Source organism: Sulfurisphaera tokodaii str. 7 (assembly GCF_000011205.1).
Lineage (GTDB): Archaea > Thermoproteota > Thermoprotei_A > Sulfolobales > Sulfolobaceae > Sulfurisphaera > Sulfurisphaera tokodaii.
Window position 1 is genome coordinate 627,543 of record NC_003106.2, and the last position, 461,373, is coordinate 1,088,915.

Consider the following 461,373-nt stretch of genomic DNA (forward strand, 5'->3'; position numbering starts at 1 on the left):
TGGGGATTTCATGAAGGCAAATTAAGTGTTAATAAAATTACCGTAAATATGGAGAAAGTGAAGAAAATGTTAGAAAATGCAAAAAGTATATTAATGTCTTAATTTTTAAAGAATGCTTGACAAAGTAATTAATTTCATGAGATTTTGAAACAGAAATATAGTAAGATTAGATTAGTTAGGTCTACGTTTATGGAGGCTTTATAAACTATTACCTTTTAAATATCATAAGTAGAAAAATCTTCTTTAAAAAATTATTTAGATAAATATCTTATGGATCAGATATCAGTCTGTAGCCTTACTTATTACAACTAAATATATCTTTTCTCGATCAAGGTAATTAAAAATATTCCTATGATTCTATATGGTTCTCAAGATTCGTATCTTTCTTTTTAAATAAACATAATTTCCTTACCTTTTCTAGTTAGGTGACATAAATAGAACTGCATAGTATAAATTATAGTCTCTCTAGCTAAGGCTTTGATTCATAAATTATAATGGAATTTAAAATATCATATACTGTTCTGAAATATTCTCAATTTTTCATATAAATTATTAAAATATAAAAATTATTAACTTAACTTGAATTGCAATTCCTCATTTACTAATAGCTATAGTTTAAGTAGAACACACCAGTAGGTATTATGTAGTATTGCCCATTAATATCGTATAGGGCACTATAATTTGAATAATATACATTAAGTGGTGTAGCAAGCTCATTTACTACATTTAACGACATTACAGAGCCTGAAAGTTGACTACTAGAAATACTAACCCCAATATTTACCATACCTAATTCTGCAATCAATGCTGTGAGGCCTCTGGCATTACAAGAGCAGCTAAAGCACCAACATTAAGCCCAACCTGAAACTCCGAATTAACACCATAAATTTCCAGACTTGAATATCTAAACCATTGACTTCCGCTTGATGAGCCAATATATGTTAGGTTATTAAAGTAAACTGGAGCTATACAACCTCCACCACCCCCCGGACTATAGAAAACGAAAGGCTTAATAGTTGAGAAACTATTCCTAGGCAACTCATTATAAGAAGTATTAGGAATATATGACTCATAGCAATATATTTTTGGTGCTACTGCATTCCCATTCTCCACTGACACAATTTCTGTTAATATTACTTGTAGAAAGTGATAAACTTGATAAATACTATCATGAGGTATATAATAAATCTCAGTCCAATTAACCCATGCAACTTGACCTAAAACATACAACTGACCAACATCATATGGGGACGGAGTACCTATTTCTGTCGTATTATATGCTTCAACTATACTGTTACTATCGCATACTGTTAATGATGGACCGGGAATGGTAACTCTTAATGGTAATTGGCCTAGTAGAGGTTGGGAAATATAAAATCCAACATTAACAGAATAACCTTGTTTATTAAAAAGTTGTTCCTCCAATATAGATTCATAGTAGTTTAGGTTGTTTTGTGGTCCTATTATTGTTGCTATTGCTATTGGTCCTACTGATTTGTTGTTTGGGTACCATGCTATGATGTTTGGTATGTATTCTGTTATTATGTAACCTCCACTTGTTGTTTTTATTTTGTTTTTTATTGGTGTTTTGAATTTTATTATTATGTTTTTTCCTCCTTGTCCTTTGATTATTTGTGTTATGTTTAGTGGTGTTGCGTATGTTTGTGTTAGTGTTGTTATTGTTGTTTGGTTTATTATGCTGTATGTTGCTAGGATTAGGATTGATGGGTAGATTGTTGTTTTTTCTTTTTTATTGAATTTTATCCATTGTTTTGCCCATTTATCTAGTTTTTTTACTGGGAATTGGTAGTATTGTTTGTTGGAGGCGTTGTATATTTTTTGGAATATTGTTCCTTTTCGTGTGGGGTAGAATGCGAAGACTGATATTGAGGCATTGGTTATTAGTTTGTGGTGGGAGTATAAGAAGATTTTTATAGTATTTGCTGTTGTTAATGCTTGCTGAATCGTAATATTTAACTGTGGATAATATAGTCCAAATAAGACTATTAATAATAAGATAATTGGAATAAAATAGTAATAAAATCTCCTCATAATAAGAGATATTTTCAAAACATATTAATAAATTTTTTCGCAAATTCTCCATGTAAAAATCTTCAAACAGTTCTTCCTATTTCGAACCCTCTATTCTTCATTAAAAAGTATTTTCATAATTTCTCTGAAGATTTCTATAAAATATTTATTTCAATTTCAAGATATATAACAAGAGATAAGTATTTTAAACTGTAAGATTTAAAGTTTAATATTTTTGAAAAAACATCTACTTCTACAATTTTCCACAAAATGTTTATGGTAGTTTACCTACACTTCGTTTTTCCATAGGCAGCCGATTAATAACTTTTCCCAAAATTCAATCATCAAAATGAAAGTGAAAAGGGTCATAGTGTGAATTAAAGAAGCAAAATCATTTGTTCTTCTGCGGAGTTTTTCTTATTGACATCATAAACACAGCTAGAAGTGGTAAAACTCCTATTAAACCGAGAACTACTGTATAAATTTCAGAATATATTAGTCCTAGTTGATAAATTATAGCAAATATAACACTTCCCAATGCCCCACCTAAGGCTTTTCCAGTATATAAGATTCCACTATTTATTGTAGAGAATCTAGTTCCAAAAATCTCACCGGCAACGTTAAAATATAAGGTTATCATTGAACCACCAGCAAATCCTATTAAAACTACTGATACTGGTAATTGATTAAGAAGAAGGAAACTGGCACCTATTGTTATGATAACATTAAGTAGTAATGTAGTCTTTACTATTCCTAATCTGTCTGCAATAAAACCAAATAAAGGTCGTAAACCTCCGCTCAGTAGAGGTAATATTGAAATTAGTGCAATTAGTTCTTCTTGTGGTAAATTTTTACCTAACACTGGTAATTCTGACGACATAACGGTTAAGGGTGTAACTGCGCCTACGAATGAGATATATATCAACCAGAATTTAAGTGATAAGATAACTTGCTTTGGTGCTTGCCCAGCTAAATTTTGGGGATACTCTGAGAAATAAAGGAGTAGTGGTAACAATATGACTTCTGTCAAACCTATTGTTAAAGTGACTATACGATAATTCCCAGCAAGGGCTATAAAAGGGTTCGCAATAGCTGACCCTAAACCAAAGCCCATTGATACTATACCAGTGGCAAATCCCATTCTATCCCTAAACCATTTCATTGCCAAATTTGCAGCTATTCCATAAAGTATTCCCTCACCTATGCTCCCCAATGACCATGCTAAATAAAAGAAGTAAATATTTGGTGAAAAGTACGTTCCTAGGAATCCAATAGCAGATAGTATTGCTGAAATAAATCCAATTTTTCTAGGTCCGCTTTTATCAGCAAAATGTCCTCCAATTGGTTGAAACCCAGAGGAAAATATGCTAAATAATGTGAATCCTAAAGCAATTTGAACAAGGCTGACGTTAAATCCTTCTTTAAGCAGAGGTTCAAGAGCATTCCATGAGTATTGGTACAAGGAGTTAAAGCACATTACAACGAATCCTATAGCTAGGTACTTACCTCTGCCCATACTTAAATAGTTGAATTTTAGGTAATAAACCTAATTACTAACACTCTACTTGCTCTAGTTTAAATTTATATAATTGAAGTTAAAAAAATAAATATGCCCCAATATCAAATCTTTGGAAATGATTTACAATATCTAAAAGTCATCTTAGCTCCAGGTGAAGGAATATATGCTGATGCTGGGCACATGATAGCAAAACAAGCTTCTGTTACGCTTCAAACAAGACTAAGAGGCGGAATACTCAGTGGATTAAAAAGAGTTTTAACTGGTGGCTCATTTTTTGTTACTGAATTTTACGGTCCCGGAGAGTTATATTTATCTGGTATTTTTCCGGGAAAAATTATCCAAATTCCTTTGGAGGGAAGAGGAATTTTAGCTGAAGCACACACTTTCCTTGCAGCTGAAAATAGTGTAAACTATGATACACAATTGGCAAAGCTTACGGCTGGATGGTTAGGTGGCGAGGGACTTTTCTTAGCTAAATTTAGAGGATTTGGGAATGTATTTCTACATTCTTATGGAGATGTTATAGTGAGAGATCTAGCTCCTGGAGAAATTTTACAAGTTGAGGCATCTCATCTAATGGCATTTCAAGAAGGAATGAACTATGATGTTCAGTTAGTGGGAGGATTAAGATCAATATTCTTTGCCCATGAAGGCTTATTCTTTGTGACTATTCAAGGCCCGGGTAGAGTATGGTTACATACACTAACAGCAGAACAATTGGCTTCAGCACTAATACCATTTTTGCCTCAAGGACAGCAAGGGGGAATTAATTTACCATTTTAAAAGTTTTTAATTCTTCTATGTTTTGATAGCTTATGAGAGTAAGTATAATAGGAGTAGGTAAGATAGGTTATGCTATTTTAAAAGGACTAAAAAGCCTTAATGTTGAAATCATAGGTACTGGAAGAAGTGAAGAGACCTTAGATAAAATTAAAAAAGAAGGCGTAGAGGCTACTAGAGACAATGAGTATGCTATAAAAAAGAGTGATATAATTATATTGGCTGTAAAACCTCAACATTTCCATTCCATCTTAGACAAGGTGAGTAAAACTGCATGGGAGGGTAAAAAAGTTGTTTCAGTTATGGCTGGTATAAGGATTTCTACGTTAACTAGGCTGACGAATGCTAAAGTATATAGGGCAATGCCTAACATAAATGCGGTCATTGGTAAGGCTACAACAGCATTAGCTGAAGAAAGAGATGAGGAAGTTGAAAGAATTTTTAGGACTATTGGAAACGTTTACTGGATTCCAGAGGAATTGTTTGATGCATGGACAGCAATAATTGGTAGTGGTCCAGCGTTTGTTGCAGAGATAATAGATGCTTTCGCACTAGGTGCTGTAGCATGTGGAATGTCAAGAGAACTTGCCTATCAGGCAATATTAGATATGGTAGAAGGTACCGTATATACTTTAAGAAAGGATAAAACTCATCCGGTTCTATTGAGAGATCAGGTAACTACTCCTGCCGGTACCACTATTAGGGGGTTAATGGTTATGGAAAGTGAGGGAATAAAATCAGCTATTATTAAGACTATTGAGGCTGCATATCAAAGGTCAATGGCAATAGGTAAGGAGATCGATAAAATGTATTAAGCTTATTAGTAATGAAATCGAGTATTACCTTATGATAGTAATATCATCACTTTTAGATAAAAGAATGAGTGATCATAATCTTAATGCTAAAGATGTTATTGATGAGATTCTGCCAAAGTTACTCAGCTCTGTCCATATGTTTAGAAGTAAAGGTGTTATTTATGCTGCTACGTTCACTAACAAGTACATATGGACTATGAAGATAAATACTCAAATGTTCTCTGTCGAAATTTGTAAATACAAGTATAAGTACTGGGAGCTTCCAGATCTTAATATTAAAAAAGTTGAATGTTATAGATTAATGGGAGAATTACTTGATTATGTTAGACAGAAATTAAACTCAGTAATCGTTCCTAGCAATATCTCTTAATCTTTCGTCCCCCTTAATCTCTTTTATAAAACTGTAAACACTTTTAGGAACTAGTTCGCTCCAACTTTCATTATTTTCCAACATTAGCTTTCTTATTTTAGTAGCATTATACATTTCCCTGTTAAACATTGGAGGTAGATCTACTATATATCCAGCTTCTCTAGCATCAGATATAACTAGAGGATTTCCGCTTACTACTACATCAAATTTGGGTGAATATAGTTCTAAATTTCTAATCCATAATCCACTAGTAAATGAATCCATTATTGGAAAGAATATAACTCTAGTGAAATCTACGTTAAATTCTTTGAGTCCTTTTTTAATCATAAGGATCCTTTCTCCTGCTGTAAAAGGGTTATATATAGTATGACTATCTTTCCCGCTTCCTACAACTATAATTAGTTCGTCATATTTGCTGAGTAACCACTCTATTACAGCTAAATGACCTAAGTGGAATGGCTGAAATCGTCCCGGAAATACAGCTCTCATTTCTTTTCCCACAATTTATATGCTAATTCAACATACTTATTAGGGTTCATAATATCATAAGGATCTATTAGGTCTTTTATCCCCTTCATTATTTTAAGTACTTCTTCACCATTATGACTAACAATTTGCTCTGCAAGTAGTTTAGCCTTTTGGTAACCAATCCCATGTTCACCAGATATTGAACCACCAAGTTCTATAGCTATTTTTGCTACTTCTTCAAAGATTTGTTCAGCTAAAGAAGTATCACTAAGCATAATGTTAGGGTGAAGATTTCCATCTCCTATGTGAGCTATTACAGGCATTCTGACGTTATATTTTCTTTCGATCTCTTTTAATCTCTTTATAGCATCAATTAATTTAGATACTGGAACAACTATATCTTCAACAAACATATACTTGCTCTCGGCCCTTAGTGCTATAGCTGATTGAGCCCTAATAGAGTAGATTTTTTCAGCCTCTTCTCCTTCAGCAATAATATACTCTCTTTCTTTTAATATATCTTTCAATTCATCAAGATAATCCTCTTCAACAGATATGATAAAGGCACCCCCTTCACTTTCTTTCAATCCCGCATTTAAATTCTTATTTAAAGCTCTTATAACATCTATGTCGATATATTCAGAAATTTCTGGTAAAATTCTCCTCTTCCTTAGCTCAATTATAGTCTCTGCTGTATCTTCAAGACTTTTCATATAAGCTAAAACTGTATATATTTTCTTTCTTGGCAAGGGCGTTATCCTTAGCCATATTTCCGTTATAATTCCTAAGGTTCCTTCACTTCCCACAAATAGATGTACTAAATCATATCCTCCTCTATTCTTTCTTAACGGTTCACCAAGCTTAATGACTTTTCCGTTTGGTAAAACAACTTTTAATGCTAAAACCCAATCCCTAAAAGTTCCGTATTTTACACCTCTCATCCCGCCTGATGAGTTTGCTGTTGCTCCTCCTACAGTACATAGGAAAAAGCTAGCTGGATCTGGGGGAAAGAAAAAGCCTTTCTTATTCAATTCCTTATTTAGATATTCTAGGTTAACTCCAGGTTGTACATGAGCATACCAGTCTATCTCATTTATTTCTATTATCTTATTCATGTATTTGCTCATATCAAGAAGAATACATCCATCACACATTAAATGCCCAGATAGACTTGTCCCTGCACCCCAGGTTACAATGGGTGTTCTAGTCTCTCTAGCATAATTGACTATTTTGACAATTTCCTCTTCATTTTTAGGATAAACAACTATTTTAGGCTTAATCTTAAATCCTACGAAATCTTCTCTTTCTTCTCCTTGACTGTATTCAATTCCTTCAAGCACAATTAATCATTATAATACTTTGTAATAATTTTTTTGATGTTATCGATGCTCTCTTTTATTTCCTCTTCGCTTGGTTGCTTGTCTAACAACGAGTATACTGACAATAAATGAGAACTTAAACCTAGTTTTTCTGCAACTTTTTCTATGCCTTTTGGCGTCCATTTACCTGTGCTTTCATTTTTGACTGCTTCATCAATTTTTTTAGATAAAGCTAGTGAGCGTATTATAAATTCCACGGACTTACAAAGTTTATCAACGGCTTCACTTAAATTTCCTTTTTTAAGAAATTCGCATGCTCTCTCTAAAGTTATTTGACTTAATTCAGAATAAATTTTCGGTTTCAAATCGTTATCAATATTAAATGAGTTTAGAACAACTTCTGCTATATCAGCCTCATCAACGTTCATTCGCATTAACTCTTTAACGAGTGTTGGCGGTAATCTCACAGAATAGTAAAAATTAGTCATAATAAAAAAGCGTTTATACTGTTAAAGACGCATGGTAAGGGACATTAAAGGCCGAATTTACAAGAAGTTTACTATATATTTTTTTAATTAAAATATAATTTCTGTTAAAATCTAATAATACTTTGATTCCTTCTTTCCCCTTATCAAATCTCAGTATACCACTATCATCACCAGCCTCCATGATGCATAGAACGCCTTGAGAGTAATACTCTCTACCTAGATGAAGAAAATGAGTTACAGCATTCTCAGCTGAAATCATAGCGCTCCTAGCAGTTTTAGCTGGAATCATGCCCTTAGCTAAGTCTCCTAGAGCATAAATCCTATCGCTATGTAAAAAGTAAGGTAATTTTACTGGAACAAAACCAGAATCGTCAGTTAAACCGGCTTTTATTACTACTTCTGGAGCTGAAAGAGTTGGAAGTACCGATATAACGTCAGTCTCAATCTCCTGATCATTACCTAAAATGACCTTGTTCTTCTTTATTTCCTTTACATATGTACCTTTTATTACTTTTATACCTCTTCTCTGAAAATATCCGTTTGCTTTCTCAGCAATCTTATCATTTTGTAAAATCCCAAATACTCCCTTAGGACTTTGAGTAACTAAATAAACTTCTCCTTTTATTCCTCTCTTTCTTAAAATATACTCAGAAATTAGGGCAACTTGATAAGAGGGTCCTTCAATTGGACTATTTCTAGCATTACCAACTAAAATTCTTACACCGTCTTCGGCACTTTCCAAAGCTTTTTTTAATCCTAAAAAGCCCTCAAGGGTGTGATGCATAAACGCAAATTCATGTCCTGGTATTTTCTCAAAGTTTTCCTCATAAGCACCACCCAATGCAATAAATAAATAATCGTAATCGAAAGTACCCTTAGTGGTTTTAACTTCTCTAGTTTGTGGTAAAATTTCAGTCACTTCTCCCTCAACGAAATCTATGTTTTTTACTCTTAATGCTTCTTCAGCATTAAATTCAGTATCCTCAATTTTAACCTCGTTAGTAAGTAATAAGGGAAAAATAGTATTTTCTCTGACTGTTTTACTTCTTGAGATAACTGTGATTTCGGCGTTTGAAAACTCCCTAATCCTATGTGCAACTGTTAATCCCGCATAACCCGCACCTAAAATTAGAATTTTCATACTTTAATGACTATTTATGAAATTAATAAGCTAAACGGTATGTGTAGATTAACAAATAGTTTTCACTCCTCCAACTCTTAAAAGAGATTATTTTTCATTCCATTATCTTTTATTACATAAAGTTTAAATTAGTTCGGGAGGATACTAATTTATGAATAAACTCGCAACGGTAATTATAGCAGTATTATTAGTAGGAATAATTGCTGGAGTTCTTATTTTTACAGTAGGAAAAGCTAATGTAGTAAAGGCAAACAATTCAAATACTATTAACTACCAAACTTTGGGAACAATAAAAATATATAATGTGTCAGCATTAACACCATTTCTTTCAAATTATGTGAACTCCTCTTATGTTAAGCTCGCTTCAGACGTAGTTGAGTACGGCATACTTAATTTCATCAAAATCAACACTAGTAAAGGTGTAATAGGCTATTTCAAGGCTGGTCCTTTATCATCATTAGCTTTCTATCAAATAAATTCTACATTAACCTCACACGGTTTTAAGTATGCCGAATATAAGACACTACTTTATGATTATAACTTAACAACCGCTGTAGGATTTGATGGAAATTACTTTTATTTAGTCCATCAAAATTCCTCAAATGAGAATTTGACATTAACCTTACTTTATTACCTTTACACTAGCAATAAGACTTTCTCTCCATCATCTACAAACATAATAGCAAGTGGTACGTTTAGTAAAGGTAACTTTACTGCATATTCAAAGAATTCCTCAATAATAATTCAAGGATATTTTAGTGCAAGCTACAACAATTTAACAAAGATACTTAGATTCTTCAACTTCACCACGACAAACTTTACAATAGAAGGTAAAGTTGTCTTTAAGAACTCTACTGTTACAGTGTACTCGATTACTACGTTTTATAACAATAAATCAACTTATATTATGATAGGTGTTAAGGAGATAAATTCGAACCTTGTGTATTCTGTAGGAATTATATCATCTCAAGAAATAAGTGAAAATGAGGTTTTGAGCTTACTATAATAAATATTTTAGTCTCTTTTTTGATATTTAATTGTGAATTTCAAAGTCATAAAGTATTTTCTTCTTTCTAGGTTTACAAAGCCTTTCATCTTAGGCACTTTAATATTTCTATTCTTTATTATTATTACATATTCAGCATTAGCTAATAGTATTTTTGAGCCCAGAATTTTTAATGGTTTAAAAATAAATTTTGCTGAATTTGTGACCTTCTTTGTTATCTTTAGCGGTTTCTCTTCTACAGTACAAAAAGCTGATTATGATTTTCTTTTTACATCCCCTCTAAAGAAGGGTGAAATATCGCTACTATATATGATAGCTTCAATACTCCTAGGTGGAGGATATTTTATTGTTCTAGGGATTATGTTTTTGTTTATTTACTCCATGCCACTAAGTATTTTTACTCTTTTGTCTTTTTCTATCTTCGGTATTGCTGTTAGTAGTTTATCTCTAGTTAAAGAGAAGATTTATCTTATCGTATTTACAGCAGTTTGGGTTTGGTTCCCATTTTTCGGAATACAATTTTCTCCTACATCAATATTATTCGGAAAACCATATTTAGGAATTATCTCTTCTCTAGTATATTCTATTCCAGTTATATATAGATCACTGTCAGATCCCCAAATTCAAGTTTCAAGCCAAAAGGGGGAAATAGCAAAGAGTGTTATAAAATATAGCAATAGTAAAAACTTTCTTATAAAGCATTTCATTTTAACCTATGAATTTGCTTGGGGTTACGGGAATTCATTATCTGGTAGAAAACTTTTCTATTATGTTCTATATTTTCCAAAAGTAATTGCTACATCTGTTTTACTCGCCATAATATATTATAGCATCTTTAAACTAGTTGATTTCACCTTTTATGATATTGTAGCACCATCTGTCGTAATTTTAGCATTTTTAATGAGCATGGGAATTTATGCAATATCCCAAGAAAGACCCTGGATTATTTTTGTCTCATTAGATAGGGGATCGTATTTATCTATGAGAATTTTATTTAAGTCTCTTCAAAATTCTCTAATTGCACTCCCCTTTGCTTTATCAGATATAGTATTAGGGTATCCTTCTTTAGGAATTACATTGTTTTTCGGATCATTAATGGGCTACTCTCTCACTTCTTACCTCTCTAGTAAGTTAAACCCTATACAATTCAGAGGTGAGGTATATAATTATAGAGCGGGAAGCGGTATGTTACTGATTATATTTTCTGAATATATGGTAATGGGAGTTTCAGTTATCTCTGCTTTATCCTTAATATCCTCACTTGTTTTTGCTTTTATCTCTATTACTATCACTATCTTAGTTGTCAGAAAGAAGAACTGGGAAACTATTTCCTATGAGCTAATTGAAAAGGGTTTTGTATGACTATATAAACTATATAGTGTTATATAGTTTTTATAGTTTATTTAGGGATATCTATTTATCCGTTAAAGAAACTTTAGACATAAGATATAAAAGAAAAAGGAATAATACTATATCTTATGGTCAAGATTCTTTTTTTAACTAATGATAAAAAGTTCTACTATGATGGCAAAAGAATAAAAGAAGTAAAATATATAAAAGACCTAAACGGAGTTGAAGTTAGGTTTGCAAGACCGATGATAGTATATGATACCGATTTACCTCTCTCATATTTCGTAGAAGAGTTGGGAGACGTTAATTTAGGAGATTATACTCTTAATCAACTCACACAAATACTTTACTTTAACAATTCCATAGTTTATGTAAACCACGAAAAAAAGGAGATTGAAATATTCGTGGAAGGTGGGAAAGTAATAAAACTTCCTTACTCTTCACTTCCCTTACTAAGGTATTATTTAGCAAAGATTGGGAGAATATTACTAGAAAGTATCTCATTCGAATATCTCGAAACTCTTTCCTACTCCAAAATCGATGAATTGTTCCTTAGTGACGAGGCTCTTAGCGAGATTCCCACTACAGTGAGCAGGAGCTATTTTAGAAGCTTGAGAAGAAAGCTTATTAATAACATCCTTAACATGTTGGTCATCAGAAGAAAGTAAATGAAATCCTCCTAAAACGGCATATATTTTATTTACACCAGTAACTTCTTTTGCATAATTTATAATATTTAGGATATTAGAATGACCACAGCCAGTTAAAATAACAAGCCCCCTAGGAGTATTTATAAATAATGCAATATCATCATATAATTTATCTTCCTCAATACCCTCTTCTGATGCCTTAAATAATCCAGAATTATATTCCTTATATCCGTACCTCTTTACTTCACCGCTAAACATAACCCCTTTAGTAAACTCTAATGGCTTTTTAGTAAGAATTAAATTGAAATTTTTCTCTAATTCCTCCCTTGTTAAAGGTAATCCTATGTATTGTAATCTCCCACTCCAATTTAGAAACTTCTTCTCGCTGATAGAAGGATGTGCAATCAATGTTTTTCCCTTTAGAAGTTCAAGAAGTTCCTTATTTCCTAAACCACCAGTATGATCTGAATGACCGTGGCTTAAAACTACATAATCAACCTTTGATAAGTCTATACCTAAGAGTTTGGCATTGTGAAGTACTGGTAACCCAGAATTTCCTAGATCATATAATATTCTGATCTGATCAGCTTCAATATATGCCGAGAATCCCCATTCACCAATTAGCGGAGGAATTATTGTGCTAGTGAAATTGTCGCTTAAGACCGTTATTTTTAACCTTTTAACTTGTTCCATAAACTTTTTTCTTTTTGATAGTTTATATTTCTAAAACCCTGGAAGTTTTGCTTTTATCTTTAATTTATTTAATGCTTCCCACATTGCAGCAGCATTTTCTGAAACTACTGGCATATCTAAATCCTCATGTAAGTATTGAACAGCTTCATAAGTTGAAAGTGCTGTACAAGCAATATATACTGCATCAGCCTTAAGAACTTCATTTAAATGCCTTTTTACTAACCTATATATTGTGAAAATTGGTGTATTTGAGATATCTATTCCTCTAATTTTTCCCAATCCATCATAGCCAACTATTTCAAACCCCTTATTTCTCCACCATTCTACTTCTTCTAAAGTCCTCTCCTTTATATAAGGAGTTCCTATCCAAAGTTTTCTAACATTTAATTTCTTAAGTAGTTCATATACAGATTCTTCTGGTATAACTACATCTTTTATTACTCTCTTTATAACATGAGCATGTTTATGAGTACCATAAGTTCTACCGTAAATAATTATGTCTGAGACTTCAGCTAACAAAGAGTAAGAGTATTTCAACTCTTTCTCAAATTCTTCTACATTTTCTGGTTCACATCCTTTAGTAGGCTTCATTCTCGTTGAGTGTATAGAAACACCTTCTGGTGCCATTTTCCATAAATCGTATTCCATTCCTGCATTATTAGCTGGCAATATAACTCCTATCCTACCTCTTCCTCCAGGCATTGTAACCTTTTTTATTACATGTAACTATAAAAGTTCTGTGAGTATTAAGACAAAAATTAGAAAAGCAATAAAGGATTTTTTTCAGTATGAGAAGGAAGGGGATAAGAAGATCTTAAAGAGAGCTTTATCTCATATCAGGTACGAGAATGGTTATCTTATTATTAGAGATGAGAAGATTAAGATGGATAGGGAAGAAGATGTAATTGGAGTCTTTCTTGCTAATATACCATATATAGTACTAGGGAAAGGCGAGTTACACTGGGATTTACCAGATAAAGTGATAAAAATTCAAAATAGTGCATTGAAGCTGTTGGAATGTGGAATAAATGATGTTGCGACATTGGAAATTTATCTAGTTATGGAAATGGCTTTGAGATCTTTATACTCAGAATATGTTAAAAGTGGGGTAATTATTCAATATAAGGATAAGAAAATTAAAGTTAATAACATAGATTATAGACGCTTAAAACTTTATATAAGAAGAAAAGGATGGAGTAAGTATAAGGTTAAAGTTAATGGCGAGGTTTTTCCTTATTCTCAAGGTTCATTATTAAGTTGGGCTGAGAAATTTATGGATGATAAATTAAGTTTTGTTTTTAGACTATCTGTAAATGTTAGGAATCTTTTAGCTCACGGAGAGGTAGAATGGAACTTATTTCCTACAGTAAGAAGCCTAGAATCAGCCTCTCATGCTTCATGGTTAGTATTTCAGAAACTAAAAACTTACATGAAATCTTAACTATTTTTAAAATATGTTTTCCTTAACATATTATGAAATGGAAATAAATAGGTTTGTTTAATACTTACTTATATATCTGCTTAAAAAATCGTAGTACCATTCTCTTGTTTGTATATAACTTAAATTGAAGGAAAAGAGTTTCATTGAAATTCCTTTTAATAACGATAGGATTTAGAAGTAAAATTTATAAGTTTCTTTCGGTTATTAGTATTTGATGACAGAAGCCCAAGTTGGAAGAAAAAAGAGGACTAGGTATGAAATAATACATGATATACTATCTCAATGCGAGAATGGAGCAAAGAAAACTTGGTTAATGTATAAGGCAAATCTAAGCTATGAACTAACAAACAACTATATAAACAAGTTAGTAGAAAAAGAACTAATAGTACAAAAGGACGGTCTATATTATCTAACCGATAAGGGCAGAAAATTACTAGATCTCCTCAAGGATTATAAGGAAAAGAAATCTGGTTTAGACAAGGTAGTTGCTCAAATAAAGGAGATTTACGGAGAAGACTAAGTTTTTTAAAACTAAGCTTTTTATTTTTTCTTTCTCAATACTCCTTTATGAATGTTGTAATTTTTGCTTCAAGTAGAGAAGCAGATATGGAAGAACCTGTCTTTTGTGATAGAGATAGCGTTAAAGTGGATGCAAGTAAATGCACTGGAAGAAGTATATCCGTTGCACCTTTTATAACTAGGTATCTAAAAGATCTCGGATATCATGTTACTGTTATTGATCCTTTTGCTGATGATACTCCCTACGAAGCCGATAATGTAATAAAAGGTACCAGTTTTCAAGTACCCGATGAAATAGTAAAAGATGCTTATGTAGTAGTAGCTACTAGGCACGTCTATGATACTTGGGCCATAATGAAATCTGTTTTAGGAGGTGCTAAGGAGATTTTTGTTATCATGAGTATAAAAAGAGCTAAAGTAATAATGAAAAGGCTTTTACAAGCTGGAATTTCTAAGGAACAAATAAAAAGATTAAGAATACCGGCTGGATTAGATATTGGTGCAAAGAATGAAAAAGAAATTGCTTTAAGTATTGTTGCAGAAATTTTGGCTGTATCAAGAAATGCCAGCGGTAGACCTCTTTCTGAAGTTAAGGAATTCAGCAAAATAGTTGAGGAGTTAGAATAATTTTGTACCGCAGTTAAGGCAGAATTTAGCTCCAGGAGGATTTTGATAACCGCATTGTGAACATCTGATTCCAGCAGTTTGTGCCATTGGTTGACTCATTGGTTGCTGAGGAGTTGGCATAGGTTGTTGTTGCATTGGTAAAGGCATATCATACATCCCATCAGTTATTTGCTTATCAATTGTTCCAAATAGTCTGTGGTTTATTAATTCTCTACCTAAAGGTCCTATATGTTCCTCTTCAACAATTATTGAAAACTCATTTGGATAACCTCTAAGTCTTACTATAACATTTTCAACATGATGAAAGTGACCTTTTTTCATAGCTCTTATTTCATAATCATAATATTGCGGCATACCAGGTTGCATCATCATTGGTGTAGTTAATTGCATAACTTGACTTTCCCAACCCTCACTTAGAAAGAGGTTATTAATTTCTTGGGCTAAAAGGGGTATGTTAACATATCTACCAGTATAGGTCTTCTGCATAAATAAGAATAATGTGAAAAGTAAATAAACCTTTCCCTTTCATAAAACCTTATGTTTACTTATACTTTACTATCAGAATATTTTTAATTAAAACATTTGAAATAAAAAAAGATTAAAGCAAGGCCCTTATTTATAATTATTAATTCGAAAAGTGTTTCGCCTAAAGGCGTTAAAAAACTAAAAAGTTTTAATGAAAATATCAAAAATGCTTATAACCAATTTAGAATTAAATGGTTATCGATGGAAATTCAAAAAACCTTTCCCCAAAATAATCTTATAAAGTTATTAATAATACTAATTAGTTTTTCAATCATTCTATTATCATTACACTCATTTGGACAGACATCATCAAATACTACAGCAGAAATACAGAGTTTAAATCAAAGTATTTTGGCTTTAGAAAATCATACAGCAGATTACCCATCTGCAGCAGTTCCTAGCTGGTTAGATACGGGTAGTAATGCATGGATGCTTACGGCTGCAACGTTTGTAGGACTTCAAAGTGTACCTGGTGTAGCACTATATTATGCTGGATTATCCAAAAAGAAATATGCTGTAAATTCCGCATTAATGGTATTTTATGCTTTTGCTGCAGTTTTAGTTGTTTGGATGATAGCTGGTTATAATGCTGGTTTTGGTCATCCTGCATTACTTAGTATTAACGGTTATGGAATTTTAGGTTATCCATTACCAGCATGGTTAGGTCACTATGAAGCTAGTCAAACCGTATTTGGTCCAACTGGAACACCGGTAGATATTCCAACATCTACTTACATATTCTTCCAATTTGTCTTTGCCGCAATAACTCCAGTATTATTAGCTGGAGGAGTATTAGAGAGAATGAATTTCAAAGCATGGATGATATTTGTACCCTTCTGGAGTTTATTAGTATATAGCCCAGTAGCTTATTGGTTATTTGCTGGTGGATGGTTAAATCAACTAGGAGCTGTAGACTTTAGCGGAGGATATGTTATCCATGTAGATGCCGGAGTCGGTGCGTTAGCTGCTGCATTAGCAATAGGTCCTAGATTAGCATCTGAAAGAAAATTAGAAGCTCATAGCTTACCATTAGTTCTTGCAGGAGCTGGTTTAATTTGGTTAGGATGGGATGGATTTAACGGTGGTGATCCCGGTGGTGCAACAATCGATGCTGCAATAGCAGTATTAAATACAAATATTGCAACAGCTGTTAGTGCAATAACTTGGATGTTAATGGATATGGCATTCTTTAAGAAACCAACATTAGTGGGTGCAACAAGTGGTGCAATAACTGGACTTGTAGCTATTACGCCAGCTGCAGGATATGTAAATGGTTGGGAAGCAATGCTTATTGGAATTGCATCTGGAAGTATACCATGGTTATCTCTGTATAAATTTGAGCCTAGACTGAAAGTTGATGATACATTAGGAGTATTCTCTACTCACGGTATTGCAGGAATAGTGGGAGGATTGTTAACTGGTGTGTTCGCAGATCCAAATGTGACACAATATGTGGATCCAACGTTAAAAGGTGCTTTATATGGTAACTTATATCAACTAGGAATACAAGCTGCCGCTGCAGCAGTAGTATTTGTTTATGATTTTGCAATAACTTTTGGTCTGTTAAAGTTAATAGGACTATTCATACCATTGCAAGCACCACCTGATACATTAGCTATCGGTGATTATGCAATGCATGGAGAAGTAGCATATTCTGAACTACTAGCTACTTTACCAGAATCGCAGATAAAGAAAGAAGAAATTAGAGAAGAGGCACAAGAAGAGAAAGAAGATCCAGATGAGAAAAAATCTAAATAATTTTTATTAAGATAGAATTCTTTATTTTCTCCTAGTAGAAGACCATTCTTTGATAACTTTTTATAGACTCTCATATTTCCTCAGCCAATAAATTTCTCTAAAAATTACATAGAAAATATAAAGAACTTCTTATTTGATTCCATGAACTAGGTCTCAGATAGGTACAGAGACAGAATCAAAAGTCCCACAATTAGTAGTATAAGGCCCATAAATACGAATATGATAAATTATAGTGGGATCAAAATTCCTCATAAACGTCAATGAACTTTTTATACCACTCCTCATACTCTTTTCTTGTTACAACGTGAAGTTCTAGCGGATCTCCAAAACCTATCTTCTCTTTAATTAGCGAAGATATTACAGCTTTATCCCAAGCACTCTTTCCCTTTTCAGTTATAATAAGTACATCTATATCACTATCAATTCTGTAATTTCCTCTAGCTATTGAACCGAAGAGTATCACTCTACATTCTGGATCAATATTCTCAACACATATCCTTTTTATTTTTCTAACGTAATCCCTAGCCTTAGCGAGGATCTCCTTTCTCTGACTCCACCACTTATATAATTCCCAATACATGTAGAATCTCCTCGACCACTTTCAAAGCTTTCTCAACAGTATTTTCCTCATATTTATAAGGTAAATATCTTGCTGTAATATATGACTGCTCAATTAAATCTAAAAGTACATTTTGCTCGTTCATTATCCTCTCTAATTCTTTATTTTTTGTTATTTCAATAACTTGTTTCATTAATCTCTTCACGTCATGAGTTTTCTCAAAAGTTCCGGTAAGTTGATAAAGCGTATATTTCAGAGAAAGTTGTAATGCTTGTTCAAGGCTAAACATTGCAAGATTATATTTACCCTTACTTAGGTTATCCTTAGCGTTATTAAAGAAATCAATTGCGTTCTCTTTTAAGTATTCTGCCATAGAATAAAATTATAACATATCTTTATTAGATTTAGCTCAGGAAGAAGAATTAATCTAAAAAACGAAAAGGTTTAGGGCGAAGTAGAAAACGTTCTTCATAATATAATGAAAATAAAACTCAGGGAGAAAATAATTATACTGCTTGCGTTAGATTACTTGCATTTCTATAAATTTTAGTATATAGCAATACATTAATCTAGTATATAATTTTTAATAAAGAAAAATCTTTTAATAAATCTAGTTAAACAACGATTTTATTAAAGATATGCTTCAGTATAGCCCAAGGAAGTTAAATTAGATGTTTACTAGCTTCTAAGAAATACAGAGCTTAAATATTATTTTCATGAAGAAATATTTTAGTACTATACAGAAAAATACTTTACTTACATTAGGAATCAGATTTTCCTTAATATCTTTAAGTAATGTACTACTATTTTTGCACTTAAATTATTCAAATTAGAGGTCTTATTAAGTTGAAAGCAAAAGTCTTATGTAAAGGAATTTATAATAGTTAGTATACACCTAAATAACTTATGGATCTAAATGCGATTCTGAAAAAGTTTTCTGAATTCGAGTATGTTGAGGTAAGGGAACATAAAATAAGTTCTACCCACTTCTTTGTTATTAACGGTTCCCCTGCTGGTTTAGCTAGTGTCAGTCATTCTGGTTACAGTGTTAGAGCATTTAAGGATTCTGTTATGTACTTTACTTCTTCTTCAGATGTAAAGGATCTATCTCCTTTGTCATTTTCCTTAAAAGAATGGGAAAAAGGCTACTCTTTGGATCAGAGAACAAGCGGGGAATACTCAGTTAATGAAAAGGAGAAAATAAAAGATGTGCCACTTGAAGAAAAACAGAAAATTTTTGTTAATATTGCAAATAGTCTAAAAAATATAAAGGTTAATTCCAAAATAGTTTCTGTCATTTTCAGTTATTCTGAATCAGTTGAGGATAAGAATATTTTGTTTGAAGACGGTACTACTGTTCATGGGTTAGTGCCAAGAATTCATGTCTCAGCAAGTGTTTCAATGGTTAGTGATAAGGCTAGTGCAACATTTTATGAGGAATTTGGAGGTAGTGGAGGTTTTGAGTTGATAAAAATTTGGGACATAGAAAATGCATTGGCCGAGAAAATCAGAAACGTTGATGAAGTACTTACAAAGGGTAAAGGAGTTACTCCTGGAAGAAAAGATGTAATATTCAGTAATATGCTATCTGGTATAATGGCTCATGAGTCTGTAGGTCATCCATTTGAGGCTGACAGAGTTCTTGGTAGGGAATCGGCTCAAGCTGGTTTAAGTTATTTAGTTAATAGAAATTTTGGTGAGAAAATTGGTTCTGACATTGTTAATGTTATTGATGATCCAACGCTTCCTAACAGTTCTGGATTTTACTTAATTGATGATGAAGGTATTAAGGCTAGGGCTAAGTTTTTAATAAAAGATGGAAAGATAAACGAATTACTTCAAGATCGATTTTCAGCATATAAATTCGGTGTGAATAGTAATGGTTCTGCTAGGGCTTCAAGATTTGATAGAGAGCCGTTAGTTAGGATGTCTAACACTTTCTTTATGCCTAGTAATTTTACATTTGATGAGCTTCTTGAAGACGTTAAGGACGGTATTTATCTAAAATCCTATATGGAATGGAATATTGATGATCTGAGAATCGGTCAACGCTATATAGGTCTGGAAGCTTATGAAGTTAGAAATGGTGAAATTAAAGAACCATTATTATTCCCTGTTATTGAGGGCACAACTTTTGAATTCCTATCTTCAATTGACGCTATAGATAATACTTTAAAGTTTTACTACGGTACCTGCGGAAAAGGAGATCCGGATCAAGGTATCCCAGTTTGGATGGGTGGGCCAAATATGAGATTAAGGAATATTTCCGTAAAGGTGAGAGGTTATGAATGAGGAGCTAATTAAGTTAATGGAAAGTTTAAAAGGCTTTGATGAAGTTGGTATTCTTCAACTTAAGACTAGGAAATTGTTAGTTAAGTTTGTTTACAGTGAAATTGTAGAAGTTCAAAGGCTTGTGAATACTGAATTAAATGTTATAGTAAGAAAAGGGAATAAGTATTTAGCAGTATCTTCAAATGGTGAGATAGATGTTGAAAAAATTAAGGAAATGTTTAATGTAGTCAAAGAAGCCTTCCTGACACCAGTTTTTAGTGATAATGACAGAGAGCTAAAATCTATCAGTTATTCTAATCTAAAAGATGTCATAGAGAAAGGTGACATAAGTTCTATTGTTGAAGACATTTACTCCTCTGAGTTTCCACTATCTGGAGTACTTCAAGTGAGTGAGAATTCTATCTCTTTGGTTACTTCAAAAGGTTTTAACGGATTAACTGTAAAATATTCAGCGGATGGGTACTTTAGGGCTTTTAATAAGAACTATTCTGGCCAATGGGCTTTCTATTCAGATTCTTTATCACCTTTAAAGGACAGCATAAAACAAGCAAATATCTTAGCTTCAATAGATGGAGAGACAAAGGTTTATGATGGAAAATACGATTTAGTGCTTTCACCGCTGGTTGTTGGAAACTTAATGAGTGATTTCAGTTATTTCGCTTCAGCATTTAGTGTATATACTGGTTCGTCATTCCTATACAATGTAAAGCAAGGTGATAAGATAGCTAGCGAGAAGTTAAGTATTTACGATGTTCCTAATAAGTTAGGTATTAGAGAATTTGATGATGAAGCAACGTTTACTTATGATAAACCTTTAATAGAAAATGGTATATTTCAAACGTTACTTTATAATAATGAGCTGGCAAAACTAATGAATGCTAAGTCAACTGGAAATGCTGGTATTATTTCTCCGGTTTCTTTCGGAATTGAAGTTAAAAGTGGTAACGTAAAGTTTGATTCTCTTCTTTCTGGTAATGTAATCTTTATCAATAATAATTGGTATACTAGGTATCAGAACTATCTAGAGGGAGCTTTCTCAACAGTTTGTAGGGATGCTGTAATTGTCTACAAAGATGGTAAACCCATAGGTAATGCTGGAAGGATTAGGATTTCTGATTATATTCCTAGAATTTTAAAAAACATAGAAGAAGTTTCTAAAGAGAGTTTTGCTGTGAAATGGTGGGATGCTCCATTACCTACTATATCTCCCTTTATTTTAGTTAAGAATGTAAACATAACTAGGGCTTAGTATTTTTTTAATAGTTCAGACCCGAAACACTTATTAAATAACTATGAGAGAATATTTTATGGATAAAAGGAACATTATTCTTGCTATAGTTATGCTTGGAACTATGATGGCTGCTGTGGATAGTACTGTAGTAATTTTAGCTTTGCCAGTAATAGTCCAAGATTTGCATACAGACTTTTTCACTGCAATTTGGGTAATAATTCTTTATATCTTTGTAGTTCTAGTCCTAACAACACAGTTAGGCAGAGTAGGCGACAAGGTAGGTAGGGATAAAGTGTATAATTGGGGATTTGTTGTCTTCACTATTGGTTCCGCATTGTGTGGTGCTTCACCAAATATTGGTTCTTTAATAACGTTTAGAGGTATTCAGTCGTTAGGCGGAGCTATGATGCAGTCAACTGGTGGTGCTGTAATTGCAGATAACTTTCCTCCTAATGAAAGAGGTAAGGCCTATGGATTTACATCAATAGGTTGGAACGTTGGAGCAATGCTTGGTATAATTCTAGGTGGGATTATAACTACATTTATCGGTTGGAGATATATCTTTTATATTAATATTCCAATAGGTATTGTAGCATCTATCTTGAGTTTTAAATTTATAAGAGCAAAAGAGGTTACTGAAGGACGATTTGATATCCCCGGAACAGTTCTTCTTGCTTCTTCCTTATCTTTAATAAGTTATGGTGCAGCTGACATTGCGGGAGAAGGTTTAGTTCTTAAAAATGAAATAATGATACTAGTTGGATTAATAGTCTTCATAGGATTTCTTTTTGTAGAGAAAAGAGTAAAGAATCCTATAATTGATTTCTCCGTATTTCAAAACAGAGTTTTAACTTATTCATTATTTGCGTCATTTTTCCAAAGCCTCGGCTACTTATCAGTCGCGTTTATAATAATTATGTATTTACAAGGTGTTAGAGGACTAACTCCCTTTCAAGCGTCGCTTTTGCTAGTTCCAGGTTATGTAATTGCCAGTTTAATTGCACCATTTACTGGTAGGCTATCTGATAAGATTGGTTCGAGAATTCCCGCAACACTAGGAATGGGATTAATGATTATTGCAATATTCCTTTATATAAGTATAGCTACTGGTATAAATACTCCTTTAATTGACATAATATTTGCTAGCCTTGTAGGGGGTATTGGTTCATCATTTTTCTATCCAGCAAATAATAGTGCTATAATGGCTAATGCGAGAAGAGGAATTTACGGTGGAGTTTCTGGTTTACAAAGAACTTTATCAAATATGGGTTTGCTTTTAAGTTATGTGCTAGCAATAACTATCTCATCTCTTACAGTTCCAAGATATGTGGCATTTGAAGTATTCTTAGGGACTTATAATGGTAAGATACCAGCTCAATTTATTACTGGTATACATTCAGCACTAGTGTTAGGGGCTATTATTCTATTCGTAGGATTAGTATTATCAGCATTAAGAGGAAAGGAGGTAAGAAGCAATCTGGCCTCGCCCACATCATAAACTTACACTAAATTTTTTATGTTAGCAGGAAACAATAACAATTACTGACTCTTTCTGCAATTTATAATTAAACGGACAGTCAAGAATATCCCTAGGTTGCCCCCTTACCTAAGAATAATATTTTATCCTCTAAAGTCTAGTAGAATATATATCTAAAACTAAGCGTAATCTTCTAATTAATTATAGTTAAAAAATCGGAAAATACAAAGTATGTCACTATTGTTATATCACTATTACTAAGCTAAGATATAATATAAAATTGGATAAGAAAAAGATAAATCAGTAAGACGATATGAGTACTTTATGATTTCATTAATAATTTCTGAGGAAAATCCTACACTGCCCAGAGATGTTAATGATCTATATCCAGGCAAGTTTAGGATTTTCACAATGAAATACTACCCTGGACATGGAATAAGGAAAGATGAACAGGAAAGAATGTTTAAAGAATTAGAGAAAATAAAGAAGCAAGTAGAATTAGCTGATGTTATATTTTACGCTAGGTCATATGGAGTTTTTTATAGACCAGGAATGGAAAAGATGAAAAAGTTCTTTTCTAAACCAGTTCTTATTGCTACTGAGACAATTATTACTAGACTGAGGGAATTAAATGCTAAGAAAATTTATGTTATAACTCCTTATAATCAAAGAAGACATGAATACGAAATTAAGTGGCTAAGAGATTGGGGATTTGATATTGTTGGCTCTATAAGCCTAGGAAGAACTGGTGGCGAGGCAATAGCTTCTACTCCGCATGAGTTGATTATCGAGGCTACAAAGATTGCTCATCAGTCCTCAGCTGACGCCATTTATATTGCTTGTACTATTCTTTCTACTCTTCCAATCCTTAAGGAATTGGAGGGCAGACTTCCTGTTGTTACTGCTTCCTCTTCTCTCTTTGAAGTCGCAAGGGAAAAGAAGCTCATTGATTTCTGAAAGAATCATTAACAAATCCCTTGCCCAAATTGTGAAAACTATATCTTTGTCAAGGTTAGTAAAACCGTATGGGTGAAGAATCCTAGAAAGATTTGCGTATATTTTTAAGAGAGAATTAGAATTTTTACCTATTGTTTCACAAGCTAAGGCTATTAATGCACTAGCTTTTGGCATGGCTAATATAAAATATTTTGCATCATTTTTACAGTATTTACATTTTATCTCCTTTTTATTCCTTTTCATTCCTAATTCTGAAAAAATTTCATGAATAGGCATTGCATATTTCTCCCATTTTAGATGCTTCTCACAAACTGGTACGCCAGTAAAGTAAATAGTAGTAGCATTCACTTCCCTTATTCCGGCATACTTTCTTATTTTAGTTAATGCTTCTCCACCAGAACGGATTATAAAACCATCATCTACTAGCTTATGCCAATCCATGTTCTTTAATGCTTCATAATAAGCAGTTGTTGTATGAGTAATAAATGTTGAAAGAGATGCTCTCTCTATTAGAAACCTGTTATTCTCTTCAGCAGAATGAAGAAAACCTAAAATGGCATTTTTATAACCAACTTTCATCGCATTGATCATATCCTCTCCAAGAAGAATATTCTCAATAAGCTTAGATTCATCTATAATTACTTTTTTTATTAATTTTTTGAATTTATCATCTGATGGAGGTGCTTTCTTTATAATGCTCAAAGTCCCTTCTGTCGTCGATAAAAATTTTATCAACTTTTTATCCATTGGTTTAGTAGAGGAAGAAATAAATTTTAACTTTATTTACATTTTCATATGATCTGCATAGGACATAGAGGAGCATCAGCTTATGAGCCAGAGAATACTATAAGGGCTTTTAAACGAGCTATTGAAATGGGTTGTGAAGGAATAGAAATGGATCTAAGAAGGACAAAAGATGGAAAGATAATTGTTATTCATGATGAAACTGTGGATAGAACTACAAACGGTAAAGGAAAAGTGAGTGAAATGACTATAGACGAGATTAAGAAACTTGACTCTCACGGAGAAAAAATACCTTTACTTTCTGAAGTATTAAGTGAGGTAAAAGCAGATCTTTATTTATTAGAAATAAAAGAAAGCGGGTATGAGGAACAGATTGTGAATGAGGTAAAAGGTTTCAATATATTAGATTCCGTTATATTCATTTCGTTTAATTATGATTCGTTAAAGAAAATTAAGGAAAGCGGAGGAAAAAGGATAGGACTAATTTATTCTTCCCTTCCATCGCCGATAAAGATTGCTAAGAGTATTAAAGCTTATGCTATGTTGCCTAAATATAATCTATTGAATAGAACAGAAGTTCATGAACTGAAAAGAAATAAGTTCTTCCTAATACCATGGGTAGTTAATGACGTTAGTATTTTGGAAAAGATGGTTTACTATGGTGTTGATGCAATAGCTACAGATAAACCAGATATTATGAAACAACTAAAAATCATTCTTTCCAAAAAGTGAAGATAGATTAAATATTTAAATGTAAAGGGGAAATTTATCCAGTGGGGCTTTTTAGAAGAAAAGCTGAACCTCAAGTTGACAAAAAACAAATGATAAAAATCTTATATACAAGTGATTTACACGGCTCTGATATTGTATTTAAAAAGTTCTTAAATGCTGGATTACAGTTCAAAGTTGATGCTTTCATAATAGGGGGCGATTTAGCTGGAAAAGCGTTATTCGCAATTGTAGATCTTGGTAACGGAAGATACAAGTTAGATAACCAAGAATTTGGAAGAGATGGTTTACAAAAAGTTATTGATGAAATCAGAAATCAAGGAAACTATTATACTATAGTTGATCAGAAAGAGTTTGAAGAGATGCAAAATAATAAGAAGATTGTAGATGAGAAATTTAAACAAGCAATGAGTGAAGTTGTAAGAGGATGGATAAAAATTGCTGAGGAGAAACTTAAAGGAACAAATATACCAATTTACGTTAATTTAGGCAATGATGATCCAGAATTCTTATTTGATGTTATAGCTGAAAGCGATATAATGCATAAGGCCGAAGGAGAGGTAATAAGAATAGGCGACCATGAGATGGTATCTTATGGCTATGTTAATCCAACTCCTTGGCATACACCAAGAGAACAAGACGAAGAAACACTCTATAAAAATTTAAAGGAAATTGTAAATAAAATAGAAGATCAAAGTAAGGCTATTTATAACTTTCATGCTCCACCATTTAATACACATCTTGATAATGCGCCACTCCTAGATGAAAATCTTAAGCCAGTAGTAAAAGGAGGAGAAATAGTATTTACCCATGTAGGTTCAAAGAGTGTTAGAAAGATAATTGAAGAGTATCAGCCATTAGTTGGACTTCATGGGCATATACATGAATCTAGAGGATTTGATAAGATAGGTAGGACAATGGTATTTAATCCAGGCAGTGAATATAGTGAAGGTATACTTCATTCACTGTATCTAGTGCTTGAAGGAGATAAAATAAAAACATATATGTTTAGGAATGGGTAATATTTAAGAAGCACAGAGTAATATAACGTTATGTATTTCTTCTTATGTATAGAAATCCTTTTACTACTTCGTTTTAATTTTCTGAATGAAACAGTATCAATCAGATTGTTGAAATGAATAAAATTTCATTAAAAACTCTAAGAGAATTGATATTTTTAAAAAAAAACATAACTAAATTGCAAAGTTTTTATCTTAAAACAGTAAAATCTTATTCCTATCTTAAATAAATTGTTAGAGTTACACATAGTGTCGTCATTAGGGGATAGTGTCGTCATTAAGCTATTTATATTTGTATTACGAGTATTACTTATGGGTAGGAAGCCTGTATTTAGGCAAGATTTAGCTTGTCCCTCTTGTGGTAGTCATCACGTCGTTAAGTGCGGTAAGCCTCTTGGTAGGCAGAGGTTTCTGTGTAGGGATTGCGGTAAGTACTTCCTTGCAGACGCAATTTATCACCACCACTCTAAGGAGGTGAGGGAGAAGGCTTTGAGGATGTATACTAATGGTATGAGTATGAGAGCTATTTCTAGGGTTCTTAACGTACCTCTGGGTACTGTTTTCACTTGGATTAAGCGTTATGGTAAGAGGAAATATGAGAAGCTAGTGGACTTGTGGAATAAGGCTAAAGAGCTGGTCAAGGGTAAGGTCGTTACTAAGGTTGTTGATGAGATGTGGACATACTTGTACAGAAACACTAGGGCTTTCTACAAGTGGGTATTCACTTGTTATGTGTACACTAGGCTAGGGTTATACATAATTTACTCTGTGGGTGATAGGGACGAGAATACTTTTCGTGAGGTCAAGGACTACGTGCCAGATGATGGTAGGTGGGTGAGTGATGATTACAACGTTTACTTTTGGTTAAAAAACCACACGGTAGTCTCACTTGTTAATCCCAACGAGGGGCTTCATTCCTCACTGAGGGATAGGCTTGTACGTTTCAAGAGGGCTACGAAGGCTGTTAACAGGAGTATAAATATGGTGAAGTATTCTATAGCACTAGTCTTGTGGGAGAGAAGGCTAATCCCAGAATTTGTAGCTTAATGACGACACTATCTCATTAGGGTATTTATATTTCTATATTTAAATTAAGATATACAAAACCTTATCTTAATATCTAGTCTTTATGAGATTTTCATTAATTAATAAATTTATACCCTAGTGACGACACTATGGAGTTACACAATCAATGTCATATATAAGATATGATTTCCTTATTGACTGGAGTTCTGTAATCTTTTTCTTATCCAATTTTCTATTATATTCCAGATTGTTGAATATTGCTGCCCTAGTGGCGTATGCTTCATATTGGGGATAATATGCAGTTCGCAATTGCCGCCATATTTCTTTATCTCCTCACACATTACAATTGAATGCTCCTTAGATACTATCTCATCATTCTCTCCGTGAATTAACAATACGTCTTTTAATTTGTCAGCATATTTTAGAGGTGAGTAATCGAATTCGTAGTCTGGTAGTTTTATTAAATCTTCGTAAATCTTATGTTGTATAGTTCCTTGAGGAAACTTAGAAAGATACTCCTTTTGCTTTCTCCTATCTGAAGGTGCTGAAACTGCAATAACACAACTACCTTTCAACGCTCCAACAATTAGTGCAATAGTTCCTCCTCTTGAATGGCCAGCAATACAGTCAAAATTATATTGTAAAGCTTTTTCGACACCTTCCTTTACTTCAATTTCAAAATCGGGTACAATAACCTCACCAAAAGATCTTAATGGTTTAGCTAACCACTCTACTTTCTCTGGTGAAGAGCCCTTTCCATGAATAACTAGACTTCTCATTCATTAACCCTCTTCATAAACTCATCTGTATCAACAATGACTCTTTCATGAATTCCTTCACCAATCTTCTTATCCTTATAATATGCCTCAACCTTAAATTTAAGCTTCTTACCATTTATTTCAATTAATGTTGATTTCACTCTAACCTCACTTCCAATAGGTGCTGGAGCTAAATGCTTAACATCAACGTGATATCCTACAGTAGTCTTACCTTTCTCTAAATATTTTTGAGCCAAGGTAAAGGATACATCTTCCATAAATGCTATCATTATTGGGGTAGATAATACGTTAACTGCACCACTTGAGACAGCAGATGCCGAATGCTCAGGCTTTACGATAAAAGTTTTTTCTAACGATTCTCCAACTTTCACAATCACAGATAAAAACCTTACTTTTTTAAATCTTTCACTAACGGGTTGCCTTATGGATTTTTGTAGATGCTTCATTTTGAATTTAATAAAAGCCGATGAGACCTAAAACTTGAGAGAATTAAAGGATCCAAGCAGTAACTAACGATTAATAAGAATAATTAGCCTCTATTCTAAATGATATTTTATGTTAGTTACTGCACCTTTTGCAGGCCCGGTCTCGTTCCCCTTATTAGTTGCTAAAGTACTAAGTAAAGTAAACTTTGAACTAAAAAACAGTTGTGAAACAAATGAGATTGGAGACGTTGTTCTTGATTCAATTATAAATGTGGCAAAACTCAGGTTAAAAGGGTATAGAATCGTAGCGGGAGTATTCGTTAAAATGTACTCGTTAATAGGCAATAAGAACTCTGAGATAATTTACACGATTAGGCAAGGGACTTTAGCTGACTATAATGCTAGAGTTTATGCAAAATTAACTAACAAAAAGGAAGTGGTTAATACTACTCCAGAAGATGCTCTAAAGAGAGCAGAAGAGGGGAAATTAGCATTAGTCGGTATTGAAGTCAAATTAGGAGAGCTATTCGAGGATGAAATGATGAAACTTAACCATTTTGTACCACAATGTGTTATTTATTCAAAAACCTATCCAACAGAAGTAATTGAGGCTTATGAAGAGGGCATTAGACTAATGAGGGAAAGACCAGAAGAGTCTGCATTAATTATCTCTTCGGCAAGCAAATACTATTCACTGCAAGTAATGAAGAATATTATTCATGTTTATAATCACAGATTAACTACAAAGGAAGATGATTTAAGTAAGAGTATTGAATTATATAGTTTAGTTAAGCCGGAAGTGAAAGACCTTGAAATTTACTAAAAACGTAGAAGTTATCCCTGGAAGTCCTAATACTTTGATTTATGATAATAGAGTTGTAATAGACCTTGGTGGTAGAAACTCAAACCTTGATATAAGTGCTGAAGTACAATTAGCAACTCATGGACATAGTGATCATATTGCTGGGTTATTAAAAAAGGCTAATGTTAAGTATTTACCGAAAGAAGATTACTGGGCTTTAACATTAATGGGAAGAAGGGCTATGATTTACGGCTTTAGTTCTAAAGATTCACCTTTGTTTACATATGATTTCATAAAAGATAACTTGAGCGAAGATTTTAAAGATGTAGAAATACAGAAAATAAAATTGCCCGGACATACTCCCGGTCATACAGTTTACATAGTAGATAGTGTGCTTTACGCTGGTGATGCGTTCTTTGGGCAAAAAGTGCTTGAAAATTTTGGAGTGCCTTTTTATACTGACTTTTGGGAGGCGTTAAATTCTCTTTATAAAATAAAAGAGTTGATTAAGAGTGTTGATTATGTTGTTATCGCTCATGGTCCAATTTATACTAATAAGAGAAAGATGGAAGAGTTATTAGATTTTAATATCTCTTTTAATGAAAAGTTAGTTCAAAAAGTCAAGGATCTAATTACTGGAAATGAAATGACTGCTGAGGAGGTAACTTATCGTATTTCTGGAAATAGGGACGTTGCAAATATTCTTTTAAACTCGGTTACTATAAAGTCTATTCTATTTCAAGTAGCTAAAAACATTAGGGTTAGTGAGAAAGGAATTTTATTTTCAGCTTGATTTATGAGATTTCATAAATTTCATAAATTTTTGATATACTATAAATGTAAAATTTCGCCAAAAATTTTATAATACAAATTTTTAATATCGCAATTCAACTCTGTTCACATGAACGGTTTAATAAAATTCATCGTGAACCTGTTCCAGTTAGATAAAGACTGGATCACAAAAATAACAATGGCTATGATTGTGCTAAGTATCATATGGGGATTACTAGGAATTATTGACGCTTTAATGGTTAGAATACAGGAGGCATCTTGGGGTTTGATGCAATTATTACCCCTAACGCCACAAGAGTATTATGCCTCTATAACACTTCATGGTATGAGAGATTTATTTGGTTTTGCACAGCAACTAGAGTTTGCAATTTTTACTTATTTCACGTTTAAAATGTTAAATATACAGCCAAGGGCAAAGTGGATATACAACCTTGCATTTATACTTTTCAACATTGCATTTATGTTACTTGAAGGACCTATTCTAATAACAGCAGCTCAAGGATTTGATAACTATTTTTCTGCAGAAGGCTGGTATTATTTATCGCCCCTTGGAATCCCTAATTACTCACTTTATGTAGTTTCACCATTATGGTATTATGGTTGGATGTTAATTGATATAGCGACATATATGCAGACTATTTGGCTGAGCTATCATTATTACGTTGCAAGTAAAACTACTAAGGAAAAGTTACCGATCTTTTTAGTATTTGTGTTAATGGATATATTACTCTATGCTATAGGTTACTCTGGTGAAACTGTAGCTAATGTTTGGGATATATTAGCTTTTGCCGGTATTGTTGGATTAAATGTAATTGCTAACCAAATTGCATTTGGAATTCTATGGCATGCGGTAGTTTATATGGCTTGGCTGCCAGCCGTTGCTGCAATGTATTTATTAATTCCAACTTTAGCTAATAAACCTCTCTACAGTGACAGAATGGGTAGAGTTGCAGCAGTACTTTACTTAATTTTCTCTAACAACGTGCCCATTCACCATTTATATATGGTCGATTTGCCAATAGCAATAAAGGTCCTTACTGAGATACTTACTTATGGGGTAGTTTTACCTTCATTAATGACATTCCTTAACTTATGGGCTACAGCTAAAGGTGCACAAGTTTCATGGAATATTCTTACAGCATTTACTGTTATGTCATTTACTGGTTCAATTTTCTCTGGTGTAACTGGAATCTCTAATGCAACAATAACTTTTGATGCTGTAATCCATGAAACTATGTGGGTTGTCGGTCATTTTCATGGTTTTATATTACTCTCTATAGTCCCAGCTGGTTTTGCAATACTATATTTAATGATACCAATGATGACTGGAAGGCAATGGTATTCCGCAAAGTTAATGTGGATTCACTTCTGGGGCTATTTGTTTGGGGCATCAATGGTAGTTATAGGGTTTGATGAACTAGGACTAACTGGTTTATTAAGAAGAGATGAGACTTATCCTTTAACCTCTACGTTTATTTCTGGTGAAGTTTTATCAACTGTAGGTGCAATAATAGCTGATTTAGCTACAGTTGCATGGTTATTTAATGTTATTTTAACTTTAATAAGAGGAAGGACTACTGTGGTTTCAAGTTTACAAGATTCAATTAATATCGTTATGGCTCAATCTACCATATCTAGAATAGAAATTGAAAAAATAGCAAGGAAATTAAAGATTTAAGATTAGTTTTTTATTTTTTAACTCTCAATTTCTTTAGTGCTGAGGTGCCGCGGAACTGATTAATGATGATGTTTGACTGTCTGAGTATAGTCTCGAGTGTTTTGTATAATAATAGGTCTTAAGAGCCTAAGTAATCCTTCCCAAATCACTACATGGATTAAAAGGTAAACCTCTAATCTTAGCTAATACTGGCTTGAAGTGCAGTCAAAATATGTAGTGTTTTCATAGTAAATACAAAGGGAAAACGACATTTGTAGATTAAGAGTATGATTTAATGATCAAATATTTTTGACTTTTTCCAAAACCTTATCCCAAGGCTAGAGCGTTTTCCCTTCGTAATTAATGTGAAAAATACCATATTTATTATTAAATGCATCACTTTGCTAAAATCTAATAAAAAGATCAGAAAACTTTAAATTATATAACTATAAATATATTTTTAATTTATGATCATGGGAAAGTTAACATATGTAGTCATTATAATATCTGTGATAGTTATAGTATCTTTATTTTGGATAAACTTTCCATCAATATTTCCTCCTAGCATTAAGGAGATGAGAAATACTTTTACTGCAAGTGTTACAACACCTAAAGTTAACGTCAACGGAATTAACAGTACAACATTTAGCCTAAGTTTTTCCATTAAAGTTTCAATTCCAGATTACTCTGGAAGAGTTTTTCTCGCCTCTGGAGTAATTCCATTAGGAGCAAATCCTTGTAGTTATCTCCCTCAGTCCTTCTTACCAAACATTACACCACCAGTAATATATAGCAGTTTTTCCGCTAAAACTTTCTGGGTAATGTTATTGAATTCAACAATATATACGGAAAATAAAACCTTCAGAGTAAGTTTAGATGCAATATCGACTCCAAACAATAACTGGGTCTTTTTAAGTCAAGGCTTTAACTTAAACGAAACCCCAGTAGTGTGGATTATGGTATTTGAAAACCATCACGTTTACAGAATAGGGGTAATAGAATTCGAAAGAATTGGAGAGGGTTTGCTTTATATCCCTAAGATAGAAAGATGTTAGAATGTATAACATCTTAAGAAAAATATAATAAAAGATTGCTTAATGTGTATATGCACTACTTCAATTTCTATTACATTACTTGAAGACCCTTGAAAATATCCTAAAATCGAACAACTGACCTCCTCCCCGCCCTAAAGGGCGAGGGTTCCCTTAGGGTGGTTCACAGGTTTGTGGTTTACCACCTTCATCCTCACAACTTCATAGCTAGTGGGTGTTATACACACCCACCCCGCTCCGTTCGTCCAGCGGTAGACCACGGGCTGGGCCTTCAGCCCATTACCCCTATCCCTAGCTAGGGGTTGCCCTCCGCCCCTAGCTCCTCGGGACTCGGGGATATGTAGGATGTTTATCGCACCGTTTAAGTCCGCATTTATTACCTTCCCCGTGCGGGGACACTTAAACAAACCGCGTTTAATACGCCCACTTTTGTGGGCTTCCCCGCACAGGGAACAAGTCTTTGAAGTGTAAGCCTCACTGACCTCGACAACGTCTATGCCAACCTCCTCCCCGACTCCCTTAAACCTCTTGATGACATAGCCGTAGTTCCAGAAGTTGACCGTCAGCTTATTTCCACGACCCCTCACTATGTCTTTAGGATGACCTACAACTATCTTGCCTACTCCTTTATCCTTCAATAGCTCCATTACCTTCCTAACCATGCTGTTTAAGGCGTGTTTTAGGAACCTACTCCTCTTCTCGTACAAGAGCTTCAGCTTCCTGCTTCTCCTCTGCTTGTGCCTCGCTAAGGTCTTCTGGGCAACTTGTATTTTCTTGCTGTAATATTCGTATTGGGATAAAACAGACCCACTCTTAAACAAGTACCACGACCCGTCTTCGACGTACACTGTAGCTAGGTTAACTATGCCTAAGTCTACTGAAGCCGTCAAATTACCCTTCTCTACTTTATGTTCTAACTCCACTGGTATATGTGCATACCACGATTTCCTTGCCTCGTTATAGATTATCTCTAGTCTGCCTTGTTTTCCTTTCCACTTGAGTTTCCCCTTAAACTTGAGGGTGAGGTGGAAGTCCTTCAAGTAAATTTCCCTCTTCTCTTCGTTTACCACATACCTATCGTTTCTAATAATAACCATGAGCTTATACTTGCCGTTTTCCTTCCAGTACCCTGGAGGTCTCGGTTTGAACCAGCTCGGTAGTTTTCCCTCCTTTTTCATCTCTATTAACGCGAAGAAGCTCCTCCAGTCCTCCGCGTTCTTCCTCATAACTTGTTGTGCGTTTACTTTGAGCACTGTTTTGTATTTTGAATATACCGTCTTCTCAGAACCGTTGAAGTCTACTCTCTCCCCTTCCTTGTACTGTTGCATCCTTAACCAGTTCACTTCGTTCCAACACTTCGCTGTGGTAATAGCCAACTCCTTCAGTCTTTCGTGGGTTTGCTTGTCTACTATTAGTTTAACTACGTTAGTCCTCTTCATTCTCTTTCGCCCACTGTTCTTCAATGTACTTCTTTATCGTCTCGCTGGATACGTTACCAGAAGTCGATACGAAGTAGCTTCTAGTCCATAGCTTCCCGTTAGTAGATTTCTTCAGCTCTTGGAACTTCTTGAGTATTAGTCTTGCTGATTTTCCTTTGAAGTAGTTTGCTAAATATGACGGTGCGTATCTCGGTGGGCAGTTAACGAATAGGTGGATGTGGTCTGGCATTACTTCTAGGGCTAATACTTCACAGCCCAACTCTTCTGCTATGGTTCTTAGTACCTCTTTAGTGTATTCAGCAACTTCGCCTGTTAGCACTTTCCTACGGTATTTCGGTATCCATACGAAGTGGTAGTTGCAGAGGTACTTTGCATGCCTAGTTGATTTGTATTCCACACTTTAAAGTATTCAAAATAATTTTTAAACTTTACCCCGCCTTAAAAGGCGAGGCTTGCCTCATGTTTTGTCAGGTTTAGATTGAATTTAATTTACTTTTACACTTCATTAGATTTTAGACGAGGAATTCTGAGAGCGATTTTTCTTTCATAAACTTAATTACCTTCCTAATTTGAGTTTATCTTTTTTAATCAAGACTAATCCTCTTAGGAATTCATATAGGTTAATATATCGGTATAATAATCTATGAATCTCTGTGGAAAAACATATTAGATTAACTTAAGGTGGATCCAATGAAGCCTTTATTATGGTTTTTCAGTCATTTATCTTCATTATTGTAAGTAATATGTTTAGGTCCGCCATCTAATATACAAACTTTCTTCAAAAATTACTGTTTACTGGATTTTTCTGAATTTTATTAATCTCATTTTTTACGATAAAAAAGAGATTATCATACTGAGTAGGACTTTTTAGGTATTATTTCTAATAATTACTTATGAGTGAAATATACTTTGAGAAAAAAGAGAATAGGGTTGTTATCTTTGCAGGAAACTACTATGCAATCTTTGAAGGAAATAGTGTAAAGGGAAAAATAGAAACACAAGGGCTAAAGGTAGAGTTTGAAGGCAAAATAGATAAATTGCCAGATACTAAAGAGGAAGCAAATGAGATAATTAAATCATTATTTTACCAATCGCCAAAAAGAGTAAGTTATGGTTCAGTAGTTGAGGCGGAAAATGACCGGGTACGAGTTAAAGCTTGGGGAATAACAATAAATGATATAAATGCTTTATTCAATCGTCTTTCAGAAATTAAACCTTTGCCTATTGATGCAACTAAGCTATCATTACAGTATGATATGCCCTTACATAAGGTAAAAAAGATAATAAAAGATAATCCTTTAAGGCTTCAAGAAGAAGCGTATAAATTTACTATTTCAAATTTTGGTAATAGGTTACCGAGAATTGAAGAGAAAGATAACTTCAAAGTCATTTTAGATGTAGTGGAAGATGGTGGGATTCTAATTCTAGTATATAAAGGAGAACAAATTTATAAAGCTAAGATAAGTTTCGCTACCTTATATAAATATTTAGAAATGAATCCAAAAGAATTAATAGAAGAAGCGTTTAATTTACTTGAGGGGTTAGTTAATTTACAAGGAAAAGCAAGTAGTGATAGTAATATTCTACCGGGAATAGTAGAAGGACAAAGAAAGAATGGGAAATTTGTAATAAAGAGTGAGAACGAAGAAGCAGAAATACCGGCGGAGAGCTATGATGATGTAAAAAAGTTTATTTCCTCTCTACGAAGAGAAGTATATTTATCATAAAAAATTATTAATAGCCTATTTTTATACATTATCCTAGTATGGATGTAAAAGTTATTCATGAGAAAATAAGATCACTTGTTGATGTAGTAGATGAGGAAAAGCATGAACTTAGAGGTAGGACTAAGAACGTTTATGTTATTCAGAGATACACAAGAGATAATAATAGCGAAATTGAAGAGATCTATATTTCATCGCCTCAAGTTAACATTAGCTTAGTTATAAATACAAGAGGAATTTCATCAGTAACTTATGTAAAAGATGGAAAAATAGAAGGTAAAAATCTAAATGAGGAAGAAATTCAAAAAATAATAGATGATATAATAAAAATCCTTTCTTAAATTTGCTTACAATTACTAGATGAACAATCATAAATTTCCTTAAATCCTAACTTTTCTTTAGCTATATAAATATCAGCAGAAACATCACTTAGCGAGGACGATTGTAATATATATGCACCAACTTCTTTTGCTCTCATATTTGGTAGATAGAAATAGACTTTTGTTATTCTATTAGGCCATTTTAATTTACTAACGTCTATTAACTCAGTCCTGACATTATTTGTAATTTGTTTTAACATTTCCTCATTTATTGAGGCATTTATTCTCTCTAATTCCTCTAACGTTTCAAACTTGACTTTTCTAAACTGTTTAACTAATTTATTTTCAACTTCTTCATTCACTTTATCATTGTTTTTTATAACATTGAACACAAGTTTCATTGCAGCACAATCAGTATGTGGTAAATATATTATTTCATCAGGTTTAATCTCCTTTAATCTATCTATAAACTCATTTACATTAGCACCAGCGTTCCTAAATATTAATGTATTATTATCAGCTCTCTTCTGTATTTCCTCAGTTAACCTATAATCCATACAAGAGATTATTACTTTTACCATGGGTAAAAATTAATTGTATAACCTTTATCTTTTATTATTATTAATTAATAAAATTGATATAAATAAGTATGCTCAAAATTAAAATTAATCTAAATGACAATTAATAGTAATGATAGATATTTATTTCAGACATGGAAAAAGTAAAAAGAATCTATGTTTTTATTTGTTACAAGAACATATTATACAAGAATTTTCTTTTAGATTGAGTGAGTAAAAGACCCTAACTTTATTTTTTCCAATTCCCTTTATTATTTTTTCCAATTCTTTATTACTACTAGGTAAGATTACTATAAATTTTGCATTTTCATTATCAAACATAAATTTGAAGAATCTATATATATTTTTAATAAGTATAAAATTAACAATATGACAATCTTTACATTCATAAAGCTTCAAAAGTTCAGCAACACTAGACTCTATTGATTCTACGTTTACCACTACAGTTCACCTAATGTAAAATTTAATAGAACTAAAATATAAATATTTCTTTCTCTTTTTTCTCTTAAATAAATTTAAATGAGAATAATGTTATCTCCTATAACAGATTATGAAACTGTCTTCTCTTAATAGATCGCTTAGAAAAGCATATAATGATATATTCTTGCTTCTTGCGATATTTTTAGACATCGATATAAGCACTTCACGATCACTTCTACCAGAAGGGAAAATAATAGCTAAAGTCTTTTTATCAGAGATAATAAAACTTAAAAATTTTGAATAATCCAAAATTAAATTAAATTTATATAAATAACATTCATTACAACCAACTATTTTAATCATGTCCTTAATGTTTGCTTCAACATAACTGTCTAGGTTAATCATTACTTACTATAAGACTTTTATGAAATAACTTTAAAAAGACTATATGAAAAAACACAATGATTTTTCCGATATGAACAGAAAAATAGAAGCTTTTTCTCTTGCTATAGATCTTATCAAGAAAATGAAAATTCAGCCTGAAAAAGCATTTGATATTTCTTTTAGAAAACTGAAACTAAAAGATAATAGAGAAACTTTGTATCAGGAATTTTTGCGAGTGATTAAAAATTATTACTACTATTCAGAGCTATATCCTGATAAAGAAATAGAAGAGATTATTACATATTCACTTAAAGAAGACAAGATAGCATTACCACAATGGGTTAAGGAAAGATTGTCCTACATAAAATTGGATGATTTCTCGAAACTTTTTCACAAAAAAACCTGGATTAGGGTTAATACTTTAAAAGTTAATGTTAAAGAGGCCATTAGTTCGTTAATGAAAAAAGGCTTTGAACTAGTAAGAGACGACTTTGACTTTCTATTTCAAGTAACTCGTTTCCCTTTTAGAATATCTAAGACGGAAGAGTTTCAGAAAGGCGAAATTGTAATACAAGATAAGGCTAGCGTTTATGTTGTTACAGTACTTGATCCTAAACCTTATGAAAGAATTTTAGAAGTAGGTAGTGCCCCGGGAATGAAGACTTCTTTAATACAACAGTTAACTAATAATAAAGCTTATGTCATAGCCCTAGATATTTCTGAAAAAAGGATACAAGTTCAAAGGGAACTAATGGAAAAGATGGGCGTAGAAAATTATGAGCTAATCGTGGCTGATGGAGAAAATTTACCAATAAAAGAAGTTGACAAAATCCTTATTGATGCTCCTTGTAGTAACAGTGGTACTATAAACGCTGATCCAAGCGTTTTCTTAAGATTAAACAAGAATGATGTGATTAAACTTTCGAGATTACAAAAGGAAATTCTAAGAGAAGCTTCAAAGTTGCGTAAACCAGTAGTGTACTCAACATGTTCTCTATTCCCAGAAGAAGGAGAAAAAATAGTAGAGAAATATTCAGATTATTTAGTTAAGCTTACTAATGATCCTACACATTACGGTTATATGAGAAGTAAAGTTTGGTTAAGGGTAATGAGATTTTATCCTCATATTCATGGTACTGAAGGATTTTTTATATCTAAATTAGATTTTTCTAAATGATGAGGCTTTCAGAATTCTTAAGGGAAAACTCACCTTGGGAGGAATATGTTAACCATGAATTTGTAAAAGAAATGATTGAAGGGACACTTCCGCAGAAAAAATTCAGATATTATTTACTGCAAGATGCTAAATATGTTGAAGAAATGTTAAGAGCTCTACTTAGGGCTTCTGCTCTAGCTCCTCTAGATAAATCATTGAAATTATTACATGTAATTTTATCAAGTAGAGATAAAGGAACGGAAGTTAATAATTATCTTTACTCAAGACTTGGGATAACTCAAGATGAGATTAGAAGGACTAAAATGAATGATGTAAATTATGCTTATACTAGGCATTTAAACTATTGGGCAGAAAGAAGTTGGGAATTGTTTCTAGTTGCATGGACTCCTTGCATGTGGGGTTATTTCGAGATAGGTAAAAAAGTAGTAAATTCTACTAGCGAACTGTATAAAGCCTGGGCTTCTTTCTATTCCTCAGATGATTACAAAAAGAGAGTTGATATAATATTAGAAAACCTAGACTCAATTGAAGTAGATAAGGATTTAGCCTCAGAAATATTTAACAGAAGTGTAAAGTATGAAATACAATTTTGGGATTCAGCATTAACGATTTAAGCTTTTACAATCTATTTTCATCTTGTGAAAATAAAAAATGTAATTATTCTATCAGCAGTAACATTTTTTATCTTACTCTTAATTCTTCCATATCTACTTCAACCTTTTGAAGTACCTCTTAATACTTTCTTTAAAGTGAGCAATACAGATTATACAGAAGGTAATTTCACTTGCATTGTTTTTGTTAGCTGGTACGGTTGTCCTTATGGTGCTGCGGATAGTTGGATACTCTATGCTTTTTTATCTCATTATGGCAAAATTTCTTTTAACATTTCATATTCAGATCCAAACGATATTTATCCTAATACTCCAGCAATAATTTTCTTAAACTTTACTTCAAAAGCATTTATTCACTTCAAGTTCCTATATCTTTATAACCGTTACCTTAATGCTACTGCTAACGGAACTATAGTAAATAATTTCGTAAATTATGGTCTTGAAATAATAAAAACAGAGTTTCCACAATTCTATCCTTATGTAAAAGAATACATAACTGAAAAATGGGCCTCTGGAAGTTTCTTTCAACCAGTAGCTTATATGGGAAATCCATCCCATATTCCAACTTTTGTAATTATTAGTGATCAAAAAGGGACATATATGCTAATAGGACACATTGTAAGTCCTAGCTATTTCTCTGAATATAATGCAACTTATTTGCTTAAGAACTATAATAACTTATCATTTATCCAGGAGGGAGTTAGTATACTAGATGAGTATATAAATTAAACGAGGCATGAGGTAAGCTATCCACATAACGTAATACCTTTTGAGGAGTATAGTAAAGAAAAATTATTTTGCTTAGTAATTTATATGAATAGTTCCCGTTTTTAGGTAATAAGATCTGTTGTTTTAAAACAGATATTGTTATCTTTTTAAAAAACTTAAAATTTCAAGAAAATAAATACAATTTCATGAGCAAAAGGGACTCGTTACATTAAACTTATATAATGATAAGAAAAGTTTTATCCATGAATAGGGAATTACTTGCTACATCTATTTTAGCTACAGCTGGTACTTTTGTTATATACATAATTTCTCCCGGTTTTCTCCTTTCATCCCCCTTACTCCTTCTAGGTCTTATATTTTCCTATATTGGTTCCTTTTATAGATACGTAACTCCAGTTACATTCTTACTTTCTCTAATCCCTTTATTCTTCATTAAATCTACTTATGCACTCATTGGTATTGCTATAGGAATTCTAGGTATACTAATTCCTTGGGTATGGGAGTTAATCATACTAATTGGTTATATAATATTTCTTTTACTCCCTAATTTAGTGACAAATATTGGTATACAACCTATAATATTCTCTTACGCAATTTACTCAACTCTTGCTTTTGCAAATATTAGGGCGATCACTGGAAAAGGATATCCTGCAGTTGTAAAAATTGAAGGTTTAACTACTTGCTATGCAGAAGTTAACGGTGTATTTACAACTATTAATCGTATTGTAAGGGGTAAGAAAAGAGTGGAGATAAGACTATGTCCTCAGTACTTTAACGGCACATATTATGTACCAGATACTGCAACAATAACAGCTAAAGAAGGACAAGTTAAAGTGGTAAAGTTCTCAGCTACTAACAACTTACCAATAGATAAATTTCCTCATTGTTTCTCTTACTTTTATGCTAAAGGTTTACCAATGAATGCTTCATGGTCTATAATTATTAACAATGTAGAGTATACTTCTAAAGATTCTAACTCACCAATAATAGTTCCAATGCCAAATGTCTTAGAAGTTATGTGGAATGCAAAAGATATAATAATAGGTAATGTCATCTTTAGGCCTTTAACTTATTCGGGAATCGCAAAAAGAGGAGAGAAGATTATTATCGAGTATAATAGTTATGTTGCACAACAACAAGTTGCTTTAGCATCTCAACAACAAAAGAATTTACCACCTCTAGATAAGTGGGATCCTAATTTGTGGATCGGAAAAGAACTTTATGGATACAGAGTAGTTTCAGTCATCGGTTCTGGTGGTAGTGGTTATGTTCTAAAAGCTGAGAAAGATAATGTGTTTTACGCAGTAAAAGTTTTCTCCCTATCCCAATTATCGCGCGCACAACTCACTATATCCGCTTCTTCAAGCTTTGATGAGATGTTTAAAGAGTCTGAGACGTTAAAGCAACTATCAAGAAACCCAAAGTTTGTAACAATTTTAGGCTTTTACATAGATTCAAATAATATTAAATCAGCATTGAAGGGAGATGTTAATACATATTACAACTATCCACCCGCAATAGTAATGGAGTTTATGGAAGGAGGTACAGCAAAGGACTTATTAACAACATCAATTATATATTCCACTTATTGGCCTCTTATTGTTAAAGAGATTATCAAAGAAATTGCATACGCCCTGGACTTTCTCCATTCAAAAGGGTTCGTGCATCTTGATGTAAAACCAGAAAATATCTTCTTTTCTAGAAATTTAGGAAATAATCCGGAAGAAATATACAAAAATATTTCTAGTTCAATAAAATTAGGTGATTTAGGTTCTGCTGTAAGAATAGGTGAAAGATTTTATCAAGCTACTCCTTCTTATTCTCCCCCAGAGCAGATAGAAGCTATAATTACTGGTAAGGGTGCAGATCCGAAAATGGATATCTTTGCACTAGGAATGACAGCTTATGTCCTACTCACTGGAAAAAATGATAATCCGATTTCTGACAATCTAAATAAAGCTATTGATGCATATATGGCTGGGAATGTTGGAGAGGCATTAAAACTTATACAGAATGCAAAACAAATACTATCTTCTTGGAGACCTATATTACCGCAAAATACACCAAGCGAACTTACTAGAGTGATAGTATATAGTATAAACATTAATCCATTAAGTAGACCTTCGGCAAAACAAATAGTCGACTTACTTAAGTAAGAAATTCTTCATTTCCCTCTAGTTACTATAAACTATTCGAAAGCTTTATAGATTAGTAATTAAAGAAAAGTCTTATGAAATATGATGTAACTGTTATTGGTGCTGGAGGCGGAGGTTACCCTGGTGCATTCAGATTAGCTAAATCTGGATATAATGTATTAATGGCTGACCCTAAAGGAGAATTAGGGGGAAATTGTCTTTATAGTGGCTGTGTCCCATCAAAGACAGTAAGAGAAATGGCACAATTAATTTGGAGAACAAGTAGAGTATTAAAGCAAGAAATTAAAGTGAATTTTGAAAGAATACAAGCTCATAAAGATTTTGTTCAAGAGACAAGATTTAAACAACATAAAAGAGAACTTTCTGAGTATAATAGTATAACATTTTATAAAGGAGTAATTAAGATAAAAGATCCAAATCATGTAATTGTAAAGACTGAAGATAAAGAAATAGAAGCAGAAACACGTTATATAATTATTGCCTCAGGTAGTGAACCGTTTAAACCACAATTCCCTGGAAGTGAGTATTGCATAACAAGTGATGATTTATATAGTTATAAAACTCCACTAAGAAAATTACCACAAGATATGGTTATAATTGGTGGTGGATATATTGCTATTGAAACAGCCTCAATCTTTAATATTTTAGGTGTTAAAACTCATTTGTTAGTTAGAGGTGATAGGGTTCTAAGAGGCTTTGAAGACGAAATAGTTAATACCCTGTTACCCATTTTAAAACTCGATATAATTTATAACGCACCGGTTCTTGAAATAAAGAAAATTAAGGAAGATGAATTTGAAGTCATATATAGTAGTAAAGATGGTGCAAAGAAAAGTATTAGAACAAATTTGGTCCTACTAGCTACTGGCAGAAAACCAGTATTGCCAGAAGGGATAGAAAACACTGGAATTGCTTTAGATAAAAGAGGATATATAGTTGTAGATAATGCAATGAGGACTAATCTTCCAAACGTTTTTGCTACTGGTGACGTTAATGGTAAAGCACCGTACTTTCATGCGGCAGTCAGAATGAGCATTGCCGCAGCTTATAACATTATGGCAAACGGTTCTCCTATAGACTATGTAGATTACAAAAGCATACCAGTTACAATTTATTCAGTTCCTTCAGCTTCTTATGTAGGAATAATGCCAAGTGAGGCTAAAAGAATGGGAATAGAGATTATGGAGGCAACATATAATATGGAAGATGAAGTCATGGCACAAATGTATGATGAAAGAGAAGGTATGTTAAAACTAATCTTTGAAAAAGGTAGCCTAAGATTAATAGGTGCTTGGATGGTTGGTGTACATTCTCAATATTTAATTAATGAACTTGGACAAGCGGTACTTCATGGTTTAACTGCAAAACAGTTAGCAAGTTTTGCAGACCAACACCCTTCAACAAATGAGATTATTGCATATGCTGCAAGAAAAGTGTTATAACATTATTTTTTATCTCATAGTTTTCTCAGAACTGAAAAATAAGGTACTATGGCAATATATATTTATTCTTAGTTAAGTTTGTAAATAAGAATTAACTCATAGACTCTATGTAAATTGAGTGAATCAAAGAATATAAATTATTAAAAACTCATGTATAATCAATTAGAGAATTTAATGAAAACACAGATATTAACAAAATTTTCCTATTCTATCTCTTCAGGTTTTATAACTATTCTAGGATATTTACAAATTACAATCCCTCTATACGAATCTATTTTCTTCAAAGAAACTTCTCTGAAGAAAATCTTACATAATCCTAAAATTTCAGCAAAATCCCAGAACTTTAAGTCTACAATAGCTCTATTCCCGCTAATTAAGTCTATATAAATTCTTCTAAATGTTCCCCTAATCTCATCATAACTTACATGTAATGAAATCAACACCTTATTATCAGTTACCTTTTCTGGCAAAACTTGCTTATACCCCTTGTTAATAATATCTAAAAGCATATTCATACCTTGGATTAATAAAATTCCGTCCTCTTTTAGACTTAGAGACGCAGAGGAGAGGAACTTAATCATATCTAAAGTTGAAAAGTGTGGATGGGAATTACCATACATTAAAACTACATCAGCCTTTACTCCCAGCTTATGAATTTCTCTTGCATCTAGTACATGGGTTTCAGCTTCAAAACCCAATTCCTTTCTCGAGAACTCTTTTGCTTTCTCTAATGCTTTTTCTCTTAAATCTGTAATAATTAACTTACTTACCTCAAAATTTCTATCTATTAACGACTTTGCTAGTGCAATACCACCTATGCCTGTTCCTCCAGCTACTTCTAAAATTATATACTTTTTTGCTGAGAAAGTAAAATCTCTGAAAAGATTTATAGCAGCTTCAAATCTCTTCTTGCCTATCTCACTATCAATATCTTCTGGCCATTCTATTAGCTCAAAGATTTTAGATACGTCTTTTTCAGGATCAGAGGTCATTAGAGAATTTTAATCTATTAAGTATATAATATTTCTCTACTTGTTAGACGAGTCATGCACTATAGTCGATTCAAACTTTATTGAAATCTGAATAACATTATATATTAGATCTTGTTAGTCAATATCTTCAATTAGGTCTTATATCCACAAATGTGTTTAACATTACAATAAGGAATTTCTCCATAAAAATTGAAGCTTTTAGTAAGCTGATTTTCATAGATAATGTCTAGTCATTAAAAATCCTATATAGGGCATAGGGATAATTGCATTAAGTTTTAACCTCTGCATACCTTTATCTAGTATTCATAAATACCAGGGATAACTGAACTGAATCTATATTAAAAATTCCGGCTAATTTTATATTTATTTTTGTAATTTCAAATGTATTTTATTTTATCTTACGACTTCAATAAATATAGCTTAGTATTACAACCAGATACTTACAACACTCGTTACATGAGTCTAAGCCCGTATTCTTCTAATCTTCTAAAATGTTTTTTGTTATTTGTTCTTAAAACAAGATTATTTGCTATACATATGGAAGCTATGAGTAGATCTGGGTCTTCTACTAAATTTCCTTTTTTTCTTAGATCCGCATAAATTCTTGAGGCTATTTTTAAAGAACTATTATCTATACACAGCACGTTTAGATTAGCCTCAACCCAAACCTTAAACTCGTCTACATTTTTCCCTATAAATGCCAATCCCCTTAAGAACTCATAAAGATTAACACATGTAGTATAATAACCTATAATCTTTCTAGGGTCCCTCTTAAAAGAATCAATAAGTATATCAGTATCTAAGCAAACTCTCTTACTTTCCAATTCTTCCTATCCTCTAGCACTAGCTTTTTCAGTGTTTCCGCTTCCTCCTCAGTTAACTTGGGTATATTCTCCTCCTTAAATACTTCTTGGAAAAATTCATCCCAAGTTAAAGGTTTATCCAACTTAATCTCCATTTCTTTTTTCTTTCTTTCAAGCAGCTCTTTGATCTCTTTTCTCACACTTATTGTAGATTTCATATGTAATTATGTAATTACATAATTATATAAAGTTACTGATACAGAGAAGATTTTCTAAAAAACACATGTATAAAAAGTGTTAATAGATGACCATACACATTAATTCTGATTTTTTAATATATTTACATATTGGAAAATACCACAAGATCTACAGTGAAATTATATAATTAAAGTTACGTTAAGATATAATATAGGAATTTTCCTATTGGCTTACAAAACTCATTAATATTTAAATTCGTTACTATCTCTTGTGAAAAGAGTAGAGGATTGGATAAAGCAAGCAGAGAGAGACTTAGAAGAAGCTCGTTATGCAAAATCTGGAGGATACTATGAGCTTGCATGCTTTCTTTCTCAGCAATGTGCAGAAAAAGCAGTTAAAGGTTTATTGCAGTTTCAAGGTATCGAAAAAAGAGGCCATTCGATATCTCACTTATTAACAAATCCGCCCGCAGATATTTTACAATGTGCGACCTTTCTCGATAAGCAATACACTCCTTCACGTTATCCGGATGTTTACTATGAGGGAGCACCATACGAATATTACACCGAGAGAGACGCAGATGAATGCATAAATTGTGCGATTAGAATACTTAATTGGGTAAAGGGACAAATAAAATGAAATTGATAATCCTTTTTGGTTCTAGGGCTAGAGGTGATTACACTGAGAACAGTGATTATGACGTATTAGTAGTTGGTGATGAAATACCTGAGGATCCTAGGAGAGTTTCCGATGATCTTTATCTTCAAATAGTGAGAATGTTTCCTGGCGAAGTTGACCCAGTCTTCATGAATACCAATGTATTTCTTAAGAAGCTAAACGAGGGAATTCCATTCGTTCTTCAAATTATTGAAGAAGGGAAACTAATTGAGAAGGATGAAGAATTCTGGAGGCAAGTTATGGAAATATACAACAAGGTAAGGCCATTATGGGATAGAAAAGGAAATACGTGGATAAGAAAATCATCTTAGTAAAATTTTATTAATGCTTGTGGAAAATACTCATTCTTAACTAGCTAAGATATTTTCGTAATCAACACTAATTAAGATTAGAGCCTCCTTCTCATAACGTTAATAGATATGCTTATAGTTATTTAATACTTTTAAAAATTAATTAGAAATTTTGTTCTTAGTCATATGTGCGTTATTAGTATTATACTTATTAATTTACAAATTTATAAAAAATGATTTGGTGTTTCATTATGTTTCAAGTTTACATGAGATTTAAATGCTTTATGCTTTTTCTTCTCAATCGTTTATTTGCCATATTTCAATGAAGATTTTACAACTTCATCAAGTTCTTTTCCTTTAGTTTCTGGTACAAATAACATTGTTATTAAACTAGATAAAAACGCGATACCAGCATAAACACCTACCATTGCACCTAGGCCTACAATATTGACTAACGATGGGAATAAGGAAATTACAGTAGCTGAAGCAAATCTATCAACAGCAACGCTTATTGCCTGTCCAGTTCCTCTAACTTTCGTATAAGTTAACTCTGGAGTTACCATAGCTGAACCAATTATTGAAGCTGGTCCTATCGCAGAGAAGAAGTAGTTTAACATGTAAAATGAAAAGCCTAAAAGTGCAGCTTCTCCAACTAATTCTTTCATTGGCTTAAATCCGAATAAGTAGGGATCTAATAGTAAAAGTGAATACATGACTAACCATAAAGCAACTCCAGCATAACCAATTGTTATCAATATCTTCCTTCCTACTTTATCAATAAGGTAAATACAAAGTAACTGCCCCGGTATTCCAGCAAAGAATTGTGCAACATAAGTGAAGGTTATTGGTGTTAAACCTAAGTTTGATGCGATTACAATAGGTCCGTAAATTGCGAATGTTGAAGAGTAAATATCATATAGTAACCATAGGACTGAAGCAACAATAATAAATGGTAAAGATGCCTTTAGTCTATTTATAAACTTCTCCTTATCTACATTTATTCCTAAAAGCAAGCCGTAGTTAGTTTTAATTTTCTGTAATTCATTTTCATCTGGTTTAACTTTCGTTAGAAATTGTAAGGTTTCTGTGAGTTTTCTTCTTGCCATTATTACTGAAATTGCTGGAATAGCCCCAACTCCTAATACAACCCTCCAAACTAAACTTGAAGGTAGGAAAATCGAGGAAATTTGATCTACAAAAGCTGCAAATACTGCTCCCAAACCCCATAACACGGCGAAAGTTATGACCATTAGTTTACCCCTATTTTTAGCCTCAGCGTTTTCAGCAACGATTATCGGTGATAATACATAATCTGCGCCAATGCCCATTCCTAATAGCAGACGTGAAACAAACAATTCAACATAGTTTTGAGATATAGCTTGAGCAATAGCACCTATACTCATTAATGTAACGTCTATTCCATACATTCTTTTCCTTCCTTTAAAATCAGAGAGAATTCCAAAGAGTAATGCAGCTATACCGGCACCAAAATACGACCCAGCAACTAATATTCCTTCAGTAACTGAGTTTAGTGATATATAATTTGATATTAAGTATATTGTCAAAGAAAGGGAGTAAAGATTATAACCATCCGTAAATACTCCCATACCAGAAACTAAAACTGATGTCCAGCTGAGTCTCATCACTGAATAAGTAAATACTCGAGTATAAAAATTTTAATTAAAAATTTGAGGTAAAAGAAAAGTAATTACAGTGATATATAGTCGTTCAATCACCTTTATTATTTTGCAATATTAATTACTCATGTGTTAGTGAGAAAACCAATAAGGATGTTATCTGGTGTTACAATAGTCTCTGTTATGACTCATCCTCATAGATGTCCTCACGGTAAATGCATATTTTGTCCCGGTGGTGTAGAATACGGGACTCCACAAAGTTATTATGGTAATGAGCCCACATTAATGAGGGCTATAGAAAACAATTATGATCCATTTTATCAAGTTCATTCTAGGCTAAAACAATATGAAGCAAATAGCCATATTCCCAGCAAAGTCGAGTTAATAATAATGGGTGGAACTTTTCTTTCTACACCTATTGATTACCAAGAATGGTTCGTTTCACAAGCACTAGAAGCAATGAATAGGTATCCCTCTGATGAAAAACCTAAATTCGTTTATTTAGAAGACGCACAGTTGAGAAATGAAACAGCAAACGTAAGATGTGTAGGAATGACTGTTGAAACAAAACCAGATTGGGCTAAGGAATGGCATGCTGATCAAATGTTAAGATTAGGAGTTACTAAAGTGGAATTAGGCGTGCAAACAGTATATGATGATATATTGAAAAAAACTAATAGAGGGCATACAGTTAAAGACTCAATAGAGGCAACTAGGATTCTAAAGGATGCTGGTTTCAAAATTGTTTATCACGTTATGTTAGGTTTACCTGGATCAGATCCAGATAAAGATTTAGAAGCTTTTAAAACACTATTTAAAGACCCAGATTTCAGACCAGATATGCTAAAGATTTATCCAACTTTAGTTGTTGAAACTGCTCCTTTAGCTGAGCTTTGGAAGAGAGGACTTTATAAACCTTATGATACTGAAACATTAGTTGAATTAATTTCTGAAATGTACAGATATATTCCCCCATGGGTTAGGGTAATGAGGATACAGAGGGATATTCCAGCAAATATTATTCTTGACGGTAATAAAAAGGGAAACTTAAGAGAACTAGTAGAGAAGAGGGTAAAAGAAAAGGGAATTAAAAACAATGAAATTAGGTTTAGAGAAGTTGGGATAAGGTGGTTCCATGATGGTATTTTACCAAAAGAACCAAAATTAAAGAAGATTGAATATGAAGCAAGTGAAGGTACTGAAGTTTTCCTCTCATTTGAAGATGATGATGGTATCTTAATCGGTTATTTGAGATTGAGGTATCCTTCTGATAAAGCTCACAGACCGGAAATTAATTCAAAGACTACTATTGTTAGGGAGTTGCACGTATATGGTCCAGAAGTCCCAGTTGATATGTTAGATGATTTCTCTTTCCAACATAAGGGTTATGGAAGTAAACTACTAATGGAGGCAGAAAGGATTTCAGTGGATGAATTTGGTGCTAAAAGGATTTTAGTTCTTTCGGGAATAGGCGCGAGAGAATACTATAGGAAAAAAGGATATTATAAGTACGGTCCTTATATGGCAAAAGACCTAGCGTAAAGAGTTGATAATGTTTTCCACAAACAATATTATTTCCTTCGCGTCATCCCTAGAAATGCTTATGAGGGACGAATATCTAAACATAATTCTTATTTGATCTAATACTTTTATAATTTTCCTATTCTTTCTAAATTCGCTTATCTTATTATCATGTTTTTCAAGAATTCTTAAAAGTCCATCAAAGTCTAAATACCATGGTATAGCTACTTCGTGGTTAATTAAGCAAGTAACTAGATATAAGTAAAGAGCTTCTTCAGCTAGTACCGTTGCGATATCATAAAAACCATGTTCAAAATTAAGCTTAGATGCATTTAAGTACTCTAGTGCCTTATTTCTATGTTCTTCCATAAAACTCCCCAGCTAGATGTAATCCTCAATTTTCACTTTATTTTCTCCTTCTCCTTCATTAAGTATTCTGTAAACATTTTTGCATGCTTGTATAAGTGCATTCTTTAATACCCTTTCATTTGCCGTAGCTCCAGCTATGTGAGGTGTTCCAGTGAAATTCTCTAACTCCCACAGTTTAGAGGTAGAAAAATTCTCCTTTCCATTGACTCTCCAAAAAACATCAGTACCAAACCTTACTCCAGGTTTTTCCTTCAAAATCCTATATATATCATCTTCTATGACAGTCTCAGCTCTACCTACATTTACAATTATACATTTTTCCTTAACTTTTGATAAAACAGAGTAATTTAGTATACCTCTAGTCTCTTTATTTAATGGAAGCGTATCAACTATAACATCTGCCCTTCCTATAACTTTTTCAAGATCCTTCAGTGAATATTTTTCATCATAATAAGTTCCTTTAAATGATCTTGATACACCAATGACATACATATTAAAACCTAGCTTTGCTATTTTTGCTACTTCAGATCCTATACCACCAGCACCTAGAATTAGTATTGTAGAATTATTCAAGGGATACGTTTCAACTCTTTTCTTCACTCCAACACCCTTAGCTAATGCTAAAATAAGTGCAAAAGCGTGCTCAGCAACTGATATAGAATAAGCCCCCGCATTTGAATACAGTAATTGATCTTTCTTTAATAGTTCAAAAGGAAAATCATCGACTCCTGCTGAAAAAGTTTGAATTATTTTTACTTTTTCAGCTTTAGGTAAAATTTCTCTAGCTTGAGATGGCCAAAGCATTATAATTTCAGCATTTCTTATATCATCTTCTGTAATACCTTCATCTTTTACTGGGATTAATCTCTTACATTCCTCGGGTAATTTGACTGTAGAAATAATCATTGTTAATAAATTAGCATAAACATATTTATTTGGAAATAGAACTTAAAAATTTATAAACTAGAATTATATTCAACGAACATAAGTTCGCTTTATATATTCGTCCGAAAATTAAGACTCATGGCACAAAGGAAATTATTCCTTAGAGAGAGTTCTGGATTAGTAAAGAATGCTTCTCTCAAAGATTTAGTTATGCTTAACGTAGCTAATATGGGTGCAGGTTTAGCTGTATTTGAGGGTATTTCACCTTATGTAGTTCAAGGTTCCTTACTTTGGCTAGCAAGCTTAATAACATTTCTAATAACCTTACCTCTAGTGTTTACTTATACGTACCTACTGTTAAAAATGCCAAGAACGGGTGGGGATTATGTTTGGATTTCTAGAAAATTAAACGGAGCTATAGGCTCTATAATGGGTGTCGCATTTGCTTTTAACATGCCACCTTACTTTGCCTTATCAGCATTCTTCTCCGTAGCCTCAATTAACTTAGTATTCTTGGAACTAGGAACACTTCAACATATTTCCTCTTTAACATATTTGGCAAATAACGTTTTTGTAAACCCTTACGGCGTTTTAACACTTTCACAAGAACTATTGTTTTATGCTTTAGCTGCAATCTCTTTCCTGATAATTATACTCGTCAACATATTTAGGCCAAAGTGGGGTTTTACATTAACTACAATTTTAGGAATAATATCTTCACTAACCCTCATAATTGCTATGATTGTTGTAGCGGTTAACATACCAGACTTTCATCAGAGAATACCGCAATTTTTAATAACTTTTAACATAACTGGCACAATAACTCCTTTCCACTTTAGCTTACCAGCAACACTTTACATGGTACCATTCTTCATGTCTTATGCATATATCTGGCTTTATGCTGGTCCAGCAGTTGCTGGTGAAGCAAAAGAAGGATCGTTAAAACTTAACTTAATTTTAGGAAGTGTATTAACCTTCATAATGATAACATTCCCCTTCTTGATCATGGATTTAGCTGCTGGTCCAGCATTTAATTTAGCATATTATCCGTCATTTACTTACAACTTCTGGAGTGTTGCAATATATTTAGCATCAAATCCAATACTTCAGTGGATTTTAGGAATCGGTTTAATAGCTTGGAATTACTTCATAATGGCTTTTGGTGTTGTGGTTTTTGCTAGATATATTTTTGCCTTTTCCTTTGATAGATTATTTCCAGCAATTTTTGCTAAACTTAATAAGTATTCTTCACCAGTTTACGCTCATATACTTGATTTAATAGCTACACTAGTTTTCTTGGCTTTACCATTAATTTCTCCAAGCGGTGCTTTAGCACTTTATTCTTATACTCCATTAGCGGTTGCATATCTTTTTATCGTATCCTTAGCTGGAATAAAAGTGGGTTTAAATGATAACAATAAGAAACTTTTAGCAATGGGTATAGTTTCTGCTGTAATAATGGCTATTGTAGAGGCTGAATTATTAATCCCTAGTAACAATTACTCTTTCAGTGTTGTAACAAGTTCTGGTGTGAATTGGATCGCAACTGCTTATATAATTTCTCTCGTAGGTTTAGGAGTAATATCGTACTTTTTAGCTAAATATTATAGGATGAAAAAGGAAGGAATAGATATATCACTTATCTACAAAGAAATCCCACCAGAATAAGCGAAATTCTTTTTTAAGTATTACTTAACAAAATTAAAATCATGCTAAGTATAACACTTACGGTAAATAAACTTTCAGCATTATCGTATTTATCAAATGTGAAGGTACTTGAAAATTTTAAGATAAAAGTACTTAATGAGTACGAAGTTGAGATTGATGACAAAAAATATGATGTAAAAAAGAAGACAAGTCTAACAGAGGTTATATATAATTTTGAGAAAAACTCTTTCTTTGGTAAGAAGAATATGCACTTAAAATTCTCCATCTTACCTAGGAAAGACGGAGTAACTATTTCTATTGATGGTGACACTAAACTTCTTGAAAGATTTGACGAAAAGAGTTTTATAAATGGTATAATGGTTGAGGATGCAGAAAAAGTAGCATCTTCTAAAACTTTGATGACTTTAAGGGTAAAAAGAGATGATATAAGCGAAGTTATAAATATGGCATTAAGCAAAAGTATAAATTCTACTTTACTTTTATGGTTATCATCAGAAAATAAATACGTAAGAATGAAAATTAAGAATGGAGAATTAGTAGAAAAGGTAGGAGAATTCTCTATTCTTGGAGAAAATGTTGACGTTCTGATTAAACAACTAGCAGTAACTTAGTACATCCCTCCCCACCTCATAAAATTTGTCATTTAAAATGTCTCTATTACCTTTTAAGGAGTTTTTGAAATAAACCATCAATTTTATAATCTCAATTATTATTTAATATACTTTCCACAATAATACTTAAAAACTTTTTAATGAGCCATCAATGATATTATACATTATTTATAATTATTGAATTAAATCGAACGTAATTTTACTATATTGTTTAACAAATCATAAAAAAGGCTAATGAGTTTAGCATGAGTTAAATTTATAAATTCATCTTTTCCACAAAGTTTTATCCTTCTCTCTTATTTCAATAACTCTATGTAAAGGAATAACTGTTTCACCATCATTTAAATAAATATAATAGTTGTCTACTCTTTCAATATTTGAAAAGGGAATTTCACTTGTTCCCTTAACCCTATCTCTAATTACTAAGTAAATCTCACTTACATCCTTACGAGTGTAAAAAATTTTGATAATAGCATCTTTTATTCGCATAAATCTTAATTCTCCTTAATCCTAATTAGCATATTTCCCCACTTATTTATGAACATCACACTCTCCGGATTTTTCACACTCTTTTCTCTAGGCTTATAGTTAGGATCTGGATAGCCGACAGAAAGTAATGTAACTAGGACTTTATTATCTGGTATTCCTAAGATCTCTTTAGCCTTTTTATTTTCATAAGCTGCTATCCATCCAACTCCTAAGCCTACTGAATGTGCTGCTAATACAAAATACATAGTAGCATTTACTACATCGACCATCCAAGTTTCTGGACTTATTTCTGGTTCAGCCACTACAGCTACACCTATAGGTGCTAAAGCTATGTGTGAAGCTCCTTTATGTAGCGTGGAAAGCTTCTTTTTTATCTCCTCATCTATAATAATAATGAATTTCCAAGGCTCATTATTCATTGAGTTTGGTGCATGGTTTGCTACATATATTAATTGTTTTATTAACTCTAAATCTACGGGCTTTTGCTGAAAACTTCTCACACTTCTTCTCTTTATTAGAAACTCAAGAATATCGTTCATATTGTTATATTTCAAGTTCATCTTAAGAATTTAACTAAAGAGTTTTAAACTGAAAATCAAATGCTTAAATATGAATTATACATACAGGCTTGACGAAATTAACCTAAATATGATATCAGTAGTTGGAAGAAAGAGTGCTTACTTAGGAGAACTATATAAAATGGGGTTTGATATTCCCCCTGGGTTTGTTATCTCTTCAGCAGGTGTTAATGAAATACTAAAAGATATTCAGCCAGATATAAATTCAATTTTATCATCTGTAAATCTAAATAATCAGAGTGATTTAGAAAAGAAAAGTGGGATTATCAGAAGTCTAATCTTAAATTCTAAGATAAGTGAAGAAATAGAAGAGGAAATTTTAGAGAGATTTAATTCTTTAAACTCAAGGTACGTAGCAGTGAGAGCTACTGTAACTTCCCCTTTAAGTGGGAGTAGTTTTGCTGGAGAATATGAGACAGATCTCTTTGTAACAAGAGATAATTTGATACAGAGTATAAAAAGAGTAATAGCTTCTTATTATAGTCCTAGGGCTATAGCGTATAGACTTTTAAGTCAAGATAACTCCGGTATGGCAATTCTTATTCAGAATATGATAAATCCTACAGTTGCCGGAACAGCATTTTCATTACATCCCGTGACTGAAGAATCGGATTATGTGTTTATAGAATCAGCATTTGGCTTAGGGGAAAGCGTTACAAAAGGACTTGTAACACCAGATCAATATATTATAAGTAAAGCTACAAGAAGTTTAGTTTCAAAGAGAATATCTAAAAAAGTTGTTAAACTCGTTTATGATTATGAAGAAAAAAGAATAAAGACAATTGACATAGAAGATAACTCTGAGAGTTTAAAGGAAAGAGACGCTATTAAGGTTGCTAATATGACAATTGCTGTAGAAGAAATATTCAAAAGAAATGTAAATATTGAATGGGCCATTGATGGAAATAAGCTCTATTTACTAGAAGTCAGAGGTGTGAGAAAAATTTACCCAGAAGTTTAATCTTTAACTTATTTTATAACATTCTTCAATTTCAGTTAAAGCATAAAGTCTTTCTCTAGCATCTTCTAAGCAAGGTAAAACTTTTATAAGTCCCATTTCTTTCAACTCTTTTAGTGCATAACGTAAAGTTCTAGTTGAAAGTCCAGTTATTTCTTTCAACTCCTTAAACTTAACAATTTTACGATTAGATATTACTTCAAGAACGAGTTTAGTTGAAGGGGAAAGTCTTTTCATCAAAAAGATTTTTGTAAAATTTTATCTTAAAACTTTTGATAGATGCAAGAAAATTGAATCATTTATTAATGTTTATAGTGTTGTGACTATAGTACTTATACAAGGTATATAAAAACATTATCTTAGCATCTACTCTCTATAGAGATTAATTAATAAACTTAGACTATACCATGACGACACCAGATTAACGTTTTCCTACACTTAAGGAACACTATATCCTTAAATGATGTAAGGGGTTTAACACAATTTACTTAATTTTAAATCCATATTCTTTAATATATAATTCTTGATCTATTTCTTCCCACACTATGAAACTATATAATTTCCCATGAAAATTATTCTCTATAATATAAAATAGTAACTGAATTAAGATATTGCTTAATGGCCAACTACTCACTATTCCTATTGCTATGCTTAAATTAATTGGAATTGGTGCTAAATAAAGGGCTAAAAGAGGAAGTATAATAAGTAAGAAAGTTACAATTTGTGTTGTATTAGACTCCCTCTTTTGTAAACTCATTTTAGGTTTTACCTTATATTCTCTAGTTGTTCCCAATATTTTAATTGCTTTTAAAAGCAAATATTCTCTTATTATTAATAAAATTATTGCCATTGTAATGGATGGAATAATAAATGTAATAAAATTTATAAATATGGAAATAAGTGATAGTATTACGAAAACAATGATAGAAATGAAAAAGATTTTATCTAATTTAAATAGTCTTTCTTCATCAGTATAGGTGGCATGCGACATAATGTTCTGGCTCAACTTCCTTTAATCTTGGCTCTTCTTTCTTACATATTTCTTTTCTGAATGGGCATCGTGGATATAATGGGCAACCATTTTCTGGAACTGGAGAATCTGGCTCAGAAAGTTTTACTTGAATAACGTAACCAGGCTCTGGAATTGGAATTGATGAAATAAGAGCTTGAGTATATGGGTGCTTTGGATTATCAACTATTTGATCTGTTCTTCCATATTCTACTATTTTACCTAAATACATTACATAAATTCTATCTGCAACATAAGCTGCTGTAGCTAAATCATGAGTTATCATTAGTATTGAGGTACCTTGATTTTCCCTTAAATTAAGAAAAATATTAAGTATGTCCGCCCTTATAGATACATCTAACATTGATACTGGTTCGTCAGCAACTACAAAGTCTGGGTTTAAAACAATAGCACGTGCAATTGCAACTCTTTGTAATTGCCCTCCAGATAGTTGTGTAGGGTATGCAATACTAAATTGTTGTGGTGGTGATAAGCCAACAGATTTTAAAATATTGTAAACCATTTCTCTTTCTTCTTGTTTACTTTTAGCTAATTTATGAAGCCTTATTCCTTCAGCAACTACATCATAAACTCTCAGTCTAATATCAATTGCATCGAAAGGATCTTGATATATAATTTGATTCTTTAATCTAAATTCCTTTAAACTCTTTCCCTTTAACTTTGTTATTTCTTTACCATTCCAAAGAATTTTGCCGTCTGTAGGTTTAATTAACCCTAAAATTGTTTTACCTAATGTGGTTTTTCCACTCCCTGATTCTCCAACTAAAGCTACAATCTCCTTTTCCCTAACGGATATATTGACATTATCTACAGCACGAACAATTCCTCTTGGCGTTTTATAATAAACTTTAAGGCTTTTAGTTTCAATCATTTTTATCACTTCCTTAAATGACAAGCCACATAATGAGTAGGACTTACATTAATTAATTGGGGTTCTTCTCTCTTACATATATCCATGGCTAATGGACATCTAGGATAAAATCTACATCCTTGTGGCGGATTAATTAAGTCTGGTGGCTCACCTGGAATTCCTTGCAATTTCTCTTTTCTTTTTCTAATATCTGGGATTGACTTTAGTAATAATTGTGTATATGGATGAAGAGGAGACTTAAACACTTCTTCAGTCCTTCCCATTTCAACAACCTTACCAGCATAAAGTATAACAATATAGTCACTTATTCCAGCAAGTAATGCTAAATCATGAGTTACAAATATCATGCTAAATTTTCTTTCGTTCTTAAGATTTCTAATAATATTCAATATCTGAGCTTGAACAATAACATCTAATGCAGTAGTAGGTTCATCAGCTATTACTAACTCTGGGTTTAATAATAAAGCAGTAGCTATAATAACTCTCTGTTTCTGTCCTCCAGAAAGCTCAAATGGATATCTATCTAAAACATCTAAAGGTAAGTTAACAGCCTTTAATTGATTAACAATTAACTCCATAGCTTCTGCCTTACTCATATCTTCGTGGGCAAAAATAGTCTCTAAAAGTTGATCTTTAATTTTATACACCGGATCTAAAACATCCATTGATACTTGAGGTATCCAACTTATTTTTTTCCACCTAATTTCCTTATTGAAAATTTTTTCATCTATTTTAAGTATATCCTTACCTTCAAATTCTATCTTTCCGTCTTTAATTTCAGCATTTTTAGGCAAAACTTTGAATATACTCTGAACAATGGTAGATTTACCAGATCCAGACTCACCTGCAATACCCACAACGGAACCTTTAGGAACGTCAAAACTTACATCATCAACAGCTTTGACATAACCATCTCTAGTTTTATAATATGTTTTTAATCCTTTTATTGAAAGAATAGCACTATCAATCATCTTTATTCTCCTCTTATTCTATATGGGCTTAATACATCTTGTAATGCAGTTCCCAAATAATAGAAACCTATCGAGAGAAGAACTATACCCAGTCCTGGTGGAAGAACCCACCACCAAGCAAAACTAGTAGCTGAAGAAGCAGCATCAGTAGCAAATCCTAACATATTACCCCATGTAGGAAAACTGGTAATTCCTAGGCCTAAGAAATCAAGTCCCGATTCAATTAATATAACAGTAGGGACATCATATGCTATTTGTGCAAATACTACTCCTAAAATATTAGGTAAAACATGCCTTCTAATAATGTAGAACGAGTTACCACCTAAGGCCTTAGTAGCCTCTATAAATGTTCTACTCTTTATAGATAAGGTTACAGATCTAATTATTTTCATGGTACCCATCCATGATAAACCAGCAATTATTAGCAATATTAGATCAGCCTCACTTATGTGAGCTAATACACCAGAAACTAAAAGAACAGTTTCCAGCACAATTATGAATGGCAGTCCAGGTATAGTAAGGAAGAAGTCCGTGATAGAATTAAGTATTAGATCAGCTTTACCACCTACATATCCTGCTACAAGTCCTGCTACTAAACCTATTCCCACAATTAATATGGAGGCTAATAAACTAAGTATCAAATCAAATCTAGTTCCATACACAAATTCAGCAAATACACTAGCTCCGTTATCATCAGTACCTAAAATACCAAAAGCTTTTCCTTTGTCACTAAAAATTGGATTAGTTAATATTATCTTAGCTGGAGTATTTCCAAGATTAACTATTGAGATCATAATAGTAGCTTCACCAGGTTTGCCTAAAGTATAGTCTTCAAAGGTTAAGCTGTATATGGTCTGCTCATAAGCACTTAACGAAGCAAAGAATGGACTATTATCAGGATTTAAATATAAAGAGTTCACGGTTATTGTGTTAACCTTATTTAAATATAAAGTCTCAATCGGATATGTAAATGCAGATGCATAAGATTCTGGTGCGAAGCTTTCTAAGAAATATTTAAAGTTGGTTGAATTTATGAAATATATATTTACTTGAACTCCTTGAGTTGTTATTGGCGTTACGTTAAAAGATATCGAAAAGGAATAAGGAGCAATATACTTCCAATAGAATGTGTAAGTCAAATTAAAATATTTACCTGGTGGGATAGTTATAACATACCTATCATTATTAAAAGAGTAAGAAACGTTACCAAAAATTTTTGGATTGATCAAAGCGAACTGCATGTTAGGGGGATAAAGTTTGTATTGTGGAAATATAGTGGCCCAAGAAGGAACCGCATAAGGACCAGCAACAAAATATTCTGTTGTAGAATATGGGTTTGAATAAGGGGTAAGAATAGGTGCTGCTGCAGCTATAAAAACGAATATTGCTATAATGATTACTGAGATTATAAAGGATTTTCTATGTAAAAGATCTTTTACAAATTTATTCATTCATACTTCACCCTAGGGTCTATGAACGGATAAACTAAATCTAAAACCAAAAGTACGATTATTGCATATAGATTAATTATATAGAATACGGCTTCAAGTACAGGAACGTCAAAGGTCTCAGCGGATTTAACTAATAGCACTCCCATTCCATAATAGTTGAAAATTTCTTCCACGAATACAGCGCCTGCTAAAACAAAGGCAAAATCTATTCCAGTCCTAGTGATAGCAGGAATCATTGCATTCCTAGCTATATGTTTATATAAAATAGTTCTATTTGGGATCCCTCTAGCTCTAAGATAAGTGGCAAAATGACTATTTGATGCGTCTATTCCATATGCTCTAGTTAGTATCATCCTTACTCCATAAGACAAAATTGTCAAAAGTATAACTGGCAGAGCAATAAACTTGAGTAAACCAGCAACATAAGCAAAACCATGTAATGGAACCCCATTTTTAGTTAAAGCATCAGCTATATTAGTTGGAACCCAACCTAACTGGTATCCAAAATAATATAATACTATTGCAAATATCCAGAAGGCTGGAATAAAATACGTAAATATAGCTATTGTAGAGTTAATACTGTCAACAAGTTTCCCTTGCCTAGTAGCCGATAAAATTCCTAATATTATAGCTAAAATAGTACTCAAAATTAAACTAGGAATTAATATTAATAAATCAACTGGGATAGCTTGCATAACAAGTGTTGTTATACTTTCATCATAGGTTAAAGAATAGCCGAAGTTAAAAGTTAACATGTTCTTCAAATAATCAATATACTGAATATAAAATGGCTGATTAAGCCCCCATTGCTTATCAATAGCCTCAATTAATGTGCTCCTAGACAAACCCTTATATGTTGGAGGTACGTAAAAGCTAGCTGGATTTACATGAAAGGCGAGAGGTAATACTCTAAATAGGAAAAATAAGAATGAGATTATAACAATGATAAGAATAATCCTCTCTATAATCCTTTTTATTAAATATTTTACTGGAATTCTAGTAGAAACCGAAGAAAATGTTGACCTTTTCCCTTCTTTAAGTGACATAAGGATAGTCACCAATAATGTAATTTTATCATTTTACTCTCGAATATCTCCTATATAAAAGTTTTCTCAATTTATTTGAGATCATTTATCATTCAGAATATAAAAAGTGAAAATTGAAATAACACTCTTACCAAAAAATTAAAAATAGTTAAACGTGTCACTATTCTTATGAGTATTGTTAAGTTAGCTTTCTTAGCTGTTTTAATAATCATAATTGGAATAGTGGCATCTTATTCTTTATATGATTATTTTACTTTACCAAATTACAAAATTATTGAAATAAATACTTTCTCAAAAATATATTCCTCCATAGTAATAACTAATAATGAAATAATACTTGGTGGTGTTAAAATAATAAATAATACTTTCCCAATAGGGATTGCTGGTATATACTTTCTTAATAACAATACCTTCACTAATTTTAACGTAAGCAAGTATTTTAATGGCGGTTATATTTACAGTTTAGGATATAATGGAACAGCAATATTATTAGGAGGTAGCACTAGAATAAATGGAACATTACACACCAGCTTAGTTGAAATAAATCTTAAAAATTACAAAATATATAACCTCTCAAAATTTATTTCACCCTTTTATACTATAGGTCAAATATATACAATAGATTGGAGTGATAATTATTGGCTTGTAGGAGGAAATGCGTACATTGTTGGGGTTGGCCAATCACCATTTTTGATTCCGTTTCTATTAAAAATAAATAGTTCAGGCTTCTATGATTTATCCCCTAAATTACCTAGTGATTTCAAGGTTATAGGGGGTTCTTCAACAATATATTCTATATATAGCAATAACTCCTCGTCAATAATAGTGGGAGGAAATGCGATAAATATGACAGCCACAATTTATCAAAATAATACTTTTTATAACATCAGTTTTAATTTCCTTCATCTTGGAGTCTTACTAACTTCCTATTATTGGAAAGGATATTGGTTTATAGGGGGAGAAAACCTAACGAATCCTGAAAATCCTGAACCATTCCTAGCTTATATTAACAATTCTCAAGTATATCCCATAAAACTAAAATACCAATTAGGAGTAGTAACCTCAATCTCATCAATAGATAATAACATAGTAATAGCTTTAAGAGTTCCTTTCATAATAAGTAACGGAACAACATACGGTAGTGTGATTCTTTACGGACATAACATTAACAAATTAAACACAATTATGTCCAAGCCATTTCTAGTCATAGAAGATATGGCAGTTTACAACAATATTCTTTATGGGGTAGGTTATGTGCAAAAAGGCAATTATTTTTATGGAATGCTGATAATTTTAAACAGATTTTGAAAACCTATTTTCTGCCATAAAATCTAGTTGTCATCATTCACTTCTATTATACAAAAAATAATGACAAAAATTTCCTCTTTCAAAAAAGTTAGAGAGATACGAAAAAATATTTAAAGGCGATAAATGAAATTATGATATGCAAAGTAAATTAGATAAAACAACGATATATATCCTAATATTCTTAATAGCTGGAATTGCATTACTAAATTTAAATATTATAGCAAGTTCCTATGCGATATCGGACTTTAATGCACCAGTTCTAACTTGGAATCAAGCACGTTATAACGAACCTTGGGTAGGAACAATAATATATCTATATTCCTATTCTACCCATACTGACGAATATAATGCTCTCATCCAGGGTAAAATTGACTTTGCAACTTTAGATCATGCTTCAGAGATAAAGACACTATTAACACAATATAAAGGCACAATATATGTAGGAATATCTCCAGTAGAAAGTTTTGGGCAGTTTGTTTTTGCTTTTGGAAATAACTTAACTGCTAACTTATACTTTAGATATGCAATAAGTAGTTTGTTAAATCCACAAAATATTACTGCTATTGTCTGGGATAACGGATTATTAGGACAAGATATACCATACTTTATCAATCCTAAAATATATAGTGAATGGTTTAATCCCCAAGTTATAAGTTATTATGAACAGTATGAATCCTATAATCTTACAAGAGCTGTGATGTATCTAGAAAAAGTACCCGGGATTACTCACGTAAATGGTCAATGGTACTACAATGGTAAGCCATTAGTGCTAACATTTATTTATCCAACTAGTAGTACCCCAGCTCAAAGGTTAGCTAGTTATTTACAAACTCAAGCTGCAGCAATCAATTTAACCATTAAACCAGAGGCAACTACTTTTGGCGAACTAATAACTTTAGCTACTACTGCTCCATATACTGACTTTAACATAACTACTTTTGGTTGGATTAACTTAGGTGCTGACGTGCCTGCCTGGTTATCAATTTATACTGATCCAGCTAATGTTGGAGGATTCTCAAACTCCACTATAGATACGCTTATAACTGAAGCTGCTAATGCTCCCACACTAAATGACTCAATCAATATAGTAAAACAAGTTGAATACGACCTACAAGTAGAATTACCTTATATAATTAATGTTTGGAGTAATGCAATACAGGGAGTTTACTTACCAGATTGGGCTAATTATATATACTTAAATGAAACTGCGGTGTACTCAATCAGTATAATGAATGTTCATCCAACTAATAGTGCATTAAATGGCACATTTATATTCTCTTCAGTAAGTAGTGATACACCAAGACATATGAATCCTTATGCTAGCGTTTCCCTATATGCATTTAATACATTAGACGATCTATATGATTCATTAGCTGTAGTAAACTTAACTATGCCTGCTACTATATCACCTCAAGCTTTAATACCATGGGTTGCACAGAATTGGAGTATAGTATATATTCACAACGTTACATTACCTGGTGATAAGTATATACCAAATGGAACTGAATTAATCGTTAACCTAGTTCACAATGATACATGGATTGATGGAGTCCCATTAACTGCATATGATGTAAACTTCACCATTTGGTGGTATGATATACCAGGTATTATGGGAACCAATACATTTGATGGACTTCACGTAAACTATACTTATTTAGTTGATAACGGCTTTATTAATACAGACTTATTCGGTACTATACCCGCAATAGCATGGACGAATGTAACTGGACCATACCAAATTGTAATATATTTGAATTCGACAAACTTCCTTAACGTATACTATACATTAACTGAGTTTCCAATAGTTCCAGCTCATATATTTAACACAACGAATCCAGCAACAGTATATGCTGAAAAGATCGCACCATTAATATCCAGCGGTGCATATATATGGGGTGAGTGGAATGTCCCTGCAGAAGAAATCGTAGTACACGCTAACTTGCATTACTTTAGAATTAACCCATTACTATTCTTACAAACAGTAAAGCAAGGCCAAATGGCTACGTTTACAGCTAACATAACAGCGTATAGTTGGGATAACAGTACTGATATGTTATCACCAACTCAAATAAGTAATGCTACAGTTTATGTCTACTTAAAATATTTGAATGTTCCGGGCCATACGTACGGTAATGTTACTATAAATGGTAAACCATATGTAATTATTGCAAAGAATATGGGGAACGGAATATATCAGGCTAATATTAACACTTCAATGTTACAACCAGGGTTATATGAAATAGTGGCTAAAGCTATTTGGACTGTAAATGGACAGATGAGAGAAGAATTTAGTTACGGAAGCTTAAATGTAACTCCAACTGCCACAACGACTGTTCCTCCAGTAACTACAACTACATCGACGACTACGACCACAAATACGACGACCACATCATCAATTAATGTAGCGTTAATAGCAGTTATAGTTATAGTTATAATTATAATTATAGCAGTCGCGGTAGTGTTGTTAAGAAGAAGATAAAATAGTATAATAATATTTTTTCTTTTCCTTCTTTTTCTTTGTATAAATGGTGTATTTATATATAGTTAAATAAAAAACTATTTACTTTGGATCAGAAGTTTTCATCATATCTCTCTCATATATCACAGTTCTTCCTCTCAATGCTGATATAACAGCTGCAATAAACACAAGAGTTGCTGAGAAGTAAAATGCTATCTTTAGCGAATCCATAAATGCTGGGGCTATAACTGTGGGGAACCAATACTTGCCGGTTATTGTTGCTAATACCGATGAAGGAATTGAATTGACAATACTTGCCGGTAATTGTGACAATATTGTCTTTACCGGATTGTATCCTAAAAATGCAGCAAATAATGCTGCAGTTGGTGGTATCTTAGCCATTATTGGTGCTAACTGTGGTGCACCAACAGCAGTTAGTGCTGAGGTCAAAGTACCAGGCAAGTTAAGGTAAAGTACATCTATAACTATTGTGAAGAATAATCCGATACTTAATGTACTTCCAGTATTTGTTAACATTGCTCTAATTCCAGATGCAGAACCTCTATGCTGTGGTGGTGCTGCATTTATTAATGAGGCCATATTTGGTGATACAAATAGACCGTTACCAACACCCATTATGAAAATTATTGTTGCGAATATTATGTAGTTAAAATCATAGGGCAATGATGTTAATCCTAATAATCCAGCCCCTAATATTACTAACCCAACTGTTGCTAATACTCTAGCCCCATACTTATCAGAAAGCCTTCCGGCAATACTTCCCATTATTCCAAAACCCGCTAATAAGGGTAAAAGATACACACCAGCCCAGAATGGTGCTTGTGAATAAGGTATACCATGCAATGGTAGCCAAATTGCTTGTAAAAGTAAAACTAACATTAGTTGTAGTCCTCCAAAAGCAATTTGTGCAAAAAATATTGCTAGGGATGCCATAGTAAATGCTCTAACCTTGAAAAGGTCGATCCTAAACATTGGGTCCTTAACTTTAGTTTCCACATAAAGGAACACTAAGAATAGTGCTACACCAGAAGATATACTCGCAATTACGTATGGATTAGTCCAACCAGTAGCCGAAGAACCGTAAGGTAAAATTCCATAAGTTATTCCTACTAGTATAAGGATTAATGCTATTGCATATAATATATTACCTATTACATCAACACTTTGATTCCTATTAGGAGGAGTTAGTTGCTTTAACGATTTATAAGACCAAATAGTCCCAGCAATTCCTATTGGGACGCTAACTAAGAACACATCTCTCCAATAAATTGAGGCTAAAATACCGCCTAATATTATTCCAGCAATTCCTCCAAAAATCCCTATTACACCGTTTAAACCTAATGCAAAACCTCTTTGATTTGGTGGGAACGCTTCAGATAGTACAGCTGCACTGTTTGCCATTAAAAAAGCTCCCCCTATCCCCTGAATAATTCTATAAATTATTAACTGAAGAGCAGCTATGCTCCCGGTACCTGGTGTTATATAAAGTAGGATTGAACCTATAGTGAAGATTGCAAAACCCAAATTATACATTCTAACTCTTCCAAATATATCTGAGATTCTGCCAATGTTAACTACTAATATTGCTGATACTATCGAGTAACCAAATAGAACCCACAATAGGTATTGAAATGATGTAAAGGGATTGACGTCAATTCCTCTAAATATTGCTGGTAATGATATTAGAACAATGTTAGCATTCATGAATCCCATAAAGACTCCTAGACTTGTATTAGATAGGGCAATCCACTTATACTGAACCATAATGTTAAATAGTGAATAGTTAACTATTAAATCTTTTGTTAATGAAGATTTAAATAATTATTAGTTAAAATTAAAGGAAGAAAGTGAATAAAATGAGTTTAAAAAGAGGTTAATTAAAGAAAGAAAAAGAGTATTTACAAAGGTGAGCCACAATTCATACAGAACCTAGCATTTATTGGATTATTATAACCGCAAGCCCTACAGATTTTTTGTTGATACAACATTGGTTGATAAAATGGTTGCGGCTGAAATAATGGTTTTTGATTAGTTAAGCTGATTAGCCTTTCAATCTCTTTAATAATATCTTCCTCAATTTTTAAATTATATGCTTCTTCAATACCCTCAATAAATGCTAATGGTGTAAAGACTAGAGCAGCTATTACATCTTCTGTGACATCAGCGGCTTTTAACCAATCACTCATTCCAACATCCACATTTAAAACTCCTTGTCCTCCAGACAGTCTTATTGTAAAAGCTCTATTAGCACCGAAAATAGTCCTTAATATTCCTTCCTTTTTCGCTTGAACTACCACATATTGTCCGACTGTTAAGATTTGAGTTTTGTAACCTTTACTAATTAACCATTGCTCTAATGATAATCCTAATTGGTATAGGTTCACATATACGTTAGTATATGTCTTCTGCATTAATTGTAAATTAGGGTAATATTTAAAAGGTTTTCGTTAAGTATAGCTTATTATCTCTTACATAAACTTTTTATTTATGGTAGAGCCGATAGTTAAACGCCCTCATTATCGTTTTGAGATTAGAAAGAAAGATACTAAAATAGGTAAAGGTTTTAGTTTAAAAGAATTAAAAGAATCCGGTTTCTCCGTACAAGAGGCTAAAAAACTTAGAGTCAGAATTGACAAAAGAAGAAAAACTTCTTATCCAGAAAATGTTGAAGTCCTAAAGAAATTAAAGGAACAACTACAACAGAAGAAACAAGCTCAATAATTTTCATTAATGAAATCAGTAAAGTAAATAATCTGAATTTGTTCTACTACTTTGTTAATTCATAAGTTTTTTGCGATTTCTATTTGTATAATAAGTGGAGTTACATATATATATTATCACATTAAATATACGTTAAACATATTAATATAGTAGATTAAGTAAAAGCTTATAATAGTGAGGTTATAATTTAGATTAACTAGAACGCTTTTGTGTATACTGTATTATTCTGCAATGAATCATACTAATTTAATAGAGAAAATCGACATTCGCAATGGAGCTATTAATTGTCCTATTTCACTTAATCCCACATAATTAATGTTGTCTCAGTGTACATTTAATAGTTAAAATCTCATTTTACTAAGATAAATAGAATCGCAAAAAACCTATGAACTGCTAAGTAATAAGGTATCCAATGATTCCCCATTTACAGAGCTTTAAATTATACTTGCTAAAGAACACGATTTCCTCTCTAACTTACTGAACGATTTTTAGAAATATTATTATTTTACTTAAATAAATAACATGGGAAAGAATATCTACTTCTGATATCAATATCGTTAATTATAATAAGGCTAATACTAAGAAAATTATGGATCGAGGACATTGAGGTCCTTATAATTTATGACTAAACCCAGTTTTATTAAAGCCCCTTCACCAATCAAATTTTCATCCAACTGAGGGATCCATAATACCACAGTATTAATTTCATTACCTAGTATTCTTAATGTTGAGATTTTTCCGAAAGCTGCATAGCACTCATTCTCAGTTATACATACGAATCCGGCATTAAATGTAGGAAAAGGTATTTTATCGAATATTTCATAATTAACCATTATCTCTCCACTAAATCCAGTATCTATAGTAAACCAATCCTCCAAGTCGTTAATTTTAGCCCTTATTCTCACAATAGTAAATAAACTTTAGAGGGGCTTTTTATTTTTAGTTTCTTTCCTTCTTTTGTCTTTTCTAAAACGAACTTATACAAGGAATCAACATCAGAAAAACGTCCTAATAATTCTCCTTCCTCACTAAAGACAAGATACTCATTATCACTCACTATCTCCACGTTCTCACCTTTAAGAATGTGTTCTTTTGCTGCCCTAAACGCTTCTTCTACTGTTAAAAATTTTTCGATTTTCTTACCAGAAACTATTAGAAAATATTCCTCAGGAGGGCTTTTTATTTTTAGTTTCTTTCCTTCTTTTGTCTTTTCTAAAACGAACTTATACAAGGAATCAACATCAGAAAAACGTCCTAATAGGTTACCATCCTCATCATAAATTAGATATTCTTCTCCCATAGATTTATATATATTATCTCTCCTTAAATCAATTACTACATCTCGTTGCGTTTATTTTATTATTCTATATGATGACGTTGTTTATTGGTTTTATTTTTAACGTTTCAAGTTCTATTATGTCTATCTGGATTAAAGAAAATGTGAAGGAAGAAATTTGCAAAAAGTCTCATCAATTAATCAAACTATTACAGATCAATAAGTCTTTTTATAGAAATCTTAGCGGAAATTCTTCTTACAATAAATTTAAGATATTCATTATTAGGATCATTATTTTTACTAGGAGTAGTTATCTTCCTACTTTTACCCATAAAGATATCTATATTAAACATATTAAAAAGCTGTTTAAAAGAAGGGACGTAGGATTGTCATTGAGCTATCTATATTTCATCTAAATTGAGATATGCATAACCTTATCGATAGTGTCGTCATTTGTATATAAATTTATTAGATGATCTTTCTTCATATAGAGTATAAATATTGAATTAACATATTACTATGTGCTAAAAAATTATAGAAATATAAATAACTCAGTAATGTCACAATAAAAATACTTATATCATGGTTTTGTAAGAGTATAACTCATAAAACTTTTCTATTATTTTAAAAATCTTACACCAAATGCTAGTTCGGAAATTTTATTTAAAATACTGATAGACTGCGAGATAATACAATTAATGATATCTACTGCCACATAAAATTTTCCAAAATCATTTATGCATTCATAAACTTCTATTTCCCCCGAGTTACTCTTTTTATAACAAGAATTGAAACTGAGCATATATGAAATTTTATTCTCATCATCAGTAAAAATAGCGCAATTTTGTTTCCATTCATAAATAATAGGAGTAGTATAATTTAGCTCATTTTGTGAAATTAATTTTAAAGATTTATCAACTTTTTTAACTATAATCTCTCCGTTATTAAACACATCCTCTCTACTTATCTTTAGAAAAACGAAATCCATGCTTTTTCTTATACTTAGTGGTTTTCTTAACCCCAGTTCATAAAGCGTAAGTAGTCCTAGAACTTTACTATCAGTAATGTATATAATTTTCTTATCCTTAGCAATTCCGTAAAAACTATCAATAGTTACTAAGGAGTATTCTCCACTCTCATAAACTACATCTAATAAGATTGAATCTAGTGGTAAAACTGTAATATACACAAGTTTTAATCTCTTTACAAAAGCTTAAATACTCATTCATAAGATTAAATTATATCGATAGTTTTTTAAACTTAGCAAGTTACATTATCTATTAAATTAGTTTAATATAGCCTTTATAAGGCAATTAAGGAATTTACGCATATGTCTAAGGAAGAGGAGACTAAGTCATCGGAAATTATAGCCAGATTAGATAGGCTTCCAACATGGGCTTTCAACTATATCCTTCTAGGCATAATAGGTGTGGGAGAGTTATTCACTTTCTATGACATATTTAACATAAACGTTAGTTTCGTCCAAACAGCAGTAACACTATTTCATGTATCCCCAGCTCAAGCAGCTCAGCTATTAGGACCAGTAGTCTTAGGTAATTTAGTAGGTTATGTTGTAGGATCCCTTGTCCTTTCACCAATAGCTGACAGAATCGGTAGGAGAGATATGTTAATGATAACCATGTTAATCATGGGATTAAGTTCGCTTTATAACGCTTTCGCACCGAATTATATTAACTTTTTTATAGCTAGGACGTTAACTGGAATTGGTGTTGGTGCTGATTTAGCTATAGTGAATACTTATATTAGTGAGGTTGCCCCACTCGCTTATAGAAGTAAGTACGTTTCAGCAATTTTCATATTCTCTACAGTAGGAGGTTTTCTGGCAATTTGGTTAGGTTTGCTCTTTACTACACCACCTGCACCGTTTCCGCAAGGATTGCCTATTGCATTAGGTGGCTCAGGATTTTTCGCAATAAACGGTTGGAGGGTAATGTATATTATTGGTGCAGTCTTAGCATTAATAGGCTTAGCCTTAAGATTTAGGCTACCAGAATCTCCCAGATGGTTAATAAGTAAAGGTAGAGTTTCAGAAGCTGAAATGATAGTCAACCTTATGGAAGAGAAAGTGACTTCCCGAGGATATAAGCTACCACCACTACCCTCTTTAATACCAATATATAAAGCTTCAAAGCCAGTACCATATTCAGAAATCTTTACAAACTCAACATATTTAAAGAGGTTTATAACTCTGGTTATAGTGTGGTTCTTAGCATATACTACCGTTTACAGTATTGCGGCAGGCTTGACTTCGCTCCTGACAGCACAAGGATACAGCACTTCTGAAGCCGGAATGATATCTGCAATTGGAATTATAGGATTTATATTAGCTGCTGTAATTGCAACACTCTTCGGAGATAGATTAGAAAGAAAATGGTGGATAGGAATAGGTGCTTTAGTAACAGTAATTGGAGGTATGATGGTTGCATTAACACCAAACCCAATAATCGATGGACTTGGTGCAATTATACTATTCATAGGATTTAATGTTTGGGTTCCAGTAGCCTATACATGGACTGCTGAAAGTTTTCCAACAAGAGCTAGAACTTCTGGATTTGCATTATGTGATGGATTTGGGCATTTAGGAGGAGGATTAGGAGTAGTCTACATCACCTCTGTGGCTACTACACTACACTCAACAGTAGAGCTGTTTGGCTTAATTGCTGGATTCTTAGTAGTGGCAGCAATAATTGCTATGGTAACTGGGCATTATACTTTAGGAAAAAGATTGGACGAAATTTCACCTTAAAAAATTTTTTCTTTAAGAAGGAATTTTTTTAGCTAAAATCTTTTTTAAGAGCTTAGTACTTGTTACTCTAAAATATAAAGTATAGTGATAACCAGCGTAAACTTCTTCAAGCTTTAATATGTTCACTTCATCATTTACATATCCTCCAAGCTCGACCTTAGCATCACCCTTCCATATTTCGCCATAATTACTAACATCTCTAACCCTGCTAACAACCTCATATAAGTCCTCTTCATCGTCACCTCTAGTAGCGAATCTCCTTATATTTATGAAAGGACCGAATTTTGAGACCGGTACAGAGTCTGCTCTTTCTTGTAACTCAACTTGCAACCTTAGAAGAACTCCGCCACCTCTAACTACGTAGCCTCCTAACTTTAGCCCTTTCTCAGGTTTATTATACATTGGAAGTAGTGGATGAAGTCTAGTCATTACAATCTTGGCAATCTTCTTTGGGTAACCGTCTAGCCATCCTCTTACTAAAGCCCAATCTTTATCAACCCACATAAATGGAAAGTATAAATAGTTTTTACCCTCAAAATTAACTTTTAACCCTATGGCTCCTTCCATATACTGGACTAGTTCTGGGTCCTCGTACATGAAGTTCCAATTATAATCTGAAGTTGAGATAAACTCGGCAATGTATATCCATCCCTCACCGTCTGTAGATAGAAAGTCTGGTAACAACTGGTTTGCTGTATCTTTATCGAATTTTACGTGGGCTGAAATATATGTTACTCCGTAATGCCATGGAGGAGGAAAAACTATCTGTGATTTACCGCTTTTTGTAATAGGTAGGGAAAAGTCGTTCTGCATAGGTAGTAGTTAAACAAGTGTTTAATAAATTATCTCTCAAACAAGTTTGAAGTTTAGATATCAGCAGTAATATTACAGAAATGGATTATACTTAATAGTAATATCAAGTTCACATTTAACCTAAAGAACTTTGAGGATAATCATGGTTATATGTAGAATTTCTGCAAATTTAAGTTTAAACTTAAAATATTTTAAAAACATTGTACTTACGGAGACGTTAAAGAGCTAGCTTTTCTCTCTAATGCATAAGGAATTCTAAGAATAAACGGTTCCATTTAAACTATAATCAAATATGTTACACGAAATTAGTATAAATATATAAGGCCTAGTAAAGAAGACACTACACTAAAATAGAACCTCGAATAGCATTTATAGGAAAATCCTTGCAGTTTAAGGGAACCTTAAAAACTTTTTAAAAATTAACCAAACAAAATATCGGATGAATACAAACTCATTACTCCAAGAGTATTACAAGGCACTTCAAGAAGCATTACAACAAATATTCAAAGCCTTGACTAGCGTGAGAAAAGACACACTAACAAGACTAGTACTAGGAGGAGTAATCGGTGGGACAGCAACAGAAATAGCACAAGCAGTAGGCATGGACTATGAGACAGTACTAAAAAACCTTGATAAAATAGCAAACATAAACTTGATCAAAATAGTAAAAGAAATAGTAAAAGACCACCCAGTACAACTAAGACGACACACACAACCACAAAGAATACGCAAGAGCACTACCAGTATCAAGAAACGGAACACAAGCCTTTTACTGCAGAGAACACAAAAGATACGAACCAGCAATACAACTCCTAATAATAGCAATAAAAGACCTATACACAAACGAAACCTACATTATAACAATAATACCATACAAAGACCTATACACAAACGAAACCTACATTATAACAATAATACCATACAAAGACCTATACACAAACGAAACCTACATTATAACAATAATACCATACATACCACAAAAAGTTGCCGAAATACTCAAGGAGAAAAAGCAGAATACAAAACAAAAATCCAACTATACCTAGAAACACTACCAACAATCCTAAACAAGTACAACATTACCACCATCTCATTCGACTCATGGTACGTAAACTCAAAAACCCTAACACTATCGGGGAACTCAAGGCAAACGCACGTGTTGTCGAGGGTGGCAGACACGTGCCAGTTGCCGAGTTCCCCGAAGGGGAATACCTAGTAGAATACCTAGGTACCCCCATAAAACTACTCGTAATAGACAATTATAAAGGTATGGGAAAAAGATACTTCTTCTCAACCAACACACCAGAAGATATAACATGGGAAAACCGTTGGGATATTGAAGTAGTAATTAGGGAGCTAAAGGCTCTAGGCTTAGAGAAGAGCTCTTTCCTCACATGGGTTAGGAACAAGGGTTTCATAACCTTGAAAGCCCTCTCCCTCCTCTTAGTCCTCTCATTTAAGTATTCTCTTGGCTTAAGGTTGGGAGCCAAGAGGATATCAAGGATGATAAAAAGTATTTATCAATCTTTGGGTGGGATTAAGAAACTGTTTAAGAGAAGGAAAAATACGTAAAATGCTAATGGTATTTAGTAAAGAGTAATAATTTATGTTAAAGATTACTATTAAGAGTGCTGAAGTTATTGAATAAATAAGAAAACTTTTCGTAAATAAATTAGAAATAAACTTATACCCAAATAAATTACTGTAAAAACAAATAGATTAGAAATTCCATTTTGCAAATATTAATGAAAATATATATACTCAATCAATTATTTCTTCTAAAATTACACTAATTCAAGAGAATATTACAATTCAGGAAAGATTCTTAAATCGCCTCTTCCTTATAAGAAATATTTAATCGGTTGAGTGAATATTATTGTGGCTGAAGAGTTAACTAAACCTTGGATTGACATGAAGAAGTATCAAGAAGATAGGTTAAAAGAAGCTTGGTATGAGGCTGACTTAGCTGAGAGGCTAATGAATGACGGGCTTTTAAGGAATGCTGCAGGTAAAGCTTATCAGGCTGTAAAGGCTTATGTTGCTGCAGTTGCTGTAAACTTTAGACCTCAGCTGGCAAAGTATTTTCCAGGTAAGAAAAAGATTTCGCCATCTAAGGAGGTAGAGAAAGTTGACTGGATAATCGCTATAATGCCAAGCAGTAAGCTAAGGAAAGTAGTTGCAATAATAGGTGATGATCAACTAAGATTATTAACTGAAATAGCTCTTGACCTTCATGAGTTTCAATATAACGGTTTTGATAAAGACTCTGAGGTTTCAAGGTACGATAGCGAGGAATTCGTAAAGAAGGATATACTCTACATAGTGAATTTCATAAAAAGTAAGGTGAAAGGTTAGTTAAGAGAAATAATTTTAACCCTTTTACGATAAAAGTGTTTAGGATTACCATCAAAATACTTAATTCTTAGGTTACCTACAGCGGAGAAGAATCACAGACAAAAGTAAATCTTTATAAATAGAATGGCATTGTAGTTCCTTCTATTGAGGGATTTTTCCAGTAAAGACCACCGTAACAGTTTTTAAGAAGAACATGGAAACTTCATTCTCCCAATTATTGAATTTACAAATTGTACCTTGATTATTGGAGAATTTTGTAAAATCACATTAAGTAAAGAGAAATTTACTTGTCAAAATCCACATTTATTTTAGAAATATTGAGATGTAAACTCAACACACACGTAAAAAATAAGAGAATCTATAGATAATTGGCAAAGCAAGCATTATATACTACGCATTTAACAAAACTGGTTTGTAACCGTGGTAGGATTGAGAGAAAAATAATCATTAACCCCAAGACTGTTAATTTTTGTAGAAGAAACTAGACATAGGTCTAAATTTAATGATAACAGTGCAAAGCATAGTTGGAAGTTGGTTGGAAAAAGTATTTAATTAAATCATTATTATCTTCTTTACGATCTCATAAGGAAGATAACAAAAATAAAAACTACTTAATTCGCTTGCAGTGTTTTCTTAGTAGCAAAAAATATTTCATACATCTACTTCTATCCAGCCATTATTATCCCTAATTTGATATGTTTTTAATCCTAGTTTCTCTTTTGGTGCGTCTGGTGCTACATAGGGAGGTTCTAGCATTTGCCCAGTCCTTAGATCAAATAATGCTAGATGGCAGTAACATCTAACTGTTAGCTTCTCCTCATCTAATTTACCTAAAATACACCTAGCGTGTGAACATACAGCATCCATTGCGTATAAATTACCATTAACATTTGCGATAAAAATTACTTTATCATCTACCTTAACTGCAGCACTCTTTGCTTTTTCCAGCGCCTTTGCCGAAATAGTCCTTTTCCATACCATAAGAAAATAAAACATCTCAAACCATATATCTTTTATTTAGCAAAGGTATTTAATTTAACATTAATGTATCTATATTTTTTAAAATCTCAAAATAATAAAGGACTTGCATTTACATCAAGCATAATAATCTAAGTCAACAACATATTATACCTAATTAAAATAAGAGTAGTTAACCATACCTTAAATGTTAATAACAGAATTATATTTTAAATATTCATTCATGAAATTAGATTCTTAGATTATAAAATTCTTTAAATGCAAATTCAAGATAGAAGAATATTAACATTATTACCCCCACTAATAGATAAGTTTGCCCTATACCTATAGTAGCTACTAAGACACCAGCTAAAGGACCGAAAAAGTTACCAGACCATTAGAGATTGCTGATATTGTACCCCTAACTCTTCCCATGTACTCTTTATCTATAACTCTTAAGAGTACGGAGGATGTTAAAACTGAATTAATTCCAGAAAAGAAGAATATAATAAATGTTGGCACTACTGCAAGAAAGACATTATGGATTACTATATATGACACTAAAGATATTGAAATAAATGTACCAAATAGTACGTGGTAGAAACCTATTTTACCTTTCTTAATTTTAGGAGCATAAGCAGAACCCAAGATTATTCCAGCCTCACTAGCAATGCCTAACATGCTAAAGAAAATTGGTCCTTTATGCAAAAAATCTTCAACGTAAAATAAGAGTAATAATCCCTGCATGTTAAAGAATAAATTCCCTATTGTAAGAATAATAAACTGAGTTAGCACTTTATTCTTTCTTATATAGTTAATTCCTTCTATAAGTCCCTTTTTAAAACCGCTTTTTCCAGTATACGTAGTGCTAAATATCTTTATGGGTAAAAATAGGAAGATAATTATCCCAAGAAAAAATAACGGTCCTAACAACGAGTATTTCAAATTTATCGTAAGAAGGATCCCTGCCAGTACTCTGCAAAAAGACCCAATGACCTGGTAATAGTCCTATTAATTGATGAGACTTTTTTATAAAATTCTTCCTTCACATTTTCTTTAATCCAGACAGACATGATAGAACCTGAAACGTCAAAAACAATACCAGTCATTAATGCCGTTGTGTAGAATAATAAAATGAGTATAGGGAGATTATTAACTAATAGTTCCAACTGAGATAGAAGTAATAAAACGAGAAGTAAGAATGAGAGGGTTAGTAATATTGTCTTCTTATTTTTTGCAGTGTCAACTATTGTCCCAGTGAAGTAACTAAAAAAGAAGGGTATTGAGGTAAGAGAAAACAAAATTCCAGTAATCAGACCAGAAGCAGTAATTTTTGAAATAATCCATAATTCTAACGTATTAATTAAAGTAATAATAAAATATAATGAGTTAATGGCAGATATTGTAAATAATATACTTCTCCAGTTGATTTCAGACAATTTTGCTCAACTCTAAGGCTAAATTAATTTACGAGCTTCAGACTAACGTTCTATATGAACTTATCACCTCAAGCATTTTCATATTAACCTTACCTCAGCTTAATTTGTATGTCCCTTATTCTCTTTTACTTTAATGACTCCTCCATCTACTGAAGCGTTAATATAAAGAACACCGTTCTTACCTATCCTACCCTTTGGTAAATCAACAAATCCACCATTTATTGACGAGCTAGAAATTACACTGATATCATCTGGTAAAGATAATGTAACATCACCAATACCTCCGTCCACAGACAGTAATAATTTAGATTCTTTATATGGTAAGAAGGAGATTTGGCCACTTATCTTACCTCCATCTACAGAAATATTGGCTTCATTTTGGACAGCAATGTTAAGATCTACAATACCGCCATCTATTTCTACATAGAGATTATTCATCTTAATTTCTGAAACGCTTACTTTTCCTCCATTAATGTTAATCTTAAGTGAATTTAAATCCGGATAAGAGATTTTCAGATAACAACCATCGGCTCTAATCGTATTATTGTTTATATCTAGATCTCCCATATCTACACATTTAGCGAGAAGATGAGGTTCTCCCTTAAATATCGTTACTACTCCTCCGTCAAGTTCTATGGAAAGATCATTAGATGTTTGAAGAGGACCATCATATACTATTCTTAATCTATTATTAATTCTAATTGAAGGAAATATTGCTGAAAGGAATCTGCTAAGAAATCCTTCTTTATCTTCTTCACTGCTCCCAGCAGTCCTTATAGTAATTACATTCTTCGATTTAGATGATATGACGTTAACTAACTCATCTGGACATTTAACTGTAGAAACATTCTCTATATTCTCTAAAACGTCATTGAGGAGGTTTGGGTCAATAGCTTGAAATTCAACTGTGTTGGAGTCCCTTATTATGAGCTTTCTTCCCTTCTCTTTCAGTTTCCTTAACATATTCTCCGTTACTATAAAATTATCAACATACTGAATTATCATGGGAATTTCGGTTTGGTTTGAAAGAGAGATGTGTTGGCTTTCAATCATATTTATTATTGATAAAGCTTTCTTCCCTTCTTCAGTAAGAGTATATTTTCCTTCATTATTCTTTGAGATTAAACCATCTAATTTCTTTAGATGAAACGCTAAAGCAGGACTTTCTATGTCTAATTCCTCTAAAAGTTCCGAGAAGGATTTAGGTACTTGCAAAGATTTCAATATCTTCCTCCTTACCTCGTTTGAGATCGCATCGAACATATCCATATTCACAAATTATTATCTTGAATATTTAAGGATTCTGTAAAATCACATTGAGTAAAGAGAAATTTACTCATAAAAATTAAAGGCCGGGGGTCTTTCACAGCTTAGTAGTTTAAGGAAATTCCCTCACCATAAAAAATTATAATATTTGCTCATTAACTAATAAATACTTTGAATTTACTTCCTTACTTTATTTCGTTAATCACAATGAATTTTCAGTTAATAAGACAATATATCTTACATTTGTTTAACGTAACGTAAAAATGTAACGATTTTCCTATAAGTGCTAACAGCTCTTTTGCGAATTCACTTTATTTTATTATTTTGAAATTAAAAAATTGATTTTACATTCACAATTGGAGAGACCAATGAGTTATACCACGGACTTACTGAATATAATGATATATAATCAATTATTCCCTCATACAATTATTATAATTTTAAGAGAATATTACAATTCGGAAAGGACTCGTGAATCGCCCGACTAGGTACTCTTGAGGATATTACTGTGATGGCAACTTTTTTAGCCTCAAATGAAGCAAATTTCATAACGGGACAGCTAATAATAGTCGACGAAGTATATATAATTCGATAAAGTAGCGTTTCTGTTCAGAGTATTGTTACTACGTGAAATACTTCTGTTCTTATCCTACTTCACAAAGAGAATATATTCTATTGCAAAATCAATGATTTTATTACTATGCAAGTTTCTTGATAGAATATTTTTGTATAATTTCAGAGATATCACTAATCTTAAACTGTATTAAGTATGGTTGTGTTTTTTGTGAAACAATAGTGTGATTACTTAGTTATAAGTTTTCTTTTACTTTTTACACTTCTACTCTGCAAAGAAAGTTGCTTCATAATTCATCTTGATGGTGCTATATCTATCAGATCAGTTTTCCGTAACATTCCTATAATGATCGTTCTCAATCTCTTCATATAAAAAATTTAATTAGGGAATTTACGAAAAGAATTTAAACTATAAAAGATATATCTATTTAATGAAAGTTGGAGATAAAGCACCATTGTTTGAAGGGATAACTGATACTGGAGAGAAGTTTTCTTTAGCGGATTATATAGGAAAATATAATATAGTACTTTATTTCTATCCTAAAGATGATACTCCAGGATGTACAAGGGAAGCTTGTGCATTTAGGGATAATTGGAATCTTCTACAAGGCTATGATGTTGTAGTTATAGGTATAAGTTCTGATGATGTGGAATCTCATAAAAAGTTTAAGCAAAAGTATAATTTACCGTTTATACTTGTCAGTGACCCGGACAAGAAAATCAGAGAATTATATGGAGCAAAGGGCTTTATTTTACCCGCTAGGATTACATTTGTAATTGATAAAAAAGGGATCATACGCCATATTTACAATTCTCAGCTCAACCCCGAAAATCATGTTAAAGAAGCTTTAAAAACTCTAGAAATGCTTAAGAAAGAAGAGGAATCAGTAAGCTGATTTTAACAAGTAAGTTATAATTTTTTTCTGTGCATTTCTTAAATGGTAAAGGAAAGTAACTTTACTAATATTCAATAACCTGGCAATTTCATCAGCGTTAGCTCTTCTCGGATAATCAAGATAGCCTTTTGATAAAGCCACCATTAAGACTTTCTTTTCCATGTCAGTTAAATCTAGGGTAAAAGAGGGGTTAAAATCTTCAGTCCTTATATCTTCTATTTTGCCTAGGCTTCTTAATTCTTCAAATAATTCGTTTAAATTTTTACTGTGGGTAACAAAGCTCCACAATTCGGAATTCCCTTTTATTTTATTTCCAAGTACTAGAACTTCTTTATCGTAAAGCACTCCTGCAATAGAACCTTTATAAGTATTGAGGAAATCTACATAGTACCCATCTTTAAGTTTGCTTATATTCATAATTTTCACAACACTTTTGTGATCTTTCATTAATTTTACCGATTCCTTGTCTGTTGAATTAATCAGAATTCTACTTCGTAAATAGTTCTTGTCTGGATAAACTTGTAAATTAATTGTATATGCATCATATGGCATATGATGTGTCCAACAATCTTCATGAACAATTTTTACATCTACTTTTTTAATCATCATTATATTGTACCATTTTAAAAATATAAGCATATCTATGTCAATCATTATAATTAGTTCTAAAGAATTTCATATATATGAAAGGTTTGAGATTTTATTACGAGCTTACTAGGATTTAGGGAACAGTACAACTTAGTGACCTCTTTTAACCACAACTATAACGCGTTTCATAATTAACTTAAATCTGATTATTCCTTATATACTACTATGGCTGAAGTGATAAAGAGTATAATGAGGAAATTTCCTTTAGGTGTTGCTATAGTTACAACCAATTGGAAAGGAGAATTAGTTGGAATGACAGTCAACACTTTTAACTCTCTCTCACTAAACCCTCCATTAGTTTCATTTTTCGCAGACAGAATGAAGGGGAATGACATTCCTTATAAAGAATCAAAGTATTTTGTAGTTAATTTTACCGATAATGAAGAGCTTTTTAATATTTTTGCGCTTAAACCAGTTAAGGAGAGGTTTAGGGAAATAAAATATAAGGAAGGAATAGGAGGTTGTCCAATATTATATGATTCTTATGCATATATAGAAGCTAAACTCTATGACACGATTGATGTAGGAGATCACTCAATAATAGTAGGGGAAGTAATTGATGGTTACCAAATTAGAGACAACTTTACACCACTCGTTTATATGAATAGAAAATACTATAAACTCTCTAGCTTGTAGGCTTATTCCTTTAATAAGTTTAATATACCATTTATTTAACCTTTTTCGATAGACTTATTTGATGATTGATATCCTACGTTTATCTCATGTGGGAATAAGAGTTACTGATCTAGAGAAAGCAAGATATTTTTACGTAGATTTACTAGGATTTGTGGAAACAGAAAAGGATGGTGACTACATATATTTAAGGGGTATCGATGAGGGACAGCACCACAGCTTAGTTCTTAAAAAGGCTGACTCTCCCGGTTTGTCATATATTGGATTTAGAGTAAGAAGAGCTGAGGAGCTCGATAAGGCTAAAGAAGAGCTACAAAAGCTTAACCTAAAATTTACCAGGTTTAAGGAGAAAGGTGTTGAGGAAGCCATACTCTTTGAGACTCCTCAAGGTATGCCGTTTCTAATCTATTACGATATGGAGTATGTTGGAGATATGAGAATGAAGTTTTATGCACATAGAGGTGTTTCACCAGTAAGGTTAGCTCATGTAAATTATGTGGTAAAGGATATTGAGGAAGAAGTTCAATTCCTTAAAAACTTTATGGGCTATTATGAAACTGAATGGTTCTTAGGAAAAGATAATCAAACCAGAGAAGTAATTTGGCTTACAAGAAGGGGAGATTCACACGAGATTGCAATTGCTAAAAGTCAAAAAAATGTTCCAGGATTTCATCACGAGACTTACTACGTTCATGAGCTAAAAGATGTAATCAGAGCAGCTGATATTGTAGCTTCAGCAGAATTATGGGATAGTATTGAGAGGGGTCCGGGTAGACATGGAGTTACGGAGGGTTATTATGTTTATCTTAGAGATTTTGATAAAAATAGGATTGAGTTCTTTACAGAGGATTACGTAGTTTTAGACCCAGATAAATGGAAACCAGTAGTATGGAGAAATGAACAGTTTAGATATAGAAGTGATTTTTGGGGAAGACCAATTCCCCAATCTTGGTTAAGTGAATGGGTTCCCGTGGAGGATATTTCCACGGGTAAATTAAAGGGGTGGTCTATTTGATTAGGAAAGGAGAAGACTATATAAAAAGTATAAAGGCCCATCATCCAGTAGTCTATTATGAAGGAGAAGTAGTAGAAGATATAACTGAACATCAGGCGTTTAAAATACCGGTGAGAACAGTAGCTAAATACTACGACCTTCACTGGGATCCAGAATACTCCAAATACCTAAGAGTATATAACCCCGATGTAGGTGAAGAGACCAGCATTAGCTTTTTAAGACCAAGAAATAAGCAAGATTTAGCTAAGTTAAGGGACGGTTTAATAAAAATATATGATTTCTATAGAGGATTTTTCGGAAGAAGCCCAGATTATCTAAACGTTTGGACCACAGTATTTTATGCCCATGCAGAGGATTACTTTGGAAAGCATTTCGGCTCTAAGTTCATGGAGAACATGATAGAGATTTACAGAGAAGCTACTAAAAATGACTTATTCTATACCCATGCAATAGTGGCACCGATGTATGATAGATCGAGACCGCCATCACAATGGGAAGACCCCTATATACAAGTTGGGATTGTTGAAGAGAAACCTGATGGTGTTATAGTAAGAGGAGCAGCTATGCTAAGTACTGCTGGTCCCTATTCGGAAATGTTATGGTATTTACCGAATATTAGGAGGGATACTGATCCTAGATATGCAATATATTTCTCTATTCCTACAGAGACAAAAGGTGTTAAATTCTTAGCAAGAAGAGGATTTCCTCCAAGGGAAGGAGGAGAATTTGAATACCCTATATCATCAAGATTTGAAGAGAGTGATGCTATACTAGTCTTTGATAATGTTTTCGTACCCTACGATAGAATAATATTCTTCAAAAAACCAGAATTAATTGAAGATTTGATGTGGCACACTGTTAGTTTAAGAGGATGGTTCAACTGGCATTTTGTTATACAACACTACTCTAGGCTTAAGTTCTTAGCAGGATTAGCAATAGCTGTAGCAGAGGCTGCTGGGATAAATAATTTCATAAATGTCCAAGAAAAAATTGGTGAAATACTTATTTATGTTGCATTAAATGAGGCTGCACTTTATGCTTCAGTTGAAAGGGCTCAAGAATTGCCAAATATAGCAAGACCTGATCCCTACATTTCTATTTCAGCAAGTCATTTCAATATGAAGGCTGTTCCAAGGGCAAATGAAATTTTGAGATTAATATCAGCTGGTTCATCAATTCCAGTTCCTGCTGGAATTAAAGATTTTGAAAACCCAGAAGAGAGGAGATTGTTAGATAAGTATATGGCAATGAAAGGGTTAAACGCTTTAGAGAGAGTAAAGCTATTTAACTTATTATGGGATGTTATAGGATCTGAGTCTGGAATGAGGTATGAGCAATACGATAGGTTTAGTAGAGGCGATCCGACAATAAGATGGGCACAGACATATACAGAGGTATTTAAAGATAGGAAAAATGAATTTGTAAAATTAGTTAAAGAAATAATGGATCAAATGCCAAATCCTAAAGCATAAGGTGTTATTCCGTTTGACAAAGTTTTTATCTTTTTTAGTTAATAACACTAGAAAGTTAGGAATTCTAAATGGAAATTATATATATGAAGTGAAGGATTTTTATTCTACTGAGCCTAAAGGCGAGGCTTATAAAATTGATGAAATAGAGTTTGACATACCAGTTATGCCATCAGCGATCATTTGCACACTAGTAAATACTCCGGGAATGATAGGGGTTAAGGATAAAAGTGAAGCAAGAGAATTTATAAAATCTCCGAAGTTCTTTCTTAAATTACCCTCTGTAGCAATTCCTCATAAAAAACCAATTATAACTCCTAAAGATGCAATAAGACCAGAAGTAGAAATTGGCGTAATTACAAGAAAAATAAAGAGAGGTGCTACGCTTAACGAAATTAAGAAAAACATAATTGGTTATACAGTATTTAACGATATAACGTACCCGCCGGGAATAAAGGAAGATTCTTATTACGCATACAGAAGAGATCCTTCAGACGGGAAAGTTAAAAAACTACTAATCAGAGGAACTCATTTCAGAAACAAGGTAAGGGACTCTTTTGCTCCATTCGGACCATGGATAGTTACACCAGAAGAGATCGATGATGTTAACTCACTAGAAATGAAGAGTTACTACGATGGAAAATTGGTACAAGAAGGCAATTCTGAGGATTTTGTCTTTTCCATAGAAGAGATTATATTGGAACTAACAAAGTATGTAACTTTACCAGAGTTCTCACTAATATCATCTGGAAGTGTAGGATATATAGGTGCTGAAGAAGTATCAGAGTTCTCACTAAAACCAATTAACAATGCAATTATGGTTGCTGAAGTTGAAAAGATAGGTAAACTTGAAAATCCTACTATAATTGATGAGAATAACGTTTAATAACTAGAGCACCTATTACTGTAGTCAGAATTGACATGAAAACTATACTCTCAAACTCATTTTGATCTAAAGCGTTTAGACTTAAACCTATTGATGCTACTACTAAGCCAGTTTCTCCTCTAGGGACCATTCCTAGGGCAATAATCATTGCCCTTTTAAGATCTTTAATATATAGATAAGCAAATGGCATAATTCCGAGCATTTTAAAAATAGTTGCTATACTCGTGAGCTCCAGCGCAAGTAATAAAGTGTTTAAATTAATTAAAAGCAAATTTACTTCCGCTCCAACAGTTACAAAGAACATCGGACCAAATACTGAGAGTACTATAGTAACAATTTCCTTAATTTTTTCACTCTTCAAGGAATTAGAGATTGATACACCAGCTACAAAGGCAGATATAATTGGGGAATATCCTAAATAAACCATAAATAATGTTAATCCAAATAATACGAGCATTGTGAATTCTTCTATATAAACATCACTCAACTTGTTAGCTATCCTTGGGATAATCGTTATGGAAAGAAATAAAATTACTAACCAAATTACAATTAGTGACACTATTCTTAAAGATATAGACGTTATAACTATAGTGGAGTTTTTAATAAGAATAAGTACTGTAGATAATAAGATTAAATCTACTATATCATCTACGGCTGACGCAGAAATTAAAAACTTAACACCCTTAGTATTAATCCCCTCTATTAGATATGCTACAGCAGCTAAACTTGTAGCACCTAAGCTTACTCCCAAAAATAATGCCGAATTGCTTCCGAAAGAGTTAGCATATATAAAATATCCGGCAAAAAATGGTAATAATGCACCGAAAGTGGCTCCCATAAATCCTAATATTCCGGCTTCTTTAAGCGGACTTAGACCATGTTCTAAACCAGAAGCAAAGATAATAAGAATTACAGCAAATTCAGATATAAAAAGGACGTATTGATCTAGAGTTATTAGATGAAAACCCAAAATATCATTTATCAGCCCACCAACTGCATAAGGTCCTATGATCATACCAGCAATAAGTTCGCTTACCAGGTCTGGCAAATCAATTTTTCTTAGCTGTGTCTTAAAAAATTCAGCAATAAAAATAAAAAGAGCTATATCAAAAAGAGCTATATAAATTTCTTCCATGACGGTAATAATTTTTTTTATAAAAATAAAATTAACTTTTACCTATCTCAGCCTTAAACTCCTCATAAGCCTTCTTAACTTCTTCTACTGAAGCCTCATTTTCAAGCGTTGTAATATCACCTACCGGTTGATTAGTAATAACAGCCTTAACTACTCTTCTCATAATCTTACCACTCCTAGTTTTTGGAAGTTTAGATACAAAGTAAATACTGGATAATGTAGCAATAGGACCAACCTTATCTCTAACAGTCTTCAGTATATCATCCATAAGATTTTTACTTGGCGAAACACCTTGCTTAAGAATAACAAATGCCACTGGTACTTCACCTTTCACCGGATCTGGAACTCCTACAACTGCCGCTTCAGCAACGGCTGGATGTTCAATAATCGCAGACTCTAACTCATATGTTCCTAATCTATGTCCAGCTACTTTAATTACCTCATCAGCCCTACCTAATACCCAGAAGTATCCATCAGAGTCTTTAACTGCATAATCTCCAGCATAGAACATTCCCGGGAATTTAGACCAATATATTTTAATATACCTCTCCGGATCCCTATGTATTGTTAATGGCATTCCAGGCCATGGATTCTTTATTACTAGATATCCTCTTTCTTCAGGCTTTGTAGGATTACCATTATCATCAACAACATCCGCCTCTATTCCGGGTAAAGGCATTCCGTTAGTCCCAGGTTTCAAAGGAATTAAATAAAGACCGGGTAAGTGACTAATCATGATACCACCAGTCTCAGTCATCCACCAAGTACTACCAAATGGTACTTCTCCTCTTCCAATTAACTTCCATAACCACTCAAAAGCTTCTGGATTTATTGGTTCTCCTACAGAATGTATAATTCTGATGGTGTCTGTCTTATGTGCCTTAACCCATTCATCACCGTATTTCATGAATGATCTTATTGCGGTTGGTGATGTATAGAATATCGTAACGCCGTATCTTTCAATTATTGAAACCCATCTATCCGGTTTAGGATAGTCTAAAGCTCCTTCATACATTATTTCGGTAACTCCTTCCATTAATGGTCCAAACACAATATAAGAATGCCCGGTAACCCATCCTATGTCTGCAGTGCACCAGTAAATATCATCATCTCTAACATCAAACACCCATTTCATCGTCGCATGAAGTAATGTAAGGTATCCTCCAGTATCGTGAACGATTCCTTTTGGCTTACCAGTTGTTCCAGAAGTGTAGAGTATATATAAGGGGTCTTCACTCTTTATCCTTTCTGGTTCAACATAAACACCTTGAGGAACTTCCCTTAACACATCATCTAGATATTTATCTCTTCCCTCGACCATGTTTACCTTTTGTCCTGTTCTTCTAACAACTATAACGTCTTTCACCGTAGAAACTTTCTCTAAAGCTTTATCAGCAATATCCTTTAACGGTACTATCTTACCTCTTCTCCAGCCCCCATCAGCTGTAATTAACACTTTAGCTTGTGCATCATCTATTCTCGTAGCTAGTGCATCAGCACTAAAGCCGGAAAATACTACAGTAAACACAACTCCAATTCTAGCCAATGCTAACATAAATATCGGCAATTCTGGTATCATTGGTAGATAAATAGCTACTGCATCTCCTTTCTTTAAACCGTATTTATTTCTAAGTATGTAAGCTACCCTATTAACCTCTGTGTATAAATCGTAATATGTTAATTTTCTCACTTCCTTAGGGTTTCCATTTTCATCTACTGGTTCTCCTTCCCAAATTATTGCTACCTTATTTTTTCTCCAACTCTTAGCATGCCTATCCACAGCTAAATATGAAGCATTTATTTCACCACCAACAAACCACTTATAAAATGGAGGATTAGAATCATCAAGTACCTTTTCCCAAGGCTTAAACCAGTCTAATTCTGATGCAACAGAAGCCCAAAATCCCTTATAGTCTCTCAGACTCGTGCTATGTATTTCCTTGTAAGTATTTATGTCAACTACCTTATTTGACTTAGGTACAATTTTAGTATTAAATGGTAGTGCCCAATTTACTGACATATTAATAAGTTATAAAACTTAATCATATTTATAATTATATATTGATAACTTACGTAGTAAAACTTATAATCATTGAGTGTATAATAAAACTATAATGACAGAATAAAAAAGAGCTAATCCTGCACCTCTAGGTTTATCCGGTTTCGCTTTAACAACGTTAGTTTTAAGTGTCTTTAATGCTGGTCTAATGTCTCAAGGATCTTCAGTAGTTGTTGGCTTAGCCGCGTTTTATGGAGGATTAGCACAGTTACTTGCTGGTGTCCTAGAATGGAGGGCTGGTAATACATTTGGTTATACTGCTTTCTTTACTTATGGTGCTTTTTGGGAATGGTTTTTTGTAACATCAATGTTTATACCCGGAGCTACAGCACAAGCTATAGGATTAGTTCTTATTGCTTTCGGAATATTTACATTAGTTATGTGGTTCGGTACTTTTAAGGCTAATCTGGGACTCTTTATGACAAAACGCGGGGCAAGCCTCGCCTTTTAAGGCGGGGTAAAGTTTTTAATCTTAGCTTAAAACTATTAATAAAGTGCGGGGAAGCCCACAAAGGTGGGCATACTGAAGATATGTGTCCCCGCACAGAACTACATATCCCCGAGTCCCCAAGAGCCAAGAGCAGAGGGCAACTCTTGGTGAGGGATAGGGGTAATGGGCTGAAGACCCAGCCCGTGGTCTACCGCTGGACGAACGGAGCGGGGTGGGTGCTTTACGCACCCACTAGCTATGAAGTTGTGAGGATGAAGGTGGTAAACCACAAACCTATGAACCGCCCTAAGGGAACCCTCGCCCTTTAGGGCGGGGAAGAGGTCAGTGTTGATGATGCTATAAAAGCTATAAAGGCAACACCATCTATCGGACATCCAAAGTAAAATAAATTTTTTCTTTTCTTTTTCTGTAAAGAAGCGCTCAAAATCTGTTCATAAAAAGGGGAAAAGAGACTTAACAATATCTTTTCTAATCAACAAATAACATAAAATTTAAACATTATGAAAGTCGAGTTTTTTAACAACAATTTGTAATTATAAATTATGAAGAAAAGTTTGTTATTAGGGAACGAAGCAATAGCCTTTGGTGCTCTAAAAGCTGGAGTAGGAATTGCTTCTGGATATCCCGGTACACCTTCAACAGAAATTATTGAAACTTTACAAAGGTTTAGAGACAGATATGTTGAGTGGAGCGTAAATGAAAAAGTTGCATTTGAAACTGCTTATGGAGCAAGTATAATGGGTGCTCACTCATTAGTAGCAATGAAACATGTAGGTTTAAATGTTGCCTCAGATCCTCTTATGAGTAGTTCTTACACTGGAGTTGAGGGTGCATTTGTAATTGTTTCCGCACAAGATCCCTCTATGTGGTCATCACAAAATGAGCAGGATAATAGATATTATGGTTTAATGAGTTTAATACCAGTGATCGAACCTTATGATCCTCAAAGTGCTTATGAGTTGACTGTTAAAGCCTTTAACTTATCTAGCAAAGTTCATCATCCGGTAATTTTATCTACAAATACTAGAATAAGTCACGTTAGAGGACCGGTTGAATATGAAGAACCTTCACCTCCCATATTAGGAAAACTTCAGAAAAAACCGGAGAAATACTCCCTAGTTCCTGACGTAGCAAGAAGAGATAGGCAAGAACAACTTAAGAGATGGGAGTTAATTCAACAGGAAATAAAGGAATTTAATGAGATTGAAGGAGATGGGAGAAAACTCATTATAGCTAGTGGGATAGCTTATTCTTATGTAAAAGAAATTTTACCTGAGTCTGTCAGAATACTTAAGCTATCTGCACCGGTACCGTTAAATAAGGAACAAATAGTTAAAGTATTAGAGGATGTTGATGAAGCATTAATAGTTGAGGAGTTAGAACCAATAGTAGAAATGCAAGTTAAAAGTATTGCATATGATGAAGGTTTCAGAATAAGAATTCATGGAAAAGATTATGTTCCTAGAAGTGGTGAATTAACACCAGATGTTGTAGAATTTGCAATAAAGAAGTTTTTAGGCATTTACTATGAACCTAAACCTAAAGTAGAAGAATATGTGCCACCGAGACCTCCAGCCATGTGTCCGGGTTGTCCACATAGGTCATCATTTATCGATATTAAAAGAGGAATTACACTTGGAGGTCTTCCACAGACCTTTTTCTCTGGTGATATAGGTTGTTATTCGCTTGGAATTTTACCACCTTTCCAAGAGCAAGATTCATTAACAAATATGGGTAGCAGTTTAGGTATCGCAAACGGGGTCTTTAGGGCTACGGGCATTATTCCAGTTGCAATTATTGGTGATTCAACATTCTTCCACTCTGGTTTATCAGCTCTGGCAAATGCAGTTTACAATAACTTACCGGTTTTAGTTGTGGTCTTAGATAACAGAGTTACTGCTATGACTGGGCAAAATCCGAGTCCATCAAAGGAGATTGATATTGCTAATGTCGCAAAAGGCTTAGGTGTAGAATACGTTAGAGAAATTGATCCGTTTAATTTGAAGGAGAGTACTAAGATAATTGCCGATGCAACAAATTGGGTAAAACAGAATAGGAAACCAGCTTTAATAGTAGCTAAAAGAGCTTGTGCCTTAGACGTTATTGACAAATTTGATGAATTACCTATAGCAGAGGTTGATATTAACAAATGCACGGGTTGTACAATATGTTATGATTACTTTACATGTCCGGCAATAATTCCCAGAGAAGATAAAAAAGCTATTATTGATCCGGTTTTATGTATAGGCTGTGGTGCTTGCATTCCTATATGTCCGTATAATGCTATATCGTTAAAGGGAGAAATACCAAAAGGGTGGGATGAGTTATGGAGAAGTTAGACATTTTGATTGCTGGTATTGGAGGTCAGGGAGTAATAACTTTAGGGAAAATAATTGCCACTTCAGCATTAATTTCTGGAGTAAAGGCATTAGTTGCTGAAACTCACGGTTTAGCACAGAGAGGAGGGGCTGTAAATGTTCATGTTAGGTTAGGAAATGTGTATTCACCATTAATAAAAAAAGCTGACTTTCTAGTTGCGTTAGAAGCTACAGAAGCATTAAGGAATTTATCTTATGCTGATAAGGAGACCATACTCATAGTTAATGAAAGGGTGGAGAGATCAGTTTTACCTAAAGTTAAGATGCTTAGTTTAGATGAGATTAAAGAAAGACTCAAGGAATATAGGGCGATTTATATTCCAGCTGAGAGAATAGCAATTGATTCTGGTAATCCAAGAGGGGCAAACATAGTTATGTTAAGCCTCTTAATGGATTTTGGATTAAAGAAACTAATTGATGAGGACAAGCTCCTTTCTCTATTAGATGAGAAAAATAAGAGAGTATATTTAGCTGGAAAAGAATCGATTACTTTTTTACGAATAAGATAGAGGTTATTTTTATGTTAAGCAGAAAAATTATTGAGGAGAGCGATATTTACTTAGCAACATCAACTAGGGATCCAGAATTATTTCCTCTTGTAATTGATCACGGTGAAGGAGTATGGATTTATGATGTTGATGGAAATAAGTATCTAGATTTTACATCTGGTATAGGTGTAAATAATTTAGGATGGCCTTCGCATCCAGAAGTTATAAAGATAGGTATTGAACAAATGCAAAAATTAGCTCATGCTGCAGCAAATGATTTTTACAATATTCCCCAACTGGAATTAGCTAAAAAGCTTGTGACTTATTCACCAGGTAACTTCCAAAAGAAAGTATTCTTTTCTAACAGCGGTACCGAAGCTATTGAGGCATCAATTAAAGTTGTCAAAAACACTGGTAGAAAATACATAATAGCTTTTTTAGGCGGTTTTCACGGAAGAACTTTTGGTTCAATTTCTTTAACAGCAAGCAAGGCTGTACAAAGATCTATAGTAGGGCCTTTCATGCCTGGAGTAATTCATGTTCCATACCCCAATCCCTACAGAAATCCATGGCATATTAACGGATATGAAAACCCTAGCGAACTAGTAAATCGTGTTATTGAATTTATTGAGGATTATATCTTTGTAAACCTAGTTCCACCGGAAGAAGTGGCTGGAATATTTTTCGAACCTATTCAGGGTGAAGGAGGGTATGTAATCCCTCCTAAGAATTTCTTTGCTGAACTCCAGAAATTAGCTAAGAAATATGGAATTTTACTGGTCGATGATGAAGTCCAAATGGGTTTAGGCAGAACTGGAAAGCTCTTTGCTATTGAAAACTTTAACACAGTTCCAGATGTAATTACTTTAGCTAAAGCATTAGGAGGAGGGATTATGCCTATTGGTGCAACTATATTTAGAAAAGATCTTGATTTTAAACCCGGAATGCATAGTAACACTTTCGGTGGTAATGCTTTAGCTTGTGCAATAGGTTCAAAGGTGATCGACATTGTTAAGGATTTATTACCTCATGTAAATGAGATAGGGAAAATATTTGCTGAGGAATTACAAGGCTTAGCTGATGACGTAAGAGGTATTGGTTTAGCTTGGGGTTTAGAATATAATGAGAAAAAAGTAAGGGATAGGATAATAGGTGAGAGCTTTAAACGTGGTTTACTTTTATTACCTGCCGGTAGAAGTGCAATAAGAGTTATTCCGCCCCTAGTTATTTCTGAGGAAGAGGCTAAACAAGGACTAGACATTTTAAAGAAAGTGATTAAGGTGGTAAAATGATAAAATGGGTTGGCATAAAAAGTTGGGATAAGTGTGGAATTTGTTGGGCATATTTTAAGCAAGGTATTCAGCATGAAAATTCTTTACACTGTTACAAACTTGGTATTCCGATTGTAAATCTGAAAATATCATTAGAAGAATTTGTGAGAATTTTGAAAGAGAAGGGATATGTTGGTAAATACTCAGTCTTTTCATTTCCACTTTCAATTTTCTCTAAAGGTGTTGTGATACTTTACTTTGAAAGTGAAGAAGAAATGAAAAAAGCTATTAATGATTTAAAAGAATATGTTAAAGATGAAGGGAAGGAAAAGTGGTTCTATAATACTTTTGTTAATGTTGACTGGATTAATGGTTTTAACTATAGGAGAGGATGCCCAGAGTATGATAAGTTCGGTGATTGGAGAAGTTGGAAAACTGGGCATTAAGTAACTTCTTATAACTTGTTTGAGGAAAGCTTTATATTTAATAAACAAGTACTCGTCTAACATGAAACTAAGAGAACATTACTCAATCATAACCGGTAAATCAGTATATACTGATGATATAAACTTTCCAGACATGTTATATTTAGGTGTAGTTAGATCAACATATGCAAGGGCAATTGTAAAATCTTATACAGAACCTTCTGGAGTTGAATTATTCCTAGATTGGAATAAAGTTAAAACTTACATGCCAGTAAGACCGGATCCTAGGGCAAAAAACATTGTAAAAATGCCTGTAGTATCAGATGGAAGGGTAAATTTTGTAGGTCAACCGATTGTAGCCTTTGTAGTTAAAGATAGGTACGAAATTGAGGATAAGATTGATGAAGTGGCTGTAGATTACGACCCATTATCACCAGTACTCACTATAGATGAATCTTTAAAGAATGAGGAAAAAATACACACCAACGGAAATATAGCTATCGACCTCGATCTATCTGGAGGAGAAGTTGAGAAAAGACTTACTGCTGAAGTTACTGTTGAGAGAGAAATACTACAAGATAGAATTGTCGTGAATCCCATGGAGCCCAAGGGAGTAATTGCAAACTTTGATGGTGATAAGTTATACATAATCGGTAGTTTTCAGTCCTCATTTAGAATAAGGTCAGATCTACAAGAAGCCTTAGGTTTACCTCCAGAAAAAATAATAGTAAAATCAGCCCCAAACGTTGGAGGAGGTTTCGGAAATAAAGTCCCTGCACATCCAGAATATGTTTTAGCAGCAATTGCTTCTATGATCTTAAGAAAACCAGTTAAATGGATTGAAACTAGGAGAGAGCACTTAACAAATCCAACTCAAGGTAGAGGAGTAAAATCAAAAGTTAAACTTTATGGAAAGAGAGATGGTACAATATTAGGTTTAGAAGGTGAAGTTATTGTTGATCTGGGAGCTTACGCTTATACAATTAATACAACAACACCCGCATTCATAGCAGGCTTACTAAATGGCCCATATAAGATGAGATTTATGAAAATAAGAGCTTTAGGAGTTTACACAAATAAACCACCAACTGGTCCATATAGAGGTGCTGGAAGACCGGAAGCTGCACTAATTACAGAGACGCTTGTTGAAGATTTCGCAGAGGCAATAGGCATGGATTCTGTAGAAGTAAGGAAGAAAAACTTCCTTGATGGGGAGTTTATTACACCATTAGGTATTAAAATTGATAAGGCTGATTATACTGGATTGATAGAAAGAGGAGAAAAAATTTATAGATCATTAAAGGAAAAATATAAAGATAAAGGTATAGCCTTAATTGCGTTTACAGAAGTTGTTAGAGCATCGCCAGGTGAAGGTGCAAAAATAAGAGTTGGAAAAGGAAAAGTTGAATTGTTTGTCGGTACTGGACCTCATGGGCAGGCTCATCAATCTACTTTTGCCTTATTAGCATCAGAGGTACTTGGATTACCTCCAGAGAAGATTAACGTGACTTTGAATGATACTGAGAATGTAAAAGAAGGAATTGGAAGTTTTGGTAGCAGATCTGCTGCAGCTGGCGGTAGTGCTGTGATTGAGGTTTGTAAAGGACTACTTGAAGTTTTGAAGAAGAAGGGTAAAACTTTAGAAGAAGCAATAAACTCTGATGAGTATACGGAAGTTGAAACATTTTATAAAACCTCTGACATTTATACGCCAGGAGTTCATATTGCTGTAGTAGATATTGACGAAACATATAAGCCTAGAGTAGTTGAATACTACGCTATTGATGATGTAGGTAGAGCTATAATAAAGGATGAAGTTGAGGGGCAAATAGTTGGCGGTATTTTACAAGGAATATCTCAAGTTTATCTTGAATGGGCACCATATGATGAGAATGGCAATCCAATTTATGCTAGTATTGCTGAAGCTGGTGTTCCTACCTCTTTAGAGAGTGACTATAAACTAACTCTCGAATTTGTAGAAACACCAGCTAATCTGCCTAGTGGTGCTAGAGGTGTTGGTGAGGCTGGAACTACTGGGGCCTTGCCAGCAACATTTATTGCTCTTGAAAAATTGCTAAAAAGGAAATTTAACAAAACACCAATATTACCCTCAGAATTGATAACTCCTTAGGCTCTTAGGGATTAGTTGATAGGCATCGTACACAGGCCCCTAACTGATTAAAGTTTAAGGACTGTAGGAAGAAAAGCAATAAACTGAATAATTTTCGTTTAAAAGCCTTTTTTTAGTATTTTTATTTGGTTAATAGAGGGAATAGATCTACCCTTAAAGGCTAATTGTTAAATTCAAATTCATAGTAGTGCGTTACTTAATTGCTATCCAATTAGTCTGTGAGTATAATCAAATATAAGTTATCTATAAGGTATTTAAATAGCAGTCAATATATAAATCAGAAACCTAATCTCTTAGGGTAATATAATAAAAATTATTACGAGAAAACTCACTTATGGAAAGCAGAAGGAGAAGAAATGATGCAGCATATTTCCTGATAATATTAACTTACGTTCTTGCAGTTGTATCTCACCCTTCATTAATTAGCTTAATATTTTTACCAGTAATGATACTGCACGCCTTTACAATAGACCTTATACTTCCTAAAGTTCTATCCAGAAAGATAGGAGCTAAGGATATCGCTATACTTGCAGTGAACACAATACCCTATATATATTTCTTCACGCTATTAATACTAATTCCAGCCTTAGCTTTTTTACTTTCTATTATCTTATCATATACTAAATCAAAAATTCTACCTCAGCTTATAGGTACTGTAGGCATCTCGCTATTATATCTACCTTTGGTACAAATTTTCGGAGGGATTAATATTGTAGATATCGGAGTTTATCTAGTATGGACAACTTATACGCTAACCGAAGCTATTTACGTTGAATACAAACTTCCCTATAGAAAAGTTAGTATAAAACAGCTTAGAGCATCTTGGTTAACATCGCTATTAATTAACGTCATTTCAATAATTATCTTCCCGTTGTTTGTTCTACCACTTATAGAACCCACTATTAGGTTTATGAAACCTGGAGAAAAACTTAAGGCTGCATCTCAGATAAAAGAGTTAGGAAGGAAAGGACTTAAAAGGACTATATTAGTCTTCTCTTTGTTACTAGCAATTATATTAATTCATTTACTAATCTTTTGAGACAAGAAAAGATATAATCTATAGAAACATCGTAGATTTCACCTAAATAGTTACATTAGAATTAGACTTGGGTACTAACTTCTTATACTAAGAAGAATGTTGTGAGTAAATATTTACACTGTTCCTAACTCCAGCTTTTACTAACTCAATGTCATAAGTTGCAAGTCCGATATTAAGTCTTTTAGCTATTGCGAGGATTATATAATCGTTTAGCATTCTTATTGGCTTATTATCTTTCTTCAGCATCTCAATCCCTTTTATCATATCTTCCAAATCTTCCTTAGCTATCTCAAAATCCTTTAACTCCTCCAACTTCTGTTTGACTAGATCCACGTTATTTGTTAGTCTCGCCAAAACCCATATGTATTCATAAACTACTATTTGCGGAATTACTACTTCGTTTTCGGTTAAAATCTTCATAGCCTCCTTATGTCTTTCAGAGTCCTCGAAAGTAGAATACACTAAAACATTTGTATCAAGTAAAACTCTTCGTGAAATCGTCTACAACCTCCTCTATAGCCTTATCGATTTCCTCTTGAGTTATCCTTTTACCTAGTGTTACGGTAGTCCACTTCTTACGATAAGGTCTAACAATTATTATCCCTTCTTTCTCGTTAATAGTAACATCAACATACTCTCCTTCCCTTATGTTAAGTTTTTCCCTGACTTCTGCTGGTATAGTAATCTGAAAGTTCCTAGTAACTTTAACTCTCATAGTAAGTAAATTTAATTACTAGGCTTTAAGGATTACGGTTCATGTTAGAGTTGACACGATCATTCTTTAAAAGATATAATATTCCATTTACCTAAAACTTTACTTTCTTATTAGAAAAATCCGACCAAACGAGATCATTTTGTTTCCAGCATGTAAATCTCTGTTAATTCAAACAGAAATTTGGATTTTAGCCGAATTTTATACCCTGAATAAATACATAATATATTACAGTGACGAAGAGAAACAAGATAAGTCACTTCGTAAGTAATACAGATTATATTTAATTTAGGCAGAAAGACTTCTTATGACGAAGCTATCATACAGAGTTTAATTATAAACTACAATGTTTTTGTGTAAATTTAAAGACATTATCTCTTTTTTAAGTTACGGACAAATATGCTAAATCCCTGCTTCTTTAATTTAACTCAAGAACAAATGAAGGAAATCATCTTGAGTAAAGGTAATCAAATAAATAATATTATGGTTCGTAAATGACTACCGGAATTGAGTAGTTTTGAATTGCATTATTAACCTAGATTAAAAAGGGAAAAATATATGTAATCACTTCTTACTTGCAGCTTTGAAAAGACAGATATATATACAATTATTTGTATGTCAAATCCCCATTACTTATATCCGCACACGCGGTTAATTTATGCTTTATAGTGTTATTTAGACCAATTATGTGAATTACTTCATAACCTTTCACCATAAACCAGTCAGAAACTATTTTCCTATGGCAGTTCCACGGTAGTATTTCAGCACACATTATAGCTATAGCCTTTCGTCTAGCCATCTTATCTATTGTCTCAAGAGCCTCTTTTGCTTCTTTACTCCTAAGTATATAAGTAGAGTAAGCTCTAAATCCTTCACTCTTAAAACATTTACCTAAGCCTTCATCCTTTATATCCTTACCGAATTTCCTATATCCTCCTAATCTTTCTTCCCATACGTATTCTATACTGTATCTTGGAAGAACATCTCTTAAACTTTCATAATTAAAATGCGGGTATTTCATACTTTTAGGCCATCTTCTTATGTCTACTAATACTTGTATTTTGAATACTTTTAATATTTCTAAGAATTCATCAACAGATCTATTTGAATGTCCAATTGTATATATTCTCACATAATTTATCTCATATGCATATAATATTAACTTTCCATTAGTAAAATCTAACTAAGTAATATATTTCTACAAATATAGAAGATGATTATGCATTATGAAGTGTAAAAGCTGACGATAACGTTGCGTATATAGGAAAACGTAATATCTTACCCATTCAAAATAATCATATACTAACATGAAGTGACTAAAACCTTATCTATTAGGGTTATGTATAATTAGTATTCAGGATAAATGGTTACACATGAATAAGGAGGAATGGAAAAAGAGTATAATAGAAGGTTTAAAAGAGGTCTATGATCCAGAAATACCGATAAGTATAGTTGATTTAGGTTTGATTTACGATCTTAAAATTAGTGATGACGGAGAAGTATATATAAGAGTGGGTGCAACAACTCCAGCTTGTCCGGTAACTGAAGATATAGCTTATACTGTAGAACAGGTAATTAAGGAGAGAGTTCCAGCTAAAAAGATAAATGTGGATTTAGACTTAGAAACGCAATGGACTCCATTAATGATGACCAAAGAGGGTAGAGAGGAATTCAAGAGAAAATATGGTTATGATATTGTTCAGCAATGGGCTGAAACTTATGGAATAGAATTGAATGAAAACAAGTCATGAATCTTATACTCTATCAGAGCTTATAAGGCAAAACAATATCCTTAAAGTCTTATGTGAACTTAAAGATAATATTGTAGTTTAAGTTATGAATGGGTATATATTTTTAATCTTACTGTTTGCAGTTAGATGTGAACACACATCTAGTAAATGATTAGCCATTCTCACTTTAAGTTAAGAGGGGCACATATTTTAACTTAAGCGTATTACTTTGATCGTGTTAAAAGGATTAGCTAAAATAAAATCTTTTTGTATTCAAACCACTACTGAATTCGAATAACATTTTACGGAAAATTCCAAGAATAGATAGTTTTCCAAATATTATGCTTTAAGTCATCAATATTCTATCTTAAAACACTACATTATGAATAAATATTTGCATAAGTGTTCATTAAAATTGTAGAATGAAACGATTTTCCTAATAAATGCTATTTGAAGTGAAAAGGTATTCTTTAAATTTTTAGAGAGAAAAAGTAGACAAAGAATCATAGCACTATAATTGCAAATTTAATTTTGTTAAAGTCTTATAGTGCCTTCTTATCTTTTTTGCTTTAATTTTAATATCTGTAACAATAAGATTATGATATGGCAGAACTTTTAAGTAACCTCATGTTTAAGGAGAGTAAGAGAGGTTATGTGAAAGTTGATGACGGTAGTACTATCATTTTACGTGTAGCTATTGTTGATGCGATCACTCAAGGTTCCTCACCATTTGGCACAGAATTCAGTATTAATTTTACTGTAGGCATTTCAGTCCATCCTTCAGAAAATGCTATAAAAGAAGTGAGTGATAAACCTTTGATGCTTACTGATATTATGCCTAATGAGGGGTGGAATTTAGTGAGAATTACTGAGAAAGACTCTGCATATGAGGAAGCAACCTATGTTGACGAGAAGATAGGTAAATATACTTTGAAGGTCTAAATAGAACCTTTAATGGTCTCTAAAAATTCATCATATAAAACCTTACAAGGTACCCCTCTATATGTAGTAAGATGGGTTCCTAAGGTAAGCTGGGCTTCGGGAAGTGAAAAGTCATGAAATATTTAACAGTTAACACACATAAGGAATACTCTTCTTCACTTGATATTGTTAGTAGTGAAGTGCATTACTCTTCAACGAGTTTTATGGCAAATATTTCTCAAATTCTCGTATCTATTGATAATGCTATCGTAAATAATATATTGGGAAATTATCTGAAAGTAAACGAGATAAAAGACCTAATAGATGTCAGGAAGTTGACTGCATTACTCATTTGGCTAAAATATGTTATAGGGTTAAAAATAATTGATGTAACTATATTTGAGAACCCTCCCTTCATTGAGATAGATATAGATGAGTGCGGCTGGGAGGAATGGGACATAATTGCTAGGAGTGTAAAAAGTGAGCTAATAAATGAGAGTCTTGAAGATGTAGCGGAAAGGGTGGCAATAGTTTGTCCCAAAGCGCTGAGAAGTTAAATCCACGTAAATTGATCTCCTTTCTTTCATCTCTCATAAATGCTGATGAAGTGTTCTTAAGAAGAGTTGTAAGTGCAATATATTTCTCCTTATTTAACTACTGGGCACACAAGTACTATCATAAAGGAATTAGAGGTAAAGGGGCTTTACGAGATTACTTCTCTCTATCAGAGTTTACAAGCTTCCTATATAAAAATGGATTAGATAGGGCTATGTATACCTTACTGATATATCGGGTAGCCGCAGATCATTATGCATTGAATCCCACAGATATTATCATCACTGATAGACAATGGAAAGAGTGAAAGGGTGAACATTGATGAAAAAGTATAAAACGCGTACTTATTGCGGCAGAACAAATTTTGGAGTTCCTTGAGAGATTCTAGCTATAATCAATTCTTTAGAGAGAAATAATTTCTTATCTATACTAATCAGAAGTCGTAATAAAAACTAAGCGCAAAAGAGCTTTTATACAGTAAAAAGTTTTAGACCATCATATATAACCTTCTTATGTTCAAGCATCTTCATGATAATTGGATCCTTAAGTTTATCGACGCTTAATACTAAGATATCTGCAGGAAATCCATGCTTCATAGAGTAAAGCTTTACTGCTTCATCAATCTGGTCTTTAACACTTTCGAGAAACACCATAATATCATAGTCACTAGATTCCCAATAATCTCCTCTAGCTCTGGAACCGAAGAGTACTATTGAGACATTACCATTATAGTATTCTATTACTCTCTTTATGAATTCATCAAAGCTCATTGAGTTTATATTCTCTATCGCATATTTAAAGACAATGGTAGAGAAGTTCTGGTTTGAGAAGAGTAAGGAGTTCCTAGAACTTGCAAAAAAGCATTTAGATGATGGATACTTCTGGTTTTCTTGTTTTGCAAGCCAACAGAGCGTCGAGTTTGCACTAAAAGGCCTTCTTGTTAAATATAAGGGTATGTTCCCCTTTACTCATGATTTAGGAGAGTTAGCTGAAAAGGTTGGAAAAGAGTTAGGAGTTAATGTTCCTGATGATATTATAAGATATTGTGATCTACTCACACCGCACTATGTGATGTCAAGATACTCGCAATTTACTGAGTATAACAGAAGAAAAGCTGAAGAATGCTTAAACTCAGCTATTACTGTGATTGAATGGATTAGGAAAAACTTCTATATAAACTGGTAAAAAGAAAGAATATATAAAATGATTAACAAGTCTAGAGATAATATCCCTAAGATTTATGTTTAGTAAATGTTGATAAATTAATTAATAAAAAATCATTCGCTCTCTTCAACTATGATTTGGTTTAAGTTGTTTATAGCTTCAAGAATTATATCTGGTATTTTACCAGAATTAATTTGCACCAGTAATTTATCTGCAACATTTTTAGCCTCTTCCATTGATAATGAAGATACGTTTAGTGCTTGTAAAAGTTTTTCTGGTGTTATGGGATTAGGAAATAGGATAAATGCATATGTTCCTTTAGGCCCGGTTATAATACATGTAGTCACTAGATGTTTATATGCAAAAGCTATTGAACCATTGCCTAAATTAACTAGTTTATCCTCAATGTTATAAAAGTAGACTATCTTATAAACCCAGTTAGGAACTTCACTTTTCAACTCTTGCAATCCAAGATAAATTGCTTGATCTCCAGATATTGGTATTCCGGTCACAGTCTCATTTAAATACTCGTTATAAAGGTAAATAAAATGAAAATCGACATTTGATTCTGGAGTATAGTTTAGGAAGATTAAGCCGGGTATGGCTGAATCTAATTTAGGATCAAATTTTGATGTATGTGGTTTAACGTTTACAATGCCGTATTTACTTAAGACTAGGTAGAGTACCCATGAAGATGTAGCACCATTAGGACATCCGTACCAACTAATAAAGTATATTTGAACTGTGTTGTTTCTAGCGTAGTTTATATTGTTAACTTTAAAAATATATCCTAGCCCTCCACTAGCCATGGTTTGCTGAGTCCTTAGAGAGAGAAGTACTACAATACCGATTATAATAATTATTCCGAAAATTACAGCAATTAATTTATTCGTGTTCATATCATGAAATATGAAAATTAAAAGTTTATAAGCTTATGCGTGAAGGATAAACTATGGTTTGCCCATATTACAAGAACAATTATTGTACATCACCTCTATTACCATCACCAGACGATTCTGTAACAGCTAAAATTAGATGTTATGAGAATTTTAAATCTTGCAAATTTTACGTAGAACTAGGTTTAAAGAATGAAATAAAGATAAACTTCTTTTCAGCCGTTAATCTATTAAATGAACCATTACATTCAGATTGCGAATACTTTGACGCAAAAAAGGTTAGCCAAGGGTATATAACTTATTGTAAAGCAATAAATAGGGTTTTAACTTTATCACAAGCTAAAAATTGTGTAACTTATTGGCAATCATGCCCTTTCAGACAATAATTTCTTTATATTTTCTTTTACATTAAATATAAGATTCATTGTATCATTTTCTATCTTTTTATACATATAGTCCTTTCTGACATAGTATATGAATGTTGGTCTTCCTCTTCTCTTTTCTTCAGTAATTTTCTCTCTTTCAACTAGTCCTTTATCTAGTAAAGTGTTTATTGCTTTATTTATTGAAGCCTTAGATACTTTTAGTTTTTCGGCTATTTCATCACTTCTCATTTTACCCTCTGTTAATAATAGATGAAGTACTTGGATCTCACTTCCTCCTAATCCATAAAGGAATGATAGCACTTCATGAATATCTACTTCCCTACCATCTGGAAACTTTAACCTTTCACTCATTTTTATTCCCAATTAATATATTTGATTAGAGTAACTAAAAAACACCATATATTAAAAAATATGTAAATACACACAAATGTAAACAGAGTTTAATAAGCCCTTTTAATTGCATTAACTAAAAGTTCATACGTCGTACTGTTGACGATTTCTTACGTACTTTAGTATAACATAAAAAATGTATATAATTGTGTGCAGGAATAACGTTAAAATGAAAAGAAAAAATCCGTTACAATATAGAATTATTTATTTTAATTAAAATATTCCATGAGATGAGATCAAGTTAATTATTTCTGACTTCCTTATATAAAACATGTTAGTCAGATCTGTGTAATACAGATCTGACGGGGTAGAGGCCGTTGACTTCCTTTTATGTAGTACGACTTGACTTCTATACTTTCATATAAACTCATTGCGTTAGCTCCGATAACTGTTAATATGAATAACAAAAAGTTAACAATTTGAATAACTATGATGTTAATTAAGTGTGAGTGTAGATTTATATGAGATATTGAAGGAGAGGTCTAAGTACTTTTACAAGGAGAGTATGAATGATAGTAAAAATAAACGTTATGATATTGCTCTGTTTCATTTAGAACAAGCACTACAACTTGGACTTAAGGCTTATCTCTTAAAAAATAAAGGAGATTTCCCGAGAACTCATAGTCTGAGGGACTTGATAGAACTCGCAGATAATGAATGTTTAAAGAAAGTTATCCAGAGGAAATGGTACATAGTAAGTTTATTAACTGACGCTTATGTAGGCTCCAGATACTTATTAAGGAATTACACGGAAAAAGAATATAAGGCATCTAAAAAGTTTGTGGAGGAAGTGTTAAAATGTTTGAATATTATAGAAAGTTAGAAGAAGAAGAGAGGGATTTTCAACAGAATAAGGAGAAATACTTCAAGATAATTGTGGAAATAGCTAAAAAATACGGTGGGAAGGCTTATCTTTTCGGCTCTCGGTTGAAGGGAACTGCGATAGCTTCAAGTGATGTTGATATCCTTGTTGAGATCCCTTGTAACGTCTATTGGTTGGACGTACTCTCAGAATTAATGAAGAGTATAAAGAACCCTAAATTTGAGTTTCACGTTTATTGTGGTAAAGAGGCTGAAGAGTTTAAGAAGTTAATTAAAGAATATAAAGAACTGGAGGCTTAAATCTCTCATGCTAATTATGGATGTAACTTCATAGTGTCATTATTATAATATTTATTTCCATATTTAAATTAAGATATACAAAAACTTATCTTGGTATCTACTCTATACAGAGATCTTCACTAATTAATAAATTTATATCTTGATAACGACAATATAATGTAACTTAATATAATATGCACTGATAATAAATCCATAAAATCGTTCCAAGATTTAGTCATTTAAATGAAGTATAAAAGCAAATTCGTTTAAATCAACTTTATCGTTAGCATTCAGCCATCGCTGTAGTCTCATAAAAACAATTTAAGGCTTAGAATCATAAGCCTTTACAAGATCTATGTGCTCATAAATTCATCAAGATTAAGAGAAAATAATAGTGTCTTAACTATAGTATAATATTTTACATTAATAGTTATCTTCTCATTAATAATCTAGAAGGTATACTATTAGGGCTAACGTGGACTCTCAGAACTGTTGGACTCTTAATAGATAATCCAACAGCTTCTTCTACATTTTTCTTAAGATCTTCCTTATCCTTTACCTCAATTACGTTGACCCCTATTCCCTCCATAACCTTAGTGTAATCAATTTGAAATACATCAGTTGCAAAAGTATTCCCATATCTCATTTTCTGATTTAACCTCAGAAAGTGCTGTACACCATCCTCTACTAATACCGTTAGGAAGTTGACCTTATATTGCACTGCAGTAATCAACTCGTTTAAACATCCTTGAAATCCTAGATCTCCTATAATACTTACTATTTGCCTTTCTGGAGATGCAATTTTAGCTCCTATTCCAGCAGGAATTGCTGATCCCATTGCGTTGAAGATAAGGGAATTAAAGTAAGAATTAGGCCTATACACTTTTATATCCATTGCCATAACCTGATTAGTCCCTGCGTCAGCAATTATAACTCTATCTTCACTTAATGTCTCATCTAGAACTTTGGCTAAATAATCGTGAGTTATTTCACCATTACTTTCTATGTGCTTTTTGGTATCTACTTTATAACTCCACTTTGGTAAATTAACTCTTTCAACGATTTCTTCTAGAAACGCTTCAGCACTAGCTTTTACAGTAACTTCCGCACTAAAGGAAGTATTAAATACATTGACGTCCGGGTCTACGTGGAGTATCCTCCTCGGCATTTTAATACTCCATTTATTAGTTTCAAGATCGTTAAATGACGTCCCTATTGCTATGAGACAATCGCCTGGGATTTCAGTGAGGTTAAATATTGTTCCGGCATATAAAGGATGATTCTCTGGTATACTCCCTTTTCCTCTGATAGTAGTCAATACTGGAATTCCTAATCTCTCAATGTAGTTTACGATGTTCGACCTAGATGCACCATAACCTAACAATAGAATTGGTTTTGAACACTCACTTAGGAAATTTACTGCTTCCTTTATTTCCTCTTTTGTAGGGTAAACTAATGTCCTATTAATTTTCTTGTTAGTCTTATACTCTTCAATATTACTTTTCTCCTCCAGTAGATCGACGGGAACTTCTATGTAAACTGGTCCCATCTTGTCCTCTAGAGCTATTCTAAAAGCCCTTTGCATTACAATTGGAATGTCTTCTGGGGAGTAAATTCTAAAAGCAGCCTTAGTTGCTTGTCTAGCCATTTCTAATTGTAAATCATAATACCCAGAATCGTGAAGCTGCTTCCTATGCCTATATTTAAATTCCTTATTTAGAGATATTAGTATAAGAGGAGAACCTTCAGAATAGGCCTCAACTAGACCAGTCAAAGAATTAGTAAAGCCTGGGCCATTAACTGACAAGAAAACTCCAACATTTCCCTTTAATCTAGCGTAATAATCTGCCATTATGGCTCCTCCATATTCTAGTCTAGGCATGTAATATGTTATCTCTCCTCTACTTACTCTCTTTCTGAGTTCTTCATATAATGATAAACCATGAGTACCTGGAATTCCGAATACGTCTGTTACTTGGGAAGAAATTGTGTCAATTAGAAGTTCAGATGTTGTTTTGCCCATAAATTACTATTATTATTCCCATAAATTAATCTGATGTTTTAAGAATCCATGATTTGCGTTTCTTTCGATATTTCTATTTATCTTATTAGAGTGAGATTTTAACTATTAAATACACACAGACATATAAAAATTTATGATAATGATACCTATATAATCTAATCTTTATTAGAAAATTGTAAGTTTTTGTTCTGTCTATAAATATTGAACTAAGTTAATATTATACATCCTATATCTCTTAACTTTCCTCTTCTTACTAATTCATAAGCTACTCTACTTAATCTGTCAGCTTCTTTATTTTCTTCTCTAGGTACCCAAATAAGAGTGGCATTTAACTTTTTCTTTAGTTCAATTGCTTTTTCATAAAGTGGGATTATTCTTTTAGCTTTAACTTTGTACTCACCATTCATCTGTTTGATTACTAGTTGTGAATCTCCTTTAATTATTGGAGATGAAATTCCTAGTCTTAACATTGTTTCCATTAGACATATTAACCCAGAATATTCGGCTACGTTATTCGTTGAGTTAATGCTAAAGGGTTTCTCAGCTAGTCCATAACCCTCAATTTTTCTATTATCTAAATAGATTACAAACCCGAAAGTTGCTATTCCTCCGGGATTCTTAGGCTCACATAGACCGTCAAAATAACCAATTATCATAGAGTAGTAATGTTAAGAGTTAAAAATTAGTTTATTGTATCATTATTTACAACCATAGAGGAAAAGGAGAAATAATTTAATGAACGTCAAACAGAAAATGAACTGCATTTATATGAAAATCGTGATATCCAGTAATTACTATAAATAATTGTAAATAATATTTTTACATTAAACTCTCTGAGATAGTTTGTGTAAATATAATTGTAGCTACTAGGCAATTGACACGATCTTTGATGTAATTTTTAAACTTTCCATAGAATTTTACGTAAAATGCATAACTAGATTGCTCACAATTTTCTCTCAAATGAGAATAAGGAGAAAAAATGATTATATATTTCTATTAAGAAAAATATATTATATCCATGTATGACATACTGAAAGATTAAGAGAATTTAATGAAGGAGATTATTTATAATAAGTAGATATTACAATCTCTTATGTTGAACGAGCATCCTTAAACTATTACATAAGGATTAAAGCTAGATGTAGAAATCTGTTTGGAATAGATTTTTATATAACTTAAGTAAAGATAGTTTATGGGAGTTTTCAAAAAAGAGAAAATATATCCTCCTATTTCAAATCTACAAGCTGTTATACAAAATTTTATTCAATATCTAAATAACGATGGATGGAAAACTCAGTATAAGGTTGAGGGAAACAAAGCAATTGTGCAAGCGCAAAAAGGAGGAATTCTGAGAGATATTATAGCTGCAGATAGAGCATTAACATTCACTTTCGAACAGCTTCCTAATGGTGTTAAAGTTACAGCTGGAATTGGTAAGTGGATACAGAACCTAGCAGTAACGGCAGTAGAAGCCCTTCTTCTCTCAGAACTCTTCTTATTTGTGGATGTACCAGAAATGCTATGGACAGAACACGTAGAGTCAAATTTGATGAAGAAATTAGATGAAATAGTACAAACCACAACTTAATATTCGCTTAAGGTACCTTTTTTCCTAGCACTCTTAAACGCGTATTTATAAAATCCTATCCCTAAAGGTAATAATATTGCATTAAACGTAACAAGTATTAATATAATATTAAGCAATTGAGGTATGCCTTCCCCAGAAAGCATTGACAATCTTAATCCATTTAAAGCCCAAGTTAACGGTAATGCAAGGCTAATTAATTTTACTGGTAAAGGTAAGACAGTTATTGGAAATACTGTACCGCTCATTAGTGTTGTGAACGTGGAAAAGAAGAATGATATTGGATTCCCTTGCTTTACGATCATCGTGAAACCAGCGGAGATCATGGAAAGACCAATTGTTGAAAGTAGCAGGAGGAATATTATGATAAGAGTAGATAATATGTTAACTTGATATTTTACACCTAAAGCAAAACCGATTAATAGTATAACTGCAGCATTTACAGTATTTATAACGAAACCCCAAATTGCAGAATAAAACAGAAAAGATACTACACCACCAGAGGATAAAACGTAATACTCAATTGTACCATAAAGCTGTTCATTTCTTAGCCTCTGACTTATAGTTGTGATGATTGAGGATACATAACCTTGAAAAGCTAAGCCAATAACGAAAAACGCAGTGTAATCACTGACTCCTATTTTCTCAACTAAACTATTTCCAAGAGAAGTACCAACAAAATAGTAAGTAAATACTGGCAAAACCCACGATAAGACGTTTAAAACCATTTGAGTCCTATAACTACTCCATATTTTAAACCCTCTTAAGTAGATATAAGCGTAAAGTTTATCTATTATTCCCCCCATCTTCTCCACCAACCTCCCCTTCTGTTTCTGTTTCTCGTGCTATCTATTTCCTCACCCATTAAATATACAAAAACATCCTCTAAAGTGGGTTTTTCTTCTCTCAATACTTCTCCTTCAACATTCTCTTCTTGCGGTACTCTCAATATAAAAGTACCATTATTGTATCCAATAACATACTTATCTAAACCTTTTGGGACATTTCTAGTTGCAATAATTTTAACTTTTCCTAATCTAGATAAAATTTCTTCTTTGTTACCTTGAGCTATAACATTGCCTCTCTTAAGAACTATTATTTTGTCAGCTAAATCCTCAACTTCCTTCATATTATGAGACGTTAAAAGTATAGTCTTCTCTCTGCTGATAATTTTAATTAAACTTCTGAAATCCCTTGAACTTACTACATCCATTCCTAAAGTAGGTTCATCAAGTAAAATTACTGGTGGATCTAAAATTAAAGCCCTAGCTAAAGCTAGCTTTCTTTGCATTCCAGTACTATATTTCATATACTGGACGTTCTTCCATTCAGATAGTCCAACTAATTCAAGGAGTTCCTCAGCTCTTCTTTTAGCTTCACTTCTTGAAAGCCCTTGAATAATCCCGAAAAAGACTAAATTATCTAAACCAGAAAGACGAAAGTAGAAAGCTCTCTCACTTACCATCATTGTACCTATGTTTTTTCTGACTTCTTTTTCCTGTTTTGTAACGCTATAACCGTTAACGAAAGCGTCTCCGGAATCTGGAATTATAAGTGTAGAGAGAATCTTAATAAGCGTAGTTTTTCCAGCACCATTATGTCCAACTAGAGCTCCGATTTTCCCCTTTTCAAGTTCAAATGAGACATCATTTAATGCCCTGATTTCTTTCTTACCGCTTTTAAATATCTTAGAGACATTAATTACTTTTATCAAATTCTTGGATCCCCCTCTTTAATATTTCCTTAACCTTCTCTTTCTGTTCTTGGCTTAGTGAGGATTTATTTTCTATTAAATATCTCAAATTTGCATCTAATTCGTCAATTACTACTTCGTATTGGTGCTCTGGACTAATTAATCTTTTCCCTTTTTCGGTTATCTCATAGTATTTTTTCCCTTCTTCCTCTTTTACAACTCTCACGTATCCTTCATCCTGAAGTTTATTTAACGCTGGGTATATGGCTCCAGGTGAAGGTTTCCAAAATCCTTGAGTAATTTTCTCTATTTCTCTCATTATGTCTGCTCCAGTCATTTCCCCTTTTGAGGATAATACTGTGAGAATAAGATAAGCTAATCCTCTTCTCCTATGATGATGAAAGTGTCTCCACATATGATATCAATTCTGATATCACATTAAAAAATTTTTCACAAAGTTTTAAACTTGAAAGTAGGTTTCCAAAGTAAACTATAAATAGCTTCTCTGAAGATAAAAAATCATGGAAAAGCAAAACATATGTCCTATTGTTGAGACTATAAAAGTAATAGGTAGCGAAGCTAAACTCTTAGTATTAAGATATCTTTTTGATGGTAGTAAAGGTTTTAATGAACTTCAAAGAGTTACTAAGTTAAGTTCAAAAACGTTATCAAACACACTAAAAGATCTTGAGGAAGCTGGAATAGTGAAAAGAGTAATTATAAGCGATAGACCTTTTCGCGTAAAATATGAACTTACAGAGAAAGGGAAAGAGCTAAAAACATTATTTACTGAAATGGAAAAATGGGGAACAAAACACCTTTTATCTGGAGATAAAAAATAATAAAAAATAACTTGTAGTATTATTTCTCTTCAATTGTTTTAACTAATTCCTCTGTTTTTATAACTTCTTTTGGTTTCCATCCCATAGCCATAGCAATTGCTGTACCCACGAGTGAAATTACTAAGTTAATTGCTAGAGCTATTAATGCAATATATATTCCTCCTAAGGGTGTTGGATAGCTTGTAGTTGCAATTGCACCAAAATGATTAACATACGCAGTCAGCACTACACCACTAGCCACACCGCCTATTAGACCCGCTAATAATGATCTTCCTTCGAGCTTATTTGTAAATAATCCTAAGAAGACTGGTGGTAACGTTTGTAAAATTATAATACCTCCGAGTAATTGTAACCCAATAGCATAACTTAGTGGTACAACAAAGATGAAAGCTAAGGCAAGGAACTTAAAAGCAGTTGAAATCCACTTAGCTAAAGTAGCTTCTCCTTTAGGAGTTAAGTTGTAAAATTCTTTAACTACATTTCTAACCAAAAGATTTGCAGAACCGATAGCCATTATGGCTGCTGGTACTAATCCTCCAATAAATATACCTAAGAATGCTATACCATTAAACCATGAAGGCATAGAATAAGCTAACAAAGCCGGTACAGCTGTTATTCCTCCATACTTAGCTGATAATGTGTAGGCTGGCTTGATAGCGAAGACTAGTATACCAAATAATGCCAGCAGTGCTAGACCAACACCATAAATAGGTAATAATGCTGTACCGTATTTTAGCTTCTTTTTATCTTCTGCACTTAATGAACCATTAATTGCATGAGGATAGAGATATAACGCTAGTGCACTTCCTACTGCAAGTGTCCAAAATGCTGAAAGGGCTGATGGTGGTAAGTAAGAATAGGGTATAGGTTTAACTGCATGAAATGCCGTTGAAAAACCTCCAATACTAAGTGGAACTGCAATTATTGTTGCTAAAACTGTTATCCATACTAATATATCTTTAAATACACCAGTTAATGCGGCACCTCTTAATCCGCTAGTAATTGTAAAAGCGGCTAGGACAATAAATGCTATTAAAAGCGATAAATCAAGAGTTAACCTTGTTGGTGGAAGACCTAAACCAATAAGCATTACTATTAATACAGCCTGCATACCAAATATTTGTAAAGCAATATAAGGTATTTCAGCAACTGCACCTACTAAGGCTACAGCTATTGCTAAAGCTCTACTGCCAAACCTATCTTTAATGAAATCAGCTGCTGTAACATAGCCTCTGTTTCTTGATACAGTCCACAATCTAGGCATGGTTAAAAGAGCAATTGGAAAAGTTAAACCTACATAAAATACAGCAAAATATGCTAATGCACCACTCTTAAAAGCTAATTCTGGTACTGCTATGAAAGTATATGCTGTATATAGGTCAGCTCCCATTAAGAACCAGACTAGTAATATTCCTAATCTCCTTCCTCCAAGTCCCCATTCATCAAGTCTGCTTAAGTCCCCTCTTCTCCATCTAGCCCCATAAAATCCTAAAAAGGCAAATATAGCAAATAATACTATAAATATTGTTAAGGTCGAGATATCTACGTTCATCTTTCACCCTCCTCCTTTACAAAATGAACTACTACAGCACTTAGTATTGTAGTTACAGCCAGTAGAAGTATCTGATACCAGTAAAATATTGGTAAACCACCTAAAGTTGGATTTATCTTATTGTATATAGGGAATAGAGAGTATAATAGCGTTACTATTATAGCTACCACTAACATTGCCACATAATATGTAGAATTCACAAATATTTATAAAATAAGGAGATATATATATTTTTATTTACATCCACGAAAAATGTTTTTAAAAAAACACACAAAGGTTAATATTGTATAAACACTAAATTAAATAGTGATAGTGAATATAAACTAATAAATGGCAAAAAAGGAAACCTAATAAAGGTAATGTATACTAAATGTAGATGAATTAAGGTATAGGATCTTTGCTATTTCAAAATAACCTTATATATAAAATCTTAAATTAGAAGTAGAATAACAAAATGCAGAAAACGTAAGTATTCTCTTAATTAGAATAACTTGATAAAGGAAAATTCTCTACATAACATATAGTTGTTAGACTAAGGACTCATTGGTGACACTAATATTACATTATCTCCTCTTATGATTATTGTACCTACTTTCCTAGTGCTACCATCACTCATTACTTCCTCAGAATTCTCTAATACTAAGTTCATATGCATATCATAACTCTTAAGAGTACCTCTAACAATTTTATCTCCTTTTAATTTCACTAATACGGTAGAACCCAAAGATTCTGCGAGAACCTTGTGTGCTGTTTCAGCCAAATTAACACCCATATTGTGTATAAGATATTCGGTATAAATATTTTATCTTCGTATCAACGTGGAAGATTCTCTTTGTGAGAAGATTTTCTTCTCTGCTCATTTATCACATCTATTAAAAATTTGGAAAAATAAATAATATCCCTTAACGTCTTTTTATGTATAGTAAGATACTACGTCATCATTCTGATATTCCTAGTCCTAACAAATAAAATTGCATAAGCAATTACATAAATAATCCCTATATATCTTAAAATGCTTAGTTCTCCTATTACTGTCCCTATATCTGAAACTACAATTACAGCTACTGAATATACTATTGAAAATATGAATTCCATGATCGGTATTATAATCCTTATCTTCTCTTTTTCAATAACAGTTATTAAGAACGAGTTTAGATATATAAATGAAGAGTTTTCTAACACCAACATTGTAAATACCCCTATCATAAACACTGGAAATAGATAGACTATATATGACAGGAGCACGATCACTAGGGCTATTGTTATCCTGTAAACTAAGACATAGTTACCAAGAGTTCTTACTTTGATAATATTAGAAACGTAAGTTGCAAAAATCATTGTTATAGAGAGAAAGAGTAGATATAGGGAGTAGCTGACATTGAACATGTCCGTAACTCCTAGTAAATAGAAAATTACTGGGTAAAGTGCTGCAATGATAGGATAAAGTAGATAGTCACTTATAAAGATAAGTTTCACGGTGTTACTTGTCTTTTTTAAAGATTTGAACTGTGCAATAAATGATATCGTAAGAGGAGTCTTTTCAGCTGCGGGATAATCTAACCTTAACTTAAGGAGAAGGGTAAGAAGTATGAATATTAGCAGTATCCCAAATCCTACCTGACCTCTTCCCCGCCCTAAAGGGCGAGGGTTCCCTTAGGGCGGTTCATAGGTTTGTGGTTTACCACCTTCATCCTCACAACTTCATAGCTAGTGGGTGCGTAAAGCACCCACCCCGCTCCGTTCGTCCAGCGGTAGACCACAGGCTGGGTCTTCAGCCCATTACCCCTATCCCTCACCAAGAGTTGCCCTCTGCTCTTGGCTCTTGGGGACTCGGGGATATGTAGTTCTGTGCGGGGACACATATCTTCAGTATGCCCACCTTTGTGGGCTTCCCCGCACTTTATTAATAGTTTTAAGCTAAGATTAAAAACTTTACCCCGCTTTAAAAGGCGAGGCTTGCCCCGCGTTTTGTCAAAAACTATCAGCCCATATCTTTCTTCTAATAGAATTACTAAAATAACTATTATAGCTTGATTTATCTGACGGAGAGAAGCCAGAATACCTTCTAGTTTTCTTAGCACATCAAAATCTAGGTTAACACTTTTAATCAGATATAAGTTAACAGGTTCCCTAAATATGAATAATGATATAAAAAGCCCTTGAAGTATTCCTAGAAATACAGCAGAGTTAACATAGGTTGAGACTAAGAAGGTAATCTAGGCTAAAGTGATAAGCTGTACTAAAATTATGCTGAGATCGTACTTTTTAAGACTTTTTATAGAGTTATTTATTGCAGATGAAAAAGGCAATAGAAAAGAAGGAACACCACTTATTGAGGTAACAGCAATTATACCGAGGTCTATTAAGTTCCTAGTTAAAAAATAAATGTAACCTACTAATAAATAGTAAAGTACAAAGTTAACTGGTATTAATTGAGTAATAAAAAGAGTCTTTAGCGTCTTGTTACTATTTAAAACTTTAAGAGTCTTAATAATATCTTTGAGTCTTTCCATATTTTATCATCTCAAGTTTTCTGAGGCGTTATATGAAAACATAATTCCGTTAGATTATTACTCATTAGATCCTCTCTACAACGTTCCATATTACCGTTTAAATATACATTGCGTGATACATTCTTGGATTTCTCTATATCAAGCCCTATAATGAAACTCACATGGTATGTTATAGAATTATATATTTCTTTTTCAATAATTTTATCTGTATCAAAACCCGAATTTGAAAGAGAGAATTTGAATAAGGTCCTCCTATTAGGTTTGCTGTTTTTTCTTACTGAAATAAGTTTGTTATCATCTTCATATTTTTCGAAAAACGTTAAATAAAGTTTAGTTCTTTTCTTAATAGCTATTAATCTTGATGATGCGTTTAGGAGAATTCCATTTTATCACTTTATATACTTTTGATTACTCACTTTATATTTTTTCTCAGTAACCGTGAATCTTCTTTAGTATATGATATTACTGACTTCTTTATATAAAACATATTAGTCAGATCTCATCGCCCTTTATAATATATAATCAATTATTTCTTCATCATGAGAATATTACAATTAGCAAAGGATACCTGAATCTCCCTTCAAACGAGGACTATTCACGGGTCTTATATGAAAAATACTCATATGAGAAATACACGAGGAAATACCGAATATTCGACAAAAGTTGTCTTAAGGATGGAGTGTTAAGTGTAAAACAAATGGAAAGTGTCGGTATAGTGCTACAAAGAGGTGAAAATAATAGCGTTTATGCTCTCCTTAAACCTAACATTGATATAATAGGCGGGCAACTTTTCCTTATTGAGGATGAAGGTAAAAAGACTGTAGCTAGGTTAGATGATTATTTCTACATAAATGAGTTCTTCGATGAAAAAACACCTTTCTCGAGGACATTGTTAAACGATAAAATTGATGTTGAACTATTAAATATGAATACAGTAATCAGGGCGGAATTATCAATAGTTAAGAGGTATAATCACTCCACGATACCAAAACCTGGGTCTATAGTGAAGTTTCTCCCAGAGATTGCAGATGAGAAGGACTTACTTTCTTTTTATCAACTTTCTTCATCTCAAGGTTACATTAAGTATGGAAGATTAGCTGGTTCTAAAATTCCTTTACTTCTTGACCTTAATGCGATAACTATGCATGTCGGAATATTTGGAGAAACTGGAAGTGGGAAGAGTTATAATATGAGATACTTAATCACTCTTCTTTCAAATATTGAAATTGACGGTAAAATTACATCAATTCCTTTAATTATATTTGATGCTAATGGTGATTACTCGGATTTTACATCTTTTAACATAGATCTAGTCAGTAAGGGAAGAGGATGGATAAAGAAATATGTAATGAGAGATCCATTGAGTGATTATGAGATAAAATTATCAATTGACCTCTCTCTATTCACAGCTAAGGATTTAGCTGACTTTATAATTTCTCTAAAATATGGTGATATTGCCCCAAATTCATTGCAAGCTAACATACTGGAGCAAGTCTTGTCTCAACATGATCCGCAGGAATATAATTGGTTATTAAGTACTAGAGAGGGCATTGAAAGTTTAAAAATAGAGTTACAAGAGCTTAAAAATACAGGTTTCAGTCCGAGTAGCATTAGAGCTGTAGTTAGTTCTTTAGAAATTTTCCTTAACAAAGTGAGAAAATACAATTTCGTATCTTCATCTTCTTCATTTAATGAGCAAACCCTTGATGTTATTTGGAATACTAAAGGATTAGCTATAATTGACTTTTCATCTGATGGTGCACCAGGTGTTGATATATCAACTAAACAGCTAATTGTAAGTTATGTTTCTCGTTTAGTCTTAGATTATCTTACCAAGGCTAAATATTCTGGAAAACAAAAACTTATAGGAGTAGTGATTGAGGAAGCACAGAATTATATACCTTCAAATGATTATCCAGTAAATGCTAGGATTACGAAAGAGGTTTTAGTTACATTAGCTACACAAGGAAGGAAATTTGGTGCCTCTCTCTTTTTAGTTTCACAGAGGCCGGCGTTCGTTGATAAGTATGTACTTTCAATGCTAAACACTTTCTTCTTTCACAGGATTTATCATGAAGACGTAAAATACGTAATGTCGGCCACTGGTGGGCTTCCAGAACATCTAGCTAAGAGCTTACCCTCTCTTGAAACTGGATATGTTATAGTTTCCGGTTTGATGTCAGCGTTAAAATCGCCAGCTTTAGTTAAGATACCATGGGATGACAGAATAGGTTCTTACACAGGTTACGTCATGAGTATTGAAAATATCTTGGTGAGTTAAGATGTGTGAGTTTAGATTAAGTGAAACATCGGCTTCATCAGAAAGTATTTATAAGCTTTATGAATGCGTTATGAATAAGACTGAGATAGTAAATAAACTTAAATTCTTTAAACAAATTGGCGAAGAAATCCAAAGGCTTAGAAGTGTTAGAGAGTCACCAGAGATTATTGCATTGGTAGCTGACTGGGGACAAGGTAAAACAACATTACTTAGCATTTTAGAAGAAGTTAAGCATATAGAAAAGTTGAATTTCGTCGATATCCTAAAGGGGAACATCGATTTTAGTCAAAACGAAGTAGTTTTGATTGACGAAGTAGAAACTAGCATAGAACTTTTATCAGAATATAGAGATAAGATTAAGGACTTTTGGATAAAGATAAAAGAGCTAGCTAATTCTAACAAAAACATTGTAGTTTATTTATCAATGACCCCAAGTGCCTATTCGAAGATATTTGGTGAAGTTTTAAGGGATTTATTTCCCGAAACCTATGAGGCTATAGAACAAAGAGTGAAAAGAATACATTTAATGCCACCATCTAAGCTGGAATTTTTAGCTGTTATGGATTGTTTGTTAGAATTTAATAAGCTTAATAAGGATTTGCTTGAATACATGGATTTACCCTATTGGACAATAGGGCAGGAAAGAAGAAAATTTGCAAGATTCTTTAACGACGTGGTATGTAAGGCTGGGGAAAGTAAAAGCCCAGTAGATATGATGTTTAAGCTTCTTGTTGATAATCAGAATTTAAATGAAGAAGGAGAAACGATTAGGATTAATGAAGTTATTAAATTTGAGAAAAATCTGGATAAAAATGAAGTAGAGGAGTTTCATAAAATTCTTATGAGTAGAATATTTACGGGTAAACCCATTGAGGTGTTAAAAGATTACGTAGTGGAAGGCTATTTAGTTGACTATTATTCGTGGGCTGAAGTTGTAAAAGATGGAGATATTATTGAAGATTTTCTACTAGTTTATATAAATGAGAAGGACTCATTAGACAAGAACCTTTATGTCTTCCTCTCAGATAGTATAGATAAGGTAATTTATGAGAATGTGAATAGAGGCAATTTGGAGGAAATAGTAAGAAAATTGAAAGTACGAAGTAAGAAGAGAGCTTATGCATTATCGTGGAGTTTATTCGAAACTCTAGTAAACACTAATGTAGGAGGATTGATTGTTGAATTTGAAAGTAGGGAACTGAAGGAAAAGGCAATAAAGTTTGTGAATGAGAAACTACTAGATGAAGAGAAAGAAGTTGAATCGTTTATTTCGTTCTTAAGGCACGGTATGGGACTTGAATTCGAAGAAAAGAAGATTAATCCTCATACAACTCTGCTCTCTTTCAAGAAATTTAACGTGTTAGTAACTAATAAGCCAGAAAGGGCTTTGCCAGATTTACTTATACATGGAATAATTATACTCTCTGACGAGAACTCGCTGGATGGTTATTATGACGAACTTTCAATCAAAGTACTTCATTTACCCTTAAGTACGCCAGTTAAAAGACAGTTATTGTATATTAACTTTTACGAGCTATTAAATGAGAAAGGAGTAAGGCTAAGAAAAGAAATTGTAAACCTAAAGTTGGGTGACTTAATAGATTTAGTTAACAGATTTATTTCTTCTATAGATAAAGAATTAACATTACCTAGTTTACCGCTAACGAAAGGAAATAAAAGACCTGTACAATCATTTAATTGGATTATTTATGCTCCAGAAGTTTATCCTGCAAAAGCTTCTGAAGTATTTGTAAAGGTTGATGATATTGTAAACAAAAAGTTTAGGATATTTGGTGCCAAGCAGTTCCATTTAGAGGATATAGAAACAGCTGAAACTTTTGTCAGTGATGTTGTACATTATTTCGCTGAAAATGACATAATAAACGTAAATGAGGAAATAATAGATTTTTCTAACTTAGCTGGTAAAAGAGTAAAAGAATTTACTAAGGTCACTGTAGGCTTACTAAGACAAATTTTGAAAGATAAATTAGAAGGAGAAATAGTAAAATATATTCAAAATGAAGAAAAGAGTGAGTTGTTGAATATATTACAGAAAATATACGGTGTAAAGAGGAATAGTGTATTGGAATTTTTAATTTATTCATCTATAGCTACTGGAGAAATAGCTAATTATGTTAAAATTAGAAATTTGGTTTCTCTTGCCGATATAGAGGAGAAGCTAGATAAGATAAGCGTATCGAACTCCTACTTTATTACAGCTAAGAAGAGAGAGGCTGGAATTAGGGATATTAACGAAATGATAAATACAATTAAGATGTATATAAACTTGGCAAAGAAAAGTGATGACAGAAATTTCTTAAGATTTTTAATAGTGATTCAAACTCTATATAAACAACTGAATAGATTCCTTGAGGAAATATCATATGCAGAAGAAAATATCGTAAAAATAAAGGTCGATATAAATAAAAAACTGGAACTATTAAAGAGAGCTAAGAGTCTGGTAAACGTAAAAGAAATTGAAGAAGAGAAATTACTACTCAGTTTACCCGATATAGTTACAAAAATAAGAGAGCAAATAATAAGCATAGTAAATGATGAGAACCCAGAAGAGTTAATGAATTTTATAGATGCAATAAAGAAAATTAGTGGTAACGATTCTAATAATCTAAATTTGTTAGTATGGGAGGCTGTGAAAATTATGATGGATGGTGCTACATTACCTTTTACACAGAAATTGAAGGAAATATTTTTACCGCTCTTTCCATTATCTGGAATAAATAATTATTTTGCAAAACTTGAGAGTGAAATTAATGAAATTGAAAAAGTAAGTCCAGAGATCGTGAAGTTGCAAGTCCAGTTAGAGGAAAAAAGAAAGGAAACTCTGAAGCTAATTCAGCAAATCAAGAATGAGTTAGGTGAATAATATGAATGTGATTGAGCTAGTAGAATTAGTTAATAAAAAGAGAAGGGAAATGAATAAAGAAAAGCTAGAAGAAGAAATAAGGAGAACACTAAATCAGTTGAGCGAACTTAGAGATTCAATAGAAAAATTAAGAGAGGTAAAAACAAAAATGATTTTATGTAGTGAAGAGATTAATGAGGATAAAAAGTCGGTATTGCAATCCAATGATCCAGATTATATATCTAATATGGTAAACCTAATATATCAAAAAGTTAATAATTGCTATAAAAAGATTGAAGAAGAAAGAAGAATTAAAATTGAAGAACAAAAAAGGAGAATAAGAGAAATCAATGAGAAAATATTAGTCTACAAAAAAATCTTTAAAAATATATTTAACGAAAATATTGATGTTTATATTCTTTCAGACAAACTTGAGGACCTGGACAGTGAGATAAAGAAAGGAGAAAGTGAAATAGAAAGATTAAACGACATATTAAAATCTAGGGTAGGGAGTAACTTAGAATTATTAGTAAAACTTATAGAGAATAATGAGATAGAAATAGACCAAGAAAACCTCAATGAAGTAATAGAATTAATCAGATTTCTAGTAAATAAAGGCCTTATATTGTCGTTAAGGTTTTCAAAATGAGTGATGTAATAGATAAAATAAAAAAGTTAGCAATTGATGAGAGAGAAAAAGCGAATAAATTAAAAGCTGATATTTTACTTCTTTCTGAAGAAATTAGAAGAGGAAAAATTGATTTAACATTTGAAGAAGTTAAAGGAACTGTAGGGGAACATATAGCTTGTGCAATAGATGGTGGTAAACTTGAAGTGGATTTAGGTGATTCATATCTTATTATTGCAAAAGCAGTATCTGTAATAGGAAAATATGGGGAAACTAAGGAGATACCTCCGACTATAGTTAGAGATTTTAAGATAGTTAGTGATTATTATGGAGAGGATGAAGTTAAGAAACGGTCTATAATTCTTATGCTTACATTGGAGACCAATTTACTCAGTCAAGCTAATTGTGATAAAATCTTCATTGATGGACCTTTAATTGATCCACCAGTATATGATGAGGAATTGGAGGAATATTTTCTAGTTAGAAGTAATGTGATTAAAAGGAAAGAACCAATAGGAATAGTGAAAAGGTTCAGTCATAGACTTTTGATAAACTACTTGAACGATATGGGTTACGATTTTTCAAATATTAGAGAAAGCTATCTAGTAACCATACTTTTCTCAGAATTAAGGAAAAGCTTAAAGAGTAAACAAGCAGTTGCACTTGGATGGATTAATTGGGATGAAATATTTAAGAAAAAAAGTAATATATTTAAAGATCTTGAAGGGTTGAGTAGGGCGTATTTAAAAATAGGTCTGAAAATCTATTCATCTTATTTCCAATTAAGTCCAACTTCTCCAGTGGTAAGGATAGATACTTTGTTACCAAGTGGATTAGACTTCATAAAGATATGGGGTATTGAAGGAGAAAAAGAGGTTACAATATTAAATAAAATTGCAGATAGCCTTGCTAAGGTAAGGAGTGAAGAGGCTAATAGTTATGTTTCACTATTTCGAATGCTCAGAGGGAATGATGATTTCTTTTCGTATTTATCTAAGTTTTAACTTCTTTTTTCTTTTTAACAATCTTTATTAGATCGATCACATCCTTCTTAGCTTCTTCCAATTCCTTCAGTATTTTTATATATTTTTCTAATCTTTCTAACGCATCTCTTCCTTTTTCTGTTAACGAGTATGTTACTCTTTTCTCACTTTGAATTTTCTTTATATAGCCCTCTTTTTCAAGTAGTTCTAAGTATTTAGTTAATTCGAGAAGATTAACACCAGCATTATACATAATTCTTGTTTTAGTGGAATTATTATTACATGCACCTAAAATTGAGTATATTATCTCGAGAGAAGTTCTCTTTAGTCTTTTGCTCATTATAATATTTCTATTCCTTAAAATATTTAAATGTTACGTGGTAAAAATAGTTACAGCTAACTCTTAGTTTCTTAAAAAAATTCAAAACAATATGCTCTATGATTTAAGAAGGATTGATCACAAATTCGTTGAATTATTGTTAGAAGAATATTTCTCTGATAATAACAACGTTGTAAATGATTTTTATATAGTGAAAATAGCCGAAGATAATGAAAGAAAAGTATATAGATTCAAAGTTTGGTTATTTAGACCAACCGATACTAGAGTTGACGGATTTACTGGTTATGTTTATTTTTATAAGAATAAAGTTGTAATAAAATTACCTGTCGTTAAGGAGATCAAATTAGAAAATGAATTCTTAGAGAGAATAATTAATCTTTTTGAACAGATTTATCTAAGACTTGGTAGACAAGAAATTCTTTAACCATTGAAGTATTTTATCATCATTATTATCTTCCATAAACTTCATGTAGTTTGTAATAAAATCATTCAAATAAGAGTATTTATTCAGATATTCCTTTAACGCTCTTATAGCTGTAGCTTTATTAATCTTATATTCCTTTTTCTCTCTTTCAAAATCTAAAACTGTCCTGTCCTCATAAAATATAATTCTACCTATCAGACTATCATCATTTAATATATCATATTCAACCCCATATATAGTCTCTACAACGTAACTACCGTCGTCAAATACCTTTATAGGTTTCTCTTTAAAGTAACTTCCTTTAATAACACTTATCCCCAGTACTCTTAAATATCTTCTAGTTAATTCAAGTATTTCATTCTCACTGCATTTACTATCTTTTTTATGCGATATTAAGTGCTTAATATCATCTTCAAAGACTTTTCTTCCACGTATTAATCCGCTGTTAAATAATATGTCAAGAATTTCCAATACGTCTTTTTCACATTCCATAACGAATTCTTTGATAGGAAGTTTTTAAAGTATTATCTCCTCTTTCATATCATTATTGATAATCCTTTCTGCTAACGTCCTTATCTCTGGAACTATAGGCAAATCTTCTATTTCACCATGAAATTGAAAAACTGAATCATAAAATTTTACTATAACTCCTTTAGGAAAACCTAACTCTTTCATAAGCTTTTTTGTACTTTCAATATATCTTTCTTTTTCCTCTATAGCCATATTTATTATTCCAGCTAACGGTTTCCAGTCTAGGGGTGCTTCAGCACTAATTCTTCTTAGATAAATTATAGAATCCTTTATAGAAAACGGTAAAATATCTGAAATAAGTACAACATACGCTTTCTCATCAGGAAAAACTTGTTTAAAAGCCATGGTCTCGTATTTTATAGGATTAGTATCCCATGTTAGAAATACTGGATTATCTAAAACCATATAATCAAAGTTTTCTCTTCTTAAAAAATTCTCGTAAAAATTATAAAATTCTTGAATTTTTGTGAATTCTGTAAAAGCTTTATAAAAGTTAATACCACTAGAAAACATCTTCACAATCTTTAAGCTTCCATCTTTAATTTTAATTTCTTTGTAAAAATTTTTGGGTTCCTTTTCAAAAGCTATTTGAACCAGTAAACCATCTTCATCGATTTTGGCTAATTGTGAGGTCCAATTCATCATATCTCTATCAATAAAAAGTACTTTCTTTCCCTTTTCTGCTAAAGCCTTAGCTAACATTAAAGACAACGTTGACTTTCCAACGCCACCTTTATACGCATGAAAAGCAATTCTCATTGGTTACACATATGAGTATATTATTATTTATATCTTTTATCTCGCTAGTTAATCGTTATATCTCGTTAGTGCATTCATTAATAAGAAGTTAATTCTATATTTAGAAATAAAATAGAACAAACGGAAAATCAAAAAGCTTTTCTTTTCGTAGTCAATATTATATATATGAGAGGAAAAGTCTCAGATTATATGAATACAGCTGTTGTGACTGTATCCTTAAATTCTACAATGGAAGAGATATTAAGTGTATTATCTAGAGAAAGTAGTGGAAGAGTCATAGTGCTTGATAATGAAAAACCTATTAGTATAATTACTACTAGAAGTATTATTGCGGCTTTTTCTGAATACAGTTTGGATCTATTTAGCTTAAAAGCAAAGGATCTAATGTCAGAGGACTTAATAAGTGTGACACCAGATACTCCAGTAATTGATGCTATTAAAATCATGATAAATAATAATATAGGTGGATTACCAGTAGTGGAGAATCAAGTGATTAGGGGATTGTTTACAGAAAGAGAAGTAATAAATGTAATAGCTAATCTTAAGTTCTCTGGTATAGTAGACTCAATAATGAGTACCAAGATAGAAACTATTCCACAAAATTCTACGATTTTAGAAGCAGCTAAAATTATGGCCATGAGGGGTATTAGAAGATTACCAATAGTAAACGAGTATAGAATGGTTGGAATAATAACTGCTGCAGACATTGTAAAGTATCTTGAAAAACATAGAAATATAGGTAATGTACTAGACGCAGGAACAAAAAATCCTTGGACAATTAATAGATATACAAGTATAATTGACGCAGCTAAAATTATGAAAGAGAAAAAGATAGGTACTTTACCCGTTGTTGATAATTCTAAATTAGTTGGTATTGTAACTGAGAGGGATTTAATGTACTCATTATTAACTGTAGAACTCAACAGCTAACATACTTACACCACCATAAGGCACTTCGTAACCTATAATTTCAGCTTTTTTTGGTTTAACTGCCCCTAATACTACAAATAGAGGTCTAAGCATTCCCTCTGGTGAAGCTATTTCCCATTCTTTTGTTCCTTCTAATTTAAAGAGTGAAGTGAAATCACCATCTTTTAATTTCTGAATTAATATTTGATCAAATTTAGTCTGTCTAGGTTTTGCATTTAAATACATTAATTCAAGCCTATGAGTGGGAGACCCAGTACCTATAATTAATACATTTCTGTCTCCTACAACTCTCCCGATGACTTCTCCAAGTTTATAGTGAATTTCTGCTGATAAGTCAGTTATTGAAATTGTAACGGCTTTTACACCTTCTGGATACATATACATTAACGGAATCCATGCTCCATGATCTAATCCCCATTTATTATCTTGCTTTATTGGTAATCCTTCTTTTTGTCCCTCCTCTACAATTTTATTTGCTAAATCGACATCATTATCAGCTGAATAACAGAATTTATATAACTCATCTGGAAAACCATAATAATCTTGAATACACTCAAGTTTTGGCTGAGTCTCTACTAGGAAAGTTCCGGACCAGCTGAAGAAGTGTGGGCTAATTATTATTACACTATCGAATTTTCCAAGTCTCTTCCCCCACTCTCTAAGTAAGTCTTTCCAAGGGTCGTTCTCTACCAGGATCATTGGAGAGCCGTGAGATACAAATATTCCTTTCATTAGGTTATATTCTACATTTTCTTCCATTTATAAATTAAGTTTCCGGTAGGAAATTTACCATAAGATTTCAGCTTCTATTTCAAGTCAATCTTTACAAAAAAATAAAAAAATTAATTTTTTTATTTATTAAATTTTTAAAAAAGTGTTAAGAGTATTTATTAACGTAAAATTATAAAAATCTCTGATTTCAATTTACTAGTGATGAAAGGAGAAAAGATGATTATACTTAGAGGGCTAATTCCGGTTTTTATAGCCTATATTATTTATAAAAGAGGAAAAAAAGCCTATGCTAATGAAATTAAAGCTGATATAGAGAAATTATTAAAGAAACCAGTACCACGGAGCCTAATTTATGGTACTTTACAAAGAATGGAAAGATATGGTATAATTGACAAATGTGAAGAAGGAAAGAAGAAAGCCTATAAATTAAATGATAAAGGAGTCATTTTTTTGATAAAGCACGTAGAAATTCTCAGATATTTGTCACCAGTTATAATTACAATTATAGAAGATATGGATAAAGAATTATCAGACAAAAGAAGTTAATTCTTTGAAGATATAAGCGCTAGGTCTTGCCTTCAAGTCGAGTGTGTAAATCCCGAACTTCATTTGATAGCCGAAATTCCATTCAAAATTATCAATTAAACTCCAGTATAGATAGGCTTCAACATTAACTTTACTTTCCTTTATAGCTTCCACATGCGATATTAAGAAACTTGGTCTAAGGAAATCTTTGGAATCAGCAATACCATTCTCAGTTACTATAATTGGTTTATCGAATTTTTTCACGCCTTGTAAGACATGCTTTAGCCCCTCTGGGTAAACTTCCCAGCCGTAATCGGAACAAGGATTATTATCTAATGAAAAAGAATTCGGTTTACAAAACATACCATAACCGTCAACTGGTTGTCCTTTCTCATTAACAACTATTCTTGTATAATAATTGACACCAATCCAATCAAAGCTTATGCCTTTCAAAGTTGTGAAAAGCTCTTCTTTAGCTTTCTCGTTACCCTGAATATACGGAAAATTGAAAATGATTCCTACTTTCTCTCCGTGAAATAGGTTATAAACCTCTCGATGTGCAGTTAAGACATTTTTCAAGGCTTTTTCATATGCTCTTCTGCTCGTTATCCCAGGTGGGAAAATCCCAGATAAATAACCAAAAAGTATCATTATATTAGGTTCGTTAAAGGTACACCAAAGATCTACGTATTCGGAAAAATTATCTTTCACAAAAGACGAAAAAGATATAAAGTGATTAATCGTATCTTCTGAATACCAACCTAAAGGTCCTTCAGTTAAGAGAGAATCTCTAGCAATAATTGGATCGTGAACCCACTTAGGAAGATCGAAATGATTAAGACATAATATAACCTTAAATCCTCTATCTTTCAAGTCTTTGAGTAATTTTCTATATCCAGTTACAGCTTCTACAGAGATTTTATCTCTTTCCTTAAATATCCTTCCCCAACTTAAGTTCAGTCTCCAGAATGATGCGTTAAGCCTAGAAGCTATATCGTGAATTTGAGAAAACTTAGAGAGATAGAAATTCTTACCTGGTAATTCTCCTATTACTCGCTTACTTGTTATGTTAATCTCATCTGTTAACCACAAATACCAATCTGAATTCTCATTCAGTTCCTCGTACTGGAATGCTGAAATCGAGAAACCTAATTTCATTTTTCACTCACTATCCTCTCTAAAGCATGAATAGTACCGCTCTTAAAATGTTCTTCAGTCCATTTTTCTCTAAATCTAAATATTAAGGAAAGTTCTACATTCCAACTAGAGCATATTTTCTTATCTTTTATTTCGATTTCATGCTTTCCTTTCACTGGACCAGATAAGTAACTTATTGTCATTCTTCTTGAATTATCATTAACTTCGATCCTAACTTTTCCTTTTGCTGGAAAAGCGAATCTTACTTCTCCTTCATAAATATTCTTACTAACTTCCCTTATATTCAATTCTCTTGTTCCTTTCCAATAGTTAGGGATCTTATACGGATCTCTAATAATTTCCCATATCTTATCTTCATCTTCAACATCTTTACATATAGTAAATCTAATCATTTTTTATAAACACCAAACCATATTGATATTCACTAGGTTTAAACTTATTTACAAGCTTAAAATCCTTAAAATATTCTATATATTCCTCTTCACTCATCCTTACCCGTTCTGGGGGACCAAAGGAAGTTCTCTTTTTCTCCCAATCGATTACTATTACCCTTCCACCTTTTTTCAATATTCTTTTTACCTCATTAACTACTTCAACCTTATTCTCCATATCATGGAAGGAATTTGCGAACAAAACCACGTCTACGCTGTTAGAGGGTATCGAAGTTTTTGAAGCATTTTCACATAAAAATATTGCTGATGGTGCTCTCTTTTTAGCTTCTTCTAGTGCTGGGCAAAAAGCATCTACACAATAAAGTTTAGATGCATAATCCTTAAGATATTTACAGTAAAAACCGGTACCGCAACCAAGTTCAGCAATTACTTCTCCACCCTTTAATATGGAATTCAAAAATGTTTCTGGATTTTCAAAGCTCTTTCTAAAATCATCCGTGAATCCGTGACCATGCATGTATATACTTTTACTCAGAGAGTTATATCATAGACTGTTTATCTTTTCTTCCAAAATCTTTTTCATTAATCTTGCATTTTCAAGCATCCAATGATCATTATTAAAGAAGACATAAATTTCCTTAGGTTTTAAACTTATTATTCTATTCGACAACTCCACAAGCTCTTTCTCTGAATACTCATAAATATACCATTCTTCCCTACCATGAAGCCTTAAATACACTACACCAGAGTTGTTTACTATATAAGTTCCTATTGGAGAATCTATAGAAACTATAGTAGCTTTTGTTAGACTAGGTAAGTTTTCATACCACTTCGTGTCTCTAAATTCTATTGCCATCTTCTCTCCAACAATCTTTTCAAACTCTAACACCCTCTTTAAGTTCTCTTCATTATACTTAAAGGTTGGGGGCATTTGGAATAAGTAAAAACGAGGAGAAATTTTATCCATAAGTTTCCTAAACTTTTCCCAGCTTTCAATATCTTTTAGTCTTTTCACATGCGTTATGTATCTATTTACTTTTATACTCCAAACTATTTTGTACTTACTCCATCCTTTAATCTGATTTTCGAATGGAAAACGATAAAAACTCATATTGAGTTCAACTGCATTTAAACCAGAGTATTTTACATACCACTCTAAGTTTCCACCTTCATTCCAGTCATACATCCAACCAGAAGTACCTACGAAGATCATTTTAAGATCTCTCTAAGTTTCTTTATAAGTCTTTTTAATTGTTCTTCCCTATACTCAAACTCTTTTTCACCTTGAGGTCTTGGGTGAAATTCTCCATGTAATCTCTCTGCATTAGTAAACATTATAACTACTTCCCCATCATTATATTTAAATGCTAGATAATCAACAAGAGAAAAATAATCTTGGTAATTTTGTATATCAAATCCTAGTCTCAATGCTACTGCCTTCATTAAGTATGATAATCCTCTCCAATACATTTCTCCAGCATCAACCAAATCCCCTTTATTTTTTAATTCATCACCAACCATTAAGTACTCTTCAGATATCTTAGCCATGTAATTAATTCTCTCTTTTATATCCATATTATTGAGAATAAGCTCTACTACAATATCGGAGGGAGTAAGCCTTCTAGTAATTCCTTGATTTTCTAAGTATTCATAAAGTTTATCTGGGATTACTATTTCTTTCATCATTATTTAATATCTCTTTAAGTTTATTATATACTTCACTAGCTGTGGGTCTCTTCTCTGGATTTACAAGCTCTTTAACTAAATCTTTAAACCGTTGATCTACATCCGGAATTTCAAGCTTCATATAGTACTCCTTATATACTTCTTTTGCCTTCTGCAATATGGGTTTAGGATCTCCACCATTTGAATAAATTATAGATGCTTCATTAAACAACCTAATCAATTCCGGTGGATTAAAATCCTTTCTTGTTAACATTTTATATATAGTGGCTCCCAAAGAATAGATATCCATCGATGGATCTGCTCCTTTTCCTTCAACTATTGCCTCTACTTGATCAACTGAACAATATTCTGGTGTATATTGAGAGAATTTTTCACCTATTTTTCTAGCTGATCCTAAATCACTAATTTTTATTTTTACTTTTTTCTGTGTCAGATTATCTAGGACTTCTTTTCCCGTTTTACCAGGTAAAGAGGAGAATAATATATTTGAAGGCTTAATGTCTAAATGAACAAACCCGGCCTTGTGAATATCTTCTAACGATTTCACTACTTCTAAAGCTATTAATAAAACAATTTTCTCCCATTCATCGGAGTAGTATACGTTATCGTTCTGTATAAGCTCTTTTACACTCTTCCCTTCCATAAATTCCATGACCAAAATTGGTGGTTCATTTAAATAAGCTAAAACATCTCCATCTTTAATTCTTTTTATTGCAGAAACATCAATGATAGCATCAACAAATCTTACAATACTATCAGAACTCAGTGAGAGCTCTCTAAGCTGTGAATATTCGTTTATAAAATCGTAGTAGCTCTCTACTACGTTGGACAAAGGTATTAATATGGGAATTTTTATAGCATACTTTTTATTATCCTTCTCACCAATAAGAACGTATGCGGAACCTCCTTTACCCAGATAATCAATAATTCTGTAACCATGAATTATCCTATTAACCCAAACTTTTGGATCCCAATTATATTTTAGTGATTCCATCCTGAGAACTTCTATTTCCTCCATTAATTTCATCAGCTTAGGTGACGGGGAAATACTTAGTGCTAATCTTCCAATCCTTTCAGCTAATTCAATATCTTTCTCCTTTACTATGCTAAGAAATGATATTATATCTCTTGAAGGTACTTTTTTAAGCTTCTCATAACAATCAGCAATCTTATGTAAATCACAAAGGGAATAATTAATTTTATACGGTATAATTTCTGAGATTTTAACAAGAGCTTCGCAATTTCCTTTATATACTAGTTTTTGACAAAATGAAGTTATATCTCCCCTATATAAAAATAATAAGTTCTTTATCTTTTTTTCATCGTTTAAATTCTCTAAAATAGACTTTTCTATCTCACTATCTGATAATAAGGATGAAGACACAATTGCTGATGAGGAGGAGTACATCAATGAAAAAGGTGGATTAACATATAGAAAGAGAACCGAAATACCAAGAGATACTACAATTACTAACGTGGTTATTATGCTGTATAAAGACTCTCTCTTTAAGTAAGAAACCAATATAACGATAATATCAGCTGGGAGCATAAATTTTGACATACTTGCCATTTCATTTAATGCGAATAATGAAACACCTACTTTTGTTAGAGAAATTGAGTATAAGAAAAAGATTTGAACTAAGAAGAAAGGTATTGCAACAGTGAAGATTAAACTAGGGACTATCTTCTTTTTAATTATAAGTAAAATAGAACCTAAGACTATAAATGAGAAAAAGTAGGATGAAATAGGATGGAGAAAAAAATAGAAAATTAAGGAAAGTGGGAATGGAACAAATTTTAGATAATCAAATTTAATTGAGAATATAGAAAGTAAAGTTATTACTAAAGCGAAAACTAAGAGTTGTATACTTATCTCTTTTAAAAAGAATAATGGTAATAATGCACTACCTACAATTAGTGATAAACCCAGAATAAACGGAGAAGAAGAAATAGAAGTACTTACTGCAAAAGATAATAAGGGAAGAAATGAAGCTTCTATCCCGTTTTCTAGTATGAAATATGATACTACAGCTAAATTGCCTAAGGATAATAATCTGTTAAGCTTATAGTAATCCACATATAAAATAAATTTGAATTTTTATTTAAAGCTTATCAAGACTTCAGATATTTATCAAACCACTCCAATTTTCTCTTTAACCTATCTATCATATTCTTTGGATTCCCTTTTCTAGCGTGTTCATGACCATCACCTTGATATCTGACAAGCTCAGTAGGAACATTATTCATTTTTAGTGCAATAAAGAACTGTTCAGCTTGCTCAATAGGACATCTATAATCAACCTCACCGTGGATTAGCATCGTAGGAGTCTTTACATTTTTTACATAATAGACGGGTGACATCCTCATTAATTTCTCTATTCCATCTTTACTCCATGGGTCATCAATACCCGCTTCAATTGCGTTAAACCAAAAACCTATATCACTAGTACCGCACATACTTACTAGATTTGATATACTTCTTTCACTAATTGCTGCCGAGAAAATATCAGTTTGAGTAATTATCCAGTTAGTCATATAACCACCATACGAACCTCCAGTAACGCCAAATTTACCAGTCAAATTGAACTTCTTTTTAACCTCATTAACAAAGTTTATCAGTTCTTTCATATCCCTTCCGCCCCAATCACCAACACAAGCCTTAGCAAACTCTTCTCCATATCCTTGACTACCACTGGGGTTAGCATAAATTACATTGTAACCATTACTGGCAAAGAACTGGAATTCTATGAAATATGCATAACCATAAGCCATATGAGGACCTCCATGAATAAAGAGAATTGTTGGATTAGAGGGATTTGTAACTAATGCCCAACCCTCAATCTCACCCTTTACTTCAATAGGCGATAATCCCTTTACATTTGGATTAGGATCATATACCTCACCGTTGTAGAATAGAATTACGGGCTTTTCTGGTGTTGAATAAAAATAAGCCAATTTACCATCCTTGAAGTCAAAGCCTCTAACAGCCAATTTTCCTTCTGTTAGTTTGGTAACCTTATCGGAGACAGAGTAAATGTGACTTTCTCCACCTACTTGGCCTAATGTTATTACTTGATCACCTTCATACACAATTTTCTCTTTAACACCGTCGAATAGATCACTTAAAACTGTATTACCACATGTATTTCCGCATAGGAAACTTTTCCCTTCTTCTGGGAAAATTATTTCTCTGACCGCCCAAGGACTTTTCCCCTTTCTATGACCCAAATAAGCTATCTTTCCGTCTTTATTCATAGCTATTGCAGTAATATTACCTTCTCCTTGTGTAATCCGCGTTAGCTCTCCAGTATTAATATCAACTTCATAAATGTCAGCTAAGCCGTAATCATCATTCTCTCTTGTTGCTGAAATAATAACCCTATTACCGTTTGTTGCAATATCAGTGACATCAAAATTTCCAGAAATAATTTTTCTCAATTCTTTGTTGTAAAGGAAGAGGGATTGTCTAGTCCAGAATAAACCTTTACCATCAAATCTGTACTTAAGCTTATCACTCACGAAATACGTACTGGGTTTTACTTTCTCTTCTCCAATAATTAAAATTCCATCCTTATGGAAGACGTACTTGTGAATTTTACCTAAAGAGAGTATTTCTTCCAATTCTCCATAAGGTCTCTGTCTTATTAACTTAGCTTCTCTTCTACTCCCCTTTACATAATATAGAAAGCCGTCATGATAAGAAGGCGAAGATTCATTCCCGCTGAACGTTATTCTTTGTTTATTTAAGTAGATAGCTGATTTGTATTTCTCATTCTCAATCCACGTTTCTACGTGAAATAAACCAATCTCGTTCAATTTAACATCTGATATTAACCTTATCGAATATGCCTCTTCCGGCGTCATGCTTTTATATAGTTTTTCGTTTTTTTAAATATGACTATTAAAAGGAGAAGTGAAGTATTAAAAATTTCATTTTCAGCTTTCTTTGCAGATTTAGGATATCAAGCCGCTGTAGCATCTTTTCCTATAATTTTCGTCTTCTACTTTCACGCCCCAATTTTCCTATACGGTATTGCTGAAGCCTTGAATTATGGTGGTGGAAGTCTAATGTCGATTCTTGGAGGTTATTTGGCTGATAAATACGGAAGGAAAATGATAGCAGTAATTGGAAACGCGCTAATTGTCATTCTCTCTTTTACGGGTCTAGCAGTGAATTACATAGAAGCTTTATTTTTATTTATGTTTGGTTGGTGGTTTAGGAATTTTAGAACTCCAGCTAGAAGGGCTATGCTTTCTGAAGTTACAGAAGAGAGTGAAAGAAAGGAGGCTTATGGTATTCTACATGCTTTAGATATTGCTGGAGCTACATTGGCTGTTGCTTACTTAACTATTGCATTATATTTCGGAGTTAAAGCTACAGAGATTCTGATTTTTACCTCAATTCCCCTAATAATTTCTACGTTATTTTTAGTGTTTGTTAAAGCTGGCGGAAAAGGTATTCCGAAAAAGCCTGGTAAAGTTGCTTTAACTATTGTAATTTCTACAATGTTCTTTGCTTTTACTCAGTATAGTTTTGGATTTCCGATAATCACAACAGAAGAATTTACAAGAAGGTTTTACCTCGCGACACTAACGTATGGAGTATTCCTTGCATCATCTTCGATATTCGGATACGTATTTGGAAAAATAAAGCTTGAAGAAGTTAAAGGATTAGCATTCTTAGGATATTTATTAGCTGGGCTTACCTCATTTGGATTTGCTTTTCTCTCTCCTTTAGGAGTTATATCAATATATCCATTATCTGTAATTATGGGAATTGCAGTAGCATCCACAGAAACCTTTGAACCAACAATAATATCTAAGCTGTCTAGAGGCGAAACTGGTACAGCAATGGGCGCCTTATCCTTTGGAAGAAGTATTGGAGTCTTGATAGGGAATACTATAATGGGATTCCTTTATCAGTACAGTTACTCATATTCTTATATTTTTGCTGGAATAATGGGTATTATAGCATTCCTAATAGTTTTTACAGTCCTACTTAGAGGATGAGAATAGATGATCATTGCTTCTTGGGAAGAATTAACGCATCGGTAAATCATACTTTCTGACCTCTTCCCCGCCCTAAAGGGCGAGGGTTCCCTTAGGGCGGTTCATAGGTTTGTGGTTTACCACCTTCATCCTCACAACTTCATAGCTAGTGGGTGTTATACACACCCACCCCGCTCCGTTCGTCCAGCGGTAGACCACGGGCTGGGTCTTCAGCCCATTACCCCTATCCCTCACCAAGAGTTGCCCTCTGCTCTTGGCTCTTGGGGACTCGGGGATATGTAGTTCTGTGCGGGGACACATATCTTCAGTATGCCCACCTTTGTGGGCTTCCCCGCACTTTATTAATAGTTTTAAGCTAAGATTAAAAACTTTACCCCGCCTTAAAAGGCGAGGCTTGCCCCGCGTTTTGTCAAGTACTTCAATTTTCTCCGATATTAACTTCATCAATGTTTGTTAAATTCAAAATCGAGTGTTAATTTAAAAGTAAAACCTAGCATTAGTTTTGATAAAAATTCAAACAATCCGCAAAGCATTATGTGAAATAATAAGCTTAAGTCTGTAATATATTTACGTAACTTTTAATTATTTTTAATCAACTTCTAATCCCCTTAAAGCTACCAAATAAGCCGAAGCCCTATGCCTATCAAAACCCCTCACTATCATAATCATCTCATGCTCATCAGAGTTAGTAGTACCTCTAGGCACGGGGAGGGAAGAAGGAGTGATAAGGCTAAGTAACTAGTAGTCACGAACTACTAGTTACAATGAAAGCTGAACTCTGAATAACAATACTCTCTAAAAAAGACAAAACAGAGAAGTAAAGATTATATATTTTGTTACAAAGTGATAATGTGATGTCTGAAACTATTAGGGTATCAAAAGAGGTTAAAAGAGAGTTGTTGAAGATAATGGGAGAGCTTCAAATAGAAAGGGGTGAAAAAGTGGATTTTAACGACGTCATAGAATACTTACTTTCGTTATATAGGAGGAAAAATCCTGAAATTTTAAGGAGAATGGTTGGCTTAGTACCCAATATATCATATGAAGACTTAAGGAAAGAGAGGAAAAAAGAACTTGAGTACGAGAAAGAGAAGTATGGTATTTGATTCGGGAGTCGTTATAGATATCCTTTTGGGTAGCAATGAAGGAAAGAAAATAGAGAAATTCATTGAAGAAAACTTAGATGAGATAGTTATAAACGAATTGAATCTAGAGGAAATTAAATATATAATATGCAGAAAGAATAACGTAGAAAAAGCTGAAGAAGTAGAAATATTTCTAAAATCAAGTGGTTATTTTAATGTATTTCCTTTTACTAACGTAAGGGGAGAAATATACAGATTAAAATGTAAGTATCCGATATCTTTAGCTGATGCAAGCAGTATTGCTACCGCTAAAATTCTAGGAATACCAGCAATGTTTAAGAGAGAAAAAGAAATTGAGCCATTTAAAAATGAGCTCAATGTAATTTTCACAGATGAACTAATTTAGAAGTGCTTTTCTACTAAAGATGTAGTAATAATCAAAACTAATTTTATCAATTACAAAAGAAATTAAGCAGAGATAAAATTCCAAATGGTAGGCTAGATAATTAAACTAGTATAAAAGCACTATTATTTACTATCAAGTCGTAAATTCCGAGAAACATAAGGAAAATAAAGGATCTTAGAAAATCATTGGCTTAATGATTTCTTAAACTCTTCTACTGCTTTCTTAATCTCATCCATTGATGCCTCGTCTTCAAGAGTGGTTATATCACCAGCACTTTGCCCCATCATAACTGCTTTAATTACTCTTCTCATAATTTTACCAGATCTAGTCTTAGGTAATTTATCTACAAAATGTACCTCTGGAGTTACTATTGCTCCCATATATTTCCTTACATGCTCTTGTATCTCTCTAGCTAGCTGAGGTGAGGGTTTATAGCCAACTTTTAGTACTACAAATAGATGAACAGCTTCCCCTTTAACAGGATCTGGAATTCCTACAGCTGCAGCTTCAGCTACTGCTGGATGAGATGTTACTATTGATTCAACCTCTCCAGCACCAATTCTATGAGCAGCAACTTTAATTGTTTCATCAGCTCTACCCATTACCCATATGTAACCATCTTCATCAATCATTGCATAATCTCCTGGATAGTAAATCCCTGGGAATTTACTGAAGTATGTTTTCTTTAACCTCTCGTTATCTGGGTCATTCCACATACCTATCATCATCATTGGTGGGAATGGAGGTAGCATAACTAAATAACCCCTCTCTCTAGGCTTAGTTTCTTTGCCTTCCTCATTAACTACAGTAACCTTATTACCGGGCAAAGCGAAACCTACAGCTGGTCCAGACTTCATTGGTAAGTAAACTACACCGGGGATGTAACCAATATTAGGACCTCCAGTTTCAGTTTGCCACCACTGATGAGACATAAATACTTTTCCTCCTCCAACTACTTCTAATCCCCACTTCCATGGAGCATAATTTAATGGTTCGCCATTAGTTACAATTATCCTTAATGATGATAGATCATGTTGCTTTACATAATCTTCTCCGTATTTCATTAATGTTCTTATTGCCGTAGCTGAAGTACCAAATGTTGTTGCCCTATATTTCTCTATCATTTCAGCCCATTTATCTGGGTAAGGATAATCTGGGGCACTCTCATAGATTACGATACTTCTACCCATTACTAACGGTGAATAAGTAATGTAAGAGTGCCCAACAATCCATCCGATATCTGAAGTATTAAATAACACATCATTTTCTTGGCTTAAACCATAACTCCATAATAACATAACTGCTGTTCCTACTAAATAACCTCCAGTACTGTGAACTATTCCCTTAGGCTTGCCTGTAGTTCCGGAAGTGTATAGAATGAATAATGGTTCTGTAGCTTCAACTGGTACTGGTTCAATGTACTTATACTTTCCTACTTCATCAAAGTAAACATCTCTACCCTCTTTGAAGGGTATTTCAGTACCAGTTCTCTTATAAACTAAAACTTTTTGTACCGGGCTTTTATCACCGAGAATGTTTAATGCCTCATCTACAGTTTTCTTTAATTCCACGAGTTTTCCTCTCCTATAGTATGCATCTGCAGTAATTACAACTTTTGCTCCAGCATCTGCAATTCTATCAGCTAATGCTTGTGCACCAAATCCTGCAAATACAACTGAGTGTATTGCACCTAATCTTGCAACAGCTAGCTTAGCTATTACTCCTTCTGGTGTTAAAGGCATGTAAATTGTTACTCTATCGCCCTTCTTTACTCCGAGTTCCCTTAATGCGTTAGCCCATTTATTAACCTCATAAAATAGGTCTTGATATGTAACTACCTTCTTTTCTCCTTTTTCACTCTCCCAAAATATTGCAGCCTTATATTTTCTATGAGAATTTAAATGTCTATCTACAGCGTTATAGGAAGCATTAAGTTTTCCACCAACAAACCACTTTGTAAGTAAACCTTCTTCTTGGACAAAAGCTTGTTTCCATGGCTCGTACCAAGTAATTAATTCTTCTGCTAATTCGCCCCAGAATTTATCAGGCTCTTCAATACTCTTTTTGTATAAATACTTATAGTATCTCATATTATAGTCTGCTTTCTCCTCTAAGTTTTGTTCACCCAATTGTTGTAATTGTTCTGAGAGTTTTTCAGTCATATCTATCAGTATAAGTAATTTAAACAAGCATAAAAATCTTTTACCCTAACTATTAAGGTTATTATAAATAGAAAAAAATAAAAATAATCTTAAAAGGAAAGAAAAAATTTTTCATGCATGAATAGTGAAACTAAGCTGGCAAGCAGCTGGTTTATTTGGGGACTTTCATATTACCTTTATTATCCCTTTGTTTCACTATTTGCTGTAAAATTTGTGAAAGACGTCACAATCCTCTATTTAATTTCTACTCTATTTGCAATTCCCATGCCACTTATCGGGAGTAAGTTAGCTAGAAAAATCGGTCTCGTAAAAACAATGATGTTAGGTGGTATACTTTCTGGGTTAGGACTAGTTCTGTTCTCCTTTTCAACATCCTTACCCTCTCTGATTATATCTTACGTAATTGCTTCAACGTTCTTCATATCTTTACCCAGTTATTACTCCTACATGAATAACTTAGGTAAGGGAACCATTTCGAAAATATGGGCAATTTCCATTATACCTTCTCTTTTTACTCCCTCTATAGGTGGAGTAATAGCCTCGGTTCTTGGACTAAGGGCTGTTTTCCTTATAGGTGGTATCCTTATGGCTTTCACTGCCCTTCCTCTATTAAGACTTAAAGAGATTCAAATTATGCAAGACTCTCTAGTCTTTGATGTAAAACTATTAATTCCTATCGTGGTTATTTTACCTATTGCACTAGCTTTTCCGTTTGTTTACTTAATCCTTAAACAGAATTATTCGATGAGTTATGAGAATATCGGTGTTATAGCAACATTAGCTGAGGTTATGGGCGCATTCTTTACTTTTTTATATTCTAAGTTTACAAAGAGATTCTTTCTCTCTATCTATCTTATTCTTTTCTCTCTAATTTACCTTATTTACTTTAATCCAATGTTTACACTCTTTTTCGGACTTTGGGAAGCTATCATTCCAAGTGCTTTAGAAGAGAGTAAAGAGAAAAGCCCAGAAGCGTTTGGAATAATTAACTCATTTCAGCAAATAGGTTGGTTTACGGGTTATCTTTTCAGTTACCTTGAATTTTCCATTAAAACCTCTATTCTTATTTCCTCGATTATTTCAGTTCTTTTAGGTCTTATATTTCTTGTATTAAATAAACTTTAAAATATATTTATCCTTTAAGTAAACTGAGTTTTATTCGTCATAAAGGTGTTAAATCAAAAAGCTGATGAGTACTCCTTAAGTATATTATGTTCATTCTAAATTTAAAGTTAAGAAGAAACAGCCAGTTTATGCAAATGTATATCCATGACGTAACTTATTCCTTCTTTTAAGTATTCTAATTCTAAATATTTCATATACTTTACTTTTAATACTTCTCAAGTTATTATGACATTAAATGTTTAGTATTTCTAGACTATATAGAAGTTTGAACCTATGCTTAAAAAATCCCATAGATATTTTAAAGTATGAAATTAACTGATGTGTTAGATAAGCTAAAGGCGTTTAATTGGTCAGGTTACGATTTGTACTTTGCTGTCCTATTTGGTTCTCTTGCTAAGAAGGGAGAGGGAAATGATATCGACATTGCTGTAGAATTCAAGAAGAAAATGAAGTTAGAGGACTATACCAGATTGTGGATCGATTTAACTGATTATTTAAATACTGAGAAAGTGGATTTAACGGTTATAAATGAGAGAACAGATTGTTACTTAATTCATGAAGTATTTAGTAATAGTATAATACTTTACATGGAGGACTGGTGGCGAGTTCATAGAAGAGCTGCAATATGTGAGGACTTCTTAATTGACGCCAGAAAATTAGACTTGGTAGAGAATGCAGCAAGGGCTTTGATGAGGAAATGGCAGTCCTAGATAGATTATTTAAAAACCTTGAAGATGTTACTGCTAAACTTGACGAAGTTGTAGAGAAGGGATACGATTTAAACTACTGGAGAGATCAGATGGCAATTTTACACGGTTTACAAATACAAGCTCAAATAGTCCTTGATATCTTACAAAGGCTTTTATCGAATATGGGAATGAGTGCAGAGGGATATAAGGATTCTGTGAGAAAATTAAGGGAAAAAGGAATAATCAATGATGAAGAAGAAAAATTCTTAAATGCAGTAGTTGGGTTTACAAATATCATAGTCCATGAGTATAGTGAAGTTAATCTTGGGACTGTAGATGAGATATTGAGAAATAGAGAGTATCGTAAGTTATTTAGACTGGTGTTAGAGATTAAACAGAGGACTAGGGATTATTGGGATCCTTAATATTGACATACATAATCATCAGAGTTTTAGATAATTATTTCGTAATAATTATATCTAATCATTCGTAGATTTACAAAATCGGGGATTAAGGGGGTGAAAGCCAGCCAAGGGAAATGGATAGCACCCTTATATTTATATACTCTTTTGTTGAGACACTTTTTAGTGATGTTAATGATGCTCTTCCCCCAGCTCGATTGGGGGCTTAATGGGAGTGTGGGAGAAGCAACTATTATCTCTCTTTCACGGGATCCGGAAGAAACTGATGAAGGATTCCCTTACTCCAAATGGGGGGAGTCTCTGACCTACCCAACCGCCCACCAAATGAGAGATATAACCCCGAACCGATGGTGGGAACGATGAACCCCTTGGAAGGGAACTCTCGCACTTCCAGGTTGTGGAGCAAGTCAAGAATAGGATTATATTTGCATTACTATAACTATAGTTATTTCTTATTTGAGCAACCGCACTCTTCAATAATTCCACCATCGCCTCCCTACTCACCACCATAGTATGCTTTCTGGTGATTGATGATGGACAAGTATTATGAGAAAATATTTAGAAGATATGGTTTGTTATTAGTAGTTGTATATTTTATAACTGATATCAGCTTTATTATTCTAATGAAGTTTCCAATTTTCATAATTATAATTATTACGGATATATTTACGGATATATTATTTACACATCAGCTAATAATTAAATACAATGTCTATTTCCTTTCATTAATACCTTATATTATGATTGCTAATATTTCAATAGTTTCAATATCTCAATTACCAACACTCATAGCTGGTTTAACTTATTTACTCATGATAGCAAGTTACATTCTTGCCTCAGTCTATTTTATATCGAAATATAAACCGAAAATTTATAATCTAGACATTCAAAGTATTGTAGTGTTTGCCTTTACACTATTATTCTACTTTTTGTCTTTACTACGCTTTTATGCTTTATGATTGGATGCCGGCCCAAACACTAGTCCAATTAGTAAAAATTTTCATAAACCTATAACGTTTGCTAAACGCTAATAAGTTCTCTTCTTATAGAATCCCAGATTTCACTTAAAGAGTAGTGTATAATAAATGTCCACACTCTAAATACTGAGGGAAAAGAATATTGATCAATACAAGGTATAGTGTCTGATTAACTTGCATATATTTAATATCTTAAGTTAAAACTGATCTTATTGCGTTTATAACTTGAAAAAGACTATATATTTCTCTACTTCGCGTTTATGTACATTTTTGCTCCTAGTGAGGCTAAGTAACTAGTAATCATACAATGAAAGTCTAATCTTTCTATATTTGAATTTTACTAGAATAAAGAATAAAACATAAATATTTGGAAGTGCATAATAACTAAAGGGTCTTGTATTAAGCTACTCGCGCTAGGGATGTTAGATGAAGAAGTTAGCATATTTCTATGTAATTTATGTCATGTTTTTCTTCCTAATTTATTTATTTTATAATATGAGCATTTTTTTAACTGTGAATAACATTCCTACTCCTTCCTTCCTATTCTACACTCCATCAATGCATGAAATTTTCCTAGGTATTCAAATCTTAGGAATTCCTATACTTTTCTTAATTTTCTATTTCTTATCTAGTAAGAGTTCTGTTATAGGCTTAGTAATAGCATACATAGTTATGCTCATTTTATCTTTTTTCTTCCCTTTTGCTTCCTTTATTTTAGCACTTATAGGTTCCGGGCTGTTTATTTCAGTAATTTCAAGCGCTACATCAATTATGAGTAAAATTCTGTGGGGGGTATCTTCAATTTACTTACCATTGGTAATCTTTGCAATTCCATTTTACTCAGTATTCATAATACCTAGTATAATAGCTTCTGGAATAGAAATATTTAAAATGCGAAACGACTTTTAACTAATTTTGCACATTAAACGTTTGAAGAGTAATAGTATGTTTTTTAATTAAAAAATAAAATAGATGAATTCAAACTAAAAACATAGAATATTAACGTTATATTTACACTTAAAAAAGAAGCTAAATTTATATGCTCAAAAATTACTTTTTTATTTTGATGAAAGATTATGAACGAATCTATAAAAAGAATATTAGCTATACTTATACTAATAGTTATTATATTTACTATTAGCTTATCACTACTAGATCTATTTGAACCAACTCTAATAGGTTTACTAAGGACACGTAATGGTATAATAGAATATTTTCGAGATTCTTTAGACCCCTCATTTGTAATTAAACCTTATCTTAATGGAAGCCCGGTAAATGCGACAATTATAGTCCTTGTTAACCAACCTAATAAAGTGGTGTTTTCAGAGAAGTATGTAGGTTATTCTTTAAAAATACCGTTTAAATCACTAGTGAGATACGTTAAACCTTGGGAAAATTGGGATAATGTCAATTCGTCATTACTGGTTTTTGTAACATACTCAAAAGGAAATAAGACATTCGTAACTCCTATGGAAATACCATATAGTCCGTCATGGGTTTTGAATAACGAGCCAATTAGTATAGTCACCAAAATAGACATAATACCAAAAGTAATAAAAATGAACTTAACGAAAAGCGAGCAACAAATAGAGAAAATAAGAGAAAAGATATTAAAGAGAAAATCGTCATATACTTATTGTCCTTATTGCAGTGGAGGGAAAAGTTATAAATATATAGTAAATGCTACGTCAGAATTACTTTATGAATGTGGAATTAAACCTTGTATAGGATATGAAGCTATTAACGTTACGTATTTCTATAACTTTTCAGTTCCATTAAATTGGGTAACTATAAGTAACAATGTGAATAAATACGATAATTATACATATATATATCTTACTACTTGTCTCGTTGGCGAGGTTAGTTGGTACGCAATATCTACCTCACCTCCATATTGTTTAGGTCCTTCTTATTCCGCAGACATATGCTGGAGTAGTGGAATAGTGGGAAACATTTATAATCTTTCTAAACTGGATAATCCAACTCTCTACACGTATTATAATGCTACAATTGCAGTAATTACATATCTGGTTCAAGAACCACTAAGAGGTTCTCCAGTATATAAAACAGTCTTCGAAATTTTATCGGTTCAAAATAAAATTGGAAAAGCTATCGAAACCAGTAATGGTTTTACGTGTATAGTCTATAATAATCTTAACTCATCAAACGGTAAAGAACACGTGTTGTTACCCATAGGTAATGGTACGGTAACATATTATTATAACCTCATTCCTTATATGAACATGTCACTCAATTTCATCAAGTATGGTTATGCTACATGGAATGAGAGTACTATATATGTATCTGGTAATGTTTCAATCTTTTCAGAAACTCCAAAAATAATTTGGTTCAAAGGACATTATTTAGCTAATTATATAACTAATAACAAAGTTGCTTCTATTGCATTTGATGGAGTAGATCTTCTACTTACTGCCCTAATCCCAGATGTAGGGGTACTTGCTGATCTAGGATTAACTACAATAGTGGATATTGTAAATTACATTCTCTTTGGTAGTTACACATTAGTAGAAAGTTATTTTAGTAATACACACGTAAAAATACATTTACCATATACTGGTAGTGGTCAGCTATATATTAGCTTTTCAAATTACACTACAGAATTAGGTGCACCTTTAGATGGTTTCATGCTGAATTATTCAGATTATTATACGGGATAGAAAACTGTTAAGATACTAACATTTATGATAGTATTTCTTGTTATAATCTAATTTTTTACGTGTAGTTTATGTAGCGATGTTCTTTCTCTAATTAACCCTAAAGTTTATTATAAACTATAAAATGAATATGTGTATTCTCTATGTTTAAAAAGTAAATTCTTAGTATTAACATTTTTAATCAATAGATTTTTTCTAAAAAGAGTTTTTCCTTATAATCTAAGTTTATAGATGTTTGATTTGAATTAAATGAATTAATACTAGTAGAAGGGAGAGTATAAACTTTACTCAAAAGACGACAGATCTTAGATAAATCAAAAGTATTACGTAAAATTTTATGGTCTTGACTCAGATTTGATATTAAATCAAAATTAGTGTCATATAAGCTTATATTTCTCTGTATACATCTATAAACTTCCTATACCATTCCTCATAAGTCTTTTTCGTAACTACGTGAAATTCGAAAAGTGAGTAATGTTTTATTTTATCCCTTATATAATTAACAAGCTCTGCATATTTATGGGGATTATCTCCAAATTCTTCAGATATTATAAGAATATCTATATCACTATCCGGTCTGAAATTCCCTCTAACAAAGCTTCCGAAAAGAAGTATTTTAGCTTTAGGATCTTTTTCTAGTACGGCACTCTTAATTTCATTTAGATATTTTTCTATGTTATTTAATACTTCCATTCTTTCCTCATATATTACTCTCAAGATTTTTGCATAATTTTCATGCATTTCTCAATCACTATGTCAAACTCTTCTCCTAACTTTAAAGCTTTTTTAGCATCTTCCTCAGAGAACGTTTGTGGCAAGTATCTACTCGAAATATACGAAAATTCTATAATTGTGAGGAAATCCTTGTTATTTTCGTAAAAGTTATATAGATGGCAAGGATCATTTAACGTTTTTATAAATTTAAATAAATCAGAAATTTTATGAGTTTTAGGGAAATCTCCAGTTAACAAAAATATTAAATATTTAAGGTTTAGTTGTATACTCTGCTCAATGTTAAATAATACTAGATTATAGAACCCTTTTTGCATAGAAAATTTAACTTGTTCTAGAAACTATTTAGCATTAATCCTAAGAAAGCTCATTATATGTATCAAATATCGAATCATATTTTAAATCTAGAAGAACTGTGACTCATTAAGTTTTCATGAAAAGTCATCGAGTATAATTTTTATGACTATTCCTCAGAGTTATTATCTTGGACTGAGAATTTAATTTAAAATCATACTTAAATGAGAGTGTAACCCCTTAATTAAAGATTTAATGTTGCAAGTAAAGATTTTATTCAATGGAGTTTTTAAAGCGTAATGCCATAGACTTCCTAAATTATGCTAAGCTTCTATTACGCGATGGTAAATACAACTTAGCCCTATTCTCCTTGGAGCAAGCGTTACAGCTTTGGTTAAAATATTATATTTCAACGTTAACCGGTTCTTTCCCAAAAGCGTGTGACGTAGTGAATTTGTTAAGAAGAATTATAGAACTTACTAAAAATGAAAAGCTAAAAGAAATTCTAGATTCAGAAATCTCAACATTAGATTTATTAAAACAGGCCTATATTGCTTCTAGGTATCTACCCACTAATTATGATAAAGAGGCTGTAGAAAAGGCATTGAATATAGTGGAGGCGATATTGAATGAGTTGGGAATATCTTAAGAGAAAGTGGGAAGAAAGGAAGGAGATTCTTAAAAATGCAAGACAATACGTAAAGTTAATTAAAGAGATTTGTGTTAAGAAGATAGACCCAGATTGTAGAGTAATATTGTTTGGCTCTATTGCACGTGGAAATTACAGAATTGATAGTGACATAGACGTATTGATAATAACTGATAAGGCTAAAAGTGTGTGGGATAAAGCTAATATTGAGGTAATCATAGAAAGGGAGTTGAATATAGGAGACCCCTTTGAGTTTCATATAGTGAATAAGAACGAGTATGAGAATTGGTACAAAAAATTCATAGACATTTACGAGGAATTTTAGATAGAAAATCCTTTACGAGCGTAGAGCAAAGTAGATTACTATTTTCTTAGTAGCGTCAATATACTCGTTCATAACTTAAAGTGCAACACTCTTTCTAAGTGCCTACAAGACCTTAAGGAGAATATCTTGCCTTTGAAAAATCTGACAGATTATAAGATCGCTTAAGACGGAATTAACAAGTTAAATTATAAGCAACAATGAAGTATTCATACTACTAAATAGTTTATTACAAGACCTTTTTCTCTTCATTAGTTAGAAGAATGAATACAGAAGATAATGGCTTAGTTGTTTGTTTGTTCAGAAATTTCTTAAGCCACAAAATAAATTAGATTAATAGCAGCGTTATAAAATTATAGAGCATCTATAAATAAAAGTATATATACTGAGCGGAAAAGGTAGAAAATATGTAAACAATAAGGGTTAAGTCAGAAACTAAGAAGAAGTTAAATGGATTGCCTGAATGTTAGTGAAGAAATTGAGAAGGAAAGTTTCTTAGGATGGTATGATAAATTATCTATAAAAAAGAAAGAGGGAATATTCGGAATAGTAAGAGGATATGATTTACACGGTGAGTTGATAAAAGGTCGCAGTGAGGATTAAAAGAGTAGTCCCTGATAATCTTTTCTTGAAGGAAATTCTATGAATATTATCATGATAAAATCATTAGTATCATCCCCACTAAAATATAGTCTTTTGCATAATACTTACAGATAATAGGAAACCTCTTATCACCTCTATCTCATAAAAATTATTTTTCTCTTCTACTTCTAATTATAGTTGTGAGCGGAAATAGAGTAAGATTACTTAAAAGGAGAGCGTTACGCTTCTTAGAAGAAGCTAAAAGAGATCTTAGCGAAGGGTATTATGATATAGGCGCGTTTCATGTGGAGCAAGCATTACAATTGTACATTAAAGCGGTGATCTTTGAACTTTTTGGAAAAGATTATGAAGGACATGGAATAAGAGAGCTAATTGGTTATTTATCAAAGTTACTTAAAGAAAACGGTTATGATGAGTTATCTAAAAAGATTGATGAATTGATAAGAGAATACAGACGACAACTGGTGGATATTGAAGATGCTTACATAGATTCTAGGTACGAAATTATTGAATATGAAAGTGATGATTTAAAACCTTTAATTGAAGTTTCAGAAAGTATAATAAAAATACTAGAAGAGGTAGTGAAGATTGTCAAGTTGGGTTAAGTTTAGATTCTCTCATCTAAGGAGATGGAAAGAATATACTGAGAAAGTAGCCAAGGCTGTACGAGATTTAGAACCTAATGCTGAAGTCTACGTAATAGGTGGTGTTGCAGAAGATAGAATAACCGTACTAAGCGATATTGATATACTTATAGTAATAAAAAGAAAATTAAACAACAAAGAAAGAAAAAGATTAAGAGTAGAAATACTATTAAGAGCTATGGATGCATACGAGCTACCTTTTGATGCACCAGTTGAAATTCATTTAGAGAACGAGGATGAGGCGAAAAGATTTTTCGAACTGTCAAAAAAAGTAATAAGAATATCATAGTATACCAACGAACTGTCAAAAAAAGTAATAAGAATATCATAGTATACCAACTAAGTACTATGGGACTATGGCCAATATGCAAATACTGGAGATAGTGTCATTATTATATTATAAAAAATTTATTAATTAATTAAAAATAATTAAAATCTTTATAAAGGGTAAATACCAAGATAAGATTTTGTATATCTTAATTTAGACATAGAAATAATATAAATTCCCTAGTTGCGACATTATCTCTTATATAGGCCCACGTCGTAATCTTAGTTAATACTATGCTTGAAATATGACCGAAAGATTTATTACTGAACGCCCTCATCCCTTCCAGGGTAGGGAGAAAGTAAGATTAGCCGACCCAACTCTAAAATCCTTAATGAAATTACTCCTTTTCCCATGTTTGTAAACTTTTTTTAAGGTTTTTATTAAACTAGTCTTATGGAAAAGGATCTTTACAGTGTAGGAGAGGATTACGTTGAAGCTAGAGTCATCGAGAGCCAGTCTAACCTCCTACTCTCTCTCACACTGTGGAAACAAGGTTATACTAGGAACTCTGCAGGAAAAGCTTTCAATGCCGTTAAGGCATTGCTCAGCGCTCTAGTTGTAGTCAATGAAGAAAAACTGCTTAGTTTAGCTAAAGATGATAAGGAGAGAGAATGGATTAAAAAGAAATCACATGTCGTCCCAACTCACGGCATGTTAGGTTTAGCACAAATGTTAAAGAGGATCGGAATTGATGTCTTAGACCTAGTGAGGGCGTCCTTGGACCTCCATGACTATCAGTATAACGGCTTTGAACCAGATTTTAGTAAGTACCGTAAAAAGGTAGAAGTGCTTACGGACATTATCACCGTAGTTAATGAGACTAAGAAGTTAATACGCACTTATTTCTCTAAATACGAGATTGAAGAAATCTCCAAGAAAGTTGAGGAGCTTATCAAGGAACTAACTGCGTAAAAATTTATCAGATTGTTAGAAGCTTAATTTCTCCCTGCCATAACTAGTTATATGAAAATCTTTTTGCACCGATAGAGACCCAAAAACTACAAAGAGGTAAAGTATATGGTCGATTCTAAGATTCTAAAGACTACGTCAGTTTTAAAGCAATTAGCGATAGCTCAGACATAATAGTTTATACTGGATTAAACCTATGCAAGACTTCTAAATACAAGGACTATCAATACTGTGTCTCATATATTACGGGGCGTTATCCAAGATAATAAAAATAGAAATTGGAATGAGATAATATTGTATAATGAGATTTACCACTTAAAAAGCCACAATATATTTCAAGAACTCACATTTTTATGAACAATTATCTTTATATCAAATATAGGATTATTCAATTATTTACATCTCGGATATTGTAACTAAAATAAATTTTGTGTTGAGTTTTCCTTCATTCATCTTCTATCTAAAACTAATGATATCTGATAAAAACATCTAAAAATCAATTTTATCATAAATATATAATTCCATAAATATAAAAATAAATTAAAAAGAGTTAGGATAGAAAAATACTTACTCATTCCTTGCACTACTTTCTCCTTCTTCTGCCCACAAGTTTACTCTTTTTCCAGCTTGTGTTAGAACATGGGGTTTATAAATCTTTAAATATATTGCATAGCCTGTTGCAAACGCTAAGAAAACTATAGATACTATTGCCGCTGGAGCTTCTGGGAACACAAGACTCGATATAGATGTATATAAAGCATATCCTAATATTCCAGTAGCTACTGCAGGAGCGACATAATGCTGTAATACATGCAATACTGCATGCAAAATGTCTTTATGTTTCTCCTTCAATCTGAAGAACAAAGTTATTAAAGAGGCATTTAGAAGGAAGTGTGTTAGTACCATTCCGAATAGAGCCATTGTAGTTAAGAATTCAAAGGTGTCTGACAACGCTTGAAGCACATTTGCATTAGCAGTAGTTGTTGTTAATGCTTGAATAGGATTAAGTCCATTAACTGCAAACATTGCAAAAGCTGTTAAGATGGCTGAAATCGATGATGCTATTCCTATAAATGTTAACGCTCTGTAAGGAGTATGGTATTTTGGATGAATCTTTGAAAACCACTTTGGAATTACATTATCTCTAGCCATAGAGAAGTAAACCCTTCCAGCATTACTTTGCATTGCTACCGCATCAGAAAAAGCTGAATTCATTGCAACAAGGAACAATCCCATTGAGCCTATTATACCCAAATATAATCCCATCACTATTATACCCGGTATTGTCTGAACATCTGGGTTTGGATTATTAGTTAATGCTGATAAATTATTTACTCCCCAACCTGCAACTATAGCATATGCCATTTCAGTCAACACTGCACCAACTATAAATACGCCTAAGCTCAAAGCCCTCAGTATTTGTTTAGGATGCTCAACTTCTTCACCTAAAGGTGCAGATCCTCCATAGCCGATAAAGCTCGTAATTGAAAAGACCATTGCTAATCCCAAAGCTCCACCAGGTCCTCCGTAGGGTGCAAAATCCTTAGCGTATTGAGGCCATGCAAAGGGATTAAACACAGCTAATGTATTATCTGGTGCCTTAGCAATTACAATTGCTCCTATTACTGCTAAAAATGTCACTTCGAATAGTGAAGCAAATTTCAAAGTAGTAATCTGAGGTCTTATTCCTATTATTGCTAATGTTATTGGAACTATTACGAATACTAGAATTAACGGTAGCCAGAGCCAAGACGGTAGGACTATATGGTAATAGTAATCTAAGAATGCGGGAATTATTGCACCACCTATGTAAGTGGGAATTGCCGCAGTACTTGTTACTTGATATAAGACGTAAAGTAATCCAGATATAGTAGCTGGTACGGGGCCAAAGGCATTAGCAATATATCCGTAATATCCTCCAGCACTTGCATGTCTTTTAGCTAGGTGATATAACGTATTTACTTCTAAATACATTGCTAACGTGGCTAATAGGAATGCTAAAGGCGTTAACGCAAAGGCGTATGCAATTGCAGAAGTTATAAAGGCTACTACGTCACATGCTGGTGCCATTGCTGCTATTTCTTCAACTAAAGCACCTAATGTACTAACTTGACCCTTCTTCAAACGGGGAACTTCTTGCTGACTCATCGCTATTATTAAGGGTAACCCTAATATTTAAGACTTTCGGGTAACCCAAAAATTTTTGAAACGAAAATTAATCCTTGATTACGTAAAAGTCCTTTATTGGTATGGCTCCTTCTTTAGATAGGGAAAGGATTTGAACTAAAGTCATATATTCTAATGCGTCTATATTATACTCGATAAGTTCAAGAGCAGAAGTGTCTGAAAGTTCTACTTTTATCTTAATTTTTCCGTAATCGATTACATATGAGTTTTTGCATAGTAAAATAATGTGGTCATTTTCATGCTTAATATTTCTACATGAAGTTAAATCAAGAGGAATATTTGTAATATGCTTCTCAAACTCTCTCTCATAAGATTCGGGAGTGAATCTTTTGCTCACTATACATCTTTCAACTCTCTCTAAATCTTTCTTTTTTAATTTACTCTTAAAAAAATTGATGATATCATTCAATTTTTCATCCTCAAAATTTGAGTTTTTATTGTAGCTTATATGTTTAATTTCTTAGAAAATCAGTCCGGATCTATTTTTGTTTTAAGACCATCAGTATAAAGATACCAAAGAAAATTAATGTAAAAAGTTGTAACAAGGATTCCAACTTCTTCACTCAGTCACTCAATTATTAAAAGCTCCTAAAATAACGAGAGAGCGTCCAACGCGTAATTAACGTGAATAACTAAATAAAGTAAAAAGTTATAAAAAACGTTTGCTCAGAATTAAATTCACTTAATTACGACAAGTATGATAATATAAAATCAGTTTATTAAATACAATTGCAAATAATCTCGCAATTTTCGATAACCCAAACTAAGGGAGCTTTTCTAACATGATTTCCCACCGAGTTTTTCTAGTGTAAGACTCGTCTCTTCCTAAGAGCCCTAAACCGCTGAATATTATAAGCTAAACCTACGAGATTAGCGAAAGTATTCAACACCTCTAAACTCCTAGCATAACACCTCATCTTGAGGAAAATCCCAAAAAACTCAACACCACTCCTCAAAACCTCCAAACCCTTTCTAGCCCTAATTACCTTACCCCTCTCCACAAGCGTAACCACATTAGGCAAAATAGGAGACCTCGAATCAGAAACATTAGCCAAAACTAACTCAACCTTAGATACCATAAGGGTTTTAGAAGAAACCTCAGCAAAACACTTCCCCCCAAACCAAGCCTTACCCCACTTCCTACCCTCATGCTCCCTAACAGTATAATCCCTAGGGAAATGGGAGAAAAGCTCCTCCCTCTTTCCCTCATCAACTGAAGCAAGAACCTCATGAGGCTTCCTCTTAGAATCAATCTCCCTCAAATCAAGCAATAACTTCTCAATATGAGTCTCAATACTCTTCTTACCATTAGGCAACTCAACGGGAAAACTATCAAGCAACCTTATATCCCTTCCAAACTTCTCCTCTGCTAGTAGATGGTGTGTTGGGAGTTGTTCTTCTTCAACGAGTGACTCAAATCTTCTGAATACCTTGAGGAGTAGGTCCTTTATTCTGTCACCAAACTTGTGGACAAACCAGTGTAGTGAGGACTTTGATGGGATCTCTTTAACTTTGAGGAAACTCTTTACCATTGGTAGCTGCGAGTTCAATTGTCCCCCTATAAGACTCATTGTAAATCACCATAACAATCAGCATCTTCAAGTAAGTCAAGGGGTCATATTCAGTGAACTTGAAACCATCAAACTCTCTTCTGATCATTAGCTCTTTCAAGATCTCCTCGCAATCCAAAAGATATTTACTCTTCCAACCCAATTGGGGGATTACGCTTTGGTAAATCTCAATCCCCATTGTATAACCTAGGCGTAATCCCCCTTAAGTATTATCCAATTAGTTCTGTAATTCTTGCTTTTTCTATAAAAATTTATTAATAAAGTAAATTACGTTAATTACACATTGGACGCTCTCTCGTGAGAGTTATAAGCTTATTAGGAAAATTCCGAGGGTTGATATGTAGAGCTCTGAAAGAGTTAAAATGCTGACCATGTGCCTTTAAATGGTAAATAAGGGGAAGACGATATACTTCACCTAACTCTTACTGCATTCCTCAGAAATGATCTATAAGGCGGTAATTCCTTCTCATCCTCATATATCACTTTAACGTCAAACAAGTATGAAGCCTCCTCACCTAATTTACTTTCTACCTCGTCTATAAAATCTATTAATGCCTTATTCCTGTCCTCACCGCGCTTAACGACAACGATAACGTCAATGTCGCTCCCACCTGTTATCTTTCCTGTAACTACTGAACCGAAAACGTAGACTTCTTCAAACCTCCCTAGGTCTAGCTTAGCAAACGCTTCCCTCCAATTCCGTAAAAAATTTATCCTCTTTAGAGGTTCCATAACGATTCCACAATTTTTAATATTTCCTTCGTTATAAATAAAGCTATTTCCGCCTCGTCTTTAGATACTGGCGGTAAACCATATTGTGACTTTCCTCTAATGTTCTCCAAGATGATAAGTTTCTCTCTATTATCCCTTATAAAGTCCCTTATTCTTTCATCTCCAAGCCTAGTATAGACTAAAGAAAGTAATTCCCTAATTCCATGAGTCCTAGAGGGTTCTACCCCAAGCTTATAAAGTAGCCCTTTTAAAGACAGTTGGGCAGAAACTTCACTATTTAACGCTGAGGCGTCATAAAAGCCTTGCTGGAATAACAGCTCTGAAGCCCTCAAATAATCCTTCGCTCTCCTCAAGAATTCCTCAGCGATGTCGTATGACATAGTTAGTCGTAAACTTGGTAAATATTAAAGCTTATTGCCTTATGTTGCTTTGTGGAGCACTTCAATTTTCTTAGATGTTAAGCTCTTTGACTTTTATTAAATTTAAAATTAAGCGTAGGTCTAATAAAAATTCAAACATTCCGCAAAGCGTCTTTAAGCTAAAATTTGAACTCCTTCAAAAGTTAAAAAATTTTAACTTTATCTGTAATTTTTATCATCTTATTCACATTTTAAATCATGGAATTAGAGAAGTCTATGATAAAGAGGTTTTCGTTCTCCTCAACGGCAATATTTTTTCTCCTGGGAATGATGTTGTTAGATTCCTTGGGACTCTATTTGCATTAGATAGTGTTAAAAGTATAAATGCAGGTATAATATGGTACGGCGTGCAATACTATTATTAGTAGCCAGTCTTTCAACAGGTTTCAGTATAACACTAACCTATCACTCTTCTGCATTAGCTTACTATTTGAGGTTCAGCAAACTTAAAATGTATAATTACGTTCTCAGCTTATTCCTAGGTCCTAACGGTTCTGGCAAAATGACTTTATTAAGGGCTATCTCTGGCATAATCCCATATAAAGACTCAATAAAAATAAACGGTAAGGAAGTTAGGAGTGCGAAAGATCTGTTAGAATACTTTACAAATCGTGAAGAGGTATATAATATTGGTAATTCTACGTGGGAAACCTATATATATGAAGCTTAGATTGACCAGTGATAATTAAAATGAGCATTTTTATACCACGCAAGTAGATTATACTTGTGAATGTACTACAATTAGCAATACTAACAATCCTATCTGAAGAGGAAAGAAGTGTAAATGAGTTAAGAGAGTATTTAGGTATTGATAAAAAGAGAATTATAAAAAGTATAAGGTCATTAGAAAAGAAGGGATTAGTAGAAAGAAAGACTTATCTTGGAGAGGGAGATGTTATATTCGGAATTACAGAAGAAGGTATTCAAGAGCTTTATAAGTATTATATGTTTTTGAGGGATTTGATAAAAGAGATGGAAATCTCCGTATGTACTAGGTTTGACTGCTGATCCTAATTAGATACTAGAACCAATTGAGTAAGTCGATTAACATTGAATAGAACTCTTTCTTGTTTATCTCATAAATTATTTCAGCATTGGGTTCTTTACCCCAAATTCCTAAATAGTCAATAACAGTCATTCCTCTGGTTAAGCAATCACAATTTTCAATATCCACATATTGCCTTTCCGATTTTAATACTACATTTCTATTGAGAGCCACAGAAGTTGTAATTAAGTCGGGGTGAGGAGTCCCCTTTATTTTCTCTTTTTCCATAGAATATTTTCTATAATGAGTGTAAATCTTAACGTAAAATTGAGCCATCTTAGTCTTCATCGTCTTTATTTGTTCCCATTCTTCATCGGTGATTGGATAGTTAACAATAACATCCCACGGTACCATGGTAATATCGAAACCAGAGTTAAAAACAATTTTTGCTGAATCTGGGTCTACCCAAATATTATATTCGGCAACTGGGGTTATGTTTCCTCTCCCCCACACTGTTCCTCCCATTATCCAAACCTTTTTTATCTTTTCAACTACTGACTTGTCTTTTAAGTAAGCTAAGGCAAGATTTGTTAACGGGGATATTGCCAAGAACTCTAATTCACCAGCATATCTGTCAGCAATCTCAACAATGGCATCTACAGCTTTCTTATTTTGTGGTTTAAGTTTACTGGGTTTTACTACCTCATCTCCAATTCCTCCCTTGCCGTGAACCTCTGGGACACTTCTGAATTGTTTAACTAGCGGTCTATCACTACCAGGATAAACTGGGATATCTTTTCCTACAAACTCTAAGCTCCATAATGCGTTATTTATTTCTTGCTCATAAGATATGTTTCCTTCAACAATAGTTATTCCTTGGACATCTATATTATTTCTGAGTAACATAAAAAGGCTCATTATGTCATCTTCAGCTGTATCACAATCTATTATGAAATGCCTCATACAAATATATTTTTAAAATCAAGTAGTCTCTTAAGCTTTAAGTATACTTCTTTGGGATTATCTCTCGTATAAAACTTTACTCCAGCTTTGCTTAATTCCTCTGTATCTGCATCGTACAATTTAAATATGCCACTTTTATAAACCCAGTATGCATAGACCGGTTTACCTATATTTACGACTCTTACGAATTCAGAGAAAGAATCACCTTCTATAATTATCTCCCTACTTTCGTCTATTATTTCGACAACAGGAACTCCTTCATCTTTTAAATAACCGGGTCCTACATTTTTCTCTTCTTCGAATGAAACGTGAATATTGAACTTTTCTCTATCGTAATCGACTAATAAGACTAATGGTGATAATTCAACCAGTTTTGAGATCTCGTTATCTTCTACGCTCTTTTTTTCATACGTTATTACTTTTGCTGGTTTAGGAAATAATTTCATTTCAGCCCTAGATATAGCACCCAAAATTCCTCTAGAACCTATTAGGAAATTCCATCTAATCCCGCCATAAGGTGTTAAGACTGTTACCCATGAAGTGAAATCCCTTGGTCTCCCATAAGTTGTTGATAATGGTGAAGGTTCGTTTGTTGCTAATAAACCTCCAATAGTGCCATCATAGAGTGTTGGTAAAAGCAAATCATTTTCACTAGCTTCTTTTCTAATTTTAACAACGTCTGCACCAGCTAGCGCTTGGACTTTATCTCCTTTAATTTCGAACCAGTCCATTTTTCTAGTATAAATGAATTCCTCAGCATCTCCTTTTTTAGCATGTTTTCCTTTACCTAATATTTGGATCTTTTTTGAATTTGTGTATGCGTCTCTTATAACCTTGAATAATTCTTCTTCAGAATAAACGTCCATCAATAAAACTCTTCATCTAATAATGTTTAAATACTATTTGGCTTAAGCTCATATAATTCGACGTAACAGAGATCTTTACAGAGCTTCTTTACATCTTCTCCTATTAATTCAATCCCGTTAACAATTTCCACTACATATTGTTTATTAATTATTAAGAAATAGTAAGAGGAACTATCAAATATAAGTTTACTTAATAATTCTTCCATCCCTTTATAATTTGTCCAGAGTTTAACGCTTAATTTTTTCTTTAATGATACTGACTTCTTAAATTCAATATTTATTATAAAATCTAGAAATAAATCTTGTATAGTAGATTTCAAAGTTCTTCCTATAATCCCCCAATCATGAATTTCCAATCTAATTCTAGATGACTACTCATCAACATTAACTATAGTAATATTTACTTTTGCACCACCTAGTTTTGAGTTAAATAAATATACAGCAAAGTTTGTTTCAATCCTCTTTGAAAAAGTACCTTCAATATTAAATCCTAAGAATCTTAAGACAAATTTATCATCAATAATTTTAAGCTTACTATTAGAAAACAATTCTTCCTTTGCTAACGCTAGTAATAATTCCTCTGGATATCGAAGAATCGTAATCTCCATTAGTCATAATATCTTTGAATGTCTATTTTAATTTTTCGTTTGTAATACTTCACAAATTATACAATGTTTTCGATCAACAGAATTTTTCTATTACCAATATACTGTGAATTATTAAATTTTCTCACATGTCAAGCTTATCAATGTTTAAATTTAAAAAGTCCTGATTTAAGAGTGAATTCTAACTCTTTAATAAAAATAAATAATCCATAGAACATAATAGTTCAAATAAAAAATGTCATCTTGGTACCTCTATTTATTTTGTTAGAGGTTCTTCTTTCTACATATAAATGATAGCAAGATAAATTAATATACCAAAAAGCTAGCTTATTAATAGTCTCCCTTCATAATGAATATATTTTGAAAAAATTCCCCTCATTTATGAAAAATTTTAATGATATACGTAAAAACTGATGGAATAATTTACGACTTAAAATAGTCAAACTTTAATTACTTTAACTAGATCTTCAAACTCTCTCCTAATCTCTCTAAGTACTAAGTTAAAGAACTTTAAATAACCTTTTGCCCTGTCTTCTCGCTTCTGATAAAAATAGAGATATTTATCTCTAGCTACAGTCAAAAATTGTGAACTGTAGTAGAAGTTACTACTCCTTCTCCTCTACAATTTAAGAATTTTTTAGAAAACAAAATACCAGTATCTATTAAATATTTCCCACTATTGATATAACTTTCCTACTTATTTTCTTATTTACAATTTGATCTATCTCCTCTAGAACTATACTAATCTCTTCTACAGTTTTTAAAAATTCCTCTTCGAATGCGTTAGACGCTTTTTCAGCTACATCTTTTTTATCAGTGACAAAGTAAGTTGATCCCAGATCTACTAGATAAATCTCTTTCTTCTTAAATTCAGAAATCACTATCCTTCCTTTTTCGTCAGTATTGCTGATTAATATCTGACCTATATATAGGAATATTTGAATAACTGTAGAATAAATTTTCTCATGCAAAAGTAGCACTTGTAAGCTAATAAAACTATACTTTATATTCTCTTTCTCTCTTATTCTCATATGCCTAAAGTAGCTGTTATTATGGGTAGTAAATCAGACTGGGAATATATGAAAGAAGCAGTAGAACTTTTAAAACAATTTGGTGTTGAAGTTGAGGCTAGAGTAGTTTCAGCCCACAGAACACCAGAATTTATGATGGAATTTGCTAAAACCGCATCAGAGAAGGGAATAGAAGTTATTATAGCTGGTGCAGGTGGTGCGGCTCATTTACCTGGTATGACAGCATCATTAACTCATTTGCCAGTAATTGGTGTTCCGATTCCTTCAAAGAATTTGAATGGCTTAGATTCTCTCCTCTCTATTGTTCAAATGCCTTATGGTGTACCAGTCGCGACAGTTGCTATTGGTGGGGCTAAAAATGCTGCACTTTTGGCATTAAGAATTTTAGGACTAAAATACCCAGATATAGCTGAAAAAGTTAAAAAGTTTATGGAGGATGTGAAAAATGAAGTCCTTAACACAAAACTCGATTAAAATTGGAATTTTAGGAGGAGGACAATTAGGCTGGATGATGATTTTAGAAGGGAGAAAATATCCCTTCGCTTTTTACGTAATGGACGAGCCAGAAGCTCCTGCATGTAAAGTAGCGGATAAATGTTTTACGCCAGATGACTATAAGAAAATGATAGATGAAGTTGACGTAGTAACTTTTGAGTTCGAACATGTCAAAGAAGAGGCATTACAGTATGCTGAAGATCAAGGGAAACTTTTGCCCAGGTTAAATACTGTTGAATTAAAAAGGGAAAGATGGAAGGAAAAAACATATTATAAGGAACATAATTTGCCAACTCCTAGATTTTACATTGCTAACGACGGAGAAGAGGCATTAAGAATTCTTAAGGACGAGTTTAATAACGTTGGTGTTTTGAAACAGAGTAGGGGAGGATATGACGGTAAAGGACAGTATTTTATAAAGGGAGATGTCGAAAAATACGGATTCATTAAGGATATGAAGTGTAAATTTGTAGTTGAAGAATTTGTTAATTTTAATTATGAGGCTTCTATAATAGCTGTTAGAGATCGAAATGGAAATTTTAAGGCATATCCACCAACATTCAACTATAACGAAAAAGGAATCCTGGTATACAACTACGGTCCCCTTAAAGATAACAGATTTGCTGAGATTGCAAAGAGGTTAATGGATTCTTTAGAATATGTAGGTACAATTGGTATTGAGTTTTTTGTAAGAGATGGGGAAATTCTAATAAATGAGTTTGCTCCTAGAGTTCATAATACTGGTCACTATACTCTAGATGCAGCATTTGTTTCACAATTTGAACAACATTTGCGAGCAATAACTGGCCTGGAAATAGGTGCTACAGAGCTACTCTCATATGGAGGTATGGTGAATATTTTAGGTACAGATAATGTTCCTCTTGAAGTTCTTAAATATGGTAAAGTGTATTGGTATGGGAAGAAAGAAGTTAGAAAGAGGAGAAAGTTGGGGCATGTCAATGTAGTTGGAAGTAACTTAGAAGATGTTAAGCAAAAAATTGATATTATTATGAAACTAATTTATCCTCAAGGTTTAGATTTATGAAGTTTAAGTTTAAAATATGGTTAGAAACTGATGACGGAAAACCTGTTATTGGTAAAGGTGGAATTTCTCTGATGAAGAACATCATAGAAACGGGCTCAATATCTACCGCAGCAAAAAAGATGCATGTTTCCTATAAATTTGCTTGGGAGTATGTTAGAAAAGTTAATGACATTTTAGGAGGAATAGAGATGCATAAAGGAGGGAAAGGCGCTGGAGGAACAATCGTGTCAGAAAAAGTAACTGAATTGATAAAGGTTTATGAAGAGGCTGAGAAGGAAATAAATGAGGTTCTTGAGAAGTATAACAAAAAAATCGAGGAGATTTTAAAGAAATAATGAATGACGGTATTACCTTATAAGCTTTTAATCTCACATATTTTTTGTGTTAGAAAAGTTAAAAGAAGTTGAGGGAATAGACAAGACTGGAACTAATATACCAGAAGAAGTAGAGAAATTAAAGGAAGAATTTGTTGACTACATAATAGGAAGTAAAATTAAAGAAGCTTATGATTGGATTAGTAACTTATACGTAGTCCTAGAGGAACTGAAAGAAAAACTTAGCATTAAGGGTTGGCTATTTAGCAGAGAGATGAAGAGTTTTGTTGAAAATCCTAAAAAGCATTTAGTAAAGAAACTTTTCTTATACTTCCATGATCTAGTTAGGGGAAGAATAACTGCAGAGGAGTTTTTTAGTAAAGGTAGACAAGCTGTAAATAGTTCTTTTGGTTCTAATATGAGGAGTATTTATCAAATATGGGGTTTTTCTTCTATTCTCCTCGGCTTAGCGGAAAAAGATTTTAAACTTTCTTATCCAGAGCATGGATATCTTAGCTTTGATAGGACTGGTAAACAGAAAAGCGGTACAATTCCTCCTAATGCAGTTGTAAGTGATATTTTTGGGAGGAGTTACAGCTTCTTTATTGAGGCTCCACGCCCTATTGCTTGGGAAGATGGTAATGATTTGCAAAAAGTATGGAAATTGTATTCTACGCTAAGACCGGATATGTTAATTTATAAAGGTTTTTATATGGATATTGTTGATTTATCGGGAAATATTCCTATAAAGAGACCAAATTACATTATTGAGTTTAAGGAGTTAGATGATTGGTGGAAGAGGTGGAGATATTTAAAAGGATATAAACCTTTGTCTGGAAATGAGTGGAGAGCTAGGTGGATTAAAGGATTATATGAGGGATTAGCAGAAGTATTAGGAGCTACACTTAAGGATAATATGCCAGAATTTGCTCAAGACAAAGGTAAAAGGATAAAGGAATATAAGATAATCGATCTTTATAAGTCCATATATAATCCAGATAAGGGTGTTGTTATAAGTAGGACTAAGATAGATGAGCAAGTTGTTAGCGAGCTAAGTAGTGAGAATATTTTAGTAATTGATGATACGGGCTTTTCATCGGAAAAACTTTCTCCTATAGTTGATGAACTACTATCTGGGAGTATTGCTAATATAAACTATAAAGACCTAGCTTTTGAGTTTGCTATGGAGAGAAGAGAAGAGTTTGTTGAGTGGATTATTAATAAGTTTAAAAAGCTTGGGATTAATAATATCGACATCTCTTTGACTAAGTAATTTAAATAGTATTATTGACTGGATGATTAAATAAGGTAATACATAAGCATTTAATTATGTACTTTGTGTTCACAAAAGATGATAAGACTTACCTATATCTTGATGGTGTTATTAAAGAGGTTGAGATGAAGCTTAAACTTAAGGATAACATAGGGTATGTAGTAAAATACGACAATGGAAAGATAAAGACAACATCTACGCTAGTTTATGATAGCAAAAAACTATCTGGTTTGAAAGACGCTGTATTAGTAGGTAAAGTTCTGGACGGATATCTCTTTGATGCAAGAGACTTTCTCGTTGTACATTTTGATAAATTAAATAAAGAGATTGTTAATGGAGAGTACTTACTAGTTCAAGGAATCCCAGTTTTAAAGAACGATATTAGGTGTTTGATGGATCTAATGGATATAAGTTATGACTTAATTCAGTATATGTTAAAGAATTACCCCGATAATGAGGAAGTAAAAAGAAGGGCAATTATAAGTCTTGCGAGGCTGGGTAAATGTGAAGAAGCAATTAACCATTACAAACAGTTAGACCAAAGATATCCTGAAGAATCTTTAGCTGTAGCTGAATGTTTCGAAAAGATTGGTGAGGAATTAGAGGCACTAAAAATTTACTCATTCTTTTCTGAGATAAAATACAGAGAATTAGAGAAAAAATTAAGGGATAAGGCTAACAAACTGATTGATGAGTTCGAAATTCAAGGGAATGTAAAATTATTGTTTGAAGCCTTATCAGTTCTACCAACATACGATGCTCCAGCACTAAAACTTGGTTGGTACTTCTTAGGCAAAAAGAACTATAAGGAGGCTGTAAAGTATTTTGAAGAGGCGTTAAAGAGAAGGAGAGATTTTAGCAATATGTTAACATTAGCTCATGCTTACATTTTAGCTGGTGAGTATAAGAAAGCACTTGACCTAATTGAAGAAGCTGAAAAAATAAGAAGAAACGCTCAGAGTGCATATCTTAAAGGTTTGGCTTTAGAGAAACTAAATGCACCATCGAATGCACAAAAAGAGTTCTTGTTTGCATGTAGGGAGGGAGTAGTGGAGGCATGCAATAAAGTTAAACCTTATGAATTGTATACACCAACTGAAGATTTCGATCCGAATTCATGGGTTGGTTATGTGCTTTATGGGTATAAGGTGGAAAAGGTTATAGGAACTGGTGGAATGGGGTTCGTATTGCTAGTAGAGAAGAATATGAAAAAATTCGCTATGAAAGTTATTAAAAAAGAGTTTAGATACGATGAATTACTTTACGAAATAGCAAAGATGCAAGAGATTTCTAAAGGATCAAAATATTTGGTTAAAATCATGGCTAGTTTCGTAGATGAAAACTTCTCTGATTATTATTCTTCACCTCCTGCAGTAGTAATGGAATATATGGAGGGTGGCGATTTAAGAGAGATTCTTGTTAATCAAGAATATTCGACGTTACGCCATTCAAGTAAATGGCCTCAAATTGTTTCAGTGATATATAGTAAGTTGGCTGATGCAATAATTCACATTCATAAAAACGGTTATGTACACTGCGATATTAAACCATCTAATATATTATTTAACAGAAAGTTACCTAAATATGGGGAAGAAGCATTAGAAGCTTTACTTAATGAAGAAGTAGTTCCAAAACTCTCTGATTTAGGATCAGCTGTTAAAGTTGGTGTTCCGGTCATTCATTATACTCCTTACTACGCACATCCATTGCAGAGATTTGGAGGTAAAGCGGAATATAACTTCGACGTTTATTCTTTCACAGTATCACTTTATGTAACACTAACAAATAACTTTCCCTTCTCTGAATGGTTAGAGAGAGAATTAGAAGAGGCAGTTACTGATCCGTCTAAGAGAGAAATAGCATTAAAAGACTTCTATCTAGCGGAGCCGAGGCTTGATCAAATACCAGATGAGTTTAGAGATCTTGTAGAGAGAGGTCTTAGGGGAGAGATAACTCTAGAGGAGATGAGTAGGGAATTGAGAATGATTAACAAATACAATTATAACTTACCTATTTCTGATAAAGAGGAAATAAAAATATAAGGGAAAAGTTTATAAGAGAAGATCTTCTATTTTATTAAATAAATAACAGAGAGTGAGGGTGAAAATATGGCAGAGATACAGCAATTTAGAATAAGTTTTGATGGGGCGTTTTACAAGATTGTTGAAGACGAAGATGCAGCGATCTTGTTATTTGAAGGAATACCAATTTCAGCAGCTTGCGTTGAGCATGGTAGTCATAAAGATCCACATGAATGTCCCCATACAGAAAAACTATTAAAAAAGATTTTTTCTTAACCTTTCGAGCATATAACAGCTATTTCTATTAAAGCATCTTTTGGTAACCTTGAAACTTCTACTGTAACTCTTGCTGGAGGTTTATCTTTAAAATATTCCGCATAAACAGAATTGAAATCATTAAACATGTTCATATCTTTCAAAAATACAAAAGCCATAGCCACATCTGATAACGAGAAGCCCGCTGCTTTAACAATCTCTTTAATATTATCAAGTACTTGTCTTGTCTGTACTTTTATATCTCCTTTTACAATTTCATTAGTTCTAGGATCTATAGGTATTTGTCCGGAGACATAGAGTGTATTTCCTACTTTAATAGCTTGAGAATAGGGTCCAACAGGTTTTGGGGCTTTCTCTGTAAATACAGTCTCCATATGAGAAATTAGTAAAACTAAATTTTACGTTTAATCCTCTCTAATCTAATAATTTCATCTATATTCTCAGCTAATCTATCTAAGTTTGAGGAAACATAAGGCTTTCCTAAAAATGCTGTAAGTTTATTATCATGCTCTAAAATTATCTGTAATGTATTGTTATCTTTCTTTCTTATATAAAGAATACCATTCCCCCTATCACTATCATAAATTATTCTAACCTCATCGACACCTTTATAAACTCTTCCTTTTACCTTATATGAAAATGCTAGGAATTTTCCTTCTGCTTCAAAGATTTCTGGCTCAATACACTTGATTGAGGCGATTCCTGGAAATATTTGGGGAATAGTAAAAGCCGGATCAGAAAATATAGTCATGACCACGTCTATATCTTGATTTGTTTTAATTTCTTTTTCTACTTTCATCATTTATAATTTTAAATATGATAGAATATATAGTTAACTTGTTTTTAAATGAAGCTGATAATGTAAAGCAATAATCAAATCTCTCTCAGTTATAATTCCGAGGGGTCTGTTTTTTGAATCTAGGATTAATAATGAACCTATCTTTTTCATAAGCATAGTAGCTGCTGCCTCGTTAATAGATTTTTCAGGATCTATGCTATATATCTCATTTGTAGCTACTTCTTTAACTTTTTTATTAAAGAACATTTCGGGTTCGTTCTTCAATATAGTTTTTGTCAATAGTTTTAATGAATCTGCCGCAGTTATTATTCCAATAACTTCACCACTCTCATTAATTACTGGTAATCTTCTAAATCCTCTTTTAATCATTAACTTAGTTGCATCAAATACGGAAACATCCTCATACACACTTGTTACTCTTTTAGTCATAAATTTCTTTACTGAGAAAAGTTGATCTAAATCCTGGAAAATTAAAAGCATTTCTCTTTCTGTAACTATTCCAGTCACCTTTTTCACTTCATTTACGACAGGCAAGGACCCAAAATTCCTTGCAACCATAAGTGTTAGAGCATCTAATACATCATCATTCTCATAAACATATACTGGATTAGGTGTCATGACATATTTAACATCCTTATCAACTAAAGCAAAAATATCTCCTCTATCACACCCTTTCTCACATCTTTCTACCACATAGTTCAGTAAATCTCTTGTTGAAATTATACCTTTAATTTCATTGTCCTCAACGATAACTCTTCCTATTCCTTTTTCATTAACTTTCTTAAATGCTTCTAACAATTTACTACTAACAGAAATTGTAGGGGGATTTGTAATCATGAGGGTTTTTACTAACATCATTTCTAAAGTGTATTTAAACAATATAAATCTTTAGAAATGCTTGTTCTTTAAAGAGAGAGAAGCTTATTTATTGCCCTATATACTTCAGCAACACTCCATGCTTGTGCAATACACCCAGCTGGCAAATATGGAGGAACATCCTCATATAATTCTGGAATGAATCCTCTGTTCTTTTTTGCATACTCCAACAAAGGTTTAATTACATCTAAAATGAGCTTATTCTTAATTACATCACTTTCAATTTTTAATTTAGCATCTACGTATGCACCAATTAACCATGGCCATATAGGGCCATTATGATAAGCTTCATCCCGGCTCTTCCTATCTCCTCTATATGTGGGCTTATATTTTGGATCTCTTCTGGATAAGGTACTTAACCCAAAAGGTCTCAATAGCTCATTCTCTATAGTTATTAACATAATTTTTCCTATGTCCTCACTCATTATACTGAATGGCAAAGATAAGGCAAATAGCTGATTAGGTCTTATTGATTTATCTGGAATTAAATATGGATCTAAATAATCATACGCACCCCAACTAGAGATGAACTTTTCATTGAAGCTAGCCTTTGTCTTCTCAGCTAGCTCTTTATACATACTATTCTTATCATCTACAATATTAGCAAAGAAATCCATAATCATCAATGCATTATACCATAAAGCGTTTATTTCAACAGCTGCACCTTCTCTAGGAGTGACAACATGACTATCATAAGATGCATCCATCCAGGTTCTCGGTGCTCCGCGATGAAATAGTAAACCCTCTTTAATGTATACTACTCCATTCCCTTTTGCGTAATTTTCAACAATATCTTGTAATTTGGGATATATTTTTCTAATAAATTCCTTATCCTTACTATATAGATAGTATGAATAAATGGAATTTATAGCCCATAAGCTTACATCAACACCAACGTAAATAGGTTCTCCATTAGCCGTAATATGATTAGGTAAAAGTCCCTTACTCTCATAGTCTAAATAACGTAAAATAATATCTTTAGCCTGATTAAATAATCTATTAAGTAAAAGTAAGCCCTCCATTGAAATGAAAGTATCTCTACCCCATTCGTCAAACCAATGATAGCCAGCAATTATACTCCATCCAGTCTTTCCCTTTACTACAAAGTCCGTTGATGATATTGATAAGACTCTTAATAAATCACTTGGGGAATTTTCAATATTTACATTTGTAGATTTATCATAATATACAGTAATCGTAGCTTCATTACCAGTATAAATACAGAAAGGATTAAATAAATCTTCCTTATAGTTAGAACCTCTTTCATAATCAAGTCTATAAAAGAAATTATAGTACCAATAACCTGTTAGTTCTATTCTAGTCTTAGTTGACTCCATGTAAAAATGTAATATTGGAATATTATCCTTTAATATCTCTATTTTGTTTCCCTCTATAACTGAATCAAAGTACATTCCTTTTTCCGTGACTAAATGATGACTTCTAAATGTTATTAATGGGCAAATCTTTAATTCTCCTTTATCAGCTTTATATTTTATTGTAACAGCATTCTCATACTCATGGGCTATAAGAACTTTTTCAAGGGTAACTTTACCATATTCGTAAACCCATTTAACGTAATTTTTCTCCCACTTAAAGTTTTCCAAATACTTATATCCGTCTGGGTAATATACGTCAAAGTATCTATTAGTATTTATAGGATATTCCTCATTATCAATTGTTATAAAGTCCTCAAATTTCGAAAGAACTAAATACCTCTTATGAGGCTGATTTAATGGGACTATTAGAAATCCGTGATAAGTTCTACTATTTATCCCGCAAATTGTAGATGATGCGTACCCTCCAGTTTTAAAAGGTAGTATCCATTCGTGGTACTCACATTCCTCGGGGTCAATCATTAGGTATTCATTTCTACTTATCTGGATATTAACTTATCTACTGTAATTATAAATTCTGCATGAGACCACACTAGAGGAACGACAGAAGTAGATGTAAAATTTTCAGGATCAACTTGTTCTGGTAATAATCCACTAGGTAAAGCTCTACTCATAGCCCAATTAATGTAATCTAATGCCTTTTCTCTTTGTCCTAGGTCTAAATAATACTCAGCTAACCATAATGTAGTAATTATCCAGGGATTAGGCTGACTCTTTACTCTTTTGTACATATCATTCTCGTACCTTGCGATACCGCCACTTACCTTTATTGAATTTTCAATAGCTCTTATTGTGTTAATCATAATAGGATCCCTTACGTCAACCATTCCGAAAAAGTAAGGAGAATACATACTAGCATCTATAACGAGATCTTTGTTTCCGTTCTCATCAATTCTTCTTATAAATCTGCCATTATGCACCATTCTTCTTAATACTTCTTCTTTCATGTATTCAGCAACATCTAGCATGTCAGATGCTAATACTTCATCTCCAATATCCCTTGCTAATTCAGAAGCCGAGACTAGAGCTCCGTAAACAGTTGATACTGTGTAAATGTGAATACCATATCTTTCTTCCCATAAATCAAAACTCGGCTTAGGCAAACCATCTTCTACATATCTCATGAGGAACCTTATTGCTGGTTTTAGAAAATTTTTAAAAATATCTATAAGTTCATCAATATCTTTGTATATTTGATAGTGATTAGCAATAGCCCATACTTGTAATGCAGTTTCATCTTCTTGAATTGGATAAATCTGTTTACCTCTAAAAATCCATGGATGCCATGAGCTAGCTAACGTCTTATCTGGATTATATTTATGATACAAAAAACCTTCTTCTGTGACTACTTCAGAAATATATTGATAATGTTTCATTGCAATATCTCCGTAACCGGCAATATCTAATGCGTGAGCTGAAATTGCGCTATCTCTAGGCCAACAATAATTGTATGAGTCACCATATAGTCCAACAAAACTATAGTCGGAAGAAGCTATAATCGAACCATTGACATCCATATGATTTTTTATAACGAGTAGACTTATCTTATACAATTTTTCTACGTTCTTGTCATTGATCTGCTTAGCTCTCCTTATCCAATTTTGCCAAAACATATAATTACTTGTAAAAGTAGTCTCAACTGATGTAGGAGAAATCCTTGAAAGAAGTTTTCTCAAATCAGATAATTTCCTTTCAAAGGCTAAGACGAAGTAAGCTTTATCTGTACCTTTTGGAAGCAAATCTAAATCTACAGCCATTGCGAATTGTACATTTCCATTATCAATTGGTTTCATACTAAGCCTCCCATCTTGTACATCATAATAAACCTCGTCTTTTCCTATTGTGTACTCACTTAGTTCCTTCATTATTCCAAAAAGCTTCGCACCTACATATCTTTTAGATTTATAATGTATTATTGAAGAAGTTTGAGGATCAAAAAATGCAGTGTCACCAAACGAACTTGAATATAAATCTAGATCTATAAGAAATATGAGTTTTCCCTTTATTTCTTCATTTCCTTTATTCAAAATCTTAATGATTCTGTAATAAAGTGGATCATGAAGATCTGTAAAATCATAAAACACTAATGAGACGGTCTCATTTATATCAGCTCGTATCTCGGCTATATTTACATCTTGCATATAATTTACGGTAACTTTCCACTTAGTATCCTCATATATGTTTTTTCCATCAAAGAAATAATATCTAATCGGTTTACCAGCACTTTGATTTTCCATTCCAACATATGGAAAATAAAGATCAGTTAATCTTCCAAACTCATCAATATTGATTAATATTCTACCATTTCCTATATTGAGATATCTCATGTTAATATCGTATCGTATATCTTACTCTCAGAATTTATAAGTTTATGAGGATAGATTTTTGAATTAGTAATTTCACTACCCTCTCCTATTACAGCATCATCAGCAATGACACTATTAATTATTTTAGTAGGTTTTGAAGAAGTGGATCTTATCTCAACATGTCTACCAATTATAGAATTTTCAATTACAGCATTATCTCCTATGTATACTCTATCCATTATAGAACTTCTCACAATTTTAACACTTTTTCCTATTATTGTAAAGTTATCTATGGCAGATTCCTCAATGTAAGTCCCACTGCCAATTTGACAATGCCTTCCAATAAGTATATCGCCTTCTAGTTTTAAATCCCCTTTTTTGTACATTCTCTTTATGATTACCCTTCTCTTTCTGGAGTCCGGACTAGTTCCTTGAACGAAAATCCTTCTGTTAGCATCAATCCTCAGACCTTGCATATCTTCATCAGAGAGAGTCTTTAGTAATGTTAGCATTGCTTCCAAATATCTATCTGGTGTACCAACATCAAACCATAGATTTTCTGTGACATATCCATAAACCGGATAACCCTTCTTAATAAGGTAGGGTATTATATCCTTACCGAAATCCATTTTACCTAATTTTAACATTTCCTCTACTTCTTCGCTCTTAAATACATCACGTATCTCTGGGCTAATTACGTAAATTCCAGTATTTGCCAAATCTGAAGGTGCTTCTTCTCTTCTTTTTGGCTTCTCAACAAACCTCTTTATTTTCATATCGTTATCTAACTCTGCCACACCAAACTCTTCAACACTCTCAACTTTCTTTAAAACTATAGTCATAAAAGCCTTCTTTTCCTCATGATACTCAAGAACTTTCTTAACATCAAGTTTAAAGAGATTATCCCCTTGAACTACAAGAAACGGTTCCTTTACATCATAATATTCTACAGCAATTTTGACAGCATGTGCATTTCCAACAGTCTCAGCTCTTGGAATATATTTGAAGTGAACTCTTGGCTTTATATGATACCTTGCTGAAAATCCTATACCTTCTTTATATAGATCAAATAAAGACCTATAATTAACATATCCTTTTACTCCAAAAATAAACTCCTTTATACCTTGTCTCGCTAATTCTAAAATCGTGTATTCTATTAACGGTCTATTTAGTAACCTTACTGCAGCTTTTGATGTTTCCACGGTTAATGGTCTTAATCTTGTTGCTTCACCGCCTATAGGGATTATAACTTTTATATCTTCTAGTTTCCATGCCATTATGTAAATTTAATAATTCATTACTTATAAAGAATATAGTATGAGAAGACTGATTATAGGATTTGAAGTTCATCAACCATTTAGGATACGAAGAAACTACTTTTGGGATCCGGTTATTAGAGGTGGACCATTGACAAAATATTTTGATGATAACTTAAATAGGGAGATTTTTGAGAGAGTTAAAAACAAATGCTATATTCCAGCAACTAGAATTCTTCTTGAAGAGATTGAAAATGGGGAAAGTGAAGGTTATGATTTCAAATTCTTTTTTTCCTTATCTGGAACTTTCATAGAACAAGCTGAAAAGTGGGGTAAAGACGTCTTAGAGTTATTTCAGCAATTATCTTACACACATAAAGTTGAATTCTTATCCCAAACATATTATCACTCTATCACATCTCTTTGGGAAGATTTAACTGAATGGAAAGAACAAGTCCAAATGCATAAAAATTTAATTAGGGATTATTTTGGACAAGAACCTGTTACCTTTGAAAACACAGAATTACTTCTAACTCCTAGGATAGTGAAGGAGATTGAAAAGTTAGGATTTAAAGTTGTAATAACTGAAGGAAAAGAGAGCCTATTAAAGGGAAAGAGTCCAAATAGAGTATATAGAATAAGAGACACAAAACTTTCTCTACTTTTAAGGAATTATAGATTAAGCGATGATATAGCCTTTAGATTTTCTAACCCAAAATGGGATCAATATCCTTTAACTGCTTCAAAATTTGCTGACTGGGTATCATGGTCTGAGGGAGAAATAGGATTAATCTTTGTTGATTATGAAACTTTTGGTGAACATCATTGGCCAGAAAGTGGTATCCTTGATTTCTTAAGATGGTTACCGAGAGAACTTCATAGGAGAGGTGTGGAATTTAAACTTCCAAGAGAAGTTTATAAGGAATATTATGATGAGATAGTTATTGATTCCACAGTTTCTTGGGCAGACATTAATAAAGATGAAAGTAGTTGGCTAGGAAATATAATGCAATGGGCTTATGATGAAATGGTAAGAAGAACAGAAATGTTAGCAAAAGAAGCTGGAGGGGAATATCTTAAAGCGTGGAGATATTTTACAACTAGTGATCATTATTATTACATGTTTTTAGGAAGTGGCGGACCAGCTGAAGTTCACTCTTACTTCAGTTCTTTTAATTCTCCAATAGATGCATTCATTAACGAATTTTATGCAATTACAATGTTTCAGGATGAACTCCTTAAACTTTTAAACATTAATAACGAACCGTTCATATTTTATAAAAATGGAAAGAGAAGTAGTGAAGCGTGGAATGAAAATCAGTTTAAGGAAATTATAAATAGGACTCAGGAATTTAAAGGTTATGAAAAATATTTAAAAGAGTGGCTGAAATGAAAAGAATAGAAGCAATTTGGTTTCCAGAAGAAATAAAAAGCGTCTGGATGATAACAGTAGAATTATCAAATGTTGCTAGTGTTGGTGGATTGGGGAATGCAGTTTATAATATGGCTAAGGGATTAGCTGAGCAAGGAATAAACGTAACTGTAATAATGCCTAGTCATGGTCGACACTTAAATGACCAATATAGATCAGCGTTGAAGCTAAGAGAACTTTCTTTAACAGCATATGGAGATAGAATTGGAATGGACGGAAAGAGGTATCCTTACGCTTTAGGTTTTGAAGAAGGGAGATTAGACGGATTTAATGTGATTTTAGTTAAAGGACTTGATTATAATACTGGAGTATTAATTGATAATTGGAACGTTTATAATAACATAATGGAAAAATCAGCATTATTAGCTAGAGGAGTTCAAGCTTATTCTGTCTTTTCTATACCGGGCAATATACCTTCGGTAATTCATGCTCATGATTGGCATGCTGTACTAGCTGGAGTAATGGCAAAACAAACTTTTGAGACTAGGAAAGTTGTAGTTCCATTAGTGTTTACAATACACTTACTTAACAAAGTTGGAGCTCCTTGGCATTACGCTTCAGAAGATTGGGCTGGATTAAGCAATTGCCCTCATTATATCTGGCAAGTTGTTTCCCATAAATTATATACTACAAGACAAGTTTGGGATGAGTTGTCACAAGGGTTGATAGAAAAATTTGGAGCATGGGAAGCTGATGTAGTAACTACAGTAAGTAAAAGTTATCTTACATACGACGTTTACAATTTTATAGGAAACTGGATAGAGAACAAAAGTTGTGTAACTTATAACGGAACCGATTGGAGTATTGATGAAGTTAAAAATTACGCAAGAAAGATTTTCAATACAGAGGACAGAGTTGAGGTAAGGAGAAGATTATATAATATGCTCGAGAATTTAAGATTAATTCCAGAGGATTATACTACTGGAAACATTTTATGGAATAATAGGTTTAGGATTGGGATTAAAGATGATTGGACATACACAAGATTAGATGATGGTCCTTTAGTCCTATTTGCTGGAAGACTTGTGTATCAGAAAGGAGTTGACTTACTTATAAGAGCTTTTAGGGAGGTAGTTAACAAGATACCAAATGCTAGATTAGTAATTTTAGGTCTACCTTCAGGTGATTATGGCTTACTCTATGACTTAGTAAATAAGGCTTCTGAAATTGGTGGTAACGTTAGGATCATCGCGTCTTATTCCATGCCCAAGGATATTTACAAATTATTTTACTATGCTGCATCAGTATTTGTAGTCCCTTCTAGATGGGAACCTTTTGGAATAGTAGCTCTTGAGGCTATGGCTGTTGGCACTCCAGTTGTTGCCTATGCCGTTGGTGGCCTTAGAGAGTCTATTATAGATTTAAGGAGCGACATAAATAATGGAACAGGATTTATTATAGGACCAGAAAACATCTGGGAATTGTATAGGGGTATACTTACATCATTAGCTCTATCTATGAGTAGTGAGACTAAAAATAAGAATTACTTATATATGGATGACCTTATTTTAAAGACAGACGATACGGATTTATGGAATAAAGTTAGACAAAACGGAATTAGAAGAGTTGAGGAGAATTTTAGATGGAGTGCTACTGCAAAATATTTAATAAATTGTTATAGTAAAGCACAGACTATGGCTAAATATAGGGCTTCAGCATCGTTCTAATTTTTCTAATATTTCTTTAAATACTGTTAAAGATAACTAATCTTATGCAAAGACAGTCCCCTCCAAATCAACATTATGTGAAAAAGTTTATTTATTACGCAGCACTAGGAGTTCCTCATGTTGATATTCAGAAATATAGACTTAAAATCTCTGGATTAGTTGAGAATCAGCTAGAATTTACATATGAACAACTACTTAACATGATTGATACTAAGTATACTAAAGATTTCCACTGTGTAACTGGTTGGAGTGTTGCTGACGTTGAATGGGAAGGAATTAAATTGAAGAAGTTAGCTGAAATGGCCAAAGTCAAAAATGAGGCAAAATGGGTAATTTTCTATTCATTAGATGGATATACTGCTACAATTCCTATTGAAGATGCATTACATGAAGATACTATAATAGCTTTAAAAATGAATGGAAAACCGTTAGATATCAAAGCCGGATTTCCAGCAAGACCATTTATTCCCCATTTATATGGTTGGAAGAGTGCTAAATGGTTAACCGAAATAGAATTTGTAAAGGATTATGTTGATGGTTTTTGGGAAGAAAGAGGTTATCACGAGAGAGGAAATGTTTGGGAAGAAGAGAGATTTAAAGGCGAAGGATTTTCTCATAAAGGATGGAAAAGAAATCCTATCTTTTAACCCATCATTCCGGGCATCATTCCGCCGCCTCCTTCTCCGCCTTGCCCTTGCTGTGGTTGTGGTTTTGCTGGAGCAGCTGCAATATAATCATCAATTTTTAAAATTGCTGTTGCTGCTTCAGTTGAACTCTTTATAACTTGTTCTTTTACTATTAATGGATCAAGAACACCAATTTTAGCCATATCCTCCTCAACTTTACCACTCTCTACATTAATCCCAGCATTTCTTAATCCTTTACTATGTAAGTTCCTTAATTGAACTAAAGCATCTACACTATCCAAACCAGCTGTTTCAGCTAATGTTATAGCAAATTCCTCTAATGCATCAGCATAGGCTTCAACAGCTAATTGTTCTTTACCTCCAATTTTTCTTGCCTCTTCTCTCAACTTTAATGCCATCTCCATTTCAAACGCTCCTCCACCGGCCACCACGTAAGGATACTGTAGAACATTCTTTACAGTATTCAATGAATCTTGAAAACTTCTCTCTAATTCATCCATAACAATATCACTAGACCCTCTAATTAATATTGTTACAGCATCTCCCTGCTTTGCACCTTCAAAGAATACTGCCTTTGAATTTCCTATTTTTCTTTCTTCAACCACCTCAGCATATCCTAAATCGTCGGGTGAAACATCTTTTATTGTTGTAATTATTTTTGCCCCAACAGATTTTGCTAATTTCTCTAAATCACTTCTACTCACATTCTTTACTCCTATAATTTTCTTCTTAGCCATAAAGTAAGAGGCTATATCATCCATACCCTTTTGAGAAACAATAACGTTTGCCCCAACATTTGCTAAAGCATCTACTAAGGACTTAACATATTTAGATTGTTCTTCTAATGCCTCTCTTATCTGGTCTGGTGATGTGAAACTCATTTTTGCAGAGATTTCTGGTTTTTCAACTTCTAGTGGAAAATCAATTATAGCTATCTTAGCCTTTTCTATTCTTCTTGGCATATTTTCATGAGCAACTTCTTTATCTAGGACAAATCCTCTAATAAGTTCTGTTTCATCTACGCTTTCTCCTCTCTTCTTTACAAATTTTATATCAGAAAGATCTATGTTATAAGACGAGTCTTGTTTTTTAGCTATAGAAACTACAGCATCTATTGAAATGTCTATGATTTTGTTAAGTGTAGATTCACCAGAGAAGAATTTACTTGATAATGAAGTATAAGTAACTTTTCTTAAATAATCTTTATCTGAAGTGTTTATTTTTATTGCAACTTCTTTGCTATGACTAAGAATTATATCTGAAGCTCTTTTATATCCTTCAATAATAATTGTTGGATGGACTTTTTGATCTAAAAGTTTCTCAGCTTGTTCAAGTAAGAAACCAGTTAATACTACAGCAGATGTTGTTCCGTCTCCTACTTGAGTATCTTGAGCTTTTGCTGCTTCAACAACCAATTTTGCTGCTGGGTGCTGTACATCCATTTCTTTAACTATTGTAACTCCATCATTTGTTACTGTTACATCGTTTGTTGAGCTTATAAGCATCTTATCTAATCCTCTAGGACCCAAGCTACTTTTTAGCATTTCTGATAGGGTTCTTACAGCTAATATATTAGATCTTAATACATCTTCTCCGCTTTCTTTTTGTGTACCTTGCCTAAATAAACTATACATGAATTTAAAAGTAGAATCGGTTATATTTAAATAATGAGGAAACTCTGCGGGGCTGAATATTGATGACGAACCAGGGGCTGATTAATCGAATTCTGCTTGTATCTTTTTCTTTCCCTCAAGTAATTTTTCTGGGAAAGGTGGTTTATTTACCTCCTCGATCGTAATACCTATTTTTCTTAATTCATTAACAGCCTTTATTAGATCATCCTCATGCGTAGCATATTTAATTTTTTCCTTTATTAAATTTAAATTTGAATCGTTTGTTCTAAATCTTTCTGCACTAATTGAAGTCCAATTATTTCCATTTTTATACACAAATACTACATCTTGAAAATAACCTGGTACAACGTGACTTACTCCACCGAAATAATAGTCCCCATATTTATAAACCTTCATATGATATAGTTAGATGTTGAAAATAAAAACCTAGTGTTTAAGATACAATATATGTTAAGCCTTTAACAAACCTAACCGTAAGAATATCCTTGAACACTTCCGCAAGGTAATAAAAAATTAAAATTAGTGTAGGTTTATATTTTCCCATGATAATTGAACATGTAAGTAAAGCTATTTCATTACTTTTAGAGGATGGAGAAAAAGTATACATAGGATTAAATTCTATTCCAGCAATTCTTGGTGCTTTTCTAGCTCGAGATGTTTACAATAAGAAAATTAGGATTTTGGGAGTTGCAGAAGCTGATAACCCAAAAAGTGTTTCCATTTCCCCTTCAACCGGTAATCCATTTTATTCTGAAGAAGCTCCAGTAATGATAACTGCTGATTCATTTGATTTATTTCAAAAAGGCTTATTAGACGTAATGTTTCTAGGACCGGTACAAATAGATGAAGAAACAAACGTAAATCTTTCAGTTATTGGAAGTTATGAAAAACCAAAAGTTAGACTTACAGGAGGTGCAGCAACAGCATATCTAATGCCTTTAGCAAAAAAAGTGATACTTTGGAATCTAAAACATTCAAAACGTTCATTAGTGAAGAAAGTTGATTTTATCACAGGCACCGCTAAATATTCAAATAATAATGTTTTTCTAGTAACTAACTTAGGTATAATGAAATATGATAGAGGGTTTAAAAAATGGATTGTAACTCATGTATATCCGTGGAGTAATTGTAATGTAATAAAAGATAATACAGATTTCGATATTATATGCGAAAATGTAGGAAAAGTAGAAGTTACTCAAGAAGATTTGAATTTTATAAATAAAGTTGACCCCTATAATCTTAGGTCTGCTTTAGAGGGATTATGAGTTCTCATAGAGTTAAAGCCTTTCCGCTCTCTTAACCAATTGGCTGTAATTCCTCAATTATCTTTTCCCAATCAACATCATATAATCCAAACATACTTGTTGGTTCCGCACCTCTAGGTAAATGAATTACTGCTGTAACATATTCAGCGTTTATTGTTGGTCTTTTTCCATAAAAATAAGATTTAGGTACTATCTCTTCAGCAGTTATTATTACTTTCTTTGCAGCTTTAGCCTTGTATTCGTCCTCATATAATGGGCCTAAAATCTCAGCATTTCCTTCTTCATCAGCTTTATGAACATGAATTATGGCAACATCTGGAATTATTGCTTTAACTAGGACGATTTTCTCATTAGTAAATGGGTCTTCAATTACTTTCCAACTACCAACTTTTTCATGTAATTTTACTAAATCCGAACCTATTATTCCTTTAACCGGCATAAAAGGGACTCCAAAAGCTCCTGCTCTTATTCCGGCTATAAAGGCTCCACAAGTATCTTCCAAATATTCAATCTCTCCTTGTTCGACTTTCCTTCTAAAATATGGGGGTATTCCAAACCATTCTAAAGTAACCATTGGGGCCCTAACTCTCCTTACTACTCCATATTTAAGAAGTATTTCAAGACCGAAACCTGGTTCTCTATCAACGAAACCTAAATTTTTAGTACCACTTTTCACTAATTCGTATATAAATCCCATAGGATTCCTATGAAATGACATACCGCTTATGGTAATTGTTTCTCCTTCTCTAACCAGTTTAATTCCCTCTTCTAGGCTTATTAGCTTACTCATAAGTTGATATAGTTATTTTCGTATTAATTCTTTTTTGTGCCTTCAATTATCCAAAATCCTTCCAACTCTCTTGCAAATTTAATATTAAACTTGATTGAAAGAACCTTGATAGCTTCTACTGGTCTAACTCCATCAAAGGCATTAATAATTAAATAGGCCTTACCATTATTCTTTAAGACCCTTGATGCTTCTCTAATGATATCATAATCTAAGATCTCAGAAATAATCACGTTATCGAAAGAGTTATCTCTAAAGGGAAGAGGGTAAACAGAATTCACTAGGTTATCAACGTAAAAATATGCCAAATCATTACTGACTGTGACCGTGGCATTTGTTAACGGAGAACCTATCTGAAGAGTTTTTCCCTTTAAGTTCAAGTTCAATTTTTTACTTCTTATGTATCTAAAAAACCTTGTATCAATGATCAGAAAGCTAGTTATGTTCTTTAAAATTAAAGCCTCACCGTTAAGTAATTTATGGGAAAAAATGAAATCATAATTATCACTTGTTATTTGGGAGATTTTGCTATAACTTAGATCTATTTCCTCTTTTTTTCCGTCATTATGATATATTGCACTAAGGCTATGTTTTAGTGTTTTTGCATCACTAGGCAATAACTCCAAGTATTTCACATTGAAAAAATAGTTCTACTCCTATATATTTATATCCCTATATATTTCTTATGGGAATACATCATGAAGTGCTTTAGAGATATCTGTTATTGCAAACATCCCTATAATCTTCCCTTCCTTGTCTTTTACTGGTAAATGCCTGATCTTATTTTTAGTCATTATATCTATTGCTACAAAAACATCGGTATCTTCATCTACAGTTATTAAATTACCCATTGTAGAGGCTAACCTGACTTCATCTGTAGGATTTAAACCCATTGAAAACGCTCTTACAGCATCTCTATCTGTAAAAATACCCTTAGGTTCACCATTTTCAGTGACTATTACTGAACCTACTCCTCTTTCCATCATTAGCTTACATACTTCTTGTATAGACGTATTTGCTTCAACTTGAAATACTGGACTTGACATGTAGTTTTTTACAGCTTTCATGTGTAATACTTTATTCTCTCTCCCAAAAAGCTTTTAGCTTTACATTTTTCGGTTCGCCGTGCTCTAATATGTCTTCAATTGTTTGTCTTAAGAAATCTTCTGATTGAACACCTCTCACAAGCCAGACATCATTAATTAAAATAGCTGGAACACCATGAATACCCATAGCTTTAGCTTCTTCTTCATCTTCTATTACAGCTAACTTTGCTTTTTTAGATTTAAAGTCCCTCTTAAACTGTTCCACATCTAATCCAACTTCTTCTGCGATTTTAATAAGAACCTCATCTTGTGTGACATCTTCTCCCTCCAGGAAGAACTTGTCTTGGGCTTTATCAAAGTATTCCCAATGACCTTCATCGCCCTTTTGAAATTCTGCTGCCTTACATGCCATCAAAGGTGGAATTGACCACACATAACCTATTTTACCCTTACTAATAACTTTCTCTGGATCGTAGTCTGGAAAATATTTTTTCACTATTTGAAATTCACTAAGAAATACTTTTCTAGCATCTTCTATTGTAGGAGCTATTTCCTTCAAGTCCTCTAGTGATGAAATGATAGAGAATGCCTTATGCTTAACAATAACTTCTCCCTTAAATTCTCTTACTACATTTTTAAGTCTTTTAGACATAACGAAACAGAAAGGACAAATCACATCATGAAAGAACGTTAATTTGATCATACCACACAAAAATCAATCATATTTCCTTTTAACTTTTTCTCATAGTTCTCGTAACTTCAGATAAATCTGTCTTTGAATCACCAGTAAGCCTTCTAGTTTCTTCTATTAAATCTTCCCTTCTTGTTTGCTCAGCTGCTACTCTAAGCTCTTGTGCTATTACAGTAGCATCTTTACTCCCACTTGCTATAGCGTTACTATATTGTTTAAGCAGACTATAGTATCTGACCTCAGATAAAATACCTTGATTTACACCTTGTATCACTTGAACCTCATTACCTCTTGGTATAATTAGTTGTTCATTAATAGGAACGTTAATTCTTTTAGCTGGATCGTAATAACTTCCAGTAAATAATAGCTGAACTGGCTGAGTTCCAGGAGGTATTGTTCCAATCGCATAAATTGATATAGTCCTATCAATTATTGGAATATTTACTGGAACCTCATAATTAATAACCTCAAAACCTGGTGGAACATTTAAGACAAAATTATAGCCAGCAACCTCACTAACCTTTTGTTGAGCAAATACTGATGGCAGTTGAGTAGGGTCTTCTATATGATAATACACTCCAGAACCTTTGTCAGCCATTCTCTTTAATATGACTTCATTATAATCTCTTCCGATTCCGATCGAAATAATCTGAACGTTTGGGGGTACTTGAAGTCCCTCATACTCCTTTACATTTCTCTTATCAGTAGGTTTACCATCAGATAATATGATCAATTTAACTGGTAATTGAACGTAAGCTAGCTGTTGTAAAATTTTACTTAGGGCTTTATGTAAATTCGTAGTATATCCTTTCTTAACATTTTGCAAAGCTATAGGATTACCTGATGGACCTTCATAAATTTTCTCTAAATCATTAGAGAAAAGATAAATTGAAATATAGTTTCCGGGTGGAATCTCATAAGAAAGTTTATTTGCAGCAGCTATAGCAACATCTAACTTATTGTCTTTACGCATAGAAGGGCTATTATCAATAAGAATTACATAGTGAATACCAGTAAATTGAACAAAAGTCTCAGGAACAACCCTAATTATAAGACTAATTTGAGTAGGTTTTTCAATACTAACATAGCTATGTGAGGATTTAATTTTTAGACTTATAGTCATTTCTACTATGAATATTACGTGAGTAAAACTATAAATACTTTTATACAAAATACTTTATGTATGCCATGGAAATGTCCCGTTTGTGGATATGAGAATGCTGATGATGCAAGTTTTTGTATTAAATGTGGTGCACAAAAGCCAGCTGATACTCAATTTACTCCACCAGCCCAAACACCTCCACCCCCGCCAGTAGACCAATCATTACAACAACCACAACAAGTTGAAGCACAACAACAAGTTATTACTCCACCCCCGCCAACTCCACCAGCCCAAACACCTCCACCCCCGCCAGTAGACCAATCATTACAACAACCAAATACAATGCAACCTGTTCAGCAACAAGTTGTTACAACACCTCCACCAACAACTCCACCAAGCCCAACAATACCTCCTGCCCAACAAGTAACGCAAAAATATTATTTACTCTTCATCCAAACACCTTACGCTGGATTGATTAACCAGAAAATACCATTAAGCTTCGATATCTTTCCATCTATTTCAGTCGGAAGAAGTCCAGAGAATGTAATTATAGTTCCTGATCCAGAAGTATCAAGAAGACATGCATTAATCTCACTTGAAGGAGGAGAACTTTATATTGAGGATCTTAATAGTACAAATGGAACTTATATTTACGATGGGAAATTATTTCAACCAGTTAAAGGAAAACAAAAAATTAGTCCTAATACAATAATAAAACTTGGAAATCAGACTATTGTTAAAGTTTTGGCTGAATAAAAGTTGGGTGATTTTTTTGACAATCTCAGCTAGGCTAGAGTTTAGTCATAAGTACTCTTTTACCTCACCTGTTAGGGGAGTTTTTAGATTAATTTTAGTCCCAGAAAGAGTATCCGTTGCAACTGGATTTCATTATATAATTTTATTAGATACCTCTGGATCAATGGCTGGAATTAAGATAGAGACGGCAAAACAAGGTGCATTACAGTTATTAAATAAAATTCCTCCAGGAAATAAAATTACATTTATTACATTTTCTTCTACAGTAAATACTTTGATTGAATTCGCAGATACCTCAGGGTCTGTAGGTGAGACAATTTCTAGTGTAACAGCTCAAGGTAACACTGTATTATATACTGCTTTGTCAACTGCTATTCAAATAGCTAAAAAGCACGGAATACCAGGTTATATTATTTTACTAACAGACGGTAATCCAACAGATTTAACAAATACTGACGCATACGAAAAACTTCAATTCCCAGATGGGTTTAAGGTAATTTCATTTGGTATTGGTGATGATTATAATGAGCAGTTACTTAAGGTTTTAGCGGATAAAACTGGCGGTATTCTTAATCATATTCAAGATCCAATGGAGATAGCGAATTCTTTACCTCAAGCCGCTGTGACTCAAGTAGGTGCTAAAAATGTCATAGTAGAAATAAACTCACCATCACAAGTTAAGTTATTAAATTATTCTGGACCACCAGTTAAATTAGGAGCTATAGAAGGAGTTGTTAGAATATTTGGTGAAACGTCTATTCCACCAAACTTTAATGGAAATATATTAGATGTAAAAATAACTTATGAAGATCCAGCTACCAATAGAACAGAAAACATTATAGCAGTTAGTCAGGTAACGCCAGCTTCTAGTTCTCAAGTATTTTTAAGTGGTATTAACAACGATATTCTTAATGAATACCAATATTATGAATTAATGAATAAGTTAGTTACTCAAGTAAATTCAAATAACTTAGCTGAAGCAACTAGAACTTTGCAGCAAATGAATCAATTAGCTGAACAGACTAGAAGAATTGAACTAATGGAAACTACAAGAAGGCTTCAGCAAAGTATTGAAACAACGAGAAGATTAGGTAATGTTGAACAGACTAAGAAGATTATTACCAGTGAGGCAACGAAGAAGTTAAGATCGTAAGTAAAAAATAGAAGGAGTAAAGTTTCAGAATAATTATTATATAAAAGTTTTTTAACCAATAGATAATAATTTATCTGGAAGCAAATATGCCAGTTGAAGATATTGTAAAGGTCTCAAGAAATTTCCAGGTTACTATACCAGCTAGAATAAGACAAAAAGTTAAAGTAAGAGAAGGAGATTTAGTTAGAGTGATATATGACGAAAATGAGAATGTTGTTAAAATTATTCCTATCAGTAGGGAAGAACTAGAAAAACTTTAAAGAATCTTTTTGACTTCTTCTATTATGGTAAATATTTTTTTATACATTGTCTCTCCTATGATCTCTTTGTTCTTTTCTAATTCCTCTAAATCAATTATCCTAACTTCGTCTCCTACTTTAACAACATCAACCTCTAAATCAAGATACCTTAATTTACCTCTGAGTAATTCTGGTGGTGTGGAAATATTAACATAAATCCCCTTCAACTTACCATCTTTATTATAATATCTGTGAATCTGATACCATTTTCTTGAATCAAACTCAACAATATCGTAATCTCCTTCCTCTTTCTTAACGTTTAGTCCATCATAAATTCCTTCTCTTGAAAAGACTCTCATTAATCTAACAATATAATAGTCTGAGTTAACCTCTTTGTATATAACCTTACCTTCTTTTAGCTCAAATTTTCTACCATCTGGTTTAATATGTTCAATACCCATGTAGTCAGTAATCAGCTTATCTAACAACTCTTCATTATTCATAGAGGTTTGCTCGATTTCATCAACTTCATTCGAAAAAGACATTTTTAACATATGATGAAATCTAATAGTATTGGGTAATACCTTTTTTCTGATTTCATCTAACATGATTTTATCTTCTAAAGACACTGTAACTTTTATGAAATCTTCACCTTGTTGTCTAAAATCATTATTATCAAACCTTATTGCTAATTTTTCTAATTCTTCTTTAAGAACAATATTGCTTGCAAAAGGAGCATTACTCCTCCACTTTACATTATACCCCTTTTTATTAAAGGGAATACTTATAGATAGGAGTCTCGTCTTTTCCTCTCTATCTCTTATGTGTTCTGAAAAGAATGTTTTACCGTCTCCTCTCCAAACCATAGAATATTTACCCACTGCTTTTGGAGATGATAAAATAATTCTTCCCTCTGATGGAGGCTTAACCACTAATCCCTTATCTAAACAAGGTTCAACCTGATAGTCCATAAACTTACAGTTATTAGTTTCGATTACCGAATAGAGTCTAACTGGTGATTTCCAAATAAAAGAATTTTGAAAAGTTTTACGTAAAAATGAGTAAATGTCTTCTCCAATACTAATTAATTCTCCCTTATCATTTCCATCTTTAATTGTAACATCTGAGGGTTCAGCTCTGATAGGAAGAGAAAAACGATCAGAGATTTGTGGAGTGGCTTGAACAATTTCAAAACCATTATCTAAAAATAATTTTGTTAGGGCTGTAGCGTAAATGCCTCTAATTCTAACTTTCATATAATAATTTATTCATTACATACTTTAAAACCCCACCTTCACGTACATATTCTAATTCAACATTGGTATCAACTCTTACTAAACCTTCTACAACTTTCACTTCACCGCTTGAAGATCTAAACTCGATCTTAACCTTTTTCTTTGGCGTTAAATCCTTTAAACCGTAAATATTCACAACCTCATCACCCTTAATACCTAATGATCTCCAGTCTGGTATTTGAATTGGTAAAACTCCCATAGCTACCAAGTTACTTCTGTGAATCCTTTCGAAGCTCTCAGCTAATACAGCTTTAATACCTAATAATGCCGTGACTTTGGCAGCCCAATCTCTTGAACTTCCAGAGCCATACTGCTTACCAGCAACAATTACTAGAGGCACTCCTTCACTCTTATATAACTCAGAAGCTTCGTAAACACTCATTACTTTGCCATCTGGGAAATGCTTAGTATATCCACCCTCCCTATCAACTAAGAGATTCTTAAGCTTGGGATTTGCAAATCCTCCTCTTATCATTACTTCATGATTTCCTCTTCTAGCACCATAAGTATTTAACTCCTTAACTCCCAATTGTCTTAAATATTTCCCAGCAACTGAATCTTCTAGTATTGGGCCAGCTGGAGAAATATGATCAGTAGTTACTTTATCGCCAAGTAAAAGTAAAATTCTTGCGTTCAATATGTCATCAAGTTTAGAAGTTGGTAAAATAAACCATGGGGGTTCTTTTATATATGTTGAGCTAGAATCCCAACTGTAAGTCTCGCTCTCACTAACCTTTAGTGATTTCCAATTCTCATCTCCTTCAAATATTTTCTCATACCTTTTCTTATAAAGTTCTGGATTAAGAGAGAGATTAATATACTCACTAATTTCATGAAGAGAAGGCCAGATATCTTTTAAGTAAACTGGTATACCGTTAGGATCGTAACCAATTGGTTCGTTATCAAAATCAATATCAATTCTCCCGGCTAGTGCATAAGCAACAACTAGAATTGGTGAAGCTAAATAAACTCCTTTAAGAAGAGGATTTACTCTTCCTTCAAAATTTCTATTACCACTAATTACACCATAAACTTCTAGTCCATATTTCTTTACATCTTCCTCTACTACTTTAGGTAAAGGCCCTGCATTACCAATACATGTTGTGCAGCCAAATCCGACAATATGAAAACCTAGTGCCTCAAGATATGGGAGCAAACCAGATTCCTTAAGATATTCTACAACAACTGGTGATCCTGGTGCAGTGCTAGTCTTTACATAGGGTTTGACTCTTAAACCACGTTCTATAGCCTTTTTAGCTAATAATCCAGCGCCAATCATAACTGTTGGATTTGATGTGTTTGTACAACTGGTTATTGCAGCTAATACAACATCATTATCGCTTACTATGCTTCCACTCTTTTTCTCATTCTTCTCATTTCTCTTCTTCATCTCCCTTAACGGAACTCTCTCATCTGGATTTCTAGGACCGGCAACAGAAGGTTCAATTTTACTTAGATCTATCTCGACTACTTCCGTGTAAATGGGAACTTCATCATAGAATAGCCCTTGGGATTTCGCATAAGTTTCAACTATTCTATAATCTCTTCCAGTACCGGCTAAATATTTTAAAGTCTGCGAATCTATTGGGAAGTAACCTACAGTTGCACCATATTCTGGTGCCATATTAGCTATAGTAGCCCTATCTGGTACAGAAAGTTTTGATAATGAGGGTCCAAAAAATTCAACAAATTTACCTACAACTCCCTTTTTCCTCAAAACCTCGGTAATGTAGAGAACTATATCTGTTGGAGTTACACCTTCATTGATTTCACCAACTAATTTAACTCCAATAACTTCTGGGACTGTCATTGTATAAGGTTCACCTAAAAGTACGGCCTCAGCTTCTAAACCTCCAACACCCCACGATAATACACTAATTCCATTAGCCATTGTGGTATGAGAATCTGTTCCAATTACTATTTCTGGGAAAGCCGTCTGTACCCCTTTAACTTCTCTAACGTCTACCACTTTACTTAAATACTCTAAGTTTATTTGATGAATTATTCCGTTACCTGGTGGAATAACTCTTAAATTCCTAAAGCTTAATTGTGCCCATTTTAAAAACTTATATCTTTCCTCATTTCTTTCAAATTCTTTCTTCATATTCCAAGATAATGCATAAGAAGTACCGTAATAGTCAACTTGAATAGAATGATCAATTATTAAATCTGCTGGAACAACTGGGTTAACAATTTTTGGATCTTTCCCCTTTCTTCTCATTTCATCCCTCATTGCTGCTAGGTCAACTAATAAGGGTACACCAGTATAATCTTGCATTATAACCCTAGTAGGGAAAAATGAAAATTCCTTCCCTACTTGCCATTTTAATATAGCTTCTAAATCATCTTCAGTTATCTTTTTTCCATCAAAATTTCTAATTACATTTTCTATTAAAACTCTAATAGAATAGGGGTATTTACGAATATTTATACCATACTGCTCAAGTTGACTTAATGGATAGTAATGAATATTTTCCTCCAACTTAGAAATCTGAAATTTCATGAATAAATCTACCACTTAAAGCTAAAAAGTACAGTTATTAAATATTTATGTGAGTGAAAATTTAAAAGGCCTATGCACAAGGGCTTCATATTTAGGTTATTTTGGATCTTATGGAAAGAAGGATTACGTAGAAGGATTGTCAGATATAAATGTTGTCGCAATAAGTGAAGACAAAACTTTACTACTGGAACTAGCTTCTGAGGGGTTTTCACCAGTTGTATTAAGTAAGGAACAGTTAGAAAATTTATGTAAAGAAGGAGATCCTTTATGTTTATACATTATAAAATCAGAACCCATATGTGGAAATCTACCTAATGTACAGTTTGTAAAAACAGAAAAGAGTTGTGAAAGACTAGGTAAAGCAGTTATCTCTCTCTACGTAATCTCTCTTTTAGCATTTTTTAGAGGAGACGAGAAAAGTAGCTTAGAAAACTCTTACAGAACGCTGAGGACTCTAATACAGTGGAGAAGTTGTATTGAAAACTATGAGATACCCATTACTGCAGAGGAAGTAGAGAAAAATTGTGAGTTGTTAGGACTTAATTTCTGTCAAACATTCAGAGATTTACTTTTACTTAGACGATTTAACGCTCCTTTGACTTTATGGAGTTTAGATAAAATAGCCGAGGCTATATTAATTTTTATGAAAGTTGTGAAAGCATCTAGAATATATGAGGAAACTAAGGGAGATGTATTCAAGATCTCAGTTGAAGATAATGGTTTTCTTGTAGAAAAAAGTAACAAGGAGAAAATCTTAATTCCTTTTACTTAATAAAGCAATTAACTTAAAAACAGCTTTCTTTTACGCACTATAACTCTGATCTACTTCATATGCAAATGGAACCAACTATTCTCCCAGTTAAAGAATAAATAACGTTTTTTATTATTAAAGCAATTTGTATTTGTATGATGTCTCTCTAATGGAGTTTCTCTTTAACGAAACGTTTTTATTTTTGAAAGGAAAATATATAAATATGCCAAAAGAAGATGAAACAAGAGATTTAGAGAGAGCAGAAGAATACGAGCAAACGATAGCTAGAGCTACAGCTATTGGAAAAAATAAGATGGAATTAAGCACTGGGTTAATAATTGCAGCTAGGTACGCTGATAAGCTTAGGAGAGTTGCTTTAGTAGCATTTAGCAAAATGGTACCTAAGGATATTATTATACGAGATATTTCTGAACTTAACAAACAATTATATGATGTAATAGTTAATCAAATGAAAATTGATAAGTTGGACGTAATAAGAATTCTTGTAGATGCAGAGTATGATGAGCAGAATCAAAAACTGGTTTTCAGTAATGTAAGGATAATTAGATATCTAACAGAAGAGCAATGTAGCAAGAAGTATGAAGAAGTGAATAAGCAGTTAGAAGAATATAAGAAGAAGTATGAAGAATTAAGCAGACAAGTAGAAGAATTTAAGGAAAAAATAAGACAAGTAGAAGAGGCTTTGAAAGCATTAACTTAATATTATTTTTTATTCTTAATCTAAGGGTGTGGAAATAGGTACTTCATTAAAAATTAATATGATTATAGCTTTATTTTTAACGATAGTTTCAGAGGGAATATTTTCTTTAGTGATTATAAATTTTTTAAAATTTCCCGTTATTTTTTCTATAATATTTTTACTTATATTATGGCTAATCCAGTGGCTAATATCCCCATATTTAGTGGAGAGAAATTCAGTTGAGGTTACCAGAGATGACCCTAGTTACGGATGGGTTTATGAATTAGTTGAAAATGTAGCAAGAAGGGCTGGTATTAAAACTCCTAGAGTTTTTTTAGTTGATGAGCCTTATCCTAATGCATTTGCTTATGGAAATTACGTTACAGGAAAGAGAATTGGGATAACTATTCCACTCCTTCAAATTCTTACTACAGAAGAACTTGAGAGTGTGATAGGACATGAGCTTGGGCATATTAAACATAATGATGTTGAAATAGGATTAGCTATAGGTTTAATACCATCAATTTTAGGTTTCATTAGTAATATATTACTTACTGTAGGTTGGGCTACCCTTATATTTGCTGTTGACGAGTTTGACATATTAGTTGGACTAACTATGTTAGCAATTGGTGGTGTGTTATTCGTGATAACGTTCTTCCTTCAACTATTTGTCTTATGGTTCAATAGGCTAAGAGAGAGTTTTGCCGATTACTTTTCTTATGAACTATTTAGAGAGAGAGCATGGAATTTAGCTAAAGCTTTGGCTAAAATAGAAATTTACATGCAAAACATTAGATTAGATCCGTTTAGAGGAATTATAGTTACTATCCCGCCGACAAAAGTAAAGGAAAGTGACCCAGATCTTCTTATTGAAGATCTATTGAGAGAAAAAACAAATATCTTTTCTGATATCCTATCTACACATCCACACCCAGCAAAAAGAATTAAGATGATTTATAAATTAACAAAACCAATGATTTTTTAGCCCTTAACTAAACCAATTATTAACCCAATAATGAACAGTATCGAATTATAAGGTAGGATTGAAATTTCATTTTTGACGAATGATTCAGCTGTGCTTGCATAAACGCCAAGACTTTCAATACCATGTATAACAGTAGAAGGTGATAAAGCTCCTACAGCTATTAGAATAATTATTATCGCAAGTATTATTAAACCAATTTGTATTACTTTCTTTATTAATAGACCTATAAGTAAACCTAGAATGAATGCTACGACCATACTTATTATTCCAGACTCAGTTATCATATGAGAAAAATAATATTAAAATGACTATTTAAAAATTATTGTGGTATATGTTTTTCCAATCCTTCTTTCATACTACTAGCTAATTTCTCTAGATCCTTCTCTAACTTATAGATTAATTTATCTTTATCCACCCAATACACATAACTAGGTCTTCCTTTTTTCTTCTCTGCTTCTTCAGCCTTATCTCTTTCTATTAAACCCTTATCTAATAAATTATTTAGTGATTTACTTACTGAGGCTTTTGTCACTTTTAACTTTTCAGCAATTTCATCTGCATCAAGTTTTTCCTTGCTTTCCATAAGCAAATGTAAGACTTCAACGTCACTGGTTGATAAACCATACATAAATGCTATAAACTCATGAAGATCAACTTCTCTTCCGTCTGGCAATGAAATTTTTTCACTCATGAGTATAAATACGCGTTTTTAATTTAAATAAAGTATGTAAACAAATTTATACATTTATGTTCAAATGTCTACTTTTGTATATTTTTTAACATAGTAGCTACTATTGATGCGTCAAGAGGTACTATATTCCCATCCTCTATTCTGAAGAAGTGCCAATTAGGGTCGTGTTTTCTATTCCTCATTCTCAGAACTCTTATAGACTTTATTGATATATCTTCTTCTACATCTAATTGTATAATTCCATCAAACAAATACTCAACCATACTCATAACATAATCTGTATCGTCATTTCCAGAATTGTATGTAATTAATGCAATGGCATTTGAAGCGTATACAGTCGCTATAATTGTCTTTATAAATAATATTAGTTGATTAACATCTAGCTGAAGTGCGAATTCATTTATGGAATCTAATATAAGTAACGATACGTCCTTCATTACATTCTTTAAATCAGCAGTTATATTAAATCCTTGAATAATTCGTGGATCCCTAATAATATCTGAAAATAGATTCACTATTTTGAGTTTTTCGATATTTATATCAGAGAAATAAGATAATACTCTTCTAGGATCCTCTTCCACTGATAGGTAAAGTACACCCTTATCTAAAGACAAAAAGTACTTAGTAATAGTTCTCATCAGTTTACTTTTTCCACTTCCTATAGGACCAAAAACTAAGGAGACTGAACCTTCTGGAAAATCTACTATTTCATCCAAAATTTTGACTCCAACTCTCATTATCATATAAAGGAAAGCCCTTGGTTAAATACTTTAAAAGGAAAAGTTACATTAAATCTCTTATGCTATTCAAATTTTAGCTTAATTGTAAAGCTTAATCAAGAAGAATTACTGTTAAATTAATCCTAAGTTCCTATTATAGTAGAAATATTTATATATTAGTATTTTCAAAACTAGACCTTATGGAGAGGGTAAAAGTTACAAGAAACTATCAAATAACTATTCCTGCTTCTATAAGAAATAAAATAAATCTAAAAGAAGGAGATATTCTAGAGGTCTATTTAAACGGTGATGAAATAGTATTAAGAAAGGTTAAAAGTGAAAGACCAAGAATAAGGCTTGGTAAGAAATTATACCCAGAAGAGATTGAGGAGGCAATTGAACGTGGAGAAGGCAATAATTGATACTAACGTTATAATATACGACTACGTTGAGGACTCGGAATATCATAAAAAAGCGGAAGAACTTCTAGATTCGCTTAATAAATGGATAATTCCAGCAATTGTTATACATGAACTAGTATGGTTTCTAAAAGATATGAAATTAGAAGATAAGATTAATGATGTTTTTGCATATGTAAGGAATGAAAAAGCCGAGGTGATATGTGACAGTGTAAATAACATAGTAGATTCCTTAGAAATATTAATTAGAGAAAAACTTCCTCTAGCCGATTATAAGGATATGATTATACTCTCCCATGCAATACGCGAAAAATTACCTTTAGTTACTTTTGATAAAAAACTTTCAAAGATAGCAAAAAAGTATGGTGTATCTGTAGTAAGTTAAGGCTAGTTACTGTGATTTATAACAATAAAAAATTGAAATACTTAAAAAATTAAGTTATAAAAAAGGATATTTAATTCTCAAGTAAACCCCTAAAAAATAGGTAGCTCAATATTTAAGTTTTCTTTAACCCAAGAAGCAGTAACGTACTTAGGTGCGGTAGAATTAATTATATCATGTACCATCAAAATTGCATATACTGATAATGGTCCTGGTTCATTTAATAAATCCGTAGCCAAATTACCTAGAATATATATACGGCTTGCGTTAAAAGCCTTAACATTCTTAATCCCGGGTATTTGAGAAATTAATGATTCTGTATAAGAAAAGTTACTAACCTCTTGGGCTATGATTACTTGAGGATTGGAAACTAGGAGTTCATCTGGAGAGAGTAATGGATAATCAGAGTAAGTAGAGAAAACGTTGATCCCTCCACCTTGAACAATAATACTGTTTATAAATACATTACCGCCAGCAGTATAGAAATCTAGGTTAGGACAGATGTAAAGCATGTAAGCTATTGTTGTATTCCCTAAGGTAGAAAAATCAGCAATCTTCTTATTCATCCAATTAATTAACTCCTCTCCTTGTTGAGTAACGTTAAAATATTTAGCAATTTCCATTATATTTTCCTCTATCTGAGAGAAAGAATAAGCATAATCACTGTTAGTAACTAAAACATTTAGTCCGGCCTTTTCCATCTGTGAAATATAGGGAGCTTCTAAACCGTATTCAACAACTACTATACTAGGATGTAAAAGTAATAAGCCAGAGATGTTAGGTGGATATATTTGTGAAAAAACTGTAACATTCGCCGGTACTTGACTTGTTAAGTTAAGGTATTTTAGTAGTGAATATGAGTAATAGTCAATACCTACAATGTATTTACCTAATCCCAACGCTATTAAAACTTGAGTATCGCTAGGAGCTAAACTAATAATCCTAAGGTTATGAGAAGATGTTGTGCTTACATTATTATTAGCTCTCATATATGTATAGATAACACCAGCTAGGATCGCTATAATAACAACGACTGCTAAAACTATGCCCCAAATTTTCATGCGTATGGATAAGTCATCCATATATTAAATACTTTTTCACATGAACAAAAGGAGAAAAATTTTTAATATGGTTAAGTTATCCTAATATGTGCTAAAATACCTCTTCATCACGTTGTTACCAATTTCATTTTTTCTAGGACTAATTTTAGGTGAAGTTAGACTTAGTATAGGTGAAATTTTTCATCCTGAAGGAGTTTATTCAATAATCTTATTTGATATAAGATTGCCTACAGTCATTTCAGCAATGTTAATAGGTATCCTAATCTCGCTTTGTGGAGCAATCCTTCAACATTTATTGAAAAACCCACTTATAGATCCTTATATATCCGGTACATCTTCCGGTGGAGCATTCGGTGCAGTTCTGACTTATTTCCTTCTAGCATTTAATTTACCTCTTTCATGGTTGATATATGTACAACCATTATTTGCTTTCATAACAGCAACGTTAGCTACATTAATAACACTAGGGATCGGAAGAAAAGGGGGAATTTACAGTATAGTTGTTGGAGGTATTGTTGTTTCTTACATTTTCTCTTCCTTAACCACAATTCTTCTTGTTATCTATCAGGAGAAGTATCCTCAAATCCCTCCACTAACATTTTGGCTTTTAGGTGAAATAAATATAGTAGGTTGGAGAGATGTTATAATTCTCTCTATTATAACTTTTCTTCTCATCTTTCTTGTATTAAAATACTCAAGACAAATTGATTTAGTTTCCATTAGTGATGAGATCTCATTCACACACGGAATAAACCCAGGAAGATTTAGACTATTTTGGTTATTGATTGTAAGTTTAATAACAGCGTATATAGTCTCTATTGCTGGAATAATTGGTTTTATAGGGATTATTGTACCGCATATTGCCAGAAGGATCGATGGTAGTATGAGAGGTCTTAGTATCTATTCTCCTTTAATAGGGGCTGTAATAATGGAGTTTAGCAATATATTATCTAGGGGAATTTTCGGAACAATTATACCTATAACTGCTATAACAGCTCTAGTTGCTTCTCCAATAATAATCTCAATTCTGGTGAAGATAAATGCTGGTCAAGGGGTTGAAAGTTAAATTAGGTGATAAAATAATTTTAGATAACGTGACGATTAACTTAACAAATGGAATTAATTTAATTTTTGGCCCAAATGGTTCTGGTAAAACCACACTATTAAGGACAATAATAGGGATGATTAAACCTCTTGAAGGTGAAATTTTAAATGAGGATAAGTTATCTTATTCTCCTTCAGAATTCTATTCACCAAGCATGAAGGTTATTGATGTGCTTCTTGCAGGGAAAAAGAATGGTGAATATGAAAGGTTTATAAAATTACTTAACCTTGAGAATTTAATTCAAAGAGACTTTTTTACCTTAAGCTCTGGTGAGAAAAGACTAATAATTATTGCTAAAGCACTTGCTGAGGGAGATTTAGTAATTATGGATGAACCATTATCTAACCTAGATATAGCTAATAGAAAAAAGATAATTGATGTATTAATTTCTTTAAAAAATGAAAGAAAATTTCTAATAACGTCTCATGAACTTGATATGATAAATTTCGCTGATAATGTTATAGTTATGAAAAAAGGTAAAGTAGTTTATCAAGGAAATAAAGAGGGTATTGATGAGAGCTTACTTTCCTTTGTATATGAAGTACCAATAAAGAAAATTAACGTTAATAATTACACATTTTTTATAACATATTAACAATGTTAATTAACTCAACGTCGATCTTTTAAAAATAGTTGTTAATAGATATAGAGAGAAAATAATTATATGAAACTTGCAACCCCTTGTGAAGAAGCGTTTAGAATTGAAGTACCGATATTAAGAATGGCAATTGCAAAGAGACTTGTAGAGAGAGGTATGCCAGTGGTTAAGGCTTCTAAAATATCTGGTATTTCTGCTACTACTTACGAGAAAAACATAAAGGAAAAGAGAGAAGAAATAGAGAAACTACTAAAGGATGAAGAAATAAGGGATATTATTGACGCATTAGTTGGTAGAATTTTAGCAAATCAAACAATAGAGAGTACTAGCTTTTGTATTCTATGCTCGAGAGCAAGAAAATTATTTAATTTAAAACCTTGCCCACTCTACTAATAAAAAATTTTATTAACAATCTTTACTTAACCCTTATATGAATCGACTAGTAACCCTTTTTATAATACTCTTTGTAGTAGTTGGAGTTGCTGTTGCAACAACTGTAATATTATCGGCAGTACTTCATATTTCAGTCACAATAACTTCAGTAATTAATGCGATATTAATTGGTGTTGTAGGCGTAATCTCAATCAATATAATTTCTAGAATAATAAAATTGAGAGCTGGAAATATAGTTGGAAGAACAACTGCCGAAAGTCTTAGTTTGGTAATCCAATTCATTGGTTATACTATAATAGTTATATTAGCATTAACAGCAGTTCATGTCGCGGTTACTAGCGCATTAATTGGCGGTACAGTCTTTGGTCTTGTAATTGGTTTGGCATTGCAGACGCCTTTATCAAATGTATTTTCCGGGATCTTTCTAATCTTAAGTAGACCTTTTAATATAGGTGATAGGGTTACAATAACCACATGGCAATACGGCTTATTGGCACCAACTTATCCTCCAAAATTTTGGTCGAATGATTTCTTAATACCAGGCTATACTGGAATAATTCAAGATATTAATTTAATGTATACAACAATACTAACAGATGAGAATGTTGTAATGAAAATTCCTAATAATATCATGATTCAAGCTGCTATATTTGTACATAATGAGGAATACAGACTAGTTAGGACTAAATATGAAATTCCAAAAGACTTAGATCCTGATTACGTTATACCAGTACTAAAGGAGAAAATTAGTAAACTAAGTTTCCTAGTTAAAGAACCAGAAATAAAAGTTCTTGATACTACATTAAATACTTACGTAATATCAGTTGATACTTATTGTAAAGGACAATATGAAGAACCACCAAGAAGTGAAATAATAAAAGTTATTATGAAGACCATAAAAGAGATTCAATCAGTGAAAGTTAATGAGAAAAATAGTTCTCACTAGTATAGTTTTCCTTACGGTAGGAATAATTCTCATTCTTATTTACCATTTCCTATTTCCATCATATTATATAAAAGGAGTTTATTTAATTCCGTCTAGTAAACAGGTGAGTATAAGTGTTCCGTATTCTTCATTCGTTTTTGAGTACAAGGATAACTCAACTTTACCACTAGAACTTACATTTAACAATCTGATAATAACTAAATATAACGAAAGTAATTCAGTATTTTATTATTATGGAGAATCATTTAATGGGAATATCATGGTCAAAAATAACTACTCTTATCCTGTCTTAATGGGTTATGTGGTAGTAGATGAAACCCCACTCTTTATTTTCTTACCCACGCTATTTTATTCTGGAATTATACTAATAATTTTAGCAATAATTATTATAATATTGAGTTTTGTATTAAAGTAATAAAAATCCCCAAATTACCACTCTATTTTAGTTATTTTCTTAACCCATATTTTAATGAAATTATTAATAATTAGATTAAATACTAATGCTAGTATAAATACAATCAACGTATATTTTATAGGTGCCGGCGTAAGCCCTGGTGAGTGTGGACAATAATTTCATTCATTTGTAATTTATTCAAAATTACCTTAAATCCCTCTCCCTTTTAAACACTTTATTTACACAGCAAAAATTCTAATAAAGATTAAAATTGTAACGCCTTTTACTATCAGTAAAGAGATCTAACGATAAATTGAAACTAAATTTACACTTTATATAATTTATATCAAATTAAAAATATTGTTGTCCACACTCGATAGTGCCGTCATTAAGCTATTTATATTTCTATAAATTTTAAGCATATAGTAATATCTTAATTCAATATCTATACTCTTCATAAAGAAAGATCATTTAATAAATTTATATATAAATGACGACACTATGTCCACACTGTCTTTGGGTGGGATTAAGAAACTGTTCAAGAGAAGGAAAAATACATAAAATGCTAAACGAAATTACTAAGGGGATTCCAGAGGCCGAAAGTTATAAAAAGATGTTACGTGAGCTGAGAAAGGAATCTAATAAGTTTGTCCACGAACTTTATTTAGGAGACGTCTCTCAAAAACTAGATTATACTGACATTATACTTTTAGTATATGCTATAAAACTTCTGATAGATAGGGGGTTTAGGACGTAGACTACATCTCCTCTTTGTTGAGCCCAAGACATTCTATCACCTTATATTTGTCGTGACCACGGGTGATGGAATACTGTTTTTCGCCGTCCCGAAATGATGTAATAAGCTTTTATTTTGTGAAAAAGAATTTAGTCTTATGGAGAAAGACATTTACAAGGTTGGTGAGGATTATGTTGAGGCTAGAGTAATTGAGAGTTTATCAGACCTCCTCCTTTCCCTTACTCTGTGGAAAGAGGGTTATACTAGGAATTCTGCTGGGAAAGCTTTCAACGCTGTGAAAGCGTTAATGAGCGCACTCGTGGTGACTAATGAGGATAAGTTACTTGCCCTAGCTAAAGACGACAAAGAAAGGGAGTGGATTAAGAAGAAAGCCCACATTGTGCCCACTCACAGTATGTACGCTTTAGCGCAGATGCTAAAAGACGTAGGTATTGATATAGTAAACCTTGTGAGAGTTGCACTAGACCTTCACGACTACCAATATAACGGTTTCGAACCGGACTTCAGTAACTATAGTAGAAAAGAAGACGTTTTAAGGGATTTAATTACCGTCATGGAGGAGACCAAGAAAGTAATAAACACTTATTTCCCCAAGTACGAGGTCAAGGAGATTTCAGAGAAAATTGACGAGCTGTTAAAGGAAATAAACGATAATAGAGGCGTGAATACTCTTTAACCTATCCTCATTTATTAAATCCGCGTTAATAGCTTGAGGAGTCCAGCGTTTGCCTTACAGTCTAGACTTCAAGACGACTGGCGGATTAACTAATAAGTAAGTGCAACTTTACGTCAACTCTCTTCCTAGTCTACTTATATATAGTCTTTATATTACTATACAATAAATAAAAAATAATTATATAGAATAAATTTTTAAGGTGGGTGATATTAAATGTAGACATGAACCCCTTCTCGTATATTGATAATTTGAAATGGAATAAATTCTTTAGTAAGTTACGGGGATGGGAGTATATACAGTAGGGTATGAAGGAACTGCATTATCACTCACCCTACTTATAGTTTTATCACCCCTTCACGTGGAGCGTCCAATGCGTAATTAATATAATTTACTTTATTAACAAATTTTTGTAGAAAAGTAAATATTACAGAATCCAACTTGCATGATAATACTTAATGAGATTACACCTAGGTTATACGTGAGAGCGTCCAATGTGTAATTAACGTAATTTACTTTATTAATAAATTTTTATAGAAAAAGCAAGAATTACAGAACCCAATTGGATAATAATACTTAAGGGGGATTACGCCTAGGTTATACAATGGGCATCGAAATTTACCAAAGCGTAATCCCCCAAAAATATTTGGGTTGGAAGAGTAAATATCTTTTGGATTGCGAGGAGATCTTGAAAGAGCTAGATGATGTGATCAGAAGGGAGTTCGAGGGTTTCAAGTTCACTCAATATGACCCCTTGACTTACTTGAAGATGCTGATTGTTATGGTACTCTATAGAGAGTCTTATAGGGGGACAATTGAACTCGCAGCTACAAATATTGTGGTAAAGCGTTTCCTCAAAGTTAAAGAAATCCCATCAAAGTCCTCACTACACTGGTTTGTCCACAAGTTTAGTGACAGAATAAGGGATTTACTCCTCAAGGTATTCAGAAGATTTGAATCACTCGTTGAAGAAGAACAACTCCCAACACACCATCTACTAGCAGAGGAGAAGTTTGGAAGGGATATAAGGTTGCTTGATAGTTTTCCCGTTGAGTTGCCTAATGGTAAGAAGAGTATTGAGACTCATATTGAGAAGTTATTGCTTGATTTGAGGGAGATTGATTCTAAGAGGAAGCCTCATGAGGTTCTTGCTTCACTTGATGAGGGAAAGAGGGAGGAGCTTTTTTCTCATTTCCCTAGGGATTATACTGTTAGGGAGCATGAGGGGAGTTGGGGTAGGAAGTGGGGTAAGGCTTGGTTTGGGGGGAAGTGTTTTGCTGAGGTTTCTTCTAAAACCCTTATGGTATCTAAGGTTGAGTTAGTTTTAGCTAATGTTTCTGACTCGAGGTCTCCTATTGTGCCTAATGTGGTTACGCTTGTGGATAGGGGGTTTGTGGAGAGGGGTAAGGTAATTAGGGCTAGAAAGGGTTTGGGAGTTTTGAGGAGTGGTGTTGAGTTTTTTGGGATTTTCCTCAAGGAGCACATGAGGTGTTTTGCTAGGAGTTTAGAGGTGTTGAATACTTTTGCTAATCTCGTAGGTTTAGCTTATAATATTCAGCGGTTTAGGGCTCTTAGGAAAAGGCGTGTCCTACACTAGAAAAACTCGGTGGGAAAGCATGTTAGAAAAGTTCTCTCAGCTTGGGTTATCGAAAATTGCGAGATTATTTGCAATTGCATTTAATAAACTGATTTTATATTATCTCACTCGTAGTAATTAAGTGAATTTAATTCTAAGCAAACGTGTTTTATAACTTTTTACTTTATTTAGTTATTCACGTTAATTACGCGTTGGACGCTCTCACGAGAGATATATAATCCTTTAAAGAGATTCTAGTACATCACTCTATGCTCAGAATAGTGTCAAAAATATTATGCTATAGAGATCAAATCGGGACTTTTGATCTAATACGATACTCTATTATCTAATATTTCTATATATATAATATTAAATAAGATAACATCACTATTATAATAGAGAACATAATTATATCTTTATGAAGCGTACAAAAGGTTTCGTAAATAAATAAAAAAGTATTGCTTTTAAAAATCTTAAAATGCAATAAAAATGAATTTTCCTTAGTATACTAAGCATAAATATCCCTTTGCAGAATAAGTATTTATGGATATCAAAAAAATGATTAAAGCACAGGAGGAGGCTAGGCAAGTGAGGAGGAGTACTGCTAATTGGGAGTTTATCAAAAGTTTACCTCCTAAACTAAGAATAGCCCTAGAATACTACATAGAAACTGGTGACATTTATAATGGAGCGAAATTGGCTGGAATGGGCGTAGATGAATTTAATGAACTTAGAATAAAGGCTGGAATAATTGCAGTCGATTAAAGCAATTATGGATACTTCATTCCTGATAGATTGGGTTAAGTACGATAAGCGGGATCTATTATTTGATTATTATACTACAGTATTTCTATCCGAATCAGTGCTTAATGAGATAAGAACTGAGACACCTTTACTCTGGATATCGGAATGGTTAGCAAAAGGTAGGATCAAAATTTTAGAAGAGACAGTTGATGTGAGAAGAAAGGCGCTTTTAGTTGTTGATATGACTAGAGAGACTCCGTTAAGAAGTGCAGACTACCCAGAGGCTGTGTGCTTAGTGCTAGGCAAAGAGTTGAATCTAGATGTTTTGACTGAAAATGGAGGAGTATTTGCAGCTAAAGAGATAATTGAAGAGTATAACTCTGTTAATGTCTATAGAGGCATTGATATCTTATATATTCTTTCACAAAAAGGGCTAATAAGTGACTTTATCAATGAGGTTAAAAAATATATAAATTCCACGAAGCATACATATAGTAAGGAGATCCGTGAGAAGTATGGGATCGAAATTTGAGAAAATTGCTAAAATTGCAGAAGAGGCTAGGCAAGTGAGGAGGAGTACTGCTAATTGGGAGTTTATCAAAAGTTTACCTCCTAAACTAAGAATAGCCCTAGAATACTACATAGAAACTGGCAATTTCAGAGAAGCAGCTAGAATGGCTGGAATGTCTGTGGATGAATTTCTTTATTTTGCTAAAGATAAGGCAAATATATATGACATGTCTTGATTAATACAAGTTAAAGCTGAATTTTCCGAACAAGTGATAGAGTAAAACCTATATTTAACATCCTAAGTAACAAAAATTGGGTAAGAGCACATTTTATCTTAGTTTTTAAGATATAAGAGTATCTTATTTATTTAATAGGCATATAACTTTTTGCTCAATAAATTTGTAATTAAGTATCAACGTCCGTAGTGACATAAGAATTGAATTTATAGCAGTGTTACTCTGCCACGTTAGCAAACTTAGAATTGTTAGATGTATACCATGTAAACTATACCAGTTATAAAGATCAAGAGATATGAAGTAACTATTAAGTCAGTACTTCTTAGTATATTGTTATATTTCGCCTTATCTTAACTATTACTGTTAAGATTTAAATATAACTATTTTTAAAAAATAATTATGGGTATTACGAAAGATATCAGTAAAAATGACATAAAAAACGCAATTATTGAACTTACAAAATCTGGTAAAAGTACCTTTAGTAAACAAGAGTTGCTTGAAAAGCTGAAAAGGAAGAGAAGCAACACAGAGATAGATAACATAATTGAGGATCTAGTTAAAGAGGGTTTTATAAAGAAGATTAAACAAGGGAAAAACAATAAGGAAATTCAGTTCATGTTTATTGGAGAGAAAAAAGTCGATGAGAATTTGGGCGAAAAGACAGAAGATATAGAAGGCAAGTCTTTAGATCAAATAAAAGCATTAGAAAGTGCTTTCGACATAGTCCTTAGTAAATATTATGAGAGACTTATTGAAGATCTAAAAAAGATTATATTTAGAGATCGTATTCCTACCCCAGAAGATTTGGATAGAGTATATGAGTTTGCAAAGAACTCACTAGGTCATGCGTCAATAAAAGATCTTAGGATTCAGTTAGGTCTATCATTAGAGGAATTCATGAGATATTTTCGTGAATATATTTTGCAAAATTATGAGCTTATTCCCGGTGGCGAAGAGGGCTTTATCAAAGGAGGTGTAATGTATGGGATTATAAGAAGAAAGAGGTGAAAGACTAAATGTGCAATTTTCCCTCTTATACTGTAGCAAGGTATTTTGATGATAACGTAATTTTGGTTGGTGAAGTATGGGATAGTGCGAGAAAATCTATATTAAACAATATCATTAATGATAATGGAATGGTAACAACGATAATTGGATCACCGGGTATGGGAAAGACTACTATATTAAATGCTGTGGTTAAAGACCTAAAGAATCGTGATGATGTCTTTGTTATCTATTTAGACCTCTCTGCTTCTGATAGATTGTCAAAAGCTGCATGGAATTATATTAGGGAAAAATTAGAATATGTTCGTTCAAAGGTTTTTAATTACTTATCTTTACATAAGAAAGAGATCGGTTATAAAGGATTTTTAACGTATATTTCGAAGGATTTTAAGAATTGGTTAAGACATCAGTGCGAGAGTTCCGATGATGCTAGAATTAAACTTTATTGTTTTAGATATAAGGAAGATATTGAAGGATTAATAGAATTTCTTAATGATCTGAAAACCTCACAGCTTTTCAAAGTCGGGATATTAATTGATGAAACTAAGAGTAAAGAGGAGATATTGGATGAGCTTCATGAACTTATAAATAAAGTTAAAATACCAATTGCAATAACTCTCATACCACAAGAATATAATAAGGTAACTAATGCTGCTCTTGTAAGGAGGTTAACAGAAAATCAAATAGAGTTAAAGCTCAGTGACAAAGATAAAGAGGAAATTCTAAAAGCGTATTGTGAGAAATATTATAAGGAACTTTTATCCATAGATGAGGTAAGAAATGCAGAGACATTAAATGCACTTCTAGATAAAGCTAGGGATAAGTACGAGGAAGCATTAAATGAGTGTAAAAAGAATGGGGCTTATTATATTGATGAATGTATTAAAGATTATTTACAAAAGTTCTATCCAATAGATGAGAGCAAACTTGATGATTATTCAACAGCTTTAGAAAAGAAAATAAGAGAAAAATTGCTTGAAATCAAACAGCAAGCGCCGGTCATCAAATACATTCACGAAAGGGGTAAAAAACTAGACGAATACGGTGTAACTGTTGATATATATTTTGAAACGGAAAACACAATTTATTTGGGTGATGTAAAATTAAGTAATGAAAAGGAGCTTAAGAATATTAAAAATGTTAAAAAATTGGAAAATGTTCAGATTTATAAGGATAAAAAAGTTGTAAAGTTTATAGTAACTAATGTGAATAATGTAAATCTTAGCGATTTCACGATTATTCCAGTAAATAACTTATCGATAAAGAAAATAGTTGATGATAATGACGAAAAAGAGAGGGATCTACTGGTTAAAATGATGTTAAATAGATTAGGAATAGTGATTTAAATAAGAGAAAAAGATATAATAAAACATTTAACAGACGGAAAAAACTAATGTATATGATATCAAAAAGAGGTATTGTAATACTTACGATATTCTCATTTGTTTATGCTTTATTAGAACTAGGAATGATATGGGATCCTTCTCAAATTAAAACCTCACCGGGCTGGATGAAGGAATTTTTCACGCCTACAGTATCCCTCTATTTCTATAGAGTAATATATACTGTACTCTTTGCTTATCCATCTTATTTAGCTTCTGGAAAACTCTTTTCATGGGAGACAATATGGTATCTCATATATGGTTCTACTCTTGAAGATATAATTTATTGGATACTTGATGTTAGAGTGCCTTACTCATGGGCATGGTTTTACCCAGTTTATTACGGAATACCGATTGATGACGTCATAGGAGTCTTATTACTTATGTTAATTAGGAAAAAGATAAAGGAAGAAAAAGTAAGATAAAATGATGGAAAAACTCATGATTTTAAAATTGCTGTAAAAGTCTCTTAATGCTATTTCAAGATAGCATTACTACTTCCTTTAAATTATATACTTTCTATAATCTTTTTCATAGTAGTTACAAAGGAATATAAAGAATAGTTATGTGCCCAATACGAAGTAATAATTGGAGTAACAAAATATAGTTTGTATTAGTGAATGTTATTTTCCCTTAGCATTTACTATGAAAAAGAAGATTTTAAGGTCGAGTAACACTTTTGTAAGATCGTTACAGTTATACCTTACGTTAAAAATATTTAAGAATAGCACTTATAGGAAAATCGTTACATTTTTACGTTAAACAAATGTAAGATATATTGTCTTATTAACTGAAAATTCCTTGTGATTAACGAAATAAAGTAAGGAAGTAAATTCAAAGTATTTATTAGTTTATGAAAAAATATTATAATTTTTTATGTGAGGGAATTTCCTTAAACTATTATAAGAATTTTTTATTATAATAAATATTTACCTGGCAGAATAGAAGTTTAATCATATCAACAGTTTCTATGAAGATTGTGTAAATAATTCCCTCCTACAGTGAGATGTTAAAGGCACAATGTATGATGTTCCATAACTTCTGACTATGAAGTTATTTCTTCCTAGAAAATATGCCTTCCTTCTTCATTATCTCCTTATGTATTGAGTGAATCACTAAACCAATAAGAAGGGTAACAAAACCTATAAGTAACGACTGAAAACCTAATGAATAAATGAAAACACCAGAGAGAATAACGGAGATTATTTGAACAAACGGAAATCCTGGAGACTTAAATACTCCTCTTAAACCCCTATGTCTAACTACAGCAACTTCGATACCAGATAACATATAAGAAAAGACAATACCAAAATTTGATACTAAAGCTATTACCTCTACATTTCCTAAACCTAAGGAAGCGATCATAACTAATCCGATGATTAACAAGATAGAGAGTTTTCCACCTTTTACTTTGGGTAAAAGATTATCCAATTCCATTTGAACCATTGTTCTCTCTGTAGCTATAATAGTTGAAAGCGTGACTGTAATCGTAGCCAAAATTGCAGTTAAATTAACAAAAAAATAAACATAAAACGGAGCATGGATTGTGCTTAAAACTAGTTGTAGAGGGGCGGAATTAGTTTTGAAGTTTTTATAACCTATAGCATCAACCATGGAGAAAGTTACTAACATATATAAGAAGGCACTAATTAGCAATGAAAGGACTATAGCTTTAGGTACCGTTCTTTCTCCCTCTTTAACAGAGGGAGTTAACGTTGCAATTGTGTTAAATCCAGAATAGGCAAAGAATGCTATGTTTGAAGCCGTCAGAACTCCAGTTATTCCATGAGGAAGGAAAGGCGAAAAGTTTTGTAATCTTATACCGCTAATAACTAATGCTGTTATAGAAAAGATTACTAAACCTAAAATGTTCAAAACTACTAATATACTTTCAATTTCTGCAGCTAATTTTAATCCGAGATAATCAATTATAATCAAAACAATTATGAGTAAGATTGCTAAGAGGAAATAAAGAAAAGATGGGAGAGAGAATGTAGTAATTAGATACCCAGAAAAACCTAAGGCAGTAGCTCCACCACTTATTGCATAGCCAATAACTCTGAACCAGCCAACTAAAAATCCAATAGTTTCTCCTAAAGAGAGTAAAGCAAAACTATATACTCCTCCTTCAACTTTAGGAAAAACAGAAGCCAGCTCTGCATTATTTAATCCAACACTCATTGCATAAACTGCAGTAATTAAAAACGCAAGTAAGGCAGCTGGACCTGCTGCAGTTATACTAACACCGGCCATAACAAAAATCCCAGCACCGATAATATTACCTAAACCTAATGCTAATGCTTGAGAAAGAGAAAGTTTTTTCTCCTCCATTTAAGAAATAAAAAGGTAGTAAGAATTAATAATTTAGTGATACTCGGAAAATTATTAGCTGAGGAACTGAAGGAAAGAGGAATTTACAAGATTTATATAGGTTATGAAAAACCATCTTTGCAAAATATAGCTGTTAAAATGTTAGTTAAAAATTACGGATTTTTAAAAAGAGAAATTAGCGGTAAAAGAATAGGAGAGATTGAAGGAATATCTCTATATAAAGGAAAAGGAGATGAAAAAGTTGACTTTGCATTTACTAAGGGTGGTGAAAAAATACCAATTAAACTACCTAAGTATCCATTAATCGTAATAGATATGAGTCTTTTTAATGAGTTAGATGAGGAGGAAAAAAAGAAGACATTACTTCAAGTTAATCTAACATTGCACGTAATAAGAAAATTCTTGTGGGATGGTAATTTAGCCTTGATTAATTCTCCAAATATTTCCTTAGGTAAGGCTAGAAATATAGACAATATTGAAACTGATAACTGTATTGTTCTTGATCCTTACGGAGATATAATAGCTAATGAAGAAATTATAAGAAGAACAGACGTATTTATTATAGGAGGTATAGTAGATAAAGGAAGAAGATTAAAGTACGCTACATCAAAACTAGCTGAGAAGTATCCTTGTAAAAAAGTAAAAATAACACTAAGAGGAAGTATAGTTGGAGTTCCGGATGAGATTAATAAAATAGCAGATATTATTCTAGGAGTTAAATTCGGAAAAGAGCTGGAAAAAGCTATCATAGAAACACAGAGTAATTCGGATAAAATAGCAAGGATACTAGTTGATGTTAATCAGAGAGGGCTAGAGATCTTAGAAGAAGAGGTACGTTGGTTAAACGCTAATCAGAAAGTATATAAATTGATTCTTAAAAGGCTAGGTGTAAACGCGTCCTAATTTTTAAATTGCATATAATCTGAAAGTAGAATAAGCTCATGAAATTACTTTTTAATTTCCTAGTTATTTATAAGGCACTACACGCTACCGCCTCTAACAAACCTACGGGGATAACGAGTCCAGTGCGTCTCCCACGTCGAAATCCTTGACATTAACTTCCCCACCCTTGGGTATCCTAAGACGCTTCTTGACTATGCCCTTGTAAACACCGTCCTTTAAAACGTGATATACTATGCAAGCAAGCTTCCCCGCAAGTGCACATGTAGCTTGCCTTACACTCTTACCCCTAGCAATGAGCCTCTCGTAAAACTCGTTAAATGGTTCAAGCCATCTGGCACTCCTAGCAGCTAAGTAGAAACCCCTACGTAAGCGCTTATTACCCCTAATCATACCAGAGTGGGACTCACTATTACCACTCTGCTTTGTTCTAGGTGCGAAACCCGCATAAGCCCTAGCTGCCTTTGAGTTTGGAAAACGTGAGATATCACCAAATTCAGCATAAATTGTTGCTGCAGTGATTAAACCAATTCCAGGGATCTTGGATAACTCTATTACCGGTTTTGGTATCTTGGATATTATCATGTCCTCAACTTCCTTAACCATGTTCTCCAAGCTTTTCAATAACTCAACTAGTTGTTTTAGTGTTAGTTTTTCTGCGTCATTCAAGTTTCTCCCTAGTTTCTCTTTTAACTCTTCCTTCTCTTCCTTGCTCAATTCTTCTCCTTTTGCTAGTTTTTCTAGTAGTTGTCTTCCTTTTTTGTCGAATGGTTCTATTTTATACCCGGCAATTTCCAAGGTTTTTCTTATCTCGTTTTTTACTTGTGTTATCTTGTTTACTAGGTTTTCCCTATGTCTTGTTAACTCTCTTAGTTCTTTTATTTCTCCCGTTGGTATGTATGATCCTTTTATTACTCCGGTCATGTATGCTACTAGTAGTCTTTGTGCGTCTAGTTTGTCTGTCTTTTTTCCTAGTATTTCTGTCAAGTGTGCTGGGTTTACTACTGTTACTTTGAATCCTTTTTCTGTTAGTTTTTCGTGTAGGTAGTAGAAGTATACTCCTGTTGCCTCTAATATTCCCTCGTTGTATCCCTCAAGGAATTTTATTAACTCTTCTATTCCCTCGTTGTTGTAAGGGAATTCTTTTACTTCCTTGACTGTTACTGATGGTTTTTCTTGTTTTATAACTAGTTCTCCCTTTGCTGCTGTTAGTTTGCTTTGTGAGATGTCTATTGCGAAGGCTTTGCTTACAAAGTCCTTTGTCATGTTTGAATATTTCTCGTTTTACAAGATATTTTTTGTGTTCATAATACCGTGTTTTCTTTACATAATGTTAACTATATTCAGCCCCTAGGGTAATTTGTTACATCCTCCCACTCGGGGTTTTAACCCCTCTTGTTAGATCGTTCTAGGGGCTTCACAGCCAGCCTTATGATGGGGTTTTAACCCCTTAGTGTGGTTGGGCTTATGGTGTTTTTCTCCTTACTTGCTTATTTATTTTACTCTCGTAATACTTGGTTTTATCCGTTCACTTGATTTACGAGAATCCCCCGTGGGAGGAGTGTGGACAACAATTTCGTTCATTTGAAATAAATTGTATTAATTGTTTTTACTTAGATGGAGAATTCATCGTAATACTTTTTTGGTGAGCACGGGGATTTTTCTTGGGGGTGAACGATGAACAACCCAACTAGATGGAGGACTCCCGTGCTCACCCAAGTTATTCTAATCCTAATGGAGTATATTAATCTTGAGCCTAGGTTTTACTCTAGTGAGGTAGTAGCTTTGGCTTTGGCTAGTTATCTCTCTGGTTTGTCTTCTTGGAGGACTTGTTTGCCTCATTCTACTTTGTTGTATTACTTGAGGAGGTTGAGTTGTGTTAGGTATGTGGTGCCGGTTAGTGGTTTTTATGCGGTGGATGAGACTAAAATTATGGTGGTTAAGGGGCAGTATTATTATGTGTGGATTGTGAGGGATGTGAAGACGGGTGCGATACCCTTCTTCATGGTGACGAGTTCGAGGAGTGGGTTGCACGTGCTGGTAGTCTTGACGAACATGAAGAATGTGGAAAAGGAGGCTGAGAAGGTGCTCAAAACGAGGATAGACAAGGTAGTATACATACACGATGGGGCAACAGTCTATAACGCATTCACTTGGCTAAACGTGGAGCACAAGAGGGTAACGTTCAACGAGAGAGACTACGCAGAACAAGGGTTCAGAAGCTTAAAACATAGAATATCCTCAATGGATTTTCATTTTCCATGGAACACTAATAGGTTCACGCTTACTAGGTGGTTATCGGTGTTCTTCCTAGCTTATAACGCGCTTTACGCTCCAGTATATTTGTTAGACAAGGGGGTGATAATAAATGTAAATATTTCAAATGAATGAAATTGTTGTCCACACTCTTTATAAGCTTCAAAAACAAGTTAATTCGTATACTCATTTTCTTTTTTAATTTAACAAATTAGATATATTTTGTAGAGAGTTAAAGTTTAAAATTATTCTTGATTTTTATTAATAAAATTGAATATAATAGTATTTTATTTAAATAAGATAATTATTATAAAAACTATGTTAAAGTATCTATGTCTTATCAGATTAATGGGAAGTATAATGTTAAAAGAAATAAAAATCAGATATACTACTATATAATGTGCAAAAAAGTAATGTTTCAAGGAGTAAAAGGAAAATTCTCTCTTTCTCTGACTTATTCTTCTTATCTTTTGGTGGGCAAGCTCCATTTATTTCATTACTGACTTTTGGTACTGTAATAATTGCTATGGTTGGTACTGAAGGAGCTTTTGCCATGTTAGTAGCTACTTTCGTAGTATTCTTTAATGGTTTGGTAATTTATTATCTTTCTCAGAAGTTTAAGCGAGGAGGCGGTTACTATATCTATGCCCTTTATTCTTTAACCTCACGTTTAGGATTTAACACAGGCTGGAATTATTTGTTATATTCTCTTTCTTATGGAGGAACTTTATTAGCCGGTGGTGCATACGTTTTGTACACTATCTTATCGCCATTTTTACCATATTTACCTCAATGGTTTTATGCTCTAGTTGCAAGTTCTTTAGCTTCTGGTTTAGTAATTGCTGGTGTAAGGGCTTCAGCTAAATATGCTATGATAATGTCTCTAATTGAAATGATAGCTTTGATTTTACTATCTATTCTTTTTCTTTATGACTCAAAATGGAATTTTTATAACCCAGTTCCGACGAGAATATCACCATTATTATTAGAAGCTGTGGTTTTTGGTTTGGGTATTCCTACTGGTTATGGTTCAGTTGCACCTCTCGGTGAAGAGGCTGAGTCAAGAGATATTGGTAAGGCAGCAATTGCTGTACTCCTTTTCGGTGGTCTATTAGCAACTTTCTTCTTTTACTCATTAGGTGCGTTAGGTTTCACTGGCAATTTAGTTGAATATTTACTTTCTCGTTTTGGTCTTATTGGACTTCCTTTTCTGAGTTTTATCGCTTTTAATGATGCAACTCTTGGCGGAGTCTCATATATTTTAGCTAACTCAAGGACTTTGGAAGCTATGGCTAAAGATGCCTTTTTCCCAGCTTTTTTAGCTAAATTAAGGGGAGGTAAACCAATTTTTGCGGAAATATTTTCTTCGGTAATTTTTGTAGGTATTCTAGTTGCTTTAGCTTATTTTATAGGACTATATGGAGAATTTATAATTTTAGGAGCATTAGCGGGTTTAAACAATTTGTTCGTTCACTTATCCGCTAACATATCTCTTATAAGAATATCGTCGAAAAGAAGTAAAAGAAACATAGATAAAATAATTGTTAGTATTCTTGCTACTCTTATTAGCCTTTTTGTATTTTTCTACTCCCTACCAACTTTCGAGAAATATATTGTTTATGTATTTTTTGGTTGGATTATTTTAGGATTCCTATATGCGGAGGGTTTAGAGATTTTTAAGGCTAGCTCTAATGAATAAATACTAATACATAGATAATTAAAGATATGAAAGCTACTAATGGACTTAAATGGGGCTTAGTTTTTGGACTCTTAATAGGGTTAATTGCATCTGGCATAATTTATGGTATAGCTTATTACCCACACATGTCAGAATTACAAAGCGAGTATTATAATCAAGTTTTAAATGAGACAAAAAATGTAACTGAAGCTAATTTAGCTGCAAAAGAACTACCTACAATTTTACCTGCTACGATATTTATAATATCGGGCTTAGCATATACTATTGGTGGTGCATTAGCTGGATTAGTTATAGCATATTTATGGGAAAAATATCCTTCATGGATAATAAAAGGGCTTATCGGTGGTGTAATAGTGCTTTTGCTTAGCTTTTTATTCGGTATTTTTCCGCTTTTAGAAACATTACCTATAAGTCTAATAATCGGCCTATTAATTTCATTCAGATTAAATGAAATCAATAAAAAAGTTTAAAAAGTATAAGCAAAATTATACTTTATGTTAAGCAAGAGACAATTAGCCTTACTCTCTCTAGGAACATCACTAAGTTTTTGGGATATATTTAATGTTCCTTATATAGAGAATTTTGCCTCAAAAAATTTAGGTGAAGTATCTTCAGTATTAATATTATCAGCAGAGATGATAGGATATTTTATAGGCGGTATTTTTAACGGATTTTTTGCAACCAGATTTGGAAGAAAACCTGGGTTGTTATTATCAATGTTTTTAATAACGTTCGGTTCTCTTATTGGTCTCTTATCGCTTTCACCAATTCAGTTAGTAATTGCTGAGCTAATTATTGGTATAGGAATTGAAGGAGAAGTTGCTATAGTTCCTTCTTACGTTTCAGAAATGGTCTCTAAAGATTTTAGAGGAAGAGCTGTAGGCTTCACATCAATGTTCGGATTCCTAATGAGTCTTGTAGTAGGTCCTATGGCTGTTTTTCTCGGAGAAAAATATTGGAGGCTATTATTTCTTCCTAGCATTGTTATAGCTGTATTGGCATTAATCTTTAGATTTAAACTTCCAGAATCAAAAATGTGGATTGAGAGGAATTATGAGAAATTAAAATGGGATAAAATAGTGATAATTTTCGTTCTAATTTGGTTTACTAGCTATTTCACTGGATACTCATTATTTTCTACACCTATTTTTTACACAATAACTTCAAAAGGATTTGAGAATTCTAGCTTGTACTTCACATACATACTTTACGGTGATCCATTAGGAGTAATTTTTGCATCAATTCTAAATGATTATTTTGAAAGAAAATATTCCTCGGCATTAGCTAATCTACTTTCCGGTGGGCTAGTTATAATATGGCCTTTCTTTACTGGCTTACCGTTTCTGGTTATTGGATTTTTAATCATGTTCTTTCAAGGTTTCAAATTTCCAGTGATGTATACTTATACTTCAGAGAATTTTGCAACTAAGATTAGAACCATAGGATACGGTATTGCAGACGGTATAGGTCATTTAGGAGGAGCTGTTGGTCCAATAGTTATGGCTTTACTCTACTTAGAAAATGTAAGTATTTCATATACTATTGTTGGAATTATGTCAGTCATTTCAGCAGTATTTATATTATACTTTGGTGTATTAACAAAAGGAAAGTCATTAGAGGAAATTAAAGGATGATGAGGCTGCCCATGAAAGATTGGTGATTTTTATTATTGAGAGCCCCGAACTGAATCTAACCAAAAAGAGATGATTTTTTCACTAATTTTTCTAAATTCCTCTTCTTTCTCTTTCACTTGATCTATTAAACCTAGATCACCATTATACTCTTTTACCCACTCACTAACCATTTTACTGTTAACTTCAACATGAAATTGAAGACCAATTGCTGTCTTGTATTTAAATGCTTGAAAATATCTTTCATTATAAGCTAAAAGTTTAGCATTATTAGGTAATGTAAAAGTATCACCGTGCCACTGAAAAACTTCTATCTTATCACCCATCAAATTTCGAAATTCATCTAAAAGATAAACAGTATAAATTCCAATTTCTTGACCAAATACCCCTCTTGTTACAGTTCCTCCGAGGGATGAGGAAAGCAATTGCGAACCTAAACATACTCCGAGTACTGGTTTTTTCGTACTTATAGCTTTTCTTATTAGTTCACTCTCAACTTTTAAGAACGGATATTTATCACTTTCATAAACTCCCATTGGACCACCCATTACTATAAGAGCGTCGAATTCTTCATTACCTCTTATTTCTGTTGCAACAGTTTCTCTTATCTTATACCCTTTTTCTTCTAAGATATCCTTTATGTTTCCTAATCTTTCAATTGGATGATTTATAATTCCTAAAAACATGCAGACTAACTCTCATAAACGCTTTTTAAATATTTTCATCATTAAGAGTAAAAAATAACAAAGAACTCGTAGTATAGTTAAGGTTGCTTATATTTAATATTTTCAACAAACACTACGCTATACTCTGTCAGATTTTATAGGACAAGAGATTTTTCTTAAGAAGGTTTTATATGAATTTAAGATTGCTACACTTTAAGTTATGAGCAAGTATAATTTGAAGGCCTTGTTCCTCTTTAAACTTTGGTCTAGTATAATTTGATATCTATATTCCTATAGAGATTAGGTCATTAGGTAAATTATATACTAACAATGATGCTATGAAAGAAGTTATTGGTAAGATTTTAAAATGATGGAACCAAATAATGTATGAGAATGAACGAATTGGTCTTTGCTGATCAATGATGACTGCACGTCAAGGTGATTAATAGATCTTTATTATGCATACTTCCTAGTTAAAGCCTTTTTCTCTTCCACGTTAGACATGTTTTATATGAGTTCAGAAATACTAGTACTCTCTTATTTCCCAAAACTGGAGCGTTCAGTAATAAGTCTTCCTACAGTTGCAAACCCATATTTATAAGAAGTATGGCGTGTAGTGCTTATATAGGGCATACTGTAGACATATGAGTATTTACAAGATATTTAGTCATCACGGGAATATTAATAGGTCTTCTTATTTTCTCAGCATCACTTGCTACTTACTACTTCATACTATTTATTTAATACAAATCCTTCTTATAGTAATGTAACTTCGACAGTACTTGGCTTGTTCGGTGCTTATTCGATTTATAGAAAGTGGAAAAGAAAGCAGCGTCATAAGAAGACCAGTGTGGACATAGTGTCGTCACTAAGCTATTTATATTTCTATAAATTTTTATCACATAGTAATATATTAGTTCAATATTTATACTCTTTATAAAGAAAGCCATCTAATAAATTTATATGCAAATGACGACACTATCAACCATTTTACTTATTTTTAGCAATTATACATATTTAAGTTAATTCTAACGTTCTTACCAAGACTTTTTTATTATATATACTTATAAGCATTTGTGGAGTAAGAGTAAACAAAATTTATAAATATTTGTGGAATTCAATTACATGTGATTGAAGAACAGAACCCTTGGTGGATTTCACCAGAACTAATAAGAGAGAATGAATATTATAGGAAGTATCAAGAATCGAAAGTAAAATGGAATATCACACTTCAGGCATCTATTGAACCTTACTCTTTAAACTTCTTATTTGGGCCTAGACAAGTTGGAAAAACAACAGCATTAATCCTTTTAATAAAGAAACTGTTGGATAGTGGTTATAATCCTAAATCCATCTTTTATTTTGCGTGTGATAAATTAGCTGATTATAAGGAACTTGACGAAGTTCTAGAGGAATATGAGAAGATAAGGAAAAGAGAAGGGATCAAAAGTTCCGTAATTATACTTGATGAAGTAACATTCCCTAAGGAGTGGTACAAAACTATAAAATATAGGATCGATATGGGAAAATTCAGCAATGACGTATTGATTTTATCTGGTTCTCTTTCAATGAAAGCTAAAGGTGAAATAGAGACCTTTCCAGGAAGAAGAGGGAAAGGAAAAGTGCTAGTTATGTTTCCTCTCCCGTTCTCTGAGTATGTAAAGCTATTTGGAATTAATTTACCTACGGGAGATTTGAAATTCATCCTTGAGAACTATACCAAGTATGTAGGTTATCTTCCTAAATTGAAAGAGATCTTAGAATATTACTTGATAACGGGAGGTTTTCCCAATGCAATAAAGGATTTCTTTGCTAAAGGTAAAGTAAGCCCGTCTACGGAATACGATTTCATTTCAAGTATTATAAGTGATATTAACAAATTAAGGAGAAGCGAGAGGTTTTTCAAGCTTACTGTTAGAGCAATTATTGAGAAGACTTCGTCCGAATATAGCTTCCATACCATCTCTAGAGATTACGGAGTAGGAACTGTAAAGACCGCTATAAGTTATGTTAACCTCATGGAAAAGTTATACCTTATGAAAGTGATTGATACAATAGATGTTAATACTGGATTACCAATACCGAGGAAACAGAAAAAATTTTACTTTATTGATCCTTTCATTTATCATACCTTTTCGAGTTGGACTATGACTAAACCACCAGATGAGTCAAAGTTAGTTGAAGCTATAATAGTATCTCATCTTTCAAGACTTTACGATGTATTCTATATCAAAACTAATGAAGAAGTAGACGTGATCGTAAATTTAAGCGGAGAATACTGGGGAATTGAAGTAAAATACGGGAGAGTAAGAGGAGGAAGAAGCAAGGTTTTGGGAAAAGTTAAGAAATTTATGTATGTGAGTAAGGACGAGTTAGGAGATAATGTTATACCAGCCCCGCTCTTTTTAGCTATGCTGAAGGTCCCTATAGTAGTTGAAACCGAATTTAGTTAATCTTCGCTTTCTATATCGTGGGAAACAATAAGTCTTCAGATTGCGCTAAAACTTTTAATACCTAAAAAAAGAAAAAGACAATCCAAAATTTCAGAAAATTTAACTAAGAAATTATTTCATTATATTATCTATAGCCTCTCCAGCTGTATCTGACAAATTCACCAAGTTTATTAAAAACCTATTAGAAAGGCTAATATTTTGTGAAAATATTACTATAAGTAATGAGAGAGAAAGTAGTTTGGGAAAGAGATATTAGAAAATATGGAGAATTAAGAGTAGAGGAAAGTATTGATGAGGCTTTGATAGCTATAGAACTGCTAAGACAAGGTAAGTTCCGAAATTCTGCAGTGAGAGCATTTTTAGCATTTAAGGCGTTCGTAAGTGGAATTATAAGTATTAATCATCTATCTTTTTCCTCTAACTTAGAAGAAAAAGAAAGAAAATTTTTCTATAAAATAGGCTTCACTGCTCCTTCAAATAGATTACTCTATTATGCATCTATTCTGGAGAAGGACTTGCCTGGTATTACAGATTTAGCTAAACAAGCTATGTCTCTTCACGTCTTTTCATATGTCGGTTATGATAGAGCTGGAGAATATTCTCCAATAACTTCAAAAGAGGATGCAAAGAAATGGATACTGGATTTCATTATAGCTCTAGCTAACTTTATTATTAAGGTGAATGAGAGAGGAAAGGAAATATTAAAAGAGATAGAAGAAGTAAAGAAAGAAAAGTGAATAATAATTTAAGGAAATTCTTTCCTATAAAAAATCATAATATTCATTAAAGGGTTAATTAATATCATTATTTAAAATTAAACTTCTTAGTCTTATCATTTTCTAGAAAACTCAGTGTTAGAAAGACTTTTTTAACGCTAAAAAAAAAATCAACGATTCTCTCAATAAATATTACGCACTCTTATTGATTTTAATCATTTATACGAGCGTGGAGATAGTATTGCCATTGAGCTATTTATACTTCTACAAATTTTTAGCACATAGCTATGCTAATTTAATATATACTCCTAGTAAAGAAACGTCATTTAATAAATTTATATACAAATGATTATACTTTCTCCACACTGTGAGATGGTTTGGGCGATTCAAGGATCCTTTACGAATTGTAATATTCTCATAAAATTATAATAATTCTTTGTTTAGCTTATTTGATATCATAAAAATGAGAAAAATTCATGCAAAAATTTTCCTTTTCTAGTTTGACTGTCTAAGTTAACCGGCTACACTTTCTGAGGTTTTGAAAGGCAAGATATTCATCTTAACATGATTGGGTTCCCGCGTAATCTGAAGGCTTATTGTTTCCATTTAAACTGTGATCAAAAGTTTATTTCATTTCAATCGGTACTAGTTTCACTGGACTCATATCGCTTAGGTACTCTAATAGTTCCATATCTTCTGGTAAGATTTCACCTATAACATTAAACCTCTTATCTGCCTCAACTTCCCTTTTGAATATCCAGACTTCTATTATATCTGGTCTATTATTCATTACAGTCACAGCACCCCTAAACCTCCTAGTTATGTTCCTAGATTTAATCTCATTCTTCACAAATCTGGCTAACGCTATCGAATATTCTTTTATCCTTACATCGTAATATACTTCTTCAAATATCTTTTTCTCTTCATCTGTAATGCCGGGATATACTAAGACCCTAATCTTCATGTATTCCTTAGCCTCAATTAACTCTGAAAGTTCTTCATCGGTAGGGAATGGTTCACCTAAAATAACTCTGTCAATCGCTCCAGTATTAAACAGAATTGAGGCAGACTTCCAAATTTCTTTACCCCTTAACATTTCAACAGTAGTTCTAGACTCAACTTGTCTAGGTGAAGGTATAAAAGCTGCAACCGGTATTCCCCTTTCCTTAAATTCTTTAGATTTCCTTATTGTACTCTCCAGGGATAGTGCAGTGTACTTGATGGGATAAAAATCGTGACTCGCCTTCAACCTCTCAATGTTACTCACTTTACTTATTAGGTAGTCAAGTTTATCTAAAGGGAAGATACTAGCATTTAACTCTATCACTAAGTCTAAATTGTTATTGGCCATTTTTATTAAATCGTCTATTGTAAAGCCGTAATCAGCCCTTAAGCCCTTAATCTTTAACTCCTTAAACACCTTCAAATTTGAGGGAGATGCTCCAAAACCTCTCATTATTTCTGGATTAATGTCTACAAAAAAGTACATGTCGTACTTTTCCGCAATACTTGCAATCTCTTTAATACCGTCTATATAGTTTGGGTCTATTCCAGACCATATTTCATTAAATTTCATTTTTCCGGCTTTTTCTGCAATTTCTTTTAACTCGTTAATCTTATCCTTCCTCCATGTTTGTGAAAGTATACCTATTGATCTCATAATTTAGAGTATAGAAGAAAAGCTTATAGTCTTTTTCTTAGGAAAGGCAGAGGATAAATAATACTTGTCAATACGAGGTTAATATTTCAACTATTTATAATGGTTGTTTAACGCTATCACTACTAATAAATGGTAAAGATTAAATAACTAGCATATCATTAACAATCCTTTCCACGTAAAATGTCTCGTAATCACTATCTAAAAACTTCTTGATATAATCAGCATCTAAATATTTAAACTGGGATTCATGCTTCTTCATAGCTTCAAGTTTAATCCTTTTATACTCTCTAATATCAACTTTAATTTTTCTATGAAAGGGAATTAAAAGATATTTTATCGCGTCAAAAACACTCTTAGAAGGAATAGGAAGCCAGTTTAGGTAACTTAACTCATTTACTGTAATTCCCACTTTTCTTATTGCTATTCTAGTTATATAACCTCCGGACCAATGATCATTATGACCGTCAAGCAGAGAGGGATAAATTATAATGTTTGGCTTAATTTCCCTAAGTATTTTCGCAACTCTTTCTGAAGCCTCCCTTATATGAAACCTTAACTTTGTATCTGGATAATTAAGGAAGAAAGCATTATCCTTTTTTATCCCTAGAACCTTTAACCCCTCTAAAGCCTCCTTCCTTCTAATTTCAGCAAGTTTTTCTCCTCTCTCTTCAGGATTAGGAGAACCGGCAGAGCCATCAGTCATATACACAATATAAATTTCATGGGACTTAGCTAACTTAGCTAAGGTACCCCCTGCATTGTCACACTCATCATCTGGATGAGGGGAAATAAATAATATTCTCATAGTTAAAATTTTAACGTTAAAATTAATAATTAAGATTGTGGTTTATTTAACATCGAATGATAAGGAAGCTGGAGTACCGCTTGGAGGTATAGGAGCGGGAAAGATAGAGATAAGTAACAAGGGGAGAATGATAAACTTAACGATAGCAAATAATTGGTCATTTCCAATAAAGGAGATGTTAGGCTTTCACGTATTTATTCTCCCTAATGATTCTGAACCCTTCTTTCTACAAAGCGATTTAATCTTCCTCGATTTAAACAAACTTGCAGTACCTCTTGAATACGAGGGGAAGTACCCATTTGCGATGATAAAGGGAGTAAAAAACAGCGTAAAAGCAGAACTTGAGGCATTTTCAGCATTAATTCCCGAAAATTTGTACGATTCATCATTACCCGCTGTAGGAATTTCAGTTAAAGTGAGTGGGAGTAAATCGGGGCTCATTGCAATATCAATGGGTAATATAACTGGGATAAGTAAGATAGGGAGATATAATGAAGGGTTAAAGAACGGGATAATAATGAAGAATTCAAAAGCTAACGACCTAGATCCATATAACGGTGAGACTGTTCTAGTAACGGAGAGTCCTAAGGCTATAGTAAAACAGTATAATTTCCACGTAAATAGAGGTCTCGAAAAGACGCTAAACTTACATAGGCTCATAGAAAATGAGAAACCTTGGATGGACTTGATGAGTGGAAAGATACCAGAGAGTGAAGATGGCGAATCTACTGGCTCTTACTATTTACCAGCGGGGATGATAATAGATGAATATGAAAAGAACGAAGAAGTAAAGTTTGTCTTTTCATGGTTCTTCAATAAACCGTGGGTCTATTACCCATATAAGCACTACTATTCTAACTTCTTCTCTAGTGCTAAGGAAGTTGCTAGTTACTTTCTTGAAAACTTTGACAGATTAAAAGAAAAAACGAGAAGGTGGCATGAGGACTTGATTGACCCGTCATTACCAGACTGGTTAAGTGATGCTATAATTAACAGTACTTATATTCTATCTTCAAGCACCTGGCTTGACGAAAAGGGGAGATTTGGAATAATGGAGGGTACACAAGTAGGTACTATGCTATCAACAATAGGCGGAGTTTGTTATGAGACGGGGTCATTGCCAGTAGTGCTTATGTTCCCGATGCTTGAAAAATCAACGATAGAGCAGTTTATATTAAACATGAGGGAAGACGGGTATATCCCGCATGATTTAGGTACATACTCATTTGATGCCCCATCAGATGGAACTACAGCACCGCCAAAGTGGAAAGACACTAACACCACTTTTGTACTGATGGTATATAGGTACTACTTAAGGACTAAAGATAAAGAGTTTCTAAAAAGCGTTTATCCTTATGTTAAAAAAGCAATGAGCTGGATAATTTCCAAAGATAAAGACGGAGACGGATTACCAGAAGTTGATGGATCTACAGATCAAGGATTTGATTGTGTTCCTATTGAAGGTGTTTGTAGTTATATTTCCACAGTGTACATAGCTGCATTAGAGGCTATGATAAAGATTGCAGAAATTGTAGGAGATAGCACTTCCTATTACTCGTCTTTACTAAGTAAGGCTAAATCATCTTTGATGAAGTTATTTGATGGTAAGAAGTTTATCCCATGGACCGGAAAGCCAAATCATCATAAAGCAGTATTTTCAGCACAGATATTTGGCCAATGGTGGGCCTATTTACTTGATCTAGATGTCGTTGCAGATAGAAGTGCGATTTTATCTGCACTCGATGAGATATACAGAGTAAATGGCCATGCATCAAAATACTGTACTCCTAATATGGCTAAAGAGGGAGAGAGCCTTGACGATTTAGATTCTCAATTGACTTCCTCATGGCCTAGACTGGTCTTTTCACTATCAGCTCTAGGTTACAGTTTGGGAAAAAGGGAGTGGTTAGATATTGCAAAGAAAGAGTGGGATAACTTAGTAGACAAGGGGTTAATGTGGAACCAACCTTCATTAATCCACTCTAACGACGGAAATCCAGATAATCCATTTCTAGACCATTATATAGGTAGTGCTGCCCCATGGGGATTTACATATAAGTATGCGTTAAAAAGATTAGTTAAGATTTAACTTTTAATGCATGTTTAACTAAGTATATCAAAATGTTACCTATGTAATAGGGAAGATCGAAATGCTCTCCAGTAATTCTTGAAGGTTAATTCCAAGGATATCTTATAGAGACTGTAGTCCACTTTATTTAATCTCAAACCCCTCATTTACCATACCCTTAAGTATCATATGAGATGTTGCTGCAAATACTACTCTGGGCCATTAAGATACCATTTGATCTGTTGAAATGTAGGTGCTTCCGTCACAATTTACAGAGTTAACTAAACAGTAGGGGATACTTTAAAGGGTGAGGTCCCTACCCTTAAAGCTAGTCCCTAATTTGTTCCCTTTACCCTCCCATATCAAGGTTTTAGTAACCCTAATCATTGATCCCGTTAAAGCAAACCTAACTTCTTAATTGTTATAAGCGTTAGATAATAATGAGATAAACCAAGTTAAGATAATGTTTTGAATTTCATCTATAAATATTATCGTTTCTCCAAGTTTATTTAATAGGTCTTGTAATCCCTTAACTGATTTCTTGTCTATCTCTATCTTTATCACTTTCAAATTTATTTGAATCTTAGCCTGAAGAGAGTTAATTAAAGCCTTATCCAATTCTTTAAGTGATTTTATCCCAGAAGCATCTATATATATTCCCTTTAACTCGTTACTTACTATCTTAATTATTGAGGTCTTTCCAGTCCTTTTAGGCCCAATAGTTAACGGCCAAAATTTTCATTCTAAAAGTTTCTCTACTTCATCAATTATTTCCTCATTATCAAAAAATTCTTCTCTACTAGATTTGGGATAAGGATCAAAAAGTTCGCATAAAGCTATATTAGTTACTAATATAGCTATCTAACGTTTCAATCCAGTTTAATATCGCTATATACAAAATACAAAGAATATTTCTAGTAAAATATGTGATTATTTGAATGATATTTGATTATCAATACAAAACATAACTGAAAGGTTAACGATGAGTGTTTCTTAATATTGATTAAAAACCCCAACTTATCAAATTTATGTAACAACATAATGAGCTATTTCAATAGGATTTGCTAAATTATACGTAAGTAGTTATAGGATGTTTATCTCAAAAGACAACTTCACTATTATCTAAGTTAATTTTATTAACTTACGTAAAAAGATATAGATGTGATATAAATGGATAGACAAGAACCTCATAGAATATCTTTATTGAAATGGCTCAGTCTGTTCTTATTATTTGTAGGATTGCCCACAGCAGTTTCAGTCTTCATATCATTCTCAATTCCTTATTACGTTTTTCATAATCCTACGTTAGCCAATAACCTTAGTACTATAGTGCCTATTATAGTTGTCGTTATATCTTATTATTTCTTCAATAGATACCTCTTAAGTCACAATATGATTTCTCCATTCACGAGAAGAAGAAAAACGATTACTATCCTACCAGATAGTGGAAAACCTATTGATGAGAAATATATAAGATCATTTGAGGCAGGACTTAACTTTTACAAGAATGATTCTAACGAGTATGTAAAGCGATTAGCTATGATAGGATTGATGTATTTACAAAACGCAATTGCTTATGGAAATAAGGACTATTATCTGAAGGCTAGGGATTACTTGTATAAAGCTGAAGAGGAGATGAATGGTAAAAATGTGACTTTTGAGACGAGATTACTTGTCGATAATCTAAGTAGCAAAATTGAGACTTATAAATATAGATTTGGAGAGAGATAGTACAAAAATTGAATCGGAGAATTTGATTGCTTCTATCTTAATAATATTATTTTACAAAGTGAGAAAAGCCAACGAGAATTAGTTAACCCTAAATTATTTATTATGAGCTTATTGTAAATTGTAATTTTACCTAATATTCAGCACATAAACAATACAATATGGTAAAACTATTCGTCATTATTTAAATTATGACCTTGTTATTAATACGTTGTTACTTGTTGTTAGTGCTAACTTAGTGTGAGTTTAATAGTCAAAATTTCACTCTCAGAAGGGCTTATTGCTTTCCTAATGATAGAATACCTATATTATGGCGCATATCCAATAGTAGTTCTTGAAAGCAAAGATAAGATAAAACTTCTTCGCTCATATTTTGACTCAGTAATAGTAAGGGATTTCTCTACAGTCCCATGAACTGTTGCGGAAATATTTGCATCTTATCCGATCTCTAATAGTAGTTTAAGGAAATTCCCTCACCATAAAAAATTATAATATTTTTTCATAAACTAATAAATACTTTGAATTTACTTCCTTACTTTATTTCGTTAATCATAAGGAATTTTCAGCTAATAGTACAATATATCTTACATTTGTTTAACGTAACGTAAAAATATAACGATTTTCCTATAAATGCTATACTGAGTTATTAAGATTGAAAAGAATAGTCTAATTTGTATTATTTGAAACTCTGTTAATGAATAAGTGGAACTATTAAAGATATATTTCTGGAAAAATGATTTTCTCTACATAGATTATATTACAAGAGAACAAAGTAAGTTATTCTCTTTTCCTTAACTTATTTATGGACAAATAAACTAATCTTTATTAAGTTTTTAAGGGAATTTTTTCTTCATAATAGAAATGAAAATGCCTTGATCTATATAAAACTCGACCTCATCAAAATAGGTTAAGAAATCCTTCCTAATACTTCTCATTATATCAATATCAGCTAGGACTAAGATTCCATCACTTTTTAACACTCTGTATATTTCTTCTATTTTATCTTTCCTTTCTTTCTTAGTAACATTATAAAAGTAAAGAAAAGAATAAACAGCGTCAAAGAAAGAAGACCTAAATGGTAATGGAAATAAATTCTGTACAATAGTTACATTGTCTTTTACTCCTTTTGTCCATTTATTAATATCTTCTCCCTTCCAATCATCAATAGCATATATCTGTTTTGCAATTTTTCTAGCATACATGAAGATTAAACAGTTACCACATGCTATTTCTAAAACCTTATTAAGATTAAAACGCGATAAAAAGTTCATAAGTAGCTTAGCATAATAAATTTCCTCGTCTATGGTTACACCCATTCTTTTGAAGGGTTTTACATCGTAAGCATTTATACTATCAAAAAGGGATGACATAAGCTAATTAAAAAAGGAATAGTTATAACTATTATACCTAATTTATTTGTTACAGCACTTAATAGCTTTAGCAACCTCAGTAATCCTTTTTCCTTGGAATCTGGCAATCTTCCTTTCCATCTCGTCTAGCTCTTCTTTTGAACCTAGATGTGTTGCTCCATAAGGACCTCCACCAGTCGTAGTTTGGAATAATTCTGGTATACCATAGCCTATAGGAACGATTATCATACCGAAATGATATGCATATGTACTCATTGTTAGTATTGTAGTCTCATGGCCTCCGTGAACTGTTGAAGCTTCTGTGAAAAACGTAACTGGCTTGCCATAAAGAACATTATCTTTCCAGAGAATGGCTGTAGTATCTAGAAACGTTTTTAGACCTCCTGCCATATTACCATATCTAGTTGGAGAACCGATTGCAAATCCGTCTGCCCATCTCATATCATCTAAAGTAACTTCTGGTATATCTTTTACCTTATCAAACGGTATCCTAGATTGGAATTCTGGTGGTAAAGTTTCTCTAACTCTTCTAATTTTTACTTCAGCACCAGCTTCTTCAGCGCCTTTTCCTATTTCCTTAGCTAATTCAACTATTGAACCGTATCCATAAAAGAGGACTAAAATATTTGGTTTACAAGACATGATTGTAAGTTTGTATTCCTTTTATAAAATTTAACTTTACTATAAGAAAGTTAATTTTTTACACATTTGCTAGAACTTAAAAAATCTCATGAAATGTTAAAAAAATTTAATAACTCCTTTTATACGTTTAAAAGTTTTCTATCGAATCATTTAACATATGAAAGTTTAAATTTTAATAATCCAAATACAATTAGGTGATGTCAAAATCCCTTATGATGTAGTTTTAACTGCTGAAAGGGGTACTTTCACAGACTATGGTGGGATTTCCCCATTAGGTTATGTAGCTTGTTTGCCATACCGTTTAGTTCCAAGAATTTTCATGGATAAAATATTTACTCCACCGGAAAAAACTGATAGGGATGGAAGGGCAATATTTGCACCATATCCTTTAAGAAAAGTTGAGGCCATATTAACTTCTCACGGTTTTAACGTAATAGTTACTCCACCGGAAAAGTTAGAAAAAGTAGTTAGCAAAGGGGCTAAGGTTATAGGTATTAACACTCATGACCCCCTAGGAATTGAACCAGTAAGTATGAAATTAAGTATAATTTTTGGTGGAGGTAAAACTTGGACAGCAAAATTCTTTGAGGAATTAGGTGAAAAAATAAAGAAAATAAAAAGCAAATATGATATAAAAGTCGTAGTTGGTGGTGCTGGTGCTTGGCAGTTAGAGAAAGAGCCACCTGAATGGATTGATGTTGTCTTTATTGGTCATGCTGAGATTGATTTTCCAGAAATAGTTAAAAAATTAGAAGAAGGTGAAAAAGTACCTAGAGTAGTTAAGGCTAGATATCCTAAAAAATTAAGTGAAATCCCTCCAATTATAAATGCAGCAAGAGGTGGGGAAGTTCAAATTACTAGGGGTTGTCCTAGAGGTTGCTGGTTCTGCTCTGTTACTCCAGACACCTTTATCTCATTCCCAATTGATTATATATTGAAGGAAGTAGAAGTTAATATGAGGGCTGGAATTAAAGATGTTAGTTTAATTACAGATGATATGATGCTTTATGGGGCTAAAAGTTTAAGGGAAGTAAATCATGATGCTATAATAAGATTATATACAGAGTTAAAGAAGGCGGGAGTAGATTACATTAATTTTGCTCATATATCAGCCGCACCAGTAAAACTTAGTCCTAGAACTATTAAGGAAATGAGTGAGATTGCAGGATGGAATGAACAAAAGGCCGTATCTCCAGTTGTTGGGTTAGAGACTGGCAGTGAGAAAATATTTAATAAATATATGAAAATGAAGGCTTTTCCGTGGGGATATAATAATTGGAAAGATTTAATTGTTGAGGCTACAGCAATCATGAATGACAGTTATATTTATCCTTGTTATACAATGACTATTGGCTATCCAGATGAAACAGATGAGGATGTTGAACAATCAATAAAGTTAGTCGAGTATATAATAGATCATAAACCAATTGCTTGGATTTTCCCACTACCAGTAATCCCAATGGGTACTTCAAAAATTAGGGATAATCCTTTACCAGCAATAGAGAGACTCCCATCTAGATATTGGGATTTACTTTATATGACATGGAAATACGATCTCCAAATAACTAGAAAATTAGCAAGAACAATTACGGCCACGAGTAAAAATAAAGTAGTTAGAAGTTTGGCTACATATTTGATAGATAAGGTATTTAATAACGTGGAATGGTACTTTAAACAACTTAAAGAAAGCAAAGGGAAATCTGCTCTCTCTTATAAAGATTTAAACCTTAACACAACTTATGGGGTAATGTGGGCTATAGCCCAGCTATTTAAGTTAGCTTTTTCTTCTTCTGGTTAAATTGATTAATATGCAAGTCAAGGAAATACAATTACGTTTTGTGAAAGCGTTTCTGATAGAGACTGATGAAGGAAATATTTTAGTTGATACTGGTACACCGGGTAGTGGGAAAACTTTACAAAACTACTTAAAGGATGTTAAATATATTATATTTACACATTCTCATGTAGATCATATTGGTGGGGCTAGCGAGATTAGAGGATTGACTAACGCAGAATTTTGTATTCATGAGAAAGGGAAAGAATATTTAGAGAAAGGGTTAATAAGAAAGCCGGTTGTCCACTCTCTTGGTTTAAAAATTGTTTTTCCTCTCTTCTCACTCTTCTCCAGAGGATTAAAACCAACTAAAGTTGATTGTACTCTTAAAGATGAGGAGGAAATTGTAAAGGGAGTGAAGGTACTTTACACCCCTGGACATACTGATGATTCTATTTCTCTCTATCTGGAACCAATAAATTCAGTTATAGTAGGTGATATGTTACAAGGGAGAGGAAATTATTTGACATATCCACAAATTTATGAAAATATGGGAGAAATGATAAAAAGTGTACAAAGAGTATTAGATCTAAAACCAAGTTTCATTTATGTTAGCCATGGTAAGAGTATGAATAGTAATTACGTGAAAATTTAGATAAACAATAGGTAGAGTATTACACATGCGTATAAGACACTTCCTGCAAGGAACAATATTTTTGCGTTTTCTACTTGCTTAACTTTTCTTCTAATTAAAGCATCTAATCCGAAGTCTTGTGAACCTTTATAGATAAGATAAAGTTCTATGATCATCATTAATAAGTTTATTCCATATTCTTCTGTATCTACCCAATACGCTGAAAGGAAATAGATTAAGTTAGTATAAAATGCTACTGTGTTGGTAAATCTAGTCATTAAACCCAAAAGATTCAATATTCCAAACGATATTTCCCCAATCATTACTAACTCTCCCACTAATAAAACATGAGGCAATACTACATATTCTAAAAATGGTCTCATAATAGGACCTTGCATCAACACTTCTATGGTTATTCCAACATAACTTGTTGAGCTTGGATTTAGATAACCAGGGTTAAGGAGTTTTTCAAATACACCAGCATAAATCCAGATAGTGGCTAAAGCTAATCTCATAAAATTTGGCCAAAATTCAATCTTTAATTGGCTCATAACCTCACCCTCCTAGCTAAAGTATTCGATATTTTGTATATTTCATATATACCAACACCAATAAGAATAAAGCCCAGAAGTGTAGGAGAAGCTAAAAACAAAGCTTGTAAAATTCCACCTGTCCATGTTCCTACAAGGAAAGTGCCATATTTCCACATAATGCCTTTAGTTAGTGGAATATTAGATAGAAGAAATAAAAGGGAGTTCATTGCTGTTGGAGTTAAACAACATATCCCAGCTATTGTACCTATTGAGGGAACAGAAGCAGAAAGGAATCCAGCTAGTGTATTAAAAGACGTTATTCTAAAGGAGCTTGGAACTTTCCAGTCATAAGCATGTAATGACACATAAATTAAGGACATAATGTAATAACCTAAGATTAAAGCTATGGTAAGTACTAGGTCATTTATTAAGCCAAGAATAAGCAACCATAGATTAAATACGAAATTACCGTAAAGCATAAGTCCGTAACCTTGATATGAGATTTCAGTTAAAGACAAAAAATATGGGCTTACATTGACATTAGGTAAAAGTAGTAAACCAGAAACTATCATGAATGATATAAAATATGAGATTACATAGGTAAAGACTAACCATTTCCCGACACTGTCCTTTAAAGTCGCTTTTATCACATTCCTTAACCTCATAGGACCAGAAACAAGGATAAACCTACCTTTTTTCATTCTATAAACAATATAACCTATGATTACACTTAAGGTTACATAAACGATACAGATTAAAAGGAAAGGATCTAAAAATGATGCTTGACCAGAAGTTGTGAATGGATAATACCATAGAAAATATACTTTCAAACCAGTTATTACTATGGGTAAGAATACAGTGGCATTAAAAAAGATGAAAACATAGAAAAAAGGGTTTATTTTCATTAAGTTCACCTAACAGTGAAGACCAGTTATTGGTGGTAGTAACACATTATCAACCAAATATGTTGCAGTTGAAACACTAACTGGTAAAACAAAAGCTGGTGCAGTAGTTAATGGTACCTCATAAGCTACACTAAGAGTTTGTAAGTTTATTAGAACTATCATTCCACCGCTTGAGACTGAACCATGTATAACAACGTAAGCATAGCTTTCACCGGGAGTTATTCCAATAGATGCTAAACCTTGTGGGTTAATACTGGGTAAGGATATAGTTTGAGCAATTTGGAAGTTTGAGGTGGAGATTACTACAACTTCATTTTTATTTGCAGGCGCTTCTAAGTAGTATTGACCATTTGGAGTAAAGACTCCCCTTTGTGGAGTTACTCCAGAAGGCATTTGAACCATACCCATATACTGTAGGTTTGGAAGTGAATAAAATCCTACCGAATTATTCCCAGCATACTCAACGGCAACCATTGTACCTTGCATATTTGGAGACACCATATAAGGTTGTGAACCTAAAGATGCTACTACCATTTTAACTACACTTCCATTAGATGCTGAGATTAAATCAACAGTATTATTAAATCTCATAGGAACTATAAGATATTCGCCATTAGGAGACCATCTCACATCACATGGATAATAAGTTTTCCCAGTAGGAGAAACAAAAGTGTCTTTCCATACTACTTGTAAGTTTTTCAAGTTGATTACCTCAACCACTCCAGATGGACCGTCAGCAATAGCTACATATTGTTGATTTGGCGAGTAAGCAACACCTATAAACCCAACACTTTTTCCAACGTTTAATGTTTCAACAACTTTTAATGTTGATGGATTTATAATGTACACACTTCCGTTATTTACCGGGATAACAATATAGCTTGCATTAAACATCTCTCCTGCAGGAACTTCATCCCAATAGTAAACTTGCTGGGGTACACTAGTAGAAATATTCACAACATGCTGAAAACCAAGGAAGTTAGATGTTTGAGTAAAAGGATTAATTGCTTGAACTATCCCTTTCTGAGTAAATACGAGTAGATAGAAGTTGTTATTTGGAGCTGATGAAGAAGAGACAGTAACAGAAGATGATGGAGAAGAAGTGGTGGTAGTAGAAGTAGTAGTCGACGGGCTTTTCATCATTATATACGCTGCTCCTATTCCTATTAGAAGTATAACTACAATACCTACTAGTAATAAGATTTTATATGACATTCCTCTCTCAAGTTTGCTTACTTTCTTCATACATAATTATTGTAAGCAAAGTAGGTATTTAAAAATACTTGTTTTTTAAACCCTTTATTCAGAAATATCACAACTAAGTTAAATTGTAATTATTAAATCCACTTTATCAATAATAGCTCTATAAAAATCTGGGAAACAGCCAATCCTTACAGAGTTTATTAACTTATCAGCAATATTCCTCATATATACGCATTGATCACAAGCTTGTAAATAAATTCCTTTTTCCTTACTTAGTTTATCTAATCTCTCAGCTAATGGATTTCCTCTCAAGAGTAAATACACATTATCGTGAATAAAGAACATGCCTACAACTTCTACGTAATGTCTATCTTCCTCTAACTGAGGTACTATCATATTACCTAAAATATAACTTCCTAAATTTGACTCAACTATGTAGGCCACTTTTTTCATTTATAACACCCAAAAATTGTTCCATTACTTTTTTTGCTATATCGTTTAATGTAAAACCCTTTATTGAGTTAAGGAATTCCTTAGGATCCTTCTTTTCTTCAAATGCCTCACACAATGCCTCTAAAGTAATTATAGTGACTGGGCATTCACTTGATTTATAAGTTATTTTCTCTCCATCATAAAATAGTTTGAACCACCTACTCTCATCTATTCTCACTGTTGCAATTTCTTTTCCCTTAGGTTTATCATATACCCTCTTTATTAAGAAATCTGAAGCATATTTTCTTGTAATTACACATCCACATTCATCTTTTACCATATTACCCACCTTTAATCGGTTCGTTCCGTATGCTTTAAATAAAATATATTACACTCGCCTTCAATAGGAAGACGTTTTAACGCATCTTCATTGTAAAATGAGTTATTCTCTACATCTAACCTTGCTGCAATTATATTATCACCATTTACTAATGCCGTAAACAACCATCCCCTACCTATAGGTGCAGCTGAAATGACTGTATAACCTTGATATTTAATGTCTTCTAGCTGCAATTGCATAGCTTTTCTTTGCTCAACGATCTGATCAAAATAAGAATAAAGGAAAGCTCTGAAATCGCTCTCCTTTATTAGTTCTTTTATCTCATTTTCTTTAACTTCTTCTACTACTTCAGTATAATTAGTGTATGTTCTTGTATTATCTAGCTTTGTGAAAACAAATGAAGCGTAATCTCCCATATTGTATATTTCATATCTACAATTAAACAATCTAGCGACCTCTGGTAATGTGTACTCAATAGCGGCTGGATTATCTATTAAAACCTCTAAAACCTTTCCTTTCTCCATCTTTAGTAACTTTTGTTTAGTCTTTATTTCTGGTACGGGGCAAGAATATCCTCTTAAATCTAATATTTCATCTGGTACTGTCTTAAATAAAACTGTTTTATTATCCCTAGAGTACTGTACCCCAACATATTTAACTATTGAAGCACCATATTTTTCTATGTTTTTAGCAATTCTATTTATTATGCTGTTAACAATTAGTTTATCTCCTTGACCACTAATTTTAATTTTATCGCTAGAGAATTCTATGTAAATTTTGAATTTACCATTTTTGTCAAAAATATCAATTCTATCTATTTTCTTAACTATAAAACATGAAAACCTGAGAAGACGTAATAGTTCAATTTCTCCCTCATAACCCCAATCTAACTTTTTTATGGATTTTAAACAATATAATTTATAGTATTTTTCTATATCTATAAGTGTAATTGGGTTAGATAACTTTAATTCCATCATGATAAAAACCTTATTAACTACTATATAAATTTTATATAATTTTCATAATTTTTAGGAATAATAGATAATTTTTATATTTCATGATAAGATATAATGATTCATGGAATTAAATCTTATAGGCTTATGTTGCTCACAGCCACACTTAACAGTTTATTCTAGGTTAAGAAAAATGAAGGAAGGAGACAAGATAAAAATAATTACAGACGATTTTACAATTGTAGAAAGAGACATTATACCATTAGCAAATTTTTTCAGATGCAAATATTCAGTCATGAAAGATGAAGATAAGTACATTATCTATGTAGAGAAATAATAAATTTTTAATTAAAATTAGGTTATTAATACAAAATTTAAATAGAAGAACAAACAACAAAATTATGATGAGTATTGAAGAGAAATTGAAAAACGAAAAGCCCACAGAAGTCTTAGATGTTAGAGGAGAAGAGTGTCCTATACCAGAAACTCTTGCGGCTAAAAAACTCAACAAAATGACTGATGGAGAAATACTTGAAGTTTTAACTGATCATCAACCAGCAGTAGACGTAACGTTACCTTACCTTGCTAAGAGATTTGGTTATCCTTATATAGTTATTAAAAAGGAAGACTATTACGTGGTAAGAATTCTTAAGCTTCATGAAGAAGAAAAAGGTGCTGTACAATTAAATGATGAAATTCAAGTTAATTTACCATTCAATAAAGTTGTTGATGCTTTTCTAGACCCTTCAATACTAATGAGCTTTGTGCCCCAAGTTAAGGGTGTTAAGCAAATCAATTATTCAGCTTACTCCATATCAATGAAATATATAATTCCTTTTGAACTGCCTTTGTTTATAAAAATGGAAAAATATCCTAATACAGTAATTATAAAGTATGAGAGTTACAATAAAATTGCATTTTTAAAAGCCACATTAGGTTTCGATTTCTTCATTTACGATCATAAGAAATATACTGGAATTAGAGTTAGGGAATGGTATGAAGGACCTTTAAAGTTTATGTGGAAAAATGAAATAAACAAACATATTACCCTCGCAAAGGATAAGTTACCCACATATTTAATCAAATTAATTTCAAATTAATTAATATAAAGGTTTATAAAGAGGTATTTTTTAAAAACGTGTTTTTCATTAATTATTTTGGGGATTAAAATGAGTGAAGATCTTAAATTACGAAACCCAGACCAAGTATTAGATGTAAGAGGTGAATCTTGTCCAGTCCCAGAAATGGAAGCAAGTAAAAAATTAAAGAAAATGAAAGTTGGACAATTACTTGAAGTTTTAACTGATCATCAACCAGCGGTAGACGTAACATTACCCTCATTGGCTAAAAACTTAGGTTATCCATACGTAATAATTAAAGATGGTGAGGTTTATCGTGTTAGAATACTTAAGGTGAAATAGTTAATGCCACCTAGTATGGTATTACAACCCGTATATCAAGAAAGTTGGGCTTTAATTTATGGTCTTTTCGGTTTAAGCGGTTTTATTTTAGGTTGGGTAGCGCAAAGGGGAAACTATTGTTTTGTTAACGCAATGACTTCAATTTTTACAACTAGAAGTTTTGAAAGATTCGGAGCATTATTAATTCTATTCGGACTTTCAGCATTAGGATGTGGTCTACTTGTGGCTTTTGGGATAATTCCTGCCGTTGACCAATATTATTTTAACTACTTTGCAGGCTGGTACATCCTTGTAGGGTCTTTTGTATTTGGCTTTGGAGCAGCATTAGCCGGTGGCTGTAATTTATCAATGCTTTATAGAGCTGCAAGTGGTTACGTTCAAAACTGGATAGAACTATTTGGCATGATGATTGGAACTTACATTTTTGCTATTGGTATTTGGCCTTTTCAACAATACACTATGGAAAAAGGGATATTCTCTACTACATTAGGTGGTTATGTGGAGTATTTACCCTACGTTATATTTCATTCCGTATCTCCAATGGCTGTTTACATCACTACCCTTATCCTATCTTTACCTTTAATCATTCTGGGAATTTACCTACAGCAATACACTAAAAAGAAATGGAATATGAATTTTAGAATGAGTACACCAGGAATTATGGCATATAAACCGCCAGCTCCAATAAGTGTTGGAAAAGAGGGTGAAGAGAAAAAAGATTGGAAAAAGGAAGCTTTAGACATGCTATTATTAAAGAAACCTTATGGTACAAACTTATCAACAGTAATTCTAGCTTTAGATATGATCTTTGTATTCATTGTGGGTGCAGGTTATACTTTCAATTACCTAGTAATAACATCTTCTGATGGTGGTAGATTCTTTGAATACTTACTAATGATTCCCGGAATAAACTTGTTCTTAAATACCCCATGGTTTAATGACTCATTACCCATAGTAGATCCTAGCACATTAATGGTTGTTATGCTATGTATAGGAGCATTTGCAGCATCATTTTTGAGTGGTGATTTCAAAATTAGAATACCAAAAGAGAAAAAGAGATTGTTGATAGGATTTCTTGGTGGAATGTTAGTAGGCATAGGAGTGAGAATGGCATTAGGATGTAACGTTGGATTAATGTGGACAAACTTTGCCCAATTAGGTTATGACGGAATAATCTTCTTATTTGGAATGTTAGGGGGTGTATGGCTAGCTGTAAAAGTTCAAGAGAGGTTATGAGAAATGGTGGAGAGTAAATATATTAGAAGAATAATTGCACCTTTGATCTTATCACTTTTCGCTATAGGTTGGTATCAGTTTAGCGAAATATATCTAACTCATGCTGATAACTTAGCATTATCTAATGCTAATTTCGCAGTATATGTACAAACACAACAGTTTGATGGATATTTAACAGCTACAAGATACATTTGTTACGCTGTTGTTTATTTAGGTCTTATCCTCTTTTGGTATAATTTAGTAAAATTTGTGGAGGTGAAGGAGAAACATGGTTGACTATGCTATAATGATGGTATCTGGAGAAAATGAGAAAATATATATGGGCATTATAACTGCAATAGGTCTTGTCTCTGGAGGAAATAAAGTGTATATGTTCTTCACAATGGATGCTTTAAAAGCATTAACTAAAGAAAATGAGAAAATTGTACTAAATAATGCTAAGCCGTTAAAGTATTACATGGATAACCTTATAGAGATGGGAGAAGAAGACGTGGAGATCGCAGCTTGTGAATTTGGAATGAAAGTAAAAGGTATTACTGAAGATCAGTTCGCGTATAAGGTTAAACAAAGCGGTGTATCAGAGTTTGCATTAAAAGCTAATGAAGCCAAAGGGGTCCTTATTTTTTAAAAAGAAAGGTTAATTAACTAACTATGATTACAAAATAGAGGTAAGCGTAAAGCCTTGTTCTTTCAAGACGAAGTATATCTCAGATCAGAATTTAAGCGAACATAACAAGTAAAAGATTTTATATACGGAAAAATTGAAATTGATACTAATAATGAAGATATTTAGTATAGCGACACCTAGCCAAGCAGGTACTGGAGGAGAATTAAGTATATAAGAAACCTTTATACGTTTAGAGTTTTTAGACAATACGCAAAGGATTTGGATCTTTTATTAGGAATTTCATGGACTTCAGTTGAAGAATTAAAGAAATTAAAAATAGTTAGACAAGATATTCCGTCAAAAGCTTTAAATCCGCCCCTAGCTTTAGATTTAGGCCATTACCCAAAGCATAAAGTAGAAAAGGAGAATTATGCTTGTCTTTTTTGCCCGACTTATACCGGAAAAGGGTATCTTTGATCTTATCAAGATATGGAAAGAAGTTAAAAAGGAACTAAATAATACAAAACTTGTTATTTGCGGAAAATTCTATAATAAAAATATAGAAAACAAATTTCTTTCAATGAAGTCTGATGATGTGATCTATGTAGGTTTTCTTCCCATAGAAGAATTATATAATACTGTCGCAAAAGCAAGAGTTTTTATATATCCGACCCATTTTGATTCATTTTCACTTGTTATGTTAGAATCCTTAGCCACGAGAACGCCAGTAGTAGCTTATGGCTTACCTGCAATAGCTGAAATATACGGAAATCTTAATGCGGTAAGATTAGTTAAGGAATTCGATATAAAGAATACGGCGAAAGAAGTTTATTAATATATTCCAGCTTAAGGAAGAAGACTACAATTCTATGTTTGATAAGAAATATGAAGAATTTATATCTTTTTACAGTTCGTGGGAAAAAGTAGCAGAAGAAGAATATAATACTCTTAAACTATTTCTGAACTCATAGTGCAGCCAATATATCCAAATATCAAGACCATAATTAATATGGTGTTTCAACATTTAGTAGTATTTGCTCATAGATGCAAGTTTTCTATTTGTGGTAACTATTTTATTTTTCAAGAAATTTGTTTAAATAGGTTAACAATGACTTTTATATTTTAGTTTAATTATTCTTAAAGACGAACTATGGAATTTGATAGAAGATATAAAAGACAAATGAGGTTAAGCTCATAAACGAGAAACCCTTACGTTATTATGGAATTATTCCTAATAAAATGTTGATTTTAGAAAGAAAAATATATAATATAATCTATATTTTATTCTTTATAAAGAGAAGGTTAATTAGCTCTACTTTTTCAGAGTTAAATTTATTTTTATAAAATGCGATTATAGTTTTGTATTTATTTATATTTTAAGCAGATATAGGTATTTCTTTATTTCATTATAGTAAAATTTAAAAGGTGATATTATGAGACTCTAATTTGGTGAGTAAAGATGATAGGAAGAATAATAAGTGGAATTGGAGGATTAATTACTATAATAGCTAGTTTAACTAGCATTGTGACAAGAGAGCCATTAATCAATCATTTAGTCAAAATCCTAGCAGTCTCTGGTGATGCAGTAATAGGACTAGGAATTATAGGACTAATAGGATCTATTGTAACATTCTATGGTGTATATAAGAATGATTGGAAATTAATGATTGAAGGCGGTATAGTCGGATTATTCGCACCATGTGTATTATCAATACTAAGTATCATTGGAGGTTTAGTAGAAGGTAGAAATAAAGTAGTAACTAAGTGATTTTTTACATTATATAATTTCATAACTTCTAACAAAATAATTTATTTTTTGAAATTAATGAAAATGTATTGTATAATCTCTATCATTCATTAAATTAGCATAAATTTTAGAAGATTTCATTTACATATTTCACATAAAATAAATAATTTATAGGACTTTCTGGACTAAATGAAATCTCATAGCGTCATCTCATAATAATATAAAATTATATTCTCGTAATATATCTTCTTTATAGAGAATTAAATATAAACATTAAAAGTTGTGAGTCAGCTTCACTAAATGATGAGTTTATGACTTGTTGTGATCTACTTGAACATTGCTGAATAAACAGTACTTTTCCAAACTGAGGACTTGATTATATTCGATAGTAATTGTGTGTTGATCAAGTTTATTACTTGGTAAGAAAATAGTTATATTTTATAATTTCCTAGCGTTTTTACAAATACTTGTCTTAAAAATAAGCATTTTAGACAGAGAACTTCTCATTTAAAGTATTTTTTAAACTATTTAATTAAAATTTTTATGAAATAATAAGTTGTTATCAGAAAGGATCGATCTCTTCACCAATTAGTCTTCGGACCTATCATCATCTTAATTTATTGATTAACCAATTTTGTACTTTTAAAAATGTTTTTGTGTATATTATTCTTTTAAAGGGTGAATAATATATACGAAGTTTAACTAACGACAAGAACATAAATATTATCATTTTAATTAAATTCTTAGATATTTTACTGTCTTCTTCCCTATGATTATATGAAATAGGTATTTCTTTTACGGAGTATCCTTTTCTAACAAAAGCATAAACTAGGTTTGTATCAAAAACGTAATCATTCATAATTAGCTCATCAAGGATCTCCTTAGCCTTACTTACGTTTATAAACTTGATTCCAGATTGAATATCATTAAATTTTCTTAAAGAGGGAAAGAAGAGTTTAACTAAGAGCATATAACCATAATGTAAAAATCTCCTTTTAGGTGGCATACTGCTTAGATCTCTAAAACCAATTACAAGGTCTGCATTCTCGCTGATTACCCTTTCTATTTCTGTGGTGGGTAAATCTGCGTCAATGATTAAAGCTCTCTCTCCCTTAACTAGTTCTAATCCAATTTTTATTGATCCACCCTTACCTAATCTAGTCTTATTTTCATACACAATTCCCCCAAACTTCCTTACTATCTCTGGAGTATTATCCGTTCCCTCAAATATCACTAATATTTCAACGTCAGGAAATTTCTGTTTTATCAAGGAAAGTGTTTGCGAAATTCTTCGTTCTTCATTATAAGCTGGTATAATAACGTGAATCATAGATACTTGTAAATTATTCTATTTAAAAATTTTTCTCTTTATTATCACAATATCTATTCCGCTAATAATTACTGGAATAATAATTGATAGAAACCCAAAAATGTCATCTTTAATTAACTCTCCTTGTAAGGCATCATGTATAATTAACTCCTTACTTCCACTATAGTATACGGTAAAATTAGAAGCATCTCCCGGTTTTCCAAAATTTGAAACCCAGTATGGAGAGTAAGCAAAAGTAATTAAAACGTATTTAGAATTATAACTAGGAACTTCGAATTCCGTAGGAGAAATCCAATTAATTTTAGCTGGAATTAAGATTTGACTCAAATTCTCATTCAAAGGTAAGGAGGAAATGTTAGTATAATAAGCATAAGACGAATTTAAATTAACTTTATAAATATATAGTGGACCGTAAGTTTTCACTAAAGAAACCCATCCAAGTTTTTGTAAATAATTTAAATTTTGAATATATGGTTTTACTGGCAAATATAAAAGTGAAATAAATGAAATATTACTGTGAGCATCTCCTTCAATAATTATATATTTTGCATTAAATAGAAGCAAAAAGTTGTAAATTTCTGTCATCTCGCCTCTATTAGAAATATTAAGATTATATAGCAAGAAGTTTAACTTATAATAATCATAGTAAAAATATGCTCCTGAATATATACCACCTATCAGGATTGGATGAGTAGAATAGTACAGATAGATATTATTACCATAATACCAGGTTGTGGAGTACCAGCCATATTGTACAGTTGGAAAAACTAAAATTGTGAAATCTCCTTGCTGATGATTAAGATAATTAATTGCTTGAAGAAAATATGATGGAGTATCTACCCTATTAGCTAATTGCCCAGATAAGATTGGAAGATTAAAAATAGAAAATAAGATCAAAAGTAGAATTAGTAGTGCCATGTTATATTTCTTAATTAGTGATGGTATAATAATGGAAAATAGGAAACCAGCAAAAGGTGCAGTAGCAAACTGTGTAGTCCTTAGAACTGCAAAAAACGCATAATGAGATACTAGGAATTTCTCTATAGGAGACCATGGGGAAATAGAATCAAAACCAAGAATTATTAACCATAAAAGAGACAAATATTTGATATCTCCATGTCTATTTAAAAGGAGTGCTAATAGTGAGATAAAACTCATAATAATAAGAAAAATAAAGTTAATACCCACTGGAGTTACAGAAGGCAAATAAGAACTCACAGAAGCATATAAAGGAGAAGATGATAAGTGAAGGACTAAAGTGGTAGAAGCGTTTGTGATATTTTGAAGTTTCGGTATAATATAAGAGGCAAATGAGAAAATCCAGTAAAATTGTGAAATTGTAAATGAAAGTACTATAATGATAAACTGGATTACCTTATTTCTTAAGTAATATCCTATCAATAAAACAAAACCTAACCATGCTATAGGAAAGATTTCACCAGAAGACGCTAGGCAGTAAGCAGTTAGTACAGTAATTATAGGATAGGCTTTAAAGAAAGAGGTCTTTCCCTCTCCAAGTAACAACGAATAGTAAACTATAAGGGGCAAAAAGAAATATATAAAGGTTATATTCCAGAAAATATATGGCATTTCTATAAATCCTATAAAGATGAACCAATTTGTTAGATACAAAAATGCAGCTAATATTGAAGGGAAAAGAGAATAATATCTTGAGGATAGCTTAAACAAATATATTGATCCAATTGCTGAGAGAATTGTTGAGAAAACTTCTTCTCCTAAATTGCCTAAAGGAACAAAAGGAAGAAAAATGAGATTAACCCAAGAAGTGCCCCCTTCTGACGGTACGAAACCATAAGGATAATTAGTGAAAGCGTATAATACGGGGTTGATTAGGTAATCCGGTTTAACCCCATTGCCTATGAAGATACCTTGATCTCCAGCATAAATCGGTAACCCTCTATACCATAGATAGTTAATTATAATACTAAGTATAATGGGAAAAATAAGATCAATTCTCTTTGTTAATCTGTTTAAACTTTGCATAGATTCTCACCAACCTATCTCTAAAGATAACATAGATTAATGATATTACAAATGAAACAACACTAGCTAAAATACTAAAACTAAGATAAGAGGGAGTAGAAGAGCTAACTACAATATAGTATAACCCAGGCTTTAGAGTAATTGTAGAGTTTAGGAACTTAGAGTTATTCACAGAGTAAACGAACCCACTAAAGATTGAGACATTAACTTCAGTAGAAACGTTAAGCTTAATTAGGATTTTGTCAGTAGTTTGTTTCTCTTCAAACGAAAAGGGTATAATATGTTGAAGTAAGGGTATTAATTTACCACTTTGATTATAATACGGTATTACCTCAATCGTCATTGGTCCTTCAGCATAATAATATAATTCAATTAGATCAATGGATTGATTTATCGGTATTACTGTAGTATTTTTAAACTCCCTAGTTTCACTAGGACTGGATAAAATAACGTAAAAGTAAGTTAAGTCAGTAACATTCATTTTGAAATAAAGATATCCCTCAAATTTCTCTAAAGCTGATAAGGAAATCCAAATCTCAGAAGTCTGAGAACCACTTAATATTTTCCAATATATTGTATCCCCTTTTACAGTAACGTTGGAATCAGTTATATTTAGTACTTTAGGCGGGGTAACTATCGATTCATTAACCTTGACTATTAAAGGTAATGGCTCGTGTATATATGCTGAGTTATTTGAGACTGTAAAATTCTTACCTTGCTGAGTAACAATATACTTAGCTAACTCGCTCGAATTTGTTATAGGGTAAGGAGAAAGTAAGGAATAACTTCCATTCCAGTCTACTAAATCAAAGCTTTTATTTTCTAATTGGTTAACTACTTTCTGAACATTACTGGGAATGCCACTAAAGGTTAAGGATGGAGTTAATGCAAGACCTTGAAACACTATGAGAGAAATTAATAAAATAGGTAAAACAACTTTATTCTCCTCAGAGAGTAAAAGAGATAGTACTATCACAACGGGGAATAATATATCTGAATAAGGTAAGTTTAGGGCAAAATACGCCGAAGAAACAACTAGTAAAATTGCTAAAGGTTTTCTGTTACTGAAGAAAGCTAAGATTGAGGCTACTGTAAATATAATATAAGTTTCTAAAGAAGGCAAAGAAAATTTCTCATTGGGAAAACCTATAAGCAGATATGGAATAAGCCAAAATAAGGAAAATAAAAACGAAAATACAGGGAATTCCTTTCGTCTGTTTAAAAACAAAGAGGATATTGTAAAGGCAAAGGGAAAAGCATAACCGGATACAACTGCTATCCCAGAAAAAGCAAGAAACCTCTTTACATCTAATTTGTTAGCAATATAAAGAGAAAGGGGTAACGTCACATAAGCTAACGTCAATGAGGGAATAAATACTGGTGTTAAGACTGAGTAAACGAAAGAGAGGAGTAACTTTTTCCTTTCAAAGAAAAGATAAGCTGATAAGCCAGAAGCATAATATAGCAAGAATATAAGAATATGTAAACCCCAAATCTGACCAAACTTTAATATCAGAAAATTTGAGGCGTAATATAGGGGAAACTCATCTATCCTTAAGTTGTAACCATAACCTAGAATGTATAAAGAGAGAAAATTCTTAAAGAGGAAGGAACTCGGACTCCACCAATAGTATACGTTAGGTAAAGGTAAAAGAAACGTTGTCAAAGGAAACAGTAAAAGAGTAAGAGGAGCCTTAACCCTATTAGGTATCTTAACATGAGATGATTCCACGATAAGGGATATAATACCAAATACTAGGTTAAAATAAGCTAAATTTCCTAACAGTACCGGGTTAATGAAAGGTGAAAAAATAAGAAAAATTATGCCAGAGGCTACAATACCCCTGGAATCATATTTCAAGAGATTATAAGCTACTACCAACCCTAAAAAAACATAAAGGTCAACTATAGAGGGAGTATCAAACAGAGACAGAGTTATACCTAAGGGTATTAAGACGTAAGAGACAGAAGGATAATAAAATGAGGATATTGAAGCGATCGCAACTACCATGAGTTCATATGAAGGTAAGTAATTAGATATTATAAAGGGGAATATTAGGAGAATGAAGAGAAAGTTAAATTTTCTTTCTCCATAAAGAGTAGAAAATGCGATTGCAAGTAAGTAAGATGATAAAACAGCGTAATTAGGTAACTTTAATATAGTAATTACAAGTACAGATATTGCCAAGGAAACAGTAACTAGGAGCTTTTGCACAATGTTATAGTATTTAACAATTTTATAAAACTATTCACATACATAAACGAAACGTTCATTAAGATTTCAACTTTACTTGAGTTACATTTAATCATTATAACGTATATTTCACAGAAGCTAATACAAAACTCTATTTTGCTTTAGCCAGAAAAAGTACGTCCTATATTTGATATACATTAACATAAGGCTTTGTATGGCCTTTACCTGGCGATATTCACCTAACATTTTATGGATAAATGCATGAACTTTCTATTTATTATAAAACTGCCTTAACATTCTTATATTCACTTTTAACATAATTAACCCTTTCTAACCAGTTAACTATTGGTGAAGGATAACCAGGGACTTTTGTCTTATAGATGGAATGAATGATTGACGGGGGGACGTCTTTTAATTCTTCAACCCACTCTTTAATAAACTTAGCCTCTGGATCAAATTTCTCTTGCTGTTTCCACGGATTAAAAACTCTAAACATGTAATCAACGCCAGTAGAAGCAATCCACTGCCAATTACCATTATTAATAGCGGGGTCATAGTCAACTAATTTAGTAGCAAAATATCTCTCTCCCCATCTCCAGTCCACAAATAAAACTTTGACTAAGAAAAAGGCCACCAACATCCTAACTCTTCCATTTATATAGCCAGTTGAATTAAGCATCCTCATTCCTGCATCGATTATCGGATAACCCGTCCTTCCCTCTTTCCATGCTTCAAAGTAACTTTCATTATTTTCCCACGAAATATTATCATATTCTCTCCTATAACAATGTCCAAACACATGAGGGTTATAATAAGCTAAAAGCGTAAAGAAGTCTCTCCAATACAACTCTCTTACAAATTCCTCTTTACCCTTTTGAGTATAATAAGCCTCCCTCATCGATATTGTTCCGAATTTAAGGTGTGGGGATAGCCTATAGTTATTGTTCTCAGCTGGATAATCCCTTCTTCTAAAATCCACATTCCTATGTAATAGATAAAGTCCTTCTCTTCTACCACCACGAAACAAAGGAGACTCAATTTTCTTAAAAGTAAGGAGAAAATCCACATTCATGGAAGAATCCGTAACATCAAAACTACCCTCCATAGTCTCTGGTTCCCTAACCTTTACTTTACTAACCTCATTATAGAAAGAAGTGAAGTTCCTATGATGAAATAAGGACTTAGGAGTCAATAAATAGTCCTCATAGGCTTTGAACTCAATACCGTTTTCCTCGCATACTTTCCTTATTTTTTCATCTCTGGAAATACTAAAAGGGGTATAATCTTCATTAACGTAAATAGCGTCTACCTTGTTGAAGAATCTACTCACAACCTTTTCTGCCTCTCCAAAAAATACGTTAAGCCTACTTCCCTTTTTCCTTAACTCATCATCAAGTTCAAGTAAAGAGTTTATCATAAAAGAAACAGCAAACTCGGACTTGTAGGGATTATTAATTAATTGCCTAGGATCTGCTATAAAAACTGGGATTACCCTATCACACTCACTTAAAGCATAATTAAGCCCCGTATTATCTTCAAGCCTTAAATCCCTGCGAAATATGAATATACAATCCACATGCAATTAAAGAATAAAAAATAAAAAAATCGTGTTAGCTTTTTTCTCTCACACTTTTTAAAGCCTTTAACAGTCCTTTAGCAAAGTATGGCAGATCCCCTGGATGCCTTGAAGAAATTAAGTTTTCATCCTCAACTAGAGGGGCATCTACATATTCTCCTCCTGCAGCTACTATATCATCTTTAATTGAAGCAACAGAAGTAACTTTTCTACCTTTTATTACGCCAGCAGAAATCAACACTTGAGGACCGTGACAGATTGCTGCTACTGGCTTTTTATCTATGAAAAATCTCCTAGTTAGTTCTTTAACCTCTGGCAAAGTTCTTATTCTCTCCGGCCCCCTTCCTCCTGGAATAACTAAAGCTAAATAATCTTCCACCTTCACGTCTTTAAATGCTATATCTGCAACAACTGAATAACCGTGTTTACCAACAATCTTTGCCCCAGCCTCTTTACCTGCAATAACTGGCTGATATCCTTCTTCAATTACTCTGTAGAATGGGTACAGAAGCTCAATATCTTCATATTCATCTCCAACTATGAAAAGAACTTTCATAATAGTAGTTGTGTTTTTAAGTAGATAAAATTAATCATTCATTGGATTTATGATCTTTGCAAGCAACGTGATTAGATAAAATTAATCATTCATAGAAACATATTTCACTTTCTTTTTCGCTTGAGCTTCCGGTATATCCCAGAAGAACTTATAGTATAAGAACAGGTTTACTATGTTCACAATGAAAGAGGATATAAAGGGAATTGATAACGCTAAAGATAATAAGAATCCGGATAAAGTTGTTGACACTGCTGAAGGTAACAGTCTTGCTGTCTGATTAATACCGCTCGCTGTAGCTCTTCTCCTTTCACTTACTAAATTCATCATCAAAGCTTGTTGTGAAGGTAAGGCAAAAACTCTAAATGTGGTAAATAAAACATAATCTATCTCCGCTAGCAGTGATATATGAAGGAATGGGAAAATTAAGACTAAAACTGATGAAATTCCTCTGGTTATAATGATGAAGCTTACAAATCCTAATAATTCGGTAAAGTAAGGTGTTAAGAACATTACTGTAGCAGATACTATTCCACCAAAAAATACAACTAGACCAATTTCGGGTTGAGTTAATGAATAAAATTTCTCAAAAATCACCGGAATAAATGGTGTTATAAGACCTTGTGCTATTCCGTTAAATATTCAGTATATGTAAACTTCTTAATCACGTTTAAATCCTTATTCTTTTCTTGTTTATTCTTTTCTTCATCTTTTTCTCTCCTTATAATAGGGGATACTCTTATTGGGACAGATACGATAAATGAGATTAATGATAAGACTAAACCTAAAACGAAAAGTTCGTCATAGTTTTTGATATAACTTAACAATGCTCCACCAGCTCCAGCATAGGTTGAAGCTAAAGTAAAGATAGAATATATTTTAGTCCTATTTTCTTGACTGACTTTTTCTGCTAAAATAGCGGTCTGAATGGGGGCAACTGTAGCACCAACTCCTCCTCCGACTAAACCTCCAGCAATACCGAAACCACCTAGTGCAGAAGCTAAAGCTAAAAAGTAAAAGTTGTTAGTCAACAATAATATGATTATGCTAATTGGAAGGAAGGACAAGGTGATTAATAACGCTATTTTTCTACCTCGAATATCAGCGAAAATAGAGAAGATAAACGCTATTAAGGGAGAAGCGAATGCACCTACACCAAATAATACTCCTATCTGAAGTAATGATAAGCCTATATGAAGAAAATATAGACCTATAACTACTGCAAGGAACCCTGCTGTTATGCTTCTCGTTATCCTAGATATTAAAAGAAGTATTATGTCTATTTTGTTCCTATCCACAATTTAACCTTAGATCTTGGGATAAAAAATTTTTCAGTACCAAACTGTAATAAAAATTATTTTGCAAAAATTATTTGTATGCGGAAACACTTAAAAGGTAAAGCTCATAAGAAATTACACATGATAATCAGTATCACTGCGGAGTTAGGAATTGACTTTGGTGAGAACTTTGCAGGTGGTTTAGGCGTTCTCGAAGGAGATAAGTTTTATGCCTCAGCAAGATTAGGAATTGATTACACTGTCTTTACATTATTTTATAGAAAAGGATATACTGGAAATGAGGAGAAACAGAAAGAATTGCTTAAAAATCTTGTTAAAGAATGGGAGACTGAAATAGAACTTAAAAAGGGTAAAATAAAGATCGAATACTTAACGTATAAACTTAATACTGCAAAAGCTATATTTATTAACATTTTATCACCAGATTGGGCTAAAAGACTTAACGAGAAACTTTACATTGAGAATTCTGAAGAAGATAGATTTTACAAATATTTAGTCCTTGCTAAAGCAACTGAGAAATACATTAGTGAGAAGATAGGTTGGGATAAGATAAAATATGTTGACTTGCAAGAAGCCTATCCGTCTTTCTTACCATTATTAAAATATTTTCCTAGATACAGAATAATAATACACACACCAGCACCGTGGGGTCATCCCACATTTCCTGCAAGATATTTCAAAGAAGAATTTGGCTTTGAATTTCCCTTTGATCCAGTTGTTATGACTGAAATAGGATTATCTTCAGCCGTGCAAGGAATAGTAGTCTCAAAAAAGATGCTTCATCACGTAAGCAAAACATTTCCACATCATATGCATAAAATAAAGGCTATAACGAATGCTGTTGAAATACCCAGATGGAGACATCCATTATTAAATAACGTCAAAGATCTTGATGATTTTATCAAGAAGAAAAAAGAAGTGAAAAAAGAGAGTTTAAAGAAACTAGGAAAGGAGAGTGATAAACCCACAATAGGCTGGGTAAGGAGAATAACTCAATATAAAAGACCAGAATTCATATTAAGATTAATTGACGAATTAAGGGATGATGTCGTTTTTATAATTGGTGGAAAGGCTCATCCATATGAGTATTATGGTGTAGAATTAGAGAAAAAGTTTAAGGAATATGCTCAAAAAAGAAATAATGTAATTTACGTTCAGGGGGTGGATATACAGCAAATGAAATTAGCAATATGGTCTAGTGACATATGGACCTTTACACCTTATTCTGGATGGGAGGCTAGTGGAACAAGTTTTATGAAGGCTGGAGTGAATGGAGTTCCTTCTGTAGCATCAAGAGACGGTGCCGTACCAGAGATTATTAAGGATGGATATAATGGTTGGCTTTATGGAGAAGATAGATACGAGCTTCTACCAGTAGACACATATGATAGGGAATATGAGGAATTCGCAAGAAAGGTGAAGGAGGCTTTAAACAAGTATTATGAAGTTGGCTATAATGCTTATCATACTTTTTCCGATTTTTGTTCTATGGATAGACTTATGAAAGAATACGCTTTATAAGCCATACTAAAGCTATGACTAAAACTAATATAATGCAAAGATTTACATAATTTATACCTATTATTTCTTTCTCCACTATAGGAGAAGTAACTTCAACTGTTGCTCCGTTAGTTACATTATAAGTACCTATCCATTTTACTGTTAAAATAAGAAATGTAGGGGAATACAAGGTTATATTACTCCCTTGATTTACCCAATAAGTCGAGTTATCTACCATTACCTTAAATTGCTTTATATATTTCGGAGTATAGTTAATTAAAGGTTGCTGAACATACACTGTATTGGTTGTGAGAATATATCTTTCATTATTGTTAAAGTAAATTTCTTTTGGCAACGTTATTTTACTACCATTACTATACCAGCCTCTTAATATACTACCATTAGGTAGAATAATAGATACGTAAAAATAATAGGTGTAATTTACATAAATCTCAACTACTTTAGGCAGAGTACTATAGCTAATTATATAACCATTTTCAACTTTTACGCCGTTAACATAGATGGAATTTAGTCTAGCTACTTCGTATTTAGAACTTATGTTTTCTGGGAAATATATTTTATAACTAGAATTAACGTAAAAGGAGTAATTGTAAGGGAGAACACGGATGTAAAGCAAATATGGATTTGAGGGATTAAAATGAGTTGTAAGAAGGGATAAGGTCTCATTACCTACGTAAACATTAGCGTAGCCATGAATTAATGAAACATGAAGATTTGTTACACCCTCACCAGTATTTACACCATATGTGTAAATTGACCTAAAAGGAGTCCAGCCATAAGTTGAATTATAATAAAGTGCCAAGGTGGCATTTAATGAAATAAAGGTAGTAATTTCACCGTCTTCATACCCTCCAAAAACGAATTCAGTATCATAAGCATGATAATTCCCGGTTAAATTGAAAGGGTCTACAAGTATGTAACCTTTAAATGGAAAGTAAGCAGTAGTAAAGAACCTTACCATAGGCTCTATTATTGACCCATTTTGAATAATAATATATCCAAAGGAAATTTTTACCCCGTTACTTACATTGCTTACATTTATTATAAGATAGCCAGCAAAGGGAAGTCTATACGTAGAATAAGAAGTAGAGTTAAAGTAAAAGAAAGAACTATTTAAACTTGCTAAGGGAGAAGTTAAGTTCCATATGTTTGTAACAAACTGTAGAATGTTTTTATTCGTAATAAAGCTAATTACATTTTGCAAAAATAAACTCTGATTACCTCCACGTAATACAGCATTTAATTGCAGAGACGCACCATAATGCATATAGAACGTGGAGTTATACGCATAGATTGATGATATATTAAAATAGCCTAATATCGCATTTGTAGTTATAACACATGAAGATTTGTTACTTACACCATAAGCAGCTATACCTATAGCTGAATCGTTTTTTGGCTGTGTTATCAACGCATAAACATTGTAGGGTATAGTATACAACTTATAGTTCTGAGGGGAAGGATAAGAGTTCTTATAACCATCTATGACTACAATGTAATTTCCTTGAGGCAAATAGAAAGAATAATTTCCCTTACTTATATTCGTTACTACTATTGCACTTGTAGTTAAGTTTTTGATCCAGTACATAAACTGTGTTGGAGTAAAGATCAAAAGTGGAAAAGTTTGATTAGAGTAGGAGACTACGACTATTTTATACCCTTCTGATAAACTAACGTTAAAATAAATATATTGAGAAGAAGGATGGGGAATTGAAGCTAATGAGATTGGAATAAAAAGAGGAAGGATTAATATCAGAAATACTAAATATCTCACATAATGTTGTATTTAATTCCGGTATTAATATTTTTTACAAAATCAAGGAGTGTAAGAATGATATGATAGTTTAGCTAATTTTTTCTATTTTAATTATTATTTACAAAAGCCCTAGCCTTATATTTATTTTTCATTATTGATTTTCTTTATGAATAACTAGACTATTCGGATTCAAATAGTCATTTTTGTTTTTCATTAGCCGTCATATATATTTTAAAGATTTTTATCTCATCTTATCATTTATCAATTTATTATTCGGATTAAGATGAAACTAAATTCGTATTATCAGCCCTAAACCATCTGTGTTCTTCTTCATATAACTAATTATTTTTCTTTTATCCACTAAAAACTCTTTTTATGTACTAGTCTTATATACTACCATGGCTGATCACCTAAAAAGAAATGCATTGGACTTTTTCGCTGGAGCAGAGTACGATATTAGAAACGGAAAGCATAACTCAGCAATGTCTCATGTAGAACAATCACTCCAATTGGCACTTAAGTATGTTTTATTTCAACTTAAAGGGAGTTTTGAGAAAACTCACGATATTATTAGCTTACTCGATGAAGTTATAGACTTAACGAGAAATGAGAAGTTGAAGAAAATACGCAATGAAGAGGCGAGTACGTTAGAGGTAATTAGAGAGTCATACATAAAATCTCGTTACTTTCATTTTTATGTAGACCGATTAGTAGTTGAAAGAGCGTTTAATACAACCAAAGTGATCTTAAATGAGCTTGGACTGGTGAAGTAGAAGAAAGGAGATATTAACTCATGCTAGAGAATATGTTAAAGAAATAAAGAGAATATGTGTTGAAGAAATAGATAAGAATTGTAGAGTTATTCTTTTTGGGTCTGTGGCAAGAGGTAATTACAGAGTAGATAGTGATATCGATGTTCTAATAATTACTGAACTTGCTGATGATGTATGGAAGAGGGCTGAAATAGCTGTGAAAATCCATAATAGATTGGTTTAGTGATCCTTTAGAGCTTCACATAGTTACTCCAAGAGTTTATGATGAGTGGTATAAGAGGTTTATAGACGTTTATGAGGAGTTTTAACGTCGAGACGATATTATACCTCATTTAACCTATCTAAAATATCTTTAGCTTCTTTATCTTTCCCTAGACTTACTAACATTCTAATCATTTTTCTTATTAAGATTTTTAAGTCCTCTATTGCGTCCTTCCTATCTGCATAATCGCTAGTCCCCCTGTATATTCCGTTATATGCATATCTATGAAGCTTTAGTGCTAGAGAATTTGTTCCTATAACATCTGCGTAACCTAATTCCTCTAATCTCCTAGCTATTCCATTAAGCCCAGTAGTGGGAGCTAAAAACCCGGCTTTATAATACCACTCCCTCTCCTTTTCATCCTTGGGCATTTTATCTAAATTCATCGAAACTAAAACGCTAACTATTGCTTTCCACGCCATAAATGCCTTTTGAGACGCATTCCTACTGTACCCCCTTTTGAGTAACTCTATTGCCAGATTAAGTTCAACAATTGCCTCTTCAAGCTTAAAATTAATATAACTCTGAAGATTCTTAACCTGAGGTACTGTACCCTCTCCCATAAAGTATGTTATCCTTTTATTCATATTTAAGCTGATTCTTTCTTTTGGAATATTCCTCAATCTCGCAAAATTTATTTAGAGTCCTTTTACCTCTTTAAAAATTTAATTTTATGCTATACATAAGCTTAAAGTTTTAGCTTATTTATTATATATTTTTTCTTTAAATCTTTAAGGAAATCAACTGTATTCAGTTAATGTATGTTTAGCTTATTACTTTTTCGATTATTGAGATCCTACGTGAAGGAGTATTAGCCTAATATTTTAAGATATGCTAATACTACCTTCATTCTACTTAAAACTAATAATAAATAGCAGAGAAAATAGCATGTGAGGTTACCTAAAGAGCTTAAGGAGAAGATGGAAAAATACGAGGTTGATTGGGATCAGTTAATCAAAGATTTCATAGAAAAGAAGGTTGAAGAATTAGAAAGAGAAAATCATGCTAAAAAAGCAAAAGAGTTACTAAGTTCCATAGACCTTTCAACTAACGGTTTTGCTATAAAAGAGGTGAGGAGACATAGAGAAGGTAATTGATACAAGTGTAATATCTGTAGTTGTAATGAAAGGTGAAAATTGGGATAGAATAATTGAATATATTCCTAACGGAATCACTCTAGATATTTCTTACTATGAGGTTCTAAATGTGATATCATCAGCAAAAAAGAAGAAAATAGTAGATAAAGAGAAAAGTAAGGTATTATATGACGCGGTAAACGAACTTATGAAATCTATGAAAGTTTACAGTGCATATAACTACTTAAAGGAAGGTTTTGAAATTTCTAACGAGTATAACATATCGCTTTACGATGGATTATTTTTAGCCTTAGCTTTGTCTCATAATGCAGAGTTATTAACGTTTTCAAGGAATCAAATAAAAGTTGCAACTAAACTAGGAATAACGTATAACAAGGATCTATTAATGAATCATGAGTACTAATAATTTTCTATTTTTAAAAGGAATTAATTAAATTTCTTTCCTCATCTTTTTTAACTTTCACCTAGGAAAGTAAATGTAGACAAGATTAGTAATGAATATATATTACGAATACAATAATATGAATATGCAAATTAATAAAAGTTTGCTAAAAAGAGACGTTGAAAACCTTGAAATTAGAAAGCTGATAGAAGAGAGGAAGATTGATAATATTGACGGAGATTGGATTAGAATTACCGATTATTTTTCTTTTGATAAGGAAATAATATACACCCTCGTTAATAAGTATAAAAGGAATTATGGTTCTTTGGCTCCCACTATATCTTTGGCTTTGCTTTTATATGGTGTTGGTTTAGAAAAAAGAGAAACATATATGAAGGAAGAAAAGGATTGGGAATATGTAAAAAGGATGATTGGTAGATTTCCATTTGACGAGTATTATGATTATGAGAATAGAGTGTATGAAATTAACGTAAAGACATTGAAGCTATTAAACCAAACACATTATCTAAGACTTAGAAGAAATGATTTTACACATTTACAAGCATGGGTTTTGGCAGTTTATCTAGCTAAACTAGAAGAAAATGGCTGTTCTTTTCATCCAGTTAGAGAGAATGGAATTCTCGTAGGATTGAGTGTCAGCGGAAATAAAGAAAATATCCGTAAAGTTGAAGAAGAAATAAAAAAGGATTATGGGGTTTTATTTGATTTAAACGCTGGTTGGTTCCTCTACATTTAAATATTATTAATACAATTTACACTTAGGCGCTGGGATGCTGAACGGTGATTGACGACCACCGGCACTGATGTGTGATGCGAATGAGAATAATTAATAAGAAGCTTTTTTATTCTTCAATAGCGAACCTCTTTCTCATTCTCATCTTCAGTATAGGTTTCCATAAAGAATTATTAGGATTAATCTCAATCCCTTTCTCAATTCTTTCCTCTACTAATAGAAAATATCTTAAAATAGCACTTGTGTTAACCTTTCTATCCAGCATTTTAGAGTTTCCAACCATAGAGTACCCGGTGGTGTTACTGCTATCATTCGTAGTGTTGTTTAATTTCTTCGTAGGTACTCTTATAGTTTCAATTACTGATCTTGTATTTCTGTTAACCTTCTTAGGTTACGAAATAGTTAGAGTGCCATTAAGTTCATTCCTTTTAATTCCTTTAGCAACAACTTCAGCTTATATTGGTTTTCTATGTGTGAGAGCATTGAAAGGTTTAGATTATAATGTTATCGCATTTAAAGTCCAAGGACTTCCAAACGGTACTACTTGGTACCTAACATTTAATAACGGCACATATCCTGTAACTGAAAATTATGCAGAGATTATTGCAGATAAGGGAACATGGATAATTTGCCCGATAAAGGTTGGAAACCAATACTACGTCCCAGACAAATATGTAGGCGAGTCTGTAGGTGGTGATATAATAAGCATTAATTTTACTAAGGTAACGTCCATAGACCCTATTAAATATCCAGAATGCATAATTACTTTTGTTGGAAGAAACATACCAACTGATATTGTACTGAGAGTAGACGGTAAGAAATACTCTGGAAAAGAGGTAACAATTTTCCCTTCAACAGTTAGTGTAAATTGGATTGCAGAAGACATAATCATTGGTGATCTACTGTTTGAACCAAAGGTTAAATCTGGGATGGCAAGTAGAGGACAAAGAGTGGAAATAGAATTTGAACCTAGATTGATGAGGAAAAAAAGTCAATTTGACGTTTACAACTGGGATCCTATGAATTGGATTGGAGAGAACGTATATGGGTATAAAATTTCAGAAATTATAGGTGAAGGTGGAGGGAGCTACGTTTTAAAGGGAGAAAAAGATAACAAGTATTATGCAATAAAAGTTCTAAAGGTACAGCCCACAAAATCCCAAACGGTAGCCCTTAGGGACTTCATCGATTTATTTAAAGAGTCAAACAGCCTTATTGAACTGAGTAACCATGAGGGTTTAGTTAAATTATTCGGTATTTTTGTAGATATTAATCAAATAGGAAGCATAATGCGTGGAGACGGTGAAACGTATTTACGATATCCACCTTCTATTGTTATGGAATTTATGGAAGGTGGTACGGTTAAAGATCTTTTGAAGTTTTATTACACGGATAAAAAGTGGTATGATTTAGTTAGAATTATCCTTCTTAGAGTTTCCTTAGCACTATCACACATTCATAAATCTGGATATGTGCACCTAGATATAAAACCACAGAACATATTCTTTTCTGAAACACTACCTAACAATATTGCTGATATTCTTTCATTTCTTTCAGTGAAACCGCAAGTAGTAAAATTGGGTGATCTGGGTTCAGCAACAAAAATTGGGGGAAAAATAACGCAAATTACCCCAGAATATAGTTCACCTAAACAGATAGAAAATGCAATTTTAGGTTTAGGAGCAACAACTGATATGGATATTTTCTCCTTTGGAATACTTGCATATCATTTACTTACAGGAGGTAAAGTAAGTCCTACAGCAAAACTAATTGATGAGACAATTGAGCTATATAACAATAATAAGATAAGGGATGCATTGTTAAAAATTGATGAGGCAAAGAAGGTATTGGAGAGCTGGAATATAGATTTGCCTTCAGGTGTGCCTTTGTCCTTGGAAGAAGTCGTTAAAGGCTGTATAAAAGGGAAAATAAATAGTATGGAAGAAATAGTCAAAAAACTTAGTTAATAAAGGTCGAACTTCTAAGGTTCTAATTAAATTGAAAAACATGGATAAGGAGAATTTTTTACTGATTTTATCTTCCTCACTTAACGGTATTATATGGGGAGCGAATATAATAATTATTGCATTGTACTTTAAATCTCTCGGCTTATCACCATTACTAATTGGAGAAATATTGAGCGGCTCAATTATTGCTAGTACCTTTTTATCCTTATTATGGGGAGTTCTAGGTGATGCGTACGGAAGAAAAAAGTTCTTCTTTGTTTCTAGGGGACTAAGTGCACTCTCTTACTTTCTTCTACTCTTTTCTCCTTTTGCATATCTCTTTGCTAATCAAGGTTACGGACTAGTCACTTCAATAATTGCTGAGAAATCAAAAGATCTTGATAAAGATATGGCATATAGAACATCTCTTAATACTCTTTTTTCTATTATAGGATCACTACTTCCCGCGATTTTAAATTATAGGGAAATAATTATTGCCGACTTTATTATTGTGGTAATAACAACACTTATGTTAATCCCCGTGAACGAGAAATATAAAGGGACTAAAGTCATTTCATTAAGGATCTCTTCATTTAGACTTCTCGGAAAACTATCAACTGAAGCAATAATTGGATTGGGAGCAGGAATCTTATTGCCTATGATGTCCTTATGGTTTAACCTGAAGTTTGGAGTTTCTGCTTCATCCCTTTCTCCAATATATGCTATTTCAGAATTCTCTTTAGCAGTAGGTCTTCTCTTCTCCCCATATCTAGGTAAGCTAATGGGGAGAATAAGAGCAATTTTCATCACTCATCTAGTGGCTATATTGATTTTATTTCTAATACCCTTCTCCTCAGATATTCTAATTGCTGGATCCTTATACGTATTAAGAAACACAATGATGAATTTAAGTTCACCATTAATGAGCGCCTTCGTCATGAAAGCTATTAGAGAAGAAGAAAGAGGTAGGGTTAATAGTATGTTACAACTATTAGATGCTATTCCACGTTCAGTAGGACCTAGTTTTACCGGTTATTTATTTGAATTAGGTAGCCTTTCCTTACCTTTCTTTATAACTGGAACTCTTTATTTAATAGCAACTTTGCTGTTTTACTATTTTTTCAAGGATGTAAAAATATGATACATTTTTCTAAACTATATCTGTTATCGAAACTGATATCATAATATATAGATATCGAAACTATTATCAATAAATTTATAAAGAAAAGATATATCTATCAGATAGATATGAGTGAAGATGAATTAATAATAATTGAGAACCTAAAGAAAATTTATAAAATAAAAAACGTCGAATTTCCAGCCTTACGTGGTATTAATCTAAAGATTTATAAAGGAGAATTTTTAGGTATTGCTGGACCTTCTGGATCTGGTAAAACAACATTACTAGATATGATAGGATTATTAGATTCGCCTACAGAAGGAAAGATCATAATAGATAAGAAAGATGTAACTAAATTCGATGAAGATAAAAGAGCTATCTTCAGAAGGAAAAATATTGGTTTTGTTTTCCAGTCTTACAATTTAATCTCATACTTAACTGTTTTAGAAAACGTTGAGCTAGCATTAGCTGCTGCTGGATATCCAGTTAGTAAAAGAAAAGCAAAAGCTGAAGAAATATTATCCATGATACCTGGAATGCTTGAGCTCAAAAATAAAAAACCAAACGAACTTTCAGCTGGACAACAACAAAGAGTAGCTATAGCCAGAGCGTTAGCTAATGATCCCAAAATATTGATAGCAGATGAGCCTACAGCAAACCTTGACTCTAAAACCGGAGAAGCAATCGTTGAATTACTCAGAAAGCTAAACGAGGAGAAAGGTGTTACAATAGTAATGGCAACTCATGATCCTATGATGATGAAGTACGTGGATAGACTTGTATACATAAGAGATGGACTTATTGAAAAAGAGGTGATCCAAAAATGAAAAGACTGAGTTTGCTTTTAGTTTTATTCTTGTTAATCTCACCATTACTTTCTTTAGCTTTACCCACTACTTCAACTAACTTCTCAGCTACAGCTCAATGGGAAGTTACACCTCCATATAACGTAGCACCGGGAGAAACTTTAGTACCAGCACAAGTCACGTTAACGTATAATGGAGAGTTTACCTTATATAATGTTATAATTAAACCTTATAATTTTCCAGCAATATCACCATTTACTTCAAATACAACTTATGAAATTAGCAAAATTGAACCCGGACAACAGTTAAGCTTAGTATTTCTAGTCAATATATCTCCCTCAATACCTCTGGGAGTATATAATTTCTACATTTCAATATACAACTCAAGCATTGTATTTCCGGATTGCGTAGTTTCAGCCCAACTACCAGTTTTAGGATATGTAAACCTATATGCTACAGCCCAAGCATCCGGTATTTTATTCCCTGGAGAACGAGATGTACCAATTGACATAACAATTTATGATACTGGTAGTGTATCGGCAACTGATGTGACTTTATTCTTAAACTCTTCTTACCCTATACAATTTGTGACTAAGGAGGTTAAAGTTCCCGAGATTTCCACAACCACACCAGCCACAGTTCAAGTGTTAGCTAATGTTTATAGTAACGCGACAGTAGGAACATATCAGTTAAAGCTAACTGCGTTAGTATTCGGAACTCTATACAAATCCTTAAATGTAAGCGTTTCAATTAACAGTAATCAAACTGTTGAAGGTAAACTGTTAAACCCAAGCGTAATAGATGATATAGGTTCCTATCAAGATAATGTACCAATAAACCTTCAGCTGGAATATACCGGGCCAGTGGAGATAAACAGTTACTCAATAATTATAACCTTACCACAAGGTTTTACTAATGAAAGTGGAGGAAATGAGATAATTATTAATGGAGGAAGCGTTCAACCAAATGAAATTATACCTCTAACATTCTCTTTAAATACTAAAAACATTAATTTAACATCATATACTTTCCCCATTAAAATCATCTGGAACGCCGTTGAAGGTGAAGGAGAAATAGTTAGTGTAGTACAATATATCTCATTTACATTAATTGCCATGGGAAATAATGAAATTCAAATTACACCTCTAACCTCTATTTTATACTCTAACAGCATAAATAACGTTACTATCTTACTCACTAATCAAGGTAGTGGAAATATTTATAACGTAACTTTATCAGTTTCTTCTCCTCAAGCATCAATACTAAGTTACAAAAGTCAAATTCCAGAAATAAAAGCCGGGCAAAGTGTTTCAATACCAATCGAATTATTTATACCAGAGGCACTTCAAGGGAATTCACTCTCTATAACAATTTCATTAAACTATTTGAATAGTATGTACGAAGAGTCACAATACTCTCAAGAATTAGGATTTTACGTAGCAAGTAAGAATTACGTACCAATCTTAATATCTTTAAACCCACCAATTTTATCACCAGGAGAATTCCAAAGCACACAGTTAATTCTGCAAAACACATTAAATACAACATTATATAATGTGAGTATATCCTTATCTTCTCAAGGTATATACTTAAATAATACAGTATTTGAAATCCACACAATTAGTCCACACGGAAATTACACAGTTCCAATAGAGCTTTTCTCCTCTTCTCCCGGTACATACACATTAACAGTGAGTGTGTCATACTTTGATTCGCTTGTTCAAAATTCAGAGGAGTTGAACATACCAATCTATTTCAGTCAACTTAACGCACCATCAGTTCCAATCTTACTTACATTAAACTATACTGTTCTAACATATGACATATTACAAAACGCTAAATTGCTTATAACGAATACACTTAACGAACCTATTTATAATGTTACCATTTCCCTTTCGTCTCAAGGAGAAATTTACGTAAATAATACCATTATAACACTACCAGAATTAAAACCATTAGAAACACTATCTATTCCAATAAAAGTATATGTTGGAACTACAGGAATTGTAAGCATAAGCGCAAGTATGTCTTATTACATATCTGGACAGCAAAAAGAATCTGAAGAATTAATAAATTCACTTGCCGCAGGATCAGTAGATCTTGTAGTAACTAGTGTAACTACACTTAATGTAGGTACAATTATATCAGTAACTGGAACAATTTATAACTTTGGCACTGGTAGTGCTAATGGTTTAACTGTTATTGCAGAACCAACAAGAGGATTACAAGTCGTAGGACAAAATACCTATTATGTGGGTAACTTAGGTCCAGATACATCATCAACATTTACCTTTGCATTTAGAATACTTAATGTTACTGCATTTAACAGAACAGCATTTAATGGTTTTTCAGATCCATCTAGCTTTACTAGAAGCTTTGCTAACTTTACTGGAAGAGTATTTCTAGTACCAATTGAATTCGTTTACACTAATGATATTGGTCAAGTGATTCATACATATTCAAACATTACAATTCACGTTACAAATTCATCAGAAGCTTTTACAACTCTTACTTTTCATAGTACAACTACTCATGGTAGGTTCTTTACTCTTATAGGAATACTTATACTAGTAGTTATAGTGATAGTCGTCGTAGTATTAGTGTTAAGGAGGAGGAGAAAAGAATGAAAGCCAATGATATAATTTGGTTAGCGTACAAAGGTTTAATATCAAGAAAAGCTATAGCTATTTTAGCTGTAATTGCAGTCTTAATAGGAGTTGCTAGCGTTACTATCTTAGTAGCCTTTACTCAAGGAGTTAGCCAGTCAATTCTCTCAATAGTCGAATCCCTAGGTCCTAAAACTATCTTAGTTTTACCGGCTAGAGGTGAAGGTTTAACACAGGCTACAGTAGTTAGCCTTGAAGGTTTACCAGATATAGAAGCAATTTACCCAATTGTTAGCGGATTTGGATCAATAAATATTGAGGGACAAAGTATGGGAGTTACAATTATAGGAATTAATAACCTTTCAGCGTTATTAGGTCAAGTATTATTAACATCTGGCACTATATATCCGCCAGTTACAACACCAGAAGCAGTTATTGGATCCCAAGTTGCTAATCCTTTGCCCGGAGTATTTATAACTCCTGGCGATACTATAACAGTACAAATTGGAAGAGATGAGACAGTACCTATAGAAGTAGTAGGTGTTTTATCTCCTTCTGGTGCAAATCCGTTGTCAAACTCTGAAACATCAATATTCTTACCACTAAGTGAGGCAATGGCTATCTTAAATAGAACAACATATAGTGAGATAATTATAGAGGCTGATAGTGTTAATGATGTAAATACCGTGGCTACATTAATTCAGGATATTTATGGTAATGAGCTTAGTGTAATTACAGTTCAGCAACTTATCAACACTGTATCAACGATAACTGGTGGATTTAGCTTCTTACTTATTTCAGTAGCCTCAATATCTCTATTTGTAGGAGCAATAGGAATAATGGGTATAATGTTAAGTAGAGTTTATCAAAGGATTAGAGAAATAGGAATAATGAAAACATTAGGCTTAACCACTAGGGACGTACTGCTCGTTTTCCTTACAGAATCTGGAATAATTGGGTTATTAGGTGGAATTGCAGGGATTTTGGTAGGTTTAATCGGAACATCATTCTTCGACATTATCTCGTCTTTTACAAGTACCACGTCTATTCCGAATAGTAATGAAGGATTTGGAGCGGCGGGTAGAGGAGGATTTGGAGCAGGGTTTGGAGGTAGAGGGTTTGGAAGAGCGGCTAGTTCTATATCATCGTTTACCTTTAAGCCTATAATATCTGTTGAAGCTATTGCAATAGCTTTAGCTGTAGCTATAATAGTAAGCTTAATTGCTGGAATATATCCAGCTTGGAAAGCATCAAAACTCACAGTAATTGACGCTATTAGAAGAGACTAACCATTTAATCTACTACCTTTTTTCTTCATTTTATGATCATAAGTAAGTATTTTAAGCTTCAATCTTCTAGCCAGAGAAATTATCATATAGTCATTAAAATCATCATATGATTTAGGTGAGTTTCTAATTGCGAAATATATGTCCTCTAAGGTATTTTCAACTACTTCTATCTTTGGATCAGATAAAACGTTATCAATAACATCGTTTAAGCTAAACCCGTTTTTTATTAGAAAGTATGCAAGTTCAGAGATCGCAATTATGGGTAAGTAAGCTTTGCGTAATTTTTCCCAATCTTTTATTGCTAATTTATGAAAAATATGATCTTCAAAAATTACCGCAATCACAAAATTAGTATCAACTACTGCTATCTCTTCCAATTTCCTCTCCAGCCTCTGCTATAATTTTGTTAATATCCTCATCAGTAAACTTCCTACCTAACCTAAGACCTAATGATGCAATATTTCCACTTTTCTTTTCTATAATTATTCTGTTGTTTTCGACATAAACTAACAGTCTATCACCTACTCGAATATTTAGCCTATTCCTAATCGTGGAGGGGATAGTTATTTGATAATTTCTCGTGAGAGCGTCCAACGCGTAATTAACGTGAATAACTAAATAAAGTAAAAAGTTATAAAACACGTTTGCTTAGAATTAAATTCACTTAATTACTACGAGTGAGATAATATAAAATCAGTTTATTAAATGCAATTGCAAATAATCTCGCAATTTTCGATAACCCAAGCTGAGAGAACTTTTCTAACATGCTTTCCCACCGAGTTTTTCTAGTGTAGGACACGCCTTTTCCTAAGAGCCCTAAACCGCTGAATATTATAAGCTAAACCTACGAGATTAGCAAAAGTATTCAACACCTCTAAACTCCTAGCAAAACACCTCATGTGCTCCTTGAGGAAAATCCCAAAAAACTCAACACCACTCCTCAAAACTCCCAAACCCTTTCTAGCCCTAATTACCTTACCCCTCTCCACAAACCCCCTATCCACAAGCGTAACCACATTAGGCACAATAGGAGACCTCGAGTCAGAAACATTAGCTAAAACTAACTCAACCTTAGATACCATAAGGGTTTTAGAAGAAACCTCAGCAAAACACTTCCCCCCAAACCAAGCCTTACCCCACTTCCTACCCCAACTCCCCTCATGCTCCCTAACAGTATAATCCCTAGGGAAATGAGAAAAAAGCTCCTCCCTCTTTCCCTCATCAAGTGAAGCAAGAACCTCATGAGGCTTCCTCTTAGAATCAATCTCCCTCAAATCAAGCAATAACTTCTCAATATGAGTCTCAATACTCTTCTTACCATTAGGCAACTCAACGGGAAAACTATCAAGCAACCTTATATCCCTTCCAAACTTCTCCTCTGCTAGTAGATGGTGTGTTGGGAGTTGTTCTTCTTCAACGAGTGATTCAAATCTTCTGAATACCTTGAGGAGTAAATCCCTTATTCTGTCACTAAACTTGTGGACAAACCAGTGTAGTGAGGACTTTGATGGGATTTCTTTAACTTTGAGGAAACGCTTTACCACAATATTTGTAGCTGCGAGTTCAATTGTCCCCCTATAAGACTCTCTATAGAGTACCATAACAATCAGCATCTTCAAGTAAGTCAAGGGGTCATATTGAGTGAACTTGAAACCCTCGAACTCCCTTCTGATCACATCATCTAGCTCTTTCAAGATCTCCTCGCAATCCAAAAGATATTTACTCTTCCAACCCAAATATTTTTGGGGGATTACGCTTTGGTAAATTTCGATGCCCATTGTATAACCTAGGCGTAATCCCCCTTAAGTATTATTATCCAATTGGGTTCTGTAATTCTTGCTTTTTCTATAAAAATTTATTAATAAAGTAAATTACGTTAATTACACATTGGACGCTCTCACGTGTTTCCTTTATCGTAAGATATCAAAAACTCACCTTTAGTTCCACCCTTATAACCCTTCCAGAATGGTAAGTCCTGATAGCCTCTAGCTATAACTATAATGTCCCCAGAAATTGCAATGTTAGAAATAGGGCCGAAGGGTATCTTCTCCATTGTTCCATCATTTATGTTTATTTTATATGTCTCACTCCATTGTGGGAAGGGCGTATGGAAATCAGTTAAGACGAGTATTTCGTCATCTGACAACCAGCCTAAAACTCTAGTATTCATACTGCCGAAAAATGTAATTCTTTTAGTTTCACCGTTTCCCGTTATAAATATGTCTCCACCACCTTTACCTTTCCTTAACCAAATAATAGTATATGCGATTTTCTTTCCATCTGGGCTTATTTTTGGTCTTATTGCGACTCCTTGTCCGCTAGTTACCCTTATTGGTTTCATATCCTCTAATGTCATTAACCAAACGTCGTCATCTGAAGTAAAGGCTACTAGATTTCCCCTTATGTCAGGATGTAAATAATAGCCTTTCATATAACTAATGAATTGCGAAGTATAAAAAGTGTTTTTCCTTTTTGTGATAGTCATTTTACAAATCAAGCAATGTAAAGTAAACTCATAAAAAATTTATAGTAATGCTATTTACTACTATATAAGAGAATTCATGAAAACTTGATGGAGTATTTCAAATTGCTCTATATCTCTTTGAGTAATATAGTAATCTTATGGTTATTATCACAAAATAAACTCTTTTCGAAGAGTATATGGTAATTTATTTATTCGAGGTAGGACTAATGTATATTAATGCAGATTTTGAAAACCTCTGCTGATGTTTATTTGGAGGAAGCTGATGAGTTGCTTTTTAGGGGTGATGTTGTTCAAGCTTGTGAGAAGTATTATAAGGCTGCTGAAGAGGCAATAAAAATCCTCTCTAGTATTATTCTTGAAAAAAACATAATTGACGAAGTTTTAAATAAAAATTGGAATACTGAAATAATCAATAAGGCAGTCTTTGAGTTATCATCAATACTTGGCAAATGGATAATTGAAAGTTGGGGATCAGCTGTAGCGCTGGTAACGGTAAGTCTTGATCCTCAACAAGTAAAGAAATATAGGGAAAATATAGTTAAATTAGTTCAAGTTGCTAACGAAAGATTCAATAGAAAGATTATTGAAAGAAGCTGATGAGTTGCTTTTTAGGGGTGATGTTGTTCAAGCTTGTGAGAAGTATTATAAGGCTGCTGAAGAGGCAATAAAAATCCTCTCTTATAAAAATTCTATAAAAACTATTCTTAAAGTAAATCAAATAGGTCACTGGAACTCAAAGCTTTATTTCGATTATATTGATGAACTTGAAAAAATTTATCCAGATATAAGAACGTTATGGATTTCAGCCTGGATATTGCATGTTGAGGGATTTCATGAAGGAAGATTAACTAAGGAAAATGTTCTAATTCTAAAAAATGATATTAAAAGACTAGTTAGATTAATCTAATAGCATACTGATTTTTGATTAAAATTATATAAGGAACATATAAAATCAAGTTTACGATAAAAATTTTATTAAAGAAATAGATAATTCATAAACATATTTTTTATTTATTTCAATATAGTTAATTTTATACTTTATTTGGAATGTATAAATAAAACAATATTATTTAAATGGAGTATCTACTCGCTAATCAATTAGAGTAAGATTTAAAATATATAAATAAAAAATATTTTCTAATGTCGTCTTATGAAGATTTGTTAAAAGTTTTAGATTCTAGAAAGGTAACCAGACTTTACTGGATTATAACTATTTTAGCGGCTATTGGTGGTTTTCTGTTTGGTTATGATACTGCAGTAATTGGTACTGCAGCGGAGTTTGCTCCTTATCACTATTCTGGTTTTCTGTTAGGTTATGAGATTGCCAGTGCCTCTTTAGGAGCTGCTATTGGTGCTATTATTGCCTATTTTTATACCGATAGATACGGTAGGAAATCTCTTCTGATTTTAGACGCTGGTATTTATACTGCTGCAGCTGTTCTTTCTGCTTTAACTATTAATGGTATTATGTTACTTGTAATGAGGACTATTATAGGTATTGCTATTGGTGCTGATTCTGCTGTTGCTACTGCTTATATAACTGAATACGCTCCTAAAGATAAGAGAGGTTCCCTAGCGATTATGCAACAGTGGATGATAACTATTGGTATTTTAGGTTCTTATCTTGTGGGTTCTGCAATTCTTTATTTTCTACCATCATTAGCTTATGTTTTTGATTGGAGGCTAATTTTAGGCTTAGCAGCTGTTCCAGCTCTTATAGGTTTAATATTTAGGTTCATGATGCCAGAGTCCCCAAGGTGGTTAATTTATACTGGACAATTTGATAAGCTTAAGAGGGAATTAGCAAAGTTTGGTATAAGTGTTTCTGATGATGTTTTAGAGAGAACTAGAACGGAGATTCAAAGTGAGATGAGTATTAAGTTAGATACTGCTGCTAAGAAAGCCTTACTTCTTGTTGGTTTATGGTTAGTTTTCCAACAAATTACTGGGATTAATGTACCATTTTATTATGGTCCAATACTTCTTTCAAAACTTCATATTTTCTCTTCAACTACCAATCCGGTTTATAGTGCTATTGATGGTGTTCTTGAGTCTACTATTTTAGCGGTTATAAATGTTGCAGCTACATATATTGCTTTTAGGTATATTGATAAGATTGGAAGAAGGACTTTAGGTATTTCAGCATATATTGGTATGGCGATATTTGATTTGATAGGTGGTATTTCAACGCTATTCGGTTTTGATATTGGTTTGCTCATCTCCTTTGCTGGCTTTATAATTTTCTTTGCTTATGGTGTTGGTGGTACTGGCTGGTTGATTCAAGCTGAGTATTTTGATACTAGAATTAGGGGTAGGATGGCAGCCATTGGTGCTTTAATTGATTGGTTAGCTAATTTTGCTTTAATTGAGGTATTTCCAGTAATGTTATCTACTGTAGGATTAGGCGGTTCTATGTTTATATTCTTTATACTTGATTTAGTAGCGTTAGTGTTTGTTTACTTCTTTATACCAGAAACTAAGGGAATGTCCTTAGAGGATGTAGTTAAGATGTTTTCATCGGTACCCATTTCTAAAATTAAGAATGGGAGAGAGATTGTATTAAGTAAGTAATTTTTTATACAATTGTTTTTATAAAAATCAAGTTATTTCCATATAGTTAATTAGTTTTTCTATTTGAGTTGTTGTATAGTTTAATTGCTCTCCATGTAATGAGTAAACTTCTATGTATATAATATAAGGTCCGAACTCTGTTATTTCAGCTATTATATTTGTTGATTGTAATATAGTGAGTGGGTATGTATTGAGTGTAGTCTGCACTCCGTGGTATTTCTCTGTATAATTTAAGTAAAACGCCTTAGCTAATTTATTAGATGAGAAGTTTATGTAAAGTACCACTAGATTATAATCTGAGAAGCCAAAGAATTGATAATATGCTGTTATATTTTGTGATAGTGGAAAGTGCATTATGCTTGATATTTGTATTGCGTCTGAAGTATATTCTGGTCCTAATGTGACCCAGTTTCCGCCTAATATGTTATCTATTTCGTACGTTGTTAGTGGTTGTACGCCTATCACTTCATCATGAACGTTAATATTTGATAAGGGTATTAAGAGTATAAGTATTATGGCTATAGCTATTGCTGATATGATTATTAATTTCTTTTTTTCTTCTTTTCTGCTTTGTATTGTGGTTACTCTCCTAGTAGGTTGCTGGACTATAGTTTGCATTGCTGGAATAAGCTGTCTGGTCTTTAGTGAATAACCACATTTTGCACAGAAGTTTGCTTCTGGTTTGTTAGGATAACTGCATCTTGGGCAAATATTGTTTAAATATGTTCCACATTTTTTGCAGTAGTTCGCTATGTCAAGATTAGCAGTTCCGCATCTTGGACAAAATTTCATCCTCTTTCATTAGCTTTTTCTCATTATAAATTTTTATTCATTAGGGGAAGGGTATTTAAGGAGTTTTAATTAAGTTTCTAGATATGATTTCTAAGGAGGATGTAATTTCGGTTATTAAAGAACTTTATGATGGTAAACCTGTTGCTTTTTCTAAGATAAAGAGGAAAATTAAGGCCGACCCAGAGGAGATAGAGAGAGTTTTGAATGAACTTGAGAGAGAGGGTTTAGTGAAGAAGTATGATGTTGGTGGAGGTAAGGCTTATGAGGTCTCAAGCATGGATAGCCTATCACTAATACTTTCTGAGATTAGGAAGTTGAAGGAGGAGATTAAGAGGCTTCAGGATATGATTATTGAAAGGCAAAAGCTTTCTGTTTCTTCTTTTGATGATGCTTATGATAGAGTTAAGGATAGTTTAGGTTATGCTAAGTTAAGTGATATTAGGCTTGAGTTGGGTTTGTCTAAGGAGGAGTTTTATTCTAAGTTTAGGTCTCATGTGGAAAGTAATTATGAGTTAATTGCAGGTGGCGATGAGGGATTTGTAAGGAAAGGTTCTGTCTACGGTATTATAAAGAAGAAAGGGTGATAGTATGATATGTGATGTTCCTAAAGTGGCTGTTACAACTTGGTCATCTAGGGGAGTTATCTTAGTTGGTCCTACCTATAGGCAGTATTTAAACAAGGCGTTAGATGCTGTAAAAAATAAGGAGGTCGCTTCAATTATTGGTCAACCAGGTATGGGTAAGACTACTATATTAAAGAAGGTTGAGGAGACAGTTTTTTCCTTCTCTACTACTCCTTTCTACTTAGATTTAGCTAGCAAGGGTGAGATTGAAGATGAGTTTTGGAGTAAGGTTAGTGGTGATAAGGTTAGGAGTGTTATTTATCCTTTGTTAGAGAGAGATAAGAAGAAATATGGATACTCCTTTTTCAAGAAACTGTTTGGTGTTTCATTTAGGTCTCATCTTGATTCTCTATGTGAAAAGATGATTTCTGATGACGACAAACTTTTGCGTTTATACTGCTTAAAATATAATAGGGATTTTGATGGTATGTTAAAGTTTATTGAAGATTTTAAGTCATTTGATAACATAGCTCTTCTAATTGATGAGGTAAGGGAAACTCATATCACTAAGATTCACAGGTTAATAAACTCTGGTCTGAACGTTTCTATCCTTATCGCTATTCCTACTGATAGTTATAGTAGGATTACTGATTTAGCAATTAGAAGGAGATTGGATGAAAGTAGGATTTCTCTAGATTCCTTAACTTCTGAAGATATTAAGGAGATAGTTGAGGCATATTGTAAACCCTTGTCTGAGGAATTTTTCCCTATCGTCTTGTCTCTCTGGAAGGGAAGAGAGCTAAATACTGTTAGTAGTATTTTACAGTTTATTAGGAGTGAGGTTGAAAAGGCTAGTAAGGAGTGTGGTGATAATATTAATTGTTTAAAGGAGAGGATAAGGACTTCCTATAGTTTAAGTAATGTTGAGGAAGATTCAAAGAACTTAGAGAGATTAATTAGGGACTCTCTTTCCTCTCTATCAAAAGAGTTTAATATATCTTATGTTCACCCGAGGGGTAAGAGGATTGAGGTTAAGGGTAAGAGCTTTGTTGTTGGCTTGTTCTTCATACTAGATAATGAGGCCTATATTGGTTTAGTAAAACTGTATAATAATGAGGTTAAGGTTGAAGATGAGGATGTCAAGCTTTTGAGCTATGTCTCTGCTGTAGAGCATGATAAGAAAGAGTACTCGGTTAAGTATCGCTTTGTAGTTACAAATTCTTCTTCGCTTGAAGTTCCTTCAGTTGTGAATAAGTTAGAATTTAATACTATGGAAGTTGTAAGAGTGTTACAAGGTGATAATGAGATCCTAGAAGAAAAAGTAAGGGGATTCTTAAAATCTATTACTTCTCAACAAGGTAAAAGCGAGCTAGCCGTTACCTAACTCTTTCTGAATATTTTTTATTTTATCTAATTCTTTATCTGCTAGATGTTCTTTTATCCAATCGTAGTTAAGTAAAAATAGTAGTTCTCTTATGTCTTTTTCATCCACGTTTTTATTTTTCCATTGATCAAAGAGTCTTAGGGCTTTTTGTGTCATTTCGTAAATGCCACTATATTTCTCCTCTAGTTCTTTAGCAACTTTTAGCATTTCTTTTTTCGGTACTGCACATTTTGTATCCTTTCTATGTAAGTCATGTTTCATTGCTAGTGATTGTAACATTCTTCTTTCTGCCTTATAGGCTCTAAATGCCGATAGCCTTAAATCTCCTTTTTTGAGTCTTTCATAAGAAATTAAGAAGTCGTTTAAACTCATTCTTGCATATGTTTTTTCGTCTCGTATTGGCATTATGCTATCAGCAATCCTCCTAATACTTTCTTTGATAATTCTAATGTTTGGAAGTGTAACATTGTTGCCCTAACATCTCTATAATATTTTTCTATTTTTAATGCATTACTAAATCCGTGTCCTCCCGTTATTCTCAGTGCTTTATCGATAACTTCTAGTGCTGTTTCTGTGTTAAATATTCTTGCTTTTAATATTGCTGGGAGTGATGTGGACTGTTCTGCAGCCTGATAAACCATTTGTTTTAGTGCTTCAACTTTTGCTGCCATTTCTGCTAAGTATATTTGGACTCCTTCAAATGAAGCTAAAGTATTTTGTCCGAGTTTTCTGTTTTTCACATGATTTAAGGCTTCTTCAAACGCTCCTTCTGCTAAACCATAAGCTATTGCTGATACTCCTAACATTCCTATTCTTCCTAATACTCCTAAGAATTTTACTGCATCATCAATTATCATATAGTCCTTTGGTACTTCTGCATTTTCAATTATTAATTCTCCCCAAGATATTCCTTTCATTCCTAATGACGTGAATTTTTGTCCGCTCTTTACTTGGTTTTTCTCAAGTAAGAATACCCCGGGTTTTTGTTGCCCTTGTATTTTTGAGATCAGTAAGTATAAGTCCAGTTCTCCAGCACCAGTTATGAATGTTTTTGAACCGTTTATTACGTATTTATCTCCCTTTAATTCTGCTGTAGTATTTAATACTGCGTTTATTGCTCCTCCTACACTTTCCGTTCCAGCAGCTCCGATTAGTATTTTTCCTTCAACTAAGTCTTTCATGTATTTTTCTTTAACTTGCTGGTTTGCAAATGCATGTAATGCTATTGTTGAAGCTATGTGTGTTACATAAAGCCACGCTGTTGATGGTGAGGCTTTTGCTATGGTTTTTACTACATCTACGAATGTTTTTGCTGGTAATTCTAAACCGTAAGGTTTCGGTATTAATATTCCCATGAATCCTTGTTGCGCTAATAATTCAAGGTTTTTTCTTGGGAATATTCCTTGTTCTTCACTTGTAGAGTCTAGCTGTTTTGAGAGTTCATTTGCTGATTGGATAATAAGCTCTGCTTCTTCGGACATATCTTCAGTTGAGTATTTTGTGATTTTAAAATTTTCTAATATAAAACTGGCTTTAATGAAGGAATTATTTTAAAGTGAAAATGTATATAAATATAATGTGGAGGATCTTTTAAAGAAGTATAATGTTAGGATTAGGGAGTTTGAGGTTGATTTGGGCAAAAGTAAGGTTATCTGCAGGGACGTGATTCCAAAGGAAGAGCTTCTGGAAAAGATGAAAAAAGTTATTGGTACTTTGTATCTTTATCCTAAATACTTTGTCTTTAATAATTTTATTGCCTATTCTTCTCAAGATTTTTTAATAGAGAATTTTGAGAAGATAGTTTCTATTGTGAATTCTTTAGGTAAGAGGAAAGTAATTTTTTACGGTGAAGATTTAGATTTACTTTCATTTATTATTAATCACACTTCTGTTAGGGAGTTGAGGGTTATTAAGAAAAATGAATGGGTTGTTGTGAATAACCTGGTTTATAACTTATCTTGTGGGGAAGCTGGTCTTATTACTATGCTCATGTATTTGCAAGATTTGTTTAGGCCTTTAATTGTAGGTAATTGCGATTTGTTAAAGTATGTTGGTTATTTTATTAATAGAGGTGTAGTGTCTTTTCTAAAGGAGAGAGTTTTTATTGACGGAAATGTTATTTCTCCTCCTAGTTTAGAGATTTTATCCTATTTTTTAACGAAGTTTTTAAAGAATAGGTATGAGATTTATAACCCAACTATTGATGTTATTTCCGTTATTAAGAAGATTGAGGAAAATTTTTCAGCGAGAAAAGTCGTTATAAAGGGATCTAATGTATATTTTTAAGTTTATGGATGAGTTTTTAATTATGGATTATTCTTCAATCGTTGAAGAGGTGTCTAAGTCAGTTGTAACTATTTTAACTAAACAATTAACGCTTGATGAGTTTTTAATGCCATCTATAGCTGAAGGATTAGGTTCTGGGTTTAGTGTTGGCAATGGTTTTGTAATTACTTCTTATCACGTTATTCAGAATTCAAGAAATATTGCAGTTGTTAGCAAGGACGGTTTTAGTAGTGAGGCTGATGTGATAGCTGTAAATCCTTTTAATGATCTCGCTCTTCTTTATACTAATCTTAATTTAAAGGCTTTGAAGTTTTCTGAGAAGGTTAAGGTTGGTGAAGGAGTTTTAGCTATTGGTAGTCCATTAGGTTTAGATAGTGTAACCTTGGGAATAATAAGTAGCGTAGATAGGACTATACAATCTCCTCTAGGTAATCCGCTCTATGTCTTGCAAACCGATGCTGCTGTTAATCCAGGGAATAGTGGTGGTCCTCTAATAAATACTAAGGGAGAGGTTGTTGGTGTTGTTACTGCTATGATTCCTTATGCTCAAGGAATAGGGTTTGCTATTCCTTCAAAGCTTGTTCTTAGTTTTCTGAAGAATGTGGAAAGAAATAATGGTAAATATGTTAGACCTTATTTGGGGATCCGAGTCATTAAATTGAACAAGGCTATAAGTACTTATTTTAATTTGTCTTCGGATTCCGGTGTTTTAGTTGTTGCTGTTGATGAGGATAGTCCAGCCTACGAGGCTGGAATTAGAAGAGGTGATATAATCACTGAGGTTAATGGTAAGAAGATTGAGTCTCAACTAGATTTGGTTGCTAGTATAGATGAGACAGGATTAGAGGAAATTGAAATGAAGATTTTAAGAGGTAAAGATAAGATTTCTATAAAAGTAGCTCCAGTACCTTTAGGTTAACAAAATTGTTTTAGCTCCATGTATTATTAGTTTTTTCAAATCTTCTCCTATCTTTTCACAAGATCCCGTGTATATTGCTTCATCAATTTCTTTTTCTCTATTCTTTAATTCTTTAATCTGTTGTTGTATTCTATTATATTCTTGTTGCGGTATTATTGTAGTGACTAAATAGGCTTGCTTTTTTACTGCCCCTATTGCCGCAGCTACTGACATTGCTTTTCTTCCCCCAGTAAAGTCAATGAAGTCTCCTTTACTTATTCTTTGAAAGATTTCTTTCTTAAAAATTTCATAATCCTCTTTACTCGTTATGTCATTTATAGATATGGGTATATCAGCTATTTGTGCTGGTACTCTCATACAAATGAATAGTGCTTTAACTAATTTCCATGCTAACTCTACTTCTTTGTCTTTCGTTCTGATTATGTAAACATCTTGAATTTCAATTTTAGTCGGGTTTTCACTTTCATATGTGCCATTAATGAGATTTGTGTATGTTTCGAAAATTCCTCCAGGTGAAGTACCAAGTGTTGCTATTAATTTTACCATAAAAAGAATAGAGATGGGAGCAAAATAAGTTTTTATAGACCTATTATTTTTGGTATGTTCTTTTCGAATGGTGGGTAAATTACTCCTTTTTCAGTTATTAGTGCTGTTATATACTTTGGTGGTGTGACGTCAAATACTGGGTTGTATACTTTTACGTTTTCTGGGACTATAGGAATTCCTCTAATTGTTCTAACCTCATTTGGATCTCTCTCTTCTATCTTTATTTCATCTACTTTGCTTTTTAAATCGAAGGATGATGATGGTGCTAAAGCATAAAATGGTATTCCTAACTCGTGGGAAATTACAGCCTCTTTAAATGTCCCAATTTTATTGAATACATGCCCATCTTTTAATATCCTATCTGCACCAACCATCACACTATTTACCATGTTTTTATATATTACTAATCCTACTGCAGTGTCTGTGATTAATGTTACTTGTATTCCTTCTGCCATTAGCTCATAAACTGTTAGCCTACTTCCTTGCAGCCAAGGTCTGGTTTCTGGTGCTATTACTGAGACTTTCATTCCTAGGTAGTGGGCTAATTTTACTGGTGCTAGTGCAGTTCCTAAGCCTGTTCCAGTTGCTAATCCGCCAGCGTTACATTGGGTTAGTATCGTATCCCCATCACTAATTTTTTCTAATCCGTACATACCTATTTTTAGTTCTGCTTCAAGTTCTTCCTCATAAATTCTGTTTGCTTCTTCTTTCATTAATTGGATAAGTTCGCTTACACTTTTTGCTTCCCCTTCTTCGATTTTCTTTTTTGCAAAGTTAAGCATTCTTGAGGTGGCCCAAGAAAGGTTTACTGCTGTTGGTCTTGCTTGATCCATTATTTGTTTTGCTTTAACTAGTTCTTCTATTGCTTCATTTAATGTATTTGGTTTTGTTGATATCAATGCTAAAACCATACCATAACCTGCTGTTATTCCTATTGCCGGTGCTCCTCTCACTTGCATTAGCTTTATTGCTTTTGCAACTTCTTCTGGTGTTTTTACTGTAATGTATGTTGTCTGAAACGGCAAGGCTGATTGGTCTAGTAAATCTAAACTATCTTCTCTCCAAATTATTGGTTTTAATTTTGGCTTAAAGACTGCTTTTAGTTCTTCTAGCGTTACCATCGTTTTTATTTTTCTTCAAGGGAAATTAAATATGTTTGCATATTTCTTTAAGTTCTTTATATGGTGGTTTCTTTATTTTTCTGAAATGGGGATGATTATGGTTTCTTAGTCCTCCTTTCATTGAGTTTGGTATGTGTGTCAATTCGTGGAGAATGACGTAAGCTTTTTCTTCACAAGGCAAATTATCATACTTTTCTGAGATTACTTCCACTATATAAAGTATTGATGGCGATAAGATAAATCTCCATTGTGAGGGAAGCATTAATGTTCTCGCTATTGCTTTACTTCTTGACCCTTGACTTCTTATAAAGGCAATTCTTTCTAAATTTAATTTTAACTCAAATTTTTCATTAACAATTTTTGCAAGTTCTTTAACATCATCTGCATACTGAAATTTCATTATATTTATACCTCCCTTCATATGTTATATACATGATTCTTGGAACTTTGGGATCTAATAAGCTTGTTACAACAACTAATGCCATTTTAACTGAAGTATTTACTGGTATAAAGCCAGATAAAATATTAATTCTTTCAGAAGATAATCCGGAGAGGGATTACACTAAAATATCTGATATCCTTAAACTGTTTGGAATAAATTCAAGTGTTTCTGTAGAGGTTATGGGAGAAGGTATAAAGGAGTGGAAGGATAAGCTTTCCAGTATTAAAATGGATATTATTGACATTACTCCTGGGAGAAAATATATGGCGTTGACTACATATGTTTACTCTAGTGCTCAAGAGATAAGGTACGTGTATTTAAAAGAGGAGAGCGAAGGTTACAGAGTTTTTGGATATGTGCCTTTTCATGACTTAGTAGTTTATAATGTAAGGAGTGGTGAAATTATTAATTTTGATCCTCCAAAGACTGTTACTGGAGATAAAGAGGCTAAGATAACTATTGATGGTTTAAGGGCACTATTAAATTTATACTTACTTCTTTCTGATAAGGTTGAACTTGAGGTTAAGGGTGATATTTCAACCAGCATTACTATAAGTAAAAATGGTGTTGATATCGATGAAACATTATACGATAAAAGTGCTATGGAAACTTGCCTTTTACGTTCTGGTTTTTTAAGGTTTAAACAAGAGGATGAGATTAAAAGATGGGCTATGGATAGGGATACTAAATTCTTAGCTGATACTAATGTTTATATCAATTTGGGTGATAGAGTAGGGTGGTTAACTAAGGGCAAAGTATTGCCTTCTTCCTCAACTTATCATGAGTTAGATAATATGTTAAAGACTACTCAAAAGAATGATGTAAAATTATATTTAGCTAATCTTGGAATGGATAGTTATAAAAGAATACATAAATGGGTTCCTAATGAAAAGGGTAGTGGTTCAGATATTAGGTTAATTAATGAGGCATTAACACTGAAGTCTTACTATCCAGAGGTTATCCTTATTACTGGCGATACTGGTGTTTATAACTCAGCTAGACAAAAAATAAGGGTCATTTTATTAAAAGATAAAGAAAGAGGCAAGGGGGCAATAGAGTATCTTTTAGAATGCCTTAGGTATTTTAGTGATATTGATATAAGTGTGAATGGTCAAATGTATTCTGTTATAAAAAGAGAAAAAGCTTATGGTGAAGAGAAGATCAAAATAGTTAATATGAAAAAAGAATATAATTATCCCTATTTTATTAGTTTGGTTGAGGCATTTTTATATGAAATGTGATGTAGTATCTGCTATATTTCACCCCTCTGTAGTTACCTTTGTAGCTTTTCTATCTGTTATTCTATATCTTAACCTAGGACCTATTCCTCTACTTATTGTTACTGTTTTTTATTCTCTGTTACCTTTCTTGATAGTATTTATAATGAAAGAGCTGAGGTTTGTTAGTGATATTTATGTTAGTAAAAGAAATGAAAGAATTATTCCAATGATTTTAGCCTTAGTTTCTTACGTTATTGGTTTACTGTTTTTAATGCATGATTACTTTATGTTTAATGTTCTCTTAATTTATATAATAAATACACTAATAATCTTAATGGTAACTCTAAAATTTAAGATAAGTGTGCATGTAAGTACCACAGTTGGCAGTATATCCTTATTGGTCTTTGTATTAGGTTTTCCTTTTATTTTTCTATATCTTTTTGGAATTTTAATCTCTTATGTTAGATATAAAATGAAAGCACATACACTATCTCAAGTCATTTCAGCGTGGATTTTCGCTCCTCTTTCATATCTAGAGTTTTATATTATGTTTCATACTTTCTTTTATGTTCGGACCTAGTTTTCTAAGTGAAAATGAGGTTGAGTTTATTTTATGGGCTCCTTATCAGAAAAAAGCAACTTTAAGACTTAATGAAGAGAAGTATGACATGGAGAAGGATGAAAAGGGTTACTTCAGAATTACAGTGAATGCTAAGGAGGGGGATAAGTACTCTTTTATAATCGATAAAGGTGAAATTCCAGATCCAGCAAGTAGATATCAGCCAGATGGTGTTCATGGTAGATCACAGTTGATTTCTCTCAAATATGAATGGAAGAGTAGGGAAGTTAAGATAAAGCCAGAGGATTTAATAATCTATGAGCTTCATATAGGTACTTTTACTCAAGAAGGCACCTTTTATTCAGCTGTTGAGAAGCTTGATTATTTGGTTAACCTGGGTGTTACTGCAATTGAAATTATGCCAGTTCATCAATTTCCAGGCAAAAAGGATTGGGGCTATGATGGTGTTTATCTTTATGCGGTTCAAAATACTTATGGCGGTCCTTATGCCTTTATGAAATTTATTGATGAGGCTCATCAGAGAGGTCTGGCAGTAATTCTAGATGTTGTCTACAATCATGTTGGTCCAGAAGGTAATTATATGATGTTTTTAGGTCCTTACTATGATGTTTTTAGGTCCTTACTTTTCACAAAAGTATAAAACGCCGTGGGGTTTAACTTTTAACTTTGACGATGCATATAGTGACGAGGTAAGAAAGTTTATTTTAGATAATGTTAGATATTGGTTCAATGTTTTTCATGTTGATGGTTTGCGTTTAGATGCTGTCCATGCTATTTATGATTCTTCTCCAAAACATATTCTTCAAGATATTGCTGAGCTTTCTCACTCTTTAGGTAAGTTTGTTATTGCCGAAAGTGATTTGAATGATCCTAAAATCATTGATGATAAATGTGGTTATAAGATAGACGCTCAATGGGTTGATGATTTCCATCATTCGGTTCACGCATATTTAACTGGGGAGAGAAACAGTTATTATTCTGATTTCGGGACTTTAGATGATATAGTCAAGGCTTTTAAAGATGTGTTCGTATATGATGGTAAGTATTCTAACTTCAGGAAGAAAACTCATGGTGCTCCAGTCGGTAATTTAAATGCTTGTAAGTTTGTTGTCTATATTCAAAACCATGATCAAGTAGGTAATAGGGGTAATGGCGATAGGCTTTCTACTCTAGTTGATAAGCAAAGTTATATGATTGCTTCGGCATTATATCTTCTCTCTCCTTTCATACCAATGATTTTTATGGGTGAGGAATATTATGAGAAAAACCCATTTCTTTTCTTCTCCGATTTTTCAGATCCTAATTTGATTAAGGGTGTTAGGGAGGGCAGGTTAAGGGACAATGGACAATCAATTGATCCACAATCTGATGAAGCCTTTCTGAAGAGTAAGTTAAGCTGGAATATTGATAAAGAAATGCTCGAATATTACAGGACTCTTATCAAGGTAAGGAAGGAGTTCGGAAATAAATGCTCTAGGAGGGTTGAAGTTGATAAGACTGATAATTGGTTAGTAATAGGTTTGGAAAAAATTTTCCTTCTAGTTGCTTTTTCAGATACTGGATTAATTTTAAGATATAATGGGGAATTATTATTTTCAACTTCTGATTTTCCTAAAAGAATAGTTAGTAGTAAGGAGATTAAGGTAAAGAAAGGTGTTGGTGTTTATAAGTACCTATTGTAAGTAAAGTTTTTATGACAATCTTATAAAAATAAACTATGGTTTTTTCACACAAGGATAGACCATTAAGACCAGGAGAGCCATATCCTCTTGGAGCTAATTGGGAAGAAGAAGATGATGGTGTGAACTTCTCTATCTTTTCGGAAAATGCGACTAAGGTTGAACTTTTAATTTACTCCCCTACTAATCAGAAATATCCTAAAGAAGTTATCGAGGTTAAGCAGAGATCTGGTGATATTTGGCACGTCTTTGTCCCAGGTTTGGGACCGGGTACACTTTACGCATATAGAATTTATGGTCCTTATAAGCCAGATCAAGGTTTAAGATTTAATCCTAATAAGGTTCTAATTGATCCTTATGCTAAGGCTATAAATGGGACATTAAACTGGAATGATGCTGTTTTTGGTTATAAGATAGGCGATTCTAACCAGGATTTGTCCTTTGATGATAGGCCAGATGATGAATTTATTCCTAAGGGTGTTGTTATTAATCCTTATTTTGAGTGGGATGATGATCACTTTTTTAGGAGAAAGAAGATACCATTAAAGGATACTATTATTTATGAAGTTCATGTTAAAGGTTTTACTAAATTAAGACCTGATTTACCAGAAAATATTAGAGGTACTTATAAAGGATTTGCCTCTAGACAGATGATCGAATATTTGAAAGATTTGGGGGTAACTACAGTCGAGATAATGCCAGTACAGCAGTTTGTTGATGATAGGTTTCTAGTAGAGAAGGGATTAAGGAATTACTGGGGATATAATCCCATAAATTATTTTTCACCTGAATGTAGATATTCCTCTTCTGGCTGTATGGGTGAACAAGTTAACGAGTTTAAGGAGATGGTTAATGAGCTGCACAACGCTGGCTTCGAGGTAATTATTGATGTTGTTTATAACCATACTGCGGAAGGGAATCATTTAGGTCCTACTCTTTCATTCAGAGGTATAGATAATTTGGCTTATTACATGTTAGTTCCAGATAATAAGAGATATTATTTAGACTTTACTGGAACTGGAAACACCTTAAATCTGAGTCATCCGAGGGTATTGCAAATGGTTCTGGATAGTCTTAGATATTGGGTTTTAGAGATGCATGTTGACGGTTTTAGGTTTGATTTAGCTGCTGCCCTAGCTAGACAATTATACAGTGTAAATATGCTTTCAACTTTCTTTGTTGCAATTCAGCAAGATCCCGTTCTTTCTCAAGTTAAGTTAATAGCGGAACCTTGGGATGTTGGTCCAGGGGGATATCAGGTTGGTAATTTTCCATATTTGTGGGCCGAATGGAACGGTAAGTATAGAGATACTATAAGGAGATTTTGGAGAGGTGAGGCGATCCCCTATGAGGAGTTGGCTAATAGGCTTATGGGTTCTCCAGATTTATATGCTGGAAATAATAAGACTCCTTTCGCTAGTATAAATTATATAACTTCTCATGATGGTTTTACTTTAGAGGATTTAGTTAGTTATAATCAAAAGCATAATGAAGCTAACGGTTTTAATAATCAAGATGGCATGAACGAGAATTATAGTTGGAATTGTGGAGTTGAGGGAGAGACTAATGATGCTAATGTTATTCAATGTAGAGAGAAACAAAAAAGGAATTTTATCATAACACTTTTTGTAAGTCAAGGGGTTCCAATGATTTTAGGTGGCGATGAGCTAAGTAGAACACAAAGAGGAAATAACAATGCTTTTTGCCAAGATAACGAAATAAGTTGGTTTAATTGGAATCTTGATGAGAGGAAACAGAGGTTTCATGATTTTGTTAGGAGTATGATTTATTTCTATAGAGCTCATCCAATATTTAGAAGAGAAAGATACTTTCAAGGTAAGAAATTACATGGTATGCCATTAAAGGATGTCACTTTTCTAAAACCAGATGGAAATGAAGCTGACGAACAAACATGGAAGTCACCAACTAATTTTATTGCATATATTTTAGAGGGTAGTGTTATTGATGAAGTAAATGATAGGGGTGAGAGAATAGCTGACGATTCTTTCTTAATCATCCTTAATGGTTCACCAAATAATATTAAGTTCAAATTCCCGCAAGGTAAATGGAGTTTAGTTGTTTCTTCATATTTGAGAGAACTTAGAGATGACGAGAGAGTTGTTGATGGTGGCAAGGAACTGGAAATTGAGGGAAGGACCGCAATGGTATATAGGAGGATTGAATATTAGATGAAGTTACTTTCAACCTATAGGCTTCAACCAATGAAGTTTTCCGAAATTAGAAATAGGCTGGATTATTTTGTTGAACTTGGAGTTACTCATCTTTATTTATCACCAGTCTTAAAGGCTAGGCCAGGGAGTACTCATGGATATGACGTTGTAGATTATAATACCATTAACGATGAACTCGGTGGAGAAGAGGAGTATATAAGATTAATTGATGAAGCTAAAAGTAAAGGTTTAGGAATTATACAAGATATTGTACCAAATCATATGGCTGTTCATCATACTAATTGGAGATTAATGGATGTATTAAAGAAGGGAAGGCATAGTAGATATTATAATTATTTCGATTTCTATGAGGAAGAGGAAAAGATAAGGATTCCAATTCTTGGAGATAGGAATTTTAAGATAACTTATGTTAATGATGAGCCTTACTTAGATTACTATGGAAATCTTTTTCCTATAAATGATGAGGGAAGGAATTATCTTAATGATATCGAGAAGTTATTAAAGGTTCAATATTATGAACTTGTTGATTGGAGGGATTATCCTAGTTATAGGAGATTTTTTGCTGTAAATGAATTAATTGCTGTTAGACAAGAGCTTGAGTGGGTTTTTGAAGATTCTCATTCGAAAATTCTTTCTTTTGAAGTAGACGGATATAGGATTGATCATATAGATGGTTTATTTAAACCAGAGGAATATTTAAGGCGATTAAAGAATAAAATAGGAAATAAACATATTTTTGTGGAAAAAATTTTATCTATAGGTGAGAAGTTAAGATGGGATTTTATTGATGGTACTACGGGTTATGATTTTCTAAATTATTCTAATCTTCTTTTTACTGATAACGAAGATAAAATGACAGAGATATATAAGAACATATTAGATATAGATCTAGATGAACTCGTGAAAGAAACTAAAAAGAAGATAATTGATACATTATTCAAACATGATATCGAAAGAATTTCTATGATGTTAGGCGTGAATTATGAAGAGATTAAAGAGTTTCTCTCGTGTTTAAAAGTATATAGGACTTATATAACTGAGAATGATTTTCGAGATGAAGAAATAATAAGGAACTGTAGTCAAAAAGTTTATGAAAGTATGAAGAAGAATGTTACTGCTTTTATGAAATTACAACAATATATGCCTGCAGTTTTCGCTAAAGCATACGAAGATACGGTTCTTTTTATATATAATAGGCTAATTTCTTTAAATGAGGTTGGTAGCGATTTACATTATTACTCAATTTCTTGTGATAAATTTCATGAGTTTAATCTAAAAAGGGTCGGTACTTTATCGTTTAATGCTACTTCGACCCATGATACGAAGTTTAGCGAAGATGTTAGGATGAGAATTAGTGCTATCTCAGAGATACCAGATGAATGGGCTAAGAAGGTTAATGAATGGCATAATATTCTTAACCCTAATATTGATAAAAACGATGAATATAGACTTTATCAGACTATTGTAGGTAGTTTTGATGGGTTTAATAATGAATATAAGGAGAGGCTAAAGGCTCATATGATTAAGGCTTTAAGAGAGGCTAAAGTTCATACAGATTGGGTGAATGTAAATACTGAATATGAAAAGAAGATGACTTATCTAATTGATAAAATGTTTAACAATGAGAAATTCATGGAAAGTTTTCTTGAATTCGAAAGTAAAATTGATAAGATGGGTAAAGTTAAATCTCTTTCTTTAGTTGCTTTAAAAATAACATCTCCAGGTGTTGCTGATTTTTATCAGGGTTTAGAGAATTTTAGATACCTACTAACCGACCCAGATAATAGAAGGCCAGTAGTTTTTTCTGAACTTCCAAAGAGATATGAGGAGGGGTTGTTTAATAATGGTAGGATAAAGGCCTATGTCACTAAGGTTCTTCTAAATTTAAGGAAAAGTATGAAAGATTTCTTTATCAACAGCGAATATAAGCCTTTGAAGCTACAAAAGGGATTATGTGGTTTCATGCGAGGAGATAAAGTTCTGGTTATTGTTAAGACTTTAAATAGAGATTATGATATCGAGATAGATGGTGAATATACTGATGTAATTACTGATGAGACTGTAAGAGGTAGAGTGAAAGTTGATAAATTACCTTTAATTCTTGTTAAATAGTTTTTTCGCTAAAAAGTAAAAAGTTTCTTGGTTATAAAAACTAGAATTTATTTTTAAGCTTTCTATTATATCTTTTGTATAAGGACTACCACTACCATAAATTTCGTTTTCTTTAGTTGGTTTTTCTCTAATGTAAAATATCTTTGAAGAGTTTATATTTATATCAGTGTTCGAAACTATTATAATATTTGTACTTACGAATTCTAGGATTTTTCTCAGTTCCGATTCATCTGGTGAATGAATGATGAGAGGTAATTCATGATCTTCTGCGAACATATATACAAATTCTAATCTCTTATCTAAAAGTGAAAAACCATGGTGTTTAGGATGCAACATTATTCCGTGTATTTCATGGTCATATTGTCTTTCTAGCTCTATTTGCGGTGGTACTCTACATTTGGGATTATATATTCCTAGTCTTATTACATAGTCTCTCCCTTTACTCCATAAATATTGTTGATAAAAACCATCAACACAACACTGGCAAGAGTATTTATAAAGTGGGTTTAATATTATTTTCTCTATTATAAAATCTTCATATTCTAATTTTAAGTCTTTTACATAACTATAGAGTTTTATTCCGTAAAAGGTTAGTGAGTCAATAACTTTCCTCATGGTATTATACCATGGAAACTTACTATCGTTATTCCTATAAGTCCTAGTATAAATGCAATTATAACTGCTATAATTATTGATAATATTGCTATTCCTAATGCTCCTAGCCAGCCAGTCTCAAAAACCGCTTTATATACTCCTAATATTCCTATAAATCCAAACAATATTCCGAGAGGAGATAGTAAATGTATTCCTAATCCTATTGCTAATGCTGAAAATATGGCTGTTATAATTGCAAATACTATTATCCCAGCTAATACTGCAAGCATTGCTCTTGGAAATGAAGAGTGTCTTGAAATTAACTTAGAAGCTAACCAAACTGGAATAGAAATTATTATCCATGATATTATAAAAAATATAACTTCAGCAATTATAGGAGATATATGCAAATGCATAAGATATAATTTTGTCTAAAGATTTAAGACTTGCTTTGTTGAGTTTCTTTACTTTCTTCTTTCTTTTCTTCAGCAGTTTTCTTTATGGGTTTAATTCTCTCTGGTTTAATCTCGAAGTAAACCTTTACGTTTTCTCCTTCACATTGCTTCGTTAATAAGTTTTCTGACCTGTTTAATTGTCCACATTTCATTTCATATTTTTTGGTTGTTTCATCAATAAATTTTCTTACATTTATTAATTTCCTAAATTTGATACCTTCTACTTCTAATACGTTTTCATTTATACTCGTTTTTATACCATTAATTTCTAATGATTTTGCCTTACCTTGAAGTATGTTATTAACTTGCTCCTTATATTTTCTCTCATCTTTTGTAAATCTCCCAATTAGTAACCCATGTAATTTTGCAAATTCTCTTTTAGGGTCTTTAGTCTCAACCTTGACCTTCACATCATATTTAATAACTTTCATTTTAAAAGCTAGTATAATTTCACTTTTATAAAATTTCCTCTACACTCTTTTTTGCGGGTCAATTAAAGTTTATCTAAGCTAATGTTAATCTTATTTTCAACTTAACGCTTGATTTAGAATTTAAAAGAGTTTAACAATATTAGCACCTAAGAAAATTGAGCAAACTATAAGTATTTACGTTAAGTAAGCATAGCTAAATTAGCCTAATAAGATAGTATATTTATATTTTCAATAGTATAAATATTATAATAATGGCTATTTTTTCATGTTTAGTATGACTTTATTTCCATCAATTATTACTAATCCGTTTCTTTCCATTGTATGAAGGTAGTCTGCGTGTTTAACACTTAGTAGATCTCTTATTTCTTCAACTGTTGCTTCGCCACCAGATTTAATGAGGTATCTTATTATTTCATTTTCTAATCTTTCATCAATAGTTTGGCTTTCCATTCTATGCTTATATTCTTGATAAGTTTTTTTGTCTAATTTCCTATAAATCCTTATATGCAGTTGGTAAATTGTTAGTATTCTTTGAGCTATATCTAATGCTTCTTGATCAGTTAATCTTATCTTCTTCTCTCCTTCATCATCGCCAACAACTATAAAGAACGCCCCATCCTTTATCTTACCATCCTTTACAGCCGGAGGACTCTCACCAATTCTAATATAAATCCTCTTCCCATCCTTCTCATGAGTCTTTCTAACAATAATAGTCATTATCAATAAATTATACTTATACAGCAATATTAAACTTACTTGAGATAAATCAAGTAATACTTTTGCTTATTCAAAGCTTTTATCACAATTTTCTTTTCCTTTAGTTTAAGATAGCACTTAATGAAAAATTGCAGAATTGTAGCTATTTATGTTAAAAAATTTTATATTTCTAGAAGCTCATAATTAAACATGAGAAAATTATCGGAGAAAGTTTTAAAAGGTATCTTATACTTTTATACTAAGTCTCATGCAAGCCTTATCCCACTTGCTTTAGGTTAATGATGTATGCATTAGTTAGTAGTAATATAGAGGAAATTAAAAATTCTTATAGTTCTATATCTTTATAATTATTATTGTGATTACTATTGTCCTAACGAAAATTTCTAATTTACCTTTTTGATAAATTATAACTTATTAATATTAGTAGAAAAGAAGCTCTTTTATTTAAAACTTTATTATCTTGATTATTCTATTACTGGTTTGATCTTATTTTTAACTTTTATATGTATATCTTCTAGTTTAGGAATAGATAATTCGTGACCACATTTTGGACACTTACCACCAAATATTATTTTAATTTCTGAGGGGGTTCTTACTCCATAAAAATCTTGTCCTACCTTTTCAAATTTATACAAAACATAACCACAATTTCTACAAACGTATTTTATGGGAATTGTAAGCCACCAATATTACACTCTGAGGTCTATTAATATATTCTCTATACCCTATATTACGTAAATCTTTATATTAGAACCTTCCCTCAGATTAATTATAAGTAGATTAGAGAGAGTTGTCCGAAACTATTCGTATTATAACGTTAATAATTTTTAAATTACCATCATAGTAAGCAAAAAGGTCTATATATTTATTATATCATCTAAGTCTTAATACATTTTAGAAAATTGAAGAAAAGGGGAAAAAGGTCTATTATAGATATGATCGATGTACACGCATTTAATAACGTATCCATTATATGTTAAAACTTGCGGAAATATAACATAGTGACTGCGTTATGAATAATTTGCTCGCTTAATCCAATATTATAATTACTTATTTGATAATACAAAATTTAAATATTCTTATTCTTTTTATTAAAACAGAAGTTTAAACCCATTTACATTAGTATTTAGATATGGAAAAATAGGTTCATGCAACAATCGCTTCTACATTTGCATGGGCCGGTAATATTTACGATCTCCTTATTATTACTTATGTTTATGAAGAATTGTATAAGTGTTTTGGTGCATCAACAGTTATCGGTACGTTACTTTTTTCCTTAGGCTTAATTTTTAGAGTAATAGGCGGTTATGTATTCGGCAAGTTTGCAGATATTTATGGAAGGAAAGTGGTTTTAAATTTAGGCACTGCAGGATACTCTTTATCTCAGGTTTTGTTAGCATTATCTCCTAATGTTTTCATACTTTTATTAGCTAGAAGTCTTCAAGGACTCTTCATGGGTGCTCAATGGACTGCTGGTACTGTTATTGCTTATGAAAATGCACCAGTCTCTATGAGGGGAATAATAAATGGAATAGTTCAAGCCGGTTATGGGCTCGGTTATGCCTTAACAGGACTTGTTTATATTTTCTTTTCTACTAATTGGAGGATGTTTCTTTTAACTGGTGCTATACCGATTTTTCTAGTTCCTTATATTCTAGCTAAGGTTAATGATGTAAAAACATTTAGGAAAGAAAATATAAAGGCTCAAGCTAATATTGCTGACTATTTATCAGTTATAATAAGGAGCACTATTGTTATTTCTGGAATGTTTTTCTCTTATTATTCAATTTTTGCAGTATACCCAGAATTTCTTGAAAGTATTCAAATAAGTAAAGATTATGTAGGCTTTTTAATGTTCTTATCTAACGTTTTGCTAGCGGTCTCCTTTATAGCATTTGGTAGGGCTTCAGACAAATTTAGTAAGAGGAAATTAATAATGTATGGTGTTATTGGTGAGATGATAGGTTTACCGTTTATGTTGGCTGTGATTGAGCAGTCTAGCTTTATTACGTTCGGTTTACTTTTATATACTATTGCTACCGGTTTTTGGCCATTAGCACCATTACTAATCGTAGAATCCGTACCTATAGAGGTCAGAGGTATGTTAACTGGTTTAACATATAACTTAGGAAGTATAATAGGTGGCATAGGTAGTATTATTATGGGTGCGTTAGTTAATTCTTTTGGCATAGTTTCAGCTGGTAAATGGGGACTAATTATGGGTTATGCTTCCTTAGCTATTATTTTCTTAACTCTAGCAACATGGAAAAGCAGTAATGTCTTGTCACGTGTTCAGAGAAGTAATATTTAGTTATCGATTTTATAAATTCATCTCTTTTCAGTTAGAAAATATGTTAGGCAAGATCCTCATAGCTACTTTTCTAATCTTAATAGCGGTCATAGGATACGAATACTATTTTAATCATTATATAACTTCAAATCCATCCTCAAATGCAAAATATGTAGATACAACTACTATAACCCACGTTACACACTACTTTAACTATTCCTCTACTATAGGTGTTTATGCAAATTCTTCTGGTACATATATATATCCTATTAATCTTCCGGGCTCTGGAAATATTAGCCTAACTATTAAGTCAGACACTCCTTTTAATGTAAAAGTGTATGACAATTCTACTCTCATTATAGCATATTCTGGTACTGACATCTCCAAATACTTTATTGGTGGTGGTAAATTGGAATTAGAGTTTTATAATTTCTATGGTAAGATAAACATAAGTGTGAATGAAATTTATTAAGTCATATCTTTTTCTTTTTTATATGTATTATTATGATGCTCATTGTCATTATTCTTATTTAAAGAAAAAATATGAAAACTTCATAATAGCAGCGGTTTCGATGGATTATTCTACGTCTATAGAAACTCTTTCCTTAAAATCTCCAGATATTTTAGCTGGTATTGGAATACATCCATGGAAGGTTCATGAAGAGAATTTAAATAAGGTTTTAGAGTTAGTAAGAAAGGCTGATTTTATTGGGGAAGTAGGATTAGATTATAGATATGCTAAGGCTGATAAATCCATTCAATTAAAATATTTTGAGGCTTTTGCTGAAGAGGCTTCTAACCAGAAAAAACTTATTAACGTTCATGCCCTCGATGCATGGGAAGATGCTTTCAATATTTTACAAAAACATAATGTTAAAAGAGCGATCTTTCACTGGTATACTGGCCCAGAAAATTTATTAAAAGAAATAGAAGGAGCTGGATATTTTATAACAGTAAATCCTTCAGTAACTTTTCAGAAAAAACACCAGAATATAGTTATTAAGTCACCTTTAGATATAATATTAACAGAAAGTGATGGAGGTTACGAATATAAAGGTAGATTATTAGAGCCTGTCCACATAGTTGAAGCAATTAAAGAAATTTCTAAACTTAAAGGGACTTCCGAAGAGGAAGTTAATAAGATCGTAGAAAGAAACTTTAAAAAAGCATTTGGGTAAAAGTTTATGATTATGGTTTAAGGTAAGGTAGATTATGAAAATTGCTATTATAACTGGTGCTTCTAAAGGAATTGGTAAGGCTATAGCTATCAAGCTGAAAAATGAAGGATATACTGTAGTTTCTATATCTAGGAGTAAAGCAGAAGTTGGTGATATTATATATGAGGCCGATGTTACAGATAAGGAAAATGATTTTAGAATTGTGAAGGAAGTATATGAGAAGTTTGGAAGAATAGATGTTTTAGTTAATAACGCTGGTTTTGGTATCTATGGTTCTTTTCTTGAAACGTCTTTGGATGAGGAAGAGTATATGATAAAGACTCTTTTTGTTGCACCATTATATTTTATTAAGTCTGTATATCCTATCATGGTAAGGCAGAGGGAAGGTAGTATAGTTAATATTGTTTCTGAAGCAGCATATGTTGCTACACCTAAACTCATTGTTTATTCAGCTGCTAAGGCAGGATTAGCACAATTTACCAATGCTTTGTGGGCAGAAGCTAGGAAATATAACGTTAAAGTTAGTGGTATTTATCCGGGGCCGGTAAAAACTAATTTTACTTCTCATCCTTCATTTAAGAATTCAGAGGATATTTTTAGCAAATATGCTGTAACTCCAGATAAAGTTGCCAATGCAGTTGTAAAAGCTATAAAGACTGGAAAGAGAGAAATTTATGTTCCTTCTAAATTAAAGATCGAACCATATTTTCTAAAGTTTGCTAGACTTTTTGAGAGTTTAACCTATTGGATAGTCTCAAAGTATTTTAGCTAATCTTGTGGTAGGATTTATAAAGTATTATTTAATAGATTAGTAAATCATGAAACGGAATACCCTTTTGGCTTTGGTTTTAGTAATATTGATTTTCCCTACGTTAAGTACGGCTTACATAGAATTTACCACTTCTATAAATCAAGCAATTCCAGACTCTCTGGTTTATGCTACATCAGCTTATTATGATGGTAAAATTTTCCTTATTGGTGGAGAAAATTTATATAGTACACCAGTTAATTCCGTATACGTTTACGAGAATGGAAGTTGGTATTTAGGTCCTAGTCTACCTTTCTCTTTATCTTCAGCTGGTGCAACTGTATGTAATAATACTCTTTATGTAGTAGGAGGAGCTAATTCAACTTCCATATTTGGTGGTATTCTTGAGTTTATTGGAAATGGGTGGAAAGTGATAACTAATTCTATGCCAATTCCAGTTTATGGTGCAATTGTATTCTCCTATGACTATAAGATTTACGTTATAGGTGGTATGAATTACTCTGGTAATTCTTTAGTTCCTCCAGTAAATTATATTCAAGTATATAATTTGAAGACAAATTCTTGGCAAATTATTGGTAATGCTCCTTTGAGATTAGCATATTCTGCATATTATTTTAACGGTTCAGCTTTGTTCGTGGTTGGTGGATTTACCCAATCTGCAACTCTAACTTCTTCAGTTTTTGTCTATTATCCAGAAAATAATACATGGATTTCACTTCCTTCATTACCGGGCGTTGAAGCTGGTGGAGTCTTGGGATATTACAATGGATATATGTACCTTGTTGGAGGTTTATACTATGTTAGTGGAGCATATCAGCTAGGAGAAATATTATATTATTATAATGGTACATGGCGAAATACGAACATTCAAGAGCAAATACCTACGCAATTTAGTACCAGTGTACAGATAGGGAATAAGTTAATTATTCTAGGTGGTTTTGGACCAGGTAATATTCCTTCTAATGCAATGCAAACAGTTTCAATTTATCTTCCTCCGCCTAAACCCCAAATAGCGTCAATAGCAAGCGGTAACGAAACTATTACAGTAAAATGGTATGATACAAATGCCTCTGGATATTATATAACTTATTGGTCAAACTTTTCTCAAAAAGTAACCATAAACGTGGGAAATGTAACTTCGTACACTATTAAGCATTTAAAGGATGGTGTAACGTATTATATCCAAATAGTTCCATATAATTCTCTTGGAAATGGTACACCTTCAGATATTATTTCTGCAACACCATCTTCGGTTCCTAATCCGCCAATTATTAAAGTGAAAATCGGAAACCTTAATGCAACTCTAACATGGTATGATACATTTAATGGAGGATATCCTATTGAGGGTTATTATCTTTATGTGAATGGTAAAGGAATAAATGTGGGTAATATTACATCTTATGTCCTTACCAATTTAACTGCTGGAGAACTTTATACGATAGAGCTTATTGCGTATAATAAGATTGGGAATAGTAGTATTTCATCAGTTTCTTTCATAGCTGCATCAAAAGCTAATCTCACAGTTACGGTATATAAGAAGATAAATGGCTTTCTAGTAAGTTGGAACTCTACTTCTAAGGCTAAATATATATTAACAGTAAGTAAAGAAAATGTTGTTTTGCTTAATGTGAGTACCACAAATACTTCGTATTTCGTTAAGGTCCCATTTGGTGTTTATAATATATCTTTGGAGGCTGTTAACATAGTTGGAATAACAAAATATGCTTTCATTTTGATTTATTATATTCAACCAGCCTCACCAACTGTTAACTGGTCTATTACGTTAAATACGGTATCATTAAACTGGAGCAAAGTTTCAGGTGCTGAATACTATTTGATTTACGATAATGGTAAGCTAATAACTAACACTACTAATACGGCTTTCACGTTTAATCTTACAATTGGACAAAATGAGATAGAAGTTTATGCGGCTAATGCTTATTACAAGTCTGCTCCTTATATTATTAACGATGTACGTAATTACATAGTTGTAGTTAATTCTACCGCTATTTCAATTTCTGTTCCTCAAATTAAAGTGGTAAGTGGTGAAAACACAGATGCTCCTTTACAGACAAATAATATAGATTTAAAATCTGCCATAATTGTAATAACTGTATTTGTTATAGCATTACTAATGATTTTAGTAATATTAAGAGAAAGAAGTGATAACTATTGGTAATGGGACCGCCGGGATTTGAACCCGGGACCACAGGCGTACTGGTTAGGGATTTATCCCCAGGCCTGCATCCTAGTCCAGGCTAGACGACGGTCCCTCTAGTAATGGATTACTCAAGAGATATTTGAATTTTTTGATACATGATTTCCCACAGAAAGTATCGTAACTAACGGTGTATGCTTATATTTTATGGAGAATGTAAATGAAAATAAAATATTGATATAATATATTAAAAATTTTTATTATTATATTATATGTAATTTAAAATTTAAATATAATTTTTATTAATTTACCAAACTCGTGTTTATGGATTAAGCTTATATAACTTAAATAAATAGGTATTTCGATGCAGTCAAGTACTAAGGTTATTCCTAAATTTGATAAATTTAAATTTCTTGACGTTGCTGTTATAAGTGGACTAGTTATAGTATCTATTCTAATAAGAACAGTAAATATGCTTGCCTTTCCTCAAAGTGTAAATGAGTTTGATCCTTGGTATCTTTTCTATAATGCCCTTTTAATTGCCCAGAGTGGTGGAAACTGGTATGCTGTACCACCAGATGTTCATGGTTGGTTTCCATGGGGTTATTTCATAGAACTGGGAAATACTATCGGATTACCATGGCTAGTCTCCTTGTTCTCATTACCTTTTTATGGGCAATTTGGTTCTAATGCAGTATATACAGTTGCAGTTCTCTCTGATATACTTTTAGATGGTTTAGGAGTAGTTGCTGCATTCCTCGCTATTGATGTAATTACTGAGAACAGAATTGGTGCATATATTGCAGCTGCTATAGTTGCAGTTTCTCCATCACTTACATACAAGAACTTACTTGGTGGATTACCAAAAACTTCATGGGGTGGAGTATTTGTACTCTTTTCAATATACTTCGTTACTCTTGCTATTAAGAGAAAGAACCCTCTTTATGGTATTCCAGCAGGTATAATGATATTTTTAGCTAATATTACGTGGGGAGGGTATACTTATATTGACTTAAGTCTCGCAATTTCTGCCTTCCTCTTAGTGTTGCTTAATAAAAATGATGAGATTACTGCAAAGACCTTAACTATATTGGCTGTTACTTCAGCTTTTCTTACGTCATTGGCTCCGAATAATATTGGTTTCATGTCAGGGTTAGCTCACGGTTTGTCACTCCTTGTAATTCCATTATTCCTCTATATAGAGCTTTACATTAGACAAATTATTCCTAAAGAAATATTAGACTCAAAGAACATACTAATTGGTGCTGCAATAGTATTTATTCTAGCATTAGGAATTTTAGGTTTAGCCGCTTTAGGAAAATCTCCAATACCATCAAGATATTATGCAATAGTTAATCCATTCTACCAGTTCTCAGTACCTATAGATAGGACAGTAGCTGAATATATTCCTCAACCTGTAACAGCAATGATTCAAGATTTCGGAATATCATTATTTCTTTCTATAATAGGAATGTACTTCGTAATTACTAGAAGGGCTCAATTACCTGGTTTATGGCTCTTAATTTTAGGCGTTGCAAGTATTTATGGAACTTCAGAGCAACCATATTTGTTTAATTATACCGCATATATTGTTGCAGCATTAGCTGGTTTAGGTGTTGCTGAGATTGCAAATAGATTTGCAGAAAGTAAGTCTAGGGGTATAAGAATAGCACCATTAATCATGCTAGGAATTATTGGTGTATCTCTATTAGCTGATGCTGGGATATCAATGGAAATTAGTTATGAACCTACAGCTATTTATAATGCGGCAACCTCATTTTTAACTACTAATTATGCATGGATATCAGCATTAGATTGGATAAATCATAATACACCTAAGAACGCCTTTATACTAAGTTGGTGGGATTATGGATATTGGATTGAAGTAGTGGGTAATCGGAGTGTTATTGATGAAAATAATACGCTTAATGGTACTCAAATTAAGCTTATGGCGGAAATGTTTCTAAACAATGAGAGTTTTGCTGTTAATGTTTTAGAGAGCGATTTTCATTTGTATCCTTACGGAAGTCCTAACTATACTATTCCAGTATATATAGTAGCTTACGATGCTGTAACCCAATACATTTCAAGTTCTGGGCAATCAGTATGGTTTATCGGTTATCCAACAAACTTTCCCGGAGAATTTATAGGTTATACTACAAGTTTGGGCGATATTGCTAAGGCAATGGGTGCAATGACAATTATAGCTGGTTATAACATGTATAGTTATGTTAATTTCACTTATGTTAATGAAACCGCAACAACTTTAGCCGAGGCGGGACAAACTCAATTAGCTTCAATAGTTGCTAACTCATTGCCAATGGCTTGGACGCCCAAAGCATATAATTCATTGATAGTTAACATGTTTATTGAAGGAGTTCAAGCATTAAATCAAGGTCCGGTTCAGGCTCCATTTTCAATATCATTAAGTCAGTTATCTTCAGCACTTGGTGGTAATGCTACTTTAATTAATCCTAGTGGTATTTTGCCAAATGTGGTTTTACCCTACTTTAGACCAGTATATATTTCACTTTATCCAGTTACTGCTGAGCCTGCAGTAGGCGGGGAAGCAATAGTATATATTATTGTTGTAGTTTATCAGTTTGTAGAACCAAATGTTATTCTACCCTTAATAATTCAAGAAAATGGGACTACAATAAATACTTAACAATTTAATTTTATCCCTTTTTTTATTTCTATTCTATATTTTACATATTTGTCTACCGGAGAAAATCTAGCTGGATGGGGAATAATTGTAGGAGTACCACAAATAGGGCATATATCTTTTAAAGTGTATGTGCAATCCTTAGGGCATTTTTTTATTTTCCATTTCATTTTCTTACCACATTAAATTCTACTTTTTCCTCTTTACTTATTTCTCTTATATTATCTAATATTTCGGTCATTACTTTAGAGAGAAGCTTCGGATCTGTGCCTATGATATCTATCCTATATCTAGGAGCACCAATAGTGTAAATTTTAATGTCAACATCAGCATTTTCAGCTATTTCGACTGCTGCTCCTAAGACTTTTCTTATTTTTTCAATTCCAGCTGGGTCACTGCTTCTTAGAGTAACTATTTCACTTTTTTTAACTCTTTTTTCTTCTATATGTTTCCCAATTTCTTCCATTAGAGGTTTAATCCAGACTTCGGGAACACCAGCATTTTTAAGTATGGAGTCTCCCTCTTTAACTGCCTTAACTAATGCATCGTAAGCATCGCCGTATTTGTCTTCAAGTTTCCATGCTACTTGTTCCCATCCTTCCTTTTCTGTCTTATTTATTTTCTGAGAAACTATCTCTAGAATTTTATCAACTTTTTGTATTTTCTTCCACTGTGACATTTTCTTTCTTTTTTCATCTTCTGTAACTTTTTTCAAAGATACATCTATAGTTCCTTTTCTTTTATCCACTCTAATTACTTTCACAACTATCTTTCTACCTTCTTTTATCACATCTCGAATGTTCTTTACCCATCTACTACTAATTTCGCTCCAAGGTAAGAAGGCTTGAAGATTTCCATATTCATCTAGAGTTACATAGCTACCATAATCAAAAATTTGTTTTACAGTTGCAATTAAAATTTCTCCTTCAGTTGGAATAGGGTTTTTATTATAAATCATTTTTAACCTAGTATTCTAACTGTTTCACCGACTATTTTAGCCTTACCGCCCCTAGGATATACAAGTTGTGTGCCACAAGATAAGCATCTCACTGGAAAAGTTGCGTGGCTAAACACTGTTTGTTCATTTCCGCAGTTAGGGCATTTTATTCTAATAAATTTGCTTTTAGGTTCTGGAATTAAAACTTTGAATTTTGCCTTCATTTAACCACCTCAACTAGTTCAATCTTCTTCATTCTTAATCCTTCTCTCATTATAGTATATCCACATTTTTGACATTTTAATACTAGTGTTTGTTTCTTTGTTGTTTTAGCGAATCTTTTTTGCTCTGGTTTTCTTTTGCTTCCATAACCTATATTCTTTCTGTCATATCTTCTTTGTCCTTCTGAGAGTGTTCTTCTCTTACCTCCTTTATATAAGGATACAGAATGTTCAGTGTGAGTTTTGCATTTAGGGCAATATGTAGTTATAACTTTGGGAACTTTCATTCTACTTCTAATGGAGTAATATAGTTTAAGGTTATTAAAGCTAAAACTTGTCTTAAAGGCAATAAAATTAAGTCACCCGGATGAAGAGTCTTATTTTTCATAGAAAATTTAACATTGACATAACATAATATCTTGTCTTCTAGATTAAAATATTTTCCAGAAAGGAAATTAGTATAAATTATCTTCATTAAATTTAAAACTTGCAAAAAATCAGAATCAAATCCTTTTATTTCCTTTCCTTCAACAAGTTTACTAATTCTTAGTTCAAAAAGTGATTCTGCCAGCTCTTCATAAATTTCAATTTCTTTTTTATGTAGTTCATCATTATATTTTCTCCTAAGTTTTCTCAGCTGCACTATTAACTGGTTTAAATCTTTTAACTGTATTTCAGTAGGTTCCTCTTTTAAGGTTTCATTTAATACTATCTCATCTAACATATGCTTTCACCTTTCCTAATCCTTTTAATGCTAAATATACTCCTATCCTTGTATCAATTTTTATTGGATAAGTTCTCTTAACTGTATACTTATTGTTAAATAGTGTTAACTCTGCCGAAACATATGGTAAAAATATACAATCACCATCAAATGGGGATAGCCATTCACCGTATTCAAATTTGTCATTTTTTATTTCCACAACCATTAATCCAGCTTTTCCATTTAATGAACCAGGGATTCTAACTAGTCTTCTAATGTCAATAGTAACTTGAGTATCAATATTAATACCTTCTATTCCTTTTGCTATTCTTCCAGACCAACCTGGATTTCCTTCATATATAACTGGGGGTTTTGGAGATGTGAAATACTCAGCTATTTCTTTCCTATCGTCTGGATCAAGCAGTGCACAGTCTTCATAACAAGTAACTCTAAGATGAAACCCTCTATTTCCAGAAAAGAATATTCGTGCATTAAGTCCAAAATCTTCCTTAAGAATATCTCTAATAAGAAGAGCTTTTTCAAAAACTTTCATAATGCATTCAGTAGTTATTTCAGCATACTCAATTGGAGGTTCTCCGTTACAATTAGAAGCTAGAGTCTCATATCCATCTTGAGGGCAAAATCTTCTTACTTTAACTTCACATATTTCATCAGCATCTAAATCGAAAAGTAAATCTGAGCCTAACCATCCTTTTTCATCCATTTCTTTTGCTGAAGGTAATTGATATCTTGCTGAAGAGTAATATAGATGTAATGGTACGTTTTGAAGTATATACTGCCTTAACTCCTGTGGTGATGAAAAGGATAAGTGTCTTACATATGTTTCAGAATCAAAGGGCTGATATGCAAATTCTCTTAGTTCCATATCATTTGGTAAATCTAACTCAGCTTTCTCATAATATTCTGAAAAAAGAATCTTAATTATCTTATTCTGCTCTTGGTGCAATGTAGAAATCTGCATACCCCCCTTGAGGTAAATTATATCTTAGTTTCAATGGTATTTGCGATCCAAAGGCTATCTCAACAGTATCTGAAGGTTTTCTCATTTTTGACGTATTTACTACATACTCAAGTCCATATACACTCTCTGCATCTCCTCCTTCGCTTTCTAAAAGGCCTCCATTCTCTGTTGACAATTCTATAGTAGAAGATCCCATGTCTGAATTTGCAGAAAGGTATAGTTTTCCTCCTTCAGCTTTAAATGTAATTGAGTCTCCGCCTATATCTTCTATTTCATCTATTATATCCGTAAATGTGACTGTAAGAGCCTTTGCCTTAAATGGAAATTCTAGGTTTAAATTTGGAGTTTCTATCTCAGAAGCAACTATTGATGGAAAAGTAAATGTTCTTTCATATACACCATCAAGAGTAACTTTTATGTTTTGATTTTCATCTGTTTCTAAGTACAAGCTATCGTTCTTTGTAACAGTCTTTAATACATCAGTAAAATCCTCTAATTTTACTCCTACTTTTTCTTCCTTCTCTACATTATATTCCTCAAAATAACCGGCAGGAATTAAAATATCAATAAAAGTAACCCTAGAAGGATCAATACCCCTAATTTTTAGTCCATCTGAGGTAAAATCAAGTGTTATTTCATCAATAAATTCCTCTAATGTTCTAAAAATATATGAAAAAGCATCTGCGTCAATAACTTTAACTCTCATATATAAGTCATTATCGAAATAGAGTTTTAAAGCTTAGGACTTGGTTCTTCTGTTAGGTAATCCTCCCCTCCAGCAAATATTCTTTGGAGTTCAGCATAAAGCTCATCAAGTCCTTCTCCAGTAATTGAGGATACAGGTATGGGCATATTATCCAAATTCTCTATAATTGTATTGGCAAGTTCATATGAATACTCATCAATCACTCCCAAATCATCTATAATGCTTCCTTCTTCTATCCAATTTCTTATTCTTTCTAACTCTTGTGGTGTTAATAGGTCAGCTTTTGATAGTGTTAATACTTGCGGCATCACTAATCTGAATTTTATCGAACTGGAAAGTAACAGAAGAGAGATATAACTTCTAGCATCTTTTGCCAGAAAAGAGTCCATCAAGAAAACTGAGGCTGATTTATTTCCTTCACTTATAAGTGAAGAGAGAATTCTCCCAGTTTCTCTATAGGCAAATAATTCTATTTGACCCGGTGTATCTACTATAACATAATTAGCTTCAATTCTATTTACCTCTTCCTTAATCTCCTTTGCTTTTGTCAATAAAAGATCTATAGAAGCAATGAGCGAAGAATTAGGCCCTAGACCATATTTTTCCATCACTTCAAATGCATCAACTAATTCTCTTACGTCAAAGTCTGGTTTATAAGGAATTTGTTCCACTGCTGGGTCTAAATTTATTATAGCAGTATCCATTTCATTATCTAGTAAATAATCTTGAAGAGATTTCACTAATGTTGTTTTGCCTGATCCAGCTGTGCCTAGGATAAATATGAAGTACATACTATTCCCGAGTTTAATCTTAAAAACTACTCCCTAAATTAAATAGTTAATGATTATTATTGGAGGAACAGCAACAAACGGGATAGATGAAAATTTATCAAAAATTATTTCAGTTCCTCTTCTGAAGGTAGAACACAAGGTTTTTCCAGACGGAGAATCATATATTAGAATTCCACAACATATAACAAATCAAGAGATTTTAGTAGTCCAATCATTATATCCACCACAAGATAAACATTTCGTTGAATTACTCTTAATTCTAGAAACATTAGCAGATATGAAGAATAATAAGATTACAGCTATAGTTCCTTATTTAGCATATTCTAGACAAGATCGAAGATTTAAGGAAGGAGAAGCATTAAGCATAAAGACAATCCTCAATGCTATTGCTAGAGCTGGTGCTGACGTATTAATAGTAATCGAACCACATAAAGAGGAGGAATTAAGCTATTTTGGTAAGGAAGTTAAAATTGCCGATCCAATGCCAGAACTAGCTAAAGAAGTTAGTAAAAAGGTTGAGAAACCATTTGTTTTGGCACCAGATAGGGGAGCTTTGGAAAGAGCTAAAAGATTAGCTGAACAACTTAATGCAGAGTATTCATATATAGAAAAAGAAAGAGATAGAGATACAGGAGAGGTTAGAATAAAGAATTTACCAGAATTAAGGCTAAGTGGAAAAGATGTGATTATTGTTGATGACATAATTAGCACTGGAGGCACAATGATCCAGGCTACGAGAGCTGCTTATGAGCATGGTGCTAGGAAAGTGATTTCTGTAGCTGTGCATTCATTATTTTTGGATAATGCCTACGAAAAATTAATTAATAGTGGAGTTAAGGAGATTGTAACAACTAATACTATACCACAAGATCCATCAAAAGTAACAGTAGTTGATGTATCACCAGCTATAGCGAGAAAAATATGAAATCTTATGCTATTTTAAACCAGAATAATCTATTTTTATCCTTAGAAGAACTTAAAGCAATAATAGATTCTGATGAAGTAGAATATTATCATGGTGTAGCCTTATTTAATAAAGAACCTAATAATGTTGCCAAAAGATCAAGTTTAATTAAATATAGTGGGAGAGTTATTGCTATATCCCATGATGTAAATGAAATAGTAAAAAATATAAAGGGTGAATGTTTTTCCGTTGATCCTACTGTTATAACTAAGGAATATAAAAGTGAGTTTTTATCTATATATGATAGAATTATAAATAATATAAAAGTATCAAAGAAATGTAAAAAAATGGATTTGATCTTTACAGAAGGATTAATTATAGCTGGTCTTAGGGTTGAGGAAAAGGATAATGAAAGCTTATTTAAGCATTCTAAAAAGCCTTATTCTCAATCTGGTACTTTATCTCCAGACATAGGTAGACTAATGGTTAATCTTTCTAAAAGTAGAAAAACGATCCTAGACCCTTTTGTAGGAACCGGGACAATATTAATAGAGGCTAAATGGTTAGGACTTAATTGTATTGGTCTTGATGTTGATAGTAAAATGATAGAAAAGAGCTTAGTTAATTTAAGGTACTTTGGTTATGAATGTGATATCTTAAGAGGAGATGCAACATCTTTACCTTTTAATAATATTGAAGCTATTGTTACTGATCCTCCCTATGGTAGATCTGTAAGTGTAAGGGAGGGGATAAACAATCTGTATGAGGGCTTCTTCTATTCGGCAAGCAATATAACGCGTACTTTAGTTTTTACTACGGACTCTAAATTAGATTGGAGAGATAAGTTAAAGGAAGTTGGTTTTAATGATATTTCAATCCATTTTATTTATGAGCATAAAAGTTTAAGCAGAGCAATATACGTGGTAAGAAAAAAATGATTACAGTATATTTTATAGGTACTGGTGGAGGAGCTCCTAATAAAAGGGGCTTACCAGCAATTATGGTTAGAAGGGAAGGTTTTGATGCTCTATTTGATTGTGGTGAAGGAACCCAATGGAGGATGATGGAGCATAATCTTAGTTTTATGAAAATAAAACTCATTGGAATTACTCATATGCATGGTGATCATGTTTTAGGCTTACCTGGAATGATCGAAACCATGGGTATGTATAGTAGAAAAGAATCATTACTTTTAATGGGACCAAAAGAATTAAAAGAATTTCTAGAGGATATTTTTAAAAAAACTTATTTTTACCCAAATTTTGAGATACAGATAATAGATAAATACGAAGACGAAAATATTAAGATTAGTACTTTTGAAACATGCCATACAATAGAATCACAAGGATATTTATTTGAGGAAAAGGATAGACTAAAGATTGATATTGATAAATTGAGAAAAGAGGGAATAAAGGATTGGAGAATTATAAGGATGCTAAAAGAAGGAAAAAGAGTGGAAATAAATGGAAAAGTTCTATTACCGGAAGATTATTTAATAGTAAAAAAGGGTATAAGAATTGCATATACGGGAGATACGGGACCTTGTGAGAAGGTTATAAATGCTGTAAAAGATGTGGATCTTCTTATCCATGATTCTACTTTTATTGATGAAAAAGAAGCTTATAAATATGGACATTCAAATAGTTATGATGCAGCATATGTAGCATTAAAAGCTAATGTGAAAAGGTTAGCTCTTTTTCACATAAGTCCAAGATATGATGATACATACGAAATGCTAATAAAGGCTAAAAGAATTTTTGAAAAAACTTTTGTAGCTGAACCATTATCTTATTATATTATTCGTCAGAAGGAATAGGATTCTCCCAAAGAGGAACGCCTTTAGCGGTCTTAGGGGTTAACCAATCAATAAGCGCTTGAGGGTCTTTGTACTCTATTGTTACCTTTATAGGCCCTAGAGGGGATTCTTTTTCATCATCTACAAAAGAGATTTTTCCTACTGCTGCAGCTTGTTTATTTAACATAAAAGTAATAACGTTTCCGATCAGATTCTTAGTTAAATACTTTCTTGCTGCATCAAGAATTCTCTCTTCCCTTAATTTTCTGTGAAACTTTTGTAAACTAAGGAGTGTGTGCGATTCTGCAACTAGTATCTTTGTGTAGCCACTTTTTTCTTCTTTCAGATTTTCAAAATCAAATAAATTTCTAATAGCTTGAAGTACTTTATTCTCATCTTCTGAAGGTCTAACCTCTACTTCTATGATAATCTTTGTCATAATATTCGCTTTAATAATTCTTCTGCCTTACTCTTAAATTCCTCTATCGTAGAATCATTAATTAATATGTAATCAGCCAACGCTATTACATTTCCTATTCCCATTTCTAATTCCTCCCAATCTCTTTTCATTAATCCCTCTACGGTTAAAGTATCATCCTTTCTACCTCTTTTGAGAAGTCTTTCATATCTTAGCTTTGGAGGAGAGTGAACTGCAATTATAGTTACATTGCCTATCTTCTTAAACTCCTCTATCTCTTCCCAATTCCTTACTCCATCAAAGGCTACAATCTCTTCTTTTCCAATTTTTTCTATACAAAGTTTAGCCACAGCTCCTTTTCCGTATAACTCTCTGATTCTTTTTGCAAAATCCATTAATCTTTCCCCTTCTTTTGCCTCTTTATAATACTTTTCTCTCAAGACATCACTCATAGTAATTACCTTTATTCCTTTTTCTCTGAGGAGCTTTGCAAGTTCCCCTTTTCCAGATCCGGGCATACCAGTAATTGCAATTATTTTAATTAGTGACCACCAATTATCTCATTAATGGGGATATAAAAATTGATCAGGCTATTTACAGCAGTTGATATTCCTCAGTTTCCTAAAGTTCTTGAATTTATGGAAGCTGTTAAAAGGACTGGCGCTGATGTAAAACTTGTTGAACCATACAATATACATATAACTCTTGTTTTTATCGGCGAAATCCAGGAAAATAAATTAGATTTAGTAAAAGAAGCTGTTGCTAGAATAGATTTTCAATCCTTCAAAATAAAACTAAAAGGAGCTGGTGCATTTCCTAATTTATCTAGACCTAGAGTAGTTTGGATAGGAATTGAAGGAGGATTACAGCAATTAAGGACAATAAGAGGTAACTTATTGAAAGAATTACTAGCTCGAGGCATTAGACCAGAAGATGAAAAAGAATTTACCCCTCACTTGACAATTGGCAGAGTTAAAGGTCCTTCAAATATGATGAATTTAGTTAATGTGATTAATGAGTATCAGAATATAGAGTTTGGAGAAATTATCGTTAATAAGATAATTTTATTTAAGAGTACCTTAACACCTAAAGGACCAATATATGACCCATTACTAGAAGTGACCTCTAATGACAATAGAGGAGGAAGTTCTAAAGAGAATAAAACCTAGTAAAGAAGACGAGGAAAAGCTAAGGGAAAGAGCTCAGATTATATTAGATAGACTAAAGGGTTATAATGCAGAAATTGAGGGCTCATTCAGGAAAGGTACATGGCTAAAAGGAGATACTGATATAGATATTTTCGTATTTTTCCCTAAAAGTGTGGGTAAAGAATATCTTAGAGAGAAGGCTTTAAAGGAATTAATAGAAAGATTCCGTGATTTGAACTATAAAATTGCCTATGCTGAACATCCTTATTTGATAGTGTACGTTGATGATGTTGAGATAGATGTGGTTCCGGCCTTAAGTATAGAGTCTGGAGAAGAGGCGATTACTGCAGCGGATAGAACCCCGTTTCACACTAAGTATGTGATTTCTCATTTAGATGAAAAAGGGAGAGACGAAGTAAGACTATTAAAGAGATTTTTGAAAGGAATCGGAGTATATGGAGCAGAGATTAAAGTTAAAGGATTTTCCGGTTATGTTACTGAGCTTTTAATAATCTATTATGGTTCATTCAAGGAAGTTCTTAGAAATGCATCAAAGTTTCGTCCACCAGTTAGAATAGAATTAGTGAGACCAAAGAAAGAATTTGATTCCCCATTAATCGTTCCCGATCCCGTAGATCCTAAAAGGAATGCATCATCAGCCGTATCATTAAAAAGCTTAGCAACTTTCGCTTTAGCTTCAAAAATTTATCTTGAGAAACCTTCTATGGAATTCTTTTTTCCCTCTAAACCGGGTAGGCAAACAATAAAAGGTGATATTCTTCTCGTGAAAGTGAAAATCGAGGAAAGTACTGTGGAAGATATAATATGGGGACAAGTATGGAGAAATGTGGAAAAGTTAAAAACATTAATAAGTCATGAAGGCTATAGGGTTATTGATATTTCTGCTTGGGGGGATGCTGAGAATATAACTATTGGTATACAATTAGAAAGTAAGAGCATTGGTGAGTATTATCTAAATGTAGGTCCTTACTTTTATCTGCATAATGTAAAAAATTTCATAGAAGAAAATGAGAATGTATGGATTGGCGAAGACGGTAGGCTATACTCTATTAAGAGAAGAAGATATACAGTGGAAGAAATAATAAAAAGGAATTTATCCTTTAAGCAGAAGTTTACTTATGAATTACAGTGGCTTACTGAGGAAGTAGATGACCCTTGGATAAACTTATTCCTAAGAAAAACACCAAGTTGGTTAAAGTGAGGGATTTCATTTATCCAAGATATGATGAAAATATTGAAAGAGAATTAATAGAACATGGTATAAAGGAACTTTACTCTTTTGGTCCTATAAACTTAGGTAAGGTGAATGTTATAGGGAAAGGAAAAACCGGAATAGTAGTTCTGGTTGACGATAATAAAGTAATAAAGATCAGAAGAAGTGATTCTCCTAAAGAAACATTAGAGATAGAAGCTAAGATTCAAATAAAAGCATTCCCAGTTGCCCCAAAAATACATGATTACGGTAGAAATTTTATACTTATGGAATATATTGATGGAAGACATTTAACTAGAGAAGAGAAGATAGATATTATAATAGATTTACTTAGAAAAGCAAAAGAATTAGAAGATAAAAAGATTGAACATAAGGAATTAGCTAGACCTTACAAAAATGTGATAGTTAAGCCTGATAGAGTGTATATAATAGATTATGATTCTGCGAGTTTTAAAGAAAATCCTCTCAATGTTACCTCAATATTAAGCTGGCTTAATTTTCCTCATCTAGCCAATATGTATAAAAAACACCGGGATATCGAAGAAATCGTTAGTTTACTCTATTTATTAAATAAAAATCAGTAAAATTTGATTTTCATTATACGTATCTTATGATGAAGCTTAGATATTTAATTTCATTTTAAACCTTCTTAGCAGTCTTTAAGAAATATAAGTTACATCAATATTTTTCTTTTTTCTTACCCTAACAGATAATTATTGCCTCATTCAATTCCTTATAAATTGATGTTGAATCAGCACGTATCAATAAGAAAGAAAAACTTTACTATCTATTATTCTCTAGCAAGGTCACTTAGGTCTATTATAATTTAGCATACTTTGTGTGTTAAGCTTAACAAAAATTTTAAATCGTTTAGTTAAATCTAATTTATTGGGCCGGTAGCTCAGCCTGGAAGAGTGCTCGGCTTGCAACCGAGAGGTCCCGGGTTCAAATCCCGGCCGGTCCACTGTGTTAGGGGGACACCCCCTAAAACCCCCAATGCTATTTCCACGATCTTATCTAAAGGACCAATGTAAGTTTCCTTTACGTTACCATTAGAATCCTTCTCTATCTTGTAAACATAATACTTCTTCCCTCTCTGACGTATCTTATATTGCCCGGCTGAGAAAACCCTATAACCCATATTTAATTTATGCCCCTTTTCCGTTATAAAAGCTTTTAAGCACGGGGCTATTGCCATGCTCAGCCGTGAAGTTGAAAGGGAGTGGCAAAGATTCCTTAATCATGCAAAAAATTGAATAAATCACGGGCTTTATGGTCTCATGGGGGGTCGTTAGATAAATTCAATTTTTTGCATTGAATTTTAACATGAGCTTAGTAATAATATCACGGGGCTGACTACTTATGGCACGATTTCCCAAAAATTTGTTATATTATTTTTTCGCTCACGGGGCGCAAAACGAAAAGAAATTATAACATTTTTTTGGGAAACCGTGCCATAAAATGTACATGACAGTTGAAAAATTGAATTTCAAAAAATTCAAAACCACAGTGTTAGTCTAGATGAATTTCGAAAATATCCATTCCTCTCGGCTCACAAAATCTGTGGTCTTGGCAGAACTTTACAAACTTATTAGCCTTATCTCTATCGCCAAAGTCTTTGACTATATCTGTAAACTCCTTTATAGTATTATTATTTTCCTTAATATAATTTAGGAATTCTTTAATCTCATCAATAGTCGTCTCGTGGTTTAATTGCCTATAAGCCTCTAACTCGTTTATCCCAATCCCCACTAGGAACTTTCTCCTTATCGGTTTGCCGTCTTTGTAGCCGACTACTTTGCGGTCTGTTGAAATGTTGAAATATGTTCTAAGCTTACGTGAAAAGGAGTTAGGCCCTACTCCTCTAAAGCCCATTGTGTTACAATAGTCCCTATACATCTTGTATAGCCTCTTTTTCTCCACTACCAAATCACCGTTTTTCGGGTCGACCGTGAGTATCCCCTTCTCGGCATAAGTTTTCACAAAGCTATACACGCTATCGATATGTGATAGCCATAAGTCCATGACCTCTTTCTCGTTCTGCTCAAAGTCGAAATGCCCCATCTGGAACGCGCGTGATATTGCCATAATTGAAGTCGTAACTATCCCGTTAATCTCCTCTTCAGTGAACACTTTGTCAAACCACGTGTCGTTGTCTTTGAACTCGTGAGGGAACTCGACTAATACCCACCTATGCCAAAACGCCTTATCGTCAGTATCCCTCACTGCGGGCATGTTATTTGAGGCAATAATTAGTTTCGCAATGTTTTTGAACGTTATCGGGTCTTTGAACTTCACGTCTGCAGTTATCCAGTCCCCGCCCGTGAGCCTCTTGAACCTATCCATGTCCTCAATCGTGTAGTTTTTAGACTCAGCCACTGCATTCGCTAACTTGTGGTAGAGGTTCCCCGCAATGAACCTATTTTGGGGGTCAAAGAGTTCTCGTGGTGAAATGCTGACTGCATAATCTCCTAATATCTTTTTTATAAGGTTGATATATGTGGACTTGCCGTTACCACCTGACCCGATTACCATAAACGCTTTTCTGAACTTAATTTCGGGGTATAAAGTATAACCAATTATTTCAAATAGGAGTACCCATTTGTCATCAACCCACTGTTTAAAGGTCTCTAGGCTCTTAGGACAGAGCCGTGAGGCTAATTCCTCAATGTCTTTCACTGTTATCTCCTTATTCATGAACTTCTCTATTTCTTCAACCTTAACTTCCCACGGTAGGTAGTAGAAAGAATAAACCTTAGGACTCCTCTCTTTTGCGTCATACCAAATAATGCCTTTTTCAGTCCATTCAAGTGTCCCGTTCTTGAAGGCAATCCTCAACGGCTCTTTGGGTAACGGCGTGAGTGTCAAGTCCTTTATCTCGTCAAATATGTCGTCAACATCACGTTTGCTGAGTTGTGCTAATGTTTTGTCTCTCGACCTTATTTCTAACATCTCTGCTATTTCCCTTATCTCCTTCCTCAACCCCTTATCAAACGGCGTGTAGACCCCTTTCTTCTTGTCCCATTTGAAGACCCCTATCACTGCCTGATTATGCCCCGTGACCTGATAGAACGTCTTGATTTTGTGGAGTCTGAGGATAGTACCCGTGATTATTGATTTTGCTATCTTCTTAGCCTCTTTCTCCTTCTTTCCTTTCACTTGAGCCTGAAATTCTAATAATGGCTTAACTTTTTCCCACACCTTCTTCACGGTGTGGACATAGTACTTGTCCCATTTTGGTGCAAAGACTTTACTGTCTGAGGGAAGGAGTTGTTCCAAAACATCTAGGTTAGTTGCACCGTGTGAGAATAGGACGTAATAAAAGGCCCAATCTCCTCTACTCCTATCTATCCCTATTTCGGCATATGTTTTCCCTTCACATACCGCGGATTCAGCCGTGGTGAGTATTGCAGACCATTTCTTGCTCTTCTTATCGTCCTTCCCCTTCAGTTCCTCTAATTCCTTTGATATCTCTTTGCACACCTCTTCCCTTATCGCCTCAACTGTCTTACCCTTAAAGCGGTCGTATTTCGCCATTTCCTCTTTGAGCTTTTCCAATTTCTCATCCTCTTTCTTTACTTCATCACCCAACCACTCTAAGAGCCGTGCTGAGGGTTCTATCCCTAACTTTTTACCCTTCTCGATAAAGAACTTCAGTAACCCTTTTAGGTCAACATCTGACCCTAAGATAACATTCCCCAAAGGCATTTCTGCAGTATAGCACGTGGTGTAGTCTTGTCCTCTCCATGGACACTTATCGGTACTGCAGTTCTTGTGGTTAATACAAGACTCGGGTCCTAATACGTAACTTTTGTAACTCTGTAGGTCCATCACGGTCTCGTTATCTTTAACAAATGCGGGGTTGAACTTGTGTGGTGGTATATCATTAGATATTAGGTATATATGCAGTCCACCGTGAGGAGTGTCTACACAGAGCGTCTTACTGCAAATATCGTTTACTACAGACTCACCAATCCACGATTTCAGCAGTTCCTTATTCTCAAAGTCCAAAACCACGAGACCGTGCTGACCGCAAACGACTGCATAATTATATCCATCTTCAACCATCTTTAGGAATTTCTGCTTATCCTCATCACTCAGTGGCTGAGTGCTATATTTCTCCCACTCCTTAATCACGGGCTTTTTGCTTTGAGGGTCAATAGGAATAATCGCATATCCGCTTTCTACAAACTCTTTAGCCCACTGCAGTCTCTCACTCACCTTTCCTCACCCCCCTGAAGAGCGTGTAGGGGTCTTCTCCTCTGTACCCCCCTTCCTTCATTTCGGCGTGGATTTTGTCCTCAAGTCTTTGCGGGCATTCTGCATATTCGCCTATATGCCCACAAACTGAGGAGTCTGTAAAGCAGTGCCTTCCAAATGGGCATGAAGGTTTTTTAATTTGTTTAAGAGAGTTTAAACTAGACATACCCACGCCCCTTCTGATTTTTTGTGACGAGACGTGAAAAAACGGATTAACTTATGAAGACACCTCTACGCCTAATTCTTTAGCGAGTTTCTTTATCGCGATTTTTACTACGTCAGCTTCAGAGATGTCATATTTTTTGGCTATTTCCTTCAATAACTTCTTATCTTCTTCCCTTAAGCGGATATGGGCAAACGGTTTGTTAGACACCACGATATCAACCGAGATGAACATTGCGGGAAACTTTATAAATAGCCCCCTTTTCAAAATTTTCCAGAATCGGCTTTCTTCAGTTCGCTTAGTTTCTTCTTATAACGCTTTTGAAGAATTTCTAAAATGTCGTCCAAGTACTCCTCAACAATATCCTCTAAGTCACTGTAATCAATTTTGACATCATCAACGGAAAACTCATACTCTAAGTTATCCGCATAAGGGTACCATTCATCATATTCCTTAACGCACTCAGTGTTTTCCTCAATAACACGGTAAGGTATAACTATCCTCATCAGCTCACCTCAATAACCTCTAATTTTTTCCCGTCAAACTCCATCTTTACAGCGAACATTAGCTTATCGTTGTCGTCATAGATTTTCACTAACACATTTTTGGGGTTGATAATGAAGTAGTCGAAATATTTGAAAGTCCTTATCCTTTCGTTTAGCGTGTCCTCAATTAACTCTTCTATCTCGTCCCAATCAGCGTGCATTAGATCTATCATAACTCCCTCACCATCACGTCGGCACTTCTGTTTGCATAAATCCTATCGATTATTTCCTTCACTCTGAAGAAATCGTCTATCGTTTCAAGTGTCGCAATAACGTTAATGTAGTGGTCAGCCTCTTCTACCGTTGTAGGTTTTAATAGTAATAGGGCTTTAGCATATAACTCTACTTCTTCCGGTTCCGGTTCAAGATTTTCCTTTGCTAACGTCTCTACCACATGTTTTATGGCTTTAACGATTTGAGGAGATACGTAAAAAACGGATTCGTTTACCTTAACCCAATTTTCCCCGAATCGGATTTGGGCTTTCATTCCGATCAATTAAATATCCGGAATCCGGATATTTAAACTTATTTGTATCCGGAATTTTTATAAGGTATTCCGGATATAAACTAAGATGTGGTAAAGCCGTATATCAGAAAAGGCGGAAGAGAAGGTGACGAAACATATTATCTTAATATCCCGCGTGATATCGCCAAAGCATTTAACATTACTAAAGAAGACGAGTTTGTCCTAAGTGTCGAGACTAAAGACGGGGAAATCACACTCTGCTATAAAAGGGTGAAAAAGGCAAAATCGTGATTTTTTGTTCCAAATTGGTATCTTTTTTGTTCCACTTAGGTGCCAAAAAGCACCTGATTACTCCTCTTCAACTTCTTCTTCAGTCTCTTCTTCCCAATCTTCCTCTTCCATTTCTTCTTCCCTCTCTTGTGAGGTCTCTTCATCAATTTCCATGTCCATTTCCCTATGCAGTTCTAACAACCTCACCTCACCGAAAAAAGCACGGCAGACCAGTTCTACCCCTTCACTTATGGGAAATGCCAAACCCTTAATACAGACATAACGTAAAGCCTCATAGACCTTCCTAGCCTTCCACTCAGACCAACCAAACTCAAACTGCAGTGCCACACGTGTTACTTTCCTTTCCCGCCTCAATAACTCTATAGCCTTCTGCAGATCTGGATTCTTCTTAATATACTCCATAATTTGTGAGTGTGTGTTTTCGTGTGACTCCATAAACTATATAGCTCATTCGGCAATTATATAGTTTTTGATGAAATCTAAAGATAATCACGGGTTAGCCCTACAGTCTAAAGAGTCTCAAGTTGATGCCTTGGATTTCCTTAGGAAAGCTATAGAGACTATTGATTTTCAGCAGAACGACTTACTCCTCTACTTTTCCTTAGTCCAAGTGTATAAGTGGGTCTGCCCCGTGTGTTTGACCCCTTTTAGGAGTTACATATCGTTCATAAAGCATTTGCGTTATGAAGAACACAGTAAGGTCTGTAGGTATTGCGGTAAGGAGTTTGCTAAGTCTGATGACCTAATTCAGCATATCGTAAGGAAACACTTAATACACGGTGTTTACGGATTTTAGGTACTTGCTATAATGCGTGAAAAGACGTCAAAAGTGCCAAGTACCTAACGTTATTTTTCTTTCAATTCTACGTTAGGTAGGTACTTGAAACGGGTCGGGCTTTCAATCCTCTTCAGCACGCCGTATTTTCACTGCAATATACACAATAGAGGCAATAATGAAGAGGATATAATTTTGGCTCAGCAGTGAAAATATGAAGATAAGCAGTAGTAGGACTAAGCCCCACCTCATTTAGCTCACCTTCAAAAACTGCTTAACCACTTCAAATACCTTAGGATACTCCTTATCCGCTAAAGCTATCAAGTCTGTGTAGTGTACTGCACCTACTGACAGACCGGATATACGCCCTTCCAAAAACTCAGCTAAATCCCTATCCTTCACCACTTGTCTTACCTTCTGGTTAAACCACTTCCTCAGATACTTTTCGCATAAGCCTGAGTCACAGAATACGTCACTCACGGTGTCTTTGTGGGCTTTCAGAGGCTTAAGGCTCTCAAAGACTGACTTAGGCAGATAGCATACTAAGGCGTTTTTGGATTTCCTCATCAAGTCCAGATGAATTCTGACAAATTCACCTAAGTCCACAACCCTCACTTTATCCTTATTATTTAATAGATAAAGTACTTCTGTGAGTCTGAGACCCGTGCTTATCAATACATTATATACATCTGCATATTCATTAGGTAACGAATCGCGTAACTTCAGCACTTCAGCGTCTGTAGGTACATAAGTGTCCACGCCTCTCTTCACTTTCTCTGGTAATCCTTTCCTAAGCTTTGCGATTAATTCCTCAGCGTCATACTTTTTCGCATACCATGAGAAGAACCGCGATAGTGATTCCTTCCACATTCTCTGTGAACCGCCTAACCATAATTTCCTGACATCTTCAGCACTGCAAAGCCTCTTATCTTTAGCTTTGTTCAGATAGTATAGCCAACCCTTAAGAGTGCTTTCCTTCACGCCTTCTCTCAGTAAATCGTTTCTGAATAATTCTATTAACAGTGGAGTAATTTCTAAGCATTTGCCATCCCTCAAATCATGCGGGGTAGGGGCAAAAGCCGTGATCATAAGGGAGTTTGAAAGAGGGGTTTTCCCCTCTTTCAGAGGCTTGCAACCGAGAGGTCCCGGGTTCAAATCCCGGCCGGTCCACTGTTGGGTTTATACCCTCTAATACCCCCAATGCTATTTTCACTACCTTAGTTAAAGGATCCACGTAACGGTCCCTTATCTGGCCTCATTCACCCTTCTCTATTAAGTAAACATAATACTTTCCCTTAACCTCACAAATTCTGATATCACCAAATGTGAAAACTTTATTACTTATATCTTTTCCTCTTTTATATTTATCACGTTTGGATAGAGTGTGGAGATAGCATTGTCATTGGTGTATTTATATTTCTTCGCTAAAATGAAGTATGCAAACCATATTTTTATATCTGCTAGTTGTAGATATTTTCATTGATAAATTTACGTGCAAATGACAAGACTATTTTCGCAATACAACTATAATGAAAAGGATTATGATCATAAAATTTAAATTATAATATATGAGGATTATTAGCCAAAAATTATATATTTTACAAATGCGATAGAAAATGTATTTAATACGAGTATATTTTGACCGGTAAAAGTGATTTTTAGAATGCGTTCAATTAGCTATAAGAGGTAAATATCTTTCTGATTAATTTTCGTTTTATATAGTCTAACGCTTTATAACTATTATAAGAAAGACTATAATTATCCTTGATCAAATTTTTTATCATGAGACAAGTATGCATGCGTTGTGGAATGGAAAGAGAAGGGTTAGAAGTGCGCTGTAAGAGGTGTGGAGGTCCTTTTAAGGTTGAGGTTGAGGATATTCCTTTCTCTAAAAATTTAAGGGAAAATTTTCCTTATATAAAGAACTGGATTTCATTAGGGGAATGGCATACTCCTATGATAAGGTCTAATAACGTTTATTTTAAATTGGATTTCCTTAATCCTACTGGGTCTTATAAAGACAGAGGGTCTGTTACGTTAATTTCTTATTTAGCCGAAAGAGGGATAAAGCAAATTTCTGAAGATTCGTCTGGAAATGCTGGGGCTTCTATTGCTGCTTACGGTTCTGCAGCTGGAATGAGAGTTAAAATATTTGTTCCTTCAACTGCTAGAGGGAATAAACTAAAGCAGATTGAGATTTACGGTGCAGAAGTTATTAAAGTCGAGGGTAGTAGAGAAGATGTTTCGAAAGCTGCTGAAAACTCTTCATATTATTATGCGTCTCATGTTCTTCAACCTCAGTTTAGGGATGGAATAAGGTCTTTGGCTTATGAAATTGTAAGTGACTTAGGCTGGAGATCACCAGATAACGTGTTTTTACCAACATCTGCTGGAACTTTACTCTTGGGTGTTTTTGAAGGGTTTAGGCATATGTTTAATCAGGGTATAATAAGTAAAATTCCTAGGTTAATAGCAGTACAGACTGAACAAGTTATGCCTCTATGCTCTAAGATAAAGGGACTAAAGTATACTCCGCCAGAAAAAGTTACGTCAATTGCAGATGCTTTAGTTTCTACTAGTCCTTTCCTTCTGCCAGAAATGGAAAAAATAGTGAAAGAGTATGGCGACTGTATAGTAGTGTCTGATGAAGAAATTTTAAACTCCTGGAAGGAATTAGCTAAGAAAGGCATTCTCGTAGAATATAGTTCTGCTACAGTTTATTCTGCTTATAAGAAGATTAATCCAGAAGGAACTAGTGTATTAGTATTAACTGGAAGTGGTCTTAAAGTTTTATAAAAATTATTTATGTATATTCTTAACTTGATATAATGAAAAACTATACTAGTACGACAATATGAATTGTCAGCTTCTAAACTCCTATACAAGTGATTAATATCTCTAAGAAAATTTTAAGATTTGGATCTCTATATTTAACTAAAAATATAATAAGGTTAAGTAACGACAATTGGATAAGATAAGCATTTGAATTTGTAATTTCTGCAATATTAATGGATTTTATTATGTTTATAAAGAGAAATAGGTTATGGATAATGTAATTATCTTAAATTACTAATAAAGAGAGAATATAAATAGAGTACATGAGTAACTTGTTTTTTCCTAAAATCAATAGTTGGATCAGCTTTTCTTTGTATATTTATTATCATCAATCAATCCGCCCATCGCTCATCATTATGACTATATTCTTAACAAAAAGTCTTAAAAAGGTTAGTTATAATGATTAATATGGGCCCGTAGCTTAGCTTGGTAGAGCGCCCGGCTGATAACACTCCCGGTCAGACACCGGGAGGTCGCGGGTTCAAGTCCCGCCGGGCCCATACTTGTGAAAGTTTTTAATAACCCTTGATACCTATATTACTTAGCATGTCACTCTCCATCATTCTTTTCTCGTTCTTAATACCTGGTATGATTTTCTCCTATACTTTATATTCTTCTTCATATTATACGACACAGAATCAATATTTAATTTATATATACAATTTTAACATGACATGGGAGAATACAAGTTTTAATGTTCATGTAGTGAGTAACTTTACTACTCATACACCTCCGCTTCCGCCACACTCAAATATATCATCTTTTAATTTGAATGGAGTGCTTACCTATTACGATCTTTACTATAACCAGTACTATCTTCCAATTATCTCATTATTTACTAATTTCACTACTTCAACTTTCCCTATAAACAATGGCTCTGTTAGTATTCCTGTCATAAAGTTCTATTCTCCAGGTGGAAGTTACATTATTGTATCTTCTCAATATGGTTTCCCTATATTAATTTATAACAAAACTTTTGAAAATAATATCAAGTTCAATTTCAGTGTAAAATTAAACTTCGTAAAACCATTACCTAATTTTATAAAGACATACAATGTGTATAAAGTTAACTTAGACTATCTTTTCAAGGGTAATACCATACATAAAGAGGTTTATATAGTCTCTCCTCATGCTACATTCTCATATCACAACTTAAATATAGGGAATTTAACAGTAAGTGCTCTAAATATTTCTTCTCAAGGATATGCGACAGTAATTTTACCAATAGGTGAGTTTCCATGGGTAGAGCCTAGTGGTACAATATATGTAAATGGAACTGCATATTCTATAATAGTTCAAGAGAGTTCTGTGTATGGTAATATATTCTGGGAAACTACTTACAAATATGCTAATAAATCATTTCCTTTCATGGGCGTAATGATTGGTCACTATTATGTTCTCTTCTTCCCTAATGGCGGAAAAATATCTATAATTTTCTCCAATTTTAATCAAGGAGAAATTGTTGGAATAAAAGAATCAGTCATATCTTCATCTGATTCTTTCCCATCAGAGTATGTGTTAATAGTAGGATTTAGTGTAGTAATAGTTATAGCTATCGTAGTATTTATTAGATCAAGAAGAAAGTAACTTAGGTATTTCGTAAGGTGTTTTTGCAACTGGTATTCCAGCCTCTGTTAAAGCTTTTATTTTACTTTCAAATGTTCCCATACCCATATAAACTACCGCACCAGCATGACCCATTCTTTTTTCTCTTGGTGCTGTCATGCCTGCAATATATGCAACTATTTTTTTCTTTATCTTTCCTTCAGCTTTCATCTTTGCAACTCTCTCTTCCATTGTACCGCCAATTTCTCCTATCATTACTATACTTTCTGTTTCTGGGTCTTCTTCGAACATTTTTACAATCTCAATCATATCAGTTCCTATTATAGGATCTCCGCCAATTCCAATAACAGTAGATTGCCCATAATCTTTTTTCACCATTTCAGCTACTTCATATGTTAATGTTCCAGACCTAGATACGATACCAACTTTCCCTTTCTTAAAAGGTCTAGGTGGAAGAATTCCTATTAAGCTCTCTTCTGGAACTATTAGACCGGGGCAATTTGGACCAATAATTCTAGTCCCTTTTGTTTTAGCATATTTAACGATTTTCAACATATCAAGGACTGGTATGTGTTCTGTTATTACTACAACTAATTTTATTCCACCGTCAATTGCTTCGTAGATAGCATCTGGTGCATATTTTGCTGGTACAAATACTATACTTGCATCTATTTCGTGTTCTTTGAGGGCATCTTCAATAGTATCGTAAACTGGTACCCCATGAACAGTAGTTCCACCTTTGCCTGGACTTACTCCAGCAACAATTTTAGTTCCGTAAGTGAGCATTTGTTTGGTGTGGAACGAGCCTTCTTTACCGGTAATTCCCTGAACTAGTACTCTTGTGTTCCTATTTATGAGCGTAATGCATCACCTATGCAACTTAATGCATCAGTATAATATTTAATACCATTATCTTGAAGTATTTTCCTTCCTTGTTCTTCGTTTGTTCCCACAAGTCTTACATATATGGGTTTCTTTATTAAACTGTACGCATCAACTATTCCAAGTGCGACTTCATCACATTTTGTTATTCCTCCATAAATATTTATAATAATTTTCTTAACCTTAGGATTTGAACCAATCTTCAATACTGCTTCTTTAACTTTCTCTCTGTCTGCTCCACCACCAACATCATAGAAATCAGCTGGACTTCCCCCCATTAATTTAACCATATCCATGGTAGCCATAGTTAATCCAGCCCCATTACCTATAATCCCAATATCTCCATCTAACTCTACATAGGCATCTTTACTAGGTGATCTTCCAATTTTTTCTAATAGATCTTGGTGTCTAAATAATGCGTTATCTTCTAAAATTACTTTTGAATCTAAAGCATAAAGTCTTCCATCCACTGTGACAGCTAATGGGTTTATTTCAGCTAATTCAGCATCATATTCAGTAACCAATTTGTATAATCCTTTAATTATGGGTTCAAGACCCTTAACATTAAGATATTTTTCAATTTTAATAACATCATAAGATCTTACTCCTCTTTCAATTGGTATATGAAAAATTTTTACATTTTTGCTACTCTCTATATCGATTCCACCTTCTGGTGATGCTACAATAATAGGTTCTGCAACATCTCTATCTATTAATGCCGATAAGTAGATTTCTTTTTCATGCGGAATAAATTCTTCTACGAGGAATTTATTAACTCCTAACTTCATAAGCTCATTTATAGTCTCTTCAACATTTTCAGTTACTCTTACTAATCCTCTTTTTCCTCTTGCTCCTTCAAGTAGTTGAGATTTAACTACAGCTTTTCCTTCCCATTTTATTGGTTTATCTGTAACTATACCTTTTGGTACTGGGATTCCTACTTCCCTAAAAAGTTCCTTTCCTTCAAACTCGTAAAGTTTCAACTTTTCACCACATGTTTATAATATGCACACAAATCTTTAAATATGCAACTATTGCACTTCGGTTTACTTAAACAAAAAATTTTACCAATGGTAACTATTCCAGCATGAAAAAGTTTAAGTTTGTATACATCATCTTTTAAATAACTCTCAGCCAAAATTTTAGCTTCTTTTTTGCTTATTTTTTCACCTAAAATTCTGCTTAAAATCCTAGAAGCATATTCGGATCTTGGAAATACAGGAAGATTAGCTACAAAAAGTTGTAAAGATTCTGCAGTCTCGTCTCCTATTCCTTCAATTTCTTTCAAAGTTTTCTCATTCTTAACTATATTTTCTAGTCCTTTCTCTTTAACTATAGTTGCTAATTTCTTTAACCTTTTAGCCTTAGTCTTATAAAAATTAACTCCTTTAATAAGTTCTTCAATTTCTTCTTCTGATAAATTAGCCAATTTATCTAGTTTATTTAAACCTATTTGTCTCAGTCTTTCAATTACTTTTTTAACTATTTCCCACTTAGTCATTTGTACTAATATGGATGAAATTAAAATTTCATCAGCTGTCTTTAATCCGTCCCACCATTCAAACGAATTTACATCACTTACAATCCACCCAGCTTGTCTTAAGAGCTCTTTATTCTTCTCAAATTCTTGGATAAGTTTTTGAATTATCTTATCAGCACGCAGTGACGTCTTCATCTCATCAGTGTGCGCTCGTCTCATCACTAGTATTATTTCCTAGTTAGATCACTTAAAATTAAATCTACTAGTTTTTGCGTACCTATTTCATAATCCTTAGGTTTATGAGCTTTCTCTACTGCTTCAAGTAAAACCTCATCTGAATCCCAAGTAGATGGGTCATCTAGGAATGTTGCTCCTAATATTTCAGCATAAAGTCTACTATCTTCTTTTGTAGCAGCATAAATCCAAGATTTGTTATAAACTATAATTGTGGGTTTCTTATACATTACTACAGCTTCCATTGCTGTCTTACCTTGATGTGTTATAATTAGCTTAGCTTTGGCTATCCATTTTTCTATATCTGGATCGAAAGAGAAGAATTTCCAATTTGGCTTTTTGTCCTTATATATGCTTGGATCTATCTTTCCCGTTTGAACAATTACATTCTCTAATTCTAATTTAATAAGACGATCAAATAACTCCTTAAATCCTTGGCTTCCGGTTGTTACTAAGATATAATCTCCATCCTCTGCTTTATACTTAGGTTTTTCAACTATTGGGCCTACCACTATTCCTTTTTTAGGGTAGAGTTTTTTCTGTTCCTTCCAGTGTAAGAAAATTCCTTTTGAGAAATATGAGATTAGTCTAATTGCTTTTCCCTTAGTTACTATTCTATCCTGACTTTCAATACCGTAAATCTTTGCTCTTTTCAAATACTGTATGAACGATGGAATTAGGGAATGGTTTGAACCAGTAGCTATTACTACCTTATATTTCTCAATTTTACTTGATTGAGAGAGTATTTTGAAGATATTTTTCAAGAACTGCGTGTTTCCTTCACTAGGTTCTTTCCCCTTCTTGACATAGTATATTTTTCTTGCTAGATTCTTAATCATTTCTTCACTATTTTTGTCATTCTCTGGGATTACGAAATCTGGCTTAAAGGGTAAATATTCAGCTATTGCTCTTCCAAAACCAGTATGTCCTCCGCCACTTGCAATTATAAGTAATTCTGACACTAAAACTATTTTATTCGGTTAGATAAAAATACCTAACTATGGAAGAGTATAAAGGAGTATGGCTGAAGGCTGGTATAATCTATGCCTTAAATTTGGCCTCAAACGGGTTTAAACCCGTAGAAGTCGGTTTAGGTGAGAGAGATTTTTATGTTGATGTAGAAAGTGATACTACCTTAACATTAGATGAAGCTAAGAAATTTGCTACTTACAATCAATACTCCTATCAGTTAAAGGATGGATATATAGAATTTAATGGAAATAAGATTAAGGTATTAGGAGAGCCATCAAGCTTAGAACCAAAATATTTTGAAATACTTAATATTTCAGTTCATCATCCTTCTCCTAATGTTCAATACGTTAGAATAAGAGGCGTAGGATTTGAGAAAAAAGAGGAATTAGATCAATATTTAAAGTGGCTAGAAGAGGTATCAGAATACGATCACAGAATAATAGGAGAAAGACTGGATTTGTTTAGTTTTCCGGACGAGACTGCACCAGGTCTTGCTCTATTTCATTATAAAGGGCAAATAATAAGAAAAGAGTTGATGAAGTTTATGGAAGAAATAAATGAAAGTATGGGTTACCAAGAAGTATTTACAGCAGAGATATATAGATCAATTCTCTGGAAAACTAGTGGTCATTACGACTATTATAAGGATAAGATGGTTCTTTTTAAGATGGAGGATGAAGAACTAGGGCTTAAGCCAATGAATTGTCCAGCTCATATCTTAATATATAAATCTAAAACGAGAAGTTATAAAGATTTACCTATAAGGTTTTCAGAGTTTGGATTGGTTTTTAGGTGGGAGAAAAGAGGTGAGCTTTATGGATTACTAAGAGTTAGAGGATTTGTACAAGATGATGGGCATATATTCTTAACTGAAGATCAAATCAAAGATGAAGTAAAAATGTTAGTAAAGAAAACTATTGATGTTTTATCTATTTTTGGTTTTAAAGGTGATGATGTTAGGATTAACCTAAGTACAAGACCAGATGAAAGTATAGGAAGTGATGAATTATGGGAAAAGGCTACAAATGCTTTAGTTTCTGCCCTAAATGAGCTTGGGATAAAGTATATTGTGAAAGAAAAGGAAGGAGCATTTTATGGTCCTAAAATAGATTTCGATATAAGAGATAGTTTAGGTAGATGGTGGCAATTATCAACAATTCAAGTAGATTTCAATCTCCCAGAGAGATTTAAGTTAGAATATATAGACAAAGATGGGAGTAGAAAAAGACCAGTTATGATACATAGAGCTATTTATGGTTCCATAGAAAGATTTATGGCAATTCTATTAGAACATTTCAGAGGAAAATTACCTACGTGGCTCTCACCAGTTCAAGTTAGAATATTACCAATAAGTAAGGATGTGGAAGATTATGCCTTAAATCTACTCTCTAAGCTAAAGGAAAATAAGATAAGAGTAGAACTAGATATGTCTGATGAGACTTTATCAAAAAGGATTAAGAAGGCTTATGATGAAGGTGTTCCCTACATGATAATAGTAGGAAAGAAGGAGAGAGAAGAGGGTAAAGTAACTGTAAGAGGTAGGAATAATGTGGAAATAAGGGGAGTTAAGTTTGATGACTTTCTCAAGGCATTATTAGAGGAGATAAGAAATAGAGATTTGAACCAGAGTGCAATAAATAAATTAAAATGATAGTTTACGGTCTTTATAAAAGCCCTTTTGGTCCAATAACAGTAGCTAAAAATGAAAAAGGATTTGTTATGCTAGATTTTTGTGATTGTGCAGAGAGGAGTTCTCTTGATAATGATTATTTTACAGACTTCTTTTATAAATTAGACTTGTACTTTGAAGGGAAGAAGGTTGATCTAACAGAGCCTGTAGATTTTAAGCCTTTTAATGAATTTAGGATAAGAGTATTTAAAGAAGTAATGAGAATAAAGTGGGGTGAGGTAAGGACTTATAAGCAAGTGGCTGATGCTGTTAAGACCTCACCTAGAGCTGTTGGTACAGCGTTATCCAAAAATAATGTTCTATTAATAATACCATGTCATAGGGTTATAGGAGAAAAAAGCTTAGGTGGATATTCAAGAGGGGTAGAGTTAAAGAGAAAATTGCTTGAATTAGAAGGAATAGATGTGGCTAAATTCATAGAAAAATAATAAGAAAAAAGAGAATATTAGAGGACTCTGAAAAACTTTATTATTATAAAGAATTGTAGTAATTTAATGAAAGCTGTAATTTTAGCTGGAGGTTACGGTAAAAGATTAAGACCTTTAACTGATGATAAACCTAAACCCCTAGTAGAAGTTGCTGGAAAACCTATTATAGAATGGCAAATACATTGGTTAAAGAGTTTTGGTATTACTTCTTTCTTTGTGTTAGCTGGTTACAAAAAAGAAGCTCTCATTGAATGGATTTCAAAAAATCAACAAAGACTTAATGTGTCAATTGCTACATTAACAGAAGAAGAACCATTAGGTACCGGTGGTGCAATAAGAAGACTTAAAGATTTCATAAGTGATGATTTCATAGTTATAAATGGAGATATACTTACTAACATTGATATTAACAAGATGGTGTTAAAAGATTGTATTGTAGCTATAGCTCTAGTTCCTTTAAGGAGCCCATATGGTATTGTAAGTATAGATGACAATGGAAAAATAATACGTTTTGTCGAAAAACCCTTATTAAAAGAATACTGGATAAATGCTGGTGTTTACAAAATGAAACCAGAGGTTTTTGAATATTTACCGGAAAAAGGAGATATTGAAAAAATAACGTTTCCGTCTCTAGCTGAAAAAGGTTTACTTAAAGGAGTAACTTATGAAAACGTTTACTGGAGATCAATAGATACTATAAAAGATTATGAAGAAGCATCAGTAGAGATACCGGAAGTATTTAAGAAGTTATGATTTCCACATCATTATCACTATTTAACCATTTTTGTAAAGCTCCTTCAAGCCCTAGATCTCTTACATCCTTCATAAATTTCCTCCTTAAATCTGCTATTAAATCTTCACAGTCAATAGGCACGTTTTCCTCAATTACTTGAAATACGATATTTATTAGATTTGTTTTCTCTTTTGTGTCCATGTTTAATTCATCCCTTAAAATAAGGGGAGAGAAAAGTATAACTAATAAGAATTGCAAAAAACTTATATGCTGTAAGGTACAAATATTAAATGCCGCGGTAGCTCAGCCTGGCTAGAGCGTTGCCCTGGTAAGGCAAAGGTCCCGGGTTCAAATCCCGGCCGCGGCTTGTGGGGGATATCCCCACATCCCAAATTCAATTTTTCAATTTTAGGTAAGTTCCGACCATGTCAATTAAAGGACCCACATAAGTTTCCTTTACCTCACCGTTCACCGTTTCCAACTTATAGACATAATACCGACCTTTTCTTTCGCGTATAATATAGTCGCCATATTTATAACGCGTCTTTCGCCATCAGGTTATAGTTGCCAATTCGCATTTAAAAGCTTTAGCAACTCGTAAAATTTTGCTATCAAAATGTGTGTAGCTGAAAGAAGACGGCAAAGAATCCGTTGCTTTGCAAACGTTGCTTTGCAAAAAATCGAATTTCGGAAATCATTATAACTGGTAAAAATTGTAACAAGAAAACGGTTGTCTTTACTCCTTATAGATTTTGTAAGAGGCTACAGCGGGTACCAAAACTAAGATGTAAAACAACGTCACTAAGTTCAAAAATGTCACGTCAGTGCCAGTAACGCTTGGTGAAGTACCTGAAGTTAAGCTATTGACTTGACCGGTTATTACGGATAGTAACACTTCGCCGACAAGTATGAAGGTAAATAGGCCTATTAAAACCCCGATATTTGTGCCTTTAGTCTTTCTTAACTTTGTAAGAATACTAGACTCATCAATTCAAGTTTTAAGTTAGCATTTTTAACTCGTCCAAGTTCCGAATTCAGAAACTGAAATAATATGTCACGCAATGATAAAATTCTACGGAGTTAAACAAAGGGCATATGTCAAAAGTTACGGAAAACGATACGGATGAAAATATTTCCTAATAAAGTCATATACTGCAACTTTTGCAACTGTTCTGGGTATCTCTACCCATAATCCTGGAGAATTTAGCTTGACTAGAAGTGAAAAATCTGAAATTTTAGCGTCTTCGAGTAAATTACTTGAATGTGTTTAGATAGTGTCGTCATTTGCATATAAATTTATTAGATGGCTTTCTTTATAGAGAGTATAAATATTAAATTAGCATATTACTATGTGCTAAAAATTTGTAGAAGTATAAATAGCTCAGTGACGACACTATGTGTGTTTAGAAGAATAAATTTATTCTGTAAATTATTTAAGAAAATAGAATATTTATACTCTTTTATGTAATTGAGAATCTTAGTGATAGTATTTAATTTGTATAGCATTTATAGGAAAATCGTTACATTTTTACGTTACGTTAAATAAATGTAAGATATATTGTCTTATTAACTGAAAATTCCTTGTGATTAACGAAATAAAGTAAGGAAGTAAATTCAAAGTATTTATTAGTTAATGAGCAAATATTATAATTTTTTATGGTGAGGGAATTTCCTTAAACTACTATTTGTATATAAATTTATTAAATGAGATTTCTTTATAAGGAGTATAAATATTAAATTAGCATATTACTATGTTCTAAAAATTATAGAAATATAAATAGCTTAAGGACGACAATATCATCTTCGTACTCAATTAAAATCATCTTCAACTTTTTGAAGGATTTAAAAATATATTATTAAATCATAATTTGTGGTAAAGAAGATTTTATCAGTTATTATCTTTATTCTCTTCACGCTATCTTTATTACCACAAAGCCAGATTAACATATATATAGGTATTGGAGGTAGCGATTATGGATACGAATTTCCTCAAATGCCAATTACTGGAGTTAACTCCACCGTTATATACTATAATATTTCAGTCTCTGGTTCAAGTCCTTCTACTCAGCAAAATACTTGCATTTTAATAAACAAAACGCAAGTGTTTGTGCAAAACGTATTATGGTACTATGGAAAATATGAAAATCCAGAATGGGGAATAGAGATATGGTATCACGGATCACTTCAAATTGCATTTTATATGACTCCAACAATAACTGGCAATAAATATACTTTAATTACCTTGTGGAATTATAACAAAAGCGGGGTATTGATTACCTTTTATTTATCTAACGGAACGGAAACTTTTAACGAGACATATTACATCCCCGGTAAATATAATGGTCTCTTTAACATACAAGGAACAGTTATAGTAGGCTACGGTAACGGTGCAACTGCTTATCTTGCTCCTGGTTTTAACGTTTCCATTTCAACTACTGTAGAAATACACGGTAAATGGTATACTCCTCCAGTAATTTTCAGTGGACTTCCTAACACGGGTGAAAATGCAGTTTGTGGAAGAGCTTATTTAAGCACGAATAATCGCGTTTTCGTAGTTTACAACAACACTAACGGTAAGCAAATATTTGAATTACAGTTCTTAGCCTTACCGAGTGTTATAATTTTTGGAGATGAGGCTATAGTGTTTCCATTTGACAGTCTTTGGGAAATCAAATATCCTAACGGTAGTGTGTCTTTCTTTGTTAACGAAACTAAATACGTAGAAGGAGCTATTGTTTGTCCTTATGGTATAACTAATTTACCATATCAATCTAATATACCTAACGTTACACACTTCAAGTTAGAAAAGAAATATCATGTAGTTTACGATAATTACAGTTTTTGGGTTCCACAGAAGGAATATGTGTTTATTCTTATTAACAACTCGTACGTACCTATTCTAATAGATAATTCTACAACAATTAGCAACTCGTCAAATACAGCTGTTCCGACTGCAACTACCACTGTAACTCAAACTTCAGTAACTACTGTAACTTCTTTCATCACTGTTACTCATAACTCTTATATTACTATCCATGAAATAACAACAGTAACAACTACAGTTTTTAAGAACGTATATAATTCATCAGAGTTTTACATAGAAGAAATAATATTGTTATTAATAATATTAGGATTAGTTCTTTACTTATTGATTAGGAATAAAAAATAGAATTTATAAACGGATTTAAGAAGTATAATCTAGTTTATTAAACCTTGTGATTAAATTGATGTTGTGGAGGAGCTTATTAAGAAAGTTGAGGAAAAAAGCATCAATGTTGAAGACTTAATAATTTTAGCACTATCTAAAGTTGATCCAAACGAAGGAGTTAAAATAAGGTTAGAATTAGCTGAGAAGTATCTATTTGAGGCTAAGGATTATCTTTCTAAAGGAGACGTTATTCAAGCGTCTGAAAAGGCTTATAAGACAGCTGAAGAGATTGTCAAAGCGTTAACTGAAAAATCAACTTACCAGAATATTAACAAGCAATTAAAGAGGAGAGATGGTATACTTATAATCTTGGCCATGCTGCAGCAAAACTATCTTTAAAACTAGGTGACTGGGCTAAAGTGGGATAAAATTCAGCTTATGTCTTACATGTTTGGGGATTTATGAGGCTAAATTCTATTTGGATACTGTTAAAATAATGATCTCTGATGTAGAACGAATAATAAGAGAGGCTAGAAAAGTCATTATATCCTAATCTAATCTAAAAAGTAAAGACCTAACACCACTTATGGGATAACCGTATATATTTACTTATTACGTTAAAAATATATTAAGAAAGATCTCTCTTACTGGCTGAAAATTTCTTTTTGATAAGCGATATGATTAAGTTTGATTTTAAAGAGTATACTAATTCATTAGCAAATACTATATTATTTTTTATGGTAAGAGCATATTTCCTTGAGTACTATAAGTATTACTCGCAAGAATTATTTAATTAACCTAATTTTGATTATATTAAGTAAAATTATATAAAATTAAAATTTAAAGGTATCTCTCTAGATATTTAGATTAACAATAATAACGTTATTATATTTTTAATAAAAATAAAAATGCAGTATATTTAACACTAAAGTTATTTTTTGACTTTGGGCTACATCCTGATATTTAACTTTAATGTGTAATATCAATCTTTGTATTACTATAACGTATTTTTAATTTTCTATGCTTTATTGCTACAATATTTATTTCATCGAAGTTCAAATTGCATTCTTAATAAACAGAAGCAAATCTTTCTTTATATCTATTTTCAATATAGAATTCATTTATTTTCTAGTATTTTTATTAAAACATACCTATTTAATGATTTAGAAAATAAGTGGATAGTATATCCTTTCTATCTAGGATATAGTAAATAACTTAAAATCATTTTATAAAAATTTTTGTAATTGAAATTTTTAATTTTTTGTGAAAGTAGTATATTTGTATTTTATGAATTTAAACCTTTTGGCCAACTCTCAATATAAAAAATTTCATTAAACTTTGTTAAACTAAAAATTTACATATGAAGAATATTGTTATCATAGGTGGCGGAATAGGAGGAATGGGTGTTGCTACTACACTAGCTCAAAAACTCAAAAACGCTAATATAACTGTAGTAAACAAGGAGGATTTCTATTTTGCTGGCCCTAGCAGACCATTGATTTTAACTGGAGAGCAGAGATATAGTAGGATAATTAGAGGTTACGAAGAAGTTGGAAAATTAGGAATAAATGTAGTTATTGGTAATGTTTACAAGATAGACCCAGATAATAGAAAGGTGTACCTGTCAGATTCGTCTTTTAATTCCACTAGGGAAATTTCTTACGACTATTTAGTTTTGTCTCCAGGTATTGTTTTTGATGGTAGTAAAATAACTGGTTATGATAAGTACTGGTGGAAGAATACAACAGTCTATGATCCAGGAAGAGTTAATGTTCTTAAGCAAAGATTGTGGACAGCTGAAAAAGGAACAGTTGTAGTTTATGCACCTAAGGCACCCTACAGATGTGCTCCAGCACCAACTGAGACTGCGATGTTAGCACACACTATCCTTTCTTATAGGGGCGTTAGGAACAAGTTTAGAATAATTCACATAGATGCTAATGACAAAACACAACCACCAGTTATTGCTGATGTTATAAAACAGATTTATGAAAAAGCTGGAATAGAATTAGTTACAAACCAAGAGATAGTCGAAATTGGTGAAAATTATGTTGTAACAAAGTCTGGAGAAAAGTATAACTATGATATTTTAGCAATGCTTGAACCTAACAAAGTCCCAAGATTTATTGAAGAATCAGGTTTGGGTTCACCTTTTGCAGACGTTAGGAGTCCTCAAGATTTGAGAACTCCTAAATATGATGATATCCTAGTTGTTGGTGATGCTGCAAAGTTACCGTTCCCTAAGAACCAAGAAATAGCGTTTGAAAGCTCACAATTTGCTGCAAATAAGATCTTAGAAATGGAAGGAGTAAGTGAAAAAGTCTCAGTCCAATATGCATTCGTAGGCTGGGCTTATGTAGGTAATTTAGAAGGTAAATTAGAGACTTACAGTTTGCAGTTCCAGCTAGATTTAACTAAACAACCTCCAGCAGCTGCAAAAGATCCAGTAATGAAGAGAGAGTATACCCTACAGAAAGATAATTGGGAGCAAGCATATCTTTCAAGATTGTTTAACTATAAAGTCATTGAATAGAGAAAAGATATTTTTTTGTATAAATTCTCAGTTCTTTTAATTTCATTTTATCTATATTATCTATTATCTCTTCTATTTTCTTTCTATCAGTAGAAGGAAGAGAAGAGAAAATGTTTTCTCTTTCATTTTCACCTTTTTCAGTCAATTTTAATATTCCTTTCCTAGAAAAAATAAATTGATTTTTTATAAGAGATTCCAGCCTAGCGTTTATCCTATAACTATATATGAAGTAAGTTTTTCCCCATCTAAAAATAAATAATGGCTCTTGCACGTGAAACTTCTTACTCAAATAATCATAAATGAAAAATGAGGAGACGAATAACTTGTACTTATGAGTTTCTTGTAACATGGACATGAGTATTAAGTTGTCTAGTGTAAAATCATAATTTGCTGATTTCTCTTCAATAAACTTTTCACCGTGAGAAGCAATATATTTCAGTAAGTAGTAAGCAGATTCGCAAGAGCCATATTTCTCTATTTCTTCTATTGCCTCATTTATTAGTTGTAATATTTTCTGCATTTAATTTCTCCTCTAATTCGATTATACTTAAAATTATACCCGCATGAGGAAATGAATGAGGAAAATTACCTCTTGCCTCACAGTTTTTCTGATCAATATGCTCTCCTAGTAGCTTTAGTGAATTACTACATTTATCTAATTTCTCTAATAGTCTTATTGCATCTTCAACTTTGTTTAATCTAATATAAACTCTTGCCATCCATGGAGTTACTAAAGCAAACGGATGAACTACACTACCTAAGAAATCTTTTTTATATCTTAAATAAAGTCCATCCTCTATTTTTAATTCGCTTTCTATTCTTTTAAGTGTGTTTAAGAATATTTTATCATTAGCATCAACGAAGTCATATAATGGTAATGTCAATAATGCAGAATCAATTTCATCTCCGCCATAATATCTTACAAAACTCCCTTCTACTATACCGTGTCTCATTATGTCTTCTTTAATTTCATTAGCTACACTTTTCCATTCCTCTGCTTCTTTTTTATATCCTAATGCCTCAGCTAATTTATAAGCCCTATCTAACGCAACCCAAGACATGACTTTTGTATGTACATAATGTCTTGTTACTCCTCTCTCTTCCCAAATGTCTGTACTTGGTTCTCTCCAATAAGATTTTACCCATGTTGCAATAGCTTCTATTGCCCAATAATTGCTATTAATATATTCATCATCTTGAGTTTCTTTATAATATTCATGAAGAGTATGCATAAATGCGCCTTCAATATCCATTTGAATTTGTAAATAAGCAGCGTTTCCTACTCTCACTGGTTTTGAATTTTTAAAACCTGATAACCAATCAAGATTTTCTTCAGCTGGTGGAGGTGTTCCATCAATAGTATAAAATGGATGATCAAAACTTTTAGATGAAGGATCTATTACACTTATTATAAAATCCAGAGATCGTCTAGCCTGTGTTAATAAGTTCGCTTTTATTAATGCTTCTGTAGCGTAAGAAGCATCTCTTATCCATACATATCTATAATCCCAATTCCTTTCCATACCGATTATTTCTGGTAAGGATGTGGTAGGAGAAGCAATTATTCCTCCGGAGGGTCTATATAGTAATCCTAAAAGAACGGATATAGATCTATAATATATATCCTTAAACCTCTCCATTTTTCTTATTCTTTTAGCTCTACTCAACTCTTTTTCACTGAGTGCAATGAGTTTTGAAAAAGCTTCATATGGTCTTGAGTACACGAACCCTTTTTGGCTAAATAATCCGTATCTTAAATCCTTTGAATAGAGTAAGTAAAGGTATCCTTTTCCGGGCTTTATAATCAGCTTGTAAGGACTAATAATTTCATAATTACCGTAGACTAGTAGTTCTATCCCTTCTTTTGATAGAGGGTTTCTATATATGACCCCATCTTTTACAATTTCTGTTCCAGCATTTATCAAACCGTAGTTAAAAACCGGTAAAATATTTACTTCTAATGGAAGTTCAGTATCATAAAGTCTTATAATTGCTGGTAGTGAGATAGGTAAGAAGTCAATAACCATTGATTTTAAGTCATTTTTCTTAAATGTTGTCTTTAAGATAAGTGAATATCCTATATATTCTTCTTGAATTTTATTATATTCTATGGGTTTTACTGAGAAATATCCGCCTTTCTCGCTGTCTAATATTTTTGTGAATATAGACTGAGAGTCAAATCTAGGTACTGGGAACCAATCTATACTTCCTTGTGATTCTAACGCTGAAGTTATCCCATTAGATAAGAATGCATAGTTCACGGAGGCATAATACTCTAAAAACTTTATAAATATAAGCGGAAAATTTTTCATATGTTTTCTGTCGCTATAAACACTCAAACACCACCAATTAGATTTAGATATACATATAGGGATTTGGTTGATAAGTATGGATTTCTCTCATTTCCCATTGACGTTTCTTTACTTGATCCATCAGATTATTACATATCTGTAGGCGGAGTAGCAAAGATGATGCTTGCACTAAGTAAAAAATTTAATAAGACTAGATGGGTTTCACTAGGTCCAGGTTATCCACCAGAAGTTAAATATAAAGATTTAAATATATATTTTGTAGATTTAAACCCTAAAGATTTACAAGGTTATACTAGATTTAAAGAGGGAATTTATAATGAGGCACATGGATTATCTAAATATGACATTCAGCCAGAGGACTATATTGCTTATGCAACTTATAATTGGTTGTCAGCTCAAAAATTATTAGAGTTTTACAAGGACACTGATATTTATTTTATTAATGATTTTCAGCAACTTCTTATTGGCGGAATTATAGGACCTTCAGCACCCGCTGTTTTATGGTATCATATACCATTTGTCCCAGAATATTTATCGCATAAGATGAGAGAATTTCTAATTAGGACTTTTGAAGGTTTTGATGGTGTTATAGTAAGTACAAAAAGAGACTTAGAAGGTATGTTAAGGGCAGGAATTAAGGGAAGAGTAAAGCAAGTTTATCCCTTCATCGATCCTCAAGAATATAGGAAAGTATCGGGACAAGAAGTTATGAAAGTCAGAGAAAAATATGGGATAAAAGGAGATGAAAAAATAGTTACAGTAGTAGCTAGAATGGATCCTATGAAAAGCCAAGATGTAGCTATACAAGCAATGAAATATGTAAATGATGCTAAATTACTTTTAGTCGGAAATGGTAGTTTTACTAGTGGAGCCTTAGGTACTGGAAAAGCTAATATATGGGCTAAGAAATTACAAGCTTTAGCTGAACAGATTAACGTTAAAGATAAAGTAGTTTTCACTGGCTATGTTCCAGATGAAGAACTATATGCAATATATGAAGCTTCAGACGTTATAGTCTTACCTTCTAACATTGAAGGATTTGGACTTACTGTATGTGAAGGATGGGTATATGGTAAGCCAGCCATTGTAAGTAGTGGAGCGGGTATCAGTGAGTTAATTATAGATGGTGGAAACGGATTTGTTTTCAAAAGAGGTGATTATCAAGATCTAGCTGATAAGTTGAATACTGTTCTTAAAGATCCAGATAAATATTCTTTAGGTAAAGAAACACTTAGGAAATGTTCTGTTGATTCCAGTTATGATTACTTGAAAGAAGTATTTATAGATGTTATGAAAGATTACGGAAAAATATAGCTTTGATCATCGGGGGGATTTAGTAAAATAACTATTTACTCTCAGTAGGTTTAATAGTAATAGTACCAGATTCTTCATCCACTTGTAATAAATATTTAGTTCCATGTTTTTCTATCATAGACTTTGGTATATATAGATTTAATGGTAGTGTATAGTATTCATATTCGTAAGTCTTCCCCCTCACAGTCTTTTTTCCTACTAATCTTTTTGCTTCAACTACTCTCTCTTTCATAAGATGAAATATTACTTCTGTGTTTTTAAACCTTATTCCAAATCTTTCTAACATTTTAATATTACTGTTTATACTTGTTAAGTAGATGATGAGCGCCGGCTGTAATGATTAATGATATAAAATTTCTTGGCTGATATATTTTCTGTGAACCCAGTTCACATACTTGCCAAGAAAGGGGATATAGCTGAAAAAGTTATTATAGCTGGCGATCCTAGCAGAGTCAAGAGCCTTTCTAAATTTTTAGAGGAACCTCAACTTGTAAATGAAAATAGAGGTTTTTTAATCTACACCGGTAAGTACAAGGGAGAAAGAATAAGTATAGCTACTCATGGAATTGGTGGTCCATCAATAGCAATAGTTTTAGAAGAATTAACTATGTTAGGAGGGAGGATATTTATCAGATACGGTACATCTGGTGCTTTAGTTCCAGAGGTTAATATTGGAGATTATGTTATAGTTACTGGTGCTTCCTATAATCCTTCAAGCTTAGTTTACCAATACTTTAAAGAACAAGCTTGTGTTTCAGCTACTCCAGATTTCGAAATAACCATGGCTTTATACAACTCTTTTAAGAACAAGGGGTTAAAGTTCCATTTAGGTAATGTATTTAGTAGTGATGCTTTTTACGCTGAAGATGAAGACTTTGCAAAGAAATGGTCAGAGAGAGGAAATATAGCCGTTGAAATGGAGTGTGCTACCTTATTTATGTTAAGTAAATTAAGGAAAATTAGGAGTGGCGCCGTAGTTATAATCAGTGATAGTTTAGTCAAAGGAGGATGGATTAGTAAAGATGAATTGGAGAAGAAAGTTAGTGATGGTGCAATAGCTATTTTAGATGCCTTAATTAATATAACTTAATATGAAGATTATAAGAGATCCTATACACGGTTACATAGAAGTTCCAGATGATATCTTACCAGTAATTTCTTCTCCCTTTTTTCAGCGATTAAGGTTTATTTCACAAACTGGTTTAGCATACATGGTTTATCCAGGAATGAGACATACTAGATTTGAGCATAGTTTAGGAGCAATGCACTTAGCTAAGGAGTTTCTTCATTACATTTCCAGTAACAGTAAGATAGATTTTTTAACTGAAGATTATGCTAAATTAATCTCCCTTTCGGCCTTATTGCATGATATTGGTCATGTAGCATTTTCTCACACTTTTGAGTCAGCCTTACAAGTTACTAGAGACGTTTATAAAGAGAAAATCGAGTACTATGGGAAAGAAACTCATGTAAAATATGGTTTAAGGCTAATTTCTAAGTACTCTTACTTAATCGATAAAATTGGTAAGAATAGTAATATTTCAGATCCTGTTAAATTTATGATTAATGTTATTGGTAGTAACCCCACTAATGAAGAAGAGAAGTTTGCTTTACAGATAATATCTAACTTTGTTGATGCTGATAGGGGAGACTATTTATTAAGGGATTCTTATTATGCAGGAGTAGGTTATGGAAGTTATGATATAGAAAGATTAAAAAGAGTTTTAGTTTATGTTGACGGAAAAATAGCGATATTAAAGAAGGCTATTCCAATAGTTGAGCAATTTCTCCTAGCTAGAATGTATATGTTTAAGAATGTTTATTTTCATAGTGTTGTCGGAATGTATAATGCTATTCTTTCTCATGCAATTTCAAAGTTAATTAGACAAAATAAAATAGATCTTAATAAAATAGAAGAAATTACAGATTATAAAATATTAAATATGATAGAAGAGACAGAATTCAAACAACCTATACTCTATAGAAGTGGATATAAAAGAATTAAAAAAGATCTAACACAAGAATGTTCTAATGTTATAGATAAAGAAGAATTAATGGAACTTATGAGAGAAACTGAAGGTAAAATAATATATTATGAATTCTTTGACGTCCCATATAAGGAGGAAAATGAGGCCATATATATTTACGATGAAGGCAAGCTTTCTCCTCTCTCACAATTCTCTAATCTCATAACAGCAATAAGAGACTTAAAGAAGGCGATAATAGTATATCATCATAGTATGGAGGATAAAATGAGAAAATATTATGAAAAACTTAAAGAAGCTTGTTAACTTTTGGTCCACTTCCCACTTTAGAGATAATTATCTTATTAACACCTATGGAATTGAGAAATCTTATCACTTCGTCCTTGTATTTTTCAGTAGTAAAAATATGAGGATTTGGCCCAGCATCAAAAGTATATCCTGCTTTTCCAAACTCTTGAATCCATTCCATAATTTTTAGTGATGTATCGTTCAAGTAAAAGAAGGATGGCCATGAATCTAAGATAACTGCATGCATACTGTTACTATGTCTCATTAACCAATAGTAGAACTCTTTCTCGTTCCTTTCCTCTATACTTTTAATTACTTTAGGTAATGTTTCTTCTATAAATTTTAGCCTACATTTCATTAAATTTGATGTCTTAGCAGTAATTATCATTCCTTCTCTAGAAGAGATTTTCTTACTCTTTTCACTCACAATTGCAATAATATCTACCAGTTCTTTCCAGTGGTTTTCTGGGAAAAGTGAGTAGCAGTAAGAATCTTCACCATCATCTCTTTCTCCCTTCTCCCATAGTACAAACCCTCCAGCAGTACTTCTACAAGCACTACCAGAACCAATTCTTGCAATTTTTGATAATTCTTTCTGTGATAAACCTAACTCTAAAGCTTCATTAGTAGCATAAACTAACGCAGCTATCCCTGCGGCTGAAGAAGCTAATCCAGTAGATTTAGGAAAATTACTCCATGATTCCACTTTAGCGTAAATTTCTTTACCATATAACTTTCTAAATATATTTAAAACTCTACCACTATATTCTTTCACTTCTTCATCTTTTGCCCTTTCCCCATTAATATAAACCTCGTCTTTTGTAAATTCTTTTGAGAAAGTTATTTTAGTCTTAACCTCTAATCCAGATAAAGTTACAGAAAGTGAGGAGTTTAATGGTAAGTTTAATTCCTCATTTCTTTTACCCCAGTATTTTATAATTGCAATATTTGAAGGAGCTATGGCTTCAGCTTCAAGCCTCAATTCTTAAACCCTCATCCTCTTTTAACTCTATAACTATAACGTTTTCTTTTTCCCACTTTTCTTTCACCTTTGATAAATCTTTACCTAAAACAAATACTGATTCTCCTCCTGCTCCAGGGGATAAAGCAATTAATGCGTCATTTTCAGCCATTTCTATCAATCTTCTTATCTTCTCATTTTCTATCTCTACACCAACTATTTTTTTAGCTAAACCATTTAGAAATCTTCTAGCAAGTTTCACGTGTTCTATGGCTTCCTCAATTTTACCTAATTTTATAAGTTTTATTGCCATTATGTTTTCCTCGTCAATGTATTTCATTACTTTCTTAAACTCCTCGTTATTGCTTTTTTCAATAAACTTAGCTACAGAGTTTACAGTACTGAAGCTTTCACCTATGAAACCTAAGAGCATTTCATAGTTTCCTATCTTAAGGGGTTCAATTACACTATCTACTTTCTCTATATCATAAAATCTTCTATAAACTATTGAACCATAAACAGCTGAGGCTATATCAAAACCGCTCCCAATACCTTTTTGCCTAATATAATTTGCTTTCTGTGCTAATTTATAGATTTCATCTTTGTTTAAATTCTTGAATAAGTAATAATAAATACAAGCAGTCAAAGCTACAGTTGATGCTGAGGAACTTCCTAAACCAGTTTTTTTACCATGTATCTGAAAATCTTTATCGTTAAATAACTTCACATGGAATGGGGGTAAGCTTCCGAACTTTTCTTTAAAAACTGTAATTACACTTTCGATTAATTCGTTTCCTTTATCTTTGAAAGTACCGTATGTTGTTTCAAAAATGAAATTGTTAGAACTTTTTATGTCGCATCTTACTCTTTTATTTATTGCTATAACGTGTGAAATCCCGCCAAATACTACTGAATAACTGCCAATCCATAATATTTTACCCGGAGCAGATATCACATGATGAATTTTTTAGCTTTATTTTATTTTTGTCTCTCATGGAATTCTTAAATAAAAGGGACAGATTAGTTTTAACTACCATATCTCAATCTGGACCAGCTGGAATTGATGCTTCTACATTAATATCTTTATTATCACCTTTGATGACTAAAGAAAGTATTATGAGAAGTATCGAGGAACTGATAATAAAAGATTTAGTTAAAGTTACAAATTTAGGTCAAGGAGAAGTTAGGTACGTGTCTTCTAAGAACGTACGTGATGCTATGATAAACCTAGATATTCAAAGATTAAAAATAGCTGAATATGTTAAGGAGCTAAATACTAAGAAAGATGAAATTTTGAAGTTACAAGATAAGAATCAACAAATAGAACAATTAAGGAATATTGTATTAGAAGGATTATCAATTATATCTATAGGATTAATTAATCTATATAATTCAATGCCAGAGTTAACTATTCCTGAGTATGTAGAATCTATTCAACCTCTAATTGAGGTAATGGAAAAATTATATAAATTAGTTCAAAAATCGTATACAAAAGAAGAAACAGATGCTATTTTGAAAATAATAGAGAAGTACAGGGGTGAAAAAGATTATAGAATATTAAAAGAAATGTTAGAAAAAGAAGAAATGAGTCAAAAAGACAAGTCTATATAAATCTTTTTAAGTGATGATTCTAATATAAAATTGTATGAGGTCCAAGAGAGATAAGTTTGATATAGTTGCAGATATATTAGAAAATATTAAAGACGGGCGTAACTCTAAATCAGCGTTAATGAAAAATGCTAATTTGAGCTTTTCTATTCTAAAAAAATATATTGATTACCTAGAAAAAAATGGATATGTAGAGGAGAAAGATGGATCATATGTTATAACTGATAAAGGTCTAGCACTATTAGATAGATTAAATAAAGTTAGAAACCTAGAATTTCAATTAGCAGAGCTTATTAATGAGTTATCTAAAGAATTATTATAATGGTAAATCAAATTTATGAGCTGTTATTTGTAGGTTTATTGACATCGATTATAAATATAATTCTCCAATATTTCGTACTAAAAGTAAAGTTTAAAAAATAGAGAGTGAATGGATTACATTAAAATCTATCGCCTCATTATCTTCTTTTAAAAATTACTTAGATGTAGTCTCAGCTGATGAAGCTCAAGAATTATTAGAAGATATATTAGTAGGTTTGAGAACTTTTCCTACTGTAGATTTATTATCATCTCAAGTAGAAGAGAAGCTAAAATCTTTAAAAAGTGGTTTAAAAGCCTTGTTAGATTCCTTAAACTTAATTGACATTATGAATATGGCCTATCTAAATTCTAAAAAGAATATGGAGTTAGGAATGATAATGTCATATTCTTCTTTGGTAATTCTCTTCATAAGTCTTATCACTCCTTACCCTTTAATTTTCATAGGAATCGCTTTAGGATTTAACTTTAATTCCTTATTCCTTTTATTAAACTCCTTTACAAATATAGAAAGATTACATAAAATTAGAAAGAAATTAAAAGAAACTATACTACAATGATAATTGCATTTTCTTCGAGCAATTTAACAAATCTTCTCTTATCTTATTAATTATATTTTCAACTATAGAGTAATAATATTTTGGTCTACCAATTTTCTTATCCTCACTCTTACTTCTTATTACTAAGCCAGAATCAATTAGTTTCTTTAAACTATTCTCTACTGTAGTCTTACTTACTTTCATCATTTGAGAAAGTTCGTCTGACGTTACTGGCTTATTTAATTCAATAAGTTTAAACAAGCAATCTATATCAGTATCCGAAAGTTTGTAGCAACATCTTATAACATCTTTTGCATCATATAACTTTTCACTCATATGTTTTAATATTGAGTAATCAGTAATAAAACTTTATCAATTTTTTAGTTCATTTATTTTACATCATACTATGAAAGGTTATATAATAGTTTTTAACTGCAAAAAAGGTGAAGTGATAATTAAAAGTAAAATCTTCCCTATAAAAGAAGGCTATTATGTTTATGTAGGTTCATGCGGATTATATTGTGATAAGAGAATAAGTAGACATTTTTCCAAAGAAAAGAGAAAGAAGCATTGGCATATCGATTATTTATCTGAACTCTGTGAACCTCTTTTTGCAATAGTATTGCCACAACAAGAGAAAGAAATAGCAAAGCTCCTTTCAGAGTTTGATTACGTAAAGGGTTTTGGATCTACAGATGATAATGAAAATCCTTCTCACCTATTTAGAGTCTCTTTAATCTCTTTACTCAATCTAATTAGAGGAATAAGCGAGTAGTCCTTTTTTGCAAATTCTTCAATATTAACGTACCAGAAACTCCAATTGCTTACAAACTGTAAATAAACTTTCTCATTACTTATAATAATCTTGTATAAGGTTATTGGTTTATCAAATGTGTAGCCTACCTCTCTCTTAAAGTAGTTAAAAAGGGTTAACGAAAGCTGATTCTTTATATCTTCACTTAAGGAACTTAATACATTCTTGCCATCAATAATTTTAACCTTGACTTTGTTTCTATGTGTCACACATAACGCTTCTTTTTCCCAATAACACATTTTTTCAACCAGTTTGTCTTGAAAGGAGAAATCAAAAGGAGAATATTCCTCTTCTTTTCCTACGAGAATTTTCCCCTCTTTTAATGAAAATGAAACTTTTCTTTTGAAATTACTGTAGATTAATGCTCTATCTTTTCTAACAGTGCCTTTCAAAAATAAGCTCCCTGAAGATCCTATAGCTGTGAAAGGAGATAAAGTCTCAAATTTATACACAAAGCAAAAATTTTGAGACGCTTTTTGTAAGGTCTTTATCATTATATCTCTAACTAAAGAGAATAAATAGAATTCCCTCATTTTTTATCATTGATTTTCTTTATATCAGAAATAGCTTCTTCTTCCTTCCCTAACTTCATATAGACTTTTGCCCTCCTCATGTAAGCCTCAGTATATTCTGGCTTTAGACTAATTGCTTTAGAGTAATAATTAACGGCTTCTTCAAATTTTCCAGCGTTTTCTAATAAAACTCCTTTACTAAAATAAACCTCAGCAAAATAGGGATTTAGATTCATTGCAGTGTTTAAGTCATCTTCAGCATTCATTCCAAGTTTCATTTTAGCTAAAGCCCTATAGTAATATAATTCCGCATCAAGGGGATAAAGGGTAATAGCAATACTTAATTCCCTTATAGCATCATAAGTATCTCCAGTGTAGTAATCGATAATCCCTTTAATTTTATAAAATAAAGGCGAAGAATCATCAATCCCAACTAATTCCTCTTTTCCTTCTTCGTAATTTTCAAGCTTTAAATAAATTAAAGCTCTTAAAATTCTTGATTCCTTATCGTTAAAACTAGAAAGAATATTTAACGCATCCTTATACATTCCCTTTGAAATATATATTTTTGCAACTTCAATATAATTTTCAGCCTTCATAAATGCGTCAATAGCTTTGTCATCTTCCCCTAATTCCTTAAGGATCTTTCCTAACAAATTATATGCTTCTTTAGATGGATTTTGCTTAACAACTTCTTCAGCTTTCTTTAATGCAGCCACTAAGTTTCCTTGAGAATAGTATTCTTCAATTTCTTTTATGTCGTTCACAAAAATATATTTACTTAGCAAGTATTTAACATTTAAGCCGTTGCCATTAAAGAAAATAATACAGCCTTTCTCCTTTCTGGAATTCCTTAATTGCCTAAGAAATGAAAAACAGCTTCATCATACCCCCATTGCCTTAAAAGAATTGCAAATAAATGAATAGAACATGGAACCATTCTATTTCAAATCTTACGAAAAAGTAGTAGGTACAGCTCATAACGTACAAGAATTAGAAAAAGAAATAGCAAGAATTGGAGCAACAGATCCAGCATGTGTTAATTGGCATTTGGAACAAGGGCATATAGTCTCATGGTTGAAATATATAGGGAACAATACTTTAGCTGAAATGCTAAAGGGAGTTAAGGACTGGAGAGAAGCATTAGCCAGAATAAGAGATTACTATGCTATACAACAAAAAACTACTACATCTTCAAAAAGAAAATGGAAAAAAGCACAAGTTTGGCACTAATAAGTAATAATTTTTTTCTCCATTTTAAGAATTGAATCTACAAAATTCTTTATCTGTGGTATAACCGGCAAATCTTCTATTGAACCTTGAAATTGAAATAGCTCGTCAATAAAAGGAATAATTACTCCTACTAAAAATCTATTATCGTATAAAGATTTCAGTACTTCTATACCTTTTTCCTTATCTACAACCATATTCACTATTATTCCTAAAGCTTTGCCTGGTGCTTCTGCTTCAGTCTCATCAATATATTTTTTAGTTATCTCTACATCCTCTAACAGACCAGTTGAAAGGTAAACCCTATAAATTTCCTCATTTGGGAATATTTTCCTAAACATACTTAATTCATGTTCTACCACTTCACTCTTCATCGTAACATAGGGAGGGTTATCTATTATAAAGAAATCATACTTCTTCCTTTTTACTAATTCAGCATAACTTTTCTCCATTATCTCTTTCTTCACAAGATCTTTATGCAATTCTTCTATTTCTTTGAAAAATAGAACTCCTTCTCCAAATAACCTCGCAATAGTTAAGTTTCCTAGATCTTTAAAGTAATCTCTAGGTAACTCACCCCTCGCAACTTGTGTGAAAAAACTATTTTTGATTCCAGCAAGATTAGATGCAAATGAGAATATATCTCTATCTAGGAAAAGAACATTAAAACCCCTATTACTTAATTCTTTTGCAACCATCAAAGCTATTGTTGATTTTCCTATTCCTCCTTTTATTCCAACAAAAGAGATTCTCATTAAAAATATATTAACATAAAGAAGAAAAAAGCTTATGAGTTAAATGAAGGCAAATATCTAAGGTAAATAATAATGGATTGAACTTTATAACATACTTTATTATCGTTTCTCAGCCTTCTTACGATTTATTATGGACTGAATTCTTTTTCATATTATTTGTGTTTAGTGTATGCCAAATTTTATAATAATTCCTCAATGTCAATTTGAGCAAAGGGAAGATAAAAAAACAAAGATATGAATACAGTATCATTGAGTTCTATAGTGTTCAGTAATAATTCTTTTAGGTTATATTTCAAGTATAGTATCAGCTAAGATTTCTGCGTGAGCCCTCCAGACCTATGTAGAATCCTATGATTTGTATATCACCAAACATGGCAAGTGGTTGATTGCTAAGTGTATACACTATAATTAAGTATAAAATAATTGAAATGAGGGTATATGAATAAACAGTTTAACATCATATAGTATCTTACTTATATAGGGTAAACTAACTTTTTCAGTACTACTAATAACATAAATACGAAGATTACTTATCATAAAATTTTTACTTATTTAAAACGCTTGTAGTTCAATTTAAAATCACAAGAATTTGGTTTATAAGTTTCTATCATCTATATTTTCATTTCATGTAATACTTTCCTTGCATAATACATGTGAATAGAATGTGACAGATATAAAGCTCTTCGTTAGAAAGTTGTTGGAGAAAAAGAGGATTTGTTTATGTTCTGTGATTATTGATGCTAAATGTTTTCTCAAAAGATTTAATTCTTTTACTTTGAAAGTTTCTTGTGATTCCACCAAAGTTCAGAGAATATGCTAGGGCTTTCTTAAATATAGCGAAAAAGGATAATATTAGGGCTAAGAGAGCTTTAGAACTTAAAGATTATCCAGAAGAATTTGTTACCGAAGAGATGTGTGTACAAGGAATAAAATATTCTGATGAGGTGATTAGAATTGCAGAGAATTATCTTAGAAAATATGGAATTATTTAGAAAAGCAACACTTTTGCTAAGAAGAGAGGGAGTCCTCTCAATAATATTCTTTGGTAGCAGAGTTATAGGTAAATATAAGAAGGATTCAGATTTGGATGTATTAATTATTGTAAGGGATGAAGCAAAAGGATTAAACTTTAGTGAAAGCAGGATAAGGTTTCTTAAAGATACGAATATTTATCTTGATACTGTCATAATGACAAATACAGAATTTGAAAATAACCTAGCACTAGGAACCGTTTTAATGGGGGTATCTATAGCCTACTGTGTCACATACGATGAGATAAATGCTTATGAAAAAATAGAAAATTGGAGTAAAGAGATAAGGAAATATGGCGCAGTACTTGAGTTACCTTATGGTAAATTTATTGTTGGTAGGACTATTAGGAAGTGCAAAATAAGTTTTGACTAGGGAGATAATAAACTATGCCTTTAAAACCTCAAGACTCTTTCTCTAACTTCGCAATGCTTCATGTATACTATTGCCCTTCAAACATAGTTTAAACAGTATTTTATGAGTATTTTAGAACTTAGGAATCAACGCTTACATCATAAAGTTTCTACTTTAGGTAGATCAAATCTCAATTAGTTATCTTGGCAGAAAATGCAGTTTTTATGAGAATTAAGGAATGTCCAATTTCCAAAATAAATACTAGTCAACATAAAATATGATATAGAAGCAATTTGAAAGTTACGTAAAACAGTTCAAGATCAAGGTGTACTATACTATTTGTTGTTCAATAACCACTTCCAGACCTTCAATACATTAATGTTCTTTCCCTTTATATTGATCTCTCTTTCCTCATCGAATGTGAGAAATTTAACGGGTATATTCCACTTTAAAAGTTCCTCAACACCCTTATACTCTCTTTCATTTAAATAATACGTAACTTGATAAGCTTCTTTCACCGAATCCTTCTCCTTTATTACGAAATCTACTTCACCTCTTTTACCTCGATAATAAAATACATTTTCTTCACCATATCTTCTAACTAACTCTACGAATACTAAGTTCTCCAATAGAGAACCTAAATTAGAATTTAATCTATAACCGATAATGTTGGCTAAACCTTGATCCACTACATAAACTTTTTTCTCAGCTCTAGTCATAACTGAAAGATTAGGAGATAAAGGGTTGACAAAATAAATCAAATTAGCCCTAATGAGACATTGAGTAAACCTCTGAACAGTCCTTAAAGGAATCTGAAGCTGCCTTGAAACATTCCTTAGCCTTACCCTATTCCCTACATTAGAGATATAGTATAGCGATAATAATCGTAGCTTATCAACCTCCTTAATCTTACAAGGCGTTATTACATCCCTTACTATTATGTCTTCATATAGTGACGACAAAAGTTGTTCTTTAACATTACTGTTAACTATACCAGGAAATCCTCCGTAAGTTAAATATTCATTAAAATAAGATTTTATTTCAGATTCTCTTGCTATAATGTCAACTTCATTATGTAAATTTAAACCCTTAAAATTAAGATATTCTTTAAAAGATAAAGGATAAACTCTTATTACCACATGCCTACCCGCTAACTTTTTCCTAATATTATCGCTTATTAAATCTGAAGTTGAGCCGGAAACTATTACGAAAGCTTCTTTTCTGTCTATTAAGGATCTGGCAAATCCTTCCCATCCATTAATCCTCTGTATTTCATCAAGAAATATGTAAGGTTTACTATCTTTTTTTCTCTTAATCTCAAGGTATATTTCATATAATCTAAATAAATCTTCAACGTTTTGAACACTTGCTAGCCTTCCATCTTCAAAGTTAACAATCAAAATATCAAAAGGATCTATTCCACTCTCAATCATTTTTTTAGCTACTTGATTTAATATTGTAGACTTTCCAGCCCTTTTAACTCCTAACACGCTTGTGATATACCAGCTGTTAATAATACTCAAAATTTCTTTTACATAATCTTCTCTTAGATAGCCCGTAAATTGATCCTTATACCAAAAGTTCCAATCAATCAATGCTTTCAGAATTAGTTCCCTATTCATATACTAACTTCGACTAATTCTTAAATAAATTTGACTCACAATAAGAGTCAAATTTATTTAATTTTGACTCATAGTGAGAGTCAAAACATTGATAATTTTTTGAATTAATGTCGTAAAATAAAGTTTGTATGAATCACCATAAACCTAAAAATAAATAACCAAAAATTAAAAATAATGAAATCTATATTTATAAATGCTAAGTAAATAATATCTTAATTATATTAATAAAGTCCTATATATATAACGAATATTATAAATTAGATTCATAATAATATATTTAATAGAATTGATAAAAGATTTTATCTTGGCTTATTAAGGAGTTATTTTTCTAGAATATTAAGTATATTTTTGTAATTATAATATAGATGAATTTCATAAGAAATTATAGTATTTTCCATTTAATTTAGAGTATTATCCTCCTTGCGTAATACACGTGGAGAATTAAGACTAGATATAGCTCTTTCCCAAAAAGTTTTTGGGTGAAAGAGCTCAAGTTTTGATGTTACTATACAATATCCTTTCTCTAAATGAGAACTAGCATAATAACCTTAGAACCAATTGAAACTTATGCGATAAGATCAACATGACACTTAAGGAGAAAGATACAAAAATATTATAAGTTATTTCCAATACATTTCTATAGTTGTTAGGAATAAGGGGAAAAATCGTAATACTCAATCTATTATATAATACAACTTTTATACTTCTTCAATAACATAAACACAGTGATAAAGCCAGAACTTTGCGTTAAATGTAAAGCTTCTAAATACTTGTGTGGTCTAACCTATTGTCCTTTGTTAGTATCAGCTAGAGTAAAAGAAAAAATTAATTTACTGAAAACGAGAGTTTATGGTTCTTCTCCACCTACCGTATTTGTTGGAAGAAGTAGTTACCCTAAAATATTCGTTTATCCTTCAACACCTCCAACGTTAGGAGATACTAGTCACTATGAAGATCCTAAGTTTTGGCTTAATTCCAGTTTAGACGATTTCCTATCAACAAGACTTTCGTTAATTAGAGGAGGAATAAAATATCACGTTAGCTCGGCTAATGATCCAGACAGAGTATTATTAGATATTCAAACTTTAGCAATCTCCTCAAAACCTGTAACCATAGAATTATCCTTAAAGAGGTCTCCTTCTGGAAAGATTTTAGATGATAATTTACCACCTTTAGGTCCTTCAGCACCTCTAGAGAAAATTAGGATTGATGAAGATTCTCAACCCTTAAAGATAGTTGAAAAGGTCTATTTTGATAAAGACCTAAAGGCCGAAGAGGGGATTGTAACACTTTACGACTATGGTGTTGATGTGGAGAAAATAGCTAAGATATTAAGTGTTGGAGGAATTGGAGTAAAGAGAAGATTAGTCCCTACTAGGTGGAGTATAACAGCTGTTGATAAAACAATTTCCGATAATTTAATTGAAAAAATAAAACAGTATGAGAGTGTAGATAAGGTTGAAGTATACGTTAGGAGTTTCAGAAAAAACCTATTTATAGCCATACTAGTACCGGGATATTGGAGTTTTGAATGGGGAGAAGCCTGGTTTCCAGGTAGTACTTGGAATAAATGGGGTAAAAGCATTGAAATAGAAGTAGATAATGAGGGTTATAAAGGAAGGGATGATTATCCAAAAATTGGAGGGTGCTACTATGCTTCAAGATTAGCAGTCTCAGAGTTTTTGGCATCTAGAAAAAGACAAGCTACCGCAATTTTATGGAGGGAAATATATGAAGGCTTTTATTTACCTATTGGTGTTTGGTTTGTAAGAGAGAACATTAGAGAACTCTTTAAACAGAAGCCCATTATTTTTGATAGAGTAGAAGATGCTATCACTTTCGTTAAGGATATAATGAAGTCCGATATAAACAGATGGCTTAAGAGATCCTTATTATCTAGAGAAAAAATAACCAGATGGTTGAAGTAATTTGGGAATTAGGTGATTGAAATTATCGTAAAGAGTATTAGGGTTAAAACAGCCTTAAGTAAGTCGAGATTAAAGGAATTAGACTATAGCTTAAACCCTTACTTAGGCTGTGCTTATTCATGTACTTATTGTTATGCTCCCAATTTTACTCCCAATGAAGAAGCATCATTAAATTGGGGTAAGGTAATAATTGTTAAGGAGAATTTATTAGAAATTCTTAGAAAAGAAGTATTTTTAAAGAGAAAAGGAACAGTTGGCGTATCAACAATAACTGATCCTTATCAGCCAATAGAGGCTTTAAAGAAGATTACTAGAGAAAGTATTTCACTTCTCCTTAGTCATAACTTTAGAGTTTCAATACAGACAAAGTCTCCTTTAGTATTAAGGGATTTAGATGTTTTAATACAGAATAAGAAGAAAATTGATGTTGGATTTACTGTAACGAGTTTAGGAAGGTGGAAAGAATTAGAGCCTAACGCACCTCCTCCTAAGGCAAGAATTAGGGCATTAGAAAGACTCAGTGAAGAAGGCATTGAAACTTGGCTCTTTTTAGGGCCTATAATCAAGGGATTTAACGATCATGAGATCGAAAGTGTAATAGAGGAAATTTCAGGTATTAAAACTAGAATAGTATTTGATAAGTTCAGATTTTACAGAGGGTTAAAATATAAAGAAGGTGATACAGAGTGGTGGAAAAAAGTTAAAGAGAATATATTAAACTACTGTAAAAAATATAATATAGAATGTCATGAGGAAAGTGAAGATTGGATTTATGAAAGAAAAAGATTCTTCAAACCGTTGTTCTAGGTCTTTCTCATCGTAAATTTAAGGGGAAATAACATTTTCCAATGTAAAATATACCTTGTTCCATCTATAATCTAGTCCTTTTATTATTTTACAATTATCATAAAAAACTATATTTTATAGAAATATCTTCCCTTTTATCTTCATTTTTAAGCCCAGACTGGGGATGATGAAGTAGAAGTTGATGTCGAGGTAGTGCTTGTGGAACTAGTACTTGAAGTTGTTGTTGTACTAGTTGTTGATGTCGAGGTAGTACTTACTGCTGTATGGGGCATTGCTGCCAGTGCAAAGAATACTCCTCCAATTATTAGTATAATTGCTGAGAGTGCAATTAATACAAGTCCAATTTTGTCTAGTTTCATGACCTTTACATCATTTTTATTGATTATAAACTTTTTCCCAATATTCTCTTTTCAATACAACTTTTGATTTAGGAAAAAATTAATTAAGTAGTCAATTAAATATTACTTTTATGAAAAGAGTTTCCACTTCAATAATAGGTTTAGGGATAGTAGGAGGGATACTTAGTTTTGCTTGGAGTGCCGATCATTTCCCCTTATACGGATTAAGCTTCTTACCTTTTGGAATAAGAATATTCTTTATATTAGATGCTGTTCTCTCAATAATTGCTGGGGTACTATTCATTCTTGCCTTTAGATTATTTACCGTAAAAATAATTTATTTACTAGAAATCGTCTATTGGTGGATTAATTACCTCTTACTTACGTTAACAAGAGTCCTTCCAGCACCATTAATTGGGAAACCATTACCCGTAACTACTGGACCAGCACTAATAGCCTTCATCCTTGATATACTTTTAATTATAGTCTCCACAGTGCTGTATATTTTCATAAGCTAAAAATTTTTACATGTTAATATCTCTATATTAAATAAAAGACATGAAGTTAAAAATATTCTTTTTGCTGAGATCTTCTAACGACTTCCATATCATCGGTTAAAATGAGATAGTGCTTAACTCGTAAACAAATTCTACGGAGGTACTACAAGAAAGTGGCTAATAAATTGAAGAGACGATAGCTAAGTTATAAAATTTTGTTCTAAAATAGAGAATTTTATTACATATGATAGTATAGGCTAACATTAAGTAATTTAATTATGATAAATATAGAATATAATAATTTCTTCTCACTCAGAACTAACCGAACGAATATCTGAAGATACCATAAATTAGCTCCTTATCCTCATTTATTTTATCCCCTTTTCTCATTCTTACGCATTCGTAAACTTTCTCGCCTCCCAGACTCTTTATGAATTCCTCTTTGACAGTTATAATTAACCTTACTCTTAGATTCGATACAGCATATCTAATCAATTCTTCAGCACTTAGCTCATTAACAGCTATTAATGGACCTATAACGTTTCGGTAAACTATACCGAAACCACCCTCATTATATACTATTTTACCCTTAATTCGTGACAAAAGTTTTGACCTATCATCGCCGAAGGCCATTTTATCCAGTTTAAGCATCTAATCCTCGAGCTTTTCTGTTATTTTAGCTTTTCCCTCTCCTCTAACTTGCGAAATATCATAAACCACAGTTTTATACTCTTCTTCAAAACCAAGATCTCTATAGAGCTTATAACCAGCATTGGTTGCATCAAGCCTTATACTCCTTGTCTTTATATCATTGAGTAATCCAATCATTATTCTTCTTCCAATTCCCTTACGTTGATATTCTGGCTTTACACTTACATTACCTATCCAGCTTAAGTTATAATAAGGAATATAACAAGCAGTAGAGATTATTCTTTCTCCTTCCTCCACTACTATACATTTTCCTAGATCAAGGAAAATAGAAAAGATCTCTTTATTTGCTTCTACGTTAGAAGAACCTATTGACTCTCCCCAAACTGCTGACATTTCTTGAATATCACTATAAGTCGCTTCACGTATAATCATTATTTACACCTCAAAGCTTAAGTAATTCCTAGTCACTCCTCTTCATCTATTACATCTTTCGAAGTATTAAAGATTATAATGTGCCTTATATGGTAATATATTTCAAATCTCCTGAAGGCCTTGAGGAGTAAATCCCTTATTCTGTCACCGAACTTATGGACAAACCAGTGTAATGAGGACTTTGACTGGACTTCCTAACGTTGAGGAAATTCTTGACCACACTGTTAACAGTTACTAGTTTAATGTCCTCCGTACGAATCTCTGAAGAGCACATTACGATCAACATCTTTAAATAAATCCAAGGGTTCATTTTGGTGAACTTGAAACCATCAAACTCCCTTATGATTACAGCTCTTTCAAGATTTCCTCGTAATCCAAAAGGTATTTACTCTTACTCTTCTAACCCAAATATTTTGGGATTACGTCTAAGTTATACCATGGAAATTGTAATTTACTCACACGTTGTTCCCCTTAAGTATTATTATACCAGTTGAGTCTGCTATACTTGTTTTACTATAAAAAATTTATTGGTAAAGTAAATTACATTTATTATGTATTGGACGCTCTAACGCGAGTCCAGGGGGATAAAATCTTTGATAGCAAATATATTCAAATTATTCTATTGGCTAAGGTAATCTTAAAGAATTATGCTTAGTGTTAGTTATTTTAGATCCTTTATTCTCCAGAGTTTATTAGCCAAAGCACATTATCGATAACTGATTCTTGATAAAACAAATAGCACGACAGTTAAATTACGGATACGCCTTCTGTGCAAGCTTATATATCTTATAAAGAGATATAATTATATGTTTTCAACAGATCCTTCAGTAAATGTAAGAAAGGAAAAGATGGATCAAGAAGAGATGATAAGGGCTATACGGGGGGCTTTAGCTGCTGAAATTGATGCTATTAACTATTATCTTCAACAAGGAAAGCTATTTTCAGATGAATTCGTAAAGAAAGTCCATGATGATATTGCTAAAGAAGAGATGACACATTTCGGTGAGTTTTTGAGGTTACTATATCACCTAAATAGGGAAGAGTTCAATTACATATTAAAAGGTTGGAATGAGGCTTCAAAATTAATAGGAAAGGAGGAGGAGTTTCCTATAAAAATTAATGACGTTGAACTCACTAATGAAAAAACTAAAGTTGAGAAAAGTGATGCTATGTCGGAGAAAAATTATGTTAAATCTTCCTTAAAGAGTTTATCTAACATAATAAAATGGGATCAGCAAGCAATACCGTTTTATGAGACAAAAGTACAAGATAACGCAATAATACAATCTGATAAGCAAGTCCCATATCCTCTAAGCATAATAAATACGCTCTTTAAAGTTATGCCAGATCTACCCAAAGAAGAAACTCAGCCAGTCTTTATGAAGGCTTATCTTACGCATAGTAGAAAAGAGGATTTATTAATCTATAGGGAACATCCTTTGTCCATATTACAACGTAGCAAGAAAATGAACAGAAGTGATTGGAATATTCCGGGCAATATTGTCAATGACATCGTTAGGGCTTATGAACAGGTTCTTTCTTCAGGATATTCAGACGTTAATTTAATAATACCTCCCTATGTACATGCGTTATTATACAGAGTCGTTGATAGGACTGGAACAATGGAAATAGAATTACTAAGACATTTAGGCAACATATACGTCTCACCTAACGTAGATACTATAGTCGTAATCTCTAAGCAAGTGTTATACGTTTACGAAAAGAAAAGTACAACTCTGGAAAATTTAGGAAGAGATGGAGTATATGAAGTATATATGCTATCCTCTGAATTAGCTCCATACGTTACAGACCCAGAGGGATCAGTAGTGATATCATAACTTATGATTTGATAAGAATCTAAGCCTCTTATTCCTTAACTCTCTTTTATAGAGAGGTTTAAATAGATGTTTATATCTATAATACTTTTACAGAAAAATTCTATGTTATATAGTCTTAAAGACAACAATTTAGATCATGAAGAGTCTGTTTATCTCCTTCGAAAGAAAGAATTATTTCCAGTTGTCGAAATATAAGACTATCAGAGATCTGTAACTAGTTTTCTTTATCACTATTCTATATATATAATCTTAGCTCATAAAAGAGTCCAATATATCTTCTATATTAATAAGGAACTTATATGCATGGAGAACTTTAATCTCTTCTACCTCCCTCTCCTGCTCAAACGTAACTATAAGTGCTGCATCATAGTCTGCATATTTTTTGAACTTCCTTAAACTCTTTAGTTCTCTCTCCTCATTTTCATCATTCAGTTCATAAGTTATCCGTATAGGGAGAATCTTTTTACCATCTTTATGATAACGTCAATTTCAGAATCTTCAGAAGACCAATAGTACAGTTCATAAAACCTTCTTATCGCATATCTATATAGATGCTGAACAATTAAGCTTTCAAAAGTCCTTCCGAGAGGCGCGGTATAAAAATACTTCAAAAAGCCGTTATCTATTACATAAACCTTTCTAGGTGAATTCTCTACAACTTTAGGAGATATTGAATAGTTCTTTAGGAAAAAGAGTAGGAATGATTTTTCAAGATATTCAGAGTACCTCTCAACAATCTTTACTGGGATTTTAAGGAACTTGGACACGCTATTATAAGTTATTTTAGAGGCAGAGGAGGAAATGCAAAACTTAGTAAGAGGCCTTATATTCTCCTCCCTTTTAATATTATACCTAAAATATCTTTCACAATAATCGTGTCAAAGTAGGAGTGAATAAGCTCAGCCCTCACCTCTGGATTAAGAACGACGTCTGGAAATCCTCCGTAGTTCATCATTTCTATCAGTTCTTTCTTTATTTTATCTTTTTTCCGCTAACTCAACAACTCCTTTCACACTTATCCCTTTAAATTTCAATACCTCATAGAAGGAGAGAGGAGTAACTCTAACTTCAACATGCCTACCAGAAAGTAAAGTCGTAAACTCTGAACTTAATAGTTTTGCTGATGATCCCGTAACAATTATCTTTGCCTCGCGTCTTTCTTCTAAACCTCTAACGAACCTCTCCCAGCCCTCAATTTCTTGTGCCTCATCTAACACCAGATAAGTGGGCTTTACTCTTATCCTTTTTTACATAAGTTAAAGATTATACATTTTCAGAAGTAGCTCATAATTAAGGTTTATCAACCTCTTATCGTCGAATCTAATAATTAAAGTATCAACTGGGTTTACTCCATTCTCTATTAGTCTGTTTAATATTTGTCTCGCAATGAAAGACTTTCCTGCCCTCATAATTCCAGAAATAGCTACTATTTTTTACGCTGTTTAACAGTTTTATTATTCTCTCCACATAACATTCCTTTTCTATTCCTACTTTAGGCTTTTCTTTTCACCAGAAGTTCCATACCTGACATTATCTTCAGTAGTTCCTCATCATTCATAACATAGTATATCGTATAATATAAACTTGTCATACGTGACAAACTATTAACGTGAGAATTTAACATATATGAGAAATAATAAGAAGAAAAAACCTAATAACTCAATTAGCAATTATAGTAGGAAAATCGTTACGTTTTTATGTTACGTTAAAAATATATAAGAAAAATCCTTTTATTAACTGAAGATTTCTTTCTAGTAAGCGATAAAAATAATGAAGTAAATTCTAAGTATTTATTAGTTTATGAGTAAATATTATAATTTTTTATGGTAAGATAATATCTTTAAACTACTACTCAATAAAAACTTATGGAATTTGACTCTTTATAGAAGAGAGGTTTGTGAAGCCAATCTGAGCTGTATAAGAGGTAACATACAAATTCATTAAGTTAGCATAATAAAAGAAAGACATTAAGTTAAAATTTCTCATATACGTGGAATTATTAGAAAGAAGATTATAGGATGAATTGACTATAATACTCTACTGTGTCTACTTATAATATGAAACATTCTGTTATCTCCTTAAACTTTAGGTGATGAGTATTAGATAGAGTTAATGAAGTTCAAATTTTTGATTATCTAAAAAATAACCTTCTCACAATCACTAAATTTCCTCGTCATAGTATATGTGGAATTAAGGCTCGTATTTATCAAACTTAAAGTAAAAAAGCAAATAATGATGTCGAATTTAGAACTCATAAGATATTAAATTTATACAATTCTACATACGTGTATTAATAAGGAGAGCTTGGCTACATGTTTAGGTCTTGGGATTAATGATTTTCTATCGATAGACAAAATATTTTTATCATTATTCATAAGTACTTCAGGGTGTAAAACTACTTGGATAATGTATGTTCAAGTATGTAAATGGTTAAGGATGACTCTATGAAAGCCGCAATTATCAACATGATAAAGCCTATAAAAAGAAGCTTTATTACTTTGTTTCTATGTCTAAAATTCTCTCCTGCATAAGCAATGAAGCAAAAACCCAAAAGCTCCAATATACCGTGAGGAAGAATACCAATTAAGCCTATTATAAAACCAGAGGTAAACACTATTTCGCCTATAACAAAAGATAAGACCAAAATTACTATCCTCTGAATTACCTTACTAATACCAAGAAGGAATAGTATTATTGCAAATGTAAAGTTCACCTCTATAATCTTCAAGAAAAGTCCGTAGTCAGGTATGGGAAGAGGTATTGGCACACCTGGTTTAGAGAAACCTTTGAAGTAATCTATTAAGCCTCCTCCAAAGAGGCCTAACCAAAATGTAAGGTAAATTTTTACTATATCCTTCCAATTAAATTCTTTTAACAATTTTATACACCATATAGAAATATTCTGACTACGCTAATGAGAACGTTTATGCCTAGATATATTAGGAAAGTGTATATAATAACCTTTTTAGATTTTAGAAACACTCTAGCAATCATATATGTTAAAGCTATCCCAACTAAGAATAGTAAAATAATTAAGTATATGTTAGGGTAGCCATTTAGTGCACTCATACTTGAAATTATATAAAGTCCGGCAAGTAGGAAGGAGAAGTTCATACTTCCCCTTTCAGTCATTCCATAGTACTTCTTCACAACGGGTAAGAAAACTAGCCCTACTAGAAATAATATTACAAGAATACCTATATAAAGGAAAGGGAAGAGTTCTATTATAATAATTGAGTTTGTACGCATTATTGTAATTGTTGCTGCTACAAAAGAGAGGATTGTTGGAAACTCCCAAAAGCCTAAGGAGGATAAAGGATCTCCAGTTTTTAAAGCATTCCTTGATGAGGTGTGAGTAATTCTACTAAATAGAGGGGCTTCCTCAGTACTCTTTATATTTTTACCATATTTTATTCTAAGTATCTCCAGTAAATTCTCATACGCTTTTTCACCAATTATCTTAAATGCGAAAGCGTCAGCCCTCGATTCCGCAACCCTCAAGAAGAGGAGACTTGCAACTCCTATAGACAACACTACTAAAAGTGTTTTAATTACAAGAAGTATAGTAATATTTACGAGAGGAATAATATATGAAAAAGCTGTAAAAAATATTAAAGAGTCAATAATAGATACTAGCAATATTCCTGCTAATTGAAGTAAAATTGGATGATATTCCTTTGCATGGGCTAACTCATGCGCCTCAACTATCTTTACAAGCGATTCATCTACAGTATCAGATATAAATATTATTTCCTTAAAAGGTGAACGATGTGATAATGCAAGAACACCCGTAGTCAAACCATTATGCCCAAATTTAGGAACCCTAATAATTTTAACTTCTCCAGGTTTAACCTCTTTAAATAAATTAACCCTAGACAATACTATCATTGAAAATAAAATCTGAAATAAGAAGTTTAAGGCAATCGAAACAAATAAATCCATAGGGGTAATAGAAGTTATGTGAAGAATCCAAACAAAACAAGCAAAAATAAAAAATGAAAAAAGTATTAATGAGAAAGAGAGAAGCAAAGACATTTTCACGATTGAAATAAAAGGATTATAAACGTTTTTACTATATGATTTCGATTCTTGCACAGACTTCTGTAAACCCCCTTTAAAAGGGGCTTTAAGAAGGACTATTATAGTAAGGACTGTGAAAAATATTCCTATGCTTACAAATCCGATACCCATAAAAAGGATTATTCGCGCTAAAAAAGGATTGATTTTATATGTAAAAAATGAAAAGATAGAACTCAATATGGAAAGGAGATAAAAGAAAAATGCTGACTTTTTTTTATTCAATTTTATCACCTAACCGAAGCCTAGACCGGTGAATGCAAGCCCTATGCCTACAATTAGAAGTACTAATGCTAGCGTGTTATAACCCATATAGTGAGCTACAGCGGCAAGACCACCAAATGCTCCTGCTCCTCCAAAAAACATTCCTGCCATAGTAGTAGAAGTATCAAAATCCATTGAAAGCTCGAAACCAAAAATGCTAAACTCGACCAAATCGAGCCCTTCAATAGCCATGTAAGCGGCTAGTAGGTACATCGATAATGGAAACATTGCTAGTAGAAATATTGCTACTAGAGCTAAAAATGCAGTTACATTGCTATACTTGCTTATTACTTTCACTCTGTCTTTATCCACCTTTTCACCTCCCTAAGATGATTTTGAATACTAATTTATTTTCTTAACTATTTACACTATTAAATCACTTTATGAGATTGATTAATTAGTGTTTTCATTCTACGATCTTTATTTCAACACATATTTAACTAATAGGTTATCTTATATATCTATTTTTAATCTATTCACTTATAAATCTAAGTAATTTATCTACAAATTCATCACTTCGAAAATAATTCTATGATTAAAAGTTAGTGAAATAATTTAGCTGAATATTCTTGAATTGTAGTAATATTATTGTATCTTTTCTCTACTTTTCTCTTTATTACCTCAGTCAGTATTGCGGAGATACGACTAAAATCACGAAGAGACAGAGCATAGGGTACCTCAAAAATTCTCTCTTACCATTACGTCTTTCTTGATCTTCATGTCTTAGATCTGACTTTCTCACCGCCCTGGAAGGGCGATGGTTCCCTCCCAGAGGGTTCATCGCTCCCACCATTGATTCGGGTTTACATCCCTCATTTGGTGGGCAGACGAGAGGGTCAGAGACCCCCTCCCATTCAAATTAACTATAGCAATAACATCCCTATCATTCTCATAACCACAAATACACTTAAACCAACGATAAGAAACCTCAACCATTTTATTACCACACTTAGGGCAAGAGACGGAAGAATATTTGGGATTAACGTATTGAACTAGAATACCGTGCTTCCTAGCCTGCCACTCAATCCAGTACTGAATCCTACGATACTGCATTAGATAAAGTTTGTCACGAAACTCTTTAGGTAGTTTATCTACGTTCTTGATGAGGTTCTCAAGGTTCTCCAACTTAATAACATTAGCACCAAAATCTCTAGCAACCTCAACAACCCACTTCCCCACTTTTCTAGCAAAATCCTCCATAATACGCCTAGCCTTTTGATGAAAAGAACGAATTCTATACAAGATCCCCTTATTCTCCTTCCATCTCCTTGGGTATTTCTTCTGCAATCTCTCAGCTAAAGACTTCAAGTGGTGAACCTCGTACAAACGAGTTGGAATCCTAACATAATGAGTATCATCCTTGCCAACAACTATTTCACCCATATTAATATCAACAGCAACACTTTCCCTAGGTTCAACTTTCTCCAACGGTTTCTCAAAAACAACCTTGAGAAAAGCCTTATCACCCTTGACTACTAACCTTGCCTCCTTCATCTTCCAGTTCATATACTCCTTAATGTTTCTAGGATAACCCAGAATTTGAAGTTCACCAACACCAGAAATCCTAACAGTCATGTTATCTAAGTCCACATTATAACTTGCTTTAGGAGTTAACCATACAGTGGGCTTATATACTCTTGGAAAACGTCCCTTTTTAGGATTATTATACCAACCCTTGTATACTGAGAGTGCATCCCTATAACAGTCCTCAGCAACCTTTGATGGTAGATTGTATTCCCCTCTTAACCTCTCGTATAACTCCTCGTGGATTCTCCCTAACACACCCTTCTCTTCTGGATTTGGAACATTCTCCTTTAGCCAGAATAGGGTGAAACGGAGTGCCTTAACGTAGTTATTCACAAGGGCTAGGAGGGGTTCAGATAGGGCGACCTTCATGGAAACAGTAGCTCTGATCGCTTTAACCCTCCTAGCCATTAGGAGAAAATTAAAAGAGATGATATTTAAACTTTATAAGGGGGCTATCCATCCCCGCTGGCGAGGCTTTCCGCCACCTTAACCCCCATTTTTTGGTAAAATAAAATCTTAACTACTTTCCTTCCTTTCTCAGTCACATTTCTCATCAATCGTTTGTATACTCATATCGTCTGGGTAATCAATTATGCAAAAGAACTCTAACTCTTTATCGTAATTTACAAAAGCATGTTTAACTCCTCCATCAATAAAAATATAATCTCCATCTTTCAATTCGTAAGTTTTATCGGCAACACATACTTTACATTTTCCTTTTACTATAACTACTGTCTCTTGATATTTGTGTGTATGCATAGGAATCACTCCATTGGGCTCTAAAGTAAATCTTCTTACAGCGTAGTGTGCCCCTTCATTTTTAGTAACTAACCATTGGATGTAAGCTCCCTTAGAACCCTTAATTGGTACCTTCTGTTTTTCCACTTTCGAAATGTTTGACAAGTAGTAGTCCATGGGTTATGTTACATTTTATCTCTTTTAAAGTTAAGCATATGATAAAAAAATTGAAGAGAAAATATCAGTTACAATATTTTTCTCTCATCAAGCTATCTCTAGACTCTTCTTACCTTAAATTTTAGGGATTAAACTATGAAAAGAAGAGTAAAATTGAATATGTCTTCACTTATAGTCATTATCTCATATTTTCTTTTGTTTCTCCATCTTTTTCAAATAATCTCTCTTGTTATTTGTTCTCCAGTTGAAGTATAAGTCTCCCTTAATCTATTTGGGGTAAAGGTTTTTACGTCTTTCCAGTTAAAGTTTTGCGTTAAATAAAAAACCCGTCAAAGTGACAAGTTAAGTCGGAGTTAACTGAACAAAATATTACTTGGAGCTTTAGAAAGAGAATGAAAAGACGTAAACTACACTTGAAATAAAGGTTTTATTGCTCTCACTAAAAATTGAAAGTAATACGCTCCCTTCCTTTTAACCAAAAGGAAATTTCATTTGGAATAGCCCAAAACTCTTAAGTTTTTCCATTGTTTTTATTTCAATAAAGCAAACTATTCAGATACTTCTTCGGTTCTGTTTTCATAGGTTTATCTCAATTTTAGTATTGTGAAATTGAACAATTATTTCTAGTAAGTAAAGAAACGAGTGAATCTTATAATAATTTCTTGTTAAACTTGTTCATGAAGTGCAGTTTCTAATCAACACTGATAATCTCGATATACGCAAAAGGTATAAATTTGAGATTTAGATTACTATATTACATGGAAAGTGTTGAAGATTACGAGGAAATAATTAGGGATGCCTTTAAGATTGTTGAGAGTATATTGCCTAAAAGGGGCTATGATTACATCAATATTAATATTTATCCTTTTGGTAGTAATAGGGCTTCAATAGCATTCGGACGTAGTTCAGATTTATATTATACTGTCTTATTAATGGATGATATAAGATTTAAAGGAAAGTCTTTAGAATTCCTCATAAAAAGTTCACTTGTTACGCTACTCAGATTAAGCGTGAAAGATCTTAAATCCATTTCTGATGAAGTTAAAAAAGGGAATTTCAGTTCTTTAGAAAGGTTAAAGGGGATAGATGCTCATGTGATAGAAATTTTTGAAGAAATTGAAGAAATTACGTTAAAAGAGATAACAGATTTTCTCGTGCGGATGATAGATGAGACTGAGGCTATTATTTCAAAAAACCTGGATGTCCTTTCAACTTATGTTAAAATAGTAAGGGAAATAGGAGAAATTATGGAATATGTGGATAAGATAAAAGAGCTTGCCACTAAATTAAAGGAAAGCGAAATTCTTAATGACGTTAAAAATAAGGAAAAGGAGACCATAATGGAACTTAAAGGAATTAATACTTTGAACGAATTGTCTAGTGCAAACTTGACCGTTATTTATGATAATATTAATGCAATCTCAAAATACCTTAAAACCCAGATAATGAAATTAGAAAAAATCTGAAAAAGCGTTGTATTTTGTTTCAGTTTTTATTAAAGCCTACTTGGAACTTACTTTTAAATCAATTCTTTAATGTAGGAAAAAATTAATGGGCTTAACATCTAAAAAAGAATTTAACAAAGCAGAAAACGTAAATTTTATTTATCATTCTATTTCTAGTATACTGTATGTCTCTGGGAGCTTGCGAGCCCAGTTCAATAATTGATTGGGATTCTATAACTCTTCAAAGATATATAGGGGATAATGAGTTTAGTTTCATAAGAAGTAATGGTTATGTGAAATCAACTAATCCCAGAGGGACTTATTGGACTAATTTGCTGACTAACGATCCTATTTGCGCTAAAGTGCTCCTGGGATTAAAATATGAAGTAAAATACAGAATTTCCTCCATTCCAAAAACGATACTAAAAGATCTTCCTAGCGATATATATGAAATTAACCATATAACTATTCCAGAGACGGGGTTTATAAATTATCCTGGATTTACGAGTTTAAAGGTTATTGAAGTTATAATAAGAAAACCTCTAAACCCTAACTCTATTTATGATATGGATAATGGCACGCTCCTAAATTGAATAAAAAAGCCTATTTTACCTCAAGGTAAACATAGAATAAAATCGCATTATAACTAATTATAAATTTTACTCGGTAGGTAAGAGTACTAGTTTAATATCTTCTCTTTATAAAGACTAGCTAACTTAATTAATTTATAGTCTTTTTCATATTAGTTGCAAAGGATAAGTTAAGGTACCGAAAGTGAACTAATGACTGAAGTAACAAGACATATTTTGATTCTTGAATGTTATTTTTCCCTTAGCATTTACTATAAAAAACATTATATCTATCTATTGTCTCACTTAATAATATCAAATATCTCTTAATGCATCTTTCAGAGTCTCAATAATATTAAACTATATCCTTTATAAGGATTACACTAGCTCTAAAGAATATTATAGTTCTCGACATATCTTGATTCTCCTTTCCTGCTATCAAAGGGTAAAAATTTAGGTCAAGTAAAAATTAATAACTTCTGATCTTATTTATCTCATGGTCTCGCTTTTTAAAGCCCTCATGATGATAGGTTTTGAACATGTAGCACCTAGAACTCTACAAAGAGGAAATACAACTATATTTGTTTACCATAGCATATACGGTTTAAAGTGGGTAATTAATACTCAATTCGGTAGTGCCAGTTACTATAGTCAAAAAGATGCCCTTCACGGTTTAGTCCTTAGACTTGTAATTAGTAAAGAAGAATTAGAATTTTTAGCGTCATTAGGCATTCATTATGCCAGAGAAGAGCTAGAGAACTACGAAAGAACGTTAAAGAAAATAGAAGCTGGAGGGATAAAAGCTATAAGAGAATATTTGAGATCGCTTGAGAAAAGAGAGGAAAACAACACAAACTTAAAAAATATTGAAATGCAGTTTAGAAAGCAAGTGATTTACCCCTACTTAGAGAGGATTCTGGTAGAAACTAAAAGCAGATGTCCAATATGTGGTAGGCTAATGATAGAGACTGAAGAATTTTATAACCATTTAAGGAGTAGTAGATACAGAAAAATGGAACATGAAGAATTCTTTAGAAAAATTATCGAAGAGATAACTAATCTTTCACCTTAATCAGTTAATCTAGCCTTCCTCACCATTCAGGAGGTTGGGTGCTCATCATCACTTACTTTTTATGTATCCAATCTTATTATTGCATATGAAAATAAGAAAAGGAAATACTGAGGCTGAAATTTTACTAAGAGGAGGTTATTTATATTCCTTCACAGTAAATGGAAAAGACGTCATTTTAAGGGGAAACCTCTATAAACCCACAAGAGGTGGAATGGCACTTCTAATACCGTATGCGAATAGAGTTAAGGATGGTGAGTATGAATTTGATGGTATCAAATATTCTCTACCTAAAAATAAGGAAGGGAATGCTATTCATGGTTTAGTATTAGATGGAGCATTTGAAGTAGTTGATAAGAAAGATGATTCTTTAACTTTACAGTACTTATTGAAACATGATGGTTATCCTTCAACACTCCTCTGTAAGGTAAATTATAAGGTAGATGAAAATACACTATCCGTTACAATCTCAGTTACTAATACTGGTGAAAGAAGAGCACCTCTTACAGTTGGTGCCCATCCTTATTTTATAATTTCAAATGATTGGGAGATTTTTGCATCAACAGATGTTAAGCAATGCGTTATGAAGGATAAGATTCCTACTGGGGATCTTGTCTCTTCTAAATTTGAACATAGAGAATATGACGATTGTTTTCTAATAAATGGAGATATACAGCTTAAATCTTCTTATTCTTCTATTTTGATTAAGAGAGAAAATATGCCTTTTGTTCAAGTTTATACTGGAGTTAAAGGCGCTTTAGCAATAGAACCGATGAGTGGAGCACCAGATGCTTATCATAATGGCTTAGGATTAAAGGTTTTGAACAGTAAGGAAGAAGCTAATTTCTCTTTTCAAATCTTTGTAGAAAGAATTTGATTAGGAAAAACAAGTCGTTCAGAGGTTCATTACGAGTTGTAGCTTTCCTAGAATTAACATAATTCTACACACAAATAATACAATATAGTAAAACTATTCTTTATTGTTTAAATTATAACCTCCTTGTTAATTATACGTTAACTACTAGTCCTTAACATTACTTAGTGTGTATTTAATGGCTAAGATCACTCTATCAAGGCATAGCTTTTCTTTGTGAGATCCACAGTAATCTTTATAATACTAATAAACTTTGTAGGAAGGTTAATATTAGCTGTGGATAATGTACCAGAGATAAGCCTTATTTCTAAGATGAAGACAGTTAATTTATCCATGTCATTAATAGATTCCGTATCTACATTATTGTCAATATCTTCTCCCTTAATAGCCCTATTCATTTGGATAAATATTTCTCCAGCTTCAGTATTCTTAATCTCCCTCCTAGTAATACCTTCAGCAACAATGTTCAAAGTTGGTTAAGGAAGAGAAAGTCTTGTGATATGTATGCATAACTCTTCTTCTTTTAACTGATCCGGTTTTTATTAAAGCAAAGTGAAACTAGCTTTTAAATTAACGCTTGAATGTAAGTAAAATCAATGAGTTTGACATTTAAGGAAAATGAAGCACTAAAGAAAAGAGATGAATGTTGAGATAGTGTAAGCATTAAACTGTAAATTCTATTCCTAATATTTTAAACGTATATAGGGATATTAAGTCTGTCTTTCTCTTTACAAGCTTATCTTCCAAATGCTCTTGTTGGGAATGCTAATTTACTCCGATAATATATGTAACCTTGTGAATTATATAGTTAAACTAGAGGAAACACTTACTAATATAGATTGATTTATTTTTAAGGAAGTGGTTTTTAGGTTTAGTGAGAAGGAGTAAATCAGTTTTATCAATTATACATTATTTATCATATTTAGTTTTTGAAATTGTTACATTATAGTTATTTACTAGAAAAATTTATATAATCACTATATTAACTAAATCATTTAGAGAAAATGGTTAGGAGAACTAAAATTGTTATGGTTTCTTCTTTGATACTAATTTTTATTATAATATTAACAATTGTTATAGTCAACAATTACAATACTATATACACACTCTACGTTAAGTATACTGATCCTAAGGCTATAAATGTAATATTCTTCAAATACTCCCATAATAAATTAACACTATTACAAAACGTTTCTGTAAGCATTTTCGCATTCTACCCAACATCAAATGGTACCGTAATTAGGAGAATACTGGTTGAAAATGATACTGGTTACGTGAAAATACCCTTAAGCAGCTTAACCATAATAGCAGAGCATTGGATAAAACACTACGGCTATAACATCTCCCCATCACTACTGGGATTCGCATCATACACAATAAACGAGGGAAACCAGACAATAGCGTACATACAACCATTCACAATAACAATCTCACCATACAACATAACACACGGAATAGGGAAAACAGTAACAAAACTATTCATTAAACCAAGGAAAATTACGATAAAAAGAAAAGACCCAACTACTACTACAACAACAGTACCCCAAGAACAAGTAGAAGGAATAAACCTAATATTCTACCTAAACAAAGTATGGTTCTACCCATCAAATAAAAGCTTAGGAATAATACCACTATCAGTAGTCTACATGACTGATACAGACTACAAAGACTACGCAGGCACTCTACTACTTAAGGAAGGATATTCACAAGCATCCGGAATACAATTCAAATTTGGAGTTCTAGTACTAGGATACCCAATAACTATTTCAGGGTTCTCAATAACCACAAGTGCTAGCAATCTAGTAGTCTGTGGAAAAGGAGATTATGGTAAAAGTGAAAATACTAATTTTTTGGAGATTTATACTATGGGTCAGATTGCTTTTGCAAATTATAGCGTGTATTACTATTGTCCAGCTGCCCCTTGTGCTCCTCCACAATTTTATGGTTATTGTGATGAAGTATTTCTGACAGGGTTAGAAGTTGTAAGTTCTGGATCGGGCTATTTACCGGGATTATATAATACAACAACTCCCAACGTTCCCCCTAGTGAGTATTTTTCAAACAACCTAACCTTCATATTTAGTGTAAATCCTACTACAATTACCAATGCGTATACTTCAGTTTCAATTTATACTTCTAATGGTTTTGCTACTTATAGTGTTCCCATTAGCTTAATTATTAAGATTGCTGAGTTGTTGGGTGAGACTATTCCTTCATGGTTGTCATTAGCTTTGGCAGTAGTCTCACCTTATGTGGGGATTGTTGCATTTACAAATTCTTACACTTACTTTGCATCAACAATCTCCATAACGGATCTTTCCTCAAACACTTATTACGTATATCTAATGAACTCTAGTATACCTTATTGCATTAGTGGAGAGAAATACTATATACCGTACTACTATTACTATATAAATTATACATCGTAACTAAAAATTATAAGGTAAATTTGAAAATAGTTTTGAATTGTAATATATACTATTTATTAATATTCTGAAATTTAAACAGAGATGAAATATTATTTAATTTTATTTATTCTTTATTAAATTTTTTACTGAATTCTGTTAATATCACATTCAATTTTTATCTGAAGAAAAACTTTGCTTTTTTGGGCTATCTCTTAAGCGGAAGATTTGAGGAGTAATATTAATTTATGTGATACTCTGTTTTATTTTTTAAGATCTATTTTGTTTACAATCAATTAGTAGAAGATTTTATAGTATTTAATTGAAGGACACTTGTGTATTTACCGGTTTATTTACTAGTACACTTTCAATATTACTATCAAGTTTTTAATTCTTGATTTAGTAGTTATGAAAAGATTTAAAATAAGTTGAGTTGAAAGTTGTTATAGCATGGAAAAGCGGTATATTTCGCCGTTGACTTCAAATCTTTCTGAAATCTTAATTTGGGCTTCTATGGCTCTCTTCTCTTTATTTTATTATCCTACGTTATGGAGTGATATTCTAATAGTTATTCTACTTTCTCTAGCTGGTATTCTTCTTTTCTTTAAAGGTGATTCCAGATTTGTGAAATTAACTATTTACACTGAATTGTTCTTAGTTCCCATTGAATATTGGTATTTTTTCCACAACTTGTACCTTCTTCTAATCTTATATTTAATTTTTCTAGCTGGATTATTGTTAAGACGACTTGATATTGCTTCACTTATTGCAGTTGTTTTAGTTGCTGTTTCATCTAGAGTAGCAAAACCTTTCGGTACTGATGAATTAATGATTGATTATTATTCTGCCTATCAATTTCTTCACGGTTTAAATCCTTACATACCGTCAGTTACAAGTAATGTTTATCAAATTTATAATCTTTCTGCTGAGATTTATGGTACTCCTTATACAACTGGAGGTATTGTGACAAATTTAAATTACCCTTCACTGTCCTTTTTGCTTTATATTCCAGCTGTTATTTTCCACTTTAATCCTAATTATATTATTCTTTTCTTCTATGTTCTCTTACCCTTTATACTTTGGTATAGACTTGATAAAACAACTTTTCTTCTATTTATCTCCTCTTATCTATTTAATATTTACTACTTGCTTTATTCTTCTGGGGGTATTGATGATATTATCTGGATTACTTTTCTTATTTTATCTTTCATATCGAGCAGTGAGTGGGTTAAGGGTTTCTTTTACGGCTTATCAGTTTCGTTTAAGCAAGATCCATTAATTTTCCTACCTTTTTATCTTATACAGTTACATAGTGAAAGAAAAAATATCTGTCAATTTCTATTATCGGGAGTTATGACTTTTATCTCCTTAAACCTCTATTTTATTATTTCCTCGCCAGTTTACTATTTTCATGACATAGCTACCCCGGTGTTTGATAATTTGTTACAAATTGGTTTTGGTTTTGATATATTTTCAGTAATAGGCGTGTTTTTTGAGTATAAATATTTCTTCTTAGTATCACAACTTCTTATCTTTTCTACGTTTTTCTATCTTTATTTAAAAGGGAAGATTTCAAATTACTTAGGTGGTATATATTTTGTAATGCTCTTTATGTATAGAATGTTATGGAATTATGTAATGTATATACCATTTCTTAATTACTTAGACGGTAGTGTAGATGAGAAGATGAAGATAAATAAGGAAGTTGTGAAGCCCCTATCTGTCCTTTTCTTGCTAATACTCTCATCAGCTTTGGTATTTCATTATGCTTTTTCTTCTTACTATAACGGCTTAAAGGTTGAAGTACTTCATGTTTACACCGAGTCTAATGAAGTTTATATGATGGTTTTGAATGTATCTTACCAAGGTCCCTTAAGTGAGGTTAAACCATTCTTTAGGTTATTCTCTGTTAACGCTATCCATGACGGAAATGGTATTCTTTGGCTTTCAAACTCTACCTGGATAAAGAGTGGTGAGTGGGAAATTGTTGTTATTAAGTCTCCATCTCCAGCTTTTAATGTTGGATTAGGAGAGATAATCATAAATGCGTATTATGGTAATATTAATGGGTTTCTTACTATTACGGTGAAATAGATATATCGAAAAATTTAATAGGTAGCTTGTCTTTCCCTTTATCCATGGATTATAAAAGTAAGACACTACTCATCTTATCTGCAATGCTTTTGATTGTTAACTACGTAGAAACAATGGTTATTCCGGCTTTACCTACTATTGAGTCAGATTTCTCAATTTCTTCAACTTTAGCTGGCTGGATAACTTCAGCATATTTGCTAGTTGCAGCAGCAACTTCACCATTAATGGGTAAGCTAGCAGACACTTACGGTAAGACCAGAATGTATATAATAGCTATTGTATTCTATATTATAGCTGTAGCATTAGCTGGTTTTTCACCAAATATTTGGGTTTTAATTGCGGCTAGAGCAATTCAAGGAGTTGGTTTCTCGATGTTTCCTATAGCAATAGCGATTATTACTGATATTTATCCAAAAGAAAGAGTTGCCTTTGCCCAATCAATATTAAGTGCAACAATTGGTATTGGTCCGGCATTAGGTTTACTTATAGGTTCTTACATTGTTGAGGATTTAGGTTGGCCTTATGCCTTTCATACTGCGGCAATACTCTCCCTCATAGTTTTCTTTATCTCTTTGAAATATTTACCTCATACTGGGACAAGGTTAAAGGAGAGAGTTGATTATATAGGAGCTACTTTAATAGGTTTGGCAACTACTTTAGTTTTAGTTTATATAACTGAGGGACCAACTTTAGGCTGGGCCGCTTTAGATAATTTATGGATGTTGATTGTAGGTTTAATCTTATATGGGGCTTTTATTGCTTATGAGAGGGTTGCAGTAGAACCTTTAATGAAATTGGAGTTATTTAAAATAAGAAACTTTGCTGTTGCTAATATTGTTGGTTTAATATCCGGTATTGGTATGTTTGCTAATTTCATTTTCCTAGTCTATTATTCTCAACTACCTAAACCGTATGGTTTGGGTCTTTCAATTATTCAATCTGGTCTATTGATGTCTCCAGTAGCTTTAGGGATGATAATTTTCGGCCCTATTTTAGGGAGATTAATGCCAAGAATCGGTCCTAAACCTATAATGATACTAGGTGGTGTTTTAACAGACCTTTCCTATCTACTATTGCTGACTTTTAGGAGTACACCAGATGAGGTTTTGCTTGATGGTTTTATTTCTTCTGTAGGTTTAGTTGCATTTATTGTACCACTAGTTAACATGGTTGCATTATCTTTACCAGATCAATATAGGACTACTGGAATGGGAATGAATACGTTATTAAGGACTATAGGTGGTTCAATAGGACCAGTAGTTGCTACAGTATTTATGCAGACTTATCAAGATCCTATTGTGATGATGTTTAATAACCAAATTTATGTTATGGGATTCTTACCTTCTGCAACAGCATTTAATTATATTGCAATATTCGGAGTGACTATGATGACCTTAGCTCTAATAGTTGCCTTATGGACTAAGAATTATAAGTTTAGGACTGCTGCTGTAAGAATAGCAGAATGATTTATTTTTTATCTCCTTCTACTATTTTATTTTATGCTATCAGACGAACTTTGGGGCTCGATTTCAGATATTTATTCTTCGATACTATCACATCCATTCATTAAGGGGTTAACTGATGGGACATTAGAGGAAGAGAAATTTAAATATTATATCCTGCAAGACTTTTTGTATTTAAGAGAGTTTAGTAGGGCATTAGCTATACTATCTGCTAAGGCAGAAAAGCAAGATGATTCAGTCCTTTTCGCTACTCATGTTAGTGATGTATTAAGAGTAGAAAGGAGCCTTCATGAGTATTTTATCTCTTTATGGAATGTTGATGTTAGTAGGGTTAAGCCATCTCCCACGAATCTTCTTTATACATCATACTTACTTTCAGTAGTTTATTCGAGACCATTTTATGAAGGTGTTAGTGCTGTTCTTCCATGTTATTGGATATATATGGAAGTTGGGAAGGAATTATTAAAGAAGGGTTCTCCAAATCCTTTGTATAAACGTTGGATAGAGACTTACGGCGGTGAGGAATATGAGAAGGGAGTAAGAGCTGTAATAAATCTAGTTAATTCGTTTAATTTAACTAAGGAAGAAAAAGAGGCTGTTAAGAGACATTTTAGGATTACGTCAATGTTCGAGTATATGTTCTGGGATATGGCTTATAGGTTAGAAAAGTTCCCATTTGATTTTTAACTTTCTTTTCACAAGTTAGTTTATGAGAACTCTAAACGAACTCGAAGCTAGGCTAACGCTTATTTACGGTAATTCTTTCGTAAATGTGAAAAGACTAAACTGGATTAATTTAGAAATCGAGGGAAAGGAAAACTCTTATCTGATAATTTTAGATCATGAAGGTTCTGGTCTCATAAAAATTGATGGGGAACCTTATTTTGAGCTGGATAAGTATCATGTAATTATTCCTTTACCAGTAGGTAAGCATAAGATAAGTGTTGAGATGAGTGAGTATAAGGATTTTGGAGAAAAGGTTCATCCATCTCCCGGAATTCCGTATTATGCAGAGCTTGATTTTAATGCATACAGACTTTACATATACGGAACACAAGTTCTGGATTTGATAAAAAGCGTAGAGGATGAAGAATTAAGAAATGATTTAATTTACGCACTAACAAAGGCTTTGAAGGAGGCTTATTTTGAGACTATTTCAAATGATCAGTTGTTTATAATCTCTAAACTGGCTAAAACGTCATTAGACCTTAGCAGAATCTATAAAGAGTTGGAATATAGAATGGAGGAAGATAAGAATAGAGAGAAATATAAGAAAGGACTGGAGGTTTTGAAGGAGGAATTATTGAAACTTAAGGAGAAATATGGTAAAAGAGGTGTTTTAATAGGGATTGGGCATGCGCATATTGATACAGCTTGGCTTTGGCCATTTGATGAAACTAAAAGAAAGGTTATAAGAACTTTTTCGACTGTTTTAACACTTCTTGATAAGTATAATTTCCGTTTTATCCAGAGTTCTGCCCTTTATTATGAATGGGTTAAGGAAATTTATCCTGAACTGTTTGAAAAGATAAAGGTGAAAGTGAAAGAGAATAAGTGGGAGCTAGGTGCATTTTATGTTGAATCCGATACCAACATGATTTCTGGGGAATCATTAGCTAGACAACTACTGTACTCCCAGAGATTTTACTTAGAAAATTTCGATAAAATTGCTAAAATTTTATGGTTACCAGATACCTTTGGTTTTTCTGCCTCTTTACCACAAATTGCTAAGTTAGGCGGTATCGAGCTTTTCGCTACTCATAAAGTTTTCTGGAATGATACTAATAAATTCCCATATAATGTGTTCAAATGGGTTACACCAAATAACGATTATTTGCCTTCAATAGCTTTTGGAAATGGTAAAGGCGGTTATAATTCTGATTTCTCTGTCTCTAGTGTTTTAGAGCAATACAAGAACTGGAGGGAAAAGGATCAGCCTGTACTTTACTCTTTTGGTTACGGTGACGGAGGAGGGGGACCAAATGAGGAAATGCTAATTAGGGCTGAAGCTATAGATTTACTTCCAATCCTACCTAGTGTGAAGTTTGAGGAGATAAAGGTTAATCCCATTGATGAGTGGAAAGGTGAACTGTATTTAGAAACTCATAGGGGTGTCTTTACTTCTCACTCTAAAATGAAGTTACTTAATAGGAAAGCTGAGGTTAGTCTAAGAGAGGCTGAATTATGGTCTTCTTTAGCTGGCAATTATGATAAGGAAAGGTTTAGGAGATTATGGAAGATTGTATTGAAGAATCAATTTCATGATGTTCTACCCGGTTCGGCAATTAAAGATGTATATAAGGTGGCATATGAAGAGTTAGAAAAAGTGATTGAAGAAGCTGAAAATATTGCAAAGGAGGCAATGCTTAAGCTTCTAGGCTCTCAGGGTGAAGAAATCTATTTGTTTAATTCTCTCAATTGGGATAGGGAGGAATATGTTGAGATTAATGGCAAGTTTTACAAGGTTAAAGTCCCTTCAATAGGTTTCACTGCGTTTAAACCAGAAGAGGTAAAGGAAAAGGTTAATGTAAAAGAGTTTGAAGATTACTATCAGATCGAAAATAAGTTCTTTGTATTAAAGTTAGGTAAAGAAGGGAAACTACTTTCGCTGTATGATAAGGAAGCTAAGAGAGAAGTATTGAAGGGGCCAAGTAATGTACTTACATTTTATGAAAATATTCCAGGATGGGCAGACGCTTGGGATATTGAGAAAGGTTATGAGGAAACTAATTTTGTGGTTAAGGCAAGTTCTTCAACTGTTATAGAGGATACTGTTGTAAATGTGAAATATACGTACAAATTTAGAAACTCAGAGGTTTATCAGATTGTAAGAATTTATCCAGACCATAGAAGAATTGATTTTATTACTACGTTAAGAATGAGGGATAGAGAGTTACTTTTAAAAGCGTGGTTTAATTTTGACGTTAATACTGATAAAGCGATCTCTGATATTCCTTTTGGAGTAATTGAAAGGTTTACTTGGCAAAATACTAGTTGGGATATGGCAAGATTTGAAGTTCCTATTCAGAAGTTTGTGGATCTGTCTGAAGGAAATTATGGTGTTGCATTACTAAGTGAGGGTAAGTATGGTGTTTCTTTACGCGGGACTTCGGTAGGTCTAAGTTTGACTAAAACTCCCTTGTACCCAGATCCAACAACAGATCTGGAGGAAGTCACATTTACTTATTCTCTTTACCCACATATAGGTGATTGGCGTAAGGCTGAGGTTATTAAAAGAGCTTATGAATTGAATATCCCGATAAAGATTGTTAGGGGTAAAAGTGCTGAAAAAGAAAAGAGTTTTGTAAAAATTAACAATTTGATTTTAGAGGCTGTTAAGATCGCTGAAGATGATGATAGTTTAATTTTTAGGCTTTATGATGTAGAGAATGTAAGAGATGAGTGCGAAATAGTTTTACCCTTTGAAGTTTTGTCTGCTGAAAGTTTAGATCTTCTTGAGTTAAATAGGGTTCCAAGAGTTGTGAAAGTTGAGAGTAATAAAGTTAGAGTTAGTTTCAAAAATAGGGATATACTAACCTTACGACTACGCTATAAAATAGCTTAAATCTAAGTAAACTGCAATAAGGTACATAGCTAACCAAATGATAGGGATAACATATTTATATAATATTAGGTTTTTTACACCTTTTGATAAAAGAATAGAACCGAGACCAGAAACTGTGTGTATCATAAAGAATAACGCTAATGGTGTTATTAATGCTAAGTGTAATTCTAGTGAAATTCCTCTATTGAGTAAGCCTAACGTTATTTCAGTTATAAAGTTTGAGGTTGTAGGGCCAGCACCGAATCCAGTTATTCCTTCTAGGATTGAGAGAATGAGTAATCCTATCGATGTTTTTCTCCTAAAATTTGGTGTGTAAATCGAATCTTTAAAATATGGGTCAAAAGCTTTTGATGAAGCCATTGAAATTCCTAGACCAATTATCCAGATTGGTTGGAATAGGAACGCGAAGAAGGGAATTACTGCTGAAATAGCGATTAAATTACTTCTTTGCATAGTCCGGATACCCCCTAGATTCCCAATAACCTAAGATGTTTTTAGAAGTGAAGTAAAGTCTGACTAACCATTTAACGTAAGTATATCCCCACCAGCCTGGAACAGCTAACCTCACTGGATAACCATGAACCTGTGGTAGGGGTTTTCCATCAACCATATAGGCAATAATTACGTTTGGTTCCATTGCTTTTGAGATTGGAAGATCAGCAGTATATCCCTCTGCACCATAGCCTATAACTTTAATTACATTCGGTGAAGGTTTAACCATATCAATTATGTACTTTAGAGGTACTCCTGTCCATACTACGTTAGCTCTTAAAAAATAAGGGTCGGAAACACACTGTATGGTGTCTTTAACCTCTATTGAAGGCATTTTAAGAAGATCTTGATAAGTGAGTCTAATAGGATTTTCTACTTCACCGTCAACAGTTAAGACATAATTATTTACACTAATTTCCGGAGTACCGGCTATCTGAACTACATACCATGATCCGAAGGGTGTTAATGCGTTTTGCACATGTTGATAATTATTATATTCATATAATGATAATCTGCCAATAACTAATAGTGAGGTTGAGATGAATAATGCCTTTAGGAAATCTCTCCTTTTCATATGCGGATTCTGATGCCTTTTTTATAAAAGTTTTTACCCTAATCTAAAATTGTATTGAAATAAAATTTTTGGGAAAAAGTTTAAATTTAGTAAATAAGGGTACGTTATTAAGATGAAGATAAATAAGAGGCTTGCGGGAATAATAGGAGGAGTAATAGCGATAGTAGTTGTAGCTGTTGTAGTAGGTGCTATTGTCTTGCATCATTCTTCAGCATACAATTCGTCAATGATGTCTAATTCATCAATGGGTAGCTCTTCTATGATGGGTTCCTCGACGTCTAATATGAGTAATAGCTCAACCTCTAATATGGGTTCTTCTATGGGTAGTTCCTCCACATCAAGTTCTACGGGATCTGGTGGCGGATATAGCTGGGGATCGTGAAAGATGTTTATTTTTTATCTCTTTTATTCTAATTGTTTTTTATTCACTTATTAACACGATAAATAACGACCTAATTGCCATCATAATATTGCTAAGAAAAATTCTTATAACTAGCTTTCATTAAATTAAACAATTAAATTAAAAAGTATTCATAGATAGCCATAACCTACTGAATAGATTTTATTTTAACATCAAAAACTATCATTATAAAAAACTACACTGTTTATCTTTTCAATAATTTTCCTCTACTACCTTTATAATCCTCATCAAAGGTTAATTCACCTCTCAAGTAAGTTTGAATAACTTTTGCTTTGAATTTTACTCCCTCGTAAATTGAGTAATCCATCTTACCGTGCCAATCTTTTACAATCCATTCTTCTCTCTTTATAACTGTAAAATCGGCATCTTTTCCTTCATCGAATCCTTTTTCTTTTAAGTTATAAAGTTTTATCTGGTTATAAGAAGTTATTTCAGCAACTTTTTCTGGTGTTATTAAATTGTCAAAAAGAAAAGACATAATTGTAGGGACTAAAAATTCTGTTGAAGATACACCATTTGGAACTTCAATGTAGCTTAATGCCTTATCCTTATAAACAGACATAAAACCAGAGTAATCACTTCCTAAAGTATTTACCATGTGAAGTTTTCTTACAAGTTCTTCTCTTAATTCTTTTCTTCTCAATGGAGGTGACATTATAAATCTATTTCCATCTGATCTTAGATAATAACTATCGTCAAATAAAAGGTAATGTGGACAAGTCTCGCTGAAAATTTTAGCTCCCTTCTTTCTCCAATAAGATATTATATCTAGAGATGTAGGAGAAGAAATATGAACAATATAAGTTTTAGCGCCAGTTAAATAAGCTAACATAGAAGCCCTATTAACGGCTTCTTCCTCAACTTCTACTGGTCTTGTAAGTGCATGATATATTGCATCTTTCTTATCTTTGTACTCATTGTGTAAGACCTCTATAACATCGCCGTTCTCAGCATGGATTGCAACAGTTACGCCTAACTCTTTAGCTTTCTTCATGACAAGATATATTGTTTCATCATCAACTTGCATACTTCCCTTATATGCCATGAACATTTTTATGCTTTTTATACCCATTTTAATAATTTCTGGTAAATAATTAATCTGATCTTTTCTTTTAATAATTAAATGAAAGGAATAATCAATACCAGCAGTACTTTTAGCTTTTTCTATCTCATCTTTAACTGCCTCTGTTACTTCTCTATTTAAAGGATCAATAAAGTTTATTATAGAAGTTATTCCGCCTGCTAATGTTATTTCACTACCACTTTTATAATCATCTGCCGTGGGAATTATTTCTTTAGCCCCTAAATATCTTGAGTTAAAATGCGTATGTCCATCAATTACACTAGGCAGTACATAATAACCAGATAAGTCTTTTCCTTCACCTACTATATCCTTCTTAATTTTCTTAATTTTTCCTTCTTCAACCTCAAAATCTGTTTCAATAATTCCTTTAGGTGTTATTACCCTAGCATTTTTAAATATCATATAAGGTGTATCTTAATGGAGTAATATAAACATTATTTTTTATCTAATTATAGAATTTATATAATGGGCATAAATCTATTTAAATCACCCTAAAATATTTTCTATTATGAGTAGGAGTTTGTTTGTTAGAGAAAGCTCTGGGTTAGTAAAAAATGTAAGTGCATTAGACTCAGTAATGCTAAATTTAGGTAATATGTCAGCTGGAATAGCACTATTTACTTCAATTTCGCCATATATTCCACCTGGCGGAGTAATATGGATTGCATCATTAATAGGACTCCTTCTAACATTACCTCAAGCATATATATACATTTATTTATCGGGTAAGATACCAAAAACTGGCGGTGATTATATTTGGCTCTCAAGAATCTTACATGGTAGTGTTGGAGTTACAATGGCCTTTGCTTTAATGATTGAGTCTACAGCATATTTTGCATTAGTGGCTTACTTCTTCTCATCTGCAGTTAGTACTGTAATTGGGACTATTGGTACAATGGATGGGATAAAATCATTAGTAGCCTTATCATCGTCATTAACCGCTCCTATTCCTTCTTATGTACTTGGAGCGGGTATTTTTGGTATAATAATAGCGTTTAATATATTTAAAGCAAAATGGGGTTATTCATTAGTGACTATAAGTACTCTTATCTCTCTAGTTACTACAATAATAGCTATGATTGTAATTGCTGTTAATATACCCGATTTTAGTACAGCTATTGTACCGTTTTTATCGAAAGAAGGAATAATGCCTCCACCTAATTACTCTTCATCAGTCCCTCCACCTAATTTATTAGTCTCTTTGTCTGGAATATTACCACTTTTAGCAATATTTACTTATCCATGGATGCAGGCAAGTCCTGCAGTAGCTTCAGAAACAAAAAAGGTGAAATATGTCCAAATGGGAGTAATATTACCCCTTTTAGTTACTGGAATTCTGATAACTTTAGGTTTCGCATTGATGTATATAGCTGGTGGATACACTCTCACAAATTATTTATTTACTAATCCATCGTCAGCTTTTATTTATACCTTTTGGACAGTTGCAATGGGTTTAACCACAAATCAAGTGTTGCAATGGATTATTGGAATAGGTTTAATGACATGGGAGTTTGCTGTATTAGCTTATGGTGTTATAGTCTTTTCAAGATATATATTTGCAATGGCTTTTGATAGAGTATTCCCAGAAATTTTCACTAGGCTAAATAGATTCGGATCACCAGTTTATACTCATTTATTTGATTTAGGCTTAACATTAGCATTTTTAGTATTGCCAGTAGTTTCAATCAGTGGTGCGACCGCGCTTTATGGCGCAATAGTTATAGGCATGATTTACTTCTTTACGGTAAGTATTGCTGGAGTTCTTTATGGAATAAGAAATAAGGTTCTATCATTGATAATAGCCGGTTTATTTGAGGCTGGATATTTTGTCTATTTAACTTACGAATCTATTACAAATCCTGTGTTTGGTTTTGCTGAATCTAATGGTCTGCCGAATCCTATAACTTTAGGGTTTGTTATAGGAAGTTTTGTAGTAGGCGTAATAATTTACTTTATTGCCAGAAGGATAAATTTAAGTAAAGGAATTGATTTAGAGTTACTGTATAAAGAAATACCCCCGGATTAACTTAATTAAGTAAATTCACTCTTTTTTCTTTTGTCAGAAATTATTTAGTTAAGATAAGAAAAAGATATAATAATAATACTCTTTATTTTATTTAATGCTATATTATTATGTAGATGATATTAGGGGTAAATATAAAGTAGTAAGTTTTATAAGATCAAATAAACCTTATGCTAAATTTAGTATTAGGGGAAAGGTTTATACGTGGAAAGATATAGATTTCACTATTCCAAAAATCTTTGATAATGAGGGAAAGTTAAAAGAGATAGAAATACCACTTTTAGCAAAAGATAGAGCATTATATACTGGTCAGCCGTTAGGAATGGTTATAGGAGAGGATGAGTATGATGCCGAAGATAAGAAAGAGGAGGTTGAAGTAGAGTACGAAGATTTGAGTGGTCCGATCTATGAACCAGATAATGTAATACATTCTTTTTCTCAAGGAGAGTATGAATTTGGTGAAAATTCTTTCTCGTTAAAGCTCATATTTAATAGACAATCCCCAGCTCCTTTAGAAGGAAGAGGTGTAATTGTAACTCATGAGGATGGAAGATTAATAATACGAATTTCAACACAAGCACCAACAGTAGCTAGGAAAATAGTCTCAAATATGCTAGATTTGAATGAGGAAAAAATTGAAATTAAAGTACCTAGAGTAGGTGGAGGTTTTGGTGCCAAACAAGATATTATAATGGAAGAATTAGCCGTAATAGCTTTATCTTATGTAACTGGGGAAGACTTAAAGTGGATTGAAAGAAAGTCAGAACATATTATGACATCACAAGGCAGGGGTCAACAGCATGATGTGACTGTTTATTATAACAGTAATGGAAAAATAACGGGAATTATTGATAATATAACTTATGATATGGGTGCTTTTCCTTTACCATGGTCTGGTATTTCACCCTTGTATGTCACACTTATGAACTTAAGGAATGTGTATGATATAAAAATAAAAACTAACGTAAAAGTAGTTGCCTCTAACAATCCGCCACAAGGAGCTTTCAGAGGTTTTGGTAGGCCAGAAGCGTTCTTTGTTATAGAACGAATTATGGATGAAGTTAGTAGAAGATTAAAAATTGACCCTATCAATATTAGAGAAAAAAATTTAGGAAAAATCAATAATGATATAGGAGATGTAAAAAGGGTTTTAGAGAGATTAAGGGAGAGATATAATGAGTATAAAAAGAAATATAAGGTTGGTATAGGGGTTTCACTTTACGTTCATTATGCCTCACCTACATCTAAAGTTTTAATAGGTGAAGAAAAATCATTTATTGGTGGATATGAGTGCGTCTCATTAAGGTTAACTAGCAATGGCATAGTTGAGGTTAAAACCACTACAGTTGACATGGGTCAAGGAATAAGTGATGTTTTAAGAGAAATAGTGAAGAGGGAATTAGATTACGATAGAATTGTTGTTTATACTGGTTCACAAGATGTTAATGGGTTTGGTAGTTGGGCTAGTAGGAGTGTAATTACTGCTGGGAACGCTACTCTTTTGGCTGCTAGGGAGTTAAAAGAGAAGATTGATAAACTTGGTGGGATAAAAAGAGTTTTAGAAAAATTAAATAATTCACCTTGGGAATTAGAAGAAAAAGAGTTGTACTCAATAAAATGTTATGAGCCGGAAGAATCAATTGGTGCAATAAGTGCTCAAATAAGTGTAGTTGAGTATGATGGTACAAATTTCCACTTAAGAGAAAATTATATAATTATTGATATAGGAGTTCCTGCAGATGAGGACAAAGTAAAAGGACAAATAATTGGAGGAATAATACAAGCATTAGGTGGGGTTCTTTACGAGAATGTCAATGAACCTTATAATTATCTAATACCAACAGCCAAAGAGGTTCCTAAAGTTGAAGTAGAATTACTTAATACACCTTCAAGTACTCCAGGTGGATTTAGGGGTGTTGGAGAAAACAGCATTTCTGGTGCTTATGCATCTATTGCAAATGCAATTTCAGACTTTATCCCAGTCTATGAAATACCTATAAAGAGGGTGTGATATTGATAAAAATACCAGCCTTTTACGATATGCATTCACATCTAGAAAATGCCTTCATTGGTAATGAAGGTGCTAAGAGTTTAGAAGAAGCTGTAGAAACATGGAGTAAAATAAGAGATAAGATGACACTTAATGAGATAAAGAAAAGAATTGAGAAAGTGGCTTTGATAGAACTATTTTATGGTACAACTCACATAAGAGTCCATGCAGATACATGCTCTAAAAATAGTGTGAAAGCGGCTATTTTAGCAAAAGATGAATTGAAAGAATATATTGATTTGCAAATTGTAGCATTTCCTGAGCAAGGCATATTTAAGTGTTCAAAAGATGATTTTGTAAGATATTCCTCAATGGTTGATATAATTGGAGGAAAGCCTGAGGCTGACAACGACCCTTACCTTCATATGGATTTCATAGCCGAATTAGCATATAAACTTCAGAAGCCTATAGACGTTCATATTGACCAGCATGATGAGAAAACCAAACATAGTGAGTATATGCTAGGAGTTATTAAAACTCATTTAGCCTTAAGTCATTTAACTGCTTTACATTTTTATTCTGAAAATTATGCTAAAAAGTTAATAAGAATGATTAAGGAAAAGAATGCAAGTGTAATTAGCTCACCATTAACAGCCTTCTATCTTAATGGGGGTAATTCTTATCCGATGTTTAGAGGAGTCACAAGAGTAAAAGAGTTACTAAGAGAGAATATAAATGTTTGCTTAGGTCATGATGATACCCAAAACCCATTTTATCCAGCTGGTGTAGGTGATATGCTTCAAGTCTTATGGCTTCTAATGAATATAGAAAAAACATTTGATATTTCATGGTTAGATTTAATAACTACTAATGCAGAAAAAGAATTTGGAAATAAAAACGAAGATTATATCTTAGTTGATTTGAAAGATGTTAAAGAACTTTTATTCACAATGATGCCAAGACACGTAGTTTTTAGAAAAGGAAAAATTGTTGCTAAATCTACTGTAGAAGTGAAAGTATTAGATTTAAATCCATTTGATCTAATGAGAGAATTGTATAGAGATAACTTAAATAATTCATTATAATTGTAATTTAAATCTTGAGAGATACTGTATAATAAATTTAAATTTAATATCATTTTATCTAAATTTAAGCTTATATAGACTTACTCACATTCCCTATTATGGGAAATGAAACAAAAATATTGTTCGTCTCTGATATTCATGGTTCTGAGGTAGTGTTTAGAAAAGCTTTGAATGCCGCCAAAATGTTTTCAGTAGATTACCTTATTCTTGGTGGGGATATAGTATCTAAGGATTTTGCATTGTATTTAAAGAAAGGCAATTCTATATATTTAGGTGAAAAAGAGATATCTCTCGATGAAATTGAAAAAGCGTATAAAAACTCTGGTTTAGCTCCTTTATTTTTCGAATCAAAAGACGAGTTAGAAGAATTTCATTCTAATCAGCAGTTTAGGAGAGAGAAAATCTTAGACTTTATTCAAGGTCAAATAGATTCCTGGATCAAAATATTTGAGGAAAAAACTAAAAATACCAAATTCAAAACAATTTGGAATACGGGTAATGACGATCCATTAGAAGTAGACTCTTATTTAGAAAGGTATGGAATAAAGGTTGCCGAAAATGAATTTATCGAAATCAATGATCTAGTGATGGTAAGCAGTGGTTATGTGAACCCAACTCCTTGGAATACTTATAGGGAATTACCAGAGTCTACACTTTATAATAGGCTAATGGATAAGATAACAAAATTGGAAAACCCGGAATTTGCAATATTTAATTTTCATGCACCACCTTATAATACTAAGCTAGATATTGCAAATGTAAATAATAAGAATATTCATGTAGGATCGCAAACAATTAGAGAGCTTATTGAAAAGTATCAACCCTTATTAGGATTACATGGACATATTCATGAATCTCCTAATACTGATAAAATTGGGAATACAACAATTGTAAATCCGGGAAGTAATTATAAAGATGGAATATTAAATTATGCACTAATAGTAATTAGGAAAGAGTCTAAGGGTTTTGGAAGGGCATATATAAAGAAGTTTGAAGTAAAGAGTGTAATATTGGGTAGAGGTTAAAATGGTAAGTAGTTATTCTTTAATATTAAATAAGCAGGCTGAATTGAAGCAATTCTTGTTTAACCCCTTTTTATTTTCAGGCATTACTGGGCATTTACTAATCAGTAAAATTTTTGATCAATCTACAAAGTCATATGTTAATTTAAGCCAAGCTAAGGAACCGGATCTCTCTAAATATCAAGTTTTTATTGTATACGATCATGAGACTGCTGAGTTTAATAGAGGTATTATGATAGTATATCCAAAGTTCTCTGGAATAATCTACCACATTGAAACTTTTGATAACACATTAAATGGTGACTTTGAAATTCTAGTACAAGATAAGAAATTATTATTTATTGACAATATTAAAGTTAAAAAAGTATATTTGGAGGTCGTTCTTATTCAGAATTAACTAAACATATAATAAATGATCATATTAAGACTTTTCTATCTTCTCTAGGATTGGACGTTGTTGTTGAATAAGGTAAATAAAAAGTTTTTACTTTTTTAAACAAAATTCTTATATTTCTGTTTATATAAATATGTAGTATGGCTGAAAAGAAAATATTCATTAGAGAATCATCTGGTCTAGTTAGGCAAATGAGCAGTAGGCATGCCTTTGCAAAAGTTTTAGCAATGATTGTTCCAATATCTGTTTATTATACGATGATTTACTCTCCAGCATTACCTGCTGCAAACTGGACTTTAGGTATAATATTAGCCTCTATAGTAGCTTTACCAATATTTTTGACATATCTAAAATTAGCTGAGCATATTCCTAGATCATCTGGTGAATATATTTATATAACTAGAATATTACATCCAGCATTAGGCAGTATCCAAGCAGTTGCTAATATATTTTCAACACCTTTATTGGCTGCAATCTTATCCCAAATAGAGATATCTGCGGGCATTGCACCAGCATTTCAAGTAATTGGTCTAGCCTTTCATAATTCACTATTACTCAATTTAGGTACTAGTATGTTAGTAAACCCAACTATTTTCGAAATAGCTTCATTTATTTCTCTTATTTTATTCTGGATAATTAGTATCCTACCCCCGAGATACATGGCGAACTTTTTGTTTACAATAGCTTCACTTCAAGTAGTAGGAGGAATATTAATAGTAGCATTATTACTTGAAGGACCTAAAGCTTTTGCAACAGCATTCAATTCCTTATCTGGTGAGTTTTCTGGACCTACTTACTCTTCTCTATATTCTCAAGGTCTCTCTTACTATTCCCCTATTGTAAACCCATTGCAGACATTAATTTGGATGATACTAATGATTATGTGGTTATTCGTATGGTTTTTTGCTCCATCTTATTTTGCTGGTGAATATAAAGCCCCTGGAAGATCAATAAAAATGGGAATGTTAAGCGGATATATTATAGCTTCTGCAATAATATTCGGACTTATCATTGGAACAGAATATTCAATGAGTATACCGTTCTTTAATTATGTTTCATTAAATGGTTGGGATAGTTCAATACCGCTTCAAGCTTCTTCTGGATTTATAGCCTGGGGTGGAGTACTAGCATTGAGTAGTCCCATTTTAGCGTTTTTCGTTGCAACATTAAATTTAGGTATACAATTCGTAGCTGGTCCACTATCTTTAGCAATTCCAAGTAGAGTTCTTTTAGCTATGTCTTTTGACAGATTAATTCCAGAAAAGTTTGCTTATGTGAGTCCAAAGCTAAAGACACCTTTAATAAGCTCAATATTTGTTTTGGCATTAGCACTAATCTTTGAATATGTTACTATAAATGGAATCTTTATAGTTTCAACAATAGTTCTTATAGGTATACTATTCTTATATCAATTCTTGTTAGCTACTATTTCAGCTATTGTTGCTGGAATTAAGGGAATACCTGGCGAGGAATTAAGTAAGAAGGATAAGATAGAATTTTTAACTTATGGCTCTCTAGCATCCATAGTTTTAGCTATCTCAGTGTTCTTCTCAATATGGTATGCTAGCGTGAACAGTTTGTACGCATCAATGGTAATTGGTAATTTAATTATCGATTACTTAGTCATAGGGTTAATACCAGTTATAGGTTTGGTATTTTATTTTATATCAAAAGAATATAGACTTCGTCAAGGTATCGATATAAATTTAGCCTTTAAGTTAATACCACCAGAATAATTTATTTACTTTTTTTATGACTATATTTTATGCGAATTGCTATTATTCAAACCTATATGACCTGGGATAAAAAGGATAATATAGAAAGACAAGTAGAATTAGTAAATAAGGCAATAGATAATAAGGCAAAAATAATTGCATTAGATGAGTTAAGCAATACGATTTATTTTCCCTTTGAGCAAAATCCTAAATATTTTAGCTGGGCAGAGACTGAAAGAGGAGAGACTCTACAGAGGTTTAAGGAAATAAGCAAAGAAAGAGAAGTTAGCTTAATTGTACCAATTTTTGAGAGGGACAGTAATTTCTTTTACAATACTGCATTTATACTGGATAATGGGGAAATTATAGGAAAATACAGAAAAACTCATTTGCCACAAGAGGAGTTTTTTAACGAATATTATTACTTTAAAGTTGGGGATTTAGGTTTTCCAATATTTGATTTAAAAGGTGTAAAAACTGGAGTTGTTATTTGTCACGATAGGCATTTCCCAGAGCCTGTCAGAGTTGAAGTAATTAAAGGAGCCTGGCTAATTTTCATACCTTCTGTTGCTGCATTTAAAGAGATTTGGGAATTGGAGCTTAAGGCTCATGCTGTTTTTAACACTGTATATATTGCTGGAATAAATAGGTTTGGTAAAGAATATCCTAATCAAAAAGAAGAGTATTTTGGTGAAAGTATGATTATTTCGCCAATAGGCGAAATAGTTACTAAGGCTGAGAAAAATGAAGAGATATTATATGCTGATATTTCTGAAGATGAAGTTATTAACGCGAGAATAAAAAGGCCTTTCCTAAAAAAGAGGCTATCAAGTTATGGGCTCTAAAAATCTAACTTGCCTGAGTTAAATAGATCTTCTGGGTCAACTTTTCTCTTAAAGTTAATGATATATTTTAATCTTCTTTCCTCAACTCTATCATTTATCTTATAAGAATGTAAATTGAACATTTTGCCAACATTGGGAAGCTTATTACAACCAATAAAGTAAGTGTGGGAGAAATATTTGATAGAACTTTTTGATAATTCAGCACTTACGTAACAATCTTGTGTATCTATTTTTTCAAGCTCGTCAAGAGAAATATCTAAAGAATTATAATATAATCCTGTCTTGTTTACTACTGTAAAGTATGCACCCGCAAAGGTAGTAATTATGTCTTTAAGTTGAAAACCTTTATCACTTTCAATACCATAAATTACATTCCATTTACTCCAATTTTCACCTGGTTCAATCTCTTTAGCCATTGGATAATTTCGTATACTAATGAACTCTGCATAATCTATAACTTTTAATGAAAAGTTTATTGCTTCTGATAAAGAGTTAAACTTTTGTTTCTCTATCTCGATTCCTTTTCTGTTCTTAACTAATCTAAACTTTATCCTAGTTAGAATTCCAGTAGTTCCAGCAGATTGCACAATAGAGTAAACTTCATTTCCAGTTAATGTATATTTTCCCTTTAATGTATAAACTTCTGCTTCAATTACATTATCCCACACGGCCCCATTTTTTAACGAACCAAAACCTAAAGATCCTCCTTCAACAAAACCACCAACAGTAGCCATATAGAAACTTGTCGGAATCACTGGTAAATCATTTATTCCAGGCTCATTGAATTCTGTTCCAGTATAAGCTAATAAACAACCTTTACTTTTTTCAAAACCTTTTAAACCAGTAATATCTAAAATTACTGTATTTTCCTTAATAGGTATTGTTGCCCCTAAAGTATTTGTCCCTTTTCCTCTAACTATAACTGGAAAATGATATTCATTCATAAGTTCTATTACTTTCTTTATATCTTCCTCGCTTTTTATCTTTATAACTGCTTTTGGTATTTTTTTCATTGATGAGATAATAGGAGATATATACGAGTAATCAGTAGAATATTTCTCAAGAATATCAATAGAAGTTATTACTTCTTTAAAATATTTAGAGAGAAAATCCATATAATAAATATTTTAAAAACTATTTTAAAAGTTTTCCTTTTGGTGAACTAACTAATTCTCCTTTGTCTATTACAACCTCTCCATTTATGATTATCGTATCTGGTTTTCCTATAATCTCGTAACCTTCATAAGGAGTCCAGTCCGCCATGTGGGTGTTTTCTACTGAAACTCTCCATTTCTTTTCAGAGTCATAGATTACTAGATCAGCTCTATAGCCCATATCAATTTTACCTACATCTAATTTATTTATCTTAGCCGGGTTCTCAGAGAGAAGTTCTATTGCCTTATAAAGTGGTAGGTTTCTCTTTATGAATTCAGTCAAAATAATTGGAACCCTTAACTCAACACCAGGTAATCCTGGAACTAAATCAGGAAATTCTTTGTGATTTTCCTTTACTTCTTTGTCAAACCAATTATGATCAGTAGCAATAATTGACACCTTATTAATTCTTTTCCAGATCTCTTCTGGGTCTCTAACTGGTGGTGAGGTCACAAAAAGGTATGAGTCTCTTCTATCATATACTTTCTTACTTAAAATTAAGTGATGTAGGACAACCTCAGCCTTAACTTTGTCTGGTAACAAATCAAGAGTTTTACCGCTACTTACATGCGCTATTAATCCGTTTTCTATTAAAGGAATTGCCCTAATTGCTGCAGATAGTTCAGTTTCATCCGGCCTCGTTAGTAAATGAAGTTTCGGACTACCTCTTAAATTATTAGACAATGCACTAATTAATTCCTCATCTTCAGCGTGAATCATTACATAACCTTGTCTTTCATTTATGAACTCATTTATTCTCTTTAACCCAGCTAAAGTACTTTTTAAGCCGGCATACTCAATCATCATAAATTTAACCGAATTAAAGCCTATATCAAAAGCTTTTTTCAAATTATCTGTAACATCATTAGCAAATATATGAAAAGTGTAATTAACATAAGAGGAAGAGAATTGCTTAATTCTTTCCTCAACATTAGGTTGTATATCTGAAAAAGCAAAATCTATTACAGTTGTTGTTCCTCCAAATGCTGCAGCTAATGTGCTTTTTTCTACAGTATCAGATGTTGGAACTTTTAAGTACCTTTTATAAATATGGACGTGGTTATCAACTCCTCCAGGTAAAAGGAGTTTACTCTCCCCATCTAAAACTTTTTCATTAGTCTGAATATCTTTACTAACTTTAACAATCCTTTCTTCTTCTATTTTGACTTCAGCTTCTGTAATTCCCTCCTTTGTTATTATTCTCACATTTTTTATAATCATAGTAAACCCAACTCTGGAAACTTTCCAATTCTCCTTTTTAGATAATGTCTGTAAAATATTGATAGTTTATCTGCTTTAACATGAATTTCCTTTGATAAATCAAGGTAATATATATCTGGTTGTGTTTCTAAAACCTCTTTATCTTGCATAATTATTGTATCTTCAAAATTTCTAATTACATTTTCATCTGTTTCGTAATCGTAGTTCATGAAGATCCAAGCAAAGACTACACTTTTATTCTTACTTTCTGGTTTAATCGCAAAAATCATGGAAAATGTTCTTTCACTCTCATCGGTTTTTGTAAAGTATAAGAATAGTGGTCTATATATAATGTAAGTATAGCTCTCATACTTTTCAGCGTGACTACCGTCTGGATTTGGTTGATATATCTTAATATTTTTTGCTACAATTCCTTCATTAGTAATTTCAACATTATATTCTGGTATATAAGGATATTTAGGGTCCCCTAAGTAATTTTCATGAACGTAGGGGAAGTGGGATACATCAAATAAATTTTCTAATACTCTAAAAGGATTTGCGTTTATATAGTAAGGACCACATTTAATTTTTCTGAAACTTTCCCACTCTTTAATTTCTGGTAAATCATCTTTTGGCTCATTGATACATACCCAAATAATGCCATATTTTTCCTTAATATAGTATTTTCTTAAATTTACATTTATCTTTTTACCCAATGAAGGCACAATAGTTAATTTTCCTTCTAAATTAAATCTCCAACCGTGATATGGGCATTGGATTTCATCCTCAATAATTTTTCCTTTAGATAACTTAGCTAACCTATGGGGACATCTATTACTTAATCCATAAAGCTTTTCATTTTTTCTAATTATAACTATGTCTTGTCCTAATACGTTTGTTTCATATACGTCCTTAACCTCATCTGAAAAAGCAACTGGTAACCATTCATTATACATAAGTTAAGATTTTCTTTTTAGCATTTAAATATTTAGAGTAGTTTTCCAGGATTAAAAATATTATGTGGGTCTGTAACTTGCTTAAGTTTCCTCATTAGATCCAGCTTTTTCTTATCTGAAAGCCATTCATTTAATTAAAAGTGTTGGAGGTTTAAAAGATATTCTTATTCCCTCTTTCTTTAAAAATAAATCTATAAATTTAAAATTATTTTTCTCTGACATTATTGTAGTATCAACAACTACTTCACTATTAATAGTTTCTACGTCTCCATGGATTAGAACTTTATTTTGTAGAGTTTCCTTTATTAAATTTATAACTCTATAGAATTTATCTAAAGGTATGTGAATTAAAGTGTCGTGAGAATAATTTTTAAAAATCTTTATATTTCTGATCATTACATATATTCCAGACTCAGTTAAAATCTCAATAATCCTTGAATCATCAATTTTCTCATCATAACTATTAGTACTTGAAAAATAATATTCAATTTTTCCCTCAAAACCTTGGATAAAGTATCATCATATTATTAATAGTTTCATTCAATTTTATGATTGATCAGTTCAGTAAATGTATATTCCTAGAGTTATAGATACTGATTTACCATATCGTGGAAAAATAATACAATTCCTCTTAAAGAGAATGAGGGAATAAGGATATAGATATTTAAAATGATTCTAAACTTTACTTACAGATATTCGTAAAGGACGAGTTTTTCTCTGTTGTAGATACATTTATTTAGCGCAATAGAATGGAGAAGTTTATAGAATAGTTATCGAAGCTTCATTATAGGTTATAGTGAGAATTAGATTTATAGAGAACGTGGGGGTTAACTGGGTCAATTTTTATTGCAAAGAGAATGAAGTAGAGGAGTTTTTATGAGCATATTACTTATCTTAGGCTAAGAAGGCTATAGAAGGGATTGATCTTAATTCTATCTAAATATATGAGTTCAATAGAGGTTTAGTATGTTGGCTAGCGTTTGTTGTAAATTTGTGAATTTTTGATGTTCCAAATTAAGTTGCTACTGCGTATCTTCCAAAGATTATAAGCGATTTTTTGTAAGTCTTTTTTTATTATAAGTGTTGATTAGATATAATTCAAAGTAAAGGCTTATATTTTTGTTTATAATATACAGTCTATGGATGAAATAGATTTAAGAATTTTGAAAATTCTTCAATATAATGCAAAATATTCTTTAGATGAGATAGCTAGGGAAATTAGAATTCCCAAGTCTACCTTATCATATAGAATTAAGAAGTTAGAAAAAGATGGTGTAATTAAGGGTTATTATGCATATATTAATCCAGCCTCATTAAACCTTGATTACATAGTAATAACTTCTGTAAAAGCTAAGTATGGTAAAAATTATCATGTGGAGTTAGGCAATAAGTTAGCACAAATACCAGGGGTTTGGGGAGTATATTTTGTTCTAGGTGATAATGATTTTATTGTAATGGCTAGATATAAAACCAGAGAGGAGTTCATGGAAAAATTCTTAGAAAGAGTTATGAGTATTCCAGAGGTTGAGAGAACTTCTACACAAGTTGTTGTTAAGATAATTAAAGAATCACCAAATATAGTTATCTTTTAACGAAAAATTCATATAATACTTTTCATAATATTTATATATGATTGATAAAAAAGAGCTAAGGGAAATTAGCCTAAAGAAGAAAAGGGAAAAAAGGTTGACATGGGAAGAAATTGGAAAGTATTTAGGAAGGGATAAAGTATATGCAGCAATGTTATTATATGGTTATGCACAAGCTACTGAGGAAGAAGCTGATAAGATAATTACTCTGCTAGATTTACCTAAGGAGCTTAAACCAGCATTCTTAGATGCTCCAATGAGGACTCCTGCTCAACCATGGCCTCCTACAGATCCATTTATATATAGGCTTTATGAAGGAGTATTATTATATGGTCCAGTAATCAAGGATGTTGCTCATGAACTATTTGGCGATGGCATAATGAGTATGATTGATGTAAAAATTTATGTTGACAAAGTTATCGAAAACAATTATCCGCGAATGGTGTTAACTTTTAATGGTAAATGGCTATACTATTCTAAATGGTAAAAGTTAAAACCAAATTTTAGTTTCTTCCCTCCATAAGCTGTCAATTTTTTCCGAAGAAGTTATTAATCTTTTGAAATCATATTCTCCTCCATTTTTTATATCTAAAATTGTAAGTAATGCCTCACTACCCATAATATTTTTACTCTTATAATCTTCATTTTTTACTCTAAAAATATCATAAATTAGTAGTTTCTCTTTATAGTATATTTTTGTAATGCTCTTTATATCTCCTTCTTTAAATTCCTCATTGTGAAACTTTCTACCTAAAATATATGCCTCAACAATCTTTCCAAAGTCATTTATGTAAATCTCTGTTTCAATTTTTGCATTTGCTTTATTGTAAAAAATTATGGGATGAGGAAAATAATATAAGCTATTAGCGATTATTTTAACGTATATTCTCACATTACTTCCAGATAATATTTTTGTATATGCTTGATCAGTAATCATGCCCTTATCTATTTCTATGTAAATTTTCACTTCATCATTGTTAGCTAAAACCTCAGAAGGGTTAACTAATATTCCCAAACCTTGAGATTCAAAAAAAGATAGGGGACCGTTTCTTTTTATCAAGCCATTTTTAACTTCTAATAAGCCCCTCAAGCTCTAACTCACTTCTTATAATTTTAATTAAATCGTCTATTCCATCTCCTGTTTTTAAACTAATAAAGACTGTAGGTTTATCCTTCCTTATCTTCTCTGCATCTCTTCTCATTTTCTCTAAATCAGCTCCTACAAAAGGTGCTAAATCTATTTTGTTCACAACAAGTAAATCGCTTTCCTGAATTCCTAATCCTCCTTTTCCTGGATATTTATCACCAGCTGCTGTATCTAATACAAAGATTGTATAGTCAGCCAATATTGGGCTAAATGTAGACATAACATTATCTCCACCACTTTCTATAAATATAACATCTAAACTTGTTCTTTTCATTAAAGTTTCTAATGCTCTTAAATTTACTGAGGGGTCTTCTCTTATTGCTGTATGAGGACAGCCACCAGTTACAATTCCTATTACATTTTCTTTTGGTAACAACTTTTCCTTTAACACTAAATTCTGATAAATTCTTAGAGCGTCATGAGAAGATATAACATCGTTAGTTATTATTCCCACTGAAAGTCCTTCCTTCTTTACTAAGTATTCTGTTAAGAACTCTATTAACGTCGTCTTACCACTACCAACTGGACCTAAAACTCCAATTCTAATCATGAGAGAAACACCCTAGGTTCTCTTTCTTCGTGAAGTTTTGATAAAATGTCCATAACCGGACTGAATGGTTCAAACTCCTTCTCTTCCTTATACTGTGAGAGCAAATCCCAGATGATTTTCTGTCCTTCAATAAAGTCTATAGCCCTTAACCTTACTGCGCTAAAAACCAATTGGGATAATTCAGCATAAGCCAAACCAGCTTTACAGTCCTCTTTACTAATTCCTAGAGATTTACAGCATCTCGCTATAATAACTGGATAAGTTCCTATACCTTCACCATTATTAACTTTTTTAATATAATAATCATCACAAAGTTCCAGCCTAGCTAAGGATAAACCCATATTTACGCTTGCTTCTCTTAACTCTTTGGGAAGTTTTGATGCATAAAGCATTTTATCAGCTTCTTCTGGATCTTCGTAAGCTAAATCTATTATTGCAACATCTCCCTTCATAATTACATTAAAGAAAATGTCTCTAATAAATCTCCTTATTTCAAATCCCCTCATATAAGCCTCTTCTAAACCAAAAGAATAATTAAAGGAACCTATTGGTAATGCACTATCAAATAATTGAAATATTTTAGGTGTTAACAAAATCAACCACCACCGGTTGTACTGGGATATCTACGTTTGGATTAAATTTTATCCTAGTAACTTTAGGATTAAAATTCTTAAATTTTTGCGTCAAATAATCCTCACCTAATTCCGCTGATATATAAACTTTGTTTTCATTAACCATAACTCTCATGTGATAATTTCCTATAATATAACCCAAAATGAAAGAAGTAAAATCATTTATTTTGAACTCTACAACTTTCTCCTCTTTCTCCTTTAGTAGGATAATATAGCCATTATCGGTTTGAAAAACATCGCCGTCAGAAATTGGCACGCCCTTTAAGTTTATTATGACTTCCTCTCCTTTATCGGTCTTTCCTCTACATCTTTGCCTCTCAAAGCATTCTCTAGAAAGCTCCACTATTCTAAAAATCCCTAATGCCTTAGCCTTCTCTATCAATTCATGTGCTTCACTTTCTTTTCCTAACTTTTTAGCTAAAATCATGGTATCACCCTAATATATGAAATATAATTGAGTTAACGGTAATGATTTTGAAGGAGGAACTTTTGGTACAATACCATTAATTTTAACTTCATAAGTATCTGGGTTAACCTCAATCTTTGGTAAAATATCATTATATTTCATATCCTTTTTGGTTAGATGCCTAGTATTCTTGACTGGTAAGACTCTTCTTCTTACAATCTTCGATAAGTTCTCTACTCCATCAGTCGCGGAGAAGAAGAATGAGACGCTTTTAGCAGAGTAATATCCAAACATTGGTTTGTAAAGTACTGGCTGTGCATAAGCAATTGAAGCGTTTGTATCTCCCATTAATGCCCAAGTTATTGCACCACCTTTAATAACCATGTAAGGCTTTACTGGAAAGAATCTTGGATCCCACAGAACAATATCAGCAATATGTCCTGGTGCTAAAGTGCCTACGTAATCAGAAATTCCATGGGTTATTGCTGGATTAATTGTTATTTTAGCTAAATATCTTAGTACCCTTTCATTATCATTTATTTGGATTAGCCCTAGATCTTTCATTTTGTGTGCAAGTTGGAAAGTTCTTATTCCAGTTTCTCCAACTCTTCCCATAGCTTGGGAATCTGAAGACATCATACTTATTGCTCCTAAATCATGTAAATAATCCTCTGCCATCATTGTCTCTTCCCTAATTCTTGATTCTGCATAAGCAACATCTTCTGGAACCTTTGGATTTAAATGGTGCACGGCCATTAACATTTCCAAATGCTCCTCATAAGTGTGTATTGTATAAGGTTTTGTAGGATTTGTCGATGAAGGTAAGACATTTGGTTCTGCACAAATTTTAATAATATCTGGGGCATGTCCTCCTCCAGCCCCTTCTACGTGGTAAGCGTGAATTGTTCTACCATTAATAGCATTAAGGGTATCTTCTAAGTAACCACTTTCATTTGAAGTATCAGTATGTATTGTTACTTGAACATCGTATTCATCAGCAACTGTTAAAGTTTCATCTATTACTCTAGGCATAGCCCCCCAATCTTCATGAATCTTAAAACCAGATGCACCATTTCTTAATACTTCTTCCATAGTAATCCTACTAGATGAACCTTTAGCTGTTAATGCAAAGTTTAATGGGAAATAATCAAGTGATTCAGCAATAATTTTAATATTCCAACTCCCTGGAGTTACAGTAGTTGCCTTAGTCCCTTCAGCTGGACCAGTACCACCACCAATTAGTGTTGTAAATCCGGCTGACAAAGCATCAAAAACTTGCTGTGGAGCAACCCAATGTATGTGAGTATCAATAAAACCTGGTGTAGCAATTAACCCTTCTCCGGAAATGATTTCAGTTGAAGAGCCTAAAACAAAATTTACACCATCCATTGTAAAAGGATTGCCACCATGACCAATCCCAACAATTAAACCATCTTTTATCCCAATATCTGCTTTTATAACTCCTAATAAAGGGTCGAGAATTACTACATTGGTAATTATTAAATCCATCACCTCTTCCTCCCTAACGTTTGGTAACAATCCCAAACCATCTCTAGCCGTTTTGCCAGCTCCAAAAACCAGCTCATCTCCTTTTGCAATTAAGTCCTTTTCTATTGTTATGTAAAGATTAGTATCTCCTAGCCTAATTTTGTCTCCTTCAGTTGGTCCATACAACTCAAAATATCTTTCCCTACTTATTCTCAAGCAAACCCCCTCTCCTTTGCTCTTTTAATAGATTCTTCCTTATTATGTTCTAGAGAACCTTCTGTTAAACCGTTTAACCCGGTAACTCTTCTTCCACCTCCTATCTTTCTTAGCCTAACAACTTTAGTTTGTCCAGGCTCAAATCTTACAGCTGTCCCTGCTGGGATTGATAATCTCATTCCATAAGCTTTTTCCCTATCAAATTTTAGAGCCTTATTCACTTCAAAAAAGTGAAAATGTGAACCCACTTGTATAGGTCTATCACCAGTATTAGTTATTTCTAATTCTATCTCTTCTCCCTTAACTTCTATTTCTCCTTGTTTAATTATATAAGTATTTAATGTTTTCTTACTACTTTTTATTGGATTTCTAACTGTAACTAATTTGGTACCATCCGGAAATGTTGCTTCTACTTGAACTAGGTCAAGAAGTTCTGGTACACCTTCCATTACATCGTTTTCAGTTAATAATTCTTGTGCACCTTTAATTATATCTTCCATTTTAACTCCTTCTCTAGCTTTTTCTAAAATATAATCTACTATAATTGCCATAGCTTCTGCATAGTTTAGCTTTAATCCTTTAACTCTTCTCCTTCTTGCAACTTCTGCAGCCCATGAAATAAGTAGTTTTTCTTGCTCTCTAGGTGTTAGAAACATTTTTTCAGCCCACATACGTGAATATTTTAAATTGATATTTAAGTCTTATTCGTAAAATGTTAAACAATGTTTATTTTCTTAAACATAATATTGAACCAGCAAGGCTATATAATTATAATTTTAAAATGTAAAAAATGAAATATTTTCATCGAATAAAAATTGTTCCAATTTACGTCAGATAATTTAAACGTAGTTGAATTATCCAACTCTTAGACTGAACATTAACGTAATTTATCATATTCAATAAACGCGGTGAAAATTATACTTTATAGCTATTGATAGGTTAATACTGGCGATTATTTAAACTCAAATTTATATATTTCAATTATGAATTTTCTCTTATGGGGTTATTTAAGAGAAAACAACCAGAAGGTATTGATAAGAAAAGTCAGTTAAAAATTTTATTCACGAGCGATCTTCATGCTTCAGATGTGGCTTTTAGAAAGTTTTTAAATGTTGGTAAAATGTTAAAAGTTGATGTTATGATAATAGGTGGTGATTTGGCTGGAAAGGCATTAATTCCTATCGTTGATTTGGGTAATGGAAAATATGAAGTTGAAGGAACACAAGTGGGTAGAGATGGATTAGAAAATATTGCAAAACAAATTAAGAACAATGGTAACTATTATATTATAGTTGATAAAAAAGAGTATGAGGATATGCTTCAAGATAAGAAGAAAGTTGATGAAGCATTTAGAACTGCGATAATCGAAAGATTTAAGGAATGGATACAGCTGGCTGAAGAACGATATAAAGATGTTAAAATACCAATATACTTTAATCTAGGTAATGATGATCCAACGTATATGTTTGACGTTGTTAATGAGGATTCAATATTTAAACCTACTGAAGGTTTTATAATTCAATTTGGCATTTTTGAAATGATTTCTTATGGTTATGTTAATCCAACACCCTGGAATACTTACAGGGAAAAGAGTGAGGATGAGATATATAAAGAATTAAAGAGTATGGTGAATAAGGTCAGAGATCCATCAAAAGTTATCTTAAATACTCATGCTCCTCCATTTGGTACGAACCTAGATAATGCTCCTTTATTGGATAAGAATCTTAAACCAGTTGTAAAAGGTGGTGACATAGTTATGACCCATGTTGGCTCACAAAGTGTTAGAAAAATTATTGAAGAGTATAAACCACTTCTAGGAATTCATGGACATATCCATGAATCAAGAGCTTTTGATAGAGTAGCGGGAACATTAGTTTTAAACCCTGGTAGTGAATACTCATCTGGAATATTTCACGGTGTATATATAGTTGTAGAAGGAGATAAAATAAAAGCGCATCAATTTATTACTGGATAAATTTTCTTAGTTTGGTAAAAGTTTATTTGAGATATAAGCTTTAAGCATTTTAAATTCGGAGGAATGTTTTTACGTAGTCATAAGATTCGGAAAAATATTTGTAATATTATATCAAGTAACACTAATATGTTGAACTTCAAATGGCCTCATTTAAGAATACTATCTTTATCGATAAGACACGAAGATAAATAACATGTACTTGTTATGATATCTAAGAGGACATTGCAACCTCTATATATAAATGTTTTATAAAATAGTATTTACTCTTTATAATTTTTTCAATAAATTATAAAAAATTATTTTCATGTACACTTCAATATTTTTCTAATATTTATCGAATTTAATGGCTGTTTTAGAATATTTCTTATTATTTATAGAACTATTAATAGAGAAGATTTATTTAATGCTGGAAAATTAAAAGTTAATTAAATAAAAAGACAGACTACAACTTTAAAAGCAAAATTTTTATTATTTTACTAATATTAGCATATGTTATTGTCACAAATAATTGTTACCATTAGTGTTTTTGGGTTTGTTTTTGTTATTTCATATATCTTACCTAAAAGAATGAGAAAACCTAAAAAATAGTTTATACCTTTACTTATTTTTTATATGTAGTGAATTTTCGTATACAATGTGCATATTTATAAAATATATGTTGTAAAAACGTAAACTCATAAACGGTAAATTTTAAAAATAATCTTTTCTTTTCAGCTCTTATATTAATCATTTTTCATTATATTTTTTCAATTTTTATTTCAGTACTTTTCAATTGGTAGAGTCATGCATCTAGGTCCGCTTCTTTCTCCTCCTTCCTTTATTATTTCATTTCCTTTAAAAGTTATTACTTTTATTCCAGATTCTTCCATAAGTTTATTAGTAATTCTATTATGCTCATATGCTATTATCTTACTTTTATCTATAACTATTATATTGCTCGCCAGCAACCAATGCTCTCTTTCTTCAGAGAAATATTCAGCGTTTCCTATGTTAATTACTCTTAGATCCTTAGATAGATAGTCTTTAAGTACTTCCCTTAAAGGTCTTTGATCCCTTATTATATCCTTCCCTTTATAAATATACACTTTCATATTATCTAGCAATGACTTATAATAGACTATGACATCTTTTGAGGGTATTCCAAATACAGTATCTAAATGCCCTATTCCTTTGTTTGGATGCAATTCCGGTGTTTCAAGTTTTACAAGTATTGCCTCATCGATTTCTCCCAATTCGATTAATTTAGGTACAACATAACTTACTCCTATTCCACTGCTTCTTGTCCCAAATCCCATTAACAATTTTCCATCAAGAGGGAAGAAATCCCCACCTTCAAAATAACCGTTTTTAACTTCTAATACGTTTTCCGGTTTTAGAATTTCTTTAAATACTAAGGGTTCATCTCTTCTTGATTCCCATCTCATTTTCCCTATAATATAAGTTTTCCCTATAACCATCCCTGGATCTCTTGTAAACATTACGTTAACTAATGGTTTGACACAGAATTCCTCACTTTCAACTACTAGTAAGTTTGCACCTAATTCTCTTGCTTCTTGTGCAGATAAACCAGAGATAAGTATATCTGCTAGTTTTTCTTTATCAAAACTATCTAAGTTTAATTTGCATTCACTTCTCTGTAAAACTAATTTTTCTAAAGTCTCCCTACTTAATTTCTTTACTTCCTCTCTTAAATTCACTACTTCTACACCATTATCCTTAAGTTTTTTTACAAATTCGTCATGTTCAGCCTTTAATTCCACTGGATCTGGAATTTCAGCATATTGTAGTTCATATATTGTTTTTGGTGTTAATTTGTATTTTTCACCCCCCGGAGATGCTACAACGACCTTTTTAAGGGGGCTGTATTCTGCTTTAACATTAACTAGCATACTCATGAATCCATATAATTCCTTTAAAAATGTTTAATGAAATATGCTAAAAAGTTACGTAAGATATACTTAACTATTTTTAGTAATTTTTAAACAATGTTTAGGACCCTTCTTTTCTATATATTTAGAACGTATAATATACACTGATCTTATGTTAATTTGTAAGGTTAATTTGTAATTATATTTTATTTTTAAAGTTGAAAGTAAACATTTACGTAAAAAGCAGTCTAAAGATTTAAGATAAAAATGAAAAATGTTTAAAAATTGGTTTTTATAAATTAAAACTTTTCGTGAAAAATCAATTTATATTTATAAGAGATTTAAACCTCTATTTACCTATGGCCGTAGATAAAAAAAGTGATAAAAAAGAAGTAAAAAGTTTACTTTTTGCAAGAGAATCCTCTGGTTTAGTAAGAGAAATAAATTGGTTAACGGCTATGTTTATCAGTATGGGTTTTATAGCTTTTTATGTCTTACCAATATCTTATTTAACTGGTCTTTCTGTATCTCCTAATGGTTTAATAGTTTTAGGGGCATTATTGAGCTGGATCGTATTACTACCACATTCTTATCTATGGACTAAAATTTCTGAAAAATATCAAAGATCTGCAGCTGACTATGTTTTCGCCAGTAGAGTTTTACCACCAGCCATAGGTGTAGGTGTAGGTTTAGTGTTTGGAATATCTCAAATGATTTTTGATGCCGCTATAGTTTATGATGATGTTGGTCAGTTGCAAACTGGATTTTCTGCACTGGCAGTTAATTTTGGTAATCCTTACGCATCTATTGCTTCTACTTTATCTAATCCTTATGTAATATTACTAGTTGGTGCGTTAACATTTAGCACTGTAATTGCTATAAACATATTCTTACCTAAATATACGAATCATATAATGGGAGGGGTTACTATAATTGCACTGATAACTTTTGTTTTAGCTGGAGCTTTAATGCATTTTGTAGCCCCTTCCGCAATAAATTCCGCTGGTTTTGATTACTCCTCTATAGTATCTTCTGCATCTAAAGCTGTACCGCTATTTACAAACCCAATTCTTGCAACATTAGGTTTAATGGTATTTACGGCGTCTTTCTTGCCATTTGTAAATGGTGCGACTTCTGTAGCAGGTGAGGTAAGGGGAGGTAGTAGATCCTTTAAGATAGGAGTTTTTGGAGCTTTAGTAGTATCCGGTCTGTTAATAACTTACTTTATTGCTTCCTCTGTTAGCTCTTTACAACCAGCGTTCTTTATAGGTGCTGGAGTGTTATCCTCTACATCTTCTTCTTACTCAGCATTATTAAATCCGATATTTGATACGGTTGTAGCATTTAAGAGTTTACCATTAGATCTATTTCTAGTAATAGGTTCTTACTTCTGGTACTTAGCAATAATGTTCGCTGTAGCATTATTTGTTTCAAGGTATTTTATGGCTATAGCGTTTGATAAAGCAATGCCAACTATAGTTTCTTATGTTAGCGAAAGATTTCACTCTCCAGTTGTTGCTCATCTAATTGATGAGGTAATAACTATAGGTAGTTTAGTAGCAATAACTGTAACACCATTAAGTGCGGTATTCTTCTACGGTATGGATACAGCTGATGCTATGGCATTACTTTTCGGATTTATTATAGTGATTATTGCTTCTATAGTAGCTAATATAAGAGGTAATGGGATGGAGTTAGGGAATAGAGGGCTAATGCTAGTAATATCTGTAATAGATCTTGTTGTCATGAGTTTATATGGTTATATTTGGTTCGGAAATTCTACTGTGTATTTAGGAATAGTTATGAATCCAGAAACCTGGACGATAATAGCTTCTCCATTCATTGCTGGTATTGTAATTTATTACGTTATGAGATGGTATAGATTAAGGAAAGAAGGTATTGATATAAAGTACACTTTCACTGAAATACCACCAGAATAAAAAGAAAGAAAAATTTTTTCCTTTTTAAACTAACTTTACATAATCTCAGTGGGACTACTATTTTTTCTTTCTCCTTTTACTGATGGTGCTTCAACTGTAAAACAAGCATCTTCTCCTTTACTTTTATGAAATAATTGATGTTCTAATGCACTCGATGCTGGAACTAGCTGATTGCAAATTTTACATCTCAGCATTATTTCAGTCTCATATTGTGTTAACTTTATAGGCAACACTGATGAGTGTTCATCAATTATAGGTAATTTAATTGGTATATCTTTTTTGCTCATTAGAATATATATCAAATTGAGCGATTAAAAACTTTTTACTGCAATCATTTCTTCAATTTAAGTTATTAATTTTAAATAATAATTAATTAAATTGTACTTAATTGTAGTTTAAAAGGTAGACGATAGATCTAAAGTTACATAACATGGAGATAGTAGTTAAAGTATATTTTCTTACTATAAAAATTATAATAATTTATAAATCAATAAAAATTTTCAATTTAGCGAGAAAAGACTTTATTCCTTCATTAGCATTCATAGGAAACTCTTTCGCTAGAGGGAATTACAGAAACGGTAATAACGTAAACATTTTAATTATATTCCCTGATATTGAGGATGAATAGGATAATAGTGGAATTTTCGTGATCATGCATTAGGCTGTAAACGCGTGGGATCACTTCGAGATCCACGTTGTTACGGTTGAGGAGTATGAGAATTTGTATAAGAAGTTTATTGACGTGTGGGAGGAGATAACTTAAAGTTTGTTTAGATTAAAATATTTCATTATATACTAAATCCTATTGAGCTTACTCAAACCAAGGAACTGTTATCGAAACACAGAAAGCGTTAACACCAATGATTAAGAGTTACATTCTTTGTTAACTCTTTAAATAAACCGTGATTTTATCCCTTCTTTCAGAGATGCATCATACTGTTTCTTGTCCGAAGTTATTAACTCCGTCTTCATGGATTTAGCTTAGGCTATAAATAAGGCATCGTAAACAGTATATTTTATATTTAGTAGCGATTTTAAATGCTTCAACTAGATATTCGTCTTGGTTTACCGAAATTATTGCTTCATTTTTAAGCAAATCAGATAAAATTCTTATTGCTACGCTCTCATCCATTTCTTCCCCTATTACTTTCTTCCATAGGGCACTAGCGATTTCCTTAATTGCTAAATCCAGCGTTGCTACACCTTCAGAAATTATTTCAGTAACTTTTTCACCCTTTCTCTTTGGAGAAAAACTTTACTAGTGTTGACGAATCAATGACTTTCACGATCTTCCCTCACCGACCTCTCAGAGAACCCTTCTTCACTGGGTTTTACATCTTTAAGCAACTCAACCCATGAGTTAACGTATTCCTTAGCCTTAACTTTTAAGTATAATTCCTCTAAGAATTTCCTAAACCTCTTGGTCAATATCAATCCCATGCTTTTCTAATTCCTCTTTATATTTCTTTTTTAATTCTCACACTAATAACTGTAGACACAATTGTCTATTATACGTAGACGGTAATAAAATTTTCATTTGGGGCAAAAGGAAGCTTACAATTCTTGAATCTAGCCTTAAAGTATTTTAAGTCGTAGTCGGGGCGTTGGGTGGGTCAAGTTTCTTTTGCGAATTGTAATATTCTCATAGAGTTAGAATAATTGTATGAAGAAATAATTGATTATATGTCATTATCTCCATTAAGTCCGTGGTATAAACTCCTTGGTCCCTCCAATTGCCAATGTACAATGAATTTTTTGATTTCAAAATGAGAAAATAAAATGAATTCGCAAAAGAGCCGTCAAAGACCCTTCGTAATTAAATGAATTTAATTCTAAACAAAAGCGTTTTATAACTTTTTACTTTATTTAGTTATTCATATTAATTATGCATTGGATGCTCTCACGAGAGATTCAGCTTATACTAGAATGTAGTTTCTTCGTTATCATTAGTTTGGATAATATTTTAGTAATTATATGCATTTAGAAATTACTGGATCCAAATAACTTAGCTTAAGATATCAATTTTTCTGAACTAAAATTCTTTCCTATTAAGATGGTTAATAGTATTGCTGCTACAAGGAATACTATTCCGGAGTATAATAATATCTCCTCCAACTTTGTTTCTGAAGTTACTATTGTCGACGAGTATATGAGTATAAATAATAACCCTACACCAATATACGTTCCTAAGGGTGACCTAGAACTGCCAGTAACTCTCTGTAGGTAGGCAAAATACATTGAAACTGGTACAACAATCCAGGATATTCCTATACTGTTAGTCAGTAATATGACGAAATACGCCAGATTGTGTATGAAAACCCCTAAAATGTAAGATATTAAAATATCTATTGGCACTGATACCAATAAGTAAGACACCGTATAGATATAGAAAATCTTTTCTGGTTTAAACCCCTCCGCCACTAGGAACTCAAGGAGTCCGTTTTGTCTGTCGTCTGTGAATAGCCCTACTGCTAAAGAAGAAAACATTATACCGAATAACGAAGGGGATATTAAAAAACTCGAGAGTATTATAGGAGTCACTATCTTTATTTTGAATATATCGTACAAGTCGAGAAACAGAGCAGTTATTGATAATACTAAAAAGTATATGGTTATTGCCCTACTTCTGTTAACCATCCTTTTTATGAAAGCCGTGTAAATCATTTTAACAGATCCTCCAGAGGGTTCTTCATTTCTTTAATCTCATAAATTTGTATATTCTTACTTAACAACTCTTGTATTATTTGGTTAACTTTTGAAGGGTCGTCAACTGTGATAACAAAGTACTCGCCTTGGTACTCCCCGTTCAGTATTTTAGAGAGGTCTTGCGAAGCCCTTATCCCTATCTTATACTCTTTGAGCCTAATCTCGCTTATCGGCTTAAAGAACTTAAGCCTCCCTCCATCTATCACTAAGACGTACTTTCCAATGTCCCTAGCTTCGTAGAGGTTGTGAGAAGTGTAAATTACGATTTTTGACTTAGACAGTGAAACTATCTCCTCCCTTATCCTTGACGCGGTAATAGGGTCTAGATTCTCGGTAGGTTCGTCAAAGAGGTAAATATCGTAATCCTTTAAGAAGATCTTTGCAATTGAAACTCTCTTCTTCTGTCCTTGAGATAAATCAGCAATCCTCTTGTCCAGTAAGCCCTTTAGGTCAAATTTCTCGATCACGTTATTCATATCTCCACCTAAAATGCTAGAAAAGAATTCTAACGCCTCCTTTACCGTCATCTCGTTAGGTAATGCTAAGGAATGAGAGAGGTAAGCTATCGACCCTTCCTTTACAATTTTTCCTTTTACGGGCTTAAGAATTCCCGCAATAGTCCTTAGTAAAGTTGTCTTACCCGCACCGTTCCTACCTAAAACAATATAAACTCCACTTTCCTTAATTTCAAACGAAATGTCTTGTAGGACTAACTTTTTACCGTAGCCCGAACTGACGTCATAAAGGCCCAACATCTATTACCACCTGTGCCTCCTTGGCATAAAAATTAAGGAAATTACGAAAATTAAAAAACCTATAATAGAGAGGGGTGGATTTGCAATTAGTATTCCAACTACTATAAGTGCTACACCAGCTGCTAATATAGGTATACCTATTTTTAAATTAGGCTGAATTTTTCCCAAATATACAATGATAATTACAGCTATGAGAAATATTGTAGGCAAAATTGTGTAAAATAAGATAGGGAAAAAAGACACAATTTATTCCCTAGCAGAATATTTCACATGCATCTGCTGCAGCTGCTTCAGCAAGGCATTTCTCACCGCACGTCATAGAGTCAGTAATTATCTTACAAGGTTGTCCATTACATTGAACTTCTGTGCAGAACTCCAGGACTAATTCACTCGTCTCAGGCATAATATCACCCTATTCTTTCTATTTTTATAAAGCTTAACCCTTCCTTTTTCATTTTGTCTGCTAGTTCTTCGACAGTCATTTTTAATCTAGGAATTCTATATCTGCCATCTAACACTTTAATAATGGATTTAGCCCCATTAGTTATCATTATTGCTTTCATATCCAATTCTAAGTAGTCCCCTTTATTAAGTACATTGGCAAATTTTTCTACGTTTATAATTAAGCCATTTTTTGATAAATGTGGCACAACTACATAGTGTACTCCATTGCCTACATCGATATCTATTTCATATCCTTCACCATATGGCGTTTTTATATATCCTACTGTTATCTCATCTAGGCTTCCATGCCTTTTCTCCAAGATTTGTACTTCACCTGGTGGCTTAGGGAGTTTATCGAGATTTTCCTCTATTACCTTTGTATGATCTATTATTTCAACCATTTTTGTTCCTTAATAATAGTTGTTTTTTTAAAAAAAGTTACTCTTTAAGATTTTCGGTAATAATGCGGATGTTAGTAAAAATTGTATAAAATAAGCCTTCGATATTATACAAAAAATCATTAGTGACCCTCATAAAAAACTAAATGAAGATCACAATAAAATTTATTAAATCTTATCTTAGACCCCAATTTCATCATCTCGAAAATAATTCAATAGAGTTAAAAATTGGATAAAATAGTTTAACTAAATATTCTTGTAAAGTGATAATTTTCTTGTAATAGCAAGATAATTAATAGTAAGCGGAAGTCTTCTTTACTCGTTGTCCCCTTGAGGAGTAAGTATAGTGTGTAGATTAGTATTGCTAGGACGAATAATCGGAATAACCAATTTCTTGATGAGGTAAAGATTAAGAATGATTTAATTATCTTGTATGATGTCTCTATTGGTGTCCTAACCTTATTATACCACTTATTCACGTCTAAGTTTGTTCCCTTTGCCAAGTATTTCTTTTCCCTATCACGATGTACTATTAGCTGAATGTTACCTTTTTACCCCTTGATTTTACCGTGTAGTCTCCGTCAAAATTGCGATGAATTCCACGGGTACTCCAATGATGTAGTTAAACCTTGACAAGTAGTTGATTACATCTACCGAGTAAAACCCAGCATCTAGTACTATCTTTAGATCTAATGCCGGAATTTGTTTTATCAATTTTTCCTACTATCTCTAGTCTACTCATTCTATATATGTGAATGCTAGTATTAGTATTTTCCCATTTACTCTCGTTGTTGCCGTTACAAAGCGTAACCATATTCTGAGCTGTTCAATCCTTCTATGGGTTTTTTCAATTATATTCTATTGATATTCTTACACTTTTTCTTTCACCTAATTCCTTGCTTGAGATTTTTTGAACGTATTTAGTATATGGTTTATGTGTTTGTTCTTCTACGTAATTCCTCACTTTTTATGGTGATATTCCAAACTCCTTTACCTTATTTTCTACTGATTCCCTACTAAGTGCTGCTGTTACAAGTGTTCTCTTGACTTCTTTAGCCTTTCTCCCCCTCATGAGAGAAAGTGTTTTTCTTGATTTGCACAAGTATTTTTGGGTAGATGGAATCCAGAATTATCAATCCTTTTTTCCTAAGTAATACTACTCCATCTACCTTAACTTTTTCCTCTAACTGCAAAATTTTCAAGATAATGGATAACTATCCTTTGAAATTATTTTTGTAAAATGAATTTGGGGTCTAAGGCCTTGCATTCTTACGTTACGTTTAAAATAATATAAAATATTTTGCCTTATTAAAATCTCATTATTAAGAGATATATGCTGTAATAAAAAATAATAGCTTATGGTTGGTAGACTACAGATACTTTTATATTCATCATATTTCCTTGAGCATTAATAGTTAAGTTAATTATATATGTTGTTCCGGGCGTTAAATTGCTTATGTTTCCGAAGTAAGCCATAATGTTGTTATTCCCTGGTTGTAAAATGATTGGGTTAATGTATGTTGCCTGTAGATTAGTTCCTTCAATAGAGGCCGAAACTATTGTTACTTGTGCTGTTGTATATAATGTAAATTGTGCATAACCATCACCCCTTAAAACTCCCTGACCAACCTGAGAAACTTGAACAGCTTGTGTACTAGGCTGTGGCATAGGGGTTAATGGAGGATAATAAGTTTGCATTTGCGCTGGTGTAGCCATAGGTAGATTACTTACTACTCTTCCAAGTCCAACATAAATTAGTATGTATCCAATAAAACCTAAAAGGTCTGTGAGTATAGATAGAATTACTAAGATTCCTCCAACCTTAACTAAACCGACATTGTAAATTTCTCCAATTCTATAAAATCCTATACCAAGCAATATTTGACCTATTACTGCTAATATAACGCCAATAAAAAGAATGGGTATACCAATGAAAACAATAGCTAGTAGAGCACCAATTACCATTAATATATATCCAACAAGTAGTAATGTAACACCAGTTCCACCAATGCCCACATCCCGTCTTGTAGCCTTTAGTATATTAAAACCGCTTCTAATTCTTAGTAGTCCTACAATTCCAATTACAACTCCAATAATGATTAGCACAATTAACCCAATGAGGGTACCAACAATACTACTGAAAGCTCCTACAGCAGAACCAGAGAGGCCAGCAGTCAAAACTCCTGATGTTAAAAGTATTATGATTCCTATTCCAACAAGCAAGGCGGTTATTATTTCGAATAGTACACCACTTCTTATTGACTTAATTCCTTCTAGTTCAGTTTGTCCATTCATATGAGAATAGTAATTGAAGTTATATTTATTTTTTCATGATGATAGTTATCGAATACATGCAGATACTAGGAAATTAGTAGTTTTTATTTTTTCAGTAGCAATAGTATCGTTAGTTCAAATTCATTTGAAAATGATATTGCGTTCTTACCGTGAATAACTTAAATATTCTTTATTTCCATTATACTCTTATGGATGAGGATTTATTAGTTCAAGAGTTGTCAAGGAAATTAGAAGAAGCTGATTCTTTTGCTTTACAAAATAGTATTGATGGTAAAATTCTAGGTAGAGTTACTAGATTTGAGACTATAAGATTAGGTGAGAAAAGTTATATAGGAATCGACCTAGCATTTCTAGATTATATGAACAGTAATGTTAAAAAGGGAGAATATTTAGCAATAAGGACTATTATCTCGCCAGTAGTAGTTATTGGAGAGGTTGTATCTATTGAAAGGGCAGATATGCTTGCCGAATTTAACATTAGAGAATCATCATTTCCAAGGGATCCTACAACTATAATGACTCAAACTTTTCTTGAGCTTAAACCAATTTCTGAAATTGAAAACAACGTAAAAAGACCTGCAGTCACACCAATTGATCCGCAATCGCCAGTTTTTAGACCAAAGGAAAGTTTATTACAAGATGCATTGGGGATTCCACATGAAGGTATTAAAATTGGCAAGATCTTCTCGGGTGGTAAAGAAATAGATGCCTATGTGAATCTAGATGAAGAAAGCTTAGTTCATCATATCTTGGTTATAGGTACCACAGGTTCTGGAAAGACTACTCTGTTAAAGACTATATTATCTCAGAATGTGAATGCTGTATTTTTTGATAGACAAGGGGATTTTGTAAGGCATTTAATATCTAGGGGTGAGGAGTTCTCTGTTATTATGCCCAGTGTCATAATGATGGTTAATGATGTTCCTTCAAGTAGGGCTAGTCTAGAGCTAGGAACTCAATTTGCTGAAAGATACGGTTGTGCTACACCAGTTTCTGGAGATATTAGAGATAATGAGATTCTTTTAGAATGTGAGAAGTCAATAGTTCATTTAATACCTTATTCGATTAATTTTACTAAAGTTATTGACTATATGCATAAATTGACGCCTTATATGTCACCAATGGCTAGGGTATTTTGGCCGGTAATTATGAATAATTTTAAGAAAGGAATTGATAAGATTGCAGAAAATATATCTCACGACCTCTCTTTACCGAAGGAGAAAGTTAAATCAGAGATTTTCAAGCTTCTTACTCCATCCTCATTACTTAATGATGATGTGAAACTACAATTCCAAAAGAAGGGGAAAAGTTCAACATACTATAGTTATAATGACGATTATATTACAATTTACACAAGTAGGTTATTTAGACATATTATGGGTGAAGATAAAAATGCAATAACGTCTTTGAGACAATTAGATAAAAACTTATCACCTCTAGATTTAGCTTTTCAAACTCAGGATGCTATAATAAGGGCTTTGAGGAGTGTAAGCGAATTTGGGATCTTTAATGTTAATGGTACTTTCGATTTGGACTTTCAAAGACTGAAAAAGAAAGCTGTTGTTGACTTAAGTTGGATTTTAGATTACACAGCATCAGTGGAAGCAATAGCAATGGTTGCTTATTCTATTCTTTCGGACTTTTACTCATATAAGGATGAATTATACAAAAAGAAGGAGAGAGACAATTCACTAACAATTCTAGCTTTAGATGAAGCTCATGAATACTTCCCACAAACTAAAGATGAAGAGTCAAAATCTATTATAGAGGGACTATTAAATAGGTTAATGAGGTTAGGAAGGGTTAGAAAAATATCTGTTATTTTAGCAACTCATATGCCAGACGATTTAAATCCATTAGTACTCCAATTATCTAATACAAAAATTGTAATGAGAAATGAGGAAAATGTTTTAGAAAAATTAGGCTTTGAAGACTACGCTGATATTCTATTAACTGCACCAGCTGGTTTAGGTGTAGTTAGGTCAATAAAGTTCTCTGATGTTGTAATAAAGACTCTGAAAGAGATCTAACCTCATTATAATACGTTAGTTTGTCATCATGAATTACACTGATTATTCTACTTAAAATCTGGTAAGCTGTAATGAAGAGTGAAGCTGAAACTCTTTTGCTTAAATTGTCAGCAATCTCTATATAAGTAGGAATTAATCTCTCACTAATTCTATTTACAATATACGGTGTTAATTCTTCCAGTGAATCTAAGGATAAAGATTCAATTCTGAAATAACTACTCATCCCTATAGGGTTTGTCAAAATTAAATAGTAAGCATAACGGGTTGGTGCATCGAAATATTTTGATTTGAACTCTATTTTAAATGGGCCTAATAATCCTCGTTTAAACTCCGTTTTAATCCTTATCTGGTTTAATATTTCAGCATCATTTATTGGATAGCGTATTCCTAAAAGTTGTTTTACTTTATCTACTTTGTAAAGTTTTTGTGAAGTCTCAAGTCTTTTTACGACACCTACAACATTATTTCTAAGTATAGAGATTCTATCTTTTGTTAATTGTAAGTAAGCTTCTTGATGCCTTTTTCTTCCTTCAGATTGTAATTCTAATTCACTTAACTCTAATGGCGTGGGGAATAATGGTCCATCAACTATTACTAGGTCGTGGGTATTTCTATTCTCTTTCAGTCCAACATTCTCAGCTTCTAATCTTAATTCATCAGCTATATCATCTATCCTATAATCCTCAGTAAAGTATTTATTAACGTAATTTTTTACTCTTACACCACTTTCTGGATTAAATTCCTTTAATAACTCTTCAAAAGTCCCTATTGCCATAAAATTAATGTCAATATCAAATGGGCCTACTTTAATTCCTTTAATATTGCTGTATACTCCTAGACCAACAAATACCATATTTACTGAAGGATCTCTTAAATACCTAGAGGACGAATCTATAGAAGCGATACTAACGTTCTCTCTTTTTTCCTCTATCTTGTGAAAAATCTTTTCATCAACACTTAATACTGCTGTTTCAGCCTCAAATAATGGGTGATCTGGATTTCCAGAAATATCTACTACTCCAGTGATTTTTCCCTTAATAACGCTAATTTGTTTACCGATCTTTTCTACCTTTTTCTTAATCTCATAAGCTGAACTTGGCACGAAATAGGTTTTGATTAAAAATATTTAAACTGCTTCATTACTCTTTCCCTATATTTTTCACCCAACTTAAAATTTCATCAATACAGCTTTCAGCATACTTAACAACTATTTTCCCTTCTTTTACCATGATTTTGGTGAATTTTCTCCCTAAGCCTGCGTGTGAATACATTTCATCCTCATTAACGTCACACTCTTCTTTCTCATCTTCAGAAACTTCTCCTTTCATCCAATCTATAACTCGAGCATTTCCTATTCTTATTAAATAATCTAATAAGTGTTCTTCTTCATCTTTCATTAACCTGCTAAAATCCTTTAAAATTTCTATTTCTCTTATGATAAGTTTTCTTTGCGGTTCTTCAAATAGTTCAAGTAGTTTTTCTAAAGACTCAAGACTTATCTCGCTTTCTTCAGCTATTTTCTTATAAGAATTAACGAAATGATATCCTATGAAGTAATATGGTGCTGTTTCATGAGCTTCAAAATTAGTTACAATCTCATATTTTTCTCCTTTATTTACTTTCATAGAGTTTATAATCATCTTCTCAAATTCATCTGGAGGAACTAATTTATTTGCATTCTTAAGTAAATAAATTAAAATTAGAGGGAAGCCTAGTTCTAATGATTTTCCTAAACCATAGATTTCGGATTTCCCTTGTGTACTAAATCCTTTTTCTTTTGAAAGTTTGATGTTAGTAGTTAAGTAATCGTATATCCTTACTTTCTTGAAATCTTTAACAAATAGAGGTACCAATGTATTATCTATTCTAGCATATTGAATTAGTATAGTGTTTTTTCTATTAGTAGTAATAACATAATCATCCAAAGCTAACTGTGTTGCCGATATTGCATAATTCTGATAATATGAGAAAGTTCTACTTAAATCTAATAAAACAACATCTGGGCTTTCCTTAAGTAAATCTTCATAGAGCTTAAGGTAAAATAAAAAATGGAAATTTCCTAATCCTTCATGATGAACGTGATTTCCTATTGTTCCTTCTGAGGGTAAAATATGAACATAATCTACTTTTACTATATTTTTTACCTCTGCTTCAAGTCGTTGGATTAGTTGATTATAATCGGGTGGAGGATCTGATAAAATACGTGAAAGTGTTGTTGGCAGAAAGGCTACTATTTTAACGTCATTATTGTCTTTTAGGAATTCTGCTTCAGCCAATGTTTCATTTAGTCCTTCTTGTTCAACTGAAGTTCTTTCGCCTTTTTCATCAAACACAAAAAATTTTTCATTTGAAAAATTGATATCACTCCAAAATGTAACTATTAGTATTTTCACATCCATATATTAGCATAGAGGTAAAAATGGTTAATCGAAATTTATTAAACCGTTTGAAGATAGTTAATTATGTTAAGCGAAATAAGAAAAGAAATATCTGAGTTAAATTCACGTATTTTATCTCATGAACTTTTCAATTCTATTGAAACTTTAAAGTTATTTTATGATCAACAATGGTATATAGTTAACCACGATTTAAGGTCATTAGCAATAATGATTTCTAGAGCGAAGGAACAAGATGAAATTGATTTCTTTGTTAGTGCACTTCATGGTGACTATGAAGGTTTAAAGATCCTTAGAGAGATCGCTGAAAAGAAAAGGGAACCTATCCCATCAGTTGTCTCTTATACTCATTATTTGGCATGGTTAGCTAATTATGCTAATCCTGGCGAACAAGTTTTAGGTTTAGTTGTTAACTTGCCAGTATGGTCTTATAACTGTAAAAGGTTAGTTGAAAAATTTAAAGATAAGTATGATGTACGTTTTTTGGAACTATTTGCTAATGTTAAGGTTGATGAGGGAATGGCTGAAGAAATTATAAATAGATATAAAGGAAGATACTTAGAAATTGCAAAGATGATTCAGTATTACGAATACGAATTTTGGGAGGGATTAAAGAATGTCGAGAAAAAAGGGAGTATATAACATAGGTCTTAGTTATATAGGCAGAGGAGCTTTATACCTTTTTATATTTTCAATATTCTTCGGAATCTCTGAGTATTATAACATTTTATTAGTTGTAGCGATGTTAATTACAGTATTAGCTGGATTAAGTTTTAGACAAGGTTTCTCAAGGTTAAGTGCAGGACATAAGGTGGGATACATATCATCATTTCTGATCATTATTGCTTCTCCACTAATAATTTTATCATTGGCTTTTCCGCAAATAGGCTTACCAAGTTATTTAGTTTTAATTTCTGGGTTTGTAGGAATAAGTTTTGAATATTATTGGATATATTTTGACTATCGTACAAAAAACCTAAATTATGCTTCACTACTTTGTTCTATTTCTATATTACTTCTAGTACTTTTAGGCAAAGTGCCATTTTCATTGCTTTTTTTAATAGGCCAAGCTGTCGCTGTTAGGTCATTGAGATAATTTATGAAGGATTTTCTTACCTCTACTGCTAATTCTATTATATCATTTGTAATTTTCTCTCTAACCTTAGTATTATCAACATAATATACGTACTGTGGTTTTCCTCTTCTAACTATTCTTACATCTCTTTTCTTTAATATTAATCCCTTATTTTCCAGTTTTTTAATATAACCCATAATACAAGATCTACTTATATTTAATTTTTCTGATAATTCATCTGCATTAAGTTGTTCTTTAGTCTTGGCTAAATATAGAAAAATTTCTAATTCTCTTTCATTTAAATCATAAATAAACGTTAAAGGCTTGAGCTCTTTTGGTATTTCCATTTTCTCCATATTTTCACATATTTCATTGCTTGCTTAAATTTCTTTCTCCACTTGATAATTATAATTTTAAATATAAACATTATAAACATTATACTATCCTTCATTTTAAAAAGTATAAATTATATTGTAATGTAAAAACAGTTTTAGATTTCACAAGACATAATTTTTGTAATGATAAATATTACTTATGATTAGTTATGACTTAAATGTGTTATATACTTCGCTTAAAATGCTTAAGTTTACAACTGATGAGAGCAACAATATCCTTAAAAATCTTCATCAAGCGAGAAGAAAACATTGCCTTTTAAATCGCAGAAAGTATAAAAAGTAATAATAAACTTTTTAGAAAAACATTTATATCATGTTAAAAATATGTCAGGAAAAATAACCTTTAAAATGAAAATAGTTCGATGATAGGTAATAAAAATAAGATAGTGTCTTCAGAGTGTGGACAACAATTTCATTCATTTGTAATTTATTCAAAATTACCTTAAATCCCTCTTCCTTTTAAACACTTTAATTATACAATAAAAATTCAAATAGAGATTAAAATTGTAACGTCCTTTATTATCAGAAAAGAGATCCGACAATAAATTGAAACTAAATTTACACTTTATATAATTTATATCAAATTAAAAATATTGTTGTCCACACTCTGTCTTCACTAGGGTATAAATTCTGGGACTAGTCTTCTCTCCCATAAGACTAGTGCTATGGAGTACTTTATCATGCTTATGCTCCTATTTACTGCCTTCGTAGCCCTCTTGACAAGTCTATCCCTTAGTGAGGAATGAAGCCCCTCGTTAGGATTAACAAGCGAGACTACCGTGTGATCCTTTAACCAAAAGTTGTAATCATCACTCACCCATCATCTGGCAAGTACATTTTAACCTCACGAAAAGTATTCTCATCCCTATCACCCACTATGTATAACCCTAGCCTAGTGTACACATAACAAGTAAACACCCACTTGTAGAAAGCCCTAGTTTAAAGATGTAATAGATCTAGCGTCAGTCGAGAGCGTAAATTCAGAAACAGAGTTAGTTTTATCTGATGGTGATACAATAGTTAGAATATCTTTTAATAATGGTAAAGTTATAAGAACTTTAGGAGACATTAACTTGTTGAGGAAAGGAGAAATAAAATATTTAATAAAGAAGAAAATTTAGATAAGCCTATATTAACTCTTTCTCTTTATATAACCAAAATCATTTTACAGAGAGCGAAAAAATATATTTATGCAAAATCTGGAATACGTATTTGAGGATGTGGTAAGGATTTATGATACAGATGCACAAGGTATAGCACATTATGCTGCATATTATCGCTTCTTTACAAACACTATTGAAAAATTCTTTAACGAGAAAGTAGGAATACCTTATCCTAACGTTAATGAAGAACTTTGGTTTGTGATGGTTGAATCTCATGCTGTTTACCATAAGCCTGTAAAACTAGGGGATAGATTAACAGTGTTACTCAGCGTTAAGTTACTTTCAAAGAAGGTTATAAGATTTGATTTGAAAATATTGAATAAAGGTGATCTAACTACTGAAGGATATTTAATACAGGTTGCAATTAATCCAAAGATCTGGAAATCTGTTGAAATACCTAAGGAGATACTAGACAAGCTGTCCCTAACGTAATTTTTCAGAGGAAACTTATTTAGTTTCTATTGTCTCTAACTTATTGAGAAACTAGTAGATCTTGGAAATATAAGAATAGTGTGCTTTTTGATGCTGATTTCAAACTTTTGTATAAAAAAGAATAAAAATCTACATAAATTGAGGTATTAATTCTTTCTCAATAACCTTCTTTACTTCTCCCTCATATTCCTGGATTTTTCCTATGTAGTCCTCTAGATTAGGATCTATCGGTAAATTTACATCTCCATTATAATTTCCAAATGGATTAACTCTTTGATCATTACAATTAAAATATGACATGTTAACTACTACTAGTGCCTTCTTTTTCCTCTCGTTTAAATAATCTAACAAGTATTTTACAACTTTTAATGATACTTTTGAAGGTGTAGTGACCACTATTGGTTTAAAATCGCTTAGCTCTTCAAGTACTAATATTTCATCGCCAAGACCGGGAGGTAGGTCAAAAACAACATATTCTCCTTTTATGCTAGAATAAGCTATTAACTCCTTCATAACATTAGTTTGGTTTCTCCCAGGTAAAATAACATATCTATCTCTTACTATTCCTGCAAGAGAAATCAAATTAACATTTCTTATTTTCACAGGCTCTATTCCTTCCTTACTCACTTCTAAAGGAACATTTTCTACTCCAAACAATTTTGCTATCGCCATTGTATGTATATCAAGATCAATTAACGTTAAATCTGAAGGTAAGGAGAGGGATATTAACGCTGATATTACGCTCTTCCCAACACCACCTTTAGCACTCATAATAGCAATTACTTTTTTATCTTTTAGTTTATCTTTAGCTAACTCTCTCAACGGCTCCATATTCTTCAACCTTTTCTATATAAATTTCTTGACCTATTGCCTCAATATCATGAGATCCACAATAAGGACATTTAACAAATGCTGGAAGCAATTCTGGCATTAAATGTAAAGGATATTCTTCACCATACGAATTTTTAACCTCTCCAACTTGTTGTTGAATATCCGAAAATTTAAATTCTCTATTACCATTTCTGCATCTGAAAGTAGGTTCCTGGATTTTAACCTCTAATTCAGCATTCTCAACTATTGGGTTCTCTTTTTTTAATTCATTAAAAGCTTCCTTTAAAATTTTTATATCAAGAAAGGAAAACAATGGAATTACTAACGTGACTTTAGAAATCTTTTTATTAAAGTTTTCTATTAAAGTCTTAACTACTGAATAAGCTATTGACCACTCATGCATAAATTGTATTTTACCTCGCAGTATATTATACCTTTTTATTCGCATAGATAATTTATAACGTTCTCAACATTTTTAAAAGTCGAACTAATCTTATCTTGATTTAAACTTTTATCTCTGTAAGTTACATTTACGAATGTTTGGTTTAAGTTGTTAACTACAGGTTCTAATATAATTTCCAATAGGTCTTTATATCTAATATCGTTTAAGGAATCTTGCAATCCAGATATTATTCTAAATCCCATAATTTTTGGATTATTCAGAGATGGTATTGAAATTGGCAATCCCTTTATTCGTCTTTCCACTATCCCAGAAAATGCTAACTCATAAGTCATAATGTTTTCTCTAAATACATCTTCAGCTAAATTTTTAACTTTTTCAAACCCAGAAACTAAATCCTCTTCTTTAACTTCCTTTCCAAAGGATAATTGAAGAAGCGATACCTGATCCAAGTTAATTAGGTATAGTGTTGAGTTTTCATAAGTGTAAAGCCTTAGTAAATTTTGAAGTCTTGTTCTAGTAGTTATTAAATTAAGGATAAGTGGTACTAACTCTTGCTCTATAATCCCTTTGTTTATTAGTATGGCAATATCATTTTTGTTAAAATTTCTATTAAATATTGCCGAAATAGAAGCATTATTTATTTTCATAAAATATAAATATAGTTTGAGTTTTTAAATTCAACTATTAAAAAGTGAAAATTTCTTTTCTTAAAAAGAGTTTGTTAAGTAAATATCTAGAAGAAATTGCTTATAAACCGTTCATATTCAGATTAAAGAAAAATGATTAGAAGTGAGGGAGAGAAGATTTTAATCCATGTCAAACCAGCAAGAGAAATTCTTTATTAAGTACTTTTAATTGAGAATTCCTTAACAATAATTCCTAGAATAATTTAAAAAAAGCATTGGCTTTAGGAAAAAGAGAACTTTCAATAATATCGATTGATAAGGATTCATTAGGTAAGACCCTTATAAGTATGTATCCTTGACAAAACGTGAGGCAAGCCTCGCCTTTTAAGGCGGGGTAAAGTTTTTAAAATTATTTTGAATACTTTAAAGTGTGGAATACAAATCAACTAGGCATGCAAAGTACCTCTGCAACTACCACTTCTTATGGATACCGAAATACCGTAGGAAAGTGCTAACAGGCGAAATAGCTGAATACACTAAAGAGGTACTAAGAACCATAGCAGAAGAGTTGGGCTGTGAAGTATTAGCCCTAGAAGTAATGCCAGACCACATCCACCTCTTCGTTAACTGCCCACCGAGATACGCACCGTCATATTTAGCAAACTACTTCAAAGGAAAATCGGCAAGGCTAATCCTCAAGAAGTTCCCAGAGCTGAAGAAAGCTACTAACGGGAAGCTATGGACTAGAAGCTACTTCGTATCTACCGCAGGTAACGTATCCAGCGAGACGATAAAGAAGTACATTGAAGAACAGTGGGCGAAAGAGAATGAAGAGGACTAACATAGTTAAACTAATAGTAGACAAGCAAACCCACGAAAGACTGAAGGAGTTGGCTATTACCACAGCGAAGTGTTGGAACGAAGTGAACTGGTTAAGGATGCAACAGTTCAAGGAAGGGGAGAGAGTAGACTTTGCTAAGACAGAAAAGGAGGTGTACGAGAAGTACAAACACGTGTTAAAGGTTAACGTTCAACAAGTTGCTAGAAAGAACGCTGAGGACTGGAGAAGCTTCTTCTCCCTAATCGAAGAGAAGAATGAGGGAAAATTACCAAAGTGGTTTAAACCAAGACCTCCAAGGGTATTGGAAAGATAAAAGTGGAAAATATAAACTAATCCTAATCATTAGGAACGATCGTTATGAGGTGGATGAGAACAAGAGGATCATCTATTTGAAGGACTTCAAACTCTCTCTGAGGTTTAAGGGGAAACTCAAGTGGCACGGGAAACAAGGTAGATTAGAAATAATTTACAACGAAGCTAAGAGGAGTTGGTATGCTCATATTCCAGTGGAGGTTGAAAGTGAAACGAAAGTTGAGGGCAACCTGAGGGCTTCTGTTGATTTAGGAATCATCAATTTAGCAACAGTTTACGTAGAAGATGGTAGTTGGTACCTTTTCAAGGGTGGTAGTGTTCTTTCACAGTATGAGTATTATAGCAAGAAGATACGAATCGTTCAGAAGACCTTAGCGAGGCATAAGCAGAATAGGAGCAAGAAGCTGAAATTCCTCTACGAGAATAGGAGTAGGTTCCTCAAACACGCTTTAAACAGTATGGTTAGGAAAGTAGTGGAGCTGTTGAAGGACAAACGGGTAAGCGAGGTTGTTATAGGTTATCCTAAAGAGATTAATAGGAACCACGGTAATAAACTCACTGTAAACTTCTGGAACTACAGGTATGTTATTAAGCGTTTTGAGGAGATTGGGGAAGAACTAGGAATTAGGGTTGTTAAAGTGGATGAATCTTATACTTCTAAGACGTGCTCCCTATGCGGGGAAGCCCACGAAAGTGGGCGTGTTAAACGCGGCCTATTTAAGTGTCCCCGCATAGGGAAAGTGATAAACGCAGACCTGAATGGAGCGATAAATATCCTACATATCCCCGAGTCCCTAGGATCTGGGAGTGGAGGGCAACTCCCAGTGAGGGATAGGGGTAACGGACTGAAGACCCAGCCCGTGGTCTACCGCTGGATGAACGGAGCGGGGTGGGTGCTTTACGCACCCACTAGCTATGAAGTTGTGAGGATGAAGGTGGTAAACCACAAACCTATGAACCGCCCTAAGGGAACCCTCGCCCTTTAGGGCAGGGAGGAGGTCAGTTTACTAGAACGTTATTGAGTAAGATGATAGTATTGCATTATCAATTTAAGAGAGCAATTATCCTTTTATTTATGGGCTTCCACGAGATTAAAGTAAACAAATTTTCAAGTATTTGCGGAATGTAGTTGTACATAATGGAGTAACAAAATCTATATGGACTTCACAGAATCAATTATGGGATGAGGAAATATTATAGAAATTACCAGAAATCAAAAAGGAATATTTCAATATTAGTTTCTCTCGACCTTATTTGGATCTAGGCATATCTATGGAACACTAAAACTAAAAGGTTTCTCAGATCGTTAAATTTTATAACCAACTTTCAAGAACTAGGAGGGAAATAATTGATATTACACAACCTATATCTAGAGTTATCATTGAAAAAGTAAAGCTCTTAGTTAAGTATAGTACTAATCCTATTACAGTAGGAGCAATCATTGTACCTATTTGGGATACTGCATTGGCGTAACCTATTGAAGTCGCTGCACTATTATTTCCGGCAATTTTCATAATGAGGGAATCAGTTGGTGGTCTATATAGAAAAGAAAATATGCCCAGCAAAAATGCTTCTGACAGTATTAGAATACCATTCGATATTGTAAGCATTAATGATATTATAATAAAACCTATTAGAGTAAGCAATATAACCTTTACGATTCCTACTAATTGAACTAACTTATCCACGTTTATTATCCCTACTAGTTGACCTAGCCCAAATAGTAAAAGGAATAATGCAGATAATGATGGCGAAATATCCCTATAGAGTACCAACATAGGAAATATCCATGTTGTAGTACCCCATGTAGCCCATAACTCTCCTAGTCTAATGAGTGTCAATAAAGCTATTCGTTTATCAAATATGATTCTTAGTGATCTCCTTATTTCAGTAGATGTAGCATTTGAATTAATCTTAGAACTGAATATTCCAAGTAATAGGAACCCTATTGCCATTAGAAGATAGATAAACTTCCATAAGTGTAGCAATATGGTTGCGATAAGACTTAATACTAGGATAGTTATAGGAGCCGCACTTTCAACTAATGCTATGTAAAAGGTAAATTTAGACTCACTAGAGTGAGAAATAGCAACAATCTTCATCGCGGAGGGAAATATAGCAGCAGCGACTATTCCATCTATTAAATATACTATAACAAGAAGAACGTAAGAGTTAAGAGAAAAGAATAATAATAAATTGAGAGGTACTAAAATTAGTGCTGAAATCGTTATTGTCTTGTTAGGTCCTATTTTATCTATCACTAACCCCCAAGGTATTGATGATATTACATATCCTACATAGAATGATGTGGCTACGAAACCTATTTCTACCGTATTTAAATGAAGAAGAATTGCTATAGGAACGGATATAACTCCCCAACTTAACCTTAAGAATAATTGTAAGAACGTACCAAACCAGCCTAGTATTATATTCTTATTCATCAACTCCTACTGAGAGTTATAAAAATTTATGATTAACTTTAAATGGCAAATGATTTTATAATTATTAATTGTACCCAAAAAATGAATCTAAATATAGACAAGGGTTGAATTGAGGTTCTTATATATAAAACCTAAATAGCCTTTTTTTGTAATACTAATGATGCTAATCTTATGTTCGAAAACAATAATGAAAATGAAAGAACTTTTTTAGGTAACTAGTAGAGCTCAAGTTATATTAATTCTTAATTTAAGTGACTACTCTCATTCCGAAATTACATAGAAAGCTAGCAAAATTCAGTCCTTAAAGGCTGAGAAACTGTTAATTAATAATATAAAATTTTTCTTTTACATTCGATTTTTGTATTCATTTGATAAAAAATTTCCGCTAATTTTCAAGCTTTTTTAGTTGGTTATAGGCCTAAGTAAATTCATGCTTATTACACTAATTACTGATGCGATAATTAGCACAATTCCTAAAGAGATCTTTAAGGGGAATGGTAGTAACGTTACAATGAAAGTACCAAATCCTCCACCTATTATTCTACCTATCAGTAAAGCAAAATTGCTCCCAGTACCTCTTACTTGTGGTGGATACAATTCACTTAACCAAACTCCGAAGAATGCAAAAAACGCTGAAGAGAAATATATTGTTAACGCTAAAATGTTGGAAAGTAAGAAAAGAGCTGACGAAATTACAGCTAAAATACCAAAGATTATGGCAGAAAATTTTCTTCCTTTTATATCTGAGATGTAACCAGAAAGAGAGAAGGATAAGACAGCAATTATATCACCTATAGCTACTAATTCATTATTCTGAAGTATCGTAGGGAGGAGTTCAAATGCTGAGATAATATATAAAAACGATGTTAATGATGCTATTGAACTTATTGCTGTTAGCCCTATCATTTTTTGTGAAAATATATCTGTTAATCTACTCCTACTCTCGTACTTCACTTTTTCTTCTGGAATAAAAGGATAGAATATAAATGATAAAAGAGAAACAATCCCTGCTATTAAAAATATTAATAAAAACCTATCACCCATGAATGTGGTAGTTATAGCCCCTAATAAAGCCCCTAAAGCGTAAAAACCTTGCATCATTCCACCTAAAAAACCTCTTAAATTCGTTAATCTTAGCTCAGCTATTATAACGTAACTAATACCATTTTCACCATTTACTCCAAAACCTATTATGAACCACAATATGTAAAGTTCTAATAAATTATTAACAAAATACAATAATATAGCGGGAATAGAGAAAAGAAAGAAGGAAATTATCAAAGCTTTTTTCCTTCCTATTAGATCTGAAAGTCTTCCAAAAACAAATCCACCAATTCCTCCACCAATCCATGATAAGGTTATTGCTAAGACTACATTAGGAACACTTGTAGATAGATAATGAGCTAAAGGTACTATTACGAAAGAAATTGTATACATTACATAAGCAGATAGTAGGAATGGGATTAAGACTGAAATAGATGAAAGGAACTTGGACATGTTATAAGGTTATCCTTCTATAGCTAAAAAGTTTGCTTTCTAACTGTTAAGAAATGTAATATTTATTCTGTAAAAATCAATAAGGCATTGGTCTTTATCTAATTTTTCGTGAATTATTTAGGGTAAGGAGAAATTAGTTGATTTTTCAAGAATTTGGTGACAAACAGGAATTTCTCCCTTATATACTATATTTTCTTTATCTAATTGAAACACTTTAACTTCAACATTTACGCCCTCTTTTAATGCTTTAATAAATGTATTAGAAAAATCTCGGTCTGTATCAAAATTAGGAGAAAAGCACACAACATCAGTTCTAAAAACGAGAATCATGAGTAAAACTGAATATCCATTTCTCCTAAGCTCTATCAACTCATCTAGATGTCTTTTTCCTCTCTTAGTCGGAGCATCAGGGAAAAGAGCTATACCATCTCTAGCAAGAGTACAGCCCTTAACCTCAACATATGTATTATCAAATGCAAAGTCAATCCTACTTTTCCCTACCGTTACTTCAGATTTGGCATCACTGGGTAAAAACCTTCTAGCTATTTCGTTATGTATACTGGAATCTGTTACAACCCATTCTTTACCGCTCCATGCTGCTGTAACTTGACAATTGGTTTTTCTTTTTCCGTTAACGTTTCTTATTAATATTTTGTTACCAGGATAAATAAGCTCCTTAAGTCTTCCAGGATCGTGAAGGTGACAAATTTTCTCACTCTCTGTTACTACTGTAAAACGGTTAATCCTAGCTTTCACAATCTCCTCATATAGTGTGGGAAAACTATAAACAATCATACAATTAATCTTTTGTGAAAATTAGTAAAATTTTCTCCGTTGAAGACTTTTAAACGCCGTTGACAACAGTTTCCGATAAGCCGTGAAGTTTAAGTATTTTGTATATAATTTCATGGTAGTGCTTAAACCGAAAGAGGTCTGCTAGAGATTAGGGATTTCCTACCGAACCCTACAGAACTACGTGAAAAAGGGCTACATCAAACCAGTAATACTACAGACCGGAAAATGGAGGTTCAGAGAAGAAGACGTAGAGAAACTAATGGGGATTATTAGAAAGAGGAAAATAATATTATACGCAAGAGTATCATCAAACACACAAAAAGACCACTTAATAAACCAAGTAAAGTACCTAGAGGAACAAGTCAAGGACTACGACCAAGTAATAACAGACATGGGGTCTGGATTAAACATGAAGAGAAAAGGATTCCTCAAGTTGTTGAGAATGATACTAAACAACGAAGTATCAAAAGTACTCATAGCTCACCCAGACAGACTAGTTAAATTTGGTTTCGAGATACTAGAAGAAGTATGCAAAGCACACAACTGCGAACTTGTAGTGTTAAACAATGAGGACAAAACACCAGAACAAGAGTTGATAGAGGATCTAATCCCAATCCTAGTATCATTCAGCGGGAAATTACACAGAATGACGAGTAACAAATACGAAAAGGTGAAGAAATGTGTCGAAGAACTTAAGGCTTAAACCAGAAGAGGAGTACATTTACCTAACATACTCCATCAAGAACGATAAGAAGGAGGAGAGCAAGATATTACTAGAGAACTATAGAGTACTACTACAGAAAGCATTAGACTGGTTGTGGGAAAAGACAAAGGTTGAGAAGAAGGAAATGAAGAAGGGTAAGAAAATTTTCATGAAGATCAAAATAACCCTACCAAAGAAGAAGGAAGTATACAAGACGTTGAGGGACGAATTAGAGAAGAACAACACTCTAGCTTCACACTACGTTGACAAGGCTATAAACGATGCTTACTCAATATTGAGGGGTTGGAAGAGGAGGGCTGAAAAGGGGCAAGCATCATTAAGAAAACCTAGATTAAAGAAGGTTTACGTTAGGGTAAAGTCAACACTTAGGAAAGTTGAGGGTGAGAGCGTTAGGATTACTGTAAGACCTTACGATTATATTACATTTTCGTGGTCTCAGACTTGGTTTTCACGAAGAGTTAAGGGACTTGAGTTAGGTGAGCCTATAATTAAGGAGGATAAAGTGTACTTGCCATTTCGTTATAAGTTGCCTTGGTTTACTCCCCTAGATTTTCTAGCAATTGATAGTAACCTTTACACATTAGACGCCTATGATGGTGATAAGTTCATCACATTTTCCCTGAAAGAGCTATACAGTTTGAAGTTTGGGATGGAGTTGAAGAGGAGTAGAATACAACGTTTTGCCTCAAAACATGGTAGGAAGGGTAAGGAGTTGCTAAAGAAGTACTCTCACCGTGAGAGGAACCGCGTACTAGATTATATCCACAAGTTAGTCAACGAATTGTTAGAGATGTATCCCATTACGATGTTTGCTGTTGAGAAGTTAAATAAGCAATTAATGTTTGACGACGCAAATGACTCCCTCTCTAAGAAGATATCGAGGACTGTATGGAGGACTATACACCATGTGTTGAGGTACAAGGCTCCCCTTTACGGTTCCTTCGTGAAAGAGGCGAACCCATACCTCACATCTAAGTCCTGCCCCAGATGTGGATGGGTTTCCCGAAAGGTTGGCGGGACTTTTAGGTGCGAGAGGTGTGGGTTCACTCTTGATAGGCAGTTGAATGCGTCTCTAAATATCTACCTCAAGATGTGCGGGTTACCCCACATCCGTGATATTCCAAGGGTGTGGGTTGGGGTTACCCCGCTAAAGGGGCGGAGGAGGATGAGTAGGGCAATGCCCCGTGACCCTGGTGAAGCCCAAGGACTAAGGATTGGATTCAAATTCATGAAAATTCAATGAAGCCCAAACCCCTAGTTTACTTAACAGATAAAACTTCAATCTTGTGTTATTTAGTATAAGCTTATTCCTACTGTGACGTATAATTTTCGAATAGGAAAATCATGGATTTTAAAGGACAAAATTTTCTTCTTGGAGTCTCATGCGGATTTAGAGAGACTATGATTTATAAGCAAATGTATAATTCCTATAAACAGTTACGTTAATATTTACTTCTTATTCAAGGATAAAAATAATATTTAACCTTTTCAAGATAGAAACCTATACTTAAAACAAGAGTTCTTTTTAAAAACTATTAAATATTAAGTTTTCCGTGAAATGTTAAAAATTCAGACAATGTAGTTCTCCACGATTTCAGCAAATTGTGATAGTAATTTGTTAAATGATAAAACACTAAATTTTCAATATTCTTTTAGCGTTATCTCTCATTATCTTTTCGTCTTTCAGAATACTGTAAACCTGAAAAGCATAATCAGCTAAATCTTGACCCTTAAATGCAGGGAAATCACTACCATAAATAACTTTTTTAGAAATCTCATTTATTCTTGGCAATAATTTCAATAAATTCTTTGGAGGTATCGATGAAATTTCTAAGTATACGTTATTTAGAGACTTAACTAGATAGAATGCTGTTTCATACCATAATGGCCTTCCAGCATGGGCTAAGAGTATTTTTAATTTAGGAAAATCTTTAGCAACATCGTCTATATAAATAGGATCAGCGTATTTATTCCTGCTTCCAACACCTATACTAGTTCCCGTATGGAACATAATTGGTAAGTCATGGTCTTCAGCAAATTCGTAGACGAAGAGTAAACTCTTTAATCCGCCTTCTTCTTCCCTATAAGCATTAGGTTTAAATCCCTTATGTACTGGATGAAGTTTTATGCCTATTATACCCAAAGAGTACTGTTTTTCTAACTCTTCCTTAACGTTACATGTTAGTGGATTCACCTCACCCCATTGCAAATAAAGATCGGGATTTTTTCTTCTTTCTTCATAATCAATGTAAAAACCATCTGAACATTCATCACTGTGGCAAGGATGAGAAGGAACCAAAATAATTTTTTCAAGCTCAACATATTCATTCTTTAACGTATACTTTGTTCCTTTAGCATATTCTAAAAACTCCTTACAATGAGCTGGTATTTTTCCGGCAAAAATATGATAATGAACGTGAGCATCAATCACTTTAATCATAAGATCCATGTTAATTTTCAATGCTAAAATTTATAATGATAGCTGGAAGATAAGAAAAGAGTAATCTTATTGCTTTCAATTACCTTCGTGATTTTCTCTAGCTAAATCATAAATGATTTGTAGCTATGTCTATTGTCGAGAACTGTAAGGTTAATTTTTTATTCTTTATTAGTTCTATCTATTTTAATTCTATGGAATATAATTAGATATGTCCTATAGATTTTTTAATCTATCTATGGCAAGTTCCGTTGTTTATATAAATTATTATTACGCTCCTTATCAATAAATGGGCTTAGTATCAAACAAGGTATATCAGTATTGGGCGCTACTTCTTATAACATTGTACTTTAAGCCTAATTAAACGTGTTAGTTAGAAAGATTTATATCATTTAATACAATATGTATATTATGAGATCAAGTTTTAATTTTTTAAACTTGTTAGTTTCAGATAAAATGATTAAAAAAATAGAAATATTAAATAATTCGTATGTAGAGGAATTTATTGAAAAAACTGCTGAATTATGCAATCCCTCATCAATATATCTAGTTACCTCAGAAGAAGACAAAGAGTATATACGAAGAAAAGCAATAGAAACAAAAGAAGAATTACCGTTAAAAACTTTAGGGCATACAATACATTTTGATCACCCCTTAGACCAGGCTAGAGCTAGAGATGATACATTTATACTTACTGATGATAAAATTCCGTTTGTAAATACTAAAAAGAGGGAAGATGGAATAAGAGAGGTTCTCTCTCTGTTAAAGGACTCAATGAAAGGAAGGGAGATGTATGTGGGATTTTACTCATTAGGTCCTAAAAATTCAATTTTTCAGCATTTAGCTATTCAAATATCAGATTCGCCCTATGTAATTCATAGTGAGAACATTCTTTATAGACTCGATTTTGATGATTTTAAAGGAAATAAGCAATTTTTGAAATTCGTTCATTCAAAAGGGGAGTTGGATATAAAAAAGAGGAGAATTATGATAGATCTTAAGGAAGATACTGTTTATAGCGTAAACACAACTTATGCTGGCAATAGCGTTGGGTTGAAGAAATTAGCGTTAAGATTAACTATTGCTAAGGCTGTAAAAGAGGGTTGGTTATCAGAACATATGGCGATTATAGGCTTTGAAGGTGATAAAGGAACTCATTATTTTACGGCTTCTTTTCCATCTGGTAGCGGAAAGACATCAACGTCTATGATGGGGAAACTAATAAGTGATGACCTTGCCTTTATAAGGGAGATTAATGGAGTAGCTAGAGCTGTTAATCCGGAGATAGGCGTATTTGGGATAATTCAAGGGATTAACTCTAAGGACGATCCTATAATATGGGAAGTTTTGCATAAGCCTAATGAGGTGATATTTTCAAATGTATTAATGACAGAGGACGGTTATGTATATTGGGAAGGTAGTGATGATAAGAGACCGGAAAGGGGGATAAATTATGAAGGTTTTTGGAGTAATGACATGAATAAACCTGCATCTCATCCGAATGCAAGGTTTACAGTACCTTTAACAGCTTTTAAGAACCTTGATGAAAATTACGATAATCCAGATGGGGTCGAAATCGAGGGAATAATATTTGGTGTAAGAGATTATGATACGCTAATTCCGGTTGTTGAAGCTTTTTCTTGTTCTCATGGAATTGTAACTATTGGTGCATCAATGGAATCAGCAAGGACTAGTGCTGTGATAGGAAAAGGAGACGAATATGAGTTTAATCCTATGGCTATACTAGATTTTATGCCAATTCATTTAGGAGAATATTTAGGAAATTATCTAGAATTTTGTAAAAAACTTAAAAAAGTTCCTAGAATTTTCGGGTTTAATTATTTTCTTAAAGAGGGGAATAGGTTTCTTAATTCAAAAGAAGACAAAAGGGTTTGGATAAAATGGGCTGTAAAAAGGGTTGAGGGAAGTGTAGATGTAATTTATACACCTATTGGGCTAGTTCCCTATTATGAAGATTTAAAGACATTATTTAGGGAGATGTTAAATAAAGAATATACGATAGAAGATTATGAGAAGCAGTTTACTCTTAAACTTGACAAGTATTTAGAGAAAAATGAAAGGATTCTCAAATTATATAAGGAAATCCTGGCTCCAAAAGAAGTTATAGCAGAATTAGAACAACAGAAGGAAAGGATTCTCAAATATATAGATAAATACGGTAAAAGAATATCTCCATTGGACCTAAGATGAGAAAAAAGTAAAAAATAAAATTTTACCTTTTCATTTGCATTCAGGAGTTCCCTTCACTGTTCTCTTCTTCATATTTTAGCACTAGAAGAGGTGCATTACTTACTGATTTAGCCTCTGGATTCTGAGATACTGTGTATGTTATTTTTACAGTAACAGTATATTTTCCAGCAGTTAAATATATTTTATAATCATTATTTTCATGTAATTGTAGGGTTATAGTATGATTTCCAATAGTAATAGTTGCTATAAATTGAGAAAATACATTGTCTAGTACATCCTCTTTTAATTCTAAGTCATAAGTACCGTTGGAAGGTATATATACCGTTGTAGATCCATTAAGGCTTCCGCTTTGCCCAGCAGTTATGTTACCTAAATTAAAATCTATAGGAATTACTTGGATTTGTTGATTGCTAGAGTTATTACTTATTACATTATATGATATTGTTGCTAACGTTCCATACATTTGTGCAGCTATTACTAGTCCGCTTATTGCTAGTATTGCTAGGGATAGGCCTAGTAGTAGTGGTTTGTTCATGGCTAAAATAAGCTGCACGTTTCATCCTTAAAAGATACAATTTCATTACGACGAAATTCTATATGTTTCGACGTTTCAATATATTCGAAACTTTTTCGTTATTCTTGAAACTTCAAAAAAGCAGGCTTTTCGAAACGTGTCTCTTAAAAGAAGCATTTTCGGGTATTAACTCGATGGAAGCAGTAGAAAAAGAAGAAGAAAATGTAACAGAATACTGGATCGATACAAAGTTAATAACAATAGGATTAATAGTAGGTGTTTCAATAGAAGTTCTAATAGACCTAGTAATTATAGCGACATCTGGACACAAGGTATTTTTCTAATCTTTTTTCTTTAACACATACCTAATTTTACCCCTCTCTCTAACTTCCTCCACATAACCAAGTTTAACCAATTTTTTTAACCTTCTATAAGCGGTTGCTTTAGGCAAACCGGTTTTTCTTATAATCTCAGCTAAAGTGAAAGAACCGTCTTTTAATGCATTAAGTACAAGCTTATCTCTTTCGTCTAAAACATCAGTAACTAATTCTGCATTTTCTTCCTCTGCTGATTCTACTTTTCTTGCTTCCTTCCTTCGTCTCAAGAAGAAGTAAACTATGAGAGATATTAGAACGATATCTGCGATTAAAAGCAATATAATAAGCTGGTGCTCCATGTTTTCACTTTTTTGTGAAGGTGTAGTTTCTATATAGAGTAATATAACCTTAGAAACGTTAACAAAAGTTATATTATAAAGTCCGTTTACAGCAGTAAAACTATAAGGTTATGGTGTTACGTAAGTTATAGTTGAGTTTGTAGGTAGATATATGTTTATAGTAAAGTTCTTATTTTCTTGAATTTGTATAACTCCTTTTGGTAAAATTGCCCTATAATATACATAAACTGTACCATTTCCTCTCAAAAATAAATGTCCATCAGATAAGTTGTATTCCCCACCTATAACTTTTAGACCACCAGCGTAATCACCTATAAGGTTAAACTCACTCACATTATGGAGTTCAGCTACTATTGTGCCGTTATAATAAATATTAATTATACCGCTGTCTCCTTTTGTGAGGATAGTGAGCGAAATTAAGATAATGAGGGTAATCAATAGAAATTTTAGCACAAGAAAACCTTTTGGTCAGAGGTTTATTAGCTTAGCGTTTCACCATGTTTCATTCTGAAATGGAACTAATGTTTAAATGAAATAATTAAGATAGATTATACATATGGTAAGACAATCTTTACTAATAAGTTTACTTATAGTGACATTAATTGTAAATGTAGTGTTAGGAATCGAGCTTTACACTGCCCTTCATCAGTCATCAAAACCAGTTAGTCAAGTTCCTTTAAATTTAACCGGTGTCCAGATAATAACTACGACAACGCAAACTACAACTCCTAAACAAAATACCACATCAGTAACTCAAACAACTACAACTATATCAAATCAAACATACTCGTTCTCGTTCAAAGTCAAATTCCATTTGAAGGTCGATAAGCCTGGAATTTACATTATAGGAATAAAGCCTAAAGTAAACTTCTCCTCATTATACGTATTGCTATATTTTGATGATGGTAAAACTGTGTCCTTGAACTTAAACATTACTTCAGCTAACGTAACTATTACAGATAAAGAGGTCGAAGTTACAGCTTACATATACGGTTCATCAAATGAAAACTTAACTCCTACACAGATAGTTAATGATTTAGGCTTATACTTACAGTTTGTCTCGCCTATTTCTGGAGAAGGGGAAGATTAATTATTTTCTTCTTCCTTCATTAATATATGAGAATAATAGATTTGCATGAAGATTTTGCGTATTCAGATCAAGTTGGTATTGACGTGATAAACGGTGACATTCAATCAAGTATTAAATTACTAAAAGAATTTGATGCGATAATTTTTGCATCAATATTTCCTCACGCATCTAAAGGTTTTTCTTTAGAACTTCTTCTAGATCAGATAAAATTCTATTATGATTTAGAGAAAAAAGGTCACGTGAGAATAATAAGAAGTATAGATGACTTTAATAAACCTGGGATTAAGTTTCTCCTTTCATTAGAAGGCTTGGATTCTTTGAGATCTTATGAAGATTTATATATACTGAAAGAACTCCACGTTTACAATATCGGTTTAACGTGGAATTATGATAATAAGTTTGCATCATCATGTTTTTCCAAAAAAGATTATGGTTTAACTGGTGAGGGCGAAGAGGTAGTTAAGTTAGCTAATGAATTGGGAATACTTATCGATCTAGCTCACGCGGGTAAAAGGACAGTAGTTGATGTGGCATCAATATCTAAGAAGCCAGTAATCGTTTCTCACACAAATGTGAAGAAATTAAAGGATCATAATAGAAATTTAGACGATGAAGAAATAGAGTTAGTTGTAAAAACAAGAGGAGTAATTGGAATTACTGCAATTCCTTATACCCTTAAAGAACCTACAATTCAAGGAATGGTTGAAAGTATAAAGTATATTGGAGAAAGTTACGGATGGGAATATGTAGCAATAGGAACCGATTTTTTGGGAATTAAAGAAACGCCCAAGGATTTCGAAAATATACTAAGAATTAAGGAATTAGCAAAAGCAATTGAGGGACATGAAGAGGAAGTGTTATGGAAAAATGCCTATAGGGTTATAATAGAAGTGATAAGACAATAATGATATAGTCTACTTCGTGCTATAGATAATATCTGTTAAGCATTTTACTGAAGAACTTAGGACTCAATAAATTTTTAAAATTATGATTAGATAATAAAATTTTTATGTCTTTAGTAGATCATGTATCACTTTACTGAAGAAGAAATAAATAATAATAGAATAGATTACATGAATTATGAAATTTTATCGATTTTCCTTTAAGTGTTAATCTACTTAATTTTAAAATGACTCTATATTATACTATAAGAATTCTATTTCTCTTTTTCTTTCAGATTCTTAACATAATTAAGATACTTCTTTATTAACTCTTCTCCTTTATCAGTGATTCTTATTTCAGTTCTAATTCCACTTATAGTAAATACTTTATATACTTTTATAAGACCTTCATCTTCTAAAATTTGTAAGTGAAATGAAAGTGAACTTTTAGGTAATGAACTAAAACTAAGTAATTCACTAAAACTCATTTTTTTCTCATAGTGCAAGGCAATCATTATTCCTAATCTTGCAGAGTTGGAAAAAGCTTTACTATTTAATAATTCCATCAGTTCCTTGAGCTCTCTTTCATCACTGCTCATCTTTAGCCACCTCATAACTTTCAATAATTGACTTTACTCCCGCATATATCCAAGGGAAGAAGTAGAGGTAATATAAATGATAATTTAACGATCCTAGCATCATAGACGCTATGAACGTGATTATAGCAATATAATCGTAATATCTAACTTTTCCAGTATCTCTGGCTATCTGGAAGATTTGTTCTGAGACTATTGCAGTATATATTACAATACTAACAATATAGTAAGAGAAATAATTAAATATAGTAAGAGTGTATATCCATACTCCAATAATAATAAATAATATTGCCGTGAAAAGGATATACTTAGATTTATATTCCGGAGGCTCTAAGATCTCTCTTACTCTATATGCCTTGTAGAATAATATCGACGTATAAGTTAAGTATACAAATAATATTGAGATGAACAAATAGGTTGACAAGAATTGTAAGTTAGGTATAGAATATAATATACCTATAGATACTATATAAGTAGACCAAAAAATATAGTATATACCTAACGTCTTTCTTATTTTATGTTTTAGTATCCGCTTAGCAAGTTCTTCTGCCTCTTGAATCGTTTGCTTCATTAAGTTGCACCTTTAAGCACCAATTATACCGTAAATTCTGTTTAAGGAACCTAAAGCACCAAACTTCATCCCCAAATCTCCCTTAACTATAGATACTTTCTTATCCATAATGTCAAGTACCAGTAAAGCGTCATTTCTTTCACCTTCTACTATAGAACTCTCTAACAGCTCTGAGACACTTATAGGACCTTGTAGCCTATTGCCAACTAAAAAGTAAGCCTTGTATTCTTTATATAAGTTTAACATGTCAAGTTCATGCGTTACTAAAATCCCCTCTTTACCGTACTCCTTTATATACCTGGATATCACATGCCTTCTGGCAGCATCTACATTCTCAAACGGTTCATCTAAACCCACTATTTCTGGCTGAGAGGCCAACGCTAATGAAGTCCTAACTAAAACTGACTGCCCCGCAGAAAGCTTATAAAGTTTCCTTCTTAGGATCTCTTCTCCAAGTTTTAGAGCCTTAAGCATTTCTAAGAATAAGTCTCTGTCTAAACCTTTGAGTTCCTCGTAAAGGTAAACTATATCGTTCACAGTTACACCTATTTCGTAAGCCTCAGGCAAGTTTGTAGAGTATCTAATATAATTCCTTATTTTTCTGACCTCCATCCCGTTTATAAATATATTTCCAGAATAAGGAAGTAAGCCAGAAATAGCCCTTAATAGGGTAGTTTTGCCACTTCCGTTAGGTCCTAATATGATTACTTTCTCTCCATTTACCTCTAAGTTTATGTTCTCTAAGCTAAATCTTTCGTACCCCTTCCCTGATAAGGTAATTCCTACATTTTTTAGTTGAATCATTAATGTAATGTATATAATGAGGCAGTTATAAGATAAATTGTTGGTTCAGTTTCTGAACTAATTAGAGCAAATATATGATTAAACCACCTATCACTAGATATGAGACTACAAATCTACCTCACCAAAAGGCTATTAACTAATCCAACTTTAGTAGGCTGGGGATTGCTTTTTATGCTATTTTGGGCAGCTTTAGGTGCATTTGTGGAAAGTGCCTCTATACCTTCGCATCTGCCTATTGAGGATTACGAATTCTATACTTCTAGCTGGTACGGATTACTTGTCCTTCTCTCCTTCTCATCTATTGGTGTTTCATTATCATACAGTATAGCCTATCATACTGGTTCCATCCCATATCTTTTAAGATATAGTAAAATGAAGGCTTACGACTATATATTTGGGCTAACTATCGCTGGTGTAGTCACATCTGTAGTTTATAGCTTAATACTCCTAGCAGTAGTAGACCTATTTTTCTCCCAGCACTTCGGTCTCCAAATGAGACCGGCAAACATACCCTTAATAGTGGTATCTAGCTTATTTGCGGGTCTTTTCTTTATTTCTTTCTCTTTGTTCCTTGAATTGATGGTGATTAAATACTTAGGTTTTAATCCGGCTACGAGCCAAGCAGTTAATTTTATCCCGTTAATTTTAGGGTACTTATTTGGGTTTGCTGCACTATATCTTAACTTGGGTAACCTAATATACGGTTCACCGTTTGCAGATATAGAGTATTTATTAACGGAAGGATATTATGGACATAAGATTTATATGAATGCACTTATTAGTGCAACAACTCTTCCAGCTAGCGAAGTTTTCTCGGTTCTAACTGGATTTCTAGTACTAGTGGTATGGATTATAGCACTTTTCGGTATCTCACAGTTACTATTTAATAAAATGTATTATAGAAATATATACGAAAGTAAGATAGTATAATCTTTTTTAAAGATAAAAATTGCTATATAAATCTTTATTTAAATTTCAGTGTTAGGAACCTAATTCTTTCCAAGGTGTATTGGGTCAAACATGCTAAGCTGGGTATTAGAGACTTTATTCGTCAGTATTGGAGTCTCTTTTTTCTGAGATAAATAATAACATTAGCCAAAATTGAGCAAAACCAGTAACATTCAAATAAAACCATATATATTTTATGATATAGAGTATAATTAAATCAATTTTTATTAGAAAAACATGAAATATTGAATTAATTTCACGTGGTTAAAAAGGGTTACATAGAGTCAGCTGAGATTTGAAAAAACAACTCCACAACTTGAGGTAAAACCCTGTGAAACAACTTCCCTCATCTCCTTAAGGCAGGAAATCAATGAGAGACTGACAAGACTCCCACAACCCACCCAAAGAACGAACCAAATAACAGAGGAGGATAAGAACCAACTCCTTCCTAACATCACAAGTCCTAACCCTAAACTCCTCTAGCGAACGAAAAGCATTCTCAACACCCCACCACCCCTCCTCAGCCAAAACAACAGCAGTCCTAACATCAACCCCACAAGAAAAGCTATAATCATACCATCCTCCTCACCCTTCTTATTATCCCCCTTCCTCAAAATAACAAGATAAGCACCACTAACATGCCTAAAAACCAGTAACCTCACAATAAATAATATCAACATCCCCCAACTTGTCCTCATACTTCCTATACATCTGATACTTAGCGGTAATAACAAAATCCAAGAGAATAACCTCATCCACCGCAAACTATCACCATAAACAAGCCTAAGATCAAACTTGTCCAACTCCCCCAAAATTGCATAAACCATTTCAAAATCTTTAGCAATATTTTTCACAGTTATAGGTAAAACATCAAGGAAAATACTCAAGAGGAAAATTGCAATTTGAACGAGACCCCAAGAAGTTAGTGGGCTTAATCAATAAACTCTTATCCTTGTGGTACTGTGGTTGGGAATGGAGGTCAATAGCAACTCTCCTATTCCTAGTCTCCCTCAAGACTTTCTTTCCCATCTCCCTTAATGCCTTTCTAATATCATCAACGTCAATATTGTTCAAGAGCTTTAATGCTCTCCTCCCCTCATTCCCAAGCCTACTCAAGTAGATTCCTCTTGCCTTGAGTAAGGCTTTGAGGAGTTCTTCGGGGAAAAGTATATTAGCTAGAAAGGTGTAGATTAGTTTGAGGGCGGACCGGACGAAGTCCCTGTTGTAGGATTTAGTCCGCTTGGTTTGGTTCTTGTGTCTCATATGTTTAGGTCCGCCCTCTAATATACAAACTTTTATCAAAAATTAGTGTTCACTAGATTTTTTTTGAATTTTGTTCATCTCATTTTTTACACGAAAAAAGAGATTCCCATACTGACGTGGAAGACGCACTGGACTCGTTATCCCCGTAGGTTTGTTAGAGGCAGTAGCGTGTAGTGTCTATATAAGAATTTCTCCGGTTCATTGAAATTCGTTTAGGAGATGCTCTATGTTTGATGAAAACTTTTAAGTTATGTTAAAGTAAAATAACTGCTATTATAAAAAATTATGAGCTAAAAGCAGTTTCATTAGGATATATTGTGGCGAATATAGTTACATTATAATATGTGAGTTGTAGAATTAGTGTAGTATTCCAAACATTATTGGGAAGTGTAAAATTATAAATTAGAGGGGAGGGTAGATTTCCGACAATTTGATATCCGTTCGGTGTAAATTTAATCGCATTAACTTGACTCGTTATATTAAGAATTTGCCCTTTGTTCAATGAAAAAACACCAACCATTTTTGCATAGCTAATAGCCTTAGGTACTATTAAATATGAGTGAGTAGGGGTAGAATTAAAATAAATGATAATGGTGCCGCCGTTAATTTGATTTTCTGCCACTTGAACTAGATTATAGGGTTGTGTACTAGGTTTCGAGTAATCTAAAATCAATAGAAAAGTAGGAATTAGTATTAATGCTATTATTACGATAGCAATTAAAAACCCGATAAACGTTGATTGTGCCTTCATTAATAAACACCAAAATTAAGTTAGAGGCTGCCAATATAACTCAGTACCATAATAAACCGTTATTGTCATTGGTTGATTTATTATTACATATCCTGGAATATTAGGGAAGTAGTATTTACAGGTACCGTTGGAGTATTGGAATATTACTTCAACCGCGCCATAAGTAGAGTAGCCAGTAAAAGTGCCTATCGGAACAAAGGTATAGTTACCTCCAATAATAAAGGGTGAAGTACCGTACTCATATTCTACATTCCCAATACTTACGTTATCGTTATATTTATTATAATATGCAATTAATCTGACATTATAGTAATTGTAGTTGTTCTTATAGTTTATTGATACTACAGGATTAGTATTCAGTGGTATGAAAGCTAATAGGGATGTTGCTTTATAAACTGATGATTGCGTACCATATTGTATTGTGGTATTTGAGTAAATATAATGTCTTATAATTCCGCTTGAAGTTTGAGAAGTATAATTTCCTTGAATTGTTAATACTGTGATATTAATGAACCCTGCAGGCACTTGAACTGTTTTAGTTTCAATAAAAGTTTGAGAATTACCATCTACTATTACGTTAACATACCCTGGGTAATTTGATTCAAGAGTAACGGTAACTTGTGCTGTAATTTGTGTATAGTTAGCTATAAGTACTAAAGGACTACCAGATAAAGTAACCTTAATCCCTTGAGTTGTTGTACTGTTTATTGTAGCACTTCCTAATTTTATCCAGTTATAAAACACACCAGTAATTATTTGACCTTTAGAATTCTGATAATACACGTACTGAGGGGCTCTTACTACAAATGTACCAGTTCTGTTTGGAAATACTATAGGAGTAGTATAGTTTGTTAAAGTTCCCATAATATTAGTAGTTATGTTTGTACTAACTCCTATAGGACCATTTTTAGTATATATTTGAGCTAATATTGTAACACCGGCTTTTCCGTTAAAGGATACGGGTCCTATACTTGAATTAGGCTGTAAAAAGAAGATGTTACCTAAAGAGGTTACTATAATAATTGGGCTATTCTGAACATAAGTTGGTAACAAAAGTACTTCTGACTGGTTTAACTTTATGGGATATTTTAAGCTAGTTATATTTTGCCACACACCGTTCTGATTTAAATATAATATACTAGTTATAGTTACATTCGAAGGGGGTACGAATGTTCCGTTACTATAGACCACAAGTATACTACTACCGTTGTAGTAAAATGCTGGATGCCCCGTAATAACCTGATTAACTTGTAAGTTCCTAAGATAAATATAATTGTTAACTATTTGCTGAGAAACTACACTGGAACTAAGAGAAGAGTTATAGTATATAAGGAGTGGTACGAATATAACTAATATTATAATTAATACGATTATAACTGAAATTACATTAGATAAGGCTTTCTTCCTCATAGTCCCCCACCTGGAGATGTAGTACCACCATATTCCCATTCTTCATAATTAATAATAGTCACTGGCATTGATACGGTAAAATAAGAATTGCCATTTGGATAGCCATTTTGTCCAATATATATTGTTTGAGTATTCCCATTAGCGTAATTTACAGTTATACATTGCGGATATGATAACAATGATACATAAGTTTGAGATATACCTAGCAGTGGTAATTGCAGTAGTAATTTATAAGTTCCAATAGGCGACTGGCTCAAATAATCGTAAGTCACTTTGAATTTACTATTTGCTGGCACATAGAATTTTTGAGGCATGTAATTAGAAGTTGGTCCCCAATCATATGTGTTATTTATCTGAATGAGTTGTCCAGCAAGATCTCCAAGAATAGGTGAGGTATTAGAAACCAAAGTTACACCGTTGGGTAAATAGAAATTATTTTTCACGATAACAAGGTAATAAACTTGGCTTACTTGATAATTACCGTAGACAGTCCCACTACTATTCACAAATATTTCGTTTTTATTTACAACTTGTATGTTGTTTGAACTCGTCGAAAGCCCAGTTAATTGATAAGTATTTATTTCACCAGCGTAGATAGTCGTTCTAGAGTACGTGTAGTTAAACGTAATATTATATGTTATAGGAAATTGAATTATATGATAACCATAAGTTAGTTGTAAAGTTGCACCACTAGCTGGAATATTATATAGTTTATTATCTATTAATACTGGTATTGTTAAATTCAGTGATGTTAACGTTGCCCCGTTATTCTGTACTTTACTACCTAACGGTATGCCTTTAGGCATGATAGTAACAGTAAATTTAGTTAGTTGTGCTTTATATACTGCTGTTATTACAACAGGGCCATAGGCTGTGAGTGTAACTGATTGTGGTGATTGTGAATTTAGAGTTCCATCACCAACTATTGTCCAGTCTTGAAATGTTGCAGTTAGTCCATAGCCGGATAAAAATATTGTTGATCCGTTCTTATTTGATATAGTATATGTACCCGGATTTACGTAACATAATGTTGGTGTTAAAGTTGGAGGATTAGTTCCAAATATAACCTGAATTGAGACTGGTATTGTTTTACTCCCGTTTATTACGAATGCTGTTATGTAAATCGGGATTTTACCCGTAGGACCTGAAACGGTTACTGTTGTTATTGATGTATTAGGATCTAAGAAATAGACGTTTCCTAAAGATGTAACTAATATAATGGGATCGTTAAATGCTTTCTCCGGCAATGGTAATTTTGTATTCCCAGAAACTACCAAGTTGCCATGTAATACTGGAACCCATATACTGCCGTTATAATAATATATTTGGGTTATATTAAATAATGAAGGAAGTGAGTTAAAGTAAAACACTAGGGACGGAGTTGTACTGGAATTGTAATAAATGTTTGGATTCCCCCTATACACTTGGTTATTCTGATACTGTTGTTGCTGAATATAAGCACTGCCCTGGAATTGACCTTGAGTACTATAAATCGGCTTTTCATTAAATAGTATAAATACGGGAATTAAAAATACAATAAGTAGGAGTAAAGCAATTATCAGTGCTATTGCTACAGATATACCTCTCCTCATGAGGGAACACCCGTAAAAGTAAAACTTACTCTAAACCAATAACCACCTGAATTATATATAATCCAAATTACTAAAATATCGTTATTTTGAATATTATTTATTACTATAGTTGCTGGAGTATTAAAGGGTACCTGATAAGCTGTAATAGGACTACTATACAAAATCTTACCGCTTACATCGTAAATGGGAGAGTTAATGGTTATCTGATTAGCTAGTTTACCATTTTGTAAATAAACTGCAAATGACGGATTTGAGGTTGGCGTTACTACTCCTACTGAAGGTTGTAAATAGGAGGGCTCAGCAAAGGCTATCACATATACATAGCCTGTTATTGACGGGTTATTGTATATTACTACCGCGCTCCCTGTACTACCACTGATAAGTAACGGACCCACTGAGAGAGATGAAGATTGAGCTATGTTACTAGCTTGATTTTGGGCGTTAGTGAAGGCTACTTGAGGAATTAAATATGAAATTGTAAAGCCCGATATAACAAGACCTATAATAACTACTGCAATTATTAGAATCATCTCGCTTACAATTTCATTTGGCATGTATTAATATTAGAAAAAAATTTAATAAATCTTTCTAAGATTATAGTATTGTGAACAATGCAATTATAGCTTTACTGTTAGTGGTTATCACTATAGCCTTATCACTTGGTGTATTCTCACTTTATAGTTTTTATTTTTCTAATGTGCAGTATTCTGTATCAACTCAAGGAAACGTGATAACAGTATCTAAATATCTTCAGATTGAGGTATCTAATTTAGCTTACTTCTATAATAGTAAAGGAAACGATTTCAACGTTAGTTACTTAATATGGGTTAGTGTGCCCGTTACAAAAGTTGTAGTACTACCTTTTGTGGTTTCACCTATGAATTATTCCTTACTATACTATTATATACCCAACCAGACACAGAACGCATCCCTATTCTACTCATCGCAAAATGGCTACAAACCCTTAAATTCATTTACTATTTCAAACAATATATATTTACCTCAAGAAGGAATTTTGTTAGGAAAAGTTTCATCACTTTCAGCTTTTAACGTTTCTTCCAACACGACTTATATCCTATCAGCTAAATTGAACTTAAATCAAATTATAGTTGTCTGGATATTATACTATTATCAAGGAAAGTGGTATAGGCTTGGGTACACATATCTAAATCCGTTCGATCAAGGTGTTGGACTTTATGTAGTCTCATCAACTGGTAATTACAACTCTTACAGTAAGGCATTACAGAATGCAAATGCCCCCCATTTTGTAACATCACAAAAGGCCATTGGATTTGGATTGTGGTTTAAACCAATAGCTAACTCATCTATTAAAGCCTTAATACTTAATTTGTCGTTTGTAGCAACAAATGGGAATAATGTAAGCTTAATGATATTTCAACAGAACGAGAAGCTATATGTATATTCAACTTTATTATCATCCTCTCAAAGTTCCCAAACATTTTTATGTAATCTAAATCTTAATCAATGGTACTTTATTAACATTAGCTACGGAGCTATTACTGGAAATTCTAAATCTTTTAACATAACATTGTATTCTAATGGTAAAATTCTGAATTATACTAATTTACCAAGTTACACTCAGCTAAATGGATATAATATATCGGTAAAATTTGGATCTTCTACTCTGGCAGATGCAATTTCTCAAGCCTTTCTGGTCTCAGCTCAATCGAGTAATGGTCTAGGTTCATTTTATAATGTTTCCAAAATAATGCTGAAAAATGGGCCATTTTACAATAATACTCTTATCTTCAACGAGACTATAGTAAACTCGAAAAATCTTTTATATGATATAGGCTATTGGTATTTTGTATGGCCTACCAGTAATCCTCCATCTCAAATTTCAGGGATATTGTGGTACTATCCACAAGGAAATTATCAATATCCATTAATTTATTATATTCCAGAGTCCGGCCAAAATACTTATGTGATTGCTTAATGAAAATATTAGATTGGTCACTAATTTAGAATTTTCTATATCAATAAACACATAATAATCTTCTTGCTTTTTTACAAATAGCATAACTACAAATATAAGCTAACAATGTAGGCAAATTAAGTTTTAAACTTCTTAATACTTGTATGTAATATTAATTTTCTACGATATATTATTCTAATTACTAATATAAAAGTCTTGATAAGAAATATATTATTCATGAGATAGTATTCTCATAAATGTTTTAAAATTAATTAAAATTTTTCCTTAGTCAACACAACAGCTCATTTTATCCACATCTCTGTAGAACGACATTGCAGCTAGTTTTAAGCTTTCAGCCATTGTAGGGAATACGTGAACAGTATCTATTATATCGTCTATCGTTGCCCTTAATCTAATTGCTAATGCAGCCTCATTTATTACTTCAGCAGCATACTTTCCAAACATCTGTACTCCCAGTATTTTCTTTGTATTTTTATCCACATTCATTTTTATTAATCCTTGGGGCTCCCTTAATATTCTGGCTTTAGCAACACTACTCATCTTAACTACTCTTGATTCAACTGAGTATTCACGCTGTGCCTCGAGATAAGTAAGCCCTACTCTTGCAACGTTAGGTTCTATGAATATTACTTGTGGTATACTAAGTCTGTCTATCTTTTTACCAGAGTTTAATATAGCATTTTCAGCAGCTACTGAACCTTCTTTACCGGCTAAAGATTCAAGCATTAAATCTCCGATTACATCTCCAGCAGCGTAGATATTGGGGTTTGTTGTTTGAAGTGTTTCATTAACTAATATTCCCCCTTTCTCGTTTAGCTTTACTCCCGCTACATCTAAGTTTAAGTCTACATTAGGTCTTCTTCCGGTTGCAACTAAAATTTCGTCTACTTCTGCTTCACCTTTATCAGTTACTATTATTTTCCCTCCTTCATCTCCTTTTTTAATTTCTTTAATTTTAACGTCAGTAACAATATATATGCCCTCTTCTTTTGACAAGTAGTTTTGAACTGCAATTGAAATTTCTGGTTCCCAATTGGGTATTATTATCTTACTTCTTTGAAGTATTAAAACATCTACTCCTAGCCTTTTGTACATCTGTGCAAACTCTAATGCTAAAGCTCTTCCACCAATAACAGCCAGCGAGGAGATTTTTCTGTTTGGTGATAAAGCTTCTACATTCGTCCAATAACCGAGTTCTTTCAGCCCCGGTATATCCGGTATTTGAGGAGAAGAACCCGTCGCAATTATGAACTTATCTCCCTCAATTATTTTACCATTAACCTTTACTTCCTTAGGGGAGACAAAGTGTGCTTTTCCCTCCACATATTCTACGTCATATGAGGATAAAACATCTATATATTTTTCTTTTCTTAAAGTCTCAACTATTTCTTGTTTATCTTCAAATGCTTTGAAAAAATCTGGGTATACATCTTTTCCTAAAGTTTTTCTTGTGTAATCGTAAACTTCACCTATTCTTAACATTCTTTTTGAGGGCACACAACCTACATTAACGCAAGTTCCACCTATAATTCCGTGACTAATCATTACTGGTTTAACTCCAAGTTCGTTAGCCCTTATTAATGCTGCAAATGCTGCTGCCCCATTACCTACAATTACCAATCTCATTTCAGTCACATTTTAATCCTCTGTTCATATTTATCAGCACAATGTGAACAACAGAAATAATGTTCTTTGCCATTTATTACTCTAACATAAATATTGTCTTCTGTTAGTTCTCCTCCACAGTATTCGCATTTTAGTTCTGAGGTATTTATTCTGAATTTCATTCTCGTTCATAATACTCTTTGTTTTAAAATATTTAAGTTTATCATATGAACAGATGTTCATACAAACATTTTTAAAACTTCAACTCAGAATTATACTTGTGGAGCCTTTACTAACTGAATTGGAAAGACTGTTCTCTGCTTTGTCAGATAGGACTAGATTAAGTATAACACTTTTACTTCTAGAAAAAGGAGAGTTAACTGTAGATGAGATCAGTAAGGATCTGAAAAAGTCTCAGTCTCTAATTTCTCACCATTTATCTTGTTTAAGGAACTGTGGGATTGTTAAGGTGAGAAAAGACGGAAAGTATTCTTTGTATTCTATTGCAAGTGATAATGTTGCAGAGTTAATAAAAGTGGCTATGAGGATTATAAAGGATTATAGTGAGTCAATACTTGGTTGTGAGGTTTTAAATGAAGAAAAACATGTTGTAAAGTCTTGAGATTTATCGTACCTATTTAAAGCTATGGTCTTTTCATAGTAAATGCTAAGGGTAAGTTGTATTAGTCAGTATAAAGCTTATCTCATCGCTTACATTATGAGTTTACTTTTAACATCTTTAGCCCTTTGCAACTATAAGACTATTATTATACACTTCTGAAGAACTTTATTAACATTCTCTCATCACTTATCTTATGGATAAGCTTCTTATTGTTCCAGCAATTCTGATCCTAGTACTGCTTTCACTTATCGCTGTAAGTTATTTTTATCCTTATTTCGTTAGTATAAGGATAAAGGTTGAGAACCCACGATACCTTTACGATCTCATCTGCTTTACGTTAAATGTTAATGTTAAAAAACCCTTTGATTGTTACTACATTATAAACGTTACTGGTATTGAAATTATGGGTAAAGTTTACAATATTTCTAAATCCTTTTGTATCTACACAACTTCTGCCTCCGAGAAGATAGATGTCAACATACCTAATTCCGTTGCTGATCAGATAGTTAACGAAAGTTGGGTAAATATGACCGTTTTGCTCACTGTAAATATAATAAGTAGTATAAATACTATAGTGGTTAGACATTACTACGTTACGGGAAATTTTACAAATCAATACCTTAACTATCTAAAGCAAGTATATGCATAACTTACTGTGTCTGGGCTTGTGTAAGTTGATAGCCACAATTAGAACAGAACTTTGCTCCAGCTTGATTTACGTAACCGCATTTGGGACATTTTACTGGAGTTAATGATGCACCACAATAAGGACAGAATTTTGCATCAGCATCAACTTCTTCACCACATTTCCAACATTTTATCTTCTTTACTTGTTGTTGTGGCTGAGGTATAACTGGTTTTTGTTGTTGTTGAGGTTGTTGTGCAGGATATGCAGGATTAGTAGGTTGCATATAAGGATTAGGTTGATATCCCGGTTGTGGGTACATTCCGGGTTGTTGATACATCCCACCCTGCTGATACATTCCTGGTTGTTGTGGGTACATCCCAGTTTGATAAAGTGGAGGCGCACTCATTAGAGCCATCATCACGGTGTTAATTAATTGTTGCTCATTAGCATAGTCTTTATAAAGATTGTAAGCATCATATGCTGTAAGACCGCCACCCAATAGTTCTACTAGTTTGTTGTGGAGAACTTCATCACCTAAAAGAAAAGTTCCGCCACCAACACCAGCTAAAGTTAGTAAATCTTGCATTAAATTAGTTATTCCAGTTTCCACTACAGCAACCCATTGTCCACCCATATTGCCTTGGCAAATTCTTATTGTGTAACTCACGTTTTTATCAGTTAACATTCCTAGTAAACTATTATGTTGTGCTTGAATAACAGCCATATTCTGACCTACGAAGGGAAAAACGTTAAAACCTTGACCCATTAAGTACATTTGGACTTGTTGGACAACATATTGTAAATTTACTGGATATTGTAATGGTACCATTTGTTGCTGTCCGCCTAATCCCATATTTTGTTCGCACATAAATATTGATGACGGCTGTCCGTAGGGCGATTGTCCATAGGGTGGCGGATAACCGCCTGGTGGCTGTTGTGGTGGTGGGTATCCTCCATAAGGAGTGTAAGCCATTGGTTATAATATGATTTTTCTAGCTTATATTTTTAGCTAATAAGCTATAGTTTATTTACTTTCTCGGTTAGTTATTCATATGAGCTGGAATTTTAAATCTGGTAAAATATCCTTAAACTCTAAAAAGACATGCACAGTAGATGAAGTTATTGACGAGCTAAAAAATAAGTATAATCTTGATATCTCTACTCTCTCTGAAATAGTTAATGACGTATTAATTAAACACTTTACGGAACATAAAATGCAACTCGAAGATATTAAGAAAAAGTATTCTAATGTGAATAATATTGAGGAAATTCTACAAAATATAGTGAAGATATATAAAGAAAAACAGGCATAACCAGATTTTCTATTTTTAGAGTGCTGTAATATCATTTAGGATTTGTTCTATGAATAATCTCCTATCTGTTTAGTGCATATCAATATCTTTTTTAAGAATAATTTACTGAAGATTTATGATGAAAAATTATTAGGGAGCACCAGAATTATCAATTACTTAGGATCTGGTGGTTCAAGCTTATGAGTATTTAGTAGTTTAAGGAAATATCCTCTATAAATAATCATAATATTTGCTCATGAACTAATAAATATTTCTAAATTTTAATTATTAGCTTTATTGTTTACAAGAAATAAATTTTCAGTTAGTAAAATGGTCTTTCTATATATTTTTAACGTATGTAAAAATGTAACGATTTTCCTATAAGTCCTATGTGTCAAATGAATATTTATAATGGCTATTAGTAATGTACGGAAACATATATAGAACTTGTCCTAAACATGCATTTTCCTTAATTTATTATGGTTCATTCCGCATTAGGCACTGAAGAAAAACTTATCACTAAAGATTTAAGTGGTTATGGTTTAATTTAGAATGTATGATTGATGAGAAAGCGTTGAAGGAGTGGATTGAGAGGTTTAAGGAGGCTAGGGAGATTAGGAGGAAGTATGCTGATTGGGATTTCATAAAATCGCAACCAACAAAAATAAGAATAGCACTAGAATATTATATAGAGACGGGAGACTTATATAATGCCTCAAGATTAGCGGGTATGGCAATGGAGGACTTTAATGAGCTTAGAATAAAAGCGAGGATACCTAGCGTATGATTGCAGTTGCAGATACTTCATTTTTAATAGATTGGGTTAGATATTCGAAACGTGATCTAATTTTCAAACTTTTTGACCTCATATATCTACCGGACTCAGTGTTTAATGAAGTAAGAAATGAAAGAACCCTCTTATGGATAGCTCAAGGTTTAGAAAATAATAATCTTGCAATATACCCTGAGTTACCACAAATAAGGGAAGAAGCTTTAAGGTTAGTTTATGAGACTAGAAGACTTCCGATAAGAGCAGTTGATTATCCTGAAGCTTATTGTGTAGTAATAGGTAAGGTAGAAGGTTATACAGTGCTTACAGAAAACGGTGGTGCAGTAGCATTAGTAAATTATTATAAAGATTACAAGGACGTTAAAGTAATGAGAGCATTAGAAGTGCTAATTCAACTTCACAATAAAGGTTTAATTACGGATATAAAATATGAAATTGAGGAGTACAGTAAGCAAACTGGGCACAAGTTTTCATCTAAAGATTTAAGTGGTTATGGTTTAATTTAGAATGTATGATTGATGAGAAAGCGTTGAAGGAGTGGATTGAGAGGTTTAAGGAGGCTAGGGAGATTAGGAGGAAGTATGCTGATTGGGATTTCATAAAATCGCAACCAACAAAAATAAGAATAGCACTAGAATATTATGTGGAAACAGGCGATTATAGGGGTGCTTCACAATTAGCAGGAATGGCTGTAGATGAATTTGTGGATTTTGCAAAGGATAAGGCAAAGATACCCACAGTTTTATGAGCTAGAAAACATAGGTCTTTAGAGAGAATTCCGAAATCGAATAGGAAAATTAACGTTTATTTAAATGGGATCCAGCTATATCATTATTGCTTTTTAAAATACAAGTTCTTTAGAAAATAAATCCATCTCTTTCCTCAAAATATAATTTAATAGAAAATCAAACCCATATAATTGAGGAATCACAAAAACAGAAATCTATCTAATATAACATATTAATCTTCTATCTTAGTAAACTTTAAATTCATATAGATATTTATAATATTTATGAGTTTCAGAGAAAGTGATATTCTGATTACCACTGCCCAAGAGCTACCTGGATACAAGATAGTTGAAGTTAAAGGAGTTGTAATTGGAATAACGGTAAGATCTAGAGGTCTGGGAGGTAATATAGCAGCTTCTTTTAGAAGTTTAATTGGAGGAGAGATTAAAGAGTATGTGGAAATGGCTGAACAAGCGAGAATGCAAGCTTTAGAAAGAATGATTGAAAGAGCTAAAGCACTAGGAGCAAACGCTGTAATTAGCGTTAGGTTCGATTCTAATGAATTGGCTCAAAATATGGATGAGATAATAGCATATGGTACCGCTGTTGTTGTTACAAAAAGTATTTAGTTACTTTCAGATATAGATTTAAATCATAACATATACGTACAACTCTTTAAGCTTTCAAATATTGTGAAATGGTCTATTATATTAACCTAGAGTGAATTATAAATTAGAATAGTCGAACTTTAGTCTTTTTGATAATGGTTGTAAGGGACAAGTTTTACCCTAAGATATAAAAGTGAGCCAAATAATCGAGGTGACAAGATATGCTTTGTGCCGATAAATGTCATTTACCCTTCGCATTTACTATGAAAAACACTATGCTTCGTCCTCATTTCATTATTCTTATACCGTAAAGGCTTAATATTTGCGAAATAAGTTTTTATTGTGTTACCTTCAAGGAATACGCTAATTTTAGGCTTAACTTCAGCTATACCAACTTTCTTCTCGGCTTCATGGATGTTCTTTTTACCAATTATATTTAGACAAATTGGATACTCTATAGTCACCATAGGTATATTTTATGGGACCTCTACTGTATTATCTTCCACTCTTTCCGTTTTTGCTGGAAGATTAGTTCTTAAGATTGGTCCGAAGAGGGGGATTATGATAGGAGGGGTTATCAGATCCATTTCAATTCTCATGATATATACCTTCTCTCCAATCCTTGTACCTTCTGGATTCATAATAGATTTGGGAATAGGTTATCCTCTTTCAAACGTTTCTAGGCAGTATTTAATAATAAAGGATGAAGAAAATAAACAAGCCACTAACGTAGGTTGGTTCATGACAATTGCAGGATTACCGGCTATATTTTCGCCTATTCTAGGGGCATTAACGGAAATTAACAAGATTTTAATACTTCTTACAGCTGTAACCACTCTTATAGCTACTGTTGTTAGGGCATTAATTTTAACGGAGAGAAAAGTAAATGAGACATTTTCCATTAACTTCTCTACGATATCTTCACCGAGTGTGGACAACAATTTCATTCATTTGTAATTTATTCAAAATTACCTTAAATCCCTCTTCCTTTTAAACACTTTAATTACACAGTAAAAATTCTAATAGAGATTACAATTATAACGCCTTTTATTATCAGTAAAGAGATCTAACGATAAATTGAAACTAAATTTACATTCTATATAATTTATATCAAATTAAAAATATTGTTGTCCACACTGATAGTGTCGTCATTAAGCTACAAATTCTGGGATTAGCCTTCTCTCCCACAAGACTAGTGCTATAGAATACTTCACCATATTTATACTCCTGTTAACAGCCTTCGTAGCCCTCTTGAAACGTACAAGCCTATCCCTCAGTGAGGAATGAAGCCCCTCGTTGGGATTAACAAGTGAGACTACCGTGTGGTTTTTTAACCAAAAGTAAACGTTGTAATCATCACTCACCCACCTACCATCATCTGGCACGTAGTCCTTGACCTCACGAAAAGTATTCTCGTCCCTATCACCCACAGAGTAAATTATGTATAACCCTAGCCTAGTGTACACATAACAAGTGAATACCCACTTGTAGAAAGCCCTAGTGTTTCTGTACAAGTATGTCCACATCTCATCAACAACCTTAGTAACGACCTTACCCTTGACCAGCTCTTTAGCCTTATTCCACAAGTCCACTAGCTTCTCATATTTCCTCTTACCATAACGCTTAATCCAAGTGAAAACAGTACCCAGAGGTACGTTAAGAACCCTAGAAATAGCTCTCATACTCATACCATTAGTATACATCCTCAAAGCCTTCTCCCTCACCTCCTTAGAGTGGTGGTGATAAACCGCGTCTGCAAGAAAGTACTTACCGCAATCCCTACACAGAAACCTCTGCCTACCAAGAGGCTTACCGCACTTAACGACGTGATGACTACCACAAGAGGGACAAGCTAAATCTTGCCTAAATACAGGCTTCCTACCCATAAGTAATACTCGTAATACAAATATAAATAGCTTAATGACGACACTATCTCCACACTCTTCATGATTAGAGTAAAGCTTTTATACTTTAAAATAGAATTTAGGGTGACCCTAAATGCAAAAAATTGATAACTGTTGTAACTCAAAGAAGAGAATTTCAGCACTAGATTTCCTAATGAATCAAAAATATACTGGAAGAAATATAGAAGGATATAACACAGATTTAATAAAAACACCAAAGGGTATAGTTAAACTATACTGGAAGAAAGAAGGAGGGAAAATCGATATAAGATACTCTTCTCCAACTTGCTTTACTACAAGAATTGCATTAGAAGCTATATGTGAATGGATATGCAATGGTGAAGTTAAGAACTACAGGGAGGCAATAGAAAAACTTTACGAGATAAAGGGATATAAAGTAACTGAAGATGTGAAAAACTTAGTTTATGAAGTCTTTATGAGGATAAGAGAATGAAGAAGATCGCGTATATCGCTCTAACTAATCTAGCTCAGTACATTCTGGTAAATATGATAATTCCCCAGCTAGAAGAAGGAAGGCATAATGCTAAAGTTAAAGGAATATTCTTTGTGAATGATAACGTTTATATGCTAACTAAAGGAACAGATACTGCGGAAAGACTAAGAGAACTTTACGAGAAAGGAATATACTTACAAGCCTGCGACCAGTGTACTTATATGAGGAATTTAGCAAGTTCATTAATTGAAGAAGCTAAGATTGGTTGCTTCCCAGATTTCTATGCAGCAATAGGAGATGTTGATATAATAATCACGATTTAAATATTTTCTTTTTTATTTTAGTGAAACTCACATATATTGAAATAATTAAGTGAAATTTCTATGCTGAGTAAAACTAAGACGAGATTTTACTTATGGTAATAATGAAATAAGATCCATAGCATTTCCTCATATATGTATATGGCAATTTTAGTTTAAGTTCTATAACCAGTAATTTATATCAAAATTTATGAAATAACACGCACAATTAATATACTCAACACTAAAATATTTCTGGTTGTTATCAGTATAATACGAGTATGAATTATACTTTTAGTGGACATTGGTATTTACCACTATCTTAAATTATCCCTGCTTTTAATTACTTCTAATTCAGCCACAACTACTCTCTTAAAACCTCATTTACCTCAGCTCATTAGGGATTAACTGAGGGAAAATTTCTAAATAATATATAAATACAAGATTTTCCTAGTTGAATAATCTTTATGAAATGAGTATAATTATCCTGCTTAGTTGACACGATTTACTTTGTTTAGCGATTCCACAATTAGAGTTTTAATAATTCGCATAAATAAGATATTGTGGCAAAGTGGTTTGAAAAAAGTGATAAAGATAAAGAGGTTGCTTATCTCCTTCTCGATAAAGGCTATTATCCTGAAGCTTGTTTCCATGCTGTCATGGCTGTGGAACTGAGATTAAAAGGTGTCTTAGTCCAAACCACTGGAGGAATAATTTATACACATTCGATAAAAAGATTATTGGATGAGGTAGCAAAAATTAAAAATCTCCAACTAAACGATAAAATACTTGATTGTGCTAACTATCTCTCCCTAATGTATTTAGGCTCTAGGTATCCAGAAGAGGAGATAATCGATATGGATAGGAGTGAGGGCGAGAAATGTGTCAGATGCATGGAAACGATTCTCTCTATTATCTGATTTATTAGAGCTCTACAAAAATGAGGAAACACAATTTAAAGAGTACGTTTCCTATTTATGCGAGAGAAATTACACAGTAATACTCTTCGGTTCTAGAGCTAGGGGTGATTACAAAATTTATAGTGATTACGATCTTTTAGTTATAGGCGAAGAAATGCCAAAACTTCCACCAACCGATGCAATAGAACTTCATTTTGTTAAGAAAGAAAAACTGGAAGATAAAATACGTGAGTTTAATACTATTGTTATTGATGCTTTTTACGAAGGCAAAGTAATCTGTGATAAACTTAATATTTATGAAGATAATAAAAGAAAAGTTCTTGAGAAGATTAAGGGACTTAAGAGGGTTAAAGAAGGATGGGTTAGAGAAAACCAACACTAAATTTCCGTGATAAATTAAGGTAATTACATGAATATCGCTTTGTGAACAATAGTATATTATACTTTAAGAAAATTTCAAGATAAAAAGGATGTGTTTGTTTCATTACCATAAAAAATTATAATATTTGTTCATGAAATAATAAAATATTTTTAATTTAACTTCTTATTTTATTGCTTATTAATAAAAAATTTTCATTCAACAAGAAGAGATCTATTATATGTTTTTAACGTAATGTAAGACTATAAGTATTTTTCTTAATTTGCACTTCTTCATTTAGTCTTTTGATTTAGGTCAAAAAAGGATTTGAATTTCATGGAGTCATTTTTTATTTTTCATTGAATCAATATTTCATCCCCATTTATATATAGATTTTATTGTTAAATATTATAAAGAAGAACAGCTTTTTATATTCTATTATTTACTGCAAAAATTTTATTTTATATCTTCCTTATCCTAGAGACCAAAATTCCTATAAACATGAGAATAATTCCAATTATTTGAATGAGTAGAGGGGGTGTTCCATATAATATATATTCCACCAAAGTAGTTAAAATGGGAACTGAAAAGCTTAAAACAGTAACCCTTGAAATCTTTTCTATCTTTACCATCATATTCCACAAAAAGAACGATAATGCTCCACCTGGTATAGAAGTATATACAATACCATATGCGAATTGCTCATTTAAATCAACTTTATAGTCTATTGGCAATAATAATGTCAATATTATAGAACCAATGGCAAACTGGCTTGAGTTAACTACTAGTGGATCGTATTCTCTTAGTTTTCTATAATATACTGAAAAAGAGGCCCAAAATATTGCATTAACAACTGTTACAATTGATCCCAATAACGTAAACCCATGAATTAAAGGTAAACCGTAAAGGATCACTCCGGAAAACCCTATGATTACACCAATAATCTCAATTAGCGTAGGGTTTTCTGATAATACTAGAAGGGCTATTGGGATTGAAAATAATGGCATAGTATAACTTAATACAGCTGACTCAGCTGGAGTTACATAGAGTAATCCATATGCCCAAAGGAGTGATGAGGCAGTAGTGTAAATTGCTAATTGGATTATGTCTTTGCTAAAAATCACTTTCTTACTTAACGAGACGAATATTGCTGTAGATATTAAGTATCTAATGAGGTTAAAAACAATGGGTGAAGCAGAAGATATTGCTTCTTTGGCAAAGTAATAGTTAAACGAACTTATTAACACGTAAGGGATTAAGTATTTTACAACTTTCACTTGCTACCCGTTTTGGCTTCAAACTATAAAGTTATCTCTAATTACAATGTATTAGTGATTCCTAGTACTGTCGTCAAGCTATTCATATTTCTATAAACTATTAACATTCAATAATGCCTTATTTTATTATTTACATTTTTTGTAAAGGAAAAATAATTTAATATATAAATGGGAAGATTTAAGTCTCTTTGTGAACTGTGGTCTTTTACGGCTCTTTTGCGAATTCACTTTATTTTATTATTTTGGGATTGGATAATTGATTGTACATTGACAATTGGAGAGACTAAGAAGTTATACCACGGACTTACTGGAGACAATGATATATAATCAATTATTCCCTCATACAATTATTCTAATTCTGAGAGAATATTACAATCCGCAAAGGAGGCGTGAGAGACCGTTTGTCCCTATACCATCATTTCAATCATTTTATCTTCAATCATGATCTGGTGTAGGGACTTAGCCCTCAACCACCTACCAAGTTTCACGGTAGGTGGGTCATGGGACTCCTTTGAGCCCAATGGCATAGGACTCACATCTCTGCAATTTTCACCCCCACCCTTTTGGGCAGTGCCCACATCAGAATGAGGGATCATCTCCACCATAGAAATTTAAAATTAATGAATGTAAAAAGATTTCTATTAATATGAAGAAGGATTCAGTCCCTTCGATTTTCTTAGATTTTAGGTTCGTAAATTTTAGTCAAATTAATTTGATAAGGAAAGTCTAGATGTTATCTCTGATAAACATTTAACCAATCCATAAAGCAGCTTTACGGTAAGAGTTTCATGAAGATTAAGAAGCTTATCTATTTGACAACGTGAGAAGCTATAATTTCTACCCCTTCCTCCTCAAGCTTTTTCTTCACCCTCTTATCCACATAGTTGGCTACAAGAAATAATTTTACCTTCTTATCCTTATACTTTGCTGAGAATAACTTTTTTCTAACAATAATTTGATCATATGTCCCTTTATCCGCAAAATTCTTTATCTCAAACACATAAACATAATCGTCAGTCTCATAAAAATCCACCTCAAACACCTTACCCCTCTCAATTACTCCCTCATCATCAACTATCTTACCGTGAACAACCCTCTTAGGATCAACACCATGAAGCTCCAGAGCCTTCCTATAAAGCTTTAACATAGCCCTCTCCAAACCCCTCCCAGCCCTATTAGTAAAACCACCTAACTCTATCGAAAGCCTCTTAACCTCCCTACCCAACCTAAGCACAGCCTTCTGCAAAGCCTCTATAGCCTCACCTCGTTTTCTCACTGCCTCTTGTAAAGCCTCTATAGCCTCACCTTGTTTCTTCACCGCATCTTGAAGTGATACTATGGCTTCTCCTTGTTTCTTAACAGTCTCTTGTAAGGATTGAATGGCTTGTTGAAGTGCTTGAATTGCTTCAGTGTGTTTATCCACAGTCTCTTGTAAAGACTGAATTGCTTCTCCTTGTTTCTTAACAGTCTCTTGGAGTGATATTATGGCTTGAGTATGTTTATCCACAGTCTCTTGCAAAGATTGGACTGCTTGTTGTAGTGATACTATAGCCTCACTTTGTTTTTTGGCTATCTCTTGAAGTGCTTGAATTGCCTCAGTGTGTTTATCCACAGTCTCTTGTAAGGATTGAATGGCTTGTTGAAGTGCTTGAATTGCCTCAGTGTGCTTTTTAATCTCCTCTTGTAAAGCCCTTATACTTTCACTGTTTTCTTCCAATTTCTTTATTACAATCTCATCCTTAAGCTTGGCATAAATTTTTTCAGCTAGTACTGAAAGTAATTGAGGATTATTAAGTATCTCATCAACAATTTTTTCACTCATATTTGATTACTTTAAACTTGGAGATTATAAACCATTCGGAGTAATCTAAAAATAATTAGGAGAGAGGTTACATATTATACCTTTTATTTAGATACTAGATTATTTAGATACTAGAAGATTCCTCTTAACCCAAAATCTAAGGTTAGGCTACATAACCATCTCAAGATAGAAGTGATAAAAACTTTATTTCTTAAAAAGATTGTTATTATTATATGCAAGAATTGCCGAAACCTTGGTTTGATATTGAAGGTTATAAGAGAACTAGGATAAAGGAAGCGGAATTTGAGGCTAATATAGCTGAAGAGTTTGTAAAAGAAGGGCTTTTACGCAATGCTGCGGGTAAAGCATTTCAAGCATGGAAAGCTCTATTAGGTGCTATGCTGGTAGATATAAGGGGCGAGTTATTAAAGAAATATCCTGGCAAGAAGAAATTGAGAGGGAGGAAAATAGTAGAGTTTGCGGATTGGTTAATTGCTATTATACCTACTTCCTATATGGAGGAGCTATCCCTCCTTTTAGGAAAAGATGTAAACTTAGTTACCAAATTAGCCTTAGCACTTCATGAATATCAGTATAATGGGGCAGATAAAGACACTATACTAAGCCCATTCAGAACTGATGATATCGCAAAAGAAAATATACTTATTTTGATAGATGAAATAAGATCAAGACTAAAAAAGATATAATGCGATCGAAGAAATATATCATTACAGAATGATTTATGAATATGTTCTAAGAAGTTTATACGCTTACTCCCTTAATTATTATCTGAATCGCAGTGTTTACCCGTGGCGTAACTTATCCTTACTTTTAATCACTTCTAATTCCACCACGGGCACCCCTCTTGAGGGCTCATACACAGTCACCCTCAACTCATTGGGGCTGGTCGAGGGGAACACCACTACCCTCCCATCCACCTTTTTCATGAGGTTGAGAGGTGCAATTGAGTCCCTCTCCAATAAAACGTCCCCGCCGTCCAAGTACCTAGCATTCACCCTGAAAACTTTAATCCCCCTACCCTCGTGAGCAGTGCCCGTCATTAGGTAGGGGTTAAAAACCTTAACAATTCTCTCAATGATCTGCTTGCTTTTCTTTAACTTCTTGCCATTAAAAGGGTTGATCGACGAGGTGTAAGCCTCGGAGACCTCCTCAACGTCAACTGGTTGGGCCTTAAGCAACTCCACGAACTTAACGACACTCCATTGGTGGACCCTGTGCCTGAGTTCGTCATTCTTGTCCTTTTCCATCCTCTCCTTAGCCATTGAAGAGAACTTGCCGACAACGACCCTGGCGTTGAAACTCTTAGCTAGCTCTGCAATTCTCTTAACAGTCTTCCTCAGCACGTCAAGTTTCCTCTCCCTTTCCCTTAACCTCCTCAGCTTTTTCTTAATTAGCTCCTCCTTAGTTGAATATCCTTTAGTAATTTCTTTCCTCCTAATGGCATAGTTGACAACTATCCTGCCCAAGTTGGTCTCATAACGCCTGATCTCCTTCAGTTTAAAGCCCTCGAAGACCGCGACCGTCACGTTGTTCTCGTTAACATCGATGGAGAGATAGTTGCCCTCCTTCACATTCACTTCTTCCTCCTTCTCGAAAGTCAGCCAAATGACAACTTTTCTACCGATGAGCCTTAGCTTTAGCTCCTCTGCTACCCTCCACCCCTCGTAAAGATAGCGGATTAGCTGTTTAGTAATCCTCAATGGGATCTCGACCCAGCCCTTATGCGTCAAAACGCTTACAGAGAGCTTGTTGAACCTCCAGTTTATCTTGTTGGGATAAATTACGACGACCTTCTTGTACTCTGGTTTGTCCTTCTTAGTTAACCCTTTCTTCCTCCTCTCCCTAAAGCTCTTAACTATCCTACCAGCTACAATATAAGCACCCTCGATAACCCTCGAAGGTAATGAAGGGTACTTAGCCTTGTAGTACTTATAAAACCTCTCGTGCAACCTCTTCCTAGTGGTCGGCAAGTTTTCCTTAAGGATTGTCTCTATCATCTCGTCGACCATCCGTTTCTGGACTTCCTCGACCTCCTTCAACACACGGTACTTCCAGTAGTTCAGCGTATCGCTTTCTACCCTAACCGTCCTTCTCAGCGTCTTCAACACACTTGATCACCTTCTCGTATTTATGGGATCTATGTCCATAGATCCTAGAAGCGAAGGACCTGACAATCTCAACGAAGTCCTCCACTAACTCTTGCATGTAGTCCTTTGGTTCCTCTTGAAAAGCCACGACTACGCCAACCCCGTAAGCCTTGAACAGCTCAACGAGGTAGTCGAAGCCGAAGCGTGTGAGCCTGTCCTTGTAAGCTACTACTACAACATCTATCTGCCTCCTCCTAGACAACTCAATCAGCTTCTTTAACCCCCTTCTGTCCTCCTTCAGCCCAGACCCTACGTCCTTGATCTCAATAACGCTCACATTGCCGTAATTCTTCTTAACCCATTCCCTCAACGCGTTTATTTGCCTCTCCAAGTCGTCCTTTTGAGTGTTTGATGAGACCCTAGCGTAAATTGCGACCTGTTTGAGCCTACCGCCACCGCTCAACAACCTCTCTACTTCGCTGTAAGGGATCCTCCACCTACCGTTAATTTCAATAGCTTTTATCTTCCCCTCCCTGATCCACTTTATCACCCCACTCCTACTCATCCCGAATATTTCGGCAACCTCACTTGGAGTTAGGTATCTCTCCACACTAATTAGAAGTGATGAAAAGTATTTAAAAGTTACGTGAAAACGTCACAGTCTGTGCAAATATAATCCCCTAAAGAGAGCCGTGGGGCTGAATCCTTTTTTATATTGATAGAAATCTTTTTATATTCGTTAATTTAAAATTTCTATGATGTAAATAATCCCTCACACCGATGTGGGCTGTGCCCAAAAGGGTGAGGGTGAAAATAGCAGAGATGTGAGTCCTGTGTCGTTGGGTTCAAAGGAGTCCCATGTTGAGGGCTAAACACTCAATCATGAGTGAAATGAAAGTGTAGGGACAAACGGGAGGAAATTATTTCGTTCTATTAGGAATTTCTTTGTGATAACCTAGGATTGGTAGTTTCACCTATTTTTGTAATCCTAACAGTTATTCTTTCAAAGTTTATTGAGTAGCTTAACTTAGGTTAGCATTTATAGGAAAATCGTTACATTTTTACGTGACGTTGAACATAAGTAAGAAATATTGTCCTATTAACTGAAAAATTACTTATGATAAACTAAATAAAGTAAGGGAATAAATTCAAAGTATTTATTAGTTAATGAAAAAATATTACAACTTTTTATGGTAAGGGAATTTCCTTAAATTACTATTAGGTGTTAACTACATGAATAGTTTCTTATTTTTAGTTTCATGAGATAGAGCCTGTAGATTACTCTATAAATTGTATAGAATATTTTTAAGATATATATCACCTAATTACAGTAAAATTTCTATTAGCTAGCTACAGATATGTTGAGCCATTAAAGTTAATAAAACATTTTATTATTATTCACATATAATTAGTTTGTGGAAATACCGAGGCTACTGGAGGAAGCACTTAGAAAGGAAGCTTTTGAGAAAGGTATAGATGAAGAGTTATTACTTATTGATAAACTTTTAAGAGATCTAGATCCCTCAACGCGTTTCACTTTATATAAGGAGAAAGCAAACGAACTTCTCTCAGAGGCTAAGAAATATCTTGAGAGCGGGGATTTAATTCAAGCTTCAGAGAAAGCCTGGGGAGCTTGTGCTTCAATTGTAAAGGCATATGCTGAGAAAAAGGGCCTTGAACATTATAGGCACAGACAATTAGAAGAAGTTATGAGTAAATTGATAAGCACAGAAAAGGACGAGAAATTGGTCTCTGATTGGTCTATCTGTTTAAGACTTCACTCAAACTTTTATGAAGGCTTTATGACTACAGAAGATGTTAAACTTTCGTTATTGAAAGTCGAGGAATTCGTAGAGGTTATGAATAGGATAATGGAAAGGGAATTTAAAGGTACTTGAGCTTTGATGTTGAGTAGTTAATACTTTTAAAAGTTTTAAAAGCACTACATGCATGCCTTTAATCTTAACCGCAAGAGAACGCAGTATTTTTGCGTTAATATGCCTTTAAATCCGATAAGTTATTTATAAAAATTTATGAAAAATCATGTAGCTTAGAAGCATGTTAAACGTTAGCTTTAACTACAGAGAACTACTTAAGATAAAACTACTACCAAACTAATAAACACTATAAAAGTCCTTCATGATAAAGATTTTCCAAAAGTAAGTAATAATAAATCATCCCGGAATATTCCTTAACAGAAGAAAGTATTTCCTCAATGTTGTCTATACCTAAAAATCTTTTAGCCTTATTTCTAAACCCTACATCCCCCGTGGGAATTACATCAATCCTCCCTAGCCCTCTTAGCAATATATAGTTTATTGACCACTTACCTAAACCCTTTAAGTTTTTAATTGATTCAAAACTGTCCTTATCTTTTAATGCATTCACTGCGTTCAGTATATACTCAACTTTTCTTGAACTATAACCTAAACTTCTAAGCTCTTCTGGTTTAGAATTAATTAAGTCCTCAACAGTGGGAAATACGTTAATCTGCTTATCATCTACAATGACTTTTCCTCCGAACTTTTCGGCAAGTTTATTGACTAAAGTGAGGCAGACATTAAGAGATATCTGCTGACAAGAAATTACGTTAGTAACAGTCTCTAGAAGAGTAGGAAAAACTACTGGTTTAGCCCCGATAAATTTTCTCGCTAAACTAGAAAAATACGGATTATCTAAGGCTCTATTATAAAAATTTGTTAAATCTACGTCTAATCCCAAAACTCTCCTCAATGTTTTAATTATTCCTTCCTCATCATCATCTTTACTGCTGAAGATCTCAACTCTGAGCTTAGGGTTATAAATTCCGCCTATTTGCTTTACTTTAACTATAACGTCCCTGTTAAATACTCTAACATAAGATTTATCGGGTAATATCTCATCTATCTTGTTATTTTTCACTCTCTTTAAAAGCCAAGTAGTATAAAGCAGATTAAAAGGAGGTACTATATCATCTATATCTACGCTACGCATTGTTTTTCCCTATTCTAGATAGGGCTATTCTCTTCCCTGTTCCCTCTTTATAAATGTCGGTCAGCTCTATCTCCCTTAACCACTTAACACTCTCATAACAATATTGGGAAGGAAATACTAATCTTATAGGTCCTCCTTTCTCCCTCGTTAAAGGCTTTCCCATATACTCATAAGCTAGGACTACATTATCTTCCATGACCTTATCTAAGCTTAAGGTTATAGTATAATCTCCTGATTTAAAAATTACATATTTAGCGTTATTTAAGGGTTTAGCAAGTAAAAGCAAATCCCTAACTCTTACACCCTGCCATTGTGTATCCTTAATTTCCCATCCCTCAACGCATCTGAAATCGAAAGTCAAACCTACTTTAGGTAATGCCTTAATATCATCAAGCGTGAGATTAATGTTCTTCTCAACCAAACCATAAATCTTAAGTGTAAATTCATCCATAGTTTTGAAATGCAATATTACAATATTTAAATATTTAACCTAAATTATTAGGGACGAGATACTTAGTATTCTGGTCATTAAGTTACGATAAACTCATTAAACTCTCACTAAAGCACTAAGTTTTATATTAGCTCATAACTTTAACTAAGACAGTACTTTAAATTCATATAAGAATGGTGTCTTCTCCTCTAATAAAAACATTGAAAACCAAAATTCTCGTCATATAAGTATAAAGAGTATAATTTCACTTTTATGAGTGTGAAGATAGTGTCTTCATTTGTATATAAATTTACTAAATGACAAAACGTGAGGCAAGCCTCGCCTTTTAAGGCGGGGTAAAGTTTTTAAAATTATTTTGAATACTTTAAAGTGTGGAATACAAATCAACTAGGCATGTAAAGTACCTCTGCAACTACCACTTCGTATGGATACCGAAATACCGTAGGAAAGTACTAACAGGCGAAGTTGCTGAATACACTAAAGAGGTATTAAGAACCATAGCAGAAGAGTTGGGCTGTGAAGTACTAGCCCTAGAAGTAATGCCAGACCATATCCACCTATTCGTTAACTGCCCACCGAGATACGCACCGTCATATTTAGCAAACTACTTCAAAGGAAAATCAGCAAGACTAATACTCAAGAAGTTTCCAGAGCTGAAGAAAGCTACTAACGGGAAGCTATGGACTAGAAGCTACTTCGTATCTACCGCAGGTAACGTATCCAGCGAGACGATAAAGAAGTACATTGAAGAACAGTGGGCGAAAGAGAATGAAGAGGACTAACGTAGTTAAACTAATAGTAGACAAGCAAACCCACGAAAGACTGAAGGAGTTGGCTATTACCACAGCGAAGTGTTGGAACGAAGTGAACTGGTTAAGGATGCAACAGTTCAAGGAAGGGGAGAGAGTAGACTTTGCTAAGACAGAAAAGGAGGTGTACGAGAAGTACAAACACGTGTTAAAGGTTAACGTTCAACAAGTTGCTAGAAAGAACGCTGAGGACTGGAGAAGCTTCTTCTCCCTAATCGAAGAGAAGAATGAGGGAAAATTACCAAAGTGGTTTAAACCAAGACCTCCAAGGGTATTGGAAAGATAAAAGTGGAAAATATAAACTAATCCTAATCATTAGGAACGATCGTTATGAGGTGGATGAGAACAAGAGGATCATCTATTTGAAGGACTTCAAACTCTCTCTGAGGTTTAAGGGGAAACTCAAGTGGCACGGGAAACAAGGTAGATTAGAAATAATTTACAACGAAGCTAAGAGGAGTTGGTATGCTCATATTCCAGTGGAGGTTGAAAGTGAAACGAAAGTTGAGGGCAACCTGAGGGCTTCTGTTGATTTAGGAATCATCAATTTAGCAACAGTTTACGTAGAAGATGGTAGTTGGTACCTTTTCAAGGGTGGTAGTGTTCTTTCACAGTATGAGTATTATAGCAAGAAGATACGAATCGTTCAGAAGACCTTAGCGAGGCATAAGCAGAATAGGAGCAAGAAGCTGAAACTCCTCTACGAGAATAGGAGTAGGTTCCTCAAACACGCTTTAAACAGTATGGTTAGGAAAGTAGTGGAGCTGTTGAAGGACAAACGGGTAAGCGAGGTTGTTATAGGTTATCCTAAAGAGATTAATAGGAACCACGGTAATAAACTCACTGTAAACTTCTGGAACTACAGGTATGTTATTAAGCGTTTTGAGGAGATTGGGGAAGAACTAGGAATTAGGGTTGTTAAAGTGGATGAATCTTATACTTCTAAGACGTGCTCCCTATGCGGGGAAGCCCACGAAAGTGGGCGTGTTAAACGCGGCCTATTTAAGTGTCCCCGCATAGGGAAAGTGATAAACGCAGACCTGAATGGAGCGATAAATATCCTACATATCCCCGAGTCCCTAGGATCTGGGAGTGGAGGGCAACTCCCAGTGAGGGATAGGGGTAACGGACTGAAGACCCAGCCCGTGGTCTACCGCTGGACGAACGGAGCGGGGTGGGTGCTTTACGCACCCACTAGCTATGAAGTTGTGAGGATGAAGGTGGTAAACCACAAACCTATGAACCGCCCTAAGGGAACCCTCGCCCTTTAGGGCGGGAAGGAGGTCAGGAGACTATGAATCCCTCTACTTTTGATATTGTCCATACCAACCACTAAGCTATTTATGTTTCCATAATGTTTTGCACATAATATATGCTCCTTGTAAAGAAAGGCCATTTAATAAATTTATATACCAATGATAACGTAATAGCATCCTCACACTTATATTCACAAATTTAGTCACTTGTAATGTTCTAGAGTTTTAAATAGTGTATATGTCTTATAAGCATTATTTTCTGTTATGTTTAAAGAGTAATTTTTTTATTTAGTTTTGTTAAATAGCTAAGGTACCTTGGGAAGAGCACTAACTATGACTAAATTCAAGGCCACAGTAAGAACTGACCTAGACCGAAACTTAAGTCTAAAAGAAGAATTAGTAAAAATTGAAGGAAGTAAAATTAGAGTATATAGTGACGGTAAAGAAATATTTAGTGTTGATAATATAGTAAAACTTGCAATCGAGAGTGGCATAACTATAGACAAACTAGTGGGCTATACTTCTGATGGTAAAAGTATAGAGATTGCATATTTTACTAAGAAAAAAGAAGATATTTTCAAAAAGATTGTTGATGCATTTAATAGAAATGAGGAGATTGAAATAAAAGATGAAGCGATTGAACACTCATCTAGAGTCAGTATGAGTACTCTTAGATGGCTTTTCGGTATAGCAAGAAAGTATAGGAGGAGAATGATTATAGGGGCAATATTATCGTTAATTACCACAGGTTTAAATTTAGTTCCACCCTATTTGCTAAAAATACTAATAGATAATGTTTTACTCTCTTCTTCTCATTCTCCATCACTTTATACTGATATAATTTTATACTTGATTATGTCATATTCTGCTTTAGCTCTGGTATCATCAATTCAAAATAGGATATTAAACAATTTAGGTTCTAGAATAATAAACGATTTGAGGGAAATGCTATATAATCATGTTATTAAGCATGATTATTCATTTATTGAGAGAATATCACCTAGTAGGATCTTATCAAGACTAACTACTGATGCCGGAAATACGAACTGGTTGTTGGTCTGGGGATTACCTACACTAGTTACTAACCTATTTACGTTAATTGGAATAGGTGTTATTCTTTTTACTTTAAACGTTACCTTAGCCACGTATATACTCATACCCATCCCAGTAATCATAATCATGATTATAAAATATAGGAGAAAATCTCATAGGTTATATCATAGGAATTGGAGAAGAAGTGCTGATATAACTTCAAGGATAAACGACACTATACCTAACTTCTTGGTAGTTAGGTCGTTTTCTAAGGAGAATTACGAATCTAAGACTTTGAGGAAATTATTAGATAAACTATACGAGTCCAGTGTTAGTATAAATAAGATGAATTCCACTTACTGGCCTCTAATGGGGTTTATAGTTAACCTCTCCACAGTGATAATATGGTGGATAGGAGGGCATGAAGTAATATCTGGAATCATACAACTAGGTGTAATAACTGCCTTTATAGCTTACGTTTCACAGTTCTACGGTCCCATAAATAACCTAAGCAACGTGCTCCCATTCATTCAACAATCCCTAACTTCAGCTGAAAGAATAAGAGAAGTATTAGAATTAAAGCCCGAAATAACCAATCCAGAAAATCCTAAGAAACCTAATATGCCAGCAGAAATAATATTAGACCATGTTTACTTCGGCTATGATCCTCACTTTCCAGTAATAAAGGACGTTAGTATAAAGATAAAGCCTGGAGAAAAGGTTGCGATTGTAGGAAAAAGTGGTTCTGGTAAGAGCACTATAGCTAAACTATTACTTAGATTCTATGATGTAAATGAAGGTAAAATCACTATTGGAGGAGTAGATATTAAGGAAATAGATTTGAACTATCTCAGAAGGAAAATAGCATACGTACCCCAAGACGTAGTTTTGTTTGATACCACTGTGGGATATAACGTAGCTTACGGAGATGAAAACGTAAATGAGGTTGATATAGTTAAAGCCTGTAAGATAGCTAGAATCCATGACGAGATCGTAAGACTACCCTTTGCATATGATACCATATTAGGTGAAAGAGGAACTTACTTATCTGGAGGACAAAGACAGAGGTTAAGCATTGCCAGAGCAATTGTGAAAAACCCGGATATACTTATATTCGATGAGGCTACTTCTAACCTTGATGTAGTTAGTGAAAGAGAAGTTTATGAGGCGATGATGAGCGTATCAAAGGGTAAGACTGTAATACTAGTTACTCATAATGTTCATGAAGTAATGAATGCGGATAAGGTAATTGTCTTAAATCAGGGTAGAGTAATAGAAGAAGGTAAACCTGAAGAATTGCTCAACAAAAAAGGTGCCTTTTATGAGATGTTTAAGGAACAGATAAATGAGGAGAATATATTCAGGAAATTAGAAATTAATGAGCCGAAATTCAATTTTGTAAACGATAATATAAAGATTGAGCCATCAGAGAGGAGAAGTGTTGTGAACGTGATTTATAGTGGTAAGAAGTATAATAGACTAATACCTAAAATGCTATTTCCTATAACTAATCCTAGATTTATAGGATTTTATGATGAAAATGGGAGTGAAATATTCTTGTTGGATGACTATACCAAATTAGACGAAAATTCAAGAAAAATTTTGGAAACTGCGTTAGCTTATAATAATCTAATATTTTTTGTTAAAAAAATAAATGAAATAAATATAAAGGGCGATCAGTTAGAATGGGATTTAGTGACTGACAGAGGAGAAGTTACGGCTTATACTGTTGGGAGAAGGAATGTGATACTATTGGACTCTAAGGTAGTATTAATAGACAAAAATGATAACTTGTATGAGATTGATTTAAACAATTTAGATAAAAATAGCTTAAAGTTATTAGCTGAGACTGTTTAGTATATACTATATTAGCTAATTCAGAACACATATTTTTACTTTTCTTTCTTAGCAATTATATTCTTTCTAAAATAACACATTTATGCCTCTTCCTCAACGTTCTTGTTAGCAGTATTAATTTACTTCCTCTATACAGTTTTTCGCTACTTTTAGTAGATAATCATATTAAAAAGTTTAAATACTATTCTTTTGATGAGAGAAGAAGCAGTAAAGTGGTTTAAGCAAGCTTTAGAGATTTGGCAACAGCTAAGGATACTATCACAACTGGTCATTATTATGCTTCAGTATTTTGGGCTAAACAAGCTGCTGAGAAGGCTTTAAAGGCATTATTAATAGATAGGGGAAAGATTGAACGAACTCAAGCTCTAAACGAGTTATTAGAGATAATAAAGGAGGAGATTGGATTACCCCTAGATGAGATTAGAAATAAATGAAGTAAATAAACTTACTTTACATTACACAATCTCTAGATATCTTGATGCAGCAAATATTATCCCATATTCACTTTATACTAAAGAGGATGCGAGTGTGGACAACAATATTTTTAATTTGATATAAATTATATAGAATGTAAATTTAGTTTCAATTTATCGTCGGATCTCTTTACTGATAATAAAAGGCGTTATAATTGTAATCTCTATTTGAATTTTTATTGTATAATTAAAGTGTTTAAAAGGGAGAGGGATTTAAGGTAATTTTGAATAAATTACAAATGAATGAAATTGTTGTCCACAATCGAGAATGCTGAGCAATTAGTTAAGAAGGCAAAGAAGGTGATAGAGTGGGTAAAGCGAAATCTGCGTTAAAGAGTCAGATTGAATTAGTGAAAAAAGCAATAGAATTCATAAATGATGTAAAAAAGGAAATTAGTGTTAAGGATGTATATGCAGTAGGCTCTAGAGCTAGAGGAGATTATTTAGAGGTAAGTGACATAGATTTAGTAATAATATCTCCAGATTTTAAAGGCTTAAGATACATTGATAGACTTGAGAAATTGGGGAAGTACTCAAGAGCACGCATAGAATTCTTTGCATTTACCCAGAAGAATGGAAAAGCCCTCATCACTTTTTATAAAGGATATGAAAAAGGAAGCAAAGAGGTTTAGAAGATTTGGCAAAAGAATTAGGATTAATTTAGAATTTAGCAGAAACTCGGGCTATTCACTGATTCTTTGTGAATTGTAATGTTCTCCAGATTAATATAATTCTATGAATAAAAATCCAATATGTGTTAAGATTATGAGAAAAATTAGGTTCATAGTAAGATTATTATAATTATGAGAGAAATGTCTAACAGATTAGCAGTTGTTCTAATTTTCCTAGGTAATACGAAATTCCCGATACTACCGATAAAGTTTTAAGTTTGGCGTTTGGTTAATTACAAAGTATGAATAAGGAATTCCTTAAGTTTGCTGAAATACGTTTATGGAATTCACTAGATTTGACGAAGATCTTTAAGCCGCGTTAAAGTAGAACAACTGCTAACAGATTATACACAGGTGGAGGGAGGAGGAACTCCTTCATAACCCTCCACCACGGTAGTTTCAAGTTCTCCCATGGTATAACCTCCTGCTCACCTCATAATTAATATTACTGAATGAACAATCAATAAATGTTAAAATAAAATGAAATCACAAAGAACCCCGGAATTGCCCGTAAATAGCTTAATGATGACGCTATAAAGATTCACCAGATAGCTAGTTTTTAAGTTATTTGTGACATGTTCTTAGTTGAGTTAAACTTACCTTGTAGTTTAACTCTTTCGTAAGTTAGACTTTAATAGTAGTTTAACAAAATATATCTCATGAAGGTAAAGGTTCATAAGAAGGGTATTATAGTTATACCAGCTGATGTTAGAAGGAGGCTTAATATTAGTGAGGGTTCTTATATGGAGTTGGAGGTTGAAGGTGATAAGATTATTTTGAAACGAAAAATGACTCTTCTTGATGCTTACGGTATAGATAAAGGGATGGGGGATTTAGCTTTAAAGGAGTTGGAAAAGTTGAGGAAGGAAGAAGTTGAGAAAGAAAATAATATTTGATACAAGTTTTTTCCACGTATATTTTTCTGGGCTTAATGACGAAACTAAGGAAACTATGGAAGAGGTTTACATGGGTAAGAGTCAAGGTTATACTATAGATCTTAATTTGGCAGAGTTTCTTTACACTTACGGTAAACTTAAGGGATTAGAGGAAGCTAGGGTTAGGCTTTCACTAATCCTAAATTCGCCAATAAAAATTGTTAGCACTAATAGGGAACTTGCATTAAGAGCTGGAGAGTTAAAAGTTAAGTACCAAAACCTTTCCATAGTGGACTGTTTTATAGTAGCATTAGCCGAAAAAGAGAATGCGGTAGTATATACTACGGATTCTGGAATAGAAAGAGTATATAAAAACACTAAAGTAATTCTACATAGTTAAGGCTCTGTCCTAGGCAATAATTGAATGTGCTTATGTGTAAAAAAGGTACTTATTTGTGAAAACGTTGGTCTTTCACGCATTCTTCACTAATTGTAATATTCTCTATTAGATTAGTATAATTTAAGGCATAAATAATACAGTATATGTAAAATCATTATGAATAATCTAAATTATAGCCTCCTCATCATGCACTCTTATACAATTCACATATAAATATTGCTTAGTGTACACTTAATAACAGTAACTTAATTCTATTAAGACAAATGGAAATTGTAAACTAGTCATGAATCTCCAGAAATAATTGTCAAGTACTTTGTTTTTCTATTAATGATACTTTTTGCAGTTGTTGAGACCTATTAAATTCTATTCATAAAATCAGAATTAACATAGAGAATAAGGAAAAATGATATTTAAAAAATTATGAATCTTAGTTTCATAAGTATCATGTTAAATAAAAAATTATTGTCTTTTCTATATGTATCTTCTCCTAATAATTTCAATAATAATTAATAATGCTACAATACTCCCTAATATAGTAGATAAGATCGTCATTTCGTTTGATGATCCCTTAGTGATCGTTACTTGGTACGAGGTAATTAAGAATCCATAATTTGTAATAGGTATTAGTGTTAATCCAACCTCTTGTGGAGTTACCGGAGAATATAAGAGTACATCTATAGTCCCGCCTACTCTTAACGGTAACTTAAATTCGTTTTCTCCGGGGTTTAATATGATGGGAAAAGCAATTTCTGTAGAATTATACTTTATTACTAACATTAGATGTAATGTGCTATTTATTCCGTTATATATGTCTATCTTTATCTTATTACCTTCCGGCTTCACCTTTACTAGTTCTATCTTTTCAAATTGATTCTTTACTGTAGATACTATTGTATGAGTGTAAAGTAAAGCTTGTTCTTTAAACCATATTGGACCAAATGCTGGTGGACCAGTTTGCCATGTCCAGTCACTGCCTTCAGCTACATAAAGGTAATTCCACAAAGTATCAATTAAGTCAGTAGAATTAGGCGTTGTGTTAAATGGTAAATAAACCAATGGAGAAATGTTATCTCCCAACGCTACAGTATACGCTATTAAGTATTCCCTAGCTAAAGATACGTTTTGCCAAATCTCCGTTTTACCTATGTAGCCATTATTCCAGTAGTTTAGGTTCAAGTCCCATGAATTGACTGGTAAATTCGTTATAATTGAAGTAGGTTTATGAGTAGCTATTGCCTCACTTGCAGTTTGAGTTACTAACCAGCTTCCTTGATATTCAGATAAAGCTTGATAAATAGCATATAAATCACTAGGACCGGTTGTTGGATTAAATATTAATGGGTTTTCACCATCTAGGGCTACTGTAACTACTCCACCAGGGTTATTCATGTAGATTTCAGCTAGCTGTTGAATTAGTTCTTGAGCGGTTAGTTGAGGTGATTGACTGAAGAATTTAAAGCCGAATTCATTAGATAATGTAGTATTTCTGAAAAGTACTATTATGGTCTGACCTAAATTATTTTCAACTATAAATGGTTGATCTGGATTTAAGGAACCATTTACTAACGTTACATAAGGTAAGAAAGCTTGCTGGTCTAATATAGTAAATGAAATTCCAGATTCATTATAAAGACCTACTAAATCCATATCAAACGCCATTTCCGGAGTCCATGTTCCATTAGCCCATACTCCGAATACTTCATGAGTCATATTTTCACCCATCTCTATTTGAGCTAAAACATCACTCCAATATCCATCTTGGAGTAACAATGGTTGTAAAGGATGATAGAATGGTACAGTTAGCACTTCTACTTTTCCCTCCTTTATTAGTGTTTTATATAAGTTTAGAGTATAATTAACAGCCTCAATATCATGGCTCACATTAACTCCGAAGTTTGATGTAAAGGTAGCGTTTTCCTCATGAAGTATTGTCTCCCATTGGTAAAGCAATACTGGCGTAAAGTCTATGGTAACGCTTACATTAAATTGTTTAATTAATAATGCTTGTAATTCATAAGCACCTACTAGACTACCATTCCATATGAAATCTTGTCCGGTATGAAGCCAAACCCAAGGTTGTTCCCAACTTCCATTAGGAGCAACATATAATGGCTGATGCATATTCCATACAATTACTAGGCTTAACGGTTTTTTACCCGTTGTATTTAGCACGTAAAGTGGAGATAAGGTTACTTGCCTTTGTAAGGTATTATTTACATATACATTAAGTAATGGATTATAAATCCCTTGCGGAATATTAGAGGTATCAACAGCAAATGATATGTTATTTAACCCAGGATTTAAAGTAGTAGACGTATTATAATAAAACTCTGCTATTTTTAGGGAAAGAAGAGTATTGACGGGTGCTGAATATTCATTATTTAGCTCTATATAGATATATGCTTTCTCTCCTTCAACATAAACGTACTTATTGTATGTTGCGTTAATGAACATTATGGGAGAATAAACATCTTGTATTGCAAAATTAGTTCCAGAGATGTTATGAATCCATTGATTAAGAGTTAAATCATGATAAACCCATTGTACCCATTGACCTGGTTTAAATGGGCCTATTAAAATAGTATAGTTTCCCCAAAGCGGATTATAAGTCATTAACTCGTCTGTTATATTGCTCCACGGAAGACCAGTCTGAGGACCAGTGGTAAGACCATAATGAATATCTATCTGATCTGGTGCTCTCCCAATCATAGTTATTAATATGGAACCGTTTTCCAATACAGTAGCATAAGTTTGACCTATATTAGGTGGATTAACTTCTAAGTTCCAATTCCAGAAAGGATGATTATCATAATTTATCCATTGTCCAGTAGTATTATCGTAAAAGACCCAAGCTATCCACGTTCCGTTCTCAAATGGGCCTATAGTAGCGCTAAAATTCTCTCCATTCCATTCCATTTCTGCGTTATATATTTCAATCCAGGCTTGTTGAGGCCCGTTTTCAATTCCATAATGTAAAGTAACAGTATTGTTACTAGGTATCCCTGCTAAATATATTGTAACTAGTCCGTTACTTGTCACGGTAAAGTTCACACTTAATTGTCCAGCTGCTGAAACTGGTACTATCAAACTCCATAGTGGTAACATCAGTAGTATTATTACTATAGCACTAAATTTTAACATAAAGTTCTTAACTTTCATTATATCAATCAATTTCTAACAAATATTTAAATTTTCCTATATTCATAATGATTATTATAGTTTTGAATAATATTTTAGATGATATCATTATACTATTGTAATAGCTAATAAACAATATTAGATTACTTAAAACACCTAAAGATATTTAGTGCTTTACGAAATTCCATAGAATCTAATAATAGTATTGTGATAACGACGATTAAGTTTTGAGCATTTAATTTTAATTCATAATTTATTGCTATATTGAGTTAGAGAAATGTATAAACTTTCTGATAATTATTTATGAGAATCTATAATAATAATGATTTAAGTATAAAGTCCATAAATTAAAGAAGAAATTTTTATATTGGAAGAATCATAATGATAATTGGGTGATTGCTTGAAAAAATACAAAAGAGCAATATCTAAAACTATTGTAGCTATAATTGTAGTAATAGTAATAATAGTAGCGGCAGTAGGTGGTTATTATGCCTATATGTCTTCACAGCACCATGTAACTCCTACAACAACAACTCCAACAATGACATCTACCTCATCTACTATGACAACAACAACTACCACATCTCCAGCTATTCTTAACACAAGTAATCCGCAAGTTTTAATGAAGTTAGTTGGACTTACTTCTCCACCATCAACTCCAGTTACAATAACGGTATGGAATAGTTATAGCACCTCTGAAAACCAAGCATTTAACGAAACATTAGC

General features: G+C 32.8%; 496 protein-coding genes, 4 tRNA genes and 20 pseudogenes (2 of these 520 running past the window's edge). 261 read left to right on the top strand and 259 right to left on the bottom strand.

Annotation, left to right across the window (positions count from 1 at the left end; genetic code table 11):
* A protein-coding gene (locus tag STK_RS03615) for a PaREP1 family protein (protein ID WP_010978623.1) crosses the window boundary here: on the top strand, positions 1-102 show its 3' end. Its footprint begins 369 nt before the window's first position; 102 of the gene's 471 nt are visible here — the last part of the coding sequence; the start codon falls outside the window, past its left edge; its stop codon occupies positions 100-102.
* A 499-nt stretch (positions 103-601) separates the two neighbouring features.
* Here STK_RS03615 and STK_RS03620 read toward each other — a convergent pair whose 3' ends face one another.
* The 3 genes from STK_RS03620 to STK_RS03630 all read right to left on the bottom strand — a co-directional run bounded on the left by STK_RS03620 (position 602) and on the right by STK_RS03630 (position 3,547).
* Positions 602-805 (bottom strand): hypothetical protein, encoded by a 204-nt coding sequence (locus STK_RS03620; RefSeq protein WP_052846384.1) that lies wholly within the window; start codon positions 803-805, stop codon positions 602-604.
* Entirely contained in the window at positions 802-2,052 is a 1,251-nt protein-coding gene (locus STK_RS03625; protein WP_010978624.1) for a hypothetical protein, read from the bottom strand. The genes STK_RS03620 and STK_RS03625 overlap by 4 nt, the downstream gene beginning before the upstream one ends.
* A gap of 370 nt (positions 2,053-2,422) precedes the next feature.
* Positions 2,423-3,547: an OFA family MFS transporter gene (locus STK_RS03630; protein ID WP_010978626.1), complete on the bottom strand. Its 1,125-nt coding sequence runs from the start codon at positions 3,545-3,547 to the stop codon at positions 2,423-2,425.
* Positions 3,548-3,640: 93 nt separating this feature from the next.
* Here STK_RS03630 and STK_RS03635 point away from each other — a divergent pair, with 93 nt between their 5' ends.
* From STK_RS03635 to STK_RS03645, 3 genes are read left to right on the top strand one after another with little or no spacing between them, the layout of a single operon-like run.
* Positions 3,641-4,333, top strand: a complete 693-nt coding sequence (locus tag STK_RS03635) for a TIGR00266 family protein (protein WP_010978627.1) — start codon at positions 3,641-3,643, stop codon at positions 4,331-4,333.
* Between the two features lie 32 nt (positions 4,334-4,365).
* Positions 4,366-5,145: a pyrroline-5-carboxylate reductase gene (proC, locus tag STK_RS03640; RefSeq protein ID WP_010978628.1), complete on the top strand. Its 780-nt coding sequence runs from the start codon at positions 4,366-4,368 to the stop codon at positions 5,143-5,145.
* Positions 5,146-5,176: 31 nt separating this feature from the next.
* On the top strand, positions 5,177-5,515 hold the full coding sequence (locus STK_RS03645) for a hypothetical protein (RefSeq protein WP_010978629.1): 339 nt from the start codon (positions 5,177-5,179) through the stop codon (positions 5,513-5,515).
* Here the strand turns inward: STK_RS03645 and STK_RS03650 are convergent.
* From STK_RS03650 to STK_RS03665, 4 genes are read right to left on the bottom strand one after another with little or no spacing between them, the layout of a single operon-like run.
* Positions 5,486-6,004 (bottom strand): nicotinamide-nucleotide adenylyltransferase, encoded by a 519-nt coding sequence (locus tag STK_RS03650; protein ID WP_052846904.1) that lies wholly within the window; start codon positions 6,002-6,004, stop codon positions 5,486-5,488. The two genes, STK_RS03645 and STK_RS03650, sit on opposite strands and share 30 nt — an antisense overlap.
* Positions 6,001-7,323, bottom strand: coding sequence for an FAD-binding oxidoreductase (locus tag STK_RS03655; protein WP_010978631.1), 1,323 nt, complete (start codon positions 7,321-7,323; stop codon positions 6,001-6,003). Before STK_RS03655 ends, STK_RS03650 begins: the two co-directional genes overlap by 4 nt.
* 2 nt (positions 7,324-7,325) lie before the next feature.
* Positions 7,326-7,769 carry a PaREP1 family protein gene (locus STK_RS03660; RefSeq protein WP_052846385.1) on the bottom strand — a complete coding sequence of 148 codons (444 nt, stop codon included), beginning with the start codon at positions 7,767-7,769 and terminating at the stop codon, positions 7,326-7,328.
* A gap of 34 nt (positions 7,770-7,803) precedes the next feature.
* On the bottom strand, positions 7,804-8,931 hold the full coding sequence (locus STK_RS03665; protein ID WP_010978633.1) for an NAD(P)/FAD-dependent oxidoreductase: 1,128 nt from the start codon (positions 8,929-8,931) through the stop codon (positions 7,804-7,806).
* A gap of 151 nt (positions 8,932-9,082) precedes the next feature.
* On the opposite strand from STK_RS03665, the gene STK_RS03670 reads away from it, so the two are divergent.
* Positions 9,083-9,937 carry a hypothetical protein gene (locus STK_RS03670; protein ID WP_010978634.1) on the top strand — a complete coding sequence of 285 codons (855 nt, stop codon included), beginning with the start codon at positions 9,083-9,085 and terminating at the stop codon, positions 9,935-9,937.
* Between the two features lie 33 nt (positions 9,938-9,970).
* The gene (locus tag STK_RS03675) at positions 9,971-11,299 is read left to right on the top strand and encodes a hypothetical protein (protein WP_010978635.1); all 1,329 of its coding nucleotides are present in this window, start codon (positions 9,971-9,973) and stop codon (positions 11,297-11,299) included.
* Positions 11,300-11,787: 488 nt separating this feature from the next.
* Here the strand turns inward: STK_RS03675 and STK_RS03680 are convergent, their stop codons facing one another.
* Entirely contained in the window at positions 11,788-12,630 is an 843-nt protein-coding gene (locus tag STK_RS03680) for an MBL fold metallo-hydrolase (protein WP_010978637.1), read from the bottom strand.
* A 30-nt stretch (positions 12,631-12,660) separates the two neighbouring features.
* Positions 12,661-13,332, bottom strand: a complete 672-nt coding sequence (locus STK_RS03685; RefSeq protein WP_010978638.1) for a maleate cis-trans isomerase family protein — start codon at positions 13,330-13,332, stop codon at positions 12,661-12,663.
* Between the two features lie 37 nt (positions 13,333-13,369).
* Between STK_RS03685 and STK_RS03690 the strand changes: the two genes are divergently transcribed.
* The 3 genes from STK_RS03690 (at position 13,370) to STK_RS03700 (ending at position 15,217) form a co-directional block, all read left to right on the top strand.
* On the top strand, positions 13,370-14,071 hold the full coding sequence (locus tag STK_RS03690; protein WP_010978639.1) for a hypothetical protein: 702 nt from the start codon (positions 13,370-13,372) through the stop codon (positions 14,069-14,071).
* Positions 14,072-14,285: 214 nt separating this feature from the next.
* A complete protein-coding gene (locus STK_RS03695) occupies positions 14,286-14,591 on the top strand; it encodes a winged helix-turn-helix domain-containing protein (RefSeq protein ID WP_010978640.1) in 306 nt (101 codons plus the stop codon).
* A gap of 47 nt (positions 14,592-14,638) precedes the next feature.
* Positions 14,639-15,217 carry an XdhC family protein gene (locus STK_RS03700; protein WP_010978641.1) on the top strand — a complete coding sequence of 193 codons (579 nt, stop codon included), beginning with the start codon at positions 14,639-14,641 and terminating at the stop codon, positions 15,215-15,217.
* Here the strand turns inward: STK_RS03700 and STK_RS03705 are convergent.
* Positions 15,209-15,703 (bottom strand): zinc ribbon domain-containing protein, encoded by a 495-nt coding sequence (locus STK_RS03705; RefSeq protein WP_010978642.1) that lies wholly within the window; start codon positions 15,701-15,703, stop codon positions 15,209-15,211. The genes STK_RS03700 and STK_RS03705 overlap by 9 nt on opposite strands.
* A gap of 240 nt (positions 15,704-15,943) precedes the next feature.
* Between STK_RS03705 and STK_RS03710 the strand changes: the two genes are divergently transcribed.
* The gene (locus STK_RS03710) at positions 15,944-17,500 is read left to right on the top strand and encodes an ammonium transporter (protein ID WP_010978643.1); all 1,557 of its coding nucleotides are present in this window, start codon (positions 15,944-15,946) and stop codon (positions 17,498-17,500) included.
* A 238-nt stretch (positions 17,501-17,738) separates the two neighbouring features.
* Here STK_RS03710 and STK_RS03715 read toward each other — a convergent pair whose 3' ends face one another.
* A complete protein-coding gene (locus tag STK_RS03715; RefSeq protein ID WP_010978645.1) occupies positions 17,739-18,080 on the bottom strand; it encodes a nucleotidyltransferase domain-containing protein in 342 nt (113 codons plus the stop codon).
* A complete protein-coding gene (locus STK_RS03720; RefSeq protein WP_010978646.1) occupies positions 18,061-18,432 on the bottom strand; it encodes a HEPN domain-containing protein in 372 nt (123 codons plus the stop codon). The genes STK_RS03715 and STK_RS03720 overlap by 20 nt, the downstream gene beginning before the upstream one ends.
* Positions 18,433-18,965: 533 nt before the next feature.
* Here STK_RS03720 and STK_RS03725 point away from each other — a divergent pair.
* The 7 genes from STK_RS03725 (at position 18,966) to STK_RS03755 (ending at position 27,555) form a co-directional block, all read left to right on the top strand.
* Complete coding sequence (locus STK_RS03725) at positions 18,966-20,351, top strand: TldD/PmbA family protein (protein ID WP_010978647.1); 1,386 nt, start codon at positions 18,966-18,968, stop codon at positions 20,349-20,351.
* Positions 20,344-21,600, top strand: a complete 1,257-nt coding sequence (locus tag STK_RS03730; RefSeq protein WP_010978648.1) for a TldD/PmbA family protein — start codon at positions 20,344-20,346, stop codon at positions 21,598-21,600. The genes STK_RS03725 and STK_RS03730 overlap by 8 nt, the downstream gene beginning before the upstream one ends.
* A gap of 58 nt (positions 21,601-21,658) precedes the next feature.
* Entirely contained in the window at positions 21,659-23,080 is a 1,422-nt protein-coding gene (locus tag STK_RS03735; RefSeq protein WP_052846386.1) for an MFS transporter, read from the top strand.
* A gap of 303 nt (positions 23,081-23,383) precedes the next feature.
* A complete protein-coding gene (locus STK_RS14760) occupies positions 23,384-24,016 on the top strand; it encodes a maleate cis-trans isomerase (RefSeq protein WP_010978650.1) in 633 nt (210 codons plus the stop codon).
* A 795-nt stretch (positions 24,017-24,811) separates the two neighbouring features.
* Entirely contained in the window at positions 24,812-25,492 is a 681-nt protein-coding gene (locus STK_RS03745; protein ID WP_010978652.1) for a glycerophosphodiester phosphodiesterase, read from the top strand.
* A gap of 41 nt (positions 25,493-25,533) precedes the next feature.
* Positions 25,534-26,511, top strand: coding sequence for a metallophosphoesterase family protein (locus STK_RS03750; RefSeq protein WP_010978653.1), 978 nt, complete (start codon positions 25,534-25,536; stop codon positions 26,509-26,511).
* 309 nt (positions 26,512-26,820) lie between these two features.
* The gene (locus STK_RS03755; protein WP_052846387.1) at positions 26,821-27,555 is read left to right on the top strand and encodes an IS1 family transposase; all 735 of its coding nucleotides are present in this window, start codon (positions 26,821-26,823) and stop codon (positions 27,553-27,555) included.
* Between the two features lie 170 nt (positions 27,556-27,725).
* Here the strand turns inward: STK_RS03755 and STK_RS03760 are convergent, their stop codons facing one another.
* On the bottom strand, positions 27,726-28,313 hold the full coding sequence (locus STK_RS03760; RefSeq protein WP_010978655.1) for an alpha/beta hydrolase family protein: 588 nt from the start codon (positions 28,311-28,313) through the stop codon (positions 27,726-27,728).
* On the bottom strand, positions 28,310-28,684 hold the full coding sequence (locus STK_RS15135) for a thioesterase family protein (RefSeq protein WP_232616515.1): 375 nt from the start codon (positions 28,682-28,684) through the stop codon (positions 28,310-28,312). The genes STK_RS03760 and STK_RS15135 overlap by 4 nt, the downstream gene beginning before the upstream one ends.
* Before the next feature lie 184 nt (positions 28,685-28,868).
* On the opposite strand from STK_RS15135, the gene STK_RS03770 reads away from it, so the two are divergent.
* The 4 genes from STK_RS03770 (at position 28,869) to STK_RS03785 (ending at position 33,044) form a co-directional block, all read left to right on the top strand.
* Complete coding sequence (locus tag STK_RS03770) at positions 28,869-29,561, top strand: DUF3834 domain-containing protein (RefSeq protein ID WP_010978657.1); 693 nt, start codon at positions 28,869-28,871, stop codon at positions 29,559-29,561.
* Entirely contained in the window at positions 29,548-30,333 is a 786-nt protein-coding gene (locus tag STK_RS03775; RefSeq protein WP_052846388.1) for an MBL fold metallo-hydrolase, read from the top strand. The genes STK_RS03770 and STK_RS03775 overlap by 14 nt, the downstream gene beginning before the upstream one ends.
* A 108-nt stretch (positions 30,334-30,441) precedes the next feature.
* Positions 30,442-32,010 carry a cbb3-type cytochrome c oxidase subunit I gene (locus STK_RS03780; RefSeq protein ID WP_010978659.1) on the top strand — a complete coding sequence of 523 codons (1,569 nt, stop codon included), beginning with the start codon at positions 30,442-30,444 and terminating at the stop codon, positions 32,008-32,010.
* Between the two features lie 452 nt (positions 32,011-32,462).
* On the top strand, positions 32,463-33,044 hold the full coding sequence (locus STK_RS03785; protein ID WP_232616516.1) for a hypothetical protein: 582 nt from the start codon (positions 32,463-32,465) through the stop codon (positions 33,042-33,044).
* A gap of 131 nt (positions 33,045-33,175) precedes the next feature.
* Here the strand turns inward: STK_RS03785 and STK_RS03790 are convergent, their stop codons facing one another.
* Both STK_RS03790 and tnpA (STK_RS03795) read right to left on the bottom strand, forming a co-directional pair.
* On the bottom strand, positions 33,176-34,480 hold the full coding sequence (locus STK_RS03790; RefSeq protein WP_010978661.1) for an RNA-guided endonuclease InsQ/TnpB family protein: 1,305 nt from the start codon (positions 34,478-34,480) through the stop codon (positions 33,176-33,178).
* Positions 34,467-34,877: an IS200/IS605 family transposase gene (tnpA, locus tag STK_RS03795; protein WP_010978663.1), complete on the bottom strand. Its 411-nt coding sequence runs from the start codon at positions 34,875-34,877 to the stop codon at positions 34,467-34,469. The genes STK_RS03790 and tnpA (STK_RS03795) overlap by 14 nt, the downstream gene beginning before the upstream one ends.
* A 496-nt stretch (positions 34,878-35,373) precedes the next feature.
* On the opposite strand from tnpA (STK_RS03795), the gene STK_RS03800 reads away from it, so the two are divergent.
* Positions 35,374-36,207 carry a hypothetical protein gene (locus STK_RS03800; protein WP_010978664.1) on the top strand — a complete coding sequence of 278 codons (834 nt, stop codon included), beginning with the start codon at positions 35,374-35,376 and terminating at the stop codon, positions 36,205-36,207.
* Positions 36,208-36,245: 38 nt separating this feature from the next.
* A complete protein-coding gene (locus tag STK_RS03805) occupies positions 36,246-36,545 on the top strand; it encodes a hypothetical protein (protein WP_052846389.1) in 300 nt (99 codons plus the stop codon).
* Here STK_RS03805 and STK_RS03810 read toward each other — a convergent pair.
* The 3 genes from STK_RS03810 to STK_RS03820 form a co-directional block, all read right to left on the bottom strand.
* Complete coding sequence (locus STK_RS03810) at positions 36,542-37,105, bottom strand: carbonic anhydrase (RefSeq protein WP_010978666.1); 564 nt, start codon at positions 37,103-37,105, stop codon at positions 36,542-36,544. The genes STK_RS03805 and STK_RS03810 overlap by 4 nt on opposite strands.
* Before the next feature lie 159 nt (positions 37,106-37,264).
* Positions 37,265-37,543 carry a hypothetical protein gene (locus STK_RS03815; RefSeq protein ID WP_010978667.1) on the bottom strand — a complete coding sequence of 93 codons (279 nt, stop codon included), beginning with the start codon at positions 37,541-37,543 and terminating at the stop codon, positions 37,265-37,267.
* Positions 37,544-37,633: 90 nt separating this feature from the next.
* Entirely contained in the window at positions 37,634-37,927 is a 294-nt protein-coding gene (locus STK_RS03820) for a DUF4898 domain-containing protein (RefSeq protein ID WP_052846390.1), read from the bottom strand.
* A gap of 43 nt (positions 37,928-37,970) precedes the next feature.
* Between STK_RS03820 and STK_RS03825 the strand changes: the two genes are divergently transcribed.
* The 5 genes from STK_RS03825 (at position 37,971) to STK_RS03845 (ending at position 44,021) form a co-directional block, all read left to right on the top strand.
* Entirely contained in the window at positions 37,971-39,083 is a 1,113-nt protein-coding gene (locus STK_RS03825; RefSeq protein WP_010978669.1) for an RsmB/NOP family class I SAM-dependent RNA methyltransferase, read from the top strand.
* A complete protein-coding gene (locus STK_RS03830) occupies positions 39,080-39,697 on the top strand; it encodes a TenA family protein (protein ID WP_010978670.1) in 618 nt (205 codons plus the stop codon). Before STK_RS03825 ends, STK_RS03830 begins: the two co-directional genes overlap by 4 nt.
* A 24-nt stretch (positions 39,698-39,721) precedes the next feature.
* Positions 39,722-40,423, top strand: coding sequence for a DUF929 domain-containing protein (locus tag STK_RS03835; RefSeq protein ID WP_010978671.1), 702 nt, complete (start codon positions 39,722-39,724; stop codon positions 40,421-40,423).
* Between the two features lie 242 nt (positions 40,424-40,665).
* A complete protein-coding gene (locus STK_RS03840; RefSeq protein ID WP_052846391.1) occupies positions 40,666-42,579 on the top strand; it encodes a serine/threonine-protein kinase in 1,914 nt (637 codons plus the stop codon).
* A gap of 74 nt (positions 42,580-42,653) precedes the next feature.
* The gene (locus STK_RS03845; RefSeq protein WP_010978673.1) at positions 42,654-44,021 is read left to right on the top strand and encodes a dihydrolipoyl dehydrogenase; all 1,368 of its coding nucleotides are present in this window, start codon (positions 42,654-42,656) and stop codon (positions 44,019-44,021) included.
* 203 nt (positions 44,022-44,224) lie between these two features.
* Here STK_RS03845 and STK_RS03850 read toward each other — a convergent pair whose 3' ends face one another.
* From STK_RS03850 to STK_RS03860, 3 genes are all read right to left on the bottom strand, one after another.
* Positions 44,225-45,013, bottom strand: a complete 789-nt coding sequence (locus STK_RS03850; RefSeq protein ID WP_010978674.1) for a methyltransferase domain-containing protein — start codon at positions 45,011-45,013, stop codon at positions 44,225-44,227.
* 452 nt (positions 45,014-45,465) lie between these two features.
* Positions 45,466-45,837, bottom strand: a complete 372-nt coding sequence (locus tag STK_RS03855; protein WP_052846392.1) for a PIN domain-containing protein — start codon at positions 45,835-45,837, stop codon at positions 45,466-45,468.
* Complete coding sequence (locus STK_RS03860; RefSeq protein ID WP_010978677.1) at positions 45,813-46,034, bottom strand: hypothetical protein; 222 nt, start codon at positions 46,032-46,034, stop codon at positions 45,813-45,815. The genes STK_RS03855 and STK_RS03860 overlap by 25 nt, the downstream gene beginning before the upstream one ends.
* A 250-nt stretch (positions 46,035-46,284) precedes the next feature.
* On the opposite strand from STK_RS03860, the gene STK_RS03865 reads away from it, so the two are divergent.
* On the top strand, positions 46,285-46,653 hold the full coding sequence (locus STK_RS03865; protein WP_010978678.1) for a HEPN domain-containing protein: 369 nt from the start codon (positions 46,285-46,287) through the stop codon (positions 46,651-46,653).
* On the top strand, positions 46,650-47,003 hold the full coding sequence (locus STK_RS03870; RefSeq protein ID WP_010978679.1) for a nucleotidyltransferase domain-containing protein: 354 nt from the start codon (positions 46,650-46,652) through the stop codon (positions 47,001-47,003). Before STK_RS03865 ends, STK_RS03870 begins: the two co-directional genes overlap by 4 nt.
* Before the next feature lie 284 nt (positions 47,004-47,287).
* Here STK_RS03870 and STK_RS03875 read toward each other — a convergent pair whose 3' ends face one another.
* Positions 47,288-48,625, bottom strand: a complete 1,338-nt coding sequence (locus STK_RS03875; protein WP_052846393.1) for an MFS transporter — start codon at positions 48,623-48,625, stop codon at positions 47,288-47,290.
* Between the two features lie 123 nt (positions 48,626-48,748).
* Between STK_RS03875 and STK_RS03880 the strand changes: the two genes are divergently transcribed.
* Complete coding sequence (locus STK_RS03880; protein WP_010978681.1) at positions 48,749-50,161, top strand: tRNA uridine(34) 5-carboxymethylaminomethyl modification radical SAM/GNAT enzyme Elp3; 1,413 nt, start codon at positions 48,749-48,751, stop codon at positions 50,159-50,161.
* On the opposite strand, the gene STK_RS03885 is transcribed toward STK_RS03880, so the two are convergent.
* The gene (locus tag STK_RS03885) at positions 50,153-50,509 is read right to left on the bottom strand and encodes a HEPN domain-containing protein (RefSeq protein ID WP_010978682.1); all 357 of its coding nucleotides are present in this window, start codon (positions 50,507-50,509) and stop codon (positions 50,153-50,155) included. The two genes, STK_RS03880 and STK_RS03885, sit on opposite strands and share 9 nt — an antisense overlap.
* Positions 50,510-50,521: 12 nt before the next feature.
* Positions 50,522-51,415, bottom strand: a complete 894-nt coding sequence (locus tag STK_RS03890; protein ID WP_010978683.1) for a 2-hydroxyacid dehydrogenase — start codon at positions 51,413-51,415, stop codon at positions 50,522-50,524.
* A 117-nt stretch (positions 51,416-51,532) separates the two neighbouring features.
* Here STK_RS03890 and STK_RS03895 point away from each other — a divergent pair, with 117 nt between their 5' ends.
* A complete protein-coding gene (locus tag STK_RS03895) occupies positions 51,533-53,062 on the top strand; it encodes an APC family permease (RefSeq protein WP_010978684.1) in 1,530 nt (509 codons plus the stop codon).
* A 41-nt stretch (positions 53,063-53,103) separates the two neighbouring features.
* Positions 53,104-53,673: a hypothetical protein gene (locus STK_RS03900; RefSeq protein WP_010978685.1), complete on the top strand. Its 570-nt coding sequence runs from the start codon at positions 53,104-53,106 to the stop codon at positions 53,671-53,673.
* A 264-nt stretch (positions 53,674-53,937) separates the two neighbouring features.
* Here STK_RS03900 and STK_RS03905 read toward each other — a convergent pair whose 3' ends face one another.
* Together STK_RS03905 and STK_RS03910 are read right to left on the bottom strand one after the other, a co-directional pair.
* Positions 53,938-54,162 (bottom strand): DUF504 domain-containing protein, encoded by a 225-nt coding sequence (locus STK_RS03905; protein WP_010978686.1) that lies wholly within the window; start codon positions 54,160-54,162, stop codon positions 53,938-53,940.
* A gap of 5 nt (positions 54,163-54,167) precedes the next feature.
* Complete coding sequence (locus tag STK_RS03910) at positions 54,168-54,701, bottom strand: nitroreductase family protein (protein ID WP_069168139.1); 534 nt, start codon at positions 54,699-54,701, stop codon at positions 54,168-54,170.
* Between the two features lie 70 nt (positions 54,702-54,771).
* Between STK_RS03910 and STK_RS03915 the strand changes: the two genes are divergently transcribed.
* Positions 54,772-55,701, top strand: a complete 930-nt coding sequence (locus STK_RS03915) for a PEP/pyruvate-binding domain-containing protein (protein WP_010978688.1) — start codon at positions 54,772-54,774, stop codon at positions 55,699-55,701.
* A 3-nt stretch (positions 55,702-55,704) separates the two neighbouring features.
* Here the strand turns inward: STK_RS03915 and STK_RS03920 are convergent, their stop codons facing one another.
* From STK_RS03920 to STK_RS03945, 6 genes are all read right to left on the bottom strand, one after another.
* Positions 55,705-55,935 carry a MarR family transcriptional regulator gene (locus STK_RS03920; RefSeq protein ID WP_010978689.1) on the bottom strand — a complete coding sequence of 77 codons (231 nt, stop codon included), beginning with the start codon at positions 55,933-55,935 and terminating at the stop codon, positions 55,705-55,707.
* Between the two features lie 247 nt (positions 55,936-56,182).
* On the bottom strand, positions 56,183-56,548 hold the full coding sequence (locus tag STK_RS03925) for a hypothetical protein (protein ID WP_052846394.1): 366 nt from the start codon (positions 56,546-56,548) through the stop codon (positions 56,183-56,185).
* 118 nt (positions 56,549-56,666) lie between these two features.
* Entirely contained in the window at positions 56,667-57,599 is a 933-nt protein-coding gene (locus STK_RS03930; protein WP_052846907.1) for an ABC transporter ATP-binding protein, read from the bottom strand.
* A 5-nt stretch (positions 57,600-57,604) separates the two neighbouring features.
* The gene (locus STK_RS03935) at positions 57,605-58,570 is read right to left on the bottom strand and encodes an ABC transporter ATP-binding protein (RefSeq protein WP_010978692.1); all 966 of its coding nucleotides are present in this window, start codon (positions 58,568-58,570) and stop codon (positions 57,605-57,607) included.
* Between the two features lie 2 nt (positions 58,571-58,572).
* A complete protein-coding gene (locus tag STK_RS03940) occupies positions 58,573-60,021 on the bottom strand; it encodes an ABC transporter permease (RefSeq protein WP_010978693.1) in 1,449 nt (482 codons plus the stop codon).
* Positions 60,018-61,067, bottom strand: a complete 1,050-nt coding sequence (locus tag STK_RS03945; protein ID WP_198429734.1) for an ABC transporter permease — start codon at positions 61,065-61,067, stop codon at positions 60,018-60,020. The genes STK_RS03940 and STK_RS03945 overlap by 4 nt, the downstream gene beginning before the upstream one ends.
* A 168-nt stretch (positions 61,068-61,235) precedes the next feature.
* Between STK_RS03945 and STK_RS03950 the strand changes: the two genes are divergently transcribed.
* Together STK_RS03950 and STK_RS03955 are read left to right on the top strand one after the other, a co-directional pair.
* Positions 61,236-62,375, top strand: a complete 1,140-nt coding sequence (locus STK_RS03950; protein ID WP_010978695.1) for a hypothetical protein — start codon at positions 61,236-61,238, stop codon at positions 62,373-62,375.
* 136 nt (positions 62,376-62,511) lie between these two features.
* A complete protein-coding gene (locus STK_RS03955) occupies positions 62,512-64,854 on the top strand; it encodes an ABC transporter substrate-binding protein (RefSeq protein WP_010978696.1) in 2,343 nt (780 codons plus the stop codon).
* 81 nt (positions 64,855-64,935) lie between these two features.
* Here STK_RS03955 and STK_RS03960 read toward each other — a convergent pair whose 3' ends face one another.
* The gene (locus STK_RS03960) at positions 64,936-66,618 is read right to left on the bottom strand and encodes an MFS transporter (protein ID WP_010978697.1); all 1,683 of its coding nucleotides are present in this window, start codon (positions 66,616-66,618) and stop codon (positions 64,936-64,938) included.
* A 134-nt stretch (positions 66,619-66,752) separates the two neighbouring features.
* Positions 66,753-67,265, bottom strand: coding sequence for a zinc ribbon domain-containing protein (locus tag STK_RS03965; protein ID WP_010978698.1), 513 nt, complete (start codon positions 67,263-67,265; stop codon positions 66,753-66,755).
* A 76-nt stretch (positions 67,266-67,341) separates the two neighbouring features.
* Between STK_RS03965 and STK_RS03970 the strand changes: the two genes are divergently transcribed.
* On the top strand, positions 67,342-67,575 hold the full coding sequence (locus STK_RS03970) for a 50S ribosomal protein L13e (RefSeq protein ID WP_010978699.1): 234 nt from the start codon (positions 67,342-67,344) through the stop codon (positions 67,573-67,575).
* Between the two features lie 587 nt (positions 67,576-68,162).
* On the opposite strand, the gene STK_RS03975 is transcribed toward STK_RS03970, so the two are convergent.
* The 4 genes from STK_RS03975 to STK_RS03985 form a co-directional block, all read right to left on the bottom strand.
* Positions 68,163-68,480, bottom strand: a complete 318-nt coding sequence (locus STK_RS03975; RefSeq protein ID WP_010978700.1) for a clan AA aspartic protease — start codon at positions 68,478-68,480, stop codon at positions 68,163-68,165.
* Complete coding sequence (locus STK_RS03980; RefSeq protein ID WP_010978701.1) at positions 68,477-68,875, bottom strand: hypothetical protein; 399 nt, start codon at positions 68,873-68,875, stop codon at positions 68,477-68,479. Before STK_RS03980 ends, STK_RS03975 begins: the two co-directional genes overlap by 4 nt.
* Positions 68,876-69,060: 185 nt before the next feature.
* Complete coding sequence (locus tag STK_RS15845; protein WP_269770903.1) at positions 69,061-69,183, bottom strand: hypothetical protein; 123 nt, start codon at positions 69,181-69,183, stop codon at positions 69,061-69,063.
* Between the two features lie 287 nt (positions 69,184-69,470).
* Positions 69,471-70,040, bottom strand: coding sequence for a hypothetical protein (locus tag STK_RS03985; protein ID WP_010978703.1), 570 nt, complete (start codon positions 70,038-70,040; stop codon positions 69,471-69,473).
* Between the two features lie 141 nt (positions 70,041-70,181).
* Here STK_RS03985 and STK_RS03990 point away from each other — a divergent pair, with 141 nt between their 5' ends.
* Positions 70,182-71,618 (top strand): MFS transporter, encoded by a 1,437-nt coding sequence (locus STK_RS03990; protein WP_010978704.1) that lies wholly within the window; start codon positions 70,182-70,184, stop codon positions 71,616-71,618.
* Positions 71,619-71,630: 12 nt separating this feature from the next.
* On the opposite strand, the gene STK_RS03995 is transcribed toward STK_RS03990, so the two are convergent.
* On the bottom strand, positions 71,631-72,431 hold the full coding sequence (locus STK_RS03995) for an acetoacetate decarboxylase family protein (RefSeq protein ID WP_010978705.1): 801 nt from the start codon (positions 72,429-72,431) through the stop codon (positions 71,631-71,633).
* A 439-nt stretch (positions 72,432-72,870) separates the two neighbouring features.
* Between STK_RS03995 and STK_RS14540 the strand changes: the two are divergent.
* Positions 72,871-74,000 (top strand): annotated as a pseudogene (locus tag STK_RS14540) (ISNCY family transposase).
* A gap of 306 nt (positions 74,001-74,306) precedes the next feature.
* Positions 74,307-74,783: a PaREP1 family protein gene (locus tag STK_RS04010; protein ID WP_198429735.1), complete on the top strand. Its 477-nt coding sequence runs from the start codon at positions 74,307-74,309 to the stop codon at positions 74,781-74,783.
* A gap of 651 nt (positions 74,784-75,434) precedes the next feature.
* Here STK_RS04010 and sdx read toward each other — a convergent pair.
* From sdx to STK_RS04030, 4 genes are all read right to left on the bottom strand, one after another.
* Positions 75,435-75,764 carry a sulredoxin gene (gene sdx / locus STK_RS04015; RefSeq protein WP_052846395.1) on the bottom strand — a complete coding sequence of 110 codons (330 nt, stop codon included), beginning with the start codon at positions 75,762-75,764 and terminating at the stop codon, positions 75,435-75,437.
* 345 nt (positions 75,765-76,109) lie between these two features.
* Positions 76,110-76,673 carry a hypothetical protein gene (locus STK_RS04020; RefSeq protein ID WP_052846396.1) on the bottom strand — a complete coding sequence of 188 codons (564 nt, stop codon included), beginning with the start codon at positions 76,671-76,673 and terminating at the stop codon, positions 76,110-76,112.
* 14 nt (positions 76,674-76,687) lie between these two features.
* Positions 76,688-77,179 carry a hypothetical protein gene (locus tag STK_RS04025; protein WP_052846397.1) on the bottom strand — a complete coding sequence of 164 codons (492 nt, stop codon included), beginning with the start codon at positions 77,177-77,179 and terminating at the stop codon, positions 76,688-76,690.
* A gap of 99 nt (positions 77,180-77,278) precedes the next feature.
* On the bottom strand, positions 77,279-78,448 hold the full coding sequence (locus STK_RS04030; RefSeq protein WP_069168140.1) for an ArsR/SmtB family transcription factor: 1,170 nt from the start codon (positions 78,446-78,448) through the stop codon (positions 77,279-77,281).
* Between the two features lie 472 nt (positions 78,449-78,920).
* Between STK_RS04030 and STK_RS15975 the strand changes: the two genes are divergently transcribed.
* Both STK_RS15975 and STK_RS04035 read left to right on the top strand, forming a co-directional pair.
* Positions 78,921-79,040 carry an SDR family oxidoreductase gene (locus STK_RS15975; protein WP_420825188.1) on the top strand — a complete coding sequence of 40 codons (120 nt, stop codon included), beginning with the start codon at positions 78,921-78,923 and terminating at the stop codon, positions 79,038-79,040.
* Positions 79,041-79,449: 409 nt separating this feature from the next.
* The gene (locus STK_RS04035) at positions 79,450-79,914 is read left to right on the top strand and encodes a peroxiredoxin (protein WP_010978712.1); all 465 of its coding nucleotides are present in this window, start codon (positions 79,450-79,452) and stop codon (positions 79,912-79,914) included.
* Here STK_RS04035 and STK_RS04040 read toward each other — a convergent pair.
* The gene (locus STK_RS04040) at positions 79,903-80,520 is read right to left on the bottom strand and encodes a helix-turn-helix domain-containing protein (RefSeq protein ID WP_198429736.1); all 618 of its coding nucleotides are present in this window, start codon (positions 80,518-80,520) and stop codon (positions 79,903-79,905) included. The genes STK_RS04035 and STK_RS04040 overlap by 12 nt on opposite strands.
* A gap of 207 nt (positions 80,521-80,727) precedes the next feature.
* Between STK_RS04040 and STK_RS04045 the strand changes: the two genes are divergently transcribed.
* From STK_RS04045 to STK_RS04060, 4 genes are all read left to right on the top strand, one after another.
* The gene (locus STK_RS04045; protein WP_010978714.1) at positions 80,728-81,198 is read left to right on the top strand and encodes a flavin reductase family protein; all 471 of its coding nucleotides are present in this window, start codon (positions 80,728-80,730) and stop codon (positions 81,196-81,198) included.
* Positions 81,199-81,259: 61 nt separating this feature from the next.
* Positions 81,260-82,210, top strand: a complete 951-nt coding sequence (gene hpaD, locus STK_RS04050) for a 3,4-dihydroxyphenylacetate 2,3-dioxygenase (RefSeq protein WP_010978715.1) — start codon at positions 81,260-81,262, stop codon at positions 82,208-82,210.
* Entirely contained in the window at positions 82,207-83,682 is a 1,476-nt protein-coding gene (locus tag STK_RS04055; RefSeq protein WP_052846398.1) for a 4-hydroxyphenylacetate 3-hydroxylase family protein, read from the top strand. The genes hpaD and STK_RS04055 overlap by 4 nt, the downstream gene beginning before the upstream one ends.
* A 13-nt stretch (positions 83,683-83,695) precedes the next feature.
* A complete protein-coding gene (locus tag STK_RS04060; RefSeq protein WP_052846399.1) occupies positions 83,696-84,565 on the top strand; it encodes a fumarylacetoacetate hydrolase family protein in 870 nt (289 codons plus the stop codon).
* Here the strand turns inward: STK_RS04060 and STK_RS04065 are convergent.
* Positions 84,540-85,700 (bottom strand): cation:proton antiporter, encoded by a 1,161-nt coding sequence (locus tag STK_RS04065; protein ID WP_010978719.1) that lies wholly within the window; start codon positions 85,698-85,700, stop codon positions 84,540-84,542. The two genes, STK_RS04060 and STK_RS04065, sit on opposite strands and share 26 nt — an antisense overlap.
* Positions 85,701-85,731: 31 nt before the next feature.
* A complete protein-coding gene (acs, locus tag STK_RS04070; RefSeq protein ID WP_010978720.1) occupies positions 85,732-87,720 on the bottom strand; it encodes an acetate--CoA ligase in 1,989 nt (662 codons plus the stop codon).
* A gap of 106 nt (positions 87,721-87,826) precedes the next feature.
* Here acs (STK_RS04070) and STK_RS04075 point away from each other — a divergent pair.
* The 8 genes and pseudogenes from STK_RS04075 to STK_RS04105 form a co-directional block, all read left to right on the top strand.
* Positions 87,827-88,183, top strand: a pseudogene (locus tag STK_RS04075) (acetate uptake transporter); the annotation flags it as partial.
* A 71-nt stretch (positions 88,184-88,254) separates the two neighbouring features.
* Positions 88,255-88,518, top strand: a pseudogene (locus STK_RS15145) (hypothetical protein); the annotation flags it as partial.
* 234 nt (positions 88,519-88,752) lie between these two features.
* Complete coding sequence (locus STK_RS04080) at positions 88,753-90,549, top strand: indolepyruvate ferredoxin oxidoreductase subunit alpha (RefSeq protein ID WP_010978723.1); 1,797 nt, start codon at positions 88,753-88,755, stop codon at positions 90,547-90,549.
* On the top strand, positions 90,537-91,097 hold the full coding sequence (locus STK_RS04085; RefSeq protein WP_010978724.1) for an indolepyruvate oxidoreductase subunit beta: 561 nt from the start codon (positions 90,537-90,539) through the stop codon (positions 91,095-91,097). Before STK_RS04080 ends, STK_RS04085 begins: the two co-directional genes overlap by 13 nt.
* A gap of 11 nt (positions 91,098-91,108) precedes the next feature.
* A complete protein-coding gene (locus tag STK_RS04090; RefSeq protein ID WP_010978725.1) occupies positions 91,109-92,368 on the top strand; it encodes an acetyl ornithine aminotransferase family protein in 1,260 nt (419 codons plus the stop codon).
* Positions 92,365-92,793 (top strand): hypothetical protein, encoded by a 429-nt coding sequence (locus tag STK_RS04095; protein WP_010978727.1) that lies wholly within the window; start codon positions 92,365-92,367, stop codon positions 92,791-92,793. The genes STK_RS04090 and STK_RS04095 overlap by 4 nt, the downstream gene beginning before the upstream one ends.
* Positions 92,794-92,854: 61 nt before the next feature.
* On the top strand, positions 92,855-94,903 hold the full coding sequence (locus tag STK_RS04100) for a xanthine dehydrogenase family protein molybdopterin-binding subunit (protein WP_010978728.1): 2,049 nt from the start codon (positions 92,855-92,857) through the stop codon (positions 94,901-94,903).
* A gap of 334 nt (positions 94,904-95,237) precedes the next feature.
* Positions 95,238-95,942: a hypothetical protein gene (locus STK_RS04105; protein ID WP_010978729.1), complete on the top strand. Its 705-nt coding sequence runs from the start codon at positions 95,238-95,240 to the stop codon at positions 95,940-95,942.
* 87 nt (positions 95,943-96,029) lie between these two features.
* Here the strand turns inward: STK_RS04105 and STK_RS04110 are convergent, their stop codons facing one another.
* The 3 genes from STK_RS04110 to STK_RS04120 form a co-directional block, all read right to left on the bottom strand.
* Entirely contained in the window at positions 96,030-96,404 is a 375-nt protein-coding gene (locus STK_RS04110) for a PIN domain-containing protein (RefSeq protein WP_010978730.1), read from the bottom strand.
* A 13-nt stretch (positions 96,405-96,417) separates the two neighbouring features.
* Entirely contained in the window at positions 96,418-96,657 is a 240-nt protein-coding gene (locus tag STK_RS04115) for an AbrB/MazE/SpoVT family DNA-binding domain-containing protein (RefSeq protein WP_010978731.1), read from the bottom strand.
* 604 nt (positions 96,658-97,261) lie between these two features.
* Entirely contained in the window at positions 97,262-97,786 is a 525-nt protein-coding gene (locus tag STK_RS04120) for a DUF488 domain-containing protein (protein WP_010978732.1), read from the bottom strand.
* Positions 97,787-98,027: 241 nt separating this feature from the next.
* Here STK_RS04120 and STK_RS04125 point away from each other — a divergent pair, with 241 nt between their 5' ends.
* The 4 genes from STK_RS04125 to STK_RS04140 all read left to right on the top strand — a co-directional run bounded on the left by STK_RS04125 (position 98,028) and on the right by STK_RS04140 (position 100,167).
* Positions 98,028-98,405: a metal-sulfur cluster assembly factor gene (locus STK_RS04125; protein WP_010978733.1), complete on the top strand. Its 378-nt coding sequence runs from the start codon at positions 98,028-98,030 to the stop codon at positions 98,403-98,405.
* A 582-nt stretch (positions 98,406-98,987) separates the two neighbouring features.
* Entirely contained in the window at positions 98,988-99,326 is a 339-nt protein-coding gene (locus STK_RS04130; protein ID WP_010978734.1) for a hypothetical protein, read from the top strand.
* A gap of 113 nt (positions 99,327-99,439) precedes the next feature.
* Positions 99,440-99,862, top strand: a complete 423-nt coding sequence (locus STK_RS04135) for a hypothetical protein (protein WP_010978735.1) — start codon at positions 99,440-99,442, stop codon at positions 99,860-99,862.
* On the top strand, positions 99,838-100,167 hold the full coding sequence (locus STK_RS04140) for a hypothetical protein (protein ID WP_198429737.1): 330 nt from the start codon (positions 99,838-99,840) through the stop codon (positions 100,165-100,167). Before STK_RS04135 ends, STK_RS04140 begins: the two co-directional genes overlap by 25 nt.
* A 163-nt stretch (positions 100,168-100,330) precedes the next feature.
* Here the strand turns inward: STK_RS04140 and STK_RS04145 are convergent, their stop codons facing one another.
* The gene (locus STK_RS04145; protein ID WP_010978737.1) at positions 100,331-100,630 is read right to left on the bottom strand and encodes a nucleotidyltransferase domain-containing protein; all 300 of its coding nucleotides are present in this window, start codon (positions 100,628-100,630) and stop codon (positions 100,331-100,333) included.
* Positions 100,631-100,664: 34 nt separating this feature from the next.
* On the opposite strand from STK_RS04145, the gene STK_RS04150 reads away from it, so the two are divergent.
* Positions 100,665-101,045, top strand: a complete 381-nt coding sequence (locus STK_RS04150) for a HEPN domain-containing protein (RefSeq protein ID WP_052846402.1) — start codon at positions 100,665-100,667, stop codon at positions 101,043-101,045.
* A 92-nt stretch (positions 101,046-101,137) separates the two neighbouring features.
* Here STK_RS04150 and STK_RS04155 read toward each other — a convergent pair whose 3' ends face one another.
* On the bottom strand, positions 101,138-101,923 hold the full coding sequence (locus tag STK_RS04155; protein ID WP_010978739.1) for a DUF929 domain-containing protein: 786 nt from the start codon (positions 101,921-101,923) through the stop codon (positions 101,138-101,140).
* Positions 101,924-101,976: 53 nt separating this feature from the next.
* On the opposite strand from STK_RS04155, the gene STK_RS04160 reads away from it, so the two are divergent.
* Positions 101,977-102,306 carry a hypothetical protein gene (locus STK_RS04160; RefSeq protein WP_010978740.1) on the top strand — a complete coding sequence of 110 codons (330 nt, stop codon included), beginning with the start codon at positions 101,977-101,979 and terminating at the stop codon, positions 102,304-102,306.
* Here the strand turns inward: STK_RS04160 and STK_RS04165 are convergent.
* Positions 102,286-102,657: a helix-turn-helix domain-containing protein gene (locus STK_RS04165; RefSeq protein WP_010978741.1), complete on the bottom strand. Its 372-nt coding sequence runs from the start codon at positions 102,655-102,657 to the stop codon at positions 102,286-102,288. The two genes, STK_RS04160 and STK_RS04165, sit on opposite strands and share 21 nt — an antisense overlap.
* 484 nt (positions 102,658-103,141) lie before the next feature.
* Here STK_RS04165 and STK_RS04170 point away from each other — a divergent pair, with 484 nt between their 5' ends.
* Both STK_RS04170 and STK_RS04175 read left to right on the top strand, forming a co-directional pair.
* A complete protein-coding gene (locus STK_RS04170) occupies positions 103,142-103,519 on the top strand; it encodes a HEPN domain-containing protein (protein WP_010978742.1) in 378 nt (125 codons plus the stop codon).
* Entirely contained in the window at positions 103,495-103,818 is a 324-nt protein-coding gene (locus tag STK_RS04175; protein ID WP_010978743.1) for a nucleotidyltransferase domain-containing protein, read from the top strand. The genes STK_RS04170 and STK_RS04175 overlap by 25 nt, the downstream gene beginning before the upstream one ends.
* A 409-nt stretch (positions 103,819-104,227) precedes the next feature.
* On the opposite strand, the gene STK_RS04180 is transcribed toward STK_RS04175, so the two are convergent.
* Together STK_RS04180 and rnhA are read right to left on the bottom strand one after the other, a co-directional pair.
* A complete protein-coding gene (locus STK_RS04180; protein WP_010978744.1) occupies positions 104,228-105,820 on the bottom strand; it encodes a thiamine pyrophosphate-binding protein in 1,593 nt (530 codons plus the stop codon).
* A gap of 206 nt (positions 105,821-106,026) precedes the next feature.
* Positions 106,027-106,476: a ribonuclease HI gene (gene rnhA, locus STK_RS04185; RefSeq protein WP_010978745.1), complete on the bottom strand. Its 450-nt coding sequence runs from the start codon at positions 106,474-106,476 to the stop codon at positions 106,027-106,029.
* A gap of 536 nt (positions 106,477-107,012) precedes the next feature.
* Here rnhA and STK_RS04190 point away from each other — a divergent pair.
* The gene (locus tag STK_RS04190; protein WP_010978746.1) at positions 107,013-107,408 is read left to right on the top strand and encodes a hypothetical protein; all 396 of its coding nucleotides are present in this window, start codon (positions 107,013-107,015) and stop codon (positions 107,406-107,408) included.
* Here the strand turns inward: STK_RS04190 and STK_RS04195 are convergent.
* The 3 genes from STK_RS04195 to STK_RS04205 are packed head-to-tail and all read right to left on the bottom strand — an operon-like array spanning position 107,405 to position 109,513.
* Positions 107,405-108,211 (bottom strand): ABC transporter permease, encoded by an 807-nt coding sequence (locus STK_RS04195; RefSeq protein ID WP_052846403.1) that lies wholly within the window; start codon positions 108,209-108,211, stop codon positions 107,405-107,407. The two genes, STK_RS04190 and STK_RS04195, sit on opposite strands and share 4 nt — an antisense overlap.
* Complete coding sequence (locus STK_RS04200) at positions 108,199-109,119, bottom strand: ABC transporter ATP-binding protein (protein ID WP_052846404.1); 921 nt, start codon at positions 109,117-109,119, stop codon at positions 108,199-108,201. Before STK_RS04200 ends, STK_RS04195 begins: the two co-directional genes overlap by 13 nt.
* The gene (locus tag STK_RS04205) at positions 109,103-109,513 is read right to left on the bottom strand and encodes a PadR family transcriptional regulator (RefSeq protein WP_010978749.1); all 411 of its coding nucleotides are present in this window, start codon (positions 109,511-109,513) and stop codon (positions 109,103-109,105) included. The genes STK_RS04200 and STK_RS04205 overlap by 17 nt, the downstream gene beginning before the upstream one ends.
* A 106-nt stretch (positions 109,514-109,619) precedes the next feature.
* On the opposite strand from STK_RS04205, the gene STK_RS04210 reads away from it, so the two are divergent.
* Positions 109,620-109,940, top strand: a complete 321-nt coding sequence (locus STK_RS04210) for a winged helix-turn-helix transcriptional regulator (RefSeq protein WP_010978750.1) — start codon at positions 109,620-109,622, stop codon at positions 109,938-109,940.
* 19 nt (positions 109,941-109,959) lie between these two features.
* Here the strand turns inward: STK_RS04210 and STK_RS04215 are convergent, their stop codons facing one another.
* From STK_RS04215 to STK_RS04240, 6 genes and pseudogenes are all read right to left on the bottom strand, one after another.
* Positions 109,960-111,492: a sodium:solute symporter family protein gene (locus STK_RS04215; protein WP_010978751.1), complete on the bottom strand. Its 1,533-nt coding sequence runs from the start codon at positions 111,490-111,492 to the stop codon at positions 109,960-109,962.
* Complete coding sequence (locus STK_RS04220) at positions 111,489-111,692, bottom strand: DUF3311 domain-containing protein (protein ID WP_010978752.1); 204 nt, start codon at positions 111,690-111,692, stop codon at positions 111,489-111,491. Before STK_RS04220 ends, STK_RS04215 begins: the two co-directional genes overlap by 4 nt.
* Positions 111,693-112,024: 332 nt before the next feature.
* Positions 112,025-112,252, bottom strand: a complete 228-nt coding sequence (locus tag STK_RS04225) for an LSM domain-containing protein (RefSeq protein ID WP_052846912.1) — start codon at positions 112,250-112,252, stop codon at positions 112,025-112,027.
* Positions 112,253-112,422: 170 nt separating this feature from the next.
* Positions 112,423-112,968, bottom strand: coding sequence for a hypothetical protein (locus STK_RS04230; RefSeq protein ID WP_010978754.1), 546 nt, complete (start codon positions 112,966-112,968; stop codon positions 112,423-112,425).
* A 158-nt stretch (positions 112,969-113,126) separates the two neighbouring features.
* Positions 113,127-113,390 (bottom strand): annotated as a pseudogene (locus STK_RS15920) (hypothetical protein); the annotation flags it as partial.
* A 318-nt stretch (positions 113,391-113,708) separates the two neighbouring features.
* Complete coding sequence (locus tag STK_RS04240; protein ID WP_052846405.1) at positions 113,709-114,005, bottom strand: hypothetical protein; 297 nt, start codon at positions 114,003-114,005, stop codon at positions 113,709-113,711.
* A gap of 697 nt (positions 114,006-114,702) precedes the next feature.
* Here STK_RS04240 and STK_RS04245 point away from each other — a divergent pair.
* From STK_RS04245 to STK_RS04260, 4 genes are read left to right on the top strand one after another with little or no spacing between them, the layout of a single operon-like run.
* Positions 114,703-116,286, top strand: coding sequence for an ATP-binding protein (locus STK_RS04245; protein WP_052846406.1), 1,584 nt, complete (start codon positions 114,703-114,705; stop codon positions 116,284-116,286).
* A gap of 1 nt (position 116,287) precedes the next feature.
* Entirely contained in the window at positions 116,288-119,170 is a 2,883-nt protein-coding gene (locus STK_RS04250) for a hypothetical protein (protein ID WP_010978758.1), read from the top strand.
* 1 nt (position 119,171) lies between these two features.
* The gene (locus STK_RS04255; RefSeq protein WP_198429738.1) at positions 119,172-119,798 is read left to right on the top strand and encodes a hypothetical protein; all 627 of its coding nucleotides are present in this window, start codon (positions 119,172-119,174) and stop codon (positions 119,796-119,798) included.
* The gene (locus STK_RS04260; protein ID WP_010978760.1) at positions 119,795-120,781 is read left to right on the top strand and encodes a DNA double-strand break repair nuclease NurA; all 987 of its coding nucleotides are present in this window, start codon (positions 119,795-119,797) and stop codon (positions 120,779-120,781) included. Before STK_RS04255 ends, STK_RS04260 begins: the two co-directional genes overlap by 4 nt.
* Here the strand turns inward: STK_RS04260 and STK_RS04265 are convergent.
* Positions 120,771-121,100, bottom strand: a complete 330-nt coding sequence (locus STK_RS04265; RefSeq protein WP_010978761.1) for a DUF4364 family protein — start codon at positions 121,098-121,100, stop codon at positions 120,771-120,773. The genes STK_RS04260 and STK_RS04265 overlap by 11 nt on opposite strands.
* 91 nt (positions 121,101-121,191) lie before the next feature.
* Here STK_RS04265 and STK_RS04270 point away from each other — a divergent pair, with 91 nt between their 5' ends.
* Complete coding sequence (locus STK_RS04270; protein ID WP_010978762.1) at positions 121,192-121,524, top strand: hypothetical protein; 333 nt, start codon at positions 121,192-121,194, stop codon at positions 121,522-121,524.
* On the opposite strand, the gene STK_RS04275 is transcribed toward STK_RS04270, so the two are convergent.
* Complete coding sequence (locus STK_RS04275) at positions 121,495-122,016, bottom strand: hypothetical protein (protein WP_010978763.1); 522 nt, start codon at positions 122,014-122,016, stop codon at positions 121,495-121,497. The two genes, STK_RS04270 and STK_RS04275, sit on opposite strands and share 30 nt — an antisense overlap.
* A gap of 24 nt (positions 122,017-122,040) precedes the next feature.
* Complete coding sequence (locus STK_RS04280; RefSeq protein WP_010978764.1) at positions 122,041-122,814, bottom strand: AAA family ATPase; 774 nt, start codon at positions 122,812-122,814, stop codon at positions 122,041-122,043.
* 165 nt (positions 122,815-122,979) lie between these two features.
* Here STK_RS04280 and STK_RS04285 point away from each other — a divergent pair, with 165 nt between their 5' ends.
* Positions 122,980-123,744 (top strand): CBS domain-containing protein, encoded by a 765-nt coding sequence (locus tag STK_RS04285; RefSeq protein WP_010978765.1) that lies wholly within the window; start codon positions 122,980-122,982, stop codon positions 123,742-123,744.
* On the opposite strand, the gene STK_RS04290 is transcribed toward STK_RS04285, so the two are convergent.
* Positions 123,721-124,503, bottom strand: coding sequence for a DODA-type extradiol aromatic ring-opening family dioxygenase (locus STK_RS04290; RefSeq protein WP_010978766.1), 783 nt, complete (start codon positions 124,501-124,503; stop codon positions 123,721-123,723). The genes STK_RS04285 and STK_RS04290 overlap by 24 nt on opposite strands.
* Before the next feature lie 174 nt (positions 124,504-124,677).
* Here STK_RS04290 and STK_RS04295 point away from each other — a divergent pair, with 174 nt between their 5' ends.
* The gene (locus tag STK_RS04295; protein WP_052846407.1) at positions 124,678-125,022 is read left to right on the top strand and encodes a helix-turn-helix transcriptional regulator; all 345 of its coding nucleotides are present in this window, start codon (positions 124,678-124,680) and stop codon (positions 125,020-125,022) included.
* Here STK_RS04295 and STK_RS04300 read toward each other — a convergent pair.
* Genes STK_RS04300 through STK_RS04330 form a run of 7 tightly spaced genes read right to left on the bottom strand, consistent with a single transcriptional unit; the run spans position 125,005 to position 132,101 of the window.
* A complete protein-coding gene (locus STK_RS04300; RefSeq protein WP_010978768.1) occupies positions 125,005-126,159 on the bottom strand; it encodes a family 1 glycosylhydrolase in 1,155 nt (384 codons plus the stop codon). The genes STK_RS04295 and STK_RS04300 overlap by 18 nt on opposite strands.
* Entirely contained in the window at positions 126,156-126,551 is a 396-nt protein-coding gene (locus STK_RS04305) for a hypothetical protein (protein WP_010978769.1), read from the bottom strand. Before STK_RS04305 ends, STK_RS04300 begins: the two co-directional genes overlap by 4 nt.
* A complete protein-coding gene (locus tag STK_RS04310; protein WP_010978770.1) occupies positions 126,544-127,068 on the bottom strand; it encodes a class I SAM-dependent methyltransferase in 525 nt (174 codons plus the stop codon). Before STK_RS04310 ends, STK_RS04305 begins: the two co-directional genes overlap by 8 nt.
* Before the next feature lie 27 nt (positions 127,069-127,095).
* Positions 127,096-127,764: a DUF72 domain-containing protein gene (locus STK_RS04315; protein WP_010978771.1), complete on the bottom strand. Its 669-nt coding sequence runs from the start codon at positions 127,762-127,764 to the stop codon at positions 127,096-127,098.
* Entirely contained in the window at positions 127,761-128,234 is a 474-nt protein-coding gene (locus STK_RS04320) for a PaREP1 family protein (RefSeq protein ID WP_198429739.1), read from the bottom strand. The genes STK_RS04315 and STK_RS04320 overlap by 4 nt, the downstream gene beginning before the upstream one ends.
* Positions 128,209-130,314 carry a serine/threonine-protein kinase gene (locus STK_RS04325; RefSeq protein ID WP_010978773.1) on the bottom strand — a complete coding sequence of 702 codons (2,106 nt, stop codon included), beginning with the start codon at positions 130,312-130,314 and terminating at the stop codon, positions 128,209-128,211. Before STK_RS04325 ends, STK_RS04320 begins: the two co-directional genes overlap by 26 nt.
* Positions 130,315-130,349: 35 nt before the next feature.
* A complete protein-coding gene (locus tag STK_RS04330; protein ID WP_010978774.1) occupies positions 130,350-132,101 on the bottom strand; it encodes a S9 family peptidase in 1,752 nt (583 codons plus the stop codon).
* A 30-nt stretch (positions 132,102-132,131) separates the two neighbouring features.
* Between STK_RS04330 and STK_RS04335 the strand changes: the two genes are divergently transcribed.
* Positions 132,132-133,247, top strand: a complete 1,116-nt coding sequence (locus tag STK_RS04335; RefSeq protein ID WP_010978775.1) for an MFS transporter — start codon at positions 132,132-132,134, stop codon at positions 133,245-133,247.
* A 72-nt stretch (positions 133,248-133,319) separates the two neighbouring features.
* On the opposite strand, the pseudogene STK_RS15925 reads toward STK_RS04335, so the two are convergent.
* Positions 133,320-133,583: pseudogene (locus STK_RS15925) on the bottom strand (hypothetical protein); the annotation flags it as partial.
* Positions 133,584-134,101: 518 nt separating this feature from the next.
* Here STK_RS15925 and STK_RS04345 point away from each other — a divergent pair.
* Together STK_RS04345 and STK_RS04350 are read left to right on the top strand one after the other, a co-directional pair.
* On the top strand, positions 134,102-134,353 hold the full coding sequence (locus tag STK_RS04345; protein WP_052846408.1) for a hypothetical protein: 252 nt from the start codon (positions 134,102-134,104) through the stop codon (positions 134,351-134,353).
* On the top strand, positions 134,343-134,738 hold the full coding sequence (locus tag STK_RS04350; protein WP_010978777.1) for a type II toxin-antitoxin system VapC family toxin: 396 nt from the start codon (positions 134,343-134,345) through the stop codon (positions 134,736-134,738). Before STK_RS04345 ends, STK_RS04350 begins: the two co-directional genes overlap by 11 nt.
* Positions 134,739-134,920: 182 nt before the next feature.
* Here STK_RS04350 and acs (STK_RS04355) read toward each other — a convergent pair whose 3' ends face one another.
* Complete coding sequence (gene acs / locus STK_RS04355; RefSeq protein ID WP_010978778.1) at positions 134,921-136,900, bottom strand: acetate--CoA ligase; 1,980 nt, start codon at positions 136,898-136,900, stop codon at positions 134,921-134,923.
* Positions 136,901-137,017: 117 nt separating this feature from the next.
* Here acs (STK_RS04355) and STK_RS04360 point away from each other — a divergent pair, with 117 nt between their 5' ends.
* The 6 genes from STK_RS04360 (at position 137,018) to STK_RS04390 (ending at position 142,791) form a co-directional block, all read left to right on the top strand.
* Positions 137,018-138,025 carry a hypothetical protein gene (locus tag STK_RS04360; RefSeq protein WP_010978779.1) on the top strand — a complete coding sequence of 336 codons (1,008 nt, stop codon included), beginning with the start codon at positions 137,018-137,020 and terminating at the stop codon, positions 138,023-138,025.
* A gap of 305 nt (positions 138,026-138,330) precedes the next feature.
* Positions 138,331-138,735 (top strand): nucleotidyltransferase domain-containing protein, encoded by a 405-nt coding sequence (locus STK_RS04365; protein ID WP_010978780.1) that lies wholly within the window; start codon positions 138,331-138,333, stop codon positions 138,733-138,735.
* Positions 138,723-139,139 (top strand): type VII toxin-antitoxin system HepT family RNase toxin, encoded by a 417-nt coding sequence (gene hepT, locus STK_RS04370; protein WP_010978781.1) that lies wholly within the window; start codon positions 138,723-138,725, stop codon positions 139,137-139,139. Before STK_RS04365 ends, hepT begins: the two co-directional genes overlap by 13 nt.
* A 530-nt stretch (positions 139,140-139,669) precedes the next feature.
* The gene (locus STK_RS04380; protein WP_052846410.1) at positions 139,670-140,095 is read left to right on the top strand and encodes a hypothetical protein; all 426 of its coding nucleotides are present in this window, start codon (positions 139,670-139,672) and stop codon (positions 140,093-140,095) included.
* A gap of 513 nt (positions 140,096-140,608) precedes the next feature.
* Positions 140,609-141,022, top strand: coding sequence for a hypothetical protein (locus tag STK_RS04385; protein WP_052846411.1), 414 nt, complete (start codon positions 140,609-140,611; stop codon positions 141,020-141,022).
* A gap of 167 nt (positions 141,023-141,189) precedes the next feature.
* Complete coding sequence (locus STK_RS04390; RefSeq protein ID WP_010978784.1) at positions 141,190-142,791, top strand: hypothetical protein; 1,602 nt, start codon at positions 141,190-141,192, stop codon at positions 142,789-142,791.
* Positions 142,792-143,175: 384 nt separating this feature from the next.
* Here STK_RS04390 and STK_RS04395 read toward each other — a convergent pair whose 3' ends face one another.
* Positions 143,176-143,529, bottom strand: coding sequence for a nucleotidyltransferase domain-containing protein (locus tag STK_RS04395; protein WP_010978785.1), 354 nt, complete (start codon positions 143,527-143,529; stop codon positions 143,176-143,178).
* Positions 143,502-143,849 (bottom strand): annotated as a pseudogene (locus tag STK_RS04400) (HEPN domain-containing protein); the annotation flags it as partial. The pseudogene STK_RS04400 and the gene STK_RS04395, both read right to left, overlap by 28 nt.
* A gap of 245 nt (positions 143,850-144,094) precedes the next feature.
* On the opposite strand from STK_RS04400, the gene STK_RS04405 reads away from it, so the two are divergent.
* The 6 genes from STK_RS04405 to STK_RS04425 all read left to right on the top strand — a co-directional run bounded on the left by STK_RS04405 (position 144,095) and on the right by STK_RS04425 (position 147,272).
* Positions 144,095-144,463, top strand: a complete 369-nt coding sequence (locus STK_RS04405) for a HEPN domain-containing protein (RefSeq protein ID WP_010978787.1) — start codon at positions 144,095-144,097, stop codon at positions 144,461-144,463.
* Positions 144,444-144,788 (top strand): nucleotidyltransferase domain-containing protein, encoded by a 345-nt coding sequence (locus tag STK_RS04410; protein WP_010978788.1) that lies wholly within the window; start codon positions 144,444-144,446, stop codon positions 144,786-144,788. The genes STK_RS04405 and STK_RS04410 overlap by 20 nt, the downstream gene beginning before the upstream one ends.
* A gap of 447 nt (positions 144,789-145,235) precedes the next feature.
* Positions 145,236-145,388 (top strand): hypothetical protein, encoded by a 153-nt coding sequence (locus STK_RS15155; RefSeq protein ID WP_198429740.1) that lies wholly within the window; start codon positions 145,236-145,238, stop codon positions 145,386-145,388.
* A 179-nt stretch (positions 145,389-145,567) separates the two neighbouring features.
* Complete coding sequence (locus STK_RS04415) at positions 145,568-145,993, top strand: HEPN domain-containing protein (RefSeq protein ID WP_010978789.1); 426 nt, start codon at positions 145,568-145,570, stop codon at positions 145,991-145,993.
* Positions 145,977-146,321 carry a nucleotidyltransferase domain-containing protein gene (locus STK_RS04420; RefSeq protein WP_052846412.1) on the top strand — a complete coding sequence of 115 codons (345 nt, stop codon included), beginning with the start codon at positions 145,977-145,979 and terminating at the stop codon, positions 146,319-146,321. The genes STK_RS04415 and STK_RS04420 overlap by 17 nt, the downstream gene beginning before the upstream one ends.
* A 432-nt stretch (positions 146,322-146,753) precedes the next feature.
* Positions 146,754-147,272: a PaREP1 family protein gene (locus STK_RS04425; protein ID WP_010978790.1), complete on the top strand. Its 519-nt coding sequence runs from the start codon at positions 146,754-146,756 to the stop codon at positions 147,270-147,272.
* A gap of 564 nt (positions 147,273-147,836) precedes the next feature.
* Here STK_RS04425 and STK_RS04430 read toward each other — a convergent pair.
* From STK_RS04430 to STK_RS04455, 5 genes and pseudogenes are all read right to left on the bottom strand, one after another.
* Entirely contained in the window at positions 147,837-149,417 is a 1,581-nt protein-coding gene (locus STK_RS04430) for an APC family permease (RefSeq protein WP_010978791.1), read from the bottom strand.
* Between the two features lie 67 nt (positions 149,418-149,484).
* The gene (locus tag STK_RS04435; protein ID WP_010978792.1) at positions 149,485-149,793 is read right to left on the bottom strand and encodes a hypothetical protein; all 309 of its coding nucleotides are present in this window, start codon (positions 149,791-149,793) and stop codon (positions 149,485-149,487) included.
* Between the two features lie 466 nt (positions 149,794-150,259).
* A pseudogene (locus STK_RS04440) lies at positions 150,260-151,205 on the bottom strand (transposase).
* A 233-nt stretch (positions 151,206-151,438) separates the two neighbouring features.
* The gene (locus tag STK_RS04450) at positions 151,439-151,759 is read right to left on the bottom strand and encodes a nucleotidyltransferase domain-containing protein (RefSeq protein WP_010978794.1); all 321 of its coding nucleotides are present in this window, start codon (positions 151,757-151,759) and stop codon (positions 151,439-151,441) included.
* On the bottom strand, positions 151,747-152,139 hold the full coding sequence (locus STK_RS04455; RefSeq protein WP_010978795.1) for a HEPN domain-containing protein: 393 nt from the start codon (positions 152,137-152,139) through the stop codon (positions 151,747-151,749). Before STK_RS04455 ends, STK_RS04450 begins: the two co-directional genes overlap by 13 nt.
* 376 nt (positions 152,140-152,515) lie before the next feature.
* Here STK_RS04455 and STK_RS15555 point away from each other — a divergent pair, with 376 nt between their 5' ends.
* Entirely contained in the window at positions 152,516-152,848 is a 333-nt protein-coding gene (locus tag STK_RS15555) for an ATP-binding cassette domain-containing protein (protein WP_010978797.1), read from the top strand.
* A gap of 56 nt (positions 152,849-152,904) precedes the next feature.
* A complete protein-coding gene (locus tag STK_RS04470; protein ID WP_010978798.1) occupies positions 152,905-153,186 on the top strand; it encodes a winged helix-turn-helix domain-containing protein in 282 nt (93 codons plus the stop codon).
* 13 nt (positions 153,187-153,199) lie between these two features.
* On the opposite strand, the gene STK_RS04475 is transcribed toward STK_RS04470, so the two are convergent.
* From STK_RS04475 to STK_RS04495, 5 genes are all read right to left on the bottom strand, one after another.
* The gene (locus STK_RS04475) at positions 153,200-154,126 is read right to left on the bottom strand and encodes a nucleoside hydrolase (RefSeq protein WP_010978799.1); all 927 of its coding nucleotides are present in this window, start codon (positions 154,124-154,126) and stop codon (positions 153,200-153,202) included.
* A complete protein-coding gene (locus STK_RS04480; protein ID WP_010978800.1) occupies positions 154,123-154,992 on the bottom strand; it encodes an FAD-binding protein in 870 nt (289 codons plus the stop codon). Before STK_RS04480 ends, STK_RS04475 begins: the two co-directional genes overlap by 4 nt.
* Positions 154,993-155,018: 26 nt before the next feature.
* Positions 155,019-155,312 carry a hypothetical protein gene (locus tag STK_RS04485; RefSeq protein WP_198429741.1) on the bottom strand — a complete coding sequence of 98 codons (294 nt, stop codon included), beginning with the start codon at positions 155,310-155,312 and terminating at the stop codon, positions 155,019-155,021.
* Between the two features lie 51 nt (positions 155,313-155,363).
* Positions 155,364-155,600: a hypothetical protein gene (locus STK_RS04490; protein ID WP_052846418.1), complete on the bottom strand. Its 237-nt coding sequence runs from the start codon at positions 155,598-155,600 to the stop codon at positions 155,364-155,366.
* Between the two features lie 659 nt (positions 155,601-156,259).
* A complete protein-coding gene (locus STK_RS04495; protein ID WP_232616517.1) occupies positions 156,260-156,568 on the bottom strand; it encodes a VapB-type antitoxin in 309 nt (102 codons plus the stop codon).
* Positions 156,569-156,628: 60 nt separating this feature from the next.
* On the opposite strand from STK_RS04495, the gene purE reads away from it, so the two are divergent.
* The 6 genes from purE (at position 156,629) to STK_RS04525 (ending at position 162,052) form a co-directional block, all read left to right on the top strand.
* Positions 156,629-157,102 (top strand): 5-(carboxyamino)imidazole ribonucleotide mutase, encoded by a 474-nt coding sequence (purE, locus tag STK_RS04500; RefSeq protein WP_010978802.1) that lies wholly within the window; start codon positions 156,629-156,631, stop codon positions 157,100-157,102.
* Positions 157,074-158,168 carry a 5-(carboxyamino)imidazole ribonucleotide synthase gene (locus STK_RS04505; RefSeq protein WP_010978803.1) on the top strand — a complete coding sequence of 365 codons (1,095 nt, stop codon included), beginning with the start codon at positions 157,074-157,076 and terminating at the stop codon, positions 158,166-158,168. The genes purE and STK_RS04505 overlap by 29 nt, the downstream gene beginning before the upstream one ends.
* Positions 158,165-158,503: a winged helix-turn-helix domain-containing protein gene (locus STK_RS04510; protein WP_010978804.1), complete on the top strand. Its 339-nt coding sequence runs from the start codon at positions 158,165-158,167 to the stop codon at positions 158,501-158,503. The genes STK_RS04505 and STK_RS04510 overlap by 4 nt, the downstream gene beginning before the upstream one ends.
* Positions 158,504-158,549: 46 nt before the next feature.
* On the top strand, positions 158,550-159,755 hold the full coding sequence (locus STK_RS04515; RefSeq protein WP_010978805.1) for a hypothetical protein: 1,206 nt from the start codon (positions 158,550-158,552) through the stop codon (positions 159,753-159,755).
* A 56-nt stretch (positions 159,756-159,811) separates the two neighbouring features.
* Positions 159,812-161,797, top strand: a complete 1,986-nt coding sequence (locus STK_RS04520; RefSeq protein ID WP_010978806.1) for a protein kinase domain-containing protein — start codon at positions 159,812-159,814, stop codon at positions 161,795-161,797.
* Positions 161,798-161,863: 66 nt separating this feature from the next.
* The gene (locus STK_RS04525) at positions 161,864-162,052 is read left to right on the top strand and encodes a hypothetical protein (RefSeq protein ID WP_052846419.1); all 189 of its coding nucleotides are present in this window, start codon (positions 161,864-161,866) and stop codon (positions 162,050-162,052) included.
* Here the strand turns inward: STK_RS04525 and STK_RS04530 are convergent.
* The 6 genes from STK_RS04530 to STK_RS04555 are packed head-to-tail and all read right to left on the bottom strand — an operon-like array spanning position 162,049 to position 168,704.
* Positions 162,049-162,426: a RidA family protein gene (locus STK_RS04530; RefSeq protein ID WP_010978807.1), complete on the bottom strand. Its 378-nt coding sequence runs from the start codon at positions 162,424-162,426 to the stop codon at positions 162,049-162,051. The genes STK_RS04525 and STK_RS04530 overlap by 4 nt on opposite strands.
* Positions 162,427-162,443: 17 nt before the next feature.
* Entirely contained in the window at positions 162,444-162,854 is a 411-nt protein-coding gene (locus STK_RS04535; RefSeq protein ID WP_010978808.1) for a DUF3211 domain-containing protein, read from the bottom strand.
* Positions 162,855-162,884: 30 nt separating this feature from the next.
* The gene (locus STK_RS04540) at positions 162,885-163,706 is read right to left on the bottom strand and encodes a CBS domain-containing protein (RefSeq protein ID WP_052846421.1); all 822 of its coding nucleotides are present in this window, start codon (positions 163,704-163,706) and stop codon (positions 162,885-162,887) included.
* Positions 163,707-163,756: 50 nt separating this feature from the next.
* Positions 163,757-165,583 (bottom strand): amylo-alpha-1,6-glucosidase, encoded by a 1,827-nt coding sequence (locus tag STK_RS04545; RefSeq protein ID WP_010978810.1) that lies wholly within the window; start codon positions 165,581-165,583, stop codon positions 163,757-163,759.
* Positions 165,584-165,600: 17 nt separating this feature from the next.
* A complete protein-coding gene (locus STK_RS04550; RefSeq protein ID WP_010978811.1) occupies positions 165,601-167,448 on the bottom strand; it encodes a glycoside hydrolase family 15 protein in 1,848 nt (615 codons plus the stop codon).
* Positions 167,445-168,704 (bottom strand): DUF4954 family protein, encoded by a 1,260-nt coding sequence (locus STK_RS04555; RefSeq protein WP_010978812.1) that lies wholly within the window; start codon positions 168,702-168,704, stop codon positions 167,445-167,447. The genes STK_RS04550 and STK_RS04555 overlap by 4 nt, the downstream gene beginning before the upstream one ends.
* 40 nt (positions 168,705-168,744) lie before the next feature.
* Between STK_RS04555 and STK_RS04560 the strand changes: the two genes are divergently transcribed.
* Genes STK_RS04560 through STK_RS04570 form a run of 3 tightly spaced genes read left to right on the top strand, consistent with a single transcriptional unit; the run spans position 168,745 to position 172,429 of the window.
* Positions 168,745-170,076, top strand: coding sequence for a glycoside hydrolase family 57 protein (locus tag STK_RS04560; protein ID WP_010978813.1), 1,332 nt, complete (start codon positions 168,745-168,747; stop codon positions 170,074-170,076).
* Positions 170,073-171,782 (top strand): glycosyltransferase, encoded by a 1,710-nt coding sequence (locus tag STK_RS04565; RefSeq protein ID WP_052846917.1) that lies wholly within the window; start codon positions 170,073-170,075, stop codon positions 171,780-171,782. The genes STK_RS04560 and STK_RS04565 overlap by 4 nt, the downstream gene beginning before the upstream one ends.
* 44 nt (positions 171,783-171,826) lie before the next feature.
* A complete protein-coding gene (locus tag STK_RS04570) occupies positions 171,827-172,429 on the top strand; it encodes a sulfite oxidase-like oxidoreductase (protein ID WP_010978815.1) in 603 nt (200 codons plus the stop codon).
* On the opposite strand, the gene thsA is transcribed toward STK_RS04570, so the two are convergent.
* Both thsA and STK_RS04580 read right to left on the bottom strand, forming a co-directional pair.
* The gene (gene thsA / locus STK_RS04575; RefSeq protein ID WP_010978816.1) at positions 172,426-174,063 is read right to left on the bottom strand and encodes a thermosome subunit alpha; all 1,638 of its coding nucleotides are present in this window, start codon (positions 174,061-174,063) and stop codon (positions 172,426-172,428) included. The genes STK_RS04570 and thsA overlap by 4 nt on opposite strands.
* A gap of 81 nt (positions 174,064-174,144) precedes the next feature.
* Positions 174,145-174,459 (bottom strand): hypothetical protein, encoded by a 315-nt coding sequence (locus tag STK_RS04580; RefSeq protein WP_010978817.1) that lies wholly within the window; start codon positions 174,457-174,459, stop codon positions 174,145-174,147.
* Between the two features lie 146 nt (positions 174,460-174,605).
* Here STK_RS04580 and STK_RS04585 point away from each other — a divergent pair, with 146 nt between their 5' ends.
* Positions 174,606-175,328 (top strand): CoA-transferase subunit beta, encoded by a 723-nt coding sequence (locus STK_RS04585; protein WP_010978818.1) that lies wholly within the window; start codon positions 174,606-174,608, stop codon positions 175,326-175,328.
* A gap of 31 nt (positions 175,329-175,359) precedes the next feature.
* Here the strand turns inward: STK_RS04585 and STK_RS04590 are convergent, their stop codons facing one another.
* From STK_RS04590 to STK_RS04610, 5 genes are read right to left on the bottom strand one after another with little or no spacing between them, the layout of a single operon-like run.
* The gene (locus STK_RS04590) at positions 175,360-176,118 is read right to left on the bottom strand and encodes a CoA transferase subunit A (protein ID WP_010978819.1); all 759 of its coding nucleotides are present in this window, start codon (positions 176,116-176,118) and stop codon (positions 175,360-175,362) included.
* Positions 176,119-176,141: 23 nt separating this feature from the next.
* Positions 176,142-176,750 (bottom strand): methyltransferase domain-containing protein, encoded by a 609-nt coding sequence (locus STK_RS04595; RefSeq protein ID WP_010978820.1) that lies wholly within the window; start codon positions 176,748-176,750, stop codon positions 176,142-176,144.
* 48 nt (positions 176,751-176,798) lie between these two features.
* Positions 176,799-177,182, bottom strand: coding sequence for a CBS domain-containing protein (locus STK_RS04600; protein ID WP_010978821.1), 384 nt, complete (start codon positions 177,180-177,182; stop codon positions 176,799-176,801).
* Positions 177,183-177,192: 10 nt separating this feature from the next.
* On the bottom strand, positions 177,193-177,864 hold the full coding sequence (locus STK_RS04605) for a DsbA family oxidoreductase (RefSeq protein ID WP_010978822.1): 672 nt from the start codon (positions 177,862-177,864) through the stop codon (positions 177,193-177,195).
* Between the two features lie 28 nt (positions 177,865-177,892).
* A complete protein-coding gene (locus STK_RS04610) occupies positions 177,893-178,975 on the bottom strand; it encodes a VWA domain-containing protein (protein WP_010978823.1) in 1,083 nt (360 codons plus the stop codon).
* Between the two features lie 60 nt (positions 178,976-179,035).
* Between STK_RS04610 and STK_RS04615 the strand changes: the two genes are divergently transcribed.
* The 3 genes from STK_RS04615 to STK_RS04625 all read left to right on the top strand — a co-directional run bounded on the left by STK_RS04615 (position 179,036) and on the right by STK_RS04625 (position 181,123).
* Complete coding sequence (locus STK_RS04615) at positions 179,036-179,710, top strand: FHA domain-containing protein (RefSeq protein ID WP_052846422.1); 675 nt, start codon at positions 179,036-179,038, stop codon at positions 179,708-179,710.
* A 16-nt stretch (positions 179,711-179,726) separates the two neighbouring features.
* Positions 179,727-180,863, top strand: coding sequence for a VWA domain-containing protein (locus STK_RS04620; RefSeq protein WP_052846423.1), 1,137 nt, complete (start codon positions 179,727-179,729; stop codon positions 180,861-180,863).
* Positions 180,864-180,949: 86 nt separating this feature from the next.
* On the top strand, positions 180,950-181,123 hold the full coding sequence (locus STK_RS04625; RefSeq protein WP_010978826.1) for an AbrB/MazE/SpoVT family DNA-binding domain-containing protein: 174 nt from the start codon (positions 180,950-180,952) through the stop codon (positions 181,121-181,123).
* Here the strand turns inward: STK_RS04625 and STK_RS04630 are convergent.
* Positions 181,120-182,358 (bottom strand): DUF402 domain-containing protein, encoded by a 1,239-nt coding sequence (locus STK_RS04630; RefSeq protein WP_010978827.1) that lies wholly within the window; start codon positions 182,356-182,358, stop codon positions 181,120-181,122. The two genes, STK_RS04625 and STK_RS04630, sit on opposite strands and share 4 nt — an antisense overlap.
* The gene (gene acnA / locus STK_RS04635) at positions 182,348-184,900 is read right to left on the bottom strand and encodes an aconitate hydratase AcnA (protein ID WP_052846424.1); all 2,553 of its coding nucleotides are present in this window, start codon (positions 184,898-184,900) and stop codon (positions 182,348-182,350) included. Before acnA ends, STK_RS04630 begins: the two co-directional genes overlap by 11 nt.
* A gap of 49 nt (positions 184,901-184,949) precedes the next feature.
* Between acnA and STK_RS04640 the strand changes: the two genes are divergently transcribed.
* The 3 genes from STK_RS04640 (at position 184,950) to STK_RS04650 (ending at position 187,336) form a co-directional block, all read left to right on the top strand.
* A complete protein-coding gene (locus STK_RS04640) occupies positions 184,950-185,672 on the top strand; it encodes a hypothetical protein (RefSeq protein WP_010978829.1) in 723 nt (240 codons plus the stop codon).
* Positions 185,673-185,874: 202 nt separating this feature from the next.
* Positions 185,875-186,372 carry a DUF2258 domain-containing protein gene (locus STK_RS04645; protein ID WP_052846425.1) on the top strand — a complete coding sequence of 166 codons (498 nt, stop codon included), beginning with the start codon at positions 185,875-185,877 and terminating at the stop codon, positions 186,370-186,372.
* A gap of 28 nt (positions 186,373-186,400) precedes the next feature.
* Positions 186,401-187,336 carry a zinc metalloprotease HtpX gene (locus STK_RS04650; protein WP_010978831.1) on the top strand — a complete coding sequence of 312 codons (936 nt, stop codon included), beginning with the start codon at positions 186,401-186,403 and terminating at the stop codon, positions 187,334-187,336.
* On the opposite strand, the gene STK_RS04655 is transcribed toward STK_RS04650, so the two are convergent.
* From STK_RS04655 to STK_RS04665, 3 genes are all read right to left on the bottom strand, one after another.
* Complete coding sequence (locus STK_RS04655; protein ID WP_052846426.1) at positions 187,333-187,620, bottom strand: hypothetical protein; 288 nt, start codon at positions 187,618-187,620, stop codon at positions 187,333-187,335. The genes STK_RS04650 and STK_RS04655 overlap by 4 nt on opposite strands.
* A gap of 35 nt (positions 187,621-187,655) precedes the next feature.
* Positions 187,656-188,027 (bottom strand): helix-turn-helix domain-containing protein, encoded by a 372-nt coding sequence (locus tag STK_RS04660; RefSeq protein ID WP_010978832.1) that lies wholly within the window; start codon positions 188,025-188,027, stop codon positions 187,656-187,658.
* Between the two features lie 68 nt (positions 188,028-188,095).
* Positions 188,096-188,764, bottom strand: a complete 669-nt coding sequence (locus tag STK_RS04665; protein WP_198429742.1) for an RAD55 family ATPase — start codon at positions 188,762-188,764, stop codon at positions 188,096-188,098.
* Between the two features lie 182 nt (positions 188,765-188,946).
* Here STK_RS04665 and STK_RS04670 point away from each other — a divergent pair, with 182 nt between their 5' ends.
* Both STK_RS04670 and STK_RS04675 read left to right on the top strand, forming a co-directional pair.
* Positions 188,947-189,168, top strand: a complete 222-nt coding sequence (locus STK_RS04670) for an AbrB/MazE/SpoVT family DNA-binding domain-containing protein (RefSeq protein ID WP_010978834.1) — start codon at positions 188,947-188,949, stop codon at positions 189,166-189,168.
* Positions 189,149-189,550, top strand: coding sequence for a PIN domain-containing protein (locus STK_RS04675; RefSeq protein ID WP_010978835.1), 402 nt, complete (start codon positions 189,149-189,151; stop codon positions 189,548-189,550). The genes STK_RS04670 and STK_RS04675 overlap by 20 nt, the downstream gene beginning before the upstream one ends.
* Before the next feature lie 89 nt (positions 189,551-189,639).
* On the opposite strand, the gene STK_RS04680 is transcribed toward STK_RS04675, so the two are convergent.
* Positions 189,640-190,608: an ABC transporter substrate-binding protein gene (locus tag STK_RS04680; RefSeq protein WP_052846427.1), complete on the bottom strand. Its 969-nt coding sequence runs from the start codon at positions 190,606-190,608 to the stop codon at positions 189,640-189,642.
* An 88-nt stretch (positions 190,609-190,696) separates the two neighbouring features.
* Between STK_RS04680 and STK_RS04685 the strand changes: the two genes are divergently transcribed.
* The 14 genes from STK_RS04685 to STK_RS04750 all read left to right on the top strand — a co-directional run bounded on the left by STK_RS04685 (position 190,697) and on the right by STK_RS04750 (position 201,352).
* The gene (locus STK_RS04685) at positions 190,697-191,674 is read left to right on the top strand and encodes a FecCD family ABC transporter permease (RefSeq protein WP_010978837.1); all 978 of its coding nucleotides are present in this window, start codon (positions 190,697-190,699) and stop codon (positions 191,672-191,674) included.
* Positions 191,649-192,308: an ABC transporter ATP-binding protein gene (locus STK_RS04690; protein WP_010978838.1), complete on the top strand. Its 660-nt coding sequence runs from the start codon at positions 191,649-191,651 to the stop codon at positions 192,306-192,308. Before STK_RS04685 ends, STK_RS04690 begins: the two co-directional genes overlap by 26 nt.
* 69 nt (positions 192,309-192,377) lie before the next feature.
* Positions 192,378-192,704, top strand: coding sequence for a transcriptional regulator (locus STK_RS04695; RefSeq protein ID WP_010978839.1), 327 nt, complete (start codon positions 192,378-192,380; stop codon positions 192,702-192,704).
* 37 nt (positions 192,705-192,741) lie between these two features.
* Positions 192,742-193,650 (top strand): mechanosensitive ion channel family protein, encoded by a 909-nt coding sequence (locus STK_RS04700; RefSeq protein ID WP_010978840.1) that lies wholly within the window; start codon positions 192,742-192,744, stop codon positions 193,648-193,650.
* Positions 193,628-194,065 (top strand): hypothetical protein, encoded by a 438-nt coding sequence (locus STK_RS04705; RefSeq protein ID WP_010978841.1) that lies wholly within the window; start codon positions 193,628-193,630, stop codon positions 194,063-194,065. Before STK_RS04700 ends, STK_RS04705 begins: the two co-directional genes overlap by 23 nt.
* A gap of 541 nt (positions 194,066-194,606) precedes the next feature.
* The gene (locus STK_RS04710) at positions 194,607-194,801 is read left to right on the top strand and encodes a hypothetical protein (RefSeq protein ID WP_198429743.1); all 195 of its coding nucleotides are present in this window, start codon (positions 194,607-194,609) and stop codon (positions 194,799-194,801) included.
* A gap of 136 nt (positions 194,802-194,937) precedes the next feature.
* On the top strand, positions 194,938-195,477 hold the full coding sequence (locus tag STK_RS04715) for a PaREP1 family protein (RefSeq protein WP_010978842.1): 540 nt from the start codon (positions 194,938-194,940) through the stop codon (positions 195,475-195,477).
* Positions 195,478-196,078: 601 nt separating this feature from the next.
* Positions 196,079-197,071 carry an IS5-like element ISSto3 family transposase gene (locus STK_RS04720; protein WP_010978843.1) on the top strand — a complete coding sequence of 331 codons (993 nt, stop codon included), beginning with the start codon at positions 196,079-196,081 and terminating at the stop codon, positions 197,069-197,071.
* Between the two features lie 522 nt (positions 197,072-197,593).
* Positions 197,594-197,815, top strand: a complete 222-nt coding sequence (locus tag STK_RS04725) for a hypothetical protein (RefSeq protein WP_198429744.1) — start codon at positions 197,594-197,596, stop codon at positions 197,813-197,815.
* Positions 197,802-198,326 (top strand): hypothetical protein, encoded by a 525-nt coding sequence (locus tag STK_RS04730; protein ID WP_232616518.1) that lies wholly within the window; start codon positions 197,802-197,804, stop codon positions 198,324-198,326. The genes STK_RS04725 and STK_RS04730 overlap by 14 nt, the downstream gene beginning before the upstream one ends.
* Positions 198,310-198,540: a hypothetical protein gene (locus tag STK_RS04735; RefSeq protein ID WP_052846429.1), complete on the top strand. Its 231-nt coding sequence runs from the start codon at positions 198,310-198,312 to the stop codon at positions 198,538-198,540. The genes STK_RS04730 and STK_RS04735 overlap by 17 nt, the downstream gene beginning before the upstream one ends.
* Positions 198,541-198,939: 399 nt before the next feature.
* Positions 198,940-199,548: a hypothetical protein gene (locus STK_RS15560; protein WP_010978845.1), complete on the top strand. Its 609-nt coding sequence runs from the start codon at positions 198,940-198,942 to the stop codon at positions 199,546-199,548.
* An 8-nt stretch (positions 199,549-199,556) separates the two neighbouring features.
* Complete coding sequence (locus STK_RS04745) at positions 199,557-200,891, top strand: hypothetical protein (RefSeq protein ID WP_010978846.1); 1,335 nt, start codon at positions 199,557-199,559, stop codon at positions 200,889-200,891.
* Between the two features lie 53 nt (positions 200,892-200,944).
* Positions 200,945-201,352, top strand: coding sequence for a hypothetical protein (locus STK_RS04750; protein WP_052846430.1), 408 nt, complete (start codon positions 200,945-200,947; stop codon positions 201,350-201,352).
* Between the two features lie 628 nt (positions 201,353-201,980).
* On the opposite strand, the gene STK_RS04755 is transcribed toward STK_RS04750, so the two are convergent.
* Positions 201,981-203,258, bottom strand: a complete 1,278-nt coding sequence (locus STK_RS04755; protein ID WP_010978848.1) for an APC family permease — start codon at positions 203,256-203,258, stop codon at positions 201,981-201,983.
* Positions 203,259-203,294: 36 nt separating this feature from the next.
* On the opposite strand from STK_RS04755, the gene trm10 reads away from it, so the two are divergent.
* Complete coding sequence (gene trm10, locus STK_RS04760; RefSeq protein WP_010978849.1) at positions 203,295-204,161, top strand: tRNA (adenine(9)-N1)-methyltransferase Trm10; 867 nt, start codon at positions 203,295-203,297, stop codon at positions 204,159-204,161.
* A gap of 102 nt (positions 204,162-204,263) precedes the next feature.
* Here trm10 and STK_RS04765 read toward each other — a convergent pair whose 3' ends face one another.
* Complete coding sequence (locus STK_RS04765) at positions 204,264-205,424, bottom strand: IS110-like element ISSto4 family transposase (protein WP_010978850.1); 1,161 nt, start codon at positions 205,422-205,424, stop codon at positions 204,264-204,266.
* 411 nt (positions 205,425-205,835) lie between these two features.
* Between STK_RS04765 and STK_RS04770 the strand changes: the two genes are divergently transcribed.
* The 4 genes from STK_RS04770 to STK_RS04785 all read left to right on the top strand — a co-directional run bounded on the left by STK_RS04770 (position 205,836) and on the right by STK_RS04785 (position 209,747).
* Positions 205,836-206,549, top strand: coding sequence for an IS6-like element ISSto2 family transposase (locus tag STK_RS04770; protein ID WP_010978853.1), 714 nt, complete (start codon positions 205,836-205,838; stop codon positions 206,547-206,549).
* A 265-nt stretch (positions 206,550-206,814) separates the two neighbouring features.
* Positions 206,815-208,113, top strand: a complete 1,299-nt coding sequence (locus tag STK_RS04775; RefSeq protein WP_010978854.1) for an APC family permease — start codon at positions 206,815-206,817, stop codon at positions 208,111-208,113.
* A gap of 26 nt (positions 208,114-208,139) precedes the next feature.
* On the top strand, positions 208,140-208,583 hold the full coding sequence (locus STK_RS04780; RefSeq protein WP_010978855.1) for a hypothetical protein: 444 nt from the start codon (positions 208,140-208,142) through the stop codon (positions 208,581-208,583).
* A gap of 24 nt (positions 208,584-208,607) precedes the next feature.
* Positions 208,608-209,747, top strand: coding sequence for an MFS transporter (locus tag STK_RS04785; protein WP_010978856.1), 1,140 nt, complete (start codon positions 208,608-208,610; stop codon positions 209,745-209,747).
* A gap of 32 nt (positions 209,748-209,779) precedes the next feature.
* On the opposite strand, the gene STK_RS04790 is transcribed toward STK_RS04785, so the two are convergent.
* Positions 209,780-210,430 carry a type 1 glutamine amidotransferase gene (locus STK_RS04790; RefSeq protein ID WP_010978857.1) on the bottom strand — a complete coding sequence of 217 codons (651 nt, stop codon included), beginning with the start codon at positions 210,428-210,430 and terminating at the stop codon, positions 209,780-209,782.
* 1,106 nt (positions 210,431-211,536) lie between these two features.
* Here STK_RS04790 and STK_RS04795 point away from each other — a divergent pair.
* A complete protein-coding gene (locus STK_RS04795; RefSeq protein WP_010978858.1) occupies positions 211,537-212,862 on the top strand; it encodes an ATP-binding protein in 1,326 nt (441 codons plus the stop codon).
* A gap of 221 nt (positions 212,863-213,083) precedes the next feature.
* Entirely contained in the window at positions 213,084-213,599 is a 516-nt protein-coding gene (locus tag STK_RS04800; protein WP_010978860.1) for a PaREP1 family protein, read from the top strand.
* A gap of 604 nt (positions 213,600-214,203) precedes the next feature.
* Here STK_RS04800 and STK_RS04805 read toward each other — a convergent pair.
* Together STK_RS04805 and STK_RS04810 are read right to left on the bottom strand one after the other, a co-directional pair.
* Positions 214,204-215,238, bottom strand: a complete 1,035-nt coding sequence (locus tag STK_RS04805) for a MupG family TIM beta-alpha barrel fold protein (protein ID WP_010978861.1) — start codon at positions 215,236-215,238, stop codon at positions 214,204-214,206.
* 139 nt (positions 215,239-215,377) lie between these two features.
* Positions 215,378-216,043 carry a PIG-L deacetylase family protein gene (locus STK_RS04810; RefSeq protein ID WP_010978862.1) on the bottom strand — a complete coding sequence of 222 codons (666 nt, stop codon included), beginning with the start codon at positions 216,041-216,043 and terminating at the stop codon, positions 215,378-215,380.
* Between the two features lie 37 nt (positions 216,044-216,080).
* On the opposite strand from STK_RS04810, the gene STK_RS04815 reads away from it, so the two are divergent.
* Complete coding sequence (locus STK_RS04815) at positions 216,081-218,132, top strand: GH116 family glycosyl hydrolase (protein WP_010978863.1); 2,052 nt, start codon at positions 216,081-216,083, stop codon at positions 218,130-218,132.
* A 393-nt stretch (positions 218,133-218,525) separates the two neighbouring features.
* Here STK_RS04815 and STK_RS14775 read toward each other — a convergent pair whose 3' ends face one another.
* The gene (locus tag STK_RS14775) at positions 218,526-218,831 is read right to left on the bottom strand and encodes an AAA family ATPase (RefSeq protein WP_198429792.1); all 306 of its coding nucleotides are present in this window, start codon (positions 218,829-218,831) and stop codon (positions 218,526-218,528) included.
* 450 nt (positions 218,832-219,281) lie between these two features.
* On the opposite strand from STK_RS14775, the gene STK_RS04825 reads away from it, so the two are divergent.
* Both STK_RS04825 and STK_RS15165 read left to right on the top strand, forming a co-directional pair.
* Positions 219,282-219,842, top strand: a complete 561-nt coding sequence (locus STK_RS04825) for a hypothetical protein (RefSeq protein ID WP_010978864.1) — start codon at positions 219,282-219,284, stop codon at positions 219,840-219,842.
* Positions 219,843-220,079: 237 nt separating this feature from the next.
* Entirely contained in the window at positions 220,080-220,253 is a 174-nt protein-coding gene (locus STK_RS15165; RefSeq protein ID WP_198429745.1) for a hypothetical protein, read from the top strand.
* Between the two features lie 419 nt (positions 220,254-220,672).
* On the opposite strand, the gene STK_RS04830 is transcribed toward STK_RS15165, so the two are convergent.
* Together STK_RS04830 and wrbA are read right to left on the bottom strand one after the other, a co-directional pair.
* Positions 220,673-221,209 carry a class I SAM-dependent methyltransferase gene (locus STK_RS04830; RefSeq protein ID WP_010978865.1) on the bottom strand — a complete coding sequence of 179 codons (537 nt, stop codon included), beginning with the start codon at positions 221,207-221,209 and terminating at the stop codon, positions 220,673-220,675.
* Between the two features lie 42 nt (positions 221,210-221,251).
* The gene (gene wrbA, locus STK_RS04835) at positions 221,252-221,851 is read right to left on the bottom strand and encodes an NAD(P)H:quinone oxidoreductase (protein WP_010978866.1); all 600 of its coding nucleotides are present in this window, start codon (positions 221,849-221,851) and stop codon (positions 221,252-221,254) included.
* A gap of 319 nt (positions 221,852-222,170) precedes the next feature.
* On the opposite strand from wrbA, the gene STK_RS04840 reads away from it, so the two are divergent.
* Both STK_RS04840 and STK_RS04845 read left to right on the top strand, forming a co-directional pair.
* Positions 222,171-223,649, top strand: coding sequence for a B12-binding domain-containing radical SAM protein (locus tag STK_RS04840; protein ID WP_010978867.1), 1,479 nt, complete (start codon positions 222,171-222,173; stop codon positions 223,647-223,649).
* Between the two features lie 10 nt (positions 223,650-223,659).
* Entirely contained in the window at positions 223,660-224,280 is a 621-nt protein-coding gene (locus STK_RS04845) for an MBL fold metallo-hydrolase (RefSeq protein WP_010978868.1), read from the top strand.
* Here the strand turns inward: STK_RS04845 and STK_RS04850 are convergent.
* The 6 genes from STK_RS04850 to STK_RS04875 all read right to left on the bottom strand — a co-directional run bounded on the left by STK_RS04850 (position 224,277) and on the right by STK_RS04875 (position 228,649).
* Positions 224,277-224,810 (bottom strand): DoxD domain-containing protein, encoded by a 534-nt coding sequence (locus STK_RS04850; RefSeq protein WP_010978869.1) that lies wholly within the window; start codon positions 224,808-224,810, stop codon positions 224,277-224,279. The genes STK_RS04845 and STK_RS04850 overlap by 4 nt on opposite strands.
* A complete protein-coding gene (locus tag STK_RS04855) occupies positions 224,807-225,697 on the bottom strand; it encodes a hypothetical protein (RefSeq protein ID WP_052846920.1) in 891 nt (296 codons plus the stop codon). Before STK_RS04855 ends, STK_RS04850 begins: the two co-directional genes overlap by 4 nt.
* A 9-nt stretch (positions 225,698-225,706) precedes the next feature.
* A complete protein-coding gene (locus tag STK_RS04860; RefSeq protein ID WP_010978871.1) occupies positions 225,707-226,942 on the bottom strand; it encodes a YncE family protein in 1,236 nt (411 codons plus the stop codon).
* Positions 226,943-227,020: 78 nt separating this feature from the next.
* Positions 227,021-227,353 (bottom strand): DsrE family protein, encoded by a 333-nt coding sequence (locus STK_RS04865; RefSeq protein WP_010978872.1) that lies wholly within the window; start codon positions 227,351-227,353, stop codon positions 227,021-227,023.
* Positions 227,328-227,672 carry a hypothetical protein gene (locus STK_RS04870; RefSeq protein WP_052846921.1) on the bottom strand — a complete coding sequence of 115 codons (345 nt, stop codon included), beginning with the start codon at positions 227,670-227,672 and terminating at the stop codon, positions 227,328-227,330. The genes STK_RS04865 and STK_RS04870 overlap by 26 nt, the downstream gene beginning before the upstream one ends.
* Before the next feature lie 11 nt (positions 227,673-227,683).
* Positions 227,684-228,649 carry a sulfurtransferase TusA family protein gene (locus tag STK_RS04875; protein WP_010978874.1) on the bottom strand — a complete coding sequence of 322 codons (966 nt, stop codon included), beginning with the start codon at positions 228,647-228,649 and terminating at the stop codon, positions 227,684-227,686.
* 100 nt (positions 228,650-228,749) lie between these two features.
* On the opposite strand from STK_RS04875, the gene STK_RS04880 reads away from it, so the two are divergent.
* From STK_RS04880 to STK_RS04915, 9 genes and pseudogenes are all read left to right on the top strand, one after another.
* Positions 228,750-228,962, top strand: a complete 213-nt coding sequence (locus STK_RS04880; protein ID WP_010978875.1) for a sulfurtransferase TusA family protein — start codon at positions 228,750-228,752, stop codon at positions 228,960-228,962.
* A gap of 67 nt (positions 228,963-229,029) precedes the next feature.
* Positions 229,030-229,281, top strand: a pseudogene (locus tag STK_RS15565) (sulfurtransferase TusA family protein); the annotation flags it as partial.
* A 513-nt stretch (positions 229,282-229,794) separates the two neighbouring features.
* Complete coding sequence (locus STK_RS04890) at positions 229,795-230,046, top strand: sulfurtransferase TusA family protein (protein ID WP_010978877.1); 252 nt, start codon at positions 229,795-229,797, stop codon at positions 230,044-230,046.
* A 3-nt stretch (positions 230,047-230,049) separates the two neighbouring features.
* Entirely contained in the window at positions 230,050-231,282 is a 1,233-nt protein-coding gene (locus STK_RS04895; RefSeq protein ID WP_010978879.1) for a YeeE/YedE family protein, read from the top strand.
* A gap of 3 nt (positions 231,283-231,285) precedes the next feature.
* Positions 231,286-231,558 (top strand): hypothetical protein, encoded by a 273-nt coding sequence (locus STK_RS04900; RefSeq protein WP_052846433.1) that lies wholly within the window; start codon positions 231,286-231,288, stop codon positions 231,556-231,558.
* On the top strand, positions 231,551-231,910 hold the full coding sequence (locus STK_RS04905; protein ID WP_010978880.1) for a DsrE family protein: 360 nt from the start codon (positions 231,551-231,553) through the stop codon (positions 231,908-231,910). Before STK_RS04900 ends, STK_RS04905 begins: the two co-directional genes overlap by 8 nt.
* 258 nt (positions 231,911-232,168) lie before the next feature.
* Positions 232,169-232,366 carry a hypothetical protein gene (locus tag STK_RS15570; RefSeq protein ID WP_232616519.1) on the top strand — a complete coding sequence of 66 codons (198 nt, stop codon included), beginning with the start codon at positions 232,169-232,171 and terminating at the stop codon, positions 232,364-232,366.
* Positions 232,320-232,724: a glycosyltransferase family 4 protein gene (locus STK_RS15575; protein WP_010978881.1), complete on the top strand. Its 405-nt coding sequence runs from the start codon at positions 232,320-232,322 to the stop codon at positions 232,722-232,724. The genes STK_RS15570 and STK_RS15575 overlap by 47 nt, the downstream gene beginning before the upstream one ends.
* A gap of 624 nt (positions 232,725-233,348) precedes the next feature.
* On the top strand, positions 233,349-233,657 hold the full coding sequence (locus STK_RS04915; RefSeq protein WP_010978882.1) for a hypothetical protein: 309 nt from the start codon (positions 233,349-233,351) through the stop codon (positions 233,655-233,657).
* A gap of 586 nt (positions 233,658-234,243) precedes the next feature.
* Here STK_RS04915 and STK_RS04920 read toward each other — a convergent pair.
* From STK_RS04920 to STK_RS15585, 7 genes are all read right to left on the bottom strand, one after another.
* On the bottom strand, positions 234,244-234,966 hold the full coding sequence (locus STK_RS04920) for a glycosyltransferase (protein WP_010978883.1): 723 nt from the start codon (positions 234,964-234,966) through the stop codon (positions 234,244-234,246).
* 18 nt (positions 234,967-234,984) lie between these two features.
* On the bottom strand, positions 234,985-236,970 hold the full coding sequence (locus STK_RS04925; protein WP_010978884.1) for a hypothetical protein: 1,986 nt from the start codon (positions 236,968-236,970) through the stop codon (positions 234,985-234,987).
* On the bottom strand, positions 236,936-239,185 hold the full coding sequence (locus STK_RS04930) for a hypothetical protein (protein ID WP_010978885.1): 2,250 nt from the start codon (positions 239,183-239,185) through the stop codon (positions 236,936-236,938). The genes STK_RS04925 and STK_RS04930 overlap by 35 nt, the downstream gene beginning before the upstream one ends.
* Before the next feature lie 256 nt (positions 239,186-239,441).
* Entirely contained in the window at positions 239,442-240,740 is a 1,299-nt protein-coding gene (locus tag STK_RS04935; protein WP_010978886.1) for a cryptochrome/photolyase family protein, read from the bottom strand.
* 34 nt (positions 240,741-240,774) lie between these two features.
* Positions 240,775-241,296 (bottom strand): type 1 glutamine amidotransferase domain-containing protein, encoded by a 522-nt coding sequence (locus tag STK_RS04940; protein ID WP_010978887.1) that lies wholly within the window; start codon positions 241,294-241,296, stop codon positions 240,775-240,777.
* Between the two features lie 81 nt (positions 241,297-241,377).
* Positions 241,378-241,890 (bottom strand): hypothetical protein, encoded by a 513-nt coding sequence (locus STK_RS15580; RefSeq protein WP_010978888.1) that lies wholly within the window; start codon positions 241,888-241,890, stop codon positions 241,378-241,380.
* 29 nt (positions 241,891-241,919) lie between these two features.
* A complete protein-coding gene (locus STK_RS15585; protein ID WP_010978889.1) occupies positions 241,920-242,591 on the bottom strand; it encodes an MFS transporter in 672 nt (223 codons plus the stop codon).
* 120 nt (positions 242,592-242,711) lie between these two features.
* On the opposite strand from STK_RS15585, the gene STK_RS04950 reads away from it, so the two are divergent.
* Positions 242,712-244,112 carry a glycosyltransferase gene (locus STK_RS04950; protein ID WP_052846434.1) on the top strand — a complete coding sequence of 467 codons (1,401 nt, stop codon included), beginning with the start codon at positions 242,712-242,714 and terminating at the stop codon, positions 244,110-244,112.
* Here STK_RS04950 and STK_RS04955 read toward each other — a convergent pair.
* Positions 244,090-245,886 (bottom strand): thermopsin, encoded by a 1,797-nt coding sequence (locus tag STK_RS04955; protein ID WP_010978891.1) that lies wholly within the window; start codon positions 245,884-245,886, stop codon positions 244,090-244,092. The genes STK_RS04950 and STK_RS04955 overlap by 23 nt on opposite strands.
* A 380-nt stretch (positions 245,887-246,266) precedes the next feature.
* Between STK_RS04955 and STK_RS04960 the strand changes: the two genes are divergently transcribed.
* Complete coding sequence (locus STK_RS04960; protein ID WP_010978892.1) at positions 246,267-246,641, top strand: HEPN domain-containing protein; 375 nt, start codon at positions 246,267-246,269, stop codon at positions 246,639-246,641.
* Between the two features lie 88 nt (positions 246,642-246,729).
* Positions 246,730-246,864 (top strand): nucleotidyltransferase domain-containing protein, encoded by a 135-nt coding sequence (locus STK_RS15590; protein ID WP_232616544.1) that lies wholly within the window; start codon positions 246,730-246,732, stop codon positions 246,862-246,864.
* A 98-nt stretch (positions 246,865-246,962) separates the two neighbouring features.
* Here the strand turns inward: STK_RS15590 and STK_RS04970 are convergent, their stop codons facing one another.
* Positions 246,963-247,466, bottom strand: coding sequence for a PaREP1 family protein (locus STK_RS04970; protein ID WP_198429746.1), 504 nt, complete (start codon positions 247,464-247,466; stop codon positions 246,963-246,965).
* Positions 247,467-247,793: 327 nt separating this feature from the next.
* Between STK_RS04970 and STK_RS04975 the strand changes: the two genes are divergently transcribed.
* The 3 genes from STK_RS04975 (at position 247,794) to STK_RS04985 (ending at position 249,139) form a co-directional block, all read left to right on the top strand.
* Positions 247,794-248,000, top strand: coding sequence for a type II toxin-antitoxin system VapB family antitoxin (locus STK_RS04975; RefSeq protein WP_010978894.1), 207 nt, complete (start codon positions 247,794-247,796; stop codon positions 247,998-248,000).
* A 25-nt stretch (positions 248,001-248,025) separates the two neighbouring features.
* A complete protein-coding gene (locus tag STK_RS04980) occupies positions 248,026-248,403 on the top strand; it encodes a type II toxin-antitoxin system VapC family toxin (protein ID WP_010978895.1) in 378 nt (125 codons plus the stop codon).
* Positions 248,404-248,527: 124 nt separating this feature from the next.
* Complete coding sequence (locus STK_RS04985; RefSeq protein ID WP_052846435.1) at positions 248,528-249,139, top strand: hypothetical protein; 612 nt, start codon at positions 248,528-248,530, stop codon at positions 249,137-249,139.
* Positions 249,140-249,245: 106 nt separating this feature from the next.
* Here STK_RS04985 and STK_RS15170 read toward each other — a convergent pair whose 3' ends face one another.
* On the bottom strand, positions 249,246-249,401 hold the full coding sequence (locus STK_RS15170) for a hypothetical protein (protein ID WP_198429747.1): 156 nt from the start codon (positions 249,399-249,401) through the stop codon (positions 249,246-249,248).
* Positions 249,402-249,432: 31 nt separating this feature from the next.
* Here STK_RS15170 and STK_RS04990 point away from each other — a divergent pair, with 31 nt between their 5' ends.
* The 5 genes from STK_RS04990 (at position 249,433) to STK_RS05010 (ending at position 256,903) form a co-directional block, all read left to right on the top strand.
* Positions 249,433-251,103: a protein kinase domain-containing protein gene (locus STK_RS04990; RefSeq protein ID WP_198429748.1), complete on the top strand. Its 1,671-nt coding sequence runs from the start codon at positions 249,433-249,435 to the stop codon at positions 251,101-251,103.
* Positions 251,104-251,143: 40 nt separating this feature from the next.
* On the top strand, positions 251,144-252,223 hold the full coding sequence (locus STK_RS04995; RefSeq protein ID WP_010978898.1) for an MFS transporter: 1,080 nt from the start codon (positions 251,144-251,146) through the stop codon (positions 252,221-252,223).
* A 107-nt stretch (positions 252,224-252,330) separates the two neighbouring features.
* Positions 252,331-253,029 carry an ABC transporter ATP-binding protein gene (locus STK_RS05000; RefSeq protein WP_010978899.1) on the top strand — a complete coding sequence of 233 codons (699 nt, stop codon included), beginning with the start codon at positions 252,331-252,333 and terminating at the stop codon, positions 253,027-253,029.
* The gene (locus tag STK_RS05005) at positions 253,026-255,635 is read left to right on the top strand and encodes a COG1361 S-layer family protein (RefSeq protein WP_010978900.1); all 2,610 of its coding nucleotides are present in this window, start codon (positions 253,026-253,028) and stop codon (positions 255,633-255,635) included. Before STK_RS05000 ends, STK_RS05005 begins: the two co-directional genes overlap by 4 nt.
* A complete protein-coding gene (locus STK_RS05010) occupies positions 255,632-256,903 on the top strand; it encodes an ABC transporter permease (protein ID WP_010978901.1) in 1,272 nt (423 codons plus the stop codon). The genes STK_RS05005 and STK_RS05010 overlap by 4 nt, the downstream gene beginning before the upstream one ends.
* On the opposite strand, the gene STK_RS05015 is transcribed toward STK_RS05010, so the two are convergent.
* The 4 genes and pseudogenes from STK_RS05015 to STK_RS05030 form a co-directional block, all read right to left on the bottom strand.
* Positions 256,900-257,280, bottom strand: a complete 381-nt coding sequence (locus STK_RS05015) for a PIN domain-containing protein (RefSeq protein WP_232616520.1) — start codon at positions 257,278-257,280, stop codon at positions 256,900-256,902. The two genes, STK_RS05010 and STK_RS05015, sit on opposite strands and share 4 nt — an antisense overlap.
* Entirely contained in the window at positions 257,258-257,497 is a 240-nt protein-coding gene (locus STK_RS05020) for an AbrB/MazE/SpoVT family DNA-binding domain-containing protein (RefSeq protein WP_052846437.1), read from the bottom strand. Before STK_RS05020 ends, STK_RS05015 begins: the two co-directional genes overlap by 23 nt.
* 191 nt (positions 257,498-257,688) lie before the next feature.
* Positions 257,689-258,681, bottom strand: a complete 993-nt coding sequence (locus STK_RS05025; RefSeq protein ID WP_010978843.1) for an IS5-like element ISSto3 family transposase — start codon at positions 258,679-258,681, stop codon at positions 257,689-257,691.
* A 122-nt stretch (positions 258,682-258,803) separates the two neighbouring features.
* Positions 258,804-259,334: pseudogene (locus tag STK_RS05030) on the bottom strand (PD40 domain-containing protein); the annotation flags it as partial.
* 270 nt (positions 259,335-259,604) lie between these two features.
* Between STK_RS05030 and STK_RS05035 the strand changes: the two are divergent.
* From STK_RS05035 to STK_RS05045, 3 genes are all read left to right on the top strand, one after another.
* Positions 259,605-259,985, top strand: a complete 381-nt coding sequence (locus STK_RS05035; protein WP_010978905.1) for a PaREP1 family protein — start codon at positions 259,605-259,607, stop codon at positions 259,983-259,985.
* Complete coding sequence (locus STK_RS05040) at positions 259,972-260,295, top strand: PaREP1 family protein (RefSeq protein ID WP_084742628.1); 324 nt, start codon at positions 259,972-259,974, stop codon at positions 260,293-260,295. The genes STK_RS05035 and STK_RS05040 overlap by 14 nt, the downstream gene beginning before the upstream one ends.
* 233 nt (positions 260,296-260,528) lie before the next feature.
* Positions 260,529-261,959 carry a sugar porter family MFS transporter gene (locus STK_RS05045; RefSeq protein ID WP_010978906.1) on the top strand — a complete coding sequence of 477 codons (1,431 nt, stop codon included), beginning with the start codon at positions 260,529-260,531 and terminating at the stop codon, positions 261,957-261,959.
* A 27-nt stretch (positions 261,960-261,986) separates the two neighbouring features.
* Here the strand turns inward: STK_RS05045 and STK_RS05050 are convergent, their stop codons facing one another.
* On the bottom strand, positions 261,987-262,751 hold the full coding sequence (locus tag STK_RS05050; protein WP_010978907.1) for a zinc ribbon domain-containing protein: 765 nt from the start codon (positions 262,749-262,751) through the stop codon (positions 261,987-261,989).
* Between the two features lie 83 nt (positions 262,752-262,834).
* On the opposite strand from STK_RS05050, the gene STK_RS05055 reads away from it, so the two are divergent.
* Positions 262,835-263,335 carry a hypothetical protein gene (locus tag STK_RS05055; protein ID WP_010978908.1) on the top strand — a complete coding sequence of 167 codons (501 nt, stop codon included), beginning with the start codon at positions 262,835-262,837 and terminating at the stop codon, positions 263,333-263,335.
* Positions 263,336-263,339: 4 nt separating this feature from the next.
* Positions 263,340-264,698 carry a hypothetical protein gene (locus STK_RS05060; RefSeq protein WP_010978909.1) on the top strand — a complete coding sequence of 453 codons (1,359 nt, stop codon included), beginning with the start codon at positions 263,340-263,342 and terminating at the stop codon, positions 264,696-264,698.
* Here STK_RS05060 and STK_RS05065 read toward each other — a convergent pair.
* The gene (locus STK_RS05065) at positions 264,684-265,103 is read right to left on the bottom strand and encodes a PaREP1 family protein (RefSeq protein ID WP_010978910.1); all 420 of its coding nucleotides are present in this window, start codon (positions 265,101-265,103) and stop codon (positions 264,684-264,686) included. The two genes, STK_RS05060 and STK_RS05065, sit on opposite strands and share 15 nt — an antisense overlap.
* Positions 265,103-266,179, bottom strand: a complete 1,077-nt coding sequence (locus STK_RS05070; RefSeq protein ID WP_010978911.1) for an acyl-CoA dehydrogenase family protein — start codon at positions 266,177-266,179, stop codon at positions 265,103-265,105. The genes STK_RS05065 and STK_RS05070 overlap by 1 nt, the downstream gene beginning before the upstream one ends.
* Positions 266,180-266,276: 97 nt before the next feature.
* On the opposite strand from STK_RS05070, the gene STK_RS05075 reads away from it, so the two are divergent.
* A complete protein-coding gene (locus STK_RS05075; protein WP_010978913.1) occupies positions 266,277-266,984 on the top strand; it encodes a hypothetical protein in 708 nt (235 codons plus the stop codon).
* 4 nt (positions 266,985-266,988) lie between these two features.
* On the top strand, positions 266,989-267,903 hold the full coding sequence (locus tag STK_RS05080) for a S1C family serine protease (RefSeq protein ID WP_069168184.1): 915 nt from the start codon (positions 266,989-266,991) through the stop codon (positions 267,901-267,903).
* Here STK_RS05080 and crn1 read toward each other — a convergent pair.
* The 3 genes from crn1 to STK_RS05095 are packed head-to-tail and all read right to left on the bottom strand — an operon-like array spanning position 267,895 to position 269,970.
* Positions 267,895-268,449, bottom strand: coding sequence for a CRISPR-associated ring nuclease Crn1 (gene crn1 / locus STK_RS05085; RefSeq protein WP_010978915.1), 555 nt, complete (start codon positions 268,447-268,449; stop codon positions 267,895-267,897). The two genes, STK_RS05080 and crn1, sit on opposite strands and share 9 nt — an antisense overlap.
* Positions 268,450-268,481: 32 nt before the next feature.
* Positions 268,482-269,570, bottom strand: a complete 1,089-nt coding sequence (locus tag STK_RS05090) for an S-methyl-5-thioribose-1-phosphate isomerase (protein WP_010978916.1) — start codon at positions 269,568-269,570, stop codon at positions 268,482-268,484.
* Between the two features lie 25 nt (positions 269,571-269,595).
* The gene (locus STK_RS05095; RefSeq protein ID WP_052846924.1) at positions 269,596-269,970 is read right to left on the bottom strand and encodes a putative metallopeptidase; all 375 of its coding nucleotides are present in this window, start codon (positions 269,968-269,970) and stop codon (positions 269,596-269,598) included.
* Between the two features lie 32 nt (positions 269,971-270,002).
* Here STK_RS05095 and STK_RS05100 point away from each other — a divergent pair, with 32 nt between their 5' ends.
* From STK_RS05100 to STK_RS05120, 5 genes and pseudogenes are all read left to right on the top strand, one after another.
* A complete protein-coding gene (locus STK_RS05100; RefSeq protein WP_010978918.1) occupies positions 270,003-271,253 on the top strand; it encodes a PIN domain-containing protein in 1,251 nt (416 codons plus the stop codon).
* A complete protein-coding gene (locus STK_RS05105) occupies positions 271,243-271,812 on the top strand; it encodes a hypothetical protein (RefSeq protein ID WP_010978919.1) in 570 nt (189 codons plus the stop codon). Before STK_RS05100 ends, STK_RS05105 begins: the two co-directional genes overlap by 11 nt.
* A pseudogene (treZ, locus tag STK_RS05110) lies at positions 271,799-273,494 on the top strand (malto-oligosyltrehalose trehalohydrolase). Before STK_RS05105 ends, treZ begins: the two are co-directional and overlap by 14 nt.
* A gap of 35 nt (positions 273,495-273,529) precedes the next feature.
* Entirely contained in the window at positions 273,530-275,680 is a 2,151-nt protein-coding gene (gene glgX, locus STK_RS05115) for a glycogen debranching protein GlgX (protein WP_010978922.1), read from the top strand.
* Entirely contained in the window at positions 275,681-277,795 is a 2,115-nt protein-coding gene (locus tag STK_RS05120) for a malto-oligosyltrehalose synthase (RefSeq protein ID WP_010978923.1), read from the top strand.
* Here the strand turns inward: STK_RS05120 and STK_RS05125 are convergent.
* From STK_RS05125 to STK_RS15180, 5 genes are all read right to left on the bottom strand, one after another.
* Positions 277,778-278,410 carry a hypothetical protein gene (locus STK_RS05125; RefSeq protein WP_010978924.1) on the bottom strand — a complete coding sequence of 211 codons (633 nt, stop codon included), beginning with the start codon at positions 278,408-278,410 and terminating at the stop codon, positions 277,778-277,780. The two genes, STK_RS05120 and STK_RS05125, sit on opposite strands and share 18 nt — an antisense overlap.
* Positions 278,407-278,805 carry a hypothetical protein gene (locus STK_RS05130; protein WP_010978925.1) on the bottom strand — a complete coding sequence of 133 codons (399 nt, stop codon included), beginning with the start codon at positions 278,803-278,805 and terminating at the stop codon, positions 278,407-278,409. The genes STK_RS05125 and STK_RS05130 overlap by 4 nt, the downstream gene beginning before the upstream one ends.
* Positions 278,806-278,828: 23 nt before the next feature.
* A complete protein-coding gene (locus tag STK_RS15595; protein ID WP_010978926.1) occupies positions 278,829-279,275 on the bottom strand; it encodes a hypothetical protein in 447 nt (148 codons plus the stop codon).
* Between the two features lie 255 nt (positions 279,276-279,530).
* On the bottom strand, positions 279,531-279,992 hold the full coding sequence (locus tag STK_RS05140; protein ID WP_010978927.1) for a hypothetical protein: 462 nt from the start codon (positions 279,990-279,992) through the stop codon (positions 279,531-279,533).
* 464 nt (positions 279,993-280,456) lie between these two features.
* Positions 280,457-280,627 carry a hypothetical protein gene (locus STK_RS15180; RefSeq protein WP_198429749.1) on the bottom strand — a complete coding sequence of 57 codons (171 nt, stop codon included), beginning with the start codon at positions 280,625-280,627 and terminating at the stop codon, positions 280,457-280,459.
* Positions 280,628-281,178: 551 nt separating this feature from the next.
* Here STK_RS15180 and STK_RS05145 point away from each other — a divergent pair.
* The 5 genes from STK_RS05145 to STK_RS05165 are packed head-to-tail and all read left to right on the top strand — an operon-like array spanning position 281,179 to position 286,408.
* Positions 281,179-282,303 carry an MFS transporter gene (locus tag STK_RS05145; protein WP_420825189.1) on the top strand — a complete coding sequence of 375 codons (1,125 nt, stop codon included), beginning with the start codon at positions 281,179-281,181 and terminating at the stop codon, positions 282,301-282,303.
* Between the two features lie 40 nt (positions 282,304-282,343).
* On the top strand, positions 282,344-282,754 hold the full coding sequence (locus STK_RS05150) for a hypothetical protein (RefSeq protein WP_052846441.1): 411 nt from the start codon (positions 282,344-282,346) through the stop codon (positions 282,752-282,754).
* 22 nt (positions 282,755-282,776) lie between these two features.
* Positions 282,777-283,460 carry a TatD family hydrolase gene (locus STK_RS05155; protein WP_052846925.1) on the top strand — a complete coding sequence of 228 codons (684 nt, stop codon included), beginning with the start codon at positions 282,777-282,779 and terminating at the stop codon, positions 283,458-283,460.
* A 34-nt stretch (positions 283,461-283,494) separates the two neighbouring features.
* The gene (locus STK_RS05160; protein WP_010978931.1) at positions 283,495-284,232 is read left to right on the top strand and encodes an SDR family NAD(P)-dependent oxidoreductase; all 738 of its coding nucleotides are present in this window, start codon (positions 283,495-283,497) and stop codon (positions 284,230-284,232) included.
* Positions 284,233-284,278: 46 nt separating this feature from the next.
* Positions 284,279-286,408 (top strand): fibronectin type III domain-containing protein, encoded by a 2,130-nt coding sequence (locus STK_RS05165; protein ID WP_010978932.1) that lies wholly within the window; start codon positions 284,279-284,281, stop codon positions 286,406-286,408.
* On the opposite strand, the gene STK_RS05170 is transcribed toward STK_RS05165, so the two are convergent.
* Positions 286,409-286,502 (bottom strand) — tRNA-Pro (locus tag STK_RS05170). It abuts the gene before it with no gap.
* A 249-nt stretch (positions 286,503-286,751) separates the two neighbouring features.
* Here STK_RS05170 and STK_RS05175 point away from each other — a divergent pair.
* The gene (locus STK_RS05175) at positions 286,752-289,055 is read left to right on the top strand and encodes an STT3 domain-containing protein (protein ID WP_010978933.1); all 2,304 of its coding nucleotides are present in this window, start codon (positions 286,752-286,754) and stop codon (positions 289,053-289,055) included.
* On the opposite strand, the gene STK_RS05180 is transcribed toward STK_RS05175, so the two are convergent.
* The 8 genes from STK_RS05180 to STK_RS05215 are packed head-to-tail and all read right to left on the bottom strand — an operon-like array spanning position 289,052 to position 293,392.
* Positions 289,052-289,222, bottom strand: coding sequence for an RNA-protein complex protein Nop10 (locus STK_RS05180; RefSeq protein WP_010978934.1), 171 nt, complete (start codon positions 289,220-289,222; stop codon positions 289,052-289,054). The genes STK_RS05175 and STK_RS05180 overlap by 4 nt on opposite strands.
* Positions 289,219-290,010, bottom strand: a complete 792-nt coding sequence (locus STK_RS05185) for a translation initiation factor IF-2 subunit alpha (RefSeq protein ID WP_010978935.1) — start codon at positions 290,008-290,010, stop codon at positions 289,219-289,221. The genes STK_RS05180 and STK_RS05185 overlap by 4 nt, the downstream gene beginning before the upstream one ends.
* Positions 290,011-290,012: 2 nt before the next feature.
* Complete coding sequence (locus STK_RS05190) at positions 290,013-290,213, bottom strand: 30S ribosomal protein S27e (RefSeq protein WP_010978936.1); 201 nt, start codon at positions 290,211-290,213, stop codon at positions 290,013-290,015.
* Positions 290,210-290,497, bottom strand: a complete 288-nt coding sequence (locus tag STK_RS05195; RefSeq protein ID WP_010978937.1) for a 50S ribosomal protein L44e — start codon at positions 290,495-290,497, stop codon at positions 290,210-290,212. The genes STK_RS05190 and STK_RS05195 overlap by 4 nt, the downstream gene beginning before the upstream one ends.
* Positions 290,494-290,934: a hypothetical protein gene (locus STK_RS05200; RefSeq protein WP_010978938.1), complete on the bottom strand. Its 441-nt coding sequence runs from the start codon at positions 290,932-290,934 to the stop codon at positions 290,494-290,496. The genes STK_RS05195 and STK_RS05200 overlap by 4 nt, the downstream gene beginning before the upstream one ends.
* Complete coding sequence (gene priS, locus STK_RS05205) at positions 290,924-291,895, bottom strand: DNA primase small subunit PriS (RefSeq protein ID WP_010978939.1); 972 nt, start codon at positions 291,893-291,895, stop codon at positions 290,924-290,926. The genes STK_RS05200 and priS overlap by 11 nt, the downstream gene beginning before the upstream one ends.
* Positions 291,861-292,601 (bottom strand): DNA polymerase sliding clamp Pcn3, encoded by a 741-nt coding sequence (gene pcn3 / locus STK_RS05210; RefSeq protein ID WP_010978940.1) that lies wholly within the window; start codon positions 292,599-292,601, stop codon positions 291,861-291,863. The genes priS and pcn3 overlap by 35 nt, the downstream gene beginning before the upstream one ends.
* 26 nt (positions 292,602-292,627) lie before the next feature.
* On the bottom strand, positions 292,628-293,392 hold the full coding sequence (locus STK_RS05215) for an ATP/GTP-binding protein (RefSeq protein WP_010978941.1): 765 nt from the start codon (positions 293,390-293,392) through the stop codon (positions 292,628-292,630).
* 49 nt (positions 293,393-293,441) lie between these two features.
* On the opposite strand from STK_RS05215, the gene STK_RS05220 reads away from it, so the two are divergent.
* The 3 genes from STK_RS05220 to rnz are packed head-to-tail and all read left to right on the top strand — an operon-like array spanning position 293,442 to position 296,112.
* Positions 293,442-294,317, top strand: coding sequence for a ribose-phosphate diphosphokinase (locus STK_RS05220; RefSeq protein WP_010978942.1), 876 nt, complete (start codon positions 293,442-293,444; stop codon positions 294,315-294,317).
* A complete protein-coding gene (locus tag STK_RS05225; protein WP_010978943.1) occupies positions 294,314-295,234 on the top strand; it encodes a TRM11 family SAM-dependent methyltransferase in 921 nt (306 codons plus the stop codon). Before STK_RS05220 ends, STK_RS05225 begins: the two co-directional genes overlap by 4 nt.
* Entirely contained in the window at positions 295,231-296,112 is an 882-nt protein-coding gene (rnz, locus tag STK_RS05230; protein ID WP_010978944.1) for a ribonuclease Z, read from the top strand. Before STK_RS05225 ends, rnz begins: the two co-directional genes overlap by 4 nt.
* Here the strand turns inward: rnz and STK_RS05235 are convergent.
* On the bottom strand, positions 296,093-296,530 hold the full coding sequence (locus STK_RS05235; RefSeq protein WP_010978945.1) for an RNA-binding domain-containing protein: 438 nt from the start codon (positions 296,528-296,530) through the stop codon (positions 296,093-296,095). The two genes, rnz and STK_RS05235, sit on opposite strands and share 20 nt — an antisense overlap.
* Positions 296,527-297,051, bottom strand: coding sequence for an AAA family ATPase (locus tag STK_RS05240; protein WP_269770910.1), 525 nt, complete (start codon positions 297,049-297,051; stop codon positions 296,527-296,529). The genes STK_RS05235 and STK_RS05240 overlap by 4 nt, the downstream gene beginning before the upstream one ends.
* A gap of 42 nt (positions 297,052-297,093) precedes the next feature.
* Between STK_RS05240 and thpR the strand changes: the two genes are divergently transcribed.
* The 4 genes from thpR (at position 297,094) to STK_RS05260 (ending at position 299,855) form a co-directional block, all read left to right on the top strand.
* Positions 297,094-297,678: an RNA 2',3'-cyclic phosphodiesterase gene (gene thpR / locus STK_RS05245; RefSeq protein WP_052846926.1), complete on the top strand. Its 585-nt coding sequence runs from the start codon at positions 297,094-297,096 to the stop codon at positions 297,676-297,678.
* On the top strand, positions 297,638-298,879 hold the full coding sequence (gene cca / locus STK_RS05250) for a CCA tRNA nucleotidyltransferase (protein WP_010978948.1): 1,242 nt from the start codon (positions 297,638-297,640) through the stop codon (positions 298,877-298,879). The genes thpR and cca overlap by 41 nt, the downstream gene beginning before the upstream one ends.
* On the top strand, positions 298,867-299,475 hold the full coding sequence (locus STK_RS05255) for a serine/threonine protein kinase (RefSeq protein WP_052846443.1): 609 nt from the start codon (positions 298,867-298,869) through the stop codon (positions 299,473-299,475). The genes cca and STK_RS05255 overlap by 13 nt, the downstream gene beginning before the upstream one ends.
* Positions 299,476-299,781: 306 nt before the next feature.
* Positions 299,782-299,855 (top strand) — tRNA-Ala (locus STK_RS05260).
* A gap of 33 nt (positions 299,856-299,888) precedes the next feature.
* Here the strand turns inward: STK_RS05260 and STK_RS14560 are convergent.
* From STK_RS14560 to STK_RS05290, 7 genes and pseudogenes are all read right to left on the bottom strand, one after another.
* A pseudogene (locus tag STK_RS14560) lies at positions 299,889-300,089 on the bottom strand (putative integrase); the annotation flags it as partial.
* 314 nt (positions 300,090-300,403) lie between these two features.
* Positions 300,404-303,112 carry a phage/plasmid primase, P4 family gene (locus tag STK_RS05265; protein WP_010978952.1) on the bottom strand — a complete coding sequence of 903 codons (2,709 nt, stop codon included), beginning with the start codon at positions 303,110-303,112 and terminating at the stop codon, positions 300,404-300,406.
* Positions 303,105-303,317 (bottom strand): hypothetical protein, encoded by a 213-nt coding sequence (locus STK_RS05270; RefSeq protein WP_052846927.1) that lies wholly within the window; start codon positions 303,315-303,317, stop codon positions 303,105-303,107. Before STK_RS05270 ends, STK_RS05265 begins: the two co-directional genes overlap by 8 nt.
* Positions 303,318-303,368: 51 nt before the next feature.
* Positions 303,369-303,548 carry a CopG family transcriptional regulator gene (locus STK_RS05275; protein ID WP_010978955.1) on the bottom strand — a complete coding sequence of 60 codons (180 nt, stop codon included), beginning with the start codon at positions 303,546-303,548 and terminating at the stop codon, positions 303,369-303,371.
* Between the two features lie 29 nt (positions 303,549-303,577).
* Complete coding sequence (locus STK_RS05280) at positions 303,578-303,820, bottom strand: hypothetical protein (RefSeq protein WP_052846444.1); 243 nt, start codon at positions 303,818-303,820, stop codon at positions 303,578-303,580.
* The gene (locus tag STK_RS05285) at positions 303,820-304,032 is read right to left on the bottom strand and encodes a hypothetical protein (RefSeq protein ID WP_052846445.1); all 213 of its coding nucleotides are present in this window, start codon (positions 304,030-304,032) and stop codon (positions 303,820-303,822) included. Before STK_RS05285 ends, STK_RS05280 begins: the two co-directional genes overlap by 1 nt.
* Complete coding sequence (locus STK_RS05290; RefSeq protein WP_010978956.1) at positions 304,029-304,346, bottom strand: hypothetical protein; 318 nt, start codon at positions 304,344-304,346, stop codon at positions 304,029-304,031. Before STK_RS05290 ends, STK_RS05285 begins: the two co-directional genes overlap by 4 nt.
* A gap of 87 nt (positions 304,347-304,433) precedes the next feature.
* Between STK_RS05290 and STK_RS05295 the strand changes: the two genes are divergently transcribed.
* Positions 304,434-304,616, top strand: a complete 183-nt coding sequence (locus STK_RS05295; protein ID WP_010978957.1) for a hypothetical protein — start codon at positions 304,434-304,436, stop codon at positions 304,614-304,616.
* A 57-nt stretch (positions 304,617-304,673) separates the two neighbouring features.
* Here STK_RS05295 and STK_RS05300 read toward each other — a convergent pair whose 3' ends face one another.
* Positions 304,674-305,051, bottom strand: coding sequence for a hypothetical protein (locus STK_RS05300; protein WP_010978958.1), 378 nt, complete (start codon positions 305,049-305,051; stop codon positions 304,674-304,676).
* Positions 305,052-305,088: 37 nt separating this feature from the next.
* Between STK_RS05300 and STK_RS05305 the strand changes: the two genes are divergently transcribed.
* Entirely contained in the window at positions 305,089-305,412 is a 324-nt protein-coding gene (locus tag STK_RS05305) for a C2H2-type zinc finger protein (RefSeq protein ID WP_010978959.1), read from the top strand.
* A 231-nt stretch (positions 305,413-305,643) separates the two neighbouring features.
* Here the strand turns inward: STK_RS05305 and STK_RS05310 are convergent, their stop codons facing one another.
* Positions 305,644-306,546 carry an integrase gene (locus tag STK_RS05310; protein WP_232616523.1) on the bottom strand — a complete coding sequence of 301 codons (903 nt, stop codon included), beginning with the start codon at positions 306,544-306,546 and terminating at the stop codon, positions 305,644-305,646.
* Positions 306,449-306,736: pseudogene (locus STK_RS15600) on the bottom strand (putative integrase). The gene STK_RS05310 and the pseudogene STK_RS15600 overlap by 98 nt, the downstream one beginning before the upstream one ends.
* Positions 306,737-307,170: 434 nt before the next feature.
* On the opposite strand from STK_RS15600, the gene STK_RS05315 reads away from it, so the two are divergent.
* The 3 genes from STK_RS05315 (at position 307,171) to STK_RS05325 (ending at position 309,813) form a co-directional block, all read left to right on the top strand.
* Entirely contained in the window at positions 307,171-308,187 is a 1,017-nt protein-coding gene (locus STK_RS05315) for a pyridoxal-phosphate dependent enzyme (protein ID WP_052846928.1), read from the top strand.
* Positions 308,188-308,636: 449 nt separating this feature from the next.
* Positions 308,637-308,726, top strand: a tRNA-Ile gene (locus STK_RS05320).
* 46 nt (positions 308,727-308,772) lie between these two features.
* A complete protein-coding gene (locus tag STK_RS05325; protein ID WP_010978962.1) occupies positions 308,773-309,813 on the top strand; it encodes a hypothetical protein in 1,041 nt (346 codons plus the stop codon).
* Here STK_RS05325 and sucD read toward each other — a convergent pair.
* From sucD to STK_RS05345, 4 genes are read right to left on the bottom strand one after another with little or no spacing between them, the layout of a single operon-like run.
* Positions 309,799-310,647 carry a succinate--CoA ligase subunit alpha gene (gene sucD, locus STK_RS05330; RefSeq protein ID WP_084742632.1) on the bottom strand — a complete coding sequence of 283 codons (849 nt, stop codon included), beginning with the start codon at positions 310,645-310,647 and terminating at the stop codon, positions 309,799-309,801. The genes STK_RS05325 and sucD overlap by 15 nt on opposite strands.
* Positions 310,644-311,657 (bottom strand): succinate--CoA ligase subunit beta, encoded by a 1,014-nt coding sequence (locus STK_RS05335; RefSeq protein ID WP_052846447.1) that lies wholly within the window; start codon positions 311,655-311,657, stop codon positions 310,644-310,646. Before STK_RS05335 ends, sucD begins: the two co-directional genes overlap by 4 nt.
* Positions 311,654-312,373: an endonuclease III domain-containing protein gene (locus STK_RS05340; protein ID WP_052846929.1), complete on the bottom strand. Its 720-nt coding sequence runs from the start codon at positions 312,371-312,373 to the stop codon at positions 311,654-311,656. The genes STK_RS05335 and STK_RS05340 overlap by 4 nt, the downstream gene beginning before the upstream one ends.
* Before the next feature lie 8 nt (positions 312,374-312,381).
* Complete coding sequence (locus STK_RS05345) at positions 312,382-313,350, bottom strand: UDP-N-acetylglucosamine--N-acetylmuramyl-(pentapeptide) pyrophosphoryl-undecaprenol N-acetylglucosamine transferase (RefSeq protein ID WP_010978966.1); 969 nt, start codon at positions 313,348-313,350, stop codon at positions 312,382-312,384.
* A 38-nt stretch (positions 313,351-313,388) separates the two neighbouring features.
* On the opposite strand from STK_RS05345, the gene thrS reads away from it, so the two are divergent.
* The 3 genes from thrS (at position 313,389) to STK_RS05360 (ending at position 316,231) form a co-directional block, all read left to right on the top strand.
* Positions 313,389-315,011: a threonine--tRNA ligase gene (thrS, locus tag STK_RS05350; RefSeq protein ID WP_010978967.1), complete on the top strand. Its 1,623-nt coding sequence runs from the start codon at positions 313,389-313,391 to the stop codon at positions 315,009-315,011.
* Positions 315,008-315,478 (top strand): methylated-DNA--[protein]-cysteine S-methyltransferase, encoded by a 471-nt coding sequence (locus tag STK_RS05355; RefSeq protein ID WP_010978968.1) that lies wholly within the window; start codon positions 315,008-315,010, stop codon positions 315,476-315,478. The genes thrS and STK_RS05355 overlap by 4 nt, the downstream gene beginning before the upstream one ends.
* A gap of 66 nt (positions 315,479-315,544) precedes the next feature.
* Complete coding sequence (locus STK_RS05360; protein WP_010978969.1) at positions 315,545-316,231, top strand: nucleotidyltransferase family protein; 687 nt, start codon at positions 315,545-315,547, stop codon at positions 316,229-316,231.
* Here STK_RS05360 and STK_RS05365 read toward each other — a convergent pair.
* Positions 316,218-316,412: a hypothetical protein gene (locus tag STK_RS05365; protein ID WP_069168187.1), complete on the bottom strand. Its 195-nt coding sequence runs from the start codon at positions 316,410-316,412 to the stop codon at positions 316,218-316,220. The two genes, STK_RS05360 and STK_RS05365, sit on opposite strands and share 14 nt — an antisense overlap.
* 91 nt (positions 316,413-316,503) lie before the next feature.
* On the opposite strand from STK_RS05365, the gene STK_RS05370 reads away from it, so the two are divergent.
* Positions 316,504-316,578, top strand: a tRNA-Thr gene (locus tag STK_RS05370).
* 27 nt (positions 316,579-316,605) lie between these two features.
* Here STK_RS05370 and STK_RS14780 read toward each other — a convergent pair.
* Positions 316,606-316,692, bottom strand: coding sequence for a putative integrase (locus STK_RS14780; RefSeq protein WP_232616546.1), 87 nt, complete (start codon positions 316,690-316,692; stop codon positions 316,606-316,608).
* Between the two features lie 255 nt (positions 316,693-316,947).
* Complete coding sequence (locus STK_RS15605; RefSeq protein WP_010978970.1) at positions 316,948-317,106, bottom strand: VP1/VP3 family protein; 159 nt, start codon at positions 317,104-317,106, stop codon at positions 316,948-316,950.
* A 975-nt stretch (positions 317,107-318,081) separates the two neighbouring features.
* Between STK_RS15605 and STK_RS05375 the strand changes: the two genes are divergently transcribed.
* The 3 genes and pseudogenes from STK_RS05375 (at position 318,082) to STK_RS05385 (ending at position 321,892) form a co-directional block, all read left to right on the top strand.
* Positions 318,082-319,380 carry a hypothetical protein gene (locus tag STK_RS05375; RefSeq protein WP_010978971.1) on the top strand — a complete coding sequence of 433 codons (1,299 nt, stop codon included), beginning with the start codon at positions 318,082-318,084 and terminating at the stop codon, positions 319,378-319,380.
* A gap of 63 nt (positions 319,381-319,443) precedes the next feature.
* Positions 319,444-319,912: pseudogene (locus tag STK_RS05380) on the top strand (PaREP1 family protein).
* A gap of 807 nt (positions 319,913-320,719) precedes the next feature.
* Entirely contained in the window at positions 320,720-321,892 is a 1,173-nt protein-coding gene (locus STK_RS05385) for an FAD-dependent oxidoreductase (RefSeq protein ID WP_010978973.1), read from the top strand.
* Here the strand turns inward: STK_RS05385 and STK_RS05390 are convergent.
* Complete coding sequence (locus STK_RS05390) at positions 321,882-322,412, bottom strand: hypothetical protein (protein ID WP_010978974.1); 531 nt, start codon at positions 322,410-322,412, stop codon at positions 321,882-321,884. The two genes, STK_RS05385 and STK_RS05390, sit on opposite strands and share 11 nt — an antisense overlap.
* Positions 322,384-324,204 (bottom strand): alpha,alpha-trehalase TreH2, encoded by a 1,821-nt coding sequence (gene treH2 / locus STK_RS05395; RefSeq protein ID WP_010978975.1) that lies wholly within the window; start codon positions 324,202-324,204, stop codon positions 322,384-322,386. Before treH2 ends, STK_RS05390 begins: the two co-directional genes overlap by 29 nt.
* On the opposite strand from treH2, the gene STK_RS05400 reads away from it, so the two are divergent.
* Positions 324,205-325,518 (top strand): glycosyltransferase family 4 protein, encoded by a 1,314-nt coding sequence (locus STK_RS05400; RefSeq protein ID WP_010978976.1) that lies wholly within the window; start codon positions 324,205-324,207, stop codon positions 325,516-325,518.
* Between the two features lie 31 nt (positions 325,519-325,549).
* Here STK_RS05400 and STK_RS05405 read toward each other — a convergent pair whose 3' ends face one another.
* A complete protein-coding gene (locus STK_RS05405) occupies positions 325,550-325,750 on the bottom strand; it encodes a hypothetical protein (protein WP_052846930.1) in 201 nt (66 codons plus the stop codon).
* A 144-nt stretch (positions 325,751-325,894) separates the two neighbouring features.
* On the opposite strand from STK_RS05405, the gene STK_RS05410 reads away from it, so the two are divergent.
* Together STK_RS05410 and STK_RS05415 are read left to right on the top strand one after the other, a co-directional pair.
* Entirely contained in the window at positions 325,895-326,608 is a 714-nt protein-coding gene (locus tag STK_RS05410) for a purine-nucleoside phosphorylase (protein WP_010978977.1), read from the top strand.
* A gap of 1 nt (position 326,609) precedes the next feature.
* A complete protein-coding gene (locus tag STK_RS05415; RefSeq protein WP_010978978.1) occupies positions 326,610-327,809 on the top strand; it encodes an HD domain-containing protein in 1,200 nt (399 codons plus the stop codon).
* Here STK_RS05415 and mvaD read toward each other — a convergent pair.
* Both mvaD and STK_RS05425 read right to left on the bottom strand, forming a co-directional pair.
* Positions 327,793-328,773, bottom strand: a complete 981-nt coding sequence (gene mvaD / locus STK_RS05420; RefSeq protein WP_052846449.1) for a diphosphomevalonate decarboxylase — start codon at positions 328,771-328,773, stop codon at positions 327,793-327,795. The genes STK_RS05415 and mvaD overlap by 17 nt on opposite strands.
* Positions 328,763-329,707, bottom strand: coding sequence for a phosphomevalonate kinase (locus STK_RS05425; protein ID WP_010978980.1), 945 nt, complete (start codon positions 329,705-329,707; stop codon positions 328,763-328,765). The genes mvaD and STK_RS05425 overlap by 11 nt, the downstream gene beginning before the upstream one ends.
* Positions 329,708-329,745: 38 nt before the next feature.
* Here STK_RS05425 and STK_RS05430 point away from each other — a divergent pair, with 38 nt between their 5' ends.
* The 3 genes from STK_RS05430 (at position 329,746) to STK_RS05440 (ending at position 331,238) form a co-directional block, all read left to right on the top strand.
* A complete protein-coding gene (locus STK_RS05430; RefSeq protein ID WP_052846450.1) occupies positions 329,746-330,363 on the top strand; it encodes a hypothetical protein in 618 nt (205 codons plus the stop codon).
* A 34-nt stretch (positions 330,364-330,397) separates the two neighbouring features.
* Complete coding sequence (locus tag STK_RS05435) at positions 330,398-330,682, top strand: winged helix-turn-helix domain-containing protein (RefSeq protein WP_010978982.1); 285 nt, start codon at positions 330,398-330,400, stop codon at positions 330,680-330,682.
* Between the two features lie 214 nt (positions 330,683-330,896).
* On the top strand, positions 330,897-331,238 hold the full coding sequence (locus STK_RS05440) for a hypothetical protein (protein ID WP_052846451.1): 342 nt from the start codon (positions 330,897-330,899) through the stop codon (positions 331,236-331,238).
* On the opposite strand, the gene STK_RS05445 is transcribed toward STK_RS05440, so the two are convergent.
* Positions 331,230-331,553 (bottom strand): helix-turn-helix domain-containing protein, encoded by a 324-nt coding sequence (locus tag STK_RS05445; RefSeq protein WP_010978983.1) that lies wholly within the window; start codon positions 331,551-331,553, stop codon positions 331,230-331,232. The genes STK_RS05440 and STK_RS05445 overlap by 9 nt on opposite strands.
* Before the next feature lie 70 nt (positions 331,554-331,623).
* On the opposite strand from STK_RS05445, the gene STK_RS05450 reads away from it, so the two are divergent.
* Positions 331,624-331,992, top strand: a complete 369-nt coding sequence (locus STK_RS05450; RefSeq protein ID WP_010978984.1) for a GIY-YIG nuclease family protein — start codon at positions 331,624-331,626, stop codon at positions 331,990-331,992.
* Here STK_RS05450 and STK_RS05455 read toward each other — a convergent pair.
* Together STK_RS05455 and STK_RS05460 are read right to left on the bottom strand one after the other, a co-directional pair.
* A complete protein-coding gene (locus tag STK_RS05455) occupies positions 331,932-332,423 on the bottom strand; it encodes a hypothetical protein (protein ID WP_198429752.1) in 492 nt (163 codons plus the stop codon). The two genes, STK_RS05450 and STK_RS05455, sit on opposite strands and share 61 nt — an antisense overlap.
* 137 nt (positions 332,424-332,560) lie before the next feature.
* Positions 332,561-333,310 carry a tetratricopeptide repeat protein gene (locus STK_RS05460; protein WP_010978986.1) on the bottom strand — a complete coding sequence of 250 codons (750 nt, stop codon included), beginning with the start codon at positions 333,308-333,310 and terminating at the stop codon, positions 332,561-332,563.
* Positions 333,311-333,473: 163 nt separating this feature from the next.
* On the opposite strand from STK_RS05460, the gene STK_RS05465 reads away from it, so the two are divergent.
* A complete protein-coding gene (locus STK_RS05465; RefSeq protein WP_010978987.1) occupies positions 333,474-333,776 on the top strand; it encodes a hypothetical protein in 303 nt (100 codons plus the stop codon).
* Here the strand turns inward: STK_RS05465 and STK_RS05470 are convergent.
* Complete coding sequence (locus tag STK_RS05470) at positions 333,773-334,528, bottom strand: ParA family protein (RefSeq protein ID WP_010978988.1); 756 nt, start codon at positions 334,526-334,528, stop codon at positions 333,773-333,775. The genes STK_RS05465 and STK_RS05470 overlap by 4 nt on opposite strands.
* A 788-nt stretch (positions 334,529-335,316) precedes the next feature.
* Here STK_RS05470 and STK_RS05475 point away from each other — a divergent pair.
* Positions 335,317-335,520: a hypothetical protein gene (locus STK_RS05475; protein WP_052846452.1), complete on the top strand. Its 204-nt coding sequence runs from the start codon at positions 335,317-335,319 to the stop codon at positions 335,518-335,520.
* Positions 335,483-335,932 (top strand): nucleotidyltransferase domain-containing protein, encoded by a 450-nt coding sequence (locus STK_RS05480; RefSeq protein ID WP_052846453.1) that lies wholly within the window; start codon positions 335,483-335,485, stop codon positions 335,930-335,932. The genes STK_RS05475 and STK_RS05480 overlap by 38 nt, the downstream gene beginning before the upstream one ends.
* Before the next feature lie 314 nt (positions 335,933-336,246).
* Here the strand turns inward: STK_RS05480 and STK_RS05485 are convergent, their stop codons facing one another.
* A complete protein-coding gene (locus STK_RS05485; RefSeq protein ID WP_010978991.1) occupies positions 336,247-337,533 on the bottom strand; it encodes an ATP-binding protein in 1,287 nt (428 codons plus the stop codon).
* A 725-nt stretch (positions 337,534-338,258) separates the two neighbouring features.
* On the opposite strand from STK_RS05485, the gene STK_RS05490 reads away from it, so the two are divergent.
* Complete coding sequence (locus STK_RS05490) at positions 338,259-339,461, top strand: Nre family DNA repair protein (RefSeq protein WP_010978992.1); 1,203 nt, start codon at positions 338,259-338,261, stop codon at positions 339,459-339,461.
* 21 nt (positions 339,462-339,482) lie between these two features.
* Complete coding sequence (locus STK_RS05495) at positions 339,483-340,268, top strand: radical SAM protein (protein WP_052846932.1); 786 nt, start codon at positions 339,483-339,485, stop codon at positions 340,266-340,268.
* A gap of 146 nt (positions 340,269-340,414) precedes the next feature.
* Here the strand turns inward: STK_RS05495 and STK_RS05500 are convergent, their stop codons facing one another.
* A complete protein-coding gene (locus STK_RS05500; protein ID WP_052846454.1) occupies positions 340,415-340,627 on the bottom strand; it encodes a hypothetical protein in 213 nt (70 codons plus the stop codon).
* A 110-nt stretch (positions 340,628-340,737) separates the two neighbouring features.
* Here STK_RS05500 and STK_RS05505 point away from each other — a divergent pair, with 110 nt between their 5' ends.
* A complete protein-coding gene (locus STK_RS05505) occupies positions 340,738-341,124 on the top strand; it encodes a hypothetical protein (protein ID WP_010978994.1) in 387 nt (128 codons plus the stop codon).
* Positions 341,125-341,421: 297 nt separating this feature from the next.
* Here the strand turns inward: STK_RS05505 and STK_RS05510 are convergent, their stop codons facing one another.
* The 3 genes and pseudogenes from STK_RS05510 to STK_RS15195 form a co-directional block, all read right to left on the bottom strand.
* The gene (locus STK_RS05510) at positions 341,422-341,754 is read right to left on the bottom strand and encodes a hypothetical protein (protein WP_010978995.1); all 333 of its coding nucleotides are present in this window, start codon (positions 341,752-341,754) and stop codon (positions 341,422-341,424) included.
* Positions 341,755-342,186, bottom strand: coding sequence for a GNAT family N-acetyltransferase (locus STK_RS05515; RefSeq protein ID WP_010978996.1), 432 nt, complete (start codon positions 342,184-342,186; stop codon positions 341,755-341,757). It abuts the gene before it with no gap.
* 101 nt (positions 342,187-342,287) lie between these two features.
* Positions 342,288-342,564 (bottom strand): annotated as a pseudogene (locus STK_RS15195) (IS5/IS1182 family transposase); the annotation flags it as partial.
* Positions 342,565-342,992: 428 nt separating this feature from the next.
* Between STK_RS15195 and STK_RS05520 the strand changes: the two are divergent.
* Complete coding sequence (locus STK_RS05520; RefSeq protein WP_010978997.1) at positions 342,993-344,024, top strand: encapsulin; 1,032 nt, start codon at positions 342,993-342,995, stop codon at positions 344,022-344,024.
* A gap of 440 nt (positions 344,025-344,464) precedes the next feature.
* On the opposite strand, the gene STK_RS15610 is transcribed toward STK_RS05520, so the two are convergent.
* The 9 genes from STK_RS15610 to STK_RS05550 form a co-directional block, all read right to left on the bottom strand.
* Positions 344,465-344,869, bottom strand: a complete 405-nt coding sequence (locus tag STK_RS15610) for a DUF4143 domain-containing protein (protein WP_420825190.1) — start codon at positions 344,867-344,869, stop codon at positions 344,465-344,467.
* Positions 344,848-344,976: a hypothetical protein gene (locus tag STK_RS15850; protein WP_269770904.1), complete on the bottom strand. Its 129-nt coding sequence runs from the start codon at positions 344,974-344,976 to the stop codon at positions 344,848-344,850. The genes STK_RS15610 and STK_RS15850 overlap by 22 nt, the downstream gene beginning before the upstream one ends.
* A 25-nt stretch (positions 344,977-345,001) precedes the next feature.
* Positions 345,002-345,241 carry an AAA family ATPase gene (locus STK_RS15615; RefSeq protein ID WP_010978999.1) on the bottom strand — a complete coding sequence of 80 codons (240 nt, stop codon included), beginning with the start codon at positions 345,239-345,241 and terminating at the stop codon, positions 345,002-345,004.
* A gap of 39 nt (positions 345,242-345,280) precedes the next feature.
* On the bottom strand, positions 345,281-345,433 hold the full coding sequence (locus tag STK_RS15620) for a hypothetical protein (RefSeq protein ID WP_010979000.1): 153 nt from the start codon (positions 345,431-345,433) through the stop codon (positions 345,281-345,283).
* 986 nt (positions 345,434-346,419) lie between these two features.
* Positions 346,420-346,902, bottom strand: a complete 483-nt coding sequence (locus STK_RS05530) for a stage II sporulation protein M (RefSeq protein ID WP_052846455.1) — start codon at positions 346,900-346,902, stop codon at positions 346,420-346,422.
* Positions 346,903-346,904: 2 nt separating this feature from the next.
* Positions 346,905-347,912 carry a M48 family metalloprotease gene (locus STK_RS05535; RefSeq protein ID WP_232616524.1) on the bottom strand — a complete coding sequence of 336 codons (1,008 nt, stop codon included), beginning with the start codon at positions 347,910-347,912 and terminating at the stop codon, positions 346,905-346,907.
* A 423-nt stretch (positions 347,913-348,335) separates the two neighbouring features.
* Positions 348,336-348,677, bottom strand: coding sequence for a hypothetical protein (locus STK_RS05540; protein ID WP_010979003.1), 342 nt, complete (start codon positions 348,675-348,677; stop codon positions 348,336-348,338).
* 465 nt (positions 348,678-349,142) lie between these two features.
* Positions 349,143-350,300 (bottom strand): RNA-guided endonuclease TnpB family protein, encoded by a 1,158-nt coding sequence (locus tag STK_RS05545; RefSeq protein WP_010979004.1) that lies wholly within the window; start codon positions 350,298-350,300, stop codon positions 349,143-349,145.
* Between the two features lie 129 nt (positions 350,301-350,429).
* Positions 350,430-350,807, bottom strand: a complete 378-nt coding sequence (locus STK_RS05550) for a cupin domain-containing protein (RefSeq protein ID WP_010979005.1) — start codon at positions 350,805-350,807, stop codon at positions 350,430-350,432.
* A gap of 758 nt (positions 350,808-351,565) precedes the next feature.
* Here STK_RS05550 and STK_RS05555 point away from each other — a divergent pair.
* From STK_RS05555 to STK_RS05600, 10 genes are all read left to right on the top strand, one after another.
* Positions 351,566-352,273 carry a hypothetical protein gene (locus tag STK_RS05555; RefSeq protein ID WP_010979006.1) on the top strand — a complete coding sequence of 236 codons (708 nt, stop codon included), beginning with the start codon at positions 351,566-351,568 and terminating at the stop codon, positions 352,271-352,273.
* Between the two features lie 164 nt (positions 352,274-352,437).
* Positions 352,438-352,845 carry a hypothetical protein gene (locus STK_RS05560; RefSeq protein WP_010979007.1) on the top strand — a complete coding sequence of 136 codons (408 nt, stop codon included), beginning with the start codon at positions 352,438-352,440 and terminating at the stop codon, positions 352,843-352,845.
* Positions 352,846-353,317: 472 nt separating this feature from the next.
* The gene (locus tag STK_RS05565) at positions 353,318-353,893 is read left to right on the top strand and encodes a hypothetical protein (protein WP_010979008.1); all 576 of its coding nucleotides are present in this window, start codon (positions 353,318-353,320) and stop codon (positions 353,891-353,893) included.
* 85 nt (positions 353,894-353,978) lie between these two features.
* Positions 353,979-354,767: an aldose 1-epimerase gene (locus STK_RS05570; RefSeq protein WP_052846458.1), complete on the top strand. Its 789-nt coding sequence runs from the start codon at positions 353,979-353,981 to the stop codon at positions 354,765-354,767.
* 213 nt (positions 354,768-354,980) lie between these two features.
* Positions 354,981-355,244 (top strand): hypothetical protein, encoded by a 264-nt coding sequence (locus STK_RS14790; protein ID WP_232616525.1) that lies wholly within the window; start codon positions 354,981-354,983, stop codon positions 355,242-355,244.
* Positions 355,245-355,768: 524 nt separating this feature from the next.
* A complete protein-coding gene (locus STK_RS05580; protein ID WP_010979010.1) occupies positions 355,769-357,193 on the top strand; it encodes a hypothetical protein in 1,425 nt (474 codons plus the stop codon).
* 426 nt (positions 357,194-357,619) lie between these two features.
* Entirely contained in the window at positions 357,620-359,263 is a 1,644-nt protein-coding gene (locus STK_RS05585) for a hypothetical protein (protein WP_010979011.1), read from the top strand.
* 44 nt (positions 359,264-359,307) lie between these two features.
* On the top strand, positions 359,308-360,729 hold the full coding sequence (locus STK_RS05590) for an MFS transporter (protein WP_010979012.1): 1,422 nt from the start codon (positions 359,308-359,310) through the stop codon (positions 360,727-360,729).
* A 33-nt stretch (positions 360,730-360,762) separates the two neighbouring features.
* Positions 360,763-361,413, top strand: a complete 651-nt coding sequence (tenA, locus tag STK_RS05595) for a thiaminase II (RefSeq protein WP_010979013.1) — start codon at positions 360,763-360,765, stop codon at positions 361,411-361,413.
* A gap of 22 nt (positions 361,414-361,435) precedes the next feature.
* On the top strand, positions 361,436-364,291 hold the full coding sequence (locus STK_RS05600) for an alpha-mannosidase (RefSeq protein WP_010979014.1): 2,856 nt from the start codon (positions 361,436-361,438) through the stop codon (positions 364,289-364,291).
* Here the strand turns inward: STK_RS05600 and STK_RS05605 are convergent.
* Together STK_RS05605 and STK_RS05610 are read right to left on the bottom strand one after the other, a co-directional pair.
* Positions 364,271-364,744: a hypothetical protein gene (locus tag STK_RS05605; protein WP_010979015.1), complete on the bottom strand. Its 474-nt coding sequence runs from the start codon at positions 364,742-364,744 to the stop codon at positions 364,271-364,273. The genes STK_RS05600 and STK_RS05605 overlap by 21 nt on opposite strands.
* Positions 364,731-365,357: a molybdopterin-dependent oxidoreductase gene (locus STK_RS05610; RefSeq protein WP_010979016.1), complete on the bottom strand. Its 627-nt coding sequence runs from the start codon at positions 365,355-365,357 to the stop codon at positions 364,731-364,733. The genes STK_RS05605 and STK_RS05610 overlap by 14 nt, the downstream gene beginning before the upstream one ends.
* A 112-nt stretch (positions 365,358-365,469) precedes the next feature.
* Here STK_RS05610 and STK_RS05615 point away from each other — a divergent pair, with 112 nt between their 5' ends.
* Positions 365,470-365,739, top strand: a complete 270-nt coding sequence (locus STK_RS05615) for a hypothetical protein (protein WP_052846460.1) — start codon at positions 365,470-365,472, stop codon at positions 365,737-365,739.
* Positions 365,740-365,962: 223 nt separating this feature from the next.
* Here STK_RS05615 and STK_RS05620 read toward each other — a convergent pair whose 3' ends face one another.
* Positions 365,963-367,264: an amidohydrolase family protein gene (locus STK_RS05620; RefSeq protein WP_010979017.1), complete on the bottom strand. Its 1,302-nt coding sequence runs from the start codon at positions 367,262-367,264 to the stop codon at positions 365,963-365,965.
* 106 nt (positions 367,265-367,370) lie between these two features.
* Here STK_RS05620 and STK_RS05625 point away from each other — a divergent pair, with 106 nt between their 5' ends.
* The 7 genes from STK_RS05625 to STK_RS05655 all read left to right on the top strand — a co-directional run bounded on the left by STK_RS05625 (position 367,371) and on the right by STK_RS05655 (position 375,936).
* A complete protein-coding gene (locus STK_RS05625; RefSeq protein WP_010979018.1) occupies positions 367,371-368,888 on the top strand; it encodes an APC family permease in 1,518 nt (505 codons plus the stop codon).
* A gap of 94 nt (positions 368,889-368,982) precedes the next feature.
* Entirely contained in the window at positions 368,983-370,896 is a 1,914-nt protein-coding gene (locus STK_RS05630) for a xanthine dehydrogenase family protein molybdopterin-binding subunit (RefSeq protein ID WP_010979019.1), read from the top strand.
* Between the two features lie 2 nt (positions 370,897-370,898).
* Complete coding sequence (locus STK_RS05635) at positions 370,899-371,960, top strand: amidohydrolase family protein (protein ID WP_198429754.1); 1,062 nt, start codon at positions 370,899-370,901, stop codon at positions 371,958-371,960.
* Between the two features lie 98 nt (positions 371,961-372,058).
* Positions 372,059-372,985, top strand: a complete 927-nt coding sequence (locus STK_RS05640) for a metallophosphoesterase family protein (protein ID WP_010979021.1) — start codon at positions 372,059-372,061, stop codon at positions 372,983-372,985.
* Position 372,986: 1 nt separating this feature from the next.
* Positions 372,987-373,379, top strand: a complete 393-nt coding sequence (locus STK_RS05645) for a hypothetical protein (protein WP_010979022.1) — start codon at positions 372,987-372,989, stop codon at positions 373,377-373,379.
* Between the two features lie 137 nt (positions 373,380-373,516).
* On the top strand, positions 373,517-375,112 hold the full coding sequence (locus STK_RS05650; protein WP_010979023.1) for an APC family permease: 1,596 nt from the start codon (positions 373,517-373,519) through the stop codon (positions 375,110-375,112).
* Between the two features lie 29 nt (positions 375,113-375,141).
* Positions 375,142-375,936, top strand: coding sequence for a carbon-nitrogen hydrolase family protein (locus STK_RS05655; protein ID WP_010979024.1), 795 nt, complete (start codon positions 375,142-375,144; stop codon positions 375,934-375,936).
* Here the strand turns inward: STK_RS05655 and STK_RS05660 are convergent.
* The 4 genes from STK_RS05660 to STK_RS15980 are packed head-to-tail and all read right to left on the bottom strand — an operon-like array spanning position 375,933 to position 379,351.
* Positions 375,933-377,051 (bottom strand): FAD-binding oxidoreductase, encoded by a 1,119-nt coding sequence (locus tag STK_RS05660; RefSeq protein WP_010979025.1) that lies wholly within the window; start codon positions 377,049-377,051, stop codon positions 375,933-375,935. The genes STK_RS05655 and STK_RS05660 overlap by 4 nt on opposite strands.
* Positions 377,052-377,070: 19 nt before the next feature.
* On the bottom strand, positions 377,071-378,312 hold the full coding sequence (locus STK_RS05665; RefSeq protein WP_010979026.1) for an amidohydrolase family protein: 1,242 nt from the start codon (positions 378,310-378,312) through the stop codon (positions 377,071-377,073).
* On the bottom strand, positions 378,309-379,247 hold the full coding sequence (locus STK_RS05670; protein ID WP_010979027.1) for an aromatic ring-hydroxylating oxygenase subunit alpha: 939 nt from the start codon (positions 379,245-379,247) through the stop codon (positions 378,309-378,311). The genes STK_RS05665 and STK_RS05670 overlap by 4 nt, the downstream gene beginning before the upstream one ends.
* Positions 379,248-379,279: 32 nt before the next feature.
* On the bottom strand, positions 379,280-379,351 hold the full coding sequence (locus tag STK_RS15980; RefSeq protein WP_420825191.1) for an FAD-linked oxidase C-terminal domain-containing protein: 72 nt from the start codon (positions 379,349-379,351) through the stop codon (positions 379,280-379,282).
* Positions 379,352-380,386: 1,035 nt separating this feature from the next.
* Between STK_RS15980 and STK_RS05680 the strand changes: the two genes are divergently transcribed.
* Together STK_RS05680 and cynS are read left to right on the top strand one after the other, a co-directional pair.
* Positions 380,387-380,839, top strand: a complete 453-nt coding sequence (locus tag STK_RS05680) for an Lrp/AsnC family transcriptional regulator (RefSeq protein WP_010979029.1) — start codon at positions 380,387-380,389, stop codon at positions 380,837-380,839.
* A 37-nt stretch (positions 380,840-380,876) separates the two neighbouring features.
* Entirely contained in the window at positions 380,877-381,323 is a 447-nt protein-coding gene (gene cynS / locus STK_RS05685) for a cyanase (protein WP_010979030.1), read from the top strand.
* A 3-nt stretch (positions 381,324-381,326) separates the two neighbouring features.
* On the opposite strand, the gene STK_RS05690 is transcribed toward cynS, so the two are convergent.
* Genes STK_RS05690 through STK_RS05715 form a run of 6 tightly spaced genes read right to left on the bottom strand, consistent with a single transcriptional unit; the run spans position 381,327 to position 385,931 of the window.
* On the bottom strand, positions 381,327-381,926 hold the full coding sequence (locus STK_RS05690) for an urease accessory protein UreD (RefSeq protein ID WP_052846462.1): 600 nt from the start codon (positions 381,924-381,926) through the stop codon (positions 381,327-381,329).
* The gene (ureG, locus tag STK_RS05695; protein ID WP_010979032.1) at positions 381,904-382,533 is read right to left on the bottom strand and encodes an urease accessory protein UreG; all 630 of its coding nucleotides are present in this window, start codon (positions 382,531-382,533) and stop codon (positions 381,904-381,906) included. The genes STK_RS05690 and ureG overlap by 23 nt, the downstream gene beginning before the upstream one ends.
* On the bottom strand, positions 382,530-383,126 hold the full coding sequence (locus STK_RS05700; RefSeq protein ID WP_232616526.1) for an urease accessory protein UreF: 597 nt from the start codon (positions 383,124-383,126) through the stop codon (positions 382,530-382,532). Before STK_RS05700 ends, ureG begins: the two co-directional genes overlap by 4 nt.
* The gene (locus STK_RS05705; protein ID WP_010979034.1) at positions 383,113-383,592 is read right to left on the bottom strand and encodes an urease accessory protein UreE; all 480 of its coding nucleotides are present in this window, start codon (positions 383,590-383,592) and stop codon (positions 383,113-383,115) included. Before STK_RS05705 ends, STK_RS05700 begins: the two co-directional genes overlap by 14 nt.
* 9 nt (positions 383,593-383,601) lie before the next feature.
* Positions 383,602-385,275 (bottom strand): urease subunit alpha, encoded by a 1,674-nt coding sequence (gene ureC / locus STK_RS05710; protein WP_010979035.1) that lies wholly within the window; start codon positions 385,273-385,275, stop codon positions 383,602-383,604.
* Positions 385,272-385,931, bottom strand: a complete 660-nt coding sequence (locus tag STK_RS05715; RefSeq protein WP_052846934.1) for an urease subunit gamma — start codon at positions 385,929-385,931, stop codon at positions 385,272-385,274. The genes ureC and STK_RS05715 overlap by 4 nt, the downstream gene beginning before the upstream one ends.
* Before the next feature lie 341 nt (positions 385,932-386,272).
* On the opposite strand from STK_RS05715, the gene STK_RS05720 reads away from it, so the two are divergent.
* Positions 386,273-387,250: a metallophosphoesterase family protein gene (locus STK_RS05720; RefSeq protein ID WP_010979037.1), complete on the top strand. Its 978-nt coding sequence runs from the start codon at positions 386,273-386,275 to the stop codon at positions 387,248-387,250.
* A 758-nt stretch (positions 387,251-388,008) separates the two neighbouring features.
* Here STK_RS05720 and STK_RS05725 read toward each other — a convergent pair.
* Entirely contained in the window at positions 388,009-389,139 is a 1,131-nt protein-coding gene (locus STK_RS05725) for an arginine deiminase family protein (RefSeq protein WP_198429755.1), read from the bottom strand.
* A 338-nt stretch (positions 389,140-389,477) separates the two neighbouring features.
* On the opposite strand from STK_RS05725, the gene STK_RS05730 reads away from it, so the two are divergent.
* Positions 389,478-391,058 (top strand): APC family permease, encoded by a 1,581-nt coding sequence (locus tag STK_RS05730; protein WP_198429756.1) that lies wholly within the window; start codon positions 389,478-389,480, stop codon positions 391,056-391,058.
* A gap of 35 nt (positions 391,059-391,093) precedes the next feature.
* Here STK_RS05730 and STK_RS05735 read toward each other — a convergent pair whose 3' ends face one another.
* Positions 391,094-391,345, bottom strand: a complete 252-nt coding sequence (locus tag STK_RS05735) for a hypothetical protein (protein WP_052846464.1) — start codon at positions 391,343-391,345, stop codon at positions 391,094-391,096.
* Between the two features lie 143 nt (positions 391,346-391,488).
* Here STK_RS05735 and STK_RS05740 point away from each other — a divergent pair, with 143 nt between their 5' ends.
* Positions 391,489-391,686, top strand: a complete 198-nt coding sequence (locus tag STK_RS05740) for a hypothetical protein (protein ID WP_052846465.1) — start codon at positions 391,489-391,491, stop codon at positions 391,684-391,686.
* Positions 391,687-392,034: 348 nt separating this feature from the next.
* On the opposite strand, the gene STK_RS15625 is transcribed toward STK_RS05740, so the two are convergent.
* From STK_RS15625 to STK_RS05775, 10 genes are all read right to left on the bottom strand, one after another.
* Entirely contained in the window at positions 392,035-392,190 is a 156-nt protein-coding gene (locus STK_RS15625; RefSeq protein ID WP_010979040.1) for a hypothetical protein, read from the bottom strand.
* Between the two features lie 140 nt (positions 392,191-392,330).
* On the bottom strand, positions 392,331-392,498 hold the full coding sequence (locus STK_RS05745; RefSeq protein ID WP_010979041.1) for a hypothetical protein: 168 nt from the start codon (positions 392,496-392,498) through the stop codon (positions 392,331-392,333).
* 570 nt (positions 392,499-393,068) lie between these two features.
* Complete coding sequence (locus STK_RS05750) at positions 393,069-393,722, bottom strand: hypothetical protein (protein ID WP_010979042.1); 654 nt, start codon at positions 393,720-393,722, stop codon at positions 393,069-393,071.
* Positions 393,719-394,519: an ATP-binding cassette domain-containing protein gene (locus tag STK_RS05755; protein ID WP_010979043.1), complete on the bottom strand. Its 801-nt coding sequence runs from the start codon at positions 394,517-394,519 to the stop codon at positions 393,719-393,721. Before STK_RS05755 ends, STK_RS05750 begins: the two co-directional genes overlap by 4 nt.
* Positions 394,520-394,522: 3 nt before the next feature.
* On the bottom strand, positions 394,523-394,762 hold the full coding sequence (locus STK_RS05760) for a hypothetical protein (protein ID WP_198429757.1): 240 nt from the start codon (positions 394,760-394,762) through the stop codon (positions 394,523-394,525).
* Positions 394,763-394,772: 10 nt separating this feature from the next.
* On the bottom strand, positions 394,773-394,922 hold the full coding sequence (locus tag STK_RS15200) for a hypothetical protein (protein WP_198429758.1): 150 nt from the start codon (positions 394,920-394,922) through the stop codon (positions 394,773-394,775).
* Positions 394,923-394,926: 4 nt separating this feature from the next.
* Positions 394,927-395,364: a hypothetical protein gene (locus STK_RS05765; protein ID WP_010979044.1), complete on the bottom strand. Its 438-nt coding sequence runs from the start codon at positions 395,362-395,364 to the stop codon at positions 394,927-394,929.
* Positions 395,365-395,925: 561 nt separating this feature from the next.
* Complete coding sequence (locus STK_RS15985) at positions 395,926-396,075, bottom strand: hypothetical protein (RefSeq protein ID WP_420825183.1); 150 nt, start codon at positions 396,073-396,075, stop codon at positions 395,926-395,928.
* A 253-nt stretch (positions 396,076-396,328) separates the two neighbouring features.
* Entirely contained in the window at positions 396,329-396,433 is a 105-nt protein-coding gene (locus tag STK_RS15990) for a DUF4322 domain-containing protein (RefSeq protein WP_420825184.1), read from the bottom strand.
* Between the two features lie 284 nt (positions 396,434-396,717).
* The gene (locus tag STK_RS05775) at positions 396,718-397,656 is read right to left on the bottom strand and encodes a DUF973 family protein (RefSeq protein ID WP_010979047.1); all 939 of its coding nucleotides are present in this window, start codon (positions 397,654-397,656) and stop codon (positions 396,718-396,720) included.
* Between the two features lie 188 nt (positions 397,657-397,844).
* Between STK_RS05775 and STK_RS05780 the strand changes: the two genes are divergently transcribed.
* Positions 397,845-399,686 (top strand): ATP-binding protein, encoded by a 1,842-nt coding sequence (locus STK_RS05780; RefSeq protein WP_052846467.1) that lies wholly within the window; start codon positions 397,845-397,847, stop codon positions 399,684-399,686.
* Here the strand turns inward: STK_RS05780 and STK_RS05785 are convergent.
* Both STK_RS05785 and STK_RS05790 read right to left on the bottom strand, forming a co-directional pair.
* Positions 399,634-400,788, bottom strand: coding sequence for a DNA double-strand break repair nuclease NurA (locus STK_RS05785; protein WP_010979050.1), 1,155 nt, complete (start codon positions 400,786-400,788; stop codon positions 399,634-399,636). The genes STK_RS05780 and STK_RS05785 overlap by 53 nt on opposite strands.
* Positions 400,789-400,825: 37 nt before the next feature.
* Positions 400,826-402,079 (bottom strand): TM1812 family CRISPR-associated protein, encoded by a 1,254-nt coding sequence (locus tag STK_RS05790; RefSeq protein WP_069168189.1) that lies wholly within the window; start codon positions 402,077-402,079, stop codon positions 400,826-400,828.
* Positions 402,080-402,148: 69 nt separating this feature from the next.
* Here STK_RS05790 and STK_RS05795 point away from each other — a divergent pair, with 69 nt between their 5' ends.
* Positions 402,149-402,724 (top strand): TenA family transcriptional regulator, encoded by a 576-nt coding sequence (locus STK_RS05795; protein WP_010979052.1) that lies wholly within the window; start codon positions 402,149-402,151, stop codon positions 402,722-402,724.
* A gap of 75 nt (positions 402,725-402,799) precedes the next feature.
* On the opposite strand, the gene STK_RS15855 is transcribed toward STK_RS05795, so the two are convergent.
* The 4 genes and pseudogenes from STK_RS15855 to STK_RS15860 all read right to left on the bottom strand — a co-directional run bounded on the left by STK_RS15855 (position 402,800) and on the right by STK_RS15860 (position 404,621).
* Positions 402,800-402,922 carry a hypothetical protein gene (locus STK_RS15855; protein WP_269770905.1) on the bottom strand — a complete coding sequence of 41 codons (123 nt, stop codon included), beginning with the start codon at positions 402,920-402,922 and terminating at the stop codon, positions 402,800-402,802.
* 141 nt (positions 402,923-403,063) lie between these two features.
* The gene (locus tag STK_RS05800; protein WP_010979054.1) at positions 403,064-403,513 is read right to left on the bottom strand and encodes a helix-turn-helix domain-containing protein; all 450 of its coding nucleotides are present in this window, start codon (positions 403,511-403,513) and stop codon (positions 403,064-403,066) included.
* A gap of 655 nt (positions 403,514-404,168) precedes the next feature.
* Positions 404,169-404,491 (bottom strand): annotated as a pseudogene (locus tag STK_RS14810) (IS1 family transposase); the annotation flags it as partial.
* Entirely contained in the window at positions 404,487-404,621 is a 135-nt protein-coding gene (locus STK_RS15860) for a hypothetical protein (RefSeq protein WP_269770906.1), read from the bottom strand. The pseudogene STK_RS14810 and the gene STK_RS15860, both read right to left, overlap by 5 nt.
* Before the next feature lie 121 nt (positions 404,622-404,742).
* Between STK_RS15860 and STK_RS05810 the strand changes: the two genes are divergently transcribed.
* Positions 404,743-405,147 (top strand): acyl-CoA thioesterase, encoded by a 405-nt coding sequence (locus STK_RS05810; protein WP_010979056.1) that lies wholly within the window; start codon positions 404,743-404,745, stop codon positions 405,145-405,147.
* 129 nt (positions 405,148-405,276) lie between these two features.
* Here the strand turns inward: STK_RS05810 and STK_RS05815 are convergent, their stop codons facing one another.
* Genes STK_RS05815 through STK_RS05825 form a run of 3 tightly spaced genes read right to left on the bottom strand, consistent with a single transcriptional unit; the run spans position 405,277 to position 407,028 of the window.
* Positions 405,277-405,978, bottom strand: a complete 702-nt coding sequence (locus STK_RS05815; protein WP_010979057.1) for a P-loop NTPase — start codon at positions 405,976-405,978, stop codon at positions 405,277-405,279.
* On the bottom strand, positions 405,953-406,381 hold the full coding sequence (locus STK_RS05820; RefSeq protein WP_052846935.1) for a hydrogenase maturation nickel metallochaperone HypA: 429 nt from the start codon (positions 406,379-406,381) through the stop codon (positions 405,953-405,955). Before STK_RS05820 ends, STK_RS05815 begins: the two co-directional genes overlap by 26 nt.
* 35 nt (positions 406,382-406,416) lie before the next feature.
* Positions 406,417-407,028 (bottom strand): hypothetical protein, encoded by a 612-nt coding sequence (locus STK_RS05825; RefSeq protein WP_010979059.1) that lies wholly within the window; start codon positions 407,026-407,028, stop codon positions 406,417-406,419.
* A 409-nt stretch (positions 407,029-407,437) separates the two neighbouring features.
* On the opposite strand from STK_RS05825, the gene tnpA (STK_RS05830) reads away from it, so the two are divergent.
* Together tnpA (STK_RS05830) and STK_RS05835 are read left to right on the top strand one after the other, a co-directional pair.
* On the top strand, positions 407,438-407,848 hold the full coding sequence (tnpA, locus tag STK_RS05830; protein ID WP_010979060.1) for an IS200/IS605 family transposase: 411 nt from the start codon (positions 407,438-407,440) through the stop codon (positions 407,846-407,848).
* Positions 407,835-409,146 (top strand): annotated as a pseudogene (locus STK_RS05835) (RNA-guided endonuclease InsQ/TnpB family protein). The gene tnpA (STK_RS05830) and the pseudogene STK_RS05835 overlap by 14 nt, the downstream one beginning before the upstream one ends.
* Positions 409,147-409,473: 327 nt before the next feature.
* Here STK_RS05835 and STK_RS05840 read toward each other — a convergent pair.
* From STK_RS05840 to sfsA, 3 genes are all read right to left on the bottom strand, one after another.
* Positions 409,474-410,601 carry an MFS transporter gene (locus tag STK_RS05840; RefSeq protein ID WP_010979063.1) on the bottom strand — a complete coding sequence of 376 codons (1,128 nt, stop codon included), beginning with the start codon at positions 410,599-410,601 and terminating at the stop codon, positions 409,474-409,476.
* Between the two features lie 402 nt (positions 410,602-411,003).
* On the bottom strand, positions 411,004-412,098 hold the full coding sequence (locus STK_RS05845; protein WP_010979064.1) for an MFS transporter: 1,095 nt from the start codon (positions 412,096-412,098) through the stop codon (positions 411,004-411,006).
* 117 nt (positions 412,099-412,215) lie between these two features.
* Positions 412,216-412,893 (bottom strand): DNA/RNA nuclease SfsA, encoded by a 678-nt coding sequence (sfsA, locus tag STK_RS05850; RefSeq protein ID WP_010979065.1) that lies wholly within the window; start codon positions 412,891-412,893, stop codon positions 412,216-412,218.
* A gap of 154 nt (positions 412,894-413,047) precedes the next feature.
* Here sfsA and STK_RS05855 point away from each other — a divergent pair, with 154 nt between their 5' ends.
* On the top strand, positions 413,048-413,596 hold the full coding sequence (locus tag STK_RS05855; RefSeq protein WP_084742643.1) for an IS607-like element ISSto11 family transposase: 549 nt from the start codon (positions 413,048-413,050) through the stop codon (positions 413,594-413,596).
* Positions 413,574-414,860, top strand: a complete 1,287-nt coding sequence (locus STK_RS05860) for an RNA-guided endonuclease InsQ/TnpB family protein (RefSeq protein WP_010979067.1) — start codon at positions 413,574-413,576, stop codon at positions 414,858-414,860. Before STK_RS05855 ends, STK_RS05860 begins: the two co-directional genes overlap by 23 nt.
* 390 nt (positions 414,861-415,250) lie before the next feature.
* On the opposite strand, the gene STK_RS05865 is transcribed toward STK_RS05860, so the two are convergent.
* Entirely contained in the window at positions 415,251-416,057 is an 807-nt protein-coding gene (locus STK_RS05865) for an amidohydrolase family protein (RefSeq protein WP_052846468.1), read from the bottom strand.
* Between the two features lie 408 nt (positions 416,058-416,465).
* Between STK_RS05865 and STK_RS05870 the strand changes: the two genes are divergently transcribed.
* Positions 416,466-418,265 (top strand): phosphoenolpyruvate carboxykinase (GTP), encoded by a 1,800-nt coding sequence (locus tag STK_RS05870; protein ID WP_052846469.1) that lies wholly within the window; start codon positions 416,466-416,468, stop codon positions 418,263-418,265.
* A 40-nt stretch (positions 418,266-418,305) separates the two neighbouring features.
* Here the strand turns inward: STK_RS05870 and STK_RS05875 are convergent, their stop codons facing one another.
* Entirely contained in the window at positions 418,306-418,818 is a 513-nt protein-coding gene (locus STK_RS05875; RefSeq protein WP_010979070.1) for a hypothetical protein, read from the bottom strand.
* A 155-nt stretch (positions 418,819-418,973) separates the two neighbouring features.
* On the opposite strand from STK_RS05875, the gene STK_RS15205 reads away from it, so the two are divergent.
* On the top strand, positions 418,974-419,123 hold the full coding sequence (locus tag STK_RS15205) for a hypothetical protein (RefSeq protein WP_198429759.1): 150 nt from the start codon (positions 418,974-418,976) through the stop codon (positions 419,121-419,123).
* On the opposite strand, the gene STK_RS15635 is transcribed toward STK_RS15205, so the two are convergent.
* Both STK_RS15635 and STK_RS15640 read right to left on the bottom strand, forming a co-directional pair.
* Positions 419,120-419,455, bottom strand: coding sequence for a helix-turn-helix transcriptional regulator (locus STK_RS15635; RefSeq protein ID WP_010979071.1), 336 nt, complete (start codon positions 419,453-419,455; stop codon positions 419,120-419,122). The two genes, STK_RS15205 and STK_RS15635, sit on opposite strands and share 4 nt — an antisense overlap.
* Before the next feature lie 108 nt (positions 419,456-419,563).
* Entirely contained in the window at positions 419,564-419,908 is a 345-nt protein-coding gene (locus STK_RS15640) for a hypothetical protein (RefSeq protein ID WP_010979072.1), read from the bottom strand.
* A gap of 103 nt (positions 419,909-420,011) precedes the next feature.
* Here STK_RS15640 and STK_RS05885 point away from each other — a divergent pair, with 103 nt between their 5' ends.
* Positions 420,012-420,545: a hypothetical protein gene (locus STK_RS05885; RefSeq protein WP_010979073.1), complete on the top strand. Its 534-nt coding sequence runs from the start codon at positions 420,012-420,014 to the stop codon at positions 420,543-420,545.
* Positions 420,546-420,571: 26 nt separating this feature from the next.
* Positions 420,572-421,450, top strand: coding sequence for a dipeptidase (locus tag STK_RS05890; protein ID WP_010979074.1), 879 nt, complete (start codon positions 420,572-420,574; stop codon positions 421,448-421,450).
* Between the two features lie 251 nt (positions 421,451-421,701).
* On the opposite strand, the gene STK_RS05895 is transcribed toward STK_RS05890, so the two are convergent.
* The 3 genes from STK_RS05895 to STK_RS05905 are packed head-to-tail and all read right to left on the bottom strand — an operon-like array spanning position 421,702 to position 423,397.
* Positions 421,702-422,025 (bottom strand): transcriptional regulator, encoded by a 324-nt coding sequence (locus STK_RS05895; protein ID WP_052846470.1) that lies wholly within the window; start codon positions 422,023-422,025, stop codon positions 421,702-421,704.
* Positions 422,015-422,593, bottom strand: coding sequence for a hypothetical protein (locus tag STK_RS05900; RefSeq protein WP_010979076.1), 579 nt, complete (start codon positions 422,591-422,593; stop codon positions 422,015-422,017). The genes STK_RS05895 and STK_RS05900 overlap by 11 nt, the downstream gene beginning before the upstream one ends.
* Before the next feature lie 12 nt (positions 422,594-422,605).
* Positions 422,606-423,397 carry an ATP-binding cassette domain-containing protein gene (locus STK_RS05905; RefSeq protein WP_010979077.1) on the bottom strand — a complete coding sequence of 264 codons (792 nt, stop codon included), beginning with the start codon at positions 423,395-423,397 and terminating at the stop codon, positions 422,606-422,608.
* A gap of 99 nt (positions 423,398-423,496) precedes the next feature.
* Between STK_RS05905 and STK_RS05910 the strand changes: the two genes are divergently transcribed.
* Entirely contained in the window at positions 423,497-424,327 is an 831-nt protein-coding gene (locus STK_RS05910) for a hypothetical protein (protein ID WP_010979078.1), read from the top strand.
* Between the two features lie 292 nt (positions 424,328-424,619).
* On the opposite strand, the pseudogene STK_RS05915 reads toward STK_RS05910, so the two are convergent.
* The 5 genes and pseudogenes from STK_RS05915 to STK_RS05935 all read right to left on the bottom strand — a co-directional run bounded on the left by STK_RS05915 (position 424,620) and on the right by STK_RS05935 (position 429,915).
* Positions 424,620-425,608, bottom strand: a pseudogene (locus tag STK_RS05915) (ISH3 family transposase).
* Positions 425,609-425,891: 283 nt separating this feature from the next.
* Positions 425,892-426,359, bottom strand: a complete 468-nt coding sequence (locus STK_RS05920) for a hypothetical protein (protein WP_010979082.1) — start codon at positions 426,357-426,359, stop codon at positions 425,892-425,894.
* Between the two features lie 15 nt (positions 426,360-426,374).
* Positions 426,375-427,808, bottom strand: a complete 1,434-nt coding sequence (locus STK_RS05925; RefSeq protein ID WP_010979083.1) for a hypothetical protein — start codon at positions 427,806-427,808, stop codon at positions 426,375-426,377.
* The gene (locus STK_RS05930; RefSeq protein WP_010979084.1) at positions 427,766-429,361 is read right to left on the bottom strand and encodes a hypothetical protein; all 1,596 of its coding nucleotides are present in this window, start codon (positions 429,359-429,361) and stop codon (positions 427,766-427,768) included. Before STK_RS05930 ends, STK_RS05925 begins: the two co-directional genes overlap by 43 nt.
* Complete coding sequence (locus tag STK_RS05935) at positions 429,358-429,915, bottom strand: hypothetical protein (RefSeq protein ID WP_010979085.1); 558 nt, start codon at positions 429,913-429,915, stop codon at positions 429,358-429,360. Before STK_RS05935 ends, STK_RS05930 begins: the two co-directional genes overlap by 4 nt.
* Before the next feature lie 50 nt (positions 429,916-429,965).
* Here STK_RS05935 and STK_RS05940 point away from each other — a divergent pair, with 50 nt between their 5' ends.
* Complete coding sequence (locus STK_RS05940; RefSeq protein ID WP_010979086.1) at positions 429,966-431,318, top strand: hypothetical protein; 1,353 nt, start codon at positions 429,966-429,968, stop codon at positions 431,316-431,318.
* A gap of 264 nt (positions 431,319-431,582) precedes the next feature.
* On the opposite strand, the gene merA is transcribed toward STK_RS05940, so the two are convergent.
* Together merA and STK_RS05950 are read right to left on the bottom strand one after the other, a co-directional pair.
* Positions 431,583-432,944, bottom strand: coding sequence for a mercury(II) reductase (gene merA / locus STK_RS05945; RefSeq protein WP_052846936.1), 1,362 nt, complete (start codon positions 432,942-432,944; stop codon positions 431,583-431,585).
* Positions 432,945-432,949: 5 nt separating this feature from the next.
* Positions 432,950-433,105 (bottom strand): TRASH domain-containing protein, encoded by a 156-nt coding sequence (locus STK_RS05950; protein ID WP_052846472.1) that lies wholly within the window; start codon positions 433,103-433,105, stop codon positions 432,950-432,952.
* 98 nt (positions 433,106-433,203) lie between these two features.
* Between STK_RS05950 and STK_RS05955 the strand changes: the two genes are divergently transcribed.
* A complete protein-coding gene (locus tag STK_RS05955; RefSeq protein WP_052846473.1) occupies positions 433,204-433,545 on the top strand; it encodes an ArsR/SmtB family transcription factor in 342 nt (113 codons plus the stop codon).
* A 193-nt stretch (positions 433,546-433,738) separates the two neighbouring features.
* Positions 433,739-434,194, top strand: a complete 456-nt coding sequence (locus tag STK_RS05960) for a hypothetical protein (protein ID WP_010979089.1) — start codon at positions 433,739-433,741, stop codon at positions 434,192-434,194.
* 1 nt (position 434,195) lies between these two features.
* Here the strand turns inward: STK_RS05960 and STK_RS15865 are convergent, their stop codons facing one another.
* On the bottom strand, positions 434,196-435,146 hold the full coding sequence (locus STK_RS15865; protein ID WP_010979090.1) for a zinc ribbon domain-containing protein: 951 nt from the start codon (positions 435,144-435,146) through the stop codon (positions 434,196-434,198).
* A gap of 79 nt (positions 435,147-435,225) precedes the next feature.
* Between STK_RS15865 and STK_RS05970 the strand changes: the two genes are divergently transcribed.
* The 6 genes from STK_RS05970 (at position 435,226) to STK_RS05995 (ending at position 438,548) form a co-directional block, all read left to right on the top strand.
* Complete coding sequence (locus STK_RS05970) at positions 435,226-435,486, top strand: hypothetical protein (RefSeq protein WP_010979091.1); 261 nt, start codon at positions 435,226-435,228, stop codon at positions 435,484-435,486.
* A 535-nt stretch (positions 435,487-436,021) separates the two neighbouring features.
* Positions 436,022-436,252, top strand: coding sequence for a hypothetical protein (locus STK_RS05975; RefSeq protein ID WP_052846474.1), 231 nt, complete (start codon positions 436,022-436,024; stop codon positions 436,250-436,252).
* Positions 436,249-436,761, top strand: coding sequence for a DNA-binding protein (locus STK_RS05980; RefSeq protein WP_010979092.1), 513 nt, complete (start codon positions 436,249-436,251; stop codon positions 436,759-436,761). Before STK_RS05975 ends, STK_RS05980 begins: the two co-directional genes overlap by 4 nt.
* A 5-nt stretch (positions 436,762-436,766) precedes the next feature.
* Positions 436,767-437,003 carry a hypothetical protein gene (locus STK_RS05985; RefSeq protein WP_052846475.1) on the top strand — a complete coding sequence of 79 codons (237 nt, stop codon included), beginning with the start codon at positions 436,767-436,769 and terminating at the stop codon, positions 437,001-437,003.
* A 264-nt stretch (positions 437,004-437,267) separates the two neighbouring features.
* Entirely contained in the window at positions 437,268-437,612 is a 345-nt protein-coding gene (locus STK_RS05990) for a YbjQ family protein (protein ID WP_010979093.1), read from the top strand.
* Between the two features lie 321 nt (positions 437,613-437,933).
* The gene (locus STK_RS05995; RefSeq protein WP_010979094.1) at positions 437,934-438,548 is read left to right on the top strand and encodes an MFS transporter; all 615 of its coding nucleotides are present in this window, start codon (positions 437,934-437,936) and stop codon (positions 438,546-438,548) included.
* A 194-nt stretch (positions 438,549-438,742) separates the two neighbouring features.
* Here the strand turns inward: STK_RS05995 and STK_RS06000 are convergent, their stop codons facing one another.
* A complete protein-coding gene (locus STK_RS06000) occupies positions 438,743-439,477 on the bottom strand; it encodes an IS1 family transposase (protein WP_010979095.1) in 735 nt (244 codons plus the stop codon).
* 112 nt (positions 439,478-439,589) lie between these two features.
* Between STK_RS06000 and STK_RS06005 the strand changes: the two genes are divergently transcribed.
* From STK_RS06005 to STK_RS06020, 4 genes are all read left to right on the top strand, one after another.
* Positions 439,590-439,949: a hypothetical protein gene (locus STK_RS06005; RefSeq protein ID WP_010979096.1), complete on the top strand. Its 360-nt coding sequence runs from the start codon at positions 439,590-439,592 to the stop codon at positions 439,947-439,949.
* The gene (locus tag STK_RS06010; RefSeq protein WP_010979097.1) at positions 439,946-440,272 is read left to right on the top strand and encodes a DsrE family protein; all 327 of its coding nucleotides are present in this window, start codon (positions 439,946-439,948) and stop codon (positions 440,270-440,272) included. Before STK_RS06005 ends, STK_RS06010 begins: the two co-directional genes overlap by 4 nt.
* A 536-nt stretch (positions 440,273-440,808) precedes the next feature.
* A complete protein-coding gene (locus tag STK_RS06015; RefSeq protein ID WP_052846476.1) occupies positions 440,809-441,168 on the top strand; it encodes a HEPN domain-containing protein in 360 nt (119 codons plus the stop codon).
* Positions 441,131-441,550, top strand: coding sequence for a nucleotidyltransferase domain-containing protein (locus STK_RS06020; RefSeq protein ID WP_052846477.1), 420 nt, complete (start codon positions 441,131-441,133; stop codon positions 441,548-441,550). The genes STK_RS06015 and STK_RS06020 overlap by 38 nt, the downstream gene beginning before the upstream one ends.
* A 437-nt stretch (positions 441,551-441,987) precedes the next feature.
* On the opposite strand, the gene STK_RS06025 is transcribed toward STK_RS06020, so the two are convergent.
* From STK_RS06025 to STK_RS06035, 3 genes are all read right to left on the bottom strand, one after another.
* The gene (locus STK_RS06025) at positions 441,988-442,803 is read right to left on the bottom strand and encodes a DMT family transporter (RefSeq protein WP_010979100.1); all 816 of its coding nucleotides are present in this window, start codon (positions 442,801-442,803) and stop codon (positions 441,988-441,990) included.
* Positions 442,804-443,210: 407 nt separating this feature from the next.
* Complete coding sequence (locus tag STK_RS06030) at positions 443,211-443,399, bottom strand: hypothetical protein (RefSeq protein ID WP_052846937.1); 189 nt, start codon at positions 443,397-443,399, stop codon at positions 443,211-443,213.
* 212 nt (positions 443,400-443,611) lie between these two features.
* On the bottom strand, positions 443,612-444,625 hold the full coding sequence (locus tag STK_RS06035; protein WP_010979102.1) for a hypothetical protein: 1,014 nt from the start codon (positions 444,623-444,625) through the stop codon (positions 443,612-443,614).
* A 212-nt stretch (positions 444,626-444,837) separates the two neighbouring features.
* On the opposite strand from STK_RS06035, the gene STK_RS06040 reads away from it, so the two are divergent.
* A complete protein-coding gene (locus STK_RS06040; protein WP_010979103.1) occupies positions 444,838-445,311 on the top strand; it encodes a PaREP1 family protein in 474 nt (157 codons plus the stop codon).
* 96 nt (positions 445,312-445,407) lie between these two features.
* Here the strand turns inward: STK_RS06040 and STK_RS06045 are convergent, their stop codons facing one another.
* The gene (locus tag STK_RS06045; RefSeq protein WP_010979105.1) at positions 445,408-446,733 is read right to left on the bottom strand and encodes an IS200/IS605 family accessory protein TnpB-related protein; all 1,326 of its coding nucleotides are present in this window, start codon (positions 446,731-446,733) and stop codon (positions 445,408-445,410) included.
* On the bottom strand, positions 446,705-447,322 hold the full coding sequence (locus tag STK_RS06050) for an IS607-like element ISSto12 family transposase (protein ID WP_010979106.1): 618 nt from the start codon (positions 447,320-447,322) through the stop codon (positions 446,705-446,707). Before STK_RS06050 ends, STK_RS06045 begins: the two co-directional genes overlap by 29 nt.
* 805 nt (positions 447,323-448,127) lie before the next feature.
* On the opposite strand from STK_RS06050, the gene STK_RS06055 reads away from it, so the two are divergent.
* Positions 448,128-448,610: a PaREP1 family protein gene (locus STK_RS06055; RefSeq protein WP_010979107.1), complete on the top strand. Its 483-nt coding sequence runs from the start codon at positions 448,128-448,130 to the stop codon at positions 448,608-448,610.
* A 226-nt stretch (positions 448,611-448,836) separates the two neighbouring features.
* On the opposite strand, the gene STK_RS06060 is transcribed toward STK_RS06055, so the two are convergent.
* On the bottom strand, positions 448,837-449,685 hold the full coding sequence (locus STK_RS06060) for a DNA-3-methyladenine glycosylase family protein (RefSeq protein ID WP_010979108.1): 849 nt from the start codon (positions 449,683-449,685) through the stop codon (positions 448,837-448,839).
* A complete protein-coding gene (locus STK_RS06065) occupies positions 449,678-450,136 on the bottom strand; it encodes a molybdopterin-dependent oxidoreductase (RefSeq protein ID WP_010979109.1) in 459 nt (152 codons plus the stop codon). The genes STK_RS06060 and STK_RS06065 overlap by 8 nt, the downstream gene beginning before the upstream one ends.
* A 371-nt stretch (positions 450,137-450,507) precedes the next feature.
* On the opposite strand from STK_RS06065, the gene tnpA (STK_RS06070) reads away from it, so the two are divergent.
* From tnpA (STK_RS06070) to STK_RS06100, 7 genes and pseudogenes are all read left to right on the top strand, one after another.
* The gene (gene tnpA / locus STK_RS06070; protein WP_010979110.1) at positions 450,508-450,918 is read left to right on the top strand and encodes an IS200/IS605 family transposase; all 411 of its coding nucleotides are present in this window, start codon (positions 450,508-450,510) and stop codon (positions 450,916-450,918) included.
* Positions 450,905-452,216: pseudogene (locus STK_RS06075) on the top strand (RNA-guided endonuclease InsQ/TnpB family protein). Before tnpA (STK_RS06070) ends, STK_RS06075 begins: the two are co-directional and overlap by 14 nt.
* A gap of 318 nt (positions 452,217-452,534) precedes the next feature.
* Positions 452,535-455,090, top strand: coding sequence for a DUF1854 domain-containing protein (locus STK_RS06080; RefSeq protein WP_010979112.1), 2,556 nt, complete (start codon positions 452,535-452,537; stop codon positions 455,088-455,090).
* 192 nt (positions 455,091-455,282) lie between these two features.
* A pseudogene (locus STK_RS06085) lies at positions 455,283-455,648 on the top strand (HEPN domain-containing protein).
* Positions 455,649-455,871: 223 nt separating this feature from the next.
* Positions 455,872-456,227, top strand: a pseudogene (locus tag STK_RS06090) (nucleotidyltransferase domain-containing protein).
* A 666-nt stretch (positions 456,228-456,893) separates the two neighbouring features.
* The gene (locus STK_RS06095) at positions 456,894-457,130 is read left to right on the top strand and encodes an AbrB/MazE/SpoVT family DNA-binding domain-containing protein (RefSeq protein ID WP_010979114.1); all 237 of its coding nucleotides are present in this window, start codon (positions 456,894-456,896) and stop codon (positions 457,128-457,130) included.
* Positions 457,108-457,509 (top strand): type II toxin-antitoxin system VapC family toxin, encoded by a 402-nt coding sequence (locus tag STK_RS06100; RefSeq protein ID WP_052846479.1) that lies wholly within the window; start codon positions 457,108-457,110, stop codon positions 457,507-457,509. Before STK_RS06095 ends, STK_RS06100 begins: the two co-directional genes overlap by 23 nt.
* Positions 457,510-457,980: 471 nt before the next feature.
* Here STK_RS06100 and STK_RS06105 read toward each other — a convergent pair whose 3' ends face one another.
* Positions 457,981-460,668, bottom strand: coding sequence for a glycoside hydrolase (locus STK_RS06105; RefSeq protein ID WP_010979116.1), 2,688 nt, complete (start codon positions 460,666-460,668; stop codon positions 457,981-457,983).
* Between the two features lie 475 nt (positions 460,669-461,143).
* Between STK_RS06105 and STK_RS06110 the strand changes: the two genes are divergently transcribed.
* Positions 461,144-461,373, top strand: partial view of an extracellular solute-binding protein gene (locus STK_RS06110; RefSeq protein ID WP_010979117.1) — the start only. It continues 1,249 nt past the right edge of the window; only the first 230 of its 1,479 coding nucleotides appear in the window; its start codon is at positions 461,144-461,146; its stop codon lies off the right edge, out of view.

Excerpts from the sequence above, each read along its gene's own strand:
- STK_RS05970 (WP_010979091.1), top strand. The coding sequence starts at position 435,226 with ATGAGCTGGAATTTTAAATCTGGTAAAATATCCTTAAACTCTAAAAAG.
- STK_RS06080 (WP_010979112.1), top strand. The coding sequence starts at position 452,535 with ATGACTAAATTCAAGGCCACAGTAAGAACTGACCTAGACCGAAACTTA.
- STK_RS03845 (WP_010978673.1), top strand. The coding sequence starts at position 42,654 with ATGAAATATGATGTAACTGTTATTGGTGCTGGAGGCGGAGGTTACCCT.
- STK_RS04360 (WP_010978779.1), top strand. The coding sequence starts at position 137,018 with ATGAATAGTGAAACTAAGCTGGCAAGCAGCTGGTTTATTTGGGGACTT.
- STK_RS06105 (WP_010979116.1), bottom strand. The coding sequence starts at position 460,668 with ATGAAAGTTAAGAACTTTATGTTAAAATTTAGTGCTATAGTAATAATA.
- STK_RS03785 (WP_232616516.1), top strand. The coding sequence starts at position 32,463 with ATGGGAAAGTTAACATATGTAGTCATTATAATATCTGTGATAGTTATA.
- STK_RS04770 (WP_010978853.1), top strand. The coding sequence starts at position 205,836 with ATGAACAACCCAACTAGATGGAGGACTCCCGTGCTCACCCAAGTTATT.
- STK_RS05065 (WP_010978910.1), bottom strand. The coding sequence starts at position 265,103 with ATGCCAATACGAGACGAAAAAACATATGCAAGAATGAGTTTAAACGAC.
- STK_RS05570 (WP_052846458.1), top strand. The coding sequence starts at position 353,979 with ATGAAAATAAGAAAAGGAAATACTGAGGCTGAAATTTTACTAAGAGGA.
- STK_RS05930 (WP_010979084.1), bottom strand. The coding sequence starts at position 429,361 with ATGAGGAGAGGTATATCTGTAGCAATAGCACTGATAATTGCTTTACTC.
- STK_RS04745 (WP_010978846.1), top strand. The coding sequence starts at position 199,557 with ATGTGCAATTTTCCCTCTTATACTGTAGCAAGGTATTTTGATGATAAC.
- STK_RS03960 (WP_010978697.1), bottom strand. The coding sequence starts at position 66,618 with ATGGTTCAGTATAAGTGGATTGCCCTATCTAATACAAGTCTAGGAGTC.
- priS (WP_010978939.1), bottom strand. The coding sequence starts at position 291,895 with ATGCAGATTTCTACATTGCACCAAGAGCAGAATAAGATAATTAAGATT.
- STK_RS03695 (WP_010978640.1), top strand. The coding sequence starts at position 14,286 with ATGACAGAAGCCCAAGTTGGAAGAAAAAAGAGGACTAGGTATGAAATA.
- STK_RS04115 (WP_010978731.1), bottom strand. The coding sequence starts at position 96,657 with ATGAGAGTTAAAGTTACTAGGAACTTTCAGATTACTATACCAGCAGAA.
- ureG (WP_010979032.1), bottom strand. The coding sequence starts at position 382,533 with ATGATTAGAATTGGAGTTTTAGGTCCAGTTGGTAGTGGTAAGACGACG.
- STK_RS03800 (WP_010978664.1), top strand. The coding sequence starts at position 35,374 with ATGAGTGAAATATACTTTGAGAAAAAAGAGAATAGGGTTGTTATCTTT.
- STK_RS05900 (WP_010979076.1), bottom strand. The coding sequence starts at position 422,593 with ATGAAGCAAACGATTCAAGAGGCAGAAGAACTTGCTAAGCGGATACTA.
- STK_RS15205 (WP_198429759.1), top strand. The coding sequence starts at position 418,974 with ATGGAAGCAGTAGAAAAAGAAGAAGAAAATGTAACAGAATACTGGATC.
- wrbA (WP_010978866.1), bottom strand. The coding sequence starts at position 221,851 with ATGTCTTGTAAACCAAATATTTTAGTCCTCTTTTATGGATACGGTTCA.
- STK_RS04735 (WP_052846429.1), top strand. The coding sequence starts at position 198,310 with ATGGGATCGAAATTTGAGAAAATTGCTAAAATTGCAGAAGAGGCTAGG.
- STK_RS05520 (WP_010978997.1), top strand. The coding sequence starts at position 342,993 with ATGTTTTCAACAGATCCTTCAGTAAATGTAAGAAAGGAAAAGATGGAT.
- pcn3 (WP_010978940.1), bottom strand. The coding sequence starts at position 292,601 with ATGAGAGTTAAAGTTATTGACGCAGATGCTTTTTCATATATTTTTAGA.
- STK_RS03890 (WP_010978683.1), bottom strand. The coding sequence starts at position 51,415 with ATGATTATTTCTACAGTCAAATTACCCGAGGAATGTAAGAGATTAATC.
- STK_RS03825 (WP_010978669.1), top strand. The coding sequence starts at position 37,971 with ATGAAAAAACACAATGATTTTTCCGATATGAACAGAAAAATAGAAGCT.
- STK_RS04995 (WP_010978898.1), top strand. The coding sequence starts at position 251,144 with ATGGATAAGGAGAATTTTTTACTGATTTTATCTTCCTCACTTAACGGT.
- STK_RS05650 (WP_010979023.1), top strand. The coding sequence starts at position 373,517 with ATGGCTGAAAAGAAAATATTCATTAGAGAATCATCTGGTCTAGTTAGG.
- STK_RS03860 (WP_010978677.1), bottom strand. The coding sequence starts at position 46,034 with ATGAAATCTACAATAAGTGTGAGAAAAGAGATCAAAGAGCTGCTTGAA.
- STK_RS05360 (WP_010978969.1), top strand. The coding sequence starts at position 315,545 with ATGAAAGCTGTAATTTTAGCTGGAGGTTACGGTAAAAGATTAAGACCT.
- STK_RS04720 (WP_010978843.1), top strand. The coding sequence starts at position 196,079 with ATGGGCATCGAAATTTACCAAAGCGTAATCCCCCAAAAATATTTGGGT.
- STK_RS15555 (WP_010978797.1), top strand. The coding sequence starts at position 152,516 with ATGGTACGGCGTGCAATACTATTATTAGTAGCCAGTCTTTCAACAGGT.
- STK_RS05405 (WP_052846930.1), bottom strand. The coding sequence starts at position 325,750 with ATGAAAGAGAGAGTAGTTGAAGCAAAAAGATTAGTAGGAAAAAAGACT.
- STK_RS14760 (WP_010978650.1), top strand. The coding sequence starts at position 23,384 with ATGATTTCATTAATAATTTCTGAGGAAAATCCTACACTGCCCAGAGAT.
- STK_RS04790 (WP_010978857.1), bottom strand. The coding sequence starts at position 210,430 with ATGTTTTTAGGAATTATAAATCATCCAATTGAAAGATTAGGAAACATA.
- STK_RS05845 (WP_010979064.1), bottom strand. The coding sequence starts at position 412,098 with ATGTCCAAGTTCCTTTCATCTATTTCAGTCTTAATCCCATTCCTACTA.
- STK_RS05620 (WP_010979017.1), bottom strand. The coding sequence starts at position 367,264 with ATGATATTTAAAAATGCTAGGGTAATAACACCTAAAGGAATTATTGAA.
- STK_RS03955 (WP_010978696.1), top strand. The coding sequence starts at position 62,512 with ATGCAAAGTAAATTAGATAAAACAACGATATATATCCTAATATTCTTA.
- STK_RS04180 (WP_010978744.1), bottom strand. The coding sequence starts at position 105,820 with ATGGGCAAAACAACATCTGAACTTCTAATTGACACAATTTCTTCCCAA.
- cynS (WP_010979030.1), top strand. The coding sequence starts at position 380,877 with ATGATTGATAAAAAAGAGCTAAGGGAAATTAGCCTAAAGAAGAAAAGG.
- STK_RS03910 (WP_069168139.1), bottom strand. The coding sequence starts at position 54,701 with ATGAACGATATTCTTGAGTTTCTAATAAAGAGAAGAAGTGTGAGAAGT.
- STK_RS05795 (WP_010979052.1), top strand. The coding sequence starts at position 402,149 with ATGTTAAGCGAAATAAGAAAAGAAATATCTGAGTTAAATTCACGTATT.
- STK_RS04765 (WP_010978850.1), bottom strand. The coding sequence starts at position 205,424 with ATGACAAAGGACTTTGTAAGCAAAGCCTTCGCAATAGACATCTCACAA.
- STK_RS06030 (WP_052846937.1), bottom strand. The coding sequence starts at position 443,399 with ATGATCCCTCATTCTGATGTGGGCACTGCCCAAAAGGGTGGGGGTGAA.
- STK_RS05510 (WP_010978995.1), bottom strand. The coding sequence starts at position 341,754 with ATGCTTAAACTGGATAAAATGGCCTTCGGCGATGATAGGTCAAAACTT.
- STK_RS05555 (WP_010979006.1), top strand. The coding sequence starts at position 351,566 with ATGGAAAGTGTTGAAGATTACGAGGAAATAATTAGGGATGCCTTTAAG.
- STK_RS05645 (WP_010979022.1), top strand. The coding sequence starts at position 372,987 with ATGGTAAGTAGTTATTCTTTAATATTAAATAAGCAGGCTGAATTGAAG.
- STK_RS04175 (WP_010978743.1), top strand. The coding sequence starts at position 103,495 with ATGTTTGAATATTATAGAAAGTTAGAAGAAGAAGAGAGGGATTTTCAA.
- STK_RS05590 (WP_010979012.1), top strand. The coding sequence starts at position 359,308 with ATGGATTATAAAAGTAAGACACTACTCATCTTATCTGCAATGCTTTTG.
- STK_RS05275 (WP_010978955.1), bottom strand. The coding sequence starts at position 303,548 with ATGTTCATCTCGGTTGATATCGTGGTGTCTAACAAACCGTTTGCCCAT.
- STK_RS06065 (WP_010979109.1), bottom strand. The coding sequence starts at position 450,136 with ATGGATGAATTTACACTTAAGATTTATGGTTTGGTTGAGAAGAACATT.
- STK_RS04035 (WP_010978712.1), top strand. The coding sequence starts at position 79,450 with ATGAAAGTTGGAGATAAAGCACCATTGTTTGAAGGGATAACTGATACT.
- STK_RS04105 (WP_010978729.1), top strand. The coding sequence starts at position 95,238 with ATGGAAAGCAGAAGGAGAAGAAATGATGCAGCATATTTCCTGATAATA.
- STK_RS03745 (WP_010978652.1), top strand. The coding sequence starts at position 24,812 with ATGATCTGCATAGGACATAGAGGAGCATCAGCTTATGAGCCAGAGAAT.
- STK_RS05975 (WP_052846474.1), top strand. The coding sequence starts at position 436,022 with ATGATTGATGAGAAAGCGTTGAAGGAGTGGATTGAGAGGTTTAAGGAG.
- STK_RS05625 (WP_010979018.1), top strand. The coding sequence starts at position 367,371 with ATGAGTAGGAGTTTGTTTGTTAGAGAAAGCTCTGGGTTAGTAAAAAAT.
- STK_RS05215 (WP_010978941.1), bottom strand. The coding sequence starts at position 293,392 with ATGTACTTCATATTTATCCTAGGCACAGCTGGATCAGGCAAAACAACA.
- STK_RS05925 (WP_010979083.1), bottom strand. The coding sequence starts at position 427,808 with ATGGGAATATGGTGGTACTACATCTCCAGGTGGGGGACTATGAGGAAG.
- STK_RS05105 (WP_010978919.1), top strand. The coding sequence starts at position 271,243 with ATGAAATGTGATGTAGTATCTGCTATATTTCACCCCTCTGTAGTTACC.
- STK_RS05800 (WP_010979054.1), bottom strand. The coding sequence starts at position 403,513 with ATGGAGAAAATGGAAATACCAAAAGAGCTCAAGCCTTTAACGTTTATT.
- STK_RS05780 (WP_052846467.1), top strand. The coding sequence starts at position 397,845 with ATGGATGAGGATTTATTAGTTCAAGAGTTGTCAAGGAAATTAGAAGAA.
- STK_RS04290 (WP_010978766.1), bottom strand. The coding sequence starts at position 124,503 with ATGGAAGAAAATGTAGAATATAACCTAATGAAAGGAATATTTGTATCT.
- STK_RS05035 (WP_010978905.1), top strand. The coding sequence starts at position 259,605 with ATGCAGATTTTGAAAACCTCTGCTGATGTTTATTTGGAGGAAGCTGAT.
- STK_RS04605 (WP_010978822.1), bottom strand. The coding sequence starts at position 177,864 with ATGATCAAATTAACGTTCTTTCATGATGTGATTTGTCCTTTCTGTTTC.
- STK_RS03630 (WP_010978626.1), bottom strand. The coding sequence starts at position 3,547 with ATGGGCAGAGGTAAGTACCTAGCTATAGGATTCGTTGTAATGTGCTTT.
- STK_RS05270 (WP_052846927.1), bottom strand. The coding sequence starts at position 303,317 with ATGTCTAGTTTAAACTCTCTTAAACAAATTAAAAAACCTTCATGCCCA.
- STK_RS04270 (WP_010978762.1), top strand. The coding sequence starts at position 121,192 with ATGCTCTATGATTTAAGAAGGATTGATCACAAATTCGTTGAATTATTG.
- STK_RS04150 (WP_052846402.1), top strand. The coding sequence starts at position 100,665 with ATGGTAGAGAAGTTCTGGTTTGAGAAGAGTAAGGAGTTCCTAGAACTT.
- STK_RS05010 (WP_010978901.1), top strand. The coding sequence starts at position 255,632 with ATGAAAGCCAATGATATAATTTGGTTAGCGTACAAAGGTTTAATATCA.
- STK_RS05090 (WP_010978916.1), bottom strand. The coding sequence starts at position 269,570 with ATGGTAACGCTAGAAGAACTAAAAGCAGTCTTTAAGCCAAAATTAAAA.
- STK_RS04490 (WP_052846418.1), bottom strand. The coding sequence starts at position 155,600 with ATGGAGATTACGATTCTTCGATATCCAGAGGAATTATTACTAGCGTTA.
- STK_RS03805 (WP_052846389.1), top strand. The coding sequence starts at position 36,246 with ATGGATGTAAAAGTTATTCATGAGAAAATAAGATCACTTGTTGATGTA.
- STK_RS15990 (WP_420825184.1), bottom strand. The coding sequence starts at position 396,433 with ATGAGGGGGAGAAAGGCTAAAGAAGTCAAGAGAACACTTGTAACAGCA.
- STK_RS03935 (WP_010978692.1), bottom strand. The coding sequence starts at position 58,570 with ATGATTGATAGTGCTATTCTTTCAATAAAAGGATTAAAAACATATTAT.
- STK_RS04065 (WP_010978719.1), bottom strand. The coding sequence starts at position 85,700 with ATGGAAGAAATTTATATAGCTCTTTTTGATATAGCTCTTTTTATTTTT.
- STK_RS03625 (WP_010978624.1), bottom strand. The coding sequence starts at position 2,052 with ATGAGGAGATTTTATTACTATTTTATTCCAATTATCTTATTATTAATA.
- STK_RS05430 (WP_052846450.1), top strand. The coding sequence starts at position 329,746 with ATGGAATTCTTAAATAAAAGGGACAGATTAGTTTTAACTACCATATCT.
- STK_RS05665 (WP_010979026.1), bottom strand. The coding sequence starts at position 378,312 with ATGATTATAAAAAATGTGAGAATAATAACAAAGGAGGGAATTACAGAA.
- STK_RS04410 (WP_010978788.1), top strand. The coding sequence starts at position 144,444 with ATGAGTTGGGAATATCTTAAGAGAAAGTGGGAAGAAAGGAAGGAGATT.
- STK_RS05055 (WP_010978908.1), top strand. The coding sequence starts at position 262,835 with ATGATTTCTAAGGAGGATGTAATTTCGGTTATTAAAGAACTTTATGAT.
- STK_RS05485 (WP_010978991.1), bottom strand. The coding sequence starts at position 337,533 with ATGAATAGGGAACTAATTCTGAAAGCATTGATTGATTGGAACTTTTGG.
- cca (WP_010978948.1), top strand. The coding sequence starts at position 297,638 with ATGACAATAGAGGAGGAAGTTCTAAAGAGAATAAAACCTAGTAAAGAA.
- purE (WP_010978802.1), top strand. The coding sequence starts at position 156,629 with ATGCCTAAAGTAGCTGTTATTATGGGTAGTAAATCAGACTGGGAATAT.
- STK_RS05680 (WP_010979029.1), top strand. The coding sequence starts at position 380,387 with ATGGATGAAATAGATTTAAGAATTTTGAAAATTCTTCAATATAATGCA.
- STK_RS04300 (WP_010978768.1), bottom strand. The coding sequence starts at position 126,159 with ATGAAATTAGGTTTCTCGATTTCAGCATTCCAGTACGAGGAACTGAAT.
- STK_RS03735 (WP_052846386.1), top strand. The coding sequence starts at position 21,659 with ATGGATAAAAGGAACATTATTCTTGCTATAGTTATGCTTGGAACTATG.
- STK_RS04510 (WP_010978804.1), top strand. The coding sequence starts at position 158,165 with ATGAAGTTTAAGTTTAAAATATGGTTAGAAACTGATGACGGAAAACCT.
- STK_RS04095 (WP_010978727.1), top strand. The coding sequence starts at position 92,365 with ATGATAAAATGGGTTGGCATAAAAAGTTGGGATAAGTGTGGAATTTGT.
- STK_RS05175 (WP_010978933.1), top strand. The coding sequence starts at position 286,752 with ATGCAGTCAAGTACTAAGGTTATTCCTAAATTTGATAAATTTAAATTT.
- STK_RS05605 (WP_010979015.1), bottom strand. The coding sequence starts at position 364,744 with ATGCAAAGAAGTAATTTAATCGCTATTTCAGCAGTAATTCCCTTCTTC.
- STK_RS05550 (WP_010979005.1), bottom strand. The coding sequence starts at position 350,807 with ATGGACTACTACTTGTCAAACATTTCGAAAGTGGAAAAACAGAAGGTA.
- STK_RS05200 (WP_010978938.1), bottom strand. The coding sequence starts at position 290,934 with ATGTTAGATGAGATAGTATTAAATGAAACCTTAAAAGAGGAACCTACT.
- STK_RS04475 (WP_010978799.1), bottom strand. The coding sequence starts at position 154,126 with ATGAGGCATTTCATAATAGATTGTGATACAGCTGAAGATGACATAATG.
- STK_RS04865 (WP_010978872.1), bottom strand. The coding sequence starts at position 227,353 with ATGAAAAAAGTGGCCTACATAGTTGAGTCAAATTTAGGAAGTTATATT.
- STK_RS04240 (WP_052846405.1), bottom strand. The coding sequence starts at position 114,005 with ATGGAAAGACTCAAAGATATTATTAAGACTCTTAAAGTTTTAAATAGT.
- STK_RS04555 (WP_010978812.1), bottom strand. The coding sequence starts at position 168,704 with ATGGCATGGAAACTAGAAGATATAAAAGTTATAATCCCTATAGGCGGT.
- STK_RS05130 (WP_010978925.1), bottom strand. The coding sequence starts at position 278,805 with ATGCATTTGCATATATCTCCTATAATTGCTGAAGTTATATTTTTTATA.
- glgX (WP_010978922.1), top strand. The coding sequence starts at position 273,530 with ATGGTTTTTTCACACAAGGATAGACCATTAAGACCAGGAGAGCCATAT.
- STK_RS05500 (WP_052846454.1), bottom strand. The coding sequence starts at position 340,627 with ATGAAACTAGACAAAATTGGACTTGTATTAATTGCACTCTCAGCAATT.
- STK_RS05895 (WP_052846470.1), bottom strand. The coding sequence starts at position 422,025 with ATGAGCAGTGATGAAAGAGAGCTCAAGGAACTGATGGAATTATTAAAT.
- STK_RS05740 (WP_052846465.1), top strand. The coding sequence starts at position 391,489 with ATGGAGATAGTAGTTAAAGTATATTTTCTTACTATAAAAATTATAATA.
- STK_RS04405 (WP_010978787.1), top strand. The coding sequence starts at position 144,095 with ATGGAGTTTTTAAAGCGTAATGCCATAGACTTCCTAAATTATGCTAAG.
- STK_RS05095 (WP_052846924.1), bottom strand. The coding sequence starts at position 269,970 with ATGAAATTTCAGTATGCAGATGATGTTAAAGAACTTGCAAAAATTGTT.
- STK_RS04205 (WP_010978749.1), bottom strand. The coding sequence starts at position 109,513 with ATGTGGAGACACTTTCATCATCATAGGAGAAGAGGATTAGCTTATCTT.
- STK_RS15845 (WP_269770903.1), bottom strand. The coding sequence starts at position 69,183 with ATGGGTAAAAGTAGGAAGATAACTACTCCTAGTAAAAATAATGATCCT.
- STK_RS03940 (WP_010978693.1), bottom strand. The coding sequence starts at position 60,021 with ATGAATAAATTTGTAAAAGATCTTTTACATAGAAAATCCTTTATAATC.
- STK_RS05670 (WP_010979027.1), bottom strand. The coding sequence starts at position 379,247 with ATGTATAATGAATGGTTACCAGTTGCTTTTTCAGATGAGGTTAAGGAC.
- STK_RS05720 (WP_010979037.1), top strand. The coding sequence starts at position 386,273 with ATGGGGTTATTTAAGAGAAAACAACCAGAAGGTATTGATAAGAAAAGT.
- STK_RS04295 (WP_052846407.1), top strand. The coding sequence starts at position 124,678 with ATGAAAGGAGAAAAGATGATTATACTTAGAGGGCTAATTCCGGTTTTT.
- STK_RS03705 (WP_010978642.1), bottom strand. The coding sequence starts at position 15,703 with ATGCAGAAGACCTATACTGGTAGATATGTTAACATACCCCTTTTAGCC.
- STK_RS04280 (WP_010978764.1), bottom strand. The coding sequence starts at position 122,814 with ATGAGAATTGCTTTTCATGCGTATAAAGGTGGCGTTGGAAAGTCAACG.
- STK_RS04680 (WP_052846427.1), bottom strand. The coding sequence starts at position 190,608 with ATGAAAATTTGGGGCATAGTTTTAGCAGTCGTTGTTATTATAGCGATC.
- STK_RS04900 (WP_052846433.1), top strand. The coding sequence starts at position 231,286 with ATGGTGGAGAGTAAATATATTAGAAGAATAATTGCACCTTTGATCTTA.
- STK_RS15625 (WP_010979040.1), bottom strand. The coding sequence starts at position 392,190 with ATGGATGAGAGCGTAGCAATAAGAATTTTATCTGATTTGCTTAAAAAT.
- STK_RS04090 (WP_010978725.1), top strand. The coding sequence starts at position 91,109 with ATGTTAAGCAGAAAAATTATTGAGGAGAGCGATATTTACTTAGCAACA.
- STK_RS05615 (WP_052846460.1), top strand. The coding sequence starts at position 365,470 with ATGAAGATAAATAAGAGGCTTGCGGGAATAATAGGAGGAGTAATAGCG.
- STK_RS04565 (WP_052846917.1), top strand. The coding sequence starts at position 170,073 with ATGAAAAGAATAGAAGCAATTTGGTTTCCAGAAGAAATAAAAAGCGTC.
- STK_RS05545 (WP_010979004.1), bottom strand. The coding sequence starts at position 350,300 with ATGGCTAGGAGGGTTAAAGCGATCAGAGCTACTGTTTCCATGAAGGTC.
- STK_RS04535 (WP_010978808.1), bottom strand. The coding sequence starts at position 162,854 with ATGATGAAAGTAGAAAAAGAAATTAAAACAAATCAAGATATAGACGTG.
- STK_RS04755 (WP_010978848.1), bottom strand. The coding sequence starts at position 203,258 with ATGGAGGAGAAAAAACTTTCTCTTTCTCAAGCATTAGCATTAGGTTTA.
- STK_RS04600 (WP_010978821.1), bottom strand. The coding sequence starts at position 177,182 with ATGAAAGCTGTAAAAAACTACATGTCAAGTCCAGTATTTCAAGTTGAA.
- STK_RS05155 (WP_052846925.1), top strand. The coding sequence starts at position 282,777 with ATGTATTATTATGATGCTCATTGTCATTATTCTTATTTAAAGAAAAAA.
- STK_RS04100 (WP_010978728.1), top strand. The coding sequence starts at position 92,855 with ATGAAACTAAGAGAACATTACTCAATCATAACCGGTAAATCAGTATAT.
- STK_RS04690 (WP_010978838.1), top strand. The coding sequence starts at position 191,649 with ATGCTGGTCAAGGGGTTGAAAGTTAAATTAGGTGATAAAATAATTTTA.
- STK_RS04455 (WP_010978795.1), bottom strand. The coding sequence starts at position 152,139 with ATGTCATACGACATCGCTGAGGAATTCTTGAGGAGAGCGAAGGATTAT.
- STK_RS04345 (WP_052846408.1), top strand. The coding sequence starts at position 134,102 with ATGTCTGAAACTATTAGGGTATCAAAAGAGGTTAAAAGAGAGTTGTTG.
- STK_RS03925 (WP_052846394.1), bottom strand. The coding sequence starts at position 56,548 with ATGGCAATAATTTTATTAATAATAAGAGAATATTTGCTTTTAAAAGCA.
- STK_RS05750 (WP_010979042.1), bottom strand. The coding sequence starts at position 393,722 with ATGATTTACACGGCTTTCATAAAAAGGATGGTTAACAGAAGTAGGGCA.
- STK_RS05190 (WP_010978936.1), bottom strand. The coding sequence starts at position 290,213 with ATGAAGGCAAAATTCAAAGTTTTAATTCCAGAACCTAAAAGCAAATTT.
- STK_RS03895 (WP_010978684.1), top strand. The coding sequence starts at position 51,533 with ATGGCACAAAGGAAATTATTCCTTAGAGAGAGTTCTGGATTAGTAAAG.
- STK_RS04660 (WP_010978832.1), bottom strand. The coding sequence starts at position 188,027 with ATGAGTGAAAAAATTTCATTGCCAGACGGAAGAGAAGTTGATCTTCAT.
- STK_RS05080 (WP_069168184.1), top strand. The coding sequence starts at position 266,989 with ATGGATGAGTTTTTAATTATGGATTATTCTTCAATCGTTGAAGAGGTG.
- STK_RS15855 (WP_269770905.1), bottom strand. The coding sequence starts at position 402,922 with ATGATCAGAAATGATGATATGTATCCCACCTTATGTCCTGCACTTAAC.
- STK_RS05070 (WP_010978911.1), bottom strand. The coding sequence starts at position 266,179 with ATGTCCGAAGAAGCAGAGCTTATTATCCAATCAGCAAATGAACTCTCA.
- STK_RS05560 (WP_010979007.1), top strand. The coding sequence starts at position 352,438 with ATGTCTCTGGGAGCTTGCGAGCCCAGTTCAATAATTGATTGGGATTCT.
- STK_RS05730 (WP_198429756.1), top strand. The coding sequence starts at position 389,478 with ATGGCCGTAGATAAAAAAAGTGATAAAAAAGAAGTAAAAAGTTTACTT.
- STK_RS05165 (WP_010978932.1), top strand. The coding sequence starts at position 284,279 with ATGAAACGGAATACCCTTTTGGCTTTGGTTTTAGTAATATTGATTTTC.
- STK_RS05840 (WP_010979063.1), bottom strand. The coding sequence starts at position 410,601 with ATGAATAAGAATATAATACTAGGCTGGTTTGGTACGTTCTTACAATTA.
- proC (WP_010978628.1), top strand. The coding sequence starts at position 4,366 with ATGAGAGTAAGTATAATAGGAGTAGGTAAGATAGGTTATGCTATTTTA.
- STK_RS05195 (WP_010978937.1), bottom strand. The coding sequence starts at position 290,497 with ATGAAAGTTCCCAAAGTTATAACTACATATTGCCCTAAATGCAAAACT.
- STK_RS04715 (WP_010978842.1), top strand. The coding sequence starts at position 194,938 with ATGGAGAAAGACATTTACAAGGTTGGTGAGGATTATGTTGAGGCTAGA.
- merA (WP_052846936.1), bottom strand. The coding sequence starts at position 432,944 with ATGAGATTGGTAATTGTAGGTAATGGGGCAGCAGCATTTGCAGCATTA.
- hpaD (WP_010978715.1), top strand. The coding sequence starts at position 81,260 with ATGATTGATATCCTACGTTTATCTCATGTGGGAATAAGAGTTACTGAT.
- STK_RS05660 (WP_010979025.1), bottom strand. The coding sequence starts at position 377,051 with ATGGATTTTCTCTCTAAATATTTTAAAGAAGTAATAACTTCTATTGAT.
- STK_RS05815 (WP_010979057.1), bottom strand. The coding sequence starts at position 405,978 with ATGGAGCCGTTGAGAGAGTTAGCTAAAGATAAACTAAAAGATAAAAAA.
- STK_RS03685 (WP_010978638.1), bottom strand. The coding sequence starts at position 13,332 with ATGCCTGGAGGAAGAGGTAGGATAGGAGTTATATTGCCAGCTAATAAT.
- STK_RS05305 (WP_010978959.1), top strand. The coding sequence starts at position 305,089 with ATGAAATCTAAAGATAATCACGGGTTAGCCCTACAGTCTAAAGAGTCT.
- STK_RS05450 (WP_010978984.1), top strand. The coding sequence starts at position 331,624 with ATGAAAGGTTATATAATAGTTTTTAACTGCAAAAAAGGTGAAGTGATA.
- STK_RS04550 (WP_010978811.1), bottom strand. The coding sequence starts at position 167,448 with ATGAGATATCTCAATATAGGAAATGGTAGAATATTAATCAATATTGAT.
- STK_RS04985 (WP_052846435.1), top strand. The coding sequence starts at position 248,528 with ATGCAAATTAATAAAAGTTTGCTAAAAAGAGACGTTGAAAACCTTGAA.
- STK_RS05640 (WP_010979021.1), top strand. The coding sequence starts at position 372,059 with ATGGGAAATGAAACAAAAATATTGTTCGTCTCTGATATTCATGGTTCT.
- STK_RS04785 (WP_010978856.1), top strand. The coding sequence starts at position 208,608 with ATGTTAAGCAAGAGACAATTAGCCTTACTCTCTCTAGGAACATCACTA.
- STK_RS05060 (WP_010978909.1), top strand. The coding sequence starts at position 263,340 with ATGATATGTGATGTTCCTAAAGTGGCTGTTACAACTTGGTCATCTAGG.
- STK_RS04390 (WP_010978784.1), top strand. The coding sequence starts at position 141,190 with ATGAACGAATCTATAAAAAGAATATTAGCTATACTTATACTAATAGTT.
- STK_RS03770 (WP_010978657.1), top strand. The coding sequence starts at position 28,869 with ATGTTAGTTACTGCACCTTTTGCAGGCCCGGTCTCGTTCCCCTTATTA.
- tenA (WP_010979013.1), top strand. The coding sequence starts at position 360,763 with ATGCTATCAGACGAACTTTGGGGCTCGATTTCAGATATTTATTCTTCG.
- STK_RS05160 (WP_010978931.1), top strand. The coding sequence starts at position 283,495 with ATGAAAATTGCTATTATAACTGGTGCTTCTAAAGGAATTGGTAAGGCT.
- STK_RS04665 (WP_198429742.1), bottom strand. The coding sequence starts at position 188,764 with ATGAGAGTTGGAGTCAAAATTTTGGATGAAATAGTAGATTTTCCAGAA.
- STK_RS04080 (WP_010978723.1), top strand. The coding sequence starts at position 88,753 with ATGAAGAAAAGTTTGTTATTAGGGAACGAAGCAATAGCCTTTGGTGCT.
- STK_RS05025 (WP_010978843.1), bottom strand. The coding sequence starts at position 258,681 with ATGGGCATCGAAATTTACCAAAGCGTAATCCCCCAAAAATATTTGGGT.
- STK_RS03850 (WP_010978674.1), bottom strand. The coding sequence starts at position 45,013 with ATGACCTCTGATCCTGAAAAAGACGTATCTAAAATCTTTGAGCTAATA.
- STK_RS04250 (WP_010978758.1), top strand. The coding sequence starts at position 116,288 with ATGTGTGAGTTTAGATTAAGTGAAACATCGGCTTCATCAGAAAGTATT.
- STK_RS04840 (WP_010978867.1), top strand. The coding sequence starts at position 222,171 with ATGGATAAAATATTTACTCCACCGGAAAAAACTGATAGGGATGGAAGG.
- STK_RS03700 (WP_010978641.1), top strand. The coding sequence starts at position 14,639 with ATGAATGTTGTAATTTTTGCTTCAAGTAGAGAAGCAGATATGGAAGAA.
- STK_RS05890 (WP_010979074.1), top strand. The coding sequence starts at position 420,572 with ATGAGAATAATAGATTTGCATGAAGATTTTGCGTATTCAGATCAAGTT.
- STK_RS04695 (WP_010978839.1), top strand. The coding sequence starts at position 192,378 with ATGAAACTTGCAACCCCTTGTGAAGAAGCGTTTAGAATTGAAGTACCG.
- STK_RS05735 (WP_052846464.1), bottom strand. The coding sequence starts at position 391,345 with ATGAGCAAAAAAGATATACCAATTAAATTACCTATAATTGATGAACAC.
- STK_RS04830 (WP_010978865.1), bottom strand. The coding sequence starts at position 221,209 with ATGTCATCCCTTTTTGATAGTATAAATGCTTACGATGTAAAACCCTTC.
- STK_RS15620 (WP_010979000.1), bottom strand. The coding sequence starts at position 345,433 with ATGAGGGCAGGAAAGTCTTTCATTGCGAGACAAATATTAAACAGACTA.
- acs (WP_010978778.1), bottom strand. The coding sequence starts at position 136,900 with ATGACTGAAAAACTCTCAGAACAATTACAACAATTGGGTGAACAAAAC.
- STK_RS04480 (WP_010978800.1), bottom strand. The coding sequence starts at position 154,992 with ATGGACGTTTATTCTGAAGAAGAATTATTCAAGGTTATAAGAGACGCA.
- STK_RS04315 (WP_010978771.1), bottom strand. The coding sequence starts at position 127,764 with ATGATCTTCGTAGGTACTTCTGGTTGGATGTATGACTGGAATGAAGGT.
- STK_RS04915 (WP_010978882.1), top strand. The coding sequence starts at position 233,349 with ATGATAGGAAGAATAATAAGTGGAATTGGAGGATTAATTACTATAATA.
- STK_RS05990 (WP_010979093.1), top strand. The coding sequence starts at position 437,268 with ATGAGTTTCAGAGAAAGTGATATTCTGATTACCACTGCCCAAGAGCTA.
- STK_RS05100 (WP_010978918.1), top strand. The coding sequence starts at position 270,003 with ATGATTCTTGGAACTTTGGGATCTAATAAGCTTGTTACAACAACTAAT.
- STK_RS04780 (WP_010978855.1), top strand. The coding sequence starts at position 208,140 with ATGAAAGCTACTAATGGACTTAAATGGGGCTTAGTTTTTGGACTCTTA.
- STK_RS05120 (WP_010978923.1), top strand. The coding sequence starts at position 275,681 with ATGAAGTTACTTTCAACCTATAGGCTTCAACCAATGAAGTTTTCCGAA.
- STK_RS04260 (WP_010978760.1), top strand. The coding sequence starts at position 119,795 with ATGAGTGATGTAATAGATAAAATAAAAAAGTTAGCAATTGATGAGAGA.
- STK_RS03810 (WP_010978666.1), bottom strand. The coding sequence starts at position 37,105 with ATGGTAAAAGTAATAATCTCTTGTATGGATTATAGGTTAACTGAGGAA.
- STK_RS04145 (WP_010978737.1), bottom strand. The coding sequence starts at position 100,630 with ATGAGCTTTGATGAATTCATAAAGAGAGTAATAGAATACTATAATGGT.
- STK_RS04855 (WP_052846920.1), bottom strand. The coding sequence starts at position 225,697 with ATGAAAATAAACCCTTTTTTCTATGTTTTCATCTTTTTTAATGCCACT.
- STK_RS04560 (WP_010978813.1), top strand. The coding sequence starts at position 168,745 with ATGAGAAGACTGATTATAGGATTTGAAGTTCATCAACCATTTAGGATA.
- STK_RS04255 (WP_198429738.1), top strand. The coding sequence starts at position 119,172 with ATGAATGTGATTGAGCTAGTAGAATTAGTTAATAAAAAGAGAAGGGAA.
- STK_RS05400 (WP_010978976.1), top strand. The coding sequence starts at position 324,205 with ATGTTTTCTGTCGCTATAAACACTCAAACACCACCAATTAGATTTAGA.
- sdx (WP_052846395.1), bottom strand. The coding sequence starts at position 75,764 with ATGGTATGGAAAAGGACTATTTCGGCAAAGGCGCTGGAAAAAGCAAAG.
- STK_RS05920 (WP_010979082.1), bottom strand. The coding sequence starts at position 426,359 with ATGAAGGCACAATCAACGTTTATCGGGTTTTTAATTGCTATCGTAATA.
- STK_RS15860 (WP_269770906.1), bottom strand. The coding sequence starts at position 404,621 with ATGTCTCCTAAAGTTCTTATAACTTTACCATTATTAAAAGATATTCTA.
- STK_RS05655 (WP_010979024.1), top strand. The coding sequence starts at position 375,142 with ATGCGAATTGCTATTATTCAAACCTATATGACCTGGGATAAAAAGGAT.
- STK_RS06010 (WP_010979097.1), top strand. The coding sequence starts at position 439,946 with ATGAAGAAGATCGCGTATATCGCTCTAACTAATCTAGCTCAGTACATT.
- STK_RS04155 (WP_010978739.1), bottom strand. The coding sequence starts at position 101,923 with ATGAACACGAATAAATTAATTGCTGTAATTTTCGGAATAATTATTATA.
- STK_RS04810 (WP_010978862.1), bottom strand. The coding sequence starts at position 216,043 with ATGAGAATATTATTTATTTCCCCTCATCCAGATGATGAGTGTGACAAT.
- thsA (WP_010978816.1), bottom strand. The coding sequence starts at position 174,063 with ATGTATAGTTTATTTAGGCAAGGTACACAAAAAGAAAGCGGAGAAGAT.
- STK_RS05000 (WP_010978899.1), top strand. The coding sequence starts at position 252,331 with ATGAGTGAAGATGAATTAATAATAATTGAGAACCTAAAGAAAATTTAT.
- STK_RS04395 (WP_010978785.1), bottom strand. The coding sequence starts at position 143,529 with ATGCATGAAAATTATGCAAAAATCTTGAGAGTAATATATGAGGAAAGA.
- STK_RS04655 (WP_052846426.1), bottom strand. The coding sequence starts at position 187,620 with ATGATAACTGAGTCTGGAATAATAAGTATGGTCGTAGCATTCATTCTA.
- STK_RS04450 (WP_010978794.1), bottom strand. The coding sequence starts at position 151,759 with ATGGAACCTCTAAAGAGGATAAATTTTTTACGGAATTGGAGGGAAGCG.
- STK_RS04905 (WP_010978880.1), top strand. The coding sequence starts at position 231,551 with ATGGTTGACTATGCTATAATGATGGTATCTGGAGAAAATGAGAAAATA.
- STK_RS04330 (WP_010978774.1), bottom strand. The coding sequence starts at position 132,101 with ATGACGCCGGAAGAGGCATATTCGATAAGGTTAATATCAGATGTTAAA.
- STK_RS04365 (WP_010978780.1), top strand. The coding sequence starts at position 138,331 with ATGAAATTAACTGATGTGTTAGATAAGCTAAAGGCGTTTAATTGGTCA.
- STK_RS15595 (WP_010978926.1), bottom strand. The coding sequence starts at position 279,275 with ATGAAAGTTATTAAATATGATGTGAAGGTCAAGGTTGAGACTAAAGAC.
- STK_RS03945 (WP_198429734.1), bottom strand. The coding sequence starts at position 61,067 with ATGTCACTTAAAGAAGGGAAAAGGTCAACATTTTCTTCGGTTTCTACT.
- STK_RS03665 (WP_010978633.1), bottom strand. The coding sequence starts at position 8,931 with ATGAAAATTCTAATTTTAGGTGCGGGTTATGCGGGATTAACAGTTGCA.
- STK_RS04195 (WP_052846403.1), bottom strand. The coding sequence starts at position 108,211 with ATGGGGGGAATAATAGATAAACTTTACGCTTATATCTACTTAAGAGGG.
- STK_RS05225 (WP_010978943.1), top strand. The coding sequence starts at position 294,314 with ATGAAATCTTATGCTATTTTAAACCAGAATAATCTATTTTTATCCTTA.
- STK_RS05220 (WP_010978942.1), top strand. The coding sequence starts at position 293,442 with ATGATTATTATTGGAGGAACAGCAACAAACGGGATAGATGAAAATTTA.
- STK_RS05865 (WP_052846468.1), bottom strand. The coding sequence starts at position 416,057 with ATGATTAAAGTGATTGATGCTCACGTTCATTATCATATTTTTGCCGGA.
- STK_RS15865 (WP_010979090.1), bottom strand. The coding sequence starts at position 435,146 with ATGGCTTACACTCCTTATGGAGGATACCCACCACCACAACAGCCACCA.
- STK_RS05325 (WP_010978962.1), top strand. The coding sequence starts at position 308,773 with ATGTCACTCTCCATCATTCTTTTCTCGTTCTTAATACCTGGTATGATT.
- STK_RS04425 (WP_010978790.1), top strand. The coding sequence starts at position 146,754 with ATGGAAAAGGATCTTTACAGTGTAGGAGAGGATTACGTTGAAGCTAGA.
- STK_RS04380 (WP_052846410.1), top strand. The coding sequence starts at position 139,670 with ATGGACAAGTATTATGAGAAAATATTTAGAAGATATGGTTTGTTATTA.
- STK_RS03920 (WP_010978689.1), bottom strand. The coding sequence starts at position 55,935 with ATGAAAAGACTTTCCCCTTCAACTAAACTCGTTCTTGAAGTAATATCT.
- STK_RS05125 (WP_010978924.1), bottom strand. The coding sequence starts at position 278,410 with ATGAGGAAAGTTATTGACTCACTAACCTTTTACGGAATAAAACTCTAT.
- STK_RS04580 (WP_010978817.1), bottom strand. The coding sequence starts at position 174,459 with ATGAAGGTTTATAAATATGGGGACTATTATTTCGGTGGAGTAAGTCAC.
- STK_RS04950 (WP_052846434.1), top strand. The coding sequence starts at position 242,712 with ATGATAATCAGTATCACTGCGGAGTTAGGAATTGACTTTGGTGAGAAC.
- STK_RS04570 (WP_010978815.1), top strand. The coding sequence starts at position 171,827 with ATGCAAAGACAGTCCCCTCCAAATCAACATTATGTGAAAAAGTTTATT.
- STK_RS04725 (WP_198429744.1), top strand. The coding sequence starts at position 197,594 with ATGGATATCAAAAAAATGATTAAAGCACAGGAGGAGGCTAGGCAAGTG.
- STK_RS04135 (WP_010978735.1), top strand. The coding sequence starts at position 99,440 with ATGAAATATTTAACAGTTAACACACATAAGGAATACTCTTCTTCACTT.
- treH2 (WP_010978975.1), bottom strand. The coding sequence starts at position 324,204 with ATGAAAAATTTTCCGCTTATATTTATAAAGTTTTTAGAGTATTATGCC.
- STK_RS04875 (WP_010978874.1), bottom strand. The coding sequence starts at position 228,649 with ATGATGGAATTAAAGTTATCTAACCCAATTACACTTATAGATATAGAA.
- STK_RS04645 (WP_052846425.1), top strand. The coding sequence starts at position 185,875 with ATGCCAAAAGAAGATGAAACAAGAGATTTAGAGAGAGCAGAAGAATAC.
- STK_RS05050 (WP_010978907.1), bottom strand. The coding sequence starts at position 262,751 with ATGAAATTTTGTCCAAGATGCGGAACTGCTAATCTTGACATAGCGAAC.
- STK_RS03635 (WP_010978627.1), top strand. The coding sequence starts at position 3,641 with ATGCCCCAATATCAAATCTTTGGAAATGATTTACAATATCTAAAAGTC.
- STK_RS03760 (WP_010978655.1), bottom strand. The coding sequence starts at position 28,313 with ATGAGAAGTCTAGTTATTCATGGAAAGGGCTCTTCACCAGAGAAAGTA.
- STK_RS04305 (WP_010978769.1), bottom strand. The coding sequence starts at position 126,551 with ATGATTAGATTTACTATATGTAAAGATGTTGAAGATGAAGATAAGATA.
- STK_RS15170 (WP_198429747.1), bottom strand. The coding sequence starts at position 249,401 with ATGCTGGATAGAAAGGTTAACACAAGTGCTATTTTAAGATATTTTCTA.
- STK_RS05600 (WP_010979014.1), top strand. The coding sequence starts at position 361,436 with ATGAGAACTCTAAACGAACTCGAAGCTAGGCTAACGCTTATTTACGGT.
- STK_RS05365 (WP_069168187.1), bottom strand. The coding sequence starts at position 316,412 with ATGGACACAAAAGAGAAAACAAATCTAATAAATATCGTATTTCAAGTA.
- STK_RS05985 (WP_052846475.1), top strand. The coding sequence starts at position 436,767 with ATGATTGATGAGAAAGCGTTGAAGGAGTGGATTGAGAGGTTTAAGGAG.
- hepT (WP_010978781.1), top strand. The coding sequence starts at position 138,723 with ATGGCAGTCCTAGATAGATTATTTAAAAACCTTGAAGATGTTACTGCT.
- STK_RS03670 (WP_010978634.1), top strand. The coding sequence starts at position 9,083 with ATGAATAAACTCGCAACGGTAATTATAGCAGTATTATTAGTAGGAATA.
- STK_RS03990 (WP_010978704.1), top strand. The coding sequence starts at position 70,182 with ATGTCTAAGGAAGAGGAGACTAAGTCATCGGAAATTATAGCCAGATTA.
- STK_RS05810 (WP_010979056.1), top strand. The coding sequence starts at position 404,743 with ATGCAAAATCTGGAATACGTATTTGAGGATGTGGTAAGGATTTATGAT.
- STK_RS04320 (WP_198429739.1), bottom strand. The coding sequence starts at position 128,234 with ATGAAAGAAATAGTAATCCCAGATAAACTTTATGAATACTTAGAAAAT.
- STK_RS05235 (WP_010978945.1), bottom strand. The coding sequence starts at position 296,530 with ATGACAAAGATTATCATAGAAGTAGAGGTTAGACCTTCAGAAGATGAG.
- STK_RS04960 (WP_010978892.1), top strand. The coding sequence starts at position 246,267 with ATGGCTGATCACCTAAAAAGAAATGCATTGGACTTTTTCGCTGGAGCA.
- STK_RS05905 (WP_010979077.1), bottom strand. The coding sequence starts at position 423,397 with ATGATTCAACTAAAAAATGTAGGAATTACCTTATCAGGGAAGGGGTAC.
- STK_RS03725 (WP_010978647.1), top strand. The coding sequence starts at position 18,966 with ATGGATCTAAATGCGATTCTGAAAAAGTTTTCTGAATTCGAGTATGTT.
- STK_RS05950 (WP_052846472.1), bottom strand. The coding sequence starts at position 433,105 with ATGAAATTCAGAATAAATACCTCAGAACTAAAATGCGAATACTGTGGA.
- STK_RS03930 (WP_052846907.1), bottom strand. The coding sequence starts at position 57,599 with ATGATTGAAACTAAAAGCCTTAAAGTTTATTATAAAACGCCAAGAGGA.
- STK_RS05445 (WP_010978983.1), bottom strand. The coding sequence starts at position 331,553 with ATGAGTGAAAAGTTATATGATGCAAAAGATGTTATAAGATGTTGCTAC.
- acnA (WP_052846424.1), bottom strand. The coding sequence starts at position 184,900 with ATGAAATTTCAGATTTCTAAGTTGGAGGAAAATATTCATTACTATCCA.
- STK_RS05935 (WP_010979085.1), bottom strand. The coding sequence starts at position 429,915 with ATGCCAAATGAAATTGTAAGCGAGATGATTCTAATAATTGCAGTAGTT.
- STK_RS05885 (WP_010979073.1), top strand. The coding sequence starts at position 420,012 with ATGGTAAGACAATCTTTACTAATAAGTTTACTTATAGTGACATTAATT.
- STK_RS04850 (WP_010978869.1), bottom strand. The coding sequence starts at position 224,810 with ATGAGCCAATTAAAGATTGAATTTTGGCCAAATTTTATGAGATTAGCT.
- STK_RS05715 (WP_052846934.1), bottom strand. The coding sequence starts at position 385,931 with ATGTTTCTAACACCTAGAGAGCAAGAAAAACTACTTATTTCATGGGCT.
- STK_RS05180 (WP_010978934.1), bottom strand. The coding sequence starts at position 289,222 with ATGAAATGGAAAATAAAAAAATGCCCTAAGGATTGCACATACACTTTA.
- STK_RS04125 (WP_010978733.1), top strand. The coding sequence starts at position 98,028 with ATGAATAAGGAGGAATGGAAAAAGAGTATAATAGAAGGTTTAAAAGAG.
- STK_RS03900 (WP_010978685.1), top strand. The coding sequence starts at position 53,104 with ATGCTAAGTATAACACTTACGGTAAATAAACTTTCAGCATTATCGTAT.
- STK_RS04310 (WP_010978770.1), bottom strand. The coding sequence starts at position 127,068 with ATGCATGGTCACGGATTCACGGATGATTTTAGAAAGAGCTTTGAAAAT.
- STK_RS03755 (WP_052846387.1), top strand. The coding sequence starts at position 26,821 with ATGGGTAGGAAGCCTGTATTTAGGCAAGATTTAGCTTGTCCCTCTTGT.
- STK_RS03840 (WP_052846391.1), top strand. The coding sequence starts at position 40,666 with ATGAATAGGGAATTACTTGCTACATCTATTTTAGCTACAGCTGGTACT.
- STK_RS04890 (WP_010978877.1), top strand. The coding sequence starts at position 229,795 with ATGAGTGAAGATCTTAAATTACGAAACCCAGACCAAGTATTAGATGTA.
- STK_RS06035 (WP_010979102.1), bottom strand. The coding sequence starts at position 444,625 with ATGAGTGAAAAAATTGTTGATGAGATACTTAATAATCCTCAATTACTT.
- STK_RS04700 (WP_010978840.1), top strand. The coding sequence starts at position 192,742 with ATGAATCGACTAGTAACCCTTTTTATAATACTCTTTGTAGTAGTTGGA.
- STK_RS05140 (WP_010978927.1), bottom strand. The coding sequence starts at position 279,992 with ATGACTATTATTGTTAGAAAGACTCATGAGAAGGATGGGAAGAGGATT.
- STK_RS06040 (WP_010979103.1), top strand. The coding sequence starts at position 444,838 with ATGCAAGAATTGCCGAAACCTTGGTTTGATATTGAAGGTTATAAGAGA.
- STK_RS04710 (WP_198429743.1), top strand. The coding sequence starts at position 194,607 with ATGCTAAACGAAATTACTAAGGGGATTCCAGAGGCCGAAAGTTATAAA.
- STK_RS05565 (WP_010979008.1), top strand. The coding sequence starts at position 353,318 with ATGGTCTCGCTTTTTAAAGCCCTCATGATGATAGGTTTTGAACATGTA.
- STK_RS05705 (WP_010979034.1), bottom strand. The coding sequence starts at position 383,592 with ATGATTTTAGCTAAAAAGTTAGGAAAAGAAAGTGAAGCACATGAATTG.
- STK_RS05390 (WP_010978974.1), bottom strand. The coding sequence starts at position 322,412 with ATGCAGAAAATATTACAACTAATAAATGAGGCAATAGAAGAAATAGAG.
- STK_RS03995 (WP_010978705.1), bottom strand. The coding sequence starts at position 72,431 with ATGCAGAACGACTTTTCCCTACCTATTACAAAAAGCGGTAAATCACAG.
- STK_RS04895 (WP_010978879.1), top strand. The coding sequence starts at position 230,050 with ATGCCACCTAGTATGGTATTACAACCCGTATATCAAGAAAGTTGGGCT.
- STK_RS04750 (WP_052846430.1), top strand. The coding sequence starts at position 200,945 with ATGATATCAAAAAGAGGTATTGTAATACTTACGATATTCTCATTTGTT.
- STK_RS05775 (WP_010979047.1), bottom strand. The coding sequence starts at position 397,656 with ATGAATGGACAAACTGAACTAGAAGGAATTAAGTCAATAAGAAGTGGT.
- STK_RS04385 (WP_052846411.1), top strand. The coding sequence starts at position 140,609 with ATGAGCATTTTTTTAACTGTGAATAACATTCCTACTCCTTCCTTCCTA.
- STK_RS05385 (WP_010978973.1), top strand. The coding sequence starts at position 320,720 with ATGAAGAATATTGTTATCATAGGTGGCGGAATAGGAGGAATGGGTGTT.
- STK_RS06005 (WP_010979096.1), top strand. The coding sequence starts at position 439,590 with ATGCAAAAAATTGATAACTGTTGTAACTCAAAGAAGAGAATTTCAGCA.
- rnhA (WP_010978745.1), bottom strand. The coding sequence starts at position 106,476 with ATGATAATTGGTTATTTTGACGGTCTATGTGAGCCTAAGAATCCCGGA.
- STK_RS05755 (WP_010979043.1), bottom strand. The coding sequence starts at position 394,519 with ATGTTGGGCCTTTATGACGTCAGTTCGGGCTACGGTAAAAAGTTAGTC.
- STK_RS03875 (WP_052846393.1), bottom strand. The coding sequence starts at position 48,625 with ATGAGACTCAGCTGGACATCAGTTTTAGTTTCTGGTATGGGAGTATTT.
- STK_RS05580 (WP_010979010.1), top strand. The coding sequence starts at position 355,769 with ATGGTTAGGAGAACTAAAATTGTTATGGTTTCTTCTTTGATACTAATT.
- STK_RS05765 (WP_010979044.1), bottom strand. The coding sequence starts at position 395,364 with ATGGTTGAAATAATAGATCATACAAAGGTAATAGAGGAAAATCTCGAT.
- STK_RS15575 (WP_010978881.1), top strand. The coding sequence starts at position 232,320 with ATGCTTGTCTTTTTTGCCCGACTTATACCGGAAAAGGGTATCTTTGAT.
- STK_RS05280 (WP_052846444.1), bottom strand. The coding sequence starts at position 303,820 with ATGAGGATAGTTATACCTTACCGTGTTATTGAGGAAAACACTGAGTGC.
- STK_RS05340 (WP_052846929.1), bottom strand. The coding sequence starts at position 312,373 with ATGAGACGAGCGCACACTGATGAGATGAAGACGTCACTGCGTGCTGAT.
- STK_RS03905 (WP_010978686.1), bottom strand. The coding sequence starts at position 54,162 with ATGCGAATAAAAGATGCTATTATCAAAATTTTTTACACTCGTAAGGAT.
- STK_RS05505 (WP_010978994.1), top strand. The coding sequence starts at position 340,738 with ATGAAAAGAGTTTCCACTTCAATAATAGGTTTAGGGATAGTAGGAGGG.
- STK_RS04130 (WP_010978734.1), top strand. The coding sequence starts at position 98,988 with ATGGCAGAACTTTTAAGTAACCTCATGTTTAAGGAGAGTAAGAGAGGT.
- STK_RS05415 (WP_010978978.1), top strand. The coding sequence starts at position 326,610 with ATGAAGATTATAAGAGATCCTATACACGGTTACATAGAAGTTCCAGAT.
- STK_RS04545 (WP_010978810.1), bottom strand. The coding sequence starts at position 165,583 with ATGATTGACCCCGAGGAATGTGAGTACCACGAATGGATACTACCTTTT.
- STK_RS04275 (WP_010978763.1), bottom strand. The coding sequence starts at position 122,016 with ATGGAATGTGAAAAAGACGTATTGGAAATTCTTGACATATTATTTAAC.
- sfsA (WP_010979065.1), bottom strand. The coding sequence starts at position 412,893 with ATGATTGTTTATAGTTTTCCCACACTATATGAGGAGATTGTGAAAGCT.
- STK_RS03950 (WP_010978695.1), top strand. The coding sequence starts at position 61,236 with ATGAGTATTGTTAAGTTAGCTTTCTTAGCTGTTTTAATAATCATAATT.
- STK_RS04585 (WP_010978818.1), top strand. The coding sequence starts at position 174,606 with ATGATAATTGAACATGTAAGTAAAGCTATTTCATTACTTTTAGAGGAT.
- STK_RS05870 (WP_052846469.1), top strand. The coding sequence starts at position 416,466 with ATGAGATCAAGTTTTAATTTTTTAAACTTGTTAGTTTCAGATAAAATG.
- STK_RS04880 (WP_010978875.1), top strand. The coding sequence starts at position 228,750 with ATGGAATTAAATCTTATAGGCTTATGTTGCTCACAGCCACACTTAACA.
- STK_RS05725 (WP_198429755.1), bottom strand. The coding sequence starts at position 389,139 with ATGCTAGTTAATGTTAAAGCAGAATACAGCCCCCTTAAAAAGGTCGTT.
- STK_RS04845 (WP_010978868.1), top strand. The coding sequence starts at position 223,660 with ATGCAAGTCAAGGAAATACAATTACGTTTTGTGAAAGCGTTTCTGATA.
- STK_RS04590 (WP_010978819.1), bottom strand. The coding sequence starts at position 176,118 with ATGAGTAAGCTAATAAGCCTAGAAGAGGGAATTAAACTGGTTAGAGAA.
- STK_RS03965 (WP_010978698.1), bottom strand. The coding sequence starts at position 67,265 with ATGCAGAAGACATATACTAACGTATATGTGAACCTATACCAATTAGGA.
- STK_RS15635 (WP_010979071.1), bottom strand. The coding sequence starts at position 419,455 with ATGGAGCACCAGCTTATTATATTGCTTTTAATCGCAGATATCGTTCTA.
- STK_RS04925 (WP_010978884.1), bottom strand. The coding sequence starts at position 236,970 with ATGCAAAGTTTAAACAGATTAACAAAGAGAATTGATCTTATTTTTCCC.
- STK_RS05910 (WP_010979078.1), top strand. The coding sequence starts at position 423,497 with ATGAGACTACAAATCTACCTCACCAAAAGGCTATTAACTAATCCAACT.
- STK_RS05005 (WP_010978900.1), top strand. The coding sequence starts at position 253,026 with ATGAAAAGACTGAGTTTGCTTTTAGTTTTATTCTTGTTAATCTCACCA.
- STK_RS04940 (WP_010978887.1), bottom strand. The coding sequence starts at position 241,296 with ATGAAAGTTCTTTTCATAGTTGGAGATGAATATGAAGATATTGAGCTT.
- STK_RS05150 (WP_052846441.1), top strand. The coding sequence starts at position 282,344 with ATGTTAGGCAAGATCCTCATAGCTACTTTTCTAATCTTAATAGCGGTC.
- STK_RS05470 (WP_010978988.1), bottom strand. The coding sequence starts at position 334,528 with ATGAGAATCTCTTTTGTTGGAATAAAAGGAGGAATAGGAAAATCAACA.
- STK_RS04085 (WP_010978724.1), top strand. The coding sequence starts at position 90,537 with ATGGAGAAGTTAGACATTTTGATTGCTGGTATTGGAGGTCAGGGAGTA.
- STK_RS05585 (WP_010979011.1), top strand. The coding sequence starts at position 357,620 with ATGGAAAAGCGGTATATTTCGCCGTTGACTTCAAATCTTTCTGAAATC.
- STK_RS03870 (WP_010978679.1), top strand. The coding sequence starts at position 46,650 with ATGAAATTGATAATCCTTTTTGGTTCTAGGGCTAGAGGTGATTACACT.
- STK_RS05045 (WP_010978906.1), top strand. The coding sequence starts at position 260,529 with ATGTCGTCTTATGAAGATTTGTTAAAAGTTTTAGATTCTAGAAAGGTA.
- STK_RS04525 (WP_052846419.1), top strand. The coding sequence starts at position 161,864 with ATGGCAGAGATACAGCAATTTAGAATAAGTTTTGATGGGGCGTTTTAC.
- STK_RS04520 (WP_010978806.1), top strand. The coding sequence starts at position 159,812 with ATGTACTTTGTGTTCACAAAAGATGATAAGACTTACCTATATCTTGAT.
- STK_RS03885 (WP_010978682.1), bottom strand. The coding sequence starts at position 50,509 with ATGGAAGAACATAGAAATAAGGCACTAGAGTACTTAAATGCATCTAAG.
- STK_RS15560 (WP_010978845.1), top strand. The coding sequence starts at position 198,940 with ATGGGTATTACGAAAGATATCAGTAAAAATGACATAAAAAACGCAATT.
- crn1 (WP_010978915.1), bottom strand. The coding sequence starts at position 268,449 with ATGGTAAAATTAATAGCAACACTTGGTACTTCACCTGGAGGAATTTTC.
- STK_RS04825 (WP_010978864.1), top strand. The coding sequence starts at position 219,282 with ATGGATAGACAAGAACCTCATAGAATATCTTTATTGAAATGGCTCAGT.
- STK_RS03715 (WP_010978645.1), bottom strand. The coding sequence starts at position 18,080 with ATGTATTGGGAATTATATAAGTGGTGGAGTCAGAGAAAGGAGATCCTC.
- STK_RS04045 (WP_010978714.1), top strand. The coding sequence starts at position 80,728 with ATGGCTGAAGTGATAAAGAGTATAATGAGGAAATTTCCTTTAGGTGTT.
- STK_RS04800 (WP_010978860.1), top strand. The coding sequence starts at position 213,084 with ATGAGAGAGAAAGTAGTTTGGGAAAGAGATATTAGAAAATATGGAGAA.
- STK_RS05980 (WP_010979092.1), top strand. The coding sequence starts at position 436,249 with ATGATTGCAGTTGCAGATACTTCATTTTTAATAGATTGGGTTAGATAT.
- STK_RS04335 (WP_010978775.1), top strand. The coding sequence starts at position 132,132 with ATGACTATTAAAAGGAGAAGTGAAGTATTAAAAATTTCATTTTCAGCT.
- STK_RS04670 (WP_010978834.1), top strand. The coding sequence starts at position 188,947 with ATGGAGAGGGTAAAAGTTACAAGAAACTATCAAATAACTATTCCTGCT.
- STK_RS05825 (WP_010979059.1), bottom strand. The coding sequence starts at position 407,028 with ATGAAAATAAATAATGCTTCTATTTCGGCAATATTTAATAGAAATTTT.
- STK_RS04980 (WP_010978895.1), top strand. The coding sequence starts at position 248,026 with ATGAAAGGTGAAAATTGGGATAGAATAATTGAATATATTCCTAACGGA.
- STK_RS06060 (WP_010979108.1), bottom strand. The coding sequence starts at position 449,685 with ATGCGTAGCGTAGATATAGATGATATAGTACCTCCTTTTAATCTGCTT.
- STK_RS04165 (WP_010978741.1), bottom strand. The coding sequence starts at position 102,657 with ATGAGTGAAAGGTTAAAGTTTCCAGATGGTAGGGAAGTAGATATTCAT.
- STK_RS03645 (WP_010978629.1), top strand. The coding sequence starts at position 5,177 with ATGATAGTAATATCATCACTTTTAGATAAAAGAATGAGTGATCATAAT.
- STK_RS03970 (WP_010978699.1), top strand. The coding sequence starts at position 67,342 with ATGGTAGAGCCGATAGTTAAACGCCCTCATTATCGTTTTGAGATTAGA.
- STK_RS04160 (WP_010978740.1), top strand. The coding sequence starts at position 101,977 with ATGGTTTGCCCATATTACAAGAACAATTATTGTACATCACCTCTATTA.
- STK_RS04210 (WP_010978750.1), top strand. The coding sequence starts at position 109,620 with ATGGAAAAGCAAAACATATGTCCTATTGTTGAGACTATAAAAGTAATA.
- STK_RS05610 (WP_010979016.1), bottom strand. The coding sequence starts at position 365,357 with ATGAAAAGGAGAGATTTCCTAAAGGCATTATTCATCTCAACCTCACTA.
- thrS (WP_010978967.1), top strand. The coding sequence starts at position 313,389 with ATGGAAGAGTATAAAGGAGTATGGCTGAAGGCTGGTATAATCTATGCC.
- STK_RS04615 (WP_052846422.1), top strand. The coding sequence starts at position 179,036 with ATGCCATGGAAATGTCCCGTTTGTGGATATGAGAATGCTGATGATGCA.
- STK_RS05535 (WP_232616524.1), bottom strand. The coding sequence starts at position 347,912 with ATGATAGTATTGTCTAGGGTTAATTTATTTAAAGAGGTTAAACCTGGA.
- STK_RS04630 (WP_010978827.1), bottom strand. The coding sequence starts at position 182,358 with ATGAAAGTTAGAATTAGAGGCATTTACGCTACAGCCCTAACAAAATTA.
- STK_RS15155 (WP_198429740.1), top strand. The coding sequence starts at position 145,236 with ATGGATTGCCTGAATGTTAGTGAAGAAATTGAGAAGGAAAGTTTCTTA.
- acs (WP_010978720.1), bottom strand. The coding sequence starts at position 87,720 with ATGTCAGTAAATTGGGCACTACCATTTAATACTAAAATTGTACCTAAG.
- STK_RS05745 (WP_010979041.1), bottom strand. The coding sequence starts at position 392,498 with ATGGGATTGATATTGACCAAGAGGTTTAGGAAATTCTTAGAGGAATTA.
- STK_RS05960 (WP_010979089.1), top strand. The coding sequence starts at position 433,739 with ATGGATAAGCTTCTTATTGTTCCAGCAATTCTGATCCTAGTACTGCTT.
- STK_RS03980 (WP_010978701.1), bottom strand. The coding sequence starts at position 68,875 with ATGGGAGAAGAATATCTAATTTATGATGAGGATGGTAACCTATTAGGA.
- STK_RS05290 (WP_010978956.1), bottom strand. The coding sequence starts at position 304,346 with ATGAAAGCCCAAATCCGATTCGGGGAAAATTGGGTTAAGGTAAACGAA.
- STK_RS04285 (WP_010978765.1), top strand. The coding sequence starts at position 122,980 with ATGAGAGGAAAAGTCTCAGATTATATGAATACAGCTGTTGTGACTGTA.
- STK_RS04805 (WP_010978861.1), bottom strand. The coding sequence starts at position 215,238 with ATGAGATCAATAGGTATACTTTCACAAACATGGAGGAAGGATAAGATT.
- STK_RS04350 (WP_010978777.1), top strand. The coding sequence starts at position 134,343 with ATGGTATTTGATTCGGGAGTCGTTATAGATATCCTTTTGGGTAGCAAT.
- STK_RS03650 (WP_052846904.1), bottom strand. The coding sequence starts at position 6,004 with ATGAGAGCTGTATTTCCGGGACGATTTCAGCCATTCCACTTAGGTCAT.
- STK_RS03730 (WP_010978648.1), top strand. The coding sequence starts at position 20,344 with ATGAATGAGGAGCTAATTAAGTTAATGGAAAGTTTAAAAGGCTTTGAT.
- STK_RS03780 (WP_010978659.1), top strand. The coding sequence starts at position 30,442 with ATGAACGGTTTAATAAAATTCATCGTGAACCTGTTCCAGTTAGATAAA.
- STK_RS05465 (WP_010978987.1), top strand. The coding sequence starts at position 333,474 with ATGGAACCATTCTATTTCAAATCTTACGAAAAAGTAGTAGGTACAGCT.
- STK_RS04970 (WP_198429746.1), bottom strand. The coding sequence starts at position 247,466 with ATGGGAGAGGGTACAGTACCTCAGGTTAAGAATCTTCAGAGTTATATT.
- STK_RS05435 (WP_010978982.1), top strand. The coding sequence starts at position 330,398 with ATGAGGTCCAAGAGAGATAAGTTTGATATAGTTGCAGATATATTAGAA.
- STK_RS04860 (WP_010978871.1), bottom strand. The coding sequence starts at position 226,942 with ATGAAGAAAGTAAGCAAACTTGAGAGAGGAATGTCATATAAAATCTTA.
- STK_RS03820 (WP_052846390.1), bottom strand. The coding sequence starts at position 37,927 with ATGATTAACCTAGACAGTTATGTTGAAGCAAACATTAAGGACATGATT.
- STK_RS04705 (WP_010978841.1), top strand. The coding sequence starts at position 193,628 with ATGAGAAAAATAGTTCTCACTAGTATAGTTTTCCTTACGGTAGGAATA.
- STK_RS03915 (WP_010978688.1), top strand. The coding sequence starts at position 54,772 with ATGAATTATACATACAGGCTTGACGAAATTAACCTAAATATGATATCA.
- STK_RS04265 (WP_010978761.1), bottom strand. The coding sequence starts at position 121,100 with ATGAGCAAAAGACTAAAGAGAACTTCTCTCGAGATAATATACTCAATT.
- STK_RS03790 (WP_010978661.1), bottom strand. The coding sequence starts at position 34,480 with ATGAAGAGGACTAACGTAGTTAAACTAATAGTAGACAAGCAAACCCAC.
- STK_RS05515 (WP_010978996.1), bottom strand. The coding sequence starts at position 342,186 with ATGATTATACGTGAAGCGACTTATAGTGATATTCAAGAAATGTCAGCA.
- STK_RS04610 (WP_010978823.1), bottom strand. The coding sequence starts at position 178,975 with ATGACTATAAGTCTAAAAATTAAATCCTCACATAGCTATGTTAGTATT.
- STK_RS04870 (WP_052846921.1), bottom strand. The coding sequence starts at position 227,672 with ATGGTAAAAGATGAATGTGGATGTGTAATTACAAGAAAATATGCTTCA.
- STK_RS05355 (WP_010978968.1), top strand. The coding sequence starts at position 315,008 with ATGATAGTTTACGGTCTTTATAAAAGCCCTTTTGGTCCAATAACAGTA.
- rnz (WP_010978944.1), top strand. The coding sequence starts at position 295,231 with ATGATTACAGTATATTTTATAGGTACTGGTGGAGGAGCTCCTAATAAA.
- STK_RS04505 (WP_010978803.1), top strand. The coding sequence starts at position 157,074 with ATGAAGTCCTTAACACAAAACTCGATTAAAATTGGAATTTTAGGAGGA.
- STK_RS04530 (WP_010978807.1), bottom strand. The coding sequence starts at position 162,426 with ATGGAGACTGTATTTACAGAGAAAGCCCCAAAACCTGTTGGACCCTAT.
- STK_RS04030 (WP_069168140.1), bottom strand. The coding sequence starts at position 78,448 with ATGGATATGTTCGATGCGATCTCAAACGAGGTAAGGAGGAAGATATTG.
- STK_RS05285 (WP_052846445.1), bottom strand. The coding sequence starts at position 304,032 with ATGATAGATCTAATGCACGCTGATTGGGACGAGATAGAAGAGTTAATT.
- STK_RS04625 (WP_010978826.1), top strand. The coding sequence starts at position 180,950 with ATGCCAGTTGAAGATATTGTAAAGGTCTCAAGAAATTTCCAGGTTACT.
- STK_RS03830 (WP_010978670.1), top strand. The coding sequence starts at position 39,080 with ATGATGAGGCTTTCAGAATTCTTAAGGGAAAACTCACCTTGGGAGGAA.
- STK_RS05185 (WP_010978935.1), bottom strand. The coding sequence starts at position 290,010 with ATGATTTATAATAAAAACCCTATTCCAACTGAAGGAGAAATTTTAATT.
- STK_RS06000 (WP_010979095.1), bottom strand. The coding sequence starts at position 439,477 with ATGGGTAGGAAGCCTGTATTTAGGCAAGATTTAGCTTGTCCCTCTTGT.
- STK_RS04430 (WP_010978791.1), bottom strand. The coding sequence starts at position 149,417 with ATGAGTCAGCAAGAAGTTCCCCGTTTGAAGAAGGGTCAAGTTAGTACA.
- STK_RS05820 (WP_052846935.1), bottom strand. The coding sequence starts at position 406,381 with ATGCATGAGTGGTCAATAGCTTATTCAGTAGTTAAGACTTTAATAGAA.
- STK_RS03680 (WP_010978637.1), bottom strand. The coding sequence starts at position 12,630 with ATGGAACAAGTTAAAAGGTTAAAAATAACGGTCTTAAGCGACAATTTC.
- STK_RS04540 (WP_052846421.1), bottom strand. The coding sequence starts at position 163,706 with ATGTTAGTAAAAACCCTCATGATTACAAATCCCCCTACAATTTCTGTT.
- STK_RS04920 (WP_010978883.1), bottom strand. The coding sequence starts at position 234,966 with ATGATTCACGTTATTATACCAGCTTATAATGAAGAACGAAGAATTTCG.
- STK_RS04245 (WP_052846406.1), top strand. The coding sequence starts at position 114,703 with ATGGAAAGTGTCGGTATAGTGCTACAAAGAGGTGAAAATAATAGCGTT.
- STK_RS04190 (WP_010978746.1), top strand. The coding sequence starts at position 107,013 with ATGGGAGTTTTCAAAAAAGAGAAAATATATCCTCCTATTTCAAATCTA.
- STK_RS06095 (WP_010979114.1), top strand. The coding sequence starts at position 456,894 with ATGAAGGTAAAGGTTCATAAGAAGGGTATTATAGTTATACCAGCTGAT.
- STK_RS15200 (WP_198429758.1), bottom strand. The coding sequence starts at position 394,922 with ATGCCTGAGACGAGTGAATTAGTCCTGGAGTTCTGCACAGAAGTTCAA.
- STK_RS15850 (WP_269770904.1), bottom strand. The coding sequence starts at position 344,976 with ATGAACTACGGAGGATTTCCAGACGTCGTTCTTAATCCAGAGGTGAGG.
- STK_RS04215 (WP_010978751.1), bottom strand. The coding sequence starts at position 111,492 with ATGAACGTAGATATCTCGACCTTAACAATATTTATAGTATTATTTGCT.
- STK_RS03710 (WP_010978643.1), top strand. The coding sequence starts at position 15,944 with ATGGAAATTCAAAAAACCTTTCCCCAAAATAATCTTATAAAGTTATTA.
- STK_RS03720 (WP_010978646.1), bottom strand. The coding sequence starts at position 18,432 with ATGGCAGAATACTTAAAAGAGAACGCAATTGATTTCTTTAATAACGCT.
- STK_RS05630 (WP_010979019.1), top strand. The coding sequence starts at position 368,983 with ATGCTATATTATTATGTAGATGATATTAGGGGTAAATATAAAGTAGTA.
- STK_RS04040 (WP_198429736.1), bottom strand. The coding sequence starts at position 80,520 with ATGATTAAAAAAGTAGATGTAAAAATTGTTCATGAAGATTGTTGGACA.
- STK_RS05300 (WP_010978958.1), bottom strand. The coding sequence starts at position 305,051 with ATGGAGTCACACGAAAACACACACTCACAAATTATGGAGTATATTAAG.